Source organism: Streptomyces sp. NPDC014894 (assembly GCF_043080985.1).
In the GTDB taxonomy this organism is placed as follows: Bacteria; Actinomycetota; Actinomycetes; order Streptomycetales; family Streptomycetaceae; genus Streptomyces.
On record NZ_JBIBWD010000004.1, the window covers coordinates 220,298 to 642,040 of the forward strand.

General features: G+C 72.5%; 343 protein-coding genes, 2 tRNA genes, 8 pseudogenes and 1 riboswitch (1 of these 354 running past the window's edge). Of the genes and pseudogenes, 197 read left to right on the plus strand and 156 right to left on the minus strand.

Translation table 11 applies throughout. The features are described 5' to 3' along the window. On the minus strand, positions 1-981 hold the 5' portion of the coding sequence (locus ACF089_RS11945; RefSeq protein ID WP_392025177.1) for a polysialyltransferase family glycosyltransferase. The gene continues 561 nt to the left of window position 1, outside the view; 981 of the gene's 1,542 nt are visible here — the first part of the coding sequence; its start codon is at positions 979-981; its stop codon lies off the left edge, out of view. Next, on the minus strand, positions 981-1,964 hold the full coding sequence (locus ACF089_RS11950; RefSeq protein ID WP_392025178.1) for a glycosyltransferase family 2 protein: 984 nt from the start codon (positions 1,962-1,964) through the stop codon (positions 981-983). Before ACF089_RS11950 ends, ACF089_RS11945 begins: the two co-directional genes overlap by 1 nt. A 186-nt stretch (positions 1,965-2,150) precedes the next feature. Between ACF089_RS11950 and ACF089_RS11955 the strand changes: the two genes are divergently transcribed. The 12 genes from ACF089_RS11955 to ACF089_RS12010 all read left to right on the plus strand — a co-directional run bounded on the left by ACF089_RS11955 (position 2,151) and on the right by ACF089_RS12010 (position 16,915). Next, positions 2,151-3,464, plus strand: a complete 1,314-nt coding sequence (locus tag ACF089_RS11955; RefSeq protein WP_392025179.1) for a DUF6716 putative glycosyltransferase — start codon at positions 2,151-2,153, stop codon at positions 3,462-3,464. Positions 3,465-3,550: 86 nt separating this feature from the next. Then, on the plus strand, positions 3,551-5,047 hold the full coding sequence (locus tag ACF089_RS11960; RefSeq protein ID WP_392025181.1) for a cytidylyltransferase domain-containing protein: 1,497 nt from the start codon (positions 3,551-3,553) through the stop codon (positions 5,045-5,047). Positions 5,048-5,097: 50 nt separating this feature from the next. Further along, positions 5,098-6,021, plus strand: coding sequence for an N-acetylneuraminate synthase family protein (locus tag ACF089_RS11965; protein ID WP_392025183.1), 924 nt, complete (start codon positions 5,098-5,100; stop codon positions 6,019-6,021). Between the two features lie 114 nt (positions 6,022-6,135). Beyond that, positions 6,136-7,200 (plus strand): hypothetical protein, encoded by a 1,065-nt coding sequence (locus ACF089_RS11970; protein WP_392025185.1) that lies wholly within the window; start codon positions 6,136-6,138, stop codon positions 7,198-7,200. Positions 7,201-7,468: 268 nt separating this feature from the next. Next, positions 7,469-8,707: an amidohydrolase gene (locus ACF089_RS11975; protein ID WP_392025711.1), complete on the plus strand. Its 1,239-nt coding sequence runs from the start codon at positions 7,469-7,471 to the stop codon at positions 8,705-8,707. Between the two features lie 733 nt (positions 8,708-9,440). Then, positions 9,441-10,499 carry a BMP family protein gene (locus ACF089_RS11980; RefSeq protein WP_392025187.1) on the plus strand — a complete coding sequence of 353 codons (1,059 nt, stop codon included), beginning with the start codon at positions 9,441-9,443 and terminating at the stop codon, positions 10,497-10,499. 200 nt (positions 10,500-10,699) lie between these two features. Further along, on the plus strand, positions 10,700-12,349 hold the full coding sequence (locus ACF089_RS11985; RefSeq protein WP_392025713.1) for an ABC transporter ATP-binding protein: 1,650 nt from the start codon (positions 10,700-10,702) through the stop codon (positions 12,347-12,349). Further along, a complete protein-coding gene (locus tag ACF089_RS11990; RefSeq protein ID WP_392025189.1) occupies positions 12,346-13,458 on the plus strand; it encodes an ABC transporter permease in 1,113 nt (370 codons plus the stop codon). Before ACF089_RS11985 ends, ACF089_RS11990 begins: the two co-directional genes overlap by 4 nt. Then, positions 13,455-14,747 (plus strand): ABC transporter permease, encoded by a 1,293-nt coding sequence (locus tag ACF089_RS11995; RefSeq protein WP_392025191.1) that lies wholly within the window; start codon positions 13,455-13,457, stop codon positions 14,745-14,747. Before ACF089_RS11990 ends, ACF089_RS11995 begins: the two co-directional genes overlap by 4 nt. Beyond that, complete coding sequence (locus ACF089_RS12000) at positions 14,744-15,139, plus strand: cytidine deaminase (protein WP_392025192.1); 396 nt, start codon at positions 14,744-14,746, stop codon at positions 15,137-15,139. The genes ACF089_RS11995 and ACF089_RS12000 overlap by 4 nt, the downstream gene beginning before the upstream one ends. Positions 15,140-15,241: 102 nt before the next feature. Further along, positions 15,242-16,519, plus strand: a complete 1,278-nt coding sequence (locus ACF089_RS12005) for a thymidine phosphorylase (protein WP_392025194.1) — start codon at positions 15,242-15,244, stop codon at positions 16,517-16,519. A gap of 105 nt (positions 16,520-16,624) precedes the next feature. After that, complete coding sequence (locus tag ACF089_RS12010; protein WP_392025195.1) at positions 16,625-16,915, plus strand: STAS domain-containing protein; 291 nt, start codon at positions 16,625-16,627, stop codon at positions 16,913-16,915. A 51-nt stretch (positions 16,916-16,966) separates the two neighbouring features. On the opposite strand, the gene ACF089_RS12015 is transcribed toward ACF089_RS12010, so the two are convergent. The 3 genes from ACF089_RS12015 to ACF089_RS12025 all read right to left on the minus strand — a co-directional run bounded on the left by ACF089_RS12015 (position 16,967) and on the right by ACF089_RS12025 (position 20,251). Next, on the minus strand, positions 16,967-17,953 hold the full coding sequence (locus ACF089_RS12015) for a sigma-70 family RNA polymerase sigma factor (protein ID WP_392025197.1): 987 nt from the start codon (positions 17,951-17,953) through the stop codon (positions 16,967-16,969). 69 nt (positions 17,954-18,022) lie between these two features. Next, on the minus strand, positions 18,023-18,655 hold the full coding sequence (locus tag ACF089_RS12020; RefSeq protein ID WP_392025715.1) for a L,D-transpeptidase family protein: 633 nt from the start codon (positions 18,653-18,655) through the stop codon (positions 18,023-18,025). A 246-nt stretch (positions 18,656-18,901) separates the two neighbouring features. Then, positions 18,902-20,251, minus strand: coding sequence for an MFS transporter (locus tag ACF089_RS12025; protein WP_392025198.1), 1,350 nt, complete (start codon positions 20,249-20,251; stop codon positions 18,902-18,904). A 62-nt stretch (positions 20,252-20,313) separates the two neighbouring features. On the opposite strand from ACF089_RS12025, the gene ACF089_RS12030 reads away from it, so the two are divergent. Next, on the plus strand, positions 20,314-21,267 hold the full coding sequence (locus ACF089_RS12030; RefSeq protein WP_392025200.1) for a LysR family transcriptional regulator: 954 nt from the start codon (positions 20,314-20,316) through the stop codon (positions 21,265-21,267). 144 nt (positions 21,268-21,411) lie between these two features. Here ACF089_RS12030 and ACF089_RS12035 read toward each other — a convergent pair whose 3' ends face one another. After that, positions 21,412-22,257 (minus strand): alpha/beta hydrolase, encoded by an 846-nt coding sequence (locus ACF089_RS12035; protein ID WP_392025202.1) that lies wholly within the window; start codon positions 22,255-22,257, stop codon positions 21,412-21,414. A 103-nt stretch (positions 22,258-22,360) separates the two neighbouring features. On the opposite strand from ACF089_RS12035, the gene ACF089_RS12040 reads away from it, so the two are divergent. Continuing rightward, on the plus strand, positions 22,361-23,518 hold the full coding sequence (locus ACF089_RS12040) for an adenosine deaminase (RefSeq protein WP_392025204.1): 1,158 nt from the start codon (positions 22,361-22,363) through the stop codon (positions 23,516-23,518). A gap of 123 nt (positions 23,519-23,641) precedes the next feature. After that, positions 23,642-24,055 carry an ATP-binding protein gene (locus ACF089_RS12045; protein ID WP_392025206.1) on the plus strand — a complete coding sequence of 138 codons (414 nt, stop codon included), beginning with the start codon at positions 23,642-23,644 and terminating at the stop codon, positions 24,053-24,055. A 244-nt stretch (positions 24,056-24,299) separates the two neighbouring features. Here the strand turns inward: ACF089_RS12045 and ACF089_RS12050 are convergent, their stop codons facing one another. The 5 genes from ACF089_RS12050 to afsQ1 form a co-directional block, all read right to left on the minus strand. Then, the gene (locus ACF089_RS12050) at positions 24,300-24,509 is read right to left on the minus strand and encodes a PspC domain-containing protein (RefSeq protein WP_392025208.1); all 210 of its coding nucleotides are present in this window, start codon (positions 24,507-24,509) and stop codon (positions 24,300-24,302) included. Between the two features lie 157 nt (positions 24,510-24,666). Further along, positions 24,667-25,320, minus strand: a complete 654-nt coding sequence (locus ACF089_RS12055) for a VanZ family protein (protein WP_392025210.1) — start codon at positions 25,318-25,320, stop codon at positions 24,667-24,669. 167 nt (positions 25,321-25,487) lie between these two features. Further along, positions 25,488-26,114, minus strand: a complete 627-nt coding sequence (locus ACF089_RS12060; protein WP_392025212.1) for a hypothetical protein — start codon at positions 26,112-26,114, stop codon at positions 25,488-25,490. Beyond that, positions 26,111-27,733, minus strand: a complete 1,623-nt coding sequence (locus tag ACF089_RS12065) for an ATP-binding protein (protein WP_392025214.1) — start codon at positions 27,731-27,733, stop codon at positions 26,111-26,113. Before ACF089_RS12065 ends, ACF089_RS12060 begins: the two co-directional genes overlap by 4 nt. Positions 27,734-27,773: 40 nt before the next feature. Continuing rightward, positions 27,774-28,451, minus strand: coding sequence for a two-component system response regulator AfsQ1 (afsQ1, locus tag ACF089_RS12070; RefSeq protein ID WP_323371832.1), 678 nt, complete (start codon positions 28,449-28,451; stop codon positions 27,774-27,776). A gap of 252 nt (positions 28,452-28,703) precedes the next feature. On the opposite strand from afsQ1, the gene ACF089_RS12075 reads away from it, so the two are divergent. Continuing rightward, positions 28,704-29,465 carry a SigE family RNA polymerase sigma factor gene (locus tag ACF089_RS12075; RefSeq protein ID WP_392025217.1) on the plus strand — a complete coding sequence of 254 codons (762 nt, stop codon included), beginning with the start codon at positions 28,704-28,706 and terminating at the stop codon, positions 29,463-29,465. Positions 29,466-29,784: 319 nt separating this feature from the next. Here ACF089_RS12075 and ACF089_RS12080 read toward each other — a convergent pair whose 3' ends face one another. After that, positions 29,785-30,450, minus strand: coding sequence for a uridine kinase (locus ACF089_RS12080; protein ID WP_392025219.1), 666 nt, complete (start codon positions 30,448-30,450; stop codon positions 29,785-29,787). A gap of 119 nt (positions 30,451-30,569) precedes the next feature. Between ACF089_RS12080 and ACF089_RS12085 the strand changes: the two genes are divergently transcribed. After that, positions 30,570-30,977, plus strand: a complete 408-nt coding sequence (locus ACF089_RS12085; RefSeq protein WP_392025220.1) for a hypothetical protein — start codon at positions 30,570-30,572, stop codon at positions 30,975-30,977. Positions 30,978-31,103: 126 nt separating this feature from the next. Here the strand turns inward: ACF089_RS12085 and ACF089_RS12090 are convergent, their stop codons facing one another. The 4 genes from ACF089_RS12090 to ACF089_RS12105 all read right to left on the minus strand — a co-directional run bounded on the left by ACF089_RS12090 (position 31,104) and on the right by ACF089_RS12105 (position 35,551). Beyond that, positions 31,104-32,000 carry an aldehyde dehydrogenase family protein gene (locus ACF089_RS12090; protein ID WP_392025222.1) on the minus strand — a complete coding sequence of 299 codons (897 nt, stop codon included), beginning with the start codon at positions 31,998-32,000 and terminating at the stop codon, positions 31,104-31,106. A gap of 2 nt (positions 32,001-32,002) precedes the next feature. Continuing rightward, complete coding sequence (locus tag ACF089_RS12095) at positions 32,003-33,478, minus strand: aldehyde dehydrogenase family protein (protein ID WP_392025224.1); 1,476 nt, start codon at positions 33,476-33,478, stop codon at positions 32,003-32,005. A 6-nt stretch (positions 33,479-33,484) separates the two neighbouring features. Beyond that, on the minus strand, positions 33,485-34,435 hold the full coding sequence (deoC, locus tag ACF089_RS12100; protein WP_392025717.1) for a deoxyribose-phosphate aldolase: 951 nt from the start codon (positions 34,433-34,435) through the stop codon (positions 33,485-33,487). A 702-nt stretch (positions 34,436-35,137) separates the two neighbouring features. Continuing rightward, the gene (locus ACF089_RS12105; protein ID WP_392025226.1) at positions 35,138-35,551 is read right to left on the minus strand and encodes an ATP-binding protein; all 414 of its coding nucleotides are present in this window, start codon (positions 35,549-35,551) and stop codon (positions 35,138-35,140) included. Between the two features lie 291 nt (positions 35,552-35,842). Between ACF089_RS12105 and ACF089_RS12110 the strand changes: the two genes are divergently transcribed. From ACF089_RS12110 to ACF089_RS12125, 4 genes and pseudogenes are all read left to right on the plus strand, one after another. Continuing rightward, complete coding sequence (locus ACF089_RS12110) at positions 35,843-37,219, plus strand: hypothetical protein (protein WP_392025228.1); 1,377 nt, start codon at positions 35,843-35,845, stop codon at positions 37,217-37,219. A gap of 24 nt (positions 37,220-37,243) precedes the next feature. Further along, a pseudogene (locus ACF089_RS12115) lies at positions 37,244-37,687 on the plus strand (GNAT family N-acetyltransferase); the annotation flags it as partial. A gap of 171 nt (positions 37,688-37,858) precedes the next feature. Next, positions 37,859-38,224: a hypothetical protein gene (locus ACF089_RS12120; RefSeq protein ID WP_392025719.1), complete on the plus strand. Its 366-nt coding sequence runs from the start codon at positions 37,859-37,861 to the stop codon at positions 38,222-38,224. Positions 38,225-38,342: 118 nt separating this feature from the next. Next, positions 38,343-38,957, plus strand: a complete 615-nt coding sequence (locus tag ACF089_RS12125) for a PH domain-containing protein (RefSeq protein WP_392025230.1) — start codon at positions 38,343-38,345, stop codon at positions 38,955-38,957. 41 nt (positions 38,958-38,998) lie between these two features. Here ACF089_RS12125 and ACF089_RS12130 read toward each other — a convergent pair whose 3' ends face one another. After that, positions 38,999-40,216 carry a hypothetical protein gene (locus tag ACF089_RS12130; RefSeq protein WP_392025231.1) on the minus strand — a complete coding sequence of 406 codons (1,218 nt, stop codon included), beginning with the start codon at positions 40,214-40,216 and terminating at the stop codon, positions 38,999-39,001. Between the two features lie 535 nt (positions 40,217-40,751). Between ACF089_RS12130 and ACF089_RS12135 the strand changes: the two genes are divergently transcribed. Then, positions 40,752-43,091, plus strand: coding sequence for an NACHT domain-containing protein (locus ACF089_RS12135; RefSeq protein ID WP_392025233.1), 2,340 nt, complete (start codon positions 40,752-40,754; stop codon positions 43,089-43,091). 100 nt (positions 43,092-43,191) lie between these two features. Here ACF089_RS12135 and ACF089_RS12140 read toward each other — a convergent pair whose 3' ends face one another. From ACF089_RS12140 to ACF089_RS12150, 3 genes are all read right to left on the minus strand, one after another. Next, the gene (locus ACF089_RS12140) at positions 43,192-44,856 is read right to left on the minus strand and encodes a phospho-sugar mutase (RefSeq protein ID WP_392025234.1); all 1,665 of its coding nucleotides are present in this window, start codon (positions 44,854-44,856) and stop codon (positions 43,192-43,194) included. Positions 44,857-45,028: 172 nt separating this feature from the next. Then, complete coding sequence (locus ACF089_RS12145) at positions 45,029-45,859, minus strand: purine-nucleoside phosphorylase (RefSeq protein WP_392025236.1); 831 nt, start codon at positions 45,857-45,859, stop codon at positions 45,029-45,031. Positions 45,860-46,208: 349 nt separating this feature from the next. Continuing rightward, the gene (locus ACF089_RS12150; protein ID WP_351082125.1) at positions 46,209-46,646 is read right to left on the minus strand and encodes a gamma-glutamylcyclotransferase; all 438 of its coding nucleotides are present in this window, start codon (positions 46,644-46,646) and stop codon (positions 46,209-46,211) included. 216 nt (positions 46,647-46,862) lie between these two features. Between ACF089_RS12150 and ACF089_RS12155 the strand changes: the two genes are divergently transcribed. Continuing rightward, the gene (locus ACF089_RS12155; RefSeq protein ID WP_392025238.1) at positions 46,863-48,302 is read left to right on the plus strand and encodes an NAD(P)H-quinone dehydrogenase; all 1,440 of its coding nucleotides are present in this window, start codon (positions 46,863-46,865) and stop codon (positions 48,300-48,302) included. A gap of 232 nt (positions 48,303-48,534) precedes the next feature. After that, positions 48,535-49,515 (plus strand): DeoR/GlpR family DNA-binding transcription regulator, encoded by a 981-nt coding sequence (locus ACF089_RS12160; RefSeq protein ID WP_392025720.1) that lies wholly within the window; start codon positions 48,535-48,537, stop codon positions 49,513-49,515. A 99-nt stretch (positions 49,516-49,614) separates the two neighbouring features. On the opposite strand, the gene ACF089_RS12165 is transcribed toward ACF089_RS12160, so the two are convergent. Beyond that, on the minus strand, positions 49,615-50,220 hold the full coding sequence (locus tag ACF089_RS12165) for a TetR/AcrR family transcriptional regulator (RefSeq protein ID WP_392025239.1): 606 nt from the start codon (positions 50,218-50,220) through the stop codon (positions 49,615-49,617). Positions 50,221-50,375: 155 nt separating this feature from the next. Beyond that, complete coding sequence (locus ACF089_RS12170) at positions 50,376-52,130, minus strand: acetyl/propionyl/methylcrotonyl-CoA carboxylase subunit alpha (protein ID WP_392025240.1); 1,755 nt, start codon at positions 52,128-52,130, stop codon at positions 50,376-50,378. A gap of 382 nt (positions 52,131-52,512) precedes the next feature. On the opposite strand from ACF089_RS12170, the gene ACF089_RS12175 reads away from it, so the two are divergent. Next, positions 52,513-52,947, plus strand: a complete 435-nt coding sequence (locus ACF089_RS12175; protein ID WP_392025241.1) for a hypothetical protein — start codon at positions 52,513-52,515, stop codon at positions 52,945-52,947. A 90-nt stretch (positions 52,948-53,037) separates the two neighbouring features. Here the strand turns inward: ACF089_RS12175 and ACF089_RS12180 are convergent, their stop codons facing one another. From ACF089_RS12180 to ACF089_RS12195, 4 genes are all read right to left on the minus strand, one after another. Then, complete coding sequence (locus ACF089_RS12180; RefSeq protein WP_392025242.1) at positions 53,038-53,643, minus strand: Maf family protein; 606 nt, start codon at positions 53,641-53,643, stop codon at positions 53,038-53,040. Positions 53,644-53,663: 20 nt separating this feature from the next. Next, positions 53,664-53,792, minus strand: coding sequence for a morphogenic membrane protein MmpB (mmpB, locus tag ACF089_RS12185; RefSeq protein ID WP_344479140.1), 129 nt, complete (start codon positions 53,790-53,792; stop codon positions 53,664-53,666). Between the two features lie 196 nt (positions 53,793-53,988). Continuing rightward, the gene (locus tag ACF089_RS12190; protein WP_392025243.1) at positions 53,989-54,195 is read right to left on the minus strand and encodes an acyl-CoA carboxylase epsilon subunit; all 207 of its coding nucleotides are present in this window, start codon (positions 54,193-54,195) and stop codon (positions 53,989-53,991) included. A 34-nt stretch (positions 54,196-54,229) separates the two neighbouring features. Further along, positions 54,230-55,813 (minus strand): acyl-CoA carboxylase subunit beta, encoded by a 1,584-nt coding sequence (locus tag ACF089_RS12195; RefSeq protein ID WP_392025245.1) that lies wholly within the window; start codon positions 55,811-55,813, stop codon positions 54,230-54,232. A gap of 208 nt (positions 55,814-56,021) precedes the next feature. Here ACF089_RS12195 and ACF089_RS12200 point away from each other — a divergent pair, with 208 nt between their 5' ends. The 5 genes from ACF089_RS12200 (at position 56,022) to hutH (ending at position 62,400) form a co-directional block, all read left to right on the plus strand. After that, on the plus strand, positions 56,022-56,876 hold the full coding sequence (locus ACF089_RS12200; protein WP_392025247.1) for a biotin--[acetyl-CoA-carboxylase] ligase: 855 nt from the start codon (positions 56,022-56,024) through the stop codon (positions 56,874-56,876). 400 nt (positions 56,877-57,276) lie between these two features. Further along, on the plus strand, positions 57,277-58,368 hold the full coding sequence (locus tag ACF089_RS12205) for an adenylate/guanylate cyclase domain-containing protein (RefSeq protein WP_392025249.1): 1,092 nt from the start codon (positions 57,277-57,279) through the stop codon (positions 58,366-58,368). Between the two features lie 82 nt (positions 58,369-58,450). Beyond that, the gene (locus tag ACF089_RS12210) at positions 58,451-59,383 is read left to right on the plus strand and encodes an enoyl-CoA hydratase/isomerase family protein (protein WP_392025251.1); all 933 of its coding nucleotides are present in this window, start codon (positions 58,451-58,453) and stop codon (positions 59,381-59,383) included. Positions 59,384-59,436: 53 nt separating this feature from the next. Continuing rightward, entirely contained in the window at positions 59,437-60,744 is a 1,308-nt protein-coding gene (locus ACF089_RS12215; RefSeq protein WP_392025253.1) for a diguanylate cyclase domain-containing protein, read from the plus strand. A 111-nt stretch (positions 60,745-60,855) separates the two neighbouring features. Then, the gene (gene hutH / locus ACF089_RS12220) at positions 60,856-62,400 is read left to right on the plus strand and encodes a histidine ammonia-lyase (protein WP_392025722.1); all 1,545 of its coding nucleotides are present in this window, start codon (positions 60,856-60,858) and stop codon (positions 62,398-62,400) included. A 167-nt stretch (positions 62,401-62,567) separates the two neighbouring features. Here the strand turns inward: hutH and ACF089_RS12225 are convergent, their stop codons facing one another. Further along, positions 62,568-62,840 (minus strand): LAETG motif-containing sortase-dependent surface protein, encoded by a 273-nt coding sequence (locus tag ACF089_RS12225; protein WP_392025255.1) that lies wholly within the window; start codon positions 62,838-62,840, stop codon positions 62,568-62,570. A gap of 263 nt (positions 62,841-63,103) precedes the next feature. Here ACF089_RS12225 and ACF089_RS12230 point away from each other — a divergent pair, with 263 nt between their 5' ends. Next, on the plus strand, positions 63,104-64,378 hold the full coding sequence (locus ACF089_RS12230) for an Ig-like domain-containing protein (protein WP_392025257.1): 1,275 nt from the start codon (positions 63,104-63,106) through the stop codon (positions 64,376-64,378). A gap of 298 nt (positions 64,379-64,676) precedes the next feature. Next, positions 64,677-65,735, plus strand: a complete 1,059-nt coding sequence (locus ACF089_RS12235) for an NAD(P)-dependent alcohol dehydrogenase (RefSeq protein WP_392025259.1) — start codon at positions 64,677-64,679, stop codon at positions 65,733-65,735. Positions 65,736-65,892: 157 nt separating this feature from the next. Here ACF089_RS12235 and ACF089_RS12240 read toward each other — a convergent pair whose 3' ends face one another. Together ACF089_RS12240 and abc-f are read right to left on the minus strand one after the other, a co-directional pair. Beyond that, positions 65,893-67,566, minus strand: coding sequence for a hypothetical protein (locus ACF089_RS12240; RefSeq protein WP_392025261.1), 1,674 nt, complete (start codon positions 67,564-67,566; stop codon positions 65,893-65,895). A 65-nt stretch (positions 67,567-67,631) separates the two neighbouring features. Continuing rightward, positions 67,632-69,257, minus strand: coding sequence for a ribosomal protection-like ABC-F family protein (gene abc-f / locus ACF089_RS12245; protein WP_392025263.1), 1,626 nt, complete (start codon positions 69,255-69,257; stop codon positions 67,632-67,634). Between the two features lie 585 nt (positions 69,258-69,842). Between abc-f and ACF089_RS12250 the strand changes: the two genes are divergently transcribed. Next, positions 69,843-70,259 (plus strand): helix-turn-helix domain-containing protein, encoded by a 417-nt coding sequence (locus tag ACF089_RS12250; RefSeq protein ID WP_392025265.1) that lies wholly within the window; start codon positions 69,843-69,845, stop codon positions 70,257-70,259. A gap of 135 nt (positions 70,260-70,394) precedes the next feature. Continuing rightward, positions 70,395-71,300 (plus strand): aminoglycoside phosphotransferase family protein, encoded by a 906-nt coding sequence (locus ACF089_RS12255; RefSeq protein ID WP_392025267.1) that lies wholly within the window; start codon positions 70,395-70,397, stop codon positions 71,298-71,300. 38 nt (positions 71,301-71,338) lie between these two features. Here the strand turns inward: ACF089_RS12255 and ACF089_RS12260 are convergent, their stop codons facing one another. The 4 genes from ACF089_RS12260 to ACF089_RS12275 form a co-directional block, all read right to left on the minus strand. Beyond that, positions 71,339-71,848, minus strand: coding sequence for a DUF6879 family protein (locus ACF089_RS12260; RefSeq protein ID WP_392025268.1), 510 nt, complete (start codon positions 71,846-71,848; stop codon positions 71,339-71,341). A gap of 217 nt (positions 71,849-72,065) precedes the next feature. After that, the gene (gene msrA, locus ACF089_RS12265) at positions 72,066-72,731 is read right to left on the minus strand and encodes a peptide-methionine (S)-S-oxide reductase MsrA (RefSeq protein ID WP_392025270.1); all 666 of its coding nucleotides are present in this window, start codon (positions 72,729-72,731) and stop codon (positions 72,066-72,068) included. A gap of 138 nt (positions 72,732-72,869) precedes the next feature. After that, a complete protein-coding gene (locus ACF089_RS12270; protein ID WP_392025271.1) occupies positions 72,870-73,988 on the minus strand; it encodes a hypothetical protein in 1,119 nt (372 codons plus the stop codon). Positions 73,989-74,362: 374 nt separating this feature from the next. Then, positions 74,363-75,475, minus strand: a complete 1,113-nt coding sequence (locus ACF089_RS12275; RefSeq protein WP_392025273.1) for a hypothetical protein — start codon at positions 75,473-75,475, stop codon at positions 74,363-74,365. Between the two features lie 382 nt (positions 75,476-75,857). On the opposite strand from ACF089_RS12275, the gene ACF089_RS12280 reads away from it, so the two are divergent. Then, on the plus strand, positions 75,858-77,015 hold the full coding sequence (locus ACF089_RS12280; RefSeq protein ID WP_392025275.1) for a cystathionine gamma-synthase: 1,158 nt from the start codon (positions 75,858-75,860) through the stop codon (positions 77,013-77,015). A 271-nt stretch (positions 77,016-77,286) separates the two neighbouring features. On the opposite strand, the gene ACF089_RS12285 is transcribed toward ACF089_RS12280, so the two are convergent. The 4 genes from ACF089_RS12285 to ACF089_RS12300 form a co-directional block, all read right to left on the minus strand. Further along, positions 77,287-77,478, minus strand: a complete 192-nt coding sequence (locus tag ACF089_RS12285) for a DUF1059 domain-containing protein (RefSeq protein ID WP_392025277.1) — start codon at positions 77,476-77,478, stop codon at positions 77,287-77,289. A gap of 64 nt (positions 77,479-77,542) precedes the next feature. Further along, complete coding sequence (locus ACF089_RS12290; protein ID WP_392025279.1) at positions 77,543-77,794, minus strand: hypothetical protein; 252 nt, start codon at positions 77,792-77,794, stop codon at positions 77,543-77,545. Next, positions 77,791-78,285, minus strand: coding sequence for an RNA polymerase subunit sigma-70 (locus tag ACF089_RS12295; protein ID WP_392025281.1), 495 nt, complete (start codon positions 78,283-78,285; stop codon positions 77,791-77,793). Before ACF089_RS12295 ends, ACF089_RS12290 begins: the two co-directional genes overlap by 4 nt. A 207-nt stretch (positions 78,286-78,492) precedes the next feature. Next, positions 78,493-78,999: a MarR family winged helix-turn-helix transcriptional regulator gene (locus tag ACF089_RS12300; protein ID WP_392025283.1), complete on the minus strand. Its 507-nt coding sequence runs from the start codon at positions 78,997-78,999 to the stop codon at positions 78,493-78,495. Between the two features lie 155 nt (positions 79,000-79,154). Between ACF089_RS12300 and ilvA the strand changes: the two genes are divergently transcribed. The 3 genes from ilvA to ACF089_RS12315 all read left to right on the plus strand — a co-directional run bounded on the left by ilvA (position 79,155) and on the right by ACF089_RS12315 (position 82,817). After that, complete coding sequence (gene ilvA / locus ACF089_RS12305; RefSeq protein WP_392025285.1) at positions 79,155-80,390, plus strand: threonine ammonia-lyase; 1,236 nt, start codon at positions 79,155-79,157, stop codon at positions 80,388-80,390. A 538-nt stretch (positions 80,391-80,928) separates the two neighbouring features. Further along, complete coding sequence (locus tag ACF089_RS12310; protein WP_392025287.1) at positions 80,929-81,963, plus strand: ATP-binding cassette domain-containing protein; 1,035 nt, start codon at positions 80,929-80,931, stop codon at positions 81,961-81,963. Beyond that, a complete protein-coding gene (locus ACF089_RS12315) occupies positions 81,960-82,817 on the plus strand; it encodes an ABC transporter permease (RefSeq protein ID WP_392025289.1) in 858 nt (285 codons plus the stop codon). The genes ACF089_RS12310 and ACF089_RS12315 overlap by 4 nt, the downstream gene beginning before the upstream one ends. A 172-nt stretch (positions 82,818-82,989) precedes the next feature. Here the strand turns inward: ACF089_RS12315 and greA are convergent, their stop codons facing one another. Together greA and ACF089_RS12325 are read right to left on the minus strand one after the other, a co-directional pair. Next, positions 82,990-83,487, minus strand: coding sequence for a transcription elongation factor GreA (greA, locus tag ACF089_RS12320; RefSeq protein ID WP_392025290.1), 498 nt, complete (start codon positions 83,485-83,487; stop codon positions 82,990-82,992). Between the two features lie 225 nt (positions 83,488-83,712). Then, on the minus strand, positions 83,713-84,117 hold the full coding sequence (locus ACF089_RS12325; RefSeq protein ID WP_392025292.1) for a DUF4307 domain-containing protein: 405 nt from the start codon (positions 84,115-84,117) through the stop codon (positions 83,713-83,715). Positions 84,118-84,280: 163 nt separating this feature from the next. Between ACF089_RS12325 and mca the strand changes: the two genes are divergently transcribed. Beyond that, entirely contained in the window at positions 84,281-85,162 is an 882-nt protein-coding gene (gene mca, locus ACF089_RS12330) for a mycothiol conjugate amidase Mca (protein WP_392025293.1), read from the plus strand. After that, on the plus strand, positions 85,155-85,394 hold the full coding sequence (locus tag ACF089_RS12335) for a hypothetical protein (RefSeq protein ID WP_392025294.1): 240 nt from the start codon (positions 85,155-85,157) through the stop codon (positions 85,392-85,394). The genes mca and ACF089_RS12335 overlap by 8 nt, the downstream gene beginning before the upstream one ends. A 78-nt stretch (positions 85,395-85,472) precedes the next feature. On the opposite strand, the gene ACF089_RS12340 is transcribed toward ACF089_RS12335, so the two are convergent. From ACF089_RS12340 to ACF089_RS12365, 6 genes are all read right to left on the minus strand, one after another. Next, positions 85,473-86,453: a hypothetical protein gene (locus ACF089_RS12340; protein WP_392025296.1), complete on the minus strand. Its 981-nt coding sequence runs from the start codon at positions 86,451-86,453 to the stop codon at positions 85,473-85,475. Positions 86,454-86,630: 177 nt separating this feature from the next. Beyond that, positions 86,631-87,956, minus strand: coding sequence for a CHAT domain-containing protein (locus ACF089_RS12345; protein WP_392025298.1), 1,326 nt, complete (start codon positions 87,954-87,956; stop codon positions 86,631-86,633). Further along, positions 87,953-91,249: a hypothetical protein gene (locus ACF089_RS12350; protein ID WP_392025300.1), complete on the minus strand. Its 3,297-nt coding sequence runs from the start codon at positions 91,247-91,249 to the stop codon at positions 87,953-87,955. The genes ACF089_RS12345 and ACF089_RS12350 overlap by 4 nt, the downstream gene beginning before the upstream one ends. 64 nt (positions 91,250-91,313) lie before the next feature. Continuing rightward, complete coding sequence (locus ACF089_RS12355; RefSeq protein ID WP_392025302.1) at positions 91,314-94,532, minus strand: tetratricopeptide repeat protein; 3,219 nt, start codon at positions 94,530-94,532, stop codon at positions 91,314-91,316. Positions 94,533-95,350: 818 nt separating this feature from the next. Then, on the minus strand, positions 95,351-96,694 hold the full coding sequence (locus tag ACF089_RS12360) for an SGNH/GDSL hydrolase family protein (protein ID WP_392025303.1): 1,344 nt from the start codon (positions 96,692-96,694) through the stop codon (positions 95,351-95,353). Positions 96,695-96,779: 85 nt separating this feature from the next. After that, on the minus strand, positions 96,780-97,148 hold the full coding sequence (locus tag ACF089_RS12365) for an ATP-binding protein (protein WP_392025305.1): 369 nt from the start codon (positions 97,146-97,148) through the stop codon (positions 96,780-96,782). 175 nt (positions 97,149-97,323) lie between these two features. On the opposite strand from ACF089_RS12365, the gene ACF089_RS12370 reads away from it, so the two are divergent. The 3 genes from ACF089_RS12370 (at position 97,324) to ACF089_RS12380 (ending at position 99,716) form a co-directional block, all read left to right on the plus strand. Then, entirely contained in the window at positions 97,324-98,694 is a 1,371-nt protein-coding gene (locus ACF089_RS12370; RefSeq protein WP_392025306.1) for a hypothetical protein, read from the plus strand. 72 nt (positions 98,695-98,766) lie between these two features. Continuing rightward, positions 98,767-99,201, plus strand: coding sequence for a protein phosphatase (locus tag ACF089_RS12375; protein WP_392025308.1), 435 nt, complete (start codon positions 98,767-98,769; stop codon positions 99,199-99,201). 302 nt (positions 99,202-99,503) lie between these two features. Then, complete coding sequence (locus tag ACF089_RS12380; RefSeq protein ID WP_392025309.1) at positions 99,504-99,716, plus strand: DUF4287 domain-containing protein; 213 nt, start codon at positions 99,504-99,506, stop codon at positions 99,714-99,716. Positions 99,717-99,763: 47 nt separating this feature from the next. Here the strand turns inward: ACF089_RS12380 and ACF089_RS12385 are convergent, their stop codons facing one another. The 6 genes from ACF089_RS12385 to cas6e (ACF089_RS12410) form a co-directional block, all read right to left on the minus strand. Continuing rightward, positions 99,764-100,954: a cytochrome P450 gene (locus tag ACF089_RS12385; protein WP_392025311.1), complete on the minus strand. Its 1,191-nt coding sequence runs from the start codon at positions 100,952-100,954 to the stop codon at positions 99,764-99,766. 102 nt (positions 100,955-101,056) lie between these two features. Continuing rightward, a complete protein-coding gene (locus ACF089_RS12390) occupies positions 101,057-102,469 on the minus strand; it encodes a cytochrome P450 (RefSeq protein ID WP_392025313.1) in 1,413 nt (470 codons plus the stop codon). Further along, complete coding sequence (locus ACF089_RS12395) at positions 102,462-103,697, minus strand: cytochrome P450 (protein WP_392025315.1); 1,236 nt, start codon at positions 103,695-103,697, stop codon at positions 102,462-102,464. The genes ACF089_RS12390 and ACF089_RS12395 overlap by 8 nt, the downstream gene beginning before the upstream one ends. A gap of 44 nt (positions 103,698-103,741) precedes the next feature. Continuing rightward, positions 103,742-115,252, minus strand: a complete 11,511-nt coding sequence (locus tag ACF089_RS12400; protein WP_392025317.1) for an alpha/beta fold hydrolase — start codon at positions 115,250-115,252, stop codon at positions 103,742-103,744. Between the two features lie 60 nt (positions 115,253-115,312). Further along, complete coding sequence (locus ACF089_RS12405; RefSeq protein WP_392025318.1) at positions 115,313-126,460, minus strand: SDR family NAD(P)-dependent oxidoreductase; 11,148 nt, start codon at positions 126,458-126,460, stop codon at positions 115,313-115,315. Positions 126,461-127,428: 968 nt separating this feature from the next. Next, positions 127,429-127,974, minus strand: coding sequence for a type I-E CRISPR-associated protein Cas6/Cse3/CasE (cas6e, locus tag ACF089_RS12410; protein WP_392025319.1), 546 nt, complete (start codon positions 127,972-127,974; stop codon positions 127,429-127,431). 63 nt (positions 127,975-128,037) lie between these two features. Between cas6e (ACF089_RS12410) and ACF089_RS12415 the strand changes: the two are divergent. After that, positions 128,038-128,190: pseudogene (locus tag ACF089_RS12415) on the plus strand (DUF255 domain-containing protein); the annotation flags it as partial. Positions 128,191-128,223: 33 nt separating this feature from the next. Here ACF089_RS12415 and ACF089_RS12420 read toward each other — a convergent pair. From ACF089_RS12420 to ACF089_RS12430, 3 genes are all read right to left on the minus strand, one after another. After that, positions 128,224-128,604: a type II toxin-antitoxin system VapC family toxin gene (locus tag ACF089_RS12420; protein WP_392025321.1), complete on the minus strand. Its 381-nt coding sequence runs from the start codon at positions 128,602-128,604 to the stop codon at positions 128,224-128,226. Between the two features lie 24 nt (positions 128,605-128,628). Then, positions 128,629-128,901: a hypothetical protein gene (locus ACF089_RS12425; RefSeq protein ID WP_392025323.1), complete on the minus strand. Its 273-nt coding sequence runs from the start codon at positions 128,899-128,901 to the stop codon at positions 128,629-128,631. Between the two features lie 257 nt (positions 128,902-129,158). Continuing rightward, positions 129,159-130,985, minus strand: a complete 1,827-nt coding sequence (locus tag ACF089_RS12430) for a DUF262 domain-containing protein (RefSeq protein ID WP_392025325.1) — start codon at positions 130,983-130,985, stop codon at positions 129,159-129,161. Positions 130,986-131,256: 271 nt separating this feature from the next. Between ACF089_RS12430 and ACF089_RS12435 the strand changes: the two are divergent. Continuing rightward, a pseudogene (locus ACF089_RS12435) lies at positions 131,257-131,395 on the plus strand (DUF255 domain-containing protein); the annotation flags it as partial. 242 nt (positions 131,396-131,637) lie between these two features. Here the strand turns inward: ACF089_RS12435 and ACF089_RS12440 are convergent. The 3 genes from ACF089_RS12440 to ACF089_RS12450 all read right to left on the minus strand — a co-directional run bounded on the left by ACF089_RS12440 (position 131,638) and on the right by ACF089_RS12450 (position 133,770). Next, complete coding sequence (locus ACF089_RS12440) at positions 131,638-132,474, minus strand: hypothetical protein (RefSeq protein ID WP_392025327.1); 837 nt, start codon at positions 132,472-132,474, stop codon at positions 131,638-131,640. A gap of 634 nt (positions 132,475-133,108) precedes the next feature. Then, positions 133,109-133,528, minus strand: a complete 420-nt coding sequence (locus ACF089_RS12445; protein WP_392025329.1) for a PIN domain nuclease — start codon at positions 133,526-133,528, stop codon at positions 133,109-133,111. Next, positions 133,528-133,770, minus strand: coding sequence for a type II toxin-antitoxin system VapB family antitoxin (locus ACF089_RS12450; RefSeq protein WP_392025331.1), 243 nt, complete (start codon positions 133,768-133,770; stop codon positions 133,528-133,530). The genes ACF089_RS12445 and ACF089_RS12450 overlap by 1 nt, the downstream gene beginning before the upstream one ends. Positions 133,771-133,854: 84 nt before the next feature. Between ACF089_RS12450 and ACF089_RS12455 the strand changes: the two genes are divergently transcribed. Beyond that, positions 133,855-134,046, plus strand: coding sequence for a hypothetical protein (locus ACF089_RS12455; RefSeq protein WP_392025333.1), 192 nt, complete (start codon positions 133,855-133,857; stop codon positions 134,044-134,046). A 733-nt stretch (positions 134,047-134,779) separates the two neighbouring features. Here the strand turns inward: ACF089_RS12455 and ACF089_RS12460 are convergent. The 6 genes and pseudogenes from ACF089_RS12460 to ACF089_RS12485 all read right to left on the minus strand — a co-directional run. Beyond that, positions 134,780-134,860 (minus strand): annotated as a pseudogene (locus tag ACF089_RS12460) (DNA-binding protein); the annotation flags it as partial. Between the two features lie 102 nt (positions 134,861-134,962). After that, complete coding sequence (cas6e, locus tag ACF089_RS12465; protein WP_392025334.1) at positions 134,963-135,694, minus strand: type I-E CRISPR-associated protein Cas6/Cse3/CasE; 732 nt, start codon at positions 135,692-135,694, stop codon at positions 134,963-134,965. Then, entirely contained in the window at positions 135,691-136,530 is an 840-nt protein-coding gene (gene cas5e / locus ACF089_RS12470) for a type I-E CRISPR-associated protein Cas5/CasD (RefSeq protein WP_392025335.1), read from the minus strand. Before cas5e ends, cas6e (ACF089_RS12465) begins: the two co-directional genes overlap by 4 nt. Further along, entirely contained in the window at positions 136,527-137,882 is a 1,356-nt protein-coding gene (locus tag ACF089_RS12475; protein ID WP_392025336.1) for a type I-E CRISPR-associated protein Cas7/Cse4/CasC, read from the minus strand. Before ACF089_RS12475 ends, cas5e begins: the two co-directional genes overlap by 4 nt. A gap of 4 nt (positions 137,883-137,886) precedes the next feature. Beyond that, on the minus strand, positions 137,887-138,483 hold the full coding sequence (casB, locus tag ACF089_RS12480) for a type I-E CRISPR-associated protein Cse2/CasB (protein ID WP_392025337.1): 597 nt from the start codon (positions 138,481-138,483) through the stop codon (positions 137,887-137,889). Next, positions 138,476-139,939: a type I-E CRISPR-associated protein Cse1/CasA gene (locus ACF089_RS12485; protein ID WP_392025339.1), complete on the minus strand. Its 1,464-nt coding sequence runs from the start codon at positions 139,937-139,939 to the stop codon at positions 138,476-138,478. Before ACF089_RS12485 ends, casB begins: the two co-directional genes overlap by 8 nt. A gap of 173 nt (positions 139,940-140,112) precedes the next feature. Between ACF089_RS12485 and cas3 the strand changes: the two genes are divergently transcribed. Next, entirely contained in the window at positions 140,113-143,160 is a 3,048-nt protein-coding gene (cas3, locus tag ACF089_RS12490) for a CRISPR-associated helicase Cas3' (RefSeq protein ID WP_392025341.1), read from the plus strand. Positions 143,161-143,745: 585 nt separating this feature from the next. Then, positions 143,746-145,761, plus strand: coding sequence for a thioredoxin domain-containing protein (locus ACF089_RS12495; protein WP_392025343.1), 2,016 nt, complete (start codon positions 143,746-143,748; stop codon positions 145,759-145,761). A 79-nt stretch (positions 145,762-145,840) separates the two neighbouring features. Here ACF089_RS12495 and ACF089_RS12500 read toward each other — a convergent pair whose 3' ends face one another. Beyond that, a complete protein-coding gene (locus ACF089_RS12500) occupies positions 145,841-146,506 on the minus strand; it encodes a TetR/AcrR family transcriptional regulator (protein WP_392025345.1) in 666 nt (221 codons plus the stop codon). A 248-nt stretch (positions 146,507-146,754) separates the two neighbouring features. After that, a complete protein-coding gene (locus ACF089_RS12505; RefSeq protein WP_392025347.1) occupies positions 146,755-147,429 on the minus strand; it encodes a hemolysin III family protein in 675 nt (224 codons plus the stop codon). A 384-nt stretch (positions 147,430-147,813) separates the two neighbouring features. Between ACF089_RS12505 and ACF089_RS12510 the strand changes: the two genes are divergently transcribed. Further along, positions 147,814-149,646: a phosphoenolpyruvate carboxykinase (GTP) gene (locus tag ACF089_RS12510; RefSeq protein WP_392025348.1), complete on the plus strand. Its 1,833-nt coding sequence runs from the start codon at positions 147,814-147,816 to the stop codon at positions 149,644-149,646. Positions 149,647-150,001: 355 nt separating this feature from the next. Here ACF089_RS12510 and ACF089_RS12515 read toward each other — a convergent pair whose 3' ends face one another. The 6 genes from ACF089_RS12515 to ACF089_RS12540 all read right to left on the minus strand — a co-directional run bounded on the left by ACF089_RS12515 (position 150,002) and on the right by ACF089_RS12540 (position 154,764). Then, complete coding sequence (locus ACF089_RS12515) at positions 150,002-150,388, minus strand: hypothetical protein (RefSeq protein ID WP_392025350.1); 387 nt, start codon at positions 150,386-150,388, stop codon at positions 150,002-150,004. A gap of 132 nt (positions 150,389-150,520) precedes the next feature. Then, the gene (locus tag ACF089_RS12520; RefSeq protein WP_392025351.1) at positions 150,521-151,732 is read right to left on the minus strand and encodes a pyridoxal phosphate-dependent aminotransferase; all 1,212 of its coding nucleotides are present in this window, start codon (positions 151,730-151,732) and stop codon (positions 150,521-150,523) included. A 598-nt stretch (positions 151,733-152,330) separates the two neighbouring features. Beyond that, on the minus strand, positions 152,331-152,522 hold the full coding sequence (locus ACF089_RS12525; RefSeq protein WP_392025723.1) for a chaplin: 192 nt from the start codon (positions 152,520-152,522) through the stop codon (positions 152,331-152,333). Positions 152,523-152,864: 342 nt separating this feature from the next. Next, positions 152,865-153,275: a rodlin gene (locus ACF089_RS12530; protein WP_392025352.1), complete on the minus strand. Its 411-nt coding sequence runs from the start codon at positions 153,273-153,275 to the stop codon at positions 152,865-152,867. A 469-nt stretch (positions 153,276-153,744) separates the two neighbouring features. Next, complete coding sequence (locus ACF089_RS12535) at positions 153,745-154,155, minus strand: rodlin (RefSeq protein WP_392025353.1); 411 nt, start codon at positions 154,153-154,155, stop codon at positions 153,745-153,747. Between the two features lie 315 nt (positions 154,156-154,470). Further along, positions 154,471-154,764: a hypothetical protein gene (locus tag ACF089_RS12540; RefSeq protein ID WP_392025354.1), complete on the minus strand. Its 294-nt coding sequence runs from the start codon at positions 154,762-154,764 to the stop codon at positions 154,471-154,473. Positions 154,765-155,210: 446 nt separating this feature from the next. On the opposite strand from ACF089_RS12540, the gene ACF089_RS12545 reads away from it, so the two are divergent. From ACF089_RS12545 to ACF089_RS12585, 9 genes are all read left to right on the plus strand, one after another. Beyond that, the gene (locus ACF089_RS12545; RefSeq protein WP_392025356.1) at positions 155,211-156,353 is read left to right on the plus strand and encodes a DUF3344 domain-containing protein; all 1,143 of its coding nucleotides are present in this window, start codon (positions 155,211-155,213) and stop codon (positions 156,351-156,353) included. 178 nt (positions 156,354-156,531) lie between these two features. Further along, complete coding sequence (locus ACF089_RS12550; RefSeq protein ID WP_392025358.1) at positions 156,532-157,725, plus strand: glycosyltransferase family 4 protein; 1,194 nt, start codon at positions 156,532-156,534, stop codon at positions 157,723-157,725. Beyond that, positions 157,722-159,182, plus strand: coding sequence for an exopolysaccharide biosynthesis polyprenyl glycosylphosphotransferase (locus ACF089_RS12555; RefSeq protein ID WP_392025360.1), 1,461 nt, complete (start codon positions 157,722-157,724; stop codon positions 159,180-159,182). The genes ACF089_RS12550 and ACF089_RS12555 overlap by 4 nt, the downstream gene beginning before the upstream one ends. Positions 159,183-159,184: 2 nt before the next feature. Beyond that, on the plus strand, positions 159,185-160,723 hold the full coding sequence (locus ACF089_RS12560) for an O-antigen ligase family protein (RefSeq protein ID WP_392025361.1): 1,539 nt from the start codon (positions 159,185-159,187) through the stop codon (positions 160,721-160,723). 410 nt (positions 160,724-161,133) lie between these two features. Next, positions 161,134-162,786 (plus strand): murein biosynthesis integral membrane protein MurJ, encoded by a 1,653-nt coding sequence (murJ, locus tag ACF089_RS12565; RefSeq protein WP_392025724.1) that lies wholly within the window; start codon positions 161,134-161,136, stop codon positions 162,784-162,786. Next, positions 162,776-163,516: a polysaccharide deacetylase family protein gene (locus ACF089_RS12570; protein WP_392025363.1), complete on the plus strand. Its 741-nt coding sequence runs from the start codon at positions 162,776-162,778 to the stop codon at positions 163,514-163,516. Before murJ ends, ACF089_RS12570 begins: the two co-directional genes overlap by 11 nt. Positions 163,517-163,524: 8 nt before the next feature. Beyond that, entirely contained in the window at positions 163,525-164,799 is a 1,275-nt protein-coding gene (locus tag ACF089_RS12575; protein WP_392025725.1) for a glycosyltransferase, read from the plus strand. Further along, the gene (locus tag ACF089_RS12580) at positions 164,796-165,467 is read left to right on the plus strand and encodes a lipopolysaccharide biosynthesis protein (RefSeq protein WP_392025365.1); all 672 of its coding nucleotides are present in this window, start codon (positions 164,796-164,798) and stop codon (positions 165,465-165,467) included. The genes ACF089_RS12575 and ACF089_RS12580 overlap by 4 nt, the downstream gene beginning before the upstream one ends. Continuing rightward, complete coding sequence (locus ACF089_RS12585; RefSeq protein ID WP_392025367.1) at positions 165,467-166,618, plus strand: GNAT family N-acetyltransferase; 1,152 nt, start codon at positions 165,467-165,469, stop codon at positions 166,616-166,618. Before ACF089_RS12580 ends, ACF089_RS12585 begins: the two co-directional genes overlap by 1 nt. Positions 166,619-167,101: 483 nt before the next feature. Here the strand turns inward: ACF089_RS12585 and ACF089_RS12590 are convergent. Next, positions 167,102-168,286 (minus strand): annotated as a pseudogene (locus ACF089_RS12590) (glycoside hydrolase family 26 protein); the annotation flags it as partial. A 178-nt stretch (positions 168,287-168,464) separates the two neighbouring features. Between ACF089_RS12590 and ACF089_RS12595 the strand changes: the two are divergent. Both ACF089_RS12595 and ACF089_RS12600 read left to right on the plus strand, forming a co-directional pair. Next, the gene (locus tag ACF089_RS12595; protein WP_392025727.1) at positions 168,465-169,820 is read left to right on the plus strand and encodes an ATP-grasp domain-containing protein; all 1,356 of its coding nucleotides are present in this window, start codon (positions 168,465-168,467) and stop codon (positions 169,818-169,820) included. A 53-nt stretch (positions 169,821-169,873) separates the two neighbouring features. Next, entirely contained in the window at positions 169,874-171,139 is a 1,266-nt protein-coding gene (locus ACF089_RS12600; protein ID WP_392025369.1) for an NAD(P)-binding domain-containing protein, read from the plus strand. Positions 171,140-171,170: 31 nt separating this feature from the next. Here the strand turns inward: ACF089_RS12600 and ACF089_RS12605 are convergent, their stop codons facing one another. Further along, a complete protein-coding gene (locus ACF089_RS12605; protein ID WP_392025370.1) occupies positions 171,171-171,449 on the minus strand; it encodes a hypothetical protein in 279 nt (92 codons plus the stop codon). Between the two features lie 364 nt (positions 171,450-171,813). On the opposite strand from ACF089_RS12605, the gene ACF089_RS12610 reads away from it, so the two are divergent. Together ACF089_RS12610 and ACF089_RS12615 are read left to right on the plus strand one after the other, a co-directional pair. Further along, a complete protein-coding gene (locus tag ACF089_RS12610) occupies positions 171,814-172,392 on the plus strand; it encodes a DUF4352 domain-containing protein (RefSeq protein WP_392025372.1) in 579 nt (192 codons plus the stop codon). Between the two features lie 45 nt (positions 172,393-172,437). After that, a complete protein-coding gene (locus ACF089_RS12615) occupies positions 172,438-172,941 on the plus strand; it encodes a DUF5949 family protein (RefSeq protein WP_392025373.1) in 504 nt (167 codons plus the stop codon). Here ACF089_RS12615 and ACF089_RS12620 read toward each other — a convergent pair. Continuing rightward, complete coding sequence (locus tag ACF089_RS12620) at positions 172,938-174,227, minus strand: cytochrome P450 (protein ID WP_392025375.1); 1,290 nt, start codon at positions 174,225-174,227, stop codon at positions 172,938-172,940. The two genes, ACF089_RS12615 and ACF089_RS12620, sit on opposite strands and share 4 nt — an antisense overlap. 323 nt (positions 174,228-174,550) lie before the next feature. Between ACF089_RS12620 and ACF089_RS12625 the strand changes: the two genes are divergently transcribed. Further along, the gene (locus tag ACF089_RS12625) at positions 174,551-174,982 is read left to right on the plus strand and encodes a tyrosinase family oxidase copper chaperone (RefSeq protein WP_392025376.1); all 432 of its coding nucleotides are present in this window, start codon (positions 174,551-174,553) and stop codon (positions 174,980-174,982) included. 39 nt (positions 174,983-175,021) lie between these two features. Next, positions 175,022-175,882, plus strand: a complete 861-nt coding sequence (locus tag ACF089_RS12630) for a tyrosinase family protein (protein WP_392025378.1) — start codon at positions 175,022-175,024, stop codon at positions 175,880-175,882. A 67-nt stretch (positions 175,883-175,949) separates the two neighbouring features. Here ACF089_RS12630 and ACF089_RS12635 read toward each other — a convergent pair whose 3' ends face one another. Next, complete coding sequence (locus ACF089_RS12635) at positions 175,950-176,213, minus strand: chaplin (RefSeq protein WP_392025379.1); 264 nt, start codon at positions 176,211-176,213, stop codon at positions 175,950-175,952. Positions 176,214-176,386: 173 nt separating this feature from the next. On the opposite strand from ACF089_RS12635, the gene ACF089_RS12640 reads away from it, so the two are divergent. After that, entirely contained in the window at positions 176,387-176,602 is a 216-nt protein-coding gene (locus ACF089_RS12640; protein WP_392025381.1) for a hypothetical protein, read from the plus strand. 16 nt (positions 176,603-176,618) lie between these two features. On the opposite strand, the gene ACF089_RS12645 is transcribed toward ACF089_RS12640, so the two are convergent. Together ACF089_RS12645 and ACF089_RS12650 are read right to left on the minus strand one after the other, a co-directional pair. Continuing rightward, positions 176,619-178,226, minus strand: coding sequence for an amidohydrolase family protein (locus ACF089_RS12645; RefSeq protein WP_392025383.1), 1,608 nt, complete (start codon positions 178,224-178,226; stop codon positions 176,619-176,621). Between the two features lie 28 nt (positions 178,227-178,254). Continuing rightward, a complete protein-coding gene (locus ACF089_RS12650; RefSeq protein WP_392025385.1) occupies positions 178,255-179,532 on the minus strand; it encodes an amino acid deaminase in 1,278 nt (425 codons plus the stop codon). Between the two features lie 124 nt (positions 179,533-179,656). Here ACF089_RS12650 and ACF089_RS12655 point away from each other — a divergent pair, with 124 nt between their 5' ends. From ACF089_RS12655 to ACF089_RS12670, 4 genes are all read left to right on the plus strand, one after another. Then, positions 179,657-180,715: a sugar kinase gene (locus ACF089_RS12655; RefSeq protein WP_392025387.1), complete on the plus strand. Its 1,059-nt coding sequence runs from the start codon at positions 179,657-179,659 to the stop codon at positions 180,713-180,715. Beyond that, positions 180,712-181,464 (plus strand): IclR family transcriptional regulator, encoded by a 753-nt coding sequence (locus ACF089_RS12660; protein ID WP_392025389.1) that lies wholly within the window; start codon positions 180,712-180,714, stop codon positions 181,462-181,464. The genes ACF089_RS12655 and ACF089_RS12660 overlap by 4 nt, the downstream gene beginning before the upstream one ends. A gap of 15 nt (positions 181,465-181,479) precedes the next feature. Further along, positions 181,480-181,890 carry a RidA family protein gene (locus ACF089_RS12665; protein WP_392025391.1) on the plus strand — a complete coding sequence of 137 codons (411 nt, stop codon included), beginning with the start codon at positions 181,480-181,482 and terminating at the stop codon, positions 181,888-181,890. Between the two features lie 125 nt (positions 181,891-182,015). Beyond that, entirely contained in the window at positions 182,016-183,482 is a 1,467-nt protein-coding gene (locus tag ACF089_RS12670; RefSeq protein ID WP_392025392.1) for a GntP family permease, read from the plus strand. 78 nt (positions 183,483-183,560) lie between these two features. Here ACF089_RS12670 and ACF089_RS12675 read toward each other — a convergent pair whose 3' ends face one another. Both ACF089_RS12675 and ACF089_RS12680 read right to left on the minus strand, forming a co-directional pair. After that, positions 183,561-184,895: a M14 family metallopeptidase gene (locus ACF089_RS12675; RefSeq protein ID WP_392025394.1), complete on the minus strand. Its 1,335-nt coding sequence runs from the start codon at positions 184,893-184,895 to the stop codon at positions 183,561-183,563. A 293-nt stretch (positions 184,896-185,188) separates the two neighbouring features. Next, on the minus strand, positions 185,189-186,886 hold the full coding sequence (locus tag ACF089_RS12680) for a chitinase (RefSeq protein ID WP_392025396.1): 1,698 nt from the start codon (positions 186,884-186,886) through the stop codon (positions 185,189-185,191). 414 nt (positions 186,887-187,300) lie between these two features. Here ACF089_RS12680 and ACF089_RS12685 point away from each other — a divergent pair, with 414 nt between their 5' ends. The 15 genes from ACF089_RS12685 to ACF089_RS12755 all read left to right on the plus strand — a co-directional run bounded on the left by ACF089_RS12685 (position 187,301) and on the right by ACF089_RS12755 (position 201,600). Beyond that, complete coding sequence (locus ACF089_RS12685; RefSeq protein WP_392025397.1) at positions 187,301-188,131, plus strand: hypothetical protein; 831 nt, start codon at positions 187,301-187,303, stop codon at positions 188,129-188,131. A 245-nt stretch (positions 188,132-188,376) separates the two neighbouring features. Next, positions 188,377-189,090, plus strand: coding sequence for a Flp pilus assembly protein CpaB (cpaB, locus tag ACF089_RS12690; protein WP_392025399.1), 714 nt, complete (start codon positions 188,377-188,379; stop codon positions 189,088-189,090). A gap of 7 nt (positions 189,091-189,097) precedes the next feature. After that, positions 189,098-190,345 carry a CpaE family protein gene (locus ACF089_RS12695; RefSeq protein ID WP_392025401.1) on the plus strand — a complete coding sequence of 416 codons (1,248 nt, stop codon included), beginning with the start codon at positions 189,098-189,100 and terminating at the stop codon, positions 190,343-190,345. Positions 190,346-190,526: 181 nt separating this feature from the next. Further along, complete coding sequence (locus ACF089_RS12700) at positions 190,527-190,913, plus strand: TadE/TadG family type IV pilus assembly protein (protein ID WP_392025403.1); 387 nt, start codon at positions 190,527-190,529, stop codon at positions 190,911-190,913. Then, positions 190,910-191,374, plus strand: a complete 465-nt coding sequence (locus tag ACF089_RS12705; protein ID WP_392025405.1) for a TadE/TadG family type IV pilus assembly protein — start codon at positions 190,910-190,912, stop codon at positions 191,372-191,374. Before ACF089_RS12700 ends, ACF089_RS12705 begins: the two co-directional genes overlap by 4 nt. Before the next feature lie 59 nt (positions 191,375-191,433). Further along, positions 191,434-192,774: a CpaF family protein gene (locus ACF089_RS12710; protein WP_392025406.1), complete on the plus strand. Its 1,341-nt coding sequence runs from the start codon at positions 191,434-191,436 to the stop codon at positions 192,772-192,774. A 164-nt stretch (positions 192,775-192,938) separates the two neighbouring features. Continuing rightward, complete coding sequence (locus tag ACF089_RS12715; protein WP_392025407.1) at positions 192,939-193,880, plus strand: type II secretion system F family protein; 942 nt, start codon at positions 192,939-192,941, stop codon at positions 193,878-193,880. Positions 193,881-193,893: 13 nt separating this feature from the next. Then, positions 193,894-194,781, plus strand: a complete 888-nt coding sequence (locus ACF089_RS12720; protein WP_392025408.1) for a DUF5936 domain-containing protein — start codon at positions 193,894-193,896, stop codon at positions 194,779-194,781. Between the two features lie 67 nt (positions 194,782-194,848). Continuing rightward, entirely contained in the window at positions 194,849-196,504 is a 1,656-nt protein-coding gene (locus ACF089_RS12725) for a sensor histidine kinase (RefSeq protein ID WP_392025409.1), read from the plus strand. A 36-nt stretch (positions 196,505-196,540) separates the two neighbouring features. Then, positions 196,541-197,542 carry a response regulator gene (locus ACF089_RS12730; protein ID WP_392025410.1) on the plus strand — a complete coding sequence of 334 codons (1,002 nt, stop codon included), beginning with the start codon at positions 196,541-196,543 and terminating at the stop codon, positions 197,540-197,542. Positions 197,543-197,773: 231 nt separating this feature from the next. Continuing rightward, positions 197,774-198,025, plus strand: coding sequence for a hypothetical protein (locus tag ACF089_RS12735; protein WP_392025411.1), 252 nt, complete (start codon positions 197,774-197,776; stop codon positions 198,023-198,025). 2 nt (positions 198,026-198,027) lie between these two features. After that, entirely contained in the window at positions 198,028-198,747 is a 720-nt protein-coding gene (locus ACF089_RS12740) for a pilus assembly protein TadG-related protein (RefSeq protein ID WP_392025729.1), read from the plus strand. A gap of 29 nt (positions 198,748-198,776) precedes the next feature. Next, on the plus strand, positions 198,777-199,382 hold the full coding sequence (locus ACF089_RS12745) for a hypothetical protein (RefSeq protein WP_392025413.1): 606 nt from the start codon (positions 198,777-198,779) through the stop codon (positions 199,380-199,382). Further along, positions 199,382-200,116 carry an OmpA family protein gene (locus ACF089_RS12750; RefSeq protein WP_392025414.1) on the plus strand — a complete coding sequence of 245 codons (735 nt, stop codon included), beginning with the start codon at positions 199,382-199,384 and terminating at the stop codon, positions 200,114-200,116. The genes ACF089_RS12745 and ACF089_RS12750 overlap by 1 nt, the downstream gene beginning before the upstream one ends. Before the next feature lie 119 nt (positions 200,117-200,235). Then, complete coding sequence (locus tag ACF089_RS12755) at positions 200,236-201,600, plus strand: hypothetical protein (RefSeq protein WP_392025415.1); 1,365 nt, start codon at positions 200,236-200,238, stop codon at positions 201,598-201,600. 190 nt (positions 201,601-201,790) lie between these two features. Here ACF089_RS12755 and ACF089_RS12760 read toward each other — a convergent pair whose 3' ends face one another. Next, on the minus strand, positions 201,791-202,165 hold the full coding sequence (locus ACF089_RS12760) for a DUF192 domain-containing protein (protein ID WP_392025416.1): 375 nt from the start codon (positions 202,163-202,165) through the stop codon (positions 201,791-201,793). 117 nt (positions 202,166-202,282) lie between these two features. Between ACF089_RS12760 and ACF089_RS12765 the strand changes: the two genes are divergently transcribed. The 3 genes from ACF089_RS12765 to ACF089_RS12775 all read left to right on the plus strand — a co-directional run bounded on the left by ACF089_RS12765 (position 202,283) and on the right by ACF089_RS12775 (position 205,237). Then, the gene (locus ACF089_RS12765) at positions 202,283-203,092 is read left to right on the plus strand and encodes a prepilin peptidase (protein WP_392025418.1); all 810 of its coding nucleotides are present in this window, start codon (positions 202,283-202,285) and stop codon (positions 203,090-203,092) included. A gap of 85 nt (positions 203,093-203,177) precedes the next feature. After that, positions 203,178-204,854, plus strand: coding sequence for a DUF2079 domain-containing protein (locus ACF089_RS12770; protein ID WP_392025419.1), 1,677 nt, complete (start codon positions 203,178-203,180; stop codon positions 204,852-204,854). 26 nt (positions 204,855-204,880) lie between these two features. Continuing rightward, on the plus strand, positions 204,881-205,237 hold the full coding sequence (locus ACF089_RS12775; protein ID WP_392025421.1) for a winged helix-turn-helix transcriptional regulator: 357 nt from the start codon (positions 204,881-204,883) through the stop codon (positions 205,235-205,237). A 391-nt stretch (positions 205,238-205,628) separates the two neighbouring features. Here ACF089_RS12775 and mgrA read toward each other — a convergent pair whose 3' ends face one another. Beyond that, a complete protein-coding gene (gene mgrA / locus ACF089_RS12780) occupies positions 205,629-206,666 on the minus strand; it encodes an L-glyceraldehyde 3-phosphate reductase (RefSeq protein WP_392025422.1) in 1,038 nt (345 codons plus the stop codon). Positions 206,667-206,929: 263 nt separating this feature from the next. On the opposite strand from mgrA, the gene ACF089_RS12785 reads away from it, so the two are divergent. The 5 genes from ACF089_RS12785 (at position 206,930) to ACF089_RS12805 (ending at position 212,694) form a co-directional block, all read left to right on the plus strand. Next, a complete protein-coding gene (locus ACF089_RS12785; RefSeq protein ID WP_392025424.1) occupies positions 206,930-207,691 on the plus strand; it encodes an isoprenyl transferase in 762 nt (253 codons plus the stop codon). Positions 207,692-208,043: 352 nt separating this feature from the next. Further along, positions 208,044-209,366 (plus strand): PhoH family protein, encoded by a 1,323-nt coding sequence (locus ACF089_RS12790; RefSeq protein ID WP_392025425.1) that lies wholly within the window; start codon positions 208,044-208,046, stop codon positions 209,364-209,366. Between the two features lie 391 nt (positions 209,367-209,757). Then, complete coding sequence (locus ACF089_RS12795; protein ID WP_392025426.1) at positions 209,758-210,513, plus strand: transglycosylase SLT domain-containing protein; 756 nt, start codon at positions 209,758-209,760, stop codon at positions 210,511-210,513. 127 nt (positions 210,514-210,640) lie between these two features. Continuing rightward, a complete protein-coding gene (locus ACF089_RS12800) occupies positions 210,641-211,969 on the plus strand; it encodes an AI-2E family transporter (RefSeq protein ID WP_392025428.1) in 1,329 nt (442 codons plus the stop codon). Further along, complete coding sequence (locus ACF089_RS12805) at positions 211,966-212,694, plus strand: hypothetical protein (RefSeq protein WP_392025430.1); 729 nt, start codon at positions 211,966-211,968, stop codon at positions 212,692-212,694. The genes ACF089_RS12800 and ACF089_RS12805 overlap by 4 nt, the downstream gene beginning before the upstream one ends. A 71-nt stretch (positions 212,695-212,765) precedes the next feature. On the opposite strand, the gene ACF089_RS12810 is transcribed toward ACF089_RS12805, so the two are convergent. The 4 genes from ACF089_RS12810 to ACF089_RS12825 all read right to left on the minus strand — a co-directional run bounded on the left by ACF089_RS12810 (position 212,766) and on the right by ACF089_RS12825 (position 215,576). After that, entirely contained in the window at positions 212,766-213,302 is a 537-nt protein-coding gene (locus ACF089_RS12810; protein ID WP_392025432.1) for an alkyl hydroperoxide reductase, read from the minus strand. 3 nt (positions 213,303-213,305) lie between these two features. Then, a complete protein-coding gene (locus tag ACF089_RS12815) occupies positions 213,306-213,860 on the minus strand; it encodes a peroxiredoxin (protein WP_392025434.1) in 555 nt (184 codons plus the stop codon). Positions 213,861-213,995: 135 nt separating this feature from the next. Continuing rightward, positions 213,996-214,436 carry a hypothetical protein gene (locus ACF089_RS12820; protein ID WP_392025436.1) on the minus strand — a complete coding sequence of 147 codons (441 nt, stop codon included), beginning with the start codon at positions 214,434-214,436 and terminating at the stop codon, positions 213,996-213,998. A gap of 99 nt (positions 214,437-214,535) precedes the next feature. Then, positions 214,536-215,576, minus strand: coding sequence for an RNA polymerase subunit sigma-70 (locus tag ACF089_RS12825; protein WP_392025437.1), 1,041 nt, complete (start codon positions 215,574-215,576; stop codon positions 214,536-214,538). A gap of 118 nt (positions 215,577-215,694) precedes the next feature. On the opposite strand from ACF089_RS12825, the gene ACF089_RS12830 reads away from it, so the two are divergent. Continuing rightward, positions 215,695-216,636 (plus strand): LysR substrate-binding domain-containing protein, encoded by a 942-nt coding sequence (locus tag ACF089_RS12830; RefSeq protein ID WP_392025439.1) that lies wholly within the window; start codon positions 215,695-215,697, stop codon positions 216,634-216,636. A gap of 111 nt (positions 216,637-216,747) precedes the next feature. Here ACF089_RS12830 and ACF089_RS12835 read toward each other — a convergent pair whose 3' ends face one another. From ACF089_RS12835 to ACF089_RS12855, 5 genes are all read right to left on the minus strand, one after another. After that, positions 216,748-219,153 carry an FtsX-like permease family protein gene (locus ACF089_RS12835; RefSeq protein ID WP_392025441.1) on the minus strand — a complete coding sequence of 802 codons (2,406 nt, stop codon included), beginning with the start codon at positions 219,151-219,153 and terminating at the stop codon, positions 216,748-216,750. Continuing rightward, a complete protein-coding gene (locus ACF089_RS12840; protein ID WP_392025443.1) occupies positions 219,150-219,836 on the minus strand; it encodes an ABC transporter ATP-binding protein in 687 nt (228 codons plus the stop codon). Before ACF089_RS12840 ends, ACF089_RS12835 begins: the two co-directional genes overlap by 4 nt. Continuing rightward, a complete protein-coding gene (locus ACF089_RS12845) occupies positions 219,833-220,390 on the minus strand; it encodes a PadR family transcriptional regulator (RefSeq protein ID WP_392025445.1) in 558 nt (185 codons plus the stop codon). Before ACF089_RS12845 ends, ACF089_RS12840 begins: the two co-directional genes overlap by 4 nt. A gap of 82 nt (positions 220,391-220,472) precedes the next feature. Further along, a complete protein-coding gene (locus ACF089_RS12850; RefSeq protein WP_392025731.1) occupies positions 220,473-220,736 on the minus strand; it encodes a hypothetical protein in 264 nt (87 codons plus the stop codon). Beyond that, positions 220,682-221,611, minus strand: a complete 930-nt coding sequence (locus ACF089_RS12855; protein ID WP_392025447.1) for an SPFH domain-containing protein — start codon at positions 221,609-221,611, stop codon at positions 220,682-220,684. Before ACF089_RS12855 ends, ACF089_RS12850 begins: the two co-directional genes overlap by 55 nt. Before the next feature lie 415 nt (positions 221,612-222,026). On the opposite strand from ACF089_RS12855, the gene ACF089_RS12860 reads away from it, so the two are divergent. Further along, the gene (locus ACF089_RS12860) at positions 222,027-224,282 is read left to right on the plus strand and encodes a transglycosylase domain-containing protein (protein WP_392025448.1); all 2,256 of its coding nucleotides are present in this window, start codon (positions 222,027-222,029) and stop codon (positions 224,280-224,282) included. 75 nt (positions 224,283-224,357) lie between these two features. Here the strand turns inward: ACF089_RS12860 and ACF089_RS12865 are convergent, their stop codons facing one another. The 4 genes from ACF089_RS12865 to ACF089_RS12880 form a co-directional block, all read right to left on the minus strand. After that, on the minus strand, positions 224,358-225,839 hold the full coding sequence (locus tag ACF089_RS12865; RefSeq protein WP_392025450.1) for a catalase: 1,482 nt from the start codon (positions 225,837-225,839) through the stop codon (positions 224,358-224,360). A 201-nt stretch (positions 225,840-226,040) separates the two neighbouring features. Then, the gene (locus ACF089_RS12870) at positions 226,041-227,915 is read right to left on the minus strand and encodes a SpoIIE family protein phosphatase (RefSeq protein ID WP_392025452.1); all 1,875 of its coding nucleotides are present in this window, start codon (positions 227,913-227,915) and stop codon (positions 226,041-226,043) included. 346 nt (positions 227,916-228,261) lie between these two features. After that, entirely contained in the window at positions 228,262-228,942 is a 681-nt protein-coding gene (locus ACF089_RS12875; RefSeq protein WP_392025454.1) for a DUF402 domain-containing protein, read from the minus strand. Between the two features lie 44 nt (positions 228,943-228,986). Next, positions 228,987-230,384 (minus strand): class II fumarate hydratase, encoded by a 1,398-nt coding sequence (locus ACF089_RS12880; protein WP_392025455.1) that lies wholly within the window; start codon positions 230,382-230,384, stop codon positions 228,987-228,989. 136 nt (positions 230,385-230,520) lie between these two features. Here ACF089_RS12880 and ACF089_RS12885 point away from each other — a divergent pair, with 136 nt between their 5' ends. Then, positions 230,521-232,056 (plus strand): ricin-type beta-trefoil lectin domain protein, encoded by a 1,536-nt coding sequence (locus ACF089_RS12885; RefSeq protein WP_392025457.1) that lies wholly within the window; start codon positions 230,521-230,523, stop codon positions 232,054-232,056. Between the two features lie 696 nt (positions 232,057-232,752). On the opposite strand, the gene ACF089_RS12890 is transcribed toward ACF089_RS12885, so the two are convergent. Beyond that, positions 232,753-234,417 (minus strand): fumarate hydratase, encoded by a 1,665-nt coding sequence (locus ACF089_RS12890; RefSeq protein ID WP_392025458.1) that lies wholly within the window; start codon positions 234,415-234,417, stop codon positions 232,753-232,755. Positions 234,418-234,588: 171 nt separating this feature from the next. Between ACF089_RS12890 and ACF089_RS12895 the strand changes: the two genes are divergently transcribed. Continuing rightward, positions 234,589-235,269 (plus strand): DUF1707 domain-containing protein, encoded by a 681-nt coding sequence (locus ACF089_RS12895; protein WP_392025460.1) that lies wholly within the window; start codon positions 234,589-234,591, stop codon positions 235,267-235,269. Positions 235,270-235,422: 153 nt separating this feature from the next. Continuing rightward, entirely contained in the window at positions 235,423-235,776 is a 354-nt protein-coding gene (locus ACF089_RS12900) for a WhiB family transcriptional regulator (RefSeq protein WP_392025461.1), read from the plus strand. A gap of 130 nt (positions 235,777-235,906) precedes the next feature. Here the strand turns inward: ACF089_RS12900 and glpX are convergent, their stop codons facing one another. Then, positions 235,907-236,935, minus strand: coding sequence for a class II fructose-bisphosphatase (gene glpX / locus ACF089_RS12905; RefSeq protein WP_392025463.1), 1,029 nt, complete (start codon positions 236,933-236,935; stop codon positions 235,907-235,909). Positions 236,936-237,086: 151 nt separating this feature from the next. Between glpX and ACF089_RS12910 the strand changes: the two genes are divergently transcribed. Then, on the plus strand, positions 237,087-237,641 hold the full coding sequence (locus ACF089_RS12910; RefSeq protein ID WP_392025465.1) for a DUF4245 domain-containing protein: 555 nt from the start codon (positions 237,087-237,089) through the stop codon (positions 237,639-237,641). Positions 237,642-237,725: 84 nt separating this feature from the next. Here ACF089_RS12910 and ACF089_RS12915 read toward each other — a convergent pair whose 3' ends face one another. From ACF089_RS12915 to ACF089_RS12930, 4 genes are all read right to left on the minus strand, one after another. After that, positions 237,726-238,316: a malonic semialdehyde reductase gene (locus ACF089_RS12915; protein ID WP_392025467.1), complete on the minus strand. Its 591-nt coding sequence runs from the start codon at positions 238,314-238,316 to the stop codon at positions 237,726-237,728. Positions 238,317-238,456: 140 nt separating this feature from the next. Next, positions 238,457-238,726: an exodeoxyribonuclease VII small subunit gene (locus tag ACF089_RS12920; protein ID WP_392025469.1), complete on the minus strand. Its 270-nt coding sequence runs from the start codon at positions 238,724-238,726 to the stop codon at positions 238,457-238,459. Between the two features lie 137 nt (positions 238,727-238,863). After that, entirely contained in the window at positions 238,864-240,072 is a 1,209-nt protein-coding gene (gene xseA, locus ACF089_RS12925) for an exodeoxyribonuclease VII large subunit (protein ID WP_392025471.1), read from the minus strand. A 40-nt stretch (positions 240,073-240,112) separates the two neighbouring features. Further along, positions 240,113-241,648 (minus strand): APC family permease, encoded by a 1,536-nt coding sequence (locus ACF089_RS12930; RefSeq protein ID WP_392025472.1) that lies wholly within the window; start codon positions 241,646-241,648, stop codon positions 240,113-240,115. 78 nt (positions 241,649-241,726) lie between these two features. On the opposite strand from ACF089_RS12930, the gene ACF089_RS12935 reads away from it, so the two are divergent. Then, positions 241,727-242,776 carry a 4-hydroxy-3-methylbut-2-enyl diphosphate reductase gene (locus ACF089_RS12935; protein WP_392025474.1) on the plus strand — a complete coding sequence of 350 codons (1,050 nt, stop codon included), beginning with the start codon at positions 241,727-241,729 and terminating at the stop codon, positions 242,774-242,776. Positions 242,777-242,806: 30 nt separating this feature from the next. Next, the gene (gene ppgK / locus ACF089_RS12940; RefSeq protein ID WP_392025475.1) at positions 242,807-243,553 is read left to right on the plus strand and encodes a polyphosphate--glucose phosphotransferase; all 747 of its coding nucleotides are present in this window, start codon (positions 242,807-242,809) and stop codon (positions 243,551-243,553) included. A 135-nt stretch (positions 243,554-243,688) separates the two neighbouring features. Here the strand turns inward: ppgK and ACF089_RS12945 are convergent, their stop codons facing one another. Further along, a complete protein-coding gene (locus tag ACF089_RS12945) occupies positions 243,689-244,261 on the minus strand; it encodes a DUF6542 domain-containing protein (protein ID WP_392025477.1) in 573 nt (190 codons plus the stop codon). Positions 244,262-244,495: 234 nt separating this feature from the next. Between ACF089_RS12945 and ychF the strand changes: the two genes are divergently transcribed. Further along, a complete protein-coding gene (gene ychF / locus ACF089_RS12950) occupies positions 244,496-245,584 on the plus strand; it encodes a redox-regulated ATPase YchF (protein WP_392025478.1) in 1,089 nt (362 codons plus the stop codon). Positions 245,585-245,717: 133 nt separating this feature from the next. On the opposite strand, the pseudogene ACF089_RS12955 reads toward ychF, so the two are convergent. Next, positions 245,718-245,983 (minus strand): annotated as a pseudogene (locus tag ACF089_RS12955) (type II toxin-antitoxin system RelE/ParE family toxin). 390 nt (positions 245,984-246,373) lie between these two features. On the opposite strand from ACF089_RS12955, the gene ACF089_RS12960 reads away from it, so the two are divergent. After that, positions 246,374-247,963 (plus strand): S8 family serine peptidase, encoded by a 1,590-nt coding sequence (locus ACF089_RS12960; protein WP_392025480.1) that lies wholly within the window; start codon positions 246,374-246,376, stop codon positions 247,961-247,963. A 294-nt stretch (positions 247,964-248,257) separates the two neighbouring features. Here ACF089_RS12960 and ACF089_RS12965 read toward each other — a convergent pair whose 3' ends face one another. After that, positions 248,258-249,658 (minus strand): glycoside hydrolase family 18 protein, encoded by a 1,401-nt coding sequence (locus ACF089_RS12965; protein WP_392025481.1) that lies wholly within the window; start codon positions 249,656-249,658, stop codon positions 248,258-248,260. Positions 249,659-249,900: 242 nt separating this feature from the next. On the opposite strand from ACF089_RS12965, the gene ACF089_RS12970 reads away from it, so the two are divergent. The 5 genes from ACF089_RS12970 (at position 249,901) to ACF089_RS12990 (ending at position 255,539) form a co-directional block, all read left to right on the plus strand. Beyond that, the gene (locus ACF089_RS12970; protein ID WP_392025482.1) at positions 249,901-250,653 is read left to right on the plus strand and encodes a GntR family transcriptional regulator; all 753 of its coding nucleotides are present in this window, start codon (positions 249,901-249,903) and stop codon (positions 250,651-250,653) included. Between the two features lie 277 nt (positions 250,654-250,930). Continuing rightward, positions 250,931-251,113, plus strand: coding sequence for an SPOR domain-containing protein (locus ACF089_RS12975; protein WP_392025484.1), 183 nt, complete (start codon positions 250,931-250,933; stop codon positions 251,111-251,113). Between the two features lie 113 nt (positions 251,114-251,226). After that, a complete protein-coding gene (locus ACF089_RS12980) occupies positions 251,227-251,721 on the plus strand; it encodes a (deoxy)nucleoside triphosphate pyrophosphohydrolase (protein ID WP_392025486.1) in 495 nt (164 codons plus the stop codon). Positions 251,722-251,977: 256 nt separating this feature from the next. Then, positions 251,978-252,397, plus strand: a complete 420-nt coding sequence (locus ACF089_RS12985; protein WP_392025487.1) for an ATP-binding protein — start codon at positions 251,978-251,980, stop codon at positions 252,395-252,397. A 148-nt stretch (positions 252,398-252,545) separates the two neighbouring features. After that, the gene (locus tag ACF089_RS12990; protein ID WP_392025489.1) at positions 252,546-255,539 is read left to right on the plus strand and encodes a SpoIIE family protein phosphatase; all 2,994 of its coding nucleotides are present in this window, start codon (positions 252,546-252,548) and stop codon (positions 255,537-255,539) included. Between the two features lie 120 nt (positions 255,540-255,659). Here the strand turns inward: ACF089_RS12990 and ACF089_RS12995 are convergent, their stop codons facing one another. The 6 genes from ACF089_RS12995 to ACF089_RS13020 all read right to left on the minus strand — a co-directional run bounded on the left by ACF089_RS12995 (position 255,660) and on the right by ACF089_RS13020 (position 262,720). Then, positions 255,660-256,379: a PspA/IM30 family protein gene (locus tag ACF089_RS12995; RefSeq protein WP_392025490.1), complete on the minus strand. Its 720-nt coding sequence runs from the start codon at positions 256,377-256,379 to the stop codon at positions 255,660-255,662. Positions 256,380-256,440: 61 nt separating this feature from the next. Continuing rightward, positions 256,441-258,744: a TPM domain-containing protein gene (locus ACF089_RS13000; RefSeq protein WP_392025492.1), complete on the minus strand. Its 2,304-nt coding sequence runs from the start codon at positions 258,742-258,744 to the stop codon at positions 256,441-256,443. A 164-nt stretch (positions 258,745-258,908) separates the two neighbouring features. Further along, positions 258,909-259,679, minus strand: coding sequence for a succinate dehydrogenase/fumarate reductase iron-sulfur subunit (locus tag ACF089_RS13005; protein WP_392025494.1), 771 nt, complete (start codon positions 259,677-259,679; stop codon positions 258,909-258,911). Further along, on the minus strand, positions 259,676-261,610 hold the full coding sequence (locus tag ACF089_RS13010) for a fumarate reductase/succinate dehydrogenase flavoprotein subunit (protein ID WP_392025496.1): 1,935 nt from the start codon (positions 261,608-261,610) through the stop codon (positions 259,676-259,678). Before ACF089_RS13010 ends, ACF089_RS13005 begins: the two co-directional genes overlap by 4 nt. Continuing rightward, a complete protein-coding gene (locus ACF089_RS13015; RefSeq protein WP_392025498.1) occupies positions 261,610-262,431 on the minus strand; it encodes a hypothetical protein in 822 nt (273 codons plus the stop codon). Before ACF089_RS13015 ends, ACF089_RS13010 begins: the two co-directional genes overlap by 1 nt. A gap of 37 nt (positions 262,432-262,468) precedes the next feature. Beyond that, positions 262,469-262,720, minus strand: coding sequence for a hypothetical protein (locus tag ACF089_RS13020; RefSeq protein ID WP_392025499.1), 252 nt, complete (start codon positions 262,718-262,720; stop codon positions 262,469-262,471). A 336-nt stretch (positions 262,721-263,056) separates the two neighbouring features. Here ACF089_RS13020 and ACF089_RS13025 point away from each other — a divergent pair, with 336 nt between their 5' ends. The 14 genes from ACF089_RS13025 to ACF089_RS13090 all read left to right on the plus strand — a co-directional run bounded on the left by ACF089_RS13025 (position 263,057) and on the right by ACF089_RS13090 (position 283,098). Then, entirely contained in the window at positions 263,057-265,699 is a 2,643-nt protein-coding gene (locus tag ACF089_RS13025) for an ABC transporter family substrate-binding protein (protein WP_392025500.1), read from the plus strand. A 289-nt stretch (positions 265,700-265,988) separates the two neighbouring features. Further along, the gene (gene typA / locus ACF089_RS13030) at positions 265,989-267,890 is read left to right on the plus strand and encodes a translational GTPase TypA (RefSeq protein WP_392025502.1); all 1,902 of its coding nucleotides are present in this window, start codon (positions 265,989-265,991) and stop codon (positions 267,888-267,890) included. An 847-nt stretch (positions 267,891-268,737) separates the two neighbouring features. Beyond that, a complete protein-coding gene (locus ACF089_RS13035) occupies positions 268,738-269,769 on the plus strand; it encodes an ABC transporter permease (RefSeq protein ID WP_392025504.1) in 1,032 nt (343 codons plus the stop codon). 100 nt (positions 269,770-269,869) lie between these two features. Then, the gene (locus tag ACF089_RS13040; protein WP_392025506.1) at positions 269,870-271,663 is read left to right on the plus strand and encodes an ABC transporter substrate-binding protein; all 1,794 of its coding nucleotides are present in this window, start codon (positions 269,870-269,872) and stop codon (positions 271,661-271,663) included. A 121-nt stretch (positions 271,664-271,784) separates the two neighbouring features. Next, complete coding sequence (locus tag ACF089_RS13045) at positions 271,785-272,762, plus strand: ABC transporter permease (RefSeq protein ID WP_392025507.1); 978 nt, start codon at positions 271,785-271,787, stop codon at positions 272,760-272,762. Between the two features lie 10 nt (positions 272,763-272,772). Beyond that, positions 272,773-273,834 (plus strand): ABC transporter ATP-binding protein, encoded by a 1,062-nt coding sequence (locus ACF089_RS13050; RefSeq protein WP_392025509.1) that lies wholly within the window; start codon positions 272,773-272,775, stop codon positions 273,832-273,834. A gap of 14 nt (positions 273,835-273,848) precedes the next feature. Then, a complete protein-coding gene (locus ACF089_RS13055; protein ID WP_392025510.1) occupies positions 273,849-274,964 on the plus strand; it encodes an ABC transporter ATP-binding protein in 1,116 nt (371 codons plus the stop codon). Positions 274,965-275,080: 116 nt separating this feature from the next. Beyond that, a complete protein-coding gene (locus ACF089_RS13060) occupies positions 275,081-276,022 on the plus strand; it encodes a GNAT family N-acetyltransferase (protein ID WP_392025512.1) in 942 nt (313 codons plus the stop codon). A 190-nt stretch (positions 276,023-276,212) separates the two neighbouring features. After that, a complete protein-coding gene (locus ACF089_RS13065) occupies positions 276,213-277,838 on the plus strand; it encodes an ABC transporter substrate-binding protein (protein WP_392025513.1) in 1,626 nt (541 codons plus the stop codon). A gap of 73 nt (positions 277,839-277,911) precedes the next feature. Continuing rightward, on the plus strand, positions 277,912-278,835 hold the full coding sequence (locus ACF089_RS13070; RefSeq protein ID WP_392025515.1) for an ABC transporter permease: 924 nt from the start codon (positions 277,912-277,914) through the stop codon (positions 278,833-278,835). Beyond that, complete coding sequence (locus tag ACF089_RS13075; protein ID WP_392025516.1) at positions 278,828-279,808, plus strand: ABC transporter permease; 981 nt, start codon at positions 278,828-278,830, stop codon at positions 279,806-279,808. The genes ACF089_RS13070 and ACF089_RS13075 overlap by 8 nt, the downstream gene beginning before the upstream one ends. Before the next feature lie 10 nt (positions 279,809-279,818). Further along, positions 279,819-280,808, plus strand: coding sequence for an ABC transporter ATP-binding protein (locus ACF089_RS13080; protein WP_392025518.1), 990 nt, complete (start codon positions 279,819-279,821; stop codon positions 280,806-280,808). After that, on the plus strand, positions 280,801-281,832 hold the full coding sequence (locus ACF089_RS13085) for an ABC transporter ATP-binding protein (protein WP_392025519.1): 1,032 nt from the start codon (positions 280,801-280,803) through the stop codon (positions 281,830-281,832). The genes ACF089_RS13080 and ACF089_RS13085 overlap by 8 nt, the downstream gene beginning before the upstream one ends. A 333-nt stretch (positions 281,833-282,165) precedes the next feature. Continuing rightward, positions 282,166-283,098: a hypothetical protein gene (locus ACF089_RS13090; protein ID WP_392025520.1), complete on the plus strand. Its 933-nt coding sequence runs from the start codon at positions 282,166-282,168 to the stop codon at positions 283,096-283,098. A gap of 177 nt (positions 283,099-283,275) precedes the next feature. Here the strand turns inward: ACF089_RS13090 and ACF089_RS13095 are convergent, their stop codons facing one another. Further along, positions 283,276-285,405, minus strand: a complete 2,130-nt coding sequence (locus ACF089_RS13095; protein WP_392025521.1) for a prolyl oligopeptidase family serine peptidase — start codon at positions 285,403-285,405, stop codon at positions 283,276-283,278. A gap of 155 nt (positions 285,406-285,560) precedes the next feature. Here ACF089_RS13095 and ACF089_RS13100 point away from each other — a divergent pair, with 155 nt between their 5' ends. The 4 genes from ACF089_RS13100 (at position 285,561) to ACF089_RS13115 (ending at position 289,979) form a co-directional block, all read left to right on the plus strand. Further along, positions 285,561-285,755: a hypothetical protein gene (locus ACF089_RS13100; RefSeq protein WP_392025522.1), complete on the plus strand. Its 195-nt coding sequence runs from the start codon at positions 285,561-285,563 to the stop codon at positions 285,753-285,755. A gap of 125 nt (positions 285,756-285,880) precedes the next feature. Then, entirely contained in the window at positions 285,881-286,774 is an 894-nt protein-coding gene (gene mshB / locus ACF089_RS13105) for an N-acetyl-1-D-myo-inositol-2-amino-2-deoxy-alpha-D-glucopyranoside deacetylase (RefSeq protein WP_392025524.1), read from the plus strand. Continuing rightward, positions 286,771-287,181 carry a DUF6113 family protein gene (locus ACF089_RS13110; protein WP_392025525.1) on the plus strand — a complete coding sequence of 137 codons (411 nt, stop codon included), beginning with the start codon at positions 286,771-286,773 and terminating at the stop codon, positions 287,179-287,181. Before mshB ends, ACF089_RS13110 begins: the two co-directional genes overlap by 4 nt. 1,058 nt (positions 287,182-288,239) lie before the next feature. Beyond that, complete coding sequence (locus ACF089_RS13115; RefSeq protein ID WP_392025733.1) at positions 288,240-289,979, plus strand: hypothetical protein; 1,740 nt, start codon at positions 288,240-288,242, stop codon at positions 289,977-289,979. A gap of 314 nt (positions 289,980-290,293) precedes the next feature. On the opposite strand, the gene ACF089_RS13120 is transcribed toward ACF089_RS13115, so the two are convergent. Continuing rightward, positions 290,294-291,133, minus strand: coding sequence for a transglutaminase-like domain-containing protein (locus ACF089_RS13120; protein ID WP_392025526.1), 840 nt, complete (start codon positions 291,131-291,133; stop codon positions 290,294-290,296). An 83-nt stretch (positions 291,134-291,216) separates the two neighbouring features. Then, positions 291,217-292,215 (minus strand): GNAT family N-acetyltransferase, encoded by a 999-nt coding sequence (locus ACF089_RS13125; protein WP_392025527.1) that lies wholly within the window; start codon positions 292,213-292,215, stop codon positions 291,217-291,219. A 114-nt stretch (positions 292,216-292,329) separates the two neighbouring features. Here ACF089_RS13125 and fdxA point away from each other — a divergent pair, with 114 nt between their 5' ends. After that, complete coding sequence (gene fdxA, locus ACF089_RS13130) at positions 292,330-292,647, plus strand: ferredoxin (RefSeq protein ID WP_190124593.1); 318 nt, start codon at positions 292,330-292,332, stop codon at positions 292,645-292,647. Between the two features lie 181 nt (positions 292,648-292,828). After that, positions 292,829-293,926 (plus strand): succinyldiaminopimelate transaminase, encoded by a 1,098-nt coding sequence (gene dapC, locus ACF089_RS13135; protein ID WP_392025529.1) that lies wholly within the window; start codon positions 292,829-292,831, stop codon positions 293,924-293,926. 183 nt (positions 293,927-294,109) lie between these two features. Here dapC and ACF089_RS13140 read toward each other — a convergent pair whose 3' ends face one another. Next, positions 294,110-294,553, minus strand: a complete 444-nt coding sequence (locus ACF089_RS13140) for an ATP-binding protein (RefSeq protein WP_392025531.1) — start codon at positions 294,551-294,553, stop codon at positions 294,110-294,112. Between the two features lie 347 nt (positions 294,554-294,900). Next, the gene (locus ACF089_RS13145) at positions 294,901-295,875 is read right to left on the minus strand and encodes a hypothetical protein (protein WP_392025533.1); all 975 of its coding nucleotides are present in this window, start codon (positions 295,873-295,875) and stop codon (positions 294,901-294,903) included. Positions 295,876-296,004: 129 nt separating this feature from the next. Between ACF089_RS13145 and dapE the strand changes: the two genes are divergently transcribed. Next, positions 296,005-297,084, plus strand: a complete 1,080-nt coding sequence (gene dapE, locus ACF089_RS13150) for a succinyl-diaminopimelate desuccinylase (protein ID WP_392025535.1) — start codon at positions 296,005-296,007, stop codon at positions 297,082-297,084. A 70-nt stretch (positions 297,085-297,154) separates the two neighbouring features. Next, on the plus strand, positions 297,155-297,904 hold the full coding sequence (locus ACF089_RS13155) for a TIGR00730 family Rossman fold protein (RefSeq protein WP_392025536.1): 750 nt from the start codon (positions 297,155-297,157) through the stop codon (positions 297,902-297,904). A gap of 162 nt (positions 297,905-298,066) precedes the next feature. Here ACF089_RS13155 and folP read toward each other — a convergent pair whose 3' ends face one another. Further along, a complete protein-coding gene (folP, locus tag ACF089_RS13160) occupies positions 298,067-298,927 on the minus strand; it encodes a dihydropteroate synthase (RefSeq protein WP_392025538.1) in 861 nt (286 codons plus the stop codon). Positions 298,928-299,045: 118 nt separating this feature from the next. Between folP and ACF089_RS13165 the strand changes: the two genes are divergently transcribed. Then, positions 299,046-299,399 (plus strand): DivIVA domain-containing protein, encoded by a 354-nt coding sequence (locus tag ACF089_RS13165; protein WP_392025540.1) that lies wholly within the window; start codon positions 299,046-299,048, stop codon positions 299,397-299,399. Between the two features lie 68 nt (positions 299,400-299,467). Continuing rightward, on the plus strand, positions 299,468-300,061 hold the full coding sequence (locus ACF089_RS13170) for a DNA-3-methyladenine glycosylase I (protein WP_392025734.1): 594 nt from the start codon (positions 299,468-299,470) through the stop codon (positions 300,059-300,061). Positions 300,062-300,283: 222 nt separating this feature from the next. Here the strand turns inward: ACF089_RS13170 and ACF089_RS13175 are convergent, their stop codons facing one another. Further along, entirely contained in the window at positions 300,284-301,084 is an 801-nt protein-coding gene (locus ACF089_RS13175) for an enoyl-CoA hydratase/isomerase family protein (RefSeq protein WP_392025541.1), read from the minus strand. A gap of 322 nt (positions 301,085-301,406) precedes the next feature. On the opposite strand from ACF089_RS13175, the gene ACF089_RS13180 reads away from it, so the two are divergent. Beyond that, positions 301,407-301,574, plus strand: a complete 168-nt coding sequence (locus tag ACF089_RS13180; protein WP_009997451.1) for a DUF3117 domain-containing protein — start codon at positions 301,407-301,409, stop codon at positions 301,572-301,574. A gap of 334 nt (positions 301,575-301,908) precedes the next feature. Here ACF089_RS13180 and ACF089_RS13185 read toward each other — a convergent pair whose 3' ends face one another. Next, positions 301,909-302,610 (minus strand): O-methyltransferase, encoded by a 702-nt coding sequence (locus tag ACF089_RS13185; RefSeq protein ID WP_392025736.1) that lies wholly within the window; start codon positions 302,608-302,610, stop codon positions 301,909-301,911. A gap of 107 nt (positions 302,611-302,717) precedes the next feature. On the opposite strand from ACF089_RS13185, the gene sigE reads away from it, so the two are divergent. From sigE to ACF089_RS13210, 5 genes are all read left to right on the plus strand, one after another. Then, a complete protein-coding gene (sigE, locus tag ACF089_RS13190; RefSeq protein WP_392025542.1) occupies positions 302,718-303,485 on the plus strand; it encodes an RNA polymerase sigma factor SigE in 768 nt (255 codons plus the stop codon). Further along, entirely contained in the window at positions 303,482-304,444 is a 963-nt protein-coding gene (locus ACF089_RS13195; RefSeq protein ID WP_392025544.1) for an anti-sigma factor family protein, read from the plus strand. The genes sigE and ACF089_RS13195 overlap by 4 nt, the downstream gene beginning before the upstream one ends. 106 nt (positions 304,445-304,550) lie before the next feature. After that, entirely contained in the window at positions 304,551-306,236 is a 1,686-nt protein-coding gene (locus ACF089_RS13200) for a trypsin-like peptidase domain-containing protein (protein WP_392025545.1), read from the plus strand. A gap of 102 nt (positions 306,237-306,338) precedes the next feature. Continuing rightward, on the plus strand, positions 306,339-306,803 hold the full coding sequence (locus tag ACF089_RS13205; protein ID WP_392025547.1) for a sec-independent translocase: 465 nt from the start codon (positions 306,339-306,341) through the stop codon (positions 306,801-306,803). A 341-nt stretch (positions 306,804-307,144) separates the two neighbouring features. Beyond that, positions 307,145-307,726, plus strand: coding sequence for a hypothetical protein (locus tag ACF089_RS13210; RefSeq protein WP_392025738.1), 582 nt, complete (start codon positions 307,145-307,147; stop codon positions 307,724-307,726). Positions 307,727-307,911: 185 nt separating this feature from the next. Here the strand turns inward: ACF089_RS13210 and ACF089_RS13215 are convergent, their stop codons facing one another. From ACF089_RS13215 to ACF089_RS13225, 3 genes are read right to left on the minus strand one after another with little or no spacing between them, the layout of a single operon-like run. Beyond that, positions 307,912-309,045 carry an Mrp/NBP35 family ATP-binding protein gene (locus tag ACF089_RS13215; protein WP_392025548.1) on the minus strand — a complete coding sequence of 378 codons (1,134 nt, stop codon included), beginning with the start codon at positions 309,043-309,045 and terminating at the stop codon, positions 307,912-307,914. 42 nt (positions 309,046-309,087) lie between these two features. Next, the gene (locus ACF089_RS13220) at positions 309,088-309,675 is read right to left on the minus strand and encodes a DUF1003 domain-containing protein (RefSeq protein WP_392025550.1); all 588 of its coding nucleotides are present in this window, start codon (positions 309,673-309,675) and stop codon (positions 309,088-309,090) included. Positions 309,676-309,722: 47 nt separating this feature from the next. Then, positions 309,723-310,985 (minus strand): magnesium transporter MgtE N-terminal domain-containing protein, encoded by a 1,263-nt coding sequence (locus tag ACF089_RS13225; RefSeq protein WP_392025551.1) that lies wholly within the window; start codon positions 310,983-310,985, stop codon positions 309,723-309,725. 204 nt (positions 310,986-311,189) lie between these two features. On the opposite strand from ACF089_RS13225, the gene ACF089_RS13230 reads away from it, so the two are divergent. Next, positions 311,190-312,017: a hypothetical protein gene (locus ACF089_RS13230; protein WP_392025552.1), complete on the plus strand. Its 828-nt coding sequence runs from the start codon at positions 311,190-311,192 to the stop codon at positions 312,015-312,017. An 888-nt stretch (positions 312,018-312,905) separates the two neighbouring features. Here ACF089_RS13230 and ACF089_RS13235 read toward each other — a convergent pair. Beyond that, a complete protein-coding gene (locus ACF089_RS13235) occupies positions 312,906-313,427 on the minus strand; it encodes a hypothetical protein (protein ID WP_392025554.1) in 522 nt (173 codons plus the stop codon). 23 nt (positions 313,428-313,450) lie between these two features. Continuing rightward, on the minus strand, positions 313,451-314,566 hold the full coding sequence (locus ACF089_RS13240) for a magnesium and cobalt transport protein CorA (RefSeq protein WP_392025555.1): 1,116 nt from the start codon (positions 314,564-314,566) through the stop codon (positions 313,451-313,453). Positions 314,567-315,065: 499 nt separating this feature from the next. On the opposite strand from ACF089_RS13240, the gene ACF089_RS13245 reads away from it, so the two are divergent. The 4 genes from ACF089_RS13245 (at position 315,066) to ACF089_RS13260 (ending at position 318,183) form a co-directional block, all read left to right on the plus strand. Beyond that, positions 315,066-315,656 (plus strand): suppressor of fused domain protein, encoded by a 591-nt coding sequence (locus ACF089_RS13245; protein WP_392025556.1) that lies wholly within the window; start codon positions 315,066-315,068, stop codon positions 315,654-315,656. A gap of 204 nt (positions 315,657-315,860) precedes the next feature. Next, a complete protein-coding gene (locus ACF089_RS13250) occupies positions 315,861-316,499 on the plus strand; it encodes a DUF6758 family protein (RefSeq protein WP_392025557.1) in 639 nt (212 codons plus the stop codon). 157 nt (positions 316,500-316,656) lie between these two features. Continuing rightward, complete coding sequence (locus ACF089_RS13255) at positions 316,657-317,520, plus strand: PHP domain-containing protein (RefSeq protein WP_392025558.1); 864 nt, start codon at positions 316,657-316,659, stop codon at positions 317,518-317,520. A gap of 57 nt (positions 317,521-317,577) precedes the next feature. Further along, the gene (locus ACF089_RS13260; RefSeq protein WP_392025559.1) at positions 317,578-318,183 is read left to right on the plus strand and encodes a MarC family protein; all 606 of its coding nucleotides are present in this window, start codon (positions 317,578-317,580) and stop codon (positions 318,181-318,183) included. Positions 318,184-318,285: 102 nt separating this feature from the next. Here ACF089_RS13260 and ACF089_RS13265 read toward each other — a convergent pair whose 3' ends face one another. After that, complete coding sequence (locus ACF089_RS13265; RefSeq protein WP_392025561.1) at positions 318,286-318,438, minus strand: hypothetical protein; 153 nt, start codon at positions 318,436-318,438, stop codon at positions 318,286-318,288. 368 nt (positions 318,439-318,806) lie between these two features. On the opposite strand from ACF089_RS13265, the gene ACF089_RS13270 reads away from it, so the two are divergent. Next, positions 318,807-319,640, plus strand: coding sequence for an NYN domain-containing protein (locus tag ACF089_RS13270; protein ID WP_392025740.1), 834 nt, complete (start codon positions 318,807-318,809; stop codon positions 319,638-319,640). Between the two features lie 33 nt (positions 319,641-319,673). On the opposite strand, the gene ACF089_RS13275 is transcribed toward ACF089_RS13270, so the two are convergent. Both ACF089_RS13275 and ACF089_RS13280 read right to left on the minus strand, forming a co-directional pair. Continuing rightward, positions 319,674-320,543: an alpha/beta fold hydrolase gene (locus ACF089_RS13275; protein WP_392025563.1), complete on the minus strand. Its 870-nt coding sequence runs from the start codon at positions 320,541-320,543 to the stop codon at positions 319,674-319,676. Positions 320,544-320,650: 107 nt separating this feature from the next. Then, on the minus strand, positions 320,651-322,642 hold the full coding sequence (locus ACF089_RS13280) for a DEAD/DEAH box helicase (protein WP_392025565.1): 1,992 nt from the start codon (positions 322,640-322,642) through the stop codon (positions 320,651-320,653). Positions 322,643-323,190: 548 nt separating this feature from the next. On the opposite strand from ACF089_RS13280, the gene ACF089_RS13285 reads away from it, so the two are divergent. Beyond that, positions 323,191-323,970: a ferritin-like fold-containing protein gene (locus ACF089_RS13285; protein WP_392025567.1), complete on the plus strand. Its 780-nt coding sequence runs from the start codon at positions 323,191-323,193 to the stop codon at positions 323,968-323,970. 78 nt (positions 323,971-324,048) lie between these two features. On the opposite strand, the gene ACF089_RS13290 is transcribed toward ACF089_RS13285, so the two are convergent. From ACF089_RS13290 to ACF089_RS13305, 4 genes are all read right to left on the minus strand, one after another. Further along, positions 324,049-324,318: a hypothetical protein gene (locus tag ACF089_RS13290; RefSeq protein WP_392025569.1), complete on the minus strand. Its 270-nt coding sequence runs from the start codon at positions 324,316-324,318 to the stop codon at positions 324,049-324,051. A 337-nt stretch (positions 324,319-324,655) separates the two neighbouring features. Beyond that, positions 324,656-324,883 (minus strand): DUF3107 domain-containing protein, encoded by a 228-nt coding sequence (locus ACF089_RS13295; protein WP_392025571.1) that lies wholly within the window; start codon positions 324,881-324,883, stop codon positions 324,656-324,658. 132 nt (positions 324,884-325,015) lie between these two features. Next, positions 325,016-325,669 (minus strand): TetR/AcrR family transcriptional regulator, encoded by a 654-nt coding sequence (locus tag ACF089_RS13300; protein WP_392025573.1) that lies wholly within the window; start codon positions 325,667-325,669, stop codon positions 325,016-325,018. A 145-nt stretch (positions 325,670-325,814) separates the two neighbouring features. Further along, complete coding sequence (locus tag ACF089_RS13305; RefSeq protein ID WP_392025574.1) at positions 325,815-326,087, minus strand: hypothetical protein; 273 nt, start codon at positions 326,085-326,087, stop codon at positions 325,815-325,817. A gap of 209 nt (positions 326,088-326,296) precedes the next feature. On the opposite strand from ACF089_RS13305, the gene ACF089_RS13310 reads away from it, so the two are divergent. From ACF089_RS13310 to moeZ, 10 genes are all read left to right on the plus strand, one after another. Beyond that, complete coding sequence (locus ACF089_RS13310; protein WP_392025576.1) at positions 326,297-327,262, plus strand: alpha/beta fold hydrolase; 966 nt, start codon at positions 326,297-326,299, stop codon at positions 327,260-327,262. 9 nt (positions 327,263-327,271) lie between these two features. After that, on the plus strand, positions 327,272-328,729 hold the full coding sequence (locus tag ACF089_RS13315) for a DUF3152 domain-containing protein (protein WP_392025578.1): 1,458 nt from the start codon (positions 327,272-327,274) through the stop codon (positions 328,727-328,729). A gap of 126 nt (positions 328,730-328,855) precedes the next feature. Next, positions 328,856-328,951, plus strand: coding sequence for an Ms4533A family Cys-rich leader peptide (locus tag ACF089_RS13320; protein ID WP_351551261.1), 96 nt, complete (start codon positions 328,856-328,858; stop codon positions 328,949-328,951). A 225-nt stretch (positions 328,952-329,176) separates the two neighbouring features. Further along, positions 329,177-330,901: an ABC transporter substrate-binding protein gene (locus ACF089_RS13325; RefSeq protein WP_392025580.1), complete on the plus strand. Its 1,725-nt coding sequence runs from the start codon at positions 329,177-329,179 to the stop codon at positions 330,899-330,901. Beyond that, positions 330,898-331,878, plus strand: coding sequence for an ABC transporter permease (locus ACF089_RS13330; protein WP_392025582.1), 981 nt, complete (start codon positions 330,898-330,900; stop codon positions 331,876-331,878). The genes ACF089_RS13325 and ACF089_RS13330 overlap by 4 nt, the downstream gene beginning before the upstream one ends. Next, positions 331,875-332,864 (plus strand): ABC transporter permease, encoded by a 990-nt coding sequence (locus ACF089_RS13335; protein WP_392025584.1) that lies wholly within the window; start codon positions 331,875-331,877, stop codon positions 332,862-332,864. Before ACF089_RS13330 ends, ACF089_RS13335 begins: the two co-directional genes overlap by 4 nt. After that, positions 332,861-334,654 carry a dipeptide ABC transporter ATP-binding protein gene (locus ACF089_RS13340; protein ID WP_392025585.1) on the plus strand — a complete coding sequence of 598 codons (1,794 nt, stop codon included), beginning with the start codon at positions 332,861-332,863 and terminating at the stop codon, positions 334,652-334,654. The genes ACF089_RS13335 and ACF089_RS13340 overlap by 4 nt, the downstream gene beginning before the upstream one ends. Positions 334,655-335,689: 1,035 nt before the next feature. After that, the gene (locus tag ACF089_RS13345) at positions 335,690-336,658 is read left to right on the plus strand and encodes an NAD-dependent epimerase/dehydratase family protein (protein ID WP_392025587.1); all 969 of its coding nucleotides are present in this window, start codon (positions 335,690-335,692) and stop codon (positions 336,656-336,658) included. Further along, a complete protein-coding gene (locus ACF089_RS13350) occupies positions 336,646-337,428 on the plus strand; it encodes a spherulation-specific family 4 protein (protein ID WP_392025589.1) in 783 nt (260 codons plus the stop codon). Before ACF089_RS13345 ends, ACF089_RS13350 begins: the two co-directional genes overlap by 13 nt. A gap of 63 nt (positions 337,429-337,491) precedes the next feature. Beyond that, positions 337,492-338,670 carry an adenylyltransferase/sulfurtransferase MoeZ gene (gene moeZ, locus ACF089_RS13355; RefSeq protein WP_392025590.1) on the plus strand — a complete coding sequence of 393 codons (1,179 nt, stop codon included), beginning with the start codon at positions 337,492-337,494 and terminating at the stop codon, positions 338,668-338,670. Positions 338,671-338,823: 153 nt separating this feature from the next. Here moeZ and ACF089_RS13360 read toward each other — a convergent pair whose 3' ends face one another. From ACF089_RS13360 to ACF089_RS13370, 3 genes are all read right to left on the minus strand, one after another. Then, positions 338,824-340,413, minus strand: coding sequence for an alpha/beta hydrolase (locus ACF089_RS13360; RefSeq protein ID WP_392025592.1), 1,590 nt, complete (start codon positions 340,411-340,413; stop codon positions 338,824-338,826). A gap of 295 nt (positions 340,414-340,708) precedes the next feature. Next, the gene (locus ACF089_RS13365; RefSeq protein WP_392025593.1) at positions 340,709-342,298 is read right to left on the minus strand and encodes an alpha/beta hydrolase; all 1,590 of its coding nucleotides are present in this window, start codon (positions 342,296-342,298) and stop codon (positions 340,709-340,711) included. Between the two features lie 541 nt (positions 342,299-342,839). Next, positions 342,840-345,764, minus strand: a complete 2,925-nt coding sequence (locus ACF089_RS13370) for a lysylphosphatidylglycerol synthase domain-containing protein (RefSeq protein WP_392025595.1) — start codon at positions 345,762-345,764, stop codon at positions 342,840-342,842. Between the two features lie 215 nt (positions 345,765-345,979). Between ACF089_RS13370 and ACF089_RS13375 the strand changes: the two genes are divergently transcribed. The 5 genes from ACF089_RS13375 to nudC all read left to right on the plus strand — a co-directional run bounded on the left by ACF089_RS13375 (position 345,980) and on the right by nudC (position 356,399). Next, the gene (locus ACF089_RS13375; RefSeq protein WP_392025742.1) at positions 345,980-346,324 is read left to right on the plus strand and encodes an MGMT family protein; all 345 of its coding nucleotides are present in this window, start codon (positions 345,980-345,982) and stop codon (positions 346,322-346,324) included. Between the two features lie 167 nt (positions 346,325-346,491). After that, positions 346,492-350,109 carry a UvrD-helicase domain-containing protein gene (locus ACF089_RS13380; protein ID WP_392025597.1) on the plus strand — a complete coding sequence of 1,206 codons (3,618 nt, stop codon included), beginning with the start codon at positions 346,492-346,494 and terminating at the stop codon, positions 350,107-350,109. A gap of 60 nt (positions 350,110-350,169) precedes the next feature. After that, on the plus strand, positions 350,170-353,976 hold the full coding sequence (locus tag ACF089_RS13385) for a UvrD-helicase domain-containing protein (protein ID WP_392025599.1): 3,807 nt from the start codon (positions 350,170-350,172) through the stop codon (positions 353,974-353,976). Between the two features lie 10 nt (positions 353,977-353,986). Beyond that, on the plus strand, positions 353,987-355,396 hold the full coding sequence (locus ACF089_RS13390) for a dipeptidase (protein WP_392025600.1): 1,410 nt from the start codon (positions 353,987-353,989) through the stop codon (positions 355,394-355,396). Between the two features lie 34 nt (positions 355,397-355,430). Then, entirely contained in the window at positions 355,431-356,399 is a 969-nt protein-coding gene (gene nudC / locus ACF089_RS13395; RefSeq protein WP_392025602.1) for an NAD(+) diphosphatase, read from the plus strand. A gap of 212 nt (positions 356,400-356,611) precedes the next feature. Here the strand turns inward: nudC and ACF089_RS13400 are convergent, their stop codons facing one another. Next, complete coding sequence (locus ACF089_RS13400) at positions 356,612-356,869, minus strand: glutaredoxin domain-containing protein (RefSeq protein ID WP_392025604.1); 258 nt, start codon at positions 356,867-356,869, stop codon at positions 356,612-356,614. Between the two features lie 288 nt (positions 356,870-357,157). Here ACF089_RS13400 and ACF089_RS13405 point away from each other — a divergent pair, with 288 nt between their 5' ends. From ACF089_RS13405 to ACF089_RS13425, 5 genes are all read left to right on the plus strand, one after another. Further along, positions 357,158-359,338: an ATP-dependent DNA helicase UvrD2 gene (locus tag ACF089_RS13405; protein WP_392025606.1), complete on the plus strand. Its 2,181-nt coding sequence runs from the start codon at positions 357,158-357,160 to the stop codon at positions 359,336-359,338. Between the two features lie 165 nt (positions 359,339-359,503). Beyond that, the gene (locus tag ACF089_RS13410) at positions 359,504-359,836 is read left to right on the plus strand and encodes a hypothetical protein (RefSeq protein WP_392025607.1); all 333 of its coding nucleotides are present in this window, start codon (positions 359,504-359,506) and stop codon (positions 359,834-359,836) included. Between the two features lie 192 nt (positions 359,837-360,028). After that, positions 360,029-360,406, plus strand: a complete 378-nt coding sequence (locus tag ACF089_RS13415; RefSeq protein WP_392025608.1) for a WhiB family transcriptional regulator — start codon at positions 360,029-360,031, stop codon at positions 360,404-360,406. Then, complete coding sequence (locus tag ACF089_RS13420; RefSeq protein WP_392025610.1) at positions 360,403-360,729, plus strand: hypothetical protein; 327 nt, start codon at positions 360,403-360,405, stop codon at positions 360,727-360,729. Before ACF089_RS13415 ends, ACF089_RS13420 begins: the two co-directional genes overlap by 4 nt. Positions 360,730-360,823: 94 nt before the next feature. Beyond that, complete coding sequence (locus ACF089_RS13425; RefSeq protein ID WP_392025612.1) at positions 360,824-361,024, plus strand: hypothetical protein; 201 nt, start codon at positions 360,824-360,826, stop codon at positions 361,022-361,024. Positions 361,025-361,200: 176 nt separating this feature from the next. Here the strand turns inward: ACF089_RS13425 and ACF089_RS13430 are convergent, their stop codons facing one another. After that, positions 361,201-362,832 (minus strand): ABC1 kinase family protein, encoded by a 1,632-nt coding sequence (locus tag ACF089_RS13430; protein WP_392025614.1) that lies wholly within the window; start codon positions 362,830-362,832, stop codon positions 361,201-361,203. A 66-nt stretch (positions 362,833-362,898) separates the two neighbouring features. Then, positions 362,899-364,110, minus strand: a complete 1,212-nt coding sequence (locus tag ACF089_RS13435) for a TOMM precursor leader peptide-binding protein (RefSeq protein ID WP_392025616.1) — start codon at positions 364,108-364,110, stop codon at positions 362,899-362,901. 223 nt (positions 364,111-364,333) lie between these two features. On the opposite strand from ACF089_RS13435, the pseudogene ACF089_RS13440 reads away from it, so the two are divergent. The 4 genes and pseudogenes from ACF089_RS13440 to ACF089_RS13455 form a co-directional block, all read left to right on the plus strand. Next, positions 364,334-364,915: pseudogene (locus tag ACF089_RS13440) on the plus strand (M48 family metallopeptidase); the annotation flags it as partial. 342 nt (positions 364,916-365,257) lie between these two features. Beyond that, positions 365,258-366,886: a TerD family protein gene (locus ACF089_RS13445; protein ID WP_392025617.1), complete on the plus strand. Its 1,629-nt coding sequence runs from the start codon at positions 365,258-365,260 to the stop codon at positions 366,884-366,886. Positions 366,887-366,899: 13 nt separating this feature from the next. Then, the gene (locus ACF089_RS13450) at positions 366,900-367,580 is read left to right on the plus strand and encodes an AIM24 family protein (protein ID WP_392025619.1); all 681 of its coding nucleotides are present in this window, start codon (positions 366,900-366,902) and stop codon (positions 367,578-367,580) included. A 17-nt stretch (positions 367,581-367,597) separates the two neighbouring features. Beyond that, a complete protein-coding gene (locus ACF089_RS13455; protein WP_392025620.1) occupies positions 367,598-368,338 on the plus strand; it encodes an AIM24 family protein in 741 nt (246 codons plus the stop codon). A gap of 154 nt (positions 368,339-368,492) precedes the next feature. Here the strand turns inward: ACF089_RS13455 and ACF089_RS13460 are convergent, their stop codons facing one another. Together ACF089_RS13460 and ACF089_RS13465 are read right to left on the minus strand one after the other, a co-directional pair. Further along, positions 368,493-369,017: an NUDIX hydrolase gene (locus ACF089_RS13460; RefSeq protein WP_392025622.1), complete on the minus strand. Its 525-nt coding sequence runs from the start codon at positions 369,015-369,017 to the stop codon at positions 368,493-368,495. Beyond that, a complete protein-coding gene (locus ACF089_RS13465) occupies positions 369,014-370,528 on the minus strand; it encodes a zinc-dependent metalloprotease (protein ID WP_392025624.1) in 1,515 nt (504 codons plus the stop codon). The genes ACF089_RS13460 and ACF089_RS13465 overlap by 4 nt, the downstream gene beginning before the upstream one ends. Before the next feature lie 191 nt (positions 370,529-370,719). Here ACF089_RS13465 and ACF089_RS13470 point away from each other — a divergent pair, with 191 nt between their 5' ends. From ACF089_RS13470 to ACF089_RS13485, 4 genes are all read left to right on the plus strand, one after another. Continuing rightward, the gene (locus tag ACF089_RS13470) at positions 370,720-371,847 is read left to right on the plus strand and encodes an SDR family oxidoreductase (RefSeq protein ID WP_392025625.1); all 1,128 of its coding nucleotides are present in this window, start codon (positions 370,720-370,722) and stop codon (positions 371,845-371,847) included. 108 nt (positions 371,848-371,955) lie between these two features. Continuing rightward, complete coding sequence (locus ACF089_RS13475; protein ID WP_392025627.1) at positions 371,956-372,414, plus strand: molybdenum cofactor biosynthesis protein MoaE; 459 nt, start codon at positions 371,956-371,958, stop codon at positions 372,412-372,414. Positions 372,415-372,630: 216 nt separating this feature from the next. Next, a complete protein-coding gene (locus tag ACF089_RS13480) occupies positions 372,631-372,804 on the plus strand; it encodes a hypothetical protein (protein WP_392025628.1) in 174 nt (57 codons plus the stop codon). A 117-nt stretch (positions 372,805-372,921) separates the two neighbouring features. Next, a complete protein-coding gene (locus ACF089_RS13485) occupies positions 372,922-374,010 on the plus strand; it encodes a PDZ domain-containing protein (protein WP_392025630.1) in 1,089 nt (362 codons plus the stop codon). A gap of 235 nt (positions 374,011-374,245) precedes the next feature. Here the strand turns inward: ACF089_RS13485 and ACF089_RS13490 are convergent, their stop codons facing one another. Beyond that, the gene (locus ACF089_RS13490; RefSeq protein ID WP_392025632.1) at positions 374,246-374,842 is read right to left on the minus strand and encodes a PPA1309 family protein; all 597 of its coding nucleotides are present in this window, start codon (positions 374,840-374,842) and stop codon (positions 374,246-374,248) included. Positions 374,843-374,996: 154 nt separating this feature from the next. On the opposite strand from ACF089_RS13490, the gene ACF089_RS13495 reads away from it, so the two are divergent. The 4 genes from ACF089_RS13495 to ACF089_RS13510 all read left to right on the plus strand — a co-directional run bounded on the left by ACF089_RS13495 (position 374,997) and on the right by ACF089_RS13510 (position 380,587). Continuing rightward, the gene (locus tag ACF089_RS13495; RefSeq protein ID WP_392025744.1) at positions 374,997-377,939 is read left to right on the plus strand and encodes a UPF0182 family protein; all 2,943 of its coding nucleotides are present in this window, start codon (positions 374,997-374,999) and stop codon (positions 377,937-377,939) included. 97 nt (positions 377,940-378,036) lie between these two features. Next, positions 378,037-378,110: transfer RNA gene (locus ACF089_RS13500), tRNA-Met, on the plus strand. Positions 378,111-378,321: 211 nt separating this feature from the next. Then, on the plus strand, positions 378,322-380,409 hold the full coding sequence (locus ACF089_RS13505; RefSeq protein WP_392025633.1) for a tetratricopeptide repeat protein: 2,088 nt from the start codon (positions 378,322-378,324) through the stop codon (positions 380,407-380,409). Positions 380,410-380,513: 104 nt separating this feature from the next. Next, positions 380,514-380,587: transfer RNA gene (locus tag ACF089_RS13510), tRNA-Met, on the plus strand. Positions 380,588-380,780: 193 nt separating this feature from the next. Here the strand turns inward: ACF089_RS13510 and ACF089_RS13515 are convergent. Next, the gene (locus ACF089_RS13515) at positions 380,781-381,197 is read right to left on the minus strand and encodes a Fur family transcriptional regulator (RefSeq protein ID WP_392025635.1); all 417 of its coding nucleotides are present in this window, start codon (positions 381,195-381,197) and stop codon (positions 380,781-380,783) included. A gap of 117 nt (positions 381,198-381,314) precedes the next feature. Between ACF089_RS13515 and ACF089_RS13520 the strand changes: the two genes are divergently transcribed. Next, positions 381,315-382,784: a catalase gene (locus ACF089_RS13520; RefSeq protein WP_392025746.1), complete on the plus strand. Its 1,470-nt coding sequence runs from the start codon at positions 381,315-381,317 to the stop codon at positions 382,782-382,784. 123 nt (positions 382,785-382,907) lie between these two features. Here the strand turns inward: ACF089_RS13520 and ACF089_RS13525 are convergent, their stop codons facing one another. Beyond that, positions 382,908-383,309, minus strand: a complete 402-nt coding sequence (locus ACF089_RS13525) for a cyclic nucleotide-binding/CBS domain-containing protein (protein WP_392025637.1) — start codon at positions 383,307-383,309, stop codon at positions 382,908-382,910. 155 nt (positions 383,310-383,464) lie between these two features. Next, positions 383,465-384,265, minus strand: coding sequence for a histidinol-phosphatase (gene hisN / locus ACF089_RS13530; protein WP_392025638.1), 801 nt, complete (start codon positions 384,263-384,265; stop codon positions 383,465-383,467). 177 nt (positions 384,266-384,442) lie between these two features. Here hisN and ACF089_RS13535 point away from each other — a divergent pair, with 177 nt between their 5' ends. Continuing rightward, positions 384,443-385,096, plus strand: coding sequence for a TetR/AcrR family transcriptional regulator (locus ACF089_RS13535; protein WP_392025640.1), 654 nt, complete (start codon positions 384,443-384,445; stop codon positions 385,094-385,096). A gap of 155 nt (positions 385,097-385,251) precedes the next feature. On the opposite strand, the gene ACF089_RS13540 is transcribed toward ACF089_RS13535, so the two are convergent. The 4 genes from ACF089_RS13540 to ACF089_RS13555 all read right to left on the minus strand — a co-directional run bounded on the left by ACF089_RS13540 (position 385,252) and on the right by ACF089_RS13555 (position 388,969). Continuing rightward, the gene (locus ACF089_RS13540) at positions 385,252-385,575 is read right to left on the minus strand and encodes a DMT family transporter (RefSeq protein WP_392025641.1); all 324 of its coding nucleotides are present in this window, start codon (positions 385,573-385,575) and stop codon (positions 385,252-385,254) included. A 90-nt stretch (positions 385,576-385,665) separates the two neighbouring features. Continuing rightward, the gene (rsgA, locus tag ACF089_RS13545; RefSeq protein WP_392025643.1) at positions 385,666-386,679 is read right to left on the minus strand and encodes a ribosome small subunit-dependent GTPase A; all 1,014 of its coding nucleotides are present in this window, start codon (positions 386,677-386,679) and stop codon (positions 385,666-385,668) included. A 12-nt stretch (positions 386,680-386,691) separates the two neighbouring features. After that, positions 386,692-388,038, minus strand: a complete 1,347-nt coding sequence (gene aroA, locus ACF089_RS13550) for a 3-phosphoshikimate 1-carboxyvinyltransferase (protein ID WP_392025645.1) — start codon at positions 388,036-388,038, stop codon at positions 386,692-386,694. Between the two features lie 190 nt (positions 388,039-388,228). Continuing rightward, complete coding sequence (locus ACF089_RS13555) at positions 388,229-388,969, minus strand: M50 family metallopeptidase (RefSeq protein WP_392025647.1); 741 nt, start codon at positions 388,967-388,969, stop codon at positions 388,229-388,231. A 49-nt stretch (positions 388,970-389,018) separates the two neighbouring features. Here ACF089_RS13555 and ACF089_RS13560 point away from each other — a divergent pair, with 49 nt between their 5' ends. From ACF089_RS13560 to def, 8 genes are all read left to right on the plus strand, one after another. After that, complete coding sequence (locus tag ACF089_RS13560; protein ID WP_392025648.1) at positions 389,019-389,834, plus strand: SOS response-associated peptidase; 816 nt, start codon at positions 389,019-389,021, stop codon at positions 389,832-389,834. A 284-nt stretch (positions 389,835-390,118) separates the two neighbouring features. Next, on the plus strand, positions 390,119-390,757 hold the full coding sequence (locus tag ACF089_RS13565; RefSeq protein WP_392025650.1) for an alpha/beta family hydrolase: 639 nt from the start codon (positions 390,119-390,121) through the stop codon (positions 390,755-390,757). A 257-nt stretch (positions 390,758-391,014) separates the two neighbouring features. Further along, positions 391,015-391,734: a sigma-70 family RNA polymerase sigma factor gene (locus ACF089_RS13570; protein WP_392025652.1), complete on the plus strand. Its 720-nt coding sequence runs from the start codon at positions 391,015-391,017 to the stop codon at positions 391,732-391,734. After that, the gene (gene rsrA, locus ACF089_RS13575; protein WP_392025654.1) at positions 391,731-392,045 is read left to right on the plus strand and encodes a mycothiol system anti-sigma-R factor; all 315 of its coding nucleotides are present in this window, start codon (positions 391,731-391,733) and stop codon (positions 392,043-392,045) included. Before ACF089_RS13570 ends, rsrA begins: the two co-directional genes overlap by 4 nt. A 168-nt stretch (positions 392,046-392,213) precedes the next feature. After that, positions 392,214-393,578, plus strand: a complete 1,365-nt coding sequence (locus ACF089_RS13580) for an HD-GYP domain-containing protein (RefSeq protein ID WP_392025656.1) — start codon at positions 392,214-392,216, stop codon at positions 393,576-393,578. Between the two features lie 257 nt (positions 393,579-393,835). Further along, positions 393,836-395,140, plus strand: coding sequence for an HD-GYP domain-containing protein (locus ACF089_RS13585; protein WP_392025748.1), 1,305 nt, complete (start codon positions 393,836-393,838; stop codon positions 395,138-395,140). 181 nt (positions 395,141-395,321) lie between these two features. After that, positions 395,322-396,326: a tetratricopeptide repeat protein gene (locus ACF089_RS13590; RefSeq protein ID WP_392025658.1), complete on the plus strand. Its 1,005-nt coding sequence runs from the start codon at positions 395,322-395,324 to the stop codon at positions 396,324-396,326. 79 nt (positions 396,327-396,405) lie between these two features. Continuing rightward, complete coding sequence (gene def, locus ACF089_RS13595; protein ID WP_392025660.1) at positions 396,406-397,059, plus strand: peptide deformylase; 654 nt, start codon at positions 396,406-396,408, stop codon at positions 397,057-397,059. A gap of 112 nt (positions 397,060-397,171) precedes the next feature. Here def and ACF089_RS13600 read toward each other — a convergent pair whose 3' ends face one another. Beyond that, positions 397,172-398,158: a GlxA family transcriptional regulator gene (locus ACF089_RS13600; protein WP_392025662.1), complete on the minus strand. Its 987-nt coding sequence runs from the start codon at positions 398,156-398,158 to the stop codon at positions 397,172-397,174. A gap of 82 nt (positions 398,159-398,240) precedes the next feature. Here ACF089_RS13600 and ACF089_RS13605 point away from each other — a divergent pair, with 82 nt between their 5' ends. Then, positions 398,241-398,483 (plus strand): hypothetical protein, encoded by a 243-nt coding sequence (locus tag ACF089_RS13605; RefSeq protein ID WP_392025664.1) that lies wholly within the window; start codon positions 398,241-398,243, stop codon positions 398,481-398,483. Here ACF089_RS13605 and ACF089_RS13610 read toward each other — a convergent pair. Next, positions 398,438-399,457, minus strand: coding sequence for a ribonucleotide-diphosphate reductase subunit beta (locus tag ACF089_RS13610; protein WP_392025666.1), 1,020 nt, complete (start codon positions 399,455-399,457; stop codon positions 398,438-398,440). The two genes, ACF089_RS13605 and ACF089_RS13610, sit on opposite strands and share 46 nt — an antisense overlap. Then, entirely contained in the window at positions 399,457-401,832 is a 2,376-nt protein-coding gene (locus ACF089_RS13615) for a ribonucleoside-diphosphate reductase subunit alpha (protein ID WP_392025750.1), read from the minus strand. Before ACF089_RS13615 ends, ACF089_RS13610 begins: the two co-directional genes overlap by 1 nt. Before the next feature lie 215 nt (positions 401,833-402,047). Then, positions 402,048-402,172, minus strand: a riboswitch (cobalamin riboswitch). Between the two features lie 200 nt (positions 402,173-402,372). Between ACF089_RS13615 and ACF089_RS13620 the strand changes: the two are divergent. Beyond that, positions 402,373-402,956, plus strand: a pseudogene (locus tag ACF089_RS13620) (Uma2 family endonuclease). A gap of 80 nt (positions 402,957-403,036) precedes the next feature. Here ACF089_RS13620 and ACF089_RS13625 read toward each other — a convergent pair. Further along, a complete protein-coding gene (locus tag ACF089_RS13625; RefSeq protein ID WP_392025751.1) occupies positions 403,037-403,801 on the minus strand; it encodes a GntR family transcriptional regulator in 765 nt (254 codons plus the stop codon). A gap of 302 nt (positions 403,802-404,103) precedes the next feature. Between ACF089_RS13625 and ACF089_RS13630 the strand changes: the two genes are divergently transcribed. The 6 genes from ACF089_RS13630 to ACF089_RS13655 all read left to right on the plus strand — a co-directional run bounded on the left by ACF089_RS13630 (position 404,104) and on the right by ACF089_RS13655 (position 412,098). After that, entirely contained in the window at positions 404,104-405,408 is a 1,305-nt protein-coding gene (locus ACF089_RS13630; RefSeq protein ID WP_392025667.1) for a sugar transporter, read from the plus strand. A gap of 110 nt (positions 405,409-405,518) precedes the next feature. Next, the gene (locus tag ACF089_RS13635; protein ID WP_392025669.1) at positions 405,519-406,538 is read left to right on the plus strand and encodes a carbohydrate ABC transporter permease; all 1,020 of its coding nucleotides are present in this window, start codon (positions 405,519-405,521) and stop codon (positions 406,536-406,538) included. A 35-nt stretch (positions 406,539-406,573) separates the two neighbouring features. Beyond that, positions 406,574-407,452, plus strand: a complete 879-nt coding sequence (locus tag ACF089_RS13640) for a carbohydrate ABC transporter permease (protein WP_392025671.1) — start codon at positions 406,574-406,576, stop codon at positions 407,450-407,452. A gap of 10 nt (positions 407,453-407,462) precedes the next feature. Further along, entirely contained in the window at positions 407,463-408,998 is a 1,536-nt protein-coding gene (locus ACF089_RS13645) for a glycoside hydrolase family 3 protein (RefSeq protein ID WP_392025673.1), read from the plus strand. Positions 408,999-409,080: 82 nt separating this feature from the next. Next, a complete protein-coding gene (locus ACF089_RS13650) occupies positions 409,081-410,148 on the plus strand; it encodes an SIS domain-containing protein (protein WP_392025675.1) in 1,068 nt (355 codons plus the stop codon). 468 nt (positions 410,149-410,616) lie between these two features. Further along, positions 410,617-412,098: a histidine kinase N-terminal domain-containing protein gene (locus ACF089_RS13655; RefSeq protein ID WP_392025753.1), complete on the plus strand. Its 1,482-nt coding sequence runs from the start codon at positions 410,617-410,619 to the stop codon at positions 412,096-412,098. A gap of 206 nt (positions 412,099-412,304) precedes the next feature. Here ACF089_RS13655 and ACF089_RS13660 read toward each other — a convergent pair whose 3' ends face one another. Further along, positions 412,305-412,562 (minus strand): WhiB family transcriptional regulator, encoded by a 258-nt coding sequence (locus ACF089_RS13660; RefSeq protein ID WP_003953983.1) that lies wholly within the window; start codon positions 412,560-412,562, stop codon positions 412,305-412,307. 316 nt (positions 412,563-412,878) lie between these two features. Next, on the minus strand, positions 412,879-413,847 hold the full coding sequence (locus ACF089_RS13665; RefSeq protein ID WP_392025677.1) for a diacylglycerol/lipid kinase family protein: 969 nt from the start codon (positions 413,845-413,847) through the stop codon (positions 412,879-412,881). A 150-nt stretch (positions 413,848-413,997) separates the two neighbouring features. On the opposite strand from ACF089_RS13665, the gene ACF089_RS13670 reads away from it, so the two are divergent. Next, complete coding sequence (locus tag ACF089_RS13670) at positions 413,998-414,414, plus strand: hypothetical protein (RefSeq protein ID WP_392025678.1); 417 nt, start codon at positions 413,998-414,000, stop codon at positions 414,412-414,414. Positions 414,415-414,495: 81 nt separating this feature from the next. On the opposite strand, the gene ACF089_RS13675 is transcribed toward ACF089_RS13670, so the two are convergent. From ACF089_RS13675 to ACF089_RS13685, 3 genes are all read right to left on the minus strand, one after another. Beyond that, positions 414,496-415,470, minus strand: coding sequence for an RNA polymerase sigma factor SigF (locus ACF089_RS13675; protein ID WP_392025680.1), 975 nt, complete (start codon positions 415,468-415,470; stop codon positions 414,496-414,498). Continuing rightward, entirely contained in the window at positions 415,467-415,880 is a 414-nt protein-coding gene (locus ACF089_RS13680; RefSeq protein ID WP_392025682.1) for an anti-sigma regulatory factor, read from the minus strand. The genes ACF089_RS13675 and ACF089_RS13680 overlap by 4 nt, the downstream gene beginning before the upstream one ends. Before the next feature lie 393 nt (positions 415,881-416,273). Continuing rightward, positions 416,274-416,534 carry a UBP-type zinc finger domain-containing protein gene (locus ACF089_RS13685; protein WP_392025683.1) on the minus strand — a complete coding sequence of 87 codons (261 nt, stop codon included), beginning with the start codon at positions 416,532-416,534 and terminating at the stop codon, positions 416,274-416,276. A gap of 101 nt (positions 416,535-416,635) precedes the next feature. Between ACF089_RS13685 and ACF089_RS13690 the strand changes: the two genes are divergently transcribed. Beyond that, entirely contained in the window at positions 416,636-418,246 is a 1,611-nt protein-coding gene (locus tag ACF089_RS13690) for a Na+/H+ antiporter (protein WP_392025685.1), read from the plus strand. Here the strand turns inward: ACF089_RS13690 and ACF089_RS13695 are convergent. Beyond that, on the minus strand, positions 418,213-419,142 hold the full coding sequence (locus tag ACF089_RS13695; RefSeq protein WP_392025687.1) for a 1-aminocyclopropane-1-carboxylate deaminase/D-cysteine desulfhydrase: 930 nt from the start codon (positions 419,140-419,142) through the stop codon (positions 418,213-418,215). The two genes, ACF089_RS13690 and ACF089_RS13695, sit on opposite strands and share 34 nt — an antisense overlap. Before the next feature lie 187 nt (positions 419,143-419,329). Further along, positions 419,330-419,920, minus strand: coding sequence for an N-acetylmuramoyl-L-alanine amidase (locus tag ACF089_RS13700; RefSeq protein WP_392025688.1), 591 nt, complete (start codon positions 419,918-419,920; stop codon positions 419,330-419,332). A gap of 287 nt (positions 419,921-420,207) precedes the next feature. Here ACF089_RS13700 and ACF089_RS13705 point away from each other — a divergent pair, with 287 nt between their 5' ends. Next, positions 420,208-421,620: a family 2B encapsulin nanocompartment shell protein gene (locus ACF089_RS13705; RefSeq protein ID WP_392025690.1), complete on the plus strand. Its 1,413-nt coding sequence runs from the start codon at positions 420,208-420,210 to the stop codon at positions 421,618-421,620. The last annotated feature ends 123 nt before the right edge of the window (positions 421,621-421,743 follow it).

Consider the following 421,743-nt stretch of genomic DNA (forward strand, 5'->3'; position numbering starts at 1 on the left):
ATGGGGTTTGAAGACGAGCCGGCGAAAGCCCCGGTCGACGGCCCCGCGCACCATCCGCAGATGCAGCTCTTCCTCCTCCTCGGGGGTGAGGATGCCCAGCGCGGCCAGATACTGGCCCAGCAGCAGCGCGGGCCCCTCCGCCTCCGCCGCCTCCGTATCGCCTCCGCCGTCAGGGCTGTCAGGGCTGTCGCGGGGCCCGGGCCCCGGGTCCGGGCCGGCCTGCTCCGGGCCGGCGGGGGTGGGGTGGTCCGGCTCCGGGCCGGCGGGGGTGGGGTGGTCCTGCTCCGGGCCGGCGGGGGTGGGGTGGTCCGGCTCCGGGCCGGCGGGGGTGGGGTGGTCCTGCTCCGGGCCGGCGGGGGCCGGGCGGTCCGGCTCCGGGGCGGCCGGCTGTGAGTCGGCCAGCTCCGCGATCACCTTGCGGAAGGCGTCCGCCGGAACGACGCACGGCTCGGCCCCGAACTCCGCCAGCAGCAGTGGACGCAGCCCCGGCACCAGATCCGGATGGAGCAGCCGGCGCACCCGCTCGCCCACCAGGGGATCGATCCTGTTCCGGGTCGGCCCGTAGCTCATCAGCCCGTCCGCGTACACATCCAGCGGCGCGTCCGGGAAGAGCTGGGCGATCGTCAGCGCCGGGCTGACCTGGATCGACTCCACCGCCAGCTCGATCCGGTCCTCGCCCAGGCCCCACCGCAGCCGCAGATACCGCTCCCACAGGGGCGTGTCGTCCCGGCGCGGCGACCAGCCGCCCGGATGGAACGGGGCGATCGCCTCGTTCCACGACAGCACCCCGTCGAACCGCTCCCGCAGCCGCTCGAAGCCGGGCACGGCGTCCGGACCGGGCGAGGTCTCCGGCGTCTGCGCGTTGTTGGCGATCAGCAGCAGCCGGCGGTCCGCCGCCGCGAAACAGCCGCTGTCGATCGCCGCCGCCAGGGTCGCGACGCCGTACAGCGAGGAGGCGTAGAAGATCTGTGTCGTCGGCATCAGGCCGCCGCCTCCTGGGCCGTGAGTCCGTGCAGACGGCGGAGTCTGCGCAGCCGCGCCGCCCGCTCGCCGCCCATCGAGTCCAGCGCCTCCCGCAGCACGTCCTGCGGCATGCGCCGCATCGCCTGAGCGGACGAGGTCCGCAATTTCCTCGCCACCGCCGGTTCGAATCGCGCCGCCGAAGAGAGATGGTGGGCGATCACCGCACAGTAGGTCCGGACCGCTTTCGGCAGCAGTTTCTCCGCGTCCCGGTCGTCCGCCGTCTCCGCGAGCACCTGGTCGAAAGCGCGAATGAAATCCAGCTGCCGGATGTCACCGATCTGGGTGAGCGATGAGGGCACTCCGCGCCGATAGAAGATTCCCAGTCCGCCGGTGACCGCGAAGGAATGCGCGTCCCGGTGCAGCCGCCAGATCCAGGGCCGGTCCTCGGCCGTCCGCAGCCCGTCCGTGAAACGCAGCAGCCCCCGGTCCAGCAGCCGCCGGTGATACATCCCGGCCCAGGCGAAGGGATAGTCCACCGCCGTCGACCGGTCGACGGGCAGAATCGCCGACCGGGGATCCAGCACCTCGCCGCGCCGGCCGACCGGGACCCGGCGGACCGTACGCGCCCTCGCCGTGCACTGCACATGGTCGGTGCGGACGAAATCGCAGTCCAGCTCCTCCATCGAGGCGAGCAGCCGGGTGAAATGGCCGGGCGCGAGCCAGTCGTCGCCGTCGAGGAAGGCGAGATACGTCCCGGCCGCCGCGTCCAGACCGGTGTTGCGCGCCGTCGCCAGCCCGCCGTTCGTCTCGTGCCGGATCAGCCGGGCCCCCGGGATCTCCCGTACCGCGCTCTGAAGGATCTCCGAAGTCCCGTCGGTCGAACAGTCGTCGACCAGAAGGAATTCACAGTCGTCCCTGGAATTGGCGCGAAGACTTCTGAGGGTGTCGGGCGCATATGTCCGTACGTTGAAGAACGGCACGATGACGGAGAGCTTGACCACCCGCCCGAGACTAGATCTCCGCCCGGCCGGCCGGCCGACCGGCGGACGGCCAATGGGTGAACGGCCGGCGACGAATACGCGTCCGGGCCTGCCCCGGCCCGAACTCCCCATTCGTAGGGCCTCTGTTAACCCGCTGTTGCGATCGCGTTGGGCCGTCCAACGGAATGGCTTTCTAGCGTCCTGGATGTGCCATCACCTACCAGCGAGGCCGTACGCGTCGCCGTACTCGCCGACTCCGACACCCGGTGGAAATGGGGCGCGCTCACCGCCCGCCGCATCGCCCCCGGACCCGTGGCCCTGACCGGCTTTCTGCTGCGCGGCCGCGCCACCCCGACGGCCCGCCAGCTGGCCGAGGTCGGAGCCGACGCGGACGCGCTCTACGAGGTGACCGCCGCCGGGTTCCTGCGGGCCGTGGCCGACGAAGCCCCGGACGTGATCGTCCTCGCGCTCGTCGGCGGCGGAGTCCAGGCCCTGCTGCACGGACTCGCCGCGCTGCGGACGCCCCGCCGCCCGGTCGTCGTCACCGGCTATGTCGGAGTCGTCTACGAGAAGCTCGCCGACGGACTCCTGCTGCGGCACGGCGCGGACCTCGTCCTCGCCAACTCCCGCCAGGACGCCGAGCGGTTCCGCGCGGTGTACGAAGGAGTCGGCGCGGACGCCTCCGCCGTCACCGAGGCCGCGCTGCCCTTCCTCGGCGGCGCGCCCCACCGCCCCGAGGCCGGGCGCGACACCCTCGTCTTCGCCGCCCAGCCGTCCGTGCCCGTCACCCGCGCCGACCGCGCCCATCTGCTGCGGCGGCTGGTCGAGCACGCCCGGCTGCACCCCCGCCGCGAGGTGCTGGTCAAACTCCGCTCCCGGCCCGGCGAGCACACCACCCATGTCGAGGAGCACCCCTACCAGCGCCTCGCCGAGCGGATCCCGGGCGGGACGCCGCCCAACCTCTCGCTGGTGCACGGGAACATGGGCGAGGTGCTCGACCGTACGGATCTGCTGGTCACGGTCTCCTCCACGGCCGCGATGGAGTCGCTGCACCGGGGCATCCCGACCGCCGTCCTCACCGACCTCGGCGTCCGCGAGGCCCTCGGCAACCACCACTTCATCGGCTCGGGGCTGCTCACCTCCTTCGACCGGCTCGACGGCGGTCACCGGCCCGTCCCCGATCCCCACTGGCTGGCCGGCCAGGGCGTGGCGGCGGACGGGCGGTACGAGAGGGCCTTCGACACGGCCCGGGAACGCCTCGCCGAGCTGCTCGCGCGCCCCGCGCCGCCGCCCATCGCCCCGTACTACACGCCCGCCACCGCGCCCGGCTATCTGCCCGGCGTCCTCGCCCGCCACCGGCTCGGCCCCGACGGCGTCCCGCTGCCGGGCGCGGCGGGGGAGCGGGAGATCGGGGGCGTACGGCGTGTGGTGCGCGACGCCGTGAGGGGGGCCGCGCGGGGGGCGTACCGCCACGGGGTCCAGCGGGTCGCGCCGGTGATCCGGAGGGTGGGCGAGCTGTGAGCCCCGCGCCCGGTCCCCAGCCGTATCCGTATCCGCCCGGCGTCCGGCCGGAGCCGGGTCCGTCGAACACCTCAGGAGAGCAGCGCATGACCGTCCTCGCCGTGATCCCCGCCCGGGGCGGCTCCAAGGGCGTCCCGGCCAAGAATCTGGCCCCCGTGGGCGGAGCGCCGCTGGTGGTCCGTGCCGTACGGGAGTGTCTCGCCGCCCGGCTGGTCACCGACGTCGTCGTCTCCACCGACGATCCGGAGATCGCGGCCGCCGCCCGGGGCGCGGGCGCGCAGGTCGTGTCGCGGCCCGCCGCGATCGCCGGGGACACCGCGACGAGCGAGGCGGCGGTGCTGCACGCGCTGGACGCCTTCGAGTCGGAGCGCGGTCTGCGCGCCGGGGCGGTGCTCCTGGTCCAGTGCACCAGCCCGTTCCTCACCCGCGCCGATGTGGAGGGCGTCGCCGCCGCGGTGGTCGAGGACGGCGCGGACAGCGCGGTGACCGTGGCCCCCTTCCACGGCTTCCTCTGGCGCGAGACGGCGGCTCCGGAGTGCCGGGAGGCGGCCTCGGACCACCGCGGGTCGGCCCCGGACTTCGGCCGGGCGGTCTCGGACGACCGTCAGGCGGCCCCGGACCTCGGCCGGGCGGCCTCGGAGGGCCGGGAGGCGGCCCCGGACCTCGGCCGGGCGGCCCCCGACCACCGTCCGGGGACCCCGGACCACTCCCCGGCGGCCCCGCCCCCCGGGGACGCCGGTCAGGCCCCCGCGCGCCCCGCCGGGCGCGGGGTCAACCACGACCCGGCGCACCGGCCGCGCCGCCAGGACCGGCCGCGGGACCTCCTGGAGACGGGGGCGGCCTACGCCATGGACGCCGACGGCTTCCGCGCCTCCCGCCACCGGTTCTTCGGCCGCACCGCTCTCGTGACCGCCGATCCCGCCCGGGTCCTCGAAGTGGACGACCCGCACGATCTGGACCGGGCCCGGGCGCTCGCCCCGCTGCTCGACCGGCCGGCGGCCGCGAGCCGCGCCGACGAGCCGGACCCGGCCGCCGCCCGGCCCGCCCGGGCCGACGTCGACGCCGTCGTCCTCGACTTCGACGGCACCCAGACCGACGACCGCGTCCACATCGACGCGGACGGCCGCGAGACCGTCAGCGTCCACCGGGGCGACGGGCTCGGCATCGCCCGGCTCCGCGAGGCGGGACTCGCCCTGCTGATCCTCTCCACCGAGCGGAACCCGGTGGTGGCCGCCCGCGCCCGCAAGCTCAGGATCCCCGTGCTGCACGGCGTCGACCGCAAGGACCTCGCGCTCGCCCGGTGGTGCGAGGAGCACGGCGTACCGCCGGAGCGGGTGCTCTACCTCGGCAACGACGTCAACGACCTGCCCTGCTTCTCGCTCGCCGGCTGGCCCGTCGCGGTCGCCGACGCGCACCCCCCGGTACGGGCCGCCGCCCGCGCGGTCACCGCCGCCCGGGGCGGCCGGGGCGCGGTCCGCGAGATCGCCGCCTGGCTGCTCGGCCCGGCGCTCGACCCGCTCGGCCCGGCCCCGTCCGGCCCGCCGGGCGAGGCCCCGGCCCCCGAACCGCCCCACGACCACTGACCCGACCCGTTCTCCGACGAACCCCACCCGAACACGTGAGGAACCACCCCATGAGCACGTCCCGACTGCGCACCCTCGGCACCAGGACCGCCGGGCCGGGCCGCCCCGTCTACGTCACGGGCGAGATCGGCATCAATCACAACGGCGATCTGGACAACGCCTTCGCCCTCATCGACGCGGCCGCCGAAGCCGGCTGCGACGCCGTCAAGTTCCAGAAGCGCACCCCGGAGATCTGCACCCCGCGCGACCAGTGGGACATCGAGCGCGACACCCCCTGGGGCCGGATGACGTACATCGACTACCGGCACCGGGTCGAGTTCGGCGAGGAGGAGTACCTCCGTATCGACGAGCGCTGCCGGGAGCGCGGCATCGACTGGTTCGCCTCCCCGTGGGACACCGAGGCCGTCGCCTTCCTGGAGAAGTTCGACGTGCCCGCGCACAAGGTGGCCTCCGCCTCGCTCACCGACGACGAGCTGCTCCGCGCCCTGCGCGCCACCGGCAAGACCGTGATCCTCTCCACCGGGATGTCCACCCCGCGCCAGATCCGGCACGCGGTGGAGGTGCTCGGCAGCGACAACATCCTGCTCTGCCACGCCACCTCGACCTACCCGGCGAAGGCGGAGGAGCTGAACCTCAACGTCATCCAGACCCTCAAGGGCGAGTACCCGAACGTCCCGATCGGCTACTCCGGCCACGAGACCGGTCTGCAGACCACCCTCGCCGCCGTCGCCCTCGGAGCCGTCTTCGTGGAGCGCCACATCACCCTCGACCGGGCGATGTGGGGCTCCGACCAGGCCGCTTCCGTCGAACCGGGCGGGCTGGCACGGCTGGTACGGGACATCCGCACCATCGAGGCGGCGCTCGGCGACGGGGTGAAGAAGGTCTACGACTCCGAACTCGCCCCCATGAAGAAGCTCCGCCGGGTCCCGGGCGTCGTCGCCGAGCCCGCGCCCCGCGAGCCCGTGGCGGTCTGACCCGCCGCACCGAGAAACGCCGAGCACCACAGGGGCTCCGGGGCCGGCGAGGCCCCGGCCCCGGAGCCCCACCCCCTCCTTTGTGCCGTACGCCCCGTCAAGAGGTGACCCGCAGTGAATCTCGCCTTCGTCGAGAGCCCGGTCCAGCTCCTGAACGTCCTGGAGTGGGCCCACGCCCGGCCGTACGAGCGGCCGAGGCCGCCCGCGCCCCGGGCCGGCGCCGCCCCCGCCGACGGCCTCACGGTCGTCGTCCTCTCGCCCACCGACCCCATGTCCCGCGGCCAGCTCCGGCGGATGGCCGAACTCGCCCGCGAGGAGGGCTTCACCGTCCGCTGGCAGGAGGCGCGCGAGGGAGCGGGCGCGCCCCTGCGCGCCGTACGCGAACTCCTGCCGATGCTGCGCCGCGCCGAACGGATCGTCATAGGCGACCCGTTCTCGCGCTATGTGCAGCTGCTGCTGACCCTCGTCGGCGACACCGATCTCACCGTGGTGGACGACGGCACCGCCACCATGGAGTTCGCCGCGCAGCTCGCCCGGGGCGAGAAGCTGGTGCGCTGGCACCGGCGCGGCTCCCGGGGCCCGCGCGAACTGCTCCTCGCGCCGGTCAGCTCCCTCGCCCGCAGACGGCTGGCGCCCTCCCGGACCCGCGCCGTGGAGGTCTTCACCTCCATGCCCGTCGATCCGCCCGAGGGCATCACGGTCACCCCCAACACCTTCGGCTGGACCCGCTTCCGCTTCGGCCCGCCGACGATCGTGCCGGGCGCCGACCTGGTGGGCACCTCGCTGGTGGAGACGGGCGTGGTCGACCCCGACCAGTACGTGGCGGCGGTCACCGCCCTCGCCCGCGCGCACGGGGCAGGCCGCTACTTCGCCCACCGCCGGGAGAGCGCCGGCAAGCTCCACCGGCTGGCCGGGGAGACCGGGCTGGAGATCGTCCGCCCGGAGCTGCCGCTGGAGCTGGTCGCCCGCCGGGGCCCGATCGGCTCCACGGTCCTCAGCTTCCCCTCCACCGTCGTCCACACCCTCCCCCTGGCACTCGCGGGCACCGGAATCAAGGTGGCCGTCTGCGACATCGCGCCGCAGTGGCTGAGAGCCACCGCCTCGCCGAGGGCCCGGGGATTCCTCGCGGGAGTCTCGGGAACGGCCCGCGACGTCCAGCGGCTCCCCGCCCCGGCCTGATCCCCGTACGGGCCCGGGGCGTACGGGCCTGAGCCCCGGCCGCGGCCGCCCCTCCGGCCCCCCGCGTCCCGCCGGGCGCGGACCCGCCCGGTCCCGGGCGGAGTTTCCGGAGGTGGGGTACGGTCGAAAGAAGGCGTGAGCTTACCCACAGAGATCCACGATCATGCACCTGGGGGCCGCTGCTCCTTCGCCTGTCGGACGGAACTTTTGTTGATCAGCGGTCAGTTGGCCCCCGTCTGGGCCTACTCTTCAACAGGTGAACCAACTGATGTCCCGCGAGTCCGAAACCGACCTGCCCGGGAGCGTCGCACTCCCCGGCACTCTGTCCGAATCGCTGCGTGCCGAGCTGATCGCCTTCCGCCGCGATCTGCATATGCACCCCGAGTTGGGCAACCAGGAGTTCCGCACGACCGCCGTCGTCAAGGCACGCCTCGAACAGGCCGGTCTCGAACCGCGGGTGCTCTCCGTCGGCACCGGGCTCGTGTGTGACATCGGACGGGCGGACGGAGAAACGCCACTGCTCGCCCTGCGCGCGGACATCGACGCCCTCCCCATCCCCGACACCAAGACCGGCGTGCCCTACCGCTCCACCGTGCCCGACCGGGCGCACGCCTGCGGACACGACGTCCACACCGCCACCGTCCTGGGGGCCGGGCTGGTCCTCGCCGAGCTGGACCGGCAGGGGCTGCTGCCGCGCCCGGTCCGGCTGATCTTCCAGCCCGCCGAGGAGGTGCTTCCCGGCGGGGCCTCCGACGCCATCGAATCGGGGGTGCTGGAGGGGGTCGGCATGATCGTCGCGGTGCACTGCGACCCCAGGGTCGACGCGGGCGTCATCGGGCTGCGGCCCGGCCCCATCACCTCCGCCTGCGACCGGCTGGAGGTCGCCCTCGACGGGCCCGGCGGCCACACCGCGCGCCCGCATCTCACCACCGACCTGGTCACCGCGGCCGCGAAGGTGGCCACCGAGCTGCCCGCGGTGCTCGCCCGGCGGGTGGACGCCCGTTCGGGGCTCTCGGTCACCTGGGGGCGGATCGAGGCCGGCCACATCTGCAACGTCATCCCGCAGCACGCCGAACTCTCCGGCACCGTGCGCTGCCTGGACCTGCCGGGCTGGCGCGCCGCGCCCGACCTGGTGCACGCGGCCATCGACGAGATCGCCACGCTCCACCGGGCCAAGTCGGAGATCAACTACATCCGCGGGGTGCCGCCCGTCGTCAACGACCCGGCCGTCACCGAGCTGCTCCGCGAGGCGCAGACCGCCCGGCGCGGCGCGAACTCGGTCGAGGACACCGATCAGAGCCTGGGCGGGGAGGACTTCTCCTGGTACCTGGAACGTGTGCCCGGGGCGCTCGCCAGGCTCGGGGTGCGGACGCCCGGGGATCCCGTCAAGCGGGATCTGCACCGGGGGGACTTCGACGCCGATGAACGCGCCATCCAGGTCGGCGTCGAACTCTTCACCGCCACCGCCCTCCTCCACACCTCCCCTCCCACCCCACCCAACGCCTGAGGCCCCCGCCACCCGCGCCTCAATCGCCGGCGGGGCTGAAGGCACTCCCACCCCGTCCGGCGTTCGAGGACGACTCGGACCTTCGCCCTCCACCCTGGCCGTCGCTTGAGGACGGCCCGGGTGCTCCCTTTCAGCCCGTCCGGCGTTTGAGGACGGCCCCGGGCCTCGGGGTCGGTGGGCTGGTCGGGGTCCGTTGCCCTCGTGCGCCCGGCAGCAGGCCCGCCGCATCGCCCGACCGGGGCTCCGCCCCGTGCCCCGCGCCTCAATCGCCGGCGGGGCTGGGATGCGGATCCTTCCGCCCCCTTCCCCGCGTCCGAGGGCGGCGGGGCTGGGATTTGGATCCTTCCGCCCCCTTCCCCGCGTCCGGGGAGCGGCGAAGAAGCGATGCGGATCCCTCCGCCCAAGCAAACCCAGCCCGTCCGGCGCTTGAGGACGCCCCGCGCCCCGGCCCCGGTGGACCGGACCGCACCCGTCGCCCCCGGGACCCTCGTCGCCCCCGGCCCCCCGGCCCCCCGGGCCCCAAGCCCCCGGGCCCCCGGCCCCCTCACCAGGGCTTCCCCCCACCCCCCGCCCCCGTGCGCGACGCACTACGCTCTGTCGTTCATGCGCCCTGTTCGCGACGATCCGATAACGACTCATGAACAGGGCTTTAACTGACATCTACGCGCGTTACGATCGCCGCAAAACCAGCGCCGGAAGAGGCGCTTTCGGTCAGTCTCGAAGGGGCCTCCTCTTGCGCCGGGTATCCAAGATCACTGCCGCGTGTATCGCGACCGCGGCCCTCGCCTTCACCGCCTCCGGGTGTGGTGAGGCGTCCACCGAGTCCAACAACACCACCGAGTCCACCGGTGCCGCCGACGGCAAGCTGAAGATCGGTATGGCGTACGACGTCGGCGGCCGTGGCGACAACTCCTTCAACGACTCCGCGGCCCGCGGCCTCGACAAGGCCAAGGCCGAGCTGGGCGCCGAGACCAAGGAGCTGACCGCCAAGCACGGCGAGACCCCGGCGGACCGTGAGACGCGCCTCGCGTCGCTGGCCAAGGGCGGCTTCAACCCCGTCGTCGCCGTGGGCTTCGCCTACAAGGACACGATCGACAAGGTCGCTCCGCAGTTCCCCAAGGTGAGCTTCGGCCTGGTCGACTCGATCTCCGACGCCAAGAACGTCGACAACATCGTCTTCACCGAGGAGCAGGGCTCCTACCTCGCGGGCGTCGCCGCCGCGCTGAAGTCGAAGGACGGCAAGATCGGCTTCGTCGGCGGTGTCGACCTTCCGCTGATCAAGAAGTTCGCGGCCGGCTTCGAGCAGGGCGTCAAGGAGACCGACCCCAAGGCGTCGGTCCAGATCCAGTACCTGACCACCGGTACGGACCTCTCCGGCTTCGGCAGCCCCGACAAGGGCAAGGGCGCCGCCCAGGGCATGCTCGACAAGGGCGTCGACGTGATCTACACCGCCGCGGGCGGCTCCGGCGCCGGCGCCATCGAGGCCGTCGCGGCCAAGAAGGGCTCCTGGGCGATCGGCGTCGACTCGGACCAGGCCAAGGACCCGGCGCTGAAGAAGTACGCCTCCGTGATCCTGACCTCGGTCGTCAAGAACGTCGACACCGGCGTCTTCGAGCTGGCCAAGTCCGTCAAGGACGGCAAGCCGCTGACCGGCACCCACACCTACTCCCTCGCGGAGGACGGTGTCAGCCTCACCACCACGGGCGACCACCTGAAGGACATCCAGGGCAAGCTCGACGAGGCGAAGAAGAAGATCGTGGACGGCGACATCAAGGTCAAGACCACGACCTGATCCAGCCCGAGATCGGGGCCCGGACGAGCGGCCTTGCCGCTCCTCCGGGCCCCGACGCACGTATCGCGTTCGGCGAGCGCGTCCGGCTCTTCAACGATTTGGCGGCGCTACGCGCGTAGTTTCCCAGCTACGGGGTGCTACGCGGTAGTTTTCGCCACCACCGCCTCTGCTCCTCCGCTCCCTGCCCTGGAGAGTGCGCCATCAAAGCGTCCAGCAGTCCCCATGCCGTAGAGCTGCGCGGCATCACCAAACGATTCCCCGGAGTCGTGGCCAACCACGACATCGACATCACCGTGGCCCGCGGCACCGTGCACGCCCTCGTCGGCGAGAACGGCGCGGGCAAGTCCACCCTGATGAAGATCCTTTACGGCATGCAGAAGCCGGACGAGGGCACCATCACGGTCGACGGCGAGCAGGTCTCCTTCTCCAACCCGGGAGACGCCATCGTCCGCGGCATCGGCATGGTGCACCAGCACTTCATGCTCGCCGACTATCTGACCGTCCTCGAGAACGTCGTCCTCGGCTCCGAGAAGCTGTACGGCATCGGCGACCGGGCCCGCGCCAAGATCAAGGAGATCTCGGACGCGTACGGCCTCGGCATCCGGCCCGACGTCCATGTCGAGGACCTCGGTGTCGCCGACCGCCAGCGGGTGGAGATCCTCAAGGTCCTCTACCGGGGCGCGCGCACGCTGATCCTGGACGAGCCGACCGCCGTTCTGGTGCCGCAGGAGGTCGACGCGCTCTTCGACAACCTGCGGGAGCTGAAGGCGGAGGGCCTCACGGTCATCTTCATCTCGCACAAGCTCGGCGAGGTGCTCTCGGTCGCCGACGAGATCACGGTGATCCGCCGGGGCACCACGGTCGGCACCGCCGACCCCGCCTCCACCACGCCCAAGCAGCTCGCCGAGCTGATGGTCGGCAGCGAGCTGCCCTCGCCCGAGACCCGTGAGTCCACCGTCACCGATGTGCCGATGCTCCAGGTGCGGGATCTGCGGCTGACCGCCACCGACCCCGACGGGGTCGTCCGGTCGGTCCTGGACTCCATCGACTTCACCATCCACAAGGGCGAGGTCCTCGGCATCGCCGGCGTGGAGGGCAACGGCCAGTCCGAACTGGTCGAGGCGATCATGGGCATGCGCACGCTGGACGCCGGCGCGCTCACCCTCGACGGCCAGGACATCTCGCACACCCCGACGCGCAAGCGCCGCGAGGACGGCATGGCGGTCATCCCCGAGGACCGCCACCGCCACGGACTGCTGCTGGAAGCCCCGCTCTGGGAGAACCGCATCCTCGGCCATGTGACCGAGAAGCCCAACAGCCGGGGCGCCTTCCTGGACCTGAAGGCCGCCCGCGCCGACACCGAGCGGATCGTGCGCGAGTACGACGTCCGCACCCCCGGCATCGACGTCACCGCGGCCTCGCTCTCCGGCGGCAATCAGCAGAAGCTGATCGTCGGCCGCGAGATGAGCCACAACCCCAAGCTGCTGATCGCCGCCCACCCCACCCGCGGTGTGGACGTCGGCGCGCAGGCGCAGATCTGGGACCAGATCCGCGAAGCCCGCCGGGAGGGCCTCGCGGTCCTGCTGATCTCCGCGGACCTGGACGAGCTGATCGGGCTCTCCGACACCCTGCGGGTCATGTACCGGGGCCGGCTGGTGGCGGACGCCGATCCCGCCACCATCACCCCGGAGGAGCTGGGGTCCGCCATGACCGGCGCGGCCTCCGGCCATCTCGAAGCCCCCGAAGAGGCCGACGCCCCCGAAGGGTCCGACGCCCCCCGAGAGTCCGAAGCCCCTGCTGAGTCCGACGGCGACGCGGACGACCCCCGGGACGGGGGAGAGGACCGATGAAGAAGATCGACAAGGAGCGGGTGCTCCTGGGCCTCGCGGCCCCGCTGCTCGCGATCGTGGTCGCGTTCCTGGTCACCTCCGTGGTGCTGCTGGCGACCGGCAAGGAGCCGGTCAACGCCTTCAGCATCATGTTCGACTACGGGTCGAAGGCGGACAGCCAGGTCTACATCCTGAACAAGGCCACCACCTACTACCTGGCAGGTCTCGCGGTCGCCCTCGGCTTCCGGATGAATCTGTTCAACATCGGCGTCGACGGCCAGTACCGCCTCGCCGCCTTCTTCGCCGCCGCCCTCGGCGGCGCGCTGACCCTGCCCGGCCCGATCCAGATCCCGCTGATCATCCTCTGCGCGATGACCGTCGGCGCGATGTGGGCCGGTATCGCCGGTGTCCTCAAGGTCACCCGGGGCGTCAGCGAGGTCGTCTCCACGATCATGCTGAACGCGATCGCCACCGCGATCATCGGCTATCTCCTCCAGACCGGCCGGCTCGGCCATCTGGACACCGCCGGTACGAAGATCTCCACCAAGCCCCTCCCGGAGTCCTCGCACTTCTTCGAGTTCCCGACCGCCACCGGCCCCGTCTGGGGCTTCATCGTGGTCGCGGCCCTCGCGGGCGTCGCCTACTGGTTCACGCTCTCCCGGACCCGCTTCGGCTTCGATCTGCGCACGGTCGGCCAGTCCGGCTCCGCCGCCGAGGCCAGCGGCGTCAACGTGAAGAAGATGATCGTCACCTCCATGCTGATCTCCGGCGCCGTCGCCGGTCTGGTCGGCATGCCGACGCTGCTCAACGACAGCTACGAGTACAGCGGCGACTTCCCCGTCGGCATCGGCTTCACCGGTATCGCCATCGCCCTCCTCGGCCGCAACCACCCCGTCGGCATCGCCCTCGGCGCGATCCTCTGGGCCTTCCTGGAGCGCGGCAGCGGCCAGCTCGAATTCCAGGGCTACGACAAGGAGATCGTCGGCGTCATCCAGGGCGTGATCGTCCTCTGCGTGGTCATCGCGTACGAAGTGGTGCGCCGCTACGGCCTCAAGCGCCAGCAGCGGCAGGTCGGCGCGAAACTCGCCGCTCAGGCCCGTAACTCCGAGAAGCAGGAGGTGTCGGCGTGAGCGTCACGGCGACTTCCACCCCGCCGCCCGCCGCCGCCCCCAAGGTGAGCGGCGGCAAGGGCGGCCGTACCCGCCTGTCCTTCCCGGTCGTCCTGCTGATCATCGCGGGCGGGCTGCTCGCCCTCTCCGCGGTCCGCGCCGTCACCGGCGCGCAGGACATCACCTCGGCCGGACTGATCAGCGCCGCGCTCTCGCTGGCGGTGCCGATCGGTCTCGCCGGTCTCGGCGGTCTGTGGGCCGAGCGCGCGGGCGTGGTCAACATCGGCCTCGAAGGCATGATGATCCTGGGCACCTTCTTCGGAGCCTGGGCCGGCTGGCAGACCGATCCCTGGATCGGTGTGCTCTGCGGTGTGCTGGGCGGCATGCTCGGCGGTCTGCTGCACGCGGTCGCCACCGTCACCTTCGGCGTCGACCACATCATCTCCGGTATCGCGATCAACATCCTGGCCGTCGGTTTCACCACCTACTTCGCCAAGCTCTGGTTCAACACCGGCGCGGCGCAGGCGGCGGGCGGCAGCCCCAAGCAGTCACCGCCCTCCGACTCCATCACCTCCATCACGGTGCCCGGGGTCTCCGACTGGCTCGCCTCGATCGAGAAGCACCACTGGTTCCTCGTCTCGGACCTGGCGGGCATCCTCGGCGGCGTGGTCACCAATCTGTCGCTGCTGACCCTGGTGGCCGTGGCGCTCTTCGTGATGACGTTCTTCGTGCTGTGGCGGACCTCGTTCGGACTGCGGCTGCGCTCCTGCGGCGAGAACCCGATCGCCGCCGAGTCGCTGGGCGTCAACGTCTACAAGTACAAGTACATCGCCGTGATCGTCTCCGGCGGTCTGGCCGGTCTCGGCGGCGCGTTCCTGTCGCTGGTCACCGCGCACATCTACAACGAGGGCCAGACCGGCGGCCGGGGCTACATCGGTCTCGCCGCGATGATCTTCGGCAACTGGCGGCCCGGCGGGCTCGCCATGGGCGCGGGCCTCTTCGGCTTCACCGACGCGCTCCAGCTGCGCAACGGCGGCCAGACCGTCCACGCGCTCCTGCTGCTGCTGGTGGTCGTGCTGGTGGCCCTGGCGATCTGGAAGTTCTACCGCAAGAGCACGGTCCAGGCCGTGGCCAGCTCGGTCGTCGCCGCCCTGGTGCTGCTCTGGTACCTGGCCACGGACACCGTGCCCAACGAGTTCGTGACCGCCACCCCGTACGTGGTGACGCTGCTGGTCCTCTCCCTCTCCGCGCAACGGCTGCGAATGCCGAAGGCGGACGGCATGCGCTATCGCAAGGGGCAGGGCAAGTGACGACGGCCGTTGTCGACTGGGAGGCCCTGCGGAGCCGGGCGCGTGAGGCGATGACCCACGCGTACGCGCCCTACTCGGACTTCCCGGTCGGGGTCGCCGCCCTGGTGGACGACGGCCGCACGGTCACCGGCTGCAATGTCGAGAACGCCTCCTACGGGCTCTCGCTCTGCGCCGAGTGCGGCCTGGTCTCCCAGCTCCAGGCGACCGGCGGCGGCCGGCTGACCCACTTCACCTGCGTCGACGGCCGGGGTGCGAGCCTGGTCCCGTGCGGCCGGTGCCGTCAGCTGCTGTACGAGTTCGGGGGGCCCGAGCTGCTGCTCGACACCCCCGGCGGGATCGTGACCCTGGCGGAGATGCTGCCCCAGGCCTTCGGCCCGAAGAACCTCGCCTAGGCTCCCGATCGCGGCCCCTCCGTCCCGACGGAGGGGCCGCGGCCTTTACCCTCGGTCTCTATGCGCGTAGAGCGCAGAGACCCGTCACTCTGGAGGAATCCCATGGACGTCATCTCCGTCATCCGCACCAAGCGGGACCGGGGGGAGCTGAGCCCCGAGCAGATCGACTGGGTCATCGACGCCTACACCCGCGGCGAGGTGGCCGACGAGCAGATGTCGGCCCTGGCGATGGCGATCCTGCTGAACGGCATGAACCGTACGGAGATCGCCCGCTGGACCGCGGCGATGATCGCCTCCGGCGAGCGGATGAACTTCGACGCCCTCTCCCGGCCCACCGCCGACAAGCACTCCACCGGCGGCGTCGGCGACAAGATCACCCTGCCCCTCGCGCCGCTGGTCGCCGCCTGCGGCGCCGCCGTCCCGCAGCTCTCCGGGCGCGGCCTCGGCCACACCGGCGGCACCCTGGACAAGCTGGAGTCCATCCCCGGCTGGCGCGCGCTGCTCTCCAACGAGGAGATGCTCCATGTCCTGGACACCACCGGCGCGGTGATCTGCGCGGCGGGCGACGGCCTGGCCCCCGCCGACAAGAAGCTGTACGCGCTGCGCGATGTCACCGGCACCGTCGAGGCCATCCCGCTCATCGCCTCGTCGATCATGTCCAAGAAGATCGCCGAGGGCACCGGCTCGCTGGTCCTGGACGTCAAGGCCGGCACCGGCGCGTTCATGAAGACCGTGGAGGACGCCCGGGAGCTGGCCTCCACCATGGTGGCGCTGGGCACCGACAGCGGGGTGCGCACGGTGGCCCTGCTCACCGACATGTCCACCCCGCTCGGCCTCACCGCGGGCAACGCCCTGGAGGTCCGCGAGTCCGTCGAGGTGCTGGCGGGCGGCGGACCGGCCGATGTCGTCGAGCTGACGCTGGCGCTCGCCCGCGAGATGCTGGACGCGGCCGGTCTGAAGGACGCGGACCCGGCGAAGGCCCTCGCGGACGGTTCGGCGATGGACGTCTGGCGGCGCATGATCGCTGCCCAGGGCGGCGACCCGGACGCGGCCCTCCCCGTCGCCCGCGAGCGCCAGGTGATCACCGCGCCCGCCTCCGGCGTGCTGACCCGCCTCGACGCGTACGACGTCGGCGTCGCCGCCTGGCGGCTGGGCGCGGGCCGCGCCCGCAAGGAGGACCCGGTGCAGGCCGGCGCGGGCGTCGAGCTGCACGCCAAGCCCGGCGACACGGTCACCGAGGGCCAGCCGCTGCTGACCCTGCACACGGACACCCCGGAGAAGTTCGCCTACGCGCTGAAGTCGCTGGAGTCCTCCTACGACATCGCCCCGGCGGGCACGGCCTTCACGGCGAGCCCGATCGTGCTGGACCGGATCGCCTGACCCGCCCCTCACGGCGGATCACCTGACCCGCCCTCGTCGGCGGCCGGGGCGCACCCGCTCCCCGGCCCGCCGATGATTTCCGCCCGCGCGGACAGTCTCCTTGGTGTGACTGCCACCCAGACCGTCGTCGTGCGCATCTCCGGCCGTGTCTCCCGGGACGATGTGCCCCGCCTGTGCGAGGAGTTGGGCGCCGAGCTTCTCCGGGCCGGGGCCACCGAGGCGATCTGCGAGGTCGGCGGGCTGGCGCCGGCCGATCTGACCGCGGTCGACGCGCTCGCCAGAATGCGTCTCACCGCCCGCCGTCTCGGCTGCGGGATACGGCTGCGCGACGCCTCCCCCGAACTGCTCGCCCTTCTCGACCTGATCGGGCTGACGGGACTGGCCGACCCCGGCTGACCGGCCCGGACACCGGACCGGCCCCGGACCGGCCCGATCCGGGACCGCGCGTCAGCCGTGCTCCTTCGCCAGCCGCTCCGGCAGCTCGAAGACGGGGAACCAGCGGGCCGTGTCCAGGAACGAGGTGATCCCCGCGATCTTCCCGTCCCGGACGTCCATGACCATCAGCGCCCACGGCGTGTACCCCTCGCCGTCCTCCGCCGGGTGGTAGTGGGCGAACGCGGGCAGCCCGTTCGCCACCGTCGGGACCAGCCGCGAACCACGACAGACCGAACCCACGCCCAGCAGCCAGCCGACGATGTCGTCGAAGCCCTGGAGCCACAGGTCGTACGGGGGCATGGAGAGCGTGGCGTCGTCGTGGAGGACCTTCTTCAGGGCCTCCATGTCATAGCCCTCGAAGGCCGCCACATACCGCTCCAGCAGCTCCCGCTGCTCCTCGTCCAGCGGATTCGCCGCGTCGCTCGCCTCCGGCGGGGACTCCGCCAGCGTCGCCCGGGCCCGCTGGAGCGCGCTGTTGACCGAGGCCACGGAGGTCTCCAGCAGCTCGGCCACCTCCACCGCCTTCCACGCCAGCACCTCGCGCAGAATCAGCACCGCGCGCTGCTTCGGCGGCAGATGCTGGAGCGCGGCGACGAACGCCAGCCGGATCGACTCCCGCTCCACCGCGCGCTCCGCCGGATCCGCCGACGCCAGCACCCGCCCGTCGGGCACCGGCTCCAGCCAGGTCGCCTCCGGGCGGGCGTTGAGCTGCGCCTGGGCCACCGGCGTCGGCCCGCTCAGATCCATGGGACGCGCCCTCCGGTTGCCCGCGCTCAGCATGTCGAGGCAGACGTTCGTCGCGATGCGGTAGAGCCATGAGCGCAGCGACGAACGCCCCTCGAACTTGCCGACGTTCCGCCAGGCGCGGACCATCGTGTCCTGGACCGCGTCCTCCGCCTCGAAGGACGATCCGAGCATGCGATAGCAGTAACCGGTCAGCTCCCGCCGGTACTTCTCCAGCTCCGCGTCCAGGTCTTCTTTTGTTGCCAGATCACTCATCGGGTCCACCCCTGTCGCCCATCGGCACCAGCCCTTGGGAACCTACAGGAGAGGACTGACAACGGGGGCTCAGGTTCCCGGCTTACGCCCATAGACGTGAACGTCGTCCCCGTTCCGCAGCATCTTCCAGTACGCCTTGGCGTCCCCCGGACGCATGTTGACGCACCCCGCGGAGCCCGGCGGATTCCACATCGACTTGGTCACCGAGTGGAAGGCCTGACCGCCGTCGAAGAACTGCGCGTACGGCATCTTCACCTTGTAGATCGACGAGACATGGTCGATGTTCCGCCAGTAGATCTTCCGCGCGCCGGTACGGGTCTCCGTGCCGTCCTTCCCGGTGCGCACCGGGACCGGGCCGTACGCCAGCTTCTTCCCGTCCTGGATCCAGCTCAGCTGCCGGGTCAGGTCCACACAGGCGATCCGGCCCTTGTTCGTCGGGCACTTGCCGGCCTTGTTCGGATTCTTCCCCGCCGCCCGCTGCTGGAGCATCGTGTTCATCGTCCGCCAGGTCAGCGGACCCGCGTAGCCGACCGCCGGAGTGATGCCGTGGCTGTTCTGGAAGGCCCGGATCGCCTTGCAGTCGGCCGCCGACTGCCGGCCGTCCGCCGGACGGCCGAGGAACTTCTCCACCTGCTTCTGGTGCGGCCCCGCCGACGTCGAACAGGACGCCGCGGCGACGGCCGGCGTGCTGCCCAGCGCCATCGTCAGCGGGACCACCAGCCCCGTCAGCGCGAGCGTGAGACCGGCGCCGCGGCGGAGGCCGCCGCCCGCGCCGCGGATCCGGCGTACCCCTGATGTTCTCTGTGCCCGTATCGCGTTCCCCACCGTTCCACTCCCCTCCGTGCGCCGTTGCGTTTCGCAGTGGCTTGCACCATTTGACGCATGAAAGAGAGGTTCGGTTGTAGGGAACAGGTCTCAATCCCGATACGGTCGGCGGCCGATGGGCGCTCAGCCCGCGACCGGGACGAGGGACCGCCGCTCGGCGCGCGCCGCCCGGGTCCCGTACAGCGTGATCGACACCACGCCCAGCACCGCCAGCAGACCGAGGCCCACCGTGCCCGGCCAGCCGCTCGCGTGGAAGGCGATCGCGCCGAGCGTGCCGCCCACGCTGCTGCCCAGGTAGTACACCGACTGATAGATCGCCGACGCCTGCGCCCGGCCCGTCGTCGCCGTACGGCTCACCGACGACGAGGCCACCGCGTGCCCCGCGAAGAAGCCCGCGGTGATCAGCACCAGCCCGGCCAGCACCGCGGCCAGCGAGGCCGACAGCGAGAGCAGCAGCCCCGCCGCCGTCGTGGTCATCGCCAGATACAGCGCCCCGCGCCGGCCCAGACGCCCCACCAGGGAGCCCGCCGCGGCCGAGGAGGCCGTACCTACCAGATAGACCAGGAAGATCGAGCCCACCACGCCCTGCGGAAGGCTGAACGGCGCCGCCACCAGCCGGTAGCCGATCACCGTGTACACCGCCCCGAACACCGTCATGAACAGCGCGCCGATCCCGTACAGCCGCAGCAGCAGCGGGTCCGACAGATGACCGCGCACGGTCCGCCCCAGCGCCCTCGGACTCAGCGTCCCCGGGGTGAAGTGCCGCGCCCTCGGCAGCAGCAGCCGGAAGGCCACCGCGCCCGCCAGGGCCAGCAGGCCCACCGCCAGCAGACCCGCGCGCCAGCCCCACAGCTGCGCCGCCCAGCCGGTGACGATCCGGCCGCTCATCCCGCCGACGCTGTTGCCCGCCACGAACAGCCCGATCGCGGCGATCAGCGCCTTCGGCCGGACCTCCTCCGCGAGATACGCCATCGCGGACGCCGGCAGCCCGGCCAGCGCCGCGCCCTGCACCGCCCGCAGCGCCACCAGCCACTCCAGACTGGGCGCGAAGGGCACCAGCAGCCCGAGGACGACCGCCACCGACAGCGAGACGGTCATCAGGGTGCGCCGGCCGAACCGCTCGGAGAGCGCGCTCAGCGGAAGGACGAAGAGGGCCAGCGCGCCCGTCGCGGCCGAGACCGTCCAGCTGGCCGCCGACGCGCTCACGCCGAAGCCGGCGGAGACGGCGGGCAGCAGCGCCTGCGTGGAGTAGAGAAGGGCGAAGGCCGCCATGCCGGCCGCGAAGAGCGCGAGGCTCATCCGGCGGTAGCCGGGGCGGCCCGGGGCCAGCCGCTCCGGGCCAGGGGGCGGCTCGGCCGGCCCGGCGGACCCGGGAGCGTCGGGGGAGGCGGAGGACCCTGAGGACGCGGAGGACTCGGAGGAAGGGACGACGGCGCCCACCGTGGTGGACGCCTTGGTACTGGCAGCAGGCATATGCCGAACGTATGCCCAGTCATTTCATGCGTCCAATGCATGGAATGGCCATAATCGTTCCCATGATGCATGAGCACAGCTCACAGCCTCGGCTGTCACAGAGCAGTTACGAAGAAGACATGTCGCTGCTGCTCGCCCCGCGCCTCGCGTACTTCGCCGGAGTCGCCCGGCACGAACACGTGACCCGCGCCGCGCAGGAGATGGGCGTCCCGCAGTCGACCCTCTCCCGGGCCGTCGTCCGGCTGGAGCGCGATCTCGGGGTGACCCTCTTCGCCCGCCGGGGCCGCACCGTCTCCCTCACCCCCGCCGGCCGCACCCTGCTCACCTCCGTGGAGCGCGCCCTCGCCGAGGTCGAGCGCGCCGCCGAGTCCGTCCGGGCCGACGCCGACCCCAGCGGCGGGAAGGTCGCCTTCGGCTTCCTCCACACCATGGGCTCCGAGACCGTGCCGGCGCTGCTGCGGGCCTTCCGCGCGGACCACCCCCGGGTCCGCTTCACCCTCGTCCAGAACCACGGCGAGGCGATGCTCGGCGGGCTGCGCGCCGGGGATCTCGACCTCTGCCTCACCTCTCCCGTACCGGACGCGCCCGATCTCGTCGCCCGCCGGCTGGACGAGCAGCGGCTGCGGCTGGTGGTCCCCGACGACCACCGGCTCGCCCGCCGCCGGCGCATCCGCCTCGCGGAGGCCGCCGACGACGTCTTCGTCACCCTGGAGCCCGGCTACGGGCTGCGCCGGATCACCGACGACCTCTGCGCCCGGGCGGGCTTCACCCCCAAGGTCGCCTTCGAGGGCGAGGAGGCGGAGACCCTGCGCGGACTGGTGGCGGCGGGTCTGGGCGTCGCCCTGCTGCCGCCGCCCGCCGTGGCGCGCCCCGGGGTGGTGGAGCTGACGGTGACCGCCCCCAGGGCCGTCCGTGAGATCGGCGTCGCCTGGCTCGACGGCCACCCGGACACCGCCCCGGTCGCCGCGTTCAAGAAGTTCCTGCTCTCCCGCCGGGGCCATCTGCTCCCGGAGTGACCAGAGTGCCCGGAGTGACCAAGGCGACCGGAGTGACCAAAGCGGCCGGGGCGGTGACCGGCGTGCCCGGGCGCGCGAGCGCGAGGCCCCCGTCCGCCGGACGGCCCGGCGCGGCCCGGCGGATCCCCCGGAGAGGAAGGGGCCTCAGGGCCTCAGCGACTTCCCGAAACCCGCCGCCAGCGGCATCCGCAGCCCCAGCGGCGGCGGCGCGGCCAGCGCGTCCGCCACCGGGCGCGCGTACGGATGGCAGAAGAGCGAGCCCAGCACGAAGTCCGTCGCCAGGGCCATCACCTCGGCGTGGTGCTGCCGCAGCGCGTTGCCGTCCGTGTGCACCTCGAACCGGCATATGTTCCGGTTGACCTTCTTGGCCCGCTCCGCCAGCCGATAGGAGAGATCCGGGTCCGTCCGGGCGTCATTGGTGCCGTGCACGATCAGCACCTGCCGTCCCACCAGCTGTTTCACCGGCTCCGGCTCGTCCGCGGGGCCGTCCCGCTCGCCGTTTCGGCCGCCGCCCCGCCCGTCGTCCGGCAGCCACGGAGCCATCGCCAGCACCGCGCCGACCGCCGGATGGTCCGCCGCGTGCAGCGCCGCCCGCCCGCCGAAGCCGTGGCCCGCCAGACAGACCGGCACATCGCCGTACCGCCGCACCGCCTCGTCCGCCGCCCGCGACGCGTCCCGGGCCAGCTGGGCGTCCGGCCCGTTCCAGCCCCGGCGGCGGTAGCGCACCGAGTGCACCACCAAGCCGTCCGCGCGGCCCGCCCGCGCCAGCTCCCGGCCGAGCGGGAAGACCCGCAGCAGTGAGCGGGCCGACGGCCCCCGCGCCGACTCCCGCTCGCCGTCGGGGAGCAGGAGCACCACCCCGCCCACGACCGGTTCGACCCCGGCCGACCGGGTGCGATAGGGCCGGCCCAGCCGGACGCCTCCTTCCCCCGCCGTCGTGTCACGCTCTTCGGTCCGTCCCCGCCACGGGGGCAGTGCGCGGTGTGCCATGGCAGAACAGTCTCAGAAGTACGCCCGCGCGCCACCCGTACGCGCAGTCACTGTTACGTATCGACCCGGTCCGCTCTACGCGCGTAGGGGCTAGAGTGCGCAGATGACGAGCCAGACCCTCAACACGCCTACCGCGGAACAGATCCGCCGCGCTCCGAAGGTGCTCCTCCACGACCACCTCGACGGCGGGCTGCGTCCCGGCACGATCATCGACCTCGCCCGCGCCGTCGGCTACGCGGCGCTCCCCGAGAGCGAGCCCGACAAGCTCGGCCTCTGGTTCCGCGAGGCCGCCGACTCCGGCTCCCTGGAACGGTATCTGGAGACCTTCGCCCACACCTGCGCGGTGATGCAGACCCGGGACGCCCTCGTCCGGGTCGCCGCCGAGTGCGCCGAGGACCTCGCCGAGGACGGCGTCGTGTACGCCGAGGTCCGCTACGCCCCCGAACAGCATCTGGAGTCCGGGCTCACCCTCGAAGAGGTCGTCGAGGCCGTCAACGAGGGCTTCCGCGAGGGCGAGCGGATCGCCCGCGCGGCCGGCCGCCGCATCCGGGTCGGCGCGCTGCTCACCGCCATGCGTCACGCGGCCCGCGCCCTGGAGATCGCCGAACTCGCCAACCGCTACCGGGACGAGGGAGTCGTCGGCTTCGACATCGCGGGAGCCGAGGCGGGCTACCCTCCCACCCGCCACCTCGACGCCTTCGAGTACCTCAAGCGCGAGAACAACCACTTCACCATCCACGCGGGCGAGGCGTTCGGACTGCCGTCGATCTGGCAGGCGCTCCAGTGGTGCGGGGCCGACCGGCTCGGGCACGGCGTACGCATCATCGACGACATCACGGTCTCCGAGGACGGCCGGGTGCGGCTCGGCCGGCTCGCCTCCTACGTACGGGACAAGCGCATCCCGCTGGAGCTGTGCCCGACCTCCAACCTCCAGACCGGGGCCGCCGACTCCTACGCGGCGCACCCCATCGGGCTGCTCCGCAAGCTGCACTTCCGGGCCACGGTCAACACCGACAACCGGCTGATGTCGGGCACCAGCATGAGCCGGGAATTCGAGCATCTGGCCGACGCTTTCGGATACACGCTCGACGACATGCAGTGGTTCACCGTCAACGGAATGAAAAGCGCCTTCATCCCTTTCGATGAACGACTGGCGATGATCAACGATGTCATCAAGCCCGGATACGCCGAGCTGAAATCCGAATGGCTGTTCCGGCAGACCGCCACGACCAGCGAATCCTCCACCGCGGAGAGCCGATAGCACGAATTCCGGAGCGGCCGGGAATGTCAACACCCGGCCGTTCCGGGATGTTTGCCTCCGGGTCGGGGCTGTGGCTAGCTTGCGGAGCCGCTCATATTCCCCCGTCCCAAGGACACACCCCTGATGAAGCAGTCTGCTGCCAAGACTCTCGGTGTCGCCGCCCTCGGCGTCGCTTTCGCCGCGGCCGGCGCCGGCGCGGCCTCCGCCGCGCCCGCTCCCCTGCCCGACTCCGCCACCTCCCTGGACACCGTCTCCAGCGTGCTGCCGGCCCAGGACCTCCTGACCACCCTCCCGGGCGCCTCCGAGTCGCTGACCGGGGCCCAGGGCGCGCTCACCCAGAGCGCCGCCACCCTGCCCGGCACCGTCCAGGGCGCCGCGCAGCGCACCCTGGCCCCCGGCGCCCCCACCGAGGCCGTCACCGGTCTGCTCGGCGGCCTCCCCGTCGGACAGCTGACCCAGACCCTGCCCACCGGCGGTCTGCCGGTGCCGGCCGGCGGCCTGCCCGTGGTCGGCGGCCTCCTCGGCGGAGCCGTCTGAGCCCGGAAAGAACCGATCCCCTGCCTTCCGGATCACACCGGCCCCCGGAGTGATCCAGGCCCTCGGAGTGATCCAGGGCCCCGCTCTCCCGGACCCGCCGGTCTCCGGCCCGGTCCGGGGGAGAGGCCCGGCCCGGCCGCCGTCGCTTCCCCGCTGAGACGGCCGGCCGCCGCCGCACGGCAGAAACGTGGGGCCCCACCGCTGACGCGGTGGGGCCCCACGGTCGTGACACGGGCCGATCGGCTTACCAGGCGGAGGCGGCCTTCGCCGAGCGGCGCTCGGCGGGCAGCAGCAGCCACATCGCCAGATACAGCAGGATCTGCGGCCCCGGCAGCAGACACGAGGCCAGGAAGATCACCCGCATGGTGACGGCCGAGGTGCCGAAGCGCCGAGCCAGCGCTGCGCACACCCCGCCGATCATGCGTCCCTCGCTGGGGCGGACAAGTGCGGCCATGGTGGGCTCCTTCGCGAAACCGGCCGCGGGACCCGGGGGGCTTCGCCGAGCCCCGCGCCGGTCACCGCGGAATCGTGTGGACGGGGGAGCGGCCCGGTGGTGGTGCGCCGCTCCCGATGTATCCATGGTGCGGTGCGAACGCGGGCAAAGCGTCGCTCTACGGGGCGATGCCGACCCTGGTAATCGTCGGGGTCGCCCCCTGAGAGGCGTCCTCCCTCAGGACGGCGCCGGATCCGCCGGGACCCGTCCCGCGGTCGGAGACCGGTCCGGAACCGGCCCGGCGGCCGGGGAGCGGCGTCCGCCGCCCGGCGCCCGGCCGCGCCCCGGCCGGGCGGCGCGGCGCCCGGCCCCGGGACCGGCGCAGCCACGCCCGGCCCGCCGGCACCACCAGCAGATGAGCGAGCACCACCCCGGCCGTGTTCAGCAGCAGCGAGTCCACATTGAGCACCCGGCCCGGCACCCCGGTCTGGAGCAGCTCGATGGCGAGCGAGATCAGCGCCCCGGCGGCGGTGGTGCGGGCCAGCGAACCGAACGGGGAGACGGCGAGCCGGCCGCTCGCCATCGGCAGCAGGACGCCCAGCGGGGCCAGCAGCAGCAGCCCGCCGCCGATCCGGCGCACGGCCTCCTCCGCGCCGAGCGCCAGATTCGCCTTGACGGTGGCGAGCGGCTCCAGATTCGCGGCCGTCACCCAGGGCACGTCCAGCGGGCGCAGGGTCAGCCACCCGGCGAGCAGCAAGTGCGCGAGGAGGAGGAGTACCCCCGCCACGCGCAAGCGGATGACGGCACTGCCGCCCTTACCTTGACGCTGCACGCACGACAAGACGCGCGCGATGCCGGAAATGGTTCCGTTCCGCTTCCCCGTCCTGCCCCCGGGCCGCCGTCCGGTCCGGTTTCCGCCGGTCGGAGGCGTACGCGCCAGGGGCCGCCGCTTCGGCGTCCGGTCCGTTTCCCGCCGGATGCCGGATGCCGGAAACGGACCTACGGCGCGTCGGACGCCGCTGCCGCCGCCGTGGGCGGAGCGGTCGTCGGCAGCGGCTGGGACGGCCGCTCCTTGGCGTCGGCGGTGCAGGAGTACGCCCGGGGCGGGTACTCGCCCGGTCCGCCCAGCACCACCGTGCCGCCCGCCGCCGCGGCCCGGCTCTCCGCGAAGGTGCAGACGATCTGCGCGAGCGCGGCCTCCGGCAGATCCTCGGGCTGCCGGCTCAGCCGCAGCGTCCCGGCGGGATCGCCCGGCCTGGGTCCGCCGACGCCCACCGGCCCCTGCACATCGGTGCCGAAGCCCACATCGCGCTCCCGGCCCGAGGGGCCCAGCTCCAGCATGGCCATCAGGGCGCGCGCGACCCGGACCCGGCCGTCCGGCGAGGTCTCCGGGGGCAGATCGGCCGTGCGGTCCACCGACTTCAGCTGGGAGGCGCAGACCAGATAGACCCGTACGGGGAAACCCCGGGGATCCTGCGAGGCGCGATTCTCGCCGCGCACCTCGCACGGCATCCGGGAGGGTGCGGGTCCCGCGTCCACCGGCACCTGTGTGGTCCGGATCCCGCACCCGGCGAGTATCAGGGTGCCGCCCGTCAGCGCCGCCAGCGCCAGGGCCTTCCGCCTCACTGAGCGCTCTCCTCTGTTCCGCGTCCGCCGCTCGCCGGGCCCCCGCCGTCGCGGCCGTTCCCGCCGCCGGACCCCGTACCCGTGACCGCGCCGGCGTCCGTGCCCGTGCCCGTACCGCCGCCGGGACCTCCGGCGGATTCGGCCCCGTCCAGCGGCAGCCGCAGCACGAACACCGCGCCGTCGCCGTCCGGGGAGTTCGCCGCCGTGATGGTGCCGCCGTGCGCGATCGCGTTCTCCATGGCGATCGACAGACCGAGCCCGCTGCCGTCGGACTTCGGCCGGGAGGCGCTGGCCTTGTAGAACCGGTCGAAGACATGCGGCAGCACCTCCTCGGGGATGCCGGGCCCGTGGTCGCGCACCTCGATCAGCAGCGCCGCGTCGTCGTCGACCAGCCGCACCGACACCCGGACCGGCGAGCCGCCGTGCTTGAGCGCGTTGCCGATCAGATTCGCCAGGATCACATCGAGCCGGCGGGGATCGAGCCGCGCCATGATCCCGCGCTCGGCGTCCAGATCCACCGCGTCCAGCCAGGCGCGGGCGTCCACACAGGCGGTGACCTGGTCGGCCACGTCGACGGTGTCCAGCACCACCTTGGCGGTCCCCGCGTCGAAGCGGGTGACCTCCATCAGGTTCTCCACCAGATCGCCCAGCCGGCGGGTCTCGCTGACCACCAGATTCACCGCGGGCGCGATCATCGGGTCGAGATTGTCGATCTCTTCCTCCAGCACCTCCGCCACGGCCGTCAGCGCGGTCAGCGGGGTACGCAGCTCGTGTGACATGTCGGCGACGAAACGGCGGCTGGACTCCTCCCGCGCGCTCATGTCGGCGACCTTCTTCTCCAGCGACTCCGCCGTCTTGTTGAAGGTCCGCGCCAGCTCCGCCAGTTCGTCCGTGCCGGAGACCCGCAGCCGGGTGTCGAGCTTGCCCTCGCCGAGCCGCCGGGCCGCCTCGCCGAGCCGGCGCACCGGCTTCAGCACGGTCGTCGCCGCGGCCTGCGCCAGCAGCGCGGAGCCCACGAGCGCCAGCGCGGTGGCGATCCCCAGCGACCAGGCGAGCGTGTTGAGGTCCTCGCGCTCCTTGTCCAGGGACTTGAGGACATAGCCGGTCGGCCCGCCGTTCACGATCCGCGAACCGCCGACCAGATACGGCTTTCCGTCGCGCTCCACCCGCTGCCAGTACAGATGGTACGGAGCCGAGTTGCCCGCGGTCAGCTCCTGCCGGTCGTTGACCGCCTCCTGGAGCGTGAGCGGCACATCGTCGAGGGTGAAGTCGTCCGTGTCCGAAGTCGCCGCGACCGGCTTGCCCTTGTCCCGCTCGCCCAGCAGCAGCACGCTGTAGCCGGTCTTGCCGTTGGCCATCAGATCGGCGGTGTCCTGGAGTTCGCTCTGCGTCGGCAGCGGCGGCAGCGAGGCCGCGTGGCTCTGCATCTCCTTGCGGAAGGAGTCCAGCGCGGAGTCCTGGGTACGGGTCAGCACGGCCTCGCGGTTGAGCCAGTAGGCGATCCCGGACGCGGAGACCGCGGCGGTCAGCGCGACCGCGGCGAAGACCACGACCAGCCGCAGTCGCAGACTCGTCCAGCGCAGCCCCGCGAGCACCGCGCGCTTGGCGGCACCGGTCACCGGGCGCGGCCCTTCACCGGGGCGGGGGCGGTGCCGCGAGTCACTGGGGAGCGTCCAGCCGGTAGCCCACCCCGCGCACGGTGCGGATCAGGGTCGGCGAGGACGGCACGTCCTCCACCTTCGCCCGCAGCCGCTGGACACAGGCGTCCACCAGCCGGGAGTCCCCGAGATAGTCGTGCTCCCACACCAGGCGCAGCAGCTGCTGTCTGGACAGGGCCTGCCCCGGACGCCGGCTCAGTTCCAGCAGGAGTCGCAGCTCGGTCGGCGTGAGCTGGAGATCCTCGCCGTTCTTCGTGACGGTCATCGCGGAGCGGTCGATCATCAGCGAGCCGAAGGTGGCGGAGTCGGTGGACTCCCGCTCGCCCCGGCGCAGCACCGCCCGGATCCGGGCGTCCAGCACCCGCCCCTGGACGGGCTTGACCACATAGTCGTCGGCTCCCGACTCCAGACCCACGACCACGTCGATGTCGTCGCTCCGGGCGGTCAGCAGAATGATCGGCAGCTGGTCGGTGCGTCTGATACGACGGCACACCTCGAAGCCGTCGATCCCGGGCAGCATCACATCCAGCACGATCAGGTCCGGCCGCTGCTCGCGCAGCAGTTTCAGACCGTCCTCTCCCGTCGCCGCGGTGGCCACACGGTGGCCCTGGCGGGACAGGGAGAGTTCGAGGGCCGTGCGGATGGCGTCGTCGTCCTCGATCAGCAACAGGAAAGGCACGGACGTCATTCTGGCCCATGGGTGTGCCGGAGTTCGACCGCCGGAGCCTTTGGACCTGCCGGAGCGGCCCCGTGACGCCGCCTTCGCCGCCCCGCCGGGTCCGCCCGGTCCCTTCCGTGTCGCTTCTGTCTCCGTCCCCTCCCGTACCCCTGTGACAGGCCTGTGACAGTCGGCGGACACCGCCATGAAATCGCCTCGGCAAGCTTCTAGGCACCTGGACGGAAACAGACACCGATCGACGGGGGGCGTGGGATGAACGCACTGCACAGCACCACCTCAAACGCAGTTGTCACGCGTCTCCACGACGTCGGCCGGGCGTCGGAGAAGTCCGGTGCCGTGAACGGGCGGGGGTGCGTTCGCGGCGCCGGGCGTCAGCACAAGCCGTCGTACATGACGGTGGTTGACGCGACCGCGGGGGCGGTCGGCACGGCGGCCGCGTACAGGGAGAACGGGGGACGGCGCCCGGTGCCCGCACCGGAGGCCGGGGGGCTGTCGGAGGCGGAGTTCACCGCCTACGTGCAGGAGCGCCGTTCCTCCCTGTACGCGACCGCCTATCACCTGACCGGCGACCGCTACGAGGCCGAGGACCTGCTCCAGAGCGCGCTGTTCTCGACCTACCGGGCCTGGGACCGGATCAGCGACAAGGCGGCGGTCGGGGGATATCTGCGCCGCACCATGACCAATCTGCACATCAGCGCCTGGCGTCGGCGCAAGCTCAACGAGTACCCCACGGAGGAGCTGCCGGAGACGGCGAGCGACACCGACGCGATGCGGGGCACCGAGCTGCGCGCGGTGCTCTGGCAGGCGCTGGCCAGGCTGCCGGAACTCCAGCGGACGATGCTGGTCCTCCGTTACTACGAGGGCCGCACCGACCCGGAGATCGCCGACATCCTGAACATCAGCGTCGGCACGGTGAAGTCGAGCATCTGGCGGTCGCTCCGCCGACTGCGCGAGGACCAGGTCCTCAGCTTCGGCCGTGACGAGGAGGAGTCCTTCGGCGAGCTGGTGGCCTGAGGCGACGGGGGAAAGCACGGGGGAAAAGGGGGGAAACGGGGGCCGCCGTCTCGGGGGAGTCGGCGGAATCGTGGCGGACCACAAGGGTCGGGGGACCTGAGGGGTCACGGGGGCCACGGGGGAGAAGAACGGGACCGGACGGGCCGGGGGGGCGTGTCCGGTCCCGTGCTCTTTTCCCATCCCGGCGAAGGACGTCCGCTCGCGGGCGTCCTTTTCCCGTGTGCCCGCCCGTGGACGGTCCGGTACGGGACCGTCCCGCGGCCCGGCCCGGCGCGTCGGCCGGGGCTCAGGGGCTCAGGGGCTCGGGGGCTCGGCGGGCTCAGGGGCGGCCCGGGGGCGTGGCGTCCGCCGTCGGGTGACCCGCGGGGGACGTACGGTGGCGGCCCGCCGCCGCTGCCGCCACCCGGCCGAGGGCCTCGCCCTTGTCGCACGGATACGCGCCCAGGCCCGTCTGGCGCGCCACGATCCCGCGCTCGGCCCGCATCAGCCGCCAGCCGCGCCGCAGCAGAAAGGCCACCGCCTTCCGCCCCTCGCGCAGATCCCGCGCCAGCCGGCGGCGGAACGTCGTCGTGGGCCGGCCCCGCAGACAGAGCGCGTCCGCCAGGACGCCCAGCTCCCCGCAGCGCGCCACGATGTCCGCCGCGAAGATCCCCTCGGCCACGAACAGCGGCGTGCGGTCGATGGCGAACGCCTCTTCGCCCACCCGCGCGCTGGCGGAGATGTCGTACACCGGGACGGTCGTCCGCCCCGTACGGCACAGCTCGGCGATGGCCGCGACCGCGGCCTCGGCGTCCCAGGACAGCGGGGAGTCCCAGTCGATGTCGGCGCTCCCCGCGACCAGCGGAAGCGTCGGGTCGTCGCCGTTCTTGTAGAAGTCGTCCAGGCGCAGCACGGGCAGTCCGGTGCGGGCGGCGAGGGAGGACTTGCCGGAGCCCGAGGGGCCCGCGAGCAGCACGACACGCGTCGGTATCGGGGTAGGGGTCACGGGACACCAGTGTGAGGCATTGACCCGTAAGGGGCCCCATCGGGGATGACGGTGGAATGAGCATCACCGCTCGCCTACGCTGAGTGCTCGTCCGATTACTGACCCAGGCGGGAACTCCCATGGCACGTCATGCAGCTCACTCCCCCCGGCGCACCGCCCTGCGCGCCGGACTGACCGTCGCGGCGATGGCCGCCGCCCTCGGCGCGGGCGGTGCCGCGCAGGCGGCCGCGGTCCCGGCCCCGGCGGTGGACGGCGGCCTCGACGCGATCGGCACGGCCCTGGGCGGCCCGGGCGGCGGCGCGGTCGGCGCGGTGAACAACTCCGTCTCGGGCCTCGGCCACGTCACCAGCCTCCAGCTCAACCCGCTGGCCAACACGGGCGTCGACCCGCTGGCCAACGCGGTCGGCACCCAGGTCGCCGACTTCAAGCCGATCTCGACGGAGCTGGTCACCGGCCCGCTGTCCCGGGGCGGGGCGCTCAAGGACCTGCCGCTGATCGGCCCGGTGGTCAAGGGGCTGCCGCTCTGAGGTCCCGATCCCGCTGACCGGTCCGGATCGCGAACGGAGCCCGGACCGGAGGGGCCGGGCCCATGACGGGAGCCCCCTGCCGCCGGACGGGGACGGCAGGGGGCTCCCGGCGGCCGGGTCCGGGTCCTAGTAGGAGGACCCGGACGCGCCCAGCGCGCCCGTGGGGTGCCAGACGGTCTTGGTCTCCAGGAACGCGGTCATCCGGCGGGTGCCCGGATCGGCCGTGAACGCCTCGGCGCCCGGCCGCAGCACCCGCTTCAGATTGTCCGCCGCCGCGATCTCCAGCTCCTTGGCCAGCTCGTCGTCCGCGCCGGTCAGATCGATGCCGTTGACGTCCTGGTGCGCGGCGAGCGGGGCCGCGATCTCGCCCGTACGGCCGGAGAGCACATTGACCACACCGCCCGGCAGGTCGGAGGTGGCCAGCACCTCGCCCAGCGACAGCGCGGGCAGCGGCGCGTTCTCGCTCGCCACCACCACGGCCGTGTTGCCGGTGGCGATCGCCGGGGCGATCACCGAGACCAGGCCGAGGAACGAGGAGTCCCGGGGCGCGAGCACGGCGACCACGCCGGTCGGCTCCGGGGTGGAGAGATTGAAGAACGGACCCGCGACCGGGTTCGCCCCGCCCGTCACCTGGGCGATCTTGTCGGTCCAGCCCGCGTACCAGACCCAGCGGTCGATCGCCGCGTCCACCTGGGCGGCGGCCTTGGACTTGGAGAGGCCCTCCGCGTCCGCGACCTCCCGGACGAACTGCTCCCGGCGGCCCTCCAGCATCTCGGCGATCCGGTAGAGGATCTGCCCCCGGTTGTACGCCGTCGCGCCCGACCAGCCGCCGAACGCCTTACGGGCCGCGACCACCGCGTCCCGCGCGTCCTTGCGGGACGAGAGCGGCGCGTTCGCCAGCCACTTGCCCTTGGAGTCGGTCACCTCGTACACCCGGCCGCTCTCGGAACGCGGGAACTTCCCGCCCACGTACAGCTTGTAGGTCTTGAAGACGCTCAGTCGGTTCTGCTCGACAGTGCTCATGATCAGCGCTCGCCCTTCGGGGTCGACGGGGCGAGGTAGGCCTCCAGGCCGTGGCGGCCGCCCTCGCGGCCGAAGCCCGACTCCTTGTAGCCGCCGAACGGCGAGGTCGGGTCGAATTTGTTGAAGGTGTTCGCCCAGACGACGCCCGCCCGGAGCTTGCCCGCCACCGCGAGCATCCGGGAGCCCTTCTCGGTCCAGATGCCCGCCGACAGCCCGTACTGGCTGTTGTTGGCCTTGGCGACGGCCTCGTCCGGGGTGCGGAAGGAGAGCACCGAGAGGACCGGGCCGAAGATCTCGTCCCGGGCCACCGTGTGCGCCTGGGTGACGCCGGTGAAGAGCGTCGGCGCGAACCAGTAGCCGGCCGACGGCAGCTCGCACGGCGCGGACCAGCGCTCGGCGCCCTCCGCCTCGCCGGTGTCGGCGAGCGCGGTGATCCGGGCGAGCTGCTCGGCGGAGTTGATCGCGCCGATGTCGGTGTTCTTGTCCAGCGGGTCGCCCAGCCGCAGCGTGGCCAGCCGGCGCTTGAGCGAGTCCAGCAGCTCGTCCTGGATCGACTCCTGGACCAGCAGCCGGGAGCCCGCGCAGCAGACCTGGCCCTGGTTGAAGAAGATGCCGTTGACGATGCCCTCGACCGCCTGGTCGACGGGGGCGTCGTCGAAGACGATGTTGGCGCCCTTGCCGCCCAGCTCCAGGGTGACGCGCTTGTCCGTGCCCGCGATCTGCCGGGCGATGGCCTTGCCGACGGCGGTGGAGCCGGTGAACGCCACCTTGTCGACGCCCGGGTGCGCCACCAGGGCCTCACCGGTGCGGCCGTCGCCGGTCACGATGTTGACGACGCCCTTCGGCAGACCTGCCTGGCGGCAGATGTCCGCGAAGAAGAGCGCGGAGAGCGGGGTCGTCTCGGCGGGCTTCAGCACGACGGTGTTGCCGGTCGCCAGCGCCGGGGCGATCTTCCACGCCAGCATCAGCAGCGGGAAGTTCCACGGGATGACCTGGCCCGCGACGCCCAGCGGGCGCGGGTTCGGGCCGAAGCCGGCGTGACCGAGCTTGTCGGCCCAGCCCGCGTAGTAGAAGAAGTGCGCCGCGACCAGCGGGAGGTCCGCGTCACGGGTCTCCCGGATCGGCTTTCCGTTGTCCAGGGTCTCCAGGACGGCCAGCTCACGGCTGCGCTCCTGGATGATCCGGGCGATCCGGAACAGATACTTCGCCCGCTCCGAGCCGGGCAGCGCCGACCACTTCTCGAACGCCTTCCGGGCGGCCCTGACTGCCCGGTCCACATCCTCGGCGTTGGCCTGGGTGTACTCGGCGAGGACTTCCTCGGTGGCGGGGGAGAGGGTCTTGGCGCGGTCCTGGCCGCTCGACTCGGTGAACTCTCCGTCGATGAAGAGGCCGTACGAGGGCGCGATGTCGACGATCGCGCGGGATTCGGGCGCCGGCGCGTACGCGAAGGGGTTGGCCGGTGAGGTCTCTGTAGTCATGTCCGCTCAGTCCACGGTTACGTAGTCGGGGCCGGAGTAGCGGCCGGTGGCCAGCTTCTGGCGCTGCATCAGCAGATCGTTGAGCAGGCTGGAGGCGCCGAAGCGGAACCAGTGGTTGTCCAGCCAGTCGGCGCCCGCGGTCTCGTTGACGAGGACGAGGAACTTGATCGCGTCCTTGCTGGTCCGGATGCCGCCCGCGGGCTTCACCCCGATCTGTACCCCGGTCTGCCGCCGGAAGTCGCGGACGGCCTCCAGCATGAGGAGGGTGTTCGCCGGGGTCGCGTTGACCGCGACCTTGCCCGTCGAGGTCTTGATGAAGTCCGCACCCGCGAGCATGCCGAGCCACGAGGCGCGGCGGATGTTGTCGTACGTCGACAGCTCGCCGGTCTCGAAGATGACCTTCAGGCGGGCGTCGCCCGAGGCCTCCTTCACGGCCCGGATCTCCTCGTACACCTTCAGATACCGGCCCGCGAGGAACGCGCCCCGGTCGATGACCATGTCGATCTCGTCGGCCCCGGCGGCGACGGCGTCACGGGTGTCCGCGAGCTTCACGTCGAGGGAGGCGCGGCCGGCCGGGAAGGCGGTGGCGACGGAGGCGACCTTGACGTCCGAGCCCTTCAGGGCGGCCTTCGCCGTGGCGACCATGTCCGGATAGACGCAGACGGCGGCGGTGGCGGGGGAGGTCCGGTCGGTCGGGTCGGGGCGCACGGCCTTGGCGGCGAGCGACCGGACCTTGCCGGGGGTGTCGGCGCCTTCGAGGGTGGTGAGGTCGATCATCGAGATCGCGAGATCGATGGCGTACGCCTTGGCGTCGGCCTTGATCGAACGCGTCCCGAGCGACGCGGCCCGGGCTTCGAGCCCGACGGGGTCGACCCCGGGGAGCCCGTGCAGAAAGCGACGGAGGGCCTGGTCGGAGGCGGTGACCTCCGGGAGGGCGGATGCGGGTGCGGTGGGCATGCTCACCACTCGAGCATATCTACGCGCGTAGCGGCGTGTATAGGGGGTGTGGGGGTGGGGTGGTGGGGGTCACCCGGGGGGCCTTGTGCTCGGGGGCCCGGGGGCCGGGGAGCCTGGGCCCGGGGGCTTGGGGCGGTGCGCCGTTCCTGGGGTGCGGGGCTGTCCTCAATCGCCGGACGGGCTGGGGTTGTGCTTCGCGGGGGTGTCGTGGGGGTGGGCGCGCCTCGGGGTTGTCCGCCGGGCGGGTGGTGGGTGTTTTGGCGCGGGCTTCCGGGGGTGCGGGTTCGTCCTCAATCGCCGGACGGGCTGGGTGTGGGTGCCGGGTTTGTCCTTGAGCGCCGGGCGGGCCGGGTGTGGGGTGCCGGGTCTTTCCTTGAGCGCCGGGTGGGCTGGAAGTGCGGGCGTTGGTTCGTCCCCGGGCGGGCCGGGTGTGGGATCCCGGGTCCGTCCTCGAATGCCGGGCGGGCTGGAAGTGCGGGCGCTGGGTCGTCTGCCGGGCGGGCTGGTTTTGCTTTTCAGCCTCGCCGGCGTTTGAGGCGCGGGGGGCGGGGCGGAGCCCCGGTCGGGCGGTGAGGTGGGTGGGGGTGCGGCGGGCTGCCGGGGCTCGGGGGGTTGGTCCGGTGCGCCGTTCCTGGGGTGCGGGTTCGTCCTCAATCGCCGGACGGGCTGGGTGTGGGCGCCGGGTTTGTCCTTGAGCGCCGGTCAGGTGGGGGGTGGGGTGGGGGTGGTGAAGGTGCAGGTGATGACTTTGCCGGTGGAGGTGATGGTGGTCTCCCAGTGCTCGGTGAGCGCGTCGATCAGTACCAGCCCCCGCCCGGTCTCCGTCGACCCCGACCCCGCCCGCAGCGCGGGCGGCGTCATCACGGTGTCGCTCACCCGGACGACCAGCCGCTCGCCCCGGCGCTCCACGGTGAGCCCGCAGACGCCCTCCGCGTGCGCGTGGACATTCGCCAGCAGCTCTCCGACGACCAGAACCACATCATCGACGATCGCCGTGCATTCCCATTCGGCGAGTTGCTGTATGACGATGTGACGAATTCCGCCGATCTCCGAGGGCTCCACGGTCAGGCGTAGATTGAGCCTGATGTCCCGATGAGTGTCTGAGACGGGCGACATGGGTCCTCCGCTCGCTCAACTGTCCGCCGAACAATTGCAGTTGAGGCATGATGGGCACGGAATGACGACTCGGCCCGCGAAGAGCCGTGTGCCCTGGGATCGTCGCAATCGAGCCAGGCCCAGATCCACCGTCAAACGCGCCTCATATAGGTGTGGTTGGGGGGATGCGGTTCGGCCAGACTCCCGTCAGAGTTGAGTCAGATCGCATGATTCACCGCTGACCCGGCCAAAGGGCTCGGGCGCGGTCGTAGTGTCTTCGCGACGCGCCGGACACGCCCCAGAGGGGGAATGATGGTCACACTTCTCCGGGTCCTGATCGACCAGCAGGGCTGGAACGAATACAAGACCTTCGCTCACCAGTACCGGCTGGCCGCACAGGTGCTGGCCCGGGAGACGGGTGACTGCTCTCTCGCGACGCTCACCCTCTCGGAGAGCACGTTCGAGCGCTGGTACTTCGGCAAGGTGACACCGCAGAACGACGCGAGACGCGTACTCGCTCACCTATTCCGACGGCCGATCACACAACTCCTGGCCGAAGTGCCGGCCGCGGAGTCATGTGCCGTCCCGATGCCGGAGCCCGGCGCAGGCGCGCCGATCAGCGAACTCCCCGCCGATCCTGGCGCGGATTTGGAATGGATGGGAAGGCACACAGCTATGGCCGCACGACGCGCAATCCGATTCGCCATGGCGGCGGAACGGAATGAAGTCGGTCTGGAGACCCTGGGCTACCTTCAGGATGAGGTTCGTCGTATCGCCGAGGTTTATATTCGCGTTCCGCTGGGTTCGGTTCTGGACGATCTGACAAATATTCAGGATGTTACGTTCCGGCTGCTCGAAAGCGGCCAGGCCCGGCCCTCGCAGACCCGGGACCTCTATTTTCTGGCGGCGCTGGAGTCCGGAATGCTGGCCAAGGCGAGTCATGACCTCGGCGATCCCCAGTCGGCGATGATGCAGGCCCGTACCGCCGCGGTCTGTGCCGCCCAGGCGGAGCATGTGGGCATGAGCGCGTGGATTCGCGGGCTCCAGTCATTGATCTCGTACTGGGCCGACCGGCCGGAGGACGCCGTGCACTACGCCCGGAAGGGCGTGACCGCGGCCGACGGGCTCCGGGGCAGTGTGACCGTATGGCTCGCGGGGCTCGAAGCCCGCGCGGCGGCGCTGCTCGGCGACGCGGAGACGGTCGTCGCGGCGAACCGGCGGGCGGAGGAGCTGCGGGACCGCTGCGTCCCCGACGATCTGGACGCGCTGGGCGGCAACTTCCTCTTCCCCCGGATCCGGCAGGCGTACTACAGCGTGGAGGCGTCGGTGCTGCTGGGCCTCGGCTCGTTCCCCGAGGGGGACGCGAGCCTGGTGCGGCGCGCGGAGGAGGCGGCGCGGGGCTTCAGCGACCCCGGCCATCCGCACTGGGCCTTCGGCGACCAGGCCGGCGTCCAGTCGGATCTCGCGCTCGCCCGGCTCTACACCGGCGATCTGGAGGGGGCGGTGGAGGCGGTCCAGCCGGTCCTCGATCTGCCGCCGGGCCAGCGCAACGCGGGCATCATCCGCTCGGTCCAGCGCGTCCGCGCCTCGCTGCTTCAGGGCCCGTCCCGCGATGTACTCACCGCCCGGGAACTCCGCGAGGAGATCGCGGCGTTCAGCAGTCGTCCGACACTCGTCATGCCGACGTAGGGGGCGGGGGATAGGGTCCCCCGCATGCATCCGGTCACGTGTGACGACGCGCGCCTCAGCCTCCGCGAACTGACCGCCTCCGAGGGCGACACGGACGCCGTGTTCGCCATCTACGGCAGCGCGGAGGCCACCCGGCATCTGAGCTTCACCCCTCGCTCCCGCCCGGAGGTCGAGGACATCGTTTCCCGGTCCGTCGCCTCGGCGGCGCGAATTCCGCGCGAGGAGTACGCGCTCGCCGTCGTCGAGCGCGCCGGCGGAAGGCTGATCGGGTTCGCCCGTCTCGCCCTCGACCCGCACCAGCCGCGCGCCGCCACGATCGGATTCGCCCTGAACCCCGACTCGTGGGGGGCGGGGTACGGCAGGGAGACCGTCCGGCTGCTGTTCTCCCTCGCCTTCGAGCGGCTGGACCTTCACCGGGTCTGGGCGGCGCGGGCCCCGTCCAACACCGATTCGGAACGGACGCTCCTCGCGGCCGGGATGGCGGAGGAGGGCCTGATCCGCGGCCATGTGCTGGTGCGCGGCGCGTGGCGGGACTCCGTCGTCCACGGGATCCTCCGCGAGGAGTGGGAGTCGGGACGGGGCGCCGGACCCGCCGGAGCCGGAGCCGGAGCGGGAGCGGCGCGGACCGAGGGCGCGCGGCTGTTCCACGAGACCTGGATCGCCGGCGTCCGCGGCCACTTCCCCGGCGAGCCCGGACCCGGGTGCGCGACGCCGTGGGAGGAGCGCCCGCAGTGGGAGCGGGAGGCCGCCGTGGCGGTGTACGAGCAGGTACGGGAGTTCCTGCGGGCGAGCGGGGGGAGCGCGGCGCGGCTCACCCGGGAGCAGAAGGGGCGGTATGTCGCCCTGTGCTGGATAGCCCAGACGTATCGGCGTCTCGGGGAGCCGAAGCCCGGACAGGTGGCGGACTGGGCGGATCTCCCGGAGTGGCGGCGGCAGACGGACTCGGACCTCTTCGAGGCCGTCGAGAAGTCCGTACCGGAACCGATCGACCCGGGAGCCCGCTGACCGGCGGTCCGTCCGTCCGGGAGCGCGGGCCCCGGTCCGTCCGCCCGTCCGGGAGCGCGGGCCCCGGTCCGTCCGCCCGGGGCGCGGCTCCCCCGGGGCGTGGGGCAGAATCGGGGGTATGACCAGCTCGCAGTCGCCCGCAGAGCCCTCCTACGCCGATCGGGTCTTCCGCTCGCCCGCCGGGATGGCCGGTGGCGTTCTGCTGCTCGGCCTCACCCTGTGGCTGGGCGGGGACGCCGTGGTGCGGGGCGACGGGCGGACGCCGTGGTTCGCGGTGGCCGCGGTGCTGCTGGCGGTGCCGGTGATCATCGCGTTCACGCTGCGGCCCGCCGTCTTCGTCAACGACGACCGGGTGCGGATCCGGAACCCGTTCCGGTCGGTCCTGCTGCCGTGGGGCGTCGTCGAGGACGTCCGCGCCGGATATTCGAGCGAGATCTTCACCAAGGACGGCGACAAGTACCAGCTCTGGGCCGTCCCCGTGTCGCTGCGGCAGCGCAAGCGCGCCGCCCGGCAGCAGATGAAGCGGGACAAGCCGGGCCGTACCGACAGCGCGGCGCAGCAGCCGAAGATCGCGCAGGCGGATCAGACCATCCGCGAGATGCGGATGCTGGCCGAGCACCACGCGAAGAGCCCCTCCGCGCAGGGCGAGGTCAGCGTGCGCTGGGCGTACGAGCTGTTCGCGCCCGCCGTCGCCGGACTGGTCCTGCTCGTGATCCTCTTCGCCGTCGGATAGCGCCCGAGGCCGCAGCCCTCACTCACCGCCCCGGACCGCGCCTACGGCGGCCCGTGCCACACCAGCAGCATGTGCGCGCCCGCCCACGCCGACAGCAGCGTGGCCGCCGCCAGCACCACCCCCACCGCCGCCGGGCTGCGCGCGGCGGCCAGGGCGCGGGCCGCCGGCAGCAGCAGCGGGAAGCCGGGCAGCAGAAAGCGGGCGCGGGGGAAGTACACGCCCGCGCTGCCCAGCACCACCAGCAGCAGCACCCCCGTGAAGACGAGCAGCGGCAGCGGCTGACGGTCGGCCAGACAGAGCAGGAAGAGCACGGCCGAGACGATCAGCACCGCCGAGACCAGCAGCAGGAAGAGCGGCGTCCGGCCGGCGTAGAGCAGCTGCTGGCGCAGCTCCAGCAGGGTCGCCCGGCCGCCGTCCCACTCGTTCTTCCAGAGCCGCTGCACCGCGAAGTAGCCGTCCCACCGGCCCACCCGCAGCCCCACCCACGCCACATAGGCCAGCCAGCCCAGCGGGGCCGTCACCGCGCCCACGACCGCCGGAGCGCGGCGGCCGCGCGGCGTCCGGCGGCAGGAGAGGAGGGCGGCGCAGGTCACCGCGGCCGCCACCGCGATGCCCGTCGGGCGGGCCAGACCGGCCAGACAGGCGAGCGCCCCCGCCCACCCCCAGCCGCCGGCCAGCACCGCGTACAGCGCCCAGGCCGACAACGCCGTGAACAGCGACTCCGTATAGCCCATCCACTGCACGGCGGCCACCGGCAGCGTGGCCCACACCACCGTGAGCAGGGTGCCCGCCCGGCGGCCGTACAGCCGGTCGCCGACCGCGAAGACTCCCCAGGCCGCCGCGAACGAGCAGCCGACCGAGAGCAGCAGGCCCACCGAGGCGGGCGAGCCGGGGGCGATCGCGGAGAGGGCGCGCACCAGCAGCGGGTAGAGCGGGAAGAAGGCGAGGTTGTTGTCGTTGACCCGGGTGCCGAGGGCGTCCGCGTAGCCGTCGGCGGCGATCTCCAGATACCAGTTCGAGTCCCAGGACGCCGCCAGCGTCGGCCACACGCCGTGGCCCTGGGCGTGCGCCAGCCGGGCCAGGACCAGCAGCCCGCACAGCCGTACGGCGAGATACGCCGTGAGTGCGGGCCCGGCGTGCCGCAGCGCGCCCAGCAGCCGGCCGTGCGGCCCGCTCGCGCCGCCGCCGGCGGGCCGGTTGCGGCTCCGGGCACGGCGCGAGGCGGGGACGAAGGCGTGAGCGGTCGCGGCGGGGGACAACGGCTGCTGCTCCTCGGGCTCGGCGGCGGCGGTACCGGGCCACCATTGCCCGGCCGCCCGGGGGAGCGGAGCGCGCCGACTCCACGCCGCAGGAGATTCACCCGTACGAGAGGGAGCGCGCGATGCCCGCCCGCGCGCTGTTCGGGGGAGCGGGGGTACGAGGAAGGGGCGCGCGCACGGCTGCGGGCGGCGGAAGCGCGCGGGGGTACGGGGAAGGCCGCGCGCGGGGTCCGGCGGCGCGTGCGCGGGGGTACGGGAGGTGTGCGCCGGGGCGCGGGACGGGCCGCCCGTGCGGTCCGACGGCCGGGTGCGCCGACCCGCGGGGTCCGGCGGCGGGTGCGCCAGCCCGCGGGGTCCGGCGGTGGGTGTGCGGCTCGTGCGGTCCGGCGGTGGGTGTGCGGCTCGTGCGGTCCGGCGGCGGGTGTGCGGCTCGTGCGGTCCGGCGGCGGGTGCGCCGGTCCGTGCGGTCCGGCGGCGGGTGCGCCGATCCTCCCGAACGCCTTTGTCGCCGGGCGGCGTGGGGCAGGATGCCCGTATGGGACACGGGGGGCCTGGCCCGGGCACGGGGCGCGTGGGTGTGCGGTATCTGCTGTTGTTCCTGGTGAGCGCCGCCGCCGCGCTGGGGCTGGGGCGCTTCTTCGAGCTGGCGGAGGCCCAGACCGCCGCCGCGCTGCTGCCCACCCTCGCCCCGGCCTATCTGGCCTGGCTGGCCTTCCGCGCCGACCGGGCGGAGGCGGGGGCCGCCGATCTGGACACGGTCGCCGACCAGCTCGCGGCGGCGGTCAGGGCCCAGTGGGACGAGGAGGTCGCCCTCCGCCGGGGCAACGATCCCTACCCCCTGCCGGTGGCCTGGCGGGCGGCGGACGACGATCTCGCCGAGCCCTGGCCGGAGCTGGCGGAGCTGGCCCGCGCCCGGCCCGGCGGACCGGGCGGCGAGCCCGCGCACTGGCCGGAGCGGGCCGCCGGGCTCGCCGGGCAGTGGGCCGACATCGCCGAGGTGTTCACCGACCGGGTGCCCACCCGGCGGATGGTGATCCTGGGCGAGCCCGGCGCGGGCAAGAGCGCCCTGCTGATCCGCCTGCTCCAGGATCTGACCGCGCGCCGCGCCGACGGCGGCCCGGTGCCCGTGCTCTTCTCCCTGGCCTCCTGGGATCCCCGGCGGCCGCTGAAGACCTGGCTTGCCGAACAGCTCCGCCGCGCCCACCCCGGACTGCGCGGCCCCGCCCCGGGCCCGGTCCTCGCCACCGCGGGCGGGCCGGGCGATCTGGCCCAGGCCCTGATCGGCTCCGGCCGTGTCCTGCCCATCCTCGACGGCCTCGACGAACTGCCGCCCGCCTGGCACGCCCCTGCGCTCGACGCCCTCAACCGGGCGCTCTCCGTCGAACAGCCCATGGTCCTGGCCTGCCGCGCGATCCCCTACCGCGCCGCCGTCACCCGCCAGGACGCCGCGGTCCGGCTCAACGGCGCGGCCGCCGTCCAGCTCCTCCCGCTCGGCGCCGAGGCCGCCGCCGACTATCTGCGCCGGGACGCGGGCGGCCCGCACGCCCCCGCCGCGGCCCGGTGGGACGCGGTGGCCGCCCGGCTGGGGGCCGACACCCCGGTCGGGCAGGCCCTGAGCAGCCCGCTGGGGCTGTTCCTGGCCCGTACGGTCTACAACCGCCGCCCCCACGCCGCCCCGGGGCCCGAGGCCGTCCCGCACCCCGATGAGCTGTGCGACACGGACGCCTTCCCCGACCGGGCCGCCGTGGACGCCCGTCTGTTCCAGGCCTTCATACCGGCCGCCTACGCCTCCGGCGGCGCCCGGCCCCCGCGCTGGACCGCCGAACAGGCCCACCGCGCCTTCGTCTTCCTCGCCCGGTTCCTGGAGCACGAGCGCGCGGGCAGCCCGGACCTGGCCTGGTGGGAGCTGCCCCGGGCGCTGCCGCCGCTGCTCCGCAGAGCGCTGGCCGGGCTCGTGCTCGGGGCCACCCTCGCGGTCGCCTTCGGGATCACGGCCCTGGTCGTGGACGGGCTGACGCACGGGTTCACGTTGCGGCCCGGGGCCAGGATCGCGGTCGCGGTCGCGGCCTGGCTCGCCGTCGGATCGGCGGTCGGATGGTTCTTCGGGTCGGTGTTCGGGGGCGGGGCGGGCCCTCCCGCCCCGCGTACGAGACTTCGCTGGGCGGCGGTCGGCCCGGTCGGGGCACCGGCGGCCGGAGTCGCGGTCGCGCTCGCCGACCCCGGCACGATCGACGCCGTCAGCGTGTTCTGGGTCGTGATCACGGCCGCGCTGGCCGTCGGCGTGGTCCACGGGTTCGCGTTCGGCGGCGGGGCCGGCTTCCCCGCTCCGCGTACGAGGGTGCGCTGGTCGGTCCGCGGCCTGGTGAGCGGTCCGGCGGTCGGACTGGTCGTCGGACTCGGGGGGACGATCGCCTTCCGCCCGGAGATCGGACTCCCGGCCGGGATCGCGTCCGGGCTGGGAGTCTGGATCGCGTTCGCCTTCCGCACCGAGGCGCCCGCCCTCACCTCCACCACCGGACCGGGCAGACAGTTCGCCCAGGACCGCCGGGCCTTCGTCGCGGTCGGACTCGCCGCCGCGTTCGGAATCGGACTCACGGCGGCGGCGACGGCGGGCGAATGGGCGACGGACTCCCTGGTCCCGAACGCGCTCTGGCTCGGGCTCGCGGCCGGGATCGTCAGCGGACTCTGGCAGACGGCGTGGGCCCATGTCGTCCTGGCCCGGAGCCTTCTCGTGCTGCGCCGCGAGGTCCCGAGGGATCTGCTCGCCTTCCTGCGCGACGCGCACGAGCACCGCGGAGTGCTGCGGCAGGTCGGAGCCGTCTACCAGTTCCGCCACATCGATCTGCAGCGCCGTCTCGGCCGGCACGAGGGGTGAGGGACCACGCGCCCGAGCGCGCCCCGGGGCGGCCGGACAGCCGGACGCCCCGGCCCCGGGCGCTGCGCGCGCTCGGGACCGGGGCGTACTCGGGTACGTCTCAGATGCCCGCGGCCGCCGCCAGGTCCGACTTGATCACGGCCAGCGTCCGGGCCGCGTGCTCCCGGGCCGCCGGCAGCCCGCTCGCGGACGCGACCGGGACCACGACCTCCAGATAGCACTTGAGCTTGGGCTCGGTCCCGCTCGGACGGACGATCACCCGGGCGCGGTACTCGCCGTCCAGGTAGTAGCGCAGCCCGTCCGTCGGCGGCAGCGCCTCGCTGCCCCGGCTCAGGTCCTCCGCGCCGGTCACCGCAAGCCCGGCGAGGGACTCCGGCGGCCGGGTGCGCAGGGCCTTCATGGCGTCCGCGATGACGCCCAGGTCCTCGACCCGCACCGAGAGCTGGTCCGTGGCGTGCAGACCGTGCTCCACCGCGAGGTCGTCGAGGAGGTCCGTGAGCGTGCGGCCCTCCTCCTTGAGGACGGACGCCAGCTCCGCGACGAGCAGCGCGGCGGTGATGCCGTCCTTGTCGCGCACGCCCTCGGGGTCGACGCAGTAGCCGAGCGCCTCCTCGTAGCCGTACCGCAGATCCTCGACGCGGGCGATCCACTTGAAGCCCGTCAGCGTCTCCTCGTACCCCAGGCCCGCCGCCTCGGCGATCCGGCCCAGCAGGGAGGAGGAGACGATCGACTCGGCGAAGGTGCCCCGCGCGCCCGCGCGGACCAGATGGGCGGCGAGGAGCGCGCCGACCTCGTCGCCGCGGAGCATCCGCCAGTCGCCGCCGTCGGGGACGGCGACCGCGCAGCGGTCCGCGTCCGGGTCGTTGGCGATCACGATGTCGGGGCGGGCCCGGCGGGCGGTCGCGAACGCGAGGTCCATCGCGCCCGGCTCCTCAGGATTGGGGAACGCGACCGTCGGGAACTCCGGATCGGGCTCCGCCTGCTCCGCCACCAGGGTGGGGGCGGGGAAGCCGGCCCGGGCGAAGGCCGCCGTCAGCACGTCCTTGCCGACGCCGTGCATGGCCGTGTAGACCACCTCGGCCGTGCGCGGGGAGCCCGCGGTGAGCACCGCGTCCGTACGGGCCAGATAGGCGTCCAGGACGCTGTCGTCCAGGGTCTCCCAGCCGGAGTCGGCGCGGGGCACGTCGTGCAGCGAGACGATCGCGTCGATCTCGGCGGCGATCTCCGCGTCGGTGGGCGGCACGATCTGGGAGCCGTCGCCGAGATAGACCTTGTAGCCGTTGTCGCGCGGCGGATTGTGGCTGGCGGTGACCTCGACCCCGGCCACGGCCCCCAGCAGCCTTATGGCGAAGGCGAGCACGGGGGTGGGGAGCGGGCGCGGCAGCACGGCGGCGCGCAGGCCGGCGCCGACCATCACCGCGGCGGTGTCCCGGGCGAAGTCGGCCGACATGTGACGGGCGTCGTAGCCGATGACGACGAGGCCGTCGCCCTCGCCCTTCGCCTTCAGATGGGCGGCGAGACCGGCGGCGGCGCGGATCACCACGGAACGGTTCATCCGCATGGGGCCCGCGCCCAGCTCGCCGCGGAGTCCCGCGGTGCCGAACTGGAGCGTCCCGGCGAACCGGGCGGCCAGCTCGTCCAGGTCGCCCGCCTCGATCAGCCCGCCGAGTTCGTCCCGGGTGTGCGGGTCCGGGTCCTCGGCCAGCCATGTCCGGGCCCGCGCGATGAGGTCCTGCTGCACGGTCGCTCCGCCTCTCGTGTCCATGTGTCCCAAGGTGCCCTTCGTCCGTCCGGGCACGTGTCGCCGGATGCCCGGGGCGGGCCCGGGCACGGTGAAGCCTTTCCCCGGGGCTCGCCGCGAGGGCCCTCCCGGGGGCTGCCCGCGCGGGGCGGGCGGGTCTCGCCGGGCGGGCGGTCGGCCCGCCCGGCGGGGTCGCTCAGAGCCGCGACAGGACCCTGGTCAGCAGCTCGCCCATCCGCGCGGCCGAGTCCCGGCCGGCCTGGAGGACTTCCTCGTGGTTCAGCGGCTCACCCGACAGGCCCGCGGCCAGATTGGTGACCAGGGAGATGCCGAGCACCTCCGCGCCCGCCTCACGGGCCGCGATGGCCTCCAGGACGGTGGACATGCCGACCAGGTCGCCGCCGAGCACCCGGACCATGTTGATCTCGGCGGGCGTCTCGTAGTGCGGGCCGGGGAACTGGACGTACACGCCCTCTTCGAGGGAGGAGTCGATCTCCTTGCACAGCGCGCGCAGCCGCGGCGAGTACAGGTCGGTGAGGTCGACGAAGTTCGCGCCGACGATCGGCGAGGTGGCGGTGAGGTTGATGTGGTCGCTGATGAGCACCGGCTGGCCCGGGCGCATGCCGTCGCGCAGACCGCCGCAGCCGTTGGTCAGCACGACCGTCTTGCAGCCCGCGGCGACGGCGGTGCGCACACCGTGGGCGACGGCGGCGACGCCGCGGCCCTCGTAGTAGTGCGTACGGCCCAGGAAGACCAGGGTCCGCTTGTCGCCGATGCGGTACGAGCGGACCGTGCCGCCGTGGCCCTGGACGGCGGGGGCCGGGAAGCCGGGCAGTTCGGTGACCGGGAACTCAGCCTCGGGCGCGCCGAGCGCGTCCACGGCGGGGGCCCAGCCCGAGCCCATCACCAGGGCTACGTCGTGCGTCTCGGCGCCGGTCAGCTCGCGCAGTCGCGCGGCGGCGGCACCGGCCGTCTGGTGGGGGTCGGCGGTTGCGCCGTCGAGGTCCGGATTCACATGTGCGTTCACGCGAATGAGGGTAACCGGTGATTCCCTACGCGCGTAGATGCAGCGGCGTACGGTCCTCGGATCGTTGTCTTGTCGTTTCCGACGAAGGTTGTGGGGTGGGGTGGGGCTGGGTGGGTGAACGGGGGGTGCCCGGGGGCACGGGGGGCGCGCCTCGGTGGTGCGGCCACGGGGACGCGCCTCAATCGCCGGCGGGGCTTGGTTTTGCTGGGGTGGTCGGGTGTGGTGCGGCCACGGGCGCGCCTCAATCGCCGGCGGGGCTTGGTTTTGCTGCGGGGCTTGAGTGGGCCGGGGTGTGCCTCGGGCCGGGGCGGGCCGGGGTGCCTCGGGCCGGGGCGGGGATGGGCGGGAGTCAGCAGGGGCGTTTGCGGAGTTCCATGACGTAGTCGTGGGGGGCGCCGGCGGATTCGGCCGCGTCGGCGATCTCGCCGAGGTAGCGGGCGGAGGGGAGCCCGCCCTCGTAGCCGTTCAGGACGTACATCCAGGCGGGCTCCTCGCCGTCGAGGGTGTGCACCCTCACCCGCATGCGGCGGTAGATGTCGAGCCCGACGCCCTCCCAGCGGTCCATCGAGTCCTCGTCCATCGGGGCGATGTCGTAGAGCGCGACGAAGACCTGGGAGCGCGGCGCCTCCACGACCGTGGCCAGCGCGCCCTCCCAGCCCATCTGCTCGCCGCCGAAGGTCAGCCGCCAGCCGTTGAGCCAGCCCGTGCCGCGCAGCGGGGAGTGCGGTGCGCGGCGGGTCATCAGCCGCGCGTCGAGGTTGCCGGCGTACGCGGCGTAGAGCGACATGGGATTGAGGGTACGGGAGGGGCCCGGGTGGTCGCCCTGCGCGACGTGGTCGCCCGTGGGAGGCCCCGAACACCGAATGGAGCCCCCGGGGGCGAGCAAGTTGAAGCGTGCGGGACAATGGGGTACGTACTCCAGCCCCCCAGTGGGAGAACCCGGCGGGGGACACACACCCGCCCGGCCCACCCGGCAGCAATGAGAGCGCGAGGCGTAACCCCTGTGACCCGGATCGTGATCATCGGCGGCGGACCCGGCGGATACGAGGCGGCCCTGGTGGGCGCCCAACTCGGCGCGGAGGTGACCGTCGTCGACTGCGACGGCCTCGGCGGCGCGTCCGTGCTGACCGACTGCGTGCCCTCCAAGACCCTCATCGCCACGGCCGAGGTGATGACCACCTTCGACTCGTCCTACGAAGAGCTCGGCATCATCGTCGCCGACGACACCCCGCCGATGGAGCAGAGCGCCCGGGTCGTGGGCGTGGACCTCGGCAAGGTCAACCGGAGGGTGAAGCGGCTCGCGCTCGCCCAGTCGCACGACATCACCGCCTCCGTCACCCGGGCCGGCGCCCGCGTGGTGCGCGGCCGGGGCCGGCTGGACGGCCGCCAGGCCACGGACGGCTCCCGCAAGGTGGTCGTGCGCGCCGCGGACGGCGCCGAGGAGACCCTCGTCGCCGACGCCGTGCTGATCGCCACCGGCGGCCACCCGCGCGAGATCCCGGACGCGCTGCCCGACGGGGAGCGGATCCTGAACTGGACCCAGGTCTACGACCTGGACGAACTGCCCGAGGAACTGATCGTCGTCGGCTCCGGAGTCACCGGCGCCGAGTTCGCTGGGGCCTATCAGGCCCTGGGCTCCCGGGTCACCCTCGTCTCCTCCCGCGACCGGGTGCTCCCCGGCGAGGACCCGGACGCGGCCGCCGTCCTGGAGGACGTCTTCCGCCGCCGCGGGATGAACGTCATGGCCCGCTCCCGCGCCGAGTCCGCCAAGCGGGTCGGCGACCGGGTGGAGGTCACCCTCTCCGACGGCCGGGTCATCTCCGGCTCGCACTGTCTGATGGCGGTCGGCGCGATCCCCAACACCGCGGGCATGGGTCTGGAGGAGGCCGGCGTACGGCTCAAGGACTCCGGGCACATCCTGACCGACCGGGTCTCCCGCACCAGCGCCCCGGGCGTGTACGCGGCCGGCGACGTCACCGGGGTCTTCGCGCTCGCGTCGGTGGCGGCCATGCAGGGCCGGATCGCGATGTACCACTTCCTGGGCGACGCGGTCACCCCGCTGAATCTGAAGACCGTCTCCTCCAACGTCTTCACCGACCCGGAGATCGCGACCGTCGGCTACACCCAGGCGGACGTGGACGCGGGCACGATCGACGCCCGGGTCGTCAAGCTGCCGCTGCTGCGCAACCCCCGCGCGAAGATGCAGGGCATTCGGGACGGTTTTGTGAAGATCTTCTGTCGGCCCGGCACCGGGATCGTGGTCGGCGGCTGTGTGGTCGCCCCCCGCGCGAGTGAGCTGATCCACCCGATCTCGATCGCGGTCGACAACAATCTGACCGTCGAGCAGATCGCCAACGCCTTCACCGTCTACCCCTCCCTGTCGGGGTCGATCGCCGAGGTGGCGCGGCAGTTGCACACCCGCAAGGCGACCGGCGAGGGCTGAGCGCGAAGGGTCCGCGAGCGCCCGGCGCGAGGTGGCCGATGCCCCTCGGAGGCCGGGCGTCCGGCCCGGTCCGTGATCGTTCCGGTACCGGGTCCGGCGCTCTCTCATACCACTTGACGCACCAGGGTGAGCGCATTACTTGTTATTCGGCGCATACTGCTGAAAACTATCGGCCGCTCAGGTTACTGTCAGTTTCGTGTTCGCTGCAGAACGTCGCCAACTGATCCTTGAAATGGTGCGCGCCAACGGGGCCGTGTCGCTCCGTGAGCTCGCCCGCGTCGTCCAGACCTCCGAAGTGACCGTACGGCGGGATGTGCGGGCGCTGGAGGCCGAAGGACTCCTCGACCGCCGGCACGGCGGTGCGGTACTCCCGGGCGGATTCACCCGGGAGTCCGGCTTTCCGCAGAAGTCCCTGTCCGCCACCGCGGAGAAGACGGCCATCGCCGATCTCGCCGCGAGCCTCGTCGAAGAGGGCGAGGCCATCGTCGTCGGCGCGGGCACCACCACCCAGGAGCTGGCCCGCAGGCTGGCCAGGGTGCCCGGACTGACCGTCGTCACCAACTCCCTGCTCGTCGCCCAGGCGCTCGCCCACGCCAACCGGGTCGAAGTCGTCATGACCGGGGGCACGCTGCGCGGCTCCAACTACGCGCTGGTGGGCAGCGGGGCGGAGCAGTCCCTCCAGGGGCTGCGGGTCTCCCGCGCCTTCCTGTCCGGCAGCGGGCTGACCGCCGAACGCGGTCTGTCCACCTCCAACATGCTCTCGGCGAGCGTCGACCGGGCGCTGGTGCAGGCGGCGGCGGAGGTCGTGGTCCTCGCGGACCACACCAAGCTCGGCGCCGACACGATGTTCCAGACCGTCCCCACCGACGTCATCACCCGACTGGTCACGGACGAGCCGCCCGCGCACGACGACCGGGCGGCCACCGAGCTACAGGCGCTGGCCGACCAGGGGGTGCAGATCGCGGTGGCGGGTACGGGAGCCTCCTCGGCCGCCTCCGCCCCGCCGCCGTCCGCCCCGCCGGGCGACACCGACACCGCCCCGGGCCGCCCGCCCCGCCGCGACGTACCCCTGCCGGGGCAGCGCCGCACCCGGGGCGGGGCCGGTCCCGGTCCGGCCCGGCTCAATCCGGCGGGCGGGCTGGAGCCGGGCGCGGGGACCGGTGCGGGAGCGGTGGAGCGCAGCGCCCGGATGGCCGACATGCGCCGCCGCTGAGCGGCTCCGTACGGCCCGGGGCCGCCCCCGGGCGGGTGCGGGGCCGCCCACGGCTTCCGGACGCCCTGTGCGGCGGCCCGGCGGGCCGGGCGGAGCCCGTCAGGGCGCCGCCGGCTGCGGGCGGTCCGGCTGAAGGCCCCTGAGGGTCAGGGTCAGCAGCCGGTCGGGGAGGCCCGGATCGTCCGGGGTCTGCTCGGCGGCCAGCGCGATCGCGTTGGTCAGCTGCATCAGATCGCCGACCGAGACGTCCCCGCGCACCGCGCCGCTCTCCCGCGCCCTGCCCAGCAGCCGGTCCCCTGCCTCGTACAGCGGCACACAGCACTGCGAGAGCGCCGAACTCTCGTCCTGCGAGGCCGACATCAGCGCCCCCGACAGGCCCCGGTACTCACTGGCGTGGGTGATGAGCGCCCGCAGCCACTCGATGAGCGCCCGGCACGGCCGTTCCGAGCGGGCCAGTTCGTCCGAGCGGTCCAGCAGCGCGTCCACGGCGTCCTGGAAGACCGCGTTCATCACCGCCTGGCGGTTGGGGAAGTGCCGGTAGAGCGTGCCGATGCCGACGCCCGAGCGCCGGGCGATCTCCTCCAGCGAGGCATCGGTGCCCCGGGCCGCGAAGACGGCCCGGGCCTCGGTCAGCAGCCGTTCGTAGTTGCGGCGGGCATCGGCCCGCATGGGGCGGGCCGAGCCCGTCACCGTACTGATCGCCATCGCGCGGGTCCTCCCTGGAGCCGTCCGGTCTCCCGCCAGGCTCACAGGATGCCACCGCCGGGGCCGCGCCCCGGACGGAACGGCGGAAGGGGCCCGCCGCGACCGGTGTGCACCGGCCGTGCGGGCCCCTTCCCGGAGACAGGGGGAGCGGTGGCTCAGTCCTTGATCTCGCAGATGGTCGCGCCGGACGAGACGGACGCGCCGACCTCGGCGCTCAGTCCCTTGACGGTGCCCGCCCGGTGGGCGTTGAGGGGCTGCTCCATCTTCATGGCCTCCAGGACGACGATCAGATCGCCCTCCTGGACCTCCTGGCCCTCCTCGACGGCGATCTTCACGATCGTCCCCTGCATGGGGGAGGCGAGGGTGTCGCCCGAGGCGGCGGAGGCGGACTTCTTCGCGGCGCGCCGCTTGGGCCGCGCGCCCGCCGCCAGGCCGGTGCGGGCCAGCGTCATGCCGAGCGAGGACGGCAGCGAGACCTCCAGGCGCTTGCCGCCCACCTCGACCACGACCGTCTCCCGGCCCGGCTCCTCGTCGGTCTCGGCGTCGGCCGTCGCGGCGAAGGCGGGGATCTCGTTGACGAACTCGGTCTCGATCCACCGGGTGTGGATCCGGAACGGGTCGGCGGTGAACGCGGGGTCGACGACCACGGCGCGGTGGAAGGGGATGGCGGTGGCCATGCCCTCGACCGTGAACTCGTTCAGCGCGCGGGCGGCGCGCTGGAGCGCCTGCTCGCGGGTGGCGCCGGTGACGACCAGCTTGGCGAGGAGCGAGTCCCACGCCGGGCCGATCACGCTGCCGGACTCGACGCCCGCGTCCAGCCGGACGCCGGGGCCGGTCGGCGGGTTGAACACGGTCACCGTGCCGGGCGCGGGCAGGAAGCCCCGGCCCGGGTCCTCGCCGTTGATACGGAACTCGAAGGAGTGACCGCGCACCGGCGGGTCGTCGTAACCCAGCTCCTCGCCGTCGGCGATCCGGAACATCTCGCGCACCAGGTCGATGCCGGTGACCTCTTCGGTGACCGGGTGCTCCACCTGCAGACGGGTGTTGACCTCCAGGAAGGAGATCGTGCCGTCGACCCCGACGAGGAACTCGACGGTGCCCGCGCCCGCGTAGCCCGCCTCCTTGAGGATGGCCTTGGAGGCGGCGTACAGCTCCGCGTTCTGCGCCTCGGACAGGAACGGGGCCGGGGCCTCCTCGACCAGCTTCTGGTGGCGGCGCTGGAGGGAGCAGTCACGGGTGGAGACGACCACGACATTGCCGTGCTGGTCGGCCAGGCACTGGGTCTCCACATGCCGGGGCTTGTCGAGATAGCGCTCGACGAAGCACTCGCCCCGGCCGAAGGCGGCGACGGCCTCGCGGACCGCCGAGTCGTACAGCTCCGGCACCTCTTCGAGGGTGCGGGCGACCTTCAGACCCCGGCCGCCGCCGCCGAAGGCCGCCTTGATGGCGATCGGCAGCCCGTGCTCGCGGGCGAACTCGACGACCTCGTCCGCGCCGGAGACCGGGTCGGGGGTGCCCGCGACGAGCGGGGCCCCCGCGCGCTGGGCGATGTGCCGGGCGGCGACCTTGTCACCCAGATCGCGGATCGCGGACGGCGGCGGGCCGATCCACGTCAGCCCGGCGTCGATGACGGCCTGGGCGAACTCCGCGTTCTCGGAGAGGAAGCCGTATCCGGGGTGGACGGCGTCCGCGCCGGAGTCCTTCGCGGCCTGCAGTACCTTGGCCATGTCGAGATAGCTGGCGGCCGGAGTGTCACCGCCCAGGGCGAACGCCTCGTCCGCCGCGCGGACATGCAGCGCGTCCCGGTCCGGATCGGCGTAGACGGCTACGCTCGCGATCCCGGCGTCCCGGCAGGCACGGGCAACGCGGACAGCGATTTCGCCACGGTTGGCGATGAGCACCTTGCGCACGATGGCTCCCTCCTTGGAACAAGCTGAGTTTAGGGACTGCCGACACGGCCTTACGACCCGTCCCCATTGGTGAGCTTGCCCACACGGAGCGTGATTCGAGGCTCGCGCAAGTCACGAAAATCCCTTGTCGCACCACGGTACGACGGGTATTCACCTCGCAGACTAGCCCTGTCGAGCGGTGCAGGTCTCTGTTCGAGAGCCCTGCGGCCGGACGTGTTTCTTTGTGGAGTCCCTACGAACGGGCGAATGATTCTTTGCGGCGGGGCCCGCCGTGGCACGGGCCGGACCACGGCGTGCCGGGACTCTTGTGGCGGGGTTTACCAGTGAGTAGCGTGCGCGCTGTCATCGGCACGTCCGTGCGGCGACAGAGGGGTGGGGCGCCGTGGCGCGCAGACCGGCGGCCTTCGCGGCCGCGCTCGTCCTGCTCGTGGAGGCCGTCGGCCTGGTGGTGATCCACGGGATCCTCGCGACCTTCGTGGACGGCCAGAGCATGTCGCTGGACGGTCTCGACCCGGCCGCGACGGCCGCCGGGACCTGGGCCGCCGGAGCCGCCACGGGGCTCTTCCTGGCCGGGTGCGCCCTGGTGTCGCTGCTGGCCGGGATACGGGACCGGGCGCCGGGCCGGCCGGGCCGGGCGCTGCTGATCGCGGCGGCGGTGGTGCACGGGGTGCTGGGCGCGGTGGCGGTGGGCCCGGTGGGGTGGACCGCGTTCGCCGTGCTCATGGTGGGGATGGGCGCGGCGCTGGCCGTGCCGGTGCTCTACGGGAAGCGCGCCGCCGAGGGGCGGGGCACGGCCCCCGAGGCCCTCTCGGCCTGAGCGCGGGCTCCTCGGCCGCACGGCCGGGCGGTCGGGTCTCCCCGCCGCCGGTGTCCGGTGTCCGGCCCGGTCGGCGGTCCGCGCGGCCGCTCAGACCCAGAGTTCGGTGACCGAGCGGTCCAGCTCGGCCAGCAGCGCCCGCAGCAGCGGCAGCGACAGCCCGATCACATTGCCGGGGTCGCCGTCGATCCCGTCGATGAACGGCGCCGAGCGGCCGTCCAGCGTGAACGCGCCCGCCACGTGCAGCGGTTCGCCGCTCGCGACATAGGCGGCGATCTCCGCGTCCGTGGGCTCGCCGAAGCGGACCGTCGTGGACGCGGTCGCGGACGCGATCCGGCCGGTGGCGGTGTCGGTGACGCAATGGCCGGTCTGCAGCACGCCCGAGCGCCCGCGCATCGCCTTCCAGCGGGCCGTGGCCTCCTCCGCGTCGGCCGGCTTGCCGAGCGCCTCGCCGTCCAGTTCGAGGACCGAGTCGCAGCCGATGACCAGGGCGCCGGCCGCCTCCGGACGGGCGGCCACCACGGCGGCCTTGGCCTCGGCCAGCACCAGGGCCAGCTCGGCGGGCGTCGGGGCGCTCAGGGCGTCCTCGTCGACACCGCTGACGATCACCTCGGGCGCGAATCCGGCGTCGCGCAGCAGACGCAGCCGGGCGGGGGAGGCGGAGGCGAGGACCAGGCGGGGGGTTCGGGCGGTCATGCCGCCATGGTAGGCGGCGCTCAGCGCAGACCGACCACGAACATCCCCAGCACCATGGCGAGCGCCAGCAACAGGCCGGCGCGGCGCATCATCGCCTGCGTCTCGCGCAGTTCCTCGGGGGGCTCGTTCTCCGGGTCCGACCACAGCATGTCCTCGATACTGCGGCCCCGGCCCACGGCCGCGCCTGAGTACGGGTACTCAACCGGGACAGTGGCCTCCGGCACACCGCGAGAGCTGCCGGGCGCCGCCCGGGACCGATCGCGACCGTCCCGCGCGGGACCGACCGGAACCGTCCCGCGCGGGACCGACCGGAACCGTCCCGCCCGGGGCCGCCCGGGGCCGTCCCTATACCGGCCAGTAGGTACGGGCCCAGGCGCGCGGCCCCGGCAGCGGACGGCGGTTCCGGGCGATCCGCGCCGGGTCCGACCACTGCTCCGGCCCGCTCGCCGCGCCCGGCTCGGCGCCCGCAGCCGCCGCCGCGCGCGCCCGCACCACCGCCAGGGCGGCGGCCAGCTCCTCCGGGGTCGGATTGCCCCGTACGACCTTGATCATCGTCCTGCCTCCTGGGTGGTCGGTCGCCGGCCGGTCACAGCGGGATGTTGCCGTGCTTCTTCGGCGGCAGGCTCTCCCGCTTCGTCCGCAGCTGCCGCAGCCCCCGCACGATCTGCGCCCGGGTGTCCGACGGCATGATCACCGCGTCCACATAGCCGCGCTCGGCCGCCGTGTACGGATTGAGGAGCGTGTCCTCGTACGTCCGGATCAGCTCGGCCCGCGCCGCCTCCGGGTCCTCGGCCTCCGCGATCGTCCGCCGGTGCAGGATGTTCACCGCGCCCTGCGCGCCCATCACCGCGATCTGCGCGGTCGGCCAGGCGAGATTGAGATCGGCCCCCAGATGCTTGGAGCCCATCACGTCGTACGCGCCGCCGAAGGCCTTCCGGGTGATCACCGTGATCAGCGGAACGGTCGCCTCCGCGTAGGCGTAGATCAGCTTTGCGCCCCGGCGGATGATCCCGCCGTACTCCTGGTCCACCCCGGGCAGGAACCCCGGCACGTCCACGAAGGTCAGCACCGGCACATTGAAGGCGTCGCAGGTGCGAACGAACCGCGCGGCCTTCTCGGAGGCGTTGATGTCGAGACAGCCCGCGAACTGCATCGGCTGATTGGCGACGATCCCGACCGGAAAGCCCTCCACCCGGCCGAAGCCGGTGACGATGTTCGGCGCGAAGAGCGACTGCGTCTCCAGGAACTCGCCGTCGTCCAGCACCCGCTCCACGACCGCGCGGATGTCGTAGGGCTGATTCGCGCTGTCCGGGACGAGGACGTCCAGCTCCCGGTCCTCCTCGGTGGGACCGAGATCGGCCTCCTCCGGGAAGGCGGGCGGCTCGGAGAGATTGTTCGACGGGAGATAGGAGAGCAGGGACTTGACGAACTCGACGGCGTCCTTCTCCTCGCCCGCCAGATGGTGCGCCACACCCGAGGTGGTGTTGTGCGTCCGGGCCCCGCCCAGCGCCTCGAAGCCGACGTCCTCGCCGGTGACCGTCTTGATGACGTCCGGGCCCGTGATGAACATGTGCGAGGTCCCGTCCACCATCACCGTGAAATCGGTGATCGCGGGGGAGTAGACGGCGCCGCCCGCGCACGGGCCCACCACCAGCGAGATCTGCGGGATCACCCCGGAGGCGTGGGTGTTGCGGCGGAAGATCTCGCCGTACATCCCCAGCGCGCTCACCCCCTCCTGGATCCGCGCGCCGCCCGAGTCGTTGATCCCCACCACCGGACAGCCGGTCTTCAGCGCGAAGTCCATCACCTTGATGATCTTCTGCCCGTAGACCTCGCCGAGCGCCCCGCCGAAGACCGTGAAGTCCTGCGAGAAGACCGCGACCGGACGGCCGTCGACCGTGCCGTAGCCGGTGACCACACCGTCCCCGTACGGCCGGGTCCGTTCCAGCCCGAAATCGGTGGAGCGGTGCCGGGCCAGCTCGTCCAGCTCCACGAACGAGCCCTCGTCCAGCAGCAGGTCGATCCGCTCGCGGGCGGTCAGCTTGCCCTTGGCGTGCTGCTTCTCCACCGCGCGGGCGGAACCGGCGTGAGTGGCCTCATGGGTGCGGCGCCGAAGATCCGCGATCTTCCCGGCGGTGGTGTGCAGGTCGGTCTGTTCCGGCTCGGACATCGGGATGCGGCTCCCCTGGCTGGTCGGCCGCCGGGGGGCGGCCGAGCGGCTGAGCGGCCGGCGCGGTGGCCGGGCGCTGGTGGGCGGAATTCGCGGCGGGACGGTCGCCCGCCCTGCGAGGGACTGGGCTGCTGGGCTGCTGATTCGTAGAGTATCGGCGCGTATACGGTTCGGCAGTGCGGTCTTTGACACACCTAACCTGGCTTGCATGACGCCAGAGAATGCGCCCCCCGGCCGCTGGTCCGACCTGGACCGGCCGCCCCTGAACACCACGGTGCTGCGCCGCGCCCTGATCCGCCCGGGCGGCCTGTGGACCTCGTTCGACGTGGTCGCCGCGACCGGCTCCACCAACTCCGATCTGGTCCGGCGCACCCCGCTCACCGAGGGCGCGGTGCTCGTCGCCGAGGAGCAGACCGCCGGACGGGGGCGGCTCGACCGGACCTGGACCGCGCCCCCGCGCTCGGGGATCTTCCTCTCCGTCGTGCTGCGCCCCGGCCCCGGGGTGCCGGTCGAGCGCTGGGGCTGGCTCCCGCTGCTCGCCGGTCTCGCCGCGGCCACCGGGCTCAGCCGCTCCGCGGGCGTCGACACCTCCCTCAAATGGCCCAACGATCTGCTGGTGAAGGTCGACGGCGAGGAGCGCAAGGCCGGCGGAATCCTCGCCGAGCGGGCCGGCGACGACGCGGTGATCATCGGCATCGGCGTCAATGTCACCCTCCGTGCCGACGAGCTTCCGGTCCCGACGGCGGGCTCGCTCGCCCTGGCCGACGCGGTCTCCACCGACCGCGACCCGCTGCTGCGGGCCGTGCTGCGCTCCCTGGAGCAGTGGTACGGCCGCTGGCGCGAGGCGGGCGGCGACCCGGCCCTCTCCGAGGTGCAGCGGACGTACGCGGCGGGCTGCGCGACGCTGGGCCGGGCGGTACGGGCGGAGCTGCCCGGCGGGCGTTCGGTGACCGGGGAGGCGGTGGCGCTGGACGGGGACGGACGGCTCGTGATCGCCCCGGAGGACGGGGAACGGCAGGCGGTCGGCGCGGGGGACATCGTCCATCTGCGCCCGGCGGGCTGAGCGGGCCGCCGCCCCGCCGCGCGCCGCCGGATGAAACCGAGGCGTGACGAGGACGTGAGCCAGGGCACACCTGCCGTATCGTTGAGGCGGTCGAGGGATAGATCGAGAACGGCAGGACAGTGCGCAGGGAACGGGCAGGAGGCGGCTGGTGACCGGCGACGACTCCACTTCCGGCGCGTTCGGCCCCGCCTCCGGGCCGAGAGGGGCCGCCGACCCGGGATCCGGGTCCGGCGCCGCTTCCGGGTCCGCTTCGGGAGCACCGTCGTCGTCCGGCGCCGCGGGCGGATCGGCCGGGTCCGCCGGGTCCGCCGGATCTCCTGGCGCCGCCGGGTCTGCCGGGTCCGCTTCGGCCGCCGGTTCCGGGCGGGCCGGGTCCGGGACTCCCCCCGCCTCGGGGGCCGTGCATCCGACGCCGCACCACGCGGTCGACCACACCGCCGAGCCGACCGACGACCCCCTCGCCATCCGGCTGGAGGCGCTGATCCTCGGCGCCGACCGCCGCTACACCCCCTTCCAGGCCGCCCGCACCGCCGGCGTCTCCATGGAGCTGGCCTCCCGCTTCTGGCGGGCGATGGGCTTCGCGGACATCGGCCAGGCGAAGGCGCTCACCGAGGCGGACGTCCTGGCCCTGCGGCGGCTCGCCGGACTGGTGGAGGCGGGCCTGCTCAGCGAGCCGATGGCGATCCAGGTGGCGCGCTCCACCGGCCAGACCACCGCCCGGCTGGCCGAATGGCAGATCGACTCCTTCCTGGAGGGGCTGACCGAGCCGCCCGAGCCCGGGATGACGCGTACCGAGGTCACCTATCCGCTGATCGAGCTGCTCCTGCCGGAGCTGGAGGAGTTTCTGCGCTACGTCTGGCGCCGGCAGCTCGCGGCGGCGACCGGCCGGGTGGTGCAGGCGGCGGACGACGAGGAGATGGTCGACCGGCGGCTCGCGGTGGGCTTCGCCGATCTGGTCGGCTTCACCCGGCTGACCCGGCGGCTGGAGGAGGAGGAGCTGGGCGAGCTGGTCGAGGCGTTCGAGACCACCTCGGCGGATCTGGTCGCCGCCCACGGCGGGCGGCTGATCAAGACCCTCGGCGACGAGGTGCTGTACGCGGCCGACGACGCGGGCACCGCGTCGGAGATCGCGCTCCGGCTGATAGACGCGATGACCCATGACGAGACCATGCCGGCGCTGCGGGTGGGGATCGCCTTCGGGACGGTCACCACGCGGATGGGCGACGTCTTCGGCACCACCGTGAATCTGGCGAGCCGGCTGACCTCGATAGCGCCGAAGGACGCCGTGCTGGTGGACGGGGCGTTCGCGGAGGAGCTGATCCGTACCGGCGACGCGCCGAAGTCGGAGGCGCAGGCGGCCGAGGACGCGGCCGCCGCCGAGAAGGAGGGCGAGCCCGGGCCCTCGTACCGCTTCGCGCTCCAGCCGATGTGGCAGCGGCCGGTCCGCGGCCTGGGCGTGGTGGAGCCCTGGCTGCTGTCGCGCAGACACTGATCCGCCCGGGGCCGGCCTCTTGGGACGCCGGGGGAGCGGGCCTATGATCCGGTGAACCGTCGTTCACCGGGAGGGTGCCCTCATGTCCGATTCCGAACAGCGGTCCGCGGCGTCCGGCTCAGGCCCGGCGTCGGGATCCGAGGGGCGTCCCGCTTCCCGCTCCGCCGCCGACGCGGCCGCGCCCGGGCCCGTGCTCGGCTCCGGCTCCGCAGCGTGCTTCGCGCCCGGCTCCGAGCGGAGGTTCGGCGAGCATGTCCTCGTCCGCTTCGACGACCACGTCGCCGAGCTGGTGCTCGACCGGCCGGCCGCCATGAACGCCGTCTCCACCGCCATGGCCCGCTCCCTCGCCGCGGCCTGCGCCGCCCTCGCCGCCGACCCCGGGGTCCGCGTCACCGTCGTCACCTCCTCCCACGACCGCGCCTTCTGCGTCGGGGCCGACCTCAAGGAGCGCAACTCCCTCACCGACGCGGAGCTGGTGCGCCAGCGGCCCATCGCCCGGGCCGCCTACACCGGCGTGCTGGAGCTGCCGATGCCCGCCGTCGCCGCCGTGCACGGATACGCCCTCGGCGGAGGCTTCGAGCTGGCGCTCGCCTGCGATCTGATCGTCGCCGACGCCACCGCCGTGGTCGGACTGCCCGAGGTCTCCGTCGGGGTGATCCCCGGCGGCGGCGGGACCCAGCTGCTGCCGCGCCGGGTCGGCGCGGCCCGCGCCGCCGAGCTGGTCTTCACCGCGCGCCGGGTGGAGGCCGCCGAGGCCCGGGAGTTGGGGCTCGTCGATCTGCTCGCCGGGGACGCCCGCACCGAGGCGCTCGCGCTCGCCGCCCGGATCGCTGCGAACTCGCCCGTCGGGCTGCGGGCCGCCAAGCGGGCCCTGCGCCTGGGCCAGGGGCTCGACCTCCGCGCCGGGCTGGAGGTCGAGGACGCGGCCTGGCGCTCGGTCGCCTTCTCCGGGGACCGGGCCGAGGGGGTCGCCGCCTTCAACGAGAAGCGGAAGCCCCGGTGGCCCGGCGAGTGACCCTGGACCAGGCCAACTGATCAAAACCTCTCAAACCTCCCTAAGGTGGGGGGATGGCTGAGGATCGGCGGCTGCGGGCCGTGGTGGCACTGTCCCAGGCGATGGCGGCGGCGCAGACCCCGCGCGAGTTCTGGCGGGCCGCGGCGCTCGGCGCGTGCTCCGCGCTGAGCGGGTCCTTCGCCGCGCTCTCCGTGTGGGAGCGCGAGCTGGGGCGTCTCAAGGTGCTGGTGAACGCGGGCGAACGGGCACCCGGCGAGGAGGAGTTCCCCGAGTCGGAGACCTATCCCGTCAATCGCTTCCCCGAGATCACCGAATTCCTCCACGAGCAGTGGGCCGGCGGCGGCGAACCCGACGCCTGGGTCGAGTCGATCGACGACGCCCCCGCCGCCGGCCCCGGGGAGCCCCCGCGGGGCTACCGGCATCCGTCCGCGCCCGCCGGGGGGCGGATCGCCGCGCTCCGGCGCCGCCGCCGGGGGTGCTGTGTGGTGGCCCCGATCGTGCTGCACGGGAGGGCCTGGGGGGAGCTGTACGTCGCCCGGCCGCTCGGCGCGCCGGTCTTCGACCGGGGCGACGCCGACTTCGCCACCGTACTCACCTCCGTCATCGCCTCCGGGATCGCCCAGACCGAACGCCTCGAAGAGGTCCGCAGACTCGCCTTCACCGACCCTCTCACCGGCCTCGCCAACCGCCGCGCCGTCGATATGCGACTCGACGAGGCCCTGGAGCGCCACCGCGCCGACGGCTCCGTCGTCAGCCTCGTCGTCTGCGACCTCAACGGCCTCAAACGGGTGAACGACACCCATGGCCACGCCGTCGGCGACCGGCTCCTCGAACGCTTCGGATCGGTCCTCTCGCTCTGCGGGGCGATGCTGCCCGGCGCGCTCGCCGCCCGTCTCGGCGGGGACGAGTTCTGTCTGCTCTCCGTCGGTCCCGCCGCCGACGAGGTGGTCCGGGTCGCCGGAGAACTCTGCGTACGGGCCGCCGAATTGGAGCTGGGCGACGGGGTGGCCTGCGGGGTCGCCTCCACCGGCGACCCGATCGGCCAGGTGCGCACCGCCCGCCGGCTCTTCCGGCTCGCGGACGCGGCCCAGTACCGGGCCAAGGCCGCCCGCTCCCCGGAACCGGTCGTCGCGGGCCGCGACGGCACCGTACTGCGGCTCGCGGACACCCCGCCCCGCCACCCCGAGCGGGAGCGGCGCGCCTTCCGTGGGGCGCCGGCGGAGGACGGCTCGGCGGTGGACGGCTCGGCGGTGGACGGTCCGGCGGAGGGCGGTCCGGAGAAGGGCGGTCCGGAGAAGGACGGCCCGGCGGAGGGCGGTACGGCGTCGGGCGGCCCCGAGGAGCCCTGGGGCGGGTCCTGAGCAGTATGTGCCCCGGGCATACGCCAGAGACGCGGGGCGACGGGTAAGGGTTCACCCCGGTCGGCACTGATGACATGCGCCAATTCAATCCGTACGCTGCTGAATATGGATATGCATACCGTCGTGGTGGGGACCTCCGGCGCCACCGCAGCCGATGTCATCGCCGTGGCCCGCGAGAACGCCCGCGTCGAGCTCTCCTCCGCGGCCCGCACCGCCCTCGCCGACGCCCGCTCCGTCGTGGACGCGCTCGCCGCCCTGCCCGAACCCGTCTACGGCGTCTCCACCGGCTTCGGCGCGCTCGCCACCCGCCACATCGGCCCCGAGCTGCGCGGCCGGCTCCAGCGCAACATCGTCCGCTCGCACGCCGCCGGCATGGGCCCGCGCGTCGAACGCGAGGTCGTCCGCGCGCTGATGTTCCTGCGGCTCAAGACCCTCTGCTCCGGACACACCGGCGTCCGCCCCGAGGTCGCCGAGACCATGGCCGAGGTGCTCAACGCCGACATCACCCCCGTCGTCCACGAGTACGGCTCCCTCGGCTGCTCCGGCGACCTCGCCCCCCTCTCCCACTGCGCCCTGACCCTCATGGGCGAGGGCGACGCCGAGGGACCCGACGGCCGGGTGCGCCCCGCCGCCGAACTGCTCGCCGAGCACGGCATCGCCCCCGTCGAACTCCGCGAGAAGGAGGGCCTCGCCCTCCTCAACGGCACCGACGGCATGCTCGGCATGCTGCTCATGGCCCTCGCGGACCTCCAGCGGCTCTACACCAGCGCCGACATCACCGCCGCGCTCACCCTCGAAGCCCTCCTCGGCACCGACCGGGTCCTCGCCCCCGAACTGCACGCCATCCGGCCCCACCCCGGACAGAGCGTCTCCGCCGCCAACATGAGCGCCGTCCTCAAGGGCTCCGGACTCGTCGGCCACTTCCAGCAGGACGAGGCCCCCCGCGTCCAGGACGCCTACTCGGTGCGCTGCGCCCCGCAGGTCGCCGGAGCGGGCCGCGACACCCTCGCCCACGCCCGGCTGGTCGCCGAGCGCGAACTGGCCGCCGCCGTCGACAATCCGGTCGTCCTCCCCGGCGAGGGCCGGGTCGAGTCCAACGGCAACTTCCACGGCGCGCCCGTCGCGTACGTCCTCGACTTCCTCGCCATCGCCGCCGCCGACCTCGGCTCCATCGCCGAACGCCGAACCGACCGGCTCCTCGACAAGAACCGTAGCCACGGGCTGCCGCCCTTCCTCGCCGACGACCCCGGTGTCGACTCGGGTCTGATGATCGCTCAGTACACCCAGGCCGCCCTGGTCAGCGAGATGAAGCGGCTCGCCGTCCCGGCCTCCGTCGACTCCATCCCCTCCTCCGCGATGCAGGAGGACCATGTGTCGATGGGCTGGTCGGCCGCCCGCAAACTGCGCACCGCCGTCGACGCGCTCGCCCGGATCGTCGCCGTCGAGCTGTACGCGGCCGCCCGGGCGATCGAGCTGCGCCACGGGCTGACCCCGGCGCCCGCCTCCCGGGCCGCCGTCGACGCCCTGCGCGCGGCCGGTGTTCAGGGGCCCGGGCCGGATCGTTTCCTCGCTCCCGACCTGGAGGCCGCCGCCGCGTTCGTCCGCGAGGGGCGGCTCATCGAGGCCGTCGAGCCGGTCACCGGTCCGCTGGGCTGAACCCTGGGAGCCCCGGCGGGCCGTACCGCATGGTGAAGGGTCCCGTACCGCACGGCGAAGGGGCCCGTACCGCATGGTGAAGGGTCCCGTACCGCACGGCAAGGGGGCTCGTATCGCACGGCGAAGGGCCGGTCCCGCGCGGGACCGGCCCCCTCATCCGCGGAGTGTCACAGCCCGAGATTCTCGCGCCGGCGCACCGCGTAGGTCACGAAGCCGATCCCGACACCGAGGAACGCGGTGCCGCCGATCAGGTACGGAGTGCTGTCGAAGCCGCCGGTTTCGGCCAGTTGAAGCTGTTGTGACGTGGTGTCCGCGCCGGTCCGCTGTCTCTCCGCGGCGCCCGGATCGGCGGAGGCGTTGGCGGACGGGACGAACCAGAGGGCGCAGAGCAGGGTTCCCGCGGCGGTGGCGGTCAGAAGCGGTCGGCGTGCGACGGACACGGGCACGATCTCCCTCGAGGCGTGCTGGAGTTGGCCGGATGCGCAGATGCTAGTGATAGGAGCACGTCAAAGGAAAGTCAGGACGGCTGTCGGGGCCCCGGTCGCGAACGCGTGGAGCGCCCCATGGAAGATGGTTGCCCATCAGGGTTGCTCCGGTGTAGGGCCCAGGGGAGTGGCGTTCCCCACATCCGTTCGGGCGAAGGAACCGGGAAGCCCGATATGGGTGTTGAACTGAGTGTTCGGTCCAGGGGAAATCGGCGACGATGGAGAAGCGTGTGATGACGGACAGCAAGCGGCGCAGGGCCCTCATGGCCGCGTCAGCGGCGCTCAGCGGTGTGCTGGTGCTGTCGGCCTGCGGCGGCGGGGACGGTGGCGGGGACAAGAACGGCGGGGACAGCCAGAGCGGCAAGAAGACGCAGGCCCAGGTGGACGAAGCGGCGGCCAAGAAGGTCTCGGACGCCCGAATAGCCATCACCCCCAAGAACGGCGTCACCAACGCGAGCATCAACAACGCCGCGAAGGTCACCGTCAGCGAGGGCACGCTCACCGAGGTCAAGCTGACCACCGCCGCCGGCGCCGCCGTCAAGGGCACGCTCGCCGCCGACCGGAAGAGCTGGCAGCCCGACACCGCGCTGGAGCGCTCCACCGCGTACAAGCTCTCCGTCACCGCCAAGGACTCCGGCGGCCTGACCGCCCACGAGAACTCCTCCTTCACCACGGTCTCGCCGGACAACAGCTTCATCGGCAACTTCACCCCCGAGGACGGCTCCACCGTCGGCGTCGGCATGCCCGTGTCGATCAACTTCAACAAGCCGATCACCAACCGCAAGGACGTCCAGAAGGGCATCACCGTCTCCACCACCGGCGGCCAGGAGGTCGTCGGTCACTGGTTCAACTCCCAGCGGCTGGACTTCCGCCCCGACCAGTACTGGAAGGAAGGCTCGACCGTCTCGCTGAAGCTCGCCCTCGACGGCGTCGAGGCGTCCCCCGGCGTGGTCGGCGTCCAGCAGAAGACGGTCAAGTTCAAGATCGGCCGCAATCAGGTCTCCACCGTCGACGCCGCCACCAAGACCATGACCGTCACCCAGGACGGCAAGACGGTCCGGTCCATCCCGATCTCCGCGGGCGCGCCCAGCACCCCCACCTACAACGGTGAGATGGTGATCTCCGAGAAGTTCAAGGAGACCCGGATGAACGGTGCCACCGTCGGCTTCACGGACTCCGACGGCAAGGGCGAGTACGACATCAAGGACGTCCCGCACGCGATGCGGCTCTCCACCTCCGGCACCTTCATCCACGGCAACTACTGGGGCAAGGGCATCTTCGGCAAGGCCAACACCAGCCACGGCTGTGTCGGCCTGGAGGACGTCCAGGGCGCGGGCGACGCCAACAAGGCCGGCGCCTGGTTCTTCAACAACTCGCTGCTCGGCGATGTGGTGATCGTGAAGAACTCCAAGGACAAGACGATCGCCCCGGACAACGGCCTCAACGGCTGGAACATGGACTGGGACAAGTGGAAGGCGGGCTCGGCGGTCTGAGCCTCTGAGCTTCTGAGGCCCATGGGCCCGAGGCTCCGAGGTCCGAGGTCCGGCCCCTGACCTCCTCCGCCGCGTACGGCCGAAGGCGGCGTCCCCCTGCCGGGGGCGCCGCCTTCCCGTTTCCCCGACCCGCCGTCACGGGCCGGACAGGTTCCCGACCGCCGGCCGGGCGACCCGGCCGCCGAGGGCGGGAAACGCCGGCCGTCCCCCGCCGTCACCCGCCCTCACCCGCCTGACAAGTCCGCCGGGACGGTCGTGGATTGGCCCGATGCGGATCCGATGACCACACTGGTGCCCCATGACCACCACACCCGCCGCCGCGACCGTACCCGCCTACGCCGCCCCCACCCCCGGGGCCCCGCTGGAGCGCACCGCCATCGCCCGCCGCCCGGTGGGCGAGCACGACGTCCGCATAGAGATCAAGTACTCCGGGATCTGCCACTCCGACATCCACCAGATCCGTGAGGGCTGGGGCGAGGGCATCTTCCCGATGGTGCCGGGCCATGAGATCACCGGCGTCGTCACCGAGGTCGGCCCCGGCGTCACCCGGTTCGCCGTCGGCGACCGGGCCGGCGTGGGCTGCATGGTCGACTCCTGCCGGGAGTGCGACCACTGCCGGGCCGGGAACGAGCAGTTCTGCGTACGCGGCAGCATCGCCACGTACAACGCGCTCGACAAGAACGGCGAGCCCACCCTCGGCGGCTACTCCACGCACATCGTCGTGGACCAGGCCTTCACCCTGAGGATCCCGGACGGGCTCCCGCTCGACACCGCCGCGCCCCTGCTGTGCGCGGGCATCACCCTCTACTCGCCGCTCGCCGCCCGGCAGGCGGGACCCGGCAAGAAGGTCGCCGTCGTCGGTCTCGGCGGCCTCGGCCACATGGGCGTGAAGATCGCCCACGCGATGGGGGCCGAGGTGACCGTGCTCAGCCAGTCGCTCCGCAAGAAGGACGACGGGCTGCGGCTCGGCGCCGACCACTACTACGCCACCGACGACCCGGAGACCTTCGAGAAGCTGGCCGGGACCTTCGACCTCATCGTCTCCACCGTCTCCGTGCCGCTGCCGCTCGACGACTACCTCGGCATGCTCAGCGCGAACGGCGCACTGGTGAACGTCGGCGCGCCGGAGGCCCCCGTCTCGCTCAATCTGCTCTCCCTCATCGGCGGCGGCAAGGCCCTCATCGGCTCGAACATCGGCGGCATCCGGGAGACCCAGGAGATGCTGGACTTCTGCGCCGAGCACGGCCTGGGCGCGGAGATCGAGGTGATCGGCGCGGACGGGATCAACGCGGCGTACGAGCGGGTCCTGTCCAGCGATGTGCGCTACCGCTTCGTGATCGACGCCTCCACCATCTGACCGCCCGGCTCAAGCAGCCGCGAGCCGCGAGCCGCGAGCCGCGAGCCGCGAGCCCCGAGCCGCGACCGCCCGGCCCCCGGACCACCCGGGCCGCCGGGCGGCCGCGCGCCGACGGTCGTCCGGCCCCGACTCCCCGGCCCCGACTCCCCGCCTCCCGTCAGCAGTCGCCGTCCGACCACGGCAGCCGGTACCGCGAGTCGATCCGGTACTCCCCGGCCCGCTCCACCGTCAGCCGGGTCGCCTCGCCCTCCTGGCGCAGACACGCCCCCTCGGCCCGCAGCCACGGCGAGTACGCCACCCGTACCGTCACCGACCCCGCCGACTCCATCCGCACCACCAGCTCGCCCGCGTCGCCGCGCACCACCGTGCCCGGCGACGACACCAGCGGCACCGCGTCCGCCACCCGGTAGATCGTCCAGCCGTCGTCCGCCCACACCCGCTCCAGCCACTCGGGCTCGCCGCGCACGATCTCCGCCTCGCCCAGCGCCGGACCGTCGATCCGGCCGTGCGGCAGCACCACGAACCCGACCGCCCAGCGGTCCAGCCACTGCCGGTAGGTCGCCTCGCTCAGCGAACCGTCGTAGAACAGCCGCCCGCGCTCCACGTCCAGCTGGCGGTTCCAGCCCCGCGCCAGATGCACGTGCGGGGCGATCAGGGTCGCCTCCCGGTGGTTACGGGCCGGGACGACCTCGACCCGGGTACGGTCCGCGCCCAGCCGCTCCAGCTCCCGCAGCACCCCGTCGGTCTCCCGCGCCCACGACGGGACGCCGGTCGAGACGCCCAGGTCGTCATCGGTCTTGTCGATCACCCAGAGGACGTTCACGACCAGCACCGCCGCCAGCGCGAACCGGGTCAGCGCCACCCGCGCGGGACGCCATGCCGCGCCCGTCGCCATCAGCGCCGCCAGCAGCACCGGCGGACCCGCCAGCCCCACCAGCCGCTCCACATTCGTCCCGATCGGCGTGGGGATCACATACGTGAGCACGACCCCGATCCCGTACACCCCGGCCCCGTACCGCACGGTCCGCCATCCGGCCGGCGCGGCGATCACCACCGTCGCGCAGGCCAGCAGCGGCATCCACAGCTTCCCCGACGGCATCGGCATCTCCCCGTCGAAGGGGAAGAGCACCGTCGTCGCGCCCACCACCAGCGCCGGCGGGACCAGCAGCGCCGCCGCCCGGCCCCACCGCCGGGTCGGCAGATACGCCGCGCCCACCACGACCAGGAAGAGACCCGCGACCGGGCTCGCCAGCGTCGCCAGCGCCGCGCCCACACCCGCCGCGGCGGGGCGGCGCACCAGCAGCAGCGCGACCAGCCCGACGGCCAGCCCCAGCGCGAAGGTCGTCCGCCCGGACGCGATGTTGCACCACACGGCCAGCGCCCCCAGCAGCGCGGGCCACAGCGGCCGGCGCACCCCGGTGCGCACGACCAGCGCCGCCAGCGCCCACGACCCCAGCAGACCGGCGGCGACCGAGACCGCCCGCACACCGAACGCGGCCATCAGCGGAGGAGCCAGCACGCTGTAGTTGACCGTGTGCATACCCCCGTACCAGGAGAGGTTGTACGCCGAGTCCGGATGCGACTCCACGAACTCGGTCCAGGCGAACTGCGCCGCCAGATCGCCCCCGCCGGTGGCCAGCCAGATCGCCCACACGGCGTACAGCGGAGCCACCACGGCCGTCACCACGAGCGGGACGCGCCACCAGGAGGCCGCCGGCGCGTCCCGCCCGGCCGTCCCCGCAGTCCCCGCTGTCGCCGTCGCCGTCGCCGTCGCCCCGGCTGTCTCCGCCGGCGCGGTCATCGTCTCGGTCCGCTGTTCGCTGTTCCCCACCCCCCAACCCTAATCGCGGGCGAGCGCCCCTTCGCAGGCCCGTTCGGACCCGCGAAGGGGCCGGCTCACGCCACCGCGCGCCCGGCGCGCAACTCCAGGCGCTCCCCGCCGAAGCCGCTCCGGAACCGCCGGTCGTGCGAGACCACGACCACCGCCCCCGAGTACGCGGCGAGCGCCTCCTCCAGCTCCTCCACCAGACTCAGCGCCACATGGTTGGTCGGCTCGTCCAGTACGAGCAGATCCACGGGCGACCGCAGCAGCCGGGCCAGCTCCAGCCGCCGCCGCTGGCCCACCGACAGCGCCGCCACCGCCACCCCGAGGTCCTCCTCGCGGAACAGCCCGAGGCCGAGCAGCTCGTCCTCGTACTCCTCGGGCGGACCGGGGCGGCCCGCCGCGTACGCGCTGAGCAGCGGCGCGGGCGACGCGGCCGCGGGCAGCTCCTGCGGCAGATAGCCGACCCGCACCCCCGGCGGGCGGTGCACCGTGCCCCGGTCGGGGCGCAGCTCACCGGCGAGCACCCGCAGCAGGGTCGTCTTCCCCGCGCCGTTGGGCCCGGTGACCAGCAGCCGCTGCCCCGACTCCACCCGCAGCCCCTCCATCCGCAGCCGGTCGCCGACGGCGACGTCCGCCAGCCGCGCCACCAGCCCCTCGTGGCCCGCGGAGACCGGCCGGGCCCGGAAGCGCAGCGGCTCCGGAGGCGCGGGCACCGACTCCCGCCACAGAAGATCGAGCCGCCGCCGGGCCGCCGCGATCCGCCCGGACAGCTTCGTCTCGTGCGACCGCCGGTGCTTGCCGAAGCCCTCGCCCGGATCGCGGCCGCTCGTCGCCAGCCGCTGCCCGGCCGCCGCGACGAGGGCCTCCGCCGCGAAGATCTCGTCCAGCCACTCCTGATGGTCCTGCTCCCAGCGGCGGCGGGCGGCGGCCTTCGCGGTGCGGTAGCCCTCCCAGCCGTCGCCGTAGCGGCGCACCGCACGGGTGTCGCGGTCGACCTCCAGGACGGTGGTCGCGATCCGCTCCAGGAAGGCCCGGTCGTGGGTGACGGCGACGACCGTGCCCCGGTGGGCGCGCAGCCGCTCCTCCAGCCAGCGGACCGCCGCCCGGTCCAGATGGTTCGTCGGCTCGTCCAGCAGCAGCAGCTCGGAGCCCGCCGCCAGCACGCACGCCAGCGCCAGCCGGGAGCGCTCCCCGCCGGAGAGCGTGCCGAGCGGGCGGTCCCGGCCGAGACCGCCGAGGCCGAGGCCGTGCAGGGCCGCGTCCACCCGGGCGTCGGCCTCGTAGCCGCCGCGCTCCTCGAAGGCGGTGAGCAGCTCCCCGTACTCCGCGAGCGGCCCCTCGGGGTCCGTTTCGAGCAGCTTCTCCGTCTCGCGCAGCCGCCGCTCGATCGTCCGGACCTCGGCGAGCGCGGTGTCGACGGTGTCGCCCACGGTGTGCTCGGGCCCGACCCCGAAGGTCTCGGCCAGGGTCTGCGCGAGATGCCCGGCGCCGCCGGGGGCGCCGACGGTGATCTCGCCGGTGTCGGGGGCCTCGGCCCCCGCCATCAGCCGCAGCAGGGTGGACTTGCCGGAGCCGTTCTCCCCGATCACCGCGGCGCGTTCGCCGGGCCGGACGGTGAGGGTGATCCGGTCGAGGACGGGACGGGCGCCGTACGCCTTGGAGACGTCCTTCATGGTCAATTGGGCGCGTTCGCGCATGGTTCTTTCCCTGGGGTGACATGCCGATGCGGCCGCGGGGCGGCTTACGGCGAAGTGGGTACGGATCCGTGGAACCGGGGAAAGTGGGGACGCCGAACGGGCGCCGCGACCCGATGGTCACGGCGGGAGGCCCGTCGCGGGGGCGTGCTCAGACGCCGCGTCCGCGCGGGATCAGATGAAGAAGTACGGCTTGTGTGCACCCATGGGGCCAGTCTAACGAGCGGGTTCGGGGGCGGCTCGGCAATTTCCGCCGGCTCTGTTCCGTACGCTGCCTGTGCCTCTGTGCCTCTGGGCCTGTGCCTGTGCCTGTGCCTGTGCCCGTGCTTGTGCCTCTGTGCTTGTGCGAGGCCCGTGCCCGGCGCCGGGGCCGTACCCCGCCGTACGTTCGTGGGCTCTGTACGGACATCGGCTCTGTACGGGTACGAACTCCGCACGGTCGTCGGTTGCCGCACGGGGCGGCCGGGCGCGACGGACGCCGTCCGCGGCGCTCGCCGGGGCCGCGAACCCCCGCCCCCGGAGGAACGGTTCACTCCCGGCTGAACGCGACCCTCTTCCCTCCTGGCGGCCCGCTCCTACGCTGGGAGGGTGAGCAGCCGAACGCCCGACCGCGCCCCCGCCCTCCCTCCGCGCCCCGCCGGGCCTCCCGCCGCCAAGGAGCCGCTGTGGCGGGACGTCGTCGGGGAGGTGCTGCGCCGCGAACGTCATGCGCAGGGGCGCACGCTCCAGGAGGTCGCGGACGCGGCCCGGATCTCGATGCCGTATCTCTCCGAGATCGAGCGGGGCCGCAAGGAGGCCTCGTCCGAGGTGCTCGCGGCCGCCGCGCAGGCGCTCGGCCTCGGGCTGGCCGGTCTGCTCGCCCTGACCCACCGCGAGTTGACCGCCCGCACGGCTCCCGCGGCGCGTGTGCTGCGTACGGTGTCGTCCTCCTCCGTGAGCACCGCCGTCTCCCGCCCCGTCACCGGCCGGACGCCGAGGCAGGGCGGGGTCTGCCTCGCGGCCTGAGCCGGGCTGCCGGCGGAGGTCGGGGCGGCGGCCGGGGCGGCCCGCCGCCGGGAAATACGGTCGACAGGCCCGGGGGCCGGTGCTGTGATGAGCGCCGGCCGCCCGCACCCCCGCGCGGGCCCGGGAAGGATCCGTGTGCCCACCGAGGTGACCCCGTCCGCACCGGTCGTCGACACCGCCCTCGTACAGCGGCTGATCGCGGCGCAGTTCCCCCAGTGGGCACGGCTGCCGCTGACCCTGGTGGACCCCGCCGGATCCGACCACGTCATCCACCGGCTGGGCGCCGACCGGTCGGTCCGGCTGCCCCGCGGCGACTGGGCCGTGGGCCAGGCCGAGACCGAGCACCGATGGCTGCTGCCGCACCTCGCCCCGAGGCTTCCGGTCCCCGTGCCCGTGCCGCTCGCGCTCGGGGCCCCGGCCCTCGGCTACCCCTGGCCCTGGGCCGTCACCGGCTGGCTCGACGGGACCACGGCGAGCGCCGACGGCCTCGCCGACCCCGCCCGCACGGCCGTGGAGCTGGCGGGTTTCCTGACCGCGCTCCAGCGCGTGCCCGCCGCGGACGCCCTGGTCCCCGGCCCCCACCCCGGCCTCACCGCCGATTCGCCGCTGGCCGACCGCGACCGGGCGACCCGCGAGGCGATCGCCGCCCTCGACGGCGTCTTCGACGCCCGCGCGCTCACCGCCACCTGGGAATCAGCGCTGAACGCCCCGCCCTGGGACCGGCCGCCGGTCTGGTTCCACGGAGACCTCCACACCGGAAACCTCCTGACCGTCGACGGCCACCTCAGCGCCGTCATCGACTTCGGCGGCCTCGGCCTGGGCGACCCGGCCCGCGATCTCATGATCGCCTGGACCCTGCTGACCGCCGAGACCCGCCCGCTCTTCCGCGCCGCCCTCGGCGTCGACGACGCCACCTGGCTCCGCGGCCGCGGCTGGGCCCTCGCCACCGGCCTCAACGCCTACACCGCCTACGCCCCCACCAACCCCCGCGTCGCCGCCCAGACCCACCGCCAGATCACCGAATCCACCACCGCCCCCTGATCCAGGGCGCCGCGCCGCATCCCCGATCGAGTCGGCGGTCAGCGGTGCCGCTCCCAGTACTCCGCGAACGGCACGGCCTCGCCGAGGGCACGGTCCCGGTGGCCCAGGTGCGCGGCGACCTCGTGGGAGGGGAGCGGTTCGGCGCCGATGAAGGCACCCTCGGGCGTGTAGTGCATCCGGTACGCGGCGCGGTCGTCGAAGAGCCAGAAGTCGTGCTCGGGCAGCCCGGTCACGGTCTGTTCGGCCCGGTCGATGATGCCGATGCTCTCGCCGGCCGTGATGTTGCCGGGGTAGGCGGACAGCTCGTAGCGCAGATAGTCGGTCAGCGGAGACCGGAGCACATGGACCCGCGAGACCTTCTTGCCCTTGTCGGTCATCGACCGCACCCACGGATTGTCGTCCCAGTCGGGGCCCATGCTCCCGCCGGCCAGAAAGCGTTCGAACTCCTCACGCTCCTCCGCCACGTCGTAGACGGAGAGCGTCTCCAGCCGGAAGGCCTCCCGCTCGAAGGTCTCGAAGAGCCGTCCGAACTCCTCACCTGTGAGCATGGAAATACTCCTCCAGCACAGTGGCGGGGACCACGACGGCGGTCTCGCCCTCGGGGAGGCCGTCACCGGACAGTTTCCGCAGCATCGTCGCCCCCGGCATCGATATGTGACTGTCGCCTTCGACGCTCCCGAGGAGATCCTGTCGCGGTCAAGCGACAGGTCTTTCCAGAACGGGAAAGGGGCCCGGGCCCGTGGTCGTGGGCGGGCCCCGGGGAGGTCAGCCGTTTGTGGGGGTCACGCCGATCGGGCAGCTCACGCCGGTGCCGCCGATGCCGCAGTATCCGCCCGGGTTCTTGTCGAGGTATTGCTGGTGGTATGCCTCGGCCGGGTAGAAGGGGCGGCCCTCGGCGGGGAGGAGTTCGGTGGTGATGTCGCCGTGGCCGGAGCCGGTGAGGACCTGCTGGTAGGCGTCGCGGGAGGACTTCGCGGCGGCTTCCTGCGCGGGGGAGTGGGTGTAGATCGCGGAGCGGTACTGGGTGCCCACGTCATTGCCCTGGCGGAAGCCCTGGGTCGGGTTGTGGGACTCCCAGAAGACCTTCAGGAGCTGCTCGTACGAGACCTGTGACGGGTCGAACACCACACGGACCGCCTCGGTGTGACCGGTCTGGCCCGAGCAGGCCTCCTCGTAGGTCGGGTTCGGCGTGAAGCCGCCCTGATAGCCGACGAGGGTGGTCCAGACGCCCGGGGTCTGCCAGAACTTGCGCTCGGCGCCCCAGAAGCAGCCCAGCCCGAAGTCCGCCGTCTCCAGCCCCTCGGGATAGGGGCCGAGCAGCGGATTGCCCAGGACCGTGTGGCGGTCGGGGACGGAGAAGGAGGGCTCGGGGCGGCCCCTGAGGGCCTGGTCGGGGGTGGGCAGCTGGGGGATGCGGTGGGACAGGAACATGCGGGGCTCCTTGGGATTGCCGGCCTAAGGAGAACGTACGCACCGGAGCCGGAATTCCCCTCCCCGGGCCACCGCACCCGCACCCACCCCGGCAGCCGCGCCCGGGCGGCCGCGCCCGGGTGACCGCGCCCCGCGCGCTCAGCCCCCCGTGCGGTTGACCGCGATGTCGCGGAAGAGCCCGTACAGCTCGGCCGGGTCCTCGGCCTGGGTCCAGGGGAACGCCCCCACATGGCCGTCCACCAGCCGGAACTGCTCCAGGGCGAGATCGGCCCGGTCCTGCTGGACGAGGAAGTACGCGAGGACGTGCCGCGCCTCCGCCAGATGCGGATGGCCGGGGTCGGCCGCCGCCGTGTCGTCGTGGAGGCGGTCGACGGCCGCCCACACCGCCTCGGTCCGGAACTCGCCCCGCCCCCCGCGTCCCGCCCGGTGCTCCCACCAGGCGGTCAGCCACAGCGAGCTGATCAGCTGCCCGGGCGGCGCCGCGTCCGCCGAGCGCTCCGCGAAGGAGAAGGCCAGCTCGCGGGAGCCGTGCCACTTGGCGCACCAGTACTGGAGAGCGCCCCGGTGCGCCGCCAGGTGGTACGGGTCACGGGCGGAGGTCTCCTCCCAGAGCCGGCGCATGTCCTCGTGCGAGCGGCCCACGCCGATCCCGCGCCAGATGTCCGTCACATACGGCGACGGATCGTCCCCGCCCAGCTCCTTGGCCCGGGCGACCTCCCGGCCGGCCCGGCTGAGGATGCGGACGAAGCCCTCCGACTGCTCTTGCGAGGTCCGCGCGGACCTCCCCCCGGCCCGGACCTGCCAGGCCAGATCGATCAGCGCCTGGGCCTGCACCGCCGCCGCCCCGGGATCCTCGGGCCGCTCCGAGCGCCAGTGCTGGAGCCATACGTCGTCACCCCGGGCCGCGCCCGCCAGCTCGCCGATCACCGCCGTCCGCCGCTGCCATCCGGCGCCCGTCACGGCGGTGAGGAAGTCCGCCCCCGGCCGCCAGTCGCCCGCCAGCGCCGCGGCCACCACTCGGTCCAGCGCCGGATCGGGGGCCGGCCGCCCGGTCTCCAGACGGTCCCTCGGCACCAGGCCGAGATCGACGAGGCGCTCCGGGGGGACGGGCCGGTCGGGCCTGCGCCCCAGGCCCAGCCTCGGCGCGAGACCGAGCGCGGGACGCAGGGCGGGAGGGAAGCCGGGCGGGAGCGCGGGCTCCGGCTCCGCGAGCCGCTGCCCGGAGTCGGGCTTCGAGCGCCATGGGAAGAGGGACACGGACCCGGACCTTTCGCCGCCGCGGAGGTGGCCCCGGGGCCGCCGCCCGGGTGGACACGCCCCTGGCGCCCGTGGCACGGGCGGGGGCGCGACCGGGCGCGCAGGCCCGGCGGCGTAGGGGAGTCGGAGTATCACCTCAGCCGCGCTCCCGCCGCAACTACCCGTGCGTGATACCGGGACGACCGAACGTGTCCGCCGGGCGCGCGCCGCCCGCCCGGCGGCCCGAGGCCGTCGGCGCGCCGGGGCCGATGCGCCGCCCGCCCGCCCGGTCGGTGCGCCGAGGCCGCCGCGCCGTCGTCGTCAGCGTCGACAGCGCCGCCGGGCCCTCGCCTCGGCGGACCGAGGCCGCCGAGGTCTCGCCGGTCCCGTCGTCGTCAGCGCGCCAGCGTCGCCGGGCTGCCGCCGTTCGCCTCGTACCCCGCCACGGCCAGATTGCGGTAGACCGTGTACTCCGCCGCCGGGTCCTCGCTGAGCGTCCACGGCAGCGCGCCCACATGGCCGTCCACCATGACCAGCTGGTTCATCGCCTCGGCCCAGCGCTCCGAGCGGACCAGGAAGAGGATCAGCAGATGCCGTACGTGCGCGAGCATCGGATCGCCCGGGCGGGCGGAGTGGACCGCGTACAGCGCGCCGTCCACGGCCTTGGAGACCACCGCGCTCTGGTGGAAGTTCTGCACCATGACGAGGTCGGGGATGTGCTCGTACACCGCGAAGAGCGGCAGGCCGGCCAGCAGCGAGCCCTGGGGGGCGCGCGCGGCGGCCGTGGTGGCGAAGTGGTCCGCCTCCTCGCGGCTGCCGTGCCATGCCTCGCACCAGTACCGCAGCGCCGAGAGATGGGCTCCCATGTGCTGCGGAGCGCGGTCGATGACCTTCGCCCAGATCTGGTCGAATCGCTCGTGCGGATACCCGAGGCCGCGGGCGACGGCCAGCTCCACGATGTACGGAACGGGGTCGCCGGGCGCGAGCAGCGTCGCCTCCTCGCAGACCGTGCGGGCCTCCTCCAGGATGATCCGGAAGTCGTCGGCCCCGACGGCGGAGGTCCGCCAGGCCTGCTGCACCAGGAACTCCGCGTGGACCTGCGCGCCGCCCGCGTCCTTCGGGGACTCCGAGCGCCAGGTCCGCAGCCACGCGCCGCCCGCGCCGGGCTTCTGCTGGAGCTCCAGGGAGGCCGCCCCGGCGAACGCCTGCACCCGCTGCCAGCGGACCTCGCCGTCCTTCGGGGTGCCGGCGAGCAGCTGGGAGGCGGCCCGCCAGTCCTGGGTCCGCTGCACCACGTCGAGCACATCGAGAAGGTCCTGGTCCGGGCCGGGGAGCCGGATGTCCTGCTCCTCCTGTCGGAGGAATCCGTAAGTCTCCGGGTCGGCGGCGTCGGGCGAGCCGGGCGCGACCTGGCGGATGCCCACGCCGCCGCCGCGGCGGCGCAGCACATAGGGGCCGATGATCGCGGCCAGCATGGCCATCACGATCAGGAACCAGAGAATCTCCATGCCGCCATTGTCCCGGACACCGGCGGCATCGGGCCACGGTGTGGCGTCCACACGCCACCGGACCGCCCCGCCGCCCCCGGCCGCCCCTCCGGGCAACCCCTTCCGGCCGTCCCGCCGCCCCCGGCCGCCCTTCCGGGCAACCCCTTCCGGCCGTCCCGCCGCCCCCCGGCAGTCCCAGGCCGCCCCCTCCGGCCAAACCCCCTTCCAGGCCGCCCCCCGCGCCTTCCTCCGCCCCCTCCTCCAGGCCCTTCACGCGCCGCTCCCGCGCCGGGCCCGTACGCCGGTCCGCCCCGCCCTCCAGGGGTGAACGCCCTGGCCGGGGCGGTCCCAACGGGAGCCGGGAGACGCGGACTCGGGCTCCGCGCCGCTACCCTCGGCTGTCATGAGCCACCAGTACAGCTCCCAGCACCTCGAAACGCTCGCCATCCACGCGGGCAACACCGCCGATCCGCTGACCGGCGCGGTCGTCCCGCCCATCTACCAGGTCTCCACCTACAAGCAGGACGGCGTGGGAGGTCTGCGCGGCGGCTACGAGTACAGCCGCAGCGGCAACCCCACGCGTACCGCCCTGGAGGAGAATCTCGCCGCGCTGGAGGGCGGCCGGCGCGGGCTCGCCTTCGCGTCCGGGCTCGCCGCGGAGGACTGCCTGCTCCGTACGCTCCTCGCCCCCGGCGACCATGTGGTGATCCCGAACGACGCGTACGGCGGGACCTTCCGCCTCTTCGCCAAGGTCGTCGCCCGCTGGGGGGTGGAGTGGTCCGTCGCCGACACCTCCGACCCGGCCGCCGTGCGCGCCGCCCTCACCCCCAGGACCCGGCTGATCTGGGTCGAGACCCCGTCCAATCCGCTGCTCGGCATCACCGACATCGCCGCGCTGGCCGAGGTGGCCCGAGGTTCGGGGGCGCGGCTGGTCGTGGACAACACCTTCGCCAGCCCCTATCTCCAGCAGCCGATCGCGCTCGGCGCCGACCTCGTGGTGCACTCCCTGACCAAGTACATGGGCGGGCACTCGGACGTGGTCGGCGGCGCGCTGATCGCCGCGGACGCGGAGACCGGCGAGGAACTGGCGTACCACCAGAACGCCATGGGCGCGGTCGCGGGACCGTTCGACTCCTGGCTGGTGCTGCGCGGGATCAAGACCCTGCCCGTACGGATGGACCGGCACAGCGAGAACGCCGCCAAGGTCGCCGAGATGCTCACCCGGCACCCGAGGGTGACCCAGGTGCTCTACCCGGGGCTGCCGGACCACCCCGGCCATGAACTGGCCGCCAAGCAGATGAAGTCCTTCGGCGGAATGGTCTCCTTCCGCGTCGAGGGCGGCGAGGCGGCCGCGGTCGCGGTCTGCGACCGGGCCGGGCTGTTCACGCTCGGAGAGTCGCTGGGCGGGGTCGAGTCGCTGATCGAGCACCCGGGCCGGATGACGCACGCCTCGGTGGCGGGCTCCGCGCTGGAGGTGCCCGCCGATCTGGTGCGGCTGTCGGTGGGCATCGAGGCGATCGACGACCTCCTCGCCGATCTCCAGCAGGCGCTCGCGGGCTGAGCCCCGCCGCCCGGACCGCGCGCGCACCGTCCCCGGGTCGGTGCGCACCGTCCCCGGGTCGGTGCGCACCGTCCCCGGGTCGGAGCGGACCGTCCCAGGGTCAGGACAGAGCGGACGGCCGCCGGGGCAGTACAGAGCGGACCGCCCCCGGCGCGGGGCAGACCTGGGGCGAGCCGGCGTCGAGGAGACGTCGGCTCGCCCCAGTCACACCTGTCACTCCCGCCGCGTCCCCCGGGCCGGCCGAGACCGCCCGGGGAGCGCTCGGCCTATCTCAGGCGGGCACCTTCTCGTCCTCCAGCAGACCGCGGAGCTGATCGCGCAGCTCGGCGGAGTCGGTGTGACCGTGTACGGAGACCGCGTGCTCGGCCGCGGCGCGTACGACTTCGTCCTCCTCACCGGAGATGGTGAGGGTGCAGTTCGTCTCGCTCGGGAATCTGCGGCAGTCGGCGACTTTTCTGGTCATGACGACCTCCTCGGTACGGTCTGTACCGCTTGTTCCAGAGTAGTCCGGTCACCGCTCCTCCCGGTCACCACTCCTCCAGCGGAGGCGTCATCCGCGCCGGCTCCCCCTCCCACGGCTCCGCCGACACCGCCCACACCGTGAACACGGCCACCGCGACCAGCGCCAGCGTCCAGCCCGTCCAGCGCGCGGCCCCGCGACGGCGGCGGATCCGCGCCCCGCGCCGGGCCGCCCGCGCGGCCAGACCGGGCGGAGCGGGGGCCGCGCCCTCCGCCAGCATCCGGCGGACCAGGTCCTCCCGGCGGTTCGGCCGGTTCACGGCGTACGCCCGGACCCGCCGGGTCCGTCGGCTCGGGCGGGACGGAGGACCGGCTCCGGCGGCTCGCACAGCTCGGCCACCGCCCGGCGGCGCACCGTCCCGACCCGTTCCACGGGCAGCCCGAGGAGCGCCGCCGTCTGCTCCTCGGGAACGCCCTCGTACAGCGTCAGCACCACGACCAGCCGGTCCTTCGGCGCGATCCGGCCCAGTACGCCGCCGCCCGTCCGGCCGCCGCGCCACGCGCCGCGCGCGAAGCGGCCGACCAGCTCATGGCGGGCGTGGTCGTAGGGATCCTCGTCGCGCAGCCGGTCCCAGTGCGCGCAGGTGTGCGCCAGCGCGGCCAGGAGCAGCCGCCGGGCGCGGGGGCTGTCCCCCGGGATCTCGGCGGTCAGCAGGGTCGCGGTGTGCAGCAGCCTGCCCGCCGCACCCGTGACGAACGCTTCGAACTCACGGGCACGGCGCTGCCCCGGGGCCGTCCGCCGGTCGCTCACCCTCTCATCTAGAGGCAGGAGAGCGACCGGGGTCAAGAGGCCCGTACGAGACGGCCCCGGGGGGCCGGCTCCTCGCGCCCCCCGTCCGCCGCGGTGTCGTGCGGGGCCGTGATCCGGTCCGCCGCGGGACCGGCGCTACCCAGGTGGTCGGCGTACCAGGGTCGCACCGTCCCGTCGCGGCGGGCGGCCGGGTCCGGAGGGAGGGCTCTAGGAGGCCTCCACCGGGTCCATCGGCGGCAGTCCGCTCTGGCGGGCCGAAAGGGCGGTGTTGAAACGGGTGAGAAGGGTGCAGAACGACTCCCGCTCGGTCTCCGTCCAGCCGTCGGTGACATTGGCCATCAGCTCCCGCCGGGACGAGCGGACCTCTTCGAGGCGAGCCTGTCCGCGAGGGGAGAGCTGGAGGACGACCGCGCGGCCGTCCTCCGGGTGCGAGGTGCGTTTGACGAGTCCGGTGTCGACGAGCGGCGCGACCTGGCGGGTCACGGTCGACGAGTCGATCCCCATCCCCGCGGCGAGCGCCTTCACGCCCATCGGGCCCTCCCGGTCCAGCCGGTTGAGCAGCAGGTAGGCGGCGCGGTCCATGGAGTTGCGGACCTGACCGACGCCGCCGAGCCGGGTCTGTTCCGCGCGGCGGGCGAACAGGGCGACCTGGTGCTGGAGAGCATCGAGGAGGCCGGGATCGAGATGAGTCGTCATGTCCTGAGAAGTGGGCATGGCCAGGGGGCTCTCTCGTGCGGTGGTCGATTGGTGGGGGACAGAGTACGCGGCTGTGACGCACTCCGGACTGGCTTGGGGAAACCCATAGGAAGCGGTGCTCACAGAGCGGACGCGAGGGGCCGCTCGGCCTGTGAACTGCGAGACTTGAGGGTATGAGCTTCCGTCTGCCCGGCCACCCGCACCCCGTGATATTGGACGATGTCCGCGGGGCGCAGAAGATGCTCTCCGGGGTCGCGCGCACCACCGCGATGGAGGGCAGCCGCCATCTGTCCGGGCTGGTCGGCGCCCCTGTCCACCTCAAGTGCGAGAACCTCCAGCGGACCGGATCCTTCAAGCTGCGCGGCGCGTACGTCCGGATCTCCGGGCTCCGGCCGGAGGAGCGGGCGGCGGGCGTCGTCGCCGCGTCCGCCGGAAATCACGCGCAGGGGGTGGCGCTGGCCTCCTCGCTGCTCGGGGTCCGCTCCACCGTCTTCATGCCGGAGGGCGCGCCGCTGCCGAAGGTCGCCGCCACCCGGCAGTACGGGGCCGAGGTGCGGCTGGAGGGCCAGGTGATCGAGGAGACCCTCGACGCCGCCCAGGAGTACGCGGACCGCACCGGCGCGGTCTTCATCCACCCCTTCGACCACCCCGACATCATCGCCGGGCAGGGCACGGTGGGCCTGGAGATCCTGGAGCAGTGCCCGGAGGTGCGCACGATCGTCGTCGGGATCGGCGGCGGCGGGCTGGCGGCCGGCATCGCGGTCGCGGTGAAGGCGGTGCGGCCCGATGTGCGGGTGGTGGGGGTGCAGGCGGAGGGCGCCGCCGCGTATCCGCCGTCGCTGGCGGCGGGCCGTCCGGTCTCGGTCGCAGCGCCGGCGACGATGGCGGACGGCATCAGGGTGGGCCGCCCGGGCGACCTTCCGTTCGCGATCGTCGGAGAGCTGGTGGACGAGGTCCGCACGGTCTCCGAGGACGAGCTGTCCAGCGCGCTGCTGCTCTGTCTGGAGCGGGCCAAGCTCGTGGTGGAGCCCGCCGGGGCGGCCCCGGTGGCGGCGCTGCTGAGCGATCCGCGCGGGTTCCAGGGGCCGGTGGTCGCCGTGCTGTCCGGCGGCAATGTGGACCCGCTGCTGATGCAGCGGATCCTGCGGCACGGGATGGCGGCGGCGGGCCGCTATCTGTCGCTGCGGCTGCGGCTGACCGACCGGCCGGGGGCGCTCGCGGCGATGCTCGGCTCGCTGACGGTGCTCGACGCCAATGTCCTCGATGTGAGCCATGTGCGCACCGATCCCCGGCTCGGGCTGACGGAGGCGGAGGTCGAGCTGCAGCTGGAGACCAAGGGTCCGGAGCACTGCGACGAGGTCGCGGCGGCCCTGCGCGCGGCGGGGTACACGGTCACGGTGATGGGCTGAGGCGTACGCCCGGCCCCGGCACCCCGCCCGCTCCCGGCACCTCCCGCTCCCGGCCCCGACGCCCCGGACTCCCGCCCGCTCCCGGCACCGACGCCCCGCCCGGTCCCGACGCCCCGGGCTCCCGCCCGCTCCCGGCACCTCCCGCTCCCGGTCCCGACGCCCCGGACTCCCGCGCGCCCCGCGCCCCTGACCGTCGTACCCCCGTAGAACCACCCGCCCCGCGACCGGCCCGTATGCGTCCATGTGCGCCGGCCGGCCCTTCGGCGTGCCCGTTTCCGGGAGCGCGCGGCCCCCGTCGCGCGCTCCCGGCACACCCCGGGAGCGCGCGGATCAGCACGACGCGATCTCCCTTGCTGTAACGCGATGTATCGCGTTAATGTACGGGCCTGCCGCGCCCCGACGGGGCGTTGACCGTGCCCCGTGCGCCGCCTCCATGCGGCGAAAAAGTGGTCAAGTGCTGCAATCTGGGCATCTTGGTACGGGGGATTCGCGGCCCTTTCGCTGGAACCGACTCAACCGCCACACCTGGGAGACCTCTATGCCGGGCGCCATCTACGCCGAAGGTCTGGTCAAGACCTTCGGCGAGGTAAAGGCACTGGACGGCGTCGATCTCGACGTCCCCGAAGGCACCGTCCTCGGACTTCTCGGCCCCAACGGCGCAGGGAAGACCACCACCGTGCGTGTCCTGACCACACTTCTGCGGCCCGACAGCGGCAAGGCCGTCGTCGCCGGGATCAATGTCCTCGAACACCCCAACGAGGTCCGCCGCTCGATCGGCCTGTCCGGCCAGTTCGCCGCGGTGGACGAATATCTGACCGGCTGGGAGAACCTCCGGATGGTCGGCCGGCTCTACCAGCTCAGCGCCCGCGACGCGAAGGCCCGCGCGTCCGAGCTGCTGGAGCGCTTCCATCTCGCGGACGCCGCCGACCGGCCCGCGAAGACCTACTCCGGCGGTATGCGCCGCCGGCTCGACCTCGCCGCCGCCCTGGTGGTCTCCCCGCCCGTGATGTTCATGGACGAGCCGACCACCGGACTCGACCCGCGCAATCGCCAGGAGCTGTGGGAGGTCATCCAGGAGCTGGTCAGGGGCGGTACGACCCTGCTGCTCACCACCCAGTACCTCGAAGAGGCCGACCGTCTCGCCGACACCGTCTGCGTGGTCGACCACGGCAGGGTCATCGCCCGCGGCACCGCCGACCAGCTCAAGGCCCGTACGGGCGGCGAGCGCGTCGAGGTCGTGGTGCACCGCCCCGACCAGATCGAACCGGCCCGCGAGGTGCTGGGGCGCTTCGGCCAGGGCGAGACCGCCGTCGAGCCGCACACCCGCCGGCTGACCGTCCCTGTCTCCGGCGGCGCGCGACTCCTCGCCGAGGTGATCCGCGAACTCGACGCCCGGGGTGTGGAGATCGACGACATCGGGCTGCGCCGGCCGACCCTGGACGATGTCTTCATCTCGCTCACCGGTCATGCCGCCGAGGCGGCCGCCGCCGAGACGGCTGAAGCCGATGAAGCCGACGGCACGCCGTCGTCCCGTGCCGACGACCTGCCGTCCCGTGAGGAGAGCCGCCAGTGACCGCATCGACCGAGGCCGCGAAGATCCGGGCGCCCCGCCCCCGGGGCGGCATCGTCCAGTCGGCCGTCGACTCGCTCGTCGTCGCCCAGCGCAATCTGATCAGGATGACCCGCATTCCGGAACTTGTCATCTTCGCGCTCATCCAGCCGGTCATGTTCGTGGTGCTCTTCACCTATGTCTTCGGCGGCTCCGTCCAGGTCGGCGGCACCACCTCCGCGCAGGCCTACCGCGAGTTCCTGATGGCCGGGATCTTCGCCCAGACGGTCACCTTCGCCACCGCCGGCGCGGGCGCGGGCATCGCCGACGACATGCACCGCGGACTCATCGACCGCTTCCGCTCGCTGCCCATGTCCCGGGGCGCGGTCCTCACCGGCCGCACCCTCGCCGACCTCGTACAGACCTCGCTCACCCTGGTCGTCCTCGCCGGGGTGGCGCTCCTGGTCGGCTGGCGGACCCACGAGAGCTTCGGCGAGGTGCTGCTCGGCTTCCTGCTGCTGCTTCTGCTCGGGTACGCCTTCTCCTGGATCGGCGCGCTGATCGGCCTCTCGGTCCGCACCCCCGAGGCGGCCACCTCCGGCGGTCTGATCTGGCTCTTCCCGCTGACCTTCATCTCGAACGCCTTCGTGGACGCCAATCAGATGCCGACCTTCCTCCGCCATATCGCGGAGTGGAATCCCTTCAGCGCCACCGTCCAGGCCTGCCGGGTCCTCTTCGGCAATCTCCCGCCCGGTTTCGAGACCCCGGACGCCTGGCCCATGCAGCACCCGATCCTGGCCTCGGTCCTCTGGTCGGTGCTGATCCTGGTCGTCTTCCGCACCCTGGCCGTGCGCAAGTACCGCTCGGCCGCCGCCTGACCGCCGGGCGCGGAACCGGACCGGGGAGCCCGGCCCGGACGGACGAAGGCCCGTACACACGGAAAGAACGGACACACGGAAGGGGCCGGACCGCGTCGCGCGGTCCGGCCCCTTCGATCGTGCCCGTCTGTCTGTCCGCCTGTCTGCCCGTCCGTCTGTCCGTACGGCCCGATCAGCCGGAGTACGGCTTCGCGGCGAGGATCCTCACCATGGCCTTCTTGCCGTTCGGCAGCTCGTACTGAGCGTCGTCGCCGACCTTCTTGCCGTTCACGCCCGTGCCGAGGGGGGACTGCGGCGAGTAGGTCTCGATCTCCGAGCTGGCGTACTCGCGGGAGGCCATCAGGAACGTCAGCGTGTCGTCCTCGTCGCCGTCGAAGGCGATCGTCACGACCATGCCGGGCTCGACGATGCCGTCGTCGGCCGGGGCCTCGCCGACCTTCGCGGTGTCCAGGAGCTGGGTGAGCTGCCGTACGCGGAGCTCCTGCTTGCCCTGCTCCTCCTTGGCCGCGTGGTACCCGCCGTTCTCCCGCAGGTCCCCCTCCTCGCGCGCTGCCTCGATCTTCTTGGCGATCTCGATGCGCGCGGGACCAGACAGGTACTCCAGCTCTGCCTTGAGCTGGTTGTACGCCTCCTGGGTGAGCCAGGTGACGTTCTCGCTGGTCTGGGTCACAGGTGCTCCTCGTAGGTACTGGGAATACAAAGCAACGCCCTACCCAGAAGCATGGAGCCTTCATGGATGGGCGAAACCACGAGCCTAACAATTTCGTGGCAGAAGGGGGAGGACAAAAACCATCAGAACTGCGTCAACGCAGGTCAGGGCCGGTTCCCGGCATTGCGCCAGATCGGTTTTCCGCCCGCGTCAAGCCGAAAAAACGCCAGTGCGGAGCCCGGCGGACTACTTCGCGGCGCACTGCGCCAGCTCGGCGCTGGTGGCCCGCGCGGTGGTCCGGATCCGGAACACCTCGTCGATCCGGCGGTCGCCCGCGGCGTCCACGGCCACATCGAGCCGGCCGACCTCGGCGCCGTCCTCCGAGCGGGATCGGATGGTGCAGGTGCCGGCGGCGTCGGAGTCCTTGCGGATCTCCAGATGCACCTGCACCTCGGAGTCCGAGGTCACCGAGAACTTGATCACCTCGGCGCTGATCCGCTCGCCGGAGACGTAGTCGTAACCGAACCAGCCGACCATCCCGAGGAAGCCCACGCCCAGCACCGCACCGAGGATCTTGAGCTTGCGGTCGGCCCGCTCGTCCGCCGAGCGGCCGTAACGGCCCTCGGGAAGCTCCTCGCGCACGGCGGTCATGGCCAATCCTCTCGGGAGATCTCCCCGGCAGGGGGGTTCCGGAATTTTCCGTCCCCCGATTCGGTCACTATAGAAGCCTCCCTCAGGCCGCCGACCGCCACCCCGCACGGACGCCGCGGTGGGACGGCAGTACATTTCGCGACGAATCATTGAGGATCGAGCCTTGACTGAGCAGCTGCGGCTGATGGCCGTTCACGCCCACCCCGACGACGAGTCGAGCAAGGGCGCGGCCACGATGGCCAAGTATGTGTCCGAGGGGGTGGACGTGCTGGTGGTCACCTGCACGGGAGGCGAGCGCGGCTCCATCCTCAACCCCAGACTCCAGGGCGACGCGTACATCGAGGAGAACATCCACGAGGTCCGCAAGAAGGAGATGGACGAGGCGCGGGAGATCCTCGGCGTGCAGCAGGAGTGGCTGGGCTTCATCGACTCGGGTCTGCCCGAGGGCGACCCGCTGCCGCCGCTGCCCGAGGGCTGCTTCGCGCTGGAGGACGTCGAGAGCGCGGCCGGCCCGCTGGTCCGCTCGATCCGCTCCTTCCGTCCGCAGGTGATCACCACCTACGACGAGAACGGCGGTTATCCGCACCCCGACCACATCATGACCCACAAGATCACGATGGTGGCCTTCGAGGGCGCGGCCGACGCCGAGCGCTTCCCCGAGGCCGAGTTCGGCCCGGTCTGGCAGCCCCGGAAGCTCTACTACAACCAGGGCTTCAACCGCCCCCGCACGGTCGCGCTGCACGAGGCGCTGCTGGCGCGCGGCATGGAGTCCCCGTACGGCGAGTGGCTGGAGCGCTGGAAGGAGTTCGAGCGCGTCGAACGCACGCTGACCACCAGCGTTCCGTGCGCCGAGTTCTTCGAGATCCGCGACAAGGCGCTGATCGCGCACGCGACGCAGATCGATCCGGACGGCGGCTGGTTCCGGGTCCCGATGGAGCTCCAGAAGGAAGTTTGGCCGACCGAGGAGTACGAGCTGGCGAAGTCTCTGGTCGATACCTCCCTCCCCGAGGACGACCTCTTCGCGGGCATCCGCGAGAATGCCTGATATGAGCGGAAGCGTAAACCTCGCAATGATGCACGCCACGCTGGCGGCCGAACAGCTCGACAAGAACAAGGTCACCCCGGGTGTGCTGGGTTTCCTGGTCTTCGCGGCGCTGGCGGTCGCGGTGTGGTTCCTGATGAAGTCCCTGAACCGGCACATGGGCCGGGTCGAGTTCGAGGAGGCCCCGGCGCAGTCGGCCGAGGCCGCCGGGACGTCCACGAAGAAGAGCGTCTGACCGAGGGGCCACGCCCCGGGCCGCCCGCCCCCGTCCGCCGAACGACGCCGGACGGGGGCGGCCCGGGGCGGCGGCCGGTCAGCGTGAGTGGTCCGCCAGGGACAGCAGCAGATGCGCCGTCTCGGGACGCAGATGGTCGGAGTGGGAGCCGGCGGGCCCCCGACCCGCCACGAAGACCGCTCCCGCGTCGACGCTGACGAACCAGTGGTCGAGCGCCTCCTTCGGATACGCGTCGCCGGGCGGCCGCATCCGGATGGCCGAGACCGGCTCGGGAGCCGGGCCGATGCCCGCGCCGCCGATGCCGCGCTGCTTCTCGGCGATCCGGTGCCACAGCCCGGTGGCCCGGTCGCGCTCGGCGTACGTCGCGACCACCGGGCCGCGCAGCGGCGCCCGGGCGAGCGCGGTGAACACGGTGTCGAAGGCGTCCCTCGGCGCGGCCATCTGCAACAGCAGCATCGAGTCCACGGTGAACGGCCGCCCCGCCGGTCCCGGCCTGCTCCATCCCAGCGTCCGCCCCGGCCGGTCGCCCGCCGCCCACTGGACCGCCTCGCACAGCACCCGGCAGCCGAACGAGTGCCCCACCAGATGCAGATACTGGCCGTCCCGATTGGCGAGGACCGGGGCCGCGGCCGGGTCGGCCCGCCCGTCGTCCAGCGCGCCGAGCAGCTGTCCGATCACCCGCGCCGCGTGCCCCTCCCCGGTCGAGAGGGCGTGCGCGCGGTCCCGGATCCGCCGGTAGCCGCCCAGGAGCGGTCCGCTGCGGGAGGGCCAGCGCACCAGCACGGTCCAAGGCGCGAAACGGGCCCCGAGCGCCGGATAGAGCGCCCGGCGCGCCGTGTACTGCGCCTCGGCCAGCTCCATCAGCCGCTCGGCCGCCCGGACCGCCGACGCGGGGGAGGTCTGCCAGCCGTGGACGTACACGACGATGTCGCTCGCCCAGGCCGGCGGGGCCAGCACCCGGGCGAAGTGCTCGTCCAGCCGCCCGGCGGGCACGGGCGCGCCGCCCTCGCCGTCGAGCAGCCAGCCGGTGTCGTCCAGATCGACGGTACGGATGGTCATGGGCGGCCTCGCCTCGGTACGGGACGCCGGGCCGGGGCCCGGCGCGGGTGCGGGTGCGGTGCGGTGCGGTGCGGATGCCGTACGGGCGGGCCGGGCGCGGGCCGGTGCCGCCGGGGGCGGGGACCCCGGCCGTGCGCGGCGTACGGGCGGCGCGCGGGCGGCGCGCGCGGGCGGTCATCAGCCGCGCTCCAGGCGTTCGTCCATCCCGCCGTGCAGCGCGTAGGCGAACCCCAGCGGATTGCGGTACCGGTCCGCGAACCGCCGCGCCAGCGCGTGCGCGATCTCGCCCGCCGTCTCCTCCCCCTCCAGATAGCGGGTGACGAAGGCGAGCGCGTACTCGGCCGCGAACACCTGCGGCATCTCGATCTGCGGCCCGATCACCCCCCGCGCGCCCCGCTCGATCAGCGCCCGGCCCAGATGGGCCAGATCCGCGCCGCTCGGCACACCGGCGTAGCAGGCGTTCAGCATCACCAGCGGCCGGAAGGAGTCCTCGCTCCCGTTCACCGGAGGGCGGCCCCGCACCGTGTAGGCGTCGATCTCGCCGCCGTCCGTCAGCCGGACGACCAGACAGGGGCTCTGCCCGTCGTCCGTCCGGAACTTCCCGTGGCACCAGAAGTACATGAACTGCTCGTCGAGCCGCCCCTCCTCCAGCGCCCGCAGCAGCTCGGCGCGGGTGGTGCGCTCGGTGAACTTGGTGTCCCGGGCCAGCGCGGCGGCCACCTCGGCCGCCCGGGTGCGGCCCAGGGGATCGATCGCGGCGTCGTGGTTGAGGGAGACCACCGGGACCACCGGCGGCCGGGGTTCGAGCCGGTCCCGGACGCCCGCGTAATGGCCGCAGGTCTGCTCGATCCGGTGGCGATGCCCGAGGAACCGGCGGAAGAGCCCGTCCAGACCACGGCCGCCCGTCGGGGCCGACCTCGGCAGCGCCAGCATCGGCCAGGGGATGAACAGCTCCGAGTCGAAACGGATCCGCAGCGGCCGCTCGCCCGCCAGCACGAAGGTCAGGATGTCCCGGAAGATCCTCAGCCCGCCGTCCCCGTCGCCGCCGCTCCTGTCGGGGTGTCCGGGGTTTCCGCCGAGCAGCAGATCGAAGAGCAGGTACGAGCCCTGCGCGGCCAGCTCCTCCACGGCCGCGTACAGCTCCTCCTCGGGCTCGCCGCCGAGGTCGACCAGGGTGGCGTAGGGGAGTTCGGTCCGCCCCGGCGCGGGCCGGCCGCGCTCGTCCAGCGGCTGCGCGTCGATGAACTCGCGCTTCCACACATGCCGCAGCCGGGCCGCGACCGCCTCGATCTCCGCCGGGCTGCGGCGCAGCGTCAGCCGGTGCTCGGAGCCGAGGTCGGGCAGGGCCGGACCGTGCATCCGCACCTGGACGAGGTCGTGGCCCAGCCGGTCGACGCCGACGACGAGATCGGGCGCGGCGGCGGTGCGGCGCGGGAACCGGGTGAAGCCGCGGCTCGGGTCCTGGACGACGCGTACGGGAAGCTCCCGGGGCACCCGGCTCACCCCTCCCGGCCGTACGCGGGGACCGGCGCCGCCGCGCCGACCACGAATTCCGTCTCGATCTGCTGGAGCACCTCGCCGCTCTCCCGGTGCTCGACGGTGAACCGCAGCCGCAGCGGGCCCTCGGCGCGCGGGGTCAGCAGGAACTCCGGCCAGTCGGACGCCTCGGCGGAGGGCCGCAGGGCGACCGAGCGGGCGGGCTCCACCTCGGCGTCGCCGAGCGCCGCCGCGTACACCCGCAGCGGCGGCCCGCCGTCCGCCGCCCAGGGGTGCGCGGGCCCCGGCTCCACGCCCAGGGCGATCCGGGCCGCGCCGCCCCGCACCGGCTCGTCCAGCAGCCGCAGCCGGACCCGGCACCCCGACTCCCGGAGACGGGCGGCCCGGGACGAGGCGCCCTCCGGCAGCGGCTCCGGCACGGTGTACCGGGCGGCGCGGGGCAGCTCCGTACGCGCCCGGCGCAGCAGCGCGGGCGGATGGAAACGGCTCAGCTCCTTCAACGCGCGGGCCATGTCGTCCCGTTCGTCCGCGAGCAGCGCGGCGGCGTAGTCGCACCAGTGCTCCCCGGCCTCGTCCCCGCCGGTACGGAAGACGTTCCGCGCGGCCGCGATCCAGCCGGGACGGGCGGTGCGCAGCCCCAGCTCCAGCCGGGTCCAGGCGAATCCGGCCGGGCAGCCCAGCTCCTCGAAGGCCGCCTCCGCGCCGCGCAGCCGGGCGATCGCGGAGCCGTGCGGCTCCGTCCCGGTCAGCGCCAGCTGGTGCAGTGCCCAGGCCGCGCCCAGCCGGTCCCCGACGGCGCGGAACTGTGCCGAGGACCGCTCCAGCGCGGCCGACGCGAGCGCGGGCGAGCCCTCGTCGGCGAGCGCCAGCGCCAGGTAGTAGCCCGTCCAGGCCCGGCCGCGCGGATCGTCCGTGGCCCGGTGCTCCGCCACCGCGCGCTCCAGCGCGGGCACGGCGCGCGAGCAGTCGCCCCGGAGCAGCTCCACCCGGGCGAGCGCGGTCAGCGTCCACGCCGTGCCGCGCCGCTCGCCGAGCCGCAGGAAGAGCCCCTGGGCGAAGCCCAGCCGCTCCTCGGCCCCGTCCGGGTCCCCGACCAGCAGCCGCAGCCGCCCGTAGTGATACGCGGCCCAGGCCTCCCCGCGCACGCCGCCCGCCATCTGGTGCGCCTCCACGGCCCGCCGCAGCAGCGCGCCCGCGCGGTGCGGCACGCCCCGGTCGATGTCGATCGCGGCGCGCAGCTGGGGCCGCCGGCCGGCCTGAGGCGCGGCGAACGGCCGGTCCGGCCCGTCCAGCCGGTCCAGCGCCCGTCCCGCCGCGCTCAGCCGGCCCGAGTGGCGCAGATTCTCGACCTCCTCGATCAGCGCCGCCGCCGGGTCGCCGGAGCCCCGGAGCAGCCGTCCGGAGAGCGGGACGTCGCCGGTCTGCCGGGCGACGGCGGCCAGCGGCAGGCTCAGCCCGGCGGTGCCGCGGGCGGCGTACCGGAGCATCAGCAGCCGGGCCAGATCGTTCCGTCCGGCCAGATCGCGGGCGAGCAGCCCGGCGCAGTCGTGGGCCAGCCGGCGGGCGGGGCCGCGGCCCGGGCCGCGGGCGGAGTCGAGGACGCGCGAGGTGAGCCAGATGTACGGCTCGACGGGGAAACGCGGACCGGCGCCGGCGGCCCTCGTCAGCCACTCCTCCCACCTCTCCCGGTTCCGCCGCCGCTCCGACGGCGTGTGCGCGGCGGCGGCGAACTCCCCCAGCGCGGGCGGCAGCCGCCAGAAGCCGGGGCGCGGGCGCTGGAGGACACCGCGCCGCAGCAGCTCCTGGAGGCCGGGGCCGACGGCCGGACCGGGCAGCGCCGACACCAGGGACTCGGGCAGCTCCTCCATGCCCAGATCGGCCAGGACGGAGAGCGTGTCCCGCGCCCCGGGGCCCAGCGCCCGCCGGACGAGCGCGAACAGCTCGTCCGGCGTGCGGGGAGCGTCCGTACCGCCGCCGTGCCGGGGCAGGCCCCCGGCGAGCCGCAGATAGAGCGGGCGTCCCAGACACGCCCGCAGCCTGGGGTCGTCCGTCCCGGCGGGCAGCCCCAGGAACAGCGCCGCCCGGTCCTCGCCGAGCGGGGGCACCTCGTGCCCGGCCAGGGACGGTACGGAGCCGGTGTGGCTCGCGTCGGAGGTGGCGAGGAGCAGGGTGCCCGTGCCGTCGACGGCCTCGGTCAGCCGCGTCAGGAGCGCGTCGCCCGCGCGGCCCGCGGGCACGCCGTCGGCGACCAGCACGGCGGGCCGCCGGGTCAGCTCCCGGCGGCAGACCCGCACCAGCTCCTCGGGGGAGACCTCCGGGAAGTCGGCGAGGGCGGCGCGCAGTTCGCCGGGCGGCACGCCGATCCCGCCGAGCAGCCGCAGCAGCGTCACCTCCGGGCGCGGCTGGTCCGCCGGGACGGGCAGCCAGTGCACGGGCCGCACCAGATCGCCCGCGACCCGCTCGGCGACCCGCTCCGCCAGCGCGGACTTCCCGATCCCGGCGGGGCCGTACAGCTCGACCGGACGCGCCGTCGAGACCAGCCGCAGCAGCCGCGCCAGCTCCCCGGCCCGGCCGATGAACTCCTGCGGCCCGCCGGGGCCGACCGCAGGGGGCGCGCCCGACGGTCCGGGGAACGGCGGCGGCCACGGCGGCCACCCGACCGGCTCCGGTCCGGGCGGCCGCTCCAGCAGCCCCGTCCCGGCGGGCGCGCTTCCCCACCTGACCGGCTCGGAGTCCACCGGCCCGCCGTCGGACTCGCGTCCCTTGTACGGGGGTTCGTCGTCCACGGGCCCGGGCTCGCCGTCGCCGTCGCCGTGGTGCGTGGTGTGCGGGTACGCGGCGGACCGGGGCTCCCCGCCGTCCCCGTCCGGGGCGGGCGCGTGCGGTCCGTCGTCGGCCGCCGTACGGGAGGCGTCCCCGGCGTGCGGTACGCCGTCGGCCGACGGGCCTTCGCCGGAACCGGCGTCCGGGGCGGGAGCGTCCGGGGCCGGGGGCTCGCCCTCGCCGGGCGGGCCGCCGTCGGCCGTTCCGCCGGGCTCACGACCGTTGGACTCATGGCCGTTGGGCTCACGACCGCCGTCCGCCGCCGTGTCCGGGGGCCGGTCGCCGCCCGCCTCCGCCGTCCCGGGGCCGCCGTCCGTACCGGTCCCGCCGTCCGTACCGGTCCCTCGATCCGTGGGCCGTCCGGTCATGGGTACGGGTACGGGTACGGGGCCGGGGGCCGTGGAGTCCGCGGCGTCGCCCGGAGGGTCGTCCGGGCCGCCGGGCTCCCCGGGGCGGGACCGCCGCTCGTCCGTCACCGTGCCCCCTCCCCGCAGCCCGGCGTCCGCCGGGCCCTCGTGCCCAAGTGCCAGTATCCAGGGCTCAGTTGGCCAGGGCCACCGGAACGCCCATCACCTCCCGCGCGTGACGGTTCGGCACCAGCCCCAGATCCCAGGCCTGCCAGCCGTCCTCCAGCCGCACACCGCGCTCCAGGATCACCGCGAGGGCCTGGGCGCAGTCCTCCAGCTTGCCGTCGCGGGCGGGGTGCCCGGCGGCCTTCAGCCGGGCCAGTTCCTCCTGGGCGACGACGGCGCCGATCTCGATGCCGCCGGGCGAGGCGTACGGCAGCAGCGTGCAGCGCAGGAAGCGGGCCCAGTCCGCGCCGCGCTCGTCCTGGTAGGAGACGAACAGCTCCACCGCCTCGTCGCAGAGGGCCAGCGCCTGCCCGGCGCGGTTGTTGCCCGCGTCGATGAGGGCCAGCTCCAGGCAGGTCCAGGCCTCGCCGTGGGCGACCTTGATCCGGCGGAAGTCGGCGCGGGCGTCCACCAGCAGCTGGCGCGCGAAGCCGGAGTTGCGGAGATTGCCGGTCCGGGCGGCGCGCTGGTCCCGGGTGACCCGGCCCGAGTGATGGCGGGCGCAGGCCAGCCCGTACACGTCGCGCATCCGCGAGAACATCGTCCGCGCCCGCTCCAGCTCCCGTACCGCCTGATCGCCGTCCCCGCGCTCCTCCAGCGCCTGCCCCAGGTAGTACAGCGTCCACGCCTCCCCGCGCGCGTCCTCGTTGTCGCGGTGCCGGACGAGCGCCCGCTCCAGCTGCCCGGCGGCCTCGGCCGGATCCCCGTCGACCAGCCGGGCCCGCGCCAGCTGCGTCAGCGCCCAGGCCTCGCCGCGCGCGTCGCCGGTCCGCGTGTACAGCTCCAGCGCCGACCGCAGCTCCGTGTCGCCGCGCGCCACCTCGCCCATCCGCAGACACACCTGACCGAGCTGGAAGTGCGTCCACGCCTCGCCGTGCAGCGACTCGCCCTCGCGGTGCAGCTCCAGCGCGGTCGCCAGCAGGGCGACCGCCTCCGCCAGGGAGGCCTGGTCGCGCCGGACGGCCGCCAGCGCGTGCAGCGACCAGGCCCGGTCCTCCGCCTGCTCGTCGGAGGACTGCAGCTCGATCGCCTCGGTCAGCCGGGCCGCCGCCTCGGTGAGATTGCCCTGATGGTGCAGGGTGATGCCGAGCGAGCAGAGCGCGAGCGCGGCCCCCGCGTCGTCGTGCGCCTCGCGATAGAGCCCCACGACCGAGGAGAGGGTGGTGCGGGCCTTGTCCAGCTCGCCGAGCTGACGGGCCGCGATGCCGGTGCGCCACCGTACCGACCCTTCCAGCAGCCCCTGGTCGACGGCGTTCGCCAGCTCGCTGATCTCCCCCAGCCGGTAGAGGTCGCCGCGCAGCAGACAGTAGTCGGCGAGCGCGCCGAGCAGCTGGAGCACGATCTGCTGGTTCACCCCGTCCGCGTGCCGCAGCGCGGAGGTGATGGAGCTGGACTCGTCGTCCAGCCAGCGCAGCGCCGCGTCCAGCGAGGGGAAGCCGTGCGCGCCGAACTGCCCGGCCCGGGTGGACATCTTGCCGTCCACCATCCGGATCACCGCCCCGGCCAGCTCGGCGTAGCTGCGGATCAGCCGCTCCTGCGCGGCCGTGCGCTCCGCCGCCTCCTCCTCGTCCAGCAGCCGGACGAGCGCGAAGGCGCGTACGGCGTCGTGCAGCCGGTAGCGCCCCGAGCGGGCCCGTTCCACCAGCCCGGCGTCCGCGAGCGCGGTGAGCAGCCGCCGCGACTCCTGCTCCTCGGCGGCGAGCAGCGCCGCCGCCGCTGCCGCGCCCAGCGAGGCCCGCCCGGCGAGCGCGAGCCGGCGCAGCAGCCGGCGGCCCTGCTCCGGCTGGTCGGCGTAGCGCAGCGAGAGCGCGCGCTCCACGGGCCCCGCCGCCTCGTGCGCGCGCAGATCGGCGGCGAGCCGCTGGGCGCTGCGCGCGCCCAGCGAGGATCCGGCGACGCGCAGGGCGAGCGGGAGGCCGCCGCACAGCTCGCGTATCAGCTCGGCGGACTGCGCGTCGTACGGGTTCCGCGCGTCATGGGCCGTCTGTTCGCCGACGGCCCGCAGGAGTTCCTCCGCGCCCGCCTCGTCCAGCGCGGCGACGGACAGCTGGTGCACCCGGGCCGGGACGTCGTCGCCGAGTTCCAGCGGTTCGCGCGCGGTCACCAGCACCAGGCTGTCGGAGCGCTCGGGGATCAGGGTGCGCACCTGGGCCGGGTCGCGGGCGTCCTCCAGGATCACGGTGACGGGCAGGCCGGTCAGATGCCGGTGGTACAGCTCGGCGAGCCGCCGCACCTGCTGTTCGGCGGAGGACCGCTCCCGGAAGAGGAGCTGCTCGCGGGGCGCGCCGAGGCGGTTCAGCAGATGCAGCAGCGCGTCCCGGGTGGCGAGCGGGCGTCCGCTCTCGCCGCGCAGGTCCACCACGCACGCGCCCCGGAACTGGTCCTTGAGGTGGTGGGCCGCGCGGACGGCGAGGGTGGAGCGTCCCGAGCCCTGGCAGCCGTGGAGGACGACGACGGTGGGCCGGGTCTCGGTGGCCGCGCGGGACGCGTGGACCCACTGGGCGATCTGGGCCATCGCCTCCCGTCGGCCCGCGAACGGACCTTCCGGTTCCGGGAGTTGACCGAAGGAGTTGCCGAGCACCGAGCGTCTGCGGGCGGCGGCGCTGCGGTCGCCGCCGCGCAGCGAGGGCGCGGCCGCGGGCTTCCGGCCGCCGGTGCGGGAGGTGGCGGCGATCATCCGCTGCTGGTCGAGGAAGGGGCGGATGCCGCGGACCTCCAGCGCGGTGAGCCACTGGAGCCGCAGCTGTTCGGCGCCGCCGGGCCGGCCGAGCGCGCCCGCCCTGCGGTGGGCGGCGGGCCAGTGGGCCGCGGTGGCCCTGGCGACGGTGGCGGCGGCCCCGGCGACGGCGACGGCGGCCCCCGCGCCGAGCGCGGTCCCGGTCGTGGTGCCGAGCGCGAGGTCCGCCCCGGCGGCGGCGACCGCGGCGACCGCCGTCACCAGGGCGGGAGTCGCGAGACTGGCCCTGCTGAACTGGGCGGACAGCGGCCGCGCGGCGGCCTCGGCCTCGGTCAGCGCCCGTTCGTACGCGGCGTACTCCTCGGCCGCGCCCGCGGCGATCGCGTCGAGCGCCTCGCGCCCGCGCGCGAGCGTCACCCTCGCGTCCGCGCCCCCGCCCGCCCGCCGGGCCTCCTCCTCCACGGCCCGTTCCAACAGCCTCTCGGCCTCGGTCCGATGACTCTCCCGCATGGGGCTCCCCCTTGACGTCAGATTCCGCTTGCGGTGTCGAGTGTCCTGTGTACGGGTCCGCTGCGCGAGGTACGGGAGGGATCTTCCCTGTGGCGTCCATGCCAACTATGCAGGTGGGGGCGGGGGATTCGCCCGGGCGTGGCCGGACTTGTGCGGGCGGCGGTCGTACGGCCGGGGCGCGGGCGACCACGGCGGGATATGGCCCCGCCGGGGCCGGGGCCGCGCGGCCCCGGCGGGTGCGTCGCACCTCGGGCCCGCCGGGTGGACGGGCGGCTGTCCGGGGCCGTGGGGCCTTCCGCGTGCGGGCCGGGGGCTCGCGGGGGGCCGCCCGGCGGGGGCGTGTCGCACCTCGGGGCCGCCGGGCGGTCGGGCGGCTGCGCGCGGCCGCTCGGGCGGGGTGGGCGGGGCCTTCCGTATCCACCGGCCGGGGGTGCCGAGGGCGCGCGCGGGAGGCCCCGGCCGAGGGCGTGCGCGCCGTACTCCGTGCGGTCGCCGGGCGGGCGTCATACGCCCCGCCGGTCCGGGGTGAGGGCTGTCGTGGCGGCGGGCCCGGCCCCGCCCGCCCACCGGCCGGGGGACGGGAGCCGCCCCGGCGGGCCGTTCCGGGAGGGCCGCCGGGCGCGGCGGGCGGCCGGCGTCCGCGCGTCGCCGACGGCCGGTGGGCGGTGGGGCGGACGCGCCGAGAGGCGGGGGCGCGTCGGCGATGGGCCTTCGGAGTGGCTCTCCCTGCCCGGACGGACGCGGGATCGCCCCGGCGCGGTTCTCGCGGACCGGCCGGGGCCGCCCGCCCCGGGCCTCGTGGCGGAGCCCGGGCGGCGTTACGGGATCCGGGCGGCGACGGCCTCCGCGATCGCGTCCATGCCCGCGTCTCCCGGGTGGATCCCGTCGCCGGAGTCGTACGCCGGGGCCAGCGCGTCGCCGTGGCCGGGGCGGGGGTCGGCGAGCAGCCGGTCGAGGTCGACGACCGCGTCGTAGGCGCCGCTGGTGCGGATCCAGTGGTTCACGGCGTCGCGGACCGCCTCCTTCTCGGGCGTGTAGTAGGGGGCGTATCCCCGGAACGGGGTGAGGGTCGCCCCCACCACGGTGACCCCGTGCCGGCGGGCGTCCCGGATCAGCTTCCGGTGGCCCTCGACGAGCTGCTTCGCGTCGACGGCCGGCCGGTGTCCGCAGCCCCGGTCGGCCAGCCCGCCGCCGCCGATGTCGTTGATGCCGATCAGGACGACGGCGGTCCTGACCCCGGCCCGGCCGAGGACGTCGTGGCGGAAGCGGCCGGCCCCCCGGTCGCCGTAGCAGGCGGAGTCGGTGAGGAGCATGTTGCCGCTGATCCCGGCGTTGACGACGCCGAGACGGCGGCCGTCGGCGAGCAGCCGTTCGGCGAGCCGGTCGGGGTAGCGGCGGTCGGCGCCGGGGGTGGATCCGTAGCCGTCGGTGATGGAGTCCCCGAAGGCGACGACGGCCCCCTCGTTCCGGGCGCCCCGCACCTCGACGCCGGAGAGGAGGTAGTGGGACTCGCTGGTCTCGCCGAAGGCGTCCCCGGAGATCTCACGGGTGCGGTCGCCCACGGCGCGGTGGGCGGTGGCGAGCCCGTCCTCGTGGAAGGTGGCCGGCCCGGTCCCGGCGGCGAAGTGGAAGGTGACGGTCACCTTCTCCAGGGCTCGTACGGGCAGCCGTACGGGGTCCGAGCGCTGTTCGGAGCCGACGGGTACGACGGTGCCGCCGCGGCCGTCGAAGCGCAGCTCCCGGACGGTGCCGGGGCGCACCGCCGCGCCCTGGCCGGCCCGGGCGACGGTCGCCCGGGCGAGGTGCAGCGGGCGGTGTCCGTAGCGGTTGGAGAGCCGGATCCGCAGTTGGGATCCCTCGGCGGCGACGCGCACGGTCTGGCGCAGGCTCTGGTCGGCGAATCCGTCCCAGGCCCAGTTGGGCCAGGACCAGGGCAGGGGCGGGACGGGGCGGTGGAGGCCGGCGCCCCAGGCCGCGGTCCACGCGCCGCCGGACATATCCCCGGACGCGCCGCCGGACGTCCCGGTCCCGTCCGTCCGCCCCTGCGTGGGTCCCTCTGCCGCCGGCGCCTTCGGGGCCGCCGGGGCGGGGGCCGCGGCGACCGCGGCCAGCAGGGCCGCCGCCAGGGCGGTTCCGCGGAATGGTCGCTTCCATGAACGCACGGGAACTCCTTCGGTGCCGGGTTACGGGGGAACGTATCCGGCGGGCCCCCGGGGGCAAACACGGCGCGACGGCCGCGCGGTGCGGTCAGCCGGGCCCGGGAGGCACCCGGAAGGTACAGGTGACCACCTTTCCGGTGGCGGTGACGGTGGATTCCCAGTGCTCGGTCAGGGCGTCGACGATGAGCAGTCCCCGCCCGTTCTCGGCGGAGGCGGAGCGGCGCCGGAGAGCGGGGTGCGCCATGACGGTGTCGCGTACTCTGAGGACGATCCGGTCGTCCCGAGACTCGACCTCCAGCTCGCATATGCCATCGGCGTGGTCCTGGACATTCGCGAGGAGTTCGGTGGCCACCAGGGCGATATCGAAGGCGGTTTCCCCGAGCCCCCTGCCGTGCAGATGATCCGTGACGGCCCGGCGAATGCGACGGATCTCCGAGGACCGAACGGTCAAACTCATGCACAGTCGCGTATCGGCTTCTTCGACGTCTTCCACGGAGATCACGGCTCCTCCTGTCCACCGGTGCCGAGGGTGCGGGGTCCCTCTCGGTCCACTGGTGATCGTGGACCGTGCAGAGCTAACTGCGAACCGGGCCGTACGGGTACCGTTGACGGCGTGTCTAACCGTGAAAGCCATGAACGCGTGGGGAGTTGAGGTGACCGGGGCACCCCTGAAGAAGCGCAACACGGGCCTTGAAGCACTGCTTGAGCAGGCACGATGGTCGCGTACTCAACTCGCGGGCGCGGTAAATCGAACGGGTGACCAGATTGGGATGTCGCTGAAGTACGACCAATCGGCTGTTTCCCACTGGCTTGCCGGGACGCAGCCGAGGGAACAGGTCAGAGGAGTCATTCTGGAAACGCTCGAACGTAAGCTCGGGCGCCCAGTGACATACGCGGAAGCCGGGCTGCAGCAGCCGACGGACCGGAAAGGGTCCGACGGCGGCGACACTGTCGAATCCCTGATGGATCTCGGAAGGGCAGACATGGATCCCTCGCGTCGCGGAGTGCTCACCGCAGGCCTCTACTCGGCCGCTCTCACCGTTCCGCTTTTCACCGATGTCGCACACGCCGAGGAGGCCCGGCGCGTCACCGGGCCCGTCGGCCGTATCGGCGCGGGCGAAGTGACGACGGTGAGAACGATGACCGATCGAATCGCGGACATACTCGACGAACTCGGCGGCGGCCATGCCCGCCCCATGGCGGCGGCATTCCTCGTCAACACCGTACTGCCGTATCTGCGCGCCGGCGGCGACGAGAAGAACCGCAAGGACATGCTGTCCGCCGCGTCCGACCTGACCTATCTGACGGGGTGGATGGCGATGTACGAACGGGAGCACGGGCTCGGCCAGCGGTACTACGTCAAGGCGCTCAGGCTCGCGGGGGAGGCGGGCGACCATGTGACGTACTGCCGCACCCTGCGCGGGATGAGCCTCCAGGCGTCCAACCTCGGACACGGCCGCAAATCCCTGGAGTTAGCCGACTCGGCGGCCCAGGCCGCCCCCGGCGCGGGGCCCCGCCTGGCGGCCTTCCTCCGGGGCCAGCAGGCGCACGCCGCCGCCATGGTCGGCGACCGCCCCCAGGCCTTCACCCGGCTGCGGCAGGCCGAGAGCGCGCTCTCCCGGGCCGACTCGCGGCGCGAGTCCGTCGGCGGCTACGACCGCGCGGCCTATCAGTTCCATGTCGCGCACGTCCTCTACGAGACCCGTGACCTCGCCGGGTCCATCGCCGCCCTCAAGGAGTCCCTCCGGGCCCAGCCCCGCCGCGAGCGCCAGGGCAGGGTCCACTCCAACGCCGTCCTCGCCCAGCGCCAGCTGGAGTTGGGACATCTGGAGGAGGCCTGCGCCACCTGGGGCGCGTTCCTCGACGACTACACCACGCTCTCCACCGCCCGCGGCGACCACCACTTCCGGTCCATGCGCCGGCGTATCGCCCCGTATCGAAGGATCCGCGCGGTGCGCGAACTGGACGAGCGGGCCCGCGCGGTGGCCGACACCCGACGCTGACCACCACCTCCGGCGGCACGGTAATAGCCGGAAGTGGGCACCCTTCTCCGCCCCGGAATCTACGGTGACCGAATGACGACCGAGCCCTGGGACCCCACCACCCCCGGAGTCCTCCGCCTTCCCTCCGGCCGCCTGCTGCGCGGCCGCGCCCTCCGCCACGCGCTGCCGCCCGGGCGAACCCCGCATTTCGCCGTGTATCTCCTCGGCAAACAGCCTCCCGAGGTCCCCTGGGAGACCCACTGGCTGCGCTGGCCCGACTTCCGTCTCCCGGCCAACCGGCCCGAGGCCCGCGCCGTCCTCGCCGAGGCCTGGTCCCGCTCCGCCACCGAGCGCGTCGAACTCGCCTGCGGCGGCGGCCGCGGCCGGACGGGCACCGCCCTGGCCTGCGTCGCGGTCCTGGACGGCGTCCCGGCGGCGGAGGCGGTGGCGTATGTGCGCCGCCACTACAGCTCGCACGCGGTCGAGACGCCGTGGCAGCGGAAGTACGTCCTGAGATTCGAGGGCTGAGGACGGGGCGGGGGCCGGGCGACACCGGGCCGCGGGCGCCGCGCCGCCGGGAGCGCGGCCGTGTCCGGGGAGGGCCGCACCGGCCCGCGCGTGTGACCCGGATCACCGTGCGGGGGCGATGAGTCCGGCCCGGTCCCGCGGTCGTACCAGGGACGACAGAGCAGCGCGGCGCGGAGCGTTCCGTACCGCGCCGCACCGCGCCCGTGACACGGCGCGCACCCGCGCCGCACCGCCCGTACCCCGTACACCCGCACCCCGCACACCCAGCGCCATCGCGCACGCGTGAGAGGAACACCGAGGACATGACGGAACCCGTGAAGGGCCCCGCGAGCTACTTCCCCGCGATCGAGAAGAAGTACGGCCGTCCCGTCGAGGAGTGGAAGGAGCTGATCCGCTCCTCGCCCCTCACCAAGCACATGGAACTCGTCGCCTGGCTCAAGTCCGCGCACGGCCTCGGACACGGCCACGCCAACGCCCTCGTCGCCCACACCCTCGCGGAGAGCCGCGCACAGTGAACGGCCGCGCGCCGCCGGAGCCGGACCGGCCCCGGCGCGCGAGGACGTCAGCGCAGGACGACCGGCAGATGGTGCAGTCCGCGCAGCATCAGGCTGGGCCGCCAGACCAGACCCTCGGGGTCGGCGTCCAGCGCCAGGCCCGGGCAGCGCTCCAGCAGCGTGCGGAAGGCGACGGCGCCCTGCATCCGGGCCAGGGGCGCGCCCAGACAGTGGTGCACGCCGTATCCGAACGCCATGTGGCCGCGGGTCTCCCGGCGGATGTCGAAGCGGTCGGGTTCGGCGAATCTGCGCGGATCGCGCGAGGCCGCGCCCAGCACCACGGCCACCGACTCGCCCCGGTCGAGGGTCGTCCCGCCGATCGTCACCGGCTCCTTGGTGTAGCGGAACGCGGCCGTCTCCACCGGGCCCTCGTAGCGGAGCATCTCCTCCACCGCGTTCCCCAGCAGCGACCAGTCGCCGCGCAGCGCCGCCAGCTGATCGGGGTGGCGCAGCAGGGCGAGGGCGCCGCTCGACAGCAGATTCGCCGCCGTCTCATAGCCGGCCACCAGCAGCAGAAAGGCCATGCCGAGCGTCTCCTCGGCGGAGAGCCGGTCCTCGTCGGCTTCCGGGGCGCCGGCCAGCGCGCTCAGCAGATCCGCCCCGGGCTCGCGCCGTTTGTCGTCGACGAGCCCGGCGAGATAGCCGGTCATCGCCCCCGCCGCGGCTTGGGCCGCCTCGGGCCGGGTGAAGTCGGTGCTCTCCAGATACCAGCCGTGGAAGGTCTTGCGGTCGCCGTCGGGCACGCCGAGGAGTTCGCAGATCACCGCCAGGGGAAGCGGCAGCGCGAACGCCTCGACCAGGTCGACGCGGCCCAGCGGCAGCATGGCGTCGACGAGTTCGTCCGCGATCCGCTGCACACGCGGCCGCAGCTCCGCGATCCGCCGAGGGGTGAAGTCCTTGGCGACCAGCTTGCGCAGCCGGGTGTGCTGCGGCGGGTCCGTCTGCACCATGTTCAGGCCGATGGAGTTGCCGCCGTCGTCCTGCCAGGCGGCGGAGTGGCGGATGTCGTTCGACAGCCTGGGGTCGGCGAGCGCGGCGCGCCCCTCCTCATGGCCCACGACGAGCCAGAACTCGCCGGACGCGGCGGTCCGCACCCGGTGCACCGGCCCGTGGGCGCGCATCCGTTCGTAGACCGGGTAGGGATTGTCGACAAAGCTCTGGCCATACGCGGACAGGTCCGCGAGGTCGGTCGGGGTCACGGTGTCTCCTGGCTCGGGACGGAAGGAAGGGAGGGCGGGTCGGCACGGGCCGGTACGGGCCGGCCGGCGGGGGAGACGCCCTCGTCGCGGTCGCGGCGGCGGTCAGCGCCCGGACCAGGTCACCGGCAGGGACAGCAGGCCGTGGAGCACGAGGCCGCCCGGCAGATGCCGCGGCGCGAACCCGGGCGCGAGCCGCAGATCCGGCAGCTCCGAGACCAGCGTCTCCAGCGCGATCCGGCTCTCCAGCCGGGCCAGTCCGGCCCCGAGGCAGGCGTGGTCGCCGTGGCCGAACGCGAGATGCCGTACGGGGGCGGTCCGGTCGAGCCGGAAGGTCTCCGGGTCCTCGGCCGCACCGGGGTCCCGGCCCGCCGCCGCGACCATCGCGTGCACCTTCGCCCCGGCCGGGACCCTCACACCGCCGACCGTCGCGTCCTCGACGGCGGTACGGGTCACGCCCTGAAGCGAGGAGGTGAAGCGGAGCCCCTCCTCCACGGCCGCGGGGATCAGCCCCGGGTCGGCGACGACCCGCTCCCACCGGCTCCGGTCGCGCAGCAGCTGGTGGACGGTGTTGGCGATGAGGTGGGTCGTCGTCTCGTGGCCCGCGGCGAGCAGGAGCATCAGCGCGAGGACCGCGTCGTCGTCGGTGCACACCGGATCGCTCTGCGCGGCGGCCGCCGCGAGGACGCCGAGGAGATCGCCGGACGGCCGGCGTCCGCGCTCCGCCAGCAGACCCCGGACGTACGCCTCGAACGCGAGCACGCCGCGGGCGCAGCGGAGCTGGTCCTCCGGGGGCAGCGGGAGCACCTGCATGAGCAGCCAGTCGCCGTTCCACGCCTTGACCGTGTCCCGGTCGCCGGGCGGGATGCCGATGACGTCGCAGAGCACGGCCAGCGGCAGCGGGTACGCGAACCGGGACAGCAGATCGACGCCGTCCCGGCCCTGGGCGCCCTGGGGCTCCTGAGGCTCCCGGGACTCCCGCAGCTCCTGGACGAGGGCGCGGGCCGAGGCCCGGACGGCGGGTTCGCGGCGTCGCAGGGCGCGCGGCGAGAACTCCTCGTCGAGCAGGGCGCGGAACGGGCCGTGCGGTCCCGGATCGGCGTTGAACAGCGCGACGCGGTGGTACACCGAGCCGGCGAGCAGCTCCTCGCACTCGGCGCTGAACCCGTACGCGCCCCGGGTGTTGGCCCGGCTGGTGAACCGCTCCGGGTCCGCGAGGACGGCGGTCGTCTCCGCCCGGCCCGTGACGACCCACGGGCCGTCGGGTGTCATCGGGCAGACGGGGGCGCGCCGCCGGGCGACGCGATAGGCGTCGTAGGGGCTGGCCAGATACTCGGGGCTGGTGAGGTCGAACAGCGTCGCGGGGTCGAGCGCTGTCGCGGGGGCGAGGGGCTCCGCGGGCTCCGGCGGCGTACCGGGGTCGAAGGGCGTCGTCCCGGGCGCGGGCGGCCTCGCGAGGTCGTCGCGGCCCGCGGCCCGCTGGTTGTCCCGCTGGTTGTCCCGCTGGTCGTCACGCATGGGCGCCGCCGTCCGCGTCCGCCGTCTCCGGCCGCCCGTCCGGGGCGCAGCGCACCGGCAGACGCAGCAGCCCGCGCATCAGACTGGGCCGCCAGGCCAGCGTGTCGGGATCCGTGTCCAGCGCGAGACCGCGACAGCGTTCCAGCAGGGCGCGCAGGGCGACGCCCGCCTCCAGCCGGGCCAGCGGCGCGCCCAGACAGTGGTGGACGCCGTGGCTGAAGCCGAGGTGGCCCCTGGCGTCGCGGCGGATGTCGAAGCTGTCGGGGGCGGTGAAGCGTTCCGCGTCGCGGTTCGCCGAGGCGAGGAGGACGAGGACGGGCTCGCCCGCCGGGATGACCGTACCGCCGATCTCCACGTCCTCGGAGGCGAAGCGGTGGGCGGTGGAGTGCGAGGGGCCGTCGTAGCGGAGCATCTCCTCGACGGCGTCGTCGATCAGACCGGGGTCGGCGCGCAGGGCGGCGAGCTGTTCGGGGTGGCGCAGCAGCGCGCAGGTCCCGTTCGCGATGAGATTGACGGTGGTCTCGTGCCCGGCGACGAGCAGCAGGAAGGCCATGCCGAGCATCTCTTCGGGCGAGAGGCGGTCGCCGTCCTCGTCCATGGTCCGGACCAGGGCCGCGAGCAGATCGTCGTCGGCGGTGCGGCGCTTGTCCTCGATGAGCGCGGCGAGATAGCCGGTCATGGCCTGGACGGCGGCGCCGGCCGCCTCCGGGCTGCTGGGGAAGACGACCTCGCCCGACCAGAGGCGGAACCGCTCCCGGTCGGCCGCCGGGACGCCGAGGAGTTCGCAGATGACGGCCATGGGCAGCGGCATCGCGAAGGCCTCGACGAGGTCGGTCCGGCCGGCCGCGAGCATGGCGTCGATCAACTCGTCGGCGATCTCCCGTACGCGCGGGCGCAGCGCCTCGATACGGCGGGCGGTGAACTCCCGTGCCACGAGCCTCCGCAGCCGGGTGTGGTCCGGGGGATCGGTCTGGAGCATGTTCAGCCCGATGGCGTTGCCGCCGTCGTCCTGCCAGGAGGACGAGTGCCGGATGTCGTTGCGCAGCCGGGGGTCGGTCAGCGCGGCGCGGGCCTCCGCGTGCCCGACGATCAGCCAGACGTCGCCCGCGTCCTGGGTCGGTACGCAGTGCACCGGCCCCTGTTCGCGCAGATGGGCGTAGACCGCGTACGGGTCCGACGCCGGGTCGACGCCCGGGGGAGCGACTTTCTCGAAGGCGGGCATGGTCATGGGAACGCTGTCCTCTCACGTCGTCGATGGGGGGCGAGAGCGGGTCACAGTCCGTGTTCGGTGAGCCAGTTCTCGATGGCGGCGGTGGTCAGCGGCAGGTTGTGCTCCATCATCGTGAAGTGGTCGCCCGGCGTGGCGTGGGCGGTGTGGGGGAAGGGCCAGGCCGCCCGCCAGCCCTCGTCCTCGAAGCCCTCGTCCTGGTGGGGCATGGGGTCGGCGGCGCTGACGAAGAGCGTCGGGGCGCGGACCGGCAGCAGCGCGCACTCCTCCATGAACAGGGCGTTGTAGCGGCCCATGGCGGTCAGCTTCACCCCGTTCAGGGCGAGCGGGCCGAGCAGCCGTTCACGCGAGTCCAGGCCCTCGTTCATCGCGAGGGTGGTCTTCTCCGAGAACTGGTGGGTGGCCTGGAAGGTGTCGAGCAGGACGACGGCGTCCGGCGCCGGTCCCGCCTCCTCGGCCCGCATGGCCAGGGCGTGGGCGACCAGTCCGCCCATGGAGTGCCCGAGCAGCACGAACGGCCGGTCGCCGACGGTCTCGCGCAGCCGCACCAGATGGGCCTCGACCAGGGCGTCGAAGGTGTCCGCGACCAGCTCGCCCTCGGCGTAGCCGGGGTTGACCATCGACAGGACGTCCCGGCCGCCCTCGAAGTGCTGGGCCATCATGGCGTACTGGATCGGCCCGGCGGTGGCGGTGATGGCGGGCAGGCAGACCAGCATGGCCCGGCTGCCGTCGCCGGTGGCCATGCGGACCGTCGGCAGTACGTGATCGGCGGCTTCCCCGGCGGTGAAGGACGGGCGGAGCCGGCCCGCCGCCTGGATGAGGTCCATGCCGGCGGTGCCGGTCCTGCCGACGGCGTAGGACTGGTGGTAGAGGGCGGTGATGCTGTCCAGGGGGTGCGCGGCCGGGGCGTCCTCGCGGCCGGCGGCGGGTACGGGGTCCGCGGCGCGCCCGGGTTCGGCCTCGGCGGCGGCGGTCCCGGCGGCGGCCCCGGATCCGGTCCCGGGCTCGGCCCCGGACCCTGTGGACCCGGCGGCTCCGGCTCCGGCCCCGGGTCCTGCCGACTCGTCCAGCAGTACGGCGAGCCGGGCCGCTAGCCGTGACACGGTGGCGTGTTCGAACGTCGTCGTCGCCGGCAGCTCCAGATCCAGCAGCGCGCCGAGCCGGTCCCGCAGGGCGATCCCCGCGATCGAGTCCATCCCCAGCTCCAGGAACCCGGCCTCCCCGTCGGCGTCCGTGACGTCGTGCCGCAGTACGGCGCCGAGCTGGTCCCGCACGAGACGCGCCAGCAGCCCCGGGCGCGCCCCGGGCGCGGCCCGCCGCACCCGGCGGGCCGCGGCGCTCTCCGCCGAGGTGGTCCGCGGCAGCTCGCGCGGGACGGGCCGGGCGGCGGAGGCCATGGCCTCCCGGAAGCGCTCCGGGGACACCGCCCGCAGGGCCAGCCGCCGGACGGAGGCCACCGGCTGGCCGATGCTGCCCGCGAGATGGACCCCGAGCGCGTCCGGCCCGTCGGCGGACAGCCGGACCCGCAGCGCGGCGGTGGGCGCGGAGTGCAGCCGGATCCCGGACCAGGCGAACGGCATCCGGACCTGTGCGCCGCCGCCCTCCCCGTCGCCCTCCCCGTCGAACGGCCCGCCGGGCACGCCCGCCGCGTGCAGCGAGGCGTCCAGGAGCGCGGGGTGCAGGACGAAGCCGTCGGCGGGACCGGCGGGCCCGTCGCCGAGGGACACCTCGGCGAAGACCTCCGTACCGCGCCGCCAGGCGGCCCGCAGTCCCCGGAAGGCGGGCCCGTAGGCGTATCCGCGTGCGGCCGTCGCGGTGTAGAAGTCGTCCAGCCGGACGGCCGACGCGCCCGGCGGCGGCCACGCGCCGGAGAGTTCCGCGAAGGCGGTCGCGTCGGCGGGGTCGCCGGTCTCCGAGCCGTCGGCGGGCGGTTCGTCCGGGCCGTCGGCGGGCGGCTCGGGCGACGCGACCGCCCGGGCGTGCCGCACCCAGCCCTCCGCCGGGTCAGTGCCGGAGGACTCCACGCGGGAGTGGACGGTCAGGACGCGCCGGCCGCTCGCGTCGGCCTCGGCCGCCTCGACCCGAAGGTGCGCCGCCGCGTCGGCGGTCAGGAACAGCGGCTCCTCCAGCGTGAGTTCCTCGATCCGGGGGCACCCGGACGCGCGGCCCGCGTACAGCGCCCAGTCGGCGAACACACTGCCGGGCAGCACCACGGTGTCCAGCACCACATGGTCGGCGAGCCACGGGTGGGAGGTCCGGGAGAGCCTGCCGGACCAGAGCAGGACGCCGCCGCCGATCGGGGCGAGAGCGCCCGCCAGCAGCGGATGGCCGGTGGCGGTCAGCCCGAGGCCGCTCGCGTCGCCGCTGTGCTCGGGGGCGTCCAGCCAGTACCGCCGCCTGTCGAAGGCGTACGTCGGCAGATCCACGGTCCGGCCGCCCGCGAAGGAGCGCGTCCAGTCCACGGCGACGCCGCGTACGAACACCTCCGCCAGCGCCCCGAGCACGCACTCCCGGCCGTCCTCCCCGCGCCGCAGCGTCCCGGCGACCACCGCCCGCGCGGCCCGGCCCGACTCCTCCTCCAGCGTGTGCTCGATCGCGTTGATCAGCACCGGGTGCGGGCTGACCTCCACGAACACCTCGTGGCCCGCGCCGGCCAGGGCGCGCGTCGCGGTGTCGAAGCGGACGGTCTCGCGCAGATTCCGGTACCAGTACCCGGCTCCGGCCGCGCCGCCGTCCAGGAGCGCCCCGGTGACCGAGGAGTGCATCGGCAGATCGCCCGCGCGCGGCTCGACGGACGCGGCCAGTTCGAGAAGCGGTTCGCGCAGCCGCTCGACCTGGGCGCTGTGCGAGGCGTAGTCCACGGGGACCCGGCGCGCCCGGACGCCGTCGCGCGCGCACACCTCCATCAGCTCGTCCAGCGCCGCCGCCGCGCCCGCGACCACGGTGGCCCCCGGACCGTTCACGACGGCCACGGAGATCCGATCGGCCCAGGGCGCGATCAGCTCCGTCACCTCCCCGACCGGGCGGGCGATCGAGACCATGCCGCCCCGGCCCGCGAGTTCGCGGCCGATGAGCCGGCTGCGCAGGGCGACGATCCGGGCCGCGTCGCCGAGCGACAGCACCCCGGCCGCGCACGCCGCAGCCAGCTCGCCCTGCGAGTGCCCCACCACGGCGGCGGGCTCCACACCGTACGAGCGCCACAGCTCGGCGAGCGAGACCATCACGGCCCACAGCACGGGCTGCACCACGTCGACCCGGTCGAGGGACGGCGCGCCCGGCCGCCCGCGCAGCACGTCGAGCGGCGACCAGTCGGTGTGCGGGGCGAGCGCCTCGGCGCACCGGCCGACGGAGGCGGCGAACTCCGGCGAGGCGTCCAGGAGGTCCGCGGCCATTCCGGCCCACTGCGAGCCCTGGCCGGGGAAGACGAACACCGTCCCGGCCCGGTCGGCCGCCGCACCGGAGACCGCGCCCGCCGAGGGCTCGCCGAGGCTCACCGCCGCCAGCCGGTCGAGGAGCTCCTCCCGGGTCCGTCCGACGACCACGGCCCGGTGCCGGAACAGGGACCGGGTGGTCAGCAGCGAACGGGCGACGTCGACGGGACGCAGGGCGGGGTCCGCGCTCACCCGCTCGTGCAGGCGGCGCGCCTGTTCGCGCAGGCTGTCGGCGTTCGCCGCCGAGAGCACCCACGGCACCGGCCCGCCGACGCCGGACCCGCCGGCCTGGGACCCGCCGGCCTCGGACCGCTCAGCCTCGGGCACCTCAGCCTCCGCCCCTTCAAGTCCGGCCGTCTCAAGCCCGGCCGCCTCAGCCTCGGGTCCCTCGCGCCCGACTCCGCGAGGCCCGGCCCCCTCAAGGCCGGGGCTCCCGACCTCGGGACTCTCCTCGATGATCACGTGCGCGTTGGTGCCGCTGATGCCGAACGACGACACCGCGCCCCGGCGCGGCCGCCCGGCCCCGCCCCCGGTCCACGGCGTGTTGTCCGTGGCCAGCCGCAGCGCCCCGGCCGACCAGTCGATGTGCTCGGCGGGGCGCTCGACGTGCAGGGTGCGCGGTACGACGCCGTGGCGCAGCGCCATCACCATCTTGATCACCCCGGCGACGCCCGCGGCCGCCTGCGTGTGGCCGATGTTGGACTTCACCGAGCCGAGCAGTACGGGCCGGTCCGCGGGCCGGTCCCTGCCGTACGTGGCCAGGAGCGCCCGCGCCTCGATCGGGTCGCCGAGCGCCGTCCCCGTACCGTGCGCCTCCACCACGTCCACCTCGGCCGCCGTGACACCGGCGTTCGCGAGCGCCTGGGCGATCACCCGCTCCTGGGCGGGGCCGCTGGGCGCGGTCAGTCCGTTGGACGCGCCGTCCTGGTTGAGCGCGGAGCCGCGCAGCACGGCCAGCACCCGGCGTCCGTTGCGCCGGGCGTCGGAGAGCCGCTCCACCACCAGCATGCCGACCCCCTCGGCGAACCCCATGCCGTCGGCGGCGGCCGAGAACGCCTTGGAGCGGCCGTCGGGGGCGAGCCCGCCGACCCGGCTGAACTCGATCATCGGCCTCGGCGTCGACATCACCGTCACCCCGCCGGCGATCGCGAGCGAGCAGTCCCCCTGCCGCAGGGCCTGCGCCGCCAGATGCAGGGCGACCAGCGACGACGAACACGCGGTGTCCACCGTGATCGCCGGTCCCTCCAGCCCGAGCGTGTACGCGATCCGGCCGGACGCCACGCTGTTGGCGCTGCCGTTGCCGAGGTGCCCCTCGAAACCGGCGGGCAGCGTCGGGAACCGGGACGCGTAGTCGTTGTAGATCAGCCCGGTGAAGACCCCGGTGGCCGTGGCGCGCAGCGTGACGGGGTCGATCCCGGCCCGCTCGAACGCCTCCCAGCCGGCCTCCAGCAGCAGCCGCTGCTGCGGGTCGGTCGCCAGCGCCTCGCGCGGCGAGATCCCGAAGAACTCGGCGTCGAAGTCCGCCATGTCGTGCAGAAATCCGCCGACCTGCTCGAAGCGGTTCGCGGACGACCCGGGGTCGCCCAGCTCGACCCGCCAGCCGCGGTCGTCCGGATAGGCGCCCATGGCGTCCCGCCCTTCGGCGAGCAGCCGCCACAGCTCCTCGGGCGACGCGACGCCGCCGGGGAAACGGCAGCTCATCCCGACGATGGCGATCGCGTCGTCGTCCGAGGCGGCCGCGGCGGGCGGCCCGGCCGGCGCGACGGGCGCGGAGCCGGGGCCGCCGCCCGCCGGCGCCAGCCGTTCGAGCAGGGCGGCCGCCAGCCGGACCGGTGTCGGATGGTCGAACACCACGGACACGGGCAGCCGCAGCCCGGTCGCCGCGCCGAGCCGGTTGCGCAGCTCGACCGCCGTCAGCGAGTCGAAGCCCAGATCCTTGAAGGCCCGGTCGCCCGCCACGGCGTCGGCGCGCCCGTGCCCGAGCACCTGGGCGGCCTGCGCGCGCACCAGATCGGTCAGCGTCCGGTCGCGCTCCGCCGGGGAGAGCCCGGCCAGACGCCCGAGCGGCCCGTCGCCGCCGGCCGCGTTCACGGCGGTGCGCCGCGCCGGCGTACGGACCAGCCCGCGCAGCAGCGGCCCCGGGTCGCCCCGCCGGCGCAGGCGCGCCACGTCCAGCGCGGCGGTCACGCTCAGGGCGCGCGGCGAGCGCACCGCCGCGTCGAACAGCGCCACGCCCTGCTCGGCGGTGAGCGGCTCGATCCCCTGGCGGCGCATCCGGTCCAGGTCGGCGGCCGTCAGATCGCCGGTGAGCGCGCTGCGTTCGGCCCACAGCCCCCAGGCGAGCGAGTGCGCGGGCAGCCCTCGGGCGCGCCGGTGCAGGGCGAGCGCGTCCAGGAACGCGTTGGCCGCCGCGTAGTTGCCCTGGCCCGCCGAGCCGAACACCCCGGCGGCCGAGGAGAAGAGCGCGAAGAGCGACAGATCGCGGTCCCGGGTCAGCTCGTGCAGATGCCAGGCCCCGTCGGCCTTGGCCCGCAGCACGGTGTCCAGCCGCTCGGGCGTCAGCGCGGTGATCACCCCGTCGTCCACCGCGCCGGCCGCGTGCACCACCCCCCGCAGCCCGGGCAGCCCGTCCAGCAGCGCGGCCAGCGCGGCCCGGTCGGACACATCGCACTCCGCCACCCGCACCGACGCGCCCGCCGAGGTCAGCTCGGCGACGAGTTCCCGGGCCCCCGGGGCCCGCGCGCCGCGCCGGCCCGCCAGCACCAGATCGGTGACCTGGTGGACGCCGACCAGATGGCGGGCGACGGCCGATCCGACGACGCCCGTACCGCCGGTGACCAGCACCGTGCCCTCGATCGCGGCCGGCGCGGCCGTCAGCACCGCCTTCCCCGTGAGCCGCGCCCGGCTCAGCTGCCGGAACGCCTCGGGAGCCTGCCGTACGTCCCACGCGGTCACGGGCGGCGGGGTCAGCACGCCCCGCTCGAACAGCTCCGCCAGCTCGGCGAGCATCGCCCCCAGACGCTCCGCGCCCGCCTCGCCGAGGTCGAACGCCCGGTATCGCACCCCCGGCCATCGCGCGGCCACCTCGCCGGCGTCCCGGACATCGGTCTTGCCCATCTCCACGAACCGGCCGCCCCGGGGCAGCAGCCGCAGCGAGGCGTCCACGAACGGCCCGGTCAGACAGTTCAGCACCACGTCGACGCCGCGCCCCTCGCTCTCCCGGAGGAAGCGGTCGGCGAACTCCGCGGTGCGCGACGACGCCACCCGCGCCGCCGGGACGCCCGCGCCCCGCACCGCGGGCCACTTGGGCTCGCTCGCCGTCGCGTACACCTCCGCGCCGAGATGCCGCGCCAGCTGCACGGCCGCCGTGCCCACCCCGCCCGCCGCCGCGTGCACCAGCAGCGATTCACCGGCCCTGACGTCGGCGAGATCGGTCAGCGCGTAACGCGCGGTCAGGAAGACGGCGGGTACGGAGGCGGCCTCGGCGAACGTCCAGCCGCGCGGCATCCGGACGACCAGCCTGCTGTCGGCCACGGCCACCGGACCGGCGTACGCGCCGGACAGCAGCCCCATGACCCGATCGCCCACGGCCAGACCGTCGACTCCGGGGCCGACCTCCAGCACGACGCCCGCGCCCTCGCTGCCGAAGAGCCCCTCCCGGTCCGGCACGACGCCCAGGGAGACCAGGACGTCCCGGAAGTTGATCCCGGTCGCCCGCACCCCGATCCGCACCCGGCCCGGCTCCAGGGGCGACACGACCGGCGGGCACGGGACCGGACGCAGATCGTCCAGCGTGTCGCCCGCCCCCAGGTCCAGCCCCCACGCACCGTCGGCGGGAACCGCCGTCGCCTCCGACGCCGGGACCCGGCGCAGCCGCGGCGCCGACAGCGCCCCGTCGCGCACCGCGATCTCCGGCTCCCCGGCGACCAGGGCCGCGGCCGCCACCGAGGACGGCGGCGAGACCGCGTCCACGTCCAGCTGGCCGAACCGCCCCGGGTGCTCCGCGCACACCGACCGCCACAGCCCGCGCACCGCGGCCGCCGACATGTCGACATGTTCCCCCGGGCCCGCCGCCACCGCGCCCCTGGTCACCAGCACCAGCCTCACGGCGTCCAGCTCGGCCCGGTCCAGCCACCGCCGCACCGTCTCCAGCACGGTGACCAGCCGCTCCCGGCTCGCCCGCGGCACATCCCGTACGCCGTCGCCCGGCGCGCACGGCAGCAGCACCGCCCGGGGCGGGACACCGCCCGCGCCGAGCGCGGCGACCAGGGCCTCGACATCCGCGTGGACGGGCAGATCGAGCCCCGGCACCGGCTCGCCGATCGCCGCGAGCCCGGCGTCCGGCCCGGCCGCCGAGGACCCGCCGGACAGCGGGACCCACTCCAGCTCGAACATCGAGTCCTTCGGCGTCCCGGCCGTCCCCGGCGCGTCGCCGACGGCCGCCGGGCGCACGGTGATCCCGTCGATCGTGACGACGGGCAGCCCGGCGAGATCGCTCATCTCCAGCGAGAAGACGTCCGGCCCGGTCCGCGCGAGCCGTACCCGCGCGGCGGTCGCGCCCGTGGCGTGGATCCTGGCCCCGGAGAAGGCGAACGGCATCATGGCCTCCGCCGACCCGTCGAGCAGCGTCACGAGCCTGGTCTGCAAGGCCGCGTCCAGCAGCGCGGGATGCACACCGAACCGCTCCACGCCGCTCGTCTCCGGGAGCGCGACCTCGGCGAACATCTCCTCGCCGCGCCGCCACACGGCCCGCACCCCCTGGAACACCGGCCCGTACGCGTAGCCGTGCCCGGTCAGACGCTCGTAGAAGCCGTCGAGCCCCACCGGCTCCGCGCCCGCCGGGGGCCAGTCACCGCCGTCGGCCCCGTCGCCCCCGGTCGGCTCGTCGGCGAGCGGGGGCACGGCGACCAGCGAGCCCGTGGCGTGGCACTCCCAGTCCGCCGCCAGACCGTCGGCGTCCCGCTCCGGGGCGTACGGCCGCGAGTGCAGGCGTACGGCCCTGGCCCCCCGGTCGTCGGCCGCGTCGACGCCCACCTGTACGTCGACGGCCCCGCCGTCCGCCGGGACGACCAGCGGTGTGCGCAGCACCAGTTCGTCCAGCAGATCGGCGCCGACGTACTGGCCGGCTCTGAGGACCAGCTCCACGACGGCCGCGCCCGGCACCACGATCCGGTCCAGCACGGCGTGCTCGGCGAGCCACGGATGCGCGCCGAGGGACAGCCGGCCGGTGAACAGGGCCCCACCGCCTTCCGCCACGCTCACCCCGGCCGCCAGCAACGGGTGGCCGACCACCGACATGCCGACACCCCGCGGATCGCCGACGCCGCCGGACGTCAGCCAGTAGTGCTCGCGCTGGAAGGCGTAGGTGGGGAGGTCTGTGGGGGTGGTGGGGTTGGTGAGGAGGGTGGTCCAGTCGGGAGTGGTGCCGTGGGTCCAGAGGGTGGCGAGGGCTGTGTGGAGCTGGCGTGGGCCGCCGTGGTCGCGGCGGAGGGTGCCGGTGACGGTGAGGGGGGTGTCGGCCGCGTGTCCGGTCTCTTCGATGGAGCCGGTGAGGACGGGGTGGGCGCTGATTTCGAGGAAGGTGGTGTTGCCGTCTTTCAGGAGTGCCGTGACGGTGTCGTGGAAGCGGACTTGTTCGCGGAGGTTGCGGTACCAGTAGTCGGCGTCGAGTTCTGTGCCCTGGACGGGTTGGGTGGTGACGGTCGAGTACATGGGGATGTCAGCTGTGCGTGGGGTGATGGCGGTGGCGATGTGGTGGAGCCGGTCGCGGACCCGTTCTACGTGGGGTGTGTGGGAGGCGTAGTCGACGTTGACGCGTCGTGCGCGGATGCCGGCTGTTTCCGCTTCGGCCGTCACCTGGTCGAGGGTGGTGCGGTCGCCTGCGACGACGACGGATTCGGGTCCGTTGACGGTGGCGATCCATACGCCGTCCCGGTCCGCGAGGAGTTCACCGATCTGCTGGGCCGAGGCGGCGAGGGACAGCATTCCGCCGTGGCCTGCCAGTTCTTCGGCGATGACCTGGCTGCGCAGGGCCACCAGGCGTGCGCCGTCCTGGAGGGTGAGTGCGCCTGCGACGCAGGCTGCGGCGATCTCGCCCTGCGAGTGTCCGACGACGGCTGTCGGTGTCACTCCGGTCGCTTGCCACAGTTCGGCGAGGGAGACCATCACGGCCCAGAGCACCGGCTGGACGACGTCGACCCGTTCCAGGGCGGTGCCGTCTGTGGTGTCGTGGAGTACGTCGAGGAGGTCCCAGTCGACGTGCGGCGCCAGCGCGTCGGCGCAGGCCCGGACGGACTGCGCGAACACGGGCGAGGTCTCAATGAGTTCGGCGGCCATGCCGACCCACTGCGAGCCCTGCCCCGGGAACACGAACACCACGTCGTCGCCGTCGTCCGCCGCCGTGCCGCTGACCACGTTCGCGGCGGGCTCACCTGCGGCGATCGCGTCCAGCCCCGCGAGAAACTCCTCCCGGTCCTCGGCCACCACCACCGCGCGGTGTTCCAACGCGGTTCGCTGTCGGGCGAGGGACCAGCCGATGTCGTTGAGTGAGGCGTCGCCGGTGGCGGCGAAGGCGCGCAGGCGTGTCGCCTGTCCGCGCAGGGCCTCGGGGGAGTGCCCGGACAGCACCCAGGGCAGCACGTCGGTCCGCAGCACGGGCCCGGCGGCGTCCTCCTGTACGGGGGACTCGATGCTCGGTGCGGCCTCGACGATGACGTGGGCGTTGGTGCCGCTCACGCCGAAGGACGACACGGCCGCCCGCCGCGCCCGGTCGGCCTCCGGCCAGGCCGCGTTCTCCGTCACCAGCTCGACCGCGCCCGAGGCCCAGTCCACCTTCGGACTCGGCTCGTCGACGTGCAGGGTGCGCGGCACCACACCGTGGCGGAGGCCCATCACCATCTTGATCACCCCGGCGACGCCCGCGGCGGCCTGGGTGTGGCCGATGTTGGACTTCACCGAGCCGAGCAGTACGGGCCGCTCGTCGGGCCGGTTCCTGCCGTACGTGGCCAGGAGCGCCCGCGCCTCGATCGGGTCGCCGAGGGCCGTTCCCGTACCGTGCGCCTCCACCACGTCCACCTCGGACGCGGCCACTCCGGCGTCGGCCAGCGCGGCGCGGATCACGCGTTCCTGTGACGGGCCGTTGGGCGCGGTGAGTCCGTTGGACGCGCCGTCCTGGTTGACCGCCGAGCCGCGGATCACCGCCAGTACGCGATGGCCGTTGCGCTCGGCGTCGGAGAGCCGCTCCACCAGCAGCATGCCGACGCCCTCGGCGGCGCCCATGCCGTCGGCGGCGGCGGAGAACGCCTTGCAGCGGCCGTCGGAGGCGAGCCCGCGCTGCTTGCTGAACTCGGTGAAGAGGTCGGGCGTCGACATCACCGCGACCCCGCCGGCCAGGGCGAGCGACGACTCCCCGCGGCGCAGCGACTGTACGGCCAGATGCAGCGCGACCAGCGAGGACGAACAGGCGGTGTCCACGGTCAGCGCCGGTCCGGTCAGGCCGAGGGTGTAGGCGATACGGCCGGAGGCGACGCTGCCGGCGACACCGGTCATGGCATGGCCCTCGACCTCCTCCGGGATCGCGGGCAGCCTGCTGCCGTAGTCGCGGAAGCTGGCCCCGACGAAGACGCCGGTCCTGCTGCCGTGCAGCGAGGCCGGGTCGATGCCCGCGCGTTCCAGCGTCTCCCAGGACGTTTCGAGGAGCAGCCGCTGCTGCGGGTCCATCGCCAGGGCCTCGCGCGGCGAGATCCCGAAGAACCCGGCGTCGAACTCACCCGCCTCGTACAGGAAACCGCCCTCGGCCGTGTACGAGGTGCCGGGCCGGTCGCCGTCCGGCTCGATGAGCGAGGCCAGGTCCCAGCCCCGGTCGGCCGGGAACCCGGATATGCCGTCCCCGCCTCCGGACACCAGCTCCCACAGGCCCTCGGGCGACGAGACGCCGCCGGGGTAGCGGCAGCCCATGCCGACGATCGCCACCGGCTCGTCGGCCGTCGCTTCCGCCGCCCGCAGTCGTGCGCGCGTCTCCTGCAACTCGGCGGTGACCCGGGTCAGGAAATGGCGGAGCTTCTCGGCGTCGTCCATTACTCGCTCCATGCGGTGAGTCAGCGGTCGGTCAGGAAGTGGAGCCACACAAGGGGTGGGGAAGGCGTGGGTCAGGGGAGAGGGCGCGGCGGATCGGGCCCCGGCGGGTCAGGAGATACCGAATTCCTTCTCGATGAAGTCGAAGATCTCGTCGTTGGTGGCGGCCTTCAGCTCGTCGGTCAGCGCCTCGGCGGCCACGGGCCCCGCCGGTTCGGCCTCCGCGCCGACGGCCGACCCGAGCAGTCGGCGCAGCCGGTCGGCGATCACCTTCCGCTCGGGATCGTCGGGCGTCATCGTCGCCAGCAGGCTGTCCAGCCGGTCCAGCTCGGCGGTCCCGGCGGGCGGCCCACCGGGGCCTTCGCCGCCGCCGGACAGCTGTCCGTCCAGATGGCCGACGAGTTCGGCCACCGTCGGGTGGTCGAAGATCACGGCCGCCGGCAGCCGCAGTCCCGTCAGACCGTTGAGCCGGTTGCGCAGCTCCACGGCGGTGACCGAGTCCAGGCCGAGTTCCAGGAACGGCCGCTTGGCGCTGACGGCCTCGGCCGAGGCGTGTCCGAGCACGGCGGCCACCTGGGTGCGTACGGCGTCGAGGAGCCGCCGCCTCCGCTCCCGGGGCTCCATGCCGGCCGGGCCGTCCAGCGGGGCGGTGTCCAAAGCGCCGGGGGCCCGGCCGTCGACGCGGCCGAGCGCCCGCAGGGCCTCGGGGATCCCGTCGAACAGACGGCTCGGCCTGACGGCGGTGCAGGCGTGGGCGAACCGCTCCCAGTCGATGTCGGCCACCACCACCGCCGTGTCGCCGTGGTCGAGGGCCGCCTCCAGCGCGCGTACCGCCGCCTGCGGGGACAGCAGCGGCAGCCCGTGCCGCAGCCGCAGCTCCGCCACCGCGGCGGCGTCGGCCATACCGCCCTCCGCCCACGGACCCCAGGCCACGGAGGTCGCCGGCAGCCCCTGGGACCTCCGGTACCGGGCCAGCGCGTCGAGATAGGCGTTGCCCGGCGCGTAGTTGCCCTGGCCCGCCATGCCGACGGTCCCGGCCACCGAGGAGAAGAGGACGAACGCGGAGAGCTTCAGGCCGGCGGTGAGTTCGTGCAGACGCCAGGCGGCGCCGGCCTTCACCCGCAGTACGTCGGCCACCTGCCCGGGCTTCAGGGACTCGACGGCCGCGTCGTCCAGCACGGCGGCGGTGTGGAACACCGATGTCAAAGGGCGGTCCGCCGGAATCGACGCCAGAAGCTCCCGCAGGGCGTCGTCGTCCGTGATGTCGCACGCCGCCACCGTCACCCCGGCCCCCGCCCCGGTCAGCTCGGCCTCCAGCTCGGCCGCGCCCGGCGCGTCGCCGCCCCGGCGGCTGACCAGCAGCAGATGCCCGGCGCCCCGGGCCGCGAGCCGCCGGGCGACCCGGCTCCCGAGCGCTCCGGTGCCGCCCGTGATCAGGACCGTGCCGTTCCCCGGCAGCGGGCCCTCCCCGGCGGCGACGGCTCCGAGGGGAGCCCGGACGATCCGGCGTCCGAGCGCCGCCCCGTCGCGCAGCGCGACCTGATCCTCGCCGCCGCCGTCCGCCAGCACCGCGCACAGCAGACTCGCCGTCCGCCGATCCGGCCCCCTCTCCGACTCCGCCTCGGTCGGCAGATCGATCAGACCGCCCCACCGCGCCGGAAGCTCCTGCGCCGCGGTGCGCCCCAGACCCCACACCAGCGCCTGCGCCGGGGCGGTCAGCGGATCGTCGTCGCCGACGGACACGGCACCCCGGGTGACGCACCACAGGGGCGCGTCGGGCTGTACGGCGGCCAGCTCCTGGATCAGCCGCACGGTGCGCTGATACCCGGCCGGGACGGCCGCCGCGCCCGCAGCGGGCCTCTCGTCCAGGGCGAGCAGCGAGACCACCCCGGCCGTCGCCGCGCGGGCCGCGAGCGGACGGGCCCACGCGCCGGAAGCAAGGTCGCCGGAAACAAGGTCGTCGGGAGCGCCGAGGTGGTCGGGAGCGCCGAGGTCGTCAGGACCTTCGGGCACCACGAACGTCTCCACCACGGCGCCGTGTTCGCGCAGTCCGTCGACGATCGCCTCGTGCACCGCCCCGCCCGCCTGATCCGCGCCGACCGCCACGAGCCAGGCGCCGGACAGCTCGGGCGCACGGCCGGGCAGCGGCGCCCAGTCCTCCCTGTACCGCCAGGAGTCCGACGCGGAACGGTCCGGGGCCGGGGTCTCGGCCGCGAGCCAGTAGTGCTCGTGCTGGAAGGCGTAGGTGGGGAGGTCTGTGGGGGTGGTGGGGTTGGTGAGGAGGGTGGTCCAGTCGGGGGTGGTGCCGTGGGTCCAGAGGGTGGCGAGGGCGGTGTGGAGCCGGCGTGGGCCGCCGTGGTCGCGGCGGAGGGTGCCGGTGACGGTGAGGGGGGTGTCGGTCGCGTGTCCGGTCTCTTCGATGGAGCCGGTGAGGACGGGGTGGGCGCTGATTTCGAGGAAGGTGGTGTTGCCGTCCTTCAGGAGCGTTGTGACGGTGTCGTGGAAGCGAACCTGTTCGCGGAGGTTGCGGTACCAGTAGTCGGCTTCGAGTTCCGTGCCCTGGACGGGGCCGGTGGTGACGGTCGAGTACATGGGGATGCGGGCGGTGCGTGGGGTGATGGCGGTGGCGATGTGGTGGAGCCGGTCGCGGACCCGTTCTACGTGGGGGGTGTGGGAGGCGTAGTCGACGTTGACGCGTCGTGCGCGGATGCCGGCTGTTTCCGCTTCGGCCGTCACCTGGTCGAGGGTGGGGCGGTCGCCTGCGACGACGACGGATTCGGGTCCGTTGACGGTGGCGATCCATACGCCGTCGCGGTCCGCGAGGAGTTCACCGATCTGCTGGGCCGAGGCGGCGAGGGACAGCATTCCGCCGTGGCCCGCCAGTTCTTCGGCGATGACCTGGCTGCGCAGGGCCACCAGGCGTGCGCCGTCCTGGAGGGTGAGTGCGCCTGCGACGCAGGCTGCGGCGATCTCTCCTTGTGAGTGTCCGACGACGGCTGTGGGTGTCACTCCGGTCGCTTGCCACAGTTCGGCGAGGGAGACCATCACGGCCCACAGGACGGGTTGTACGACGTCGACCCGTTCCAGAGCACTGCCGTCTGTGGTGTCGCGGAGTATGTCGAGGAGGTCCCAGTCGACGTGCGGCGCCAGCGCGTCGGCGCAGGCCCGGACGGACTGCGCGAACACGGGCGAGGCGTCCAGGAGTTCGGCGGCCATGCCGACCCACTGCGAGCCCTGCCCCGGGAACACGAACACCGCACCGGAATCAGGTGGACCCACGGCCACACCACTGGTCACAGCCGCATCCGGCGTCCCGGAGGCGATCGCTTCCAGCGCCGTCAAGAACGTCTCGCGGTCCTCGGCCACCACCACCGCGCGGTGTTCCAACGCGGTTCGCTGTCGGGCGAGGGACCAGCCGATGTCGTTGAGTGAGGCGTCGCCGGTGGCGAAGGCGCGCAGGCGTGTCGCCTGTCCGCGCAGGGCCTCGGGGGAGTGCCCGGACAGCACCCAGGGCAGTACGCCGGTCCGCAGCACGGGTCCGGCGGCGTCCTCTCGTACGTCGACGGGGGCGTCGGCGTTCGGTGCGGCCTCGACGATGACGTGGGCGTTGGTGCCGCTCACGCCGAAGGACGACACGGCCGCCCGCCGCGCCCGGTCGGCCTCCGGCCAGGCCGCGTTCTCCGTCACCAGCTCCACCGCGCCCGAGGCCCAGTCCACCTTCGGACTCGGCTCGTCGACGTGCAGGGTGCGCGGCACCACACCGTGGCGGAGGCCCATCACCATCTTGATCACCCCGGCCATGCCGGCCGCCGCCTGCGTATGACCGATGTGCGCCTTCACCGACCCCAGCAGCATCGGCCGGTCGGCGGGGCGGCCCTGCCCGTAGGTCGCGAGCAGCGCCTGCGCCTCGATCGGGTCGCCGAGCGCCGTTCCCGTACCGTGCGCCTCCACCACGTCCACCTCGGACGCGGCCACTCCGGCGTCGGCCAGCGCGGCGCGGATCACGCGTTCCTGTGACGGGCCGTTGGGCGCGGTGAGTCCGTTGGACGCGCCGTCCTGGTTGACCGCCGAGCCCCGGATCACCGCCAGTACGCGATGGCCGTTGCGCTCGGCGTCGGAGAGCCGCTCCACCAGCAGTACGCCGACGCCCTCGGCCCAGGCCGTGCCGTCCGCCGCCGCCGCGAAGGGCTTGCACCGGCCGTCGGGGGCGAGCCCGCGCTGATGGCTGAACTCGGTGAAGATCCCGGGGGTGGACATCACGCTGACACCGCCCACGAGCGCCATACCGCACTCGTCGGCGCGCAGCGCCCGTACGGCCAGATGCAGCGCGACCAGCGAGGACGAGCACGCGGTGTCCACGGTGATGGCCGGTCCGGTCAGGCCGAGCGTGTAGGCGATACGGCCGGAGGCCACACTGCCCGCCGAGCCGGTGAAGAGATAGCCCTCGGAGCCCTTGGTGTCGGTCGCGCCGCTGCCGTAGCCCTGGGGGACGACGCCGACGAAGACGCCGGTCCTGCTGCCGTGCAGCGAGGCCGGGTCGATGCCCGCGCGTTCCAGCGTCTCCCAGGACGTTTCGAGCAGCAGCCGCTGCTGCGGGTCCATCGCCAGGGCCTCGCGCGGCGAGATCCCGAAGAACCCGGCGTCGAACCGGTCGGCGTCGTAGAGGAATCCGCCCTGGTGTACGTAGCAGCTGCCCGGCCGGGTCTGGTCGGGGTGGTACAGCTCGGCGAGGTCCCAGCCCCGGTCCGACGGGAAGCCGGAGATCACGTCCTGATCGGTGAGCAGCTGTGCCCACAGCTCCTCCGGCGAGTCCAGACCGCCGGGGAAACGGCAGCCGGTCGCCACGATCGCGATGGGTTCGTCCGCCGTGGCGGAGGCGCGGTCGGCGCGGGAATCCTGCGGGGCGGCGTCGTCCACGCCGAGGATCCGGTCCCGCAGATACCCGGCGAGCGCCAGCGGTGTCGGATGGTCGAACACGACGGTCGGCGAGAGCGGCAGGCCCGTCGCGGCGACGAGGCGGTTGCGCAGTTCCACGCCGGTGACCGAGCTGAACCCGGCGTCGCGGAAGGCCCGCCGGACATCCAGCTCCTCCGTGGCCGACCAGCCCAGCACCGCCGCCGCGTGCCGGCGCACCTCGTCCAGCACGACGCGCTTCCGCTGCGCGTCGGTGGCCGCTTCGGCGACCCGCCGGGGGAAGCCCTCCAGCGCCTCCGGCTCGGCCGCCGCCGGCAGCTCCACCCGTACCTCGGCCGCAGGACCGCCGGACGTCAGCCAGTAACGGTCGTGCTGGAAGGCGTAGGTGGGGAGGTCGACGGGGGTGGCGGCAGGGAGGAGGGTGGTCCAGTCGGGGGTGGTGCCGTGGGTCCAGAGAGTCGCGAGGGCGGTGTGGAGTTGTCGGCTTCCGCCGTGGTCGCGGCGCAGGGTGCCGGTGACGGTGAGGGCCGCGTCAGCCGCGTATCCGGCTTCCTCGATCGCGCCGGTGAGCACCGGGTGGGCGCTGACCTCCAGGAACACGGTCTTCCCGGCGTCGATCAGCGTGTCGACGGTGTCGTGGAAGCGGACTTGTTCGCGGAGGTTGCGGTACCAGTAGTCGGCGTCGAGTTCTGTGCCCTGGACGGGGCCGGTGGTGACGGTCGAGTACATGGGGATGCGGGCGGTGCGTGGGGTGATGGCGGTGGCGATGTGGTGGAGCCGGTCGCGGACTTGTTCGACGTGGGGTGTGTGGGAGGCGTAGTCGACGTTGACGCGTCGTGCGCGGATGCCGGCTGTTTCCGCTTCGGCCGTCACCTGGTCGAGGGTGGGGCGGTCGCCTGCGACGACGACGGATTCGGGTCCGTTGACGGTGGCGATCCATACGCCGTCCCGGTCCGCGAGGAGGTCGCGGGTTCGTTCGGCGGATGCTGCTATCGAGAGCATTCCGCCGTGGCCTGCCAGTTCTTCGGCGATGACCTGGCTGCGCAGGGCCACGAGGCGTGCGCCGTCCTGGAGGGTGAGTGCGCCTGCGACGCAGGCTGCGGCGATCTCGCCCTGCGAGTGTCCGACGACGGCTGTCGGTGTCATTCCGGTCGCTTGCCACAGTTCGGCGAGGGAGACCATCACGGCCCAGAGCACCGGCTGGACGACGTCGACCCGTTCCAGAGCACTGCCGTCTGTGGTGTCGTGGAGTATGTCGAGGAGGTCCCAGTCGACGTGCGGCGCCAGCGCGTCGGCGCAGTCCTGGACGGACTGGGCGAACACGGGCGAGGTCTCAATGAGTTCGGCGGCCATGCCGACCCACTGCGAGCCCTGCCCCGGGAACACGAACACCACGTCGTCGCCGTCGTCCGCCGCCGTGCCGCTGACCACGTTCGCGGCGGGCTCACCTGCGGCGATCGCGTCCAGCCCCGCGAGGAACTCCTCCCGGTCCCCGGCCACCACCACCGCGCGGTGCTCCAACGCGCCCCGGCTCCTCGCCAGCGACCAGGCGATCCCCGTAGCCGCGTCCTCTCCGGCGGCCACGAACTCCCGCAGCCGGGCCGCCTGACCGCGCAGGCCCGCCGCCGACCGTCCGGAGACCGCCCACGGCAGCACTCCGTCCCCGGCGCGCAGGACCAACGGGCGGGCGGGAACAGGGGGAGCGGCCTCCGGAGCCGCCTCCACGATCACATGGGCGTTGGTGCCGCTGATCCCGAAGGACGACACGGCCGCCCGCCGGGCCCGTTCGGCCTCCGGCCAGGCCGCGTTCTCCGTCACCAGCTCCACCGCGCCCGAGGTCCAGTCCACCTCCGGGCTCGGCTCGTCGACGTGCAGGGTGCGCGGCACCGACCCATGGCGCAGCGCCATCACCATCTTGATCACCCCGGCGACGCCCGCGGCGGCCTGGGTGTGGCCGATGTTCGACTTCACCGAGCCGAGCAGTACGGGCCGGTCGGCGGGGCGGCCCTGCCCGTACGTCGCGAGCAGCGCCCGCGCCTCGATCGGGTCGCCGAGGGCCGTTCCCGTACCGTGCGCCTCCACCACGTCCACCTCGGACGCGGCGACTCCGGCGTCGGCCAGCGCTGCCCGGATCACCCGCTGCTGGGCGAGCCCGCTGGGCGCGGTCAGTCCGTTGGACGCGCCGTCCTGGTTGACCGCCGAGCCCCGGATCACCGCCAGTACGCGATGGCCGTTGCGCTCGGCGTCGGAGAGCCGCTCCAGCATCAGCATGCCCACGCCCTCGGCCATCCCGGTGCCGTCGGCGGCGGCGGAGAAGGCCTTGCAGCGGCCGTCGCGGGAGAGCCCCCGCTGCTTGCTGAACTCGGTGAAGATCCCGGGGGTGCTGAGGACGGTCACCCCGCCGGCCAGGGCGAGCGAGGACTCCCCGCGGCGCAGCGACTGCACCGCCAGATGCAGTGCCACCAGGGACGACGAGCAGGCCGTGTCCACGGTCAGGGCCGGTCCGGTCAGTCCGAGCAGATAGGCGATACGGCCGGAGGCGACGCTCGCGGTCTTGCCGGTGAGGAGATGTCCGTCGAGCGCTTCGGGCGCTTCGTGCAGCCGGGGGCCGTACTCCTGGTCCATGGTGCCGACGAAGACGCCGGTCGGGCTGTCCCGCAGGGAGGCCGGGTCGATGCCGGCCCGTTCCAGCAGCTCCCAGGAGGTTTCGAGGAGCAGCCGCTGCTGCGGGTCCATCGCCAGGGCCTCGCGCGGCGAGATCCCGAAGAACCGGGCGTCGAATCCGGCCGCGTCGTCGAGGAATCCGCCGGCCCGGGCGAAGCTGCCGCCGGGCCCTTCGGCCTCGTACAGCCGCCGCAGGTCCCAGCCCCGGTCCTCGGGGAAGGGGGAGATCGCGTCCTGTTCGCCGGCCACCAGCCGCCACAGGTCTTCCGGGGAGCGGACGCCGCCGGGCAGCCGGCAGCTCATCGCGACGACGGCTATGGGCTCGTCGGCGGCGGGCGGTCCGCCGGGCCCCGCGCTCGTGCCCGTACCCGCGCTCGTACTCGTACTCGTACCCGCGCTCGTACTCGTACCCGCGTCCGTGCCCGTACCCGTGCCCGCTTCCGGGTTCGCGGCCGTGGCGCGGGTGGTCGCGACGTGGTCGGCGAGCCGGGCCGGTGTGGGGTGGTCGAAGAGGGCGGCGGTGGTGAGATCGGCGTCCAGTGCGGCGTTGAGGCGGCTGCGCAGCTGGCCGAGCATGATCGAGTCGAAGCCGAGGTCCTTGAACGTCCGCCGTACGTCGAGCGCGTCCGCGCCGGAGTGTCCGAGCACGGCGGCGGCGTGGGCCCGTATCTGCCGTGCCACGTCGACGTCCGGCGCGGGCCGCGTCGGCGCTGCGGCTTCCGGTGGTGTCGTCGCCATGGCGACGAGGGGTGCGGCGGCGGCCAGGGGTGCGGCGGCGTCGAACCAGTGGCGGCTGCGCTGGAAGGCGTAGGAGGGCAGATCGGTCCGGCGGGCGCCGGAGCCCGCGAAGACGGCGGACCAGTCGACGTCCGCGCCGTCGGCCCACAGCTGGGCGAGCGAGGTGAGGAGCTGACGCGCGCCGCCCCTGTCCCGGCGCAGGGTTCCCGTGGCGGCGACGGCGGCTCCGGCGGCCCGGCCGGTCTCCTGGACCGCGTTGGTCAGCACGGGGTGCGCGCTGATCTCCAGGAAGAGGGCGTTGCCCGCCTCGACCAGGGCGCGGACGGTGTCGTGGAAGCGCACCTGGCGGCGGAGATTTCCGTACCAGTAGCCGGCGTCGAGGGAAGCGCCCTCGACCGGGCCCGCCGTGACCGTCGAGTACACCGGCACCTCGGAGGCGCGCGGATCGAGCGGGGCCAGCCCGCGCAGCAGCTCGTCCCGGACGTGTTCGACGTGCGGGGTGTGCGAGGCGTAGGCGTTCGCGACGGTCCTGGTGCGGTGCCCGGCGCGCTCCGCCCGGGCGACGACCTCGGCCAGCGCCTCCAGATCGCCCGCGACGACCGTGGCGGCCGGGCCGTTGACGGCGGCGATCCAGACGTCGTCGCGGCCCGCGATCAGTTCGGCGGCCCGCCGGGCCGAGGCGTCGATCGACGCCATGCCGCCCCGGTCGGTCAGCTGTCCGGTGACGCGGCTGCGCAGGGCCACGAGGAGTGCGCCGTCCTGGAGGGTGAGCGCGCCCGCGACGCAGGCGGCGGCGATCTCGCCCTGCGAGTGGCCGACGACGGCGGAGGGGACCACGCCGTGGGCGCGCCACAGCCGTGCCAGCGAGACCATCACGGCCCACAGCGCGGGCTGTAGAACGTCGACCCGTTCCAGGGCGCCGCCGTCCGTGGTGTCGCGGAGTACGTCGAGGAGGTCCCAGTCGACGTGCGGCGCCAGCGCGTCGGCGCAGTCCTGGACGGACTGGGCGAACACCGGTGAGGTCTCGATGAGTTCGGCGGCCATGCCGATCCACTGCGAGCCCTGACCGGGGAAGACGAACACCACGCCCGCGCCCACGGTCTCCGCGGCCGTGCCGCCGACCACGTCCGCGGCGGGCTCACCGGCGGCGATCGCGTCGAGGCCGGTCAGCAGCGCCTCGCGGTCCTCGGCCACCACCGCGGCACGGTGCTCCAGGGCGGCACGGTGGCCTGCGAGCGACCAGCCGATGTCCTCGGCGGAGGCGTCTCCGGCGGCCACGAAGTCCCGCAGCCGGGCGGCTTGGGCCCGCAGCGCCTCCTCCGTCCGGCCGGACACGACCCACGGAAGCGGGTAGGGGGAGCGGGCGGCAGGGGGGCCGGGGTTCGGGGCGGCCGGGGCGTCGGGAGCGGGGGTGGGCGGGGCGTCGGCGGGCTGGGGCTGGGGCTGTGGCAGGGCGTCGGGCTCCGGCAGGGTCTGGGCGGGCGGCGCCGGGGTCTGGGTGGGTCGCGCCGGGGTCTGGGCGGGCGGCACCGGGGTCTCGGCGGGTCGCGCCGGGGTCTCGGCGGGTCGCGCCGGGGCCTCGGTCACGATCACATGCGCGTTGGTGCCGCCCACGCCGAAGGACGACACCCCGGCGGTCAGCGGCAGGTCGGGGCGCGGCCAGGGCGACGGCTCGGTCTGCATCCGCAGATGCCAGTCGTCCAGGGGGATGGCCGGGTTGGCCGTACGGAAGTTGAGGGTGGGCGGCAGCCGCCGGGCCTTGATCGAGAGCAGCACCTTGATGAGCCCGGTGATGCCCGCCGCGCCCTGGAGGTGTCCGACGTTCGTCTTGACGGAGCCGACGCGCAGCGGGGTCTCCCGGGGGTGCGCGGAGCCGACGACCTCCGCCAGCGCCGCCGCCTCCACGGGGTCGCCGACGGCCGTGCCGGTGCCGTGCAGTTCCACGTACTGGAGATCGGCCGGGCTGACTCCGGCGGCCGCGCAGGCCCGGCGCAGTACGTCCGCCTGGGCGGCCCGGCTCGGGGTGGTGAGGGTGTCTCCGCCGCCGTCGTTGTTGACGGCCCCGCCGCGCAGCACTCCATGGATCCGGTCGCCGTCGGCGAGCGCCCGGTGGAGCGGTTTGAGCAGGACCAGGCCGCCGCCCTCGCCGTGGACGAAGCCGTTGGCGCGGGAGTCGAAGGTGAAGCACCGGCCGTCGGGGGAGAGCGCGCCGAAACGCGCGGCGCGCAGCGCGCCGTCGAAGGAGAGATTGAGGTGCAGTCCGCCGGCGACGGCGGTGTCGCACTCCCCGGCGCGCAGGCTCTGGCAGGCGGCGTGCACCGCGACGAGGGAGGAGGACTGGCCGGAGTCGACGACCAGACTGGGGCCCCGGGCGCCGATCACATAGGACAGCCGGTTGGCGATCATGCCCCGGTTGAGGCCGGTGAGCGAGTGCTGTGTCACCGCCGCCGTGCCGTGCCGCGCCAGCAGGGCCGCGTAGTCGTCGCCCACGGCGCCGACGAACACTCCCGTACGCCGCCCGGCGAGGCCGAGGCTCGTGGGGACCAGCCCGGCGTCCTCCAGCACCTCCCAGCCGAGTTCGAGCATCAGCCGCTGCTGGGGGTCCATGGCCGCCGCTTCACGCGGGGAGATGCCGAAGAAGTCGGCGTCGAAGAGGTCCACCGAGTCGAGGAAGGCCCCTTGCCGCAGGGCGGCGCCGCCCGCGTCCCGGGCATCGGCGGAGTCGGCTGAGCCGGTGCTGGCGGTGGTGTCGGTGCCGGCGGTGGTGTCGGTGGTCCGCGTCCAGCGGTCCGCCGGCACGGGCATCACCGCGTGATCACCCGCGTCGAGTAACCGCCACAGCTCCCCGGGGTTCTCCGCCCGGGGCAGACGACAGGCCATCCCGATCACCGCGACCGGGCTTTCGGCGTCTTGACCCCACGACAATGCAGGGACACCGGACATATGAGCACCTTCCCCCGACGTCTGGAACTCAATTGAATAAGCCGACCGGGCCCGATGCCGACTCGACAGAATTAAATCCGGGACGGTTGGCGGTGATATCCCGGATTCGTTGATCAATTACGGCGCTGCGAACGTACCCCAGTGGTCGGTGCCATGCAACCAATTACTAGTCGATCTCCACAGCGACCGCCGAACAGGCAAGCGGAACCTGTGCGCCGAGCCGCTCACTACCCGGGGAACGCGGAATATCACCCCTTCCGGATCCCCGCTTCCGATGGCTCAACCACCCCCCTTCACCGCCATCGCCCCACCTCCCCCCGACCACCCCACCACCCCGCCTATCACCGCGCGATGCCACCCACCGCCCCCCGGACCACCCCCTCCGGACGAGCACCGCCCCCGCGTCCCCGCCCCACGACTCCCGACCGCCCGGGCCCTCCGCACCGACCCGGCGGAGGCCGACGACACCCCGATCGCGCCCCGTGCACGACGCCCTGGCCCCGGCGTCCGGGCCCGGACGCTCCCGATCGTGGAACGATGCCGTCATGAACCGACTGGCCGACTCCCAGTCGCCTCACCTTCTCCGGCACGCCGCCAATCCGATGGTTTGGCGGCGCGGGGAGAGGGGAGATGAAGGAAGTTGAGCAGCGGGACGTGCCCATCCTTTTGAGTGTGGGCCATGCGTTCCGCGCTTATGCGTCCACCAATTCACTCATGTCGGTGGATGAACTCGGCGAGCTATTCCCGCCCCGAAGCCTTGACAAAAAGCGCTGCTCTCGCCGGCGCGAACATGGCACGGTCAATGGACTTCATGAACGTGATGCCAGTCCGGGCGGGGTGAGGACTGCCGCCGTCCGCGAGGCGCGCCGACCGGTGGGCGCGACGGCCGACCGCCGCGCCCACAAGATCAGCCCCCGGTCAGCGGTCCAGGGGCTCAATGGGCTCAATGGGTCGGGGGGTTCGGGGGTTCAGCGGACGAGGATCAGCCCGCAGCCGTACGCACGCGCGTGGCCGATGCCCTGAGTGAGGGCCGCGACGAAAACCTTGGGGTCGGTGACCGTGAGCGTGCCTTTGATCTCCGCGCGGGCGATGCGCAGGCCCTTGTGCGGTGCTGGGCTGGAGACGCTCGGAAGCATGCGTACGGCGATCCGCCCGGTGTCGGCGTCCGCTCCGATGCGGGTGACGCCGTCAGGAGCGATCGCGGGTTCGCCGGCTGGTTGGAGGCGGCGCGCGAACCACCCCTTCACATGCTCGGGGCGGGTGTGGGGGACGCGCGTGCCCCGGGTCTTCGGCGGCGAGCCCGGCGGAGGCGGAACGCTGCGGACGGGATTGACGACCGCGCGGAAGGCGACCTGTTCGCCGGGGCGGAAGGTGCGGTCGACGGTGAGAGGCTCCGGCTTCTCGGCCAGGGCCGCACGGGGAACGCCGCTCCAGTCGGCGGGGAGCGACGACTGAACCACCAGGTTGAGCCGCGCCTGACGGAGGTCGACGGTCCAGGTCGACAGGACGGCCATCTGTCGATCCGACGGAGACCGTACGGGGCCCGCGCGGGTGCCTCTGGACGGATCGAGCGCTGTGTGAGGCTGGCCAGCGCGACTTCGCCCTACCTGCTTCAGCACGCTGACAATCCGGTCGACTGGTGGCCCTGGACGCCGGAGGCTTTCGAGGAAGCGCGACGGCGGGACGTACCGGTGCTGCTGTCGGTCGGCTACGCGGCGTGCCACTGGTGCCAGTGAACTCGCAGCCCCAGTAGTCGGTGGCGCTTACACGTCTCTGATGATCACGCGCTTCCCGCAGAGTTTCGACCAGTCGTCACGGTCGGAGGTCAGGACGATCACGGGGGCTGGGACGCGGAGCGCGAGCGCGGCGACGAGGGCATCAATTGTGTACTTGTGCCCATGTAGACCGCCTGCGTCCTGAAGAAGTTCTACCGCGGTCAGGGAGTCCTCTTGGCTGACTGGTTCCACCCGCAGCCTGGAGAGCACCCACTTCAGGCGCGCCAGATCGGCCTTCCCGTGTACTGCTTCGACGATGATCAGTGCGGACACGAGGACGGGTACCCCGACCTGCCGGGATGCCTCGATGCGAGCCGCCATGCCTCGGTCGTTGCGTAGGAGCAGGGAGAGAGCCTCGGAGTCGAGCACCAGCGACCGCGCCCGGCTGCTCCTTCACGCGGCGCCCCGCTCGACATCCTCGGCGTTCACGTCTGCGAACAGCTCGCGACGAGCGGCTTCGATCTCCTGCTCCGTGAGCGCGCCGTGCTCTTCCTCGTGGGACGCCACGATCTCGGCGAGCCCGTCCATGCCGAGCTGGTGCCTGACGGCTTCGGTGATGTAGCTGGACAGCCCTCGGCGGCCGGTTCGAGAGCGGAGCTCGCTGACCAGTTCGGTGGGCATGGACACGGAGATGTTCTCGGTGGCCCCAGCTCTGGCCTGCTTCATGGCTCAAATGTAAGACAGTATCTATTACACGGCGAGCTTTCGGTCCTTCGCGCTTTCCCGGGGCGCGGAGGCGTTTCGGCTGAGGTGCGTGTCCGACCCAGGTCGGACACGCACCTCAGCCGCCGTTTTCGCGCATTGATTCGACCGTGCTGCGGGGCGTTGGTACTGCCGGCTCGCAGGACAATCCGATCGAAGAGGGTGAGGCGACGAAGTCCTCCGGACAGCGGAGCGTGATCACCTTTGCGAGGTTGAGGCCTTCAGGCGCGGGGCCCGGCGAACCGTCGGAAGAGCCGCATGTAGTCACTCTGCTCGACTACCAGCACTCCGGAGCCGCTCCGCTCGTACATGACGTTCTTGTAGAAGCAGGGCTCGTGGGACGGGGTGATTTGGATGAGGATGACTGATCGACCGTGGTAGTCGACAAGGCTGATACCGGAAGCGACCCGACGCCGTAGATCAGGTGCCAAGTCCGACCCTGCCAGCTTGTCTGATATCCAGTCAAAATAGCTCTTGATGCTCATGCCTCGCGCTGCGGCCTCGCGTTCAATTCCGACGATGTCGAAACGACTGCTGCGCGACTTAACCGAATCCACTCCATCCAGTTCGTGAATTCGGCGGACATCCTTCTCCTCGTCGGCCACGCCAATGACGAGATAGCCAGTGTTTTCCGGCCCTATATTAGCAATGGCCGTGATGCTGCAGAGGATCTTCTCCCAGGAGCCCTCGTCGAATTCCCTCTTTGTATCCAGTGCCAGCAAGCCCTGCTTTAGCTCGAAGAGTGACTGTTCGGCTACCGAGTTTTGAAGGATTCTTTCCAGGTGTGATGCGAGGCCAAATTGGGCGGCATCCCTACGAGAATCCGAGGCGGGTTCGAAAGCGTCACGGATTGCTCCCTTTACCACATTAATATTCTTTCGCTTGTTCTCTGCTGTCCAGTCGCCTCCGCCGCCTGGAATGCTCAGCGGTCCTCGATTGGTTCCGATTTCACGAAGCTTGGCGGCGGCCTCTGGGCGCATGGCGACGCGCATTTTATCCCGGATGATCAGTTCCCAGAAGGCCAAGAAAACTGCTTGGAAGTAGCGCGGATAGCGTCCTCCCGGGCTTCTGTCTACGACATGCTTCACGAAATTATTGCCAGCAATTTCTAGTACGGCGCGAAGCTCCTCGTATACAAGGGAGAAGTCGTCCCGAACGTTTGATTCGCCGTAGATTTGGATGCGTTCGGTTAGGCGCTTCTCCAGAGCGGCCGGTGCGATGTCATTACCGTCGACCGACCCGTACACGGAGTCACGCGTATAAGTGCCTGAAGAAACAAGGGGATCGATGAGACAGTCCACCAAAATATCCAGGATCAGCTGTTCATCGAGTGAGCTGCGAACGTCGATGCGCCGCAGGATCGCCTGCTGAACCCAGAAGATTTTGTCGACGTCGACACCATAAGTCAATTGGCGATTGTTGATACTGAGTTGCGGCATTGTGCGCAGTGGGACGATATCGCTGCTGCTGGAATCACCTCGGATCTCGCTAGCGATGACTCGCACCAGTTGCGCTATTTTTGCGGTGGATCCGACCTGGCGCAGGTCTTGTCCAGAGAGGCGGCGGCCGCCTGAGTTGATTCGCCGAAAAACCTTGTCTACCTGCCCGGGATTCGATGCCTTGAAGATGGACATGGGTAGAAGATAGTTGGCGATTTTGCGAGACTGATCGCGAGGGAGAATAGGCTTCTTCTGAATGAATTTGCCATCGTCGAGCTGACTCTTGGTGTCGGCGAGCGATTGTAGGTCGAAATATTGGCCATTGATATCGAATTCATTCTCGATGAACGAGAAAATGGCATTGAGTCGCTGCATTCCATCGATCAGCTCATAGCTCGTTCCGTTCTCGCCGGAGATCTCCGCGACTAGGATCAGCGGAATCGGAAGGTCGCTCAGAATTGAATCGATGAGGTCGCATTTCTCTTCTACGGTCCAGACAAGCTTGCGTTGATACCGTCGATTCACGGAGAATCGATCCGCGAGATAGTCCGTATAAAGCTTTTGGATACCCTCACTGCGAACTGACAGGTCTGACAGGGGGATGGACATCGTGCTTCTCCTGTGCGCTTGCGTCGCATCTTCCGGATGATCCGAGGAGGTGAAGTCTACGAGCTCGGCGGCACTCTTCGGGCGGTCCGGCAGGCCAGGGCTGCCGGGCGCGAGCAAAGGTCAAGAAGGTCATTAAAGTTTCGTATATCGTACTAAAATATTCCATATAGTCTGATTGGTGAGTGGTCGACTGGGACGGGCTTGGCGCACAGACTTGCCGTGTCCGGTAGGACTGCGCGTGCAGACATGGTGAGGTGGCGGAACGAACCGACTGACGAACTCCCAGTCGCCCTATCTGCTCCAGCACCGCCTCCAATCCAGTGGACTGGTGGCCATGGGGAGAGGCGATGCAAGAGGCCGAGCGGCGCGACGTACCCATCCTTCTCTCAGTGGGATATTCGTCGTGCCACCCGGCGAGTGCTTCGCAGGATGGCGAGGGCAGCCGTCAGCAACGGAACGGCGTGGGCATCGTGGCCGAGGCCCGTCAGGTAGCTTGCCGCGCTCGCATACCGTCCGGCGGGAAGGTGTCAGCGTGTCCGTCAGGAGTGGTGGCCGCGAGTGTGACGAGGTGCGGGAGCAGTTGATCCCAGGCGGGGGACCGGCCAGAGCTGGGCGGTTCTTCTAGCGGGACGACCGCGGAGCACAGAAGTCGTTAGGCCTCCAGCCGGCCGGGCCGGCCGGGCCGGTCGGCGGACGCCGTGCCGTCAGGAGGCAACTGGTTCCAGATGACGGCCTGGACCAGACGGTGGACGCTCACCGTGTTCCGGGTGAGGGAGACCATGCAGTAGACGCCAAGGATTCCAAGGCCTTCGTGGAGGTCGTCGCTGTCGTCGGCGACAGGGGCCATCAGTTCCACCGGGATGTCGTCAGGCGCCAGCCACGCCAGTGTGTACAGGACGGAGACTGTCAGGTGGTCGCGCTTGCTGAGGGTGCCGACTGTCTGGCTCCAGATGCGGGCGATGGTGCGTTCTGGGTCGATGCCGTCGGGGGCCTTGTCCAACTCGCCGATCAGTCTTCGGCGGTAGCGGTCAATGCCGATCGCCGGGTTCTGCGCAAGGTAGGCACCAGCCTGCTCCAGCGCGAGGGGGAGCTGCCCCAGGTCAGCGGCGAGGGCCTGAGCCTCCTGCATCTGACGGGGGGCTGGCGGATTCCCACCGAACGCGTACCGGCAGAGGAGTTTGCTCGCTTCGGCCGGGTCGAGTACGTCCAGGGCGAGCGTTACGGCCGAGGTCGGCCAGCCCGTTGATCGTCGGCTGGTGGCAATGACGTAGCCGTCCGCCGTACCGATGTAGGGCCGCAGATCGGCCGGGTCTTCGACGTTGCCGAAGACCAGCAGCCACCTTGGATGCCACTGCAGCCACATCATCGCCCAGGCGGCACGTGCCTCGGTGGACGCGCTGTCGGCCCATGCGGGGATCAGTCGCAGAGCGAGGTCGGCAAGCGACTGCTCGATGCGAGCGGGCGAACCGGAGGCGATCCACCACACCACGGTGTGGCCGCAACGGCGCCTGTGAGCATACGCGAGCGCCAGGGTACTCTTCCCGACGCCGCCGAGGCCTTGGATGACGGCAGCCCGCTGCCCAGCTGGGCCACGAACAACCCGTGCAGCCGGTCCAGCGCGTCCGTGCGCCCCATGCACAGGGGGATCGGTGGCAGGTTGGTGAGCCCGAGCGGTGCCTGCCCTGAACGTCACGCGCCGAGTTGAGCAACTCGGCCGATAGGACGGTGACCGGTCCGGTGACCGCCGTTCCGATGCGATGGGCGGCGATGGACCCAGGCCCTGTCGCCTCGAAGGCGAGGTTCGTCACCGCATGGCCCGCTCGACTGCCGCCGCCGAGGATGGAAGCCGATTACTCTTTGCCGCTTCCGAGCGCGGCGCGGCCCGGAAGACACCGCCGCACCGACGGCCCGCTGCGCGTATCCATCTCAGTGCCCTCCCCGGGCCGGCCGGATGTCTCGCTCCCGGCACGGAGCATAGGTGTTTCGCTTGCCGGGTGCGGTATCGGCGAGGCTGCGGAAGGTGCCGGACCGGAGTCCGGGGCTTCGTCACGGACACGATCGCCGATGCCGGGTCGGCAGGTTCCCCGCAGGAGTCGGTGGCTCAATAGCGCTCTCAGCACCGCTCAGCGGTCGGCGCTGCCTGGTGGCACGACCCACTCGGTGGGTTGGCTGGTGAGGGAGGCGATCATGTCGAAGTCTCCGTCGTAGTGGAGGACGGTCAGCCGGTTCATTTCCGCTGTGGCGGCGATGAGAAGGTCGGGGAGTGACAATGCCCGGTGGAAGCCCGCGTTGAGAGCGTGACGCTGCACCTCCAGTGCGCGGGCGAAGATGTCGTCGTCACTGGACAGGTAGTCGAAGGCATGGAGCCAGGTGCTGATTCGCGTTGCCTCGGCGATATCCCGGGCCGAGTGGATCATCTCGTACTCGGTGGGTTGGCAGACTGCAAGCAGGTAGCGCTCGTGGAGAGGCTTCAGCACCTCTTTCACGCCGGGCTTCGTCCAGCGTGCTAGAGCTGATTTGTCGATAAGGAAGCGGTCCTGCATCAGGCGGCCCGACCGCCGTCGCGCTTGAGGGTCCCATCTGCATTGCGAGGGCCGGTGCTCTCGATGATCTCACTGAAGTCGAAGTCGCCGGCGTCCATGGCCTCGAAGCCCTCCTGCCGCAGGTGCCGTTTGACGGCGTCTTCCATGGCGAGCCGCACGGCTTGGGCTTTTGTCTTGGTGCCGAAGATGCGCATGGCCTCGGCGACCATGGTCTCGTCGAGGTCGATCACTGTCCTTGCCATACTGGCCTCCGTGGGTGATCAGATACGCTAAACGATATCACCTTCCCTTGAGTAGTGATATCGTTTGGTGCTCTTCTGTAGTGGGTGACCACGCTGAGATATCCCGCCCTGATCGAGTTCTACGCCGCTGAAGGTGCTGTGTTGGGGCGAAGAAGTGGCCGCGTCCGGAACGCTTTGGCGCACGGCGATCCCGCAGGCTTCGCGATCGTCGAGCCCGTGCGCGAGGACGCCGAGTTCTTGAGCAATGGTGGACTCGATCTCGCCCTGAGGCCCTAGGTTGAGGGCAAGATGCCGACTGCCGAGCTCGTCCACAGGGCCGGGGAGCTCACGGCGATGCAGGGCAGGGCAGGGCAGGACGCCGCCAGATACTGGCCTGCTCGACTCCACATTCCAAGCCGCAACAGGTGCGGACTCGATATGGGTACAGGCTTCGACACACCCGCGCCGATATCCTTCAGTCTCCGTACTTCCGCAGCACGGCGATCATGCGACGAATCTTCCGCACATCCTCTTCTTCGATGCCATCCGAGTTGAAGTGCATGAGCTCGTTGCGGATCTTCCGCAACTCGTCGAGCCGCTTCACGAAGATCTTGCGGTCGAGCGGCCACCCCAGCTTCTCCCACAGGGAAGGGTTCTCCAGGATCCGCTGGTAGTCCCCGAACGACATGTCGTCGAACGACACGATGCCCCCGCCGCCATCCGGATCGCAAAGCGCGACGGCGTCCGCCTGGTCGACGGTGTCGGAGATCACCCCGCGCAGTCGCTGGTCCAACTCGCAGATCAGGGAGAACGGCGTCGCCAGAGCGCCGTAGGCAGCGGCGGCGTCGTTGGAGGTGACGATTCCGGCGACGACATTGGTCTCGTCTCTCACCAAGACGAAGCCGAACTGAGCGAGCTGGGGCAGTACGTCGAGCTGATGGTGGTCGTAGGAAACGGCGTGGGCCGGAACGACCGCCTGCGAAAAGGGGGCGTCGGCTTCGGTGTGCCGCGCCATAGCTATGGATTCCCAGATGATCACGTGTTTCCCGCAGAGCTTCGACCAGTCGTCGCGCTCGGAGGTCAGAACGATCACGGGAGCCGGGACGCGGAGGCCGGATCACGGCGGCCCAGGTGGGACCTCGGTGCAGAGTCCTCTTGGCGAACCCCGTTCCGAGCGCCGCGCCCCGGCCGTAATCCGGCAGATCTTGCCCGGTCAACTACCGCCCGGGGAACGAACCAGGAGCAGTCCCGCACCGTAGGAGCGGGCCCGGCCGACGCCGTTGGCAAGGGCCTCGACGAAGGTCTCCGGGTCGGTGACGGTCAGCTCTCCCTTCAGCTCCGCGCGGCCGATCCTGGCACCCTGGTGCTTGGCTGCCAGGCTCAGCTTGGGCAGCATGCGCACGGCCATGCTGTCCGTCACCCCGTGCGCCCCGATGCGACGGACACCGAGAGGACCTACGCGTTCCTCGCCGTCGGCCTGGAGACGATCGGCGAACCACTGTCGGACATGACCGGGGGTCGTGTCCGACAGCCGCTTGCGGGGCGCGTGATCGTGCTCGCGCGCCCCACGCTGGCGCGTGGGGTTCACCACGATCCGGAAGGCGTATGTCTCTCCGGTGCGGACCGTCATGTCGATCGGCAGGGTGGTGATGCCGTCGGTCAGGGCCGCTCGGGGGATGAACGACCAGTCCGACTGGACGCGGGACTGGACGATAAGGACCAGCCTGTTGTTCCGCAGGTCCAGTGTCCAGGCGTGCAGGATGCCCATCTGGGCCCGCGAATCGTGCTCGCCCGGCGTGATCCATCCGTTGAATCCCGACATCACGAGGCGATGCATGATGTGCGGGTCGAGAATGGCCTTCTGCGCCAGAACATGACGGGCGTCGAGGTGGAGGACGCTGTGGCAGGCCACGAAGCGCGCGACGGTGGTGGAGGCTGTGGTCACAGCAGGTGCTCCCATCCGATGGACTGACCCGGTTCGATGCACACGCGCCGTTCCCAGCGGGGTGCGTAGCTGCGGTGGGTGGGGTGAAAGCTGACCGGCTGGTCGTTGATGCTGGAGGCGCCAGTAGTGCCCGGCGCCACCTCGACCCAGGTCCAGGGCTGTTCGGAGGTGGCCCGCGGAAGCAGGCGGGCGGCAGCGAGGACCTCCTCGATGCATCCGGGGTACACCCCGCCGGAGATCTCTCCTGCGGGCGGGCAGGATTTCCGCCCGAGCCACAGGAAACGCCGAGGCTGTTCAAGAGCCACGGCCAACTCGTCCAGCATTTGCTTGTCCTCGTGTTCGACAGCCACGACGAACTGGGCATCTGCGAGGTAGGAGCGGTTGGTGATGATCGGATTGCGCTGCCCGGTGCGGGCTAGGAGCTGACCACTGTTCGGATCGGGGGCGATGCCTTTGGGCGCCCCGTACCAGCCGCCGACGGAGGGGCTGGGCATGACACCGAACGCCCGGCCGGACACGCCGTCAAAGAGGGGAGCCGTCGTCCGGCTCAGCCGATGATCGGTGATCAGGTCACGGGGGCGAAGAGGATACCGTCCACCGCCGACGGTGTGGTAGTCCTCCACCGGTGTGCCGGGTCGGTCGGCACGCACTGCGAACCGCAGTTCGTCGAGCGGAGTGATCGGATCCTCCCGGCTGAAACCTGCGGCGGCGGCGAGCAGACCGACGAAGCCAGACTTGGTCGGCCTGGGGTGTGTGTCCCGCTGGTCGAACCGCGAGCTCAGTCCCCAGGACTGGAGAGGGCCGGCCAATCGGGCCAGGAGTACGTATGGGCTCACGGGGCGGTCATTTCCTCGACGGAACCCGCCTCGGTGGCGACGAGCGCCCCGTCCTGGCCTGCGAGCTCGGTCAGCAGCTCTTGGATGTCCAGGTCGTAGGTGAGGACACGTCCCCCGTCGATGTCGGAGCGTTTACGCGTGACCAGACGGTGCTGTGCGAGGAGCCTGCGGGCGGCCGCAAGAGCGACTCCGCCACCCGCTCGCTCGTCGATCGGCGACTCGAAGGCCGCGGAGTAGTTGAACGGACGCGCCCCCTCGAAGGCGAGGACCAGCTTGGGCAGGGAGCCCGTGGAGGCCGTGGTGTTCTTCTTCGCGTGGGGCATGGCGTCGACGAAGGCCTCGACGAACTGGCGCTCCGCCGCGCGGGCGGCCTTGTCCACTTCCTCGGGCGGCATCCCGCCGGCCGCCAGGTTGCTCCGCAGCTGCACCCGGTCCAGCGCGGCGTGCCGGTAGAACGTCCCCGAGATCAGGGACTGGTAGCCGGTCATCCCCGCGCCCGCGTCGTCCGCCGCGTCGAGGAAGTCCAGGGCGTTCGCTTTACGCCGGATCTTGGCATCGTCTGCGGCGCTGTAGAAGTCGTCGATCTGGTTGGCCCTGTGCACGGTGAAGGCGGGCCCGGTCATCACAGCGCCGTCCACGTTCGGCGAGTCCGCGATCTCGGCAAGGAAGCGCCCGTACAGCGCGATGTCGATGGCGTCCCTGGGGGCGAGCGCCGTGAGCACCCCGGCTCGTACCTCCCTCGGCAGAGGAGGGATGCGCGACTCGCTCGCGCCCTCCTCGCCGTCGGCCGTCGTCTCTGTCTCCGCAGCCCTTCGATTCTTGCCTCGGGAGCCGCTGTTCGCCGCCTCACGTGCCGCTTGGAACTCCTTGATCCACCCGGCTACGACGTCGCGCTTGTCGTCGATGGAAGCGCCCAGCTTCTTTCCGGCGTCCTCGGGAGCGAAGACCAGCACCTTGGTCAGGTCGCGGGTGCGCTCCTTGTCCCCGAACTTGAGCCCCACGCCTTCCAGGACGGCCTTGGCGGTCGGCAGGGCCTCGGCCCGCTCCCAGCCCAGGGCGCAAAGTGCGTCCGCGGCGAGAAGCGCCCACTCGCGGGTGCGCATGCCCATCGTGTAGCCGGCCAGCGCTCCCTCGCCCGCGTTCGCACGGTCGCGGCCGAGCGTCCGTTCCGCCCGCCGCCGTGCCTGCGACGTGATCAGATTCCGTGTCTCGCCACCAAACGGGATGATCTTCGCCATTCCGTTCTCGTCGCGGACCGGCAGCACTGCCACCAGGCTTTCGAGTGCGTGGAGGGAGAGGAACTGGTGGCAACCGAGCTGTTCGTACACGGCGTTGCTGCGGATGATCGTCACGTCGTCAGTCGTTCCTCTTCGAAGGGTAAACGGGGGTGTAGAAGTCGCGGGCCCAGTCGTAGGCGATCGACCTGCCGGGCGACCGCCACTCTGTGAGGTCGTCCGCCAGCCGCGCCCAGGACGGGGGTGTCACGTCGCAGGCGCGGGCGCGCTCGATCGCGTGCTGAAGGTGCCGCAGGGGAAGCTCGTGCGAGGCCACCAGCCTGTCGAGAAGACGGGTCGCCCCGGAGTCCTTGGGGCCCCGGCCGCCCGGACCGCCGATACGGCGGAGTGAGCCGCCCATGGAGCCAGAGCCCGGAAGCGGTCTGCTCCGGCCGGCGTGGAAGCGCGCGAACAGGAACGCCACCTTCTCGTAGACGAGCCGTTGCTCCTCCTCCGCGGCGTAGTTCGCGGCGATCAGCCGCGGCTCGGTCAGGGCTTCCGGTCGCCTCAGATCGGCGAGCGCACCGGCGTCGTGCGTCCACACCAGGCGGCACAGATAGCGGCTGAGCCGCTCGGACGAAGGGCGCTCCACAGGGGGCGGGCCCTCGGACGTCATGGCCGCGCTGTCGGAACCCTCGTCGATGAGGGCCTGCAGCTCCGGGGGCAGGGCATCAGTCATCGGGGTCTCCCCTGAGATGGTCGGGGCACTTCGCAGCCGTCAGCATGGTCTTGAGCTTTGCCTCGGAGAGGATCCGTGCCCGCATTCCGCGCTCGCCGGGAGGCAGCGAGGCCAGGCGGGAGCGCAGTGCCTCGCGCGTCGACGCTCTGATCTCCCGTGCGAACGTTTCGAGCGGTCCCGCGTCGGGGCACCGGCCGGCATTCACGGAGTCGAGCAGGGCATGGAAGGAAGCGGCGGCTCCGGCCCACATGTCCCGTGCCCCGTTGAACCGGGCAATCTGCGAGGCTCGGTCTTTAGGCTTGGCGCTCGGGTACGCCGCCTCGCGAGCAGTCGCCGCTGCCGCCCACAGCGCCTTCGCCGCGTACTCGCAGATCGCCGATCCTTCGTCGGACGCCCACTTCAGGTCGACCCGCAGGCCCGGTGTGTAGGGGAATGCGTCCGACACCCATCTGCTGGCGGCGGACTTCCGGGAGATGAGCCCGACCGCCCAGAGGTTCACCGTCCTGTCGGGCAGGTCGGCGAGGCGGTCGTACAGGTCGGCCCCCTTGGTCCGGTCGGCGGCCGCCGCGTAGAGCGCGTGCGCCTCTTGCCAGATGGCCCGGTCGGCGTTCGGGCGCAGAGGCCCCTCGTAACTCGTCGTCCGCGTCAGCGCCGCGTCCTGCAGGTAGGTCGGGGGCAGCGGGGCGAGCAGCTCTCCTGCTGCCAGGAGCACCCGGTCGACCATCACCCGGCCGTCGACGAGGACGGGGCGCAACAGGACTGACCGTCCGAGGAAGGAGTGCAGGTCCGCCCGGCCGTCGGGGAGTCGGGGCTCCTTGCCGGAGCGGAAGGTGCGCCGGGGCCGCCGCCCGTCCGTCCACGAGTAATTGAAGGTCGGTCGCCGGTCCCTGCCGGGAACGAGATTCAGCCGGAGCGTATCGCCCAACGTCTGGCCCATTGCGATCACGCGGATGCGGCTGCCGAGCCGCGCGACGGCCTGGTAGGTCAACTGCGGTCCCAACCAGTTCGCCTTGGCCATCGCCCGGCCACCGAGGCCGTAGGTGTGCTGGGTGAGCATCGCCCTGAACGCGATGTCCGGCCGCATCGGATCAGGGTCGTGCAGATGGGACTTGTCGAAGAACTGGTTGTAGTCGCCTGCGCGTTCGATGACGATTTGCGCGTGACCTACCCCGTACTCGTCCAGGAACGGTGCAAGTTGCGCGTTCTGACCCAGCGGCCGGTCAGGGTGGAAGAGATCCCAGCGGTCGTCTGACTCACCGGCCAGCCAGTCTGCCGCCGGTTCCAGTGATTCCCGGTCCTCGACCCAGCGGCGCCACTCCCCGGGCGATGCGGGGACGTGCTCCGACGCGTAGAGGATCGCCGTCAGGTACTCGAAGACGGCGACGTTCTCGCCATGGGTCGAGCCCGCCAACGCGGGGATCCGGTCCGCGTTGCGCAGGAGCTCTACCAAGCTCATCGACCGGACCGCGGTCCTGCCGGAGGTTTCATCCAGTGTCAGTGCCGGCTGGCACGCTTGTGTGCGTGGATCCCACCGCCATGCCGGATCAGACGAATTTTCTAAACCTCGGTATGTCCTTGTGGGTTGGGCGGAGCGCATGAGTCGGACGCTAGCAGCAGCGGGGTGAACGGATGAGGGATTCTCGGGAAGTCGGTCCCGAGTGGGCGCTGATCTGGGGCAAAACAGATCGCCACGGTGTCAGCGGCGCGCGTGGTGGGGCCAGTTGGAACCCGCTGCTCGCGCACATGCTCGATGTCGGTGCCATTACAGGGGAGTTGTGGGACAACCATCTGGCACGACCGGTACGCCACCGGCTGACCGTGGCTCTGGGGGCCGGGGAGGAGGCGGTGGCCCGGCAGAACGCGATGTTCTACGCCGCACTGCACGACCTGGGCAAGGCGTCCGCCTGCTTCCTCGTCCGGTTCGGCGCGAGCAGGTGGGATCGCGGGCAACTGCGACAGGAGGGGAGGGCCTGGCGTGCGAAGGCGCGCCGGGCGGGGCTGCCGCTTCCGGCGGAGTCGGTGTCGACCCCCTGGGCTGGACATCAGAACGTCACCGCCCATCACCTGCCGCGTCTGCTCGGCTGCCGGTGCGGGCACTGCGGAGGTGCGGGACGGCCCACCTTTCCCGGGCTCCACACCGTGGCGTTGCTGCTGGGCGGCCATCACGGCCATATCCCCCACCTCGACACCGTCCACCGGGCGGCGCGTGCGGCCCGGGCTGACGACTGGGATCCTTACTACCGGCACATGATCGACACCCTCGCGCGCCTGTTCGGTGTCGATCTGGAGCGCCTGCCGGCGCAAACCTGCCTCGAACGTCCCGTGAGCCTCCCCCTGTTCGCCGGTCTGGTCGTCATGGCCGACTGGATCGCCTCCGACGAGACGCTTTTCCATTACCGGCTTCCCGTCCAGCCCGTCGAGCAGTGGTGGAACGCGTCGCGGAAGGACGCGGACGCCGCTGTGCGGAAACTGCGCCTGCACTCCTGGGGCCCCGGGCCTCCGCAGTGGACAGGGCTTTTCCCCGAAACCCCGCGACCGCGTCCTTTCCAGGCGACTGCCATGAAGGCCGCGCCCGCCGGCGGTCCCGCACTGGTCATCGTGGAAGGCGCCACCGGGTCGGGAAAGACCAGCCTCGCCCTCTGGTACGCCCACCATCTCGCTCGCGTCAACGGCTATCACGGGTTGTACGTCGCGATGCCCACCCGCTCAGCGACCGACCAGGCCGCTGCCGAGTACATCTCCTTTCTCACCCACGCCTTCGGAACTCCTGCGGACGCCAACCTGGCGATCGTCCACGACGCGGCGGAAGCGTCCCCGACCGTTCACCAATTGCTCGACGCCGGAGAACGGAGGGGCTCGGACGGCCACGAACACGTCGCCGACACCCTGCCGTTCATCGAGGACACCCTGTCCTGCGCGCAGGATTCGGAGACGTGCGGACGGCCGGTCCTCGACCCGTGGTACCTCCGCAGATGTCGCGGCTTGCTCTCCCCGTTCGGCATCGGGACCGTGGACCAGATCACCTTGGCCGCCCAGGCGTCGCGGCATTGGTTTCTGCGGATCTTCGGCCTGGCCAACAAGACGGTGATCATCGACGAGGCTCACGCGTACGAACTGTTCCAGGAGCGGCTGCTGGAGGCGGCGATCTCCTGGCTCGCCGACGCCGGAGCCTCGGTGGTGGTGCTCTCCGCCACGTTGCCCACCGTCACCCGGCAGGCTCTTGTCGACGCCTGGTGCCGCGGCCACCGCACCCAGCCACGTGCACTCCGGACGGACGGGCCCGTCACCCTGGTCGACGAGGATGGGCGGGTCACCTGCGTGCGACCGGACGAGGAGCCCGCAGCACAGCACACCCGTGTGGAACTCGTCCCCGACCCAGGCCCCGCCGAACTTGCCGACCTCATTCTCCGCGAGGCCACAGGCGGAGGGATCACCGCGGTGATCCGCAACCGGGTCGACTCCGCCCACGACCTCTGGACCGAGGCGCTCGCGCTGGCCGCGAAGTACGGCTGGCGACGCGAGGAGATCGTTCTCCTGCACGGGCAGATGCTGCCCCGCAACCGCCTCGTCCGGGAGGTATCGCTGCGGGAAACGCTGGGGCCGGGCAAGGACCGCAGCGAGCGCAACCCCGCCCGACCACAGCGCCTTCTCGTCATCGCCACACAGTTGCTGGAACAGTCCCTGGACCTGGACTTCGACCGCCTCTACACCGACCTGGCCCCCGTCGATCTGCTCATCCAGCGCCGAGGGCGTCTTCACCGTCACGCCCATAACCAGGCAGGTCGCCCGGCCTCAATGCGCGATGCGCGGATGTCCGTCCTCCATCTGCCCGGTCCGGACGGTCTCCCCCTCGTGCGGGTCCCCGTCGATGGCGCCCCGGGCACCCCGGCGGCTCCAGGCAACAAGGACGCCCATGTGTATGCGCCCTACGCGTTGGCGATGTCCTGGTACCTCCTCCACGGCCTCGTCGCCGCCCCGTCGTCATGCCCACTCCACGCGGACGAACCGAACCCGGAATGGAAGCTCGGAACCGCCTGCTTCGACGCCACGTGTGACGGTGCCTCTCTGATCGAGCGTGCTTACAACCCGGGGCCCTTTCCGTCGACGCCCATCGGCTCCTTGCTCCGCGCGACCCACGAGCGGTGGACGGACGATCTCGGCGACCAGGACAACACCGCCTACGTCCGCGCTCTGCACCCTTACGGCCTCGACGGGGAGCCGACCGGTGTCGAGGCCCTCAAGAGCGGCGAATCACACGGCCGGGGCAACGACGGCACTCGTGAACTCGCGGCGCGGTCGCGCATGGGGGAACCCACCACGAGCGTGATCGTCCTCTTTCGCCGCTACGCCGACGACGGGAGCCCATCCCACAGCTATGACATCGATGGCAATATCCCCGCCGACCTCGATGACCACAGCGCTCAAAGCGATCAAGAAGGCATCGAGGCGCACAGGGCCCAGCAGCGCAATTTGCTTCTCAACACCGTCGGCCTTCCGGCCAGTTGGTTCAGACGCATCTCGCCGGTCTCCGAATGGCCCCCGTTCTCCGAGGGCCGGGCGCTGCGGAACAGGCATGTGATCGTCTTCGACAATGGCGGCAGATGCGTCGGCGGGCCGAAACAGGGGTCCATCGCCTACGACTCCGCACGAGGCCTGCACGTTGTTCGCAAGACCTGAGCGGTACGCTGCCCGTCCCTGCTCCTACCCAGCGCAGGGATGGGCTGGACATACCGAGATTTCCGGCTCCTTTCTCCCCGTCTGAGCGGGGCCCTTGGTGCGATCGAAGTACGGTACAACCACGCGTATGCCCCCGCGGCTGACCGGTTCCAGCTGTTTCCACAGGGTAGGGCGGAATCGTTGGAGACGCGCCTCACGGACTGGCCAGGCCGAGCGTCCTCTCGGTACCTCCTCGCCGGAAGTCGGGCGGCCGTGGACGAGCAGTAGGCGGTGGAGCGGGCGGAGTGGTCTGTCCATGAGGCCGCCGGCACCGCGTCTACCAAGCCGATCCCGAAGAAGATCGGCTCCGCGTCGACCGCGGGCGATCTCTCGGGCTTGCTGATGCTGTGGCGGGCCAGCATCCACCGCTGCCGGGCCGGCTCGTGGCGGCCGAACTCCCACACTGCGGGCAGACGGGCGGCGGACGCCGACTCCGGGGGCGGTAGCTGCCCGCCACGTGATGGCTCAGAAGTGCGACCAGGCCAAGCGAGGAGGGCCCGTGAGGGTTTCGCCGGTCGCGACAGGCATTGTGAGAGGCTGGACCGCATGAACCGGCTGGCCAGCGCGACCTCGCCCTACCTGCTTCAGCACGCTGACAATCCGGTCGACTGGTGGCCCTGGACGCCGGAGGCTTTCGAGGAAGCGCGACGGCGTGACGTACCCGTGCTGCTGTCGGTCGGCTACGCGGCGTGCCACTGGTGCCACGTCATGGCCCACGAGTCCTTCGAGGACGAAACAACCGCCGCGTACGTCAATGAGCACTTCGTCGCGGTCAAGGTCGACCGCGAGGAGCGGCCCGATGTCGACGCCGTCTACATGGAGGCCGTGCAGGCCGCCACGGGGCACGGCGGGTGGCCCATGACCGTGTTTCTGACGGCCGAGGGGGAACCGTTCTACTTCGGTACGTACTTCCCCCCGGAGCCCCGCCACGGGCTGGCCTCGTTCCGGCAGGTGCTCGAAGGGGTCGCCGCGGCCTGGGGAGAGCGGCGGGACGAGGTGGACGAGGTGGCCGGGAGGATTTCGCGGGATCTCGCGGGGAGGTCGCTGGCGCACGGCGGGGAGGGCACGCCGGGCGAGGAGGAGCTGGCGCAGGCGCTGCTCGGGCTCACGCGTGACTATGACGAGCGGTACGGGGGGTTCGGCGGCGCGCCCAAGTTCCCGGCCGCGATGACGGTGGAGTTCCTGCTGCGCCACCACGCCCGCACCGGGGCCGAGGGGGCGCTCCAGATGGCCGCCGACACCTGTGAGGCGATGGCCCGGGGCGGGATCTACGACCAGCTGGGCGGCGGATTCGCCCGCTACGCCGTGGACCGGGAGTGGATCGTCCCCCACTTCGAGAAGATGCTCTACGACAACGCCCTGCTGTGCCGGGTCTACGCGCACCTCTGGCGTGCCACCGGCTCCGAACAGGCCCGCCGGGTCGCGCTGGAGACCGCCGACTTCATGGTCCGCGAGCTGCGCACCGCCGAGGGCGGATTCGCCTCGGCGCTGGACGCGGACAGCGTGGACGCGACCGGCGCGAAGACCGAGGGGGCCTTCTACGCCTGGACGCCGGAGCAGCTCCGCGAGGTGCTCGGCGAGGAGGACGGCCGCCGGGCCGCCGAGCTGTACGGGGTGACCGACGAGGGCACCTTCGAGCACGGCACGTCCGTCCTCCGGCTGCCCGGCGAGGAGGCCGGCGCGTCGATCCGGGAACGGCTGCTGGCCGCCCGGGAGCTGCGCCACCGGCCCGAGCGGGACGACAAGGTGGTCGCCGCGTGGAACGGGCTCGCCGTCGCCGCGCTCGCCGAGGCGGGGGCCTTCTTCGACCGGCCCGATCTGATCGAGCGCGCGACCGAGGCGGCCGATCTGCTCGTACGGCTGCATCTGGACGATTCGGCCCGGCTCACCCGTACGTCGAAGGACGGCCGGGCGGGGGCGAACGCGGGCGTCCTGGAGGACTACGCCGATGTCGCCGAGGGCTTCCTCACGCTCGCGGCCGTCACCGGGGAGGGCGTCTGGCTGGAGTTCGCGGGCTTTCTGCTGGACATCGTCATCGACCGGTTCACGGGGGAGGGCGGCGCCCTCTACGACACCGCCGACGACGCCGAGCGGCTCATCCGCCGCCCGCAGGACCCGACCGACAACGCCACGCCGTCCGGCTGGACCGCCGCCGCCGGGGCGCTGCTCTCCTATGCGGCGCACACCGGGTCCGAGGCGCATCGCACCGCGGCCGAGCGCGCGCTCGGGGTGGTGAAGGCCCTCGGCCCGAAGGTGCCGAGGTTCATCGGGTGGGGGCTCGCCGTCGCGGAGGCGCTGCTGGACGGGCCCCGGGAGATCGCGGTGGCCGGACCGGAGGGCGACCCGGCCACGGCCGAGCTGCACCGTACGGCGCTGCTGGGCGCGGCGCCCGGCGCGGTGGTGGCGGTCGGGGCCCCCGGCAGCGACGAGTTTCCGCTGCTGCGGGACCGGGCCCTGGTGGACGGGCGGCCGGCCGCCTATGTCTGCCGGGCGTTCGTCTGCCGCCGGCCGGTCACGGAGAGCGCGGAGCTGGCGGCGGAGCTGACGCCCACCCCGCGCTGACGCCCACCCCACGCTGACGCCTCCGCGTTGACGCCCCTGCGACTCCCAGCCCGCCCGGGCGGGAGCCGGCAGGCGGCCCCTACAGCCGTACGCCGTCCCTCAGCGTCCCCAGCGCCCGGTCGGCCAGCTCCACCAGGTCCTCCCGGTGGCCCCGGTCGGCCCAGTGCAGCATCACCTCGCGCAGGGTGCCGAGCACGGCGGCGGTGAAGACCCGGACGTCCAGGTCGTCGGGGGCGCGCCCGGTGCGGTCGGCCAGGGCGCGGGCGACGAGGTCGGAGGTCAGGGCCATGGTCTCGGTCATCCGCGCCCGGATCGCGGGGACCTCCACCATCAGTCGGGTGCGCTGGACGACCGCGTCGCGATCCTCCGCGAGGGCGTGCGCCAGGCTCGCGGTGATCACCCGCCGGAGCGAGTCGAGCGGGTCCTCGCCGAGCGGCCTGGCCCGCAGACCGGCGTCCAGGACCGGGGCCGACTCGTCGGAGAGGACGATGTCCTCCTTGGCCGGGAAGTAGCGGAAGACGGTGGACGGGGAGACGTCGGCCGACTCCGCGATCTGCTCGACCGTGGTCGCCTCGTACCCCTGCGCCGCGATCAGCCGGAAGGCGGCGCGGCGGATCGCGATCCGGGTCTTGAGCTTCTTGCGCTCCCGCAGCCCTGTCGGCGGCCCCGGCACGCGCGCTTCCGCGGGAGAGGCGGCCGGCGGGGCGCCGGAGGTCCCGGAGGGGGCGGGTGTGATGGCGGCCATGGCCTCATTGTCCTGCATCGGCCGGGAGAGGAGCCGGGTCCGCGCCCCCGGCCGCGCCGCACGACGCGCCCCCCGACCCCGCACGACGCACCCTCCGACCTCGTACGGCACGCGCCCCCCGGCACGACGCGCCCCCCGACCCCGTACGGCACGCGCCCCCGCGTGAAACGCACCCCCGTGAACGAGAAGGGCCGTGGCGGTCTGGCCGCCACGGCCGGGGTACGGGGGAGGGGAGGGCGCGCGCGGGATCAGTCCTGGTACGCCACCAGGGAGATGCCGACGTAGTGCACGACGAACGCGGCCAGGGTGAGGGAGTGGAACACCTCGTGGAAGCCGAACCAGCGGGGTGAGGGATTGGGGCGCTTGATCCCGTAGACCACCCCGCCCACGCTGTAGAGCAGCCCGCCGACGACCACGCAGACGAGCACCGCGATCCCGCCCGTCCGCAGGAAGTCGGGGAGGAAGAAGACCGCCGCCCAGCCCATCGCGATGTAACAGGGCGTGTACAGCCAGCGCGGCGCGCCGACCCAGAAGACCCGGAAGGCTATGCCCGCCGCCGCGGCCGCCCAGACCGCCCACAGGAGGGGCCGGGCGGTGGAATCGGGGAGCAGGAGCATCGTCAGCGGGGTATAGGTGCCCGCGATGATCAGGAAGATATTGGCGTGGTCGAGCCGGCGCAGCACGGCCTCGCCGCGCGGACCCCAGTCGCCGCGGTGGTAGAGCGCGCTGACCCCGAAGAGCAGACATGCGGTGAGCACGTAGATCGCGCACGCCACCCGGGCCCGGGTGGAACCGGCGAACGCCGTGAGCACCAGCCCCGCGACCAGCACGGCGGGGAACATGCCGGCATGCAGCCAGCCGCGCAGTTTGGGCTTCACCGGGGGCGGCTCTATCTCGGTTACTTCAGGCGCGACTGAGGTCATGTCTGGATGGTACCTACGCAACCGTAGGTAACGGACGGGTGTCCTCCACACGGCCGCGGTACGGGTCTTCGTCAACGCCCCGTTCCTCGCGTCCGTACCGAGTTCGGGGGCGGTCGCCGACGCCGTTCCGGCCCGGTGAGCGGGCCGCGCGCCCGGTGAATCCGGTCATACCGGGGCGCGTACGGCCCTGTCCCGTACGCGACACGAGTGGCGATGCTCACGTGAGAGACCCTCTGGACATATGCGCACCGGCCACGGATGATCAGATGAGTGCGGTCGGCACCGGATGAGCGCCAGCGAAGCGTCCGGGTCGCGGCCCCCACGGGGCAGCAAGGAAAAACAGCACAAGGGCACAACCCTCACACCCCTCACTTAGGAGCGATCGTGGCGCGCGACATCGCGGCTTCCACCGTCCCCACCACTGCACCCACCGATCACAAGGCGCTGATCTCGTGGGTCGACGAGATCGCGGCGATCACGCAGCCGGACCGCGTCGTCTGGTGTGACGGATCGGAGGCCGAGTACGACCGGCTGTGCGAGGAGCTGGTCGCCAAGGGGACGTTCACGAAGCTCGACCCGGTCAAACGCCCCAACTCGTACTACGCCGCCTCCGACCCCACCGACGTCGCGCGCGTCGAGGACCGCACCTTCATCTGCTCCGAGGACGAGCGGGACGCCGGGCCCACCAATCACTGGAAGGCCCCGGCGGAGATGAAGGACCTCTTCACCGGCGAGAGCGGCATCTTCCGCGGGTCGATGCGCGGCCGGACGATGTACGTGGTCCCCTTCTGCATGGGCCCGCTGGGCTCCCCGCTCTCCGCCATCGGCGTCGAGATCACCGACTCCGCCTATGTCGCGGTCTCCATGCGCACCATGACCCGCATGGGACAGCCGGTCCTGGACGAGCTGGGCGAGGACGGCTTCTTCGTCAAGGCCGTCCACACCCTGGGCGCGCCGCTCGCGGAGGGCCAGGAGGACGTTCCGTGGCCCTGTAACTCCACCAAGTACATCTCGCACTTCCCCGAGACCCGCGAGATCTGGTCGTACGGCTCCGGCTACGGCGGCAACGCCCTGCTCGGCAAGAAGTGCTACGCGCTCCGCATCGCCTCGGTGATGGCGCGCGACGAGGGCTGGCTCGCCGAGCACATGCTGATCCTCAAGCTGACCCCGCCCGCCGGCGAGGCGAAGTACGTCGCGGCCGCGTTCCCGTCCGCCTGCGGCAAGACCAACCTCGCCATGCTGGAGCCCACCGTCCCCGGCTGGACCGTGGAGACCATCGGCGACGACATCGCCTGGATGCGTTTCGGCGAGGACGGCCAGCTGTACGCGATCAACCCCGAGGCCGGCTTCTTCGGCGTCGCGCCCGGCACCGGCGAGCACACCAACGCCAACGCCATGAAGACCCTCTGGGGCAACGCCGTCTTCACCAATGTCGCGCTCACCGAGGACGGCGACGTCTGGTGGGAGGGCATGACCGAGGACACCCCGGCCCGCCTCACGGACTGGAAGGGCAACGACTGGACCCCGGAGACGGGGACCCCGGCCGCCCACCCCAACGCCCGCTTCACCGTGCCGGCCGCGCAGTGCCCGATCGTCGCGCCGGAGTGGGAGGACCCCAAGGGCGTGCCGATCTCGGCGATCCTCTTCGGCGGCCGCCGCGCCTCCGCGGTGCCGCTGGTCACCGAGTCCTTCGACTGGAACCACGGTGTCTTCCTCGGCGCGAACGTCGCCTCCGAGAAGACCGCCGCCGCCGAGGGCAAGGTCGGCGAGCTGCGCCGCGACCCGTTCGCCATGCTGCCGTTCTGCGGCTACAACATGGGCGACTACATGGCCCACTGGATCAAGGTCGGCCAGAGCGCGGACGCCGCCAAGCTGCCGAAGATCTACTACGTCAACTGGTTCCGCAAGAACGACGCGGGCAAGTTCGTCTGGCCCGGCTTCGGCGAGAACAGCCGTGTGCTCAAGTGGATCGTGGAGCGGCTGGAGGGCCGGGCCGAGGGCGTCGAGACCCCGATCGGCATCCTGCCGGCCGCCGGTTCGCTCGACACCGACGGGCTGGACCTGCCCGCCGCCGACCTCGACTTCCTGCTGAAGGTCGACAACGAGGTCTGGCGCGAGGAGGCGGCGCTGATCCCCGAGCACCTCAACACCTTCGGCGACCACACGCCCAAGGAGCTGTGGGACGAGTACCGCGCGCTGGTCGCCCGCCTGGGCTGACCCTCACCCCCCGAGCCCGTCCCGGCGCCCGCCGGGACGGCCGGGAGAACGTCGCGACGGACCGCCCGACGTCGCCCTGACCTGTGGGGTCACCCCGGTCCGTCGCGTCCCGGCCCCCGGAGTCCCCTCAGGCTCCGGGGGCCGCCCCCTTTTCCGGGCGGCTCGCTCTTCCGGGCGGCTCCCCTTTCGGGACGGATCTCTTTTCCGGGCGGTCGCCGGAGCCGTCCGGGCCCTCAGGACCTCGCCGCGACATGAAAGCGTCCCCGGACGGGATTCCGGGGGGAATGTGAACCCCGTCCGAGGACGCGTCGGGGGCCCCGGTCCACGCGCCTCTCCGGCCCGTGGACCGGGGCCGTCAGTGGGCCCCGACCAGACGCGGGGCGTCGAGGGCGGCGGTGTGCGCGTCCATCCGCTCGGCGGCGAGGACGGCGACGGTGGTGTCGGCCCGGGAGGCCGCCACGACCAGCGCCCGGCCGGCCAGGGCGTGCGCCCGGCGGTGCAGAGCCTTCGGGGCCGCGCCGCTCAGGCCCGCGTGGCGGACCGGGGGCGCGCCGCGCAGCCTGGCGATCTGGGCGGCGATGCGCTCGGCCGCCTCGGCCAGCGCCAGCTCGTCGGTGACGGCCAGCAGCGCGGAGAGATGGCCGGCGAGCTGGATGTCCAGCTCCTCCTCGCGCGAGCGGTGGGGGTACTCGGCGTCGGCGGCCATCGTGTGGACGGACTTCGTGCGGATCGGCTCGTACATGGGGATGGCCTCCTGCCACTGTCAGGAGACCATCCTAGCTTAGATTCTGTCTAAAGTTGAGTGGAGTCGGATGTGGTGGCCCGATAGCGCCGCGCTCCGTGACAACCGCAGGTCGGGCGGGTCGGGATCCGGTCAGGGCTGGCCGTAGCCGTCCAGGAAGGTCCCGATCCGGGTCACCGCGTCCGCGAGTTCCTGGGCCGCCGGCAGGGTCACGATCCGGAAGTGGTCGGGCTCCGGCCAGTTGAACCCCGTACCGTGCACGACCATGATCTTCTCGCTGCGCAGCAGATCGAGGACCATCTGGCGGTCGTCCTTGATCTTGTAGACCTTGGGGTCGAGCCGGGGGAAGAGATAGAGCGCGCCCTTGGGCTTCACACAGGTGACGCCGGGGATCTGGGTGAGCAGGTCGTACGCCACGTCCCGCTGCTCCAGGATCCGCCCGCCGGGCAGGACGAGGTCCTCGATCGACTGCCGTCCGCCGAGGGCGGTGGCCACCGCGTGCTGGGAGGGCATGTTCGCGCACAGCCGCATATTGGCCAGGATGGTCAGGCCCTCGATGTACGAGGTGGCGTGGGCCTTGGGGCCGCAGACCGCCATCCAGCCGGAGCGGTATCCCGCCACCCGGTAGTTCTTGGAGAGCCCGTTGAAGGTGAGGACCATCAGATCGGGCGCGATCGCGGCGGTCGGAGTGTGGGTGGCGCCGTCGTAGAGGATCTTGTCGTAGATCTCGTCGGAGCAGACGATCAGATGGTGGCGGCGGGCGATCTCGGTGAGCCCGCGCAGCATCTCGTCGTCGTAGACCGCGCCCGTGGGGTTGTTCGGATTGATGATCACGATCGCCTTGGTGCGGTCGGTGATCCGCCGCTCCACATCGGCGAGGTCGGGCATCCAGTCGGACTGCTCGTCGCACCGGTAGTGCACGGCGGTGCCCCCGGCGAGCGATACGGAGGCGGTCCACAGCGGATAGTCCGGAGCGGGTACGAGGACCTCGTCGCCGTCGTCGAGCAGCGCCTGCATCGACATCTGGATCAGCTCGGAGACGCCGTTGCCGAGATAGACGTCCTCGACGTCCAGCTCGATGCCCCGGGTCTGGTAGTGCTGCATCACCGCGCGCCGCGCGGAGAGCAGCCCCTTCGCGTCGCCGTAGCCGTGCGCGCCGCCGAGATTGCGGAGGATGTCCTCCAGGATCTCGGGCGGGCACTCGAACCCGAACGCCGCCGGGTTGCCGGTATTGAGCTTGAGGATCCGATGGCCTGCCGCCTCCAGCCGCATCGCCTCCTCAAGGACGGGGCCCCGGATCTCGTAACAGACATTTGCGAGCTTCGTCGACTGGATCACCTGCATGCCGGTGAGCTTACGGCCGTGTATCGGCGGTCGCCGTCTCTTTTCACCCCTCGCGGCCTTGTACGAGAATGCCGGGCCGGGTGCTCGGGGCGGTGGCCGGGGCGTCCGTCCTTGGAATGCGATAGCCGGGCGGGTCTTACGCCTGCGGTTTATGCCGTATGACGGCGGGATCGGCGATTCGGTGTTGCCCTCGTCACTCGGCGGAGAGATCCGCCGGACGGGCCGGGCCGGGGAGCGCCGTCCCGGGGCGACGACGGCAGGGGCGTCCGTCCGGTCTCCCCGGAGCGCCGGAGGCGGTCGCGGGGCCCGGCGGGGCCGCTCGGCCCACTTCTTCCGTCAGGGGAAATGAGAATTTCTTCATCCGGGGTCGGATGCGGCCGAACGTGCGCGTCCGACGGTAAATGGCGGGTCGGGGTTTTCGACTGCGGAGAGAAATCCAGGAAACCGGGGCGAATATCGCGCGGGGAGATTTATCGACCCTTTTCGCGGGTCGGCGCAGAAAGAAACCCCGGGAGGCGCGTTCGCGCGTCCCGGGGCGATGGAATGCTGACGGTGTGTCAGCATTCTGGCCGGCTGGGGGCCGGCCGCCGACCCGTCGTCAGGAGTTGACGCAGGTGTTGCCGAAGGCCGGGTTCAGGAGGCCGATCACGTTGATCGAGTTGCCACAGACATTCACCGGCACGTGCACGGGGACCTGGACCACGTTGCCGGACAGCACGCCGGGCGAACCGACGGCGGCACCGTTGGCGCCCGCGTCGGCCATGGCCGGAGCGGCGGAGCCCAGCGCCATGATGACGCCCGCGACAACGGCAGCAGCCTTCTTGTGCTTCATTTCATTGATCCTTTCAGCGGTGGTGCTGTACGCGGCTACGGCCTTCGCGCCGCGTCGACAGTTCCCTGTGCATGGCACCCCCGCAGACTTTGTAACGAGGGGGTTCCCGGGAGGAAACCGTTATATGGCCGTCAGTTCGAAAAGTCACTCGTATGCAGCACGGTGATTTATTGAACCGAACGGGAATACGGCTATGCGGAACGCTGCCGTAGCTTTTTGCAATTCATGGAGAAAAGCGCTGAATGAGGTGTGCCCCTGAACGCGCGGCGCTCAGGGGCACACTCACGTCCTCGGCGGTGCTCAGCTGTTGCCGGCGCCGTTGCCCGACAGGATCGGGATGTTGCTGAGGATGTGCGACAGCGGCTCGTCGCCCTTGGCCTGCGTCGAGTTCTCGGTGCACTGCTGGTTCTGCGGCGCCGAGAGGATCGGGATGTCCTGGACGGCGACCGGGATGAGGCCGATCAGCGAGCCGACGTTGGCCTTCGCGGGCAGACCGATGCAGGGCTTGTTGAGCGAGCCCTGGACCAGAGCGATCTGCGGGCTCATGTCGCCGTGGGTGGCGGAGTTGCCGTAGGCCTGCGTGGAGCCGTTGCCGCTGAAGGACGTGGTGCCGTTGTCGTTGCCGATGGCCATGGCCTGGGGGGCCATCGCGGCGCCTGCGCCCACCATCGAAGCGGTGACCGCGGCGGTTGCCAGAATCTTCTTGATCACTTGTGTTCCTTTTCGCTGTGAACGATCGATCGTGGAGCAACCGGATCAACCGTTCTGGACCCCGTTTGGTTCTGCCCGTTCACCCGAATGCCGTAATGGATTCCGCCGGGCGGCGGACGCCCGTACGGAAGGTCGACGGAGGGCCATTCGAGTGCGCGTCCACCCGGCCGGAACAGCGCTTGGGCCATCGGGTGGAAGGGCCCACGGGCGGGCTCCAAGGGCCGGCGGATCGGGCCGGCGGATCGGGTCTCGGGCACGGGGGCGGGGCCTCGGGCACGGGCGGCGGCGGAGACGGGGGCGGAGGCGGAGACGGGAGCGGAGACGGGAGCGGAGACGGGAGCGGGGGACGCCGGGGCCGGCCGGGGGGAGCCGGCCCCGGCAGCACGCGTACCCCGGCACCGAGCGGGTGCCGGGGTACGCGTGGGTGGGATCAGCGCGCCGCGCCCGCCCGGGGGCGGGCGGCGACGGCTCAGTTGTTGGCGACGCCGTTGCCCGAGAGGACCGGGATGTTGCTGAGGATGTGCGACAGCGGCTCGTCGCCCTTGGCCTGCGTCGAGTTCTCGGTGCACTGCTGGTTCTGCGGCGCCGAGAGCACCGAGACGTCCTGGACGGCGATCGGGATGAGGCCGATGAGCGAGCCGACGTTCGCCTTGAGCGGCAGACCGACGCAGGGCTTGTTGAGCGAGCCCTGCACCAGACCGAGCTGCGGGCTCTGGTCGCCGTGCGTGGCGGAGTTGCCGTACGCCTGGATCGAGTCGTTGCCGCTGACCGAGGTGGTGCCCTGGTGGTCGCCGATGGCCATAGCCTGCGGTGCCATCGCCGCGCCCGCGCCCGCCACGGAGAGGGTGACCGCGGCGGTCGCCATAACCTTCTTGAGCATGTTCCGTCCTTCTGTCTCGTGGATGCCCGCAAGTGGAGCGCCCTGAGCAACTCCGCCGGGGGTGTTTGGTTCCGCCGGTTCACTCCAATGGGCCCCGTGCGGCGGACTCATCGGTTTAATGGGCCGGACCGGGGGGCCTCGCGGACGCGGCTCGAAGCGTTCTCCGCCGCCGCGTGACACCCGTTCCGCTGTGTACCCGGCCCGGTCCCCGGATCCGGGCCCCGGCGGGGATGCCACCCTTACGGGCGTACGGGAAGGGGGCGCGGCCACCGACTGCCGCACCCCCTTCGTCGCGTCCGCCCCCGGCGGTGGCGGTCAGCTGCCCAGCTCGACGCCGCCCAGCATCGGGGTGACCTCGCCCACCGTCTTGAGCGCGTTCTGCGGGGCGTCGCCCTTCACCTGGTTCAGCCCGGTCGCGGTGTCGGCGACGTCCTTCACGGCGTCCCCGCTGCCGCCGTTCAGCAGCGGCGTCTGGCTGACGGCCTGGGTCAGACCGCCGTTGAGGCTCATGGGGGGCATGCCCGGGGCGGGGGCCGCCATCGCGGGAGAGGCCGCGCCGAGCGCCGCGACCGAGCCGGCGATGATCGCGGCAACCCTGGTGTACTTCATGTCTCGCGTCCCTTTCTCCGGCGACGGCCGTCGCCGCCGTCGACATGGGTAACGAGACCCCGCCACGGGGGAAACCCCTGCGGGGATTCTCGTATCAGCTGTTCGGCGGACGAGCCCACGAACGTCCGGACGCCCGGACGCCACCGCCCGCACGGGCGAACGCCGATGACGGGGCATCACTCCGGCGCGCCCGGCGGGAGCCGCTCAACGAGCTTTCGGCGCGGGGGATGTGCCCGATCACCCGAAGGGATATTTCCGCGCCCTCCGCGCCCCGGTCCGGCGAGAGCGCGAAAGGCGGCCGGACAGTTCATGGAACGCCGTCCTCTTCCCTTGCCGGAAGTCGGCCGCCAAATGGCCGTACAAGCGCGTCCTACGTGTTTTCCGACTAGCTTCTGACAAACTGCACTCCTGTTTTTGTCATGTTGATCGAACAGGGAGAGCCAGTCATGCGGAAACCGACCGGCCTCGCCTCCCGGAGCATTCTGGGAGCGGCGTTCCTGCTGGCGTTCTCGGCCGTGCCGATGCTGGCCGCACCCCATTCCGCCGCTGTTTCCCCGGGCGCTCCCGCTCGCGGTCCCATGGCCGTCGACGTCTCCGGACAGCCGGAATCCGCACGCATTCCCTTCACCCAGCGCTATCAGGCCGTGCACCACGGGGGCATGGTCCGCGCCGCCAACTCCTCGATCACCTGCCGGGTGCCGAAGAGCACGTCAACGGCGTCCTGTTCATCCGCCAGAACCGGCAACGGAGTCAACAGCGACTTCGAGATGTACTACATCGACCAGGACGACGACCCCAACACCTACAATTCCAGCCGCGCCCGGCTGGACCTCCCCAAGAACTCGACGGTGACCTACGCCCGGCTCTACTGGGGCGGGAATCTCCTCGCCGGAGAACAGAAGCCGCCCGAGGACAACGGACGCGTACTCATCGCCGAACAGGGCGGCCGATACCAACAAGTGCTGGCCGACACCCGAATCGCCCACCGGGCCGCGGGCGGCGCCGACGCCTTTCAGGCGTCCGCCGACATCACCCCCCTGGTGCGCCGCGCCGGATCCGGCCTCTACACCGTCGCCCAGATCAATGTGGCCATGGGGAATTCGGCCGTCGGAACCTGGGGCGGCTGGACCCTTGTCGTCGCCTATGAGAACAGCACCGAACCGCTGCGGCAGCTCTCCCTCTGGGACGGATTCGAATCGCTCGGCGCCGACCGGAAGAGCCAGGAGATCACCCTCTCCGGACTCCGTGTCCCCGCCCGGGCCGGCGGCCGCGCGGGATTCGTCTCCTACGACGGCGACCGGGGCGAGAAGGGCGACGCGGTGTCGGTGCGGACGGACGGCGGGACCCCGTACGCCCTCACCGACGCGGCCAACCCCGCCACCGACGTCATGAACTCCACCATCACCGGACCCGGCGCCGCGATCACCCGGCAGCCCGCCCACACCAACACCCTCGGCTACGACTCCGACGTGTTCGACATCGCCCCCGCGCTGACGGCCGGCGGCACCGCCCTCACCTTCCGCTTCGACGCCGAGAGCCGCGGCTACGGCCTCGGCGCCCTCTTCGTCCAGGCCGACACCCGCCGCTGACCAGCATCGCCCCGCCCCTCCCGTACCAGCACCGCCCCGCCCCTCCCGTACCAGCACCGCCCGCCCCGCCGGCGGCCTCGGCGCCGCACCGCCCGCCGCCGACACCCGGATTCACCCCCGCACGGCTCACCCGAGCCGGAACCGCCCTCCCCGTACCCCCGTACCCAGAGAGCCGCACGTGCCGCAAGAAAGCCGGACTGAGCCGAGCCGACCGACGATTCTCCATCTGGTGCAGCCGGTGGAGGGCGGAGTCGCACGCGTCGTCACCGACCTGGTCCGGGCGCAGACCGCCGAAGGAGTACGGACGATCGTGGCCTGCCCGCCCGGCGGCGAACTCGCCGCCCGGGCCGAGGCCGCCGGAGCCCGGGTCCACACCTGGAACGCGGTCCGCGCCCCCGGCCCCCGGCTTCCCCTCGAAGTGCTCGCCGCCGCCCGGCTGATCCGCCGCAGCGGACCCCATCTCGTCCACGCCCACAGCGCCAAGGCCGGACTCGTCGCCCGCCTCGCCGTCCGGGGCCGCGTCCCGACCGTCTTCCAGCCGCACGCCTGGTCCTTCGAAGCCGTCACCGGCCGCGCCGCCCGCCAAGCCCTGCGCTGGGAGCGGTACGGCACCCGCTGGAGCACCCGCACCCTCTGCGTCAGCGAGAGCGAACGCCGGGCCGGGGAGCGCGCCGGGATCGCCGCCCGCTGGGCCGTCATCCGCAACGGCGTCGACCTCGGCCACTTCGCCCCCGCCGAAGGACTCGCCCCCGACGCCGACCGCCGCCACGCCCGCGCCTCGCTCGCCGCGCTCCGCTCCCTCCCCGCCGACGCGCCCCTCGCCGTCTGCGTCGGCCGCCTCTGCCGGCAGAAGGGACAGGACACCCTCCTCGCCGCCTGGCCCCGGGTCCGCGCCGCCGTCCCCGGCGCGCTGCTGCTCCTCGTCGGCGACGGACCCGACCGCGAACGGCTCGCCCGGCAGGCGCCCCCCGGCGTCCTGTTCGCCGGCGCGGTCCCCGACACCGGCCCCTGGCTGCGCGCCGCCGACCTCCTCGTCCTCCCCTCCCGCTGGGAGGGCATGGCCCTCGCCCCGCTGGAGGCCATGGCCTGCGGACGGCCCGTCGTGGTGACCGACGTCGGCGGGGCCGGGGAGAGCCTCCCGCCCGGACACCGGGACCACAGCCTCGTGCCCCCCGACGACCCGCCCGCCCTCGCGGCGGCCCTCACCCGGCTGCTCGCCGACAGCGGGCTGCGCTCCGCGCTCGGCGGCGAGGCACGGGCCCACGTCCGCGCCACCGGCGATGTGCGCGCCACCGCCGCCGCCGTGCTCGACCTCTACCGGGACCTGCTCCTGCCGCACTCCCCTCCGACCAGGAAGAGCGCCAAGCGATGACGACGGAGAGCGTTCCCGCGCCCCACACCGCCCGGACCCTGACCGTGCCCGTGACCACCGCGCTGCGTCCGCAGCGCGGCGCGGCCCGCCCCGGCACGCCGTCCCGGGCGCGGCCCGGCGCGGGCGGCCGCGGACCCGTCGCCGGACTGCTCGCCGCCGACTGCCTCGCACCGCTGCTCACCGCCGCCCTGCTGCCGCTCCCGGCCCGCGCCCTGCCCGTACTCGCCCTCGCCGCCCTCCTCCTCCCCGCCGTCCACGCCTGCCGCGGCCTCTACCGGCCCAGCCTCTCGCCCTCCGCGCTCGCCGAGGCCCCCGCCGTCGCCGGGCTCGCGCTGGTGCAGTGGCTCGTCCTCACCGAGGCGCTGAGCGTGTACGACGGACGGCACACGGCCGGCTGGCGGCAGATCGCCCTCGCCGTCCTCGTCCAGACCGCGCTGTGCTGCGCCGGGCGCGGGCTCGTCCACCTGGGCCGCCGCCGGTCGGCCGCGCGCCGCCCGCGATCCGCGCTCGTCGTCGGCCGGGGCGCCCTCGCCGAACAGGTCACCCGGGCCCTCAACGACCGCCCCGGATACGGCATGCGGCCCGTCGGCCGGATCAGCGCCGCCCCGGACGAGAGCGGACCGCTGCCCCTCCTCGCCACCCGGCAGGACGTCGCCCGCGCCCTGGTCCGCGACGACGTCCGGCACGCCGTCTTCACCGAACCGCCCGGAGCCGACACCGAGACCGCCGCGCTCATGCGGCTGTTCGCCCGGCACGGCTGCCGGCTCTGGCTGGTCGACGGGGGAGCCGCCGCCGGGAACACCTGGCGGCGCGCCGCCGGCCACGACCACCTCTGGGGACTCTCCGTACGCCCCCTCCGCTCCGAGCTGCACCGGCCCGTCGCCCGCGCGGTCAAACGGGTCCTCGACACCGTCGTCGCCGCCGTCGCGCTGCTCTTCGCCGCGCCCGTCATGGCGGTCTGCGCGCTCGCCGTGCGGATCGCCGACGGCCCCGGCGTCATCTTCCGGCAGGAGCGCATCGGCCTGAACGGAAAACCGTTCACCCTGCTGAAGTTCCGCACCCTGTGCCCCGCCGACGCCCATGAGTCCGCCACCTTGTGGAACGTCGCCTTCGACCGGCGCATGTCCGCCGCCGGCAGCCTGCTGCGCCGCACCTCGCTCGACGAGCTGCCCCAGCTGTGGAACGTGCTCCGCGGCGATATGAGCCTGGTCGGACCCCGGCCCGAACGGCCCTACTTCGTGGCCAAGTTCAGCCATGTCCACCCCGGCTACCAGGCCCGCCACCGGATGCCCGTCGGCATCACCGGCCTCGCCCAGATCCACGGACTGCGCGGCGACACCTCCATCGAGGAGCGCGCCCGCTTCGACAACCACTACATCGAGACCTGGTCGCCCTGGCAGGACGTGTGCATCCTGGCCCGCACGGCGGCCTCGCTCTTCCGGCTCGGAGGCAGCTGAGCATGACCGTGCTGTGGGGGACGCCCGGCGGCGTACGCGAGAGAGGCCGGGCCGGGCGCGAGGAACGGACGGGGCCGGCCGTACGGCGGTGGGCGGCCCACTGGCAGCCGCTGCTGCCCCTGATCGCGACCGTACTGCTGCTCGCCGCGCCGCTCCCGGCCGGCGACGCCGGGGCGGGCCCGCGCGGGCTCGCCCCCGCCGACCTGGCCTCCGCCGCCCTGGTGGTGTTCGTCGCGGCCCGCCTCCTCGCCGCGCGCGAGCGGCCGCTGACCCCGCTCGCCGCCGCCGTCCTCGGACTCCCGGTCGTCGCGCTCGCCGTCGCCACCGTCACCGCCGCCGACCCGGCGGCCGCGCTGCCCGGACTCCTGCGCCATCTCCAGGTCTTCGTCCTGGTGCCCGCCGCCGTGGTGCTCAGCCTCCGGGACGCCCGCGACTTCCGCGTCGTCGCCGGCGCGCTCGTCGCGCTCGCCCTCGCGCAGGGCGCGATCGGCCTCCACCAGTACGCCACCGCCACCGGCGCGTCCTACATGGGCGAGAACATCCGGGCCGTCGGCACCTTCGGGCCCACAGATGTGATGGGCATGGCGACCATCGTCTCGTACGGACTGCTGGCCGCCGCCGCGATCGCCCTGCGCGCGCCCGCCGGCGCCCCCCGGTGGCTGCGGCCCGCCGCGCTCGCCGTCGCGGGCGCGCTGGTGCCGCCGCTGGCGCTCTCCTTCAGCCGGGGCGCGTGGCTGGCCACCGCCGCCGCCGTGACGGTGCTGATCGTCCTCACCGGACTGCGGCAGGCCGTCACGGCGTTCGCCGTGCTCACGGCGGTCACGGTCGTCCTCGTCGGCGGCCTCGGCGTCGGCTCGCAGCTCGTCTCCGAGCGCGTCAGCAGCATCACCCGGGTCACGGAGGCCCCCGACCGCTCGGTGACCGACCGCTACACCATGTGGGCCGCCGCCGCGAGCATGTGGAGCGAGCGGCCGGCCGCCGGGGTCGGTCTCAAGGGCTTCCCCGCCCACCGCGACGGCCACGCCTCCATCGGCCTCTCCTCGGCGGCCGACACGGCGGGCGCGGGATTCGCCTACCGGCGTCAGCCGCTGCTCTCCCCGCACAACATGTATCTGCTGATCCTCAGCGAGCAGGGCCTCATCGGCCTCACCGCGTTCGCGGGCGGCTGGGCGGTGATCCTGACCGCCGGGGTGCGGCGGCTGGTACGCGGCCGGGGCGGGCGCTCGCCGGGGCGCGGGCGCGCGGCCGACTGCGGGCTGATCGCGATGGGGCTGATGGTCTGGCAGACGGTGGACTTCGTGTACGCGGACATCGGCGGGCCGTCGACGGTGCTCACGGGGGTCGTCCTCGGCCTCGCGGCCTGGTGGGCCCTCGCCCCGGCCGCCTCGGTCTCCGCCTCGGTCTCCGGCTCGGTCTCCGGCTCTGACTCTGCCTCCGCTTCCGCGTCTGACTCGGCCTCCGAACCGTCTTCTGCTTCCGCCCCTGCCTCCGTTCCCGCTTCCGCTTCCGTTTCCGCCCGTGGACGGGCGACCGCTCCGTGACCGCGCCCGCGTCCGGCGGCTCGGGCCGGTCACGGCTCCGCGCCGCGCTGGCCCGTCTCACGGGGCCCGGCGGACTCGTCCTGGTGCGGATCCGCGCCGCCGTCCCGCCCGGTCGCGGCCGGCCGCGGCCGGGACTCGCCGTGTCCGCCGCCTCCCGACGGCGGCCGGTCGCGGCGGGGGCGCGGCCCGCGCCCGGCGGCTCGGGTCCCGGGGCGCGCGCCCGGGCCGGGGTCGGAGCGGTCGCGGCGGTGACCGGGGCGGGGGAGCGGGCGGGGGGCTCGTCCCGGACCGCCTCGCCCACGACCGCCCCGCACCCCGAAGCCTCCCCCCGGACCGCCCCGCCCACGACCGGCCCGCACCCGGCGGACCCGCCCCGGTCCGCCTCGATCCCCACCGCCTCGCCCCGCCCCGTGGCCCAGTCCCGCCCGGTGGGCCCACCCCGCCCGGCAGGCCCCGCCCTCGTGAAGCCCGACCCGCCCGGGGGCCGCCCGCCCGTACCGCTCGGGAGCTTTCTCGCGCGGGCCGCCGCCGTCACCGCCGGGCTCACCGTCGCGGGGGCGGCGCTCGGGCTCGTACGGGACCAGACGATCGCGCGGATCTACGGCGCGAGCACGGACAGCGACGCGTTCCTGATCGCGTGGACCGTGCCGGAGATGGCCGCCACCCTCCTCATCGAGGACGCCATGGCCCTGCTCCTCGTCCCCGCGTTCAGCCATGCCCTCACCCGCCGCTCCGCCGCCCGCGCGGCGGGGGACGACCCCGTACGGGAACTGGTCTCCGCCACCTTCCCCCGGCTCTTCGGCGCGCTCGCCGCCCTCACCGGGCTGCTGATCCTCTTCGCCCCCCAGTTCGTCCGGGCCCTCGCGCCCGGCTTCGCCGACCCCGCGCTCGCCGTCGACTGCACCCGGCTCACCGCGCTCACCGTCCTCACCTACGGGATCGCCGGATACTTCAGCGCCGTCCTCCGCGCCCACGGGCGGTTCCTGCCGCCCGCCGGGGTCTATGTCGCCTCCAACGTCGGGATCATCGGCACCACGCTGCTCCTCGACTCCCTCTGGGGCGTCCGCGCCGCCGCCACCGGGGTCGCCGTCGGCGGAGTGCTGATGGTCCTCGCCCAGCTCCCCGCCTTCCTGCGCCAGATGCCCCCGCGCCCCCCGCGCGCCGGACGGCCGTTCGGCGCGGCCCCCCGGTCCGCCGCCGCCCCCCTCGTCGGACTCGCCGTCGTCGCCCCCGTCATGCTCTTCGCGGCCGGCCGCCAGTCACAGGTCCTGGTCGAACGCTTCCTCGCCTCCTCCCTCCCCGGCGGCGCGATCTCCCATCTCAACTACGCGCAGAAGGTCGCGCAGATGCCGATGGTGCTGTCGCTGATGTTCTGCACCGTCACCTTCCCCGTCGTCGCCAAGGCCGTCGCCGAGGGCGACCACGAACGGGCCCGCCGCCGGGTCGAGAACGACCTCGCCCTCGCGGGCACGGTCGTCCTCCTCGGCACCGCCCTCATCCTCGGCTACGCGCCCCAGCTCGTCGAAGTCCTCTTCCAGCGCGGCGCGTTCGCCGCCCGCGACACCGAGACCACCGCCGCCGTCATGCGCGTGTACGCCACCGGACTGATCGGCCACACCCTGGTCGGCGCGCTGGGCCGGCCGTTCTTCTCCGCCGGCCGCCCCACCTGGTACCCGGCCGCCGCGATGGCCGCCGGACTCGCCGTCACCGTCGCCGCGGGCGCCGCGGCCGTCGGCCCCTGGGGGGTGTACGGGATCGCCGCCGCCAACGCCGTCGGCATCTGCGCCACCGCCCTCCTGCTGCTCATCGGACTCGGCCCCCGGGTGGTCGCCATCGAGGTCCGGGCCGTCAGCCTCGCCCTCGCCCGGCTCGCCGCCGCCGCCGGGGCCGCCGCCCTCGCCGGACTGCTGGCCGCGCCGCTGATCGCCGACCCGCTCGCGAGCCTGGCCCTCGGCTGTCTGCTCGTACCCGCCGTCTTCACCGCCGCCGGGCTCGCCGTCCGCGCCCCGGAGGTCGTCCATCTGCTCGCCCTCACCCGACAGAGGATCCGTCATGTCCGCTGACACGGCGACCGCCCACACCGCCGCTCCCCCCGCCCGCCCCTGGCCCTGGATCCTGATGTACCACTCGGTGGCGGATCCCGCCGACGACCCGTACGGCGTCACCGTCGCCCCCGGCCGGCTCGACCTCCAGCTCGACCGGCTGCGCCGCCGGGGGCTGACCGGCGTCGGCGTCGGCACCCTGCTGCGCGCGCACGCCGTCGGGCGGGCCCGCGGACTCGTCGGGCTCACCTTCGACGACGGATACGCCGACTTCACCGAGGCCGCCCTGCCGGTGCTGCGCCGCCACGGCTGCGCGGCCACCCTGTTCGTCCTGCCCGGACGGCTCGGCGGGGCCAATGTGTGGGACCCCGAGGGGCCCCGCAAGCCCCTCCTGGACGAGCGGGGCATCCGCGCCGCCGCCTCCGCCGGGACCGAGATCGGCTCCCACGGGCTCTACCACGTCGACCTCACCGCCGTGGACGACGCCCTGCTGCGCCAGGAGACCGCGCGCAGCCGGGAGTGGCTGCGCGAACTCACCGGGGACGCGCCGGAGGGCTTCTGCTACCCGTACGGCACGGTCGACGCGCGGGCGGCGGACGCGGTGCGCGCCGCGGGGTACGCGTACGGCTGCGCGATCCGGCCGCCCGCCGCGCTGACCGGGACGTACGCCCTGCCGCGCACCCATGTCAGCCACGCCGACCGGGCCCTGCGGCTCGGGGCGAAGCGGCTGCGGCACCGGCTGGGGCTGTGAGCCGGCCGGTGCGGGCGCTCCATGTGATCACCGGGCTCGGGGTGGGCGGCGCGGAGCAGCAGCTGCGGCTGCTGCTCCGCGCACTCCCCGTGGAGTGCGAGGTGGCGGCCCTCACCAACCCGGGCGCGGTGGCGGACGGGCTGCGCGCCGACGGCGTACGGGTGCTGCCGCTGCGGATGGGCGGCAATCGGGACCTCGGCGTGCTGCCCCGGCTCGTCCGGCTGATCCGGGTCGGCCGTTACGACCTGGTCCACACGCATCTGTACCGGGCGTGTGTGTACGGGAGGATCGCGGCCCGGCTCGCGGGCGTCCGCGCCGTCGTGGCGACCGAGCACTCGCTCGGCGCGGCGGAGATCGAGGGCCGGCCGCTGACCCGGCCCACCCGGGAGCTGTATCTCGCCACCGAGCGGCTGGGCGCGGCGACCGTCGCGGTCTCGGAGACGGTGGCGGGGCGGCTGCGGGCCTGGGGGGTGCCCGGGGAGCGGATCCATGTCGTCCCCAACGGGATCGACGCGGCCCGCTTCCGCTTCGACCCGGCCGCGCGTGCGGCGGTACGCGCCCGACTGGGCATCGGACCGGACGCGTTCGTCGTCGGCGGGGTGGGGCGGCTCGTCCCCGGCAAACGCTTCGACCTGCTGCTGCACGCCGTCGCCGCCGTCCCCGGGGCGTATCTCGTGCTCGCGGGCGACGGACCCGAGCGGTACGCCCTCCACGCCCTGGCGTGCCGCCTCGGGCTCATGGACCGGGTCCGCTTCCTCGGCGAGTGCGCCGCGCCCGGCGCACCCGCCGCCGTTTCCGGGCCCGGCGTGCCCGCTGCGGGGTCCGGGTCCGGCGCACCCGCCGCCGCGCCCGGGTCCCGCGTACCCCCGGCAGCCGCCGGGCCCGCCGCCGGGATCCCCCGGCCCCCCGCCCGCCGCCCCGGCGTCCCCGACGTGCTCTCCGCGCTCGACGTGTTCGTCTCCGCCTCCCGCGAGGAGGCCTTCGGGCTCGCGGTCGTGGAGGCCCTCGCCGCCGGGCTGCCCGTGCTGCACACCGTCTGTCCGGCCGTGGACGATCTGCCCCCGGCGATGGCCCCCGGCTGCCGGCGGGTCGGCGGCTCGGCCGGAGAGCTGGCCGCCGCGCTCCGGCGGCGCCGGGACTCCGGAGAGGGGCGGCCGGCGGTCCCGGCCGCCGTCCGGCACTACGACATCGCCTCCGGCGCGGCGCGCCTCACCCGGCTGTACGAGCGCGTCCTCGCCGACCCGCACCACCCCATCCCCCCGATCGAGAGAGCACGCACATGACCGACTCCCCCGAGCCCGCGAAGCCCGCCGCCCGCGGGCGGACCAGACGGTTCCTCACCCGGCTCTTCTCGCTGCCGCGCTGGTGGCCGCTGCCCGTCCTCGCGCTCACCGGGGCGGCCGGCGGAGCCGCCTACGGACTGCTCGTCACCCCCGAGTACGCGGCCACCAGCTATGTCGTCGCCGTCCCCGCCAAGGACGGCGAACCGGTCGCCGCCCTCGGATTCGCCCAGGCGTACGGGCGCGTCGCCACCAGCGACTCCACCATCGCCTACGCCCGGGTCGCCGTCGGCATCCCGGCCCGCGCCCTGCGCGCCCAGGTCCGCACCGAGACCTCGCCCGACTCGCCGATGATCGCGATCACCGGCACCTCGTCCCGGCCGGCCGAGGCCGCCGACATCGCCAACGCGGTCGCCGAGGCCGTCTTCGTGAGCAGCAATCAGGTCGCCAAGAGCACCGGCGTCCAGCTGGTCAGCTTCTCCCAGGCGATCCCGCCCGGCCGGCCCTCCTCCCCCTCCGCCCGGATCGCCACGGCCGTCGGCGGCTGCGCGGGCGGGCTGCTCGGCGGACTCGTCCTGCTGGTGCGGCCCCGGCGGCGGCCCCGCCCCGCCGCGGCCTCGGTGCCCGCACCGGCCGGGGCGGGCGACTCCGTCGAACGGGAGCGGGTCTGATGGGGCGGTCGGGGGCGGGCCCGGCCGTCACGCTCTGCCGTGACCCGCGCGCGTTCTCGCGGCTGGGACCCGACTGGGACGGGCTCTGGCGGCGCTGCTCCAGCGCGACCCCGTTCCAGAGCCACGCCTGGCTGGACTCCTGGTGGCGCTCGTACGGCGGGCGTGGGCGGCTGCGTACCGTACTCGTCCACCAGAACGGCCGGCTGGTCGCCGCCGCGCCGCTGATGCTCGTCCACCGTCCGATGCCGCTGCTCGTCCTCCTCGGCGGGGCCGTCTCCGACTACGGCGACGTCCTCGTCGACGACGACCGCGCCGCCCCGGCGGTCGAGGCCCTCGCCGCCGGGGTGCGGCGGGCCGCCCGCCGCGCCGTGGTCGATCTGCGCGAGGTGCGGCCCGGGGCCGCCGCCGAGCTGCTGTACGAGAGCTGGCAGGGCGGCCGGCGGCGGCTGGCCGACTCGGTCTGTCTGGAGCTGCCCGCCGTCCCCATGGCGGAGCTGGTCCAGCGGCTCCCGGCGCACCGGGCCCAGCGGGTACGGGCCAAGCTGCGCAGAATCGACGCGCTGAAGATCGAGGACCGCACGGTGACCGAGGAGGAGGTGCCCGACGCCATGGCCCATCTGCTCCGCCTCCACGAACTCCAGTGGCGCGGTCGCGGGGTCACCGTCGAGCATCTGCGCCCCCGGTTCGCCGAGCATCTGGTGCGGGCCACCCGCCGGATGGTCCGCGACGGGGAGGCGGATCTGACCGAGTACCGGCGGGAGGGCGAGGTGGTGGCGGCCAGTGTGGCGCTGTTCTCCGGCGGGCTGACCGGCTGTTATCTGTACGGGGCCGATCCGGGGCTGCGGGAGCACAAGGTAGACGTCGCCGCGATGCTGCTCCGCCACGACGCCGACGCCGCGGCGCGCGCGGGCCGCCGGGCGGTGAGCCTGCTGCGCGGCGACGAGTCGTACAAGAACCACTGGCGGCCCGAGGCCGTGGCCAGCCGGCGGCTGCTGATGGCCCCGGCGGCCCTCGAACCGGTCCTGGGGCTGCACGCCGCGCGGTCGGACTGGCGCGACCGCGCGGCGGGGGCCGTGAACTCCCGCTTCCCCGCCGCGCGGCGGTGGCGCGCCCGGCTCAACGACTGGCGGGCGGGCCCGCCCCCGCGCTGAGCCGCCCGGCGGGGCCTACGCCCCCCACGGGCCGAGGGGCCGGTCCGCGGGCCAGGGGATCGTGACGCAGTACTCGCGCCGGGGCACCCAGCGCGCGACCCAGTCCCCGAGGTCCAGCGGGACGCACCACTTCCGGGTGTTGAGCTGGGGGACGGGCGCGATGGGCGGCAGCGGGTTCGGGACCGGCTTCACCAGCGGCGGCGGACTGGGCCGTACCGGTACGGGAGCCGGCGTCGGCACGGGGACGGGCACGGCGGTCGGCGTCGGGATCGGCTTCGGGGTCTGGGCCTGCGTCCGGGTCGGCGTCGGCGTCGGCTTCGGTGTCGTGACGGGCACGGGGGCCGGGGACGCTTCCCCGGGCGTCCGGGTGGGAGCCGGTGTCGTATCGGCGGGGTTCGGCGTTGGTGTCGGTGTCGGCGTGGACGCCGGCGCGGGCGTCGCCCCGGCCGGCTGTGCGGACGGGACCGGGGCCGGGAGCGGAAGCGGTGCGGTCGGTGTCGGTGTCGGCGCCGGCGGACTCGGGGTCACGGGCGGCGTCGGGACCGGCGGTGTGGGCGCCTGCGGCGTCGGGACCTGCGGCGTGGGAATCGCCGGCGGGGTCGGCGCCGACGGCGTCGGGATCACCGGCGGGGTCGGCGTCACCGGCGTCGGCGGCACCGGTCCCGGCTTCGCGAAGAGCATCGAACGGAACACCTTCGACGATTTGGGGTTGTCATCGCACTGCCAGACACCGTGCGGACAGTAATCCGTGATGGTTTGGTACAGCGGCCGGTGCCGCTCGATCCATTCGAGCATGCCCCGCATGTACTCGGGATTGTCCCCGTTCCGGAAGAGCCCCCACTCCGGGTACGAGATGAGCTTGTTGTGCGCCGCCGCGAATTCCACCTGCTGCCGCAGCCCGTACGGCGCGTTCGCCTGCTCGTCGAACGTCGTGCCCGGAGCCTGGTCGTAGGAATCCATTCCGATGATGTCCACGACGTCGTCGCCGGGGTAGCACTCGGTCCAGGGAATCGCGTCCGTGCCCCGATTGGGAGCGAAGTCGAAACGGAATTTCTGCCCCGGCACCGAACGCATGGTCGTGACGATGCGATTCCAGTACGCCTTCCACGAAAGGGGATCGGGGCCGCAGCGATGCGTGTAGGTCGTGCCGTTCATCTCCCAGCCGAGCACGATCACCGTGTCCGGCACCCCCAGCGTCACCAGCCGCTCCGCCAGCGTACGGAAGTGGTGGTCGAACAGGCCCGCGGCGCCGGTCCGCAGCAGCCGCCGCACCTGCGCGTCGGGCAGCCGGTCCTCGTTCCGCTCCAGCATGGGCACATTGAGCACGAACATCCGCCCGTCCGCCCCGCGCCGCCACCGGGCCCACTCCGTCAGGAAGCCGGGACCGCCCTCGATATTGCTCCACCGGTCGCCCGGCAGATAAGTATGACCGGCCGTCAATTCCGTGCCGCCCAGCCACCGTGAAAGCTGTTCCATGCGCCACACTCCGGCCGGGCCGTAGTCGAGATAGGCGCCCACCGCGACCGATGGGGAACCGGAGGCGGAGGGCGGCGCGTCCTCGGCGCGGGCGACGCCCGTCGTCGGTTCTCCGAATACTCCCGTGGAGACCAGCAGACTGGCGGCGACCGTTCCGATGCGTGTTCCGGTGAACCGGCGTCGACGGGTCATGACCCCTCCTGAGGAATGCTGTGCGTACTGTCCGGTCTGAGCGATCCGCCGCAGGAAACGGCGTACCCGACCGTAGCCAGAAAGTGTTACTTATTCGCAGATTGACATCCCGTCAGCGCGGCATTCGCGAGAACGGGCCGGGATTATCAGGACCATCCAGGTGAAAGATGTGACGCTGATGCCACCCTTCGACACCGGGGTCATGGCCGAAGTGCCGTACGACACCGGCGTACCGGCCGGGGTCCCCTTCGACCCCGGGGCGCCCGCGCTGGTGCTCCGGCTCGACCGCAATCCGTTCCACCACGGCACCCTCGGCGCCGTCCGGTCGCTGGGGCGCGCGGGCGTCGAGGTGCACGCCGTGGTCGAGTCGGCCGCCAGCCCCGTCGCCCGCTCCCGCCATCTGCGCCGCGCCCATGTCGGCCCCGCCGGACCGATCGGCCCCGACGCGCTGGTGGATCTGCTGCTGCGGGTCTCCGACCGGATCGGCCGCCGCGCGGTGCTGATCGCCATGGACGACCTCAGCGCGATCCACACCGCCGCCCGCGCCCCGCTGCTCGCCGCCCGCTTCCACCTGCCGAGGCAGCCGCCCGAACTGCCCCGGCTCCTCGCCGACAAGGCCGAACTCGCCGCGCTCTGCGCCGCCGCGGGCATCGCCCACCCGCAGACCGCCGTCCCCTCCGGCCCCGCCGAGGCGGCCGACGCCGTACGACGGCTCGGACTCCCCCTGGTGGCGAAGTGGACCCGCCCCTGGCTGCTGCCCGCCGCCGCCGGACTGCGCAGCACCACCCTGGTGCGCTCCCCGGCGGCCGCCCGCCGGCTGAGCGAGCGGGCGGGCGCGGCGGGCAGCCGGCTGCTGCTCCAGCGCTATCTGCCGGACGCCCCCGACTCCGACTGGTTCTTCCACGGCTGCTTCACCCGGGGCCCCTCCGGCGCGGTCTGTCTGCTCGGCGGCAGCGGGCGCAAGGAGCTGTCCTGGCCGGTGCGCACCGGTCTCACCGCCAAGGGCAGCTGGCAGCCCAACCCCGAGGTGGAGGCGGCGGCGCTGCGGCTGGTCGCCCACGTCGGCTACCGGGGCATCCTCGATCTCGACTTCCGGCGCGACCCGGCCACCGGCGTCCATCAGCTGCTCGACGCCAATCCGCGCCCCGGCGCGCAGTTCCGGCTCTTCACCGAGCCGGGCGGACTCGACGTCGTCCGCGCCCTCTACCTCGATCTCACCGGACAGCGGGTCGTCAGCGGCGGCGGCGGACCGGGCCGGGTCTTCGTCGCCGAGAACTACGCGCTGCTCTCGGCCCTCGTCGGCCTGCGCGACCTCCCCGCCCGGCGCTCCCGCCCGCCCGGCGCCGTCCCCCGGGCCGGAGTGGAGACCGCCTGGTACGCCGGCGACGATCTGCGGCCCTTCCTCGCCATGACCCGGGCCTGGACCGGCCGGGGCGCGGCCAAGGCGGCGCACCGGCTGCGCGCCGCCGCCCGCGCCCGCCGCGTCCGGGCCCGGCCGCCGTCTCCCCGTACGGGAGACGCGCCCACCCCGTGAACCCCTCGTCATCCCCTGTGCACCACCCTCCACCGCGAAGAAACGGACGAACCGTGTACGACATGGCAGTGATCGGCGCAGGCCCCTACGGACTCTCCATCGCGGCCCACGCCGCCGCGGCCGGCATGAGTCTGAAAGTCTTCGGCCGGGCCATGGCCTCCTGGCGCGACCACATGCCCGAGGGCATGTACCTCAAGTCGGAGCCCTGGTCCTCGAATCTCTCCGACCCCGCGGGCGCGCACACGCTGCGGCACTTCAGCGAGGAGAACGGCTTTGACGCGGTGCACGGCAGGCCGCTGCCCATCGCCGCGTTCACCGAGTACGGCATGTGGTTCGCCGAGCACGCCGTCCCGGCCGTGGACGAGCGGACCGTCACCCTCGTCGCCCCGGCCGGCGACGGCTTCCGGGTGGAGACGGCGGACGGCGAGCGCATGACGGCGAGGACCGTCGTGATCGCGGTCGGCGTGATGCCGTTCGTCAATCTCCCCGAGCAGCTCCGGGCGCTGCCCGGGCCCCGGGTCTCGCACAGCAGCGGCCACCGCGACCTCAGCGGCTTCCGGGACCAGGACGTCACCGTCCTCGGGGCCGGCCAGGCCGCGCTGGAGACCGCGACCCTCCTGGCCGAACAGGGCGCCCGGCCCCGGCTGGTCGCCCGCCGGGGACGGCTCAACTGGAACACCCCGCCCGAACCGCTCCAGCGCGGGCTGATGCGCTCCCTGCGCACCCCGCACAGCGGTCTGGGCACCGGCTGGACCAGCTGGGTCTGGTCCGAGACCCCGTGGGCGGTGCGTAAGCTGCCCGCGTCCACCCGGGAGCACATCGCGCGCACGGCGCTCGGCCCGGCGGGCGCCTGGTGGCTCCGGGAGCGTTACGAGCGACGGGTGCCGGCGCTGCTGGGGCACGGGCTGCGGAGCGCGGAGGCGCGCGGGGACCGGGTCCTGCTGACGCTGGCCGCGCCCGACGGGGAGCCGGTGGCCGTGGAGACGGACCATGTCGTCGCCGCGACCGGCTTCACCCCGGACCTGGAGCGGCTGGAGCTGCTGGACAGCTCGCTGCGGCGGGCGGTGGTCACGGTCGGCGGCGGCCGGGCGCCGGAGCTGGGGGCCGGTTTCGAGTCCTCCTGCCCGGGGCTGTTCTTCGCCGGGCTGCTGGCCGCGCCCTCCTTCGGCCCGTCCATGCGCTTCGTGCACGGCGCGACCTTCACCGCGCACCGGCTGGTCGCGGGGGTGCGCAGAAGGCTCCGCGACCGCACCGTCGTCCGGCTGCCCCGGCCCGCCGAGTTCGCCGCCGCCCCGGCCCCGTCCGTACGGGAGCGCTGACGCGGTCCGCGCCCGGCGGGGCGGGCGGCGCTCATCCGGTGGAGCCGCCGGGGCTGCGGATCCACCGGGGCGCGGGCCCGGCCGGCGGCGGGCAGCGGGTCAGTGCCGCCCACTCCCCGTCGGCCGCGCCCGGCAGCGTGCGGCCCGCCGCGCTCCACTCCCGGGCGAGCCGGTCGTAGATCGGGCTCTCGTCCGCCGCCGCCCACTCGTGCTGCTGCTGCTGCTGCGGCGGCGGCCCGGGACGCGGATACGGGCTCGGCGCCGTGAGCGGTACGCGCTCCCAGCGGGCGGCTCCGGGTGTCCTTGCCATACGTCGGCCAACGCCCGCGCCGCGGTCGAGGTCACTGCGGACCGCTCGCGGAGGAGTAGCGCGGGAACGGTTTTTCGGGGCCCACCGCGATACGGCGGGACGACCACCGGACATCCGCCCCGCGCCGCGCCCGGAGCGCGCCCGCGCCGGGAGGCCCCCGCCGCCCGCCGGTCGCCCGCGCCCGATGAGCGCCCCCCCCCGCGGGGCCCGCCCGGCGAGGGCCTCCGCGGGACCGCCCGGCCGTCCGCGCCCGGCGGGCCCGTGGGACCCTCCGGGCGACACCGGCCGCGACACGGGCCCCGCCGCCGTCCTTCCCCGCCGAAAGGCGGTGATGATACGGAAAACGGCCTGCTGAAGGGGACCGATGCGCCACCTTGCCTCCGCGCTGCTGGTGTCCGCGCTCGCGCTGAGCGCCACCGCCTGCCAGAGCCCCCTCGACGCGCTCACCGCCGCCCCCGGCCCGCGCGACCGGCCCGCCGTCCGGCCCGTCTCGGACCAGAAGCCGGCCGGGGACCGGGCGAAGGCGGTGGCCTGGGTCGGGGACGCGGCCGACCTCGGCGGCCCGGGATCCCGCGAGCATCTGCGGGTCTCCGTCGTCGGCCAGGTCGACCCGGCGGTCGGCGTGCGCGCCGCCGACCGGCCGGAGAGCGGCGCCCGCCTGGTCGGCGCGGCGATCACCCTGCTCAACTTCGGGGGCCGGCCCCACGACGTCTCCGGCGCCCGCGCCTGGGTCGTGGACGACACCGGGAAACGCCATCCGCAGGCGACCACCGGAACGCTCACCACCGGCGCCCCATTGAAATGGAACACCCTTTCGGTGGGTGAACAGAGAAAGGGCTGGCTGGTATTCGAAGTGCCGGAGAAGGCCCGGATCGTACGGCTCCACACCGCCCTCGGGAAACGAACCCTCGTCTGGCAGCTCCGCTTTCCCCCATCCAGGTGAACGAAAGGGGCCGACGGGCCCGACCGGGCACTAGGGTGCCGGTCCATGACCCTCGCGAACTCCACCAAGAACACCGTCCAGCGCGGCCATCTCGGCACCGTGTCGATGCTCGCCTGGACCGGCGACCCCGCGGCCGGACACGACACGCCGTATCTGCTCGTCTACTCCCTCGGCGACGGCAACGGCGGCCCCGAGGCGGGCGTCGCCGCCGTGGAGGCCCTGATCGACCAGGCCGGACTGGCCGTGGACGGACTGCTCACCGACGCCACCGAGGCGTCCTACAACTCGCCGATCAGGCTGCTGGTCGAGGGCGGCCGGGCCGTCCTCAACATGCCCGGGCTCAGCGCCCAGTGCCCCGCGCCCCCCGAGTGGCTCGCCGCCGCCGACTCCCGCGGCCACGCCCACCTCCTCATCGGCACCCGCCCCTGGCCCGAGGCCACCCCCGGCGAACCCCTCGGCGAGGAGACCCTCCAGTCCTACATCGGCGACGAGGCCACCCTCCTCGCCGCCGCCCACGCCCTCCTCCCGGTGAGCCGGCTCCGCTCCTAGGGCCTCTCTTTCGCCCCTGGACACGGCCGCACGGGGTCGAAGGAGAGCGGCAGCGCGCGGACCCGGTTGTCGAAGCTGGAGTCGACCAGTTCCAGCGCCCCCACCGACCGCAGCCCGACCGGCCGGGTGAGCAGTTCGCCGAAGAGCGCCGTCATCTCCAGCCGCGCCAAATGGGCCCCCAGACAGTAATGCGGGCCGCCGCCCCCGTATCCCAGATGGGGATTGGGATCCCGGGTGATGTCGAAAGCGTCGGGATTCCCGAAGACGGACTCGTCGCGGTTGGCCGAGGCATAGAAGAGAACGGCCTTCTCCCCGGGAAGGAAATTCCGCCCGCCCAGTTCGCATTCGGCCACGACCGTGCGCCGGAACTGAATGATCGGCGTCGAATACCGCACGATCTCGTCCACCGCGCCGTTCGCGTACCGGTCGAACGAGGACGCCAGCAGGGCGCGCTGGGCGGGGTGCCCGGCCAGCAGCGCCAGACCGTGCGCGAGGGCGTTGCGGGTCGTCTCCACCCCGGCGACCAGCAGCAGCGAGAAGAACGCGCCGAGCTGCCGGGAGGAGAGCGCCGAGCCGTCGACGTCGGCGGTGACCAGCGCCGAGATCAGATCGTCGGCGGGCCGGCGGCGGCGCTCCCTGGCCAGCCTCGCCATCACCAGCCCCAGATGGGCGAGGGCCCGCAGCCCGCGCCCCGGCACCCGCAGCCGGCGGCGGCTCACCCCCACGTTCCGCGACGCCTCGTCGACCCGCCGGGCGATCTCGGCCCGGTACCGGCCGGGAATCCCCATCAGGTCGCAGATGACCTCGAACGGCATCCGGGAGGCGACCGAGGCCACGAAGTCCCCGGGCCGGTCGCGGATCATCTCGTCCGTGATCCGCCGGGCGGTCTCCCGCACCCGGTCCTCGGTGGCGGCCAGCAGCCGGGGGGTGAAGGCACGGGAGACGATCCGGCGCAGGGCCGCGTGCTCGGCGCCGTCCTGATTGACCATCGAGTCGCCGAAGACGGCCTTCGCCCAGGCGGCCGGCTCGGGGGTGGTCACCCCCGGCGCGCTGGCGAAGTGCTGGGGCGCGCGGCTCGCCCCCTGCACGTCCGCGTGCTTCACCAGCGCCCAGAAGCCGGGGTCCGCGCCGAAGCGCACCGGGGCGTCCAGCGTGCGCAGCAGCGCGAAGGCGTCCAGCCGCCGGGAGCGCGGCAGCCGCCAGAACGACGGGTCGGCGAGATCGACCTCGTCGGGGCGGAGTGAAGTCGATGAAGCGGACGAAGCAGATGAAGCGGACACAGTCATGACCTCCTGGTGCCGGGGCGGCCATGCTGGGCCACCCGGTGTCCGCCGGGCGGCCAACACGACCCGTACGCCCGCGATTCACCCCCTTCGCGGAATCCGCCCTCACCCGCCCGCGCGCCGGAAGGAGCCCCGCCCGGACGCGGAGCGAGCCCCGCCCGGACGCCGAGCGAGCCCCGCCGGCGCGCCCGGCGAGCCCCGCCCGGACGCCGCCGTCCGGGCTCACGCCACCCGGACGAGGAACCCTTTCGCCGTCGTCTCGTTGACAGGACGGTGCACGGCCGCTCCGGACCGGACGGCCCGCTCGAAGAGGACGGACCGATTCCATGCGCAGACCCGCTCGCCCGCTCACCCGGCGCACCGCCCTGCGCGCGGTCTTCACCGCCGGGGTGGTGGTGGGCACCGCCGGTGCGCTCGCGCCCCTGCTGCTGCGGACTTCGGCGGGCCCCGAGCGGCGGGCGCCGGGGCCGGGGCGCGATCTGGAGCGGTTCGCGGAGATGTACCGGGGCCGGCGCATCGAGGGCGGCGCGACCGTCATGGTCCCGGCGGGCGCGGGCGGCGGGCCCGCGGCCGGGACGCCGAGCGTCGAGGTCCGCATCGACGGCCGGCCGCTGCATGTGATGCGGCGGGCGGACGGCAGCTATCTCAGCCATCTCAACCACTACGAGTCGTTCCCGACGCTGCGTGAGACGGCCCGCGCCGCGGTGGACGAGCTGGGGACCGCCCGGCTGGCGACCACCGCGCCGCGCGGCCGCTGACCCGCCCGCCGGCGACGGGACCCGTGAGGAGCGGCACCGGTGCACACCCGCAAGAACCAGCGGAACCTCACCCCCGGGGAGAAGCGGCGGCTGGTCGACGCGCTGCTGGAGCTGAAGCGCTCCGGGGTCTACGACGAGTTCGTCCGCACCCATGACGCGTTCTATGTGCCCGACGGCGACGACCGGCCGAGGGCGGCCCATATGACGCCCTCGTTCTTCCCCTGGCACCGGCGGTATCTGCTGGAGTTCGAACGCGCGCTCCAGCGGGTCGACGCCTCGGTCACCGTCCCCTACTGGGACTGGACGGCAGACCGTACCCCCGGCTCCTCGCTGTGGGCGGACGACTTCCTCGGCGGCACCGGCCGGGTCGGCGACCGGCAGGTGATGACCGGCCCCTTCGCCCACTCCGCGGGGAACTGGCGGATCAATTCGCGGATCACCGACGGGAAGTACCTCACCCGCAATCTCGGCCGCCCCTTCGATCCGATCGCCCTCCCCACCGCGGAGGAGGTGGACCGGGCGCTCGCCGAGCCGGAGTACGACGCGGCCCCCTGGGACTCCACCGCGCGCTCCGGCTTCCGCAACGCCGTCGAGGGGTGGAGCGCGGGCGGCTCCGAGCGCTGGCGCAACCACAATCGGGTGCACCGCTGGGTGGGCGGTCTGATGGTGGGCGCCACCTCGCCCAACGACCCGGTCTTCTGGCTGCACCACGCCTTCATGGACCTGCTCTGGATCCGCTGGCAGCGGGCGCGCCCCCGGGCCGGCTATCTGCCCCGCACCCGGATCGCCCCACCCGATCCGCAGGCCGGCCGCGTCTTCGCACTGGACGATCCGATGCCGCCCTGGGACGTACGCCCGTCCGAGCTGCTCGACCACAGCCGTCACTACCGCTATGTCTGACCGACCGAACCGCGGCCTCCCCCTTCGGCAGAAGGGGGAGGCCGCGGTGCTCGGGGGGTGGTGGTGCTCAGTGGCCGTACGCGCTGCCCTCGGAGGCGTTCACGCAGGTGTTGCCGAACGCCGGGTTCAGCAGCGCGATGATGTTCACGGTGTTGCCGCAGAGGTTGACCGGGATGTTGACGGGCACCTGGACCAGGTTGCCCGACAGGACACCCGGGGAGTGGGTGGCGGCGCCGCTCGCTCCGGCGTCGGCGGTGGCCATACCGGCGCCGCCGACCAGGAGGGCGCCCGAGCCGGCGACGACTGCAGCGGCCTTGGCGAAACGCGACATCAGTTCTCCTTGCAGATCTTCAGGAACGTCGGCCGCAGGGCTTGCGGCCGTTCACGCTCCTTCAACGCGGCAGTCGGTGGGCGGTAACGGATCAAGGTGAAAGTGACCGCCCATGCCGTAGTGGCACACCTGTCGGAACGTGACCGGACGGCCCGCCGCGCGTTGCACAGCGCATGATCCGACTTCAGAACGCCGCCGCCGTCGCGGCCGTCGCCGCCGCCCTGGCCCTCTCGGCGATGGGCACCGCCCAGGCCGCCGCCCACCTCCCCGCCGCCGGAAAGCCGGCGGCCGGGGAGGTCGACCGCAATCTCGTCAAGCCGCCGCCGGGCGGGGCGCTCGCCCCCGTCACCGGGGTCGTCGGCAAGCTCGTCCCCGGGCTGCCCGCCTGATCCCGGGGAAGAGCCGCTAGCCGCGCGGTGTGCGGCGGACGGAACGGCCCGCCAGGACGTCCGTCCGTACGCCGTCCTCGACGACGAACCGGCCGTCGATGAGCACATGCGGGATGCCGGACGGGAGCGTGCGCGGGGACTCGAAGGTGGAGCCCGCAGCCACCGTCTCCGGGTCGAAGAGGACCAGGTCCGCCCGGTATCCCTCGCGGACCAGGCCCCGGTCGGGCAGCCGCAGCCGCGCCGCCGGGCGGGAGGTGAGATGGGCGACCGTCTCCTCCAGGGAGAGGATCCCCAGCTCCCGCGCGTACCGCCCGAGATAGTGCGGGAAGGTGCCGTAGGCGCGCGGATGCGGCTTCGCGCCCTGGAGGATGCCGTCGCTGCCGCCGGTGTGGACCCGGTGGCGCATGATCGCCCGGACGTTCTCCTCGTGGCCGACGTGCTGGAGGATCGTGGATCCGAGCCGGTCCGCGATCAGCAGCCGCCGGGCGGTGACCCAGGGGGCCTCGCCCCGGTCCTTCGCCGACTGCTCGATCGTCCGCCCCACATGGGCGGCGAGCGCCGGGTCGGAGACTCCGGAGATCTCGATCGTCTCCCACTCCATCGGCACCCCGTGGCAGCCGTCCGAGCCGATCTCCTCCAGATGGTGCCGGATCCGCTCGGCCGTCTCGTCGTCGGCCAGCCGGGCGAGCAGCGCCTCGGGGCCGCCCTCGGCCGCCCAGCTCGGCAGCACCGCGGCCAGCGTGGTGGAGCCGGGGGTGTACGGATAGGTGTCCAGCGAGATGTCCGCGCCGTCCGCCAGCGCCCGGTCCAGCAGCTCCAGCAGATCGCCCGCCCGGCCCTTGTTGACGCCGAAGTTCATGGTGGCGTGGGCGAGGTGGAGCGCGCAGCCCGCCTCCCGGGTGAGCGTGACCATCTCCTCGTACGCCTGGAGCGCGCCCGCCCCGTACGAGCGGTGGTGCGGGCAGTAGTAGCCGTCGTAGGAGGCCACCACCCGGCACAGCTCGGTCAGCTCGGCGTCCTTGGCGTACATCCCCGGGGTGTAGGTCAGACCGGAGGACATGCCGACCGCGCCCTGTTCCATGCCCTCGGCGACGAGCTGCTTCATCCGCGTCAGCTCGGCGTCGGTGGCGGGGCGGTCGTCCCAGCCGACCGCGTACATCCGGACCGTGCCCTGCGGGATCAGATAGGCCGCGTTGACGGCGATGCCCCGGTCGAGCCGGTCCAGATACTCCCCGACGGTCCGCCAGTCGAAGGCGACGGAGGTGTCGTCGGGTCCGCCGCCGTTCCAGCCGGTGATGGCCCGGCGCACCCCGTCGAGGGTGCGGTCGTCCACCGGGGCGTACGAGAGGCCGTCCTGGCCGAGGACCTCCAGGGTCACGCCCTGGGCGACCTTGGCCTCGTGCCCGGGGTCGCGCAGCAGGGCGAGGTCGCTGTGGGCGTGCATGTCGATGAAGCCGGGGGAGAGGGCGAGTCCGGCGGCGTCGAGGGTGCGCGTGCCGGTGAGGGACGCCTCGCCCTCGCGGCGTATCGCGGCGACGCGTCCGTCGCGCAGGCCGACGTCGGCCCGGTAGGAGGGTCCGCCGCCGCCGTCGATGACGCGGGTGTCCCGGATGACGAGATCCATAGCTCCGCTTCCTTCTTCCTCGGGGTGTCTAGAAGAACGTGCGGATGTAGTCGCTGACCGTGCCGTCCGCCTCGACCAGCGGGATCAGCTGCCATTTGTCGAAGGAGGTGCAGGGGTGGGAGAGCCCCATGCCGATCCAGTCGCCGACCTCCAGATCCGCCTCCGGCGTGGTCCGCACCCAGCCGTGCTGGTCGGAGAGCCCGGTGACGGTGACGCCGTCGGCCGGGCGGATCTCGCCGGTGCGGGCGTCGCGGACGGCCTGCGCCTCGGGGAGGTCGAGGTCGTACGCGGCGTCCCGCTTGCCCGCGTTCAGGAAGGCCTGCTCGGGGGAGGGGCGGGAGACGACCTGGGCCCAGAGCCGGAACGCGGGCTGGAGAGCGCCCTCGTCGGGGACCCGGTTGAAGGGGGTGAGATGGCGGTAGTGGCCGTCGTCGTGGGAGACGTACGCGCCCGAGCGCAGCAGCTTCAGCACCGGGAGGGAGAGCTGGGGGACCTCGGCGAAGACATCGGCGACCGCGTCGAACCAGGCGCTGCCGCCCGCGCTGACGACGATCTCGCCGCCCGATTCCCGGAAGCGTCCCTCGCGGTCGAAGTCGGCGAGCAGCGCGATCAGTTCGCGCAGCCAGGCGCGGACGGAGTCGTCGTCGGCGTCGGGCACCTCGCCCTCGTACCCGGCGATGCCGACGAGCCGCAGGGTGGGGGCGGCGGCGACGGCGTCGGCGACGGCGGCGCACTCCGCGGGGGTGCGGGCGCCGGTGCGGGCTCCCTCGCCCGCGCCCAGCTCCACGACCACGTCGAGGGGGCGGGGCGCGCCCGCCGCGGTGAGGGCCTCGTCCATCAGCTCGACGCCGCGCACGGAGTCGGCGTAGCAGATGAGACGGAAGTCGGGGTCGGCCAGTTCGCCGGCGATCCAGCGCAGCGCGGCGGCGTCGACGACCTCGTTGGCGAGGAAGATCCGGTCGATGCCGTGGGCGCGGTAGACGCGGGCCTGGTGCGGGACGGCGGCGGTGATGCCCCACGCGCCGCGCTCCAGCTGGCGGGCGAAGAGCTGGGGGGACATGGAGGTCTTGCCGTGCGGCGCGAAGACCAGTCCGTGGCGCTCGGAGTAGGTCTGGAGCAGATCGAGATTGTGCTCGACCGACTCGGCGGAGAGCGCGATCACGGGGGTGGTGAAGCCGCCCGTGAAGAGATTGCGGCGCTCGGCCGCCAGCTCGCCGACGGTCAGTCCCTCGGCGTCCGGGGGCAGCGCCTTGAACCGGTGGTCGACTCGTTCCTGTCGAAGCGGGGCGAGCTGGTCGGCGGGCATGGGTCCTCCCTGGTCGTTGCATCATGTGCAACACTCATTGCGTATATCGCTCGATGGTGTCTAACATCCGGCGCAGCGTCGGGTCAATGGACCCGACCGACCCAGACCTCGCGAGGAGCCCAGGGTGAGCAGCCCGACCGGTACCGCAGCCGTGGATGTCGCAGACGTCATCTGCCTCGGCGAGTCCATGGTCACGTTCCTGCCCTCACAGCCCGGACGCCTCGCCGACGTCCCGTCCTTCGCCCGCGCCATCGGCGGGGCCGAGTCCAACGCGGCGTGCGCGCTGGCCGCGGCGGGACACCGGGTGCGGTGGGTGAGCCGGGTCGGCACGGACGGCTTCGGCGACCATCTGATCCGGGCGATCGCCGCGTACGGCGTGGACACCTCTGCCGTGGGCCGCGATCCGCACCGGCCCACCGGGATCTACTTCCGCACCGCCACCGACCGCGCCACCGACGCCCATGAGGTGGTCTACTACCGGCGCGGCTCGGCCGCCTCGGCGATGTCCCCGGCGACCGTCCCGCCCGAGACCCTCGACGCCGCCCGGGTGCTCCACGTCTCCGGCATCACCGCCGCCCTCTCCGGCGACTGCCTCGCACTGATGCGCGCGCTCACCGCCTGCCGCCCCGGCCGCCCGCTGATCTCCTTCGACGTCAACCACCGGCCGGGCCTGTGGCGCGACGACTCCGGCGCCCGGGTCCTGCTGGAGCTGGCCCGCGGCGCGGACCTCGTCTTCGTCGGCGAGGACGAGGCCGAGACCGCCTGGGACCTGCACGGGCCCGCCGCCGTCCGCGCCGCCCTCCCCGAGCCCGCCGTCCTCGTCGTCAAGCAGGGGGCCGAGGGCGCGACGATGTTCGCCTCCGACCCGGCCGCCGGGACCGCCGGGGACACGATCACCTTCGTCCCCGCCCCCCGGGTCGACGTCGTCGCCCCCGTCGGCGCCGGAGACGCCTTCGCCGCCGGCTATCTCTCCGCCCGGCTGCGGGGACTGCCGCCCCGGGAGCTGCTGCGCCACGGCCACCTCTGGGCCGCCGCCGCCCTCACCGTCCCCGGAGACCTCGCCACGCCCCCCGACACCGCCCACGCGGACCGCCTCGCCGCCCTGGACGACGCGACCTGGCGGACACTACGTCTCGGCCCCGGCTGGACCGCGGCCGCGGATGAGGAGGTACGCACACCATGAGCCAGACCGTCGACCGCGCCCTGAGCATCCTGCCGCTGCTCGCCCAGGGACCCGCCGATCTCGGGCAGGTCGCCGACCGCCTCGGCGTCCACAAATCCACCGCGCTGCGCCTGCTGCGCACCCTCCACGACCACGGGCTCGTCTACCGCCAGCAGGACCAGCGCTACCGCCTGGGCGCCCGCCTCTTCGCCCTCGCCCAGGAGGCCGTCGAGAACCTCGACGTCCGCGACGTCGCCCACCCCCACCTCGTCACCCTCAACGAGCAGATCGGGCACACCGTCCATCTCGCCGTCTACGAGGAGAGCGAGGTCCTCTACATCGACAAGGTCGAGAGCCGCTACCCGGTACGGATGTACTCCCGCATCGGCAAGCCCGTCGCGATCACCGTCGCCGCCGTCGCCAAACTCCTCCTCGGCGATCTGCCCGAGCACGAGCGGCGCGCCGTCGCCGACAAGCTCGAATACCCCATGTACACATCCCGTTCGACGCCCAACGCCGCCGCGTTCCTCAAGGAACTCGCCGCCGTCCGCGACCAGGGATGGGCCACCGACCTCGGCGGCCACGAGGAGTCCATCAACTGCATCGGCGCGCCCATCCGCGGCGCGGCCGGCCGGGTCGTCGCGGCGATGTCGGTCTCCGCGCCCAATGTGGTCGTCACCGCCGAGGAACTCCTCACCCTCCTCCCGCTGGTGCGCCGCACCGCCGACGCCATCAGCCGGGAGTACTCCGGCTCCGTCACACCGCACTGAACAGAAGGAAGCACCATGTCCGAGAAGACCGCGATCACCCCCGCCACCCACACCGCCCCGCCCGCCAAGTTCTCCCACGGCGTGAAGAAGGGCAACATCCTCCAGGTCGCCGGTCAGGTCGGCTTCCTCCCGGCCGTCGAGGGCCAGGCCCCGACCCCGGCCGGCCCGACCCTGCGCGAGCAGACCCTCCAGACCTTCGCCAACGTCAAGGCGATCCTGGAGGAGGGCGGCGCGAGCTGGGACGACGTGATGATGATGCGCGTCTACCTCACCGACGTCGACCACTTCGCCGAGATGAACGAGATCTACAACGCGTACTTCGAGGAGCAGGGCCTCAAGGCCCCCGCCTCCGCCCGTACGACGGTCTACGTCGGTCTCCCCGCCGGCCTGCTGATCGAGATCGACGCCCTGGCGGTCCTGGGCTGAGTCGGCCCCCTGGCTGAACTTGGCGTCTCAACCCCGCAGTTCTACACGGCACGGTACGGCGCTCGCGGGAGCGCCGTACCGCGCTCCGCCATACCCAAAACCCCCATCGACACCAGGGTTGATCCATGTACCTCGCCGCAGACGCCCCGCCGGAGGAGACGCCGCACACCGGAGGGCTGCTCCTCCTCATCGACGGAACGGCCGGTCTGCTGACCGTCGCCGCCCTCGGCATCGTCCTCCTGCTCGTACTGATCATCAAGATCCGGCTCCAGCCGTTCGTCGCGCTGCTCGCCGTCTCCATAGCCGTCGGCCTCGCGGCCGGGCTCTCCGTCACCGAACTCTTCGGCACCGTGCAGCGATCGGCCGCCGAATCCGTCATCGAGACCGGCATGGGCGGCATCCTCGGCCATGTCGCCATCATCATCGGCCTGGGCACCATGCTCGGCGCGATCCTGGAGGTCTCCGGCGGCGCCGAGGTGCTCAGCACCCGGCTGCTGCGGGTCTTCGGCGAGAAGCGCGCCCCGCTCGCCATGGGCGTCACCGGACTGATCTTCGGCATACCGGTCTTCTTCGACGTCGGCATCTTCGTCCTCGCGCCGCTGGTGTACGCGGCGGCCAAGCGCTCCGGCAAGTCGGTCGTGCTCTACGCGATGCCGCTGCTGGCCGGACTGTCGATGACCCACGCCTTCCTGCCGCCGCACCCCGGACCGGTCGCCGCCGCCGGACTGCTCGACGTCTCGCTCGGCTGGGTCATCGTGATGGGCGTGGTCGTCGGACTGCCGGCCGTCGCCGCCGCCTGGGTGTACTCGGGATGGATCGGCAAGCGGGTCTTCGTCGAGGTCCCCCAGGACATGCTGGAGGCCGCCGAGGACGCCCGGGCCGCGGTCGCCGCCGAACGCGGCCCCGGGGCGGCCGCGGAGACGCCGGTCGCGCTCTCCACCGTGCTGCTCATCATCGGCACACCGCTCACCCTGATCCTCGCGGCGACCTTCTCGTCCATCGCGATGGACGAGTCCACCCTCCGCTCGGTGGTGGAGTTCTTCGGCAACCCGTTCGTGGCGCTGACGATCGCGCTGATCCTCGCCTACTACCTGCTGGGCGTCCGGCGCGGCTGGTCGCGCAGCTCCCTGGAGCAGGTCTCGACCTCCTCGCTGAAGCCGGTCGGCAACATCCTGCTGGTGGTCGGCGCGGGCGGGGTCTTCGGCGCGGTGCTCAAGGCGAGCGGAGTGGCCCAGGCGCTCTCCGACACCTTCGAGGACGTCGGTCTGCCCGTCATCGTCCTGGCCTATCTGATCTCGCTGGTGCTGCGGGTCGCCCAGGGCTCGGCGACGGTGGCGATCGTGACCACGGCCGGCATCGTGCTGCCGCTGGTGGAGAACGCGGACCACTCGCAGCCGTTCCTCGCCCTGGTCATCATGGCGATCTCGGCCGGTTCGATCTTCGCCTCGCACGTCAACGACGGCGGGTTCTGGATCGTCGCCAAGTACTTCGGCATCTCCGAGCGGGACACCCTCAAGACCTGGACGGTCCTGGAGTCGGTGCTCTCGGTCGCGGGCTTCGTGGTCGCGGCGGCGCTGAGCCTGGTCGTCTAGAGGCCCGTCCTCCGGCCCGTGCGCGGGCCGCACAGCGCCCCCGGGCTCTTCCCCCCCGGGGGCGCTCCCGCGCCGTTCTCAGGCGCAGTACTGCGCCTCCTTGCCGATGGAGCGGTACATGCAGTCCGAGTTCTCCAGCAGCTGGAGCACCGCGTCCCGGTTGCGGCTGGTCTCGCGCTCGATCACCTCGTCGGGCGGATAGAACCCGCCGCCGCCGAAGCTGCCCGGATACATCTCGAAGGTGTAGCCGAAGATCCTCTGATTGCCCCACAGCCAGTCGTCGATCGAGCCGTCGGTGATGTAGAGGTCGCTGGACTGCTCGGGGGTGTAGCCGTTGCTGGCCCCCATCTTCTGGCCGACCGCGGCGAAGGCGTTGCGGTCGTCCTGGGTCATCCCCACGGCGGTGTCGGCGGTGGTGTAGCCGAACGGCCAGAGGATCAGCTCGCTGTAGGTGTGGAAGTCGATGCCGGTCCTGATCTGCTGCGTCCCGCCGACGACCCGGCTGCGGACGAAGTCGGCGACGACCTTCACCTCGGGCGCGGACTCGGCCGCGCGGCCCCGGTAGGTCTCCGACCCGAAGGAGCCGGAGGAACCGCCGCAGCAGCCCCAGCGGTAGTTCCAGTTGCGGTTGAGGTCGGTGCCGACCGCCGTGGAGCCGGTGTTGGGCTGCCGGTTCTTGCGCCAGCTGCGGTAGCTGCCGGTGGCGATGTCGTACTCGCCGCCGTCCGGGTTGACGTCCGGGATGATCCAGATCTCCCGGCCGTTCACGGCGTTGGTGACCCGGGAGTCGGCGCCGTAGTCCTCGCCCAGCTCACGGATGAGATAGAGGGCCATCTCCACCGTCAGATGCTCACGCGCGTGCTGATGGTGGGTGAAGAGGACCTCGGGCTCGTTCTCGTCGGCGGCGACATTGTCGCTGATCTTGACCGCGATGATGTCCCGGCCCTGGTGGCTCTTGCCGATGACCCGCTTGCTCATGATGTTCGGGTACGCGGCGATCCGCTGATCGATCACCGTGTTCATCTCGGCGTAGTTGTGGTACCGGGAGTCCGCGGGCGGGAAGTCGAAGGTCTCCACGGGTCCGCCGCCGCTGCGGTCCGGCGGGCCGGGCAGCTCGGTGAGCCGGTGGCCCAGCGCGCGCAGCCGTTTCGCCTGGCCGGCGTCGGCGCTGATCACGGTGGAGTGGTGGTCGGCCTCGTCGATCGCGACGCCCAGCGAGGCCATCGCGGTGCGGGAGGCGACCGTCGCCTCGCCCTCGATCTGGTACTGACGGGTCCGCTCGTCGGCGGTGACGGCCGGAGCCCTGGGGTCCGGTGGTGCCGCGTTGGCGGTGAGGGGGGCCGCCACCGCGAGCGCCAGCAGGGCGCTGAGGGTGACGGCCTTCCGGCCGCTGCCGCGTATGCGAAGTCGCATGCTGTCTCCCGGATGTGGACTGGGGGGTGGAACAGGCGCACGGGTCGGGACGCGTGGAGCAGTGGTGCGGTGTGGGCACACATCGTGCGGCTATGACATGGCCAGGTCAAGAGGCGGACTTCGGACGGGCGCGCGGGAGCGTGATCCGGCGTACCACGCACAGCAGCGCCGCCGCGGGTGCGGAGGCGCTGCTGTCTACGTCGTACGACCTGGCGTGGGGGTTGATGGTGCGTACGACAGGTTCCGTGGCGGCGGGAGCCGCCGGGGTGCGGGGCCGGCCGGGCCGGCGTCCGCTACGGGAGGGTCTTGATGTGCGCCCCCACCGAGTTCGACCAGGCGTTGCCGGCGGTCGCGTCCCAGTTGGTGGACCAGGTCATCGCGCCGCGCAGGGTCGGGTAGGTCTTCGCGGGCTTGAAGGTGCCGCAGTTGACGCCCTTGGTCAGGCAGTCCAGGGCGTTGTTCACCACGGTCGGGCTGACGTAGCCGCTGCCCGCGCCCCGGGTGGAGGCGGGGACCCCGATGCCGACCTGGGACGGGTCGAGACCGCCCTCCAGCTGGATGCAGGCGAGCGCGGTGAGGAAGTCCACCGAGCCGAGCGAGTAGACCTTGCCGTCGCAGCCGAGCATCGAGCCGCTGTTGTAGTTCTGCATGTTGACGACCGTGAGGATGTCCTTCACGTTCAGCGCCAGCTTGAAGTACTCGGTCGAGGTGGACTGCATGTCGATGGTCTGCGGGGCCATCGTCAGCACCATGCCGGGACCGGCCTTGGCGGAGAGCTGCCGCAGCGCCTTCGTCATGTAGGTGGAGTTGATGCCGTGCTCCAGGTCCACGTCCAGACCGTTGAAGCCGTACTCCTGCATCAGCGCGTAGGCGCTGTTGGCGAAGGTGGTGGCGGAGGCGTCGCTGTTGACCGTGACATTGCCGATCTCACCGCCGACGGAGATGATCACCGACTTGCCCGCGGCCCGCTTGGCGGCGATGTCCGACTTGAACTCGGCGACGTTGGCGTAGCCGAGCGCCGGGCTCAGATTGAAGGTCAGCTCGCCGGGGGTGGTGGTGGAGTCCGCGAAGGCGACCGCGATGATGTCGTACGCCGACTGCACGTCACGGAGCTTCTGGACGGTCGCGCCGTTGTTGAAGTTCTGCCAGTAGCCGGTGATCGCGTGCTTGGGCACGACCGGGTCCGGCTTCACCGGACCGTCGGGGGTCCGCGCGGTGACGGCGGTGGACTTGGCGGACTCGCCCGCGCTGTTGCTCGCGGTCACCTGGAACTGGTACGAGGTGTTCGCGGTCAGCCCGGACACGGTCGCCGAGGTGCCGGCCACCGTCTGGACCTTCGTGCCGTCGCGGTAGATGTTGTAGCCGGTCGCGCCGGCCGCGGCGCCCCAGTTGAGGGCGACGGACGAGGAGGTCACGGCGCCCACCGCGAGACCGGTCGGCGTGGGGGGAACGACCGGGTCGGGGTCCTGACCGCCGCCGCCGTCGGGACCGAGGACGCTCACGTCGTCCACGTGGTAGGCGGGAGTGCCGTACCAGCCGTGGGTGTAGACGGTGACGGAGGTGGTGGTCGCGCCGGTGCGGAAGCTGGTGGCGAGCTTGTTCCAGGCCGAGCCGCCCTGGGTCCAGGTCGAGACGTCGGTGGTGCCGGTGCCGCTGGCGCCGAGGTAGGCGTAGCCGCCCTGGGTCCAGGCGCTCAGCTGGTACGTGGAGTTGGGCTTGACGGCCACGATCTGGGAGCACTTGGCGTTGTCGTTGCCGGCCGGGGTCGCCTTGAGGGCGGAGGCCCCCGTGCGCACCGGGGTGGAGACGTTCACGCCGGTGCCGCCGGAACACGTCCAGCTGGACAGCCCTGACTCGAATCCGGCGTTCTTGGCGACATTGATGTCGGCCGCCTGTGCCGTTCCCGTCATGCCGGTGACGGTGAGGCCGGCCCCGACTGCGAGGGCCAGAGCCCCGCCGAGCCATCTCCGCGAGCCTGTGGTGCGGTCCACTTGCTGCCTCCAGTGGGGGAGTTGGGGGGAGGAGGGTAAGAGACGGTGGCCACCGTTGGGCGTAAAACTGGTCCAGACCAATGAGGTTGTCAAGACCTTGCGCAGGGATTCGTCCTGAGGGTCCATCATCGACTTTCGGCCATAACGGGACGTACGGTCCCCGGTGTGCCCCGGCTATGGGTGTACTGGATCGTCACCCTTTGGCGAGCTTTGGCCTGTGCGGAGCGTGCACGGGCCGGGGCACTGGGTTCCGCGAGGTGTTCTCTGCCGTGGGTGTCGCCGATAAAGTGCTCGTGCAGAAGCAGCGAGTAGTACGTATCTGCGGTCACGGGCCCACCGGCGACCGGAGCCGAACGGGGAACCAGCGTGCCGACCGCAATAGCTGTCACCAGCGCAGATCTGGTGCTACCGCCGATGGACCAGCACACGCCCGCGGCGGCACTGCTTCCGCCGCCCGCCGACAGGCCGCTGGCCGCCGCGATCGCCGACATGAGCGTGCTGCTGGAGCAGCACGGATCGGTGGTGGCCCTCTACCCCTCCTCCCTCCCGCCCGCCCATGAACGCCGGCTGCACACCGTCCGATCCGTGCTGGAGAGCAATCGGATCGCCCTGCTGAAGGTCGATCTGCCGCCGCTCGGCATCGCCGTCCTCGTGCGCCAGCTGCGCCAGCTGTCCGTCTGCGACTTCGGCCCCGGGGTCATCGCCTCCGCCGCCCGGCTGCTCTCCCACTACGTCTACGCGGGGGCCCTGCTCAACTCGGTCACCCGGCTGGACCGGGTCCCGGTGAGCATGCGCTCCCACGCCAAGTCCTGGGTTCCGGGCAGTCAGTTCGGGGTACTCGCCAACCCTGCGCCCGAGGTGATCAGGGTCGGCGCCGGAGAGCTGTCCGGACCGGCCTTCGGCACCCGGCTGATCGTGGCCAGGGGGCAGCTGCAGTCGGAGTGGATCGAGAAGACGCTGGCGCCGGCCTGGCAGACCCAGGGAGTGGAGGAGACGGAACTGCCCGCGGATTCCGCGGGCTGGTGGGGGACCGGCAAGCTGCTGGAATTCGCGGCGTTCCTGCCCGAGATCTCCACCCTCTATCAGCTGGTCGCCTCCGTGCGGAGAGAGGTGTGCACCTGGTGCGGAATCGAACTCATCGGCGACCGCTGTGGATTCTGCTCGGCGCGGATCGTCGCGGCCGACGGCCAGGAACGGGAGTCCGGCGTCCCCAAGCACGGCACCCCCGCGTACCACGGGCCGTGAGCGGCGCGCGATGACCGGCCCGCCCCTCTCCGTACCGCGCCCGGCGGAGTGCCTGCTCAGCGGGGGTGCGCACCGGTAGATCCCGGGGAGGCGCGGCCCGCGGCCGGCCCTTTCACGGCCGGCCCTTCCCTTACCGCCCCGTCCCGCCCGCCCTGTCCGCTCCGTCCGTCCCAGTCTGCTTCCGGCCGCGGGCTCCGCGAGGAAAGCGAAGCCGGCGAAGTAAAGCGAACGAGGTTTCCCAGCAAATGAATTCACGCCAACGTCGCGGTGTCATCCTTCTGCTTCTCTCGGTGCTGTGTGCTCTCGGCGCGTTCGCGGGCGTGATATCGGTGATCAATGATGTGAATTCCAAGGTCGGGCCCGAGGTGACCGCCTATCGGGTGAAGACCGAGGTCGCCCCTTATACGGCGCTGCGGCCCGGCCAGTTCGAGAAGGTCTCGATGCCCCGGCGCTGGCTCTCGGAGAGCGCCGTCACCGACCTCTCCGCGGTCACCGGGAAGATCGCCGTCACCCGGCTCGAAAAAGGCTCCCTGCTCCAGGACGACATGATCGTCGAGCGGCCCGAACTGGAGGCCGGGGAGCAGGAGATCGCCATCATGATCGACTCCGCCACCGGGGTCGCGGGCAAGATCACCCCCGGCGACCGGGTCAATATCTTCGCCACCTTCGCCGGGAAGACCGAACGCGACGCGGACCAGTCCCGGATCATCGTCCCGGCCGCCCGGGTCATCGACGTCGGCCGGCTCACCCCGATCGACCGCCGGAGCGAGGACCGGACGAGCGGTCCGCGCGAGGCCGTGCCCATCACCTTCGCCCTGAGCACCAAGGACGCCCAGCGCCTCGCCCACGCCGAGTCCTTCGCCGAACATGTGCGGCTCGCCCTTCTCGCCAAGGGCGGGAAGTCCGCGTTGCGCCCCGGCGACAGCACCTACACCCTCGACGAAGACAAGAACAGGTGAGGGCTGTATGACCACACGCATCCTCCCGGCCGTCGGCGAAGCCGACGCGGCCCGGTCCATCACCACCCTGCTGAGCCAGCTCCCCGACGCCGAGCCCGCCTCGCCGGTCGGCGACTCCACCTCGCTGCTCGATCTGCTGGCCCGGCTGGCCGCCGAGTCGCTCGACGAACTGCCCGAAGTGGTCCTGGTGCACGAGCGGATCGGGCCGGTGCCCGCCCTCGAACTCATCCGCGAGGTGGGTCTGCGCTTTCCGGCCGTCGGCGTCATCCTGGTCACGGTCGACGCGGGCCCCGGGCTCTACTCGGCCGCCATGGACTCCGGCGCCCGGGGCATAGTCGCCCTCCCCCTCTCGTACGAGGAACTCGTCCAGCGGGTCCAGGCCGCGGCCGGCTGGTCCACCGGCGTCCGCCGCCACCTCGGGCACAGCGGCGACGTCTTCACCGGACCGGGCGGCACCGTCGTCACCGTCAGCGGGGCCAAGGGCGGGGTCGGCGCCACCGTCACCGCCGTACAGCTCGCCCTCGCGGCCCAGGCGTCGGGGCGCACGGTGGCGCTGGCCGATCTCGACCTCCAGGCCGGCGATGTGGCCTCGTACCTCGATGTGCAGTTCCGCCGCTCGATCGCCGACCTCGCCGGGATCCAGGACATATCCCCCCGGGTGCTCCAGGACGCCCTCTTCGCCCACCAGACCGGGATCGGGCTGCTGCTCGCGCCGGGGGAGGGGGAGCGCGGCGAGGAGGTCAACGACCGCGCCGTACGCCAGATCCTCAGCGCGCTGCGCAACCGGTACGAGGTCGTCGTCGTGGACTGCGGCACCCAGATGAACAGCGCCAACGCCGCCGCCGTCGAAATGGCCGACACCACCGTGCTGGTGACCACGCCGGACGTGGTCTCGGTCCGCGCCGCCAAACGGATGGTCCGGCTCTGGGACCGGCTCCAGATCCGCAAGGCGGAGGAGACCGTCGCCGTCGTCAACCGCCACAACCGCGCCACCGAGATCCAGCCCCCGCTGATCGAGAAGATCACCGGCGCCCGGGTCGCCAAGACCGCCGTACCGGCGGGCTTCAAGGAACTCCAGCCGGTCGTCGACGCCGGACGGATGCAGGACCTGGAGGCGAAGTCCGCCGTCAAACAGGCGCTGTGGGCGCTCGCCGCGGAACTGGAACTGGTGCGTCCGGCGGAGACCGAGCCCCGGCACGGCAAGCTCCGCGGCGACCGGGGTTCGATCGGCTTCCGCCGGGCACGGTCGAGGTGAGCGCCGTGAGGGGGTACGGGGAGCGATGAGGTCTCACGTACGAGCGGGGCGTCCGGCCCCGGCCGGTCCGCCGCCGGCCCGCCGGGGCGGGGTGCGCGGGGCGGTCCGGGGGCGCGGGACGGTTCCGACGGTCCGGGCGGTCCGGGGGCGCGGGGCGGTCCCGACGGTCCGGGCGGTCCGGGTGTCTCGATCGGTCCGGGTGCGGATGGGCGAGGACCGGGGGCAGGCCGCCGTCGAGTTCACCGGCACCCTCCCGGTCATCCTGGCGACCGTGGCGCTGCTCTGGCAGGCGGCGCTCATCGGCTACACCTTCTCGCTGGCGGGCAACGCGGCGGACGCGGCGGCCCGGGCCGGAGCGGTGGACGGACCGGCCGCCTGCCGGGCCGCGGGGGAGCGGGACCTGCCCGGATCCTGGCGTTCGGGAGCCTCCTTCGGCTGCCCCGGCAACGGGGGCGATCTCTACCGGGTCACCGTGAGCCTCTCGGTGCCCGTGCTCTTCCCCGGCGCGCTGGACCTGCCCTTCCGGCTCGACGCCGAGGCCGCCGCGGTGAACGAGGTGCCACGATGAGCCACAGGACGGTACGGGAATCCGCGCCGGAGCCGGGGGCCGGGGCGGGGCGGGAAGCCGCGCCGGGGCCCGGGCGACGGGCGGGCGCGGGCTCGGGAACGGGCTCGGGAGCGGGCGGGGAGCGCGGTCAGGCCGCCGTCGAGTTCGCCGGGGTCATCACCCTGCTGCTGGTGGTCGCCCTCGTGGCCGTCCAGTTCGGCGTCGTCGCCTACACCGCCCAGCAGGCGGGCACCGCCGCCCGGGCCGCGGCCCGCGCCGCCGCCCAGAAGGACGGCGAGGGCAAGGGGGAGGCGGCGGGCCGGGCCGCCCTCAGCGGCTGGCTCGCCGACGGCGCGTCCGTCGACGCCTCCTGCGGCGGCGGCGACGAGGTCAGCGCCACCGTCACCGTCGCCGTTCCGGAGCTGCTGCCCCTCTTCGATCTCGGACCGGCGACGAGGACGGTCACCATGCGCTGCGACTGAACCCGCCGGAACCCCCGCGTACCACCCGAAAGACCGAGCACCACCTGGGAGATGAGGACATGAGCCTGCGGGCCCGCCTGAGCAGCCCCGAGCCGGTCAACGGCCACGGCGAGGAGAACCGGCTCGTCATCGTCTACCGCGCCAAGCTGCTGGAGGAGATCGACCTCGCCGAGATGTCCGCGCTCGCCGCCGCCGAGCGCCGGGCCCGGCTGGAGCGGGTCCTCGGCCACATCATCAGCCGCGAGGGCCCGGTGCTCTCCAGCGTCGAGCGCTCCCAGCTCATCCGCCGGGTCGTCGACGAGGCCCTCGGCCTCGGCATCCTGGAGCCCCTCCTGGAGGACGCCTCCATCAGCGAGATCATGGTCAACGGCCCGGAGCAGGTCTATGTGGAGCGCGGCGGCCGGCTGGAGATGCTGCCGCTCCGCTTCTCCTCCGCCGATCAGCTCATGCAGACCATCGAGCGCATCGTCTCCACCGTCAACCGCCGCGTCGACGAGGCCAATCCGATGGTGGACGCCCGCCTTCCGTCCGGGGAGCGGGTCAATGTGATCATCCCCCCGCTCTCCCTCAGCGGGCCGATCCTCACCATCCGGCGCTTCCCCCGGGCCTTCACGCTCCAGGAGATGATCGCCATCGGCTCGATGGACGAGCAGATGACCCTGCTGCTCTCGGGGCTGGTGCGGGCCAAGTTCAATGTGATCGTCTCCGGGGCCACCGGCACCGGCAAGACCACCCTCCTCAACTCCCTCTCCGGGCTGATCCCGGAGGGCGAGCGGATCGTCACCATCGAGGACTCCGCCGAACTCCAGCTCCAGCAGTCGCACGTGATCACGCTGGAGAGCCGTCCGCCGAACGTCGAGGGCAAGGGCCGGGTCACCATCCGCGACCTCGTCCGCAACTCCCTGCGCATGCGCCCCGACCGCATCATCGTCGGAGAGGTGCGCGGCGGCGAGACCCTCGACATGCTTCAGGCCATGTCCACCGGCCACGACGGCTCCCTCGCCACCGTCCACGCCAACAGCGCCGAGGACGCCCTGATGCGGCTCCAGACCCTGGCGTCGATGTCCGAGGTCGAGATCCCCTTCATGGCGATCAAGGACCAGATCAACAGCGCCGTCGACGTCATCGTCCAGCTCACCCGGCACGCCGACGGCTCCCGGCGGGTCACCGAGATCGCCGTGGTCGACTCGTCCGGCCGCGACGAGTACCGCATCGTCTCCGTCTGCCGCTTCCACGCCGAGCCGATGGCCGCCGACGGCCGCGTCCACGGGCGGTTCGCGTACTACCCGGTGCCGCGCCGGGTCGCCGAACGGCTCTATATGAAGAACGAACCGCTGCCGCCGGTGTTCGGCGTCGCGGAGACGGACGAACAGCTCGCCGTCCGCCGAACGATCGTGTAGCCGCGGCCTCGGGCCGGCCGAACCCGCCGGACGGCCGCCTCGCCCGACTGCCCGGCCCGGCCGCCCGCCGAAGCCCAGCCCGACCGACCAGGTCCACCCGCCCCGCCCGCCGAAGCCCCCGAGAAGCCGCCCGCAGCCGCCCACCGAAGAGGTCCCCGCCCGACATGGACAATCTCCCGCTTCTGACAGCCGGAGTCACACTGCTCGCCGGTGTGCTCGGCGTCATCGGCGTGCACGCCTACTCCTCGGGCAGGGCACAGCGACAGGCCCTCCTCGACCGGATGACCCAGAGCGGACGACTCAGCGGGTCCCACGGCCGCCGGCGCCGCTTCGGCGGCGTCGACCGGCGGCTGCGCCCCACCCGGCTCGGCCGCCGCATCGAACGCGACATCGCCGTCACCGGCCTCGACCTCACCCCCGGCGAGTACGCCGTCTACGTCGTCGGCGTACTGCTCTCCCTCTACTTCATCGTCGGCGCGGTCTTCGCCCCCTTCTTCGGAGTGCTCGCGGCCCTCACCGGCCTCTGGGGAGCCCGCTCCTTCCTCGTCTGGCAGCGAGTCAAGCGGACCGAGGCGTTCATCAACCAGCTCCCCGAATTCACCCGCGTACTCGCCAACGCCACCCAGGCCGGACTGGCCCTGCGCACCGCGCTCGCCATGGCCGCCGAGGAACTCGACGACCCCGCCGGGTACGAACTCGGCATCGTCGCCGACCAGCTCGCCGTCGGACAGAGCCTGGACGACGCCCTCGGCCGGCTCGCCGAACGGCTGCCCTCCCGCGAACTCATCGTCCTCGTCACCACCCTCATCCTGGCCAACCGGGCCGGCGGTCAGGTCGTCACCTCGCTGCGCAATCTCACCCAGTCCCTGGAGGAGCGCAAGGAGACCCGGCGCGAGGTCACCACCACGCTCTCCCAGATCAAGGTCACCGCCATGGCCGTCCCCCTGCTCGGCCTCGGCTTTCTGCTGATGATCAACTCCATGACGCCCGGCGCCCTCGACAAGATGACCGGATCGGTGGTCGGACAGGCCGCCACCCTCATCGCCTTCGGGCTGTACGGTCTGGGCGCGTTCCTGATCCGCCGGGTCTCCCGGATCCAGGTCTGAGGAAGGAGGCACCATGGGACTGCTCCTCGCCGCCCTGCTCGGCCTCTCCGTGTACGGCGTCTTCCACGGCATCCGTATGTACCGCGCCGACGCCAGGCTCCCCGACGACCTCGCCCTCGCGCTGGAGGTCGGCGCCACCCGCACCACGGCCGTCGGCTCGGGCATCGACCGGCTCGGCATGCGCTACGCCCCCGCCGTGCTGCGCGCCATGGGCCCCAAACGCGTCGACGCCCTGCGCGGCCGGCTCGACATGGCGGGCAACCCCGGCGGAATGACCGTCGACCGCTACGCCGCCCGCCGCGCCGTCTACAGCTTCCTCGGCGTCCTGGCCGCCCTGTCGATGCTGGCGCGCGGGCAGTTCGTCCTCGCGATCCTGCTGCTGGTCTTCGGGCTGTTCTGGACGGACGTCATCATCAAGGCGGCCATCCGCCGCCGCCGCGCCGACATCGAACGCACCCTCCCCGACTTCCTCGACGTCCTCGCCGTCGTCGTCTCGGCCGGCCTCGGCTTCCGCCAGGCCCTCGAACGCGTATCGGAGAAGTACGCGGGCCCCTGGTCCGACGAGATCCGCATCACCCTGCGCCAGATGGACATGGGCGTCAGCCGCCGGGACGCCTTCGACCAACTGCGCAAACGCAATGACTCCGAGCAGGTGTCGATGCTCGTCACCGCCCTCCAGCAGGGCGAGGAACTCGGCGCTCCGATCGTCGAGACCCTCATCCAGATCGCCACCGACATGCGCCGCACCGACGCCCAGAACGCCCGCCGGAACGCCGCCAAGGCCGTCCCCAAATCCACTCTGGTCGTCACCCTGATCATGCTCCCGGCCACCATGATCCTCATCGTCGTGAGCTTCTACTACGGCGCGGGAGTCGACCTGGGCGAGGTGCTGGGAGGCTGACCGGCCGGAGGCATGGAGACCCGGAGACCCGGAGGCCCGGAGCGCGCGCGGAACGGAGGTGAGAGCGGTGGAGTACGAGAATCCGAGCGGCGGCGGCACCCGTCACGGCACCAGCGGCACCGGCAGCGGCGGCGGTGACGACGGCCCCGGCCGCGTACCCTCCCTCCCGCTCCAGGTCAACGCCCTCCAGGCGCTCTGCCGCCAGGTCTTCGGCTTCCGGCTGGCCATGATCGCCCTGGCCGTCCCCTTCGCCCTCGCCGGCACCCGGCCCGGCCCCGCCAGCTGGCTGGTCGGCGCCGCGGTCCTGATCACCTTCATGACCTCGTACGCCCTGCTCCGCGACTGGGAGCGGTTCGGGCCCGTGCTGCTGCGCCACCCCTGGCTGCTGGGCGCCGACATGGCCTTCGGCGCGCTGCTGCTGATCACCGCCTCGCCCGACTCGACCCTCGCGTACGTCACCATCTGCACCCCGCTGCTCGCCGGACTGATCTCCGGCTGGCGCGGAGCCGCCGTCTTCGCCGTGCTCCAGTCGCTGATCGTCGCCGGGGCCTGGGCCGTCAACGACCAGGCCGTCGCCCGTTTCACCGCCCTCTTACTCCCCGGGCTCTGCGTCCTGGCCGGCGCGCTCGGCAGCACGCTGCGCCGGCTCATGCTGGGCTTCGGGGCGGCCGGACAGGCGCTCTCCGAGGCCCGCGCACGGCTCGCGGTCGGCGGCGCCGTCGAACGCGAGCGCGCCCGGCTCGCCCGCGAGATGCACGACTCGGTGGCCAAGACCCTGCACGGCCTGGCCCTCGCCGCCGACGGGCTCGCCCACACCGCCGACCGGATGGACCCCGTCGCCGTACGCCGCCAGGCCGAACTGGTGGCCCGCGCCGCGCGCCGGGCCGCCGCCGAATCGCGGGAACTCCTCTCCGATCTGCGCCGGGAGTCCGGCCTCGGCGAGGACACCGACCTGGTCGCCGAACTCCACGCCCGGACCGAGGACTTCGCCCGCCGCCACGGGGTCCGGGCCGACTTCCTGCGGATCGGCGGCACGGCCCCCGCCGTCCCCGGACCCGTCGCCCGGCACGCGCTGACCATCGCCTCCGAGGCGATGGAGAACGCCCACCGCCACGGCCGCCCCGAGCGGGTCACGGTCTCGGCCGGGGTGATCGGCGGCGTGCTGCGGATCAGCGTGTACGACGACGGCCGGGGTCTGCCGCCCGGCACCACCCTCGAAGCGCTCCGCCGCTCCGGCCACTTCGGGCTGGTCGGCATGGTGGAACGGGCCGCGTCCATCGGGGCCCGGATCCGGATCGGCAGGGGCGGCGCGGCGGGCGGTACCGAAGTACGCCTGGAGCTGCCGCTCACCTCCCGGGGGGCGGCCCCGTGTCCGCCGGGTCCCGAGGCGGCTCCGGCGCTGGCTCCGGCGCTGACTCCCGCTGCGGGCACGGCCTCTGGCGCGGCTCCCGAGGCGGCTCCCGGCGGCGACGCCGTCTCCCAGATCCCGGCCGCCCCGCCGAACGCCGCCCCGTCGAACGCCGATCCATCGAACTCCGATCTGTCGCGAACCGATCCGCCGAGCCTCGGCTCGCCCAGCGCCGATCCGCCGACCGCCGGGCCGTCGAGCGACGCCCCCGAATCGCCCCCCGCCGCCGCCCGCGTCCCCGGCCCGGCGGCCGCGCACCCCGCGCGGCCGCCCCGGCCCGCTCCCGTTCCCCACCCCCTGTCCCTGCTGCTCTGACACCCCGTCCCCGTGTTTCGAGAGGAGGCCGCGGCCATGCCGGACGACGACCGCCAACCCCCTGGCCCGCACGAGCCCCGGACCCTTCCGCCGCCGTACGCCTCGCACCCGCCGCCCCCGCCCCCGTATCCGCCGACCGCTCCGGTGCGGGTGGTCGTCGCCGACGACAACCCCGTCGTACGAGCCGGACTGACCGCCCTGTTGCAGGGCCGGGCCGACCTCTCCGTCGTCGCGGAGGCCGCCGACGGCCGCCAGGCGTACGAGGCGGTGGTCCGGCTCCGGCCGGACGTCGTCCTGCTGGACGTCCGGATGCCCGGTGTGGACGGCATCTCGGCGCTGCCCCATCTCGTCCCGCTCGCTCCGGTGCTGATGCTGACCTACAGCCGGGAGAGCGAGATCGTCCACGAGGCGCTGCGGCTGGGCGCGGGCGGCTATCTGGTCCACGGCGAGTTCACCGCCGAGCAGCTGATCGACGCCGTCCGGGACATCCGCGCCGGACGCGCGCCGCTGTCCCACTCCGCCACCGGCGCACTCCTCGCCGGAGTGCGCGGCGACCCGGCCGCCCGCCGGGACGGCGGACCGCTCCCGGACGGCCTCGGCAGAGCCCCCCGTGGGCCGGCGCACTCCTGTGCCTCTCCTGCGAAAACATCTGCGACCGCACACATCGGAGCAGCAGCGGTGACAGAGAATCGCTTCATCGGACAAGCAATGCCTGGTACATGGCCCTACGCCGAGCGCGGTGAATTTGCTCGACAGGCTTCGCTTACGCAAGCGAATGTGGGACATTCATCTTCGGGCGCCGAGTCGGCCGAGGGGCCGCACGGCGTGATCACCGAGCTGAGCCGGCGGGAGGTGGAGGTGATGGAGCTGATCGCCTCAGGTCTGACCAATCAGCAGATCGCCGCTTCCTGCTTCATCAGCCCCAAGACGGTCAAGAACCACATCAACCGCATCTTCGCCAAGCTGAACGCGGCCAGCAGGGGAGAGGCCATCGCCGTCTGGCACGGCCTCGCCCGCGGAGGGGCGGGTCCGCTGTGACCGGGCGACCCGCCCCCGCGCCGAAGCCCCCCGGCGTCCGCGCCCGATGCCTTGTCTGGGCCCGCCGTTGGGCCCCGGGGCCCATTCCCGGCAGCCCGCTCCCGGCGTACATTGCTCACGCTGCCAACCGGACCGGCCGACGGAGCACGGGCACGGCGGGTACGGCAGGCGGCGTCATGGACTCGTACGAGCCGGCCGGCGTCCGCGCCACCGGCGCCGGAGGGGAAGCCAATGTCGAACGTGACGCTGAAGGCTGTGGTCAGGACCCGTCTGTATCTCGCGGCCCGGGCGGCGGCCGCCTCGCGCGCGATGAAGGACCGCCGCGACGAGGGACAGGACTCGGTCGAGTACGTCGGAGTGATCGTCCTGGTGGCCGCGATCATCGCGGCGCTGGTGGGCTCGGGAGTGGCCGACGACATCGCCAACGGACTGAAGAACCAGGTCACCAGCATTCTGGGCGGCGGTGGGGGCGGCGGCGAGTAGCACTGACCGCCGCATTCCGCAGGAGTGACGCCGGGCAGGCAGCCCCCATCTACGCGGCGATGGTGGTCGGCCTGCTCTTTCTCGCGCTCGCGTTCTTCGCCGTCGGACAGGCGGGCGCCACCCGCAACGGCGCCCAGTCCGGCGCGGACGCCGCCGCGCTCGCCGCGGCGCAGGAGTCCCGCGACAGCCTCGGGGAGGAGCTGGAGGCGGGCATCCTCGACCCGGACTTCCTCCGTGACTTCCTCGGCGGCGGCGCGCGGGACGCCGCGGGACCCGGCTGCGCCGAGGCGGACCGGCTCGCCGGGGTCAACGGAGCCCTGGTGACCGGCTGTACGGTCCTGGCCGACGCCCGCTGGGGATACGCCGTCACCGTCGAGTCGCGGGAGCCGGTCGGCGACACGGTGCTGCCCGGCACCGAGAACGACTACGCCACGGCCTCGGCCACGGCCGTGGTGGAGCCCCGGTGCACCTTCGAGCAGGCCCCCGAGGAGCCGCTTCCCGGAGACGGCGGTGACGGCGGGGAAGGCGAGGAGAGCGGGGGCCAGGAGGGCGAACCGGAGCCGGGTCCGACGGAATCGGAGCCGGCCCCGACGGAGCCGGAGGAGCCCGTCTCCCCCGGCACGCTCCACTGCGACGGCGAGTCCATCGACATCGATCCGCAGCAGCCGGACCGCCTCCCGGACATGTCCGACCTCTTCACCGTCCGGCTGGACGGGGACTGACCGCCACCGAACGCAAAGGAACAGCACTGATGAGTATTCGGCACGGAGCGAAAGCCCACAGAGCGGTGACAGCTGCCCTGGCGGCGGCGGCGCTGTCGCTCTCCCTGACGGCGTGCGGCGACGGTGGCGACGACTCGGACAGGAAGAACACCGCCGCCGTGTCCACCCCGGCCGAAAGCTCGGAGCCCGAGCAGAACGGGGACGGCGGCGAGGGCGGCTCCGCCACACCGGACACCGTCGAGACGCTGGCCACCATCAAGGGCAGCAATGGATTCCAGTTCACCGTGCGCGGCGCGGCCCGGGACGCGGGCGGCTTCCTCACCCTCTCCGGCACGATCGAGAACACCAGCGGCAAGCTGAAGTCGCCGCCCGTGCAGTGGAACGGGCAGGAGAAGCAGGTCAAGCAGACCGGCCCCTCGCTCGGCGGTATGACGCTGGTCGACAAGGCCGGCAAGAAGCGCTACTACGTCCTCCGCGACACCGACGGCTATCCGCTCACCACCACCGGGCTGAGCGCCTTCGCCGCGGGGGAGACCGTCGACTTCTTCGCCCAGTTCCCCGCCCCGCCCGAGGGCACGGACTCGGTCGATGTGCAGATCCCGCTCATGCCCAGCGCCTCGATCGAGCTGGGCTGATGGGCGCCGAGACCGCGCGGGGAGTCCCGCGCGCACAGGTGCGGCGGCCGGCGGCGGTCTCCGTCGCCCTGGTCCTGCTGTTCACCGGATTCCAGCTCGACTCGCCCTCCGCTTCGGCCGCCCCCGCCGCCCCGGGAGCCGTCCCCGCCGCCGCCTCGGCCGCCTCAAGAGCCGTCCCCGCCGCCGCCTCGGCCGACGAGGATCCGACCGCTCCGCCGGGCGCCCAGCCGCTCTCCGAGCCTCCGGCGATCGACGGCGACAACCCCGGGCTGCGGATGCGGGACGGGGCCACCCTCGACCGGGCGCGGGTGCTGGACATCGTCTCCATCGTCGAGACCGAGGGCGGCGAGGAGCGCCGCGAGGAGACCACGGTGTCACTGAAGTTCGCGCTCCAGGCCGAGGTGCTGTTCGGCAAGGACAGCGCGGAGCTGACCCCGCAGGCCGCCGGGCGGATCGCGGCGATCGCCGCGGAGATCGAGAAGCACCGGGGGCGGAAGATCCGGGTCTTCGGCTTCACCGACGACCTCGGCACGTACGAGCACGGCCGCAAGCTCTCCCGTAAACGCGCCGACGCCGTCCACGGGGTCCTCGCCGACAAGCTGAACGACCCCGCCGTCTCCTACACGGTCCGCGGCTACAGCGAGGACTATCCGATCGCCGACAACGCCACCGAGGAGGGCCGGCGCAAGAACCGCCGGGTGGAGGTCTCCTTCCCGACCGGCGGCGGAAGTTGACGAAAAGTCAGTCAGAAAAGGTGCACTGCCGGTAAATGTGACGCCGGTCGCACGTGACACCGCCGGCCCGCAGTACGCTGCGGGCCGGCTGTCGAACGAGTGGGCTGAGGAGCGCGCGGATGAGGCGGGGCAGGAGGGCGACGGTCACCGGGTCGGCGGCCGGGCGGCCGGCGCCGGGCGGCAGGGCCCTGCGGACGGCGATCGTCCTCGGGGCCGCCTGCGGTCTCGTCCAGGCCCCGCTGCCCGCCGGGGCCACCGCGGTGAACTGGCTCTCCGCGTACCGCACGGATCCCGACGCGCGGGCGGTGCGCGGCAGCGCGACGGCGGGCGCGGGCGCGCCCCTGCTGGGGCCGGGGACCTATGTGGACACCGTCTCGGCGGGCGAGCGGAAGTACTACCGGGTCGCGCTCGACGCCACCTCCAACGCCTATGTGTCCGCCGTGCTCGCCCCGCCGCCCGGCAGCAGGGTCCAGGCCGCCGACGGCATACGGGTCTCCCTGAAGTCGGCCGACGGTGCCGCGTGCAGCGTCCGCAACGACATCACCTTCGGCGGCGTCACCCCGCTGCCCGCGGCCGACTACGCGACCCGGCGCATCGGGCAGGGCCGGGAGTGCCAGGAGGCGGGGGAGTACCTCTACACCGTCGAGTGGATCGGCGACGCCCTCGGCTCCGCGGCCAAGGGCTGGACGGTCGAGCTGAAGTACATGAGCGAGCCGGGCCTCAGGGCCGGGACGCCCGAGCCCGTCGCGCCGGCCGCCTCGGGCGCGCGCACCCCGGCCCCGGAACGGGTGCGCGGCACGCCGAGGGCGGTCACCGGCGGGTCCGGGTTCAATGACGCCCACCCGGTCGGGCACGGGGTGTGGAAGGACACGCTCCGGCCCGGCGACAGCCGGTTCTACAAGGTGCCCGTGGACTGGGGCCGACGGCTCACGCTCGACGCGGAGTTCGGCGGCACCTCGGCGGGGACGGCGACGGCTGTGGACGGCGGGATCAGGGCCACGGTGTTCAACACCGCGCGCGGCTTCGTGGCGGACACCGCCGAGCCCTATCGGGGCAGACCCGCCGGGGTCTCCCTCGACACGGCCCCGGCCGCCTTCGCCAACCGGCTCTCGGACGACGACGACATCAGCGGGATGCGCTTCTCCGGCATGTACTACGTCCGGGTCACCCTCGACCGCAAGGTGGCGCGCGCCCTGCCGGTGACCCTGCGGATCGGCGTCGCGGGCGAGCCCCAGCGGGCGCCGGACTACCGGAGCGACCCGGTCGCGGCGGGCTTCGGCATCACCGAGGACGACCGCGAGGCGGCGCAGGAGGGGCGGGTCGACGACGACGACACCCGGGAGGCGCTGATGACCGCCGTCGGCTTCACCGGGATCGGTCTGGGCTCGGCCCTGCTGCTCGTCCTGCTGGGCTGGACCGCGTCCGCCCGGCTCGCCCGCCCCCGCGGCCGGCACGCCTCGGGCGCCCCCTCCCGCGCCCACTGACCGGACGCCGCGCGGCCGGCCCCCGGGCCCCGGCCTGCCCGGCCCCGGCCGGACCCGCCCCCTGGCCCCCGGGCCCCGGGTTCGCTCACCACCCGGCCCACCCGGCCCACCCGGCCACCGGCCCACCCGGCCACCGGCCCACCCGGCCACCGGCCCACCCGGCCCGCCGACCCGCTCGGCCCAGGTCCGTTCAGCCCCCGCCCGCACTCCCCACCCTCACCCGCGCCCCCCGCCGTACCCCCCAGTCCGCCATCGCCCCGCCCTCGGCCTCCAGCACGTGCCGGGCCCGGAGCCGGGGTCTGCCGAGACGGCCCGGTCGCAGGGTGTGGACGTCCAGCACCCGCAACTCCCGGTCGAGATAGGCCACGTCGATGGCGAAGCGCATCCGGAAGGTGTGCACCCCGCCGCACGGCGTCAGCAGCAGCGCCCCCGTCACCCCGTCGCGCCCCAGCAGCCCCCGCTGCCGCCGGGCGTAGCTCGCCGCTATCTCCAGGGGCACCGGCTCCGCCCGCCCTTCGACCCACAACGCCCCTGTACCGTCCCGCCATCGCTCTCCTCGGCCCATGGCCGTAGACGGTAGCGCCCGGCCGCACCCGCCGCCGGGCGGCTGGGCCCCGGAGCGCGCGCCCGCTGGGCCCCCGGGCCCATGACCGCCGGCCGGCCGCCCCCTACCCTCATGGCCGTGTACGCCACGCTGATCGCCGTCGCCGCCCTGTGGGGCGCGGGCACCGGACTGCTGATCCCCCGTGCCGCGTACCGGCTCTCGGTCGAGCCGGAGGAGGAGTGGCGGGACAGCTGTCCGGAGGGGCATCCGTTCACCGGGCCGGCGCGCGGCTGGCTCGGCGGCGCGCGCTGCCGCTCCTGCCGGGCCGTGGTGCCGCGCCGGGCCGCGACGCCAGCCGCCGGCGCGGCCGCGGAGCCCGGCGGGCGGGCGCCGAAGGGCGCGGGCATCGGCGCGGGAGGCGTCCCGCCGGTGACCGCGCTGGTCTGCGCCGGGCTCGCGGCGGCCACCGGGGAGCGGCCCGAACTCGTCGTATGGCTGCTGCTCACGCCGTTCGCCGTGCTGCTGGCGCTGGTCGACCGGGGCGTCCACCGGCTCCCCGACCGGCTCACCCTGCCGCTGGCCGCCGCCGCGGCCGTCCTGCTGGGCCCGGTCTCGCTGCTGCCCGGGGCGGCGGGGTCCTGGGCCGGGGCGCTCCTCGGCGGTCTGACCCTCGGCGCGGTCTACTTCGCCCTCTTCCTGATCCATCCGGACGGCATGGGCTTCGGCGACGTGAAGCTCGCCCTCTCGCTCGGCACGGTGCTCGGCTGGTACGGCTGGGGCGTGCTGTTCGCCGGGGCCTTCGCCGGTTTCCTGTTCGGTTCGGTGTACGGAGCGGGGCTGATGATCCTCGGCCGGGCGGGCCGCGGGACCGCGATCCCGTTCGGCCCGTTCATGATCGCGGGCGCGTTCGCCGGGGTGCTCGGGGGAGCCCTCCCGGCCGCCGTCTGACCGCCCGGCGAGGGTCCCCGTGCCCCCGGGACACACCCTCGGCTGAGGTGTACCGGCCACTCAACCCCATCTAGAGTCCGGGTGTATGCGGACATTTTCTGACAAGCCGGTTGCTCGGCGTGGGGTGCTGCGCGCCCTGATCCCCGCCCCCGCACCCGCGTCACCGTCACCGGAGCCCGGATCGCGCCCCGCTGCCCGCTTCCCCGCCGCCCTGCTCCCCTGGAGCTGGGCGGCGGTCCTCTTCGCGCTCTACGCCACCGTCGCCGTACGCCGCCACGCCCTGCTCCGCACCACCGGCTACGACCTCGGCATCTTCGAGCAGGCCGTCCGCGCCTACGCCCGACTGCGGCCCCCCGTGGTCCCCTTGCGCGGCGAGGACTTCAACCTCCTCGGCGACCACTTCCACCCGGCGCTCGCCGTCCTCGCCCCCCTCTACCGCCTCTGGCCCTCCCCGCTCTGTCTGCTCACCGCCCAGTCCGCGCTGCTCGCCGTCGCCGTCGTCCCGCTCGCCTCCTGGGCCCGGAGCGCGCTCGGCCGCCGCAGCGCGCACGCCGTCGCCCTCGGATACGGACTCAGCTGGGGCATCGCCTCCGCCGCCGCCTTCGACTTCCACGAGGTCGCCCTCGCCGTGCCCCTGCTCTCCTGCGCCGCCGTCGCGCTCGGACAGCGCCGCTGGCGCGCGGCGGTCGCCTGGGCCGCGCCGCTCGTCCTCGTCAAGGAGGACCTCGGGCTCACCCTCGCCGCCCTCGGCTGCGTCATCGCCTGGAAGGGCCCGCGCCGCCTCGGCGCGCTCACCGCCGGGGCCGGGCTGCTCGCCTCGGCCGTCGAGATCAGACTGCTGCTGCCCGCCGTCAATCCGGCCGGCGGCTACGCGCACGGCGAGAACCTCGGCGAGAGCGGCCACGCCTCCCTCCTCACCACGATCGCCTTCGCCCCGCTGGACGCCCTGCGCCCGGACATCAAGGCCATGACCCTGATCCTGGTCTTTGCGCCCTCCGCGCTGCTCGCCCTGCGCTCACCGCTGGCGCTGCTCGCCGTGCCCACCCTGCTGTGGCGGATGCTGTCCCAGAACGGCTTCCACTGGGGCACCTCCTTCCACTACAGCGCGGTCCTGATGCCCCTGGTGTTCGCCGGGCTCGTCGACGCGCTGCGGCCGTGGCGCTCGGGCGGCCATCCGCTCGGCGCGCGCCAGGTCCGGGCCACCCTGGTCACGGTGGTGGCGGTGACGCTCGTCCTGCTGCCGTCCTTCCCCCTCGCCCAGCTGGCCCAGCGCGCCACCTGGCGCACCACCGCGCACATCGAGGCGGCCCGCGCGCTGCTCGCGAGGATCCCGGACGGCGCGTCCGTCGCCGCCTCCAACCGGCTCGTCCCCCAGCTGACGTCGCGCTGCGAGGTCGTCCTCTTCCCCGCGTTCCCGGTCGACGCCCGGCTCTACAGCTACGACCGGGGCAAGCTGCCGCGCCCCACCGCCGAGTGGATCATCCACGACAGCCGGGCCCCGGAGGCCTGGCCGTACCGTACGGGCCACTGGCCCTATCCGCCCGGCCAGCAGGCCGCCGAACTCGCCGCCGCCGAGCGCTCGTACGGCTATCGGCTCGTCGCCCGGCGCGACGGCGTCACCCTGCTGCGGCGCGATCCGGCCGGGCGGCCGGGGGAGCGGGACGGGCGTACGGTGCGGTCCGCGCCGGGCCCGTACGCCCGGGGCCCGGGGCCCTTTTCCCACCGGACGCCGATCAAAGATGGTGTACTGGCGAAAAGGTAAGTGCTGACGCTTCCGGAGGAGTTGCCGTGGCCAAGATCAAGCCGTCCTATCACTGTGGTCTCGACGCGGCGGTGGACGTCGTCGGCGGCAAGTGGAAGCCGCTCATTCTCTGGGCGCTGGACGACTCGGGCACGCTCCGCTTCGGCGAGCTGAGGCGCGCGGTCCCGGGCGTCAGCGAGAAGATGCTGATCCAGCAGCTGCGCGAGCTGGAGGCCGACGGGGTGGTGCACCGCGAGGTCTACCGGGAGGTCCCGCCGAGGGTCGAGTACTCGCTGACCGGGCTGGGGGAGGCGCTGAACACCGCGCTGAAGCCGCTCGGGCTCTGGGGCGCGACCTTCATGCAGGAGATCATCGACCGCAAGACGAAGGAGACCGCGGCCTGAGCCGCGCGGCCCCGGCCCCGGCGGCCGAGCCGTCAACCCGGCGCCCCGGACCGCGTTCCCCCTTCGGAGGTACGGCTCCGGCGACACGCCCGCCCCGGAATCCCTTGTGCCACGGGCTCCGGGCGTCTGTCTCCGGCCATTCGCGTCCCCCGCGACACGCACCTGTTTCCGGGTGGCGCGCGGTAGCGCCGGTGAAGCGTTATGGTGGAAACCCCCCCTCGGGCCGGTCCGTATCCCCCCCCACGGACCGGCCCGTTTTTCTTTCCCGGGACGCCTGGGGCACCCGGGACACGAGACCCACCGGGCACGGCCCACCGGACCCACAGCCCGCAGGCCCCGGGGCGCGTGCGGGGGCGCGTGCGCCGCCGGCCCCCGGCCCGCCCGCCCCGGCTCAGCCCCGGCGGGCCCAGATGTTCGTCCCCTCCGTGTCCACCGCGAAGACATCGATCTCCGCCAGCTCCTCCGCGTCCAGCGGAGCCCCCGCCAGCGCGGCCACGTTCTCCTCCAGCTGGCGCACGCTCGACGCGCCGATCAGCGCCGAGGTCATCCTCGGATCCCGCAGCACCCAGCTCAGCGCCAGCTGCGCCAGCGACTGCCCGCGCCGCTCGGCGATGTCGTTCAGCCCGTTCAGCCGCCGGACCACGTCCGGGGAGAGCAGACCCGGATCCAGCGACTTGCCCTGGGTGGCCCGCGAGCCCTCCGGGATGCCCCGCAGATACTTGCCGGTGAGCAGTCCCTGGGCCAGCGGCACATAGGCGATGCACCCCATGCCCGCCGTCTCCAGCGTGTCCAGCAGCCCGTCGTCCTCGGTCCACCGGTTGATCATCGAGTACGAGGGCTGGTGGATCAGGGCCGGCACCCCCATCTCCCGCAGCAGCCGCGCGGCCTCGGCGGTCTGCTCGGAGCTGTACGACGACACACCCGCGTACAGCGCCTTGCCCTGCCGCACGGCGGTGGCCAGCGCCCCCATCGTCTCCTCCAGCGGAGTGTGCGGGTCGAAGCGGTGCGAGTAGAAGATGTCCACATAGTCGAGGCCCATCCGCCGCAGCGAGGCGTCCAGCGACGACAGCAGATACTTCCGGGATCCCCACTCACCGTAGGGCCCCGGGTGCATCAGATAGCCGGCCTTGGTCGAGATGATCAGCTCATCGCGGTAGGGGGCGAAGTCCTGGGCGAAGAGCTTGCCGAAGTTCAGCTCGGCCGAGCCGGGCGGCGGGCCGTAGTTGTTCGCCAGATCGAAGTGGGTGACCCCGAGATCGAAGGCGCGGCGCAGGATCGCCCGCTGGGAGCCGAGGGTGCGGTCGTCGCCGAAGTTGTGCCACAGGCCGAGCGAGATCGCCGGGAGGCGCAGCCCCGAGCGGCCGGTACGGCGGTACTCCATCGAGTCGTAGCGGTCGGCGGAAGCGAGATACACGGAGGAATCAGTCACACATCCCTCCTTATCACGGACTTGTGACAGACCGGGTTGGGCCGCCGTGGCCGGTCCGCAGTAGTGTGGCGGCTTCAGGGGAAGCCGCACGGCGCGGGGGATCGCCGCCTGTCTCCGGCCGGGCTGCCCGACGCCGGGCTGCCCGGGCGCCGGCGCCGGTGGCGCGCCGCCCGGGAGCGGACCCCGCCAATGACTCCACGAGCCCCCGCCACGGTCCCCGGATTCCGGGCGGGCGAGCCCGAAAGAACCGAGAGGTGGACTCCGTGAACCTGCGTGACCTGGTGTACAGGCTCTACGCACGCCGGGTGGAAGGCCGACTGGACCATACCCAGGTGCCCAAGCACATCGGAGTCATCCTCGACGGCAACCGCCGGTGGGCCAAGGCGGCCGGCAGCTCCCCCGAGGCGGGTCACAAGGCCGGCGCGAGCAAGATCCAGGAGCTGCTGGGCTGGTGCGCCGAGTCCGATGTCGAGGTGGTCACGCTCTGGATGCTCTCCACCGACAATCTGGACCGCCCCGAGAAGGAGCTGGTGCCCCTCCTCGGCATCATCGAGGACGCGGTCCGCGCGCTGGCCGCCGACGGCCGCTGGCGGGTCCACCACGTGGGCACCATGGATCTGCTGCCCGCCCGCACCCAGGCCGTGCTGAAGGAGGCCGAGCAGGCCACTCTCGACCACACGGGCATACTCATCAACGTCGCCGTCGGCTACGGAGGCCGCCAGGAGATCGCGGACGCGGTCCGCTCCCTGCTGCTGGAACACGCCGACAAGGGAACCAGCTTCGAGGAGCTGGCCGAGATCGTCGACGTCGAGCACATCTCGGAGCACCTCTACACCCGGGGCCAGCCCGACCCCGATCTCGTCATCCGCACCAGCGGCGAGCAGCGGCTGTCCGGCTTCATGCTCTGGCAGAGCGCCCACTCGGAGTACTACTTCTGCGAGGTCTTCTGGCCCGCCTTCCGCAAGGTGGACTTCCTGCGCGCGCTGCGTGATTACGCGGCCCGGCACCGCCGTTACGGCAGCTGAACAGGGCCGCGTCACCACCGATCACCCGTTGTTCATCCAGCTGTGGCCCCATGCTCTGGCATGGCGGCGCGTGTTCGAGGGAATATCCCTTCCAGGTCGACGTCCGATCCACGAACGTCGTATCTCAGTGAGTGGCGGTGACCACTCACCCGGGAGGCCCTTTGCACACGAAGGAACGCACCCCCTGTGCGGACCACGCGGAGGGCCGGCGCTCGGCCCACGCATCGTGGCCTGAAGCCCGGCTCCTCCCCCGCCTCCGGCGGGGAGGTCCCCTGCCGTGTCGCGGCGGGGAGACCATCTGGCCCGCGACGGCGTCGCACCGCCGACCTCATCCGAGGGGGTACGTCCTTCCGTGGTGAACAGCTCAAAGCGCCGACTGCCCGACAGGCGCACTTACGTTCTCGACACCAGCGTCCTGCTGGCCGATCCGAACGCCCCGACCCGCTTCGAGGAACACGAAGTCGTGCTCCCGATCGTGGTCATCACGGAGCTGGAGGCCAAGAGGCAGCATCCGGAACTGGGTTACTTCGCCCGGCAGGCCCTGCGCCTGCTGGACGACTTCCGTGTCCGGCACGGACGTCTGGACGCTCCCATTCCGCTGGGCGACCTCGGCGGCACCCTCCGCGTCGAGCTCAATCACTCCGATCCGGCCCTCCTCCCGGCCGGATTCAGGCTGGGCGACAACGACTCACGGATCCTGGCCGTGGCGCGGAATCTCCAGGCCGAGGGGTACGACGTCACCGTCGTCTCCAAGGACCTGCCGCTGCGCATCAAGGCGTCGTCCGTCGGCCTGCTGGCCGAGGAGTACCGGGCGGAGCTGGCGATCACCGACTCCGGCTGGACCGGCATGGCCGAGCTGTCGCTCTCCGCCGACGAGGTGGACCAGCTGTACAGCGAGGAGCGGGTGTACGCCCCCGAGGCGGACGGGCTCCCCGTCCACACCGGGCTCGTCCTCCAGTCCGAGCGCGGCAAGGCGCTGGGACGGGTCACCGCCGAGGGCGGCGTCCGGCTGGTCCGCGGCGACCGGGAGGCCTTCGGGATCCACGGCCGCAGCGCCGAGCAGCGCATCGCGCTCGATCTGCTGCTCGATCCGGACGTCGGGATCGTCTCGCTGGGCGGCCGGGCCGGCACCGGCAAGTCCGCGCTCGCGCTCTGCGCGGGCCTGGAGGCCGTGCTGGAGCGGCAGCAGCATCAGAAGGTGATGGTCTTCCGGCCGCTGTACGCGGTGGGCGGGCAGGAGCTGGGATATCTGCCCGGCACCGAGGCCGAGAAGATGAGCCCCTGGGCGCAGGCGGTCTTCGACACCCTCTCCGCCGTCGCGGGCCGCGAGGTGATCGAGGAGGTGCTCGGCCGGGGGATGCTCGAAGTCCTCCCGCTCACCCATATCCGCGGCCGCTCGCTCCACGACGCGTTCGTCATCGTCGACGAGGCCCAGTCGCTGGAGCGGAACGTCCTGCTGACCGTGCTCTCCCGGGTCGGGGCCAACTCCCGGGTCGTTCTCACCCATGACGTGGCACAGCGGGACAATCTGCGCGTGGGGCGGTACGACGGAGTCGTGGCCGTGGTGGAGAAGTTGAAGGGGCATCCGCTCTTCGCCCATGTGACGCTCACTCGTTCGGAGCGCTCGCAGATCGCCGCACTGGTGACCGAAATGCTGGAGGACGGTCAGATTTAATACGACGAGAACCGACGGCGCCGCCCCGCGAAACGCAGAAGCGTAGTGGGGCGGCGCTGTGTTGTGCCGTCTTTTCCACCGAACTTCTTCGGCCAAACGGGTGTGAGCTTTCCCACGTAACGAAGAATTGCCTTGCGGTGGCCGGTTCCGGCAGAGTCTTGCTTCCGTCAGGCCCCCGCATACGACACAACAGCACCACCCCTCGGTGCCCATCGCACCGGACAACTCAAAACCTGCCGTCGTGTGCCGCCCGTCAGCTGTATCGGCCGCTCCCGCAGGGGAGTTGACCGCGGGCCAGCGCCTCCTGTGACCCAACGCAGTGGGAGGCCCGTGCCAGGGGCACGATTCGTCCGCGGGGTCACCTGTGCGGGCGATGCTGGAAGGAAACCGTGTGAGCCGGATCTCGGTCCGGGGATTCGCCGTGGCGTCAGCCACCGCGGTCACCACCGTCGGAGCCGTCGTCGGCGTCGCCTCGGGCAACACCCAGCCCGCGAGCGACAACCTGGAGACGACCGCGGCCGACGCGACCCTCCTCGCCGACATACCCATGGGTCAGCAGGCCCAGGTGCAGGTCGCCTCCTTGACGGAGCAGGCCGACGCCCAGGCCGCCGCCGCCGACGCGGCCGCCAAGAAGGCCGCCGAGGAGGACGCCCGCTTCGAGGCCGCCAAGACCGCGAAGGCGAAGAAGGAAGCCGCCGACGCGAAGGCCGAGCAGGAGCGCCTGGCCAAGGAGGCCGCCGAGAAGAAGGAGAAGGCGGAGCAGGAGAAGAAGGAGCGGGAGAAGGAGGAGCGCGCCAGCCGTGACACGGCCCGCGAATCCGTCAGCACCGCAAGCTCCCCCGCCAAGGGCTCGTACACGGTCGCCGAGGTCCAGGCGATCGCCCGGTCGATCATCCCCGCCGGACAGTTCCAGTGCTTCAGCAACATCGTGCAGCACGAGTCCACCTGGAACTACAAGGCGGTGAACCCGTCCTCGGGCGCCTACGGACTGGTCCAGGCGTACCCCGGCTCCAAGATGGCGGAAGCCGGAGCCGACTGGCGGACCAACCCGGCCACCCAGATCAAGTGGGGCCTCAACTACATGAACGAGCGCTACGACAGCCCCTGCGGCGCGTGGTCGTTCTGGCAGGCCAACCGCTGGTACTAGAGCCTTCGCCCAGCGCGTACGGAGCCCCCCGCCGATTCACCGGCGGGGGGCTCCGCCGTTGCGTGTACCGTCTTTTCTCCCGAGGGACTTGAGACTCACGGGCGGGTATGGGGGAAGAGGAAGCAGCATGTCGAAACTGCCGGGGTGGCTCGCGGATCTCGGGGCCGGGGTCACCCGGATCTCGGAACGTCTGGACGAACGCCGCGAGGCCCGCGACGAGGATCCGGACACGCCGGCGATGACCGCCGACGGCGACCCCGCCGCGCCCCAGAGCGTCCCCGCGCCTCCCGCGTACGCCCCCGCCGTGCCCGCCCGGCCGGAGCCGGTCGCCGTCATCCCCTGGGGCATGCGGGTCGCGGCCGAGGCCGGCTGGCGGCTGCTGGTGCTCGCGGGCACCCTCTGGGTGCTCATGCGCGTCATCAGCGCCGTACAGCTGGTGGTCCTGGCCTTCGCCTCCGCGCTGCTGATCACCGCACTGCTCCAGCCCACCGTGGCACGGCTCAGGCGCGTCGGGCTGCCCCGGGGGCTCGCCACCGCCGTCACCGCGGTCTCCGGCTTCGTCATCATGGGCCTGGTCGGCTGGTTCGTCGTCTGGCAGGTGATGGACAACCTGGACAATCTCTCCGCCCGGGTCAGGGACGGCATCGAGGAGCTGAAGCGCTGGGTCCTCGACAGCCCCTTCCATGTCACCGAGAGCCAGATCAACGACATCGCGCAGAACCTCAGCGACACCATCGGCACCAACACCGAGGAGATCACCTCCGCCGGGCTCCAGGGCGTCTCCGTGATGGTGGAGGTCCTCACCGGGATACTGCTGGCGATGTTCTCCACGCTCTTCCTGCTGTACGACGGGAAGCGCATCTGGCAGTGGACCCTCAAACTGGTCCCGGCGCAGGCGCGCGCCGGAGTGGCCGGAGCGGGGCCGCGCGCCTGGCGCACCCTGACCGCCTATGTGCGGGGCACGGTGCTCGTCGCCCTGATCGACGCCATCTTCATCGGCCTCGGGATCTACGTCCTGGACGTGCCGATGGCCGTGCCGCTCGCCGTCTTCATCTTCCTCTTCGCCTTCATCCCGCTGGTGGGCGCGGTCATGTCGGGCGCGCTCGCGGTCGTCGTCGCCCTGGTCACCCAGGGCGTGTTCACCGCGCTGATGGTCCTGGTCGTGGTGCTCGCCGTGCAGCAGATCGAGGGCCATGTGCTCCAGCCGTTCATCCTGGGCCGCGCGGTACGGGTGCACCCCCTCGCCGTCGTCCTCTCCGTCGCGGTCGGCGGCGTGACCGCCGGAATCGGCGGCGCGGTGGTCGCGGTGCCGCTGGTCGCGGTCACCAACACGGTCGTCGGCTATCTGCGGGCGTACAGCAGGGAACAGGCGCTGCGCGCCGCCGCCCGGCCGCCGGAGAAGGCGGCGCCCGCCGCCGAGGCCGAGCCCGCCCCGAGCGCCGGGGCGCAGGAATGATCTCCGACATCGAGCTGATCGGCGAGGACGGGCAGCCGGTGTCCCGGCCCGTCGCTCCCGGCGGCCCCGCCGCCGGGACGGATCCGGAGGAGCCCGCCGGCCGCCGCCGCGCGCCGGCCCGGTCCTGGGCGTGGGCGCTCGGCGGAGCCGTGGCGGCGTCGGCGCTCTGGGCGGGCGGACTCTACGCGTACACCTCGCGCGAACCGGACCTCAACGGCTATCGGGCCAGCGACAATCTCTGCGCGGACGCGGCGATGCCGGAGCTGACCGGCCTGTACGGGGAGCGGAGCGGGGCGGAGCAGACGGGGCGGAAGGACCCGGCGATGGACAAGGCGCACTGCTGGTTCAGCTTCCCCGCCTTCGGGAAGCCCGCCGCCGAGGAGGAGCCGACCGGCAGCGTCCAGCTGACCTACACCCTGCACCGGCGGACCGATCCGGAGCCGCAGTTCGACGCGTCCGTGGCCGCCGAGGAGCTGAACGAGAGCGAGCACCACAAGCTGGTCCGGATCCAGGGGCTCGGCGAGCGCGCCTACTGGGTGAAGAACGTCCACAATGACGTGCCGGCCCTGTATGTGCTCGACGGACAGGCGACGCTGAGCATGCACATCCACTCGCCCCGGAGCGAGGACGGGCCGGTGCGCCCGGCGGATGTCGCGAGACTGGAAGCGATCATGCAGGACGATATGCGGGCGCTGATGGAGCAGCTCCAGAGCGGCGGCCGGTGAAACGGGCGAAGGGCCCCGCCGCGCTGTCGCGGCGGGGCCCTTCCTGCCCACGGTGATGCCGTGCCGTGCCGCTACTGCGCGAGCGCGGCCTCGGCGTCGAGGGTCGCGCCCACGGCCTGGACCACGGCGGCGATCTTGAAGGACTCCTGGATCACGTCCCGCTCGATCCCGGCCTTGCGGAGCACCTGCTCGTGCGAGTCGAGGCACTGGCCGCAGCCGTTGACGGCGGAGACGGCGAGCGACCACAGCTCGAAGTCGACCTTCTCCACGCCCGGGTTGCCGATGACGTTCATCCGCAGACCCGCGCGCAGCGTGCCGTACTCCGGGTCGGACAGCAGATGCCGGGTCCGGTAGAAGACGTTGTTCATCGCCATGACGGCGGCGGCCGCCTTGGCGGCGGTGTACGCCTCCGGGGTGAGGTTGGCCTTCGCCTCGGGCTCCAGCTCACGCAGCGCGATGGGGCTGCGCGAGGCGATGGCGGTGGCGAGGACGGTGCCCCACAGCTGCTGCTGCGAGAGCTTGTCGTTGTTGCCGATGACCGAGCCCAGATTGAGCTTCAGGTCCTTGGCGTACTCCGGCAGCGCGGACTTGAGAGCGTCGAGCGACATGGGTCACTCACCGGCCAGGAGCGCGACCGGGTCAAGGGTGGTCTCGCCCTTGGTCCAGTTGCACGGGCACAGCTCGTCGGTCTGGAGCGCGTCCAGCACCCGCAGGACCTCCTTGGGGTTCCGGCCCACGGAGCCGGCGGTCACCATGGTGAACTGGATCTCGTTGTTCGGGTCCACGATGAAGACGGCGCGCTGGGCGAAGCCGTCGGCGCCCTCGATGCCCAGGTCGCGCATCAGCTCGTGCTTGGAGTCGGCCAGCATCGGGAAGGGCAGGTCACGCAGGTCGGCGTGGTCCTTGCGCCAGGCGTGGTGGACGAACTCGGAGTCACCGGAGAAGCCGAGGATCTGCGCGTCGCGGTCGGCGAACTCGTCGTTCAGCTTTCCGAAGGCGGCGATCTCGGTCGGGCAGACGAAGGTGAAGTCCTTCGGCCACGCGAAGACGACCTTCCACTTGCCCTCGTAGGACTTGTGGTTGATGACCTCGAACTCGCTGCCGTTCTCCAGGGAGACGCAGGCGGTGAGCTCGAAGGTGGGGAACTGGTCGCCGACAGTCAGCACGGTGTTACTCCAGGGTGCGTGAGGGTTTGGACAAACGCACCATGTCACATCCACGATCACGGGTGAAATCGATCAATCGGCTCACTGCGATCAGCCCCTCCGATCAATGCCCGCCGCTCCCGCCGGGCCCCGGAACTACCCGATCCGGGTCATCTCCGACGCGTAGCCGCCGCCCCCCGGATAGGTCCACGCGCCCGAGAGAGTGTCCCCGTCCGGGCTGAAAACGCCGCGGTAGAAGGCCGGGGAGCCCTTCTCGCCGCCCCAGATGGTGAGACTCTCGCCCTCGGACTCGTAGACGTAGTCGAAGGTGTGGCCCTGGTTGTCGTAGAAGCGGGACCTGATGTCCGCGCCCGGCTCCTCGGCGCCGAAGGGGTTCTCGCGGCCGATCACCTCGAAGCCGGCCACCCGCTCGCCGTGCTGCTCCAGCTCGACGTCCTGGACGAGGAAGAAACCGCCCTCCGCCCAGCGGTAGACGACCGTGCCCTCCGCGCCCCCGGTCACCCGCCAGGTTCCGATCAGCCGGTCGAGCCGGCGGAGCTGCTCGTCCGGGCGCGGGGCGGCGGTGGAATTCGACATGGGGAGCCCTCTTTCTCCTGGCGTCGACGCGTCAGCGCGTCGTCGCTCATATGACGGGAGCGCCCGGAGAAAGGAATCGGTACGACTCTGTGGCCCGCGTCACATCGCCAGATCCGGGGCGAGCCGCGGCAGCAGCTCCGGGCCGAACGTGGTGATCTCCACGATCAGACCGTCCTCGATCCGCAGCACATCGATGTTCACCGGCGTGAACACCCGCGAACCCGGCCGGCGCACCCGATGCGCCGCCGCCGGCTGGCGATTGAGGCTCAGCCCGGCCGAGCGCCACTCGCCCCACGCGCTCTCGCCCTCCAGCACCGGACGCCACATGTCCAGGATCGCCGCACGCCCCTCGAAGACCAGACGGGCCGGGGGCATCGTCTGCCGCGCGTCCTCCCGCAGCAGCGCGCCCAGCGCCGCCAGATCCGCCGACCGCGAAGCGGCGACATACCGCGCCAGCAGCGCCCGCTCCGACTCGCTCGGCGCGGTCGCCGCCCGCCACTCCGCCCGCCGCGCGGGGAGCCGCTCCCGCAGCGTCGCCCGGGCCCGCTGGAGCGCGCTCTTCACCGACGCCACCGACATCTCCAGGGTCTCGGCCGTCTCCTGGGCCGGCCGGCCGACCACGTCCCGCAGAATCAGCACCGCCCGCTGCCGGGGCGGCAGATGCTGGATCGCCGCGAGAAACGCCAGCTCGATCGTCTCCCGGGCGATCGCCACCGCCTCCGGCCCGCCGTCCGCCGGGGCCGCCGCGTCCAGCAGCCCGTCCGGGAAGGGCTCCAGCCAGGTCACCTCCGCCGTCGCCGACTCGGCCGGACCGCCCGAGGCGTCCATCGCCGCCGCCGGCTCCCGCCGCCGCGCCGGACTCGCCGGCGCGTCCAGGGCGACCCGGGTCGCGATCCCGTACAGCCAGGCGCGGAACGTCGACCGCCCCGCGAAGTCCGCCCGCTTGCGCCAGGCCCTGAGCAGGGTCTCCTGCACCAGGTCCTCCGCCTCCGTGAAGGACCCCAGCATCCGGTACAGATGCACCCGCAGCTCGTGCCGGTACCGCTCGGACAGCTCCGCGAACACCTCCTCGCCGCCCGACCGGATCGCCTCCGCGGGCGGCTCCCCGCCCCCGCGCCGCACATCCCCAAGGCCGTCCATACCGCCCTCGCATCCCCTCGACCCGGCCGGGAGCGCCCCCGGCCCTTCCGTGGGAGCCGATTATTTCCACCGGGCCCAAGCGATTAGAATCGGCCGTCACGATCGGAGGAGGTTATCAATGAGCGGGGTCGCCCGGGCCAAACAGCCCAGCATCGCCCAGCTGCGCGCCTTCGCCGCCGCCGCCGAGCACCTGCACTTCCGGGACGCCGCGGCGGCCATCGGCATGAGCCAGCCCGCGCTCTCCGGAGCCGTCTCCGCGCTGGAGGAGGTCCTCGGCGTCCAGCTCCTGGAGCGCACCACCCGCAAAGTGCTCCTCTCCCCGGCCGGCGAACGCCTCGCCGCCCGCGCCAAGGCCGTCCTCGACGCCGTCGGCGCGCTGATGGAGGAGGCCGAGGCCGTCCGCGCGCCCTTCACCGGCGTACTGCGGCTCGGCGTGATCCCCACCGTCGCGCCCTATCTGCTCCCCCAGGTGCTGCGGCTGGTCCGCGGCGCCTACCCGGACCTCGACCTCCAGGTCCACGAGGAGCAGACCTCCTCGCTCCTGGACGGACTGACCGGCGGCCGGCTGGACCTGCTGCTGCTCGCCGTCCCCCTCGGCGTGCCCGGCGTCACCGAACTGCCCCTCTTCGACGAGGACTTCGTCCTGGTCACCCCGGAGGACCACTGGCTCGGCGGCCGTGCGGACCTGCCCCGCGAGGCCCTGCGCGAACTCCCGCTGCTCCTCCTCGACGAGGGGCACTGCCTGCGCGACCAGGCCCTCGACATCTGCCGCGAGGCCGGGCGGGGCGACGACACCCCCGTCACCACCACCGCCGCCGGACTCTCCACCCTGGTCCAGCTGGTCGCGGGCGGACTGGGCGTGACCCTGCTGCCGCGCACCGCCGTCGGCGTCGAGACCGGCCGGGGCGGGCTGACCACCGCGCACTTCGCCGACCCCGCACCCGCCCGCCGGATCGCGCTGGCCATGCGCACCGGCACCGCCCGTCAGGGCGAGTTCGAGGAGTTCGCCGACGCGCTGCGGACCTGTCTGCGCACCCTGCCGGTCCGCGTCACGGACTGACCGGCCGGCCCCCGTACCGACCAGCCGGCCGGTACGGACGTACCGGCCCGGGCGGTACGCCTCCACGGGCCCGGCCGCCACAGCCGTACCGTCCCGGCCGGTACGCCCCCGCTACTCCGTCCGCAGCCCCTCCGGCCGCATCAGCCGCCACAGCGCCGGCAGGCTCAACACCGTCACCAGCAGAATCACCCCGATCCCCGTCCCCGCCACGGGCAGGAACAGCCACCAGTCCCGTACCGGCTTCCCGATCAGCCCCAGCATCACCGAGCCGAGCAGCAGGCCGCTGGCCACCGCCACCGCCATCCCCAGCGTCACCGGCAGCGCGGTCTGCCACAGCAGCGACCGGGCCAGCGTGGAGCGCCGGGCGCCGAACGCCATCAGCACCGGCAGCAGCCGCCGGCGCTCCCGCAACTGCTCGACCTGGGAGACCAGCATCGAGAGCGCGATCAGCGTCATCGTCGCCGTCGTGCCCGCCAGCAGCCCGACGTGGATGCTGCGGTACATCTGGTCCCGCTCGGGCATCCGGAGCGACCAGACCCGCAGCGAGCGATCGATCCGGGAGGCCGTGTCGCGTATGCGGTCCTGCGCGTCGGGGACCTTGTCGTCCGCCGTGATCAGCGCCGTCGTCGCGCCCTCGGAGAGCCGTGCCGGATCGAGCGAGCCGGGCGTCGCGTAGATCCCGTCGTACTCCGAGCCCGCGGCCCCCGACGAGCGCGCCGTCACGGTGGGCGCGTCGGCGGGCAGCGTCCAGCCGCGCGCGCCGCGCCCGTCGCCGGGCAGCAGCAGCCGGCCGCCCTTGGGAGCGGCCCGGTCGGACCAGTCGTTGGCCTCCTGGCTCCAGCTGTTGTGGACGACGAAGGCGTCGCCGTCCGCGCACCGGCCGATCCGGGCCAGCTTCCGCAGCACCGGGCAGTCGGCGATCGTCACCTGGACCGACGGCCAGGGATCGCCGGGCGCGGCCGCACCCCGGTCCGGGGCCCGCAGCGTGGAGCTGACCAGCGCGAACGCCTCGCTCACCCCCGGCGTCTTGGCGAAGTCGCGGCTCATCCGGACGGCCAGCTCCCGGCTCGGACGCTCGGCGGAGACGTCCACCCGGCTCCACTGCGCGCTGTTCCCGGCGGTCTCCCGGAGGTCGTCGTGCATGCCCGCGAAGACCATCTGGAGGGTGATCGCCCCGGCCACCGCGACCAGGATCCCGCTCACCGCCCGCCCGGCCGTCCCGCCGCGCAGCTGGAGCCCGCGCACGGCCAGCTGCCAGGAGACCGGCCCGCCGCGCAGCCGGGACACCACCGCGTCGACCACCCACGGGAAGAGCGCGGTGACCCCGAGCAGGACCAGGATCGAGCCGCCCGCCAGCGGCAGCGGATGGACCGTGTCCAGCGGCTCCTGGCCGGTGAAGCGGTCGCCCGCGAGCAGCACCGCCACTCCCGCCGCGGGCAGCACCAGCCGCCACCACAGCCGCCGCCCGCGCGTGGCCGATCTCCGTACGACGCCCAGGGGCTCGATCAGCACCGAGCGCAGCGCGATCAGCGTCACCAGGATCGACACCACCGGCACGGCCAGCAGGATCAGCAGCGCGGGCCCGGGCTCCGGGACCACGTCCGAGGGATAGGCGCTCAGCCCCCAGATCCGGAACGAGCCGGCGAAGGGCCGGGCCGCCGCGAAGACCGCGCCCCCGAGGACCAGTCCCAGCGCGGAGCCGAACAGCGCCTCTCCGACGGCCATCCGGCGGGTGGTCGCCGCGTCGGCGCCGACCAGCCGCAGCGCCGCGAGTCTGCTGTCCCGCCGGTCGCCGCAGAACCGGACGCTGGCGCCGATGAAGACCGCCACCGGAGCGAGCAGCACCACGGAGATGAGGGTGGCGAGCGCGGTGAGGGTGGGGTCGACCGGCGAGTCCCACAGTCCGTTGCCGCCGTAGCCGTCGGTTCGGCCGGCGCCGTTCACCGGCGTCAGCGTCGAGCTGCCGGCGTAGAAGACGAGTTCCCCGGGGTCGAGCAGCCCGTTCTCGCCGATGGCGCCGATGATCCGGTGGCCGAGCCGCTCGGCCAGCATCCGGCCGTCGGACGAGCGCAGCAGCTCGCCCAGGGCGGGGGAGACCAGCATCTCGCCGGGGCCCGGCATGGTGTCCACCCCGGGCGGCAGCGAGGGCCGGTCGCCCTCCGGCCGCAGCAGCTGGCCGCCGATGACGCTGTCGCGGTACTCGGTGGTGGCGTCCGTCCACAGCACCGACGAGGGGGAGCGGGGGACCTGCCCGCTCGCCGTCAGCCCGCTCGGGGCGCGGGCGTTCAGCCGGCTCTCCCGGTTGTCCATGATCTGCGGCAGCGAGGCGGCGATGAGCAGCAGCGCGACGCCGAGCCCGATGCCGGTGGCGGTCAGCGCGTTGCGGATCCAGCCCTCACGGCCGCCGAACGCGGCGAAGCGGACGCCGAGCCCGAGATCCCGCAGCCGGGACCGGACCGGGCCGAGGTGCTCGTACACCGGGGGCGCGACGGCATCAAGCTCCGGTCGCGCGGTCATACGGCGTGGTCCACGTCCCGGGTCCGTCCGTCGCGCACCACGATCTCCCGGTCGGAGTAGGCGGCGACCCGGGGCTCGTGGGTGACCAGCACCACGGCGGCGTTCGAGGATCTGGCGGCCTCCGTCAGCAGCTGCATGACCCGCTCGCCGCTGTAGGTGTCCAGGGCCCCGGTCGGCTCGTCGGCGAAGACCACGCGCGGCGAGGTGACCAGCGCGCGGGCGACCGCCACCCGCTGGCCCTGACCGCCGGAGACCTCGCCGGGGCGCTGGTCGCGGATGTCCTCGACCTCCAGCCGCTCCAGCCACTGGACCGCGGTCCGCTCGGCGTCCCGGCGCCGGGCGCCGGCCAGCCGCAGCGGCAGCGCCACATTCTCCGTGCAGGTCAGCTCGGGCACCAGCTGGCCGAACTGGAAGACGAAGCCGAACTCGGTCCGGCGCAGCGCGCTGCGGTGCGCGTCCGTCATGGCGATGAGGTCGCGCCCGTCGTAGCGCAGCCTCCCGGAGTCGGGCGGGACGATCCCGGCGAGGCAGTGCAGCAGGGTCGACTTGCCGGAGCCGGAGGGGCCGAGCACGGCGACGACCTCGCCGGGGTGGATGGAGAATCCGGCCCCGTCGAGGGCGGTGGTGCGGCCGTAGCTCTTGTGGAGGTCCTCGGCGACGAGGAGGGAACCCTCGGGGATCACGCGCCGGCCCGCTTCCGCCCGGCCGCCTCGGGCGCGCCGATCTCCGTCGCCAGCCGGGACAGCCGGGCCGAGGTCAGCTCCAGCCAGCGCAGATCCGCCTCCAGATGGAACAGGGCGTGGTCGCAGATGAGCTGGTCGGCGAGGTCGCCGCCGCGCTTGCGGTCGGTGAGGATCCGCATCAGCCGCAGATGCTCGGTCCGCTGGAGATCCAGCAGATCGGTGGCGCTGCGTCCGGTGAGCAGGGCGAGGACGACCTTGGTGTAGAGCGTCGACTGGAGGTACGGCTCCGGCGTCTCGGGCTGGGCGAGCCAGCGTGAGACATCGGTGACGCCGGCCTCGGTGATGGCGTACCGCTTGCGCTCGGGCCCGCCTCCGGCCTCGACGCCGTCCACCTCGACCAGGCCGTTCTTCAGCAGCCGCGACATCGTCGAGTAGACCTGGCCGTAGTGGAGCGGCCGGTCGTGCCCGAACTTCTCGTCGAAGGCGCGCTTGAGGTCGTATCCGTGGCGCGGACCGGACTCGAGGAGCGCGAGGAGGGTGTGACCGATGGACATGTCAGCACTGTACGGGGTGTGTATCACGCCGACACAGACCGCTGCGGGACCCGTGGCCGCGCGGGCCGCGGGTCCTCGCCGGTCATTTCTCGGGAGGTTTGGGAGGCCGGCCCCGCCGGGCGATCGGGGCCACGCCCCCGGGCAGCCGGCCCGCCTCCGACAGCGCCCTGCGCAGCAGGAACTCGATCTGCGCGTTCGCGCTGCGCAGTTCGTCCGACGCCCAGCGCGCCAGCGCCTCGTACACCACCGGGTCCAGCCGCAGCAGGACCTGTTTGCGCTCGGGGGGCGGGGTCACTGGTAGAGCGTGCCCGTGTTGAGGACCGGCTGGGCCGAGCGGTCGCCGCAGAGGACGACCATCAGATTGGAGACCATGGCGGCCTTGCGCTCGGTGTCCAGCTCGACGATGTCGCGTTCGGTGATCCGGTCGATCGCCTCCTCGACCATGCCCACCGCGCCGTCGACGATCAGCCGGCGGGCCGCGACGACCGCGCCGGCCTGCTGGCGCTGGAGCATCGCGGAGGCGATCTCGGGGGCGTACGCGAGGTGGGTGAAGCGGGACTCGATGATGTGGACGCCGGCCGCCTCGACCCGGGCGCGCAGCTCGACCGCGAGCGTCTCGGTGATCTCCTCGGCGTTGCCCCGGAGCGAGAGGCCGTCCTCGTCGTGCGCGTCGTACGGGTACTCGATGGCGATGTGCCGGACGGCGGCCTCGGTCTGGGTGGAGACGAACTCCAGGAAGTCGTCGACCTCGAAGAGGGCCTGGGCGGTGTCCTCGACCTTCCACACGACGACGGCGGCCAGCTCGATCGGGTTGCCGTAGGCGTCGTTCACCTTGAGGATCGCGGTCTCGTGGTTCCGCACCCGGGTGGAGATCTTCTCGCGCGAGGTCAGCGGGTTGACCCAGCGCAGTCCGTCGGTGCGGATGGTGCCCCGGTAGCGGCCGAAGAGCTGGACGACGCGGGCCTCGCCCGGGGCGACCATGTTCAGTCCGCCCATCGCGAAGAACGCGGCGAGGGCGACGGCGACGCCGCCGACGATCAGGGCGATCTTCGCGCCGGCCGCGGCGGTCGCCGCGCCGGCGACGACGAGGGCGATGCCGGCGGCGAGGCCGACGAGGCCCAGCAGCAGGGCGAGCCCGCCGCCGATGCTGTGGGCGGCGAACTCTCTGACCCGGGGTGCGGGCATCTGGGGTACGTCGTCGGTGGTGGTGGTGGCGGACATGCCGGTCCCCGTTTCTCTGCGGCTGTGCTGGTGCTTCCGCGGTGGTGTCGCGGTGCTGGTGCGGTCCTGCTGTGGTGCGTGCGCGGTGTGCGCGCGCCGTCCGTGCCCGGCCGGTCCTGCCGACGCGGTCGGGCCGGCCGGGCCGCTAGCGATCGGCTAGCAATGTGATTACACATTATTGGATCTCGCAACCTTGCGCACCTCTCGTGAGTCGGTTCCAGAGAACGAGGTGCTGATTGTCACGTCGGGAAAGTCCGGATCGGTCGAACTTTGTCGTCGCGGCCGGTGTTAGTTTTCTGAGCTGCTTATGCGCGGGGGCGGGGCGGAGCCCCGCCGGACGGATGTGGGACACCACGGCGGCGGCACGGCACCGGTGGACGAGACCGAAGAAGCGAAGAGCGGAGCGGAACGAGCGATGGGCCGAGCGGAGGCGCGACGGGCGCGGGAGCGCGGGGCGCGGACGGCCAGAAAGGCCGGCAAGCCCAGGGGGATACGGCGCTTCTTCACCTGGAAGAAGGTCCTGGGCACGTTCCTCGGGCTCTGCCTGCTCGCCATGGGCGCGTTCTACGTGGTCTATCTGATGGTCCCGGTGCCCAAGGCCAACGCCGAGGCCGAGCTGCAGAGCAACGTCTACAAGTACCGGGACGGCTCGATCCTCGCCCGCACCGGTGAGCGCAACCGCGAGATCATCGGCCTGGAGAAGATACCCAGGGACGTCCAGTACACCTTCGTCGCCGCCGAGAACAAGTCCTTCTTCAAGGACCACGGCGTCGACCTCAAGGGCACCGCGCGCGGTCTGCTCAACACCGTCACCGGTCAGGGCAAGCAGGGCGGCTCGACCATCACCCAGCAGTACGTCAAGAACTACTACCTGAACCAGGACCAGACGGTCACCCGCAAGCTCAAGGAACTGGTGATCTCCCTCAAGGTCGACGAGGAGAAGGGCAAGGAGGAGATCCTCGCCGGGTACATCAACACCAGCTACTACGGCCGCGGGGCCTACGGCATCCAGGCCGCGGCCCAGGCGTACTACCGCGTCGACGCCGAGAAGCTGACCCTCGCCCAGGGCGCGTACCTCGCGGCCCTCCTCCAGGCCCCCAACCAGTACGACTGGGCCATCGCCACCGACAAGGGCAAGGCGATGGCCAAGGAGCGCTGGGCCTACGCGCTGAACAACATGGTCGAGGAGGGCTGGCTGGAGGACTCGGTGCGCGACGCGCAGAAGTTCCCCGAGCCCAAGCCCCCGCAGGCCGCCCCCGGCATGGAGGGCCAGGTCGGCTATCTCGTCGAGGCGGCCAACGCCGAGCTGGAGAGCCAGGGCATCGGCGACGAGGAGATCAAGGCCGGCGGCTGGACGATCACCCTCAACATCGACAAGAAGCGCCAGCAGGCGATGGAGAAGGCCGTCGAGGGTCAGCTGGAGGCGAAGCTCGACCGCAAGGCCAACAAGAAGCACGCGACCGTGCAGGCCGGCGCGACCTCCGTCCACCCGGAGAGCGGCGAGGTCCTCGCCCTCTACGGCGGCGTCGGCGCCACCGAGCACTGGCTCTCCAACGCCACCCGCCGCGACTACCAGCCCGCGTCGACCTTCAAGCCCGTGGTGCTCGCCTCCGCGCTGGAGAACGAGGCGCGGACCCAGGACGAGCTGCCGATCGGCCTGGAGACCATCTACGACGGCGAAAGCAAGCGTCCGGTCGAGGGCAGCGACATCGCCTTCGCGCCCGAGAACATCAACGACAAGGACCACGGCCCGATCACCGTCCAGGAGGCCACCAACAACTCGGTGAACTCGGTCTACGCGCAGATGATCGTGGACGTCGGCCCCGCGGAGACCAAGAAGACCGCGCTCGACATGGGCATGCGCGACGGCGCCGGCTGGCCCCCCCAGCCCGCGATGTCGCTCGGCACGATGAACGCCTCCACCTGGGACATGGCCGGGGTGTACGCCACCTTGGACAACCACGGCAAGAAGGTCACGCCGACCATCGTGAAGTCCGCCGAGCACGAGGTGCGCGAGGCGTCCCTCAAGAAGCCCTCCTCCGAGCAGGCCATCAGCCGCGGCACCGCGGACACGGTGACCTCCGCCCTGCAGGGCGTCGTGAAGGAGGGCTCGGGCGTCGCCGCCGCGGGCGACTACCAGGCCGCGGGCAAGACCGGCACCTCGGAGAACAACAAGTCCGCCTGGTACGTCGGCTACACGCCCAAGCTGGTCACCGCCGTCGCCCTCTTCGGCGAGAAGTCCGACGGCACCGGCCAGGTCACCCTCACCGACACCATCAACGAGGGCCGCGCCAACGGCGGCGCCATCCCGGCCGCGATCTGGAAGGCGTACACCACCGGCGCGCTCGGCGGCGACGCCGACGCGACCTTCGACCTGGAGGTCAAGGAGCCGGTGCAGAGCCGCCCGTCCCCCACGGCCTCGCAGTCCTCCGCCCCGGCGCCCTCGCCGACGCCGTCCGAGACGGCGGAGGAGTCGCCCGACCCCGAGCCCACCACCAGCTCCTCGCCGCCCCCGGCGACCTCGTCGGCGCCGCCGACCACCTCGGCCCCGCCGCCGGCCACCAGCTCCTCGCCCGGACCGACCACGTCCTCGTCCTCCTCGCCGCCCGCCACGGGCGGACCGGGCGAGCCCGGGGAGCCCGGCCTGCCGGGGCTCAATCCGAGGCCCTGACCCCGGCCGACGCGACGACGCCCGTGGCCCCCGCTTCTCGGCGGGGGCCACGGGCGTGTTCGCCGTCCGGGACGGTCAGCCGCCGTCCACCTGCTTGGCGATCCGGTCACCGGTCTTCTTGTCGACATTGCGCCAGTACTGGAACGCCCGCTCCAGGATCGGCCGGGAGACGCCCTGGCTCAGATGACCGGCGACATTCGACACCAGCCGGTCCCGCGCCGCGTCGTCCATCACCTCGCGCACCAGCGTGCCCGCCTGACCCCAGTCGTCGTCCTCGGAGTGCAGCGTGTACGCCTCGCGCACCATCTCGCCCGCGCTGGCCCAGCCCGCCGGCTCGCCGAACTGCGCCACATCGGCCGCCGGGCCGCCGAAGGAGTTCGGCGCGTACGGCATCGACGCGTTCGACGGCACGTAGCGCATCGAACCGTCCTTGGCGTACGAGTTCACTCCCGAGCGCGGCCGGTTCGGCGGCAGCTGGGCGTAGTTCGTGCCGATCCGGTACCGGTGCGCGTCCGGGTACGAGAACAGCCGGCCCAGCAGCATCTTGTCCGGCGAGGGGCCGATGCCCGGCACCAGATTCGAGGGCTCGAAGGCGGCCTGCTCGATATGGACGAAGTAGTCCTCCGGGTTCTCGTTCAGCGTGAACCGGCCCACGTCGATCAGCGGGTAGTCGCCGTGCGGCCACACCTTGGTCAGATCGAAGGGGTTGAACCGGTAGTCCGGCGCGTCCTCGAAGGGCATGATCTGCACCTTGAGGCTCCAGCTCGGCGCGTCGCCCGACTCGATCGCCTCGTACAGATCCCGGCGGTGCCGGTCCGCGTCGTGCCCGGCCAGCTCGTCGGCCTCCGCCTGGGTGAGGTAGTCGATCCCCTGGTCGGTCTTGAAGTGGTACTTCACCCAGAACCGCTCACCGCCGCCGTTCACCCACATATAGGTGTGCGAGCTGTAGCCGTTCATGAAGCGGTACGACTTCGGGATGCCCCGGTCGCCCATCAGCCAGGTGACCTGGTGCGCCGTCTCGGGGGAGAGGGTCCAGAAGTCCCACTGCATCTCGTTGTTGCGCAGCCCGGTGGCCGGGTGGCGCTTCTGGGAGCGGATGAAGTCCTGGAACTTCTGCGGGTCGCGGACGAAGAAGATCGGCGTGTCATTGCCGACCATGTCGTAGTTGCCGTGCTCGGTGTAGAACTTCAGCGCGAAGCCGCGCGGGTCCCGCCAGGTGTCCGGCGAGCCCTGTTCGCCGGCGACCGTGGAGAAGCGGGCCAGCATGTCGGTGCGCCTGCCCGGCTGGAAGAGATCGGCCTTGGTGTACTGGCTGACGTCCTGGGTGACCTCGAAGAAGCCGTACCCGCCCGCGCCCTTGGCGTGCACCACCCGCTCCGGGACCCGTTCACGGTTGAACTGGGCCATCTTCTCGATCACATAGTGGTCGTGGAGCAGAATCGGGCCGTCGGGGCTGACGGTGAGCGAGTGCTCGTCGCTCTCCACCGGGATCCCGGCGTTGTTGGTCGTGTACGGAGCCTTGGGGGATGACTCGGTCACGAGCGTCCTCCCGTCCATGGGGGATGAGGGTGCGGTCGCTTTCGCCGTGTACCCCAGTCAACGCCGCCGACACGTTGTCGGCAACATTTCCCGGCACCCGGCACCCGGCACCAGAGCGGCCCGGCCCCCGCGACCGGCCGCGTACGGCTGAGGGCCCGGCGCCCGGCTCCCGTGGAGGAAGCCGGGCGCCGGGCCCTCAGGACCGCGCCTCCCGTCCCGCTAGGGACGGGTCGGCAGCTCGAACCAGACGACCTTGCCGCTGGAGAGCCGGGTCGCCCCCCACCGCCGGGCCAGCCGGTTCACCAGGAAGAGCCCGCGCCCGCCCTCGTCCGTGTCCCGCGCCTTCCGCTGCCGGGGCAGCTGCGGGGAGTCGTCGCCGACCTCGCACCGCAGCACGTCCGTCCGCAGCAGCCGCAGGGTCACCGGCCGCTCCGCGTACCGCACGGCATTGGTCACCACCTCGCTGACCAGCAGCTCCACCGCGTCGCTCAGCTCCTCCAGACCCCACCGGGAGAGCGCCCTGCGGGCGAGCCGCCGGGCCCGGCCCGGAGCGGCGTCCTCCGGCTCCAGGAACCAGTAGGCGACATCACTGGGCGCGATCCCGTCGAAACGGGCCGCGAGCAGCGCGATGTCGTCGTCCCGGTCACCCGGGCCGAGCATGTCGAGCACATCGTCGCAGAGCGCCTCCAGCGGCGGCGAGTGGTCCGGACCGGTCAGCTGGGCGGTGGCGGCGAGCCGCTCCCGCAACTGCTCGATCCCGGTCCACACGTCCCGCAGCCGCGACTCCACCAGCCCGTCCGTGTACAGCAGCAGCGTCGCGCCCGCCGGAGCGTCCAGCTCCACCGCCTCGAAGTCCACCCCGCCGACCCCGATCGGCGCTCCGGGCGGCACCCGCAGCACCTCGGCCCGCCCGCCCAGATGCAGCAGCACCGGCGGCGGATGGCCCGCGTTGGCGATGGTGATCCGGTGCGACACCGGGTCGTACACCGCGTACATGCAGGTCGCCATCCGGTCCGTGCCGAGCCGCTGGGCCTGCTCGTCCAGATGGTGCAGGACCTCCTGCGGCGGCAGATCCAGACCGGCCAGGGTCTGGGCCGTGGTCCGCAGCTGGCCCATGATCGCCGCCGAGGTCATCGAGTGGCCCATGACGTCGCCGACGACCAGCGCCACCCGGCTGCCGGGCAGCGGGATCGCGTCGTACCAGTCCCCGCCCACCCGCGCGGTCTCGGCCGCGGGCAGATAGCGCGAGGCCAGCCGGACCCCGGTCGGCTGCGGCAGCGAGTCCGGCAGCATGGTTCGCTGCAGCTCGTCCGCGATGTACGCCTCCCGGCCGTACAGCACCGCCTTGTCGATGCCGAGCGCGGTGTGGGTCGCCAGCTGGGCGGCGACCAGCAGATCGTTCGGCTCGAAGGCGGGCCGGTCCGGCCGCCGCAGGAAGACGGCGGCCCCGATCACCCGCCGGCGGCCGCGCAGCGGGGCGAGTATCGCGCGATGGCCGTTGGGCACCGTACGGTCCGCGCCGAGCAGCTCGGGCAGCGCGGCCCGGGCCGCCGCGGAGTCGCCGAAGACCGGCCGCACCCCCCGCAGCACCTCCGACAGCGCCCCGCCGGAGTGCACCTCGCACAGCTCGGCGGCCGGAGTGAGGTCATTGTGGGGATCGATGACGGGGACGGGGGACGTGGCGCCGAAGTCGGCGATGTCTTCGGCTAAACGCAGCCGGTCCGTCCGGCGCAGCCGTAGCACGAACGGGGAGACCGGGCGCTCGTCGCCCACCGGCAGGGGATCGCGCAGATAGACCAGGATCGCGTCGGAGAACGTCGGCACGGTCGCCCGGCAGAGCCCCAGCACGATCTCGTCCAGGTCTATCCCGCGGGCGATCCGACGGGTCGCGGCGCCGACGAAACGCAGTCTGTCCCCCTCGCGCCGGGCCGTCGCCGCGAGGTCCTGGAGATCCTGCGGCGGCCCGTTGGGCGCGGGGACGGCCGGCCCGGGCACGGCCGTGGCGCCGGCCGCCTCCGCCCGGGGCCGGGTGCGTTCCTGCGGCCGGGCAGCCAAGGGCTGCCGGCCTTCGTGGGAGGTGGGCTGCTCCGTCACGCGTGGGCTTCCGTCCGTCTGGGCCGGGTGTGCGATGCGAACGCCTCATGAGGCGGTGTACCCGCTCTACGGGTGGCGTCGCCAGGGTGGCGGGCATCCGGCACGGCTCCACCCCCTAGAAGTGACTCGAGATGACTTACGGTCAGGTCCGGTGCTGCGCTCAATGATTACCGAACACCTGCCGAACAGCGCAGCCCTGCGGACGACGATCCTACGTTTGCCCCCAGGGGGCGTATCAAGAGTCTCACGACGCCGTATACGCCGGAGCGTCTTCCCCGACGGGAGTCGGACATCTTGCGCGGGGCGCGGCGCCCGCCGCGTCCGTCCGGGCGGCGGAGGGCGGCCCTCACGACGCCAGCCGGGCCGGGACGCGGCTCCAGTCCTCGGGCAGCTCGGGCACCCGCCAGCCGGGATCGGGCCGCCACTCCTCCCAGCCGTCCGAGAAGGGACTGTCCCAGGCCTTGACGGCCGCGAGGGCCGCCCGCCCGGCGTCCCGCACCCGCCGGGCCTTCTCCGGGCCCATCAGCCCGACCCGCTGCGCCTGCTCGAACTCGTCCTCGTCCCGCCAGACCCAACTGCGGTCCGGGTAGACCGAGATGTCCAGAAAGTGATCCTCGGAGTCCACTCCGCCAGCCCATCGGGTACGGGGCTCCTCCAGGTTGACGTACCAGCTCCTGAACTGCCAGCCCGAGTCCCAGAACAGCCAGACCGACCACGGGTCCCCGGGCCGGGCGAGCTTGAGCACCCCCGTGCCGAACCAGCGGTCCCGCACGACCGTGCGGGGGGCCGTGTAGCGGGTGGCCAGCGGCTGCTGGTGGACGGGGGTGCCGTCCGCGAGGACCGGTTTGACGCACTCCGTGCCCGGCGCCATCCAGACCGCGAGTATCTCCTCGGTGTCCTGGACGACGGTCACGGGACGGCAGATGTCCACGTGTTCACGCCCCGAGCGGTCCGGGGCATGGCCGCGATAGCGCCAGAGGATGTGCTCCCCGGGGCTCCAGCGTGCGGTGCGATCCGTGCCTGTCATGAGCAGATTTTAGGAGTACCCGCCCGTTCGCGCAGCGATCCGGATCACGGGCGCGTCATCCGCAGGACGTCGAGGGCCTCGTCGAGCTGCTCCAGGGTGAGGTCCCCGCGCTCCACATAGCCCGCCTCCAGGACGACTTCGCGGATCGTCCTCCGCTCGGCGAGGGACCTCTTGGCGACCTTGGCGGCCTCCTCGTACCCGATGTACTTGTTGAGCGGGGTGACCACGGACGGCGAGGACTCGGCGTACTCCCGGGCCCGTTCGACGTTGGCGGTGACGCCGTCGACGGTGCGGTCCGCGAGCAGCCGGGAGGCGGCGGCCAGCAGCCGGATCGACTCCAGCAGATTCTTCGCCATCACCGGGAGCATCACGTTCAGCTCGAAGTTCCCGGCGGCTCCGGCGACGGCGACGGTGGTGTCGTTGCCGGTCACCTGGGCGGCGACCATCAGCACGGCCTCGGGGATCACCGGGTTGACCTTGCCGGGCATGATCGAGGACCCGGGCTGGAGGTCGGGCAGATTGATCTCCGCGAGTCCGGTGCGCGGGCCGCTCGCCATCCAGCGGAGATCGTTGGAGATCTTCGTCAGGGAGACGGCGACGGTCCGCAGCTGGCCGGAGGTCTCCACCAGCGCGTCCCGCGCGCCCTGGGCCTCGAAGTGGTCGCGGGCCTCGGTCAGCGGCAGCCCGGTGGTACGGGCGACCTCGGCGATGACGGCGGCGGAGAACCCGGGCGGGGTGTTGATGCCGGTGCCGACCGCCGTGCCGCCCAGCGGGAGTTCGGCGAGGCGGGGCAGGGAGGAGCGCAGCCGCTCGACCCCGTACCGGATCTGTGCCGCGTAGCCGCCGAACTCCTGGCCGAGGGTGACGGGGGTGGCGTCCATCAGATGGGTCCGCCCGGACTTGACCACCTCGGCGAACTCGGTCGCCTTGCGCTCCAGCGCCTCGGCCAGATGCTCCAGCGCCGGGATCAGATCGGCGGTCACGGCGGCGGTGGCGGCGATGTGGATGGAGGAGGGGAAGACGTCGTTGGACGACTGCGAGGCGTTCACATGGTCGTTGGGGTGGACCGGCCGGCCCAGCCGCTCGGTGGCGAGGGTGGCCAGCACCTCGTTGGTGTTCATGTTGGACGAGGTGCCCGAGCCGGTCTGGAAGACGTCCACCGGGAAGTGGTCGTCCCAGCGGCCCTCGGCGACCTCCTCGGCGGCGTCGGCGACGGCGTCCGCGATGTCCTTGTCGACGACGCCCAGCTCCGCGTTGACACGGGCGGCGGCGCCCTTGATCCGGGCGAGCGCCTCGATGTGGGACCGCTCCAGCCGCTGTCCCGACACGGGGAAGTTCTCCACGGCCCGCTGGGTCTGGGCCCGCCACTTGGCGTGCGCGGGGACCCGCACCTCGCCCATGGAGTCGTGCTCGATGCGGTGGTCGTCGCCTGCTTCGGTCATGGCTGCGCTGCCTCCTGGCTGGGTTCGGCGGGGTCCCGCCCCGCTCCAAGCGTGAGCACTGATCGTGTCGAGGCTATTCCCATTCGAGCTACCGGCCAGTAAATACCTGGGGTAACCCCAACGTCGTGGAGGCACGATGACCCGTACCGGTACCCGTACCCGACACCGGCTCCGCCGGACGACCGCGGCCGTCGCCGCGCTGGCCGCCGGGCTTCTCGGGGCGGCGGCCCCGACCCCGGCAGCCGCCGATCCCGCGCCGCCCGCGCGAAGCGCCTCCGTACCGCTCCCGCCCGAGCTGGAGGCCGTCCGGGCGGCCGAGGCCGTCAGGCTCTACGGGAACCCCGCCGAGCGCCCCCTCGCCGAGCGCCGCACCGGGCTGATCTCGCTGGGCGACAGCGAGATCTCCGGCGAGGGCATCGGCTCCTACGAGCCCGGCACCGACGGCCCCGCCAACTGGTGCCACCGCTCGCCGGACGCGGCCGTCCACCGCACCGGGATCGCCGCCGACGTCACCTACAACGCCGCCTGCTCCGGCGCGAACACCACCAACATCCGCATCGGCGGGACCAGGCAGTACGCCGACGAGCCGGTCCAGAGCGACAGCCTCGCCGTCGCCGCGCGGAACACCCGCCTCAAGATGATCCTGCTGGTCGCCGGGGCCAACGACGACCTCGAATTCGCCCCCGTCATGACCGACTGCGTCACCCGTTACGTCACCGTCCAGGGCCCCTGCGAGCCGAAGTACGCCCCCGGCTGGCAGGCCCGGGTGGACCGGCTGGTCCCCAAGGTCGAGGGGACGATCCGCGATCTGCGCACCGTCATGAGGGACGCGGGGTACGCGGACGGCGACTACCGGCTGGTCGTGATGGGCTACCCGAGCCCGATCGGACCGGACTTCCGCGACAATCCCAAGTTCCCGGGCAAGCTGATCTGCGGCGGCGCGGCCTACGACTCCGACGCCGCCTGGGGACGGAACACCGCGGTCCCGGTCTTCGAGCGCGGGATACGCCGGGCGGCGGCCGCCGCCGGGGCGGTCTATCTCGACAACTCGCGGCTCTTCCACGGGCACGAGGTCTGCTCGGACAACACCTGGGCGCGCGGGCTCTACATCGACCTCGGCCACTTCCCGCCGGACGAGAACTCGGTCCGCCAGTCCTTCCACCCGAACGCGCGCGGCCACGGGGCCTTCGCGTCCTGCCTCACCCAGCTGTACGCCTCCGGACTGCGCGAGGCGAGCTGCGCGGACGTGGCCTCGACGGGCCGGCCGGAGCTGGTGGCCGGGGCGTGGGACGACCTCTTCGGCCCGCTGCGCAACGCCGGTACGGGCGCGTGCGCGGACGTGCCGGGCTCGGTGACGCGCCAGGGCGCCGCGGTGGGCGGCTGGGAGTGTCACGGCGGCCGCAACCAGGGCTGGTGGCACGACCCCGGCCGGGGGTCGATCCACACGGAGCTGAGCCAGGACCGCTGTCTCGACGTGCCGGGCGCCGATTACCGGGCCGGGGCGGCGCTCATCCTCTGGGACTGCTCGGGCGCGGCCAACCAGCGCTTCGTCCGCACCGGCGACACCCTCCGCCCCGCCTCCGCCCCCTCCCTCTGCCTCACCCTCCCCTCCCCCCGCGCCCCCCTCCGCCTCCAGCCCTGCGCCGACACCCCCTCCCAACACTGGTCCTGACCCCACCCCACCCCGCCCCTGACCGGCCCTCCCGCTTCAGCCCTGCCGGCTTCCGAGGCCCGGGGGGCCGGTCCCCGGCGGGGCTGTTCGGCTCAGGTGCGCTGTGGCGCGGGTATGCCCTCAATCGCCGGGCGGGCTGGGTTTGCTCGGACTGGGTAAATCCAGCCTCGCCGGCGTCTGAGGCGCGGGGGCTGGTTCCCGACGGGGGCCCGGGGGGTGCGGGTGTGCCCTCAATCGCCGGGCGGGCTGGTGGTGGCTGGCGTGGGTGTGCTTTCGCCGTGCGTGCTGGGTAAATCCAGCCTCGCCGGCGTTTGAGGCGCGGGGGTTCGGGGGCTGGTTCCCGGCGGGGGCCGGGGTGGTGCGGGTGTGCCCTCAATCGCCGGGCGGGCTGGTGGTGGCTGGCGTGGGTGTGTTTTCGCCGTGCTTGCTGGATAAATCCAGCCTCGCCGGCGTTTGAGGCGCGGGGGTTCGGGGGCTGGTCCCCGACCGGGGCCCGGGTGGTGCGGGGGCGTGGCCGACAGGCGCGGGGCTCACCGCGTGCGCCCGAGCCGCACCGCATGCGCACCGCATGCGCCCGCGAAGCCCAGCGCCGCGCCGCCGCCCGCGACCTCGGCCCGGGCGGCGACCGGGCCCAACGCGGTGCCGAGGCCCAGGCCCCGCCCGGGGGCCGTGGGCCCGAGCCCCGGCCCCGTACCGCTAGCCGAGCCCCGGCCCCCGTACCGGGATCGAGGTGAAGGTGGGCGCGGGCGCGGGCTCGGTGAAGAAGTCGTTGCCCTTGTCGTCGACGACGACGAACGCGGGGAAGTCCTCCACCTCGATCCGCCAGACCGCCTCCATCCCCAGCTCCTCGTACTCCACGACCTCCACCTTCTTGATGCAGTCCTGCGCCAGCCGCGCCGCCGGCCCCCCGATCGACCCCAGATAGAACCCCCCGTGCGCCCCGCACGCCTCCGTCACCTGCCGCGACCGGTTCCCCTTCGCCAGCATCACCTTCGACCCGCCGGCGGCCTGGAACTGCTCCACGTACGAGTCCATCCGGCCCGCCGTCGTGGGTCCGAACGAACCCGAGGCATAGCCCTCCGGGGTCTTCGCGGGCCCGGCGTAGTACACCGGGTGGTCCTTCAGGTACTGCGGCATCTCCTCGCCCGCGTCGAGCCGCTCCTTGATCTTGGCGTGGGCGATGTCCCGCGCCACCACCAGCGGACCGGTCAGCGAGAGCCGGGTCTTCACCGGGTACTTGGTCAGCTCCGCCAGCACCTCGTCCATCGGCCGGTTGAGGTCGATCCGGACCACGTCGGCGTCGTCGAGGTGCTCGTCCGTCGTGTCGGGGAGGAACCGCGCGGGGTCCTTCTCCAGCTGCTCCAGGAAGACGCCCTCGGCGGTGATCTTCGCGACCGCCTGGCGGTCGGCCGAACACGACACCGCGATCGCCACCGGCAGCGAGGCCCCGTGCCTCGGCAGCCGCACCACCCGTACGTCGTGACAGAAGTACTTGCCGCCGAACTGCGCGCCGATGCCGATCCGCTGCGTCAGCTCGAAGACCTTCTCCTCCAGCTCCTTGTCCCGGAAGCCGTGCCCGGTGGGGGAGCCCTCGGAGGGCAGCTCGTCCAGATAGTGCGCGGAGGCGTACTTCGCGGTCTTGAGCGCGAACTCCGCCGAGGTGCCGCCGACCACGATCGCCAGATGGTACGGGGGGCACGCGGCCGTCCCCAGCGAGCGGATCTTCTCCTCGAGGAACTTCATCATGGAAGCCTCGTTGAGGACCGCCTTGGTCTCCTGGTAGAGGAACGACTTGTTCGCCGAGCCGCCGCCCTTGGCCATGAAGAGGAACTTGTAGGCGCCGCCGTCGGTCGCGTACAGCTCGATCTGCGCGGGCAGGTTGGAGCCGGTGTTCTTCTCCTCCCACATGGTGAGAGGGGCCATCTGCGAGTAGCGCAGATTCAGCTTCGTGTACGCGTCGTGGATGCCGTGCGAGAGCGCCTTCTCGTCGCCGCCCGCCGTCAGCACGTTCTGCCCGCGCTTGCCCATCACGATCGCCGTGCCGGTGTCCTGGCACATGGGCAGCACCCCGGCCGCCGCGATGTTCGCGTTCTTCAGCAGGTCGAGCGCCACGAACTTGTCATTGGCGGAGGCGTCCGGGTCGTCCACGATCCGCCGCAGCTGCGCGAGGTGCGCCGGCCGCAGATAGTGCGAGATGTCGTGCATCGCCTCGGCGGCGAGCGTGCGCAGCGCCTCCGGCTCGACCTTGAGGAACGTACGGCCGTCGGCCTCGATGACGGAAACGCCTTCGGCGGTCACCAGCCGGTAGGGCGTGGTGTCTTCTCCCAGGGGGAGCAGATCTGAGTACGTAAACTCTGGCATTGCGGCCATTCCTCACTCGGCAGACTTGACGGACAGCGGCGCGGCTCCCAGCGTAGAGCGCGCCCGGCGGGCGTTTTCGGTGAGGTAAGGCTCACTGGAGCCGGACCCTCGGGGGCCGCCGCGCGGTGTTGCCCCTGGTCGCGATCTATCGCGTTTCGCTACCCTGGCTCCGTGGACCTCGAAAAGCAGCCCCAGAAGCCTGTCGTCCCCTCTGAGCCCGGCGCCGCCCCCTCTCGTGCCTCCGACGCCATCCGCGCGTCCGACGCCGACCGTGACCGGATCGCCGACATCCTCCGGGACGCCCTGGCCGAGGGCCGGATCGACCCCGAGGAGCACTCCGAGCGGATCGACGCCGTCTACCGCGCCAAGACCGTGGGCGAGCTGCAGCCGATCGTCCGGGACCTGCCGGCGACCCGCCGGGACGCCGCGGCCGACGTCCAGGGCCACGGGATCGGTGGCGACGGCAGCCCCGCCGAGAAGGTGATCGCGGTCTTCTCCTCCTCGACCCGCAAGGGGCGCTGGCGGATCGGCCCCCGGACGAGCGCCTTCGCGATCTTCGGGAACATCGAGATCGACCTCACCCAGGCGCTGTTCGAGCAGCGGCTGACGGTGATCGACGCCACCTCGATCTTCGGCAACGTCGAGGTGCGGGTCCCCGAGAACATCACCCTGCGCGGCAGCGGCAGCGGCGTCTTCGGAAACTTCGAGGTCAGCACCCTGGAGTCGACCCAGCCGGACGCGCCGGTGGTGGTCGTGAACGGGTACTCGGTTTTCGGAAATGTCGAGGCCAGACCCCGGCGTGGACACCGTGTCTCCGATCTTCAGCGCCGCCTGCGCAAATACCTGGGCTGACGGCCCCGCTCCCGGGACCGCTTTTCGGCCGCGCGCGCCCGCGCGTGGTTTCGCGCCCCCGACGGGTGCGCCACTCAGTGCATAGGAGTGCGTACAGCGGGTAGGGAGAGCTGCATCGTCTCTCGCTCGCGAAGCCGTCGTCAGGAGTAGACCGTGCTGCAACTGCCGTACCAGTCCTTGCAGGTCACCGCTGTGCCGCCTCAGCGGGTCCCTGCGAGGGAAGACCAGGACGGACCCTGGCACGCGGAGGCGGTGTGCCGTCGGGACGAGGCCGGACTGTTCTTCGCCCCCTCCAAGGAGCCGACAGCCGCACGGCTGTCCCGTGAGGAGGCCGCTAAACGGGTCTGTGCCCGCTGCCCCGTGATGGTCGAGTGCCGGGAGCACGCGCTGCTCCAGCCGGAGCCGTACGGAGTGTGGGGCGGGCTGACGGCGGCCGAGCGCAGGGTGGTGCTGGCGCGGCGCAGGCGGCGCGACGTCGATGTGAAGAAGGACCGGTCCGCGGCCTGAGCCGGATCTCCGGCCAGGGGTCGCCCACCGCACTGGGCGACCCCTTTCTGTGTGCGTGTGCTCGTACGCGCCTTCCGCGCGCGTGCGCTTCTCCGTGCGCCCCCGGTTTCCCGCGCGGGCGCTCCCGGGGCTACTGCGCCCGGTCGAAGTCGATCTGGCTGTAGGCGCGCAGCTTCGACAGCCGGTGCGTGGAGTCGATCTGCCGGATGGTGCCCGACTTGGAGCGCATCACCAGGGACTGCGTGGTGGCGGTCTCGCCGCCATAGCGCACCCCGCGCAGCAGTTCGCCGTCGGTGATGCCGGTCGCGACGAAGAAGACGTTGTCCCCGCGGACCAGATCGTCGGTGAACAGCACCCGGTCCAGGTCGTGGCCCGCGTCCAGCGCCCGCTGCCGCTCGGCCGCGTCCTTGGGCCAGAGCTTGCCCTGGATCGTGCCGCCGAGGCACTTGATCGCGCAGGCGGTGATGATCCCCTCGGGGGTGCCGCCGACGCCCATCAGCAGATCGACGCCGGTGCCCTCGCGCACGGCCATGATCGCGCCGGCCACATCGCCGTCGGAGATGAACTTGATCCGGGCGCCGGTCTCGCGGATCTCCTTGACGATCGACTCGTGGCGCGGCCGGTCCAGGATGACGACGGTGACGTCCTCGGGCGCGGAGCGCTTGGCCTTGGCGACCCGGCGGATGTTGACCGAGACGGGCGCGTTGATGTCGACGAAGTCGGCCGCCTCCGGGCCGGTGACCAGCTTGTCCATGTAGAACACCGCCGACGGGTCGAACATCGCGCCCCGGTCGGCGGCGGCCAGCACGGCGATCGCGTTGGGCATGCCCTTGGCCGCCAGCGTGGTGCCGTCGATCGGGTCGACGGCGATGTCGCACTCGGCGCCGGTGCCGTCGCCGATGTGCTCGCCGTTGAAGAGCATCGGCGCCTCGTCCTTCTCGCCCTCGCCGATGACGACCACGCCGTTCATCGAGACGGTGTGGACGAGGGTGCGCATGGCCTTCACGGCCGCGCCGTCGGCGCCGTTCTTGTCGCCGCGCCCCGCCCAGCGGCCGGCGGCCATGGCGGCGGCCTCGGTGACCCGGACCAGCTCCAGGGCGAGGTTGCGGTCGGGAGCCTCGGGCGAGACCTCCAGCTGGGACGGCATGTGCTCGGTCATCGGAGCGCACCTTTCTGTACGGCGACGGCCGGAATGAGGGTTTTATGGAGGTTTCCGGGGGAGCCCCCAGGAAGACACATTATCCGCCCATCAGCAGAATGAGCAGTGGGGCCCACGTTTGAGCGAGCATCCCGGATGCGACGATGGGGGCGTGGCAGGTATGCGAGGCAGACAGACGATCCGCGACATGATTCTTTCGATGGTGGCCATCGGGGGCGTCGTCGGAGTGATCTACCTATTTCTTCCGAACGACGACGAGGGCGATCCGCTCAAGCGGGTCGACTACCGCGTCGAGCAGGTGACGGCGCAGCGGGCCGCGCCCTATCCGATCCTCGCCCCCCAGGGGCTGCCCGAGGAGTGGAAGGCGACCTCCGTCTCGTACAAGGGGCACGAGGGCGACGCCTGGCACCTCGGGTTCCTCGACCCGGACCGGCAGTACGTGGCGGTCGAGCAGTCCACGGAGGCCCGGGGCAAGTTCATCCCGAAGGTCACCCACCACGCCGAGAACACCGGCAGGACGCAGCGGATCGGCGGCGAGACCTGGCAGCGCTGGGAGGGCGAGAAGTACAACGCCCTGGTGCGCGAGAACGAGGGCTCGATCACGGTCGTGACCGGGACGGCGTCGTCGGCCCGGCTGGCGGAGATGGCGGCCTCGCTGGAGTCGAAGCCGCAGCCGAAGCCCTCCGCGCCGGCCCCCAAGGCATAGACCCCGGACTTCCGGACCGGCATGACACAGGGCCGCCGCACCCGGCAGGGGTGCGGCGGCCCTGTGCGTCGTCCCGGGCGGCGGTCAGACGGTGGTGACCACGTCGTCGTAGTCCAGGCGCGGGGAGCGCGGGAAGGAGGCGTCCTCGCCCGGCCGGCCGATGTTGACGATCATCAGCGGGGTGTGGTCGTCGTCCAGGAACTCCTTCTGGACGCCGGCGAAGTCGAAGCCCGTCATCGGGCCCGCGGCCAGACCGGCGGCGCGGACGCCGACGATGAAGTAGGCGGCCTGGAGCGCCGCGTTCAGGCTGGCGTTCGACTCGCGGGTCGGGCGCTCCGCGAAGAAGACGTCCTTGGCCTGCGGGAAGTGCGGCATCAGCCGGGGCAGCTCCTCGTGGAACTCATTGTCCGCGGCGAGGATCGCGACGAGCGGGGCGGTGCCGGTCTTGGCCCGGTTGCCCTCGGACATGTGCGGCACCAGCCGCTCACGGGCCTCGGGGGAGCGCACCAGGACGACCCGCATCGGGTTCTGGTTGAAGGCCGTCGGCCCGAACTTGACGAGGTCGTAGATCGCCTGAACCTGCTCGTCGGTCACCGGGTCGGCGGTGAACGTGTTGGCGGTACGGGCCTCGCGGAAGAGGAGATCCTGCGCGGCGGGGTCAAGGACGAGGGGCATGCTGGCGTGCCTTTCGGGGCGGTGTGGGCGTACGACCGGGTGCAACCGTAACGCAGTAGGTTAAATTTCAACCAACTCGCGACGGTGAGGCGACTCACACCCGCCCGGGTGCCCGAGAACCTCGCTGACCTGGCCTCACCTCATCCCGCGCTCTCGTCGTCGCCCTCCGTGCCCGGCTCTCCGCCGCCCGTCCGGCCGTCCTCCTCCGGAGCCCTCAGCGCCGCGTCCAGCCGGGCCCGCGCGCCCTCCAGCCAGTGACGGCAGATCCTGGCCAGCTCCTCGCCGCGCTCCCAGAGGGCGAGCGACTCCTCCAGCGTCGTGCCGCCCGCCTCCAGCCGGCGCACGACGTCGATCAGCTCGTCCCTGGCCTGCTCGTACCCGAGGGCGTTGTCATCCGTTGTGGCGGTCATGCGATCCATTCCTCTTGCTGGGGGTGAAGCGTGCGTGTGTACGTGTGCGACGCGCGGGCGGTGCGTACGGGCGGGCGCGGGCCCGTGGGCCCAGGGTGCGGACCGGGCTCATGGGCGCGGGGCGGCGGGCGGGCGGCTCACTCCGTCACCCGCACCGTCAGCTCGCCCTCCGAGACCCGGGCCCGCAGCGCGTCGCCCGCCGCCACCTCGGCGGCCGAGCGCACCACCGCGCCGTCCGCGCGCTGGAGCACCGCGTAACCCCGCTCCAGGGTCGCCGCGGGGGAGAGCGAGACCACCCGCGCCCGAGTGTGCGCCAGCTCCGACTCGGCACGGTCCAGCAGATGCCCCAGCACCCGCCGGCTGCGGGCCAGCAGCGCGTCGGTCTCCGCCTCCCGCTCGTCGACCATCCGGTGCGGACGCTCCATCGACGGCCGGGACAGCGCGTGGACCAGCCCGCGCTCCTCCCGGTCCAGCAGCGCCCGGACCGTCCGCAGGGAGCGGTCCCGGAGCCGGCGCACCCGCTCCAGCTCCTCGCCCACGTCCGGGACGACCTTCTTCGCGGCGTCCGTCGGCGTCGAGGCCCGCAGATCGGCGACCAGGTCCAGCAGCGGGGCGTCCGGCTCGTGCCCGATCGCCGAGACGACGGGCGTCCGGCACTCGGACACGGCGCGGATCAGCCGCTCGTCCGAGAACGGCAGCAGATCCTCCACGCTGCCGCCGCCCCGCGCCACGACGATCACCTCGACCTCGTCCAGCTCGTCCAGCTCCCGCACGGCCCGGACCACCTGACTGACCGCGTGCACACCCTGGACGGCGACATTGCGCACCTCGAAGCGGACGGCGGGCCAGCGCCGCCGCGCGTTCTCCAGGACGTCCCGCTCGGCGGCGGAGGCCCGGCCGCAGACCAGACCCACCCGGTGCGGCAGGAAGGGGAGGGGCTTCTTCCGGTCGGCGGCGAAGAGCCCCTCGGAGCCGAGCCGCCGCTTCAGCTGCTCCAGCCGGGCGAGCAGCTCGCCGATCCCGACCGGCCGTATCTCCACGGCCCGCAGCGAGAGCTGGCCCCGGGGCGCGTACCACTCGGGCTTGGCGTGCACCACGACCCTGGCGCCCTCGGTCACGATGTCGGCGACGGCGTCGAACACCTGCCGGTAGCAGGTGACGCCCACCGAGATGTCGTGCGACGGATCCCGCAGGGTCAGAAAGACCACGCCCTGGCCGGGCCGCCGCGACAGCTGGGTGATCTGCCCCTCCACCCAGACCGCCCCGAGCCGGTCGATCCACCCGCCGATCAGCCGGGACACCTCGCCGACGGGGAGAGGGGCTTCGGGGGACGTGTTGAGAGCCATACGGGCGAGCGTAACGGCCCGCTCGGACAATCCCCGGCGCTCAGCGCCCCGCCCCGCCGCCCGGCCCCGTACCGCTCCCGGGCCCTTCGTCCCCGGGCCCTTCGCTCCCGCCCGGCCGTCCCGTACCCCCGCCGTCCGATTCCGTACCGCCCGGCCGTCCCGTGACGCCCCCGGGCCCCCTGCCGCCCCCGGGCCCCCCGGTGTCCCCTGGGCGTGCCGAGCGGCCCCACAGCAACGCGAGCACCACCAGCCCCACGCCCAGCCACACCACGCCCACCACCTGCGAGGTGCCGGAGGCCTCCACGATCACCGCGATCAGGATCGCCGCGCCCAGCGCCGGGGCCACCAGATGCCGCAGCCAGTGCGGCGGCCCCTCCATCCGGCGGACCACGAACCAGCCGATCACGCTCGCGTGCAGCAGGACGAACGCCGTCAGCGCCCCGATGTCCACCACCGACACCAGATGGCTCAGACCGTCCGCCCGCCGCGCCGCCCACACCGCCGCCACCAGGTTCACCGCCGCCGCCAGCAGCAGCGCGACCCGGGGCGTACCCCGGTCCGTCCGGGCCAGCGCGCGCGGCAGCCGTCGCTCGCGCGCCATCGCGAAGAGCAGCCGGCCCGCCGCCGCCTGCCCCGCCAGCGCCGCGAACGCCGCGCCGATCGCCTTGCTCACCGCGATCAAGTCGTGCAGCCAGGACCCGACCGACACGTCCACCGCGTCGTAGAACGCCGCCCCCTGCCGGGACGGATCCGCCGCCAGCTCCGCCGACGAAACCGGTGCCAGCAGCGCCGCCAGATAGGTCTGTACGAAGAAGAGCACCCCCGCGAGCGCCAGACAGAACAGCACCGCCCGGGCGACCTTCCGCGAACCCCCGGTCACCTCCTCCGCGAAGGAGGCGATCGCGTCGAAGCCCAGATACGACAGCACCGCGATCGACACCGCGCCGAAGACGGCCGTCATCGAGAACGCGGTGTCGCCGACGAGCGGCGAGAGCCAGTCCCGGCTCGCGCCGTCCTGGACCAGCACCACCACCGCCGACACCACGAACACCAGCAGCACCACGATCTCCATCGCCAGCACCGCGAAACCGACCCGGGCCGCCGCCCGCACCCCCCACAGATTCAGCAGCGTGGTCACCACGACGGCGATCCCCGTCCACACCCACCGGTCCACCTGCGGGACCAGCGCCTCCATCGCGATCCCCGAGAACAGATACGCCACGGCCGGAATCAGGAGATAGTCGAGCAGCGCCATCCATCCGGCGATGAAGCCGGGCCCCTCGCCCAGCGCCTTGCGCGCGTAGGTGAAGACCGATCCGGCCTGCGGCGCGACCCGCACCATCTGCGCGTAGCTGAGCGCGGTGAAGGCCATGGCGACGGTGGCCACCGCGTACACCAGCGCGACCGCGCCGTGCGACTTCGCGTCGAGCGCGCCGAAGACCCCGACCGGCGCCATGGGGGCGATGAACAGCAGCCCGTACACCACAAGATCGCGAAATCCGAGGGTCCGCCGAAGCCCGCCGGCGCCCTCGGCCGTGCCGTCGAGCGGCCCGGACCCGTCCGTACCCGCGGCCATCCGGGCCTCCCTCCGTCGCGTCCGTCCCCAAGTCTTCCCCCGGGCGGTGATATCCCGCCTGTTCTGAGCGGCCTTACGATGGGGGGCATGACTGCTACGACTCCTGCCCGCCGCGTCCTCCTCGCCGCCCCCCGTGGCTACTGCGCGGGTGTGGATCGCGCCGTGATCGCCGTCGAGAAGGCCCTGGAGCAGTACGGCTCGCCGGTCTACGTCCGCCACGAGATCGTTCACAACAAGTACGTCGTCCAGACGCTGGAGCGAAAGGGCGCGATCTTCGTCGAGGAGACGGCGGAGGTCCCCGAGGGATCCATCGTCATGTTCTCCGCGCACGGCGTCGCCCCCGTCGTCCACGACGAGGCCGCGCAGCGCAATCTGGCCACCATCGACGCCACCTGCCCCCTGGTCACCAAGGTGCACAAGGAGGCCGTCCGGTTCGCGGCCGACGACTACGACATCCTGCTGATCGGCCACGACGGCCACGAGGAGGTCATCGGCACCTCCGGCGAGGCCCCCGACCACATCACCCTGGTCGACGGCCCCGACGACGTGGCCCAGATCGAGGTCCGCGACGAGTCCAAGGTCGTCTGGCTCTCCCAGACCACCCTCTCCGTGGACGAGACGATGGAGACCGTCGACCGGCTGAAGGAGAAGTTCCCGCAGCTGATCTCCCCGCCGAGCGACGACATCTGCTACGCCACCTCCAACCGGCAGATCGCCGTGAAGCAGATGGGGGCCGCCGCCGAGCTGGTCATCGTCGTCGGCTCGAAGAACTCCTCCAACTCCGTCCGCCTGGTCGAGGTCGCCCTCGGGGCCGGCGCGCGCGCCGCCCATCTGGTCGACTTCGCCGACGAGATCGACGAGGCCTGGCTGGAGGGCGTCTCCACGGTCGGTCTGACCTCGGGCGCCTCCGTACCGGACGTCCTGGTCGAAGACGTCCTGGAATGGCTGTCCAAGCGAGGTTTCGAGGACGTCGAGCTGGTGAAGGCCGCCGAGGAGACGATCACCTTCTCACTGCCCAAGGAGCTGCGCCGCGATCTGCGCGCCGAGGCGGCCGCGCTGATGGCGCAGGCGGGGGCCTCCGGAGCCGGCGCGTCCGGGTCCGGGACATCCGGGGCGTCCGACAAGTAACAGTCGGGAGCTGCCCTTAACGTTGGGTCCATGAACGTCTTCGGAGTGGACATCGGCGGCTCGGGCATCAAGGGCGCTCCCGTGGATCTGGAGCGCGGCGAACTGGCTCAGGAGCGCCACAAGGTGCTGACACCGCATCCGGCGACGCCGGACGCGGTGGCGGACGGCGTCGCCGAGGTGGTTCGGCACTTCGACTGGTCCGGTCCGGTCGGCATCACCTTCCCCGGCGTGGTGACGGGCGGTGTCACCCGTACCGCGGCCAATGTCGACAAGGGCTGGGTCGACCGGGACGCCGCCAAGCTGCTGAGCGACCGGCTCGACGGGGCCCGGGTCACCCTGCTGAACGACGCGGACGCGGCGGGCGTCGCGGAGATGACCTTCGGGGCCGGCCGGGGCCGCAAGGGCACGGTGATGCTGCTGACCCTCGGTACGGGCATCGGCAGCGCGGTCTTCATCGACGGGCGGCTCGTGCCCAACACCGAGCTGGGCCATCTGGAGCTGCACGGCCGCGAGGCGGAGAAGCACGCCTCCACCAAGGCCAAGGAGGACGAGGACCTCAGCTGGCACCACTGGTCGCGGCGGCTGGAGAAGTATCTGGCCCATGTGGAGATGCTCTTCTCGCCCGAGCTGTTCATCATCGGCGGCGGGGTGAGCCGCAAGGCGGACAAGTTCATCCCGCATCTGGAGGGGATCCGGGCGGAGATCGTCCCGGCGGAGCTGCAGAACAACGCGGGGATCGTGGGCGCGGCGATGGCGTCGGCGGGAGACGGGGAGTGAGCGGCCTCCCGGCCCGGGGCGGCCGGCTCCCGGCCCCGGGGCCCGGCCGTCCTCACCGCCGGGAGGCGCGCGCCGCGCCGAGGCGCTTTCGCGGGTCGGCGACGCTTCTCTGACCGTCGCCCGCCCGCACGGCCCCTAGCGGCGGCCGGGGGAGGGCGGCGGACCGGGCCGTACCCGCCGCCGGCGGCGTCCCATCTGCCGTACCTTCCGTACGCAGGCGATCAGCCCCGCGACCAGCGTCCCCCCGTACAGCCAGCCCGCGTGGACGGCGAGCGAGGTGACCACGGCCATGATCTGCCCGCCGAGCCCGCCCTCCCCGCCGGAGATCGGCACGATCCCGGCGGCGAAGGCGATCGGCACGCTGATGGGGGCGGTGACGATGTCCGCCTCCCGCACCCAGAGCGCGGTCAGCGCGCAGACGGGCAGGAAGAGCACCCCGTACACCACCGCGGATCCGTCCAGCAGCAGCCAGTCCAGAGCGCCGATCACCAGCATGGCCACCGCGGCGAAGAGCCCGCCCCCGAGACCCGTCAGCCGGGGATTGGGCAGCCTGCGCAGCGCCAGCACCACCGGCGGCGCCGGGCGGACGGGCCGCGCGGGGGGCCGTACGCCGTACACGGCGGGGCCCTCGGCGAGAGCGCTCTGGGGCGAAAGAGGCGGCTGGGGCCGCTGTCGGCTCTGAGGGGGACGGGTCCTGGGCTGCTCCACGCCACCAACGTAGGCGGCGAGTGGGGAGTAATCAGGCACAGGACACGCCCTTTGGATGACCTTGGCGAAAGGTTCGACTGCGGGACGCCGTCGCTGCCCGCTTCCCCCCGCCCGTAAACTGGGGGATCGGCCCCCGTCCGGGCCGATCGCCGTACGGCTGCCGGCCGGCGCCCGCGCCCGGTCTCCCGCCGCCCACAGCCAGCTCCCACCGCTCCCAGTCAGGAAGTCGCCAACGTGTCGCTCACGATCGGAATCGTCGGTCTGCCGAATGTCGGCAAGTCGACCCTGTTCAACGCCCTGACCAAGAACGACGTGCTGGCGGCCAACTACCCGTTCGCCACCATCGAGCCCAATGTCGGCGTGGTCGGCGTCCCCGACCCGCGCCTCGCCACGCTGGCGAAGATCTTCGGCTCGCAGCGGATCCTCCCGGCCACGGTCGACTTCGTCGACATCGCCGGCATCGTGCGCGGCGCGAGCGAGGGCGAGGGGCTGGGGAACAAGTTCCTGGCGAACATCCGTGAGTCGGATGCGATCTGCCAGGTCATCCGGGCCTTCAAGGACGAGAACGTCGTCCATGTGGACGGCAAGGTCTCGCCGAAGGACGACATCGAGACCATCAACACCGAGCTGATCCTCGCCGACCTCCAGTCGGTCGAGAAGGCGATCCCGCGTCTGACCAAGGAGTCCCGTCTCCAGAAGGAGAAGGTCGCCGTCCTCGCCGCGGTCGAGGCCGCGCAGAAGATCCTGGAGTCCGGCGAGACCCTCTTCTCCGCGGGCATCACCCAGGGCACCGAGCAGGGCACGCTCCTCCACGAGCTGCACCTGCTCACCACCAAGCCGTTCCTCTACGTCTTCAACGTCGACGAGGACGAGCTGGTCGACGAGGACTTCAAGAACGAGCAGCGCGCCCTGGTGGCCCCCGCCGAGGCGATCTTCCTCAACGCCAAGATCGAGTCCGAGCTGATCGAACTCGACGACGACGAGGCCCTTGAACTCCTCCAGTCCATGGGCCAGGAAGAGCCCGGCCTCGCCACCCTCGGCCGCGTCGGCTTCGACACCCTCGGCCTCCAGACCTACCTCACCGCCGGCCCCAAGGAAACCCGCGCCTGGACCATCAAGAAGGGCGCGACCGCCCCCGAGGCGGCCGGTGTGATCCACACCGACTTCCAGAAGGGCTTCATCAAGGCCGAGGTCATCTCCTTCCACGACCTCGTCGAAACCGGCTCGGTCGCCGAGGCCCGCGCGAAGGGGAAGGCGCGGATGGAGGGCAAGGAGTATGTGATGCAGGACGGGGATGTGGTGGAGTTCCGGTTCAACGTGTAGTCGCGCGCTTACTGCATGTTAGGCGTGGAGTCAAAAGTGCACGTCAGAAGAGGTCGGGCTCTGTCGAGTCCGACCTCTTCGCCGTCTCCGTGCTGGATGGGTGCTGGATATTCTGACGCGTGGTCAGCGGTGGTCAGGTGTCGTGAACGGTGGGCCGGTGCCCCCCCCCATGAACGCCCAGACCATCAGTTCCCCGTTGCCGATCGTGTAGGCGACGCGGTAGTCGCCAACGCGTAGGCGCCGGCGATCTGGCTGGGACACGAGTGCGGCGGTGTTGAAGCCGAGCGGATCGCTTTCCCGTTCGGTCGGCTTGGCGAGGATGCGCAGCGCCGTCTCGCGTGGGATCTTCCGAAGTTCGACCTGCGCCTCGGGCCGGAAGACGGTTCGGTGCTCACTCACCGCGCGCCAGCGTCTCCCTCATGATGTCCTCGATCGGGATGCCGGGTGCGGGGTTGGTCATGCGTGGTGGCCCCGACTGATGTGCGCGCGGCGGGGGAGAGTCGCCGCCGGCCGGGTAGGGAGCGGCCGGCGGGTGGGGTGTGCCCCGTGGTGACGGAGGTGTGTCCGGGGTGTGGCCGGAAGGGGCGGCGTTCCTGCGGCGCGTGACGGGTGTATGGCCTGTGTGGCGCACGTGTTACAGCATCGCGGGCGCCCTTGTGGCATTCCTATGGATCGGTCAATCTTTCGGTCGACAGGCAAGACATGGACATGGCAGAACCAGCGGCCAAGAAGTGTCATGCACCTGACTAATGCCCCGTGACGCGCCACTCAACGAGGAGGACCCCCCACATGTCAGTGCCGCGCATCTCGCGTCGAAGACTTACTACGGTCAGCGCCACCGCCGTCGCCGCACTCGCGCTCGGCGCGGTCTCCGTGCTCCCGGCCACCGCCACCGCCGCCCCCGCTGCGGACCGGGCGTCGGAGGGCGTGATCCAGAACGCGGGCGTTCCGGGCGCCGTGAAGGACAGCTACATCGTCACGCTGCGGGAGTCGGCGGTCGACGCCGGTTCGCGGGCGGGCAAGGCGCTCGCCGCCGAGTACGGGGCGAAGATCGACCGGACGTACGAGGCCGCGCTGAACGGATACGCGGTACGGCTCTCCGAGGCGCAGGCGAAGAAGTTCGCCGGTGACCCGGCGGTCGCCTCGGTGGCGCAGAACCGTGTCTTCAAGACCACCGCCACCCAGACGAACCCGCCGTCCTGGGGGCTGGACCGGATCGATCAGTCGGCGCTCCCGCTCAATCAGAGCTACACCTACCCGGACACCGCGGGCGAGGGGGTGACCGCGTACGTGATCGACACCGGCGTACGGATCTCCCACGGCGACTTCGGCGGCCGGGCCGTCGACGGCTACGACGCCATCGACAACGACAACACCGCCCAGGACGGCCACGGCCACGGCACGCATGTCGCCGGGACCGTCGCGGGCACGGCGTACGGCGTCGCCAAGAAGGCCAAGGTCGTCGGCGTGCGCGTGCTGAACAACCAGGGTTCGGGCACGACCGCGCAGGTCGTGGCGGGCATCGACTGGGTGACGGCGAACGCGGTCAAGCCGGCCGTCGCGAATCTGAGCCTCGGCGGCGGCGCCGACCCGACGCTCGACGCGGCCGTGCGGAACTCGATCGCCTCCGGCATCACCTACGCGATCGCGGCGGGCAACTCCAACGCCGACGCCGCCAACTACTCGCCCGCCCGGGTGACCGAGGGCCTCACCGTCGGCTCGACCACCAACACCGACGCGCGCTCCAGCTTCTCCAACTACGGCAGCGTGCTCGACCTCTTCGCGCCGGGCACGGGCATCACCTCCGCCTGGAACACCAACGACTCGGCGACCAGCACCATCTCCGGCACCTCGATGGCCGCCCCGCACGTCGCCGGAGCGGCGGCGCTCCACCTCGCGGCGAACCCGTCCGCGACCCCGGCCCAGGTCGCCACCGCGCTGACCACCGCCGCGACCAGCGGTGTTGTCGGCAACCCGGGCAACGGCTCGCCCAACCGCCTGCTCAAGGTCGGCGCCGGCGACACCCAGCCCCCCGGCGACCGGTTCGAGAACATCGCCGACTACGCGATCACCGACAACGCCACCACCGAGTCCCCGATCACGGTCAGCGGAGTCCCCGGGAACGCCCCCGCCGCCCTGAGCGTGCCCGTCGACATCAAGCACACCTACATCGGCGACCTCCGGATCGACCTCGTCGCCCCCGACGGCACCGTCTACAACCTCAAGGGCTACGGGACGGGCGGCAGCGCCGACAACGTCATCACCACCTACTCGGTGAACGCCTCCGCCGAGGTCGCCAACGGCGTCTGGAAGCTGCGCGTCAGCGACAACGCCGCCCAGGACACCGGAAAGATCGACTCCTGGGCCCTCCAGTTCTGAGGCGCCCCTGAGACCTTCACTCGCACGACACTGAACGATGGGGCGGTCGCCACGGCGACCGCCCCGTCCGCCGTGCGGGCCCCGGGCTCCAGAGCCGCGCCGGCTCGCGCGAGGAGCCACGTACCCCTCCGACGAAGAGTCCGGAGCGCGTCGGCGTACGGTGGGCCCGCCCCCCGACAGACCGGGCCCACCGGCGCCGAAGAGGCCGGCGCCCCGGGGCCACCGACAGCCCGTGGAGCACCGGCCTCGCTCAGGGGCGTGTCCCCGGGCGGCGCCGGGGACACGCGATCGCCGTCAGCGGCGCTTGAGTCCGCGGTCGACGGCCTTCACCAGCTGGCCGTCCGCGGTGTCCCCGTCGAGGGACCAGAACATCGCGCCGCCCAGGCCCAGATCACGGATGTACCTGGTCTTGGCGTTGAGCACCGTGGGGTCGTCGTACGTCCACAGGGTGTTGCCGTCGAAGAGCCACGCCTGCCCGTACTTCCGGTGGACCTTGTACTTCCCCGAGTCGGCGAGGCCCTTGAGGACCTTGTAGTCCTCGAAGCCCGGCTGGTGGACCGCCGGGGCGGGGCGCTCGGCGGGTTGGCCCATGCCGTCGCCGCCGCCGGTGACGCCCGTCCAGCCCTGGCCGTAGAACGGCATGCCGACCACCAGCTTGTGGGCCGGCGCGCCGCGCTTCAGCCAGTCGCCCACGGTCTGGTGGACGCTGAAGTCGTTCTTGGCGAAGAGCGCGGACTGCTGGGCGGTGGTCTTCTCGCCCGAGACATGGAAGTCGTAGCCCTGGAGGTTGACCCAGTCGAAGTCCTTCATGATCTTGGTGACTTCGAAGCCCGCGTCGATCTTCGCCGGGGCGGTGGGCACGAAGGCGGAGAGATCGTAGTGCTTGGCCTTCTTGCCGGTCTGCCGCGCCTGCTTCTTGGCGTACGCGTCGAGCTGCGTACGGAACTCCCGCACCAGCGCGGTGAAGTTCTGCTTGTCCTCGGGCCGGTAGGGGGTGTCCGCGTCGCCCGACGAGCCGGGCCACTCCCAGTCGAGGTCGATGCCGTCGAAGACCCCGGCCGCCGCACCCTCGCCGCCGCGCGCGCCGTCCACGGGCAGATTGCCCTTGATGTAGATGTCCAGGCAGGAGTCGACCAGGGCCTTCCGCTTCGCGGGGGTGAGCACCGCGTCGGAGAAGTGGGTGGACCAGCTCCAGCCGCCCAGGGAGATGAGGACCTTGAGGTTCGGGTTCTTGGCCTTCAGCTCGCGCAGCTGGTTGAAGTTGCCCGCCAGTCGCTGGTCGCCGGTGTCGCCGACGCCGTCCACCGACCCGGCCGCGTCCACGGGCCGGACGTAGTCGGCCCAGGAGTCCGCCTCGCCGAGGGGGCCGGTGATCATGCACTTGCCCTCGGGGCTGACATTGCCGAACGCGTAGTTGATGTGCGTGAGCTTCGCCGCCTGGCCGCTGGTCTCCAGGTTCTTCACGTGATAATCGCGGCCGTAGATGCCCCACTGGCTGAAGTAGCCGACGCGCTTGTACGAGCGCTTGTCGTCATCGTCGTCATCGTCCCGGCCCCGGTCCGCGGCCGTGGCGGCGGTGGAGGAGGCGGACGACACGGACGCGGGGGCGTCGGCCGTGGCGGCGGGGGCGATGGTGGCGAGGAGGGCGAGGGAGCTGACCCCGACCGCTGTCCGTACGAGGGTTCTTCGACGCATGGGACTCATTCCTGTGCGTGCTCGCGGCATGCGCGGATGCCGGAACATTTCCTGAACGGGCGTCGTGCAGTCGGAACCGTATTGGTCTGGACCATTGGGGTCAATGGTCTGGTACGCGATACCTGGGGTAACCGCTTTTCAGAGCGGAACTCATCACTTCGGGTGAAACTTTGGCCCATGGTTGCGGCCAACAACCCACCGTTGTCAGTCTGTTGCCGTATGTCAAGGGATGGGAGTGATCAGTGACTTTCGGTGAGCAGCCCGCGTATCTGCGGATCGCGAGCGATCTCCGCCGGCAGATCGTCAGTGGCTCGCTGCCGCCGCACACCCGGCTCCCCTCGCAGGCCCGCATCCGCGAGGAGTACGGGGTCTCCGACACGGTCGCCCTCGAAGCGCGCAAGGTGCTGATGGCGGAGGGCCTGGTCGAGGGCCGGTCCGGTTCCGGCACCTATGTGCGCGAGCGCCCCGAGCGGCGCCGGATCTCCCGCTCCGGCTTTCGTCCGGCCTCCGGCGTCAATCCCTTCCGCCAGGAGCAGTCGGTCGGCGGCGCCCGCGGCACCTGGGAGTCCAGCAGCGAGCAGGAGGACGCGTCTCCCGAGATCGCCGACCGGCTCGGCGTCGAGACCGGCGCGCGGGTGATGCGCACGCGCTATGTGTTCCGCGACGGAGGGGAGCCGATGATGCTCTCCACCTCCTGGGAGCCGCTCGCCGTCACCGGGCGCACGCCGGTCATGCTGCCCGAGGAGGGGCCGCTCGGCGGCTGCGGAGTGGTGGAGCGGATGGCGGCCATCGACATCGTGGTGGACAACGTCGCGGAGGACGTGGGCGCCCGCCCGGGGCTGGCGGAGGAGCTGCTCGCGCTCGGCGGCGTGCCGGGGCATGTGGTGATGGTCGTGGAGCGGACGTACTACGCCTCCGGGCGCGCCGTCGAGACGGCGGACATCGTCGTCCCGGCGGACCGCTACCGGATCTCCTACCGCCTCCCGGTGAAGTGACCGCACGGGCGGGGCCGGGACCCCGGGCAGGGCCGTGACCCCGGGCGCGGTCCCGGGCGCGGTCCCGGGTCCGGAAGCCGGTGCGGTCGAGGGCGTGGACGTGGGCGTGACCTCGGTGCGGAGGGGGGCGCATTCAGCCGAGTGCGCCCCCTCTTTCCTGTCTCTTTGTGTAAACCCGTATCCGCTGAGTGAAGGTCAGGCGTAGGCTCCGGCATATGCGTAGTGCGGTTTCCGGGCCACTGTTGAGGACATGCGGACACGCTGAGGGAGGGGCGCGATGAACGACGGAAGCCCTGTGCTGCCCTGGCTCGTCATACGCCAGGACGGCAACGGCAACTGCTACCGGGTCGGGCGGTACTCGACCGAGGAGGAGGCCCGCCGGATGGCGGACACCCTCGATGTGAACGGGGACAAACGGCTCTACTGGGTCGAGCGCGCCGGTCGGGCCACGGCGCTCTGATCCACCGAGTGCGCCCCCCGCCGGGGCGGACCGGGATCGGGGCGGTGCGGACCGGTGCCGCGCCCAGGGGCGGCCGCAGCGCCCGTCGCGCCCGGCGCAGTACGCTCCGGCGCATGACAGTTCGCGTGGTGGTGGCCGGAGCCCTGTACGACCGGGGGCGGCTGCTCGCCGCGCGCCGTAGCGCCCCCGAGCGGCTCGCCGGCCGCTGGGAGCTGCCCGGCGGCAAGCTGGAGCCGGGCGAGCGCGCCGAGGAGGCCCTCGTCCGTGAGCTGCGCGAGGAGCTGGGCGTCGAGGCGGAGCCGCTGGAGCGGATCCCCGGCGAGTGGCCGCTGAGCCCCGGCTATGTGCTCCAGGTCTGGACCGCCCGGCTGATCTCCGGAGAGCCCCGGCCCCTGGAGGACCACGACGAGCTGCGCTGGCTGGAGCCGGACGAGACCGACACCGTCGACTGGCTCGACCAGGACCGCCCCGCCGTGGCCGAGGCCGCCGCCCGCCTGCACCGCCTCGGCCGCGCCGCCGGCGCCCGGGACGAGGACGTACGGCACGAGGGCGTGCGGGACGAGGACGCACGGGACGAGGACGTACGGCACGAGGGCGTAGGGGAATGAGGGCCACGGGACCGGCGGGCCCGGGACCGCCGCGTACGAGACCTGTGGGTACGGGACCTGTGCGTACGGGCCCGGTGTCCGCAAGACCGGCCGGGCCCCGGGGCCCGCGGTCCGGGGGCGTGGAGAAGCCGCCCGTACGCCGTTTGCGTCAACCATGCACCTCTTACCGGGTCCAGCGGGATACCCCACCCCGATTATCGGGTATGTCCTGATTAACCCCCTGAAAAGGGGCGGGTGTCTGCTGCTGGTTCGGGAAGTGAGCGGCGTGATCGACACGGAGGGCGCGCACGCCGGGTGGAGCTTCCCCGCCGAGCCCGGTGCGGTGCGCACCGCCCGTCATTCCGTCCGGGACGCCCTGCGCGCGTGGGGGATCGACCCGGTGATCCGCGATGTGACCGTTCTGCTGGTCAGCGAGTTGGTGACCAACTCGCTGCGCTATGCGTCCGGCCCCATCGGAGTGGGCCTGACCCGGTGTGAACCACCGGCCGAGGGGGCTCCCTTTCTGCTGGTGGAGGTCTCGGATCCGCTTCCGGATCCGCCCACCGAGCGGACCGCGTCGCCGGACGACGAGGGCGGGCGCGGGCTCCAGCTCGTCGCGGGCTCCGCGCGCCGCTGGGGGACCCGCCGCGGCAGGACGGGCAAGACCGTGTGGTTCGAGCTGGCACTTCCTGGTTAAGAGTCTGAAGAGATAACGATCACCGTTGTGGGCGGCGCAAAATGAACGAGACCGTGCTGTGATCGTGAACGCCGTGTGCCTGGGGGCCGTAGTGCTGAATACTGCGGTCATGGCCGGTCCGGTGCGGTGAGCTGGAGGGGACGGTCGCGTGAGCGAGATATCTGGGACGACGAACGGTGTCGTATGGCAGAGCAGTCCGCCTGGCTCGATCTATGACTACATCAGGGCTGCCGCCTTCTCGATAGGCCCCGATGGGCTGGTCGACCAGTGGAGTCGGCGTGCCGCCGATCTGTTCGGGATCACGGCCGCCGAGGTCAGGGGGAAGGACCCGGTCGAGGTCTTCCTCGCGGCCGAGCTGCGCCCGCGCGGGCGCCGGCAGGTGGCGGAGATCCTCGACGGCAAGGAGTGGACCGGACTGGTCCCCTTCCGGATCCCCGGGGCGGGAGTCGCCCACGGGGTCGCCGAGGTCTATGTGATGCCGAGCGAGACGGAGAGCGGCGAACGCGCCGCGCTCTGCATCGTCGTGGACGTTCACGCTCTGCAACAGATAGAGACCGATCTCGCCGCCTCGCAGGCCGTTTTCGGCCAATCCCCTTTCGGCTTTCTCCTCTTCGGCACTGATCTGCGGGTCCAGCGGACCAACCAGCGGTTCGCCACCGTCTTCGGAGGCGCCGTCGAGGAGCACCGCGGACGCACCGTCCACGACTACCTCTCCCGTCCCGAGGCCGACCGGATGGACGCGTCGCTGCGCCGGGTCCTGGCGACCGGCGAGCCCGCCGTCGACATCCAGCTCGTGGGCACCGCCCCGAACAGCACCGACCGCAGGCACTGGTCGGTCAACCTCTACCGGGTGCACAGCGGCTCCGGCCGGCCCATCGGCGTCGCGGGCGTCGGCACCGATGTGACCCGCCGCCATGTCGCCGCCCGCGAGGCGGCCAGCGCCCGCCGGAATCTCGCCCTCCTCAACGAGGCGAGCGCCCGCATCGGCAACTCCCTCGACCTGGAGACCACCGCCCGGGAGCTGCTCGACGTCGCCGTCCCCGGCTTCTGCGACCTCGCCTCGGTCGACCTCTTCCATGCCCTGCTCACCGGCGAGGAGGCCCCGCCCGGCCGCTGGGAGTCGCCCGGGGCCGAGAGCCACGGCAGCGCCGCGCTCCGCCGGGTCGCCTTCGCCAGCGCCGTCTCCGACTCCCCCCTGATCACCACCCCCGGCTGCGGCTCGCGGAGCGGCACGCCCACCGCCGTCGGCGAGGTCCACCGCTACTCCTTCCACTCGCCCTGCGCCGACGCCCTGCGCGCCGCGCGGGTGCGGTACATACCCGGCGAGGAGGGCAGCCTGGTCCAGTCCACGCTCGCCGTCCCGCTGGTGGCCCACGACAGCGTGGTCGGGCTGGTGCAGTTCTCCCGTACCAAGGGCAGCGAGCCCTTCGGCGAGCGGGACCGCTCGCTCGCGGTGGAGCTGGCCGCCCGCGCCGCCGTCTGCATCGACAACGCCCGGCTCTACCGCAGGGAGCACGAGCGCGCGCTCATCCTCCAGCGCAGCCTGCTCCCGCCCGGCGACCCGGAGGCCGCCGGGCTCGACATCGCCTGTCGCTATCTCCCCGGCAACACCGCGACCGAGGTGGGCGGGGACTGGTTCGACGTCATCGAGCTGCCCGGCCACCGCACCGCCCTCGTCGTGGGCGACGTGATGGGCCGCGGGCTGCGCGCCGCCGTCGCCATGGGCGAACTGCGCACCGCCGTGCGGACCCTGGCGCTGCTCGACATGGAGCCGGCGGAGGTGCTCTCCGCCCTCGACGAGATCGCCCGCGGCCTGGGCAGCCCCAGCGGCGCGCAGCAGGCCTCGCGCGTGGCCCACAAGTCGCGCGAGGCGGACCTCGCCGAGGTCTATCTCGCGACCTGCGTCTACGCGGTGTACGACCCGGTCACCCGCCGCTGCACCTTCGCCAACGCCGGGCATCTGCCGCCCGTCCTGGTGGAGCCGGGCGAGGAGGCGCTGCTGCTCGACGTGCCGCCGGGGATGCCGCTCGGGGTGGGCGGCGAGCCCTTCGAGGAGGTGGAGGTGGAGCTTCCCGAGGGGGCGCTGCTCGCTCTCTACACCGATGGGCTGGTCGAGTCCCGGCACCATCCGCTGGACGAGGGCCTGCGCGCCTTCCGCACCGCCCTCACCGACCCGCGCGCCCGCCCCGACACCCGGCCCGCGCCCCTCCCCGACACGCGCCCCGACACCCGGCCCGCGCCCCGCCCCGACACCCGGCCCGCCCGTCCGGCCCGGCAGGACGACCCCGTACCGGAGCCGGTACGGCGCGACACCCCCGTACGCGAGTCGGTACGGGAGCCCGTGCGGCGGGACGCGCCCGTACCCGAGCCCGTGCGGCGGGACGCGCCCCGGCCGGGGCTGCCGAGGCGGCCTGGGCTGCCGGGGCCCGAGTCGTTCGGGCCGCCGCAGACCGCGCGCCCCGAGATCCCCCGTCCCCAGGGCCCGGTGGCCGCCGCAAGGCCCGCGAACGCGCCGGGGACCCCATCGGCTACGCCCGGTACGCCGGGTACGTCCGGCGCGCCGGTCGCTCCCGGCCCCCGGGGCGCGACGTCGAACGCGGCGCGCGCCGATCTCTCCCGGTCGCTGGAGGACGTCTGCGACCATGTGCTGAACACCCTCGACACCCGGCACGGCGAGGACGACATCGCGCTGCTGATGGCCCGGGTGCAGGGCCTGCCCGCGGAGGCCGTCGGCGACTGGGTGCTGCCGCGCGAGCCGCGCTCGGTGGGCAGGGCCCGTGAACTCGTCCGCGCCCTGCTGACCTCCTGGGACCTCCAGGCCCTGATCGACACCGTCGAGCTGCTGGTGAGCGAGCTGGTCACCAACGCCCTGCGGTACGGCGAGGGCGAGATCAGGCTGCGGCTGCTGCGCGACCGCACCCTCGTCTGCGAGGTGTGGGACTCCGGACTGGTTCAGCCCCGCCGCCGGCGCGCCCGCGACACCGACGAGGGCGGCCGCGGCCTTCAGCTGGTCGGTCTGATGAGCGCGGCGTGGGGCTCGCGCCGCACCCCGCGCGGCAAGACGGTCTGGTTCGAGCTGGCGCTCCCGGGCGCGGGCGCTCCCGCGGAGCCCACGGTGGACCAGCTGCTCAGCATGTTCTGACCGGGTGTTCCGTCCGCGTGTTCCGGCCGGCGGCGGGCGGGCCGGACGACGGACCACGGGCGCAGGCGGACGCTGGGCGGCCCGGGCCGGATGCGGAGCCGTCGGCTCCCGCAGCGGCCGTCAGCCCCCGGAGCCCGCCTTCAGCGCGGCGAGCCGCGCCTCCACCTCCGCCGTGTCCCCGAGGCTGTCCAGCCGCTCGAACTGGGCGTCCAGCGAGGAAGCGGCCAGCTCCTGCTTGCCCAGCGCCCGCGCCTCCTCCCGCCGCACCTTGTCCTCGAAGCGGTTCAGCTCGCTCGTCGGATCGAGCACATCGACGTTCTTCACCGCGTCCATCATCTGGTTCTGCGCCCGAGCGGTCCGGGAACGGGCGACCAGTTCGTCGCGCTTGGACCGCAACTGACCGAGCTTGGCCTTCATCTGATCGAGCCCGGTCTTGAGCTGCGCCACGATCTCGGTCTGCGAGGCGATCACCGGCTCCGCCGTCCTCGCCTCGCCCTCCGACTGGAGCTGCCGCTGGAGCGCGACCTTCGCGAGATTGTCGAAGGTGTCCGCCTCCGCGCTCTGCCCCGCCGCCCGCAGTTCGTCCGCCTTGCGGCTGGCCGCCAGCGCCTTCGCCCCCCACTCGCGGGCGGCCGCCACATCCTCCTGGTGGTCCTGCTCCAGCAGCCGCAGATTGCCGATGGTGCCCGCCACCGCCTGTTCCGCCTCGGCGATGTTGTCGGTGTAGTCCCGGATGAGCTGGTCGAGCATCTTCTCCGGATCCTCGGCCTGGTCGAGGAGCGAGTTGATGTTGGCCTTCGCGAGCTGGGCGACCCGGCCGAGGATGGTCTGCTTGGACATGGCGTCTCCTGGTCAGCGGTGCGGAAGAGGACGAGCGGGTACGGGGCCCGCCGCGCGGGTCTCAGAACCGGCCACCTCCCATCCGGCCGCGGGTCCCGCCGCCGCCGAAGCTCCCCGGACCGCCGCCGAAGCCCCCTCCGAAGCCGCCCCCGTCCCCGAAGCCGCCGCCCCCGCCTCCTCCGAAGAGCCCGCCGAGGATGATCCCGCCGAGCACCGCGCCGCCGAGCCCGCCGCCGGGGCCGCCCGCGCGCCCGCCGCCCGGCCCGCCCGGCCCGAAGCCGCCGTCGGACCCGCCGCCGAAGCCGCGCACATCGCTCTCCGCCAGGCTCTGCGCCTGCCGCGCCAGCGCGTCCGCCCGCTGCGCCTCGGCGAGCGCGCCCTGGACGTCCTCCCGGCCCGCCGCCGCTCCGGCGAGTTCACCGGAGCGGCGCAGCCGGTGCCCGGCCTCCGCCAGCCGGGTCCTGGCCTCGCTGCCGACCGCGCCGCGATGGGTGGCGATGTAGTCGGACGCGGCCCCGATCGCCGATCCGGCGGCGAGCGTCGCCTGCTCCAGCAGCCCTCTGGCCCGCCGCGTGCCCTGTTCGTCCTCCCGGGCCCCGGCGAGCGCCTCGTCGAGGGCCGCGTCCGCCTCCTCGACCCGGCGCAGCGCGTCGATCGGATCGTAGGGACCGGCCGCCATCTCGGCGCGGACCTCGGCGGCGACGGTCTCGGCGCGGGCGATCCGGCCCTGGAGGGCGGCCGTCGGCGTGCCGGACGAGGCGCCTCGGAGCAGCCCGCCCGCCTCGGCGAGATCGCTGTCGGTCTCGGTGAGCGCGCCGGGCAGTCTGCCGGCCGCCTCCGCGAGTTCCCGGGCGCGCCGGTCCACGGCCTCCGTCAGCCGGTCCGCCTGGGCGAGGGCTCCCTCGGCGGCCCGGATCTGTACGGCCGCGGCCCCGTTGTCGGACGCGTCGAGCGCCGCCTTCGCCCGGTCCAGGCTGCTCCGGGCGAAGGCCAGCCGTTCGCCCGCCTGTACGGCGTCGTCGGCGACGGGGGCCGAGGCGGAGGGGGCGTGGCGCTCGCGCATCACCGACAGCGTCGCCTCGGTGGTGATCATCCGGCCGTCGAGTCCGGTGAAGACGCTCTCCGCGGCGGCCAGCGCGGCGGGCGCGGTCCGCTCCAGCGCGCGCAGCCGGTCGAAGGCCTCCGACTCGGAGTCCAGCCGCCGGTTGGCGTCCGCGCACCGGGCGAGGATCTCCTCCAGCATGTTCCGGCGGGTGTCGTCGTCCTCGGGATACGCGTCGTCCAGCCGCTGCCGCAGCCGGAAGGCGGCCACGAGCCGGCTCTCCGCGTGGGCGACGGCCTCGTGGAAGGGTACGGCGGCCTCCTCGCCGAACTGGGCGGCGGCGAAGCCCAGCTCCTCCTGGCTGGTGCGCACGGCGTCGTCGGTGTCGACCAGCGCCCGCTTGGCCTCGGCGTCGAGTTCGGCGAGCGGTTTCGGCGGCGGCGGTCCGCTGCTCCATCCGGCCGCGCCGCCCCGCGGGGTGGTCCGGGTCCCGGCGCGCCTTCTGCGCCGGACGAGGGTGTACGCGCCGACTCCGGCCGCGCCGACGAGCAGGGCGGCGGGGAGCACCAGGTCCCCGGCCCCGGATCCGGTGGCGGATCCGCCGGGGTCGCGCGGGCCCGGGGTGATGGCGGGCGTCGGCACCGGGCGCCCGTTCAGCACGGCGCCGTAGCCGTTCGCCGCGCCGACGGCGGCTCCCGCCCAGTCGCTCTGCCGGAGCGCCGGTTCGATCGCGGTGTCGGCGACATCGGCGAGTTCGGCGTCGGTGAGCCGGGAGGACTGGTCCACCCGGTAGGCGTACTGCCGGTCGCGGGTGGCGACGGCGAGCAGGACGTCGTTCTGGCCGAGTCCGTTCTTCCGGGCGGTGGCGTCGGCCCAGTCCTGGGCGGAGCGGCCGGAGAAGTCGCGGACGTAGACGACGAAGAGCTGGATCCGCTGGTCGTCGAAGAGCCGGTCGAGGGCCTCGGCCACGTCCGGCTCGCGGTCGCCGAGGGCGTCGACGCGGTCGGTGATCTGCCCGTCGCGGGCGAGGGCGACCGGGTCCTCGGCGGGGAGACGGAGGGGCTCGGCACGCGCGGACCCGGGAGGGGGCGCGGGGAGACGGAGGGGCGCGGCACGCGCGGACCCGGGAGGGGGCGCGGGGAGACGGAGGGGCGCGGCACGCGCGGACCCGGGAGGGGGCGCGGGGAGACGGAGGGGCTCGGCGGCGGGGGAGCGGGGGGCGTCGGCGCGGTGCGCGGCGGCGGCTCCGGGAGCGGCGGGCACGGTCAGCCACCACGCCGCCGCCAGCGCGGCGGCCAGGGCCCGGGCGGCTATTCGTGTCACATTTGGGAGGCTATGTCCGCCGCCCTGGCCGCGCGACCCGGCGCCCGGGGCGGCCCCCGCCCGACCCCGCCGTCACTGTCAGTGGCGAACGGTAACGTGGTGCGCGCCGGTCCGGACCCCGTACGGGATCCGGATCGGTCACCGCGCCCCGACGGCGGGGGGCCCTACTCCCCCCGCCGCCTGATCTTGTTCCCCAGCCACACCAGCGGGTCGTACTTCCGGTCCGCCGCCCGCTCCTTGAGAGGAATCAGCGCATTGTCGGTGATCTTGATCCCTTCGGGGCAGACCTCGGTGCAGCACTTGGTGATATTGCAGTAGCCGAGCCCGTGCTCCTCCTGGGCGGTCTTCTTCCGGTCGAGGCCGGCGTCGGCCGCCGCGTCCAGGGGATGCATGTCCAGTTCGGCCACCCGCATCAGGAAACGGGGTCCGGCGAAGGCCGTCTTGTTCTCCTCGTGGTCGCGCACGACATGACAGGTGTCCTGGCAGAGGAAGCACTCGATGCACTTGCGGAACTCCTGGGAGCGGTCCACATCGACCTGCTGCATCCGGTACTCGCCCGCCGCCACCCCCTGCGGCGGGACGAAGGAGGGCACCTCGCGCGCCTTGGTGTAGTTGAAGGACACGTCCGTCACCAGGTCGCGCACCACGGGGAAGGCCCGCAGCGGGGTCACCGTGATCGTCTCCTCGCGGGTGAAGACGGACATCCGGGTCATGCACATCAGCCGCGGCCTGCCGTTGATCTCCGCGCTGCACGATCCGCACTTGCCCGCCTTGCAGTTCCAGCGGACGGCGAGATCGGACGCCTGGGTGGCCTGGAGGCGGTGGATGATGTCGAGGACGACCTCGCCCTCATTGACCTCGACGGTGAAGTCCTCCAGCTCCCCGCCGTCCTGGTCGCCCCGCCACACCCTGAAGCCGGCTTGGTACGAACTCACTCGTAGAGCTCCTCTTCGGCGAGGTACTTGACCAGCTCCTCCTTGTCGAAGAGAGCGAGCAGGTCCGGACGGATCGGATCGGTGGTCCGGCGTTCCAGCGTGATGCGGCCGCGCACCGGATCGGTCGCGGCGAACTCCTCCTCGGGATCGGCCAGCCGGCAGAGCAGATTGACCGGCCGCCAGGAGCGCTCCATCGTGGGGCAGTCCTCCCGGGTGTGGCCGCCCCGGCTCTCGGTGCGCTCCCGGGCCGCCCGCGCCACACACTCGCTGACCAGCAGCATGTTCCGCAGATCCAGGGCCAGGTGCCAGCCGGGGTTGAACTGCCGGTGCCCCTCGACCACGGCCCGCCGGGCCCGTACGCGCAGCTCGGCCAGCCGCTCCAGGGCCTTGGTCATCTCACCGTCCCGGCGGATGATGCCGACCAGGTCGTTCATCGTCTGCTGGAGTTCCTGGTGGATCGTGTACGGGTTCTCCGGCGGCACGCCGTCCGCCGCGTCCCGTTCCTGGGCCCCGAAGGGCCGCAGGGCCTCGGCGGCGGCGGTGTCGATCTCGGCCTCGCTCACCTCGGGCCGCCCGGCGCTCCGGGCCGCGAAGCCGGCCGCGTGCAGACCGGCGCGGCGGCCGAAGACCAGCAGATCGGAGAGCGAGTTGCCGCCGAGCCGGTTCGACCCGTGCATCCCGCCCGCGACCTCGCCCGCCGCGAAGAGCCCGGGGACCCCGACGGCGGCCGCGCTGTCGGAGTCGACCGCGATGCCGCCCATCACGTAGTGGCAGGTCGGGCCGACCTCCATGGCCTCGGCGGTGATGTCGACGTCCGCCAGCTCCTTGAACTGGTGGTACATCGAGGGCAGCCGCCGCCGGATCGCCTCGGCGGGCATCCGGGTGGAGACGTCCAGGAAGACCCCGCCGTGCGGCGAGCCCCGGCCCGCCTTCACCTCGGAGTTGATGGCGCGGGCCACCTCGTCGCGGGGCAGCAGCTCGGGCGGACGGCGATTGTGGTCCGGGTCCTCGTACCAGCGATCGCCCTCGTCCTCGCTCTGCGCGTACTTCTCCTTGAAGACGTCCGGGATGTAGTCGAACATGAACCGTCTGCCCTCGGAGTTGCGCAGCACCCCGCCGTCTCCGCGCACCGACTCGGTGACGAGGATGCCCTTGACCGACGGCGGCCAGACCATTCCGGTCGGGTGGAACTGCACGAACTCCATATTGAGCAGGGGCGCGCCCGCGAGCAGCGCCAGGGCGTGTCCGTCGCCGGTGTACTCCCAGGAGTTGGAGGTCACCTTGAAGGACTTGCCGATGCCCCCGGTGGCGAGGACCACCGCGGGCGCCTCCAGGACGAAGAAGCGGCCGGACTCCCGCTCGTAGCAGAACGTCCCCGACACCCGCTCCCCGTCCTTGAGGATCCGGGTCACGGTGCACTCCTGGAAGACCTTGAGGCGGGCCTCGTAGTCGCCGTACTCGGCGTAGTCCTCCTGCTGGAGCGAGACGATCTTCTGCTGGAGGGTGCGGATCAGCTCCAGTCCGGTGCGGTCGCCGACATGGGCGAGCCGCGGGTACTCATGGCCGCCGAAGTTGCGCTGGGAGATCCGGCCGTCGGCGGTGCGGTCGAAGAGCGCCCCCCAGGTCTCCAGCTCCCAGACCCGTTCGGGGGCCTCCTGGGCGTGAAGTTCGGCCATCCGCCACTGGTTGAGGAACTTGCCGCCGCGCATGGTGTCGCGGAAGTGGACCTGCCAGTTGTCGCCGGAGTTCACATTGCCCATGGAGGCGGCGATGCCGCCCTCGGCCATCACCGTGTGGGCCTTGCCGAACAGGGACTTGCAGATCACCGCCGTACGCGCGCCCTGCTCCCGGGCCGCGACGGCGGCGCGCAGTCCCGCGCCGCCCGCGCCGACGACGACGACGTCCCACTCCTGCCGTTCGAGCTGGGTCATCAGAAGAACCTCGGATCGTCGAAGGCGCCGGAGGCGACGAGATAGACATAGAAGTCGGCGACTCCGACGCTGATCAGCGATGCCCACGCCAGCTGCATATGGCGTGCGTTCAGCTTTCCGACCCAGCCCCAGAGGCGATAGCGCACCGGGTGCCGGGAGAAGTGCTTCAGCCGGCCGCCGACGATGTGCCGGCAGGAGTGGCAGGAGATGGTGTACGCCCAGATCAGCACGATGTTCACCAGGAAGACGACGGTGCCCAGGCCCATATGGCCCCAGGCGTAGTGCTCGTCGCGGAAGGCGAGCACGGTGTCGTAGGTGAGGATCGCGGCGACGAGGAGGGCCGCGTAGAAGAAGTACCGGTGGAGGTTCTGGAGGATCAGCGGGAAGCGGGTCTCACCGGTGTACTTCTTGTGCGGCTCGGCGACCGCGCAGGCCGGGGGCGAGGCCCAGAAGCCCCGGTAGTAGGCCTTGCGGTAGTAGTAGCAGGTGAGCCGGAAGCCGAGCGGGAAGATCAGGATCAGCAGCGCGGGGGAGAGGCCCCACCAGCCGCCGATGATCTCCCAGTTGGGGCCGCCCTTCATCGGTTCGCAGTTCTGGGCGAGACAGGGCGAGTAGAACGGCGACACGTACGGCGCGGCGTAGTAGTCCGCGTTGGCGAACGCCCGCCAGGTGGAGTAGAGGACGAAGGCGAGCAGACCGCCGGCGGTCAGCGCCGGGGAGAGCCACCAGCGGTCCGTCCGCAGATGGCGCGGCCCGATGGCGGCGCGCGTCGCACCGTGTACGCCCGTATGGATTTGTGGTGGTTCGGTACCAGTGGCCAACGAGTTCTCCTAGGGCCTGCCACGCGGGCGGGCCGAATCAGGGAGCGTGCCGGTCCCGTACGCCCAGACCCTCGTCGTCGGAGTCCGTCCACAGGGAGGCGTCGTAGGGAGCGTCGGGGATCGTGACCAGCTCGGGGCGCTCCGGCGGCTGCCCCTCGGCGGCGGCGGGGCGCTGCGGCCGATCGCCTCGGCCGCCGAGGCGGCCGACGGTCCGTTCCAGCTCCCCGACCCGCTGTGTCAGCTCGTCGAGGCGGTGCCGCATCGTGTCCAGGTCTGTTTGCTGGGACATGACTTGCCCTCACTTCCGCGGGGTGCGGGTGGCGTCGCTCATGCGCCTGCGAGTGTCGCGCCTCACATCCCCCTTGGGAAGGGGATGCGCGGGATTCTCATCCCCTCTCATCCGCTCTCATCGCCTGCGCCGGACGCACCCCTGATGGGTTCTGCCGTGCTGAACCCATTTTCACCGTTTTTATCGGAACATGTGCGGCTCGTCATTGCACCGCACGGGTGGTTTCGGGGCGGGGCGCGCCGTGTCTGCGGGGGCCGCGCGCCTCTGTCCCCTTCAGTGAGGGAAACCAGTGTGATCATCCCAAATTCCGTAAAACAGGATGAAGAGGTATAGACCATGTCCCAGGTCGACGAGCCAAACGGGGGGACCGGCTCCCGGACCACCCGGGCCACCGGCGGCATCCGGGCCTCCCGGGCGCTCCGCTCCGTCGCGCTGCTCGCCGGCGGAGCGCTCGCGCTGCCCGCCCTGTCGGGGTGCACGGCCGACGACTCCGCCGGCCGGGCCGCCGCCCAGGACATCGCGGAGGCCGGGCGGGACAAGGTCGCCGACGGGGGCCGGCTGCGCTGGGCGGTCGACGCGGTGCCGACCACCCTGAACACCTTCCAGGCCGACGCCGACGCCGCCACCGCCCGGGTCGCCGGAGCCGTCCTCCCCTCCCTCTTCACGCTCGACGCCAACGGCCGGCCGCAGCGCAACCCCGACTACGTCGAATCGGCGGAGGTCGTCGAGCGCGAACCCAAACAGGTCGTCCTCTACAAGCTCAACCAGAAGGCCGTGTGGAGCGACGGCCGGGAGATCGGCGCACCCGACTTCGTCTCCCAGTGGCGCGCGCTCAGCGGCCGGGACACCGCGTTCTGGACCGCCCGCAACGCCGGGTACGACCGGATCGAGGAGATCCAGAAGGGCGCCAACGACCTGGAGGTCAAGGTCACCTTCAAAAAGCCGTACGCCGACTGGCGGTCCCTGTTCACCCCCCTCTACCCCAAGGGCGTCACCGGGAGCCCGAACGCCTTCAACGACGGGGCGCGCGACAAGCTCAAGGCCACCGCCGGACCGTTCCAGCTCGACTCCCTCGACCGCAAGGCCGGCACCGCCACCCTGGTGCGCAACCCCCGCTGGTGGGGGGAGCAGGCCAGGCTCGACTCCCTGGTCCTGACCGCCGTGCCGCGCGACGAGCGGGCCGCCGCCCTCGCGGGCGGCCGGGTCGACCTCGCCGAGATCGACCGGCCGACCGCGAACCGCATCGCCCTCGCCGACCGGGACGCCGAGGACGCCAGAAACGCCCGGGAGGGCGCGGCCGTGAGCGGCCCCCGCCCCGCCCACGGACCCGCCGCCACCCTCACCCTCTCCGCCGCCCTGAAGTCCTGGGCCCTGGCCAACGGCTCCGACGAAGAGGTCGCCGAAGCCGCCCGGGCCGGCCGGCAGCGCCATGTGAAGGCCGTCGCGACCTACGCCGACGAGCAGCGGGGGCTGCGCGGTCTGGCGGTCCGCAAATCCCTGGAGCCCGCCTTCACCCAGCTCGCGCTCAACGGCGAGTCCGGCCCCCTCGCCGACGACCGGGTGCGCCGCGCCATCGCCCGCGCCCTCGACCGCACCGAGCTGGCCGAGACCGTCCTGCGCCCGCTCGGACTGCCCGCGGCCCCGCCCGGCAGCCATCTGGCGCTGGCCGGCCAGAGCGCGTACACGGACAACAGCGGAGCGCTCGGCGAGCAGAACACCCAGGAGGCGCAGGCCCTGCTCGCCGACGCCGGCTGGGTGCCCGGCGGAGCCCTCAAGAAGCCCGCGCCGGCCAAGGCGGGCGGCGAGGCCGGGGAGAGCCCCGGGGCGGAGGACGACGCCGAGGACGCGGAAGACGCCGAGGCCACGGAGGAAGAGGCCGACGGCAAGAACGGCACGAGCGCCCGGAAGGCCCATGCGGCCGTGAAGAAGGACAAGGGGGACAAGGAAGATAAGGACGGTACGGAGGGCGACGAGCCGGACACCCCCTCCGGCGAGGGCATGTACATCGTCGGCGACGACAAGTCCGTCGACGGATCCCGCTCCGGCGGCACCTATGTCCTGGCCCCCGCCCCCGTGACCTTCCAGGAGCTGGCCGTACAGCCCCGGGCCGGATCCGGCGACGGGGACCGCCCCCGGGCCGGCGCCCAGAAGCTCCGCGCCGACGCCCGGGGCGGGGCCGCCGGAGCGTACGCCCCGGCCGGGACCGCCGCCCCCGTCGCGGCCGGCGGCCGGCTGGGCAAGGACGGCAAGCCGCTCTCCCTCCGCTTCGTCCTGCCCGCCGGACCCGGCTCGGAGTCGCTGCGCGCGGTCGGCGCCAAGATCGCCCGGATGCTGGACCGGATCGGCGTCCAGACCGAGATCACCAAGGTCCCCGACGAGAACTACTTCAAGGACCACATCGCCTCCGGCCAGTACGACCTGGCGCTCTACTCCTGGCCCGCCACCGCCTACCCGGCGACCGACGCCCGGCCCATCTACGCCAAGCCCGAGCCCGCGGGCGACGGCTCCCTGCTGGTGGAGCAGAACTACACCCGCGTCGGCACCGACTACATCGACCAGCTCTTCGAGCAGGCGGCCTCCGAGCTGGACGAGGACGAGGCCCGTGATCTGGTACGCCGGGCGGACGCCCGGATCTGGGCCGCCGCCGGGTCCATCCCGCTCTATCAGCGGCCCGAGCTGGTCGCCGCCAGGCCCGCCGTGCGCAATGCCGGAGCCTTCGGATTCGCCACCCCGCGCTACCAGGACATCGGCTACGCGGTGCCGAAGGCCAAGGCGGGGGCGAAGGCGGCGGCCAGGGCGGAGTCCCGCTTCGAGGTCCCGCCCGCACCCCCGGCCGACGACGCTCCGGAACAGCCCCTGACCAGCGGTGACGCCGAATCCGGCCGAGAGCCCGAGGATGCGGCCGGGGCCGGTTCGGACGCGGGCCCGGACGCAGGGGACGAGCCCGCGAGCGGCTCGGCGGACCCCGCCGACGGGTAGTTCCGCAAGCTTCCTTCCAAAACCTCAGAACTGGCTCAACTCCCTTGCCCGCCGGCCGCCCGGCGGGCAAGATCATGCCCACCTGTTGACCAGAATTCAGCGACCCGGCCGCGCTCCCCACACCCCCCTCTCGCCCGCGTCCGGCGTCCGCCGCCCCGGACCGGGAAGCCCCGCGCGCGACGGCCCCGTACCATGGGACTGAGCCGCGGCGTGTCCGCCCCGGCAGGGCGTACGAGGAAAACGCCGCATTCGACGCCGCATCCCACAATCGAGAGAAGCGCCAGCCAGCATGCCCACGCGCCACGACATCCGTAACGTCGCCATCGTCGCCCACGTCGACCACGGCAAGACCACCCTGGTCGACGCCATGCTGAAGCAGGCCGGAGCCTTCGCAGCGCACCAGCAGGTCGACGATCGGGTCATGGACTCGAACGACCTGGAGCGTGAGAAGGGCATCACGATCCTCGCCAAGAACACGGCGGTGAAGTACCACCCCAAGGCCGGCGGGGCGCCCATCACGATCAACATCATCGACACCCCCGGCCACGCCGACTTCGGTGGCGAGGTGGAGCGCGGTCTGTCCATGGTCGACGCGGTCGTCCTCCTGGTCGACGCCTCCGAGGGCCCGCTCCCGCAGACCCGCTTCGTGCTGCGCAAGGCCCTCCAGGCCCGGATGCCGGTCATCCTGTGCATCAACAAGACGGACCGTCCCGACTCCCGGATCGACGAGGTCGTCAACGAGACCTACGACCTCTTCCTCGACCTGGATGCGGACGAGGACCAGATCGAGTTCCCGATCGTCTACGCCTGCGCCCGTGACGGCGTCGCGTCGCTGACCAAGCCGGCCGACGGCACCGTCCCGGCCGACAGCGACAGCCTGGAGCCGTTCTTCTCCACGATCCTCCAGACCGTCCCGGCTCCCGAGTTCGACGAGTCCGCGCCGCTCCAGGCCCATGTCACCAACCTGGACGCCGACAACTTCCTCGGCCGTATCGCGCTGCTCCGCGTCGAGCAGGGCGAACTGCGCAAGGGCCAGACCGTCGCCTGGATCAAGCGGGACGGCACCATCGCCAACGTCCGCATCTCCGAGCTGATGATGACCGAGGCGCTCACCCGCAAGCCGGCCGAGGTGGCCGGCCCCGGCGACATCTGCGCCGTCGCGGGCATCCCCGACATCATGATCGGCGAGACGCTGGCCGACCCGGAGAACCCGATCGCCCTGCCGCTGATCACGGTGGACGAGCCCGCGATCTCCATGACCGTCGGCACCAACACCTCGCCGCTGGTCGGCCGGGGCGGCACCGGCAAGGGCGCGGACGCCAAGTCGGCCGTCAAGGACCGCAAGGTCACCGCCCGCCAGGTCAAGGACCGTCTGGAGCGCGAGCTGGTCGGCAATGTCTCGCTCCGCGTGCTGGAGACCGAGCGCCCCGACGCCTGGGAGGTCCAGGGACGCGGCGAGCTGGCGCTGGCCATCCTGGTCGAGCAGATGCGCCGCGAGGGCTTCGAGCTGACCATCGGCAAGCCGCAGGTGGTCACCAAGACCGTCGAGGGCAAGGTCCACGAGCCGGTCGAGCGCCTCACGGTGGACGTCCCCGAGGAGCACATGGGCGCGGTCACGCAGCTCATGGGCACCCGCAAGGGCCGGATGGACAACATGTCCAACCACGGCTCCGGCTGGGTCCGCATGGAGTTCGTCGTCCCGTCCCGCGGCCTCATCGGCTTCCGTACGGAGTTCCTGACCAACACCCGCGGCACCGGTATCGCCCACTCCATCCACGAGGGCCACGAGCCGTGGTTCGGCGAGTTGAAGACCCGTAACAACGGCTCGCTCGTCGCCGACCGCTCCGGCGCCGTCACCGCCTTCGCGATGACGAACCTCCAGGAGCGCGGTGTGCTCTTCACCGAGCCCGGCACCGAGGTCTACGAGGGCATGATCGTCGGTGAGAACTCCCGCTCCGACGACATGGACGTGAACATCACCAAGGAGAAGAAGCTCACCAACATGCGCTCCTCCTCGGCCGACTCCTTCGAGGCGATCGTCCCGCCGCGGAAGCTCTCGCTGGAGCAGTCGCTGGAGTTCTGCCGCGACGACGAGTGCGTCGAGGTCACCCCGGAGGCGGTCCGCATCCGCAAGGTGAACCTGGACGGCCGCGAGCGCGCCCGCGCCGCCTCCCGCGCCAAGCACGGCTGACGGCGCGCCGGGCGGGCTCTGACGCCCCCCGGCGCATCTGGCTGAAACCCGGCCCGGGTGGCCCCTCCCAGAGGGGCCACCCGGGCCGTTTGCGTACCCCCGTCGCGTGGGAAACTGAGAGTTTGGGCCAGAGTCCCGCCGATGCCCGTCAACCGGTTTTCCTACCCCCTCTGTCCGACTATCGGGCGTAGCTCACCGGAAACCTGCATTAACAGTCCGTTTCGGGGGTGTCTGTCTGTGATCCCTTTGTCCGGATTGTGGTCCCTGGGCCTGCATCGATGTTGCCAAAACGAGATGCTTTAAGTGTGGTTTACAGCCCGAACTTACCCAATAGTTGGCTTCACTGAGCTCGGGTCAACGGGTCATGCGCTGTGGGGAGCGCCGACTCACGAGCACACGGGGTACAGCTCTTCGCCGTCAGGGGTGTCGGCGGGTGTCTTGTGCCCAGCCTTGCAGTGAACACGTGGACTCATGAGGAGGAACCCATGCGCGGTGCCACGAGCGCCAGTGGGGTCGGGTCGTCACAGATGGCTTGTACGGCCGGTTTCCAGCGCATTCCATCCGGTCAGGCCGCCGACGTCGGCCGCCGATCCTGAGCCCCGGTCAACCGCTCGGCTCGCGCTCCTGAGGGTGGAATCTATCCCCATTGACGCACTTTCCAGCCGCTTTGCCCGTGGGTGATCCACAGGCTTGAGCGGCAGTACGGACATCGGCCTTTCCACAGGCGGCGTCCGGCGAGGGGATCGTCATACGGCAGCGGAACCGACGGCACGAGTGCACCCACTCGGCCGTCACCGCTGACGTGCGCAGGATCGCGGGTCACCCGACACCCGTGAATGGACACATCATGACCAGTCCAATCGAGGCCGAGGCCACGGACGCCTCAGTCGCCTTGGACAAAGAGACCGCGACCAAGAACGACGCCGCGGACGGCACCAACCACACCGGTCGCTCGCCCGGTCAGCTCATGTGGGCGCGCTTCAAGCGCGACCGCGTCGGCATGATCTCCGCCGGCGTCGTGATCTTCTTCTTCGCGATCGCGGCCCTGGCGCCGGTGATCTCCAAGCTGTACGGCAAGGACCCGTACACGCTCTACCCGGACCTCAATCCAGAGCTTCTGGACGACTTCTCGATGCCCGTCGGCACCTTCGGCGGCGTCTCCGGGGAGTTCTGGTTCGGCATCGAGCCGGAGCTGGGCCGCGATGTGTTCACGATGCTGCTCTACGGCATGCGGACCTCGCTCTACATGGCGCTCATCATCACCTTCCTCGCCGTGATGACCGGCGTGATCATCGGTATGGTCAGCGGCTACTTCGGCGGCAAGGTCGACTACTGGCTCGGACGGACGACGGACTTCTTCCTCGCCTTCCCCAGCCAGCTGTTCTTCATCGCCTTCATGCCCGTCGTGACCGCGCTGTTCGTCTCTCCGACGGACGAGACCCCCACCTACCTGCGCGCCGTCTCGATCATCCTCGTGATGTGGTTCCTCGGCTGGATGGGCATGGCCCGTCTGGTGCGCAGCTCCGTGCTGTCCCTGCGTGAGCGGGAGTTCGTCGAGGCCGCGAAGGTCTCCGGCGCCTCGCGCTGGAGGATCGTCCGCAAGGAGATCCTGCCGAACATCGTCACGCCGATCCTGGTGCAGGGCACCTACACCCTCCCGAGCTCCATCCTGACGATCGCCTTCCTCTCGTATGTCGGCGTCGGCTTTGTGGAGCCCACCCCGGACTGGGGCCGGATGTTCGCCATCGGCGCCAAGGTCTACGAGCAGAACCCCGCGTTCATGTTCTTCCCCGGCGTCGCCATGGTGATCTTCGTCCTCGCCTTCAACCTCCTCGGAGACTCGGTCCGGGACGCGTTCGACCCCAAGACCGGACGATGACGTCCTTGGGCGGGGGTGGCTGCCGCCCCCGCGCCGGGCAACCGGACGGTCATGGCAGCTCTTGATGGTTAACAACGGACAGGTAGGTGCAACGCGCATCATGAAGCCCCTTCGCTCACGTTCCGTGCGCGTCATAGTCGTCGCTGCCGCGGCCGGCTCCCTGGCGCTCACCGGATGCTCCAAGAACGACGGCAACACCAAGGACGAGTCCAAGAGCAAGAAGGACGCGGCCTCGCAGTCGAAGCCGGTCGTCTACGCGGACGCGGCGGGCTCCACCGGCCCCGCGGCCGAGGTGCCGGGCGCCAAGCCGGGCGGCACGATCAACGTGTTCATGGAATCCGACATCACCCACATGGACCCGGGTCAGATCTACGTCAGCGACGCGGGTCAGCTGGCCAACCTGCTGCACCGTGGGCTGACGAACTTCCAGGAGGACGACAAGGGCAACCTGACCGTCGTCGGTGACATCGCCACCGACTCCGGCAAGGCGTCCGACGGCGGCAAGACCTGGACGTACACCCTCAAGGACGGCGTCAAGGACCAGGATGGCAACGCCATCACCTCGGCCGACGTCCGCCACACCATCGAGCGCATGTACTCGAAGGTGATCTTCGACGGCCCGCCCTACGTCCAGAGCTGGCTCTCCGGCGACGACTACCGCAAGGCGCTGCCGGACGGCCCCTACAAGGGCAAGCACCTCCCGGACAGCGTGCTGGCGACGCCGGACGCGAAGACGGTCGTCTTCAAGTTCAAGAAGCCCCAGCCGGACCTGCCGCAGGCCCTGGCCATGGCCGGTTACTCCATCGTCCCGGAGAAGGCCGACACCAAGGCGAAGTACGACAAGGCGCCGGTCGCGCTCGGCCCGTACAAGCTCGCCGAGTACAAGTCGGGCAAGTCGCTCAAGCTGGTCAAGAACACCAACTGGGACGCGAAGACCGACCCGGTCCGCCACCAGTACGTGGACGGCTACAACTTCTCGCTGACCATCGACCAGGCCAGCCAGAGCAAGCGCCTGATCGCTGACCAGGGTGACGCGAAGAACGCCATCCAGTGGACCGACCAGGTCGACCCGACCATGATCAAGGACGTCGTCTCCAACCCCGACGTCAACAAGCGCAGCGTCAAGGGCTACCAGCCCTACGTCTGGCAGCTCACCTTCAATCTGGACAAGATGAAGGACAAGAAGGTTCGCGACGCCATCACGCACGCGATCCCGAGCAGCCGCATGATCGCGCAGGACGGCGGCAAGTACGGCGGCGAGCTGGCCGGCGGTCTGATGGCCCCGACCCTGCCGGGCTTCGACCCCGAGTACGACCCCTTCGGCAAGCTCAAGAAGCCGGGCGGCGACCTCGCCAAGGCCAAGGAGATGCTGAAGGAAGCCGGCGTCAAGCCGGGCACCAAGCTGACGTACGCGTACTCCAGCGCCCCGCGCAGCCAGAAGCAGATGGTCATCATCCGGACCATGCTCGAGAAGCTCGGCTACGACGTGCAGGCCAAGGAGATCGACCGCGCGACGTACTACCAGCAGATCGGCAAGCTGGACAACCCGTACGACCTGTACATGAGCGGCTGGGGCCAGGACTGGCCGTCGCCCTCCACCGTGATCACGCCCGTCTACGACGGTGACCTCGTCTCCGACGGCGCGTCGAACTACTCGCACATCAACGACGAGCAGGTCAACAAGGGCATCGACGAGGCCCTGACCCTGGAGCCCGCGGCCGCCGCCAAGAAGTGGGAGGAGATCCACCACCGCATCGTGGAGGAGATCAACCCGGCTGCCCCGGTCTACTACTCGAAGCAGATCCAGCTGGCCGGTTCGAATGTCGGCGGCGTGAAGTACAGCGTCGAGTCGAGCTACATCGACATCAACGACCTGTTCCTGAAGACCCCGTAACCCCGGTCCACACCTCACCGGCTCACGGTTGACCCGTGGGGGTGCGCGCCAGGCGGAGCGCACCCCCACGGGCCCATGTCTCACAACCCCCGCCGCCTACCGAAGAGAGCAGCCTCCCGCGATGCTTCAGTTCCTCCTCCGCAGGTTGACCGGCGCCGTCGTGATCATGTTTCTGATCGGCGCGTTCACGTTCTTCCTGTTCTACACAATCCCCCAGGACTTCGCCCAACTCGCCTGCGGCAAGAACTGCACGCCGGAGAACATCGCGGTCATCCGCGAGAATCTCGGCCTCGACAAGCCCATCACGACCCAGTTCTGGGACTTCATGGGCGGCATCCTGACCGGCCGCGACTTCGCGACCGGGCACTGCGCGGCGCCGTGTCTGGGCGTCTCCTTCGAGACCAACGAATTCGTCTGGGACTCCATCGTCGACCGCTTCCCGCTGACGCTGTCGCTCACGGTCGGCGGTCTGGTCATCTTCCTGACCCTCGGGCTCGGATCCGGTCTGCTCGCCGCCTGGAAGCGCGGCACCTGGATCGACAAGCTGGTCAGCGGCACCTCGATGGTCCTCAGCTCCTTCCAGATCTACTTCCTCGGCCCGATCGTCCTCGGCATCTTCGTCTACAGCACCGGCTGGATGGAGAACCCCGAGTACGTGCCGTTCACGGAGAATCCGGCGTCCTGGGCGCTCGGTCTGCTGATTCCCTGGGCGGTCATGGCGACGATCTTCACCGCCCAGTACACGCGTATGGCGCGCTCGACCATGATCGAGCAGCTGCAGGAAGAGCATGTCCGCACAGCCCGGGCCAAGGGCATGAAGCAGCGGTACGTATTCTTCCGTTATGCCTGGCGCGGATCCCTGACTCCCATCGTGACCATTCTCGGCATGGACCTCAGCGGTCTGCTGGCCGGCGCGGTGGTCACCGAGTTCACCTTCGACCTGGCCGGCATCGGCCGTCTCGCCGTGAACTCCTCGCTCAGCAAGGACCTGCCGCTGACGATGGGGGTGATGCTGTTCGGAGCCTTCTTCATCCTGATTCTGAACATCATCGTGGACCTCGCCTATGCCTACATCGACCCGCGCGTGCGCCTCGCCTAGGAGAACGACCGTGACCACACTGACCAAGACCGAAGACACACCGGCCCCGACCGGGCCGGAGGCCTTCCTCTCGGTGCGCGACCTGCGGGTGCGGTTCTCCACCGAGGACGGCGTCGTCAACGCGGTCGACGGGCTCTCCTTCGATGTCGAACGCGGCAAGACGCTGGGCATCGTGGGCGAGTCGGGCTCCGGCAAGTCCGTGACGAACCTGGCGGTCCTCGGGCTGCACAACCCGAAGAGCTCCTCCGTCACCGGCGAGATCCACCTGGACGGGCGCGAGCTGGTCCAGGCCTCCGAGAAGGAGATGGAGAAGCTTCGCGGCAACAAGGCCGCGATGATCTTCCAGGACCCGCTGACGGCGCTCTCGCCGTACTACACCGTGGGCCGGCAGATCGCCGAGCCGTACATGAAGCACACCGGCGCCTCCAAGAAGGAGGCGAAGGCGCGCGCCATCGAGATGCTCGACAAGGTCGGCATCCCGCAGCCCGCGACCCGCTTCAACGACTACCCGCACCAGTTCTCCGGCGGTATGCGCCAGCGCGCGATGATCGCCATGGCGCTGATCTGCGACCCCGACCTCCTGATCGCCGACGAGCCGACCACCGCGCTCGACGTGACCGTCCAGGCCCAGATCCTCGATCTGCTCAAGGACCTCCAGCAGGAGTTCGGCTCGGCCATCATCTTCATCACCCACGACCTGGGCGTCATCGCCAACATGGCCGACGACCTGCTGGTGATGTACGCGGGACGGGCGGTGGAGCGCGGCAGCGTCCGCGAGGTGCTCCAGACGCCCAAGCACCCGTACACCTGGGGCCTGCTCAGCTCGATGCCGCGCCTCGGGGGCGACCTCGACGAGCCGCTGGTGCCGATCCCGGGCTCCCCGCCGAGCCTTCTCAACCCGCCCTCTGGCTGTGCCTTCCACCCGCGCTGCACCTTCAGGGACCAGGTGAGCGACGGTCGGTGCACGGGTGAGAAGCCGCTGCTCGCCGAGGGCAGGGCCGCTGCCTGCCACCTCTCGGCCGAGCAGAAGCAGACCATCTTCATCGATCAGATCAAGCCCAGGCTGGGCTAGGGAGACGCAGAGACATGAGCAAGAATGTCACCCTGCCGAAGCAGCAGGGATCAACAGGCGCCGGGGCGGGTGAGCCGCTGCTCTCCGTCGAGGGGCTGGAGAAGCACTTCCCGATCTACGGCGGTTTCCCCTTCCGCAAGAAGGTCGGCGCGGTCAAGGCGGTCGACGGAGTCGACTTCCAGATCTACCCCGGTGAGGCCCTCGGCGTCGTCGGCGAGTCCGGCTGTGGCAAGTCCACCACCGGACGGCTGGTGACCCGGCTGCTGGAGCCCACCGGCGGCAAGATCACCTACGCCGGCGAGGACATCACCCACGCCGGCCGCAAGCAGCTGGCGCCGATCCGGTCCGAGATCCAGATGATCTTCCAGGACCCGTTCTCGTCGCTGAACCCGCGGCAGACCGTCGGCACCATCATCAAGAGCCCGATGGAGGTCAACGGCATCAACCCGGCCGGCGGCCGGGAGAACCGGGTCCGGGAGCTGCTGGAGACGGTCGGTCTCAACCCCGAGCACTACAACCGCTTCCCGCACGAGTTCTCCGGCGGCCAGCGTCAGCGCATCGGCGTGGCGCGGGCCCTCGCGCTGGAGCCGAAGCTGATCGTCGCCGACGAGCCCGTCTCGGCGCTGGACGTCTCCATCCAGGCACAGGTCGTCAATCTGCTCCAGAAGGTGCAGGAGGACCTGGGCATCGCCTTCATGTTCATCGCCCACGACCTGGCGATCGTCCGGCACTTCTCGCAGCGTGTGGCCGTGATGTACCTGGGGAAGGTGGTGGAGGTCGCCGACCGCGACTCGCTCTACACCCGGCCCCGGCACCCCTACACCCACGCGCTGCTCTCGGCCGTCCCCGAGGCGGACGTGGACTCGGCGAAGAAGGAGCGGATCCGGCTCTCCGGCGACGTCCCCTCGCCGATCATGCCGCCGTCCGGCTGCCGCTTCCGCACCCGCTGCTGGAAGGCGACGGAGAAGTGCGCGACGGAGGACCCGCCGCTGGTGCAGATCTCCGGCAACCGCGAGGGCCATCTGACGGCCTGCCACTTCCCGGAGGAGCCCACCCTCGACCGCACCGAGGAAGTGATCCTGGACCCGGCGCTCGCCGCGCTGGAAGAGGGCCACGCCGACAAGGCCTGACACCTGTCCGACCGGGCCCCGGCACGCCGTCACGGCGGGCCGGGGCTCTGTCGTGTCCCGCCCGGCGCACGGAAAACGCGTTGCGCCGGGCCCGGCCCACCCCCGACAGTGATCCGATGACTCACCTCACCATCAGACCCGCTGTCCTCGGGGACGCGGCGGCGATCTGCCGTCTCCTCAACGCCGTGGACGAGATCGAGATCGGCCGGGCCGAGACCGATCAGCGGTCCGTCGAGGCGGATCTCTCCCACCCCGAGGCCGATCTGCCGGACAACTCCTGGCTGGCCCTGCGCGACGGCGAACCGGTCGGGTACGGACTGATGTGGGACGACTCCGGCACCGAGCGCATCGACATGGACCACTACATCCTCCCCGAGCACCAGGACGCGGGGGAGCGGCTCTTCGAGCTGATGGAGGCCAGGGCCGTACGGCGGGCGGCGGACAACGGCGCCGCGCGGGCCGTCGTCCATCTCCACCTCAACACCCGCCCCACCGTGGACCTCGCGCTGCTCGCCCGCCGGGGCTGGCGCACCGTACGCCGCTATCACGTCCTGACCCGTCCGCTGGACCCGGCCGCCGATCCGGTCCCGGCGCCGCCCGAGGGGCTCACCCTGAGGGACTGCCGGGCCGAGGCCGACCGCCGGATCGCCCACGCGCTGGTGCAGGAGACCTTCGCGGACCACTTCGACCACCACGAGCGCGGCTATGAGCAGTGGCTCGGCGATCTGGGCGAACTGGTCGACTGGTCGCTGGTGTGGATCGCCTCCTTCGAGGGGAAGGGCGACATCGCCGTCATGGTGACCTCCAACCACCGCACCGCCCACGCCTGGGTCAACAACCTCGGCGTCCGCGAGGAGGCCCGTGGCCGGGGCGTCGCCGGGCATCTGCTGCGCCACGCCTTCGGGGTGTACGCGGGACTGGGCCGCGACACCCTCGGGCTCGGCGTCGACACCGCGAACGAGACGGGGGCGCTGCGGCTGTACGAGGCGCACGGCATGACCCAGCACTTCGCGGCCGACACCTGGGAGATCACCCTCCCGGCGGCCCCGCCCGCCTGACCGCCTGCCCGGCCTCCCGTCCCCGCCCGCCCGTCACGAAGGCCCGACCGCCCGGCCTCCCCTCCCGTCGCCCGGACGGCGCAGCCGTCCCCGCCCGGTCTCGTCCGTACGGCCGTATCCGGCATGCGGATTACCGCAATTTGGGGTGATATTCGGTCCTAAGTGACGCTGAGGACATGGGAGGCACTCCATGCGTGGAGCCATGCGCGCCAGGTGGGCCGCGTGCGCGGTGGCCGTCGCGCTCACGGCCACCGCCTGCGGCGGGGGCGGTGCGAGCGGCAGCGGACCGGACGGGATCGTCAGCGCCTCCTGGGGCGACCCGCAGAATCCGCTGGAGCCCGCGAACACCAATGAGGTCCAGGGCGGCAAGGTCCTCGACATGGTCTTCCGCGGGCTCAAGCGGTACGACCCGAAGACCGGCGAGGCCCAGGACATGCTCGCCGAGAGCATCGAGACCTCCGACTCGGTCAACTTCACGATCACCGTCAAGGACGGCTGGACCTTCAGCAACGGCGAGAAGGTCACCGCCGCCTCCTTCGTCGACGCCTGGAACTACGGCGCCGACCTCCGCAACAACCAGCGCAACGCCTACTTCTTCGGCTACATCGACGGCTATCCGGCCCTCCACCCCGACTCCGGCGAGCCCACCGCCACCGCCCTCTCCGGTCTGAAGGTCACCGGCGAGCGGACCTTCACCGTCAGACTCAGCCAGAAGTTCTCCACCTGGCCCGACACCCTCGGCTACGCCGCCTTCGCCCCCCTGCCCCGGGCGTTCTTCGACGACCACGCCGGCTGGCTCGCCAAACCCGTCGGCAACGGCCCGTACACCGTCGACGCCTACGCCCGCGGCTCCCAGATGTCACTGCGCAGATGGGACGGCTACCCCGGCGCGGACAAGGCCCTCAACGGCGGCATCGACCTCGTCGTCTACACCGACAACAACACCGCGTACACCAATCTCCTCGCGGGCAATCTCGACCTCGTGGACGACGTCCCCGCCTCCCAGCTCAAGAATGTGCGGTCCGACCTCGGCGACCGGTACATCAACACCCCGGCCGGCATCATCCAGACCCTCGCCTTCCCCTACTACGACAAGGCGTGGAACGCCCCCGACGGCGCCAAGCTCCGCACCGGACTCTCCCGGGCGATCAACCGGCGGCAGATCACCGACACCATCTTCCAGAAGACCCGCACCCCCGCCAAGGACTGGACCTCCCCGGTGCTCGGCGTCGACGGCGGCTTCCAGGACACCCTGTGCGGCGACTCCTGCGAGTACGACGCCGCCGCCGCGAAGAAGCTGGTCGACGAGGCCGGCGGCATCCCCGGCGGCCAGATGAAGATCACGTACAACGCGGACACCGGCTCCCACAAGGACTGGGTCGACGCCGTCTGCAACAGCATCAACAACGCGCTGGGCGAGGACCGCGCCTGCGTCGGCAATCCCATCGGCACCTTCGCCGACTTCCGCGGCCAGATCACCGAGTCCAAGATGCCCGGCCCCTTCCGGGCCGGCTGGCAGATGGACTATCCGCTGATCCAGAACTTCCTCCAGCCGCTCTACTACACCAACGCCTCTTCCAACGACGGCAAGTGGAGCAACCAGGACTTCGACGACCTCGTCGACCGGGCCAACGCCGAGAGCGACACCGCCCGGGCCGTCCGGACCTTCCAGCAGGCCGAGGAGGTGGTCCGCGACGAGATGGCCGCCATCCCGCTCTGGTACCAGAACGGCAGCGCCGGCTACTCGCACCGGATCTCCAATGTCGCGCTGAACCCCTTCAGCGTCCCGGTCTACAACGAGATCAAGGTCGCCTGACCGGAGGGCCGACCCCGGCGCCCGCCCGCCGGACCACCCCTTCCCACCGCGACCACGACCCCGGGAGCCCCTCATGGGACGCTATGTGATCCGGCGGCTGCTGCAGATGATCCCCGTCTTCTTCGGCGCCACCCTGCTGATCTTCCTCATGGTCAATGTGATGGGCGACCCCGTCCAGGGACTCTGCGGACAGCGGGCCTGCGACCCCGCCACCGCCGCCCAGCTGCGCAAGGAGTTCGGCCTCGACAAGCCGGTCTGGCAGCAATACCTGACCTACATGGGCAATGTGTTCACCGGCGACTTCGGCACCGCCTTCAACGGCCAGCCGGTCATCGAGCTGATGGCCGACGCCTTCCCGGTCACCATCCGGCTCACCCTGGTCGCCATCTTCTTCGAGATCGTCATCGGCATCACCCTCGGAGTGATCACCGGACTGCGCCGCGGCCGCCCCGTCGACACCTCCGTACTGCTGATGACCCTCGTCGTCATCTCCGTCCCCACCTTCGTCACCGGACTCCTCCTCCAGCTCCTCCTCGGCGTCGAGTGGGGCGTCATCAAACCCGCCGTCTCCCCGGCCGCGCCCCTCGACGAGCTGATCGTCCCCGGCCTGGTGCTCGCCTCCGTCTCGCTGGCCTACGTCACCCGGCTCACCCGGACCTCCATCGCCGAGAACGCCCGCTCCGACTACGTCCGCACCGCCAAGGCCAAGGGGCTGCCGCGCCGCCGGGTCATCACCCGGCATCTGCTGCGCAACTCCCTGATCCCGGTCGTCACCTTCATCGGCACCGACATCGGCGCGCTGATGGGCGGAGCGATCGTCACCGAGCGCATCTTCAACATCCACGGCGTCGGCTACCAGCTCTACCAGGGCATCCTCCGCCAGAGCACCCAGACCGTCGTCGGCTTCGTCACCGTGCTCGTCCTGGTCTTCCTCCTGGCGAATCTGCTCGTGGACCTGCTGTACGCCGTACTCGACCCGAGGATCCGCTATGCCTGAGCCGCCGTTCGACGACCAAGGAGCCATCGCCCCGACCGGCGCGGGCGGCGCGATGGACCTCGCCGCCGGCGAGGCCGAGAGCCTGGAGAAGGCCCCCGGCGGCCCCCTCGGCCCCGGCCCCGAGGAGAAGGCCCGCAGCCTCTGGTCCGACGCCTGGCGCGATCTGCGCCGCAACCCGGTCTTCATCCTCTCCGCGCTGTTCATCGTCTTTCTGGTGATCATCGCGATCTGGCCCTCGCTGATCGCCTCCGGCAACCCCCTCCAGTGCGATCTCGCCAAGGCCCAGGAAGGCTCCCAGCCCGGCCACCCCTTCGGCTTCAACGGCCAGGGCTGCGACGTCTACACCCGTACCGTCTACGGCGCCCGCACCTCCGTCACCGTCGGCGTCTGCGCCACCCTCGGCGTCGCCCTCATCGGCTCCGCCCTCGGCGGACTCGCCGGCTTCTACGGCGGCGCGTCCGACGCCGTCCTCTCCCGGCTCACCGACGTGTTCTTCGCCATCCCCGTCATCCTCGGCGGACTCGTCCTCCTCTCCGTCGTCCAGTCCACCACCGTCTGGCCCGTCGTCGGATTCATGGTCCTGCTGGGCTGGCCGCAGATCTCCCGCATCGCCCGCGGCTCGGTCATCACCGCCAAACACAACGACTACGTCCAGGCCGCCCGCGCCCTCGGCGCGTCCAACGCCCGGATGCTGCTGCGCCACATCGCCCCCAACGCGATCGCCCCCGTCATCGTCGTCGCCACCATCGCGCTCGGCACCTACATCTCCCTGGAGGCGACCCTCTCCTACCTCGGCGTGGGACTGAGACCGCCCACCGTCTCCTGGGGCATCGACATCTCGTCCGCCTCGCCCTACATCCGCAACGCCCCGCACATGCTGCTCTGGCCCGCCGGAGCGCTGGCCGTCACCGTGCTCGCGTTCATCATGCTCGGCGACGCGGTGCGCGACGCCCTCGACCCCAAGCTGCGCTGAGGAGCCCGCGATGCTGCTCGAAGTACGAGACCTCCACGTCGAGTTCCGCACCAGGGACGGAATCGCCCGCGCCGTGAACGGCGTCGACTACACCGTCGAGGAGGGCAGGACCCTCGCCGTCCTCGGCGAGTCCGGCTCCGGGAAGTCCGTCACCGCCCAGGCCGTCATGGGCATCCTCGACACGCCCCCCGGCAGAATCACCGGCGGCGAGATCCTCTTCCAGGGCCGGGACCTGCTCGGCCTCAAGGAGGAGGAGCGGCGGCGCGTCCGCGGCGCCGGAATGGCGATGATCTTCCAGGACGCCCTCTCCGCGCTCAATCCGGTGCTCAGCGTCGGCGACCAGCTCGGCGAGATGTTCACCGTCCACCGGGGCCTCTCCCGCAAGGAGGCCCGCACCCGCGCCGTCGACCTGATGGAACGCGTCGGCATCCCCGCCGCCCAGGAACGCGTACGGCAGTATCCGCACCAGTTCTCCGGCGGTATGCGCCAGCGCATCATGATCGCCATGGCGATGGCCCTGGAACCCGCCCTGATCATCGCCGACGAACCCACCACCGCGCTCGACGTCACCGTCCAGGCCCAGGTCATGGAGCTGCTCGCCCAGCTCCAGAGCGAGCTGAACATGGGCCTGATCCTCATCACCCACGACCTCGGCGTCGTCGCCGACGTCGCCGACCGGATCGCCGTGATGTACGCGGGCCGGATCGTGGAGACCGCCCCCGTCCACGACATCTACCGCGCCCCCGCCCACCCCTACACCCGCGGCCTCCTCGAATCGATCCCCCGCCTGGACCAGAAGGGCCAGGAGCTGTACGCGATCAAGGGCCTGCCGCCCAATCTGCTGAACATCCCGCCCGGCTGCGCCTTCAACCCCCGCTGCCCCATGGCCCAGGACATCTGCCGCACCGACGAACCGCCGCTGTACGAGGTCTCCCCCGAGCGCCGCAGCGCCTGCCACTTCTGGCGCGAGACCCTGAACGAGGGGAAGGCCGATGGCTGAGCCCATCCTCGAAGTGCGCGGACTGGCCAAGCACTATCCGCTCACCCGCGGCGTCCTCCTCAAGAAGCAGATCGGCGCGGTCCGGGCCGTCGACGGCGTCGACCTCGACCTGCTGACCGGCGAGACCCTCGGCATCGTGGGGGAGTCCGGCTGCGGGAAGTCCACCCTCGCCAAGATGATCGTCCACCTCGAACGCCCCACCGCCGGGACGATCCACTACAAGGGCGAGGACATCAGCCGGCTCTCCGGCCGCGCCCTGAAACGCGTACGCCGCAACATCCAGATGGTCTTCCAGGACCCGTACACCTCGCTCAACCCCCGGATGACCGTCGGCGACATCATCGGGGAGCCCTTCGACATCCACCCCGAGGTGGCGCCCAAGGGCGACCGGCGGCGCAGGGTGCGCGAGCTGCTCGACGTCGTCGGACTCAACCCCGAGTACATCAATCGCTATCCCCACCAGTTCAGCGGCGGCCAGCGCCAGCGCATCGGCATCGCCCGCGGACTGGCGCTGCGGCCGGAGATCATCGTCGCCGACGAACCCGTCTCCGCGCTCGACGTCTCCGTCCAGGCCCAGGTGATCAATCTGCTGGCCTCGCTCAAGCGCGAACTCGACCTCAGTCTGATCTTCATCTCCCACGACCTCTCGATCGTGCGGCACATCTCCGACCGGGTCGGCGTGATGTATCTGGGCCGGGTGGTGGAGCTGGGCCGCGACGAGGAGATCTACGACCACCCCACCCACCCCTACACCCAGGCCCTGCTCTCCGCCGTGCCCGTGCCGGACCCGCTGGCGCGCGAGCACCGCGAACGGATCCTGCTCGGCGGCGACGTCCCCTCACCCGCGCACATCCCCTCGGGCTGCCGCTTCCGCACCCGCTGCTGGAAGGCCCAGGAGCGGTGCGCGCTGGAGATCCCCCTCCTCGCGGTCCCGGCCGAGTTCCGGCTCGCCGAGGGCCCCGCGAAACACCCCTCCGCCTGCCACTTCGCCGAGGAGAAGCACGTCGTCCCGACCTCCGAATGACGGACCGCGCCGACGGGTCCGCACGACGGGTCCGTTCGACGAGTCGGTACGGCAGGTCCGTACGACGGGTCGGTCCGCACGCCAGGTCCGTACGACGAGTCGATGCGCGCGCTCGTACGGCGGACCGCCCGGCGACCCGGCCGACGCCCGCTTTACGTCCGGGCAACGCCCCCGTCGCCGCCGCGACACAACGAATCGCCAGGCTGGACGGCGTACGGCCGTGCGGGTGCCGTGACCGGTCCGGGGGCTCGCCACACAGCCCCCGGACCATCCGCCCCCGTGCGCTGCGACGAGCCCCTTGTTCACCCGTTCGGGCGGATGCAGGATCGCAGAGTGACTCTTACGAGGGGTGCCCGGATCACCACGGCGATCCTCTGCGCCGCGCTCGCGCTGATCCTGGCCGGATGGATCGCCCGCGACGTCTCCGTCACCCCCTCCCCGCCCGACCTCTGGCACCTCTGGGCCGCCGACGGCCGCACCCTCCCCATGACCACCGACCTCGAACACGCCCTGCTGCTCCTGGTCTGCGCCACCGTCGTCGCCGCCGCGCTGCGCCCCGGCCTCACCGCGGGCGCCCCCGCCGCCGCCGGAGCGGTCACCCTCGCCCTCTGGCTCCCCGGCCTCTGGGTCCTCAGCTCCTCCTGGGCGGGACTGCGCACCACCGACGACCTCCGCACCCGAGCGCTGTACGCGACCTTCGCGGCGCTGGCCCTCGGCGTCGGACTGCTCATCACCGCCGCCGCGGGCCGCCGCGCCCCCGCCGCCCGGCCGCCCCGGGGAGTGCCGGTCGCCGCCTCCGTACTGCTCGGCGCGGCGGCCGGGGTGCTGGCGGGCTGGGAGATCCGTACCGCCGTCCTCCTCCCCGGCTCCTACCCCGACCGCTTCACCGGCGACGAGCCCGCGCTGCCCCCGCTGCTCGGGGTCCCGCCGGGCTGGCTCACCGCCGTGACCGTCCTGCTGGCGGCGGCCGCCGCGCTCGCCGCGCTGCGCCCGCTGGGGCTGGTGGCGGGACTCCTCGTGCTCGGCGCCGGCGCCCCGGGCGTCGACACCGCCCTCCACAACGGACTGGTCGGCCGGCTCGGCGAACTCCCGGCGGAGGACCAGCTGCTGGTGGTGTCCTGGTGCTTCGAGTCCGCCGCCGGGGCCGCCGTGCTGCTCCTGCTGGCCCTCACCCGCGCGCCGGCCCCCGCCCCGGACCGCCGGCCCCCGCCGGGACCGCCGCCCACGGGCCCGCCCCCGCCGCTCTCCCTCCCGCCCGGGTGGTGACCGTACGAGCGGCGACCGTACGAGCGGCGACCGTACGAGCGGCGACCGTACGAGCGGCGACCGTACGAGCGGTGATCGCCCGACCGGCGACCGTACGAGCGCTGTCCGACCGACCGGCGACCGTACGAGCGCTGTCCGACCGGGCGGCGGGATCCGGCGGCGGCGCGGGCCGACCGCTCACACCCTCAGCGACCGCTTCAGGAACCCCAGCTGCAACAGGAGCAGATTCTCCGCCACCTGCTCCTGCGGCGTCATATGCGTCACCCCGCTCAGCGGCAGCACCTCGTGCGCCCGCCCGGCCGCCGTGAGCGCCGCCGACAGCCGCAGACTGTGCGCCACCACCACATTGTCGTCCGCCATCCCATGAATGATCATCAGCGGCCGGGCCGGGTTCTCCACCGCCACCAGCCCGTCCTCGGTCACCAGCGAGTTCGCCGTGTACACCTCGGGCAGCTCCGCCGGATCCCCCAGATACCGCTCCTGGTAGTGCGTGTCGTACAGCCGCAAGTCCGTCGCCGGAGCGCCCGCCACCCCCGCGTGGAACACATCCGGCCGCCGCAGCACCGCCCTCGCCGCCAGATAGCCCCCAAACGACCATCCCCTGATCCCCACCCGCCCCAGATCGAAGGGAAAAGATCCGGCCAGCGCGTGCAGCGCGTCGATCTGGTCGTCCAGGATCACCGAGTAATCGCCCTTGACCGCCTTCTCCCAGGCGGGCGAGCGGCCCGGCGTCCCCCGGCCGTCCGCGACGACCACCGCGAAACCCTGGTCCGCGAACCACTGGGACGCGAGGTACGGATCCCGCGCCGCCAGCACCCGGCGGGTGCGCGGACCCCCGTACGGATCCATCAGCACCGGCAGCGGCCCGTCCGACTCCCGGTACTCCGACGGCAGGAGCACCGCACACGGAATCCGTCGTACGCCGGCCTCGCGGAGCACCGGCCGCGCGGTCAGCACCGGGCGCTCGGAGAGCGAGCGGACGGCCACCGGGGGCAGGCCCTCCCGCAGCACCCGGTACTCCGTCCCGCCGGGCCCGGGGCGCGCCGAGGTCAGCACGGTCACCCCGCCCGAGCGCACCGCCGTATGCACCCCCGGCCCCTGTGAGATCCGCTCCGCACCCCGGTCCCCGACCCGGTACACATGGACCTCGCCGATCTCCGGAGCGTCCGCTTCCTCGCCCGCCGACGCGGTCACCAGGACATCGTCCCCGCCGGCGTCGAGCACCGCCCGCACCTGCAACTGGGCCCCGGTCAGCGCCCGGTCGCCGACCGCCAGCACCCGCGAGCCGCCCTCGTCCGCGATCCGTGTCAGCCGCCCGCCCGGCCCCCAGACCGGCGCTCCGGGGAAAAGATCCAGCCACAGCGGATCCTCGTCCGCGTGGACGGTCCGGGTCTCTCCCGTCTCCGTGTCCACGGTCAGACACCGCTGCGTCCGCTGGTCCCTGGCCTGCACCAGCAGCAGCGGAGCGCCCCCGTCCGACCAGTGCACCCGGGCCAGATACGGATGGCGCTCGCGGTCCCACACCACCTCCACGCGCCCGCCGTCCAGCCCGAGCAGAAACAGCCGCACCTCCGCGTTCGGCGTCCCCGCCACCGGATACGCGATCCGCCGGGGCTCCCGGTCCGGATGCGCCGGGTCCGAGATCCACCAGCGCCGTACCGCCCGGTCGTCCACCCGCGTCACCAGCAGCCGGTCCGAGTCCGGCGACCACCAGAACCCCCGCGTCCGGCCCATCTCCTCGGCGGCGACGAACTCGGCCGTCCCATGGGCGACGTACTCGTCCTCCGGCTCCGCGAGGGCCCGGTCGCCCGCGCCGTCCGCGCCGACGACCCGCAGCGCGCCCCGCGCCGCGTAGGCGATGTGCCGGCCGTCGGGGGAGGGCCGGGGATCCACCGCGGGGCCGGGCACGGGCAGCTCCCGCGCCGTCCCGTCCGCCCGGAGCCCGGCCGTGAACAGCCGCCCCGACAGCGTGAAGGCCGCCAACTCGGCCGCGCCGTCCACCGCGTGGGCGACGATCCCCGCCAACTGCTCCCGCGCCCGTTCGCGCCGGGTGTGCTCCTCGGCCGACAACTCCTCGTCCGAGCCGCCGAGCAGCACCCGGGGATCGGCCGCCACCCGCTCCCGGGCGGACTCCCCGTCCAGATCGAGGACCCACAGCAGACCCGAGCGATCGGTTCCGGACACCGATCGAATGAAGACGATCCGCGATCCGTCGGGCGAGACCGCGAACGAGCGCGGTGCGCCCAGCGTGTAGCGCTGGGTCCTGGCGTACTGACGTGGAAAGGAGAGCTGAGTCCTGGGCGTCATATGACCGAACCTAGCGGTCGTGCGCCCCCATGTGCTGCTGTGCACCGATCAATGCGTTCGCACGGATAGTTATGATCCGTAGCGCAAGGTGGGTAGAACCATCTGGCACATGCAAGCTGCCTGTCCCGACCGAATATCTGTGGAGGTGAACCGCCGTGGCGCTCTCGATTTCGGCGGTGCTGCTGCTGGCGATCATCGTCTTCCTGCTGATCCGGAAGTCCGGACTCAAGGGAGGGCATGCCGCGGTCTGCATGTTGCTCGGGTTCTATCTCGCCAGCTCTTCCATCGCCCCGACCATCTCCGACCTGACGTCGAACGTGGCGGGCATGATCGGCGACTTCAAGTTCTGACCCGGCCCGCGGGCATCCGGACGGACGCTCCGGGGGCGCTCGCGGCACCGCGTGCGCCGCGCCCGTCCGGGCGCGGACCCGCCGGGCGGGCGCGGCGGCACCCCCTTGCCTCGTAGGGTGTCCGTATGAAGGATCTCCCCGCCCGTCGTCTGCTCCTGGTGCACGCGCACCCGGACGACGAGTCGATCAACAATGGCGCGACGATGGCGCACTACGCCGCCGCCGGCGCCCGGGTCACCCTGGTGACCTGCACCCTCGGCGAAGAGGGCGAGGTCATTCCGCCGGAGCTGGCTCCGCTGACCTCGGACCGCGAGGACCGGCTCGGCCCCCACCGGGCGGGCGAACTGGCCGCGGCGATGAAGGAGCTGGGCGTCACCGACCACCGCTTCCTCGGCGGACCGGGACGATTCCGCGACTCCGGGATGATGGGCGTCGGGCAGAATCTGCGCGAGAACGCCTTCTGGCAGGCCCCCGTCGACGAGGCCGCCGGACATCTGGTGGAGATCATCCGATCGGTCCGTCCCCAGGTCCTCGTGACCTACGACCCCGACGGCGGATACGGACACCCCGACCACATCCAGGCCCACCGGGTCGCCATGCGCGCCGCCGAGCTGTCCGCCGAGCCCGCCTACCGCAGGGACCTCGGCGCACCCCACGCGATTGCGAAGATCTACTGGAACCGGGTGCCCCGCTCGGTCGCCGAGGAGAGCTTCGCGCGGCTGCGGGACCAGCCGCCGGCCGCTCTCGCGACGGGCGTCGCCCGGATCGGCGACGTCCCCGGGGTGGTGGACGACGCGCTGATCACCACGGAGATCGACGGCACGGCCCACGCCGGGCGCAAGGCCGCCGCGATGGGGGCCCACGCCACCCAAGTCGCCGTGGACGGCGACCGGTTCGTGCTCTCCAACCATCTCGCCCAGCCGATCTTCGCGACCGAGTACTACGAACTGGTCCAGGGCGCGCCCGGCGCGCCCACCGGCGAACGTGAGCGCGATCTCTTCGCGGGAGTCGCCGTATGAGCGGGGCCGGCGGACCCGGCGCCTGGCTCGCCGGACCGGTCAGACCGCTCCGGGTCGCCGCGTACGCGGGGCTGTTCCTGCTGGGCGCGGTGGTCGGCACGGCGGGTTCGCTGGTGCAAGGAGCCTGGTTCCCCGGCGGCCTGCTGCTCGCGCTGCTCGCGACCGCGGGGCTCTTCCACGGCTCCGGCCGGGCGACGGGCAATCAGCTGGGAGTGGTCTGCTCCGCCGTCGGATGGCTGGTCACGGTGCTGTTGCTGAGCGGCGGACGGCCCGAGGGGGACGGGGCCTTCTCGGCCGGGACCGGCCCTGTGGTCTACATCATCGGCGGGATGACCCTCGCTGTGATGTGCGCCACCCTGGCCAAGCCGGCGCAACCGGGCGGCATCACCACCCGACTTGACAGATAAGGGACGTGCGCGGCCCCCGGCGGGCGGCAGTCGCCCGACCCCCCTAGGCTGGGCCGCCACGGAGAGCGTCACGTCCCGTGCCGGCCATGCCCGTACGGTCGGACGTCATGACGCTCTGCACCGTCGCAGAGATCAGTGTCCGTGGCGGCCAGTATGGTGGTGCGCGCCGCCGAGCCGCCCACAGCAGTAGCTATCCAGTAAGAAACGGGCGGCGAAGCCAACCGGGAGAACCTGCTTTGAGTCGTGAAACTGACAGTTCGTCCTCCGGGCCCCAGGGGCGCGGTGGAGCCGCGTACCCCTCGGGGACACCGCCGTACGGATCGCGCCAGTATCCGTCGCTGCATCCGACGCAGGACGCTCCTGACGGCGCGGCGGCCGATGCCGCCGACGGATCCCCGGAGCAGAGGGCGGACGGTGCGAGAGCCAAGTCCGAGCCGAAGACCGAGACCACGCTGACGACGCGCATCCGGATCAACATTCCCGGATCGCGGCCGATCCCGCCCGTGGTGATGCGCAAGCCGATGGGCGAGACGGACCCGTCCGCGGGCGTCGTCCCGCCGGCCCCGGGAGCCGCCGAGTCGGAGCCCGAGCGCACGGCGGCGATGCCGGTGATAGGCGGCCCGGACGCGCCTCTCGCCGCGCCCGCGCCCGCGAGCGAGCCCCCGGCCGAGGAGAAGCCCGCGAACGACTGGTTCGCGCCGCGACGGGGCTCCACCAACGGAGCGGGCATCCCCTCCCCGGCGGCCGCGGACGGCGGCGCGGGGACGGCGGCCCCCGCCCCGGGGTCCGACGGCGCGATGCCGCCCGCCCCCGGCGCACAGCTTCCGGGCTCCCCGGCGCCCCAGCCCGGCCAGGGCGTGGTCCCGACCGCGCACGGCCTGCCGCCGGGCCCGCTCGATCTGCCGTCCGGCTACCAGGGCGGCGCGGACTCCTTCCAGAACGGCTCGCGGGACTCGGGCGCCTTCCAGGGCGGCGCGCAGGACTCCGGCGCCTTCCAGAACGGCGCCCAGGCTTCGCCCGAGGCGCTCCGGGGCGCCCCCCCGGCGGCCGGCGACGCGCTGCCCGGGCCCCGGCGTCCGGGCCCCGCTCCGCAGGGCATGACGGCCGGGCTCCACGGAGCCTCGCCCGCCCCCGCCGCACCGGCGGACGGGCTGCCCGCACCCCGGGGTTTCGCCCCCGGTCCGCAGGGCGGTCCGCAGGCCCCCGCACCGCAGGGCGGTCCGTCCGGACCGCGGGCCCCCGGCGCTCCCGCCGCCGGGCTCCGGGACGGAGCGGCGGGCCGTACGCCTTCCGCCGACGCGTCCCAGCCACGCAGCGGGCTGAGCGACCTCTCGGCGGGCGCGGCCGCGACGGCCGTTCCCGGCGGTACGCCGTCGGCGGGCCCGGCCGCGCCGACCGGAGCGACCTCCGGCCCGGCGCAGGGCACCATGCCGCTGGGCCGGCGGCCCCGCAAGGGCGCTCCGGCGGGCTCCCCGCCGCCCGGCCAGGGGCCGGTTCCCGGCGCGCCCGGCGCGTCCGCCCCCTCCGGCGGCCAGGGTCCCGACCGGACGGCTTCCGGTCCGCCCCGGATGTCCGACGACACCGCCGTGCTGACCCCGCAGAAGCTCGCCCCCGGGCCCGCCGCACCCGGCGGCCATGTCTCCGGTGACACGCTCACCAGCGGCATCCCGGTGGTCCCGGCCGAGCGCCGCGCTCCGGGCGGCCCCGGTGGTCCCGGCGGCCCCGGGACTGTTCCCGGCGGCCCCGGCGGCCCCGGCGGCCCCGGCGGCCCGGGGAAGGGCCCCGGTCCCGCCGCGGCCGCCCCGGCCCCGGCGCCTGCCGCTCCCCGGCCCGCGCCGCCCGCCAAGAAGAAGGGCCGCTCCAAGCTGGTCCTCCTGGGCGTCGCCGCGGTCGGACTGGCCGGCGTCGCCTACGGCGCGGGCCTGCTGCTCAATCACTCCGAGGTCCCCAAGAGCACCAAGGTCCTCGGCGTCGACATCGGCGGCGGCACCAAGGAGCAGGCGGTCGTCAAGCTCGAACAGGCCCTCGGCAAGCGGGCGGCCACGCCCCTGCGGCTCACGGTCGGCGGCAAGAAGGTCGAGCTGGCGCCGGACAGGGCCGGTCTCACGCTGGACAGCCAGGCGACCGTCCGCAAGGCCGCGGGCAGCGACTACAACCCGGTCTCGGTGATCGGCTCCCTCTTCGGGGAGGCCCGGGTCGTGGAGCCGGAGATCCCGGTGGACGAGGAGAAGCTGAGCGTCGCGCTCAGCGATCTGGCGGGCGAGTCGGGCTCCGCGGTCGAGGGCACGATCGCCTTCGAGCCGGGCAAGGTCGTGGTGAAGCCGGGCAAGTCGGGCGAATCCCTGGATGTCGCCCGCTCCATGCTCTCCGTCACGGACGCCTTCCGCGCCCAGGTCGAGACGGGCCGGCCGAACGAGGTCATGCTGCCGGTCGCCAAGCGCGAGCCGACGATCGACCAGGCCGAGCTGGACCGGGCGAAGAAGGAGTTCGCCGACCCCGCGATGTCCGGTCTGATCAAGATCAGGGCGGGCGGCCGGGAGATCCCGTTCGGCCCCGCGATCGCGCTGCCGCAGATCCTCTCCATGAAGCCGGTCGACGGCAAGCTGGTCGAGGTCTACGACAAGGAGGCGATCGGGCGGCTGCTCGAAGGCGTCTTCGACGGTGTGATGATCACCAAGGGCGACGGAAAGCAGCACCAGGTCAGCGCGGTCGACGTCGCCCAGGCGATGGGCCCCGCGCTGCGCGGCAAGACGCTCCAGGAGCGTACGGTCGAGATCCCGCTCAACTCGAACGGCTGACCGGACGGGGGGTTCGCCCCCCACCCGGCCCACGATGCCCGGCCCGGCCGCCCGCCGCGCCGGGCATCGCGCCGTCCGCCCACGAGGACCCGCGGCCTCCGCGTCCGTACGACGGTCCCGCAGCGGTCCGTACGACGGTCCCGTACAGCGGTCCTGCGGGCGGTCCCGTACGGCGGTCCCGTACGGCGGTCCCGTACGGCGGTCCCGAGCGACGGCCCTGTACGACGGTCCCGTACCGACCGTGTCACGCGCGGCCCGCGCCGCACCCCCCGTATCGCAGGCCCGTACGCCGTACGCCCCGGGCCGGGCCGGGTTCAGTTCAGCATCGCGCGGGCCGCGCGGGCGCGGCCCCTGAGGGTCTCGGCGGCGGCGGGCTCCACCGCCGCCACGACCTCCGCGTACGCCTCCAGCTCCGCCGCGCCGGCCAGATAGTCCCCGCGCTGGACCAGCAGCTGGGCGCGCTCGTGGCGCAGCCGGGCCGGGTGCGAGGGGAGCAGCAGCGACAGATCCACCGCCCAGAGGGCCACCGCCGACTGCTCCGGGCGGGCCGCCGCCCAGGCGCGGATGTTGTTGAGGATCCGGGTCACCACCTCCAGCGTCGGCGCGGGGGTGAGCATGGCGGGATCCAGCGGCCCGCCCGTCGCGCCCGTGACCAGCCGTTCCGCGTCGGAGCCGGTCAGCGGCCGGCCGCCGGCGAAGGGATCGGCGAGCACCCGCCCGGCGGGGGAGTCCGGTTCGCCGAAGCCGACCACGAAATGACCGGGGAGGGCCACCCCGTACACCGGCGCGCCCGCCCGCCGCGCCACCTCGATCCAGACCGTGGAGAGCAGGATCGGCAGCCCTCTCCGGCGGCGCAGCACCTCGTGGAGCAGGGAGGACTCCAGGCGCTGATAGTCCCCGGGGGCGCCGTGGAAGCCGCAGCGCGCGCCCAGCAGCTCGGCGAGCGCCGCCGCCCACGCGCCGGGGCTCTTGGGCCCGTAGGGCAGCTGCCCGGCGAGGCGGTCCAGTTCGATCTGGGCCGCGTCGATGCCCGGCTCGCCCAGCCCGGGGTCGGCCACCGCGCCGATCAGCAGGGCGAGCAGCGCGAGATCGGGGTGTTCGGAGCGGGCCTCCTCGGCGAACCGGTCGCGGTGCTCGGCGGTTTCCTGGTGCATGTGCCACTCGTACCCGTCTGTCGGCGACTGTCCGTCCGCGCGCCCCGGCCGCCGCCGTGCGCGCCGCTGCGCGGCCCGGGTGGCTAAACGCCCGGCCGGAAGTGGTGATAGCTGTGGTGGGTCTCGAAGCCCATGCCCCGGTACAGCGCCCGCGCGCCCTCGTTGTCCGTCTCCGCCTGGAGCCAGGCCGCGGAGGCCCCCTCCTCCAGCGCGCGCCGGGCGAGGGCGGTCATCACGGCCGTGGCGAGCCCCTGTCGCCGATAGGCCGGGTCCACCTCCACCGCCATGAATCCGGCCCACCGGCCGTCGATCACGCACCGGCCGATCGCGGCGGGCACGTCCCCGGTCCCCGGGACCGAGGCGAACCACACCGAGGGGCCGCTGCCCAGCACCTGAAGGATGTGCGCCCCGGCCTCGCCCGAGCGCTGGTACCGCCGCAGCCACGCCTCGCCGAAGGAGCGCGCCAGCTCCACCCGTTCGGCGTCGGCGTCCAGATCGGCGACGGGGGCGAGCCCCGCGATCCGTACGTCCGCCGAGACCTCGCGCCGCCAGTCGTGCGCCTCCAGCCCGGCGCACAGCTCCTCCTGGGTCCCGGCCGCTCCGGTCGCCGCCTGGACGTACGGGGTCAGATCGCGGGCCGCGTACCAGTCGCGGACCCGGGCGAGCGCCTCGGTCAGCGGGAGGCCCGGGTCGCCGCCCGGCAGCGCCGAGTTCGCCCGCCGGGTGAAACCGGAGGAGGCCCGCAGCTCCCACTCGCCCAGCGGCTCGCTCTCCACCGGCCGCCAGGCCCGCGCGGTCACCCGCGACAGCTCCGCGAAGTCCGTCGCGGGCCCCCGGCGGCGGGCTGGGGCGGCCGGGACGACCTTCCCCGCGACCATGTCGGCCTCCGGAATCCGGACGCTCTCCCCGGTCCGTCTTGTGACCAGCAGCACAGCATTGTCCCAGGATGTGAGAACGCCGACCGTGTCGGTGAACGCCGGAGCCCCGGCCCCGGTGTCGACAAGACGTCGGATTGATACCCGTTTGCCGACGTCAAGGGGCGTAATACGGACTTCGAGTCTCCCGGCTCCGGTGAATTCCACAGCTCTGCGAGCCCCTCCTGTTCGGATCGTCCTCAGGAACGGAGATACTAGAGGTGGGCATCGACGACGCCGCGCTCCCGCGCAATGCCAGCCCTACCGAGGAGGAACGACAGCGTGACCTACGTCATCGCGCAGCCTTGTGTCGACGTCAAGGACAAGGCGTGCATCGAGGAGTGCCCCGTCGACTGCATCTACGAGGGCTCCCGGTCCTTGTACATCCACCCGGACGAATGCGTCGACTGCGGGGCCTGTGAGCCCGTCTGCCCCGTTGAGGCGATCTTCTACGAGGACGACACTCCGGAGGAGTGGAAGGACTACTACAAGGCGAATGTCGAGTTCTTCGACGAGCTGGGCTCGCCCGGCGGTGCGTCCAAGCTCGGGCTGATCGAGCGCGACCACCCCTTCGTCGCCTCGCTTCCGCCGCAGGCCTAGGCCGCGTCCGGCACAGCGCGCCCGCCCTCGGGCGGGCCGTGCCCTGTGTCGGACACGCCCCGCCGCCGGCGAGTCCGGTCATCTTCCGGTCCCGTACGGTCGTCGTCCGTACGGGACCGAGGCGTTCGAGGCCCGGTCCGGTTTCGAGCCCTCCCGCACGCGTACGAGAGAGAGCAAGCACGTGTCCGCAGTCTCTTCCCGCCTCCCCGTCTTCCCCTGGGACCGGCTGGAGCCGTACAAGGCGACGGCCGCGGCCCATCCCGACGGCATCGTGGACCTCTCGGTGGGGACGCCGGTCGACCCCGTTCCCCAGCTGGTCCAGAAGGCTCTGATCGCGGCCGCGGACTCGCCCGGCTATCCCACGGTGTGGGGGACGGCGGCCCTGCGCGACGCGCTCACCGGCTGGGTGGAGCGGCGGCTCGGCGCGGTCGGCGTGACGCACGCCCATGTGCTGCCGGTCGTCGGCTCCAAGGAGCTGGTGGCCTGGCTGCCGACCCAACTGGGTCTGGGCGCGGGCGACACGGTCGCGTATCCGCGGCTCGCCTACCCCACGTACGAGGTCGGCGCGCGGCTCTGCGGCGCGACGGCGGTCGCCTACGACGATCCCACGGAGCTGGACCCGGCCGGTCTGCGGCTGCTGTGGCTCAACTCGCCCTCCAACCCGACCGGACGGGTGCTGTCCCAGGAGGAGCTGACGCGGATCGTCGCCTGGGCCCGGGCGCACGGGGTGCTCGTCTTCAGCGACGAGTGCTATCTCGAACTGGGCTGGGAGGCCGAGCCGGTCTCCGTGCTCCACCCCGACGTCTGCGGGGGTTCGTACGAGGGCGTGGTCGCCGTCCACTCGCTCTCCAAGCGCTCCAACCTGGCCGGGTACCGGGCCGCGTTCATCGCCGGTGACGAGCGGGTGCTGGGCGAGCTGCTCCAGATCCGCAAGCACGGCGGGATGATGGCCCCCGCGCCGGTCCAGGCGGCCACCGTCGCCGCCCTCGGCGACGACGTCCATGTCGCCGAGCAGCGGGCGCGGTACGCGGCCCGGCGGGCCGCGCTGCGGGGCGCGCTGGAGGGTCACGGCTTCCGGATCGAGCACAGCGAGGCGAGCCTGTATCTCTGGGCGACCCGTGACGAGCCGTGCTGGGAGACCGTGGCGCGGCTGGCGGAGCTGGGCGTCCTCGTCGCGCCGGGGGACTTCTACGGGACGGCCGGGGACCGGTTCGTCCGGGTGGCCTTCACGGCCACCGACGAGCGGGTGGAGGCGGCGGTCAAGCGCCTGGGCGGCTGACGCCCGGTCCGTCCGGGTCCGCTCGCGGATCCGTACGCGGCGAGGGGCCCGGGAGCGCGCGCTCCCGGGCCCCTCGCCGCGTACGCGGACTTGGCCGTGTGCGTGACCTCGGCCGTGTACGCGGTCCTTCGCGGACCGTGCGGGCTTCGGCCGGACCGTTCGGTCCTTCGCCCGGTCGGCGGGTCAGCCCAGCGGCAGGGCGTCCACCGGCAGCTGGTCGACGGGCAGGTCGCCCGCCGGCCCGGCCGAGGCGCCGCCGAGGGTCCCGGTCGCGCCGCCCGCGGTCTCGCCGATGACGCCGCCCGCCGAGGCGGCGGTCTGACCGGCCGTCTTCTGGGCGGCGGGGGCGGCCGTCCCGCCCGCCGTGCCGACGACCTTGCCGGCGGCGGGCACGGCCTTCTTCACCGTGTCGCCGCCGGTGTTCCCGGCCAGCTCGGAGCCCTTGGCGGCGGTGCCGCCCGCGGTGCCTACCAGGCTTCCCGCGTCGACCGAGGAGACCGCGCCGAGCGGACTGGCCTGCTGGAGGTCCACGGCGCTCGCCGAGCCGGCCGCACCGACCACGGGGGCCGCGCCCGCGGCGATGAGCAGGGCGGCACGGGCGATCCGACGGGTCAGGGGGAGGGACATGATGCTCCTTGGGACGAGAGGGAGGGGCTGGTGTCTGTCGTCCTGGCCACGGCCGGACCGGCCTCCCGGGGGGCGCCGTTCCGTGCGGTCGGACGCAGTGACAACCGCTCCGAGGGCGGGGGAAGTTGCGGTGGGGCCGGGTAAAGAGTGGGCAATGTGTCGCATTATCAGTCACGGATATAAACGGGCAAACATCCCCTTTGCGGAAGGGGTGCGCCGAGCGCCGCTGAATCGTCACTCCCCAAGGGGGCCAAGGGAGACGGCCGGATGACGGACGGCCGCCGTGAACGCCCCGGCGGGACAGGCGCGGCAGCGCGCCGAACGCCCCCTGCGGGGGAGCGTTCGGATCAGCGTGCGACCCGCAGCAGCACCTCGCCGCGCCCCGAGCCGCCGGAGCCCCCCGCCGGCTCGCCGGTGCGCCAGCCCTCGGCGGCCCGCTCGGCGCTCCACACCCGGTCCCCGTACGTGATCTCCTCGATCCGCAGCCCCTCCGCGCGGGCCACCGCCCAGTGGGCCAGCTCCCAGCCGCGCCGCGACTCCGCGCCGCCCGCCGCGCCCTGCTCCGCCGGGCCCCTCCCCGCCGTACCGCCCGCGGTCGCCGCCGTCGCCGGGACCCGGATCACGCGCTCGCGCGCCGCGCCCGTACGGCCCGGCCCGGCGGACGCCTTCGGCAGCACCTGGGGCCCGAACGTGCGCGCCAGCTCGGAGCGCACCCGCGCCGGATCGCCCGCCCCGGCCGTGTCCCCGCTCCCGGTGCAGTTCAGCGAAGCGCCCGTACGGCCGGTGAGCGCGGCGGCCAGCAGCGCGGCGTCCGGCTCGTGCTTCGCGTACGCCTGCGGGAAACCGCTGCGCTGGACCCGCTGGGCGGCGACCGTCAGCGGCAGCCGCGAATAGCCGGGCACCTCGACGAGATGGTCGTAGAACTTCCCCGCCGAGTACACCGGGTCGAGGATCTGCTTCGGAGTGCCCCAGCCCTTGGACGGCCGCTGCTGGAAGAGACCGAGCGAGTCCCGGTCGCCGTGCCGGATGTTGCGCAGCGCCGACTCCTGGAGCGCGGTCGCCAGCGCGATGGTCACCGCCCGCTCCGGCAGCCCCCGGGCGGTGCCCACGGCGGAGATGGTCGCGGCGTTCGCCGCCATCTCCGGCTTCAGCTCATAGCGCGGACCGCCGTCCCCCGAGCCCGCGCGCACCACGCAGTTCGGCGGCGAGCCGTCCGTAAAGTGCTGCACCACGACATAGCCGACCAGAGCCAGCAGGACGACGGAAGCAGCGGTGAGACGGAGGACACGGCTGCGCCGGACGGGAGACACGGACTCGGGCACCCGCCCACCGTACTAGGGAGCGCGCGCCCCGGGATCCCGCCGCCTCCGCGCGCCCCGCCGCGCCCGGGCCGCGCTCCCGGGCGGGCGCGATCCGGAGGGCGGGCCGGGGGCCGCGCTATCGTCGTCGGCATGCCTGCCACCGTGCTTGACCTCAGCCTCGACGCCCCCGCGCTGACCGCCGCCCTGGTCGACTTCCCGTCCGTCAGCGGCCAGGAGAAGCCCCTCGCGGACGCCATCGAGCAGGCCCTGCGCGCGCTGCCCCACCTCACCGTCGACCGGCACGGCAACAACGTCGTCGCCCGCACCCGGCTCGGCCGCGCCGAGCGGGTCGTCCTCGCCGGACACATCGACACCGTGCCGATCGCCGACAACGTCCCCTCCCGGCTGGACGGGAACGGAGTGCTCTGGGGCTGCGGCACCAGCGACATGAAGTCCGGCGTCGCGCTCCAGCTGCGGATCGCGCGGACCGTGCCCGCGCCCAATCGCGACCTCACCTTCGTCTTCTACGACAACGAGGAGGTCGCCGCCCATCTCAACGGCCTCGGCCATGTCGCCGAGGCCCATCCCGAGTGGCTCGCGGGCGATTTCGCCGTACTCCTCGAACCCTCCTACGCCGAGGTCGAGGGCGGCTGCCAGGGCACCCTGCGGGTCCATCTGCGCACGGCGGGGGAGCGGGCGCACTCGGCGCGCGGCTGGATGGGGTCCAACGCGATCCACGCCGCCGGACCGATCCTGGCCCGTCTCGCCGCGTACGAGCCGAGGCGGCCGGTGATCGACGGGCTGGAGTACCGCGAGGGGCTCAACGCCGTACGGATCGAGGGCGGCGTCGCCAACAACGTCATCCCCGACGCGTGCACCGTCGTCGTCAACTACCGCTACGCGCCGGACATCGGCGAGGCCGAGGCCCTCGCCCACGTCCAGGAGGTCTTCGCCGACTGCGGAGTCGCCGAGATCGTCGTCGACGACCACTCCCCGGGCGCGCTCCCCGGCCTCTCCCACCCGGCCGCCGCCGCGTTCATGAAGGCGGTCGGCGGCAGCGCCCGGCCCAAGTTCGGCTGGACGGACGTCTCACGCTTCAGCGCGCTCGGCGTGCCCGCCGTGAACTACGGCCCCGGCGATCCGCTCTACGCCCACAAGCGGGACGAGCACGTCGAGGTGGAGAAGATCACACACTGTGAAAATCGGCTACGGGAGTGGCTGACGTCCTGAGTTTCCCCTCTTGTCGCCTTCGCCGACCTACCCTGGGAACCGCAACGATGTTCGGCGGAGGGAGCAGGTCATGGGCAACCCCGAGGGTGCGCGATCGTTCGAGGAGCGGAGACAGGGACCGGTGCTGCGCCGCAGGGAACAGGTACAGCCCGGGACCACGGACCAGCGGCTGCTGGACACCGAGGGCGACTCCGAGTGGGTGCACACCGATCCCTGGCGGGTCATGCGCATCCAGTCGGAGTTCGTGGAGGGCTTCGGCGCGCTCGCCGAACTGCCCAGCGCCATCAGCGTCTTCGGATCCGCCCGTACCCCGGTCGGCACCCCCGAGTACGAGGCGGGCGTCCGCATCGGCAAGGCCCTGGTGGACGCGGGCTTCGCGGTGATCACCGGCGGCGGCCCGGGCGCGATGGAGGCGGCCAACCGGGGGGCCCGGGAGGCCCGGGGCATCTCGGTGGGCCTGGGCATCGAGCTGCCCTTCGAGCAGGGGCTGAACGCGCACGTCGACATCGGCGTGAACTTCCGCTACTTCTTCGTCCGCAAGACGATGTTCGTGAAGTACGCCTCGGGCTTCGTGGTCCTCCCCGGCGGCCTGGGCACCCTCGACGAGCTGTTCGAGGCGCTCACCCTGGTCCAGACGGGCAAGGTGACCCGCTTCCCGATCGTCCTCTTCGGCACCGAGTACTGGAGCGGTCTCGTGGACTGGCTGCGGAACACGGTGGTGGGGCAGGGGAAGGCCTCGGAGCGGGATCTGCTGCTCTTCCATGTGACGGACGACGTGGACGAGGCGGTGTCCCTGGTGACGAAGGAGACGGGGCTCTAGCTCCGCGCGCTCGGCGCTCCGGGCTCCTCCGGCTCCCCCGGGCTGTCGGCTCCCGGTCCGCCGGTGCGGTGCGCACCGGCGGACCGGAGGGGCCGGAGGGGCCGGAGGGGCCGGAGGGGCCGGAGGGGCTCGTACCGGAGGGGTACGTACCGGAGGACCGGGTCAGGCGAGGCCCCGGCGGGCCACCGACGGCTCGCGGTGACCGGCGATCGTGGCCACCATGTCCAGCACCTGACGGGTCTCCGCCACTTCGTGCACCCGGTACACCCGCGCCCCCAGCCACGCGGACACCGCCGTCGTGGCCAGCGTCCCGATCAGCCGCTCCTTCACCGGACGGTCCAGCGTCTCCCCGACGAAGTCCTTGTTCGACAGCGAGACCAGCACCGGCCAGCCGGTCTCCACCAGCTCCCCGAGCCGGCGCGTCGCCTCCAGCGAGTGGCGGGTGTTCTTGCCGAAGTCATGACCGGGGTCGATCATGACGGCGTCCCGGCGCACCCCCAGCTCCACCGCGCGCTCGGCCAGGCCCAGCGTCACCCGCAGGATGTCCGACACCACGTCGTCGTAGGCGACCCGGTGCGGCCGGGTCCGCGGCTCCGCCCCGCCCGCGTGGGTGCACACCAGGCCGGCGCCGTACCGCGCCGCGACCTCCGCGAGCCGGGGATCCACCCCGCCCCACGCGTCGTTCAGCACGTCCGCGCCCGCCTCGCACACCGCCTCGCCCACGTCATGACGCCAGGTGTCCACACTGATGACCACCTCGGGGAAGCGTTTGCGCACCTCGGCGACGAAGCCGACCGTACGGCGGGCCTCCTCCGCCGCCGTGACCTCTTCCCCGGGACCGGCCTTGACCCCGCCGATGTCGATGATGGCGGCGCCCTCCGCCACCGCCTGCTCGACGCGGGCCAGCGCCGGCTCGTCGTGGAAGGTCGCGCCCCGGTCGTAGAAAGAGTCGGGCGTACGGTTCACGATCGCCATGATCACCGGCTCACGCGCGTCGAATTCACGCTGTCCCAGCCGCAGCATCAGCGGTTTTCCTCCTCAGGTCGTCCGGCTGCGACCCTAACCGCCGGACCGGCGTGGCACGATCAGCCGGGAACGGATTCCGTCCGGCGGACGCCGGAGGCCGGGGAGAGGGGCGTAAGTGTTCGTGTTCTTGGTGATCACGATGGTCGTGGTCGTCGCGGCGGTCACACTCGCGGTGGTCGGCGGCGGCGACAGCGCCGCGCTGCCCGAGACCGCGCCCGAGCAGCTGGTGGACCCGCTGCCGGAGGACCGGCCGGTCGGCCGCGCCGACGTCGAGGCGCTGCGGCTGCCGGTGACCGTGCGCGGGTACCGGATGGCGGACGTGGACGACGCGCTCGGCCGCCTCGGCGCCGAGCTGGCCGAGCGGGACGCCCGGATCGCCGAGCTGGAGTCCGCCCTGGCCGGGGCGGAGGCCACCGCCGTGGCCGGGCCCGATCTCTTCACCAAGCCGGGCGAGGAGCCGACGCCGTGAGCGACTCCCCGAGCGATACGGCGAGCGGCTCCGCGAGCGGCTCGGTGGACGACTCCGCGGGCGACTTCGTGAACGGCGGCGACGGTGCCGTGGCGGGTCCCGACGGCAGGCTCCGCTGCCCCTGGGGGCTCTCCACGGACGACTACATCGCGTACCACGACAGCGAGTGGGGCCGCCCGGTCCACGGCGACGACGCGCTGTTCGAGCGGCTCTGTCTGGAGGCGTTCCAGTCCGGTCTGTCGTGGCTCACGATCCTGCGGCGGCGCGAGGGCTTCCGGCGCGCCTTCGACGGCTTCGCGATCGCCTCGGTGGCGGAGTTCACCGACGCCGACCGGGAGCGGCTCCTCGCCGACGAGGGCATCATCCGCAACCGCGCCAAGGTCGACGCCACCCTCGCCAACGCGCGGGTGCTGGCCGGCTGGGCCCCCGGCGAGCTGGACACCCTCATCTGGTCGTACGCCCCCGATCCGGCGAAGCGCCCGGTGCCGAGGACCCTCGCCGACGTGCCCGCGGTCACCGACGAGTCCACGGCGCTGGCCAAGGACCTCAAGAAGCGGGGCCTGCGCTTCATCGGCCCCACGACGGCCTACGCCCTGATGCAGGCGTGCGGACTGGTGGACGATCATCTGGAGCGCTGTACGGTCCGGGGAGCGGCCCGCTAGGGGCTGTTCTCCGGGCGGCGGGCCGTCCGCCGGTACCGGGAGCGCGGCCGGAGGCCGGGGGGCTGACCCCGGGGCGGGTGCTCGGCCGTCCGCCGGGGCCCACCGGGGCCCACCGGGGCTCACCGGGGGCCGCGGGGGCGCGCGCCCCGGCGCTGTGCTCCCCGGCGCCTCTTTTCGCGCCCCCGTTCCGCGCCGGTGGCCCCCGGAGCACGCGAAGCGCCCCTAACGGCCCAGATACCGCGGCTTCTCCTTCGCGATGAACGCCCGGACGGCGATCGTGTGGTCCTCGGAGGCCCCCGCGCGCGACTGGAGGTCGCCCTCCCGCTCCAGCGCCTCGTCGAGCGAGCGGTCCGCGCCGAAGGCGAGGGACTCCTTGATCGCCGCGTAGGCCAGGGTGGGTCCCGCCGCCAGGGCACGGGCCACGGAGGCGGCCTCCGCGGCCAGCTCGTCCGCCGGGACCAGCCTGTTCGCGACGCCCCAGTCGTACGCCTCCCGCGCGGAGAACGAGCGCGGGAACAGCAGCAGGTCGGCGGCGCGGCCCGGGCCGACGAACCGGGGCAGGGTCCAGGACACCCCCGAGTCGGCGGTCAGCGCGACCCCGGCGAAGGCGGTGGTGAAGGTGGCGGTGTCGGCGACCACCCGGTAGTCGGCGGCGAGGGCGAATCCCAGGCCCGCCCCGGCGGCCACCCCGTTCACCCCGGCCACCACGGGCTTCGGCATGCCCGCGAGCGCCCGCACGATCGGGTTGTAGTGCTCGCGCACCGTGTCCATGGCGGCCCCGCCGCCGGACTCCCGCTCCTCGGCGAGGAGCGCGACATGCTCCTTGAGGTCCTGCCCGACGCAGAAGGCGCGCCCGGCGGCGGTGAGCAGAACCGCGCGTACGGCGGGGTCCCCGGCCGCCGTCTCCACCGCGTCCCGCAGGGCGACCTTGGCGGCGGTGTTCATCGCGTTCATGGCCTCGGGCCGGTTGATCGTGATCGTCGCGAGTCCGTCGCTCACCTCGTACAGCACGGAGTCGGCCATGTCAGCTTCCCTTCGCGGCTCTGCGGTGGTGTCGGGGCTCAGCATGGCGGAGTTTCCGGGCTCCGGTCATGTGACCTGCGTCAAACCGGGACCGGCCGGACTTCCCTCCCGAAGCCGTCGCGGGCGGCGAAGTATCGCAGGCGGATCGCCGAATTGGGTGGTTTTGCGAGAGCGCGTTGCCTAAGCGATGCCGACCGATGTTGGTCATCGGGTCCCGCCATGCGGGATAATGACCTGGAAGCAATGTGTTCGATGCCGGGACGCGCGCCTACTCAGGCTGCCGTCGGCTGACGATGAGCTGGTTTCAGGAAGGGGAACGAGCATGGCGGCCATGAAGCCGCGGACGGGTGATGGCCCGCTCGAGGTGACCAAGGAGGGGCGGGGCATCGTCATGCGCGTTCCGCTCGAAGGCGGCGGTCGGCTTGTCGTCGAGCTGACCCCGGACGAAGCCGAAGCGCTGGGCGATGCTCTGAAGAAGGTCGTCGGCTGACGAGCGCGGTACGCGCCAACAGTCATCCCGCCCCGGTGCCGCTCAGGCGCCGGGGCGGAGTGTTGTCCCGACCCTCCCCGGGGCCGTGCGCCGGCGTCGACCGCCCTCGGCGGCCTGCTGATCGGGTGCCCGCGGAACGCTTCGGTCACACATTCCCGGCCGAATTTTTTCAGCCGTTTCCGGAACGGTGACGTGCCGGTCCCGGTGGCCGGTCCGTCGGTCCGGTGTCCGTGTCCGCGTCCGGTCTGTGGGTCCGGTGTCCGGGTCGGGTCCGTGTCCGGTCTGTGGGTCCGGTGGCCGAGCCGGGTGGGTCCGGCCCCCGTGTCCGGCCGGGTCAGCCCCGGCGGACCGCGCAGAGCAGACCGTCGCCCACCGGCAGCAGCGACGGCAGCAGCTCCTGGCTCTCCCGCACCGCGCGCAGCAGCTCCCGCAGCCGCAGCACCTCGGCCGGCTGGGCCGCGGAGTCGACCGTACGGCCGCGCGCGAAGACGCCCTCGAAGCAGACGAGGCCGCCGGGTCTCAGCAGCCGCAACGATTCCGCCAGGCACTCCAGCGACTCCGTCCGGTCGCCGTCGCAGAAGACCAGGTCGTACCCGCCGTCCGCGAGCCGGGGCAGGACGTCGAGGGCGCGCCCGGGGATGAAGCGCGCCCGGTTCCCCGCGAAGCCCGCCGCGCGGAACGCCTGCTTGGCGAACTGCTGGCGCTCCGGCTCCGGGTCCACCGTGGTGAGCACCCCGTCCGGCCGCATGCCCTGGAGGAGATAGATCCCGGAGACGCCCGTCCCCGTACCGATCTCCGCCACCGCTTTCGCATCCGCGGTGGCGGCCAGCAGTCGCAGCGCGGCGCCGGTCCCTGGCGACACCGAGGGAAGCCCTGAGTCGCGGGCCCGCTCACGGGCCCAGCGCAGCGCGTCGTCCTCGGCGACAAAGGCGTCGGCGAACGCCCAGCTTGTCTGCCGGTTTGCGGTAATGGGCCTCTCCTGTCCCCGTAGTTGAACGCGACGTTGACTGTATCCGCTGACCCCGGGAACCCGCAGATGGGACCGGGCGTTGTACGGGACAGGGGGGAGCAATGGATCAGAGCTGGAAGCAGCACCCAAATTCGCGTAAAGATTCTTATCCGGAGCTAACGGGCGAGGTGGCTATGGTAGGGGCTCCGCTGGACACCACCAGAGCCGATAGGGGAGGTGCGGCTGCACCTGCGGATCGTAAGGGAGTGCTGAGGCGCTTCCTCAGGTCACCGGGTGAGCCGAAATCCGTGACCAACACCGCTGACCGTTCTCGCACCACCGACTCCGCGGCAACCGCGACCTTCGCATCGGATGCGGAATCGCAGGCGTGGACCCCTCCCACCTGGGAGGAGATCGTCAGCACGCACAGCGGCCGGGTCTACCGTCTCGCGTACCGCCTCACGGGCAATCAGCACGACGCCGAGGACCTGACCCAGGAAGTCTTCGTCCGGGTCTTCCGCTCGCTCTCCACCTACACGCCCGGCACCTTCGAGGGCTGGCTCCACCGCATCACCACCAATCTCTTCCTGGACATGGTCCGCAGGAAGCAGCGCATCCGCTTCGACGCGCTCGGGGACGACGCGGCCGAGCGGCTCCCCAGCCGCGAGCCCTCCCCGCAGCAGGTGTTCAACGACACCCACTTCGACGCCGACGTCCAGCAGGCGCTGGACACCCTCGCGCCCGAGTTCCGCGCCGCCGTCGTCCTCTGCGACATCGAGGGACTGTCGTACGAGGAGATCGCCGCGACCCTGGGCGTCAAGCTGGGCACCGTCCGCAGCCGTATCCACCGAGGCCGCTCGCATCTGCGCAAGGCGCTCAAGCACCGTTCCCCGGAGGCCCGCGCCGAGCAGCGCACGCTGGCGGGGGCGGTTGGATTGGCAGGGGAGGGCGGAGCCGCGTGAGTGGATTCAGTCCGACCCCGGCGGAACAGCACCTGGGGGACCGGCTCGCGGCGCTCGTCGACGGCGAGCTGAAACACGACGCCAGGGACCGTGTCCTCGCCCATCTGGCGACCTGCCCGAAGTGCAAGGCCGAGGCCGACGCCCAGCGGCGGCTCAAGGACGTCTTCGCGCAGGCCGCGCCCCCTCCCCCCTCCGAGGGGCTGCTCGCGCGGCTCCAGGGCCTCCCGGCCGGACCGGGAGCCGACGACCGGGGCGGCCCCTTCGACGGCGGCCGCGTCATCGACTCGATCTTCGCCGGGGTGACGCCGTCGTCGGGAAGACCCGGCGACCGCCGCCCGGAGACTTTTGGATACGTCCCCGAGGGGCATCCGGCCGCCCCGGCGCTCCCCGGTCGTTCCGGGGGTTTCCGCATCCATGAGGTGGGCCGCCCGGAGGGCGAGCGCTCTCCCTGGCGTGCCCGCAGATTCGCGTTCGCCGCCGCCAGCGCGGTCTCCTTCGCGGCCATCGCCCTGGGCGGAGCCATGCCCGTCGCGGACACCTCGGTCCAGTCGGCCAGGGGCGCCACCCCGGGCAACGCGGTCACCCCCATGCAGGCCGGCTCCGGCTCCGGACCCGCCGGCGCGGGCTCCGGGCTGCCCACCACCTCCGCCGGCGCCCGCAGCGCCGAGTTCGAGCGCCGCCGCGGCGCGACCCAGGCCCCCGCCCGCTCCGACGAGCGAGTGATCGGCCGCTCCGTGCCCGGACCGCTCACCCCCGGGGACCCGCTGCACCGCCCGCTGTCCGTCCCGGCCGCCCTCGGGACCGCCGCGCTCGCCCCTCCGCCGCTGATACGTCCCACGAGCACGGCCTTCTCCTTCGCCACCGCCGCCACCCCCGGCCCCGTCCTGTCGGCAACGCCCGCTCCCACCCACCTCGTTGCTCCCGCACACCCCGCGCCGCCCCTGGCGTCCACTCGCTGACCCGCCCCCCTGTCCGGCCCCCTGCGCGGAGATTCGCAAACCTGGTTGAATCCTCGGAGGGGTGCCCGCGGGGGTGCCGCAGCGGACGGCAGTTGGCGGGGAGAGCATGGACGACGGGAAGCCTGGCGGGTCCAGGGCCAAGTGGTGGAGCCGGCCCAGCGCGGAACAGCCTCCGCACCGGGAGCCCGGGCGCCCGCCCGCGCCGGACACCGCACCGCCCGCCCCCGGCGAGCCCGCCCCCGTCCCGGCGGACGGACCGGCGAACGCCCCGGTGGACGTTCCGGCGGACGGACCGGTGGACGTTCCGGCCGCCGAGGACCGCGCCGCGCCCGGGCCGCTCCACGAGCCCGACGAATACAGCACCCCGCCCTACGGCGACCCGGGCCCCTGGGCCCCGGCCCCTCCCGTGCAGCGCCCCGTGCCCACCCCCGCCGGAGGCACCCCCGTACCCCCCGCGCCCCCGTACGCCGGTCACCGGCCGCCCCCGGGGCCGCACCTTCCGCCACACGCGCCCGCGCCGCACCCGCACGCCGCGCACCAGCAGCACCCCCACGGACCCCAGGGGCACCCCCAGGACGCCCCCACCGGGCCCGGGACGGCGCAGTGGGGCCACTACGACCCCTGGAGCGCCCCGGGGGCCCCAGCGCCCCTCACGCACGTCGGCGAGCCTCCCCGGCGCAGGGGCAGACGCGGCGCGGTACTGATCGGCGGGCTGCTGCTGGCGCTCGTGGCCGGGGGCATCGGCGGCGGCGTCGGCGCGTACATCGAACGCAACGGCGGCATCGCCGAGGTCGAACTCGACCAGGCTCCCGGCGAGAACCGAGACCGCGCCCCCGACAGCGTCGCGGGGATCGCCGCCAGCGCCCTGCCGAGCGTGGTCACCCTCCATGTCAGCGGCGGCGGCGAACAGGGCACCGGCACCGGCTTCGTCCTCGACCGGCAGGGCCACATCCTCACCAACCACCACGTCGTGGACCCCGCCGGACCGAGCGGCGAGATCTCCGTCACGTTCAGCGGCGGCGAGACCGCCAGGGCGACCCTCGTCGGCAAGGACAGCGGCTACGACCTCGCCGTCGTCAAGGTCGTCGCCGTCTCCGGACTCACCCCGCTGCCCCTGGGTAACTCCGACAACGTCCAGGTCGGCGATCCGGTGGTCGCCATCGGCGCCCCCTTCGACCTCCAGAACACCGTGACCTCCGGCATCATCAGCGCCAAGGAACGGCCCATCACCGCGGGCGGCGAGAAGGGCGACGGCAGCGACATCAGCTATGTCGACGCGCTCCAGACCGACGCCCCGATAAACCCCGGGAACTCCGGCGGCCCGCTGGTCGACACCAAGGCCCGGGTCATCGGCATCAACAGCGCCATCCGCGCCGCCGACACCGGCGCGGGCGGCGAGGGCGCGCAGTCCGGCTCCATCGGCCTCGGCTTCGCCATCCCGATCAACCAGGGCAAGCGCGTCGCCGAAGAGCTGATCAACACCGGCCGGGCCACTCATCCCGTGATCGGCGTCAGCCTCGACATGAAGTACACCGGCGACGGCGCGCGCGTCGGCGAGAAGGGCAAGGACGGCACTCCGTCGGTCACCCCGGACGGCCCCAGCGCCAAGGCCGGCATCCGGCCGGGCGACGTGATCACCGAGGTCGACGGCCACCGGGTGCACAGCGGGGAGGAGCTGATCGTCAAGATCCGCTCCCATCGGCCGGGCGACCGGCTCAGCCTCACCCTGACCCGCTCCGGCAAGGAGCGGACCGTCGCCCTCACCCTCGGCACCGCCGGAGGCGACGACTGACGGGCTGCGGCACGTGACTCACCCGAGACGCGGCGGGTACCGTGGATCGGGCCCTGAACTGATCCGGCCCACGGGCCGGCCGAGCACACGAGGAGCGACAGGGTGTTCAATGACATAGGCGCACTGGAGCTGGTGACTCTGGTCGTGCTCGCCGTGCTCGTCTTCGGCCCGGACAAACTGCCGAAGGTCATCCAGGACATCACCGGCTTCATTCGCAAGGTCCGGGAGTTCTCGGACAACGCGAAGCAGGACATCCGCACCGAGCTGGGTCCCGAGTTCAAGGACTTCGAGTTCGAGGATCTGAACCCCAAGACGTTCATCCGCAAGCAGCTCGACGGGAACGACGATCTCAAGGAGCTGAAGGAGCTGGGCGGCTCCTTCGACCTCCGCAAGGAGATGAACGACGTCGCGGACGCGGTGAACTCCAAGGACCGCCCCGAGGCCGTCGTCCCCGCGGTCCCCGCCGCGACCGCCGGCGGCTCCTCCTCCGGCACCCCCGACCTGCTCAAGAAGCGGGACAAGGTCGACCGCGACGAGCGACCGCCCTTCGACGCCGACGCCACCTGAGCCGGACCCGCCGACCGCGCCGCGTATACACCAATGGGCGTCGCCCGAGCCGGGCGCACACGCCGCCGGACGGCGGTCAATCCGTTCGCGCCGGGACAGGGTGGCTATTCTCTCCATCTGTCAGGACGCGAGGACGCCCGAGGGGGGCGGGTCCGCTCCGGACCCCGGACACAGAGGAGGCGGCCGGCCAGATGGAGACGACCAGTCGAACAACGGCGGAAAGCACGGTCGGCGATTCCCCTGACCCGGACTCGCCGCACTCGCCGGACGCCCACGACCCCGCGGGTCCCGGGACGGCCGACGCCCCGGGCGCGGGTCCGGGCGCCGCGGCCCGCCGCACGATGGAGGCGTACGCCCGTGCGCCCTTCCCCTGGTACGCGCTGGACGAGGCGTTCACCGGCCCCCGCCGGCTGATGCAGATCGCCACCGGCGCGGACGGCGTCGTCCAGCACGGCTCGATCGGCCACGGCGACGAGCCGTCGATACGGTCCGAGGCCGCCGCCGCCGAGAAGGAACGCTTCGCGGTGGTCATCACCATCGCCGCCAGCCCGGTCCGCGACAGCGCGGACGGCACCGGGGTCCTGGACGCCACCACGGCCTCGTCGGCCGCCTGGCTGGCCGGCTCCGGGCTGCTCGCCCACACCTGGCCCGCCCAGCTCGACCACTCCCTGCGGGACGACTGGCTGGACCAGCAGACCGAGGCCGCGTTCGAACTCGCCGACGATCTCGGCGGACCCGAGTGGTCGGCGCTCTCGCTGCCCGTCGACGGTGAGCCGACGGCGTTCCACTACCGCGAGTCCGAGTTCGGCTGGGTGCTGGCCGGATCGACCGAGGGCGGGGCGCACATCGGCGCGTACGGCCGGGGCATGAGCGCGTACGGGCTCGGATTCAGCGTGGTGCGGGACCTCACGCCGTACGCCTGAGGCCCGTGGGCCCGGCCCGTGCGCCGGGGTGCGGTACGCCGCAGCCCGCACGCCCGGAGGTCACCGCCGCGCGGGCGGTGACCCGGGGCGCGGGCGGTGACCCGGGTCGGGGCGTCGGCGGCGGCCGGAGCGCCGGGCGGGCGCGGAACCGGTCCCGCGGGTCCGCCCCGCGCGCCCGGACGGCGCTAGAACTTGTTCCTCGGGGTGATCCCGAGGCTCATCCCCGACAGCCCCCGCTGACGCCCGCCCAGCTTGCCCGCGATCGTCCGCAGCGCCGCGCCGGCCGGGGACTCGGGGTCGGTGAGCACCACCGGCTTCCCCTCGTCGCCGCCCTCCCGGAGCCGTACGTCGATCGGGATCGCGCCCAGCACCGGCACATTCGTCCCGGTCGTCTTCGTCAGCCCCTCGGCGACCCGCTGGCCGCCGCCGGTGCCGAAGACGTCGAGCATCTCGTCGCAGTGCGGACACGGCAGGCCGGACATGTTCTCCACCACGCCGACGATCTTCTGATGCGTCTGCACGGCGATCGAACCGGCCCGCTCGGCGACCTCGGCCGCGGCCTGCTGGGGGGTGGTGACGACCAGGATCTCCGCGTTCGGCACCAGCTGGGCCACCGAGATCGCGATATCACCCGTGCCCGGCGGCAGATCGAGCAGCAGCACATCCAGATCGCCCCAGTACACATCCGCCAGGAACTGCTGGAGCGCGCGGTGCAGCATCGGGCCGCGCCACACCACCGGGGCGTTGCCCGGGGTGAACATCCCGATCGAGATGACCTTCACCCCGTTCGCCGACGGCGGCATGATCATGTTCTCGACCTGGGTGGGCCGGCCGGTCGCGCCCAGCATCCGGGGCACCGAGTGGCCGTAGATGTCGGCGTCCACGACGCCGACCTTCAGTCCGTCGGCCGCCATCGCCGCGGCCAGATTCACCGTCACCGACGACTTGCCGACGCCGCCCTTGCCGGAGGCCACCGCGTACACCCTGGTCAGCGAGCCGGGCTGGGCGAAGGGGACCTCGCGCTCGGCGGTGCCGCCGCGCAGCGAGGTGGCCAGCTCCCGCCGCTGTTCGTCGCTCATCACGCCGAGCGTGACATCGACCCGGGTGACCCCCTCGACCCGAGCGACCGCGTCCGTCACATTGTTGGTGATCGTCTCTCGCATCGGACAGCCGGAGACCGTCAGATTCACCGTGACGGCAACCACACCGTCCGCTCCGACCTCGACCGATTGGACCATGCCGAGTTCGGTGATGGGGCGGTGGATCTCGGGGTCGTTCACTGTCGCCAGTGCCGCGAGCACCGCGTCTTCCGTAGCCATACGACGATGGTACGGCGCTGACTCCCGGCCCCGGAAAGCCCGTCAGCGGTCGGCTTCGTCACTGCCCGAAGAGTGCTCGCGCGGGAATACCACGCGGCGCTCCTCCATCTCTCTGACCAGGTCCTCCAGTTCCGAACGGATCCAGTCCCGGGTCGCGACCTCGCCGAGGCCCATCCGCAGCGCGGCGATCTCCCGGGTCAGATACTCGGTGTCCGCGATCGACCGCTCGTTCTGCTTGCGGTCCTGTTCATGGGTGACCCGGTCCCGGTCGTCCTGCCGGTTCTGCGCCAGCAGGATCAGCGGGGCCGCGTACGAGGCCTGGAGCGACAGCATCAGGGTCAGAAAGATGAACGGGTACTCGTCGAAGCGCAGGTCCCGGGGGGCGAAGACGTTCCACGCCACCCACACGATGACGATCAGCGTCATCCAGACGATGAACCGGCCGGTGCCCAGGAAGCGCGCGATCCGCTCGGAGAGCCGCCCGAACGCCTCGGGGTCGTACTCCGGCAGCAGGGTACGGCGCGGAGGGCGCGGCAGATCGAGCCGTACGCGGGGCCTGGGCGCGGCGGTCGCCCCCGAGGGCGTCCGCTCCCGCTGCTCGCCGGGCCCGGGGTCGCCGCCGCTACCCACGGGCCCACGTCCCCCGGTCGTCCCGGCGGCCGGCGCCGGCGGCCGGGCTAGCCATGCGCCGACTCCTCGAACTCCGTCTCCCGCCAGTCGTCGGGCAGCAGATGGTCGAGGACGTCGTCCACGGTCACCGCGCCCAGCAGCGAGCCGATCTCGTCCACGACCGGGGCCGCGACCATGTTGTACGCGGCGAGATAGCTGGTCACCGCCCGCAGCGGGGTGTCCGGGGACAGCGGCGGAAGATCGCTGTCCACCACCGAGCCGACCAGGGTGAACGGGGGATCCCGCAGCAGCCGCTGGAAGTGCACGGTGCCCAGGTACTTGCCGGTCGGCGTCTCGTCCGGCGGGCGGCACACATACACCTGGGCGGCGAGCGCGGGCGAGAGATCCTGCTGGCGTACGCGCGCCAACGCGTCCGCGACCGTCGCGTCCGGCCGGAGCACGATCGGCTCGGTGGTCATCAGACCGCCCGCCGTGCGCTCCTCGTACGAGAGCAGCCGGCGCACATCGGCGGCGTCGCCCGGGCGCATCAGCGCGAGCAGCCGCTCCTTGTCGGCCTCGGGCAGCTCGGAGAGGAGGTCCGCCGCGTCGTCGGGGTCCATCGCCTCCAGGACGTCGGCGGCCCGCTCCTCCTGGAGCTTGCCGATGATCTCCACCTGGTCGTCCTCCGGCAGCTCCTCCAGCACATCGGCGAGCCGGTCGTCGTCGAGGGCGGCGGCGACCTCGGCGCGGCGCTTGGGCGTCAGATGGTGGAGCGCGTTGGCGAGGTCGGCGGGGCGCAGCCGCTCGAAGGTGGCGACCAGGCTCTCCGCGCTCTGGGCGTCCTCCTCCAGGGAGAAGCCGGTGACCGCCGACCACTCCACGGTCAGCGTCTCCCCGCGGCGGCGGAGGGCCCCGGCCCGGCCCCGGCGGACGAAGACCTTGTCGATCTCCCAGTCCCGGCGCGCGGGCAGCCGGCGGATCGACACATCGAGAACGGTGGCCTCCTCGTCGCTGTCCACCAGCCGTACGCCCCGGTCGAGCAGCTCGCCGAGGACCAGGCGCTCGGTGGGGCGCTGCTCGAAGCGGCGGACGTTCAGCACTCCGGTGGTGATCACCTGGCCGGACTCGACGCCCGTGACCCGGGTCATCGGGAGGAAGATCCGGCGGCGGCTGAGCACCTCCACCACCAGGCCGAGCAGCCGGGGCGGGCGGCCGCCGACGCGCAGCATCGCGACCAGGTCGCGGACCCGGCCGACCTGGTCGCCGTTGGGGTCGAAGACGGGCACCCCGGCGAGGTGCGAGACGAAGATCCGATGAGCGCTCGCCACCATGATCCACACCTCCGTCCCGCTCCGTGGCCCGCCGGGCCGCTCCGGCCCCAAAAGCCGTTGTTCAAGGGCTTCAGGCTAGCTCGTACCGATCCGCACCGCCGTCGGCCGTGGTCCGTACGGCGTCCGCGCCACTGCCTGCGTAGGGCTGTCTCCGGCACCGGTACGCTGCGGACTGCGCTCCCGTATCCAGCGCACGACAAGCAGATGAGAGGCAGTGTGCAGGTGGCTCACCTCCCCTCGGATTCCTCGGATTCCTCGGTGTCCCGGGCCCGCAGGGCCGTGTCTTCCCTGGCGCTCTGCGCCGGTCTGGTCCTCTCCGCCACGGCCTGCGCCGAGGAGGAGAAGCCGGACCCCGACAAGGGGACCAACGGCGTCGGAAAACTCTCCGCGGAGGAGATCGAGGACAAGGCGCGCGCGGCGGCGGAGGCCGCGGACGCGGTACGGCTCTCGGGGACGCTCGTCAGCGAGGGCGGCACCTTCAGACTGAACATGCGGCTGAAGGAAGACGGCGGATCGGGCTCGGTGACCTCCAAGGACAACACCTTCGAGCTGCTGCGGATCGCCGACGACCTCTATCTCAAGGCCGACGCGGGCTTCTGGAAGCACGAGGACGGCAAGGCGGCGGGCGCGGGCGGCGGCACGACGCCCAGCAAGGCCGACGCGGAGGCGGCGGGGAAGCTCGGTGACAAGTATGTGAAGGTTCCTCAGGGCGATCCGGCGTATCGGGAGTTCCGGGGCTTCACCGAGATGGACTCGCTGCTCAATGGGCTGCTCGGGATGCAGGGGAAGCTCAGCAAGGGGGAGCGCACCAAGGTCGGCGGCGTGCAGACGATCAAGGTGCAGGCGGAGCAGGGGGCGGGGGGTGTGCTGGATGTGGCGCTGGAGGGGGAGCCGTATCCGCTGAGGTTCGCCCGGGCCGGGGGGAAGGGGGTGCTGACGCTGGGGGAGTGGGATGCGGGGTTTGAGCTGGCGGCGCCGGCGAAGGGGGAGACGGTGGACTACGGGGGCCAGCTCCCCAAGAGCAGCGACTGACCCTCCCCTCCACCCCGCGAGCCCGCACCGCGCCCCCACGCCCCCGACCCCGGGCCCCGTGCGCGCCTCAATCGCCGGCGGGGCTTGATCGACCCGGGTCCCCGCGCCTCAATCGCCGGCGGGGCTGGGGGTGTGTTGGCGGGTTGGTTTGTTCGGGTCGGTGTGCGCCTCAATCGCCGGCGGGGCTGGGGGTGTGTTGGCGGGTTGGTTTGTTCGGGTCGGTGTGCGCCTCAATCGCCGGCGGGGCTGGGGGTGTGCTCGCGGGTTGGCCTGCTCAGGCCGGTGTGCGCCTCAGTCGCCGGCGGGGCTGGGTGTGTGCTGGCGGGTTGGCCTGCTCAGGCCCGTGTGCGCCTCAATCGCCGGCGAGGCTGATCATGTCGGCGAGGCTGGGTGCGTGACCGGCGGGGCTGGCTGTGTCTCGGTGGAAGCAGATCGGCCGACTGGGTGCCGGGCCGGGGGCTGAAGGCCACTCAAGCCCGTCCGGCGATTCGGGCCGGGGGCTGAAGGGGACTCAAGCCTGTCCGGCGATTGAGGACGGACCCGGGGGTGGGGGCGCCGCGTCCGAGCACCGGGGCCAGCCGGGCCGACACTGAGCGGCGGGGCGAAACCCAGTCTGTCCGGCGATTGAGGACGGCCCCGGGCCCCGGGGGCGACGCGCGGGCAAGTTCAGCCCGTCCGGCGTTTGAGGACAAGCCTTGCGCCCGGGGGCGGTGCACAGGGAATTCCAGCCCGTCCGGCGCTTGAAAACACCCCCGGGCCCCGGGGGGCGACGCGCGGGGAAACTCAGCCCGTCCGGCGATTGAGGACACGCCCCGGCCCCGGGGGCGACGCGCAGGCGAATCCAGCCCGTCCGGGAGGACGAACCCCCGCCCCGGGGGACCGGGAGGTTCAGGAGGGCGGGGTGTGCTTGGGGCGTTTTTTGCGGAGGAGGCGGGGGAGGGCGTCGGGGATCGCGTTGCGGGTGGTGGCCGGGGTGAGGGGCGGAGGCGCCGCGAGGGAGCCGGCGGGGTGCTCGGTGGTGGACGAGACCGGGGTCAGACACAGCACCCGGCACTCCCGCGCCCACCGCTCCGCCACCTTCTCCGCCTCCACCGCGTTCAGCCGCTTCCCCTTCAGCTCCGGCAGCACCGCCTCCCACTCCTCGGAGCCCGCCTCCAGCTCCCTCACCGACGCCGTCCAGCCGACCAGCCGCCCGCCCTTGTCCTTGCTGCGCACGGTGACCTGCGCCGTACCCCCGTCGACGAGCCCCGTCAGCGGCTGCTCGCCCGCGCCGTCGCCGACGAGATACGCCGCTCCCTCGTGCCACACGTGCCACAGTGCCCGCTCGGGTCCCTCGCCCCGGACCCAGACGAGGCCGGACTTCTTGGTGGCCTCCTCGACGAGGGCCTGGCCGAGCAGCTGATCTGTCATGCCCGCAGCTTATCCAGAGATCTTCAGAGCCAGCCGTTGCGCTTGAGCGTGCGATGGATCGCGAAGCAGATCCCGGCGATGGCGGTCAGCACCGCCGGATAGCCGTACTCCCACTTCAGCTCCGGCATGTGGTCGAAGTTCATCCCGTACACCCCGCAGACCGCCGTCGGCACCGCGATGATCGCCGCCCAGGAGGTGATCTTGCGCATGTCCTCGTTCTGCGCGACCGTCGCCTGCGCCAGATTGGCCTGGAGGATGGAGTTCAGGAGTTCGTCGAAGCCGATGACCTCCTCCTGCACCCGGGCGAGGTGGTCGGCCACGTCGCGGAAGTACTTCTGGATGTCGGGGTCGATCAGCCGCATCGGCCGCTCGCTCAGCAGCTGCATGGGCCGCAGCAGCGGCGAGACGGCCCGCTTGAACTCCAGCACCTCGCGCTTGAGCTGATAGATCCGTCCGGCGTCGCTGCCGCGCTGCCGGTCCTTGGAGGGGGCGGAGAAGACATCGATCTCGACCTCGTCGATATCGTCCTGCACGGCCGCCGCGACGGCGATGTACCCGTCGACCACATGGTCGGCGATCGCGTGCAGCACCGCCGACGGCCCTTTGGACAGCAGCTCGGCGTCCTTCTGGAGCCCGTGCCGCAGCGCCCGCAGCGAGCCCTTGCCGCCGTGCCGGACGGTGATGACGAAGTCCCGGCCGGTGAAGCACATCACCTCGCCGGTCTCCACGACCTCGCTGGTCGCGGTGAGTTCGGCATGCTCGACGTAGTGGATCGTCTTGAAGACCGTGAAGAGGGTGTCGTCGTACCGCTCCAGCTTGGGCCGCTGGTGGGCGTGGACGGCGTCCTCGACGGCGAGCGGGTGCAGCCCGAACTCGGCGGCGATTCCGGCGAATTCCTCCTCGGTGGGCTCGTGCAGCCCGATCCAGGCGAAACCGCCGCCCTCGCGCACCTTCAGCATCGCCTCGCGCGGCGACGGGCAGGTCCCGCTCTCCAGCCGGCGGCCGTCGCGGTAGACCGCGCAGTCGACCACGGCGCTGGAGGCCGAGGGATCGCGGGTGGCGTCGTACGAGTGGTAGGCGGCACTGGTCTTGCGCAGCGCGGGGCGGACCGCCGCACGCAGGTCACGGATCATCGACATGGCTGGCTCCTTCACGGAGAGGCCGTCGGCGAGTGGCGTGGCACAGCCCGGAATGGGGACGTGGACATTACGTCCGCAAAGCGGGCGGCACCGCGAGGTCGCGGTGACGGCGTTCGCTACAGACAGGCAAAAACGAAGTGCTCTTCCGTCGTGCGAATTCCGCGGGACGGGGCGCTGCCGGACGGGATGCCGGGGGTGCTGAGCGCCGCGGTACGGAATGCCGTGGGCCCTGTGCTGGAAGGCCTCAGATCACCGGGAAGTGATGCCGTACGGAAGAGCGGTCGGTACTGCACGGTCGACTTCGATCCACCGCAGACCCCACCTCCTCCGGCCGGTCCCCCGTAGGGGATAGACGTGTCGCCGGGGCTGGAGGACACCGCTTCCGCGTACCGTCTCCGCGTGCTTCAAGCACGCCACCTCGGCCAGCGGCCAAGACTATCAGCCAACTGAGGGCCAATTCCTGGGTTTGCCCATTCGCTGTGCGATTTATGCTCGCCGGATGGGAGAAGTTCTTGCTCTGGTCGAGGCCAGGCTCTGTACGGCGCTCGGCGAACCGGACGCCCGCGCCGCGGTGACGTTTCTCGGGACGGACCGGATTGAGGTGCTCCGGTTCTTTGACCGGGACAGCGGGGTCGTTCGGTACGCCACCCTCGGGATGTCCGCCCACCCGATGAGCGACCCCGCCTCGGTCCTCGCCGACCCGGTGAAGGGGCCGCGCGCCGAGCTGGTCCTGTCGGTGCGGGCGGGGCTCGCCCGGACCGACGAGGTGCTCCGCCCCCTCGCCGTGCTCGCCGCGTCGCCGCAGGTCGAGGGCGTGGTGGTGACCCCCGGGGCCTCGCTCGACGTCGGGGGCCCGCTCTGGCCCGAGGCGCCCTTCACCTCGGTGCTGGTCGCCGAGCCCGGCGGACTGGTCGAGGATCTGGAGCAGACCGCCCCGATGGACCCGGTCCGCTTTCTGCCGCTGCTGCCGATGACCCCGAACGAGGCGGCGTGGAAAAGGGTCCACGGCGCCCAGGCCCTCCAGGAGCGCTGGCTCGCCCGGGGGACGGATCCGCGGGATCCCCTGCGCGGCTCCGTGGCCCTGGACTGAAGCCGCCGCGACCGGACGCGAATCGGACCCGGCAGGCCCCGGTCTGGACGCGGTCTGGACCCGGTCTGGACGCGGATCGGACCCGGATCGGACGCCGTTTCGGCCCGCCCGGGTTCGAACCGGCCCGCTCCGGAGCGTACGCGCACACGCCGGACGGGTGATCGTCCTTGACGCGGCGGCGGCCGGGTAGGACCGTTGAGCGCTATGAGGGGCGAACCCAGTTGCCCGAAGTGCGGTGGCCGGGTCAGGGCGCCCGGTCTTTTCGCCGAATCCTGGCAGTGCTCCGTGCATGGCACGGTCCACCCGCTCCAGCCGGTGATCCCGCCCAGTGTCGAGGCCCTCGGTGTCGTCGTGCACCGCGCGAGAGTCCCGGTGTGGATGCCCTGGCCGCTGCCGGTCGGCTGGCTCTTCACCGGCGTCGCCTACGCGGGCGACGACCGCAGCGGCGGCAGAGCCACCGCGGTCGCCTGCTCCGGCCCCGGCCCCCTCGGCGGGATGGGCGAACTGCTCCTGGTGGCCGAGGAGTTGGGCGTCGGCCTCGGAGCGCGGTACGCGGGCATCGACGGGCCGGACCCCGGCCCGTACATCAATGTCTCGGGCCCGCCCCACGCCAAGGTCCTCGCCGCGGGCAGGCCCACCCCCCTGTGGCACGTCAGCGCCGTCCCCCCCGACCGCGCCGTCTTCGCGGGAGAGGCACGGGGCCTCTGGCTCTGGGCGATCGTCTGGCCCGAGCAGTCCGGTCTGCTGATGTACGACGAACTCGTCCTCACCGATCTCCGGGACGCGGGCGCGGAAGTGGAGCTGGTGCCGTGCGGGGCGCTCTCGCCCCGACTGCTCTCCTAGGGCCCCGCGTGCTCTCCTAGGGCCCCGCGCCCCGGCTCCCGTCACGCCGCTCACGCCCGGCCCCGGCCCCCTGCGCCGAGCGCGGGGCGGGGCGGTTCCGGTTGCCCGATACACTCGTTCCGTCCTCTGTCCGGCCTCAGCCCCTGGAGTCAGCGTCGTGCGCATCGATCTGCACACCCACTCCACGGCGTCGGACGGTACGGACACCCCCGCCGAGCTGGTCCGGCACGCCGCCGGGATCGGTCTGGACGTCGTCGCCCTCACCGACCACGACACCACCCGGGGCCACGCCCCGGCGCTCGCCGCGCTCCCCGAGGGCCTGACCCTCGTCACCGGGGCCGAGATCTCCTGCGCCCTCGACGGGGTGGGCCTGCATCTCCTGGCGTATCTCTTCGACCCGGACGAGCCGGAGCTGCTGCGCGAGCGGGAGCTGCTGCGCGACGACCGGGTGCCCCGCGCCCGCGCGATGGTCGACAAGCTCCGCGGGCTGGGCGTGCCGCTGGAGTGGGAGCGGGTCGCCCGGATCGCCGGGGACGGCTCCGTCGGCCGCCCGCACATCGCGACCGCGCTGGTGGAGCTGGGCGTCGTACCGACCGTCTCCGACGCCTTCAGCCCCGAGTGGATCGCCGACGGCGGCCGGGCGCACGTCGTCAAGCACGAACTGGACCCCTTCACCGCGGTCCGGCTGGTCAAGGCCGCCGGCGGGGTCGCCGTCCTGGCCCACCCCGCGGCCGTCAAGCGCGGACGCACGGTCTCCGAGACGGCGATCGCCGAGCTGGCCGCCGCGGGTCTCGACGGCGTCGAGGTCGACCACATGGACCATGACGCGCCCGCCCGGGGGCGGCTGCGCGGACTCGCCGCGGACCTCGGGCTGCTGACCACCGGATCCAGCGACTACCACGGCAGCCGCAAGGACGTCGGGCTCGGCGAGTACACCACCGACCCGGAGATCTACGGCGAGATCACGCGGCGCGCGACCGGGGCCTTCCCGGTGCCCGGCGCGGGGGGAATCCGCGCCTAGCGCGCCGCGCCCTCCCTACCTCCTCCTTCTTCCTCTTCTCCTCGCAAGGCCCTCAACGTGTTCGACGCTGCCGTCTTCGGCTCTCTCTTTCTGACCCTTTTTGTGATCATGGATCCCCCCGGGGTCACTCCGATCTTCCTCGCCCTGACCTCCGGCAGGCCCGCCAAGGTGCAGCGCCGGATGGCCTGGCAGGCGGTCGCGGTCGCCTTCGGCGTGATCACCGTCTTCGGACTCGTGGGCCAGCAGATCCTCGACTATCTGCATGTCTCCGTCCCGGCGCTGATGATCGCGGGCGGTCTGCTGCTGCTGCTCATCGCGCTCGATCTGCTCACCGGCAAGACCGACGAACCCAAACAGACCAAGGACGTCAATGTCGCGCTGGTCCCGCTCGGCATGCCGCTGCTGGCCGGGCCCGGCGCGATCGTCTCGGTGATCCTCGCCGTGCAGAACGCGGACAGCGGATCGGCGCAGGTCGCGGTCTGGGCGGCGATCGTGGCGATGCATGTGGTGCTCTGGGCGGCCATGCGCTACTCGCTGCTGATCATCCGGGTGATCAAGGACGGCGGTGTGGTGCTGGTGACCCGGCTGGCCGGGATGATGCTCTCCGCGATCGCGGTGCAGCAGATCATCAACGGCGTCACCCAGGTCGTCCAGGGCGGCTGAGCGGGCGGGGAGCCCGGGCGCCCCAGGACCGCCGGGAACGACGAACGCCCCCGTACGGCTCATCCGTACGGGGGCGTCTCACATCATGAGCGCGTTCAGGTGTTACAAGGCCGAGGGTTCGACCGGTCGGATATAAATGCGCTGGCCGGTCGCGGCGGCCTGCTGCACGATCCGGTTGACGGAGGCGGCGTCCACGACGGTGCTGTCCACGGCGGAGCCATTGACGTCGTCCAGGCGCATGATCTCGAAGCGCAAGGGCTTCTCCCTTCGTCTGATCCTCCTGCAGGAGAACTGGTGTCACCTGCTACAACAGCGATGTAGCTTGCAAACATTCCCTACACTAAAGAAAATCTTTCCTTGTCTAACTACTGGCGGGTACCCGCTGACGGCCGGAAAATGGGCTGCGTATGAACGACCCAGAGCACAGCCCCGCGACCGGGCCCGACTCAGGCCCGGGACCCGGCCCTGAATCCGGCCTCCACACCGGTCCGGAGATCCATCCCGAGATCCATTCCGAGATCCATCCGGACACCGACCCGGACACCGACCCGGAGGCGCACCACGAGGAGACGCTCGCCGCCCTCGCCGCCCGGGTGGAGCACACCAACGACCTGCTGCGGCGCATGCTCGCCGAGGTCGCCAAGACCCCGTCGACGCACGCGATCTTCGTGGACGCGGGCTATGTCTACGCTGCCGCCGGCCTGCTGGTCACCGGCACCGAGGACCGGCGCTCCTTCGACCTCGACGCCGAAGGCATGATCGAGGCGTTCATCGACAAGGCCCGCACGATCTTCGCGGACAGCCGGCTGCTGCGGGTGTACTGGTACGACGGCGCCCGCCGGCGCATCCACACCCCCGAGCAGCAGTCGATCGCCGAGCTGCCCGATGTGAAGGTCCGCCTCGGCAATCTCAACGCCAACAACCAGCAGAAGGGCGTCGACTCCCTCATCCGCACGGATCTGGAATCGCTCGCCCGGCACCGCGCGATCAGCGACGCGGCGCTCGTCGGCGGCGACGAGGATCTCGTCTCGGCGGTCGAGGCGGCCCAGGGGTACGGGGCCCGGGTCCATCTCTGGGGCATCGAGGCGGGCGACGGCCGCAATCAGGCGGAGCCGCTGCTGTGGGAGGTGGACAGCCAGCGCACCTTCGACCTCGACTTCTGCCGTCCGTACATCACCCGCAGGCCCGTCACGGTGTACGAGAACGAGGGCGCGCCGCCGCCCTCCCGCGACGAGGTGCGGTTCGTGGGCGCGCAGATCGCCGCGTCCTGGCTGGCCGAGCGCGGCCGGGACGCGATGGCGGAGCTGCTGCCGGGCCATCCCTATCTCCCCGGGCCGGTGGACCAGGATCTGCTGATCGAGGCGGAACGGCTGCTCCAGCGGTCGCTGCGGGGGTACGCGGTGCTCAGAAGGGCGCTGCGGGACGGCTTCTGGCAGCACCTTCAGGCGCAGCTCTGACGGTCCCGCCCGCCGTACGGAGCGCGGCGGCTCTCAGTGCCGGTCCCAGAAGTCGGCGACGGCCGCCGAGGTCTCGTACGGGCGGTCGGTGTTCGGCGAGTGCTCGGCCCCCGCGATCACGGTCCGGGGCGCGCCGAGCCGCAGCGCCATCTCGTCCAGCAGCGGCACCGGCCAGGTGTCGTCCCGCTCGCCGCTGATGACATGCGTGGGCAGCGGGCGTACGGCGGCCAGCTCGGCCACCCGGTCGGGCTCGGCCGTCAGCTGACGGCCCGTGGCGATCAGCTGTACGGGGTTGTGGCGCAGCCAGCGCCGCCGCAGGTCTTCGCGACCCTCGACCTCGGCGGCCTCCGGCGGCTCGGCCGCCCGCATCGCGTCCCAGACCTGCTCCATCCCCATCACGGCCAGCGCCTCGCTCAGCATCCGGATCTTCTCCCGCTGGGCGGGGACGACCCGGGCGGGCCCGGAGGACATGACCGTGAACGTACGGAACGGGGTGTGGTCCAGCAGCACGGCGGCGCGGGCGATCTGGCCGCCGAGGGAGTGCCCGAGGAGGTGGAGCGGGCCGTCGCCGACGGCCGCGGTCACGGCTTCGGCCTGGGCGAGGACGTCGAGCGCCAGCTCGTGCTGGGCGTAGGCGTCCTCGTCGTGGGGGCCCTCGGTCTCGTACTGCCCGCGTCCGTCGACGGAGATCACCCGGTACCCCGACCGGGTGAGGGGTTCGAGCATCGCGATGAAGTCCTCCTTGCTCCCGGTGAACCCGGGCAGGAGGAGCGCGGCGCCCTTGAGCCCGTTCTCCCCGTCCTTCCCGGGCTGTGCGTCGAGGACGGCGAAGTCCCCGCGCGAGGTGTGCAGCGCGCGGGAGACGGCGCAGGCGGGGGGCGTGAAGGTCGGCGGCCGGCTCATGCTCCGAGGCTACCGATTCCGCCCCGGCCCGGCCGCCCGGGGCCGAACGCCGACGGCCCGGCCCCTGGGTTCAGGGCCGGGCCGTCGGGCTGTACGGGTGGTACGGGTCAGGCGTCGGGCTGGGCCACGGCCTTGACGGCGCGGGTGCGTCGGCGGGGCTTGGTCTCCGGCTCGGCGTCGGCGGTGGCCGGTTCCGTGGCGGTGACGGCCTTGGCGGCGCGGGTGCGGCGGGGCTTGGTCTCGGCGTCGGCCTCGGCGGTGACGGCCTCGGCGGTGTCGACGGCCTTGACGGCGCGGGTGCGTCGGCGCGGCTTGGTCTCCGGCTCGGCGTCGGCGGTGGCCGGTTCCGTGGCGGTGACGGCCTTGGCGGCGCGGGTGCGGCGCGGCTTGGTCTCGGCGGCTTCGGCGGTGACGGCCTCGGCGGTGTCGACGGCCTTGACGGCGCGGGTGCGACGGCGCGGCTTGGTCTCCGGCTCGGCGTCCGCGACCGGCGTCGCCACCGGCTCGGCGACCGCCACGGCGGCCTCCGCCGGCTCCACGGCCTTCACCGCACGCGTCCTGCGACGGCGCGGCTTCACCTCGGCCTCGGCCTCGGCGACGGTCTCGGCGACCGGATCGGCCACCGCGACGGCGGCCTCGGCCCGGGCCGGCTGCTCCGCCGGAGCCGCCGGGGCGATCTCCACCGGCGCGGCGACCCGCGTACGGCGGCGACGCCTCGGGGTACGGGGCTCCGCCGCCGGGTCCGCGGCGGCCGGCGCGGCCGGGGCGTCCATCGAGACCTCGGGGGCGGGCGCGGTCGCCGGGGCGCCCGCGCGGGTGCGGCGGCGCTGACGCGGGGTCCGCGTACGTGCCGGGCGCTCCTCCTGCTGCTGCTGGGCGGGGGCGGGCGACCGGCGGCCGCGGCCGCCCGTCTCGCCCAGGTCCTCCAGCGTCTCGGCGGCCAGACCGGCGCGGGTGCGCTCGGTCCGGGGCAGCACGCCCTTGGTGCCCGCAGGGATGCCCAGCTCCTCGAAGAGGTGCGGGGAGGTCGAGTACGTCTCCGGCGGGTCCGGGAAGCCCAGGTCCAGCGCCTTGTTGATCAGCTGCCAGCGGGGGATGTCGTCCCAGTCCACCAGCGTGACCGCGGTGCCGGACCTGCCCGCGCGGCCGGTGCGGCCCACCCGGTGCAGATAGGTCTTCTCGTCCTCGGGGGACTGGTAGTTGATGACGTGCGTCACACCGTCGACGTCGATGCCGCGGGCGGCGACGTCGGTGCAGACCAGGACGTCGACCTTGCCGTTGCGGAAGGCCCGCAGGGCCTGCTCGCGCGCGCCCTGGCCGAGGTCGCCGTGGACCGCGCCGGAGGCGAAGCCGCGCTGGGCGAGCTGGTCCGCGATGTCCGCCGCCGTGCGCTTGGTACGACAGAAGATCATCGCGAGGCCGCGGCCGTCCGACTGGAGAATCCGCGAGACCATCTCGGGCTTGTCCATCGAGTGCGCGCGGTAGACCCGCTGGGTGATGTTGGCGACCGTCGCGCCCTCGTCGTCCGGCGCGGTGGCGCGGATGTGCGTGGGCTGCGACATGTAGCGGCGGGCCAGGCCGATGACCGCGCCCGGCATGGTCGCCGAGAACAGCATCGTCTGACGGCGCACCGGCAGCTGCTGGATGATCTTCTCGACGTCCGGGAGGAAGCCCAGGTCGAGCATCTCGTCGGCCTCGTCGAGGACGAGCGCCCGCACCTTGGAGAGGTCGAGCTTCTTCTGGCCCGCGAGGTCGAGCAGCCGGCCCGGCGTGCCGACGATCACATCGACGCCCTTGCGGAGCGCCTCGACCTGCGGCTCGTACGCCCGGCCGCCGTAGATCGCCAGCACGCGCACATTGCGCACCTTGCCGGCGGTCAGCAGGTCATTGGTGACCTGGGTGCACAGCTCGCGGGTGGGGACGACGACGAGGGCCTGCGGGGCGTCGGTGAGCTGCTCGGGCTTGGCCCGGCCCGCCTCGACGTCCGCGGGGACGGTGACGCGCTCGAGCAGGGGGAGACCGAAACCGAGCGTCTTGCCGGTGCCGGTCTTGGCCTGGCCGATCACATCGCTGCCGGAGAGCGCTACGGGGAGCGTCATCTCCTGAATGGGGAACGGGGACAGAATGCCGACGGCTTCGAGCGCTTCGGCGGTCTCGGCCAGGATGCCGAGATCCCGGAACGTCGTTTGCTGCGTAGTCAGGGTGTTGCCTCTTCTGTGAGACGCGGCGCGAGGCGAACGATGGGGGTCGTACCGCACCGGAGTGAACGGGCCGGCCGTGGATTGGCCGGACGGTGCGGGACCACTGCCGTCGCTCGAGCGCTTTCGCCGCTGAGGGGGCCCCTCATCCACGGTCGTGCGCGATGGGCGCACGGTCCGCGTGGAGGGCGGTCGGTTCGGAGCCGATCGTGCTACCGACCGGGCATCCTCATGAGAGATCAGAAGGAATGAATCCCTCAGTCAAACACTGTGATCGCCCACCGAGAATCAGAAAAACGCTCAGCGGGCGCATTACCACTGTACCCCGGATTCGCGCATGTGTGTTGGGCGATTTCGTAGGAACCGTGGTGCCGAAGGGGCGGGGGAGAGCCCCTGGCCCGGCTGACCAGGCCCTTACCCGTCGGTGCGGGCGGGCTATTGTGCGCTTCATGGAGACGCCTGACAACGCCGCTCAGCCCATTCAGCCCGCCGCCCCCGCGGACCCCGCGGGAGCTGCTGAAACCGCAGCACAGACCGGTATCGCCGCTCAGAACTGGGATGTCGCCTCCGCCGATCACCAGTACCGGGCCGCCGTGGTGGATCTTCTCGGCGCGCTCGCTTATGGAGAGCTGGCCGCTTTCGAGCGACTCGCCGAGGACGCGAAGCTCGCGCCGACCCTCGGCGACAAGGCGGAGCTGGCGAAGATGGCCTCCGCCGAATTCCACCATTTCGAGCGGCTGCGGGACCGGCTCTCCGCGATTGACGCCGACCCGACCGGCGCCATGGAGCCCTTCGCCCAGGCGCTCGACGACTTCCACCGCCAGACCGCGCCGTCCGACTGGCTGGAGGGCTTGGTCAAGGCGTATGTGGGCGACTCGATCGCCAGTGACTTCTACCGCGAGGTCGCGGCCCGGCTGGACTCCGACACGCGCGCCCTGGTGCTCGCGGTCCTCGACGACACCGGTCACGGGAACTTCGCCGTCGAGAAGGTGCGCGCCGCCATCGAGGCCGATCCCCGCCTCGGCGGACGGCTCGCCCTCTGGGCGCGGCGGCTGATGGGCGAGGCCCTCTCCCAGGCCCAGCGGGTGGTGGCGGAGCGCGACGCGCTCTCCACCATGCTGGTGGGCGGGGTCGCCGACGGCTTCGACCTGGCGGCGGTCGGCGAGATGTTCGCCCGGATCACCAAGGCGCACACCAAGCGGATGGCGGCGCTGGGTCTCGCCGCCTGACGAGGACGGGACCGACGGCCGCGCGGCGGCTGCTGGGGACGGCATGTCAGCTCTGCTCCGAGGAATCCGGACGAGGGCTCAGTAGCGCAGCGCCCCGCGCAGCCGCCGCGCGGGCGGCCGCAGCAGCAGCGACAGCAGAACGGCTCCGATCAGCACCGCGCCGACCAGCGTCCCCACCAGATGCCCGGGGCCGAGTGCCAGATGGGTCACCCAGAGGCCGAAGAGCGCGCCGACCGGGCCCGTGAGAAAGACCACCCGGCGGGCCGGGAGACGGGCGGAGAGCCGGCGGTCGGCCGCCCAGGCGAGGGCGAGGCCGAGCAGGACTGAACCGAGCACTTCCAGCAGCACTGCTGATCACCTCGCGCGCACGGGCAGGGATGGGGCGGTCACAGCCCGTACTACCCGCTGACCTCGGAAAGCAACCCTCCGACGGGGGCGAACGTGCGAAGATCCGGGGCGGGTTCGCCCGCCCCGCGCCCCGCGCCCCGAAGCCGTCCCGCGCCCCGAGCCCCGAGGCCGCCCCGCCCCGAGCCCCGAGGCCGTCGCTTCCCGCGCTCCCCGGCCCGCCGCCCGCCGGACCCCCGGCCCGCCGGGCCCCGCCGGGAACGCCCCGCGACACGCCAGGGGCCCGGACGGAAGAACTCCCGCCCGGGCCCCTTGGCCGTACTTCTCTCTCCGGAGCGCCCTAGAGCGCGCCGAAGCCCACGCGCCGTGCCGCGGGCTCACCGATCTCGACGTAGGCGATCCGGTCCGCCGGAACCAGGACCTTGCGGCCCTTGTCGTCCGCGAGGCTGAGCAGCTGCGCCTTGCCGGCCAGCGCCTCACCCACCGCGCGCTCGACCTCCTCGGCGGACTGCCCGCTCTCCAGAACGATCTCCCGGGGCGCGTGCTGCACGCCGATCTTGACCTCCACGGCTATGTCCCTCCGAACGGTCGGTGCGTTTGCGCGGTCAGCCGCGCCGTACCCCGCACACATTAGCCGGGCCGGAGCGGCGGCCGACCGCCCCGGGGGAACGCCAGGAGCGAACAACCCCGGCGCCCGGGGTCACTGCTGCTCGCCGCCCGCCTCCGAGCCGTGCAGCGGGAAGCCCGCGATGCCCCGCCAGGCGAGCGAGGTCAGCAGCTGCACGGCCTGGTCGCGCGGGATGCCCGAATCGCTGGAGAGCCAGTATCTGGCCACCACCTGGGAGACCCCGCCGAGGCCCACGGCGAGCAGCATCGACTCGTCCTTGGAGAGACCGGTGTCGCCCGCGATCACATCGGAGATCGCCTCCGCGCACTGGAGGGAGACCCGGTCGACCCGCTCGCGCACGGCCGGCTCATTGGTCAGGTCCGACTCGAAGACCAGCCGGAAGGCGCCGCCCTCGTCCTCCACATAGGCGAAGTAGGCGTCCATGGTGGCCGCCACCCGCAGCTTGTTGTCGGTCGTCGACGCGAGCGCGGTGCGCACCCCCTGGAGCAGCGCCTCGCAGTGCTGGTCGAGCAGGGCGAGATACAGGTCCAGCTTGCCGGGGAAGTGCTGATAGAGAACGGGCTTGCTGACGCCCGCGCGCTCGGCGATGTCATCCATCGCGGCCGCGTGGTAACCCTGCGCCACGAACACTTCCTGGGCCGCGCCCAGAAGCTGATTCCTGCGGGCTCGGCGTGGCAGGCGCGTGCCTCGCGGGCGCGCCGCCTCTGTCTGCTCGATGGCTGTCACGCCGCCTCCCAAAATTGTTCCGTGCGCGCTGTGCGCAGCGCCGCCATCGTACTTTTGGGTAACGCGGGCATGCGCGTCGCGGACGCAGAATTTCACGGACCGGACAGCCGTGGCAGCTCCCTATTCAGGGGCAAAGAGGGGCACGTCACCGATAGTCGTCCTCATCGAGACCTACCACGCGTGCCTGCTCGACCGCGTCCGCCTCGCTGGCGGTGTCCGGATCGATGTGGGTCAGGGGCTCGTCCCCCTCTGGGCGCACCTCCGTCCGCTGTTCCACGGCATCGGCTTCGGGGACCCCGTCGCCGAGCGGCTCGGCCTCACGGCGCGCCGTGTCCGCGTCGTCCGCCTCGTCCGCGGAGCCGCCGCGGCGCTCGTCCTGCTCGTCGAAAGCCTTCGGGTCGGTGGGATCGACAGCCATACGGCACCGCTTTCCCTGAAGCGTGGGACCTCATCCCTTCGTGGCCCGGCGCGGTCCGGTTGATCCCGCCGGATCCCTGCCGGGAATCCGCTGCGGCGGGCCGCGCGTACGGTCCACCTCCGAGCCTAGAAGCTCAAGGGGCACGGCGCTATGCGATGTGTGACGCCGAACACACGAATTGCGGTGTGATCGTCTCGTAACATTGCCGCATGTCTTCGACCGAGCTGCCCGGCGTCCCCGCCGTCACCGCCGCCGCGGTCCCCAGGGTCGCGACCGTGCGGGTCGCCGAGGGCGAGGAACTGCGCTCGGTCGCGCTCTCGGGGCTCACCCTGTCGGTACGGTCCCGGCCGCCGGCGCGCGACGGACTGCCGCCCGCCCTGTACCTGCACGGACTGGGCGGCTCCTCGCTGAACTGGTCGGCGGTGATGGCGCTGCTCGCGGACGCGGTGGACGGCGAGGCCGTCGACCTCCCCGGCTTCGGCGACTCGCCGCCGCCGGGCGACGGCGACTACTCGGTCACCGGGCACGCCCGCGCGGTCATCCGCTATCTCGACGCCCGCGACCGGGGCCCGGTCCATCTGCTGGGGAACTCCCTCGGCGGCGCGGTCGCCACCCGGATCGCCGCCGTCCGCCCCGATCTGGTCCGTACCCTCACGCTGGTCTCCCCCGCCCTCCCCGAGCTGCGGGTCCAGCGCACCGCGGTGCCCACCGCGCTGCTCGCGCTGCCGGGCGTCGCCCGCCTCTTCGGCCGGGTCTCCCGGGACTGGACGGCCGAGCGGCGCACCCGCGGAGTGATGGCGCTCTGTTACGGGGACCCCGCGCGGGTCTCCGAGGAGGGGCTGCGCCACGCGGTCCAGGAGATGGAGCGCCGGGGTGAACTCCCCTATTTCTGGGAGGCGATGACCCGTTCGACGCGCGGTATCGTCAACGCCTACACCCTCGGGGGCCAGCACGGACTGTGGCGGCAGGCGGAGCGGGTGCTCGCGCCGACCCTGCTGGTGTACGGCGGACGGGACCAGCTCGTCGCGTACCGTATGGCGCGCAAGGCGGCGCTCGCCTTCCGGGACTCGCGGCTGCTGACCCTGCCGGACGCCGGTCACGTGGCGATGATGGAGTATCCGGAGACGGTCGCGGAGGCCGTGCGGGAACTGCTCGACGACACCGCTAGGAGCTGATCGGAGCCCGTGGGACGACACAGTCGCAAAGGCCCGGCGCCCAAGTCCGTTCCCCCGAAGCCGGGGTCCGGCGCCGCCGGGGCCGGCAGGTCCGGCGGCGGGCCGGGTGAGCCGTACCCGCAGGCGCAGCAGGCGTACCCGCAGGCCCAGGCCCACGCGCAGACGCAGCCGTATCCCCAGTCCCAGCCCCACGCGCAGCAGCAGCCCCAGGCGTCCCCGCGGCCCCAGGCGTACCCCGCCGGGGCGGCCGGGACCGGACGGCGCGGACGTCCGCCCGCTCCCGGCGGTCCCGCCGCCGCCGAGCACCGGACGCCGGCGCAGGGCGCACCGCCGCCGATGACCCGCGGCGGCCATCCCGAGCAGTACGAGGCGGGCGGCGGCTGGGGCGATGCCGGGAGCGCCCGGCCCGCCCCCGGGGGACGCCGGATACCGGGCCCGCGCGGCGAGTCCGCCGCCGCCGGTCACGGCTCCGGCGCGCCCGCCCGGCCCGCCGATCCGTACGCCTCCGTCACCGACTGGACCGACGAACCGCCCGCCGGCGCCGGAGCGGAAGCGGACGCGCCGGCCGGGCCGCCGCCGCCCGGCGGAGCCGTCCCGGGGCAGCGGACCGGAGGCGGCAAGGACCCCAAGGACGTCAAGGAGCCCAAGGGCGGCAAGGGCCGTGCCTTCACCGGGATCGCGGCGGCCGCCGTGACCACCGTCCTCGCCGTCGTGGTGGCCGGACAGGTCGCCGAGGACGCCGACCGGAGCCGGGGCACGACCGCCGCCGGACCGGACCGGGGCGAGGACGACGCCGCCTCCCGCTCCCAGAAGAGCCGTCCCGCCCCCTCGCCGGCCGGGCAGAAGGACGAGACGGCGGTGGCCCCCACCTATGCCCAGCTGATGGCCAAACGGTTCCCCATCGACCGGAACGGCAAGGCGGACGGCACCTTCGAGGTCGTCCCCGGCCACGACCGGGCGCCCGGCGGCGGCAACAAGGTCAGCTATCGCGTCGAGGTCGAGAAGGGCCTCGACATGGACGGCGAGCTGTTCGCCTCGGCCATTCAGCGGACCCTGAACGACGACCGCAGCTGGGCCCACAAGGGCGCGATGACCTTCGAGCGGATCTCCTCCGGCGAACCGAGGTTCATCATCACGCTCGCGAGCCCCGCGACGACGGACGTCTGGTGCGCGAAATCCGGACTGAACACCTCCATCGACGATGTGAGCTGCGACTCCGCCTCCACCGACCGCGTGATGATCAACGCCTACCGCTGGGGCCAGGGCTCGGAGAGCTACGGCCCGGCGGCGATGCACGCCTACCGCCAGATGCTCATCAACCACGAGGTGGGCCACCGGCTCGGTCACGGCCATGTGAACTGCGACACCGAAGGGGCGCTCGCCCCGGTGATGCAGCAGCAGACGAAATCACTGAACATCGACGGGGTCGAATGCCGCCCCAACCCCTGGCCCTATCCCGGCAGTTGAGGGATTCCGGGCCGCAGCGCGCCATGCGCTCCCCGGCGCGCCCCCTGTCCGCGATCCGGGACGGTCGTCTCAGAAATGACCGTCAAAGCTTTGACATCGGCGGCGGGGTCGTCCATATTTCTCGGCATGTCGCACCGTCACGCCGCCTCCGAACGCGCCGCCATTGAGCTGGCGCTCATCGGCGTGACCGGGCACAGCGTGGCCGACATCCACTGTCGCTGACGCCTGCCCGAGCGCGCGCCGGCCGATTCCGAGCCGGCCCCTTCAGCCCGAATTCCCCGCCTCCGAGGCCGAATTCACCCGAAGGCCGCGCCTGGGCGTTCCCACGTCCGCAGGCGCGGCATTCCTGTTCCTCCGTGCGCTTTCCCGCGCACCCTCTCGCCGACGCCTGTGCGGACGTCCCGTCGATTCCCGTGCTCTCCCGGCCCCATGAGAGGTCCTTCTCCGATGCGTCAACTGTCCGTCATATCCCGCCGTGTGGCAGCGGCCGCCGTCAGCCTCGTCGTGGTCTCGTCCGCCGCCGCCTGCGCCGGGCCCCAGGACGACGACGCCAAGGACGGCGGCACGGCGGCCGGCGACAAGCCCCGCCCGGGCGGCACGCTCACCGTCCTCAACAGCGAGCCGCAGACCGACTTCGACCCCGCCCGGCTCTACACCTCGGGCGGCGGCAACGTCCCCTCGCTCGTCTTCCGTACGCTGACCACCCGCAACCGCGAGGACGGCGCCGCCGGCACCGAGGTCGTGCCCGACCTCGCCACCGACACCGGACGCCCCAACAAGGACGCCACGGAGTGGACGTACACCCTCAAGGACGGGCTGAAGTACGAGGACGGCACCCCGATCGTCGCCGCCGACATCAAGTACGGCATCGAGCGCTCCTTCGCCGCCGAGCTGTCCGGCGGCGCGCCCTATCTGCGCGACTGGCTCATCGGCGGCGACGCCTACCGGGGCGCGTACAAGGACAAGAAGGGCCTGGCGTCGATCGTCACGCCCGACGAGAAGACCATCGTCTTCAAGCTGCGCAAGCCCGAGGGCGAATTCCCCTACCTCGCCACCCAGACCCAGTTCACCCCCGTGCCCAAGGCCAAGGACACCGGCACGAAGTACGAGGAGCGCCCCCTCTCGTCCGGCCCGTACAAGGTGGTGAAGAACGAGGGCGACGGCGAGCGGCTGGTGCTGGAGCGCAATCCGCACTGGTCCGCGAAGACCGACCCCGAGCGCAAGGCCTACCCCGACACCATCGACGTCGTCTCCGGACTCGACTCGGCCGTCATCAACCAGCGGCTGTCCACCGGCTCCGGGCCGGACGCCTCCGCCGTCACCACCGACACCAACCTCGGCCCGGCCGAACTCGCCCGCGTCGGCGGCGACAAGGAGCTGGCCGGCCGGGTCGGCACCGGCCGCTTCGGCTATGTCAACTACCTCGCCTTCAACCCCAAGGTGAAGCCCTTCGACGACATCCGGGTGCGCCAGGCGATCTCGTACGCCATCAACCGCACCAGCGTCGTCAACGCGGCCGGCGGCTCCGCCCTGGCCGAGCCCGCGACCACCTTCCTGCCCGAGCAGAAGGCCTTCGGCCATGTCCCGTACGACCACTTCCCGGCCGGGAAGACCGGTGACCCCGAGAAGGCGCGGAAGCTGCTGAAGGAGGCCGGGCACGAGAACCTCACCATCAAGCTGACCCACTCCACCGAGCAGAACCGGCAGACCAGCCCCGAGGTCGCCACCGCCGTCCAGGAGGCGCTGAAGAAGGCCGGCATCACCGTCGAGCTGGACGGACTGGAGAACAACGCGTTCAACGAGGCCCGCTGGACCGCCAAGGACGGACCCGGCTTCTTCCTCTCCCGCTGGGGCGCGGACTGGCCCTCCGGAGCCCCCTTCCTCGCGCCGATCTTCGACGGCCGGCAGATCGTCAAGGACGGCTCCAACTACAACCACGCGCAGCTGAACGATCCCGCGGTCAACAAGGAGATCGACGAGATCAACAAGCTGACCGACCTGGACGCCGCCGCCCAGCGCTGGGGCGCGCTCGACCGGAAGATCGGTGAGCTGGCGCTCGACGTCCCGCTGTTCCACCCCGTCTACAAGCGGCTCTACGGCAAGAACGTCAAGAACATCGTGATCAGCGACTGGACCGGCGTCCTCGACATCTCGCAGGTCTCGGTCAAGTGAGCACGAGTCTCGATCTCCCGGCCGCGGACGCCGCCCACCCGGCGCCCGCGGCCGGCGGCGCCCTGCGGCGGGTCCTCGCGCGCCCCTCGGCGCTGATCTCCGCCGGGGTGCTCGGGCTGCTGGTGTCGGCCGCGCTCGGCGCGCCGCTGCTGGCCGCCCTGGCGGGCCAGGACCCCAACACGTACCACGACACGCTCGTCGACTCGGCGCGCGGCGGCGTCCCCGTCGGCCCCTTCGGCGGGGTGAGCGCCGAGCACTGGCTCGGCGTCGAACCCGGCACCGGACGCGATCTCTTCGCCCGGCTGCTCTACGGGGCCCGGATCTCGCTGCTGGTCGCGGCCGGGGCCACCCTGGTGCAGACGGCGATCGGCGTCGCCGTCGGACTCGCGGCGGGGCTCGGCAACCGCGTCGTCGACGGCGTCCTCAGCCGCGCCACCGATGTGATGGTGGCGCTGCCGATGCTGGTCCTCGGCATCGCCGCCACCGCCGTCGTCCCCGCCGACTTCCCCCGCCCGCTGCTGCTGATCCTCATCATCGGCGCGCTCGGCTGGGGCGGAATGGCCAGAATCGTCAGGGCGCAGACGCTCAGCCTGAAGCGGCTGGACTTCGTGGCCGCCGCACGGCTCGGCGGCGACCGCCCCTGGCGGGTGGCGCGGCGCGAGCTGCTGCCGTCGCTCGCCGCCCCCGTGATCACCTACGCGGCGATCCTGCTGCCGGTGAACATGGTCGTCGAGGCGTCGCTGTCGTTCCTCGGCGTCGGGGTCAAACCGCCCACGCCGTCCTGGGGACAGATGCTCTCCAGCGCCCAGACCTGGTTCCGCGCCGACCCCATGTACGTCCTGCTCCCGGCGGGGCTGCTCTTCGTGACCGTCCTCGCCTTCACCGTCCTCGGCGACGCGGTGCGCACGGCACTGGACCCCAGGGAGGCGAGCCGGCTGCGGATCGGCACCCGGAAGGAGCGGAGGGAGACCTCATGACGGGCTTCGTCGTCAAACGGCTCGGCGGCGCGGTCCTCGTGCTGCTGGTGCTGTCCGCGCTGATCCACGCGCTGTTCTATCTCGTCCCCGGCGACCCGGCCCGGCTGGCCTGCGGGGACCGCTGCTCGCCCGAGCAGATCGCCCAGGTCCGCGAGCAGCTCGGCCTCGACGAGTCGGCGCTCGCGCAGTACGCGAACTTCCTCCAGGGCGTCGTCGCCGGACGCGACTACAGCACCGGCACCTCCGTCCAGCACTGTGACGCGCCCTGCCTCGGCTTCTCGTACCAGAGCGATCAGCAGGTCACCCAGGTCATCCTGGAACGGCTGCCCGCCACCGCCTCGCTCGCGCTGGGCGCGATGGCGATCTGGCTCCTCGTCGGCGTCGGCACCGGACTGCTCTCCGCGCTCCGGCGCGGCGGGATCACCGAACGGGTGCTCACGGTGGCCACCCTGGCCGCGACCGGGACGCCCGTCTTCATCCTCGGACTGCTGCTGCTCATGGTGGTCTGCGCCTATCTCGCCTGGCTGCCGTTCCCGTCCTATGTGCCGCTCGGCGAGGACCCCGAGCAGTGGGCCTGGAACATGCTGCTGCCCTGGCTGACGCTCGGCCTCTTCGAATCCGCGAAGTACGCCCGGCTGACCCGCGCCTCGACGCTGGAGACGCTCACCGAGGACCATATCCGTACCTTCCGGGCGTACGGGGTGGGGGAGCGGGCGATCGTCGGACGGCACGCCCTGCGGGGAGCCGTACCGCCGGTGATCGCGCTCAGCGCCCTCGACCTCGGGACGATGTTCGGCGGCGCGGTGCTCACCGAGTCGCTGTTCGGCATCCCCGGGCTCGGCAAGACGCTCATCGACGGAGTACGGGTGATCGACCTGCCGATGGTGGTGGGGGTGGTGCTGGTGATCGGCGCCGCCGTGGTGCTGGCGAACGTGGTCGCGGATCTGCTGTACGCGGCCGCGGACCGAAGGGTGGTCCTTTCATGACGACGGCACTGGTGGAGGTCGCGGACCTCGCGGTGGAGTTCTCGGACGGCACACGGGCGGTCGACGGGCTGTCCTTCACCCTGCCCCCGGGCCGGGCCCTCGCGCTCGTCGGCGAGTCCGGCAGCGGCAAGAGCACCGTCGCGGGCGCGCTCCTGGGGCTGCACCGCGGCACCGGCGCGCGGATCTCGGGGAGCGTGCGCGTCGGCGGTACGGACGTGGGCGCCGCGAGCCCGGCGCTCCTGCGCGAACTGCGCGGCGGCGTCGCGGCGATGGTCTTCCAGGACCCGCTCTCCTCGCTGGACCCGTACTACGCGATCGGCGACCAGATCGCCGAGGTGTACCGGGTGCACAGCCGGGCCTCCCGGCGGGCGGCCCGGGCCCGGGCCGTCGAGGTGCTGGAACGGGTCGGCATCCCGGACGCGCCCCGGCGCGCCCGCTCCCGCCCGCACGAGTTCAGCGGCGGGATGCGCCAGCGCGCCCTGATCGCGATGGCGCTCGCGTGCGAACCCCGGCTGCTCATCGCGGACGAGCCGACGACCGCCCTCGATGTGACCGTGCAGGCGCAGATCCTGGATCTGCTGTACGGGCTGCGCGAGGAGACGGGGATGGGGCTGCTGCTGGTCACCCATGACGTGGGGGTGGCGGCGGAGAGCGTGGACGAGGTGCTGGTGATGAAGGAGGGGAGGGAGGTCGAGCGGGGGCCGGTGGGGGAGGTGCTGACGTCACCCCGGCGGCTGTACACCAAGACCCTGCTGGCGGCCGTGCCCAGGATCCCGGACGCGGGGGCGGAGCCGTCCTCGGCGCGGGGTCCGGCGGGTGTGCCCGGTCTGTCGGGTCCGGCGGGTCGGCCCGGTCCGGCGGGTCCGGCGGGTCTGTCGGGGCCGTCGCGTCCGCCGGCGGTGCCGGGGCCGCGCGGCGGGGGCGGGGCTTCGGCGCGGCAGGACCCCGGGGGCACGGCGCGGGAGGACTCCGGGGAGGCGCTGCTCGAAGTCTCCGGGCTGCGCCGGGAGTTCGGCGGCGGACGGAACCGGGTCGTCGCCCTGGACGACATCGGCCTCGCCGTCCACGCCGGAACCACCCTCGGCGTCGTCGGCGAGTCCGGCAGCGGCAAAACCACCCTCGGCCGCATCCTCGTACGCCTCCTCGACCCCACCTCCGGCCGGATCCGCTACCGCGGCGAAGAGATCGGAACGCTCTCCGAGAAGGCCCTGCGGCCCTATCGGCGCGAACTCCAGATGGTGTTCCAGGACCCCGTCGCCTCCCTCAACCCCCGCCGCTCGATCGGCGATTCCGTCGCCGATCCGCTGCGCGCCGCGGGCGTCCGCGACGAACGGCTCGTCCGGCGGCGGGTCGGCGAGTCCCTGGAACGGGTCGGACTCGACCCCGACCGGTACGCGGCCTATCCGCACGAGTTCAGCGGCGGGCAGCGCCAGCGCGTCGGCATCGCCCGCGCCCTGATCGCCGAACCCCGGCTGATCGTCTGCGACGAACCCGTCTCCGCGCTCGACGTGACCACCCAGGCCCAGGTGACCGGATTGCTGCGGGAGCTCCAGCGCGATCTCGGTCTGGCCCTCGTCTTCATCGCGCACGACCTCGCCGTCGTCCGGCAGATCAGCGACCGGGTCGCCGTCATGCGCCACGGCCGCGTCGTCGAACAGGGCACGGTGGACGAGGTGTACGGCGCGCCCCGCGACCCGTACACCCGGCAGCTGCTCGCCGCCGTCCCCGCGCTGGACCCGGGGCTGGCCGACGCCCGCCGCTCCGCCCGCAAGGAGCTGGCCGCAGCCTGACCCTCCGTAATCGAGTGGCCCCTTAGCGCGACAGAACGCGACCGGGGGGCGAAAGTTACGAGCATTCACCCCTTCCGGTGGCGCGACGGACAACCGTCCGTCGCGCCACCGCCGTACCGGCTTACGGTCTTTGCGCTGCGCGTCGCCGGACGGCGGCGGCCGTTTCACCAGGGAGATCGGGGGTGCGCTCAGTGCGGATCGGACTGCTCACCGCTGGTGTCCGGATGTGCGCACCCGGTGACTTCGCGGTGCGGCGCGACCTCCTCGCCCCCTTCGCACGCGGGCGCGCACCGCTTCCGTTCGACGCTCCGTACGGCCCGTGCGCACCGCCGGACCGCCCGTACGGCCCCTGCCGCGTGCCGCCGGGCGGCTCGTCCGGCCTCCGCGTACGGGCGGATCGCCCGTACCGCCCCTGTCGCGCGCCGGTGAACCGTCCGTACGGCTCCTGTCGCGCGTCGGCGAACCGTCCGTACGGCTCCTGCCGTGCGTCGGCGAGCCGTCCGTGCGGCTCCTGTCGCGCGTCGGCGAACCGCTCGTACGGCGCCGTCCGGCCGCCCCGGATCCCGTCCCCGGCCCCCGTCGGTCCGGTCCGCCCGGCTTTCGATCGATACGCCCGACGCGGCGCCGCTCGCGGTCGCGGGACGCGGGCCGGGCTGGCCAAACGCTTCTGCGGGAGGGGCCCGCTCGGCGAGACCGGGGCCGGGAGCACCCGCGGCGGTCCGCTGCCGGGCCCCGGTCCCGGGCCCGTCGGAGCGGCCCGGGCCTCCCGTCCGGTCGCGGCATTTCACGGCATTCACCCGGACCCGGCCCCCGCCCCGCTCCCGGCGGACGCGGTGGGCGAGGCCCCGGCCCACACCCGGCAGACCACCTGAGACCGGCCATCCGAGAACAGCCACCCGAGACCGGCCCCGCGGACCGTCCGAACCGGTCCGGCGGCCGCACACCACCGCCACCCGAAGAACGCTGAGGAGAAACCGACATGACCGCCCAACCCCAGTCCCAGTCCCCGGCCCGCCGGCACAGAGGGGCCGCGCGATGAGGGTGCTGCTGCTCGGAGCCAACGGATTCCTCGGCCGCTTCGTCGCCGACCGGCTGCTCGCCGACCCCGCCGTCCATCTCACCGCGCTCGGCCGGGGCGACGACGCCGACGTCCGCTTCGACCTCGCCGGAGGCAGCCCGGGCGCGCTCACCCGCTTTCTGAGCGCCGTCCACCCCGGCGTCGTCATCAACTGCGCCGGAGCCACCCGAGGCGGCGCCCGCGACCTCACCCGGCACAACACCGTCGCCGTCGCCACGGTCTGCGAGGCGCTGCGCCGCAGCGGCTGCGGAGCCCGGCTCGTCCAACTGGGCTGCGCCTCCGAGTACGGCCCGTCCCAGCAGGGCTCCTCCACCGCGGAAGACGCCATTCCGAGGCCCGGCGGCCCCTACGGCGTCAGCAAGCTCGCCGCCACCGAGCTGGTCCTCGGCTCCGGCCTCGACGCCGTCGTCCTGCGGGTCTTCTCCCCCGTGGGGCCCGGCACCCCGGCCGGCTCCCCGCTCGGCCGGCTCGCCGAGGCGATGCGCCGCGCGATGCAGTCGGGCGACGGCGAACTCAAGCTCAGCGGACTCGGCGTCCAGCGCGACTTCGTCGATGTGCGCGATGTCGCCCGCGCGGTGCACGCGGCCTCGCTCTCCGCCGCCCAGGGCGTCGTCAACATCGGCACCGGCCGCGCGGTGCGGCTGCGGGACGCCGCCGCCGTACTCGCCAGGGTCGCCGGCTACGCGGGCGCGCTCCACGAGCTGGACACCCCGCCCGGCCGGCCGCTCTCGCCCGGCATCGGAGCGCCGCGCTCCGAATCCGTCCTCGAACATCTCGCCGCCACCCCGGTCCCCTACCCGGACGGCTGCGGCAGCTGGCAGCAGGCCGATGTGCGCACCGCCCGCGACCGGCTCGGCTGGCGGCCCAGGATCAATCTGGAGGAGTCCCTCGCCGACATCTGGATGGAGGCGGCATGCCGCATCTGACCACCGCCGGGGCCCCGTTCCCGGCGGCCGGGGCCCGGGCGGCGGGGCAGGACGGCGGCTGGGGAAGACTCGGCATCGGCATCCCCGGCTATGCCCATCCGCTGCTCGCGCCCGCCGAGTGGACCGGGCTGACCCGGCCCGGGGCGCCGCTCCACTGGGTCGTCCTCAATGTCGCGGGCGGCCCGGGGGACCGGCCCGACCCGCACTGTCTGACGGCGGCGGGCCGGCTGAACAACGCGGGTGTGCGGGTGCTGGGCCATATCGACCTGGCCCATGGCGCGCGGCCCTTCGGCGAGGTGGTCGCGGACGCCCACCGTTATACGGAGTGGTACCGCGTCGGCGGCTTCCTGCTGGACCGCTGCCCGGTCGAGCGGGACCGGCTGGCGGCCGTCCGGCGGACGACGGCGACCCTGGAAGCGCTGCTGGACGGCGGCCATCTCGTCCTCGGTCACGGCGCCCATCCCCACCCCGGCTACGCGGAGGCCGCCGACCAGCTGGTGACCTTCTCGGGGCCGTGGGCCGACTATCGCTGGTCGCAGGTGGCGGAGTGGACGGCGGACTACCCGCCCGAGCGATTCGCCCACTTCGTCCACGGAGTGCCCCGCACCCATCTGGAGGAGGCCACCCGGATCGCCCGCTGGCAGGGCGCGGGCACCATCTTCTTCACCGACGAGGTCCGCCGACAGAGGGTGCAGGTCGGGCCATATGAGACGGTGCCCGGCTACTGGGACGAAATCGTCTCGCAGATCGGACCGGGTGTCTCGGAATGAGGGGACGCGTGGCAGTGTTACGAGGGAACAACCGTACTGACTTATCGACGCAACGGAGTCCCCGTGTCGCTGCCACCCCTGGTCGAGCCAGCCGATGAGCTCACCGTTGACGAGGTTCGCAGGTACTCCCGCCACCTGATCATTCCGGATGTCGGAATGGACGGGCAGAAGCGGCTGAAGAACGCCAAGGTGCTGTGTGTGGGCGCCGGGGGCCTCGGCTCGCCGGCCCTGATGTACCTCGCCGCCGCCGGTGTCGGCACCCTCGGCATCGTGGAGTTCGACGAGGTCGACGAGTCGAACCTGCAGCGCCAGATCATCCACAGCCAGGCCGACATCGGCCGCTCCAAGGCCGAGTCCGCCAAGGACTCGGTCCTCGGCATCAACCCGTACGTGAACGTCGTCCTCCACGAAGAGCGGCTCGAGGCCGAGAACGTGATGGACATCTTCGGCCAGTACGACCTGATCGTGGACGGCACGGACAACTTCGCCACCCGCTATCTGGTCAACGACGCCTGTGTGCTGCTGGACAAGCCGTACGTCTGGGGCTCCATCTACCGCTTCGACGGTCAGGCCTCCGTCTTCTGGTCCGAGCACGGACCCTGCTACCGCTGCCTCTACCCGGAGCCCCCGCCGCCGGGCATGGTCCCGAGCTGCGCCGAGGGCGGCGTCCTCGGAGTGCTCTGCGCCTCCATCGGCTCCATCCAGGTCACCGAGGCGATCAAGCTGCTGGCCGGGGTCGGCGACCCGCTGGTCGGCCGGCTGATGATCTACGACGCCCTGGAGATGCAGTACCGCCAGGTCAAGGTGCGCAAGGACCCCGACTGCGCGGTCTGCGGCGAGAACCCCACCGTCACCGAGCTGATCGACTACGAGGCCTTCTGCGGCGTCGTGTCCGAGGAGGCCCAGGAGGCGGCGGCCGGTTCCACGATCACTCCCAAGCAGCTCAAGGAGTGGATCGACGAGGGCGAGAACATCGAGATCATCGATGTCCGCGAGGTCAATGAGTACGAGATCGTCTCGATCCCCGGCGCGAAGCTGATCCCCAAGAACGAGTTCCTGATGGGCACCGCGCTCGCGACCCTGCCGCAGGACAAGAAGATCGTCCTGCACTGCAAGACGGGTGTCCGCAGCGCGGAAGTCCTCGCGGTGCTGAAGTCGGCGGGCTTCGCCGACGCCGTGCACGTCGGCGGCGGAGTGATCGGCTGGGTCCACCAGATCGAGCCGAGCAAGCCCGTCTACTGACCGAGCCGTACCCGGCCCGCCCACCGGCCGGCCCCGAAGGCCCCGGACCGTTCTCCAGGTCCGGGGCCTTCGCGCGCCCGCCCGAGCACCCGGCGGGCGGCCGGGGCGGGGGACCGGGGGCGTCCGGGAGCGGAAGGCCCGGGCCGGAGACCTCTAGGAGCAGACCTTGCCGTTCGGCGGTATCTTCCCGTCGAGCAGATAGGCGTCGATCGTGCGGGTGGCGCACTCGGACGTGCCGTACGCGCCATGGCTGTCGCCCTTGTTGGTGACCAGCACGCCCACGCCCTCGCCCAGCTCGTCCGCCATCTTCTTCGCGCCCTCGTACGGCGTCGCCGAATCGCCCGTGGTGCCCACGACCAGGATCGGGGCCGCGCCCTCGGCGGAGACCTCGGGCTTCTCCCACGCGCCGGGCACCGGCCAGTCCGCGCACCAGCCCGCCAGGTCCCAGGCCAGGAAGGGGCCGAAGACCGGCGAGATCTCGGTGAACTCGGCCAGATAACGGGACTTCACCTGGTCCGTCGTCATCCGGCCCTTGCTGTCGGCGCAGGATATGGCGCGCTGGGAGTGGTCCTGCGTCGAGTACTTCCCGTTCTGGTCGCGGTTGTTGAAGGAGTCGGCGAGCATCAGCAGCTGGGTGCCGTCACCGCCCTCGGCAGCCTTGAGCGCGTCGGTGAGATACGGCCACTGCTTCTCCGAGTACAGCGGGAGGATGATGCCGGCCAGCGCGTGATTCTCGGTGAGATCGCGGTCCGAGTCGGTGGGCAGCGGCTCGCGGTCCACCTTCTCCAGCAGCTTCACCACCCGCTCGGTGCCCTCGTCCGCCCCGATGCCACGGCTCTTGAAGTAGTTCTCCAGGGTCCGCTGGAAGCCGAGGACCTGATTGCGCGCACCGCCCGCGAAGTCGGCGGTGGGGTCGACCACCGCGTCCAGGGCGAGCCGTCCGACCCGGGACGGGTACAGATGGGCGTAGACCGCGCCCAGCTCCGTGCCGTAGGAGAAGCCCAGATAGTGCAGCTTTCCGTCGCCGAGGACCTGGCGGATCAGATCCATGTCGCGGGCGGCGCTGGTGGTGCCGATGTGCGGCAGGACCTTGCCCGACCTCTTGGCGCAGCCCGCGCCGAAGGCACGGGCGTTCTCCATGTAGGCCCGCTCCTCCCCGGCCGTGTCCGGGGTGCTGTCGAGCCGGTGCGCGGCCTCGGTCTGGGCGCTGTCGCGGCAGACCACGGCGGAGCTCTGCGCGACGCCGCGCGGATCGAAGCCGACGAGGTCGTAGCGGCCGCGAAGGGTCTCGAAGTCATTTCCCGAGCTGGGCAGCGAGGCGACTCCGGAGCCGCCGGGACCGCCGAAGTTGAACAGCAGGGAGCCGATGCGGCGGTCGGAGTCCTTCGCCTCGGCGCGGATCAGGGCGATCCCGATGGTCTCGCCGGACGGCTCGCGATAGTCGAGCGGGGCCCGCAGCGTGGCGCACCGCCACTGCTCCCCGGGCCGCTCGGCATAGCCGCCGTGCGCCGCGACGGGAGCCTCGCACCGCTTCCAGTCGAGCTTCTGGCCGGTGAGCGCGGCGGGCAGCGCGGCCCCGCCGGGGCCCGTGCCGGGCCCGTCCGCCGGGGCCGAGGAGCCGCTCTTCTCCCGTGCGCCGGGCCGGTCGTCACCGCCCGTGTCCGAGCCGCCGCCGCAGCCGGCCACCGTCCCCGCCAGCAGCAGCGCCGCCGCCAGGGCCCCCGCCCCTACCCTCATGGTCATGTGGCCCCCCAGGCTCTCACTGTCCCGCCATCCTAAGCAGGGGCACTGACAGTGACTGCGGGGGAGGGCCCGCCCGCCCGGGGCCGTGCCCCGACCGGGCCTAGGGTCTTTCTTTTGGATCAGGCCGGATCAGGGAGCGGGGCCTGGTGCCGTGCATCGCAAGGCGGAGGAATGAGTCCATGCGGTGGGGGTACCTCCCGCGCCGCCAGGCGCAGGGGGCCATCGGCGATTGACGACAACGCGGCGAGGTGCGGTGCCAGGGCACGCGAGCCCGGCAAGATCCGAAAGAGAGGCCCTAGGTGCAGACGGTCCCCGACGCGGGAGCCCTGCCGTCCAGCAGATAGTCGTTCACGGCGTCCCGCACGCACTTGTTGCCGCCGTTGTACGCGCCGTGCCCCTCGCCCTTGTAGGTGAGTTCGACGCCGACTCCCTCGCCGAGCGCCTCGACCATCGCCTTCGTCCCCTCGTACGGCGTCGCCGGGTCGCCGGTCGAGCCGATGACGACGATCGGGGCCGAGCCGGGCGCGGAGACGTCGGGGTGCTCCCACTCGCCGGGGACCGGCCAGCCGTCGCAGCCCATCAGGCCCCAGCCGAGGAACTCGCCGAAGATGGGCGACGCCGCGCGGAACTCGGGCAGCCTGGCCTTCGTTTCCCCCAGGGAGTAGCGGCCGCTGAAGTCCGCGCAGGAGATGGCGGTGTTGGCCGCCGCGCTGTTGTCGTAGTGGCCGGTCTCGTCACGGCCGTTCATCAGATCGGCGAAGGTGAGCAGCAGTCCGCCGTTGCCGCCGTCGGCCTCGTCGAGCCCCTGTTCCAGATACTTCCACAGCTCCTTGGCGTAGAGCGTCTGCGCGATGCCCGTGGTGGCGAGCGTCTGGGTCAGATCCCGTTCCCCGATCGCCGGGATCGGCCTGGCGTCGAGCCGGTCGAGGAGATCGACGACCCAGTCCTGGATCGCCTCGACCGAGTCGCCCGGCAGCAGGCACTCGTCCCCCCGGTCCAGGCAGTCCTCGGCGAAGTTCTCGAAGGCCAGCTGGAAGCCCTTCACCTGGCCGAGGGAGGACTGTTCGGCGGTCTTGGTCGGATCGACGGAGGCGTCGAGCACCGCCCGTCCGACGCGCTCGGGGAAGAGATGGGCGTAGACGCCGCCGAGTTCGGTGCCGTACGAGATGCCGAAGTAGTGGAGCTTGTCGTCGCCGAGGACCTGGCGCATGAGATCCAGGTCGCGGGCGGCGTTGGAGGTGCCCACATGCGGAAGCTCCGTGCCGGAGTTCTCCTCGCAGGCGTCGGTGTACGACCGCTGGCTCTTCCGGTACGCCTCCTCCTCGGCGGCGTCGTCGGGCGTCGCGTCCTTGGCGTAGTACGCGTCCAGCTCCCGGTTGCCCTCGCACTCCACGGGGACGCTGCGGCCGACGCCGCGCGGGTCGAAGCTCACCAGGTCGTAGCGGGTGCGCAGATCGGCGAAGTCCTCGCCGAAGCCGGGCAGGGAGGCGACTCCGGAGCCGCCGGGTCCGCCGAAGTTGAAGATCAGTGAGCCGATACGTTTCTGCTGGTCGACGGCGACGGCCCGGATCAGCGCCAGCTCCATGGTCTCGCCGTCGGGCTTGCCGTAGTCCAGGGGCACATCCATGAAGGAGCACTCCCAGTTCGTGCCCCCGGGCAGCGGGGAGGGGGCCGGACCGCCCCCCTCCGCCTCGGACGGCGCGGGGCACTTGCCCCACTGGAGCTCCTGGGCCGCGAGCGCCTTCAGCCCGCCCGCGCTCTTGGTGGCGGCGTCCCGGCCGCCGTCCCCGCCCTGATCGCCGCTGTCGGAGCAGCCGGCGGCCAGCAGCACGGTGAGGGAGGCGGTGAGGGCCACGGCGCGCAGGGCGGAAGAAGTGGTCGGCATGCCCCCATCCTGCGCCGCCCCGGTCCCCCCTGCCCCCGATGGGGGCCATGCGGGTGCCCCCCGCCCCCGCGCCTCAATCGCCGGCGGGGCTTGAGGGTGGTGGTGCCTTTCAGCCCGTCCGGCGTTTGAGGACGGACCCGCGCCCCGGCGGCGGTCACCGCACGCGGGCCCGGCCTTGCGTGGGGCCTGCTTGCGCCGGGTCGGGTGTTGATGCTGCGGGTTTGACTGTGCGCCTCGATCGTCGGCGGGGCTGGTTTTGCCGGGCCGGGTGGTGGCGTTCTCAGCCTGTCCGGCGTTTGAGGACGGACCTGTGTCACGGGGGTGGTCGCCGTGCTGGGGCCTGTGCGTCTTGAAGTCGCTTGTCTCGGTGCTGCGGGTTTGACTGTGCGCCTCGATCGTCGGCGGGGCTGGTTTTGCCTGGCCGGGTGGCGGCGTTCTCAGCCCGTCCGGCGATTGAGGACGTACCCGCGCCACAGGGGCGGTCACCGCACGTGGGCCCGCGCGCCAGGAGCCCTGCCCGCATGCACGCACCCCCACCCCCCTACAGCGCCCCCTTCCGGGTCAGGTGGTTGAAGACGAACCACCCCGGCAGCACCGGCAGCCACAGCGTCAAGGTGCGGTAGAGGAGCACCGCGGGGGTGGCGACCTCCTTGGGGACGCCGGCGGCGAAGAGGCCGATGATCAGCGCGCCCTCGACCGCGCCGACGCCGCCGGGCGTGGGCGCGGCGGACCCGAGCGCGTTGCCCGCGAGGAAGACGACCGCGAGGGTCGCGTAGCTCAGCGGCTGGGTGCCGTCGCCGAAGGCGCGGACCGAGGCGTCCAGACACATCACGAACACCCCGGTCAGCATCAGCATCCCGCCGATGCCGGTCAGCAGCTTCACCGGCCGCTGGAGCACGTCCAGCATGCGCGGCACGACCCCGGCGAACAGCGACCGCAGCCGGGTGACCACGAACTTCCGCAGGAACGGGATCGCCGCCACCACCAGCACCAGCACCGCGACCGTCAGCAGCCCCGCGATCACCGTCCTGGACGGATTGAGCGACGGGGTCTTCTCGGTGCCGGTGAGATAGCCGAAGGTCAGCAGCAGCAGGATGTGCGCGCCGAGCCCGAAGAGCTGCGACGCGCCCACACTCGCCACCGCGAGCCCCGGCCGCACCCCCGCGCGCTGGAGGAACCGGGTGTTCAGGGCCACCCCGCCGACCGCCGCCGGGGCGACGATCTTCACAAAGGACCCGGCGACCTGCGCCGCCACGGTCCTCGGGAACGGCACCCGCTCGGGCACGAAGCCCAGCAGGCTCATCGCCGCCGCCACATAGCTGAGCGCCGAGAACGCCGCGGCCGCCGCCACCCAGCCCCAGTGCGCGTGGCTGAAGTCCGCCACGAAGTCATTGCCCGCGATCTGCGTGAGCAGGAAGTACGCGGCGATCGCGCCCGCGATCAGACTGAAGAGCGTCTTCGGTCTGATGCGCTCCAGCCGCACCGGCTCCACCGGCGCCTGCGGCCTGATCAACAGCACCTGATGGCGGATCTGGGAGAGCAGATCCTCCTCGCGCGCCTCGTCCATGGCCTCGTCCATGGCGCGCTTGTCGGCCTGTTTCTCGGCCCGCTCCGACTTGCGGAGGGACTTGCGCCCGTCGTCGGCCGCCGCCGCCCTGGCCGCCTCGGCACGGGCCCGCTTCGCCTCGGCGGACCGCTCCAGCACCGCTTCCCGCTCACGCTCCGCGCGCTCCCGGGCCAGCTTGCGCAGGGTCCCGCGGGCCGAGCGGGTCAGCGCCAGCGGCTGGAGCAGCGGCAGGCAGTCGGCGACGCTGTCCGGCCCGAGGACCTCGACGGCGGTGGCCACCGCCCGCTCCGCGCCCACCCGCAGTCCGATGGTGGTGAGCAGCTGCGCGATGTCCATCCGCAGCACCACGTCACCGGCCGCGATCTCCCCGCCGCGCAGATCGGTGAGGATCACCTCGCCGGTGCGGCGGTCCACCAGGATCGCGTCGCCGTTGAGTCTGCGGTGCGCGATACGGCGCGACTGGAGCGCCTTCACCTGCCGCCAGGCCCCGTGGATCACCTCGTCGGTGATCTCCTCGTCGTCCATGGCGTCCAGCGACTGCCCGCCCAGGTGCTCGTACACCAGCATGACGGCGTCGGGCCCCAGCTCGGAGGTGGCGATCAGCTTGGGGGCGTTGGCGCCGGCGGCGATCGCCGCGTACGCGAGCAGCGCCTCCTGTTCGAGGGCCTGGCGCAGCGACTGGAGCGAGCGCCGGGTGGTGATGGAGCGCAGGGTGAGCCGCCGCCACACCCGGTAGAAGAAGCCCTGGGCCTGCTGCTCCCGGTCCACGACGGTGACGTCGAGGGGCGGTCCGTCCTCCAGGGTGACCAGATAGCGGCGTCCCCGGTCGTTCTGCTCGGCCGGGGTCCGCTCGCCCTCGGCCCCGTTCGCGGCGGTGAGGACGTCCTCCGCGCGCATCGCGGTGACCGGGTGGAAACCGACATGGCGCAGACCCGCCAGCAGGGTCTGCCCGGTGGGGCGGACGTTCGGCGAGCCGACGGCGTAGAGCGTCCCGTACGCGACGGTCCAGCCCAGCAGCACGGTGAGGATGATCGAGAAGGGGGTGGTGTACCCGGCGACCAGCATCGCGAAGGCGTCCAGGAGCAGCACCACCCACAGCACCACGCGCCAGCGGGGTCTGCGGGCCATCCCGACGGCCGTCATATAGGCGATGACGGGGGCGAGGTATCCGTGGACGGGGTCGGTCAGCTCACCGTTGTGGTGCAGGGTGAGGGCTTCCTGGATGCTGCCCGGCGCGGCCTTGGCGACCCAGAGATCGGTGGCGAGGGTGATGCCGTGGGCGAGCACGGCCGCGAGGACGCCGTCGGCGATCCGCAGCCCGTCGCGTTTGACCAGCCGCTCGATGGCGAAGGCGACCGGGACCAGCAGAACGGCGATGGAGGAGACCAGTCCGGCCATCTTGACCAGCAGATCGGGGGCCTGGCCGGTGCCCTTGCTGATGTCGGAGGCGAGGCCGGTGGCGGTGCCCTGGGCGAAGGCGGCGACGGCGAGCACCACGGCGATCGCCAGGATCCCGCCGAGCAGGCGCATCAGGTCGGAGGGCCGGTGGACCCGGGCGGCGAGCAGGGGCTCGTCGCCCGAGACCCGGTCGGCCCCCGATACGTCGGGAACGTCCGCGCAGGCGTCGTCCCGGTCCTCGCCGGCGGCCGTTCCGCCGGTGGGCCGCCGCTTCCTCAAGGACGTCTTCCCGTCCTCGCCGCCGGGCCCGCGCCCGCCGGCCGCCGCTCCGCCGTCGCCGTCCGGCTCCCGGCCGGGGCGCGACGGCCCGTCCGCCGGGCCCGCGGGCGCACCGGAGGAGCCGGCGTCCGCCCCGGGCGGGCCGGCGTCCGCTCCGGAGGGGGCGGGCTCCTCCGGGTACGACTCGGACCCGGGGGTGCCGGCCGCCTTGTCAGGCTGCACGCCCCGCTCCTTCGCCGTCTCGGTCTCTTCTTGATCTCGTATCACCAGTCACCGCCCGCACGATGGTGGCACGACCGGACGGCGGACGGGGGAACGAGGGGCTGATGCGGGGGCGCGAGCGGTGCGAAATACATCACTTCAGCTGGGGAATCGGCGTCCGCGCCCGCTTCGGCCGTCCACAGGCCCCGGGGGCGTTGTCGGTGGCGTACGGCAGGATGGGCGGGGTGGAAGAGCTGCCGGAGTACGCGGAGAAGGTGCTCGAAGTCGCCGAGCTGATCCCGCCGGGCCGGGTGATGACGTACGGCGACATCGCCGAATGGCTGGGCGAGGGAGGGCCGCGCCAGGTCGGCCGGGTCCTCGCTCTGTACGGCGGGGGCGTGCCCTGGTGGCGCGTCGTCCGCTCGGACGGCAGCCTGCTGCCGGGCCATGAGCCGAGCGCCCTCGCGGAGTACCGCGCGGAGGGCACACCGCTGCGCGCCGCGCCGCGGAGCGCGGAGGGACATGTGCCGCGCCTCGATATGAAGCGGGCGCGGTGGGACGGTGAGGGCGCTCACATATGACAGCTTCCGCCCATCGCCGGCGGGGCGGGCGCCCGGACGACCGTACGGAGTACGCGCGCTGTGCGCCCGGAGCGCCGCACGCACCCCCCGCGCTGGCGTAGCGTCGTCGGCACGCGGCACGCGCCGCTCCTTCAGTACCAGCAGACCCATCAGGACCGGCGATCCACGTGAGCTCCTCCTCCACCACCGGACGTCCGCCGTACCAGCGACAGGTACGGCGGCGGACCCCGGGCGCGTACCGGCTGGTGCGTACGCCGCCGGGCGCCGTGGGCTCTCCTCAGCTGGACGCGGCCCAGCGCGCGGTGGTTGACCACACCTCGGGACCGCTTCTGGTGCTCGCGGGACCCGGCACCGGCAAGACCACCACTCTGGTGGAGGCCGTGGCCTCCCGCGTGGCCCGCGGGGCCGACCCGGCGCGGATCCTCGTGCTCACCTTCAGCCGCAAGGCCGCGGTGGAGCTGCGCGACCGGATGGCGCTGCGGCTCGGCGGCGCGCGGGGCCCGCAGGCCACCACCTTCCACTCGTTCTGCTACGCCCTGGTCCGCGCCCACCAGGACGCGGACCTCTTCGCCGAACCGCTCCGGCTGCTCTCCGGACCCGAGCAGGATGTGACCGTACGGGAGCTGCTCGCCGGTCAGATCGATCTGGAGGCGCACGGGCTCGCGCGCGAGCAGTGGCCCGACGAGCTGCGGGCCTGTCTGACCACCCGGGGGTTCGCCGACGAGGTGCGGGCGGTGCTGGCCCGCAGCCGGGAGCTGGGCCTCGGCCCCGACTCGCTGCGCCGGTTCGCGGTGCGGACCGGACGGCCGGACTGGAAGGCGGCGGCGGCCTTCCTCGCGGAGTATCTGGACGTTCTGGACATGCAGGGCGTGCTCGACTACGCGGAGCTGGTGCACCGGGCGGTGCTGCTGGCCGAGCGGACCGCGTCGCCGCACGCGTTCCCGTACGACATGGTCTTCGTGGACGAGTACCAGGACACCGACCCCTCCCAGGTGCGGCTGCTCCAGGCGCTCGCGGGCGGCGGGCGGACCCTGGTCGCGTTCGGCGACCCGGATCAGTCGATCTACGCCTTCCGGGGCGCGGACGTGAACGGCATCCTGGACTTCCCGGACGCCTTCCGGCACGCGGACGGCACCCCGTCGGCGGTCGCGGTGCTCACCGTCTCGCGGCGCAGCCGCGAGCGGCTCCTGGACGCGACCCGGCTGCTGACGCGCCGGATGCCGCTGACCCGGCTGCCCTCGGAGAAGGTCCGCGCGCACCGGGAGCTGGCGGCGGTCCGCGGCGGCGGCGCGGTCGAGACGTACACCTTCCCGACGCCCTCGGCCGAACTCGACAACATCGCCGACATCGTGCGCCGCGCCCATCTGGAGGACGGCGTCCCCTGGCACGAGATGGCGGTCCTGGTCCGGGCGGGCAGCCGCACGATTCCCTCGATCCGGCGCGCCCTGACCTCGGCGGGCGTCCCCCTGGAGGTCGACGGCGCGGACGTGCCCCTGCGGCACGAACCCGCCGTCGCCCCGCTGCTGACCGCCCTCCGCTCGGTCGCCGCGGCGGCCACCGCCGCCACGGGACCCGCGCCGCGCGCCGAGCCCTCGGGGACGGCCCCGGCAGACGCCGGCCGCGAGCCCGGAGGCTCCGGCGAGCCCGCCGCCGTGGCCGACTCCGGCGCGCCCGCCCCCCTGGCCGACTCCGGCGGTGACACCGAGCCGGCCACGGAGACCGCCCTCGGTAAGGAGACCGCGCCCGCCGCCGAGACCGCGCCCGTCACGGAAACCGGCACCGGCACCGAAGCCGAAGCCGAAGCCGAGCCCGATCCCGGCACCGGCACCGAAGCCGAGCCCGAGCCCGAGCCCGGCACCGAAACCGAGCCCGATCCCGGCACCAGCACCGACCCCCGACACCAGGACCCCGCCCCCTGGCTCGACACCGAGACCGCGCTCACCCTCCTCGCCTCGCCCCTCGCCGGCATGGACAGCGCCGATCTCCGCAGGCTCGGCCGCGCGCTCCGCGACGAGGAGCGGACGGCGGGCAATCGCGTACCGCCCCCCTCCGACCTCCTCATAGCGCGCGCCCTCGCCGAGCCCGAGCGGCTCGTCGCCCACGAATCGTCGTACGCCTTCGGAGCCCAGCGGCTCGGCAGGCTGCTGCGCACCGCCCGCGAACTCCTGGAACGCGGCGGCACCGCCGAAGAGGCCCTCTGGGCGCTGTGGGACGGCACCGGCTGGCCCGACCGCCTGGAGCGGGCCGCCCGGCGCGGCGGCGCGGCCGGCCGCAACGCCGACCGCGACCTCGACGCGGTCTGCGCGCTCTTCGACACCGCCGCCCGCGCCGAGGAGCGCACCGGCGGCCGCGGCGCGCTCAACTTCATCGAGGAGATCGAGGCCCAGGACATCGCCGCCGACACCCTCTCCTCGCGCGAGACCCGCCCCGACGCCGTACGGCTGATGACCGCCCACCGCTCCAAGGGCCTGGAGTGGAGCCTGGTCGTCGTCGCGGGCGTCCAGGAGGGCCTGTGGCCCGACCTCCGCCGCCGCGGCTCCCTCCTGGAGGCCGACCGCATCGGCCGGGACGGCCTCGCCGAGCCCCTCACCCCCGGCGCGCTCCTCGCCGAGGAACGACGGCTCTTCTACGTCGCGGCCACCCGCGCCCGCGACCGTCTCGTCGTCACCGCCGTCAAGGCCCCCGCCGACGACGGCGACCAGCCCTCCCGCTTCCTCACCGAACTCGGCGGGGAGCCGAAGGACGTCACCGGCCGCCCCCGCCGCCCCCTCGCCGTCCCCGCCCTCGTCGCCGAACTCCGCGCCACCACCGTCGACCCCGAGGCGACCCCGGCCCTGCGCGACGCCGCCGCCCGCCGCCTCGCCTCCCTCGCCGCGCTCACCGACGACGAGGGCCTGCCCCTCGTGCCGGCGGCCCACCCCGACCGCTGGTGGGGCCTGGACGAACCCACCCGCGCCGAGACCCCGCTGCGCGACCGCGACCAGCCCGTCGCCCTCTCCGGCAGCGCACTGGACCAGCTCGCCAACGCCTGCGCCCTCCAGTGGTTCCTGGGCCGCGAGGTCAAGGCGGACGCCCCCGCCACCGCCGCCCAGGGCTTCGGCAACGTCATCCACGTACTCGCCGACGAGGTGGCCTCCGGCCGCACCCCCGCCGATCTGGCCGTGCTCATGGAACGGCTCGACTCCGTCTGGGACGCCCTCGTCTTCGACGCCCCCTGGAAGTCGCGGCAGGAGAAGGAACACGCGCGCGCCGCCCTCGAACGCTTTCTGAGCTGGCACGTCATGGACCGCGGCCGCACCCCCGCCGCCACCGAGCACGGCTTCGACGTCACTCTGGAGGCCGGGGAGTACGCGGTACGCGTCCGGGGCTCCATGGACCGGGTCGAGCAGGACGCCGAGGGCCGCGCCTACGTCGTCGACTTCAAGACCGGCAGACAGGCCCCCACCGGCGACGAGGTCGCCCGCCACCCCCAGCTCGCCGTCTATCAGCTGGCCGTGCGCGAGGGAGCCCTCGGCGGGGAGCCCGGCGATCCCCGCCCCGAGCCCGGCGGCGCGGAACTCGTCCATCTGCGGCAGGGAGCCGCCAAGAAGGAGGGCGGCGACGCCCTGCCCAAGGTGCAGACCCAGCCGCCGCTCACCGGCGAGTGGGTCGGCGAGCTGCTCGCCACCGCCGCCGGACGCGTCCTGGACGAACGCTTCACCCCCTCCACCGGCGCGCACTGCGCGAACTGCGCCTTTCGCGCCTCGTGCAGCGCACAGCCCGAGGGCCGCCACATCGTCGAATGACCGGCCGGGCTCCGGCCCGGGCGGGCCGGAGTGTCAGAGGTCGCCGTTAGCCTTTTCGATGTGACCGCTCGCATCAGCGACCCCGAGCAGCTCAAGGAGCTGCTCGGGATCCCCTTCACCCCGGAGCAGACGGCCTGCATCACCGCGCCGCCCGCCCCGCAGGTCATCGTGGCCGGAGCCGGCTCGGGGAAGACGACGGTCATGGCCGCCCGCGTGGTGTGGCTCGTGGGCACCGGCCAGGTCGCCCCCGAGCAGGTCCTCGGCCTCACCTTCACCAACAAGGCGGCGGGCGAGCTGGCCGAGCGGGTCCGCAAGGCCCTGGTCCGGGCGGGCGTCACCGACCCCGACGTCATCGACCCCGACCACCCCCCGGGCGAGCCCCGCATCTCCACGTACCACGCCTTCGCCGGACAGCTCCTCGCCGACCACGGGCTGCGCATCGGGCTGGAGCCCACCGCCCGACTCCTCGCGGACGCCACCCGCTATCAGCTCGCCGCCCGCGTCCTGCGCGAGGCCCCCGGGCCCTATCCCTCGCTGACCCGCTCCTTCCCCTCCCTGGTGAGCGATCTGCTGGCGCTCGACGGTGAGCTGTCCGAGCATCTCGTCGACCCCGACCGCCTCGGGGCGTACGACGCCGAGCTGCTGCGCGCCCTGGACGGCGTCCGCCTGTCCAACGCCGATCTGCGCCGCGCCCCCGAGGCCGCCGGGGCCCGCCGCGAGCTGCTCGACCTCACCGTCCGCTATCGGGCCGCCAAGCGCGTCCGCGAGCTGCTCGACTTCGGCGACCAGATAGCCCTCTCCGCCCGGCTCGCCCTCACCCGCCCCGCCGTCGGGACGATCCTCCGCGACGAGTTCCGGGTCGTCCTGCTCGACGAGTACCAGGACACCTCCGTCGCCCAGCGGCTGCTGCTCTCCGGGCTCTTCGGCGACGGCACCGGCCACGCCGTGACCGCCGTCGGCGACCCCTGCCAGGCCATCTACGGCTGGCGCGGGGCCTCCGTCGCCAATCTCGACGACTTCCCCGAGCACTTCGCCCACGCCGACGGCACCCCCGCCACCCGCTTCTCGCTCAGCGAGAACCGCCGAAGCGGCGGCCGGCTGCTCCAGCTCGCCAACACACTGGCGGCCCCGCTGCGCGCCCTCCACGAAGGCGTCGAGGCGCTGCGCCCCGCGCCCGGGGCCGAGCGGGACGGCTCGGTCCGCATCGCCCTGCTGCCCTCCCACGCGGAGGAGATCGCCTGGCTCGCCGACTCCATCGCGCATCTGGTCCGCACCGGCAAGGAGCCCGGCGAGATCGCCGTCCTCTGCCGCACCGCGGGCGACTTCCCCGAGATCCAGGGCGCGCTGGTGGCCCGGGACGTCCCGGTCGAGGTCGTCGGCCTCTCCGGGCTGCTCCACCTCCCCGAGGTCGCCGATCTCGTCGCGGTCTGCGAGGTGCTCCAGGACCCGGGGGCCAATGCCTCCCTCGTCCGGCTGCTGACCGGCCCGCGCTGGCGGATCGGGCCGAGGGACCTGGCGCTGCTCGGCCGCCGCGCCCGGCTCCTGGTCCACCGCGCCTCCGCCGCCGACGCCGACGCCGACGAGCGGCTCGCCGCGGCCGTCGAGGGCACCGACCCGGCCGAGGTCGTCTCGCTCGCCGACGCCCTCGACACCTTCATCGACCCGGCCGGGACCGACGACGGACTGCCCTTCTCCGCCGAGGCCCGGATCCGCTTCGCCCGCCTCGCCCGGGAGCTGCGCGAGCTGCGCCGCTCGCTCTCCGACCCGTTGATTGACGTGCTCCACCGGGTCCTGTCCACCACCGGCCTCGACGTCGAGCTGTCGGCCTCCCCGCACGCGCTGGCCGCCCGCCGCCGCGAGACCCTCGGCAATTTCCTCGACACGGCCGCCGGATTCGCCGCCCTGGACGGCGAGGCCACCCTCCTCGCCTTCCTCGCCTTCCTGCGCACGGCCGCGCAGTACGAGAAGGGTCTGGACAACGCGCTGCCCGGCGGTGAGAACACGGTCAAGGTGCTGACCGCGCACAAGTCCAAGGGCCTGGAGTGGGACGTGGTCGCGGTCCCCGGGCTGATCAGCAAGCAGTTCCCGAGCGAGCAGCCGCGCGAGTCCTGGACCTCGCACCCCCGGGTCCTGCCGCACGCCCTGCGCGGCGACGCGGCGACGCTCCCGGACATCGAGACGTGGGACGCCAAGGGCCTGAAGACGTTCAAGGAGGCGATGAAGGCCCACCAGCACACCGAGGAGCTGCGCCTCGGCTATGTCACCTTCACCCGCCCGCGCGGCCTGCTGCTCGGCTCCGGCCACTGGTGGGGGCCGACCCAGAAGCGCAGACGGGGTCCCTCGGCGTTCCTGAAGGCGCTGTACGAGCACTGTGCGGCGGGCTTCGGCGAGATCGAGGCCTGGGCGGACGAGCCCGAGGCGGACGCGGAGAATCCGTGTCTGCTGGACGCGTCGCCCGACCGCGCCTGGCCGCTGCCGCTGGACGCCCTCTCCCTCGCCCGCCGCCGCGCGGCCCGCGACACGGTCCTGGCCCATCTGGACCGTACGCCCGTGCCGGTCGCGGCGGGCGCGGCCGTGGGCGTGGGCGGGGGCGCTCCGGGCGACGAGCCGCTGTTCTGGGACGAGCCGGTCGAGCCGGCGGATCTTGAGGAGCCGCCCGCGCCGGAGGACCTGGACTGGCCGGAGGACCTGGCGGACGAGCCGGGTGCGCCGGGTGTGCCGAGCGGCCCTGACGACCGGGGTGCGCCGGACGGTCCCGGCGGCCGGGGCGCGCTCGACGGCCGGGGTGCGCCGGACGGTCCCGGCGGCCGGGGCGCGCTCGACGGCCGGGGTGCGCCGGACGGTCCCGGCGGCGGGGATGCGCCTGACGACCGGGGTGCGCCCGGCTCGTCCGACGGCCGGGGTGTGCCGGACGGTCCCGGCGGCGGGGGCGCGCCCGACGGCCGGGGTGCGCCCGGCTCGTCCGGCGGCCGGGGGCGGCCCGGGGGCGACCCCGGCGCGCCCTCCGTCGTACTGCCCCGCCAGACCGGCGCTGAGGCCCCCCGGCCCCGGGAGGCCTCAGGGGCCTCCTCCGGGGAGCCGCCGGACGGCCTCGGCCCCGAGGAGCCGGGCGACGGCCTCACCCCCGAGGAGGCGCGCGCCATCGCCTCCTGGGACCGGGACATCCGCTCGCTCACCCGTGAGCTGCGCCACACCCGAGCCGCCACCCATGACGTCCCCCTGCCCGCCTCCCTCACCGCCTCCCAGCTCATGCGTCTCGCCGCCGACCCGGACGGCTTCGCGCGGGAGCTGGCCCGGCCCATGCCCCGGCCCCCGGCCCCCGCGGCCCGCCGGGGCACCCGCTTCCACGCCTGGGTGGAGTCCCGTTTCGAGGAGCTTCCGCTGCCCCTGCTCGGCCCGGACGAGCTGCCCGGCGGCGACACCTTCGGCCCCGGTCTGGCCGAGATCGCCGACGAGTGCGATCTCGCCGATCTCAAGGAGGCCTTCGAGCGCACCCCGTACGCCCGCCGCACCCCCCACCGCGTCGAGACGCCCTTCCAGCTCACCCTCGCCGGCCGGGTCGTCCGGGGCCGTATCGACGCCGTCTACCGGACCTCGGCGACGGGCGCGGACGGCGCCCCGTCCCACCGCTACGAGATCGTCGACTGGAAGACCGGCTCCGCCGCCGGCGCCGACCCCGTCCAGCTCGCCGTCTACCGGCTGGCCTGGGCGGAGCAGCACGGCATCCCCCCGGAGGAGGTGGACGCGGCGTTCGTCTTCGTCCGCACCGGAGAGGTCGTCCGGCCCCGGTCCCTGCCCGGCCGGGCGGCCCTGGAGGACATCCTGCTGGGCGAGACGGCAGACGACGGGGTCACCGGGGCCCGTTAGGCTCAGACTCATGAGCGACACCCCGGACAGCGCCGTCCGCAGTCATGTCCAGCAGCACCGCGCCGCCTTCCTCGAAGACCTCGCGGAATGGCTCCGTATCCCCTCCGTCTCGGGCCGGCCCGAGCACGCGGCGGACGTCGTGCGCAGTGCCGACTGGCTGGCGGCCAAGCTCCGGGAGACCGGATTCCCGGTCGCCGAGGTCTGGCCGACGGCCGGTGCGCCCGCCGTGTTCGCCGAATGGCCCGCCGACGACCCGGACGCGCCCACCGTGCTCGTCTACGGCCACCACGACGTCCAGCCCGCCGCCCGTGAGGACGGCTGGCACACCGATCCCTTCGAGCCGGTCCTCACCGACGACGGCAGGCTCCACGCCCGCGGCGCGGCCGACGACAAGGGGCAGGTCTTCTTCCACACCCTCGGGGTGCGGGCGCATCTCGCCGCCACCGGGCGCACCGCCCCCGCCGTCGGTCTGAAGCTGCTGATCGAGGGCGAGGAGGAGTCGGGTTCGACCCACTTCCGCGCCCTGGTGGAGGCGAACGCGGAGCGTCTGGCGACCGACGTCGTGATCGTCTCGGACACCGGCATGTGGTCCGAGACCACCCCCACCGTCTGCACCGGCATGCGCGGGCTCGCGGACTGCGAGATCGAGCTGTACGGCCCCGACCAGGACATCCACTCCGGTTCCTTCGGCGGCGCGGTGCCCAATCCGGCCACGGTCGCCGCCCGGCTGGTGGCCGCGCTGCACGACGCCGACGAGCGGGTCGCCATCCCCGGCTTCTACGACGGAATCGTCCCGCTGACCGACGCCGAGCGCGCGCTCTTCGCCGAGCTGCCCTTCGACGAGGACGTCTGGCTGGCCACGGCGAGGTCGCACGGCACGCTCGGCGAGAGCGGCTACTCCACCCTGGAGCGGATCTGGGCCCGCCCCACGGCCGAGGTGAACGGCATCGGCGGCGGCTATCAGGGCCCCGGCGGCAAGACGATCATCCCCTCGTCGGCGATGCTGAAGCTCTCGTTCCGCCTGGTCGCGGGGCAGGACCCGGATGTCATCGAGGTCGCCGTGAGCCAGTGGATCGCCCAGCGGGTCCCCGCCGGCATCCGTTACGACCTCACGTTCGGCGCCTCCACCCGCCCCTGTCTGACGCCGCTCGACCACCCCGCGCTCCAGTCGGTCGTCCGGGCCATGAGCCGCGCCTTCGACGGACAGAAGATCCTCTTCACCCGCGAGGGCGGCTCCGGGCCGGCCGCCGACCTCCAGGACGTCCTGGGCGCTCCCGTACTGTTCCTCGGCATTTCCGTGCCGTCCGACGGCTGGCACGCGCCCAACGAGAAGGTCGAGGTGGATCTGCTGCTCAAGGGCGTGGAGACCGCCGCCCATCTCTGGGAGGACCTCGCCGTCGCCCTTCGCCGATCCGCCTGATGTCGACCCGATCCACCGGGGGAGTTGGAAGTACGTGAGTACCAACGGCCATGTCACCGCAGACCGCGCCACCGGCCTCACCGCACCGCCCGTCAGCCTGACCGCGCCCAGCGGGATCGACCGCGAGGCGCATCACCGGCTGGACGAGGCCTGGCTCGCGGCCGCCTGGAGCCACCCCACGACCAGGGTCTTCGTGGTCTGCGGAGGTCAGGCGCTGATCGACGACACGCCTGACGGCCGCACCGAGCTGGTCATGACCCCGGCCTTCGAGGCCCCTGTCACCGAGACCCACCGCTACTTCCTGGGCACCGACGAGAACGGGGTGCGCTACTTCGCGCTCCAGAAGGACAGCCTGCCGGGCCGGATGGACCAGTCCGCCCGCCCGGCCGGGCTGCGGGAGGCGGGGCTGCTGCTCTCCCCGCGCGACGCCGGACTGCTGGTCCACGCGGTGGCGCTGGAGAACTGGCAGCGGCTGCACCGCTTCTGCTCCCGGTGCGGCGAGCGCACGGTGATCGCCGCGGCGGGCCATGTCCGCCGCTGCCAGGCGTGCGGCGCCGAGCACTATCCGCGGACCGACCCCGCTGTGATCATGCTGGTCACGGACGAGGACGACCGGGCGCTGCTGGGCCGCCAGGTGCACTGGCCGGAGGGCCGCTTCTCGACGCTCGCGGGCTTCGTGGAGCCCGGCGAGGCCATCGAGGAGACCGTGCGGCGCGAGGTGCGGGAGGAGGCGGGGGTGACGGTCGGGGAGGTCGAGTACATCGCCAGCCAGCCCTGGCCCTTCCCCTCCAGCCTGATGCTCGGCTTCACCGCCCGGGCCACCTCGTCCAAGATCACTGTGGACGGCGAGGAGCTGCACGAGGCGCGCTGGTTCTCCCGGGACGACCTGCGGGCCGCGTTCGAGTCCGGGGAGGTGCTGCCTCCCTACGGCATCTCGATCGCGGCCCGACTGATCGAACTCTGGTACGGCGAGCCGCTGCCGCGCCCGGGCAGCCTGCTCTGACGCCGTCGCCGGGCACCGCTGCCGGGCACCGCTGCCGGGCGCGGTCGCCGGGCGCGGGCACGGTGGCCGGGCCCTGGCGGCCCCGCCGGGCTCCGGCGGCCCGGTCCGGCATTCCGGCCGGGCCCGGCCGGGGTCGGCGGGTGCGGGGCCGGTGCGGGTCGGCGCACCGGTCGCCCGGACCGCCTCCGCGGCGGCCGGGCGACCGGCGGGCGTCAGGCGCTCAGCGCCTGCTTGACCTGGGCGAGGCTCGGATTCGTCATCACGATGTCCGCGCCGCCGCCGGGGGGAATCACCAGGACGGTCGGCACGGTCTGGTTGCCGCCGTTGGCCTTCTCCACGAACGCCGCGGACTCCGGGTCCTGCTCGATGTTGATCTCGGTGTACGCGATGCCCTCGCGCTCCATCTGGCTCTTCAGCCGACGGCAGTATCCGCACCAGGTGGTGCTGTACATCGTCACAGTGCCCGACATCGTCTTCCGGCTCCTTCGATCGGCTCGCCTCGCTGAGCGCGGGGCCGCCCTTGTATGCGGCGCGTCCGCGCACGGCATAAAACATACGGGGGCCTCCGGCCATTCCCGTCGGCCCGGGTCCCGGACCGTCCGCCGGGGGTGACGTGCGGACTCTCGCCCCGGGGACCGCCGGGCGGGGCTCCTGGCGGCCGGCCGTCGACGGCCCGGACCGGGCATTTGATACGACCGGATACGTCCCGCTGTGGACAACCGCCGCATCCGCCCCCCTGGACCTGGCAGCATGGCGGGGTGACAGCAGCAACGCACTCCTCGCTTTTCCCGCAGGTCCCCGAGTCGGCGGACGCGGTGCTCGACGGGCTCGACCCCGAGCAGCGCGAAGTCGCGACCGCCCTGCACGGTCCCGTCTGCGTGCTGGCCGGAGCCGGCACCGGAAAGACGCGCGCGATCACCCACCGGATCGCCTACGGCGTGCGCGCGGGCATACTCCAGCCCGCCAGCGTGCTGGCCGTCACCTTCACCAACCGGGCCGCGGGCGAGATGAGAGGGCGGCTGCGCCAGCTCGGCGCGGGCGGCGTCCAGGCGCGGACCTTCCACTCCGCCGCCCTGCGCCAGCTTCAGTACTTCTGGCCGAAAGTCGTCGGTGGGGATCTGCCCCGGCTGCTGGAGCGCAAGATCCAGCTGGTCGCCGAGTCCGCGGCCCGCTGCCGGATCCGGCTCGACCGCAATGAACTGCGCGATGTGACCAGTGAGATCGAATGGGCCAAGGTCACCCAGACCGTGCCCGCCGACTATCCGGCCGCGGTCGCCAAGTCCCTCCGCGACGCCCCCCGCGATCCGGCGGAAATCAGCCAGATCTATGCGATGTACGAGCAGCTCAAGCGCGATCGCGCGGTGATTGACTTCGAGGACGTTCTGCTGCTCACGGTCGGCATCCTCCAGGACCGGCAGGACATCGCCGACCAGATCCGCCGCCAGTACCAGCACTTCGTCGTGGACGAGTACCAGGACGTCAGCCCCCTCCAGCAGCGGCTGCTCGATCTGTGGCTCGGGGAGCGCGACAGCCTCTGCGTCGTCGGAGACGCCAGCCAGACGATCTACTCCTTCACCGGGGCCACCCCCGACCATCTGCTGAACTTCCGCACCCGCCACCCCTCCGCGACCATGGTCAAACTGGTCCGTGACTACCGCTCCACCCCCCAGGTCGTCCAGCTGGCCAACGGCCTGCTGAACCAGGCCCGCGGCCGCGCCGCCGAGCACCGGCTCGAGCTGATCTCCCAGCGCGACCCCGGCCCCGAGCCCGCCTACGAGGAGTACGCGGACGAGCCCGCCGAGGCCGAGGGCACCGCCCGCCGGATCCGCGATCTGATCGACGCGGGCGTGCCCGCCGGAGAGATCGCCGTGCTCTACCGGATCAACGCCCAGTCGGAGGTCTACGAGCAGGCCCTCGCCGACGCCGGAGTCCCCTATCAGCTGCGCGGCGCCGAGCGGTTCTTCGAGCGCCAGGAGGTGCGGGAGGCGGGCGTCGCGCTGCGCGGGGCCGCCCGCGCCGGGTCCAACGACTCCCTGCTCGACGACGCCGAGGACCTTCCCTCCCAGGTCCGCGCGGTGCTCTCCACCAAGGGCTGGACGAGTGAGCCGCCCGCCGGCTCGGGAGCGGTGCGCGACCGCTGGGAGTCCCTGGCCTCGCTGGTGCGTCTCGCGGAGGACTTCGTCCGGGTCAGGCCCGGGGCTTCCCTCGCCGATCTGGTGACCGAGCTGGACGAGCGCGCCGCCGCCCAGCACGCGCCCACCGTCCAGGGCGTCACCCTCGCCTCCCTGCACGCGGCGAAGGGCCTTGAGTGGGACGCGGTCTTCCTCGTCGGGCTCACCGAGGGCATGATGCCGATCACCTATGCCAAAACCGACGAGCAGGTCGAGGAGGAGCGCCGGCTGCTGTACGTGGGCGTCACCCGCGCCCGGTTCCACCTCTGTCTGTCCTGGGCGCTCTCCCGCTCCCCGGGGGGCCGCGCCTCCCGCCGCCCCACCCGCTTCCTGAACGGGATGCGGCCGGGCTCCGCCGCCACCGCCCGGGGCTCCGGCGCGGCGGGCGGGGCCGACCGCTCGGGCGGCCGCCGCAAGCGGCGCGGGCCGGTGCTCTGCCGGGTCTGCGGCACCACGCTCACCGACGCCGGCGAGATGAAGCTGATGCGCTGCGAGGGCTGCCCCTCCGACATGGACGAGGCGCTGTACGAGCGTCTTCGGGACTGGCGCTCCGACCAGGCGAAGGAGCTGGGCCAGCCGGCGTACTGCGTCTTCACCGACAAGACGCTGATGGCCATCGCCGAGGCCGTCCCGGAGGACGAGGGCGAGCTGTCCCGCATCTCCGGCGTCGGAGGCCGCAAGCTGGAGCGTTTCGGGGCTGATGTGCTCGCCATCTGCACAGGTCAGGAGCTGGAGGAAGGGCCCGCGGCGGCCGAGGACGAAGACTGAGCGAAACTCGTCGGGAAAATAGTTTGCGCCCGCCCCGAGGATCCCCATAGGTTCTTAACCACGGGAAACAGCGGCTTCTCTGAAGCCCTGTCCTCGTGTTGTACTTATCCGAATAGCAGCGACCGGCCCCGGCCGGTCCCGAGACGCCGAGAGGAGGCGAGTCTAGTGATCAAGATCAACTCAAGCTTCAGCAACCCGATCCGTGTGGCCGATCGCTCGATCGTCGCCTCCGCCTGCTCGCTCGGCTTCTCCGCTTCGTTCAACGGCACCGGTGTGTCCGGCTTCCCGGCCGAGATGTCCCTGCTGCCTCTGGGCGGGCTTCCCGTCCGGACCGGCAATGAGCGACCGACCGAGGCACTGGAAGCAGGAGCAGCAGCGGCAGAGGCCAGGACCTATGCCTTTGCGGCGGCCAGTGCCGGACACCTGAAGCAGACGCAGCAGCAGCACCACTCGAAGTGGGCCTTCCGTGGGCTCGAACCCTGGAGCGATCCAGCCTGATTCGATCAGGCCGGCGCCTTCAGGGCCGCGGAACCCCACTCGGGATCCGCGGCCCTTCTGTTTTCCCCGAACCAGGGAGAGCGGAGCGAAGGGGCCTCGGGACAGCAGCACCCGGTACCAGCCCTCCGGCTCGACCGGGGGACCAGCAACCGGCCGACCGGCCGGACCGACCAGACGAGGAACGACACCACCGTGCAACTCGAAGCGCACGCCCCGTCCGTACCGCATTCCGAGACCTTCCCGCCGCCCGCTCTCACGGAGGACCCCGCCTTGACCCCGCTCGCCCCTCTCACCGCGCTCACCGCGCTCGACGACGCCATCGAGAACCTCGGCGTACCCGTCCCCTGCCGCTCGTACGACCCGGAGGTCTTCTTCGCCGAGTCGCCCGCGGACGTGGAGTACGCCAAGTCCCTCTGCCGCACCTGCCCGCTGATGGAGGCATGCCTCGCGGGCGCCAAGGAGCGTCGTGAGCCGTGGGGCGTCTGGGGCGGAGAGCTGTTCGTCCAGGGTGTCGTCGTCGCCCGGAAGCGGCCGCGTGGCCGTCCGCGCAAGAACCCGGTCTCGGCATGAACGTCATCGGGACCATCGACCGCCCCCTCACGCACGATCCCAAGAAGCAGCAGGCCCCCATGCCCACTTCCGCGAGCGAGCCCCGTGGCTCCGCCACCCCAGTCGTCACCACCACCGGCGCGAACGCCTCGCGTCAGAACAGGACCCGTGAGATGCAACTCATCCCAGAAGCGCTCGCTCGTGCGCATATGCACGAGCGCCTGCGTGAAGCCGACGCGGAACGCCGGGCCGTGCGCCTGGTCACCGCCCGGCGCATGCAGCGCCGCGCCGAGCGCGTTTCCCTGCGCGCCCGCCGCGCACTCGCCATGGCCGTCATGAACTGACGCTCGCCACACCCCGCGGGGGCCGGTCCGAACGGACCGGTCCCCGCGGTGCGTTGTCCCCCGGCCCGGCCCCGCGGGGGGTTATCGTCACCGGGTGGACCAGCAGCAGACTCCGCGCCCGGCCGAGCCGGGCGCCGAGACCACCGTGTGTTCCCACTGCGGCGAGGTCGCGGAGGGGACCCCGCCCACCTGGACCTGCTCCGTCGAGAACCACACCCGTCACTACTTCTGCGACGCCTGCGCCCGGGCCAATCTCCGCGCCATCGAGAGCAGGCTCGACTCCGCCTGGTGGTGAGGCGTCCCCGCCGGGCCCCGCCCCGCCGCCCTGCCTCCCCGCCCCGCCGGGCGGGGCCGCCCGCTGGCGGCACGGCCGGCCGACGGACCGCCGCCGGAGGTGCGGCAGCCCCGCCGGGCCGCTGCCCGCTGGTCGTACGGCCGGCCCGCCGGGCCGCTGCTCCGGTCCCGAACGGGCTAGGCCCGAGTCCCGACCGCCGCCGAGCCGTCCGGATCACCGGCGTCCTTCGCGGCCCCGGCGCCTTCTGTGTCCTCGGGGGCCCCGGCGTCCTTGAGCGCTCCCGCGCCCGTCGGGTCCACCGGGTCCGCAGCGCCCGCCGCGCTCGCCGTTCCTGCCTCGTCCACCGGGTCCGCAGCGCCCGCCGCGCTCGCCTCGTCCGCCAGGTCCTCCGGGTCCGTCAGGTCCACCGGGTCCGCCGTGCCCTCCCCGGCTGCCGCCTCCCGGGCGTCCTGCACCGGCTCGGGTGTCTCCTCCGGCTCGTACTCGGGCAGGAACCCGGGCACCCACGCCTCCAGCTCGTCCCGCATCCGCACCGTGGCGTTCAGCTGACAGAGCACTCCGATCGTGCTCAACGTCACACGGTGTATCAGCAGATAGGCGGGCGGCAGATTGAGCTGCTTGCCCAGCTGGTGCGCGGGGGAGCGGATGTCGGCGATCCGGGCGGCCTGGGTCCGCATCCAGCTGCGGGTGAAGGTGAACTCCTCGGCCTCCGCCGGCTCGATGATCGGCAGCAGATACTCCAGCACCGCGTCAGGGTCGAGCTCTATCTCCTCCTTGACGAAGCCCTCCTCGCACAGCAGCTCGTACACCGCGTCCGCCTGGCCCTCCAGCGTCATCCGCAGACAGTCGCCGATGGGCTGAGGCAGCCCGCCGGGCAGCCGGTCCACCGTGCCGAAGTCCAGCACGCCGAGCCGCCAGCCCTCGCCGCCCCCCTCCGGGAGCAGCCGGAAATTGCCCGGGTGCGGGTCCGCGTGCAGCAGCCCCGTACGGGCGGGTCCCGAGAAGAGGAAGCGGGCCAGCAGCTGACCCGCTCGGTTCCGCTGCTCCTCGGTGCCCTCGGAGATCACCTCGGCCAGCGGGATGCCGTCGATCCACTCCGTCACCAGCACCTGGTCGGACTGGAACACCACATCCGGCACCAGCACATCGGGATCGTCGGCGAACTCCGCCGCGTGCTCCCGCTGGGACTCGGCCTCCAGTCCGTAGTCCAGCTCCTCCGACACCCGGTCCCGCAGCTCGTTGATCAGCGGCTTGATGTCCATGCCCGGGATCAGCGGCCCCAGCAGCTTGGCGAACCGGCTCAGCTGGGTCAGATCGGAGAGCAGCGCCTCGCCCGCCCCGGGGTACTGGAGCTTCACCGCCACCTCACGGCCGTCCTGCCACACCGCCCGGTGCACCTGCCCGATGGAGGCCGCCGCCGAGGGCTTGTCCTCGAAACTCAGGAAGAGCTCCCGCCACTCCTCTCCCAGCCGTTCGGCCATCACGGCGTGAACCGTGCGCGTCGGCATCGGGGGCGCGGCGTCCTGGAGCTTGGTGAGCGCCGCCCGGTAGGGGCCCGCGACATCCTCCGGGAGGGCGGACTCGAAGACCGACATCGCCTGTCCGAACTTCATCGCGCCCCCCTTCAGCTCGCCGAGTACCTTGAAGAGCTGATCGGCGGTGCGCTGCTGAAGCTCGCGGGCGACGATCTCCGCCGACTTCCCCCCGATCCTCTTGCCCAGCCCCCAGGTGGCGCGGCCGGCGAACCCCAGTGGCAGTGCGGCCAATTTGGCGGTCCGGGTGACCGCTTTCCGGGGAAGATCAGACATAGTGCCCCTCCAAATCCCAGCCGACCGTGCCGCGTATGCCGTACGGCGCCCGCCCGTTGACGGCGGTCACCCGGCCATTGTCTCGTGCGGAGGGCCGAAGCCCTCGGTGTCGTGCCCCTCACTTTTCCCCGAGGAGCCACAGGCGCAGCGCGGATGCGGCGCGATCCGCTCCGACCGCCAGTCCAGCAAGGGCAGCGAGGTCTCCCAGCGGGCTCCCGCACTGGTCGGCAGCTCCCCGTCGAGGAAGGACAGCGCATGGGCCGCCGCCGTGCCCGCGACCGCCGTGGCGAGAGCGATGTCACAGGCCGGGACGGGAGTCCGGCGACCGCCCGAACGCCACTGGGCCAGCAGTCTCGGCCATCCCGGATCCTCCTCGGCCCGGCGCAGCTCCAGACATCCCGCGCATCCGGTGCCGCCGGGCAGCACCAGCGGGCCCACCATCCCCGTGGCCTCGATGACTCCCGCGTACAGATGAGGGGTGCCGGTGGTGATCCACTCCGCGGCCGTCACGGGATCGGGCGCGTAGGCCGCGAGTCCGTCGCGGGGGCAGACGACCACCAGCGAGATACCGGGCTCACCGCCCCCGCCCGGCACACCGGCCCGCGCCCCGCCCGGCCGTCCCGCCGCAGCGCCTCGGCCGCCCGCCGCACCTCCGGCCCCCGCGCCGGCCGAGCGCGGCGGCGGTATCGGCGCGGCCCGGCGCACCAGCCGCCGGGCCGCCGCTTCCCGCCGCTCGCCGACCGCTTCTTCCGGCAGCCCGCCGGGGGCCACGTCCCAGGGCTCGGCGCAGCCGCCGTCCAGCACCTCGACCCGCCCCACCCCGGCGGCCGACAGCAGCGCCGCGACCGAGGCGCCCACCCGGCCCGCGCCCGAGACCCGGACCCGTGTCGCCCGCCGGGCCGCCAGCCGCCGGAGCGGCTCGCCCGGCTCCGGATGGACCACCGAGAGCGCCGCCAGGTCGGGGCGGAGCCGGTCGCCGCCGCCCGCTCTTCCGCGCAGCGCGTCGACGGCCGGTCCGCCCGCCGTCGGATCGTCCAGCAGCCCCGCCGCCGCGAGCCGCCGCACCAGGGCGTCGACATGTCCGTCGGGCAGGCCCATCGCCCGGCCCTCCTGCCGCAGCAGCGGCAGGCCGCGCGTCCCGTCGAGCAGCTCGATCAGCGCGCCCGTGGTGGTGTCGACCGGGCCGACCGTCACCGCGTGCGCGGGCGTCACCCCGAACTGGACGCTCTGCCGTTCCCGCCAGGCCCGTCGCAGGGCGGGTTTCAGCATCGGATGCATTTCCGCTTCCCCCGTTCGTACGTGTACAGAAGAACGTGCGCGGATCTCCCCGTAGATCCGTTGTGGAACCGTTGTCAGAATGCCCGCCCGCGCCGACGCCCGGGAAAAGTTGTCCACAGGCCCGGTGTATTAGTCGTTCAAATGGCGCAGTCATTGAAGTGGATCATGTGTGAACCCTTCCGGGGGCGGGACTTCCCCCGTGGTCAGCGGGTAACGTCGGGGCGTGTCAGTCGACCCTTCCTCCCGTGTCGCCGGGGAGACTCCGCCCCGTCCGTCCCGCGGATCGCGGACGAGCGCGGTCGAAGTCCGCAGAAGCGCGCGCCGCCGCCGAACGGTCTCCGCCTACCGGGAGGGCGATCGCACCATCGTCCTGATCCCCGCCAGGATGTCCGAGGCGGAGGAGCAGCGCTGGGTCGATGTCATGCTCGACAAACTGGCCGCCCAGGAGAGCAGACGCACCCTCGGGGACCGTGAGCTGGCCGAGCGCGCGGAGCGTCTCTCCGACCAGTACTTCGACGGCACGGCCCGGCCGGCGTCCGTGAGATGGGTGACGAATCAGAACACCCGCTGGGGTTCCTGCACCCCGACCGAGGGCAGCATCCGCCTCTCGCACCGCCTCCAGGGCATGCCCGAGTACGTCGTGGACTATGTGCTCGTCCATGAGCTGGCGCATCTGCTCGTACCCGGTCACGGCCCCCGGTTCTGGCGGCTTCTGGAGGCGTATCCGCGGACCGAACGGGCCCGCGGATATCTGGAGGGCATCGTGGCCGCCGACCGGCTGCGCCATCCGTCCGCGCCGGACGACGGACCGGACGACGGACCGGGCGGGAGCGATCGGCACGGAGACGGCGGAGGCGACGGAGACGGCGGAGATGACGGGACCGGCGGATTCGACCGGGCCGGCGCCGTCGACCGGGCCGGAGGAGAGACCTCCGGGCACGAGTCGCGCGGCGGTGAGCCGGACCGGGTATGACCGGGGGATTTCGGCCCGGCGGAAGGTTCGTGCCGCGTTCCGCCAGCACGCTCTTCCCCTGATCGCCTTGTATCGAATGTGTCCCAGCGCGGACCGAACTTGGCTCGATGTAGCCGTCAACGGTTAGCCTGTCGCGACGCATTCGTATTCAGGGATGGGGGACGGTCGTTACGTATGGCCAGGGAATTCCAACGCGGCCACAAGGCCAGGATCAGTGATCTCACGCCGGGAACCGATCTGTACGTGGGTGTCCAGATCTCGGCTCCGGGGCTGAGCTTCGACATCAGCTGTTTCGGCCTTGACGCCAATGAGCAGCTTTCCGACGACCGCTACTTCGTCTTCTTCAACCAGCCCAAGTCGCCCGAGGAGTCGATTCAGCTCCTGGGCGCCCAGGCCGGTGACACCGAGTCCTTCCGCGTCACGCTCGACCGCGTTCCGGCGCACATCCACAAGCTCTCCTTCACCGCCACCGTCGACGGCACGGGCCAGATGTCCCAGATCGGCCCCGGCTACATCCGCCTGGTCGCGGGCGGGGAGGAGGTCGCCCGCTATCCCTTCAACGGCTCGGAGTTCAGCACCGAGCGCGCGGTGATGCTGGGCGACTTCTATCTGAAGGACGCGTGGCGCTTCGCCGCCATCGGCCAGGGCTTCGACGGCGGCCTGGAGGCCCTGCTGAGGAACTTCGGCGGCGAGGTCGCCGAGGAGCAGCCGGCCGAGCCGCCCGCGCAGGACGCCGTGCCCGGATTCGCGCCGCCGCCCTCGCCCGTACCCGCGTTCGGTGCTCCGGCCGCCCCGTCGGCGCCCCAGCCCGCCCCCTCCTTCGGCGCGCCCGCCGCGCCGATACCCCCTCCGGCTCCGGCTCCGACTCCGGCGTACAACGCGCCCACCGTCGTGGCCCCGATGCCCCCGCCCGGCGGCGCGGTGCCGCCGCCGTCCGCGCCGCCCGCTCCTCCGGTCCATGGGCAGCCGCCGTCGCCGCCCTCGTACGGCCAGACTCTGGCCTCGGCGCCGTCGCCCGGGCAGTTCCCCGCCCAGGCCACCCCGCCGGGCGCTCCCGCGCAGTACGGACAGCCCGCTCCGGCCCCGTACGGACAGCCTCCCGGCGTCCCGCAGGGCCTCCCGCAGACGGTCCCGACCGCAGGGCCCGGTCTGCAGGCCGCGCTTCAGCCCTATCGCGAGACCCCGACCGGCAGGCGCTGGACCGCGCAGAACCAGCAGCTCATGCGGGTCGAGCTGGCCATGGGCGGCTCGGCCTTCCTCGCCCGTCAGGGCACTATGGTGATGTACCAGGGCAAGGTGGACTTCAGTCACAAGAGTGCGGGCTTCATCGGCCGCAGGGTCGGCGACGCCACCGGCCAGGAGATGCAGCTGATGCGCTGCACCGGCCGGGGCCAGGTCTTCCTCGCCGAGGACGCCGCCCAGCTCCACCCCATCGAGCTGCAGGGCGACGGCATCTGCGTCTCCGCCGAGAACGTGCTCGCCTTCGACGAGGAACTCCAGTACGAGATCCGCCGCGTCGAGGGCCATGGAATACCCGGCGGCGCGCTCTTCACCATGCAGTTCAGCGGCACCGGCACGGTCGTCGTCAAGACCCGGGGCACACCCGTCGTCCTCCCGGTCACCCCGACCACCTTCGCCGACGCCAACGCGGTCGTCGCCTGGTCGTCCGCGTCCCAGGTGATCCTCTCCAGCCAGGTCCGGCTGCGCCGCAACGCCTACCCCGGGCACAGCGGGGAGACGGTCAACCTCCAGTTCCGGGGCGCGCCCGGCAACTTCATCGTCGTCCAGCCGTACGAGGTCTGAGGGAGCCCGAAGAATGAATCAGCAACTCGCGGGCTACGCCCCGACCCCCGCCGCGGCCCGGATGGAGAACCACGGCGCCACCATGCTCAAGGTCGCCATGGCCTCCGGCCAGGACCTCTACGCACGCACCGGCTCGATCGTCTCGTACGAGGGCTTCATCCAGTACGAGCCGAACCCGCCCGCCGCCCGGCAGGCCGCCGCCCAGTGGGTCACGGGCGAGGGCTCACCCGTCATGAAGTGCTCCGGGGACGGGCTCCTCTACCTCGCCGACTACGGCGCGGACGTCATCGTCCTCCACCTCGACAACGACTCCGTATCGGTCAACGGCACCAATGTGCTCGCCTTCGACGCCCACCTCCAATGGGGCGTCGAGAAGGTCAAGGGCCTTGCCAAGCTCGCCGGCCAGGGCCTGTGGAACGTGGAGATATCGGGCACCGGCTGGGTCGCCCTGACCTCGCGCGGCACCCCGATCGTCGTCGAGTGCGGCAAGGGCGAGGACGAGACCTATGTCGACCCGGACGCCCTGGTCGCCTGGTCGCCGCAGCTCAAGGTCAAGGGCAAGCGCAGCTTCAAGGCCTCCTCCCTGATCGGGCGGGGCAGCGGCGAGGCGTTCCAGATGGCCTTCTCGGGCCAGGGCATCGTCGTCGTACAGCCGAGCGAGGACAGCACCGACCGTCTGCGGATCCGGCGCTGAGGGGGAGCGAGAACACCATGCAGAGCCCACTTTTCAACCATGGGGAGCAGCAGTCCCAGGAGCGGTACACGGTGCAGAATCCACAGCTGCTCCGCGTCTCGCTCACCGGCCACGACGACGTTCTCGCCCGCAAGGGCGCGATGGTCGCCTACCAGGGACTGATCGACTTCGACGGCGAGTACGAGTCCGCCAACCGCCGCCGGCGCCGGACGAAGACCGGCGAGGGGCTGGAGCTGATGCGCTGCTCCGGCCAGGGGACCGTCTACTTCGCCAATCTCGCGCAGTACGTCCATGTCGTGGACGTGGACCAGGAGGGCATCACGGTCGACAGCGACTACGTCCTGGCGCTGGACTCCACGCTGCACACCGAGACCATCGCGGTGGACAGCCAGTACGGGATCTCCGGATCCGGGAAGTACCAGCTCAGCGTCACCGGCCGGGGAAAGATCGCCCTGATGACCTCCGGCCTGCCGCTGATGATGCCGGTGACTCCGGAGAAGTACGTCAATGTCGACGCCGACGCGATCGTCGCCTGGTCCACCTCGCTGCGGGTGCAGATGCAGGCCCAGACGCACTCGTCCAGCATCGTGCGGCGGCGCGGCAGCACCGGAGAGGGCTGGGAGCTGAGCTTCCTCGGCCAGGGCTTCGCGCTGGTGCAGCCCAGCGAGGTCATGCCGCCGCAGAACGCGCAGATCGGCGAGGGGCTGCGGGGCCAGTTCGGCAATGACGGCCGGAACCAGAACAACGCCTGGAGCTGACCCGGGCCACACGGCGGTGAGCGACGAGTAAGGGGCGGCCTCCCAGGAGACCGCCCCTTACCCCGTCCGCCCGGCTCGTCCGTCCGCCCGGCTCATCCGGAAGCGACGCTCAGCCGCCCGCAGGGCTCATTCGTCCTCAGGACTCACGCGTCCGTCACAGCAGGGCGCGGGTGCGCTCCAGAAGCCGTACGACCGAGGCGTCGGCGACGTCCGCCACCTCGTCATAGCCGAACCAGCGCAGATCCAGCGACTCGTCGCTGATGGCCGCGACCGACCCGGCCGGGGCCAGCGCCGCGTACTGCACGTCCAGATGCCAGTGGCACGGCGCCGGGATCGGATGCCGGTCCAGGCGGACCGGGGTCCCCGACCGCAGCAGCGTCAGCCCCGGGACGCCGGACTCCTCCGTCGCCTCGCGGAGCGCGGCCCGCGCCAGCGTCGTATCGCCCGGCTCGCAGTGGCCGCCCATCTGGAGCCACATCTTCAGCTTCTTGTGCAGGGTCAGCAGCACCTGCCCGCGCTCGGGGTCGATCACCAGCGCGCTGGCCGTGACATGTCCGGCCTCACAGGCCTTCCACACCCCGTCGGGGTGGGCGGCCAGATGATCCAGATAGAGACCGCGCAGCTCCTCCTGGTCGTCATAGCCCTTGAGCGTGAGGACCGCGTCGTCGTGCAGACTCACCGGCCGGAACCGCCGCTGCCGTCCTCGTCGCCCTTGTCTTCCTCGTTGCCCTTGTCTTCCTCGGCGTCCTTGCCGGGCTTCTCGGCGTCGCCGTCCGCGCCGGAAGCGGAGTCCGAACCGCCCTCCCGAGCCCTGCCGGGATTCTTGGAGGCGGCCTCGCCGAGCATCTTGTCCAGCTCGGAGAAGTCGAGGTGCTCACGGTGGACGAAGCCGTCCGGATCGTCCAGGTCGGTCGCCGTCGGCAGCATGTCCGGGTGCTCCCAGAGGGCGTCCCGCCCGTCCACACCACGCGCGTCGGTGAGCGAGGCCCACAGCCGCGAGGCGTCCCGCAGCCTGCGCGGACGCAGCTGGAGGCCGATCAGCGTCGCGAACGTCTGCTCGGCGGGACCGCCGGACGCCCGCCGCCTGCGCAGCGTCTCCCGCAGGGCTCCGGCCGAGGTCAGCCGGGTCGAGGCGGCCTCGTGCACCACCGCGTCCACCCAGCCCTCGACGAGCGCGAGCGCCGTCTCCAGCCGCGCCAGCGCCGCCTTCTGCTGCGGGGTGTCCTCGGGCTGGAACATGCCCTGCTGAAGAGCCTCCTGCAACTGCTCGGGATGCGAGGGATCGAACTGCCCGACCACATCCTCCAGCTTGGTCGTGTCGACCTCGATGCCCCGGGCGTACCCCTCGACCGCGCCGAAGAGATGTGACCTCAGCCACGGCACATGGGCGAAAAGCCGCTGGTGGGCGGCCTCGCGCAGCGCCAGATAGAGCCGGACCTCCTCCTTCGACACTCCGAGGTCCTTGCCGAGCGCCTCGATGTTCAACGGCAGGAGGGCGGCCTTGCCGGCCGGGCCGAGCGGCAGACCGATGTCGGTCGAGCCGACCACCTCGCCCGCCAGCACGCCCACGGCCTGCCCGATCTGCTGGCCGAACATCGCGCCGCCCATGGAACGCATCATGCCGATCAGCGGCCCCGCCATGGCCTGCATCTCCTCGGGCAGCACTCCGCCCATGGCCATGCCGACCCGCTCCGCGACCGGGTCCGCGAGCTGCTGCCACGCGGGCAGGGTCTGCTCGACCCACTCGGCACGGCTCCACGCGACGGCGGTGCTCGCGCCGGAGGGCAGCGAGGTCACCCCGTCCAGCCAGAGATCGGCCAGCCGCAGGGCCTCCTCGACCGCGGTGCGCTCGGCGGGACCCACGCTCTCGTCCTTGGTGCCGTCCGCCGTGCCCTGGGAGACCGTCTGGCGGGCGATCTGCTTGGCCATGTCCCAGTTCACCGGGCCGCCCTCATAGCTCAGCATCTGGCCGAGCTGCTGGAAGGCGGCGCCCAGGTCATTGGGGTTCAGCGAACCGAACATGGCCGCGAAGGGATTGTCTCCTCCGGCGTCCCCGCCGAATCCGAAAGGATTCGCCGGGGTGGGGCCGCCGGCGCCGTGGCCACCGCCGGCGGGATCCTTCTTCTTGCCTTCGTCGCCGTTCTCCGGCTCCTCCGGCGGAAGGCCGAATCCGAATGGGGTGTCACTCACGGGTTTCCTCGGCTCGTAGGGCCGCCGGCTCCGGGCCGGCGGCGAATGCCCGACAACACTCCCAGCGTAGACACCCGGACCCGCATACGGGCTCGGTGCTCCGCCGACTCGTGGCCTGGGGCAGGATGGACGCCACCTGGTACGTACGCGTCATTCGCTAACGTACTGAAGACAACCGCTGGAGACGCCTGGTGAGTTCCCCAGATCCGCAGGTTCGCGGAGCGCGAAACCGCTCAACCCCGACCATTGGCGACGGGTCCCCGAACCGGGGGCCCGTCGTCGCGGTCACCGGCGCCGCCACCGGCATCGGCGAACTGCTCGCCCGACAGCTGGCCGCGTCCGACGAGGTCAAGCAGGTCATCGCCATCGACGAGCGCCGGGGCGAGGTCTCCGAGGCGCTCTGGCACATCCTCGACGTCCGCGACCCGGCGATCGCCGAGAAACTGCGCGGCGTGGACGTGGTCGTGCACCTCGCGCTCGATCTCGACCTGGAGGCCGACGCCGCCGCCCGCACCGCCTACAACGTACGCGGCACCCAGACCGTGCTGACGGCCGCGGCCGCCGCCGGGGTGCGCCGCGTGGTGCTGTGCACCTCGGCCATGGTCTACGGGGCGCTGCCCGACAACGACACCCCCCTCTCCGAGGACGCCGAGCTGCGCGCCACCGCGGAGGCCACCGGCGTGGGCGATCTCCTGGAGATCGAACGCCTCGGCCGCCGGGCCCCGCGCGCCCACCCCGGGCTCAATGTGACGGTGGTGCGGCCCACGGTCCTGGTGGGGGGCACGGATACGGCCCTCACCCGCTACTTTGAGTCACCGCGCCTGCTCGTCGTCGCCGGATCGCGTCCCGCCTGGCAGTTCTGCCACGTCGAGGACCTGGTGAGCGCCCTGGAGTACGCCGCTCTGGAGAAGGTCGAGGGAGAGCTGGCCGTCGGCTGCGACGGCTGGCTCGAACAGGAGCAGGTCGAGGAGCTGAGCGGGATCCGGCGGATGGAGCTGCCGTCGGCCGTGGCGCTCGGCGCCGCCGCCCGGCTCCACCGCATCGGCCTCACCCCGTCTCCCGCGGGGGACCTCGCGTACACCATGCACCCCTGGGTGGTGAGCGTGAGCCGTCTCCACGACGCGGGCTGGCGGCCGCGGTGGACCAATGAGGAGGTGCTCGCCGCGCTCCTCGAAGAGGTGGAGGGCCGGCACACTCTCGCGGGCCGCCGCCTCGGCCGCAAGGACGCCACGGCGGCGGGCGCGGCCGGAGCCACGGTGGCCCTGCTCGGCACGGCGGCACTGGTGCGCCGGGCCCGCAAGGCGAGACGGCGGCTGTAGGGGCCCGGGTGGCGGCGCCGACCGCCGCCACCGGCTCCCGGGCGGCGGGCAGACCTGGCTGACCTGCGGGTTTTCCTCGCTGTCAGTGGCGTACGGCACGATGAGTACATGGGCAACAGGTACGACCATCCTGGTGAGCAGGGCGCGCGGGATCCCATTCGCCTGCTCGCGATCCGTGACACCCCTCTCTCGCTCGACGAGGTCTTCGCGGCCGTCGGGGACGACGCGGCGGGCGGCACCGCGCTCTTCGTCGGCACCGTGCGCAATCACGACGGCGGGGCAGGGGTGGACACCCTGGGGTACTCCTGCCATCCGACGGCCGAGGCCGAGATACGCCGGATAGCCGAAGCCGTCGCCGCGAAGTTCCCGGTCCGGGCGCTCGCCGCCGTCCACCGAGTGGGGGATCTGAAGGTCGGGGATCTCGCGGTCGTCGTCGCCGTCGCCTGCGCCCACCGCGGCGAGGCCTTCGAGGCCTGCCGCCAGCTGATCGACGACCTCAAACGCGAAGCCCCCATCTGGAAGCACCAGACCTTCTCGGACGGTACAGAAGAGTGGGTGGGCGCGTAGCGCCTCGTTGAGGGGTGGTGGTCGGGTGACGGGCACGGCCCTCCTACGGACGGGCCCGGGACGCCGTCGTTCGGGGGACGGGGCGCCGCTGAAACCCCTGGAGGACCCAAGCGCCCCGATTTGCGTAACCGCCCCCCTGCCATGAGCGTTGAACTGGCAGATGGCTAATCTGCTGATCACTCAGTTGCGTTTCACTCATGGGGTAGGGAGGTCGCGATGGCAGCACTCGCCTGGTTGTTGATTCCGCTTTTCGCTGTTGTCGGTGCGGCGATATGGGGAGGCTGGGCCTCACGGAACCGGACCACCGGAGACGTGGCTGAGCTGGCCGGATACGCGCGGTTCCGCGACGCGATGGAGAAAGCCGGCTCCGGAAACCGCCCCGCCGAGTAGCGGCGGCGACCGCCACGATCAGCCCCTCCCGCCGACCTCCGTACGCCGTCTTCGAGCGGCCCTCGTACGGACCGGCCCGGACAGTGCATTGACAGTCATGTCCCGTACTGTCGTTCCATGCCACGCCGCACCGCGACGATGCTCGCCTCCACCCTGATCTTCATCGCGTTGCTCTGTGCCGGGGTGCTCATCCCCGTGCCGTACTCGGAAATGTCTCCCGGACCGACGGTCAACACGCTGGGCAATGCCCGCGGCGAACCGGTTCTGCGGATCTCCGGGCGGAAGACCTACCCGACGACCGGCCATCTCAATATGACGACGGTCCGGGTCACCGGCGCGGAGTACCGGCTGAACCTGGTCGAGACGGTATACGGCTGGCTGGCTCACGACAATGTCGTCGTACCGCACGAGACGCTCTACCCGGACGGGAAGACCGAGGAGCAGTCGACGCAGGAGAACGCCGAGGAATTCACCCAGTCGCAGGAGAGCGCGAAAGTGGCCGCGCTCGAGCAGCTGAAGATCCCGGTGCGGTCGCAGACGATCGTCTCCACGGTCGTCAAGGACACCCCCGCCGAGAACAAGCTCCACGCGGGCGACGTGATCCGGGCCGTGGACGGCACGCAGGTCAAGGAGCCGGCCGATGTGGCCAAGCTGGTCACCCGGCACAAGCCCGGCGAGGACGTCGTCTTCACCATCGTTCCGGCGAAGGAGGCCGTGGCGGCCGAGAAGGCGGGCAAGCAGCCCACCGCCACCGAGAAGGTCACGATCACCACGGCGAAGTCGGAGACCGGCGACCGGGCGATCGTGGGCATCCAGGCCGGGACCGATCACACCTTCCCGTTCACCATCGACATCAATCTCGCGGACGTGGGCGGCCCGAGCGCCGGTCTGATGTTCGCTCTGGGACTGGTCGACAAATTGACCCCGGGCAGTCTGACCGGGGGCGAGTTCGTGGCCGGTACGGGCACGATCGACGACGAGGGCGAGGTCGGGCCGATCGGCGGGATCGAGATGAAGCTCGTCGGGGCGCGGAAGGCCGGGGCGAAGTACTTCCTCACCCCGAGCGACAACTGCGCGGCCGCGGCCTCGGACATCCCCGACGGTCTCACCCTGGTGAAGGTGGACAACATCGCCGACGCGACGAAGTCCATGGAGAAGATCGCTTCGGGCGACACGGCGAAGCTGCCGAGCTGCTCCGCCGGCTGACCGCACCCCACCACCGCACCGCCCCACACCACAAGGACCCCACCACCCGGCCCCGCCCGCCGGCCCCGTCCGGGAACGGCGGGCGGGGCCGGCGGGCCCGGAGCCCGGCCTCCGGAGTCGAGGGCCGGCCCGTCCGAGGGGCCAGGCCCCCGGCCCCGGAGCACTCGCGACGCCGCGGCCGTGCGGCCGGCCCCCGGGCCCGACCGCAGCCGTCCGGCCCGCAGGCCGAGGGGCCCTACCCCTCGAACGTCGCCGCCAGCGCGTCCGCGAGCCCGGGCACCAGGTCGGATCCGGTCAGAACCTCCTTCGGAGAGTCCTTCTCGCGCAGCCGCAGCGCCGACTCACGGGCTCCGTCGCGGAGGACCGCCACCGTCATCCGGACCTCCTGGCGGTCCGGGTGGGCGGCCACCCACTTCCTCAGCGAGGCGTCGTCGAGACCCTCGGGAACCGAGGCCTCCGCGGACGAGGGCAGCATGTGGCGCTCCACCGTCAGCGCGCAGCCGACGATCGCGTCGGGCCAGGCGATACGGCCGAGGAACTCGTCGAGGGCGGTCCCCGGCGGGATCTCGTCCTGTTCGATCGGGGTCAACGGCGAGGCCGCCTCGTCCCCGTCGAGTCCGAGCTGAGCCGCGAGGCCCGGCTCCTGGGTGCGCAGCTTCGCGGTGTCGACCAGCGCGAAGAGCCGGGCCGGCTGGTCCCAGCCGAGGCCGGAGGCGTACTCGTCGATCTCCAGTACGGCCCGGGTGAGCGGGCTGGCGGCGATGGGGCCCGGCGCGGACGGCGTCTGGCCGGGGCCCCCGGAAGAGGGGGTGGAAGGGGAAACATTGGACATGCCCAATATCCTGCCTCCTTCCGGCCCCGAGATGGGAACTAGGTAAAGCCTCGGTAAGTTGCATCAGTGGGGCTCTAGGATCGCGGGGCCCGTCTGACAGACCGCGAATATCTACACAACCGCGAACTTCGAGGTGCGCACGTTGGCTTTCCAGATGCCGGACCGCGGCGGAGGCCCCCCGACCGGGCCACGGATCAGAGTGGGACGGCCGTCCCGGCGTGTCCGCACCCTGCTGATGACTTTGGGCGTGTTGGCCGTCCTTGCCATGGCGTTCGTCATGTTCGCCGGGTTCTGGACGGACTGGCTCTGGTACCGCTCCGTCCAATACTCATCGGTGTTCACCACCACCCTGTGGACCAAGATCGGCCTGTTCGCCGTCTTCGGTCTGCTGATGGCGACAGCCGTCGGGGTGAACATCTGGCTCGCGCACCGGCTGCGCCCGCCGCTGAGCGCGATGTCGCTGGAGCAGCAGAGCCTGGACCGTTATCGGATGGGCATCGCCCCGTACAAGAAGTGGGTGCTCCTCGCGATCACCGCTCTGGTCGGGCTGATCGCCGGAGCCTCGGCCACCGGTCAGTGGCGGACCTGGCTGATGTGGGTCAACGGGGTGTCCTTCGGCCAGAAGGACCCGCAGTTCAAGATGGACGTGGCGTTCTACGCGTTCGATCTGCCCTGGTACCGCTTCCTGCTCGGCTTCGGCTTCGCCGCGGCCGTGCTCTCGCTGATCGCCGCCGCGCTCACCCACTATCTGTACGGCGGGCTGCGCGTCACCAGCCCCGGCGCGCGCGCCACGGGCGCGGCCACCGGGCATCTGTCGGTGCTCCTCGGCCTCTTCGTCTCGCTGAAGGCGGTGGCGTACTGGCTGGACCGGTACGGCCTGGCGGTGAAGTCCAGCGACTTCAAGGCCACCGGCAACTGGACGGGCCTGCGGTACGTCGACGCCAACGCCTATCTGCCGGCGAAGACGATCCTCTTCTGCATCGCCGTCATCTGCGCCCTGCTCTTCTTCGCGACGCTGTGGCGGCGCACCTGGCAGCTGCCGATGATCGGCTTCGGTCTGATGGTGCTGTCGGCGATCCTCATCGGCGGCCTGTACCCGGCGATCGTGCAGAAGTTCCAGGTCCAGCCGAATGAGCAGGCCAAGGAGAGTCCGTACATCCAGAAGAACATCGATGCCACGCGCAAGGCGTACGGCATCGACGGCGCCAAGCCCGAGGACTACGAGGGCAAGGGCGACCCGGGCCGGAAGGCCCAGCAGCGCGACGAGGCGACCTCGGCGGCCAGCTATCGGGTGGTCGACTCCAATGTGGTCTCGCCCGCCTTCCAGCAGCTTCAGCAGGAGCGGAAGTACTACCAGTTCCCGCAGACGCTGGACGTCGACCGGTACACCGGCCCCGACGGCAAGCCGCAGGACACCGTCATCGGTCTGCGTGAGCTGGACATCACCGGCATCCCGAAGCGCAACTGGATCAACGATCACTTCACCTACACCCACGGCTACGGAGCGATCGCGGCCAAGGGCACCAGTGCGATCACCGATCCCACCGAGGGCACCGTCGGCTCCCCGGACTTCACCGAGTCCGGAATGCCCACGTCCGGGCAGCTGAGCGACGACAACAAGGACAAGAAGTACGAGCAGCGGATCTACTACGGCGAGAAGACCGAGCAGTACTCGATCGTCGGCGGTCCGCAGAAGGAGCTGGACTACGAGGCCAGCACCGGGCCCACGAAGTACACCAGCTACCAGGGCAAGAGCGGCGTCAGCATCTCGAACACGCTGAACCGCGCCGCGTACGCGGTGGCCTTCGGCGAGCCGCAGATCCTGTACTCGGGCGCCGTCGGCGAGGGCTCGCGGATTCTCTACAACCGCACGCCCAAGGAGCGCCTGGAGGCCGTGGCCCCCTGGCTGACCATTGACGGCGACGCCTACCCGGCCGTGGTGAACGGCCGTATCCAGTGGATCGTGGACGCCTACACCACGAGCAATGGGTACCCCTACGCCTCGCGCACGACGCTGGGGGACACCACCGCGGACTCGCTGACCACCAACCAGCGCGCGGTCGTCGCCCAGCAGAACCAGGTCAACTACATCCGGAACTCGGTCAAGGCCACCGTCGACGCCTATGACGGCTCGGTGAAGCTCTACCAGTGGGACACCGAGGACCCCGTTCTGAAGACCTGGATGAAGGCGTTCCCGGGCACGGTCAAGGCCAAGAGCGAGATCTCCGACGAGCTGCGCTCGCACCTGCGCTACCCGCAGGACATGTTCAAGGTCCAGCGTGAGCTGCTCACCCGGTACCACGTGACCGAGCCCGAGCAGTTCTACAGCGGCAGTGACGCCTGGCAGGTGCCGGACGACCCGACGAACAAGAAGGACACCAAGTCGGTTCCGCCGTACTACCTGAGCCTGAAGATGCCCGGCGAGAAGGAGCAGAAGTTCTCGCTGACGACCACCTTCACGCCGGCCGGGCGTCCCAACCTGGGCGCCTTCATGGCGGTCGACGCCGACGCCAACAGCAAGGACTACGGTTCGATAAGGCTGCTGAGAGTCACCTCGACCGTCCAGGGGCCGTCCCAGGTCCAGTCCGAGCTGAATGGTGTGCCGGAGGTCGCGACCTTCGTGCGTGACCTCAGGGGCACGGACTCGGACATCGAGTACGGAAACCTCCTGACGGTTCCCCTCGACGGCGGTTTCCTCTACGTCGAACCGGTCTACGCCCGAGGCGGCAGCGCCAACTATCCGCTGCTGAAGAAGGTCGCCGTCGCCTACGGCGGTGGGAAACCGGTCTTCAAGGACAGTCTGACGGAGGCGCTGGACGCGGTCTTCGAACAGAAGGGCAGCACCGAGCCGCCGCCGGGTGACGACGACACCACGACGCCGCCGACCAAGCCGCCGGCCACCGGTGACTCGGATCTGGAGACGGCCATCGCCGACGTCCTCAAGGCTCACCAGGACGCCGACGCGGCTCTCTCGAAGGACCCGAAGGACTGGGGAGCGTACGGCAGGGCCCAGGAGGATCTGGACTCCGCGCTCCAGCGGCTCCAGGACGCCGAGGGCCGGCAGAGTCCGAAACCCTCGGAGACGAAATCGCCCTAGCCCTTACGGGGGCCGGGGCGAGGGACCGGTGAAGGCGCCGAGACCACGGCGCTGAGCAGGCAACATCCCGCATCGTGATAGTGTGTGAACACAACGACGCGGGGTGGAGCAGCTCGGTAGCTCGCTGGGCTCATAACCCAGAGGTCGCAGGTTCAAATCCTGTCCCCGCTACTGAAATCGAAGAGGGCCCGGATCCTTTGAGGATCCGGGCCCTCTTCGTACGTATGTGCCCGTGTAAGGGCGGAGGGAACCAGGTGCGGGGCGCGATGAGTTGAGGGTGTAGGCGTTTGACTTATCTCTCTGTGGGCATGTCGACAAAACGCTGAAGTGACCTTCCTGGTTGCGGTATACCGGGTGTGAGCGGGTTGCAGGTGGTGCGACGATGGAAAATATGGGGGACAGGGCAACTCTGTTGGAGACAGGGCGGTTTGTGCAGCGGCATCCCAGGGACGCGGCAGACGGGATCGACTCCGCTCCGAACGGCGCCGCGGGCACCGCTGTGCGCAAGGGCGCCGACACGGACGCCGCCGACCATGACGCCGACGCGGCCGGCGAGATCATCGCCGACACGGTGGAGAGCGCCGGGGCGGAAGAGCGCTACCGCCGCGCCGCCGACGCCGGCGACACCCCCTCGATGAGCATGCTCGGCGCGCTCCTGCTGCGCCGCGGCGATCTCGACGGAGCCGAGTCCTACCTCCGCGCCGCCACCGCCGAGGGCGACCGCGCCGCCGCCAACAACCTCGGCGTACTGCTCCACCAGCGCGGCTACCCCGAAGAGGCGGCCGGCTGGTGGCGGATCGCCGCCGTCGCCGGTTCCGCCGCCGCCGCGCACGCCCTGGGACGCCACTTCCGCGAGCGGGGCGACGAGCCCGCGGCCGAGTACTGGCTGCGCCAGTCCGCCGAGCAGGGCCACGCCCTCGGCGCGTACGCCCTCGCCGATCTGCTGGAGCACCGCGGCGACGCGGGCGCCGAGCGCTGGCTGCGCGCGGCCGCGGAGCAGGGTCACCGCGAGGCCGCGTACCGCCTCGCCCGCACGCTGGAGCTGCGCGCGGCGGACGAGACCGGGCCGGGGAGAGTGGGCGCCGGCTCCGGCGCGGGCCGCCCGGGAGCGGCCGCCGACCGCGACCCGCGCGGCGTCGTCGACCGCCTCCCGCTCACCGCGAGCGCCGCGGGGCCGATCTCGCGCCCCGTACGGCCCTCAGCGCCGCCCTCGGGGCCGGAGACGGTCCCGCCGGACACCGCGACCCGGCTCAGGCTCTCCACGCTCGACGAGGCCGCCCAGTGGTACCAGCAGGCCGCCGCGCGCGGCCACCGGCGGGCCGCGCTGCACCTCGGAGCCATCCTGGAGAGGCGCGGCGACCTCAAGGAGGCCGGTCGCTGGTATCTCACCGCCGCCAAGGACGGCGAGACCCGGGCCGCCTGCGCGCTCGGATTCCTGCTGCGCGACGCGGGCGACGAGGAGAGCGCCGCCATCTGGTGGCTGCGCGCCGCCCAGGAGGGCGACGGCAACGCCGCCAACGCCCTGGGCGCGCTGCACGCCGCCCGAGGCCAGCAGCAGACCGCCGAGCGCTGGTACCGCGCCGCCATGACCGCGGGCGATGTGAACGGCGCGTACAACCTCGGGCTGCTCTGCGCCTCACAGGACCGCGTCCAGCAGGCCGAGCAGTGGTACCGCCAGGCCGCCTACACCGGGCACCGGGAGGCGTCCAACGCGCTGGCGGTGCTCCTGCTCCAGGCCGGGGACGCGATCGGCGCCGAGCCGTGGTTCTCCAAGGCCGCCGAGGCCGGCAGCGTCGACGCCGCCTTCAACCTGGGCATCCTCCACGCGGGCCGCGACGACGACCGTACGGCCCTGGTCTGGTACGAGCGGGCCGCGGCCGCCGGTCATACGGAGGCGGCGCTCCAGGTGGGCATCGCCAGGCTGCGGGACGGCGACGACCCCGGCGCGGAGCACCATCTGCGCTGCGCCGCGGGGGGCGGCAGCGCGGAGGCCGCCTTCCGGCTCGCCACGCTGCTCGACGCGCGTCAACCGCCGCCGGGGCCGCCGGTGCTCGGCGAGCCGATGGCGGAGAAGACCGAGTGCGAGGAGTGGTACGAGCGGGCCGCCGAGCAGGGGCACCGCCGGGCGCAGGTCCGGGTCGGGATGCTCGCGGCGGCCCGCGGCGACATGACGGACGCGGCGCGCTGGTACCGGGAGGCGGCCGAGGCCGGCAGCCGCAACGGCGCGTTCAATCTCGGGCTGCTGCTGGCGCGCGAGGGCAATGAGCGCGAGGCCGCGCTGTGGTGGAGCCGGGCCGCCAGGGCGGGGCACGGGCGGGCCGCGCTGCGGCTGGCGCTGCTGGCCGCGCGGCGCGGGGAGCTGACCGAGGGGCAGCGCTGGTGCGCCCGCGCGGTGGAGCTGGGGCCCGCCGAGGTGGCCGAGCGCGCCGCCCGGCTGCGTGAGGCGCTGCACCAGGAGCTGACCGCGTGAGGCGGCGCACCGGGGGCCCCGGCCGCCCCTCCTGTGCTCCGGCGAGCGCTCTGGATCATGGATTTGCACCGGCCGGTCGGGTCCCGTAGAGTTGCATTCAACGGCGCGGGGTGGAGCAGCTCGGTAGCTCGCTGGGCTCATAACCCAGAGGTCGCAGGTTCAAATCCTGTCCCCGCTACTGAAAGACGAAGGCCCGGATTCCTCAGGAATCCGGGCCTTCGTCATGTGCGGGCGCTGATGAGACGCGGGAAGGCGATCCTCGCGCCCTGAGCGGGTCGGTCGTCGGTAAACGTCTTCCGGTGCGCGGCTGGGAAATCCCCGCGGGGACGCTCGGTCCTGGACCGCGGCCGGTCCGCGCCGCCGCGGATGTCCTAGGCGTTGGCGCAGGACGGACACACGCCCCGGTACGTCACCTCGACGTCCGAGATCGTGAAGCCGAACCGCTCGGCGTCGGGGAGATCCGCCAGGGGGTTCCCCAGCGGGTGGACGTCACGGATCGCGCCGCACTTGCCGCACACCAGGTGCTGGTGCGGGCGGTGGGCGTTCGGGTCGTAGCGCTTGGCGCGGCGGTCGGTCGCGACCTCCAGCACCTCGCCCAGGGAGACCAGCTCGCCGAGCGTGTTGTAGACGGTCGCGCGGGAGATCTCCGGCAGTCTCCGCACCGCGCGTGAATGCACCTCGTCGGCCGTCAGGTGGACATGCTCGCCGTCGAGGACCTCGGCCACGACACGCCTCTGGGCGGTCATCCGCCAGCCGCGTCCGCGAAGTCGTTCCAACAGGTCACTCATAAGGACCAGCCTAACAGCGGGGGGATCGTGATCCCGAACGGGTGTGACTTTGGATGTTCACTTGACTTAGACAAAGTCCATCGTAGGATCGGATCGGCACAAGGGCCAGGACAGAGGATCACGCAGGAGGCGTACGTGACGCAGGGACCGCTCACCACGGAGGCCGGAGCTCCGGTCGCCGACAACCAGAACAGCGAGACCGCGGGCCCCGGCGGCCCGGTCCTGGTGCAGGACCAGCTGCTGCTGGAGAAGCTCGCGCACTTCAACCGTGAGCGCATCCCGGAGCGTGTCGTCCACGCGCGGGGCGCGGGGGCCTATGGCACCTTCACCCTCACGGCCGATGTCTCCCAGTACACGCGCGCCGCGTTCCTCTCCGAGGTCGGCAAGCAGACGGAGACGTTTCTGCGCTTCTCCACCGTCGCCGGCAACCTGGGCTCGGCCGACGCGGTGCGGGACCCCCGGGGCTTCGCGCTGAAGTTCTACACCGAGGAAGGCAACTACGACCTCGTCGGGAACAACACCCCGGTGTTCTTCATCAAGGACGCCATCAAGTTCCCGGACTTCATCCACACCCAGAAGCGCGACCCGTACACGGGCTCCCAGGAGGCCGACAACGTCTGGGACTTCTGGGGCCTGTCGCCCGAGTCGACGCACCAGGTGACCTGGCTCTTCGGCGACCGGGGCATCCCGGCCACGCTGCGCCACATGAACGGCTACGGCTCGCACACCTACCAGTGGAACAACGCCGCCGGCGAGGTCTTCTGGGTGAAGTACCACTTCAAGACCGACCAGGGCATCAAGAACCTCACCCAGGACGAGGCCAACCGCCTCGCCGGTGAGGACCCGGACAGCCACCAGCGCGATCTGCGGGAGTCCATCGAGCGCGGGGAGTACCCGAGCTGGACCGTGCAGGTGCAGATCATGCCCGCGGCCGAGGCGGCGAACTACCGCTTCAACCCGTTCGACCTCACCAAGGTGTGGCCGCACGAGGACTACCCGCCGATCGACATCGGCAAGCTGGAGCTGAACCGCAACCCGGAGAACGTGTTCGCGGAGGTCGAGCAGTCGATCTTCTCGCCCGCCCACTTCGTGCCGGGCATCGGTCCCTCGCCGGACAAGATGCTCCAGGGCCGTCTCTTCGCGTACGGCGACGCCCACCGCTACCGCGTCGGCATCAACGCCGACCATCTGCCGGTGAACCGTCCGCACGCCACCGAGGCGCGGACCAACAGCCGGGACGGCTTCCTCTACGACGGCCGTCACCAGGGCGCGAAGAACTACGAGCCGAACAGCTTCGGCGGCCCGTTCCAGACGGACCGCCCGCTGTGGACGTCGACTCCCGTCGCGGGCGGCACCGGAGCCCTTGAGGCCCCGACCCACGCCGAGGACACCGACTTCGTGCAGGCGGGCAATCTCTACCGGCTGATGTCGGAGGACGAGCGGACCCGTCTGATCGAGAACCTGTCCGGGTTCATCGCCAAGGTCTCGCGCGACGACATCGCCGAGCGCGCGATCAACAACTTCCGTCAGGCTGACGGAGACTTCGGCAAGCGGCTCGAAGCCGCGGTCCAGGCCCTTCGTGGCTGACGGGCGCCTGCCGTAGAGCGGAGGGCCGGATTCCTGTCCAGGGGAGTCCGGCCCTCTCGTCCGTCCGGGCCTCGCCCTCGCGTTTCCGCCGCGGGCGCCCGTCCGGGAGCCTTGTGCGAAGGGTCAGCCGACCAGGGCGCCGCGCTCGCGTCGGGCCGGCGCCCAGCAGCGGATGATGTCGCGTACGGAGACGATGCCCACGGGTCCCCGTCCGTCCATCACGATCAGGTGCCGGAAGCCGCCGTGCGACATCGCCTCCGCGGCCTCTTCCAGCGTCCAGCCCGGGGCGGCGAAGACGACGTCGGTGGTGGTGTGCGCGCCCGCGGTCTCCCGGTCGGGGTCCTGCCCCGTGCCGACCGAGGTCAGGACGTCGCGCTCGGTGAGAATCCCCATGCCCTCGGCGTCGCCGTCGAGGACGACGGCCGCGCCGACCCGGCGGGCGGCCATCAGCCGGGCGGCCTGGCGGAGGGTGTGGGTGGGCCCGATGGTGAGGACCACCGTGCTCATGGCGTCACGGACGAGCATGGATGGAGCCACCTCCTTGAGAGGGTCCGGCCCCCTTCGGGAACCGATTCACAAGTTCACAAGTGGGGGGACTCTCAGAGTCGCAGCCCCGGCGGGCCAGGGCAAGGGGGTGGCGGGGCCGGTTCCGGATCGGTGCGGGGCGCGCCGCGGGCGGGTCAGTAGCGCTGGTTGAGATAGCCCAGCAGCTCGTCGTGGAGGAGCCCGTTCGACGCGGCCGCGTTGCCGCTGTGCGGGCCGGGGGAGCCGTCCAGTCCGGTGAAGGAGCCGCCCGCCTCCTGGACCACGATCGCGGTCGCCGCCATGTCCCACAGGGACAGCTCGGGCTCGGCGCAGATGTCGATCGATCCCTCGGCGACCATCATGTATGGCCAGAAGTCGCCATATCCGCGTGTGCGCCAGCAGGCCCGGGTAAGGTCCAGGAAGCCGTCCAGTCGACCCTGTTCCTCCCACCCCGTCAGGGAGGAGTAGGCGAAAGAGGCGTCGCGGACCCTGCTCACCGCGGACACCTGAAGCCTGGTCGCGGAGGTGAGGGAGCGCCCGGTGTACGCGCCCCCGCCCTCCGAGGCCCACCAGCGCCGGCCCAGCGCCGGCGCCGAGACCACACCCACCACGGGCCGATAGCCGCCCTCGCCCTGCACCATGAGCGAGATCAGCGTGGCCCAGACCGGCACCCCGCGCACATAGTTCTTGGTCCCGTCGATCGGGTCCACGACCCAGCGCCGCGGACCCGTGCCCTCGATGCCGTACTCCTCGCCGAGGATCGCGTCACGCGGGCGGGCCCGCTGGAGCTGTCCGCGGATCAGCTCCTCCGCCGCCTTGTCGGCCTCGCTCACCGGAGTCATGTCCGGCTTGGTCTCGACCTGGAGATCCAGGGCCTTGAACCGGGCCATGGTGGCGGCGTCGGCGGCGTCGGCGAGGACATGGGCGAGACGCAGATCGTCGTCGTAGTCGGGCATGGCCATCACTCTATCGAGGAGCCGTACATGGACCGGAATTCGTCAACCCGCCCAGCGCGCCCGCCTCCCGGCGGCCGGGGACCCTTGACACCTGCGGGAGCCGCGTCAACTCTGTGCGGAGCGCCGTACGGAGGGCGGGCAGCGGGCCCGGGGAGCCGTGCGGTCTGGGAGGCGACGATGCCTACGGCCCGTGAGTCCCTGTTGAACGCCGCCTTGGCGGCACTTGCCGAAATACCCTGGTCAGGCGTGCGGATGGTCGATGTCGCAGCGGCGGCGGGCCTGTCGAGACAGACCTTGTACAACGAGTTCGGCAGCAAGGACGGGCTGGCCAGGGCGCTGGTGCGAAGAGAGGCCGACGCCTATCTCCACGGTGTGGACCGACTGCTCGGCGAACGGACCGGGCCGGTCGACCATCTGGTCGCCGTCGCCGAGTGGACCGTCGGCGAGGCCAGGGCGAAACCGCTGCTGAAGGCGCTGCTCACGGGCTGCTGGGGCGAACGGCTGCCGGCCCCCAAGCCCGTACGGCACGGTCTGCCGCCGGCCGGGGCGCCCGCCCAGCGCCGCGCGGACGCCGGGCTGCCCGTGCCGTCCGAGGTGGTCGCCCTGGTGCGGGACCGTTCGCTGGCCGCGCTGGAGCGGGGCGGGAGCGCGGGAGGGAACGGCGGCGGGGGCATCGGCGCCGATGGGGCGTGGCAGCGGTCCCCGGAGCTGGCCCATCGCTGCGAACTGGCGGTGCGGCTCGCCCTCTCCTGTGTGATCGCGCCCGCGGGCCACGGGGTCGGCTCGCTGGTCCGTACGGTCGTTGGCGATCTGGAGCCGGAGCCGGGCTGACCGCCGGACCGGACGGCTCCGGATCACCGGACCGGGCCCGGTGGCCGCGTACCCGCGGGCCGAGCGCGACGGCTTCGGAGCGGGCGGAGCCCGACAGGATCAGCGGACCGGGCCCGACGGACCTGTACGGGCCGGCCGAGCGCGACGGCCTCGGGTCAGTGGGCCGAGCCCGACAGCTGGAGACCGATGACCCCCAGGATGACCAGGGAGATCGACACGATCTTGAGAGTGGAGACCAGATCCCCGAGGAAGATCATTCCGTAGATCGCGGTGCCCGCCGCCCCGATCCCGGTCCAGACCGCGTAGGCGGGCCCCACGTCCAGTTTCTTCAGTGCCAGGGTCAGCAGACCGAAGCTCCCGAGGGCGAAGGCGGCGAAGGCGATCGTCGGCCAGAGGCGGGTGAATCCGTGCGACAGCTTCAGACAGACGGCGAATCCCGTCTCCAGAATCCCGGCGACCACCACCAGCAGCCACGCCATGGAGCGCCTCCCCGTCAGTCGGTGACCGCTTCGTCGGACTTGATGCGATTATGCACTCGTCGACCTCGGAAGAACGCGACCACGTGCGAATCAGTCGCCCTCGCGTCGCTCGCGCGTCGCGAGCAGCCGGCGCAGCGAGTCGAGCCGGGCCGGGTCGGCGTGCCCCTCCGCCACCCAGGCGTCCAGCGCGCACTCGGGCTCGTCGTGGCCGCATCCCCGGGGGCAGTTCTCCGTGCCCGGCACGAGATCGGGGAAGGCGAGGATCACCCGCGAGGGGTCCACATGGTTCAGACCGAAGGAGCGCACGCCGGGGGTGTCGATCACCCATCCGCCGCGCTCGCCGGCGAGCGGGAGGGCGAGCGCGGAGGTGGTGGTGTGCCGGCCGCGCCCGGTGACCGCGTTGACATGTCCGGTCGACCGCCGCCGGTCCGCCGGGACCAGCGCGTTGACCAGGGTGGTCTTGCCGACGCCGGAGTGGCCGACGAAAGCGGTGGTCCGGCCCGACAGATGCTCGTGCACCCGGTCGGCCGCGACCCCGTCGACGAACTCCTCGCGGGTGGTGACGACATGGGGGACGCCGAGCGCCCCGTACATCTCCAGCAGTTCGTCCGGCGGGGCGAGGTCGGACTTGGTCAGCACGAGCAGGGGGGTGAGACCGCCGTCGTACGCGGCGACCAGACAGCGGTCGATCATGCGCGGCCGGGGTTCGGGGTCGGCGAGGGCCGTGACGATCGCGAGCTGGTCGGCGTTGGCGACGACCACCCGCTCGAAGGGATCGTCGTCGTCGGCCGTGCGGCGGAGCACGGACGAGCGCTCGCCGATCCGCACGATCCTGGCCAGGGTGTCCTTGTCGCCGGAGAGGTCCCCGACGATGGAGACCCGGTCGCCGACGACGGCGGCCTTGCGGCCCAGCTCGCGCGCCTTCATCGCCATGACGACACGATCCCCGACGAGGCAGGTCAGCCGCCCCCGGTCGACGGTGAGGACCATGCCTTCCGAGGCGTCCTCGTGCTTGGGGCGGATCGTGGTCCGCGGTCGGTTGCCCTTGCGATTGGGGCGTACGCGGATGTCGTCCTCGTCGGGGTTCTTGCCGTAGCGCCGCATCTCAGACCCCGTTCAGCTTCCCGCTCCGAGCATGGCTGTCCACATCCGCGGGAAGTCGGGCAGGGTCTTGGCCGTGGTCGCCACATTCTCGATCTCGACGCCCTCGACCGCGAGGCCGATGATCGAGCCCGCCGTGGCCATGCGGTGGTCGTCGTAGGTGTGGAAGACGCCGCCGTGCAGCGGGCGCGGGCGGATGCGCAGACCGTCCTCGGTCTCGGTCACATCGCCGCCCAGCTCGTTGATCTCCTTGGTGAGCGCCGCCAGCCGGTCCGTCTCGTGCAGCCGCAGATGGGCCACGCCGCGCAGGGTCGAGGGGGAGTCCGCGAGCGCCGCGACGGCCGCGATGCCCGGGGTCAGCTCGCCGACCTCGCCGAGGTCGACGTCGATGCCGTGGATCCGGCCGGAGCCGGTGAAGACCAGCCCCTCCTCGGTCAGCTCGCAGGAACCGCCCATCTCGGTGAAGATCCCGCGCAGGGCGTCGCCGGGCTGGGTGGTGCGCAGCGGCCAGTCGGGGATGGTGACCCGGCCGCCGGTGATCAGCGCGGCGGCGAGGAACGGCTGCGCGTTGGAGAGGTCGGGCTCGATGGTGACGTCCCGGCCGAGGACGGCGGAGGGCGAGACCCGCCAGACATTGGGCTCGCCGCCGGTCTCCGGCTCGTCCACCTGGGCGCCGACGGCGCGCAGCATGTCCACGGTCATCCGGATGTGCGGCATCGAGGGGAGCCGGCCGCCGATGTGCCGGACCTCCACCCCCTGGTTGAAGCGGGGCGCGGAGAGCAGCAGCGCGGAGACGAACTGGGAGGACGAGGAGGCGTCTATCTCGACGCGGCCGCCGTCCAGCGCGCCCCCGCCGTGCACGGTCATCGGGAGCGCGCCGCGGCCGTCGTCGTCGATCCGGGCCCCGAGGGCGCGCAGCGCGTCGATCACACCGTTCAGCGGGCGCTCGTAGGAGCGGGGGTCGCCGTCGAAGCGGACGGGGCCGTCGGCGAGCGCGGCGACGGGCGGCAGGAAGCGCATCACGGTGCCGGCGTTGCCGACGTCGACCGTGGCGGGGCCGTGCAGGCCGGTCGGGATGACCCGCCAGGCCTCGCCCTCGGCGTCGGGGCCGCCCACGATGGAGGAGCTGGAGGAGACGGTCTCCTCGATGCCGACGCCCAGGGCGCGCAGCGCGTCCGCCATCAGCAGACTGTCGCGGGAGCGGAGCGGGCGGCGCAGCCAGCCGGGCTCGGCGGCGAGGGCGGCCAGCACCAGGGCGCGGTTGGTGACCGATTTCGAACCGGGCACGGTCACCGTCGCTTCGACGGCTCCGCTCGCGTACGGGGCGGGCCAGAGGGCAGGGTGCACGGAGGCTTCGGTCATGGCCCTTACTTTAGTGGCTCCCGGGAGGCCCGGATCTTGATCAAATACGCCGAAACCGGGGCGTAACCAGGGAGTGATAGTGGGCCCGGCGGCCTCCGGGCCCGGCCGAGCCCCCGCGGCCCGCCTACCCGCGGTCCCCGGCCGAGGCCCCCGCGGCCCGCCGGCCCGCCGCCCCCGGCGGCCCGGGAGATCACAGGTCGAGCAGCCAGCGTCCGCCGCCGATCAGCGCGCAGATCGACACCGCGTGGAAGAGAAAGAGCCACATGGCGGGCGGCACATGGGTGAGCCGGGAGAGCTGGTCGGCGTCCGAGTCGGGCGCTCCGCCGTGCCGGCGCTTGGACTGCAGCTCGAAGGCCGGCCGGACGCCGCCGAGCAGCAGGAACCAGACCGCGGTGTAGGCGAAGGCGGCCTGCACCTGGGGCCCCGCCAGCCAGGAGACCAGCAGGAAGGCCGCGCCGGTCAGGATCACCGTGAGCGCGCCGTACGCGTTGCGGATCATCACCAGCATCGCCAGGAGCAGAGCCGTGGCCAGCCACAGCAGCAGGGTGACGCGGTCGGCCCCGAGCAGCGCCGCGCCGCCGAGGCCCAGCAGGGACGGCGCGGGGTAGCCCGCGGCGGCGGTGAGGACCATGCCCAGACCGGTCGGTCTGCCGCGGCTGACGGTCAGCCCGCTGGTGTCGGAGTGCAGCCGTATGCCCTCCAGGCTGCGCCCGGTGAGCAGGGCGAGCAATCCGTGGCCGCCCTCGTGGGCGATGGTGACCGCGTTGCGGGAGACCCGCCAGAGCGGCCGGGGCAGGACGACGGCGAGCGCCAGCACGCCGGCGGCGATGACCAGCCACTCCTCCGGGGCGGCCTGGGTGCCGGAGAGCCGGTCCCACAGACCGCTCGCGGAGGCGCTGCCGGGGACGGAAGCGGAATGGATGCTTTCCATTTCTGGGGCGGCTCCTTGTGCGGCGGGACGAAGTGGCAGTGTGGCATTTATGTGTGGCAGGTATGCGGCGAGTCGGCGGCCCGAGGATCTGGTGGGGATCTTCGGTGTCCGGACGTGGGAGCCCGCCGAGGAACTGGCTCCCGACTGGAACGTGGCCCCCACCAAAGAGGTCTACGCGATTCTTGAGCGCCCTCTGAAAGACGCGGACGACCAGCGTCCGGTTCGCCAGCTCAGAGCACTGAGATGGGGACTCGTGCCCGCCTGGGCGAAATCCCCCGAGGGCGCGGCCCGGATGATCAACGCCCGCTCGGAGACGGTGCACGAGAAGCCGTCGTTCCGCCGCCCCTTCGCCGCCCGGCGCTGTCTCCTGCCGGCCGACGGCTACTACGAGTGGGTCACCGGCGAGACCGAACGGCAGCTGGAGGAGCAGGGGAGGAGGAAGCGCCCCCGCAAGCAGCCGTACTTCGTGACTCCGGCGGACGGGTCGGTGTTCGCGATGGCCGGGCTGTACGAGTTCTGGCGGGACCGGACCCGGCCCGACGACGATCCGCTCGCCTGGTGGGTCACGTGCACGGTCCTCACCACCGAGGCGGAGAAGGGGCCGCTGGGCGTCGCCCCCGCCGAGGGCCCGGGCTCGCTCGCCGAGATCCACCCCCGGATGCCGCTGATGCTGACGCCGGACCGCTGGGACGCCTGGCTGGACCCGGCCCGTACGAACCCGGAGGAGCTGAGGGCGCTGCTGGAGCCGCCGCCCGAGGGTCTGATGCGGGCGTACCCGGTGGGCACGGCGGTCAGCAACGTCCGCAACAACGGGCCGGAGCTGCTGACGGAGCTGGAGGGCCCGGAGGAGGGCACCCTCTTCTGAACCCGCGCCCGGACCCGGGCCTGAACCCGAGCCCGCTCACCCGAGTCCGAGCCCGAGCCCGGACCCGCGCCCGCGCGCGTGCCTCGATCCGCCCCGGGCCCCGGGCCCCGATCACCCCCGGACCACCCACCCGGCACGCGCCGCGCCTCCCCGCGCCCCCGCTCCCCACCCGCCAGGATGATCACCATGCCCCCCGCCCCCGCCCACAACGCGAACCACGCCCACAACGCGAACCACGCCCACCACGCGGACCACGCCCACGTCACGACGCCCCGGACCGGCTCATGACCACCCGGACCGAGACCGTGGAGACCGACGCCGGCCCCGCGCGGATCAGCTGGCGCCCCGCCCCCGCCCCCCGGCTCGTCCTCGCCCTCGGACACGGCGCCGGCGGCGGCACCGACACCCGTGACCTGCGCGCCCTCGCCGCCGAGCTGCCCGCCCACGGCATCACCGTCGCCCTGGTGGAGCAGCCCTGGCGCGTCGCCGGAAAGAAGATCGCCCCGGCCCCCAAGGCCCTCGACACCGCCTGGCGCGCCCTCTGGCCCGCGCTTCGGCGCCCCGGCCTCCCCGTGGTCGCGGGCGGACGCAGCGCCGGAGCCCGGGTCGCCTGCCGCACCGGACAGGAGCTGGGGGCCGCCGCCGTACTCGCCCTCTCCTTCCCCCTCCACCCGCCCGGCCGCCCCGAGAGATCCCGGGCGGACGAACTGCTCGGCACCGGACTGCCCACCCTCGTCGTCCAGGGCGGCGCCGATCCCTTCGGCAGGCCCGCCGAATTCCCCGAAGGGCCGTACGCCCTGGTGGAAGTCCCCTTCGCCGACCACGGCTTCGCGGTCCCCAAGCGGTCCGGCGTCACCGAGGCCGAGACCGTGACAACGATCACAGACGCGGTGGCGGAGTGGGTCGGGGCCGGCTGGGAATGACGAGCCGCCCGGCTCTGTTGTGCGGGATGTCAGGACGTCAGCAACAGAGCATGGAGTAGGGAGTCCCTCGCATGGGTCCGACCGTCTGCCCCCGCCGCACGCACCCCGCTGACCTGGAGTGGACCGTGCTGACTGCGGCCAAGAACGCCTCGTCGCGGGCGCAGGGCGGAGCCGGTCGGCAGGAGCCGAGCACCGAAGGTCGACTATTCTCCGACTCGAGCGGGTCCGCACTCGGCCCCGTCACAGCGTTGGAGGAGGTGGGTCCGGTCACTGGGACCGACGCAGGGGCCGACGACGGCCGGGCGGCACCGGGTCAGGGACAGCCGGACGCCCTCATCGAGGGCTCGGACGAGCCCGCCCGCACGGGCGCCGAGACGACCGCCGAGCGCAACGCGCGCTTCGAGCGGGACGCCCTCGGCTTCCTCGACCAGATGTACTCGGCCGCGCTGCGCATGACGCGCAACCCCGCCGACGCCGAGGACCTGGTCCAGGAGACCTATGCCAAGGCGTACGGCTCCTTCCACCAGTTCCGCGAGGGCACCAACCTCAAGGCGTGGCTGTACCGCATCCTCACCAACACCTTCATCAACTCCTACCGCAAGAAGCAGCGGGAGCCCCAGCGCAGCGCCGCCGAGGAGATCGAGGACTGGCAGCTGGCCCGTGCCGAGTCGCACATGTCCACCGGACTGCGCTCGGCCGAGTCCCAGGCCCTCGACCACCTGCCGGACTCCGATGTGAAGTCCGCGCTCCAGGCCATCCCCGAAGAGTTCCGTATCGCCGTCTATCTCGCCGACGTAGAGGGCTTTGCGTACAAGGAGATCGCGGACATCATGGGAACACCCATCGGGACGGTGATGTCCCGCCTGCACCGGGGCCGTCGCCAGCTGCGCGGCATGCTGGAGGACTACGCCCGTGAGCGCGGACTCGTCCCGGCCGGCGCGGGGGAGTCGAACGACGCGAAAGGCTCGGGCTCATGAGCTGCGGAGAGCCGCACGAGACGGACTGCTCGGAGGTACTCGACCACCTCTACGAGTTCCTCGACCGTGAGATGCCCGACAGCGACTGCACCAAGTTCGAGGTGCACTTCGAGGAATGCTCCCCCTGCCTGGAGAAGTACGGGCTGGAGCAGGCCGTGAAGAAGCTCGTCAAGCGCTGCTGCGGACACGACGACGTCCCCACCGATCTGCGGGCCAAGGTCATGGGCCGGATCGATCTGATCCGCTCCGGCGAGACCGTGCCCGACGACGATGTCAGCGTCGCCCGTGCGGAGGCCCCCGGGGCCGAGTGACCGTACCCCCGTCCCTCATTTGTACGAAGAGGGTGCGCCGTGATCTCCACGGCGCACCCTCTTCGTACGCACCCGCTGTCACTCGTCTGTGCGAACAACCGTCGGCGCACCGGCGCTCATCCCCCCGACTCGCTAGCGTGACGCGCCAGACGCGAAGGGGGCGGCGCAGTGAGTTCCGTACCGGCGACGGCACGCGCGTACATTCTCGGCGCGGTGCTCTGCACAGCGGCATGCGCGCTGCCCTTACCCGGGCAGGAGATTCCCGTCGGCTGGAGCGCCGTGGCGCTGCTCGCCGCGCTCTACGCGGGATGTGAGCTGCCGCCGCGCTGCCGCCATCTGCGCAAGGCGCTCTCCATGAGCGCCGCCTCCTTCTTCCCGGTGCTGCTCACCGCGGCCTTTCTGCTCCCTCCGGCCGCCGCCATGCTCGTCGCCGTCCCCGGCTCGCTGCTCGGCCGGGTCGAGCGCGGGCCCGCCGGGCCCCGGCGGATCTGGCGCTCCGCCCAGCTCGCCCTCGCGACCTGGAGCGCGGCGAGCGCCTTCGTCCTGCTGGGCGGCGAGCGGACCCTGAGCGAGCCCCGCTTCCCCCACGCGCTCGCGCCCGCCACCGCCTCGGCCGTCGTCTTCTGTCTGGTGCTGGCCGCCCTGGAGGCGGGCATTCTCGCCACCGCCGAACGGGTGCCTCCGCACACCGCCTGGCGCGGCCTGGTGCTCCGCTCGCTGGCCCCGCTCCTCGTCCACGGGCTGGCCGGGCTGATGATGGCGGTGCTGTGGACCAGTCCGTACGGACCGGTCTCCGCGCTGCTCGTGCTGCTGCCGATGTACATCTCCTGCTGGCTCTTCGCCCAGTACCACCGGGAGCGCACCGCCCACCAGGGCACCATCCGCGCCCTCGTCCAGGCCGTCGACCTCAAGGACCGCTACACCCGGGGCCACAGCGAGCGGGTCGGCCGGGCCTCGGTGCTGATCGCCCGCGAACTCGGGATGGACGAGGAACGGATCGAGGTGATCCGCTTCGCCGGGATCCTGCACGACGTGGGCAAGCTCGGCGTCCCCACCCGGATCCTGCGCAAGGACGGCCCGCTGACGCCGGAGGAGCGGCGGGTGATCCAGCTGCACCCCGAGTACGGCCATGAGATCGTCCGGGGCATCGGCTTCCTCGGCGAGGCCAGGGGCGCGATCCTGCACCACCACGAACGGATGGACGGCACCGGATACCCGTGCGGGCTGGCCGGGGAGCGGATCCCCGAATTCGCCCGGGTGGTCGCGGTCGCGGACGCCTTCGACGCCATGACCTCCACCCGCTCCTACTCCCGGGCCCGGCCGGTGCCGGTGGCGCTGGCCGAACTGGAGCGGTGCGCGGGCGCGCACTTCGACCCCCGGATGGTGGGGGCGCTGGTCCGGGCGCTGCGGCGGGACGGCTGGGAGACCGAGGTGACCTCCGGCGAGTCCGCCGCCCCGGCCGCCCAGGACATCCGCGGCATCCCGCCGCAGCCGGTGCGCGTCGCCGACCGCACCCCGGGCGGCCCCGCGTGACCCAGGGCGGCGCACCGCACCCGCCGGGCCCGGACGCCCCCGGACCCGAGCACCGGGCCCGCACCGGCCCCGACCCCCGTACGAGAACCAGCACCGGGACCGGTCCCGGCACCGGCCCCGACTCCCGCCCCGGGTCCGGGACCACCGCCCGCACCGGCCCCGACTCCCGCACCCGCACCCGCCCCCGGCCCAGGACCACCGCCCGCACCCGCTCCCGCCTCCGCCCCGACGCCCCCCTCGCCGCCGCCCTCGCCCTCCTGCTCCACACCGCCGCCGCCCTCCTCGCCGCCGCCGCGATCGCCGCCGTCCTGCGCCGCGGCGTCCACGAGCCCGGGTACGCCCTGGCCTTCGGCGCCCTCGTCGCCCTCGGCGAGAGCGTCCGCTCGGGCGCCGGCCCGGGCGCACGCGAACCCGCGCCGCTCGGCGCGGCCGCCGCCCTCGCGTACGCCCTCCTCGGCGAGTGCGCCGGCCGCCCCACCGGCCACGGCGTGCTCCAGGTCGTCGCCGTCGTCGCCGCGGGAGCGCTCGCCGGAGCCGCGGTCCAGCTCGCCCGGGGCCGCCGACTCGTCCTCGACCACGTCGCCCGACGGGTGCTGACCGCAGCCTTCGCCGCCGCGTGCTTCCAGCCGCTCTACAACTCCGGCGAGCTGGACCGGTGGGCGAGCGGCGCGGCCTACCCCCTCTTCCTGCTGCTCCTGACCGTGCTGACCGCGCTCTGCGACGCGGTCCTCGCCGCGCTGGCGCGCCGCGCCCGCACCGGCTTCCCCTACGGCCCGCTGCTCCGCGAGGAACTGCGGGCGCTGCTCGGCATCGGCTCCGCCGTCTGCGCCACCGGAGCCGTCATCGCCCTCGCGGTCGCCGTCGCCGGACTCTGGGCGCTGCCCGTCTTCTGCGGCCCCCTCCTCCTCGCCCAGCTCTCCTTCCGGCGGTACGAGGCGGTCCGCGCCACCTATCGGCAGACCATCGCCTCACTGGCCCGCTCGACCGAGATCGCCGGATACACCCCGCCCGGACACGCCCGCCGGGTCGCCGAGCTGAGCTGCGCGGTCGGCCGGGAGATGGGTCTGAGCGGCGAACGGCTGACGGTGCTGGAGTACGCGGCGCTGATGCACGACATCGGCCAGCTCTCCCTGGTGGACCCGGTGCCGGACGGGGCCACCGCGCTGCTGCCGGCCGCCCAGCAGCGCCGTATCGCCCTGCTCGGCGGGGCCGTCGTCCGGCAGACCGGCGTGCCCGCCGAGGTCGCCGTCGTCGTCGAGCGGCAGGCCGATCCGTACCGCGACCAGCCGCTGCCCGCCCGGATCGTCCGGACCGTCAACGCATACGAGGACCTGTCCGGGACAGACGCGGAGGGCGCGGGCGCGCTCGCCGTACTGGAGCGGCTGCGGCTCGGCGCGGGCCGCGACTATCAGCCGGAGGTGGTCGAATCCCTGGCGAAGGTGGTCGCCCGGGCCTTCCCGCCGGCCCTCCCGGGCCCCCGGGACCCGGCCCGCTCCGGCCCCGAGGACCCCGCCGGGGGCCCCGGAACGGCGGACGGCCCCGCTCCGGCGCACCCCCGGTGACCCTGGAGTCTGGTCCGCGTCCGCCCTGGGTAACCCATGGGTAATGAGCCACCCCTTTGCCGGGCATGGTTGGATGCGAAAGAGGAGAGACAACCAGCGTCAAGCAGACACACGAAGCAGCATCGGGAATCACACCAACAGCGTCCGGGGCAGTGACCCGAACGACCGGCAGGCGGGAATCGTGAGGATCTTCGGGAAGGTACGGCATCGGCCCTCAGCCTCGTGGCGGCAGGCCACCGACCGCGCGTTCACGCTGATCGGCGACGGCCGGTACGAGGACGCGGGCGCGCTGCTGACACGGGCGGCGGACCTTGAGCCCTGGCTCTCCGAGTCCTGGTTCAATCTGGCGCTCCTGCACAAGTTCCGGCACGACTGGGAGCAGGCGCGGGCCGCGGGGCTGCGCGCGGTCGCCCTGCTGGACAAGGAGACCGGGGCCCCCGACTGGTGGAACGTCGGCATCGCCGCCACCGCGCTCCAGGACTGGCCGCTGGCCCGCCGCGCCTGGCAGGCGTACGGCCTCAAGGTGCCGGGCCTGCCCACCCGCACCGGCGGTGTGGGCGCGGGGCCGGGCGGCGAGGCGCTGGGCATGGACCTCGGCAGCGCCGCCGTGCGGCTCTCGCCCGAGGGCGAGGCCGAGGTGGTGTGGGGCCGCAGGCTGGACCCGGCCCGGATGGAGGTGCTGTCGATCCCGCTGCCGTCCTCCGGCCGCCGCTGGGGCGAGGTCGTCCTCCACGACGGCGTGCCCAACGGGGAGCGGACCACCTCCGCAGGCCCCTCCTATCCGGTCTTCGACGAGATCGAGCTGTGGGCCCCCTCGCCCGTCCCCACCTGGGTGGTGCTGCTGGAGGCCGCCACGGAGGCCGACCGGGACGCGCTGGAGCAGCTGGCCTCCGACGCCGGTTTCGCCGCCGAGGACTGGTCGTCGTCGGTACGGCTGCTCTGCCGCTCCTGCTCCGAGAGCCGGATGCCGAGCGCCGAGGGCGAGGGCGAGCATCTCGACCCCCACGACCACAGCGAACCGGGCCACCCGGGACCGCTCGGCCACCGCACCGCCGGCGAGCTGTGGTCCCCCGAACGGGAGTGCGGCCTCGCCGCCCCCGCCGGTCTGGTGCGGGGACTGCTGGACGGCTGGGTCGCGGACAGTCCGGACAGCCGGGAGTGGCGAGATCTTGAGGAAGTCTGCTGACCCTGCCCTTAGGCTGTACGGACACACAGTGGCCCCCGCCGGGTGGACCACGAAGGACCGAGGAAGGCGTACGGCTGACATGGCGTCGCAGCAGGAGACGGACCAGCAGGTCAATGAGGGTCCCGTCGTGGACGACGACGGGTTCGTCGTGGACACGGAGGACTGCGAGGCACGTGAGCTCGCCCACCGGGAGCGCGGCGCCTCGCGGCCGATCACGGTCGTCGGCAATCCGGTGCTCCACAAGGAGTGCGCGGACGTCACCGAGTTCGACGACGCGCTCGCGTCGCTGATCGACGACATGTTCGCCAGCCAGCGCACGGCCGAGGGCGTGGGCCTCGCCGCCAATCAGATCGGCGTCGACCTCAAGGTCTTCGTCTACGACTGCCCCGACGACGACGGCAATCGCCACACCGGGTACATCTGCAACCCGGTCCTGGAGGAGCTGCCGCCGGAGCTGCGCGTGCTGGACGACTCCAACGAGGGCTGCCTCTCCGTCCCCACCGCCTACGCGGAGCTGGCCCGCCCCGACTACGCCGTGGTGCGCGGACAGGACATGAAGGGCAATCCGGTCAAGATCCGGGGCAATGGCTACTTCGCGCGCTGCCTCCAGCACGAGACCGACCATCTGTACGGGTATCTCTACATCGACCGTCTCTCCAAGCGCGACCGCAAGGACGCGCTGCGGCAGATGGCCGAGGGCACCCCGCGCTACCCGGTCGTGCCGAACGACTGACCGCGCCCGCGCCGCACGGAGTCCGGGGCCCGCTCACCGCTGTGAGCGGGCCCCGCGCCGTCCGCGCCCTCACACCCCGCGCCGTCCGTGCCTGGCGCCCCGCGCCGCCGCGTCAGCGTTCGTGCCCGACCGGGACGGCGGCGCCCGCCGGGCCGCGGAAGGTCCGCCGGTAGACGTTCGGCGTGGTGCCGAGGGTACGGAGGAAGTGGTGGCGCAGCGCCGCCGCGTTGCCGAATCCGGAGCGCGCCGCGATCGCCTCCACCGTCTCGTCCGTGGCCTCCAGCAGCTCCTGCGCCAGCAGCACCCGCTGTCGCAGCAGCCAGCGGTACGGTGTGGTCCCCGTCTCCTGGTGGAAGCGGCGGGCGAAGGTCCGCGGCGACATATGGGCCCGGGCGGCGAGCTGTTCGACCGTCGTCTCCCGGTCGAGATGCCGCTCCATCCAGGCCAGGACGGCGCCGACGGTGTCGTACCGGGTGCGCGGCAGCGGCCGCTCGATGTACTGCGCCTGCCCGCCGTCGCGGTGCGGCGGGACCACCATCCGGCGGGCGATGTGATTGGCGACCTCCGGTCCGTGCTCCTGGCGCAGCAGATGGATGCAGGCGTCGATCGCGGCGGCGGTGCCGGCGGAGGTGATGACCGGCCCCTCGTCCACGTACAGCACATCGGGGTCGACCATGGCCCGCGGATAGCGTTCGGCGAGGGTGTGGGCGTGCTTCCAGTGGGTGGTGCAGCGGCGGCCGTCGAGCAGTCCGGCCGCGCCCAGGACGAAGGCGCCGCTGCAGACGCTGAGCACGCGCGCGCCCCGGTCCACGGCCTGGCGGAGCGCTTCGAGCAGCTCCTGCGGGTAGGCGCGGGTCGGATAGTCGTTCCCGGTGGGGACGGCGACGAGATCGGCCTCGGCGAGCCGCTCCAGACCGTGCGGGGTGCTGATGCCGAATCCGGTGTCGGTGGTCAGGGTGGGTCCTTCGGCCGAGACCACGGCGAAGTCGTAGCCGGGGAGCCCGTCCGCGCGGCGGTCATGGCCGAAGACCTCGCAGAGCACCCCGAGCTCGAAGGGGTGGACGCCTTCGAGGAGGACCGCGGCGACGTTTCTCAGCATGAGGGGAGTGTGGCAGCAATTCGACGGTCCATGACAGTGCTGCCACTGATGATTCTTCCGCCGGGCGGCGACCGTTGAGGGTATGGAATCCCTCCCCGGCCTGCTCGCCGTCCTCGCCCTGACCGCTCTGATCCTTCTTCCCTCGCTCGTCGGACTGGCCCGGGAGCGCGCGATCGACCGACAGCTCCGGGCGGCGGCCGGGGTACGCGAAGGGGCCGCGGACCGGTCCTCGGTCCGCGGCCCCGTGCGCGGCGCGCCGGCGTCAGCCGTGCCTCGGACTCAGAAGTCCTCGCCCAGATCGACGGAGCCCTCGACCGCCACCTGATAGGCGGACGGACGGCGCTCGAAGAAGTTCGTCAGCTCCTGGACGCCCTGCAGCTCCATGAAGGAGAACGGGTTCTCCGAGCCGTACACCGGGGCGAAGCCCAGCCGGGTCAGCCGCTGGTCGGCGACGCACTGGAGGTACTCGCGCATCGACTCGGTGTTCATGCCCGGCAGTCCGTCGCCGCACAGGTCCTGGCCGAACTGCAGCTCCGCCTCGACGGCCTCCTTCAGCATGTCGGTGACCTGCTGCTGGAGGGCGTCGTCGAACAGCTCCGGCTCCTCCTTGCGGACGGTGTCCACGACCTCGAAGGCGAAGTTCATGTGCATGGTCTCGTCACGGAACACCCAGTTGGTGCCGGTGGCCAGACCGTGCAGCAGACCGCGCGAGCGGAACCAGTACACGTATGCGAAGGCCCCGTAGAAGAACAGACCCTCGATGCACGCGGCGAAGCAGATCAGGTTCAGCAGGAAGCGCCGCCGGTCGGACTGGCTCTCCAGCTGGTCCAGCTTCTCGACCGAGTCCATCCACTTGAAGCAGAACTGCGCCTTCTCGCGGATCGAGGGGATGTTCTCCACCGCGGCGAAGGCCGCCGTGCGGTCCTCGGGGTCGGGCAGATAGGTGTCCAGCAGCGTCAGATAGAACTGGACGTGCACCGCCTCCTCGAAGAGCTGACGGCTCAGATAGAGCCGCGCCTCCGGGGAGTTGATGTGCTTGTAGAGCGTCAGCACCAGATTGTTGGCGACGATCGAGTCGCCGGTGGCGAAGAACGCCACGAGCCGGCCGATCAGATGCTGCTCGGCGGGCGTCATCTTCGCGAGGTCGGCGACGTCGGAGTGGAGGTCGACCTCCTCCACCGTCCAGGTGTTCTTGATCGCGTCCCGGTAGCGCTCGTAGAAGTCCGGGTAGCGCATCGGGCGCAGCGTCAGCTCGAAGCCCGGGTCGAGCAGGTTCTTGGTCTCGTGGGGGGTGGACATTACTGGCAGGCCTCGCAGGACTCGGGGTTTTCCAGGGAGCAGGCGACCGCGTCCTCGGCGGCGGCCTGAACCGGTACGGGTACGGGGGCGGCGGCCGTGGCGCCGGACGCGGCGCGGGCGATCCGGGTCGCCGGACGGGAGCGCAGGTAGTACGTGGTCTTCAGGCCCTGCTTCCAGGCGTACGCGTACATCGAGCTGAGCTTGCCGATGGTGGGCGTCTCCAGGAACAGGTTCAGCGACTGCGACTGGTCCAGGAAGGGGGTGCGGGCGGCGGCCATGTCGATCAGACCGCGCTGCGGGATCTCCCACGCCGTGCGGTACAGCTCGCGCACCTCGGCCGGCACCCAGCCGAAGTCCTGGATGGAGCCGCTGGACTCGCGCAGCGCCTCACGGGTCTGGGCGTCCCAGACGCCGAGCCGCTTCAACTCGGCCACCAGGTAGGAGTTGACCTGGAGGAACTCGCCGGAGAGCGTCTCGCGCTTGAAGAGGTTGGAGACCTGGGGCTCGATGCACTCGTACACACCGGCGATCGAGGCGATGGTCGCCGTCGGGGCGATGGCGAGCAGCAGCGAGTTGCGCATTCCGGTGGCGGCGACGCGCTCGCGCAGGGCGGCCCAGCGCTCCGGCCAGTTCAGCTCGACGCCGTAGTGGTCCGGGTGCAGCACACCGCGTGCGGTGCGGGTCTTCTCCCAGGCGGGGAGGGGCCCGTTCCGCTCGGCCAGATCGGCGGAGGCCTCATAGGCGGCGAGCATGATCCGCTCGGCGATCCGGGTGGACAGCTCGCGCGCGGCGGGGGAGTCGAAGGGCAGCTTCAGCTGGAAGAAGACGTCCTGGAGGCCCATCGCGCCCAGGCCCACCGGACGCCACTTGGAGTTGGAGCGCTCGGCCTGCTCGGTCGGGTAGAAGTTGATGTCCACGACGCGGTCGAGGAAGGTGACGGCGGTGCGGACGGTCGAGTCCAGCCGCTCCCAGTCGATGTCGCCGCCGGAGACGAAGGCGCCCAGATTGACCGAGCCCAGATTGCAGACGGCGGTCTCGCCGTCGTCGGTGACCTCCAGGATCTCGGTGCAGAGATTCGAGGAGTGGACGGTGTGTCCGGGCAGGGCGGTCTGGTTGGCGGTGCGGTTGGAGGCGTCCTTGAACGTCATCCAGCCGTTGCCGGTCTGGGCGAGGGTCCGCATCATCCGGCCGTACAGCTCGCGCGCGGGCATCGTCTTGCGGGCCAGGCCCGCCGCCTCGGCCTTGCGGTAGGCGGCGTCGAACTCGTCGCCCCACAGGTCCACCAGCTCGGGCACGTCGGCCGGGGAGAACAGCGACCACTCGGTGTCGGCCTGGACCCGGCGCATGAACTCGTCCGGGACCCAGTGCGCGAGGTTGAGGTTGTGGGTGCGCCGGGCGTCCTCGCCGGTGTTGTCGCGCAGCTCCAGGAACTCCTCGATGTCCGCGTGCCAGGTCTCCAGATAGACGGCGGCGGCGCCCTTGCGCCGGCCGCCCTGGTTCACGGCGGCGACCGAGGCGTCCAGCGTCTTGAGGAACGGCACGATGCCGTTGGAGTGGCCGTTGGTGCCGCGGATCAGCGAGCCGCGGGCGCGGATGCGGGAGTACGAGAGCCCGATGCCGCCGGCGTGCTTGGAGAGCCGGGCGACCTGGTGGTACCGGTCGTAGATGGAGTCCAGCTCGTCCTGCGGGGAGTCCAGCAGATAGCAGGAGGACATCTGCGGGTGCCGGGTGCCGGAGTTGAAGAGCGTGGGGGAGGAGGGCAGATAGTCCAGCCGGCTCATCAGCCGGTAGAGCGCGGCGACCTCGTCCAGCGCGCGCGGGGAGTCGTCCTCGGCGAGTCCGCAGGCCACGCGGAGCATGAAGTGCTGCGGGGTCTCGATCACCCGGCGGGTGATCGGGTGGCGCAGCAGATAGCGGCTGTAGAGGGTCCGCAGGCCGAAGTAGCCGAAGCGGTCGTCGGCGTCCGGGTCGATCAGCTCGTCCAGGCGGTCGGCGTGGAGCGTGACGAAGTCCGCGGTGCGGTCGGCGATCAGGCCCTCGGCGTGACCGACGGCGACCGAGGCGGAGAAGCAGACCGAGCCCTGGCCGGCCGCCTCGTCCGCGATGGTGCGGGTGAGCAGCCGGGCGGCGAGCCGCGAGTAGGCCGGGTCCTCGGAGATGAGGCCCGCGGCGGCGTCGGTGGCGAGCCCGCGCAGCTCGGCCGCGTCCGACGCGGCGTTCCGGCCGCGCAGCGCGGCTGCGGCGACCTTGCCCGGGTCGGTGTCCGGCAGATCGGCGGTGAGGTCGGTCAGGGTCCGCAGCAGCGCGGTCCCGGGCCCGTCCCCGGGCTCCCCGGAGACGGGTCCGGGGACCCGTCCGGGAAGCTGTTCCGACACCTTCTCGGAGGTCTGCCCGAAGGCGTTCGCGGAGGTGCCTGAAGCCGGATCGGCTGGCGCGATGGTCACGTGGTGCTCTCCCTCGCTCGGCTCACGGGCCGGCGGGCGGGAGGCGCGCCGCGGGGCGCGCGTACCCGTTTCCGGGCAGCACTCCACGGCGTCCGCCGACCCAACCGCGAGGCCCGGACGTCTTGGCACCCGGGTCGGTCGAGCCGGGTGCGCTGTCGGCAGACGCCCGGACTCGCGGGTACGACAAAGCGCACCACAGCACACCGTTGCGGGACAGTTCCGGATTCACACCGGATTCCTCTGCGGCGACAGCGAGATGAGCATACATGTGGGGGCGGGGGGTGGTGGCACCCACCAGATGTTGTGTCGCGGGGTGTCTGTGGGCTGTCTGCCGCACTACGGATGGTCACCCCCTGCCAGGCCCTGCGGCGACTGCGGGAGGGCCTGCGGAGGCGGGCCCGGGGCCGTTGTCGGACGGCTCCGCTATGGTCGAGAACACAGGGAGGAGGCCTTATGGCACAGGCTGCGGAGATCCTTGAGATCACCGACCGTTTCCATGTCCACCCGGATGAATTCGACGAGGGCACGCGGATACTGGCCGCGCGGTCCCGGCGCATGCGGATGGAACTCATCGACGGCAGGATCAGGAGCAGGGCTCTGCCCGACGGGGACCATGGTCGGATCATTCAGTGGCTGACCCGGATCTGCGTGCAGTCCAGGCCGGAGCTGTGGCTCCACTCCGAGCAGGGGCTCAAGGTCCAGGAGTACCGTCTGGGCCGGGCCCGGCCCGATGTCTCACTGGCCCCAGCGACGCCTTCGTCGGTCACGGCGAGTGGGCGGATCCGAGTCCGGTGCTGATGGCGGTCGAAGTGACCTCCTACGACGCGGACACCGATCAGCGTGACCGGGTCGAGAAGCCGCGTGCCTACGCGCAGACGGGCATCCCCGTGTATCTGCTGATCGACCGGGACAACCGCGAGGTGACGGTCTACGGCGAACCGGACGGGGTGCGGTACGAGAACGCCCACACGGTGCCGTTCGGCAAGGATGTCGTGCTGCCCGATCCGGTCGGCGTCACCCTGTCCACCGAGCGCCTCGAGGACTGGGTGCGCTGACCGCCCGGGGCGACGCCGACTGATCGAGCCGGCCCCGCGCGATCGCTCTCGGGAGCGGTCGCGCGCGGGGCCGGGACGGATCAGGGGGCAGGGCGCTTCAGACGGGCGACGAACTTGTAGCGGTCGCCCCGGTAGACCGAGCGGACCCACTCCACGGGCTCTCCTCTGGCGTCCAGAGAATGGCGTGAAAGCATCAGCATCGGCAGGCCCACGTCCGTCCCGAGGAGCCCCGCCTCGCGCGGTGTCGCGAGCGAGGTCTCGATGGTCTCCTCGGCCTCCGCGAGATGGATGTCGTACACCTCCGCGAGCGCCGTGTAGAGCGAGGTGTACTTCACCAGACTGCGGCGCAGCGCCGGAAAGCGCTTGGCCGAGAGATGGGTCGTCTCGATCGCCATCGGCTCGCCGCTCGCCAGCCGGAGCCGCTCGATGCGCAGCACCCGCCCGCCCGCCGAGATGTCCAGCAGGCCCGCCAGGCTGTCGTCGGCCGTGACATAGCCGATGTCCAGCAGCTGGGAAGTGGGTTCCAGCCCCTGGGCCTTCATGTCCTCGGTGTACGAGGTCAGTTGGAGCGCCTGGGACACCTTCGGCTTGGCCACGAAAGTGCCTTTGCCCTGGATGCGCTCCAGCCGGCCCTCGACCACCAGCTCCTGGAGCGCCTGGCGCACGGTCGTGCGCGAGGTGTCGAATTCGGCCGCGAGTGTGCGTTCCGGGGGCACCGGAGTCCCTGGCGGCATAGTCTCTGTCATGTCGAGAAGATGGCGCTTGAGCCGGTAGTACTTGGGGACACGCGCGGTACGGGTCTGAGGCCCGCCCTCGGTCTCCGTGCCCACCCCGTCCGTGGTCATGGCCCGCCTTCCCGACTCCTGCGTTGCTGCCGTCACCGGCTCCTCCGTCTGTCGCGGCTCACATGGTGGCACGGTCCGGTCACGGGTCGTCGCCCTCCCTCAGGTGTCGGTCCTATAACGGACGCGACTGCCCTTCTTATACACCCTTGACACCCCTAAAGGTCTAGGCCAAGCTCCGGGTACTGGTCTAAACCATTAAAGACCAGGTCCCAGCCCCACGGGCAGACCGAAAAGCGCTGTCTCTGCGTGTTGTGCGACTCCCGGGCGGTGGGGGGAAATCTGCATCCCTTGAGGAGGGTGGCGTGAAGCGCAAGCTCATAGCTGCGGTCGGTGTGGCGGCAATGATGGTCTCGGTCGCGGCCTGTGGTTCGGACGCGAAGGACCAGAGCAAGACTGACCCGAAGGACCGTACGGGGACGCTCACCGTATGGCTGATGAACGACGCTCAGTCCACGTGGCCCGAGGTCGTCAAGGCCGCGAACGACGAGTTCAAGACGAAGTACCCCAAGGTCAACGTCAAGGTCCAGTACCAGCTGTGGGCCGACAAGACCAAGAAGCTCGACGCCGCCCTGTCCGGTGACAGCTTCCCGGACGTGGTCGAACTCGGTAACACCGAGACCATGACCTACATCCTCAACGGTGCCCTCGCCCCCATCAAGGACGAGAAGAAGTACGACAACTCGGACACTTGGATCAAGGGTCTGAAGGACACCTGCACCTACGAGGGCGACCTCTTCTGTGTGCCGTACTACGCCGGTGCCCGTGTCGGCATCTACAACGCCGAGATGTTCAAGAAGGGCGCGGGCGTCGACAAGATGCCGGCGACCGAGGCCGAGCTGGTCAAGGCCCTGGACAAGGTCCAGGAGAAGTACGGCAAGGACAAGGCGTTCTCCGCGCTCTACCTGCCGGGCCGTTACTGGTACGCGGCCATGTCCTACGTCTACGCGTACGGCGGCCAGATCGCCAAGTACGACGAGGGCAGCAAGGAATGGTCCGCCCAGCTCTCCACGCCGGAGGCCCAGAAGGGCATCCAGCACTTCGTCGACCTGGTCAAGAAGTACAACAAGGCCGACAAGACCAAGGACGAGCAGGACCACGCCAATGTGATGGCCAATGAGAAGACGGCCGTCCTCTACGGCAACGCGTGGGAGGCCGGCAGCGTCACCGACGCCGAGGGCAACGGCAACGGTGAGCTCAAGGGCAAGATCTTCCCCGTCGTGATGCCGGGTCCGGAGAACAAGCCGCTCCCGACCTTCGTCGGTGGCTCGGACCTGGGCGTCATCGCCAAGTCCAAGCAGCAGGACCTGGGCGAAGAGTGGATCTCGATCTACACGAACTCCAAGAACCAGGACGCGCTCACCGCCAAGAACACGCTGCCGAACAACACCAAGCAGCTTGAGCCGCTGAAGACCAAGCCGGAGACCGCGCCTGGCGCCAACGCGGTCGAGAGCGCCTGGTTCACCCCGATCGCCCCCGGCTGGGCCGCGATCGAGAAGAAGGAGATCCTGGAGCAGATGCTGCTTCAGATCATCCGTGGAACCTCTGTCGCCGACGCCACGAAGAAGGCCGACGAGGAGATCAACGCCCTGATCAACGAGAAGTCCTGACCCTCGCGGTCTCGACCCTCTGATCTCCCCGGGGGTGATGGGTCCGCGCCACCGCGCGGACCCGTCACCCCCGCCTTCAGGTGAACAGTCCGAACGGAAGGCCACGCACGATGAGTGCCGCCGACATGCTCAAGACCCCCGGGGGACCGGACCCCCAAGCCTCCGACACCGCAGCGGCCGGCAAGCGGCCCGCGGAAGTCCACGAACCCAAGACATCGGGGGGAGGCGGACGTCGGAGAAACAAGGGGGCGCTGCTGCCCTATCTGCTGATCGCCCCGACGGTCGTGGCGATCCTCGCGGTGTTCGTCTGGCCGCTGATCAAGACGACGATCATGTCCTTCCAGGACGTGGGCCGCACTGAGCTGTGGACCGGTGCACCGGCCCCCTGGGTCGGCTTCGAGCAGTTCACGAACATCTTCGGGGACCAGGCCTTCTGGGACTCGGTCGTTCTGACCGTCGTCTTCATGGCCATCTGCGTGGTCGCCACCCTGGTCATCGGCCTCGGCATCGCGCTGATGATGCAGCGCATGTCGGACTGGGCGCGACTGATGATCACCGGCGCGCTGATCGCCGCCTGGTCCATTCCCCTGATGGTCCAGGCCTCGATCTTCCGCTGGCTCTCGGACTCCGACTACGGCGTCCTGAACATGGTCCTGACGAAGTACCTGGGACTGGACTTCCAGGGCCACAACTGGTGGCTCGACTACAAGCAGGGCTTCCTCATCATCGGCGCGGTCGTCGTCTGGGGAGCCATCCCCTTCGTAGCGATCACGCTGTACGCGGCCCTCACCCAGGTCCCCAAGGAGCTGGAGGAAGCCGCCGCGATCGACGGAGTCAACGCGTTCGGCAACTTCCGCTACGTGACCTTCCCGGTCATCAAGCCCGTCTTCCAGATGGTCGCCACGCTCTCCGTCATCTGGGACTTCAACGTCCTCGGCCAGGTCTGGCTGATGCGCGGAAGCAAGCCCGAGCCGGAGTACGAAGTCATCGGCCTCTACGCCTTCAACAAGGCCTTCGAGTCCAACTCCTTCAGCCAGGGCGCGGCCATCTCCCTGATCACCGTGCTTCTGCTGTCCGGTGTCGCCGTGTACTACCTGCGCCAGCTGCTCAAGATCGGAGAGGTCGATTGAGCACCACCGCCTCCGCGCCGAAGACAGAGACGCCCGTGACCACTGTGAAGTCCGTACCCGCCGGCAAGAAGAACAAGCCCGCGGTGGACCGTAAGAAGAAGAGCCGCTTCGTCTACAACGGCATCGGTGTCGTGGCCTTCCTGGTCATGATCTTCCCGGTGTACTGGCTGGTCGTCAGCGCCCTGCGGCCCAACAAGGAGATCCGCAGCTACGACCAGACGCTGTGGCCGTCGTCGTTCACGTTCGACAACTTCGTCCGTGCCGTCGACTACGAGAACTTCGGCACCGCGGTCAAGTCCAGCCTGATCGTCAGCTTCACCGCCGTCGTCGGCGCCATGATCATGGCCACCGTCGCCGCGTACGCGATCGGCCGCTTCCGTTTCTACGGTCGCCGGGCCTTCATGATCGTGCTGATCCTGGTGCAGCTGCTGCCGCCCACCGCGATGCTGATCCCCATCTACCTCCAGCTCAACGACTTCGGCGCGCTGAACGAGTACTGGGGCGTCATCGTCATCTACCTCGTCTCCACGCTCCCCTTCGCGACCTGGATGATCCGCGGCTTCGTGATCAACATCCCGAAGGAGCTGGAAGAGTCCGCGATGGTGGACGGGTGCACCCAGATGGGCGCCTTCTGGCGGATCATCTTCCCGCTGCTCGCCCCGGGCCTCGCCGCCGCGTCGATCTACTCCCTGATCAACGCGTGGAACGAGTACCTGCTCGCGTACATCGTCCTCCAGGACAACGACAAGTTCACGCTGAACGTGTGGCTGACGAACTTCACCACCGCCCGCGGCGTCGACTACGGCGCGCTGATGGCGGCGTCGACGATGATCGCCATCCCGGTCGTGATCTTCTTCATGTTCATCCAGAAGAAGATGGCGACGGGCCTCACCTCCGGCGCCGTGAAGGGATGAGGACCGCACCATGACCACCGTTGTACGAGGGTCCTCGGACACCCTCACCCGCGACGCGCTCACCGTCCTCCAGCCCGGATTCGTCGGCACCACCGCGCCGGACTGGCTGCTGCGGCAGATCGGCGAGGGCCTCTCCGCCGTCGGACTGTTCGGCCGCAACATCGTCACCCCCGAGCAGCTCACCGCGCTCACCGCGCAGCTGCGCGCCGAGCGTGACGACGTCCTGGTCGCCATCGACGAGGAAGGCGGTGACGTCACCCGCCTGGAGGTGCGCGACGGCTCCTCCTTCCCCGGCAACTACGCGCTGGGCACGGCGGACGACACCGACCTCACTCGTGAGGTCGCCCGTGAGCTGGGCCGCAGGCTCGCCGCCTGCGGCGTCGACCTCAACTGGGCGCCGTCCGCCGACGTCAACGCCAACCCGGACAACCCGGTCATCGGCGTCCGGTCCTTCGGTGCCGACGCCCGGCTCGTGGCCCGGCACACCGTCGCGTACGTCGAGGGCATGCAGGCCTCCGGCGTCGCGGCGTGCATCAAGCACTTCCCCGGGCACGGCGACACCAACGTGGACTCGCACCACGCGCTGCCCCGGATCGACGTCGGTCTCGACACCCTGCACGCCCGTGATCTCCTGCCGTTCCGCGAGGCGATCGCGGCGGGGCCCAAGGCGGTGATGAGCGCGCACATCCTGCTGCCCGCCCTCGACGCCGAGCGCCCCGCCACCCTGAGCCCGCAGATCCTGCGCGGACTGCTCCGCGAGGAGCTGGGGTACGAGGGTCTGATCATCACCGACGGCATCGAGATGCAGGCCATCGCCTCGACGTACGGCATCGAGCGGGGCTCCGTCCTCGCGATCGCGGCCGGCATCGACGCGATCTGCGTCGGCGGCGGGCTGGCCGACGAGGCGACCGTGCTGGGGCTGCGTGACGCCCTGGTCAACGCGGTCCGCGGCGGCGACCTGCCCGAGGAGCGTCTCGCCGAGGCGGCCGCGCGGGTGCGCGGCCTCGCCGACTGGACGCGCGGAGCACGGTCGGGCGCGCAGCAGGAGGGGAGCGCACCCGACACCGTCCGCGCCGACATCGGCCTGGTCGCCGCCCGCCGGGCGGTCCGGGTCACCGCCGGCGAGCTGCCCTACGAGCCCGTCACGGGCACGCCCTACGTCGCCTCGTTCGCCCCGGTGGCCAATATCGCCGTCGGCGACGAGACCCCGTGGGGCGTCGCTCCCGCGCTGACGGAACTGCTGCCGGGCACCGTGGCCGACACCTACGGCGAGCCGGAGGCCGACGCGTCGGCGCTGGTGAGCAAGGTGCTGGCCAAGGCGGCAGACCGTAGGATCGTGGCAGTGGTACGCGATGTTCACCGCCACCCCTGGATGGCGGCGGCGCTCGACGCGCTGGTCGAGACCCGGCCGGACACGGTCGTGGTCGAGATGGGCGTCAACCGCGCACAGCCCAAGGGCGCCCTGCACATCGCCACCCACGGCGCCGCCCGTGTCTGCGGGCGGGCCGCCGCGGAGGTCATCACCGGCCAGGGCGCCGGCGCCTGACCGAAGCGGACCCGTACAGCGCCGGGGCGGGCGCGGCCCGACCGCCCCGCCCCCGGCGCACGGAACGCCGCTGGAGGCCAGCATGTCCGCCACGCACGCCGAACAGAGCGAGCATCCCGGCCGGATCATGTCCGGCGAGATGGCGGAACAGCCCGCGGTACTGCGGCGCATCCTGGACCGGGGTGCGCCGCTCATCCATGAGACGGCCGCGGTGATCGCGGCCCGCCGCCCGAGATTCGTGCTGCTGACCGCCCGCGGCACCTCCGACAACGCGGCCCTGTACGCGAAGTATCTGCTGGAGATCCGGCTCGGGCTGCCCTGCGGACTGACCTCCATGTCCACCACGACGGCCTACGGCGCCCGGCCCGATCTGCGGGACGTCCTCGTCATCGTCGTCAGCCAGTCGGGCGGCTCGCCCGATCTGGTCGCCTCCACCCGGGCCGCCCGGGAGGCGGGCGCGATCACCCTGGCGGTCACCAACAACCCGGACTCCACGCTGGCGGCCGTCGCCGAGTTCCATCTCGACATCCTGGCCGGGCCGGAGAAGGCCCTTCCGGCGACCAAGACGTACACCGCCTCCCTGCTCGCGCTCTATCTCTTCGCCGAGGGGCTGCGCGGCGCGGACGGATCGGCGGCCGAGGCGCTGCCGGAGCTGGCGGCGGGGATCCTGGACCGCCAGGACGAGGTGCGCCGGCTGGCCTCCCGCTACCGCTTCGCCGAGCGCATGGTGATCACTTCCCGCGGCTACGGCTATCCCACGGCCAAGGAGGCCGCGCTGAAGCTCATGGAGACGAGCTACATCCCGGCGCTCTCGTACTCCGGCGCGGATCTGCTGCACGGGCCGCTCGCGATGGTCGACAACATCTCGCCCGTCATCGCCGTCGTCACCGACGGCAAGGGCGGCGAGGCCCTCCAGCCCGTTCTCGACCGCCTGCGCGGCCGCGGCGCCGACCTGGTCGTGGTGGGCCCCGCACCGCAGGTCGAGGCCGCCTCGGCCGGTTTCGTCCTGCCCACCTCCGGCGTCCCCGAGGAGCTCCAGCCGGTCCTGGAGATCATCCCGCTCCAACTGCTGGCGTACGAGGTCACCATCGCCCGCGGCCATGACCCGGACGCGCCCAGGGCGCTCGCCAAGGTGACCGAGACCCACTGACGCGCGGGGCGCCGCGGACGCGGAGGAAGCCGGGGAGCGGGCCCGCGGCAGGAGGCGACGAGGCGGGAGCCGGAAGCGGGGGAGTGAGGGAGCGGGCCCGCGACGGGGCGGGAGCCGGAAGCCGGGGCGGGGATCGCCGCGCGGACGCCGCCGGACAGACCCGCGGGCCGCGGCGCCTGACGGGACCCTCAACCCGTCCGGCACCGCAGCCCGGAGTGCTCCGGCCGACGAGTGTGCGGGCTCGCGCGGCCGTGGGAGAGGTCCGAGCGCAGTCAGGGCAGAGAGCGCAGGGGCCTCGTTCCACTCTCCTGTGCGGGGAGAGCGGAAGTTTCGCTTGCCCATTCATTGTGGACTAGACCATTCGCGGATGTCCATGGATCGGCGGGGATTGGTTCGGACCGTCGCTCTCACCACGGCCGCCCGCCGCCCCCGGCCCACCCCACGGGTACGCTCGCACACGTGCCCTCCATGAACGACCTCGTCCGCCAGCACACCGCTCTGAGCGACTCCGACCTCGAGTGGCTCCATCTGCTGGTCTCGGAGTGGCAGCTGCTCTCCGACCTCTCCTTCGCCGATCTCGTCCTGTGGGTCCCCACCCGCGACGGGACCCGCTATGTCTCCGTCGCCCAGATGCGGCCCAACACCGGCCCCACCTCCTACCAGGACGACATGGTCGGCCATCTCGTCCCGCGCGGCCGGCGCCCGCTCCTCGACGCCGCCCTCGACGAGGGCCGCATCGTGCGCGAGGGCGACCCGGAGTGGCGCGAGGAGGTCCCCGTACGGGTCGAGTCCATCCCGGTCCGCCGCGACGGCCGGGTGCTCGGCGTCATCGCGCGCAACACCAATCTGCTGACGGTGCGCACCCCGTCCCGGCTGGAGCTGACCTACCTTCAGTCCGCCTCCGACCTCGCCCAGATGATCGCCGCCGGCTCCTTCCCCTTCCCCGGCCAGCAGGTCGACATGGACGCCTCCCCGCGCGTCGGCGACGGGCTGATCCGGCTCGACGCCGACGGCGCCGTCCAGTACGCCAGCCCCAACGCCCTCTCCGCCTACCACCGGCTCGGCCTCGCCTCCGACCTCGTCGGCCACCACCTCGGCCAGGTCACCGCCGAGCTGGCCCCCGCCCGCGGCCCGGTGGACGAGGCCATGGTCAAGCTCGCCAGCGGCTACGCCCCGCGCGAGGCCGAGGTCGAGGGCAACGGCGGGGTGATCCAGCTGCGCGCCATCCCGCTCAAGCCCAAGGGCACACGGATCGGCTCCCTGGTGCTGCTGCGGGACGTCACCGAGCTCCGCCGCCGCGAGCGAGAGCTGATCACCAAGGACGCCACCATCCGGGAGATCCACCACCGGGTGAAGAACAACCTCCAGACCGTCGCGGCCCTGCTGCGGCTCCAGGCGCGCCGGATGGACTCGGTCCGCGGCCGCGAGGCGCTCAACGAGGCGGTGCGGCGCGTCGGCTCGATCGCCATCGTGCACGAGACCCTCTCGCAGAACCTGGACGAGCGGGTCGAGTTCGACGAGATCGCCGACCGGGTCATCGCGATGGTGGCCGAGATCTCGCCCGGCAAGGTCGAGTGCCGCCGCACCGGCCGCTTCGGCATTCTCGACGCCGAGGTCGCCACCCCGCTGTCCATGGTGCTCACCGAGGTCCTCCAGAACGCCCTGGAGCACGCCTTCCCGTCCGGCGAGCGCGGCTCGGTGGAGGTGTCGGCGGTACGGAGCGACTGGCGCGGCGACGAACCGGTCGGCCGGCTCCTCATCACGGTGCAGGACGACGGCCGGGGACTGCCCGAGGGCTTTGACGCGCAGCGCGCCGGAAATCTCGGTCTGCAGATCGTACGGACCCTGGTGGAAGGGGAGTTGGTCGGTACCTTCGACATGCTCCCGGTCGCCGAGCCGGGCCGCGGCACCCGTGTCGTACTCGATATCCCGGTACGTGCCCAGAAGTAATTCCGGAGTGGATTGAGCACTGTTTCGGAGCGTATTCACTCCGATACGGGCAAGGGGCGCCCGGGCACAGCAGCGAGCCCCGGACCGATGGAATGCGGTCCGGGGCTCGAATGCTGTTGGTTACTGCTGCGCGCTGCGACTCGTGGGCGGTGAGTGCGTACTCGCTGTACGCGCCGCCGGAGGCTTCAGGCTCGCTGTGGTGGCTGTCAGGCGCTTGCGTTACGCGCCCGGTTGCGAGCGGCACGGCGCTTCATCGCGCGGCGCTCGTCCTCGCTCAGGCCACCCCAGACGCCGGAGTCCTGGCCGGACTCAAGCGCCCACTGCAGGCACTGCTCCATGACGGGGCAGCGACGGCAGACGGCCTTGGCTTCCTCGATCTGCAGCAGCGCAGGACCGGTGTTGCCGATGGGGAAGAAGAGCTCGGGGTCTTCCTCGCGGCAAACGGCGTTGTGACGCCAGTCCATGGCTGCTACCTCTCCTGGTATGACTTGCAGGTTGCTTGTGAATGTGAACGCTTTCACGAATCCCCCCACAAGGGAAGGGCCGATCGCCGATCACGTCGACGTGGTCCAGGGTTTGGGGAGGGGTTCCGGTGATCTGCGGGCCGATTCTGCGGGCCAGTCCCGATCGCCATGAAGAGACTCGCAAACCTCGGCGACGGATACAACCCCTTCCGGGAAGTTTTTTTTGATTCCTCGGTGTCGACTAGGTCACAGCCGTCATTCTATGGGGTGGAGGCCAGTCCGTACGTTCGAGATAAAGGCCGTTCTGGCCTTCTACTCACACAATCACACGCAGTGCACGGCGTACGCCTGTGAACGTCACGCTGGTGCGCAGTCCAAGGTGGTCGCCGTCCATCTGGAAAGGCAGTGGAACCTTTGAATTCAAGGTGAAGTCGGTGAGGTCATGGAGAGTAATCGCGTGCTTCCCGTGAGGGCCCCGGCTCGGGCTGGAGGTCAGCAGCTGGGTGCCGAAGCGGGCCACCGCCGGCGTCGACAGCCGGGTGAGCCCGAGCACGTCGAGCCCGGTGTCGAAGGAGGCCTTCGGGGACGCGTACAGCGGACGATTCCCGAGGAACGTCCAGGGCGAGGTGTTCGCGACTATGGAGACGACGAGATCGGTGACCGGATCGTGGCCGGGGCGCTCCAGTGTGATCATTCCGTGGCGGCGGTGCGGGTCCTCCAGAAACTGCCGCAGCACCTGACGCACATAGAGAGCGTGGGTCGAACGCTTTCCGCGCTCCCGCTGCTGCTCCACCCGGCCGATCACGCTCGCGTCGAATCCGACGCCGGCGGTGAAGGTGAACCAGCGGGACGGCACCCCCTCGTCCTCGGTCCCCGGCGTGCCGGAGGCGAGACCCAGCCCCACGGTGCGCTCGCTCCGCTCGCTCAGCGCGTCCAGAATCGCGCCGGTGGCCTCCACGGCGTCGTTCGGCAGACCGAGGGCGCGGGCGAAGACATTGGTCGAACCGCCGGGGACGACGGCGAGCCGGGGCAGCCGCTCGGGGTCGGGCCCGTCGTGGAGTAGACCATTGACGACCTCGTTCACCGTGCCGTCGCCGCCGAGGGCGACGACGAGGTCGATCTCCCCGGACTCCGCCGCCCGGCGCGCCAGGTCCCGGCCGTGGCCCCGGTACTCGGTGGTGACGGCCTCCAGCTTCATCTCGCTGGCGAGGGCGTGGATCAGCACGTCACGGGTGCGTGCACTGGTGGTGGTTGCTGCCGGGTTGACCACGAGGAGTGCGCGCATGAGTGGCAGCGTACCTACCCGGGGGTACCCGGCCCAGCCCCGGGTAGGAGCCCGGCGCCCCGCCCGGCCCCGCCCGGCCGACGGCCCGGGCCGCGCCTCCGCCCGACCCTGGCCCGGCCCCGGGGACCCGGCGGCGGCTACCCTTCTCGGGTGAGCGAAGACCAGACCCCGCGCCCTGCCCGCCTGACCGCCGCCGCGGCGGTGTCCGGCCTGGAGGGCCTGGCACTGGTCGCCTACGGCGTCTACATGCTGCTGATGGGGGTGCTGGGCCGGCCCGACAGCCCCACCCAGGCGGAGATGGGCGGACTGACCCTGATCGCCCTCGGCGCCCTCCCGCTGGCGGCCGCGCGCGGACTGCTGCTGCGGCGGAGCTGGAGCCGGGGCCCGGCCCTGATCACACATCTGATGGCGCTGATCCCGGCGTGGACGCTGCTGCGCGCCTCCGGCGCGATGATCCCGCTGGGCATGCTGGTCGCGGCGGTCGCCGTGTCCGGTCTCGTGCTGCTGGTGAACCCGACGACGACCCAGGCGCTCGACATCCGCGGCCCGGGCGCCCGCGACGCGTAGGTCCTCTCCTTCCGGCCCTCCGCCACGGCGAGGGGGGCGGGGGAAACGCTTCCCCCGCCCCCCTCGCCGCGTCCGGCCGGTCTACTCCTCCACGAGGAGCTTCTCCCGCAGCTGCGCCAGCGTGCGCGCCAGCAGCCGGGAGACGTGCATCTGGGAGATGCCGACCTCCTGCGCGATCTGCGACTGGGTCATATTGCCGAAGAACCGCAGCAGCAGGATCCGCTTCTCCCGCGGCGGGAGATCCTCCAGCAGCGGTTTCAGCGACTCCCGGTACTCGACCCCCTCCAGCGCCTCGTCCTCGGCGCCCAGGGTGTCCGCGACCGCCGGGGACTCGTCGTCCGTGTCGGGCACGTCCAGCGAGAGCGTCGAATACGCGTTCGCCGACTCCAGCCCCTCCAGCACCTCCTCCTCCGAGATGCCCAGCCGCTCCGCCAGCTCGTGCACCGTGGGGGAGCGGCCGTGCTGCTGGGACAGCTCGGCCGTCGCCGTGGTCAGCGACAGCCGCAGCTCCTGGAGCCGCCGCGGCACCCGGACCGCCCAGCCCTTGTCCCGGAAGTGCCGCTTGATCTCGCCGACCACCGTCGGCGTGGCGTACGTCGAGAACTCGACACCCCGGTCCGGGTCGAACCGGTCCACCGACTTGATCAGGCCGATCGTCGCCACCTGGGTCAGATCGTCCAGCGGCTCGCCCCGATTGCGGAACCGCCGCGCCAGATGCTCGACCAGCGGCAGATGCATCCGTACCAGCCGATTGCGCAGCTCCGCCCGCTCCTCGGAGCCGTCGGGCAGCTCACGCAGCTCGATGAAGAGCGCGCGGGCCCCGCTGCGGTCCTGCGGGTGGTGCTGCTGCTGTTCCTGGACATGCTCCGTCATGGGCTCCGCCTTCCCCGAGGGCTCCGCCCCGGCGTCGGCTCCCCCGCCGGGGCCGGCCTGCGCCCGGTCCACCGCGGTCGCCGGACCGGCGGGCCCGTCCTGTGGATGCGGCCGGGCGTGCTGCTCCGGGAAGCCGTGTACCGAGGGGGGCTCGTCGCGCACCGGACCGTCCTCGCTTCTCACGCCGGACCGGGTCCCGCGCCGCGCTTCTTGTACAGGCTGATGGAGACCGTACGGTCGGGCGCGACCGAGGAGTCGACCATGCCCGCCAGCGCGGAGAGCACCGTCCAGGCGAAGGTGTCGCGCTCCGGCGCCCGGCCGTCGGTCGTCGGCGCGGAGACCGTGACCTCCAGCGAGTCGTCGACAAGCCGGAAGACACAGCTGAGTACGGAGCCGGGGACCGCCTGCTGGAGCAGGATCGCGCACGCCTCGTCGACCGCGATCCGCAGATCCTCGATCTCGTCAAGGGTGAAGTCCAACCGTGCCGCGAGTCCGGCCGTGGCCGTACGCAACACCGACAGATAGGCACCCGCAGCGGGCAGCCGGACTTCCACGAAGTCCTGGGTCCCGGGCTCGCCTGCGATCTGGGACACCCTCACCTCCAAGGTGACACAAGCTCTTTCCGGGCCGCGGGAGAAAGATCCCGAAGCCGTCGCTACGCAGTCCGTACGTAGCCGGTACTGGCTCGGCGACGCTATCGCGATCCATGGTGCGCTGTCGCCGGGCCCCCACCCCTCAGCGCCCGTCACTCATGGTAAGCATATGAACACACACGGTGGCTAGGGGGTTGCGGGATTCAATTGGGCGGAAGGGGTGGATGGTTGACGTACCCACGCTTCAGACGGACGAACCGCCGCCAGGGTTCCCGAGCCGCCTCCGCCGGCCGCCGGGCGCGCCGGGGTCGTACGTCCGTCCGCCGGGCGGAATCCACCGTCCGGAGCGGACGCCTCCGCCCCGGAGGCGGGCCCTGACGGACGGCGCCCCGGTCAGACCAGGGCGCCGTCGGCGAAGCACCACCGCCAGCTCTCGCCCGGCTCGAAGCTCCGCATCACGGGGTGCCCGGTCTCCTCGAAGTGCGCGCTCGCGTGCCGCAGCGGCGACGAGTCGCAGCACCCCACATGGCCGCAGACCAGACAGAGCCGCAGATGCACCGGCCGCTCCCCGGCGGCCAGACAGTCCCGGCAGGTCTCGCTCCGCGGCTCCGGCTCCGGGCGAGGCAGATCGGCTACATGAGGACACGCGCTCATGATGGCCAGATTACGGCGCGGACGGCGTACCTTCCCGTCGGCGGGCCCCGCCCCGCCCCCGCGCACCGAGGCGCCCGCACGAGGAGACCGAGGGACGGAGCATGGACGCACTGCCACTGGTGGCGCTGATCGCGGTCAGCGCCATGATCGCCGGAGCGGCCCGCCGCACCCCCGTACCGGCGCCGCTGCTCCTGGTCACCGCCGGGCTGATCGCCGCCTACCTCCCCGGAGTGCCCGACTACACCCTCGATCCGCACATCGTGCTGCCGCTGGTGCTGCCCCCGCTGCTGCACATGGCCGCGCTGGAGAGCTCGTACCTCGATCTGCGGGCCAACGCCCGGCCCGTGGCGCTGCTCTCCGTGGGCTATGTCCTCTTCGCGACCGTCGCCGTGGGGTGTCTGACCCATCTGCTGGTGCCCGCGCTGCCGCTCACCGCCGCGCTGGTGCTGGGCGCGGTCGTCGCGCCGCCGGACGCCGTCGCCGCGACCGCGATCGCCCGCAAGCTCGGGCTGCCCTCCCGGATCACCACCATCCTCCAGGGCGAGTCCCTGGTGAACGACGCCACCGCGATCACCGCGTACCGGGTCGCCGTCGCCGCCGCCGTCGGGGAGGCCGCGAGCTGGTCGGGGGCCGTCGCCGAGTTCGCCCTCGCGGCCCTCGGCGGCGTCGGCGTCGGACTGCTGCTGATGGTCCCCCTGCACTGGCTCCGCACCCATCTGCGGGAGGCTCTGCTCCAGAACACCCTCTCCCTGCTCATCCCCTTCGTCGCCTACGCCGCCGCCGAACAGGTCCACGCCTCCGGAGTGCTCGCCGTGGTCGTCGTCGGGCTCTACCTCGGCCACCGCCGCTGGCAGGTCGACTTCGCCACCCGGCTCCAGGAGGAGGCCGTGTGGAAGATGGTCGCCTTCATCCTGGAGTCGGCCGTCTTCGCCCTCATCGGCCTCCAGCTGCCGTACGTCCTCGAAGGGCTCGGCTCCTACGGGGTGGGCGAGTCGCTGGCGTACGCGGTCGGGGTCTTCGCCTTCGTCGTCGCGGTGCGGTACGTCTGGGTCTTCCCGGCCACCTTTCTGCCGCGCCGGCTCTCCGCGCGGATCAGGGAACGGGAGCCCGCCGTCGACTGGCGGGCCCCGGTGATCGTGGGCTGGGCCGGGATGCGCGGAGTGGTCTCGCTCGCCATCGCCTTCTCGATCCCGCTGACCACCTCCGCCGGGGAGCCGTTCCCGGCCCGGAATCTGATCCTCTTCCTGACCTTCACCACCGTGATCGGGACCCTGGTGGTGCAGGGGCTCACCCTGCCCGCGCTGATCAGGGCCCTGAAGCTGCCCCGGCCCGATCCCCAGGCCCTCACCCTCGCCGAGGCCCAGGCCCAGAGCGAGGCGTCCGCCGCGGCCGACCGCCGGCTCGACGAACTCCTCGCCGACGACCGCAACGCCCTCCCGCAGCCGCTGGAGGACCGGCTGCGCACGGTCATGGAGCGGCGGCGCAACGCCGTCTGGGAGCGGCTCGGCTCGGTGAACGAGGCCACCGGGGAGTCGGCCGACGCGACCTACCGCCGGCTCGCGGGGGAGATGATCGAGGCGGAGCGCTCCGCCTTCGTCGAGCTGCGGGACCGGCGGCGGATCGACGACGAGATGCTGCGTACGCTGCTGCGCCGGCTGGACCTGGAGGAGGCCGCCGCCTACCGGGACGAGGCGGACGGGGCGTCGGGCTGACCTGTGACGACGGCGGCGAGGGTGGTCCCGGGGGCGAACGCGCCCTCGGCGGCGAGCGCGGTCAGCCCGTAGAGCATTTTGGCCACATACACCCGCTCCACGGCGAGCCCGTGGCGGGCTTCGAACCCCTCTGCGAACCGGGTGAGTTCTGGGGTTGTGCGGGCATATCCGCCGAAATGAAAGCGGTCGTCCAGTGACCAGTCCCCGGTGCGCGCGCCGAACGCCGCCCGCTGGAGGCGCTCGGTCTCGGCGGCGAGGAAGCCGCCCCTGAGGACCGGGAAGCCGAGCGCGCGGGCCCCGGGCGGCAGTCCCGCGGCGAGCCCGGCGAGGGTGCCGGCGGTGCCGCAGGCGACGGCGACGACGTCCGCCTCGCCGCCCAGCTCGCGGCCGAGCCCGGCGCAGCCGCGCGCGGCCAGCGCGTTGCTGCCGCCCTCCGGGATCACCTGGACGTCGTCGTCCGGCGCGCTCCGCGCCAGGATGCGGGCCAGCACCGCGGGATCGTCCTTGCGGCGGTAGGTCGCCCGGTCCACGAAGACCAGGCGCATCCCGTCCGCCGCGCACCGGGCGAGGGAGGGGTTCAGCGGCCGCCCGGCCAGCTCGTCGCCGCGGACCACACCGGTCGTGGCGCAGCCCAGCAGCCGTCCGGCGGCGGCGGTCGCCCGCAGATGGTTGGAGTACGCGCCGCCGAAGGTGAGCAGGGGGCGGCCCGCGGCCGCCCGTAGGTTGGGCGCGAGTTTTCGCCATTTGTTGCCCGGCAGATCCGGGTGGATCAGATCGTCGCGCTTGAGCAGCAGCCGTATGCCCCGGCGGGTGAAGCGCTCGTCCTCGACCGGCTGGACCGGTGAGGGCAGCCGGGGCCGCAGGGCGGCGTCGAGGTCGGGCGCTTCGGGGGGCACCCGGCCATTGTCACCCGGGCCCACCTGCGGCGACACCCGGCGTCCGGGGTCCTGGGCCGGGGCCGGGGGTGGGGTGGCCCGGGACCCTGACGGGTGCGGGTGCGGGTGCGGGTGCGGGTGCCGGGCTCCGGGCGGTGGCGCGGGTGGTCCGGGCCCTGGGCGGTGGCCGCCCGGGCGCCCGGGGCGGCTACTTCAGTCGCCCGTGGACCCGCTCGCGCAACTCGTTCATGGTGAAGCCCAGCGGGTCCACCTTCCCGGGCTGCCACTCCTTGTGGCCGATGACCGAGCGGGAGGTCCAGCCGTGGTGCCGGCAGATCGCGGCGGAGGCCCGGGCGATCGCCTCCAGCTGAGCCTCGGGCCAGGGGTCCCGGCCGTCGCCGAGGTTGACGCACTCGAAGCCGTAGAAGTGGCGGTTCCCGTCCGTGTTGGCCTCGTTGTCGGACGGCAGGCCCTTCTCGGCGATGACCGCGCGCAGCACCTCGTCGTCGCCGAGGCCCGCGTGGTTGGCGCGGCCGTACCCGACGAGATGGACGGTTCCGTCCTTGGCGATCACACCGTGGCAGAGCGGTCCGGGCAGATCGCTGCGGCCGTTCCGGCAGAGCGCGACGCTGTTCGCGGTGCCCTGGGTGACGGTGTGATGGATCATCACACCGTGCACCGGGCCCCAGGGGCCCTTGCTGTTGCGGTTGTGCGTACGCCAGTCGCCGACCTCGACGACTGTCAGGCCTTCGTCGCGCAGTGCGTCCAGAAAGCTCTTCGCGGGCATGGGTGAGGACATGTCCGGCTCCTGAGGTGCGAGGAGTGTGTACGGAATATTCCGTACTGTGCATTTACAGCTTTTACTCCGATCGCGGTTCCGGAGCCATGTGTTCGGACGGCGTGCGAGCCGATCCGGTCACCTCACCAGGGAACCCGTGCGAACGCGTCAGCTTCCCCGGCCCTCGCCGAATCAATCCCATCCATATGTGTAATGGTGCTGGGACTCTCCGTGCTGAAAGGCTTCTCTTGCAGGTCGACGGCGAACAACAGACCTGTTCTTCGCATGTGTGATCGAGAGGAAGTCCCATGTCGGTTGGTTCGGTTGGCGTCGAGGAAGACGAACGGCTATCGGCGCGGCAGAGCCTCGGCACAGCGGCCGCACGGAATCTGGCGACCACCGCCAAATCGGTTCCCCAGATGCAGGAGATCACCTCACGGTGGCTGCTGCGCATGCTTCCGTGGGTGCAGGTGCAGGGCGGCGCCTATCGGGTGAACCGCCGTCTGACCTACGCGGTGGGCGACGGCCGGGTGACCTTCGTCCAGACCGGCGACCGGGTCACGGTCGTCCCCGCCGAGCTGGGCGAGCTGCCCGCGCTGCGGGAGTACGGCGACGAGGAGGTCCTCGCCGAGCTGGCGGGCCGCTGCGTCCAGCGGTCGTACGCGGCCGGGCAGGTGATCGCCGAGGCGGGCGCCCCGGAGGACCGGGTCGTCCTGCTGGCCCACGGCCGGGTCGAGCAGCTCGGCGCGGGCCCCTACGGCGACGAGGCCGTCGTCGACGTCCTCGCCGACGGGGCCCATCTGGGCGAGCGCTCGCTGACCGACCCCGGCGCCGTCTGGCGGTACACCGTCCGCGCCGCCACCTCCTGCACGGTCCTCGTGCTGACCCGGCACGACGTACGGAACCTCGCCGAGCGCGCCGAATCGCTGCGCCGCCATCTCGACGGCGTCGCCGCCCTGCCCGAGCCGCGCGCCAACACCTACGGCGAGGCCGCGATCGACCTCTCGGCGGGCCATGTCGGCGAAGCGGCCGTCCCGCACACCTTCGTGGACTACGAACTCTCCCCGCGGGAGTACGAACTGAGCGTCGCGCAGACCGTGCTGAAGGTCCACAGCCGGGTCGCCGACCTCTACAACGAGCCGATGAACCAGACCGAGCAGCAGCTGCGGCTCACCGTCGAGGCGCTCCGCGAGCGCCAGGAGCACGAGCTGATCAACAACCGGGAGTTCGGACTGCTGGCCAACTGCGACCACGCGCAGCGCCTCCAGCCGCACGACGGCGCGCCCACCCCCGACGACATGGACGAACTGCTCTCGCGGCGGCGCGGCTCCAAGCTGTTCCTCGCGCACCCCCGGGCGATCGCCGCCTTCGGCCGCGAGTGCAACCGGCGCGGGCTCGTGCCCGGCTCCGTGGAGGTCGGCGGCAGCCATGTCCCGGCCTGGCGCGGGGTGCCGATCTTCCCGTGCGGCAAGATCCCCGTCACCGAGGCCCGGACCACCTCCATCCTCTGCATGCGCACCGGGGAGGCCGACCAGGGAGTCGTCGGCCTCCGTCAGGCGGGCATCCCGGACGAGATCGAGCCGAGCCTGTCGGTGCGCTTCATGGGCATCGACGAGCAGGCGATCGTCTCCTACCTGGTCACGGCCTACTACTCGGCCGCGGTGCTGGTCCCCGACGCGCTCGGAGTGCTGGAGAACGTCGAGGTGGGCCGCTGGGGCTGATGCGCGGAGCCGGGGCGGGCCCCCCCCCGGCGCGGGCCCCCCCCGCCGCGGCCCCCCCCCCCGCCCGCGCCCCCCCCGGGGGGCGCCCCGCCCGGCCCCCGACGACCCCCCACGGACCCCAGG

Bases quoted from the DNA above. Each gene is read 5' to 3' on its own strand.
- ACF089_RS13325 (WP_392025580.1), top strand. From the start codon at position 329,177: ATGCGTCAACTGTCCGTCATATCCCGCCGTGTGGCAGCGGCCGCCGTC.
- ACF089_RS11975 (WP_392025711.1), top strand. From the start codon at position 7,469: ATGTCCCGCGAGTCCGAAACCGACCTGCCCGGGAGCGTCGCACTCCCC.
- ACF089_RS12515 (WP_392025350.1), bottom strand. From the start codon at position 150,388: ATGTACGAGCCGATCCGCACGAAGTCCGTCCACACGATGGCCGCCGAC.
- ACF089_RS12020 (WP_392025715.1), bottom strand. From the start codon at position 18,655: ATGGCGCTGGGCAGCACGCCGGCCGTCGCCGCGGCGTCCTGTTCGACG.
- ACF089_RS12730 (WP_392025410.1), top strand. From the start codon at position 196,541: ATGCCGGACGACGACCGCCAACCCCCTGGCCCGCACGAGCCCCGGACC.
- hisN (WP_392025638.1), bottom strand. From the start codon at position 384,265: ATGCCCGACTACGACGACGATCTGCGTCTCGCCCATGTCCTCGCCGAC.
- ACF089_RS12520 (WP_392025351.1), bottom strand. From the start codon at position 151,732: ATGCAGGTGATCCAGTCGACGAAGCTCGCAAATGTCTGTTACGAGATC.
- ACF089_RS13635 (WP_392025669.1), top strand. From the start codon at position 405,519: ATGAGTGCCGCCGACATGCTCAAGACCCCCGGGGGACCGGACCCCCAA.
- ACF089_RS13225 (WP_392025551.1), bottom strand. From the start codon at position 310,985: ATGGTGGCGAGCGCTCATCGGATCTTCGTCTCGCACCTCGCCGGGGTG.
- ACF089_RS13210 (WP_392025738.1), top strand. From the start codon at position 307,145: ATGGAGGCGTACGCCCGTGCGCCCTTCCCCTGGTACGCGCTGGACGAG.
- ACF089_RS13700 (WP_392025688.1), bottom strand. From the start codon at position 419,920: ATGTCCTCACCCATGCCCGCGAAGAGCTTTCTGGACGCACTGCGCGAC.
- ACF089_RS12045 (WP_392025206.1), top strand. From the start codon at position 23,642: ATGAAGCAGTCTGCTGCCAAGACTCTCGGTGTCGCCGCCCTCGGCGTC.
- ACF089_RS13110 (WP_392025525.1), top strand. From the start codon at position 286,771: ATGAGCGGGGCCGGCGGACCCGGCGCCTGGCTCGCCGGACCGGTCAGA.
- ACF089_RS12210 (WP_392025251.1), top strand. From the start codon at position 58,451: ATGTCCGATTCCGAACAGCGGTCCGCGGCGTCCGGCTCAGGCCCGGCG.
- ACF089_RS12665 (WP_392025391.1), top strand. From the start codon at position 181,480: ATGTCCGAGAAGACCGCGATCACCCCCGCCACCCACACCGCCCCGCCC.
- ACF089_RS12275 (WP_392025273.1), bottom strand. From the start codon at position 75,475: ATGGAGATTCTCTGGTTCCTGATCGTGATGGCCATGCTGGCCGCGATC.
- ACF089_RS13310 (WP_392025576.1), top strand. From the start codon at position 326,297: ATGTCTTCGACCGAGCTGCCCGGCGTCCCCGCCGTCACCGCCGCCGCG.
- ACF089_RS12745 (WP_392025413.1), top strand. From the start codon at position 198,777: ATGAGTATTCGGCACGGAGCGAAAGCCCACAGAGCGGTGACAGCTGCC.
- deoC (WP_392025717.1), bottom strand. From the start codon at position 34,435: ATGCCCACCGCACCCGCATCCGCCCTCCCGGAGGTCACCGCCTCCGAC.
- ACF089_RS12635 (WP_392025379.1), bottom strand. From the start codon at position 176,213: ATGTCGCGTTTCGCCAAGGCCGCTGCAGTCGTCGCCGGCTCGGGCGCC.
- ACF089_RS12375 (WP_392025308.1), top strand. From the start codon at position 98,767: ATGACGACCGAGCCCTGGGACCCCACCACCCCCGGAGTCCTCCGCCTT.
- ACF089_RS12930 (WP_392025472.1), bottom strand. From the start codon at position 241,648: ATGGCCGCGGGTACGGACGGGTCCGGGCCGCTCGACGGCACGGCCGAG.
- abc-f (WP_392025263.1), bottom strand. From the start codon at position 69,257: ATGCGCGAACGCGCCCAATTGACCATGAAGGACGTCTCCAAGGCGTAC.
- mshB (WP_392025524.1), top strand. From the start codon at position 285,881: ATGAAGGATCTCCCCGCCCGTCGTCTGCTCCTGGTGCACGCGCACCCG.
- ACF089_RS13480 (WP_392025628.1), top strand. From the start codon at position 372,631: ATGGCAGCACTCGCCTGGTTGTTGATTCCGCTTTTCGCTGTTGTCGGT.
- ACF089_RS12040 (WP_392025204.1), top strand. From the start codon at position 22,361: ATGACGAGCCAGACCCTCAACACGCCTACCGCGGAACAGATCCGCCGC.
- ACF089_RS13250 (WP_392025557.1), top strand. From the start codon at position 315,861: ATGAGGGGCGAACCCAGTTGCCCGAAGTGCGGTGGCCGGGTCAGGGCG.
- ACF089_RS13215 (WP_392025548.1), bottom strand. From the start codon at position 309,045: ATGGCTACGGAAGACGCGGTGCTCGCGGCACTGGCGACAGTGAACGAC.
- ACF089_RS13655 (WP_392025753.1), top strand. From the start codon at position 410,617: ATGAACGACCTCGTCCGCCAGCACACCGCTCTGAGCGACTCCGACCTC.
- ACF089_RS13430 (WP_392025614.1), bottom strand. From the start codon at position 362,832: ATGTCTGATCTTCCCCGGAAAGCGGTCACCCGGACCGCCAAATTGGCC.
- ACF089_RS12805 (WP_392025430.1), top strand. From the start codon at position 211,966: ATGATCTCCGACATCGAGCTGATCGGCGAGGACGGGCAGCCGGTGTCC.
- rsgA (WP_392025643.1), bottom strand. From the start codon at position 386,679: ATGCGGCGCTACGGCAAGAACCCCGACGAGGACGACATCCGCGTACGC.
- ACF089_RS12640 (WP_392025381.1), top strand. From the start codon at position 176,387: ATGATCCGACTTCAGAACGCCGCCGCCGTCGCGGCCGTCGCCGCCGCC.
- ACF089_RS12505 (WP_392025347.1), bottom strand. From the start codon at position 147,429: ATGACCTCAGTCGCGCCTGAAGTAACCGAGATAGAGCCGCCCCCGGTG.
- ACF089_RS12190 (WP_392025243.1), bottom strand. From the start codon at position 54,195: ATGATCAAGGTCGTACGGGGCAATCCGACCCCGGAGGAGCTGGCCGCC.
- ACF089_RS12710 (WP_392025406.1), top strand. From the start codon at position 191,434: ATGAGCCTGCGGGCCCGCCTGAGCAGCCCCGAGCCGGTCAACGGCCAC.
- ACF089_RS12095 (WP_392025224.1), bottom strand. From the start codon at position 33,478: ATGACTACAGAGACCTCACCGGCCAACCCCTTCGCGTACGCGCCGGCG.
- ACF089_RS11965 (WP_392025183.1), top strand. From the start codon at position 5,098: ATGAGCACGTCCCGACTGCGCACCCTCGGCACCAGGACCGCCGGGCCG.
- ACF089_RS12750 (WP_392025414.1), top strand. From the start codon at position 199,382: ATGGGCGCCGAGACCGCGCGGGGAGTCCCGCGCGCACAGGTGCGGCGG.
- ACF089_RS12585 (WP_392025367.1), top strand. From the start codon at position 165,467: ATGGGGCGGTCGGGGGCGGGCCCGGCCGTCACGCTCTGCCGTGACCCG.
- ACF089_RS12325 (WP_392025292.1), bottom strand. From the start codon at position 84,117: ATGACCGCCGTGCGCGAGGAGCTTCCCGAGGGCCGTTACGGCCGCTCG.
- ACF089_RS12675 (WP_392025394.1), bottom strand. From the start codon at position 184,895: ATGCGACTTCGCATACGCGGCAGCGGCCGGAAGGCCGTCACCCTCAGC.
- casB (WP_392025337.1), bottom strand. From the start codon at position 138,483: ATGACTGATGCCCTGCCCCCGGAGCTGCAGGCCCTCATCGACGAGGGT.
- ACF089_RS12135 (WP_392025233.1), top strand. From the start codon at position 40,752: ATGGGACACGGGGGGCCTGGCCCGGGCACGGGGCGCGTGGGTGTGCGG.
- ACF089_RS13455 (WP_392025620.1), top strand. From the start codon at position 367,598: ATGCAGAGCCCACTTTTCAACCATGGGGAGCAGCAGTCCCAGGAGCGG.
- ACF089_RS11960 (WP_392025181.1), top strand. From the start codon at position 3,551: ATGACCGTCCTCGCCGTGATCCCCGCCCGGGGCGGCTCCAAGGGCGTC.
- ACF089_RS12770 (WP_392025419.1), top strand. From the start codon at position 203,178: ATGCGGACATTTTCTGACAAGCCGGTTGCTCGGCGTGGGGTGCTGCGC.
- ACF089_RS12660 (WP_392025389.1), top strand. From the start codon at position 180,712: ATGAGCCAGACCGTCGACCGCGCCCTGAGCATCCTGCCGCTGCTCGCC.
- ACF089_RS13175 (WP_392025541.1), bottom strand. From the start codon at position 301,084: ATGGCCGACTCCGTGCTGTACGAGGTGAGCGACGGACTCGCGACGATC.
- ACF089_RS12715 (WP_392025407.1), top strand. From the start codon at position 192,939: ATGGACAATCTCCCGCTTCTGACAGCCGGAGTCACACTGCTCGCCGGT.
- ACF089_RS12075 (WP_392025217.1), top strand. From the start codon at position 28,704: ATGAACGCACTGCACAGCACCACCTCAAACGCAGTTGTCACGCGTCTC.
- ACF089_RS13095 (WP_392025521.1), bottom strand. From the start codon at position 285,405: ATGACGCCCAGGACTCAGCTCTCCTTTCCACGTCAGTACGCCAGGACC.
- ACF089_RS12285 (WP_392025277.1), bottom strand. From the start codon at position 77,478: ATGACCAGAAAAGTCGCCGACTGCCGCAGATTCCCGAGCGAGACGAAC.
- ACF089_RS12560 (WP_392025361.1), top strand. From the start codon at position 159,185: ATGACCGTGCTGTGGGGGACGCCCGGCGGCGTACGCGAGAGAGGCCGG.
- ACF089_RS12645 (WP_392025383.1), bottom strand. From the start codon at position 178,226: ATGGATCTCGTCATCCGGGACACCCGCGTCATCGACGGCGGCGGCGGA.
- ACF089_RS13010 (WP_392025496.1), bottom strand. From the start codon at position 261,610: ATGACCCAGCTCGAACGGCAGGAGTGGGACGTCGTCGTCGTCGGCGCG.
- ACF089_RS13420 (WP_392025610.1), top strand. From the start codon at position 360,403: ATGAACGTCATCGGGACCATCGACCGCCCCCTCACGCACGATCCCAAG.
- ACF089_RS12620 (WP_392025375.1), bottom strand. From the start codon at position 174,227: ATGACTGTGTCCGCTTCATCTGCTTCGTCCGCTTCATCGACTTCACTC.
- ACF089_RS12050 (WP_392025208.1), bottom strand. From the start codon at position 24,509: ATGGCCGCACTTGTCCGCCCCAGCGAGGGACGCATGATCGGCGGGGTG.
- ACF089_RS12845 (WP_392025445.1), bottom strand. From the start codon at position 220,390: ATGTCCATCGGTCACACCCTCCTCGCGCTCCTCGAGTCCGGTCCGCGC.
- ACF089_RS13065 (WP_392025513.1), top strand. From the start codon at position 276,213: ATGCGTGGAGCCATGCGCGCCAGGTGGGCCGCGTGCGCGGTGGCCGTC.
- ACF089_RS13075 (WP_392025516.1), top strand. From the start codon at position 278,828: ATGCCTGAGCCGCCGTTCGACGACCAAGGAGCCATCGCCCCGACCGGC.
- ACF089_RS13365 (WP_392025593.1), bottom strand. From the start codon at position 342,298: ATGCCGACCACTTCTTCCGCCCTGCGCGCCGTGGCCCTCACCGCCTCC.
- ACF089_RS12685 (WP_392025397.1), top strand. From the start codon at position 187,301: ATGGACCAGCACACGCCCGCGGCGGCACTGCTTCCGCCGCCCGCCGAC.
- ACF089_RS12885 (WP_392025457.1), top strand. From the start codon at position 230,521: ATGACCCGTACCGGTACCCGTACCCGACACCGGCTCCGCCGGACGACC.
- ACF089_RS12495 (WP_392025343.1), top strand. From the start codon at position 143,746: ATGAACCGGCTGGCCAGCGCGACCTCGCCCTACCTGCTTCAGCACGCT.
- ACF089_RS12390 (WP_392025313.1), bottom strand. From the start codon at position 102,469: ATGCGTGACGACCAGCGGGACAACCAGCGGGACAACCAGCGGGCCGCG.
- ACF089_RS12540 (WP_392025354.1), bottom strand. From the start codon at position 154,764: ATGAAGTACACCAGGGTTGCCGCGATCATCGCCGGCTCGGTCGCGGCG.
- ACF089_RS13285 (WP_392025567.1), top strand. From the start codon at position 323,191: ATGGAGACGCCTGACAACGCCGCTCAGCCCATTCAGCCCGCCGCCCCC.
- ACF089_RS13070 (WP_392025515.1), top strand. From the start codon at position 277,912: ATGGGACGCTATGTGATCCGGCGGCTGCTGCAGATGATCCCCGTCTTC.
- ACF089_RS12165 (WP_392025239.1), bottom strand. From the start codon at position 50,220: ATGGCGATCAGTACGGTGACGGGCTCGGCCCGCCCCATGCGGGCCGAT.
- cas3 (WP_392025341.1), top strand. From the start codon at position 140,113: ATGAGGGATTCTCGGGAAGTCGGTCCCGAGTGGGCGCTGATCTGGGGC.
- ACF089_RS12705 (WP_392025405.1), top strand. From the start codon at position 190,910: ATGAGCCACAGGACGGTACGGGAATCCGCGCCGGAGCCGGGGGCCGGG.
- ACF089_RS12605 (WP_392025370.1), bottom strand. From the start codon at position 171,449: ATGGCAAGGACACCCGGAGCCGCCCGCTGGGAGCGCGTACCGCTCACG.
- ACF089_RS12140 (WP_392025234.1), bottom strand. From the start codon at position 44,856: ATGGACACGAGAGGCGGAGCGACCGTGCAGCAGGACCTCATCGCGCGG.
- ACF089_RS12200 (WP_392025247.1), top strand. From the start codon at position 56,022: ATGACGCCAGAGAATGCGCCCCCCGGCCGCTGGTCCGACCTGGACCGG.
- ACF089_RS12230 (WP_392025257.1), top strand. From the start codon at position 63,104: ATGGAGAAGCGTGTGATGACGGACAGCAAGCGGCGCAGGGCCCTCATG.
- ACF089_RS13040 (WP_392025506.1), top strand. From the start codon at position 269,870: ATGAAGCCCCTTCGCTCACGTTCCGTGCGCGTCATAGTCGTCGCTGCC.
- ACF089_RS13435 (WP_392025616.1), bottom strand. From the start codon at position 364,110: ATGCATCCGATGCTGAAACCCGCCCTGCGACGGGCCTGGCGGGAACGG.
- ACF089_RS12865 (WP_392025450.1), bottom strand. From the start codon at position 225,839: ATGGACGGGAGGACGCTCGTGACCGAGTCATCCCCCAAGGCTCCGTAC.
- glpX (WP_392025463.1), bottom strand. From the start codon at position 236,935: ATGACCGAGCACATGCCGTCCCAGCTGGAGGTCTCGCCCGAGGCTCCC.
- xseA (WP_392025471.1), bottom strand. From the start codon at position 240,072: ATGGCTCTCAACACGTCCCCCGAAGCCCCTCTCCCCGTCGGCGAGGTG.
- ACF089_RS13080 (WP_392025518.1), top strand. From the start codon at position 279,819: ATGCTGCTCGAAGTACGAGACCTCCACGTCGAGTTCCGCACCAGGGAC.
- ACF089_RS12825 (WP_392025437.1), bottom strand. From the start codon at position 215,576: ATGGACGGCCTTGGGGATGTGCGGCGCGGGGGCGGGGAGCCGCCCGCG.
- ACF089_RS13320 (WP_351551261.1), top strand. From the start codon at position 328,856: ATGTCGCACCGTCACGCCGCCTCCGAACGCGCCGCCATTGAGCTGGCG.
- ACF089_RS12920 (WP_392025469.1), bottom strand. From the start codon at position 238,726: ATGACCGCCACAACGGATGACAACGCCCTCGGGTACGAGCAGGCCAGG.
- ACF089_RS13060 (WP_392025512.1), top strand. From the start codon at position 275,081: ATGACTCACCTCACCATCAGACCCGCTGTCCTCGGGGACGCGGCGGCG.
- ppgK (WP_392025475.1), top strand. From the start codon at position 242,807: ATGAACGTCTTCGGAGTGGACATCGGCGGCTCGGGCATCAAGGGCGCT.
- hutH (WP_392025722.1), top strand. From the start codon at position 60,856: ATGCATACCGTCGTGGTGGGGACCTCCGGCGCCACCGCAGCCGATGTC.
- ACF089_RS13515 (WP_392025635.1), bottom strand. From the start codon at position 381,197: ATGAGTGACCTGTTGGAACGACTTCGCGGACGCGGCTGGCGGATGACC.
- mmpB (WP_344479140.1), bottom strand. From the start codon at position 53,792: ATGCTGTGGTCGGACCCGGAGAACGAGCCCCCCGAGGAACTGCGCGAG.
- ACF089_RS13085 (WP_392025519.1), top strand. From the start codon at position 280,801: ATGGCTGAGCCCATCCTCGAAGTGCGCGGACTGGCCAAGCACTATCCG.
- ACF089_RS12280 (WP_392025275.1), top strand. From the start codon at position 75,858: ATGAGCCACCAGTACAGCTCCCAGCACCTCGAAACGCTCGCCATCCAC.
- ACF089_RS12980 (WP_392025486.1), top strand. From the start codon at position 251,227: ATGACAGTTCGCGTGGTGGTGGCCGGAGCCCTGTACGACCGGGGGCGG.
- msrA (WP_392025270.1), bottom strand. From the start codon at position 72,731: ATGTTCCTGTCCCACCGCATCCCCCAGCTGCCCACCCCCGACCAGGCC.
- ACF089_RS12430 (WP_392025325.1), bottom strand. From the start codon at position 130,985: ATGTCCATCCCCCTGTCAGACCTGTCAGTTCGCAGTGAGGGTATCCAA.
- ACF089_RS13450 (WP_392025619.1), top strand. From the start codon at position 366,900: ATGAATCAGCAACTCGCGGGCTACGCCCCGACCCCCGCCGCGGCCCGG.
- ACF089_RS13200 (WP_392025545.1), top strand. From the start codon at position 304,551: ATGGACGACGGGAAGCCTGGCGGGTCCAGGGCCAAGTGGTGGAGCCGG.
- typA (WP_392025502.1), top strand. From the start codon at position 265,989: ATGCCCACGCGCCACGACATCCGTAACGTCGCCATCGTCGCCCACGTC.
- ACF089_RS12260 (WP_392025268.1), bottom strand. From the start codon at position 71,848: ATGCTCACAGGTGAGGAGTTCGGACGGCTCTTCGAGACCTTCGAGCGG.
- ACF089_RS12670 (WP_392025392.1), top strand. From the start codon at position 182,016: ATGTACCTCGCCGCAGACGCCCCGCCGGAGGAGACGCCGCACACCGGA.
- ACF089_RS13155 (WP_392025536.1), top strand. From the start codon at position 297,155: ATGGGCAACCCCGAGGGTGCGCGATCGTTCGAGGAGCGGAGACAGGGA.
- dapE (WP_392025535.1), top strand. From the start codon at position 296,005: ATGCCTGCCACCGTGCTTGACCTCAGCCTCGACGCCCCCGCGCTGACC.
- ACF089_RS13120 (WP_392025526.1), bottom strand. From the start codon at position 291,133: ATGCACCAGGAAACCGCCGAGCACCGCGACCGGTTCGCCGAGGAGGCC.
- ACF089_RS12595 (WP_392025727.1), top strand. From the start codon at position 168,465: ATGCCACCCTTCGACACCGGGGTCATGGCCGAAGTGCCGTACGACACC.
- ACF089_RS12935 (WP_392025474.1), top strand. From the start codon at position 241,727: ATGGGGGGCATGACTGCTACGACTCCTGCCCGCCGCGTCCTCCTCGCC.
- ACF089_RS12975 (WP_392025484.1), top strand. From the start codon at position 250,931: ATGAACGACGGAAGCCCTGTGCTGCCCTGGCTCGTCATACGCCAGGAC.
- ACF089_RS12890 (WP_392025458.1), bottom strand. From the start codon at position 234,417: ATGCCAGAGTTTACGTACTCAGATCTGCTCCCCCTGGGAGAAGACACC.
- ACF089_RS13020 (WP_392025499.1), bottom strand. From the start codon at position 262,720: ATGTCCCAGCAAACAGACCTGGACACGATGCGGCACCGCCTCGACGAG.
- ACF089_RS12555 (WP_392025360.1), top strand. From the start codon at position 157,722: ATGACGACGGAGAGCGTTCCCGCGCCCCACACCGCCCGGACCCTGACC.
- ACF089_RS13305 (WP_392025574.1), bottom strand. From the start codon at position 326,087: ATGGCTGTCGATCCCACCGACCCGAAGGCTTTCGACGAGCAGGACGAG.
- ACF089_RS13610 (WP_392025666.1), bottom strand. From the start codon at position 399,457: ATGTCCACCCCCCACGAGACCAAGAACCTGCTCGACCCGGGCTTCGAG.
- ACF089_RS12015 (WP_392025197.1), bottom strand. From the start codon at position 17,953: ATGAGTGATCTGGCAACAAAAGAAGACCTGGACGCGGAGCTGGAGAAG.
- ACF089_RS13605 (WP_392025664.1), top strand. From the start codon at position 398,241: ATGGAATCCCTCCCCGGCCTGCTCGCCGTCCTCGCCCTGACCGCTCTG.
- ACF089_RS12485 (WP_392025339.1), bottom strand. From the start codon at position 139,939: ATGAGCTTGGTAGAGCTCCTGCGCAACGCGGACCGGATCCCCGCGTTG.
- ACF089_RS12995 (WP_392025490.1), bottom strand. From the start codon at position 256,379: ATGTCCAAGCAGACCATCCTCGGCCGGGTCGCCCAGCTCGCGAAGGCC.
- ACF089_RS12370 (WP_392025306.1), top strand. From the start codon at position 97,324: ATGAACGCGTGGGGAGTTGAGGTGACCGGGGCACCCCTGAAGAAGCGC.
- ACF089_RS13565 (WP_392025650.1), top strand. From the start codon at position 390,119: ATGACCACCCGGACCGAGACCGTGGAGACCGACGCCGGCCCCGCGCGG.
- ACF089_RS12500 (WP_392025345.1), bottom strand. From the start codon at position 146,506: ATGGCCGCCATCACACCCGCCCCCTCCGGGACCTCCGGCGCCCCGCCG.
- ACF089_RS13270 (WP_392025740.1), top strand. From the start codon at position 318,807: ATGCTCGCCGAGGTCGCCAAGACCCCGTCGACGCACGCGATCTTCGTG.
- ACF089_RS12965 (WP_392025481.1), bottom strand. From the start codon at position 249,658: ATGCGTCGAAGAACCCTCGTACGGACAGCGGTCGGGGTCAGCTCCCTC.
- ACF089_RS12880 (WP_392025455.1), bottom strand. From the start codon at position 230,384: ATGACCGAAGCAGGCGACGACCACCGCATCGAGCACGACTCCATGGGC.
- ACF089_RS12310 (WP_392025287.1), top strand. From the start codon at position 80,929: ATGCCGGGCGCCATCTACGCCGAAGGTCTGGTCAAGACCTTCGGCGAG.
- ACF089_RS11990 (WP_392025189.1), top strand. From the start codon at position 12,346: ATGAAGAAGATCGACAAGGAGCGGGTGCTCCTGGGCCTCGCGGCCCCG.
- ACF089_RS13665 (WP_392025677.1), bottom strand. From the start codon at position 413,847: ATGCGCGCACTCCTCGTGGTCAACCCGGCAGCAACCACCACCAGTGCA.
- ACF089_RS12025 (WP_392025198.1), bottom strand. From the start codon at position 20,251: ATGCCTGCTGCCAGTACCAAGGCGTCCACCACGGTGGGCGCCGTCGTC.
- ACF089_RS13025 (WP_392025500.1), top strand. From the start codon at position 263,057: ATGTCCCAGGTCGACGAGCCAAACGGGGGGACCGGCTCCCGGACCACC.
- ACF089_RS13240 (WP_392025555.1), bottom strand. From the start codon at position 314,566: ATGTCGATGATCCGTGACCTGCGTGCGGCGGTCCGCCCCGCGCTGCGC.
- ACF089_RS12425 (WP_392025323.1), bottom strand. From the start codon at position 128,901: ATGAAGCAGGCCAGAGCTGGGGCCACCGAGAACATCTCCGTGTCCATG.
- ACF089_RS13375 (WP_392025742.1), top strand. From the start codon at position 345,980: ATGGGCGGGGTGGAAGAGCTGCCGGAGTACGCGGAGAAGGTGCTCGAA.
- cas6e (WP_392025319.1), bottom strand. From the start codon at position 127,974: ATGGCCGTCCTGTCGACCTGGACCGTCGACCTCCGTCAGGCGCGGCTC.
- ACF089_RS12395 (WP_392025315.1), bottom strand. From the start codon at position 103,697: ATGACCATGCCCGCCTTCGAGAAAGTCGCTCCCCCGGGCGTCGACCCG.
- ACF089_RS13650 (WP_392025675.1), top strand. From the start codon at position 409,081: ATGTCCGCCACGCACGCCGAACAGAGCGAGCATCCCGGCCGGATCATG.
- ACF089_RS12810 (WP_392025432.1), bottom strand. From the start codon at position 213,302: ATGTCGCTCGACGCTCTCAAGTCCGCGCTGCCGGAGTACGCCAAGGAC.
- ACF089_RS12085 (WP_392025220.1), top strand. From the start codon at position 30,570: ATGGCACGTCATGCAGCTCACTCCCCCCGGCGCACCGCCCTGCGCGCC.
- ACF089_RS13660 (WP_003953983.1), bottom strand. From the start codon at position 412,562: ATGGACTGGCGTCACAACGCCGTTTGCCGCGAGGAAGACCCCGAGCTC.
- ACF089_RS12005 (WP_392025194.1), top strand. From the start codon at position 15,242: ATGGACGTCATCTCCGTCATCCGCACCAAGCGGGACCGGGGGGAGCTG.
- ACF089_RS13445 (WP_392025617.1), top strand. From the start codon at position 365,258: ATGGCCAGGGAATTCCAACGCGGCCACAAGGCCAGGATCAGTGATCTC.
- ACF089_RS13535 (WP_392025640.1), top strand. From the start codon at position 384,443: ATGCCTACGGCCCGTGAGTCCCTGTTGAACGCCGCCTTGGCGGCACTT.
- ACF089_RS13055 (WP_392025510.1), top strand. From the start codon at position 273,849: ATGAGCAAGAATGTCACCCTGCCGAAGCAGCAGGGATCAACAGGCGCC.
- ACF089_RS12830 (WP_392025439.1), top strand. From the start codon at position 215,695: ATGAGCGGGGTCGCCCGGGCCAAACAGCCCAGCATCGCCCAGCTGCGC.
- ACF089_RS12110 (WP_392025228.1), top strand. From the start codon at position 35,843: ATGGTCACACTTCTCCGGGTCCTGATCGACCAGCAGGGCTGGAACGAA.
- ACF089_RS12615 (WP_392025373.1), top strand. From the start codon at position 172,438: ATGACCCTCGCGAACTCCACCAAGAACACCGTCCAGCGCGGCCATCTC.
- ACF089_RS12125 (WP_392025230.1), top strand. From the start codon at position 38,343: ATGACCAGCTCGCAGTCGCCCGCAGAGCCCTCCTACGCCGATCGGGTC.
- ACF089_RS12215 (WP_392025253.1), top strand. From the start codon at position 59,437: ATGGCTGAGGATCGGCGGCTGCGGGCCGTGGTGGCACTGTCCCAGGCG.
- ACF089_RS12720 (WP_392025408.1), top strand. From the start codon at position 193,894: ATGGGACTGCTCCTCGCCGCCCTGCTCGGCCTCTCCGTGTACGGCGTC.
- aroA (WP_392025645.1), bottom strand. From the start codon at position 388,038: ATGACCGAAGCCTCCGTGCACCCTGCCCTCTGGCCCGCCCCGTACGCG.
- ACF089_RS12760 (WP_392025416.1), bottom strand. From the start codon at position 202,165: ATGGGCCGAGGAGAGCGATGGCGGGACGGTACAGGGGCGTTGTGGGTC.
- ACF089_RS13245 (WP_392025556.1), top strand. From the start codon at position 315,066: ATGGGAGAAGTTCTTGCTCTGGTCGAGGCCAGGCTCTGTACGGCGCTC.
- folP (WP_392025538.1), bottom strand. From the start codon at position 298,927: ATGCTGCGGCTGGGACAGCGTGAATTCGACGCGCGTGAGCCGGTGATC.
- ACF089_RS12450 (WP_392025331.1), bottom strand. From the start codon at position 133,770: ATGGCAAGGACAGTGATCGACCTCGACGAGACCATGGTCGCCGAGGCC.
- ACF089_RS13525 (WP_392025637.1), bottom strand. From the start codon at position 383,309: ATGCTCGTCCGTGACGCCATGAGCACGGTGGTCCTCACCATCGGGCCC.
- ACF089_RS12650 (WP_392025385.1), bottom strand. From the start codon at position 179,532: ATGCCCGCCGACCAGCTCGCCCCGCTTCGACAGGAACGAGTCGACCAC.
- ACF089_RS12835 (WP_392025441.1), bottom strand. From the start codon at position 219,153: ATGACCGCGCGACCGGAGCTTGATGCCGTCGCGCCCCCGGTGTACGAG.
- ACF089_RS13350 (WP_392025589.1), top strand. From the start codon at position 336,646: ATGCCGCATCTGACCACCGCCGGGGCCCCGTTCCCGGCGGCCGGGGCC.
- ACF089_RS12570 (WP_392025363.1), top strand. From the start codon at position 162,776: ATGTCCGCTGACACGGCGACCGCCCACACCGCCGCTCCCCCCGCCCGC.
- ACF089_RS12960 (WP_392025480.1), top strand. From the start codon at position 246,374: ATGTCAGTGCCGCGCATCTCGCGTCGAAGACTTACTACGGTCAGCGCC.
- ACF089_RS12855 (WP_392025447.1), bottom strand. From the start codon at position 221,611: ATGTCCGCCACCACCACCACCGACGACGTACCCCAGATGCCCGCACCC.
- ACF089_RS12545 (WP_392025356.1), top strand. From the start codon at position 155,211: ATGCGGAAACCGACCGGCCTCGCCTCCCGGAGCATTCTGGGAGCGGCG.
- ACF089_RS12340 (WP_392025296.1), bottom strand. From the start codon at position 86,453: ATGACCATCCGTACCGTCGATCTGGACGACACCGGCTGGCTGCTCGAC.
- ACF089_RS12030 (WP_392025200.1), top strand. From the start codon at position 20,314: ATGATGCATGAGCACAGCTCACAGCCTCGGCTGTCACAGAGCAGTTAC.
- ACF089_RS12875 (WP_392025454.1), bottom strand. From the start codon at position 228,942: ATGACAGGCACGGATCGCACCGCACGCTGGAGCCCCGGGGAGCACATC.
- ACF089_RS12365 (WP_392025305.1), bottom strand. From the start codon at position 97,148: ATGAGTTTGACCGTTCGGTCCTCGGAGATCCGTCGCATTCGCCGGGCC.
- ACF089_RS12235 (WP_392025259.1), top strand. From the start codon at position 64,677: ATGACCACCACACCCGCCGCCGCGACCGTACCCGCCTACGCCGCCCCC.
- ACF089_RS13690 (WP_392025685.1), top strand. From the start codon at position 416,636: ATGGACGCACTGCCACTGGTGGCGCTGATCGCGGTCAGCGCCATGATC.
- ACF089_RS12820 (WP_392025436.1), bottom strand. From the start codon at position 214,436: ATGTCGAATTCCACCGCCGCCCCGCGCCCGGACGAGCAGCTCCGCCGG.
- ACF089_RS13495 (WP_392025744.1), top strand. From the start codon at position 374,997: ATGCCGGACCGCGGCGGAGGCCCCCCGACCGGGCCACGGATCAGAGTG.
- ACF089_RS12445 (WP_392025329.1), bottom strand. From the start codon at position 133,528: ATGCAGGACCGCTTCCTTATCGACAAATCAGCTCTAGCACGCTGGACG.
- ACF089_RS12800 (WP_392025428.1), top strand. From the start codon at position 210,641: ATGTCGAAACTGCCGGGGTGGCTCGCGGATCTCGGGGCCGGGGTCACC.
- ACF089_RS13505 (WP_392025633.1), top strand. From the start codon at position 378,322: ATGGAAAATATGGGGGACAGGGCAACTCTGTTGGAGACAGGGCGGTTT.
- ACF089_RS13600 (WP_392025662.1), bottom strand. From the start codon at position 398,158: ATGCTGAGAAACGTCGCCGCGGTCCTCCTCGAAGGCGTCCACCCCTTC.
- ACF089_RS12755 (WP_392025415.1), top strand. From the start codon at position 200,236: ATGAGGCGGGGCAGGAGGGCGACGGTCACCGGGTCGGCGGCCGGGCGG.
- ACF089_RS12915 (WP_392025467.1), bottom strand. From the start codon at position 238,316: ATGCCCCTCGTCCTTGACCCCGCCGCGCAGGATCTCCTCTTCCGCGAG.
- ACF089_RS13045 (WP_392025507.1), top strand. From the start codon at position 271,785: ATGCTTCAGTTCCTCCTCCGCAGGTTGACCGGCGCCGTCGTGATCATG.
- def (WP_392025660.1), top strand. From the start codon at position 396,406: ATGGCGTCGCAGCAGGAGACGGACCAGCAGGTCAATGAGGGTCCCGTC.
- ACF089_RS13345 (WP_392025587.1), top strand. From the start codon at position 335,690: ATGAGGGTGCTGCTGCTCGGAGCCAACGGATTCCTCGGCCGCTTCGTC.
- ACF089_RS12160 (WP_392025720.1), top strand. From the start codon at position 48,535: ATGGTGCGCGCCAACGGGGCCGTGTCGCTCCGTGAGCTCGCCCGCGTC.
- ACF089_RS13275 (WP_392025563.1), bottom strand. From the start codon at position 320,543: ATGAGCCGGCCGCCGACCTTCACGCCCCCCGCCTGCGCCGTCTCCCGC.
- ACF089_RS12300 (WP_392025283.1), bottom strand. From the start codon at position 78,999: ATGCCCACTTCTCAGGACATGACGACTCATCTCGATCCCGGCCTCCTC.
- ACF089_RS13280 (WP_392025565.1), bottom strand. From the start codon at position 322,642: ATGACGCTCCCCGTAGCGCTCTCCGGCAGCGATGTGATCGGCCAGGCC.
- ACF089_RS12860 (WP_392025448.1), top strand. From the start codon at position 222,027: ATGGGCCGAGCGGAGGCGCGACGGGCGCGGGAGCGCGGGGCGCGGACG.
- ACF089_RS13685 (WP_392025683.1), bottom strand. From the start codon at position 416,534: ATGAGCGCGTGTCCTCATGTAGCCGATCTGCCTCGCCCGGAGCCGGAG.
- ACF089_RS13230 (WP_392025552.1), top strand. From the start codon at position 311,190: ATGAGAGGCAGTGTGCAGGTGGCTCACCTCCCCTCGGATTCCTCGGAT.
- ACF089_RS13360 (WP_392025592.1), bottom strand. From the start codon at position 340,413: ATGACCATGAGGGTAGGGGCGGGGGCCCTGGCGGCGGCGCTGCTGCTG.
- ACF089_RS12355 (WP_392025302.1), bottom strand. From the start codon at position 94,532: ATGCGGGAGAGTCATCGGACCGAGGCCGAGAGGCTGTTGGAACGGGCC.
- ACF089_RS12380 (WP_392025309.1), top strand. From the start codon at position 99,504: ATGACGGAACCCGTGAAGGGCCCCGCGAGCTACTTCCCCGCGATCGAG.
- rsrA (WP_392025654.1), top strand. From the start codon at position 391,731: ATGAGCTGCGGAGAGCCGCACGAGACGGACTGCTCGGAGGTACTCGAC.
- ACF089_RS13555 (WP_392025647.1), bottom strand. From the start codon at position 388,969: ATGGAAAGCATCCATTCCGCTTCCGTCCCCGGCAGCGCCTCCGCGAGC.
- ACF089_RS12180 (WP_392025242.1), bottom strand. From the start codon at position 53,643: ATGACCGCCCGAACCCCCCGCCTGGTCCTCGCCTCCGCCTCCCCCGCC.
- ACF089_RS13390 (WP_392025600.1), top strand. From the start codon at position 353,987: ATGAGCGACACCCCGGACAGCGCCGTCCGCAGTCATGTCCAGCAGCAC.
- ACF089_RS12090 (WP_392025222.1), bottom strand. From the start codon at position 32,000: ATGAGCACTGTCGAGCAGAACCGACTGAGCGTCTTCAAGACCTACAAG.
- ACF089_RS12580 (WP_392025365.1), top strand. From the start codon at position 164,796: ATGACCGACTCCCCCGAGCCCGCGAAGCCCGCCGCCCGCGGGCGGACC.
- ACF089_RS13180 (WP_009997451.1), top strand. From the start codon at position 301,407: ATGGCGGCCATGAAGCCGCGGACGGGTGATGGCCCGCTCGAGGTGACC.
- ACF089_RS13645 (WP_392025673.1), top strand. From the start codon at position 407,463: ATGACCACCGTTGTACGAGGGTCCTCGGACACCCTCACCCGCGACGCG.
- ACF089_RS13475 (WP_392025627.1), top strand. From the start codon at position 371,956: ATGGGCAACAGGTACGACCATCCTGGTGAGCAGGGCGCGCGGGATCCC.
- ACF089_RS13400 (WP_392025604.1), bottom strand. From the start codon at position 356,869: ATGTCGGGCACTGTGACGATGTACAGCACCACCTGGTGCGGATACTGC.
- ACF089_RS13235 (WP_392025554.1), bottom strand. From the start codon at position 313,427: ATGACAGATCAGCTGCTCGGCCAGGCCCTCGTCGAGGAGGCCACCAAG.
- ACF089_RS13335 (WP_392025584.1), top strand. From the start codon at position 331,875: ATGACGGGCTTCGTCGTCAAACGGCTCGGCGGCGCGGTCCTCGTGCTG.
- ACF089_RS12195 (WP_392025245.1), bottom strand. From the start codon at position 55,813: ATGTCCGAGCCGGAACAGACCGACCTGCACACCACCGCCGGGAAGATC.
- ilvA (WP_392025285.1), top strand. From the start codon at position 79,155: ATGAGCTTCCGTCTGCCCGGCCACCCGCACCCCGTGATATTGGACGAT.
- ACF089_RS13490 (WP_392025632.1), bottom strand. From the start codon at position 374,842: ATGTCCAATGTTTCCCCTTCCACCCCCTCTTCCGGGGGCCCCGGCCAG.
- cpaB (WP_392025399.1), top strand. From the start codon at position 188,377: ATGAATTCACGCCAACGTCGCGGTGTCATCCTTCTGCTTCTCTCGGTG.
- ACF089_RS12625 (WP_392025376.1), top strand. From the start codon at position 174,551: ATGCGCAGACCCGCTCGCCCGCTCACCCGGCGCACCGCCCTGCGCGCG.
- ACF089_RS12405 (WP_392025318.1), bottom strand. From the start codon at position 126,460: ATGTCCGGTGTCCCTGCATTGTCGTGGGGTCAAGACGCCGAAAGCCCG.
- ACF089_RS13035 (WP_392025504.1), top strand. From the start codon at position 268,738: ATGACCAGTCCAATCGAGGCCGAGGCCACGGACGCCTCAGTCGCCTTG.
- ACF089_RS13625 (WP_392025751.1), bottom strand. From the start codon at position 403,801: ATGACCACGGACGGGGTGGGCACGGAGACCGAGGGCGGGCCTCAGACC.
- sigE (WP_392025542.1), top strand. From the start codon at position 302,718: ATGGTAGGGGCTCCGCTGGACACCACCAGAGCCGATAGGGGAGGTGCG.
- ACF089_RS13485 (WP_392025630.1), top strand. From the start codon at position 372,922: ATGCCACGCCGCACCGCGACGATGCTCGCCTCCACCCTGATCTTCATC.
- ACF089_RS12525 (WP_392025723.1), bottom strand. From the start codon at position 152,522: ATGGCGCTGGGCTCCGCCGCTCCGGCCATGGCCGACGCGGGCGCCAAC.
- ACF089_RS12035 (WP_392025202.1), bottom strand. From the start codon at position 22,257: ATGGCACACCGCGCACTGCCCCCGTGGCGGGGACGGACCGAAGAGCGT.
- ACF089_RS12535 (WP_392025353.1), bottom strand. From the start codon at position 154,155: ATGCTCAAGAAGGTTATGGCGACCGCCGCGGTCACCCTCTCCGTGGCG.
- ACF089_RS13140 (WP_392025531.1), bottom strand. From the start codon at position 294,553: ATGTCCCTCCCCCTGACCCGTCGGATCGCCCGTGCCGCCCTGCTCATC.
- ACF089_RS13340 (WP_392025585.1), top strand. From the start codon at position 332,861: ATGACGACGGCACTGGTGGAGGTCGCGGACCTCGCGGTGGAGTTCTCG.
- ACF089_RS12335 (WP_392025294.1), top strand. From the start codon at position 85,155: ATGCCTGATATGAGCGGAAGCGTAAACCTCGCAATGATGCACGCCACG.
- ACF089_RS13540 (WP_392025641.1), bottom strand. From the start codon at position 385,575: ATGGCGTGGCTGCTGGTGGTGGTCGCCGGGATTCTGGAGACGGGATTC.
- ACF089_RS12105 (WP_392025226.1), bottom strand. From the start codon at position 35,551: ATGTCGCCCGTCTCAGACACTCATCGGGACATCAGGCTCAATCTACGC.
- ACF089_RS13560 (WP_392025648.1), top strand. From the start codon at position 389,019: ATGTGTGGCAGGTATGCGGCGAGTCGGCGGCCCGAGGATCTGGTGGGG.
- ACF089_RS12695 (WP_392025401.1), top strand. From the start codon at position 189,098: ATGACCACACGCATCCTCCCGGCCGTCGGCGAAGCCGACGCGGCCCGG.
- ACF089_RS12735 (WP_392025411.1), top strand. From the start codon at position 197,774: ATGTCGAACGTGACGCTGAAGGCTGTGGTCAGGACCCGTCTGTATCTC.
- ACF089_RS13705 (WP_392025690.1), top strand. From the start codon at position 420,208: ATGTCGGTTGGTTCGGTTGGCGTCGAGGAAGACGAACGGCTATCGGCG.
- ACF089_RS12150 (WP_351082125.1), bottom strand. From the start codon at position 46,646: ATGTCGCTCTACGCCGCGTACGCCGGCAACCTCGACGCGCGGCTGATG.
- ACF089_RS12610 (WP_392025372.1), top strand. From the start codon at position 171,814: ATGCGCCACCTTGCCTCCGCGCTGCTGGTGTCCGCGCTCGCGCTGAGC.